The organism is Streptomyces sp. NPDC096311 (assembly GCF_044763085.1).
GTDB lineage: Bacteria > Actinomycetota > Actinomycetes > Streptomycetales > Streptomycetaceae > Streptomyces.
This window is the reverse complement of the sequence record NZ_JBIWFN010000008.1, coordinates 1-448,792: the sequence shown is the minus strand read 5'-3', so window position 1 is coordinate 448,792 and position 448,792 is coordinate 1. Positions and strand designations below refer to the sequence as shown.

The following is a 448,792-nucleotide window of genomic DNA, read 5'->3' as shown; positions in this document are numbered from 1 at the left end:
ACACCGCCGCGACCACAGAAGAAGCCATCGAAACCCTCCAGGGCCAGCTCTGGGCGTAGGCCGCAGGGGCGACGGCCCGGATGTTTCTCGCCCCCCCCCCCCCCACCCCCCCCCCCCCCCCCGGGGGGGGGGGGGGGGGGGGGGCCCGCCCCCCCCCCCCCCCCCCCCCCCCCCCCCCCCCCCCCCCGTGCCCCGTATCCGTACCGAGCCCTGTCAGCTCACCGATTGCCGCTCACGCGGCCCTGGAGCAGCCGTGACAGCGCCGCGTGGACGTCGTCCAGGGAACGCTCCGGTTGGAAGGCCTGCCAGTCCAGGGCGGCCACCAGGACCATCCCGACCAGCGCGGCGGCCGTCAGCGGAACGTCGATCTCGTCGCTGAGCTCGCCGTTCGCCACCCCTTCGCGCAGCACGTCCTCGACGACCGCGACCGCCTCCTGCCGGACCACCATGAGCGTGGACTGCCAGGCCCGGTTGGTGCGCCACAGCTCGGCCACGTAGAGCTGGGTGAAGGCCGGGTAGCGGTTGATGAAGGCGAGCCCGGCCCTGATCATCGCGTCCAGCGCGTCGACCTTGGTGCCGCCGTCCCGCTCGGTGCGCTCCGCGGCCTCCCGCAAGGAGGCGGTGAGGAGTCCCACGCCGTGCCGCAGCAACTCCTCGAAGAGGACGGACTTGCTCGCGAAGTTGTAGTAGACCGTGCCTTTCGCGACCCCGGCCCGCTCGGCGATCTCGTCCACGGTGGTGGCGGAGAACCCCTGTTCCGCGATGAGGGTGACCGCCGCCTCGTAGAGCTTCTGCCGGGTCGCCTCGCGACGGCCGCCACCTGCCGTGGTGCTGCTGCGTTCCATGGCCCTGATTGTCACAGGCTCAGCTCGGGGTGCAGACGGTCGAGGGTCCACACCTGCTTGCGGTGTGCCGACAGGGCGGTGAGCGCGAGCGCGCCCGCGGTGAACGCCGCGAGGACGGCGCACGCCTGCCAGACCGGTCCGAGACCGCCGCCCGTGATGAGCCTGCGGAGGGCCTCGACGACGTAACTCATCGGCAAGAAGGGGTGGATCGCGTTGAAGAAACCCGGACTGGTCTGCACGGGGTACGTGCCGCCCGCCGAGGTCAGCTGGAGCATCAGGAGGGCGAGGACGAGAATCCGGCCCGCCGCTCCGAAGCGTGCGTTCAGCCACTGCACGAGCGCCGCGAAGCACGCCGTCACCAGGCACAGGAAGCCGACCGTCCCGGCCGCCCGCACCATCTCCAGGCCGATCGCCCAGTGCAGTACGGACATCAGGGCCACCGTCTGGAGCACGCCCAGGGCGGCCACTGGCAGCCAGCCCGCCAGCGCGATGCGCCAGGCCGAGGCACCCACCGCGAGCGCGCGCCGGTTCAGCGGCTGGATCAGCATGTACGCCACCATCGCGCCCACCCACAGGGACAGCGGGATGAAGTACGGGGCGAAGCCGGTGCCGTAGTTGGGCGCCTTGTGCAGGTCCTTGGAGGCGAGCTTCACCGGGTCGGCCATGACCTGGGTGCGCAGGTCGCGGTCCTGCCGGTCGTAGTCGGGGATCTGCCCGGCGCCGTCGTGCAGTCCGCCGGCGAGCTGCCCCGAGCCGCCGACGAGCTTGTACATGCCCTCGTCGAGGGTGCTCGCGCCCGTCTTCAGCTCGCCGACACCCGTGTCGAGGTCCGCCGCGCCGGTCTTGGCCGTGCCGAGCCCCGTGCGCAGCTTCTTGGCCCCCGCGGCGACCTTCTCGGCGCCCTCGTTCAGCTTGTTGACCTTGGAGACGGCGTCGGTGAGGTCTTCGGAGAGGTGCGGCGAGCGGTCGGCGAGGGCCTGGGCCTGCTTCTGCAGGGTGCCCAGGTTCTTGTCGAGCCGGTCGAGATCGCCGTTCTGGTCGCCGATGAGCGTGTTCACGTCGTCGGCGACCTCGGCCACGTCCGCGGCCGCCTGCCGGGCCTTCTTCAGGTCGGGGCACGCGGCGTCGGGCAACGGCAGGGTCTCGCAGCGTGCCCTGTAGACGGCGCTCAGCGCGTCGGACGCCGTATGGGCGCCCTTGGCGGCGGCCGGGGCCGTCTTCACCAGCGTGTCGAGGTTGTGGCGGATCCCCGCGGCGGAGTCGGCGACGAGCCGGGCGGTGTCGCCGATCGACTTCTCGTTGTCCTTCAGGAAGGGGCCCACCTTGTCCGCGACCCCGTTGACCTTGTCGGCCAGCGCCCCCGTGCCGTCGGCGACCTGCCGCGAGCCGTCCGCCAGGTCGCCGGCGCCCTTGTCGAGCTTCCGCAGGCCCCCGGAGAGCTTGCCACTGCCTTCCTTGGCGTCCTTCAGGCCGTCGGCGAGGTCCTCGGAGCCCTTCCGGGCCCTGCCGATGCCACCGCTGAGTTTGTCGGCTCCCTTGGCGGCCTTCTCGGTCGCCCCGTGGATGTCCGAGAACGAGATGAAGATCTTGTCCAGGAACGACCGGGAGGCCTTCGTGGACGCCGCCGTGCGCACCTCGCCGAACACCGTCCGTGAGATCTGCCCGACGATGTAGTTGTTCGCGTCGTTCGTACGCACCTGGAGGGCACCCGTCTCCGGAGCCTGTCCGGAGCTGGAGGCGATCCTCCGGCTGAAGTCGGACGGCATGGTCAGCGACAGGTAGTACGTGCCGTCCTCGACCCCCCGGCGTGCCTCGGCCGCGCTCACCTCGTGCCACTCGAAGGTGTCGCTGTCGCGCAGCCCCTTGGTGATGTCCGCGCCCGCCGAGAGCTTCCTGCCCGCGACGCTCGCCCCCTTGTCGTCGTTCACGAGCGCCACGGGAATGCGATCCAGCCGGCCGTACGGGTCCCAGAACGACCACAGGTAGAGGGCGCCGTACAGCAGTGGCAGCAACAGGAGCGCGGCCAGCGCGGCGCGCGGGAGTTTGCCCCGGCTGAAGCGCCTGAGCTCAAGAACGGCCAGTCTCGGTGAGCGCATCGGCCGTCTCCTTGTCGTCGGTCTCGCTGGTGTGATCGGTGTCGGTCGGGCGGGTGGACACGCGGACGGCTCCGTCGGGAGCCTCGCCGCACACCGCCACGACCGTGGTGCCCGACTGGGCGATCGACGTCAACAGGGCCCAGATCTCGGCCCGTTCGGCATCCGACAACTTGAGGTCGGTGTCGTCGACGCCGAGCAGCCCCGGGCGGCCGACGAGGGCCAACGCGACGGACAGCCGCAGGGCTTCGAGCCGCTCCAGGTCGCGTACGGCGGTCCGGGAGCCCTTGGGCAGGGCCTCCCGGTCCAGCCCGGCGGCGGCCAGCGCGGAGTCGATCCGCAGCTTCCCCTCGGCCGCCCGCTCGGTTCGCGGACGCAGCGGTCCGCGCAGGGAGTCCTTCAGGGGCGTCCCGAACCGCCGCTGCAGCAGCGCCCGTTCGAGCAGGTGCTCCCCGACGGTCAGGGCGGGGTCCAGGTCGGTGACACCCGGGACATGGGCCAGCGCGCTCGCGCGGCGCACCGCGGCCATCTGCCGCGGCAGCGTGGCCCCGCCCACGGTGGCCGTCCCCTCGGTGGACCGCATCCGGCCCGTGAGCGCGAGCAGCAGGCACGTACGGCCCGAGCCGGACGGCCCCGCGACCGCGATCAGCGACCCGGGCCCCGTATCGACACCGACCCCGCGGAACGCCCAGCCGCGAGGGCCCTCGAGTCCGAAGTCCCTGGCCGTGACACCGAGTCCGAGCGGACCGTCCACAGCGTCCCCATCCCCTGAACGAACATTTTTGAACTGACTGGTCAGTGCAAAAACTAACCCGAACCTTCGATCGAAGCAAAGGCCCAGGTCAGAACGGATTGTCAGTGGGATACCTCACGATGGGCACATACGGCCACAGTGCCGTCACACAGACGACAGGAGGTTCGTCATGGCCACCTCTTCCGCAGCAGCCGCCCACCGGCGCCGCGCCACCGGCCCTGCCCCCTCACTGACCGGCCCGGCGAGCGACGTACACCCCGTGCTCCGCCGGGCCACGGCCCCACCCGCCGCCCTCGACCTGCTCGCCCAGGCCCGCGCCGGCCTCGACGAGGCGACCGCCCTGGAAACACCCAATGAGCGCTACGCGACGGCCCACTTGGCGGCCCTGCGCACCGCCGCCGCCGTCCTCGCCGCCCGGGGCCGCCCGGAGCCCACACCCCGACGCCGCGCCCGCATCCGGAGCGCCTGGGAAGTGCTTCCCGAGATCGCACCCGAACTCACCGAGTGGAGCGCCCTGTTCGCCTCCGGAGCCGACCGGCGCGCCCGCGCCGAGGCAGGTATCCGGGGCGCGGCCGGCACCCGCGACGCCGACGACCTGATACGTGACGTGGCGATGTTCCTGCGCCTCGTCGAGCGGATGCTGGTGCTGCAACCCGTACTGCCCCAGCCCCGTCGCGACGGAGAGGCGGAGGGGGACGGAGACGGGGAGGTCAGGGAGTACAGGGAAGACAGGGAGGTCCCGGACGCGAGCTGACCCCACGATCCGCCGCGCGATCCGATGCCTGATCCAATGCCTGATCCAATGCCTGATCCGACGCGTGATCCGCCGGGTGAGACGGAGGGTCGGGTCCGACGGTGGAGGCAATAGGGTGGAGGCGCCTGAAGCCTCCTGCCGGGAGGCCCCCCGATCGCTCCGCCGCGCAAGAGGCGGTGCCGCTCCGAGGAGTCAACTGCCGTGCCGGACCCGACGCGCCCTCGCGCTTCTCTCCGTACCGCCGTGGTCTGGGAGGTCCTCAAGGACGCTCTCGACCGCCGGGTCAAGGCCACCGGGCGGGAGTCCCTGGACGTCCTCGACACCGGAGGCGGCAGCGGCAACTTCGCGGTGCCCGTGGCCCGCCTCGGCCACCGTGTCACCGTCGTCGACCCCAGCCCGAACGCGCTGTTCGCGCTGGAGCGCCGGGCCGCCGAGGCCGGGGTCGCCGACCGTGTCAAGGGTGTCCAGGGCGACGCCCACGGCCTCTTCGACGTCGTCGAGCGCGGTGGCTACGACGTCGTGCTGTGCCACGGGGTCCTGGAGTACGTGGACGACCCCGCCGACGGCGTGCGCAACGTGGTGGACGCGTTGCGCCCGGAGGGCGTTCTCAGCCTTCTCGCGGCGGGCCTGGGCGGCGCCGTGCTCGCCCGTGCCCTCGCCGGCCACTTCAAGGAGGCCAAACAGGCGCTCGACGACCCGGACGGACGCTGGGGCGAGGGCGATCCCGTACCCCACCGTTTCACCGCCGACCAGCTCACCGCGCTCGTCGAGGGCGCGGGTCTGCGCGTCGGCGCCGTGCACGGTGTACGGGTCTTCGCGGACCTGGTCCCCGGCGTCCTCGTGGACACCGAGCCGGGTGCCGTGGAAGCCCTTCTGAAGCTCGAGGCGGCGGCCGCCGAACTCCCCGCGTTCCACTCCGTGGCCACGCAGCTTCATGTGCTCGGTGAGGCGCAGGGGGCCGATGAGGGTTGAGTCGCCACTCACGCCCCGCCCCTGATCAGGGGCGGGGCGGCAGATGGAGTACGCCACAGGCCACCCGATCGGGCGCTCGGCGCCGTATGATCGAGGGAGACCGTCCGGCATGACGGGCCGGTTGCTGGGGAATGCACGCCTCAGTGAATCGGGGTGCCATGGCGGGTTCCGGTTGGCGAATTGGCGCAGAGGGGCGGGTTTCACGGGGGCGATTCCCTGCCTATCCTGAAGGGGACCCCCGGTCGCCCCGGCGACTGCACGATGAGGAGGACGCCGTGCCGCTCTCGGAGCACGAGCAGCGAATGCTCGAGCAGATGGAGCGAGCGCTGTACGCCGAAGATCCCAAGTTCGCGACAGCGCTTGAGGGAAGCGGGCTGCGTACGTACACCCGGCGACGGGTCTACCAGGCGGTCGCGGGCTTTCTGGTGGGTATCGCGCTCCTCATGGCCGGAATGGTCTCGAAGCAGATCTGGGTCAGCGTGGTGGGTTTTCTCGTCATGCTGGGCTGTGCGGTGCTCGCCGTCACCGGTTGGCGCAAGGCTCCCAAGCCGGGTGAGCAGCCGGCCGCGCCCGGCGCACCCGCCACGCGTCACCAGGGCCGACAGCGCCGCTCCATGATGGACCGCATCGAACAACGCTGGCAGCGACGCCGAGACGAGCAGGGGCAGTAGCCCCGCGGGGTCAGTAGCCCTGCGGGCGCCCGCAGTCGAAGACAACGCGTGAGGGGGTGTCCCACCCGGCCCGGGTGGGACACCCCCTCAGTCGTACCCCGACAGGGCGTCCCGCTCGCGCCGATGTGAAGCGCTGACGTGACGCGCCGATGTGAAGCGCCTGCGTGACGCCGACGAGAACCGAACCTTCGCCTGGGGGACGCCGGCCGGTGCCGGCGGATCGCCACCGGCGGCCTCCGTTCCGGTCGCGCACCCACCACATGTGGCCCGTGCCCCCGACCGGGGACACGGGCCACATGGTTCAACGCGACGTCAGCTGTTCTGCCCCGAAGGACGTCGCAGCAAGGACTCTCTGCGCGCCGCCAGCCGGGCCGACACAGCCGCCCAGTAGGCCGACGCCGCCCAGGCCACCCGGACGGCTGAGCGGGGCGCGAGCAGGGCGCGCAGGCGGGCCGTGCGGCTCGCCCGGGCGCCGAGGGCGTCCGTGACACGACGGGCGTCCTCCGCGAGCCCCGCCGTCAGCCGGGGGCGCGGGGCGTACAGCACCTGCTCGACCGCCGCGGCCAGCCGGTGCACCGCCTCTGACGCCTCGGCTTCGAGGAGCCCGAGCCGCACGATCCGCGCCGCGGCCTTGCGTGGTGTCTGGGACTCGTCCGGCACGATTCCGTAGTCCCACGCCGTGTCGGTCACCTCCAGCCAGGTCGCCAGCGTGTACGCGGGCGCGTCCGCCTCACTGCGGCCGTGCGCACCCAGCCGCACGGACCGGAGCCGCATCCGCCACAGCATCGGCAGCAGCGGTACGACCAGTAGCAGGAGTCCGGCCAGTGTGTACCCCAGGATCTGCAACCACGGAGTGCCGTCGTCCTTCGAGCCCACCGTGGCCAGCGCGGACTGGCTCGGGCACGCCTCCAGCTTCTTCTGCTCGGCCAGGCAGTTGCCGCTGGCCGAGGGAGCGGTGGACGGCGCCGCGGACGTCGACGTGGACGGCTTCGGCACCGTCGGCGAGTCCGACCCGGGCGTGTCCGTCTGGGTGTACTCCGGCACCGAGCCCCGGTTCGGGGTCGGCTCGAAGCGGGTCCAGCCCACCCCTTCGAAGTACAGCTCGGGCCAGGCGTGCGCGTCCCGCAGCCCCACCGACATCGAACCGTCGGACTGCGGGGAGCCGGGCGTGAAGCCCACCGCGACCCGGGCCGGAATCCCCAACGTCCGGGCCATCGAGGCCATCGCGAAGGAGAAGTGGACGCAGAAGCCCTGCTTGTCCTTCAGGAAGCGCGCGATCGCGGCCGAGCCACTGCCCACCTGTACCTGGGTGTTGTAGGTGAACCCGCCGTTCACCGCGAAGTAGTCCTGGAGTTTGACCGCCTGCTCGTAGTGGTTCGTCGAGCCCGCGGTGACCTTGCGCGCGGTGTCGGCCACCACCGCGGGCAGCGACGACGGCACCTTGGTGAACTCGCGCTTCAGGGCCTTCGACGGCTCCGGCGCGTTCGCCAGCTGCTCCGCGGTCGGCTGCACGATCAGGCTCGTCACCTCGTACTGCACGCCGCGCGTGTTCTGACCGTGGTCACCGACGAGCGTGCGCCCGACCGGCTCGTACCGCCAACTGCCGCTGATGTTCACCTTGCTGACCGGGTACGGCATGGGCAGCCAGTCCTGCGCGTACCAGTCGGCCGCCGAGATGCGGGTCTGGATCTCGCTGCGCTGGACATCGGCCCCGAGGCCGATCGGCGTCGGGAACGTGTCCGGCACGTCCTGGATGTGTCGCTGGGCCGGCTTCCACGCCGTGCCGTCGAAGTCGTCCAGGGACACGATCCGCAGATACATGTCCTGAGTGTCTTCGGTGTTGGTGCGGTAGGACATGACCTGGCGGTCCTCGTCCACGTTCAGGCTGTCGCGGAGCGAGACCAGCGGGTTCACCGCGGAGATCGTGCCGCCTCCGGAACCCGAGCCGACGCCCGCCCCCGCGCCGCCCAGCAGACCGCCGCCGAGGGTGGGCAGGGCGAGCGGCACGGCCAGGGCGACGCCCAGCGCGACCACGCCGATGCGCCGCCCCGTGCGGACCGGTGCGACCGTGCCCGAGGAGGCGTCCAGCCCCTGTGAGCGGGGCGCGCCGCCGAAGACCCGGCCCCACTGGGAGAGCCGGTCGCGGCCCTCCGCCAGGAGCAGCATCAGATAGCCCGTGGCCGCGAGCAGGAACCACAGCCAGGCCCAGCCGCCGCCCGACAGTCCCGCGGCGACCGAGTACAGCGCGAGCAGGGGGAGTCCGGCGGGGGCCGCGCTGCGGAACGTCACGGCGAGCGTGTCCACCGCGAGCCCGATCACCAGGACACCGCCGATCAGCATCAGGCGGATGCCGTCGGACAGCGGCGCCGGAATCGCGTACCGCCCGACGTCGTCCGTGCCCGCCTGGAGCAGATCGCCGAGATGCCGGAAGGCCTCCGGACCCGGGACGAAGCCGAGGAGCGCCTGCTGCTGAGCGAAGGCCAGCGTCAGCAGCATCAGCGTCACCAGCGTCTGCGCCGCCACCGTCAGCGGCCGGGCCAGCGGAACCCGCCGGGTCAGCGCGCCCACACCGGACTGCAGGGCCAGCAGGAACACCGCCTGGAGGAACCACGTCGCCGGCTTGACCAGCGGCAGCAGCGCGCACGCCGCCATCAGTGTGGCCGTCGCCGAATACAGCGTCAGCCGAGCCCGCCCGCTCATGATCGCCCACCCCCTGCCGTACTCCCCGTCGAGGCGGCACCTGTGCGCTGCTGGTCCGCCTGCCGCCACAGGTCGGCGAGTTCCGCCCCCCGTGGCACCGTCACGGCGGTCCAGCCCGCCTCGCGCAGCATGCGCAGTCGGTCCTCGCTCCTGTCCAACGGGCCGGGGATGTCGGTCGGTTCCCGCACCCAGGTCTCGCTGTCCAGCAGGAAGGCGACGGCCCCGCCGCTGCGCTGGCGCATTTTGGCGAGCACCGTCGCCTGCTCCTCGTCGAGGTCGCCGAGAAAGGCGATCAGCAGCCCTTCGTTGCCCCCACGCAGGACGTCGTAGGCCCTGGAGAGCCCGGCGCCGTCCGAGTGGTCGATGACCGCGAGCGTGTCCATCATCAGTCCGGCCGCGTCCGCCGATTCCTGGCTCGCGCCCGCGAAGCCGTCGGCGCCCTCGCCGGGCACCGAGTTGCCGTCGTCCGTCAGCAGCCGCACCGAGAAGCCCCGCTCCAGCATGTGCACCAGCGTCGACGCCGTGCCGGACACCGCCCACTCGAAGGCGGAGTCCGGGCCGGCGCCCTCGTAGGCGATGCCCCGGGTGTCGAGCAGCACCGTGCAGCGGGAGCGCTGCGGCTGTTCCTCGCGACGGACCATCAGTTCGCCGTAGCGCGCGGTCAGGCGCCAGTGCACCCGGCGCAGGTCGTCGCCGTAGCGGTAGCCGCGCGGGATGATGTCGTCCTCGCCGGCCAGCGCCAGCGAGCGCTGCCGCCCGTCGCCGTACCCCTTCGCCTCACCGCTCAGCCGTACCGGCGGCAGCGGTTCCACGCGCGGGATGACCGTCAGGGTGTCGTATGTCGAGAAGGAGCGGGTCAGTTCGCACATCCCGAACGGGTCCGTCAGACGCAGTTGCAGCGGACCCAGCGGATAGCGGCCGCGCAGGTCGGAGCGGACCCGGTAGGACACCTCGCGCCGCCCGCCCGCCTCCACCCGGTCCAGGACGAACCGGGGCCGCGGGCCGAGCACGTAGGGCACCCGGTCCTGGAGCATCAGCAGGCCGGTGGGCAGCCGCGAGACGTTGTCCATCCGCAGATGGACGCGGGCCTCGGAACCGGCCGGCACCCGCCCGGGGGAGAGCCTGCGGCTGCCCGCGACCCGGTAGCGCGTGCGGTACAGCACCGTCGCGCAGACCAGCGGCAGGACCGCGAGGAGCAGGCCGACCCGGAGCAGATCGCTCTGCCCCAGGACGTACGCGCAGATCGCGGCCGCGATGCCGGCGGCCAGGAAGGAGCGCCCGCGGGTGGTGAGACCGGTGAGCGCGGTGCGCAGCCCGCCCTTGTCCTCCTCGGCGTCGCCGGTCCCCCCGGGCGTCATCACAGCCTCCGGGGCGGCTGCTGGCCGTACGCGGGCGCGCCGCGGCCCATCGTGAAGCCCGGCTGCTGCTGGGGTGCCGCGGGAACGGCGGTCTGCTGAAGGATCTCCTGGACGACCTGCTCGGCCGTACGACGGTTCAACTGCGCCTGGGCCGTGGGGAGCAGACGGTGGGCCAGGACCGCCACGGCGAGTGCCTGGATGTCGTCCGGCAGCGCGTACTCCCGGCCGCTGAGCGCCGCGGAGGCCTTCGCCGCGCGCAGCAGATGCAGCGTGGCACGCGGCGAGGCGCCGAGTCTGAGGTCGGGGTGGGTGCGCGTGGCGGCGACCAGATCCACCGCGTACCGCCGGACCGTCTCCGCGACGTGGACCGTGCGGACCGCGTCGATCAGCTTCACGATCTCGTGCGCGTGCGCCACCGGCTGGAGGTCGTCCAGCGGGGAGACCCCGCCGTGGACGTCCAGCATCTGGAGCTCGGCCTCCGCACTGGGGTAGCCGATGGAGACGCGGGCCATGAAGCGGTCGCGCTGGGCCTCCGGCAGTGGGTAGGTGCCCTCCATCTCGACCGGGTTCTGCGTGGCCACCACCATGAAGGGGCTGGGCAGTTCGTAGGTCTGCCCGTCGATGGTGACCTGGCGCTCCTCCATCGACTCCAGGAGCGCGGACTGCGTCTTGGGGGAGGCGCGGTTGATCTCGTCGCCGATCACGATCTGCGCGAAGATCGCACCCGGTTTGAACTCGAAGTCCCGGCGCTGCTGGTCCCAGATGGACACACCCGTGATGTCCGAGGGCAGCAGGTCGGGCGTGAACTGGATACGCCGCACCGAGCAGTCGATGGACCGCGCCAATGCCTTGGCCAGCATGGTCTTGCCGACGCCCGGGACATCCTCGATCAGAAGATGTCCCTCGGCGAGCAGCACGGTCAGCGAAAGCCGTACGACCTCAGGCTTGCCTTCGATCACTCCTTCCACCGAACTGCGGACACGCTCCACAGTGGCGGTCAGATCTGTAAGGCTCGCTCGATCGTCATAGGTCGTCACCCGGCCCTCCTCGGCCCGTTCTCGGGCCGACGCCCTGTGCGGACCGGCCCACCCCGAATCACGGACACCACGCGCGAGAAGTTCCGCGTGACGCCACAACCGCATTCTTGTTGCCGTTACCGGTTCGTGTCACTCGCCTGTGGATAACTGGCTGCGATATGTCAGGTCTTGCGACTCTTTGGGCGCCGGTGGGTCGGGGCTTTTTCGTGAGGTGAGGGTCCCACGAGGGCCCCAGGAAGTTTTACGAGGGGCCCGGTGGGAGCGTTCAGGCGGGGTCGATCTCGCGCAGCAGACCCGTCGTCACGTCGAAGACGAAGCCGCGCACGTCGTTCGTGTGCAGGAGGAACGGTGAGGTGCGCACGCGCTGCATCGACTGCCGTACGTCCTGTTCGACGTCCCGGAAGGCTTCGACCGCCCAGGCGGGGCGCTGGCCGACCTCCATCTCCAGGTCGTGCCGGAAGTCCTCGGTGAGGGACTCCAGGCCGCAGCCGGTGTGGTGGATGAGAACGACGCTGCGGGTGCCGAGCGCCCGCTGGCTGATGGTGAGGGAGCGGATCACGTCGTCGGTGACGACGCCGCCCGCGTTGCGGATGGTGTGACAGTCGCCCAGCTCCAGGCCGAGCGCGGCGTGCAGGTCGAGCCGGGCGTCCATGCACGCGACCACCGCGACGTGCAGCACGGGGCGTGCGTCCATCCCGGGATCGGTGAACGCGCCCGCGTACTGCTGGTTCGCCTCGACGAGACGGTCGGTGACGCCGCCGCCCGTGATTATGGCGTCTTCGGGCTCTGTGGGTACGGATGCAGAAGTCGTCATAGCTATGACGTTACTGGTCAGGTACGAAGTAGTCCTGCTGTGAGAAGGGACAAAGAACGTCATCGTGTCTTGTTGTGAGGTAACCCACATGAGGGTTTAGAGATCGCCTGGATAGGTGATTTTTGCTGATTCACCGCTTCGACCGGGGGTTCGTGGAGGAGCGGTCCGCGACGCGCATGCCGGTTGATTGACCGCGAGACACCGTGGACTAAAGTGACGCGAAGCGGGAGGCGAAGCTCTCCCTGCTGGACTGCTTTCCCCTGGAGACCCGGCGATTTTCCGGCGTCTCCCCCCGCGTGCGCGGCGCGTACGTACGGCTCGGCCTCCTCCCGCTCCCGGTCGGCTGACGCCACTCACCGGCGCCAGCAGGCCTCCCCTTCTGGAGCGGGTGGGGACCCGGCGGTGCGTGTGGCCGCGCCGAACCTGAGAGGGCCCAGATTCAATGGGGCGCGAAGCGCATTCGGATACGGGTGGTGGTGGGCGACGGGAGGGACAGAGCCGACACGTCCCGGTGATGCTCCAGCGGTGCCTGGACATGTTGGCCCCGGCCCTCACCGAGCCGGGCGCCGTGGTCGTCGACTGCACCCTGGGACTCGGCGGCCACAGCGAGGCGCTGCTGACCCATTTCCCCGAGGCCCGTCTCGTCGCCCTCGACCGCGACAAGGAGGCACTGCGCCTCTCCGGAGAGCGGCTCGCCCCCTTCGGTGACCGTGCCACCCTCGTGCACGCGGTCTACGACGAACTGCCCGAGGTGCTCGACCGCCTCGGCATCCCCCGTGTCCAGGGCGTCCTGTTCGACCTGGGCGTCTCCTCCATGCAGCTCGACGAGGCGGACCGCGGCTTCGCCTACGCCCAGGACGCCCCGCTCGACATGCGGATGGACCAGACGACCGGCATCAGCGCGGCCGAGGTGCTCAACACCTACCCGCCGGGCGAACTGGTGCGGATCCTGCGCGCGTACGGCGAGGAGAAGCAGGCCAAGCGGATCGTCTCCGCCGTCGTGCGTGAACGCGAGAAGGAACCCTTCAGCAACAGCGCGCGGCTCGTCGAGCTGATCCGCGACTCCCTGCCGCAGGCCGCCAAGCGCACCGGCGGCAACCCCGCCAAGCGCACCTTCCAGGCCCTGCGCATCGAGGTCAACGGGGAGCTCAGCGTCCTGGAGCGGGCGATTCCCGCGGCCGTGAAGGCGCTCGCCGTCGGCGGCCGGATCGCCGTTCTGTCGTACCACTCGCTGGAGGACCGGCTGGTCAAGCAGGTGTTCGCGGCCGGGGCCGCCACCACCGCGCCGCCCGGTCTGCCGGTCGTGCCCGAGCGCTACCAGCCCCGGCTCAAGCTGCTCACCCGCGGTGCCGAACTTCCCACCGAGGAAGAGGTCGCCGAGAACCGGCGAGCGGCTCCCGCACGACTGCGCGGGGCTCAGCGCATCCGCGAGGACGCCGAGTGAGGCACCAGGAGGGGGAGACCGAGTGAGTAGGAAACCCGAACTCAGGGGGCGGGCCGCCCGGCTCGCCCGGCTTCTCCCCGCCGGCGGGGGACATGCCGCCCGTACCCCCTTCGTCCTGCTCGTCGTGCTCCTGCTCGGCGGCGGCCTGATCGGCCTCCTCGTGCTGAACTCCGCCCTGAGCGAGGGCTCGTTCCACCTGGACGACCTGCAGAGGGACACCAAGAGCCTCACCGACGAGGAGCAGGCGCTGCAGCGGGACGTGGACACCTACTCCGCGCCCGACGCCCTCCAGCGCCGCGCCCGCGAGCTGGGCATGGTGCCCGGCGGCGACCCGGCCTTCCTCAACCCGGACGGCAGCGTCAAGGGCGTTCCCGGAACGTCCGCCCAGCAGTCCTCCGCACGCAACCCGGTGGTCCGCCCGCCCGAGGTCCTCGCCCTCACCCGGACCACGGCCCCGGCCACCAGCGCCCCGGCGGCCGCCGTCCCCTCCGCAGGCACCGCCACCCCGCTGACCCCCACCCCGCAGACCCCCGCCCCCACCCCGTCCGCGCAGCCCTCCTCGACCCCCGGCAGGTGACGGAAGTGTCCGACAGGGAACCGCCGCGCCGCCGTGTGCCCGGCCCCGCCAGGCCCGTACGCCCCGGCGGCCAGCTGCGTCCGGGCCCCGGCGCCCGCCCCGCACGCCGCCCGGGCGCGTCCCGGCCCGGCGGCCCACAGGCACTGCGGCTGGGCAGCCCCCGTCCCCGGCTGCGCATGGTCAGCCTCACCCTGACGCTGGTGATGATCGCCTTCGTCGTACGCCTGCTCCAGGTGCAGGCCGTGGACGCCAACGCCTACGTCGCGAAGGCCGAGCAGAACCGGTATGTCGGCCGCACCCTGGCCGCCACCCGTGGCGGGATCACGGACCGCAACGGCGTGGAGCTCGCGACGAGCGTGGACGCGTACGACATCACGGCCGACCCCACGATGTTCACGCAGGACACGACGAAGGTGACGGACGCGCCCGAGCAGGCCGCGGCACTGCTCGGGCCGATCCTCGGCGAGGGCGTGGACACCGTCGCCAAGAAGCTCCGTACGAAGAACACCCGCTACACCCTGCTCGCGCACCGCCAGACCCCCCAGGTCTGGAAGCAGATCAAGGACCTGAGGAACACGCTCGCGGTCAAGGCGGAGACCGACAAGAGCACCGTCAACTTCCTCGCGGGCGTCGTCGCGGTCCCGGCCAGCAAGCGCGTGTATCCGAACGGCGATCTCGCCGCCGGGATACTGGGCTGGGTCAACGCCGACGGCAAGGGCGGCGGCGGAGTCGAGCAGAAGCTGAACAAGGAACTCGCCGGCAAGGACGGCAAGATCCGCTACGCCCAGTCCGGCGGCCGTCAGGTGCCGACCGCGGGGTCGACGGAGACCCCCGCCGTGGCGGGCTCCGACGTCGAGCTGACCATCAACCGCGACATCCAGTGGGCCGCGCAGAACGCCATCACCCAGCAGGTGAAGGCGTCCCAGGCGGACCGCGGGTACGTGATCGTGCAGGACGCCCGCAGCGGCGAGATCCTCGCCATGGCGAACTCGCCCGGCTTCGACCCCAACGACCTCACCCAGGCCAACGCGGCGGCCCTGGGCAACGCGGCCCTCCAGGACGCGTACGAACCCGGCTCCACCGCCAAGGTCATGTCGATGGCAGCCGTACTGGAGGAGAACGCCGCAACGCCCGAGACGCACGTGGTCGTGCCCAACCGGCTGCACCGCGGCGACCGCCTCTTCCAGGACGACGTCGACCACGCGACCTGGAACCTGACGCTCAACGGCGTGCTCGCCAAGTCCAGCAACATCGGCACCATCCTGGCGACCGGCCAGCTCGGCAAGACGCAGAAGGAGGCGAACCAGGTCCTCTATTCGTATCTGCGCAAGTTCGGCATCGGCAGCTACACCGGGCTCGGCTTCCCCGGCGAGACGAAGGGCATCCTCGCGCCCGCCGACAAGTGGTCGACCTCCCAGCAGTACACGATTCCTTTCGGCCAGGGCATGTCGATCAACGCGATGCAGGCGGCCTCCGTCTACTCGACGATCGCCAACGGCGGTGTACGCGTCGAGCCGACGCTGGTGCGCGGCACGAAGGGGCCCGACGGCCTGTTCACCCCGGCCGCCCAGCCGAAGAAGACGAGGGTCGTGAGCGAGAAGACGGCGAAGACCCTCGCCCAGATGCTGGAGTCCGTCGTGGACGACGAGCAGGGCACCGGCGCCAAGGCGCGTATCCCCGGCTACCGGGTCGCGGGCAAGACGGGTACGGCCAACCGCGTGGATCCGGCCACCGGCAAGTACCACGGCTACACCTCGTCGTTCGCCGGATTCGCCCCCGCCGACAAGCCCCGGATCACCGTCTACTGCGCGATCCAGAACGCCACCAAGGGCAGCTACTTCGGCGGCCAGATCTGCGGACCCATCTACAAGCAGGTCATGGAGTTCGCGCTCAAGACCCTCCAGGTCCCGCCCACCGGAGCGGGGGCCGCCAATCTGCCCGTGACCTTCACGCCGTGATCGATTCCGGCCATATCCCCTGATCAGGACTTGATCAGGGTCCGGCCAGGACCCGGACAAGACCGCACGCACAACGGACCAGGAACCAGCTCGTGACAACGATCACCCCGGATTCCGGGAACCACGGCTCGCCACGCCCCTCGCTTCGCTCCGGCGGGGGTGCGCCCGGTACGCTCACCGCCGTGCCACACGCTGATCAGTCCCAAACCACCCAGAAGGGCGTTCCTGTGACATATCCGGGGCCGCCGCGACCGGTCCAGAACTCCGCCACACCCCTCGCGGAGCTCGCCGATCAGCTGGGTGTCACCGCCCCGGCGTCGAGTGCGGAGGTCACGGGCATCACCCATGACTCCCGCGCGGTGCGCCCCGGAGACCTCTACGCCGCGCTGCCGGGCGCCCGCCTGCACGGCGCCGACTTCGTGACGCAGGCGGCCGGTCTCGGCGCGGTCGCCGTGCTGACCGACCCGACCGGCGCCGAGCGCGCCGCCGCCACCGGGCTGCCGGTCCTCGTCGTCGACGACCCGCGCGGCCTGATGGGCGAGCTCGCGGCCACCATCTACGGCCACCCGGGACGCGATCTGCTCCAGATCGGCATCACCGGCACCTCCGGCAAGACCACCACGGCCTATCTCGTCGAGGGCGGGCTGAAAACGCTCCGCTCCACCGGCCTGATCGGCACCGTGGAGATGCGCATCGGCGAGGAGCGCATCAAGTCGGAGCGCACCACCCCCGAAGCAACCGACCTCCAGGCGCTGTTCGCGGTGATGCGCGAGCGCGGCGTCGACGCGGTCGCGATGGAGGTCTCCAGCCACGCGCTGGTCCTCGGGCGGGTCGACGGCTGTGTCTTCGACATCGCCGTCTTCAACAACCTCAGCCCGGAACACATGGAGTTCCACTCCGACATGGAGGACTACTTCCGGGCCAAGGCGCAGTTGTTCACACCGCAACGCAGCAAACTCGGCGTCGTCAACCTCGACGACGAGTACGGGCGCAGGCTGGCCGAGGAGGCCACCGTCCCCGTCGTCACCTTCTCCGCCGAAGGACACCCGGACGCCGACTGGCGCGCCGAGGAGGTCGAGGTCGGCCCGATGGACTCGGCGTTCGTCGCGGTCGGTCCCAAGGGCGAGCGGATCATCGCCAAGTCGCCGCTCGCGGGCCCCTTCAACGTGGCGAACACCCTTGCCGCGATCGTCGCCCTCGCCGTCGCCGGGATCGACCCGCAGACCGCCGCCGACGGCATCGCCGCGGTCCCGGGCGTGCCGGGCCGCCTGGAGCGCGTGGACGCGGGCCAGCCCTACCTCGCGGTCGTCGACTACGCCCACAAGACGGATGCCGTCGAATCGGTCCTGCGCGCGCTGCGCAAGGTCACCGAGGGCAGGCTGCACATCGTGCTCGGCTGCGGTGGCGACCGTGACAAGACCAAGCGGATGCCGATGGGCGCGGCCGCGGCGCGGCTCGCCGACACCGCCGTACTGACATCGGACAATCCCCGCTCGGAGGACCCCCTCGCGATCCTCGCGACGATGCTCGCGGGCGCCGCCGAGGTGCCGGCGCACGAGCGTGGCGAGGTCCAGGTCTTCGAGGACCGGGCCGCCGCCATCGCCGCCGCCGTCGCCCGGGCGCGGCCCGGCGACACCGTGCTGGTCGCGGGCAAGGGCCACGAGCAGGGCCAGGACATCGCCGGGGTGGTGCGTCCCTTCGACGACCGCCAGGTGCTTCGCGAAGCTATCCAGAAGACCCAGGGATGAACTTGTGATCGCCCTCTCTCTCGCCGAGATCGCAGCAGTCGTCGGCGGGCAGACGTACGACATACCGGATCCGGCGGTACAGGTCACCGGACCGGTCGTCAGAGACTCCCGTGAAGTGGAGCCAGGCAGCCTCTTCGTCGCCTTCGTCGGCGAGCGCGTGGACGGCCACGACTTCGCCGAGGCCGTCGTCGCAGCGGGCGCGGTCGCCGTACTGGCCTCCCGGCCCGTCGGCGTGCCCGCGATCGTCGTCGCGGACGTGCAGGCGGCCCTGGGCGCCCTCGCGCGTCACGTCGTCGAACGCCTCGGCGCGACCCTCGTGGCCCTCACCGGCTCCGCGGGCAAGACCAGCACCAAGGACCTGATCGCCCAGGTCCTGCGGAGCAAGGCGCCGACCGTCTTCACGCCCGGCTCGCTCAACAACGAGATCGGGCTGCCGCTGACCGCGCTGAGCGCCACGGAGGAGACCAGGTTCCTCGTCCTGGAGATGGGCGCCCGCGGCATCGGCCACATCAGCTACCTCACGGACCTCACGCCACCGAGGATCGGCCTCGTTCTGAACGTCGGGACCGCCCACATCGGTGAGTTCGGCGGCCGCGAACAGATTGCACAGGCGAAGGGCGAGCTCGTCGAGAGCCTTCCGCCGTCGGAAGCGGGCGGTGTCGCCGTCCTCAACGCCGACGACCCCCTCGTACGGGCCATGGCGTCCCGGACGAAAGCGCGCGTGATCCTCTTCGGAGAGTCCGGCGAAGCGGACGTACGTGCCGAGAACGTCCGTCTCACGGACGCTGGACAGCCCGCATTCAGGCTTCACACACCCTCCGGGTGCAGCGATGTGACCATGCGCCTGTACGGTGAGCATCACGTGTCGAACGCGCTCGCCGCGGCCGCCGTCGCCCATGAGCTGGGCATGTCCGCAGACGAGATCGCCCTCGCGCTCTCCGAGGCGGGCTCCCTCTCCCGCTGGCGGATGGAGGTCACCGAGCGCCCGGACGGCGTGACGGTCGTCAACGACGCCTACAACGCGAACCCCGAGTCCATGCGAGCCGCCCTGCGCGCGCTCGCGGCAATGGGCAAAGCCGCACAGGCACAAGGGGGTCGGACGTGGGCGGTGCTCGGTCAGATGGCCGAGCTCGGGGACGAGGCGCTCGCCGAGCACGACGCGGTCGGGCGGCTCGCCGTCCGACTCAACGTCAGCAAGCTCGTCGCGGTCGGGGGCAGGGAAGCTTCCTGGCTCCAACTGGGCGCATATAACGAGGGTTCGTGGGGTGAGGAGTCGGTGCACGTGTCCGACGCACAGGCGGCTGTCGACCTGTTGCGCAGCGAGTTGCGCCCGGGGGACGTCGTGCTCGTGAAGGCGTCCCGGTCGGTCGGGCTCGAACGGGTGGCGCAGGCGCTGCTCGACGACGGTGCCGAGGGTGAGGTCGCGGCCCGATGATGAACCAGATCCTGTTCGCAGGAGTCATTGGTCTGTTCCTGACCCTGATCGGGACCCCGCTGCTGATCAAGCTGCTGGCCCGCAAGGGCTACGGGCAGTACATCCGCGACGACGGCCCGAAGGAGCACCACAGCAAGCGCGGTACTCCGACCATGGGTGGTATCGCCTTCATCCTGGCGACGATCATCGCGTACTTCCTGTCCAAGGTGATCACGGGCAAGCCGCCGACCTTCTCGGGTCTGCTGGTGCTCGGCCTGATGGCCGGCATGGGCCTGGTCGGCTTCCTTGACGACTACATCAAGATCGTCAAGCGGCGTTCGCTCGGTCTGCGGGCCAAGGCGAAGATGGCCGGTCAGCTGATCGTCGGCATCTCCTTCGCGGTCCTCGCGCTGCAGTTCGCGGACAACCACGGCAACACCCCGGCCTCCACCAGGCTCTCCTTCGTGGAGGACTTCGGCTGGACCATCGGCCCGGTGCTCTTCGTGGTCTGGGCCCTGTTCATGATTCTCGCCATGTCGAACGGCGTGAACCTGACCGACGGTCTGGACGGTCTCGCCACCGGCGCCGCGACCATGGTCTTCGGCGCGTACACCTTCATCGGTGTCTGGCAGTTCCAGGAGTCCTGCGCCAACGCGCAGACCCTGACCAACCCGGCCGCCTGCTACGAGGTACGAGATCCACTCGACCTCGCGGTCGTCGCCTCCGCCCTGATGGGAGCCTGCTTCGGCTTCCTGTGGTGGAACACCTCGCCCGCCAAGATCTTCATGGGTGACACCGGCTCGCTGGCCCTCGGCGGCGCGCTCGCCGGCCTCGCGATCTGCTCCCGCACGGAGCTGCTGGTCGCACTTCTGGGCGGCCTCTTCGTCCTGATCACCATGTCGGTCGTCATCCAGGTCGGCTCTTTCCGGCTCACCGGCAGGCGCGTCTTCCGCATGGCACCACTCCAGCACCACTTCGAACTAAAGGGGTGGTCCGAAGTCCTTGTCGTGGTCCGCTTCTGGATCATCCAGGGCATGTGCGTCATTGTGGGTCTGGGGCTCTTCTACGCAGGATGGGCAGCCAAGAAGTGACCGACTGGCAGGGCAAGCACGTCACCGTCGCCGGGCTCGGCGTCTCCGGCATCCCGGCGGCCAAGGTGCTTCACGGCCTCGGCGCCGTCGTCACGGTCGTCAACGACGGCGACGACGAGCGCTCCCGGGCGCAGGCCGCGGAGCTGGAGGCGCTCGGGATCACCGTGCGCCTCGGTGACGGCGCCACCCTGCCCGAGGGCACCGAGCTCATCGTCACCGCGCCCGGCTGGAAGCCGGACAAGCCGCTGTTCGCCGCGGCCGCCGCGGCGGACGTCCCGGTCTGGGGCGACGTCGAACTGGCCTGGCGGCTGAGAGGTCCCGACGCGGCCCCCTGGCTGGCCGTCACCGGCACCAACGGCAAGACCACGACCGTGCAGATGCTCGCCTCGATCCTGACGGCGGCCGGGCTGCGCACGGCCGCCGTCGGCAACATCGGGGTCTCGCTCCTGGACGCGGTCCTCGGTGAGGAGCGGTACGACGTCCTGGCGGTGGAGCTGTCGAGCTACCAGCTGCACTGGGCGCCGTCGCTGCGCGCGCACTCGGCCGCCGTGCTGAACCTGGCACCCGATCACCTCGACTGGCACGGCTCCATGGAGGCGTACGCCGCCGACAAGGGCCGTATCTACGAAGGCAATCGGGTCGCCTGCGTCTACAACCTCGCCGACAAGGCCACCGAGGACCTGGTGCGCGAGGCGGACGTCGAGGAGGGCTGCCGGGCGGTCGGCTTCACTCTCGGCACCCCCGGACCGTCCCAACTCGGCGTCGTGGAAGGCATCCTGGTCGACCGCGCCTTCGTCGAGAACCGGCAGAAGAACGCCCAGGAACTGGCCGAGGTCTCCGACGTCAACCCGCCCGCCCCGCACAACATCGCCAACGCCCTTGCGGCGGCGGCCCTGGCACGCGCCTTCGGGGTGCCCGCCGCGGCCGTACGGGACGGGCTGCGGGCCTTCACGCCGGACGCCCACCGCATCGCGCTCGTCGCCGACGTGGACGGCGTGGCGTACGTCGACGACTCCAAGGCGACCAACACGCATGCCGCGGAAGCCTCTTTGGCGGCCTACGAGTCGATCGTGTGGATCGCGGGCGGGCTCGCCAAGGGCGCGGCCTTCGACGAGCTGGTCGCCAAGTCGGCCAAGCGACTTCGGGGCGTCGTACTCATCGGCGCGGATCGGGCTCTGATCCGTGAAGCCCTTGTGCGACACGCGCCGGAAGTACCCGTGGTCGACCTCGACCGGACCGACACTGGGGCGATGCTCGCGGCGGTTCGGGAGGCGCGGGGGCTCGCCCGCGAGGGCGACACGGTGTTGCTGGCGCCGGCCTGTGCCTCCATGGACATGTTCGCCAACTACAACAAGCGCGGGGACGCGTTCGCGGAGGCGGTCCGCGAACTCGGCGCGAGCGCCTGACGGCGGTCTCGGACGGTCCGGGCGCGGCCGGGACCTTTGGGAGGGACGCGTGACGCCATTGTGGGGGCCTCCATCGCCCTGTGGGACGCCCTCCCGGGGCATGGCGGACGGAGCCGGTGATGGTCGGTAGCCGTACTGGCCGTCCCCCCGTCCAGCGTGCCCCACGGCGCCCCGCCGGACGCCCCCGTTCGCCGCGCGACAACCCCCTGCGCCTGCTCGTCCTGCGCGCCCGCAAGGCCTGGGACCGTCCGCTCACCGCGTACTATCTGATCTTCGGCAGCAGCCTGTTGATCACCGTGCTGGGCCTCGTGATGGTCTACTCGGCCTCGATGATCACAGCGCTGCAGCTGTCGCTGCCGGGGTCGTTCTTCTTCCGCAAACAGTTCCTCGCCGCCTCCATCGGCACCGTGCTGCTCCTGATCGCCATGCGGGTACCGGTGAAACTGCACCGGGCGCTGGCGTATCCGATCCTGGCCGGCGCGGTCTTCCTGATGATCCTCGTGCAGGTCCCGGGGATAGGAATGGCGGTCAACGGCAACCAGAACTGGATCTCCCTCGGCGGCTCGTTCCAGATCCAGCCCAGCGAGTTCGGCAAGCTCGCGCTCGTGCTCTGGGGTGCCGACCTGCTCGCCCGCAAGCAGGACAAGGGCATGCTCGCGCAGTGGAAGCACATGCTGGTGCCGCTCGTCCCGGGCACCTTCCTGCTGCTCGGGCTGATCATGCTCGGCGGCGACATGGGCACGGCGATCATCCTCACCGCCATCCTCTTCGGACTGCTGTGGCTGGCCGGGGCGCCCACGAGGCTGTTCGGCGGCGTGCTGGCGGTCGCCGTGACCATCGGTTTCATCCTGATCAAGACGAGCCCCAACCGGATGTCCCGGCTCGCCTGCATCGGCGCCACCGAACCCGGCCCGAACGACACCTGCTGGCAGGCCGTGCACGGTATCTACGCGCTGGCCTCCGGCGGACTGTTCGGTTCCGGCCTCGGTGCCAGTGTGGAAAAATGGGGACAACTCCCGGAAGCGCACACCGACTTCATCTTCGCCATCACCGGGGAGGAACTCGGCCTCGCGGGGACGCTGTCGGTGCTCGCCCTCTTCGCGGCTCTAGGCTATGCGGGTATCCGCGTGGCCGGACGCACGGAGGACCCCTTCGTGAGGTATGCCGCGGGAGGCGTGACCACCTGGATCACGGCCCAGGCCGTGATCAACATCGGTGCGGTGCTCGGTCTGCTGCCGATCGCCGGAGTCCCGCTCCCGCTGTTCTCCTACGGAGGGTCCGCCCTGCTGCCGACCATGTTCGCCATCGGGCTGCTGATCGCCTTCGCACGCGACGAGCCCGCTGCGCGGGCGGCGCTTGCGATGCGGCAACCCCGCTTTGGTAGAAAGCGTGCTGCGGTGAGAGGCTCCGCGGGGGCCGCGGGGCCTCGGAGATGGAACACGATGCGACGGCGTGCCTCGGCGGCGCGTTCGTCCGGAGAGCGGTGAATTTCGGTGCATGTCGTACTCGCCGGCGGGGGGACCGCCGGCCACATCGAGCCCGCGCTCGCCCTCGCGGACGCCCTGCGCAGGCAGGACCCGACCGTGGGGATCACGGCCCTGGGCACGGAACGCGGACTTGAGACCCGGCTCGTACCGGAGCGGGGCTACGAACTCGCGCTGATCCCCGCCGTTCCGCTGCCCCGCAAGCCCACACCCGAGCTGATCACCGTCCCGGGGCGGCTGCGCGGCACGATCAAGGCGGCCGAGCAGGTCCTGGAGCGCACCAAGGCGGACGCGGTCGTCGGCTTCGGTGGCTATGTGGCGCTGCCCGCCTACCTCGCGGCCAAGCGCCTCGGCGTGCCGATCGTGATCCACGAGGCCAACGCCCGGCCGGGCCTCGCCAACAAGATCGGGTCCCGGTACGCGGCGCAGGTCGCCGTCTCGACCCCGGACAACAAGCTGCGCGGCGCCCGCTACATCGGTATCCCGCTGCGCCGCTCGATCGCCACCCTCGACCGGGCCGCCGTACGCCCCGAGGCGCGCGCCGCGTTCGGTCTCGACCCCTCGCTGCCGACCTTGCTGGTTTCCGGCGGCTCCCAGGGCGCACGGCGCCTCAACGAGGTCGTCCAGCAGGCGGCTCCCTACCTTCAGCAGGCCGGTATCCAGATCCTGCACGCGGTCGGCCCGAAGAACGAACTGCCGCAGGTCCACCAGATGCCGGGAATGCCCCCGTACATCCCGGTACCGTACGTGGACCGGATGGACCTCGCGTACGCGGCGGCCGACATGATGCTCTGCCGCGCGGGCGCGATGACCGTCGCCGAACTCTCCGCCGTCGGGCTGCCGGCCGCCTACGTCCCGCTGCCCATCGGCAACGGCGAACAGCGGCTGAACGCCCAGCCGGTGGTCAAGGCCGGTGGCGGGCTCCTTGTCGACGACGCGGAGCTGACGCCTGCGTGGGTTCAGCAGAACGTGCTGCCCGTGCTCGCCGACCCGCACCGGCTGTACGAGATGTCCCGCGCCGCCAGCGAGTTCGGCCGCCGGGACGCCGACGACCTGCTCGTCGGCATGGTGTACGAGGCGATCGCCTCTCGCCACCGCTAGGACCGCATGAGGGAAGGCAGGGAGCGTGGCCGGACCGACGACCGCCGAGCGCGGTGAACGGCAGAAGTTGGAGTCCGGCTCGCCCCGCCTCAGGCGGTTGCGTCGCCTTCGTATGCTCATCATCCTTTTGATCGCGGTGGTGTTGGCGACGGCGGCCGTGCTCTGGCTGCTCTACGGCTCGCCGTGGCTGCGGGCCGAGAAGGTGTCGGTCTCCGGGGTGCGGGTCCTGACGGACCGGCAAGTGCGCGACGCGGCCGATGTGTCGGTCGGATCGCCGCTGATTTCCATCGATACCGACACCATTGAGGCGCGATTGCGCCGGAAATTGCCCCGAATTGACTCGGTTGATGTCGTCCGTTCCTGGCCGCACGGAATCGGGCTGAAAGTGACCGAACGCGCCCCGGTACTCATTCTCAAAAACACCGGAAACGGCGGCAAGTACGTCGAAGTGGACGCCAAGGGTGTGCGTTTCGCGACGGTTTCGGCTGCCCCGAGGGGTGTGCCCACACTGGAATTGGCCGTGCCTGCGAAGTCCAGGGCGGCCGTTCTGCGCCGCTTCCCGGTCGACCGGCTGGTGCGCGATGCGGTGGGGGTGGCCGGGGACATTCCGGCCGCTGTCCGTCGCGACACCCGGATCGTCAAGGTCCGTTCGTACGACTCGATCTCGCTGGAGTTGAGCGGCGGACGCAGCGTCGAGTGGGGGAGCGACGAGAAGGGCCATGCCAAGGCCAGGACGCTCACCGCTCTCATGAAAGCAGCTCCAGGGGCCCGGCACTTCGATGTGAGTGCCCCCATCGCCCCTGCGTCATCGGGGAGTTGACGCACATCAGCGCAGGCCAGCACCCTGGTTGGGCAGCGCTACGGCTGATCACATAGGGTGAAAAGAAAAACGGGAGGTTCGGCGTGTTCGTTGAACGTGCGCCACTTGTCGACTTAGTGTCCTGTTCGGAAGAGTCCAAGGAACAGACACACTGGTAACCCTAAACTTCAGCGTTAGGGTTCGGGTCGGCGTTCGGACCGTCCCATTCGGCATCAGTCGTCGGATCGCGAGCGTGCGAGGCGACGACACGTAACTCGAGGCGAGAGGCCTTCGACGTGGCAGCACCGCAGAACTACCTCGCAGTCATCAAAGTCATCGGTGTCGGCGGCGGTGGTGTCAATGCCATCAACCGGATGATCGAGGTCGGTCTCAAGGGCGTCGAGTTCATCGCCATCAACACGGACGCGCAAGCTCTGTTGATGAGCGACGCCGACGTCAAGCTCGACGTCGGCCGCGAACTCACGCGCGGACTCGGCGCCGGAGCCAACCCGGCCGTCGGCCGCAAGGCGGCCGAGGACCACCGCGAGGAGATCGAGGAGGTCCTCAAGGGGGCCGACATGGTCTTCGTGACGGCCGGTGAAGGCGGCGGCACCGGCACCGGCGGCGCGCCCGTCGTGGCCAACATCGCCCGCTCGCTCGGCGCCCTCACCATCGGCGTGGTCACCCGCCCCTTCACCTTCGAAGGACGGCGTCGCGCCAACCAGGCCGAGGACGGCATCGCGGAACTCCGCGAAGAGGTCGACACCCTCATCGTCATCCCGAACGACCGGCTGCTGTCCATCTCGGACCGCCAGGTCTCCGTCCTCGACGCCTTCAAGTCGGCGGACCAGGTCCTGCTGTCCGGTGTTCAGGGCATCACCGACCTCATCACCACGCCCGGTCTGATCAACCTCGACTTCGCCGACGTCAAGTCCGTGATGTCCGAGGCGGGTTCCGCGCTCATGGGCATCGGCTCGGCCCGCGGCGACGACCGCGCCGTGGCGGCGGCCGAGATGGCGATCTCCTCGCCGCTCCTGGAAGCCTCCATCGACGGCGCACGCGGCGTCCTGCTCTCCATCTCCGGCGGCTCCGACCTCGGTCTGTTCGAGATCAACGAGGCTGCCCAGCTGGTCAGCGAGGCCGCACACCCCGAGGCCAACATCATCTTCGGCGCGGTCATCGACGACGCGCTCGGCGACGAGGTGCGGGTCACCGTGATCGCCGCAGGCTTCGACGGCGGCCAGCCGCCGGCCAAGCGGGACAACATCCTCGGCTCCACCTCCGCCAAGCAGCGCGAGGAGCCCGCGCCGGTGCGGGCCGCCGAGAGCCGTCCGTCCTTCGGCTCGCTCGGCAGCGTCACGCCGAAGGAGGCCCCGGAGCCCACCCCGGAGCCGGTCAACGAGGTCCAGGTCGCTCCGCCGGTCCCGCCGTCCCGCGCCTACTCGGACAGCGCGGCCGAGGAGCTGGACGTGCCGGACTTCCTGAAGTGATAGGACATCGCTCCGAAACGAGCACCGTGAGCGGCGCGCACTTCGCCTTCACCGACCGGTGGGGCGGGGTGAGCGCCGTTCCGTACGAGGAGCTCAACCTCGGCGGAGCGGTCGGCGACGACCCCGACGCCGTACGGACCAATCGTGAACTGGCCGCCAAGTCGCTCGGACTGGACCCGGCCCTGGTCGTCTGGATGAACCAGGTGCACGGGCCGGACGTGGCGGTGGTCGACGGACCGTGGCTCTCCGCGGAGATCCCGTCCGTCGACGCGATCGTGACCGCGCGGCGCGGGCTCGCCCTCGCCGTCCTCACCGCCGACTGCACGCCCGTGCTGCTGGCCGACCCGGTCGCCGGGATCGCGGCAGCCGCCCACGCGGGACGGCCCGGCATGGTCGCCGGGGTCGTCCCCGCCGCCGTGCGGGCCATGGTGGAACTCGGCGCCGAGCCCGAGCGGATCGTCGCCCGCACCGGACCCGCGGTCTGCGGCCGGTGCTACGAAGTGCCGGACGAGATGCGCGCCGAAGTCGCCGCCGTCGAGCCGGCGGCGTACGCCGAGACCAGCTGGGGCACTCCCGCGGTCGATGTGACCGCCGGAGTGCACGCGCAGCTGGAACGGCTCGGGGTGTGCGACCGGGCGCAGTCGCCGGTGTGCACGCTGGAGTCGGACGACCACTTCTCGTACCGACGGGACCGCACCACCGGGCGGCTCGCGGGCTATGTCTGGCTGGACTGATGGGGCATGACGGAACGTAAGGCTCAACTCGCCGGAAATCTGGCGAAAGTGGAAGAGCGCATCACGGCGGCCTGTGTGGCCGCCGGGCGCAAGCGCGAAGAGGTGACCCTGATCGTGGTCACCAAGACCTACCCCGCCGGCGATGTGCGGATCCTGTCGGAGCTCGGTGTGCGCAACGTCGCCGAGAACCGGGACCAGGACGCGGCGCCCAAGGCCGCGGCTTGCTCGGATCTGCCCCTCTCGTGGCATTTTGTCGGTCAGTTGCAGACCAACAAGGTCCGTTCTGTGGTCGGTTACGCGGATGTGGTGCAGTCCGTGGACCGTGCCCGGCTCGTCACGGTCCTGTCGAAGGAAGCGGTGCGGGTGGAGCGCGAGGTGGGCTGCCTCATCCAGGTCGCACTGGACGCGCAGGAGAGCGGCCGGGGTGAGCGGGGAGGCGTCGGAGTCGGCGGAATCGAAGAGTTGGCCGACCTCATCGCCGGGGCACCCGGGCTCCGGCTCGACGGACTCATGACCGTCGCACCGCTCACCGGGGCGTACGCCGGGCGCCAACAAGCGGCGTTCGAGCGGCTGATGGATTTGTCGACTGCTATGCGCCGCACGCATCCGGCTGCGAACATGGTGTCTGCAGGGATGAGTGCGGACCTCGAGCAGGCCGTGGCGGCCGGAGCGACACATGTACGCGTCGGTACGGCGGTACTCGGAGTCCGACCCGGGCTCGGGTAACGTCGCCAAGAAGTCGGACCACAGCAGAAAATATGGTCATTACCGCCACTGGCGGGCATAACGACCTCGTGGATCGCGGGCACTTGGCAATTCGTCAGCCGATCCACCACAGAGCGGAGGACTCAGAGCATGGCCGGCGCGATGCGCAAGATGGCGGTCTACCTCGGCCTCGTGGAGGACGATGGGTACGACGGCAGGGGCTTCGACCCCGATGACGAGTTCGAGCCCGAGCTCGACCCGGAGCCCGAGCGTGACCGGCGGCGGCACGAGCCGCCTCACCAGTCGCATCAGGCACATCAGTCCCAAAGGGATGAATCGGTGCGCATGGTGCAGCCTCCGGCGCCTCGCGATCCGTTGCCGCATTCCGCTTCGCTCACTGCGGAATCCAGCCGTCCGGCGCGGATCGCGCCCGTGGCATCCATCACACAAGAACGCGCAAGCCTGGAGAAGAACGCACCGGTGATCATGCCCAAGGTCGTGTCGGAACGAGAGCCGTACCGGATCACCACACTTCACCCGCGGACCTATAACGAGGCCCGTACCATCGGGGAACACTTCCGTGAGGGCACCCCGGTGATCATGAATCTGACTGAGATGGATGACACAGATGCGAAGCGACTTGTCGACTTTGCGGCCGGTTTGGTGTTTGGTCTCCACGGCAGCATCGAGCGGGTGACGCAGAAGGTGTTCCTGTTGTCGCCTGCTAACGTCGATGTCACGGCGGAGGACAAGGCCCGCATCGCAGAGGGCGGGTTCTTCAACCAGAGCTGAGACGCAGGACCGGATCAAGGTACGGAAACAGGGGAGAGGTAAGCACGGATCATGAGCGTGGTCGGGCAGGTTCTCTACGTCGCGCTGACGTGTTTCCTCGTCGTGTTGATTTTCCGGTTGGTCATGGACTACGTCTTCCAGTTCGCCCGCTCATGGCAACCCGGCAAGGCGATGGTGGTCGTTCTCGAGGCCACCTACACTGTCACCGATCCACCGCTCAAGCTTCTGCGGCGGTTCATTCCGCCGCTGCGTCTCGGGGGCGTGGCGCTCGACCTGTCCTTCTTCGTACTGATGATCATCGTCTACATCCTGATCTCCGTCGTGAGCCGGCTGTGAACGATACGGTCTTGCCGAATGCCGACGACTACGTTGAGGTGAAGAGATGCCGTTGACCCCCGAGGACGTGCGGAACAAGCAGTTCACGACCGTCCGCCTCCGAGAAGGCTATGACGAGGACGAGGTCGATGCCTTCCTCGACGAGGTCGAAGCCGAACTGACGCGACTGCTCCGCGAGAACGAGGACCTGCGCGCCAAACTGGCGGCGGCCACGCGCGCGGCTGCGCAGAACCAGCAGCAGGGCATGCGCAAGCCGCCCGAGCAGCAGGACCAGCAGGGCCCGCCGCAGGGCATGCGAGGTCCCGGTGCGCCCGTACCCGCCGGCATATCGGGCCCGCCGCAGCAGCAGATGGGTGGCCCCATGGGTGGCCCGCCCCAGCTGCCGAGCGGTGCGCCGCAGCTGCCCGCGGGCCCCAGCGCCCAGGGCGGCCAGCAGGGCCAGGGCCCCATGGGTCAGGGTCCGATGGGCCAGGGTCCGATGGGGCAGGGCCCCATGGGTCAGGGTCCGATGGGCCAGGGCCCCATGGGTCAGGGTCCGATGGGCCAGGGCCAGATGGGTCAGGGCCCCATGGGCCAGGGCCCCGGTCAGCAGATGCAGCAGCAGATGCCGGGCCAGATGCAGCCTCAGATGCAGCAGCAGATGGGTGGCCCGATGGGCGGCCCCATGGGTGGACCCATGGGCGGTCACGGCCCGCAGATGCCGCAGCAGGGCCCCGGTGGCGACAGCGCCGCGCGTGTCCTCTCGCTGGCTCAGCAGACCGCCGACCAGGCGATCGCCGAGGCCCGCTCCGAGGCCAACAAGATCGTCGGCGAGGCCCGCAGCCGCGCCGAGGGTCTCGAGCGTGACGCCCGTGCCAAGGCCGACGCGCTGGAGCGGGACGCGCAGGAGAAGCACCGTGTCGCGATGGGCTCCCTGGAGTCCGCCCGCGCCACGCTGGAGCGCAAGGTCGAGGACCTGCGTGGCTTCGAGCGCGAGTACCGTACGCGTCTGAAGTCCTACCTGGAGTCGCAGCTGCGCCAGCTGGAGACGCAGGCGGACGACTCGCTCGCCCCGCCGCGCACTCCGGCCACGGCCTCCCTGCCGTCGCCCTCCGCGCCCTCGATGGCTCCGGCCGGCGCGAGTGCGCCGTCGTACGGCGGTCAGGGCATGGGCGGTGCCCCGGCACCGGCGGCGCCCTCCTACGGCGGGCAGCAGCAGATGTCGCCGGCCATGACCCAGCCGATGGCTCCGGTACGGCCCCAGGGGCCGTCGCCGATGCAGCAGGCCCCCTCGCCGATGCGTGGGTTCCTCATCGACGAGGACGACAACTGACGGCCTTGAGTACGCCTTAGGCGTCGGCAGCGTTCAGGGCGGAGCCCCGGATCTTTCCGGGGCTCCGCCCTTTTGCCGTGCTGTTTCGGGCGGGGAAGTCTCGGGCGCGCGTGCGGTTCCTTGGGGCATCTGTACGGGGTACGCAACGCCGAAGGCCGGGGCCCACCAAGATCTTTGGTGGGCCCCGGCCTTCGTTCTTCGGCTGCGGGCCGGTGGGGGCTGGTCGCGCAGTTCCCCGCACCCCTGGGGGCAGGGGGGCTACGCCTTGCGGAGGCGGAAGGTGAGGGACAGGCCCTCGTCGGTGAACGAGGCGCCGTAGGTGTCGTCGGCCTCGCCCTGGGCGAAGTCGGTGGCGAGGACCTCGTCGGCGATCAGCGCGGCGTGCTCGTTCAGGGCGGCGATGACGGCCGGGTCGGTGGACGTCCAGCGCAGAGCGATCCGGTCGGCCACGTCGAGGCCGCTGTTCTTGCGGGCCTCCTGGATCAGCCGGATCGCGTCACGGGCGAGACCCGCCTGCCGCAGCTCCTCGGTGATCTCCAGGTCCAGAGCGACCGTGGCACCCGAGTCGGACGCCACCGACCACCCCTCGCGCGGGGTCTCCGTGATGATGACCTCGTCCGCGGCCAGCGTCACCGTCTCGCCGTCGACCTCCACCGAGGCGGTGCCCTCGCGCAGGGCGAGGGAGAGGGCCGCCGCGTCCGTCTCGGCGATCACCTTGGCGACCGCCTGGACGCCCTTGCCGAAGCGCTTGCCCAGCGCGCGGAAGTTCGCCTTGGCCGTGGTGTCGACCAGCGAGCCGCCCACCTCGGAGAGGGAGGCGAGGGAGGTGACATTCAGCTCTTCGGTGATCTGCGCGTGCAGCTCCCCGTCGAGCGACTCGAAGCCGATCGCCCCGACCAGCGCGCGGGACAGCGGCTGGCGCGTCTTGACGCCCGACTCCGCGCGCGTGGCGCGGCCCAGCTCCACCAGACGCCGGACGAGGACCATCTGCCTCGACAGCTCCGGGTCGATGGCGGACAGATCCGCCTCCGGCCACGAGGACAGGTGTACGGACTCCGGGGCGCCCGGCGTCACGGGGACGATCAGGTCCTGCCAGACCCGCTCGGTGATGAACGGGGTCAGCGGGGCCATCAGCCGCGTGACCGTCTCCACGACCTCGTGCAGGGTGCGCAGCGCGGCCTTGTCGCCCTGCCAGAAACGGCGGCGGGAGCGGCGCACATACCAGTTCGAGAGGTCGTCGACGAACGCGGAGAGGAGCTTTCCGGCACGCTGGGTGTCGTACGCCTCCAGTGCCTGGGTGACCTGGTCGGTGAGCGCGTGCAGCTCGGACAGCAGCCAGCGGTCGAGGACCGGGCGGTCGGCCGGGGCCGGATCGGCCTCGGAGGGGGCCCAGTCGGAGGTGCGGGCGTAGAGGGCCTGGAAGGCGACCGTGTTCCAGTAGGTCAGGAGCGTCTTGCGCACCACCTCCTGGATGGTGCCGTGGCCGACGCGGCGGGCCGCCCAGGGGGAGCCGCCGGCCGCCATGAACCAGCGCACCGCGTCCGCGCCGTGCTGATCCATCAGCGGGATCGGCTGCAGGATGTTGCCCAGGTGCTTGGACATCTTGCGGCCGTCCTCGGCGAGGATGTGGCCCAGGCACACGACGTTCTCGTACGACGACTTGTCGAAGACGAGGGTGCCGACCGCCATGAGGGTGTAGAACCAGCCGCGGGTCTGGTCGATGGCCTCGGAGATGAACTGCGCCGGGTAGCGGCTCTCGAAGAGCTCCTTGTTCTTGTACGGGTAGCCCCACTGAGCGAACGGCATCGAACCCGAGTCGTACCAGGCGTCGATGACCTCCGGCACGCGTGTCGCCGTCCGCCGGCAGCCGTCCTGCGGGCACGCGAAGGTGACCTCGTCGATGAACGGGCGGTGCGGGTCCAGGTTCGACTGGTCGGTGCCCGTCAGCTCGGAGAGCTCGGCGCGGGAGCCGACACAGGTGAGGTGGCCTTCCTCACAGCGCCACAGCGGGAGCGGGGTGCCCCAGTAGCGGCTGCGGGACAGCGCCCAGTCGACGTTGTTGTTCAGCCAGTCGCCGAAGCGGCCGTGCTTGACGGACTCCGGGAACCAGTTGGTCTTCTCGTTCTCCTGGAGGAGACGGTCCTTGATGGCGGTGGTGCGGATGTACCAGGACGGCTGCGCGTAGTAGAGGAGTGCGGTGTGGCAGCGCCAGCAGTGCGGGTAGCTGTGCTCGTAAGGAATGTGCTTGAAGAGCAGACCACGCTGCTGCAGGTCCTCGGTGAGCTTTTCGTCCGCCTTCTTGAAGAAGACACCGCCGACGAGCGGAACGCTCTCCTCGAAGGTGCCGTTCGGGCGGACCGGGTTCACCACCGGCAGTCCGTACGCCCGGCAGACCTTCAGGTCGTCCTCGCCGAAGGCGGGGGACTGGTGGACCAGACCCGTGCCGTCCTCGGTCGTCACGTACGCGGCGTTGACCACGTAGTGGGCCTCGGCCGGGAACTCGACCAGCTCGAACGGACGTTGATAGGTCCAGCGCTCCATCTCGGCGCCGGTGAAGGTCTCACCGGTGGCCTCCCAGCCCTCACCGAGCGCCTTCTCGACGAGCGGCGCGGCGACGACGAGCTTCTCCTCACCGTTCGTCGCGACGGCGTAGGTGACCTCGGGGTGCGCGGCGACCGCGGTGTTGGAGACCAGCGTCCACGGGGTCGTCGTCCACACCAGGAGCGAGGCCTGGCCGGCCAGCGGACCGGAGGTGAGCGGGAAACGGACGTACACGGACGGGTCGACGACCGTCTCGTAGCCCTGTGCCAGCTCGTGGTCCGACAGGCCCGTCTCGTCGCGCGGGCACCAAGGGGCCACGCGGTAGTCCTGGACGAGCAGACCCTTGTTGAAGATCTCCTTGAGCGACCACCACACGGACTCCACGTACTCGGGGTCCATCGTGCGGTACGCGTCGTCCAGGTCGACCCAGTAGCCCATGCGGTTGGTGAGCTCGGTGAACGCGTCGGTGTGACGGGTCACGGACTCGCGGCACTTGGCGTTGAACTCGGCGATGCCGTACGCCTCGATGTCCTGCTTGCCGGTGAAGCCGAGCTCCTTCTCCACCGCGAGCTCGACCGGGAGGCCGTGGCAGTCCCAGCCGGCCTTGCGGGCCACGTGATAGCCGCGCATGGTGCGAAAGCGCGGGAAGACGTCCTTGAAGACGCGCGCCTCGATGTGGTGGGCGCCCGGCATGCCGTTCGCGGTGGGCGGGCCCTCGTAGAACACCCACTCAGGGTGGCCCTCGGACTGCTCAAGGCTCTTGGCGAAGATCTTCTGCTCGCGCCAGAAGTCGAGCACGGCGTGCTCGAGCGCGGGCAGGTCGACCTGGGCGGGCACCTGGCGGTACGTCGGCGTTGTCATCAGCGAGCTTCCTCCGGCGGACTTTCTGCCTTCCGTCCGGAGGGACGAGAGCCTGAGCAGCCATCTCCTGGATGCTGCGGACGCCGTGCGCGGCGCGCTCCCGCGGTACCACCCTCCTTGGCTCCCCGGTGCGTGCTGCGCACCAGTGAGCCCCCTCATTGGGGTCGCGATGCCGGTTCTACCGGCCGCTGCTCGCTCGCTGCGGCTTTCTTCCGGCGGCTCCGGGGTGATCTTCGCGTCGCGCTCGCCCCCGGGCTTCCACCGTCCCCGGGTCGCTCCTGGCTGCGTACGCCGCTACTCGTCCCCATCCACGCTTCTCGCTGCGCCCAGTGTACGGCGCCGCGCGGACAGCGGCCGACCGGTTTTCCGGGGTGCGCCGCCGGGGACGTCCGGGGCGTCCCACGGCCTGCGCGGTGACCCGAACGGCGAGGCGCGGGCGTCCGGATCCTGGAACGCCGGACCTGGCGGATTACCCGGCGGGGAGCTGGGCACAACGCATGCAGGTTCCTCGCGAGGGACCCGCGGGGCGGACGAAACGTTGGTGCGCCCGGTTGCCGCGGACCAGAAGTCGATTTATCGTCCCAGCACGATTTGCGCGCAAAATCACAATATGTGAAGGGGCCGCGGCCATGGTGGCGAAGAAGACCGCCGTACAGCAGTCGGCGTCCAGCAGATCCACGGGTCCGGCGGCCAAGGACGTGGGTGGCAAGAAGAGCGCGTCGGTGGCGCCCGCGGCGCATGCGGCCAATCCGGTGAACACCGCCACGAAGACCGCCGCGAAGCCGCCCGCCAAGACGGCCACGAAAGCCGCTGTCGGCAAGAAGGCGGCGGCCACCGGGAAAACGGCCGCTACGAAGGGAGCCACCAAGAAAGCGGTCGCCAAGAAGGCGGTCGCCAAGAAATCCGTGGCCAAGGAAGCGGTGGCCAAGGAAACGGTCGCCCGGAAGGCGGTGGCCAAGAAGGCCGACGGCAAGAGCGTGGCCAGGAAGAGCAGCGGTACGGCAAGGAAAAGCACCAGTACGGCGAAGAAGTCGGTCGCTTCCGCGGCCGAAGGCGCGGCCAAGGCCGCGAAGACGACGGGAGCCACGACGGTGGTTGCGAAGAAGACTCCTGGCACGGCCACGGCGGCGCAGAACCCCACCGCTGTCCCCAAGGCGCGGATCGCCGCGGTGGAGCCCGGGGAGCTCGCGGTGCGCCCCGGTGAGGACCCCTGGACCCCGGAGGAGGTCGCGGAGGCGCGCACCGAACTCCAGTCCGAGGCGCTGCGGCTGAGCACCGAGATCTCGTCGTCCGAAGAGGCGATCGCGGGCCTGATGCGCGACTCCGGCGACGGAGCGGGCGACGATCAGGCGGACACCGGCACGAAGAACATCACACGCGAGCACGAGATGGCCCTGGCGGCCAACGCGCGCGAGATGCTGGAGCAGACCGAGCGAGCCCTGGAGCGGCTGGACGCGGGCACCTACGGGCTCTGCGAGAACTGCGGCGATCCCATCGGCAAGGCGCGGATGCAGGCCTTCCCGCGAGCCACCCTGTGCGTCGAGTGCAAGCAGAAGCAGGAACGCCGCTACTGATTCGCGCGGGAGGGCTCCTGCGCACGTGGGCGCCGGGGGGTGTGCCGTACCCTCGTCCTCAGTCAGGCACCTAGGTCGAGGGACTCACTCACGTGGCAGAGGCGGAGCGCATCATCGGTACGCCGGATACCCCAGGAGCGGGGGGCGCCGAGCCGGAGCAGTCCGGCGTGGAAGGGACCGTGGAAGGCACCGGGGCCCCGGCCGAGGTGCCCAGGGGCAGGCGCAGGGTCGCCGTCCTGTTCACGGTCGCCGCCCTGGCGTACGCCCTCGACCTGGTCAGCAAGCTGATCGTGGTCGCGAAGCTGGAGCATCACGCGCCGATCCAGATCATCGGGGACTGGCTGAGGTTCGAGGCGATCCGCAACGCGGGTGCGGCCTTCGGCTTCGGCGAGGCGTTCACGATCATCTTCACGGTGATCGCCGCGGCCGTGATCGTGGTGATCGCGCGGCTCGCGCGCAAGCTCTACAGCCTGCCCTGGGCGATCGCGCTCGGTCTGCTGCTGGGCGGTGCGCTCGGCAACCTGACCGACCGGATCTTCCGCGCGCCCGGGATCTTCGAGGGCGCGGTCGTGGACTTCATCGCGCCCAAGCACTTCGCGGTCTTCAACCTGGCCGACTCGGCGATCGTCTGCGGCGGCGTCCTGATCGTGCTGCTGTCCTTCCGCGGGCTCGACCCGGACGGCACGGTCCACAAGGACTGATCGGCCCGCACGGGGTGGCGTACGGGACGTCTGGAAGGACGTCTGGAGGCAGGTCCACGGGCACTGCTGTTCGGGCGGTGGTCCGGCGGTGTCCGACCCGTCCGGCATACTCGACGGGTGAGCACCATTCCCGAGATCCGCAACCTGCCCGTGCCCGACGGCCTGGAGGGCGAGCGCGTCGACGCCGCCATCTCCCGCATGTTCGGCTTCTCCCGCACGAAGGCCGCCGAGCTCGCCGCGGCGGGGAAGGTCACGGTCGACGGCTCGGTGGTCGGAAAGTCCGAGCGGGTGCACGGCGGCGCCTGGCTCGAAGTGGAGATGCCGCAGGCTCCCGCCCCCGTGCAGATCGTCGCCGAGCCCGTCGAGGGCATGGAGATCGTGCACGACGACGACGACATCGTCGTGATCATCAAACCGGTCGGTGTGGCCGCGCACCCGAGCCCCGGCTGGAGCGGTCCGACGGTGATCGGCGGCCTCGCGGCGGCCGGATACCGGATCTCGACCTCGGGTGCCGCCGAGCGGCAGGGCATCGTGCACCGGCTGGACGTCGGCACCTCCGGGCTGATGGTCGTGGCCAAGTCGGAGCGCGCGTACACCTCACTGAAGCGGCAGTTCAAGGAACGCACGGTCGACAAGCGGTACAACGCGCTGGTCCAGGGACACCCCGACCCGATGAGCGGCACCATCGACGCACCCATCGGCCGGCACCCCAACCACGACTACAAGTGGGCGGTGACGGCCGAGGGCAAGCCGTCCGTCACGCACTACGACCTGATCGAGGCGTTCCGGGCGGCCAGCCTGCTCGACATCAAGCTGGAGACCGGCCGCACCCATCAGATCCGTGTCCACATGGCGGCCCACCGCCACCCCTGCGTGGGGGACCTGACCTACGGCGCGGACCCGACGATCGCCAAGCGGCTCGGTCTGACCCGGCAGTGGCTGCACGCGGTGCGGCTCGGCTTCGAGCACCCCGGGGACGGGCAGTGGGCGGAGTTCGAGAGCGACTACCCCGAGGACCTGCAGAAGGCGCTCGACAAGGTGCGTGAGGAGAGCTACGCGTGAGCGGCTCGGACGGGGCGCGGGACGGCGCCTACGTGGTGCGGGTGGCCGAGGACGCCGCGGACCGTGAGGCGTGCTTCGCGGTGCGCAAGGAGGTCTTCGTCGGCGAACAGGGCGTCCCCGAGGACATCGAGTACGACGCGTACGACGCCGGTGCCCTGCATGTGCTGGCGATCCGCGAGGACGGGGTGCCGCTGGGCACCGGACGGCTCCTGTACGGCTCGGAGGCCGCCGCGAAGACCGACGGCGACCTGACGGTCGGCTCGCTCGGCCGGCTCGCCGTGACGAAGGCGGCGCGCGGGCTCGGCGTCGGCGTGGCCCTCGTACGGGCCATCGAGGACGCGGCACGCGCGCGTGGCCTCGCGGCGGTGGACCTGCACGCGCAGACGCAGGCGATGGGGTTCTACGAGCGGCTCGGGTACGTGGCGTACGGCGAGGAGTTCCTCGACGCCGGGATCGACCACCGGGCGATGCGCAAGGCCGTGTGAGACGGGGTCCGTCGCACGCGGGTTGCCGGGAGGGCATTGTCGTAGGCGCGTGGCACGCTTGAGGTCTGGCTCTTCCTTGATCGCCTAGACCTTGCCGGAGCGCTGACCGTGGATCAGTTGGCCCTGTTGTTCGTGCTGCTGCTCGGGGCCGTGGTGAGCGTCCCGGTGGGGGACCGCTTCGGGCTGCCGGCGCCTGTCCTGATGACGCTCCTCGGGATCGTGCTGGCCGTGCTGGACTTCGTGCCCAACGTGGACGTCCCGCCGGAGCTGATCCTGCCCCTGCTGCTGCCTCCGCTGCTGTACGCCTCGGTGCGACGCACCTCGTGGAGACAGTTCGCCGCCAACAAACGGCCGATCTTCCTGCTCGCCGTGGCGCTGGTGTTCGTCACCACGGCGGCCGTGGCCTTCGTCGCGAGCGCCATCGTGCCTGGGCTGCCGATCGCCGCCGCGGTCGCCCTGGGCGCGCTGGTGGCGCCGCCCGACCCGGTCGCCGCGACAGCCGTCGCGGGGCAACTCGGGCTGCCCCGCCGACTGGTGTCGATCCTGGAGGGCGAGGGGCTCTTCAACGACGTGACGGCCATCGTGCTCTACCACGTCGCGATCGCCGCCGCCGTGAGCGGCACCTTCTCGCCGTGGCGGGCGGGGCTCGATCTCGTGCTGTCCGCCGTGGTCGCGGTCGCCATCGGGCTGGCGCTGGGGTGGGCGGCGAACAAGCTGATGTCGCTGCTCGGTGACGCCACGCTGCAGATCGGGATGACGCTGCTGGTGCCCTTCGCGTCGTACGTCCTTGCGGAGGAGTTGCACGGGTCGGGGGTGCTCGCCGTGCTCACCACCGCGCTGTTCCTCGCGGAGTACGCCGCCGATGCCGACGACGTCATGACGCGGCTCGCCGGGTACACGTTCTGGGACGTGGTGGACACGCTGGTCACCGGGGTCGCGTTCGGGCTGATCGGGCTCGAGCTGCACAACGCGATCAGGACGGCGTCGGGGCGGTGGGGCGAGATGCTGGGCTGGGCCGCCGCGATCGTCGCTGTCGTGGTGTTCGTACGGCTGGCGTATCTGATGCCGGCGACGTGGCTCACGAAACGGCTGCACGCGAAACGGGACTACGACGAGGAGATCCCGACCTCGTGGCGGGAGACCGTGATCATGTGGTGGTCGGGGATGCGGGGAGTCGCCTCCGTGGCCCTCGCGCTGGCCATTCCGCTGAAGATGGACGACGGGTCGCCGTTTCCCGACCGGGACGAGATCATCTTCATCGCGTTCGGCGTGATCATGGCCACGCTGGTACTCCAGGGGCTCACGCTGCCGTGGCTGGTGCGCAGGCTCGGGGTGCGGGCCGACGAGGACGTCGAGAAGGCGTTCGAGAAGGAGCTGGCGGTTCGGGCGGCGAAGGCGGCGAAGCGGAGGCTCAAGGAGATCGAGGAGGTGGAGGAGCTGCCGGAGGAGCTGTCCGAGCAGCTGATTCGGCGGGCCTTCGACATCGGGACGCGGATCAGTCCGGATCTGGGGGACGAGGAGCGGCGGGAGGCGCATGAGCAGCGGGCTCGACGGGTGAAGCGGTTGCGGCGGATTCAGGGGGAGATGCTGAGCGCGGCGCGGCATGAGGTGTTGTCGGCGCGGAGTGAGCCGGGGGCGGATCCGGAGATCGTGGACCGGGTGCTGCGGCACCTGGACGTACGTAGTCTGCGTTGAGAGTGTTCTCCCGCCCGCGCACCGCCCGTTTCCACCCTGCTGACAACTGACGGTCGCCTGTGGGGGGTGCGGGGGTCGGGACCTGGGGTGGTCAGGCTCGGCCTGGGCCCGTTCGTGGGGGGTCAGGGGTGTGGGGGGTCGTGGGGGCGGCTATCGCGCCGTCGGTGTCGTCGTGGTTCGGGCGGTGGGGGCGGCCGTTGGGCCAGTTCAGGGGCAGGATCGCCTCGGCCGTGTTGACGCGGGGGAGGGCGTAGGGGTGTACGTCGGTGAGCCAGCGGATCATGCGCTCGCGCACCGTGACCCGTACCGTCCAGATGTCGTCCGCGTCCTTCGCGGTCACCAGGGCGCGCACCTGCATGGTGTTGGGGGTGGAGTCGGTGACGGCGAGACCGTAGTCGCGGCCGTCCCAGGCCGGGCACTCGCGCAGGATGTCGCGGAGCTGCTCGCGCATCGCCTCGACGGGTGCCGAGTGATCGACGTGGAAGAAGACGATGCCGGTCATCTGGGGGGTGCCGCGGGACCAGTTCTCGAAGGGCTTGGAGGTGAAGTACGAGACCGGCATCGTGATCCGGCGCTCGTCCCACGTGCGTACCGTCAGGAACGTCAGTGTGATCTCCTCGACGGTGCCCCACTCGCCGTCCACCACGACCGTGTCGCCGAGGCGCACCATGTCGCCGAAGGCGATCTGCAGCCCGGCGAAGAGATTCGCCAGCGTGGACTGGGCGGCGACACCGGCGACGATGCCGAGGATGCCGGCCGAGGCCAGCAGCGAGGCACCAGCCGCGCGCATCGCGGGGAAGGTGAGCAGCATCGAGGCGACGGCCACCACGGCGACGACCGCGGACACCACCCGTTGGATCAGCGTCACTTGCGTGCGCACCCGGCGCACCCGCGCCGGGTCGCGGTGGGCGTTCGCATAGCGGGTGTAGGAGGTCTCGACGATCGCCGTCGCGATGCGGATCACGAGCCACGCGGCGGACCCGATGAGGATCAGGGTCAGGGTGCGGCCGACGCCGACCCGGTGTTCCACGAGCAACTTCGCCTGGTCGTACGAGCCGCGCAGCAGAGCGGCGAACAGCACGAGCTGGAAGGGGACCCGTGCGCGGCGCAGCAGGCCCCACAGGGAGGTCTCTTCGTGTCGGGCGTCGGCCTTGCGCAGTACGCGGTCCACGGCCCATCCGATGAGCAGCGTGAGCACGACCGAGCCACCGACGACGATCAGGGGACGCAGTACGTTCTCCATGCCTGAGACCGTAACCGGCTTGGGGCCGCCCTGAACATGTCGCCCCTGGTCCCCGGTCCTCGATCCGGGGCTGTCGGTCCTGGCTGGCACCATGGGGCGCATGAACATCATGCTCTTTCACTCGACCTACGGGCCCCGGCCCGCGGTGCGCGCGGCGGCCGACCGGCTGCGTGCCGCGGGGCACGAGGTGTGGACGCCGGACCTCTTCGAGGGCCGCACCTTCGAGACCGTGGAGGAGGGCATGGCCTTCAACGACGGGATCGGCAAGGAGGAGCTGCTCAGACGCGCCGTCCTGGCCGCCGCCCCCTATTCCGAGCGCGGCCTGGTGTACGCGGGGTTCTCGCTCGGCGCCTCCATCGCGCAGACCCTGGCGCTCGGCGACGAGAAGGCCCTTGGGCTGCTGCTCCTGCACGGGACATCGGACATCGCCGAGAGCGCGTCGGTGGACGAGCTGCCGGTCCAGCTGCACGTCGCGGAGCCGGACCCGTTCGAGACGGACGACTGGCTGAGCGCCTGGTACCTGCAGATGCAGCGGGCGGGGGCGGACGTGGAGATCTACCGGTACGCCGGTGCCGGGCACCTGTACACCGACCCCGGCCTGCCCGACTACGACGAGGAGGCCGCCGAGGCCACCTGGCGGGTGGCGCTCGGCTTCCTCGACTCGCTGTAGCGGTCCGCCGCACCGGGGTGACAGGCTTCCAACAGACGGGCCCGGGTCATCTGTTGGATGACCCGGGCCCGTCTGTTCAACTTCGGTCAACTGCGACTACCGGCGTTGTGGAACGTCGGAGAACCTAGCCCGGGAAGCACTCCTTGGGCGGGTGCACCTGCGACGGGAAGTGACCGGACCACACCCAGGACGTCGGCTTGGAGTCGTAGATCCTGAACCACCGCTCCCCCGAGGGGGTCTTGGTGGTCGAGCACTGGATCCGCAGGGTCGTGCCCCGCGGCTCCGTACGGTACCTCGTCGACGAGGAAGTGGGCTGGGCGTATATGGGAGAGCTTTCGGCCGTCGTCAGGTTGACGTACGCCGGTGCCGCTGCCGCCGTGGCTTCCTGCGCCTCGGCGGATGTGGCGGTGAGTCCGGCGAGCGCCAGGGCGGCGCCGAGCACTGCGGTCTTCGTCAGGACACTTTGGGGGGTGGCCATGTGACTCCAATCGTGACAGAACTGACGGACCGTCGGTATGACGATCAGACAATGCGGCCGACGCTATCAAGATCTTCCCCACGCCCGGAATTGTTTTCTATACCGGATCGTAGGTGCGCTCGACCTTCTGGGTTCCGGTGCGCGTGCGGTACGAACGAGCCCAGGACGAGGTCGCGTTGGCGTTCGTGCGGTCGGACAGGACGTAGTAGTCCATCTGCGCGCGGTCGGCGGTGATGTCCAGGACGCCGTATCCGTGGCGGTCGGTGTCGACCCAGTGGACGTGCCGGTTGGCGATCTGGATGAGCGGGGCGGCGATCGCGGAGACCGTGCCCTCGGGGACCTTCACGATGTCGTCGAGGTTGTCGGAGGTCACCGAGGTGATCACGAACTCGGTGGCGGCCGACGCGGACAGCGGGTACGTCCCGGCGTCCACCGGCACGTCGTTGGCCCAGGACATGTGGATGTCGCCGGTGAGGAACACCGTGTTGCCGATCGCGTTCGAGCGCAGATGCGCGAGGAGCTCACGGCGGTCGTCGGTGTAGCCGTCCCACTGGTCGGTGTTGACGCCGATGCCGTCCTGCGGCAGGTCCAGCAGCTTGGCGAGCGGCTTGAGCAGGTCGGCGGTGAGCGAGCCGATGACGAACGGCGCGATCATCACCGAGTTGCCGACCAGCCGCCAGGTGGTGTCGGACGCCTTCAGCCCGGCCTTCAGCCAGTCGAGTTGGGCCCGGCCCGTGATCGTACGGTCCGGGTCGTCGACCGTGCCGCTGGCCGTGGACGCCTGCTGGGAGCGGAAGGACCGCAGGTCGAGCAGGGAGAGGTCGGCGAGCTTGCCGAAGCGCAGCCGGCGGTAGGTGGTGCCCGCGATCGCCGGGCGTACCGGCATCCACTCGAAGTAGGCCTGCTTCGCGGCAGCCTGACGTGCCGTCCAGGTGCCCTCGGCGCCCTCGGTGTGGTTGACCGCGCCGCCGGACCAGGCGTTGTCGGCGAACTCGTGGTCGTCCCAGATCGCCACGACCGGCGCCTTGTGGTGCAGGGCCTGGAGGTCCGGGTCGGTCTTGTACTTGCCGTGCCGGGTGCGGTAGTCGGCGAGGGTGATGATCTCGTTCGCGGGGGAGTGCGGCCGGACGACCGTGCCGCGCGCCGCGTACTCGCCGGACTTGTACTCGTAGATGTAGTCCCCGAGATGCAGCCAGGCGTCCAGGTCGCTTCGGGCCGCGAGATGGCGGTACGACGAGAAGTAGCCCGCCTCCCAGTTGGCACAGGTGACGACGCCGAAGCGCAGGCCCGCCACGGCGGCGTTGGCGGCCGGGGCGGTGCGGGTGCGGGCGACGGGCGAGTCGGTGCCGCCCGCGGAGAAGCGGAACCAGTAGTCCGTGGCCGGTTCCAGGCCGCGGATGTCCGCCTTCACGGTGTGGTCGGAGGCGGCCGTCGCGGTGAGGGAGCCCTTGGAGACGATCGTGGTGAACGCCTTGTCCTTGGCGACGGTCCAGCTGACTTCGGTGTCGGGGCCGACGCCGGAGCCGGGTATCGCCGCGGAGGTGGGCGTCACCCGGGTCCACAGCAGGATGCCGTCCGGGAGCGGGTCGCCGGAGGCGACGCCGTGCAGGAAGGCGGGGGCGTCCGCGGCGGCGCGGGCCGGCAGGGCGGCGACGAGTGGGCCGGCCAGGACAGCGGTCGCCGCCGCGGCCTTGACGACCGTACGGCGGCGGGGCGAGGGAGAGTTGAGGCCCTGGGACGCCTCGGATGATCTGTATCGACTGGTCACGACCGAACAGGTTACTGATCGGTACGCGCGAGAGCGGGCGAACCACGAAAGTTCGCCCGCTCTTCACGCGGAGGCCGGATTCCCCCGTCGGCGTCAGCCCTTGAGGGCCGCGTCCACCACCTTGTCGAAGTCGGCCACCGTCAGGAGCGGGGTGCCGCCGTTGAGCTGCTTGCCGTCCATGACGAAGCCCGGGGTGCCGGTCACACCCTCCTTGTTGTCGTCGAAGGTCTTCGACATGGCCATCGCCCAGGCGTCGTAGGTGCCCTTCTTCACCGCGTTCTGGAACGCGGTGTTGCCCTTCAGCGCGGGAACGGTGTCGGCGACCTTGAGGAGGTAGGCGTCGTCCTTGAACTTGTCGGTCGTCTCGTCCGGGTGCCACTTCGTCGAGTACAGCGCGGTCTTGTACTCGAGGAACGCCTCGGAGCTGACGTTCAGCGCGGCGCCCAGGGCGCTCAGCGCGTTCTTGGAGCCCTGGCCGTTGTCCTTGTCGTCGATGAACGTGGCGCCGACGTACTGGAACTTGAACTTGCCGTCGTCGATGTCCTTCTTCACGGTCGAGCCGACGGTCTGCTCGAACTGGGCGCAGACCGGGCAGCGCGGGTCCTCGTAGACCTTGAGGGTCTTCTTGGCGGTGCTCTTGCCGATGACGACGGTGGTGCCCTTGGTGCCGGTGGTGTTGGCCGGGGCGACGACCTTGGCGTCCTTCAGGCCCGCCCAGTAGCTCGGCTTGTTGTTCTGCACGACCGCGTAGCCGACGCCGCCGGCTATCGCGAGGACGGCGACGATGGAGCCGGCCACGATGGCCTGGCGCTTGACCTTGTCGCGCTTGGCCTGGCGCTCGCGCTCGAGGCGCAGCTTCTCCCGGGCCGCCGTCTTCGCCGCCTGGCTGTTTCGCTTGCTCATGTTGGTGATCTCCATGGGGGACGCGCACACGTCGTACGCGGGATACGTATGGGGGACTGCCGGTGCTCAAGGGCTGTCGCGCAGAAGCGATGGTTCAGGCGAAAGCGGCCGAGAGCGGCGGTCCACGCCGTCCCAGGGAGTGCACGAACAGGCGGGTGCGGGCGCCCGCGCTCCGGCGCGCGGGGCGCGGCAGCCGGCGTACCGGGGCGAGCTGTACGGTCACCGCGGCGACCGCGATCAGCAGGGGCCGGAAGGTGGCCGCGGCCACCGCGCGCAGCAGCTGGTCCAGGGCGCGGTCGCCGCGGCGCAGCCAGGCGGCCGCGAGCAGCCCGACGCTGACATGGGCGGCGAGCAGCAGCCAGGCGGCGGCCGGGTCGGTCTGCGCGAGCAGGGTGGCGGCACGGTCGCCGCTGCCGCCGGTCACGTGGGCCAGCGGGGTGCCCACGCTGCCGCCGCCGCACAGCACGTCGAAGCCGACCGAGCGCAGCGGGCCCGCGACGGGGCCGCCCGCCCTGCCGTAACAGACGTGCTGGCCCGTGGTGAACACGGTGTCGGCGGTCAGCTCCAGCGGGATGAGCAGGGCGGCGATCCGGCCGAAGCCGCGCTCGCGGCCCGCCAGCGCGTAGGCGATGACGAAGACGGCCGCGGCGATCGCCGCCAGGGTGCCCAGTGGCAGCGGGACCCGGGACAGCAGGACGTGCGACGCGGTGGAGAGCGTCACGACGACAGCCGTGAACAGTGCCGCGCGCACGGCTCTGAGCTGGGTCCCGGGTATGTCCATAGCGGAGCCGAGTGTCCCACGTGCTCCCGTAAGGGCCCCCTAAAGGGTTCCTATGTGTTACGGGAGCGTTGTGGGTCCGTCGTCCGGGGTGCCTACAGGCCCGGGATCCGGCCGTTGCGGAACAGGTCGACGAAGATCTGGTGGTCGGCACGCGCGCGTGCGCCGTAGCTGTGCGCGAAGTCCACCAGGAGGCCCGAGAAGCCGTCCTCGTCGGCGGCGATCGCCGCGTCGATGGCCCGCTCGGTGGAGAACGGGACCAGCTCCGAGTGGCCGCTCTCGTCGTCGGCCGCGGCGTGCATGGTGGCCGTGGCCCGGCCGAGGTCGGCGACGACCGAGGCGATCTCCTCCGGGTCGTCGATGTCGCCCCAGTCCAGGTCCACCGCGTACGGCGAGACCTCGGCGACCAGCTGGCCGGCGCCGTCCAGCTCGGTCCAGCCCAGCCACGGGTCGGCGTGTGCCTGCAGGGCACGCTGGGAGATCACCGTGCGGTGACCCTCGTGCTGGAAGTACTCGCGGATCGAGGAGTCCGTGATGTGCCGGGAGACGGCCGGGGTCTGGGCCTGCTTGATGTAGATCACGACATCGTTCTCCAGGGCGTCGCTGTTGCCCTCCAGAAGGATGTTGTACGAAGGCAGTCCGGCGGAGCCGATGCCGATGCCGCGGCGGCCGACGACGTCCTTCACCCGGTAGGAGTCGGGGCGGGCCAGGGAGGACTCGGGGAGCGTCTCCAGGTAGCCGTCGAAGGCCGCGAGCACCTTGTAGCGGGTGGCCGCGTCGAGCTCGATGGAGCCGCCGCCGGGCGCGAAGCGGCGCTCGAAGTCGCGGATCTCGGTCATCGAGTCGAGCAGCCCGAAGCGGGTCAGCGAGCGGGCGTCACGCAGCGCGTCCAGGAGCGGGCCCTCGGCCGTGTCCAGGGTGAAGGGAGGCACCTCGTCGCTCTTGGCGCCGGTGGCCAGGGCGTGGATGCGCTCGCGGTAGGCCGCCGCGTACACCTTGACCAGCTCTGTGATCTGGTCGTCACCGAGCGCCTTCGCATACCCGATGAGGGCCACGGAGGCGGCGAAACGCTTGAGGTCCCAGGTGAAGGGGCCGACGTAGGCCTCGTCGAAGTCGTTCACGTTGAAGATCAGGCGGCCGTTGGCGTCCATGTACGTGCCGAAGTTCTCGGCGTGCAGGTCGCCGTGGATCCACACACGGGAGGTGCGCTCGTCCAGGTACGGTCCGCCGCGCCTCGGCCCGAAACCGATCTCCGCGGTGAGGTCGTGGTAGAAGAGGCCTGCCGTGCCCCGGTAGAACGCGAAGGCGGAGGCCGCCATCTTGCGGAACTTGACGCGGAACGCGGCCGGGTCGGCGGCCAGGAGCTCGCCGAAGGCGGTGTCGAAGACGGCGAGGATCTGCTCGCCGCGTTGCTCGGCGCTGAGCTGCGGGACCGACATCGCTGGGTGCCTCCTGGTGCAGGTGGTGCTTGACATGGGGGAAGGACGTGTCCGTCCGCCGGGACGGTTGCTTCCGTCCTCTCCCAACGGACGAAGGTACGCGGGAGTGCCCGCGCACCGGGGACGAACGGTACGCGCGCGTGCCCCGCGCCCCGGATGAAGGTACGGGTGGTCGGCCCGCCCGTCACCCGACCACCGCCCCTCATTGAGGCGCTTCGCGCCCAGTGTTCGTCTCCAGTGTCAGTGGCGCGTCATAGACTTCGACGCTGTCCCCCCAGACTGTCCGCAGCCTGTCGACGATTGTTCTTCTTGGAGGCCGAAGCCGTGTCAAAGCCGCCGTTCACGCACCTGCACGTCCATACCCAGTACTCGCTGCTGGACGGTGCCGCGCGGCTCAAGGACATGTTCAACGCCTGCAATGAGATGGGCATGACGCACATCGCCATGAGTGACCATGGCAACCTTCACGGGGCCTACGACTTCTTCCACACGGCGAAGAAGGCGGGCGTCACACCGATCATCGGCATCGAGGCGTACGTCGCCCCGGAGTCCCGGCGCAACAAGCGCAAGATCCAGTGGGGCCAGCCGCACCAGAAGCGCGACGACGTGTCCGGTTCGGGTGGTTATACGCACAAGACGATCTGGGCGGCGAACCGGACCGGCCTGCACAACCTCTTCAAGCTCTCCTCGGACGCGTACGCCGAGGGCTGGCTCCAGAAGTGGCCCCGAATGGACAAGGAGACCATCTCCCAGTGGTCCGAGGGGCTCATCGCCTCCACCGGCTGCCCCTCCGGCGAGCTCCAGACCCGCCTGCGCCTCGGCCAGTACGACGAGGCCCTGAAGGCGGCCGCCGAGTACCAGGACATCTTCGGCAAGGACCGCTACTTCCTGGAGCTGATGGACCACGGCATCGAGATCGAGCGCCGGGTCCGCGACGGACTCCTGGAGATCGGCAAGAAGCTCGGCATCCCGCCCCTGGTGACGAACGACTCGCACTACACGTACGCGCACGAGGCGACCGCTCACGACGCCCTGCTGTGCATCCAGACCGGCAAGAACCTCTCCGACCCGGACCGCTTCCGCTTCGACGGCACGGGCTACTACCTGAAGTCCACGGACGAGATGTACGCCGTCGACTCCTCGGACGCCTGGCAGCAGGGCTGCGCCAACACCCTCCTGGTGGCCGAGCAGATCGACACCACCGGCATGTTCGAGGCGAAGAACCTCATGCCGAAGTTCGACATCCCCGAGGGCTACACCGAGGTCACCTGGTTCCAGGAGGAGGTGCGCATCGGCATGGAGCGCCGCTTCCCCGGCGGCGTCCCCGACGACCGCCAGAAGCAGGCCGAGTACGAGATGGACGTCATCATCCAGATGGGGTTCCCGGGGTACTTCCTCGTCGTCGCCGACTTCATCATGTGGGCCAAGAAGCAGGGCATCGCCGTGGGCCCGGGCCGTGGCTCGGCGGCCGGTTCGATCGTCGCGTACGCCATGGGCATCACCGACCTCGACCCGATCCCGCACGGTCTGATCTTCGAGCGGTTCCTGAACCCCGAGCGCGTCTCCATGCCCGACGTCGACATCGACTTCGACGAGCGCAGGCGCGTCGAGGTGATCAGGTACGTGACCGAGAAATACGGCGCCGACAAGGTCGCCATGATCGGCACCTACGGAAAGATCAAGGCGAAGAACGCCATCAAGGACTCCGCGCGCGTCCTGGGCTACCCGTACGCCATGGGCGACCGCCTCACCAAGGCGATGCCCGCCGACGTCCTCGGCAAGGGCATCGACCTCAGCGGCATCACCGACTCCTCGCACCCGCGCTACAGCGAGGCGGGCGAGATCCGCGCGATGTACGAGAACGAGCCGGACGTGAAGAAGGTCATCGACACCGCCAAGGGCGTCGAGGGCCTGGTCCGGCAGATGGGCGTGCACGCCGCCGGCGTCATCATGTCCAGCGAGCCCATCGTCGACCACGCCCCGGTCTGGGTGCGGCACACCGACGGCGTGACCATCACGCAGTGGGACTACCCGCAGTGCGAGTCGCTCGGCCTGCTGAAGATGGACTTCCTCGGCCTGCGCAACCTGACGATCATGGACGACGCCGTCAAGATGGTGAAGTCCAACAAGGGCGTCGACCTCGACCTGCTGGCCCTCCCGCTCGACGATCCGACGACCTTCGAACTGCTCCAGCGCGGCGAGACCCTCGGCGTCTTCCAGTTCGACGGCGGCCCCATGCGCTCGCTGCTGCGCCTGATGAAGCCCGACAACTTCGAAGACATCTCCGCCGTCTCGGCGCTCTACCGTCCCGGCCCGATGGGCATGGACTCGCACACGAACTACGCGCTCCGCAAGAACGGCCTGCAGGAGATCACGCCGATCCACAAGGAGCTGGAGGAGCCCCTCCAGGAGGTTCTGGCGGTCACCTACGGCCTGATCGTGTACCAGGAGCAGGTGCAGAAGGCGGCCCAGATCATCGCCGGGTACTCGCTCGGCGAGGCCGACATCCTCCGCCGTGTGATGGGCAAGAAGAAGCCCGACGAGCTGGCGAAGAACTTCACCATCTTCCAGGCCGGCGCGAAGAAGAACGGCTACAGCGACGAGGCTATCCAGGCCCTGTGGGACGTGCTGGTGCCCTTCGCCGGCTACGCGTTCAACAAGGCGCACTCGGCCGCGTACGGACTGGTCTCGTACTGGACCGCCTACCTGAAGGCGAACTACCCCGCCGAGTACATGGCGGGCCTGCTCACCTCGGTCAAGGACGACAAGGACAAGTCCGCGATCTATCTGAACGAGTGCCGGCGCATGGGCATCAAGGTGCTGCCGCCCAACGTCAACGAGTCGGAACAGAACTTCGCCGCGCAGGGCGACGACGTGATCCTCTTCGGCCTCTCCGCCGTCCGCAACGTCGGCACGAACGTCGTCGAGTCGATCATCAAAAGCCGCAAGGCCAAGGGGAAGTACGCCTCCTTCCCGGACTACCTCGACAAGGTCGAGGCCGTCGCCTGCAACAAGCGCACCACGGAATCGCTGATCAAGGCGGGCGCGTTCGACACCATGGGGCACACCCGCAAGGGCCTCACCGCGCAGTTCGAGCCGATGATCGACAACGTGGTGCAGGTCAAGCGCAAGGAGGCCGAGGGCCAGTTCGACCTCTTCGGCGGCATGGGCGACGAGGACACCAGCGAGCCCGGCTTCGGACTCGACGTGGAGTTCACCACCGACGAGTGGGACAAGGCCTATCTGCTCGCCCAGGAGCGGGAGATGCTCGGTCTGTACGTCTCCGACCACCCGCTCTTCGGCCTGGAGCACGTGCTGTCCGACAAGGCCGACGCGGGCATCTCCCAGCTCACCGGGGGTGAGCACGCGGACGGCGCGGTCGTCACCATCGGCGGCATCATCTCGGGGCTCCAGCGCAAGATGACCAAGCAGGGCAACGCCTGGGCGATCGCCACGGTGGAGGACCTGGCCGGTTCCCTCGAGTGCATGTTCTTCCCGGCGACGTACCAGCTGGTGTCGACCCAACTCGTCGAGGACGCGGTCGTCTTCGTCAAGGGCCGCCTCGACAAGCGCGAGGACGTGCCGCGGCTGGTCGCGATGGAGCTTCAGGTCCCCGACCTGTCGAACGCGGGCACCAACGCACCCGTGATCCTCACGATCCCGGCGCTGAAGGTCACCCCGCCGATGGTGAGCCGCCTCGGCGAGATCCTCAGCCACCACAAGGGCGAGAGCGAGGTGCGCATCAGGCTCCAGGGTCCGCGCAAGACCACCGTGCTGCGGCTCGACCGGCACCGGGTGAAGCCGGATCCGGCGCTGTTCGGTGACTTGAAGGTGCTGCTGGGCCCGTCCTGCCTCGCGGGCTGACGGATCACTCGCGGGCTGACGGATCAGCTGACAGGGTCAGATGATGTACGCGAGGGGCGCATCCGTTGCCGGATGCGCCCCTCGGTGTGTGCCCGGGCTTCAACAGCCCTTACCCGTGGCCTCAGTTGTGGCCGAAGCGCTTCTGGTGCTTGCGGGCGACATCCGCGGGGCTGCCCTGGGCCTGCGACAGCGGCGTGTGAGCCTCCGTCGAGGACCGCTGCGCCTGCTCCTGCGCACGCTCGGCCTGCGAGGAGCGGTCCTGCTGGCCGCCCTGCTTGCGGTTCTTGTTCTTGGCCATGGTGATTGCCTCCTGTGGGGCCCTAGGGGTCAGGGCCGGATCCAGATTCACATAGCCTGACAAGCGGTGCATTTCGGAGAATTACCCTGTGTAATAAGCCCTGTCGGAGCGTTATCCCCCGATTCGCCACGCCGAAGATCGAGTTCGGGCCGTTAACCTCCGCGCCGTCGGGCAGACTCGAAGGAAGCCCGAAGCAAACCTCCCGGAACCGGAAAGAGGGTGGACCGCGTGGACCGCTGCATCGTCCTGGTGGACGCCGGGTATCTGCTCGGGGCCGCTGCCAGTCTCCTCGCCGGGGAGCCTTCGCGATCCCGGATCACCGTCGACCACGCCGCCCTCATCCAGGGCCTGCGCGAGCGCGCCGAGTCCGACACGGAGCGGCCCCTGCTGCGCATCTACTGGTTCGACGGCGCGCCCGACCGCGTACCGCAACCGGAGCACCGCCGGCTGCGCGTGATGCCACGGGTCACGGTGCGCCTCGGCGCGCTGACCCGCAGCGACGGGCGGTGGGCGCAGAAGGGCGTCGACGCCGCCATGCACGCCGAGCTGACCGAGCTGGCCCGCAACCGCGCCTGCTCCGACGTGGTCCTGGTGACCGGCGACGGGGACCTGCTGCCGGGCATGATGGCCGCCAAGGAGCACGGCGTCGCCGTACACCTGTGGGCCGTGCAGGCCGCGGACGGCGACTACAACCAGTCCGAGGACCTGGTCGCCGAGGCCGACGAGCGCCGGGTGCTGGACCGGGCGTGGATCACCAAGGCCGTACGGGCCAAGGACCTCGGCGGGATCTGTGCGCCGCAGCCCGTGCCGCGCCCCGAGATCGCCGCGATCCTCTCCGCGCCGCTGCCCGACTCGTCGCTCGCCGGCGCGGCCGAGCGCCCCTCCGAGACCGCGGAGCACAGCCCCGTCGCCGAGTCGCCGAACGGGGCCGAGGAGCGGGTTCCCGCCCCCAAGGGCGTGCCGACGCCCAAGGACCTCGCCGCACTGCGCGCACCGGGCGTCCAGGCCCCCCAGCACCCCGCGAGCGCGACGCTGCGGTGGTCGTCCGACAAGGGGTGGATCGAACGTCCCGGGGGTGTCGCGGAGTCCACGGAGGCCGCCGCGCTGCCCACGCTCGCCCAGCTCACCTCCGCCGAGCAGCGCTGGGCCGACCGCGAGGAGGACATCACCACGGTCGGCGGCGATCCGTACGAGGTGGGGCAGGTCTTCGCGCGCCGCTGGATGGAGCGGCTCACCGACCCGAGCCATCTGCAGAAGCTGTCCACGATGTACCCGCGGGTCCCGCACCGTGTGGACGGTGAGCTGCTGCGGTACGCGGCGCGCTTCGGGCTGCTCGCCCACAAGGACGACCAGATCGACGAGCACGACCGGTATGCGATCAGGGCGGGGTTCTGGCGGGAGATCGATGTGCGTACGGCGGCGGAGCACGCCCCTGCCGGGGAGTGAGCCGGGGGAGGGGTCGGACCCCGGGCGTGCTGCTCGGGTGCGGGTGGGTGGGGGCCTCTTCGGCGCGCCAGACCTTTGAGGCCCGGTCCAGGATGGCTCGTGGACCGGCTGAGGCGAGGGCCCCGGGCGCATAACGGGGCATCGGACCCCGTAGGCTCGTCCTTCGTGAGTACGCGCACGGCACAGGCAGTCCGGGACGGGCACAGAGGCGATGTCGTGTGCTCGGTGCGCGCGCTGACCAAGACCTACCCGGCCGTCCGCGGACGGCGTGGCAGCCCCGGTACGCCCGAGGTGCGGGCCACCGACGGGGTACGGCTGGACATCCGGCGCGGCGAGATCTTCGGACTGCTCGGGCCGAACGGCGCCGGGAAGTCGACCCTCGTACGCCAGCTGACCGGGCTCATGCGGCCCGACAGCGGCAGTGTCGAGATCCTCGGGCACGACATCGTGCGTCACCCCGAGCGGGCGGCGCGCATCCTCGCCTACCTCGGACAGGAGTCCACCGCCCTCGACGAGCTGACCGTGTCGCTGGCCGCGGAGACGACCGGGCGGCTGCGCGGGCTCGAACTGCGCGAGGCGCGGGCCGAGCGGGACGCCGTGCTCGACGAACTGGGCCTCACCCCGATCGCCTCCCGCCCCCTGAAGAAGCTGTCCGGCGGCCAGCGGCGGCTGGCCTGTTTCGCCGCCGCGCTGGTCGGGCAGCGGCCGCTGCTCGTCCTCGACGAGCCGACCACCGGCATGGACCCCGTGGCCCGGCGGGCCGTGTGGTCCGCCGTGGACCGGCGCCGGGCCGAGCACGGCGCCACCGTGCTGCTGGTCACCCACAACGTCATCGAGGCCGAGACCGTGCTCGACCGGGTCGCCGTCCTCGACCGGGGCCGCGTCATCGCCTGCGACACGCCGGCCGGGCTGAAGGAGCGGGTCGCGGGCGAGGTGCGGGTCGAACTCGTCTGGCGCGAGAGCGCGCCGCTGGACGTGCCCGAGGTTGCCGCGCTGCGCGCCCGGGCCGTCGAGTCGGGCCGCCGCTGGACCCTGCGGCTGGCCCCGGAGGAGGCCCGTGCGGCCGTCGCCACGGTGACCGGAGGCGCCGCGTTCGCCGCGCTCGACGACTTCACGCTGGCCACGCCGAGCCTGGAGGACGTGTACCTCGCGCTCGGCGGCAATGCGCAGGGGTTGGTGAAGGCGTGAGCGCTCGGGGTCTGGAATCCGTAGGGGAGTCTGTACGGACGGGGAGGGACGTCGTGGGTGTGGGAAACGGCGTGGGAAACGCCGGAAACGCCGGAAACGCCGGGAACAGGGACAGGACGGCTGCCGGAGTGAAGAGGAGCAGCTCGACGTGAGTGTCGTACCCGCTGAGGTGCTGCCGGGCAGTGCGCTGTCCGTGGCCGAGGACGCCGGTGACGCCGCCGAACTCGGGCCGCGGGCGCGGCTGTGGCCCTCCCTCGCCGCCATGTACCGGGCCCAGCTCTCCCGCGCGCGCGTGGCGCGGATTCCGCTGCTGTTCGTGGCCACGGTGCAGTCCGTCGGCATCATGGTCATGATGCGTGGCGTGGTGGACGGCGGGGCCGAGGCCCGGTCCATCGTGGCCGGGGCGTCGGTCCTGGTCGTCGCCTTCGTCGGGCTCAACCTGCTGGCCCAGTACTTCGGACAGCTGCGGGCCGGCGGCGGGCTCGACCACTACGCGACCCTGCCGGTGCCGCCGGCCGCCGTCGTGCTCGGTGCCGCGGGCGCGTACGCCTCCTTCACCGTGCCCGGGACCGTGGTCACTGCCGTCGTCGGCTCTGTCCTCTTCGGGCTGCCGATGGCGCATCTGTGGGTGCTCGTCGCGGTGATCCCGCTCGCAGGCGCCGCGCTCGCCGGGCTCGGGGCGGCGCTCGGACTGCTCGCGCCTCGGCCCGAACTCGCCACACTGCTCGGCCAGCTGGGGATGTCGGCGGCGCTGCTGCTCGGGGTGCTGCCGGCGGACCGGCTGCCCACGGTGGTGCAGTACGCCCGTGATCTGCTGCCTTCCACCTACGGCGTCGAGGCCTTCGCGCGGAGCTTCGGGGCGCACCCCGACTGGGCCTTCGTCGTCGGTGACCTCGCCGTCTGCGCGGGCGTCGGGATGGCCTCGCTGGCGGTGGCGACCTGGGCGTACCGCCGGGCGGCCGTCCGGTGACGCGGCCGACAGCCGGGCCTGGCACGATGTCAGTGTGACCGCACCGCTGACGCCGCCTCCGCCGCCGCATCAACCGCCCTCCGACGACGCCCATGTCTGGCAGGCTCCGCCCGCCGGGGGCCTCGCGGGGACCGTCGGGTACGAACAGGACGGGCCCGGGATGAAGACCGAAGTGAAGGAGGCCGCCGTCGTCACGGTGGCGGTGGCGCTCGCGGGAGTACTGCTCGGTGTGCTGTGGTGGTGGCTGGCGCCGCATGTGCCGTTGGTCGCGGACGACAGCGCGGTGTATCTGAAGGACACCGAGGGTGAGCAGGCCATCGGGGTCGACGGGACGTTCACGCTGCTCGCTCTGGCGTTCGGTGCGGTCAGTGCGGTGGCGGTGTTCCTGGTGCGGCGGCGTGGGGGTGTGCCGCTCGTGGTCGCGCTGGCGGTGGGGGGTGTGCTCGGGTCGCTGCTCGCCTGGCGGATCGGGATCTGGCTCGGGCCGACGCAGAACGTGGTCGCCCATGCCAAGCAGGTGGGCAAGGGGGTGACGTTCTCCGCGCCGTTGAAGCTCGGGGCGAGGGGGGCGTTGCTGGCGTGGTCCCTGGCGGGGCTGGTGGTTCATCTCGGCCTGACCGCATTGTTCGGTCCCCGGGACCCGGATCCCTACGCGAGCCCGTACGGCGCTCCGACCCCACCGGCGCCTCCGACGACCTGACCCGGCCTTCTCTCGCCCCCGCCGCCGCCCGCGGACGAAGAACTCACCCCAGGATGCCGGGCGTGTGGGTCATGGAGGTCGGTGGCCGTGGTTCGAGCGGCCCTTCTTCGTGCGCCACTTGCGTTTGCGGGTTCGTTTCGACATGCCTCTCGTGCTTAACGCAGGACGACGCATCCGTCGAGGGGTCACGCACGGGCGACCGGCGCGGACACCGCTTCCGTGAGGTGCGCCAGGTCGTCGGGGGCGAGCTCCACCTCAAGGCCCCGGCGGCCGGCCGAGACGCAGATCGTGGCGTGGTGGTGGGCCGAGGTGTCCAGGACCGTACGGAGTCTCTTGCGCTGGCCCAGGGGGGAGATGCCGCCGCGGACATAGCCCGTGGTGCGCTCGGCGGCCGCCGGGTCGGCCATGGCGGCGCGCTTGCCGCCCACCGCCGTGGCCAGGGCCTTCAGGTCCAGGGAGCCCGCGACGGGGACCACGGCGACCACGAGGGAGCCGTCCACGTCCGCGATCAGGGTCTTGAAGACGCGGTCGGGGGAGACGCCCATCGCCTCGGCGGCCTCCTCGCCGTACGAGGGGTGCGCGGGGTCGTGCTCGTAGGCGTGGACCGTGTACACGACGCCCGCCGCCGTCAGGGCGACCGTCGCGGGCGTGCCCCCGGACTGCTGCTGCTTCTTCGACTTCTTCGCCAAGGTGTCGGGGCCTTCAGTTGAGACTTGTCGGGTTGCGCGTCAGTTCCGCCGCGGGCAACGACGGCAGATTACGGATGATGGCGGTCTCGGCGCGCAGGAGTTTCAGCTCTTCGTGCAGGCGGGTGGCCGTGTCGGGGGCCTGGAGCAGTTTCTGCTTGGCCGGGATGTCGAGCATCACGGCGGCCGCCACCAGGTAGGAGACCACCGCCGGGTCGTCCGGCAGGTCCGCGCCGGTGGACAGTGAGCGTTCGCGGGCGCCCGCCAGTCGCTTCTGGTACTGGCGGAAGGCCCGCAGGACGCCCTCGGCGAGCGCGCCCGCCTCCTCGCCGGGTTCCTCCGGAAGTTCCTCCAGTTCGGCCGTCAGGAACGCGCCGGAGGCGTCCACGGACAGGAGCCGTACCCGCGTGGTGCCGGTGGCCAGTACCTCGAAACTGCCGTCGGCGCGCTCCCGGATGGTGGCCGCGTCCGCGACGCAGCCCACCTCGTGGAAGGCCTTGAGCGGGTCGTCGCCGAACCCGGCCGCGGGACCGCGTTGCGGCAGCGCCGTCTGGTCCGGCATACCGGGTGCGGTGTGCGCGACCTCGTAGCCGTCGCGGATGGCGACGACGGCGAAACGGCGCGGTTCGTCCTCGGGGGTCTTCAGCAGTTCGCGCATCATGGCGCGATAGCGCTCCTCGAAAATGTTCAGGGGAAGCACGAGACCCGGGAACAGAACCGAGTTCAGGGGGAAGAGCGGGAGCCGGACGGTGGTCACGACGCGAAAGCCTAATGGTCGCCGGAGGGAGCACGTCCGCCGTGCTCACTCCGTGGATGGAGGGGGATGTTCGAGGCGACCTCCAGGCGGACTCCGTCGCGCAGTTCCAGGAACTGGCTCAGCGGGTCGTCGGAGACCCGGTCCCAGGGGAACGAGGTCGCGTACGGGCCGATCAGACGGAGCTGGTCCAGGGCGTCCTGCCAGCGCTCCAGCCTGATCAGGACATAGGTGAGGAGGTTGCGCACCTCCGCGGGCCACGGGTCGGCGGGTGCGTATGCCGCCGAGACCGCGATCGCGAGGTCGGCTGCCTCGTCGAGCCGCTCACGCGGGATGACGGCCCGGCCGCCCTCGGTCAGATAGGCGAAGGCCGCGCGCACCGGAAGCGCCTGTACGAGTGAGCCGGGCAGCGCGTCCTGCGCGGCCCGCTCGGCGAAGTCGAAGCACTCGCGGTGCGAGCCGTACCAGGCGGCCGACAGGTACTTCAGGGCGGCCACATGGCAGCCGTAGTGGTGCGGGGAACGGCGTACGGCCTCGGCCCACAGCTTCTCGAACTCAGTGTGCCCGGCGTTGGTGCCACGGGCGTGGTCGAGCGCGATGCGCCAGGGCACCGGGTCGCGCGGGTCGCCCTCGGCGGCGGCGGCGATCAGCGGGCCGACCTCGCGCAGCAGCTCGGCGCGGGCGGGCGACTCCCACCAGCGGCGCACCGCGAGCTCGGCCTTGACCAGGAGCGCGTCCGGGTCGTGCGGGGACTCGCTCTGCCAGGTCTGGAGCCATTCGTCGCGGGTGCGCGCGAACGCGGCGAGGCGTCTCGCGTACCGGTCGCGGTTCTCCCACTCGGCGGCCTCGCGGGTGGCGGCGAGCAGTTTGGCCGCGATGTCGTACTCACCGCGTGCCGCCGCGACGAGGGCCGGCGCGAGCCGTTCGTCCGGGGCGTCCAGCAGTACCTCGTCGTCGGCGGGCAGTCCGGCGGCGAGGCGCGAAGTGTTCTTGACCATCCGGGCCGTACGGATGAACGCGCGCAGCAGTGCCATGGTGTCGACCATTGAAAGCCGCAGGTCGGAGCTGTACCAGAGGGTGCGCGGTGACACTTTCGTAACCCTCGTTTGGTTGTATGTCAGATGGTCAAGGGTGAGTAAAAAGTGACTGTTGTTCTACTATTGAAACACCTGTCAACAGGATGGCCGGATGCCGCCCCTGCCGGGCCCCACCAGGCCCCTCAGCTGCGGCGCAGCAGCCGCGTCGCCCCCGCCGCCACCGTCGTCGCCAGGATCCAGCCCAGGAGGATCACCACCGCGGCCAGCCACTGCCAGCCGCCGCGCAGCTGCCAGACGTCCACCTGGCCGAGGTCGATCACCGGCAGCAGAAGGTCGAGGGCGAACAGCGCGGCGTTCCACGGCGGATGCCCGCCGTTCGCGGGGGTGTGGGTCGCGTGCGAGAAGGCGATCGAGGACGCCGCCCACAGCACCGCCATCCACAGGGCGGCCCGGCCGGGCCGGTACCCGTAGGCGACCGTCCAGTCCTGCGCGTACCCCCACAGCTTGGCCGCGAGCGGCAGGGTCTCGCGGCGGCGGCGCTGCTTGGCGAGCAGCACCTCGCGCGCGTCCTCGTCCTCGCCGGAGTCGCGCAGCACGGTGGCCAGCCGCTCGTACGGCTCCGGGCTGTACTCCGCGGTCGCCGCCGCCACCCACTCCAGGCGCCGGGTCAGCGGGAAGCCCCCCTGCGGTACGAGATTCTCGTAGCTGAAGCCGCCCATGTGGAGGTTGCCCGGGCCCGGCCAGCTGTCCGCCCGGTCGACGAGATTGACGATCCGCGCCCCCGACAGGACCACCTTGCCCCGCTCGGGACGCTCCCCGAGGAAGCGCAGCTCGGGCGTCTGCACCCGCAGCAGGGACAGCTCCTGGTCGTCGTCGAAGGTGAAACGGGCCCGCTCGAAGTCGAGGGCGTCCCCGAACCGTCCGTCGTCGAGGCGGATCCCGCCCTGGCACTCGAAGCGCTGCACCAGCGTCCCGCGCGCCGGGGTGGTGCCGCTGGTCAGCAGGGGATTGCCGAGGCCCGCGGGGGTCATGTAGAGCGTGCGGTTGACGGTCAGCTGGGGAGCGTTCAGCGCCAGCCGCGAGTACGGGTTGTTCAGCTTGCTGCCGCGCAGGCTGAGCGAGACACCGACGGTGGCGCCGCGCAGGCTCAGCTCGCCGTGCGACTCCAGCATCTCGGCCTGCAGGTCCTGCCCCACCGTCATGCCGTCGCCGGTGAGCGAGCGGCCGCGCCGGTCCCGGTAGACCACGGCCTGGTTGAGCAGCAGATCCGTACCGATGTGCGCGTCGGTCAGCCGCACCCCGTTGTGGAAGCGGCAGCGGGGCAGATGCAGATCGCCTTCGGTGTGCACCCGGGCCGCCTCCAGGCGCGGCACCGAGCAGTTGACCAGACGTACGGTCGTGAAGTGCGCCTCCGGCAGCAGGATCTCCTTCTCGAACCGGCAGCCCTTCAGCTCGACGTACGGCACCACCGTGCCACCCGCGAGATCGAGGACGTCCGTGATCTGCACGCCGGTCAGCTTCAGGGAGGCGACCCGGCCCTGGAGGGCGGGCGGCCCGTCGAGCAGCAGCCATGCCACGATCCGGGCCCGGACACTGCGCTCGGGCCCCCAGGGATGGCCGCCGTGCGGATCGTCCACGGTCATGTCGCCGCTGCGCAGGTCGTACACGCTGCCGTTGCGGAAGGCCTGCCACATCCCGGCCTCGGCGGCGGTCAGCTCGTCCGGCAGGTCCCCACCGCGGAGGCCGGCACCCTCGGTCACGTCACGTCCCTCCCACCCCAGCTACTCGCGGGTTTCGTACAGCCGTTCATGCCCGCTGTGTGACGGGCCGAACGCCATTGGTGACGGAGATCTCCAGGGGGAGCCTGGGACGGCTTGTATCAGCCATTGATACAGGCGTCCGGCGCCTTATCGCCGTCTGAGAGAATTGGGACCGTGATCTCCCGAATCGATCTGCGCGGCGACGCCCTCCCCGAGGGCTCCGCCCTGCGCGACCTGCTGCCCCGAGCCGACTTCGACGTTCAGGCCGCCCTGGAGAAGGTGCGTCCGATCTGCGAGGCCGTGCATCATCGTGGCGACGCGGCGCTGATCGACTACGCGGAGAAATTCGACGGGGTGCAGCTGGAATCCGTACGGGTTCCGGGCCAGGCCCTCGCCGAGGCCCTGGAGCAGCTCGACCCGGCCGTGCGCGCGGCCCTGGAGGAGTCCATCCGCCGCGCCCGCCTGGTCCACCGCGAGCAGCGCCGCGCCGCGCACACCACCCAGGTCGTGCCGGGCGGCTCGGTCACCGAGAAGTGGGTGCCGGTCGAGCGCGTGGGCCTGTACGCCCCCGGCGGCCGCTCCGTATACCCGTCATCCGTGATCATGAACGTGGTCCCGGCCCAGGAAGCCGGGGTCGGTTCCATCGCGCTCGCCTCCCCGGCCCAGGCGGAGTTCGGCGGGCTGCCGCACCCGACGATCCTGGCCGCCTGCGCGCTGCTCGGCGTCGACGAGGTGTACGCGGCGGGCGGTGCCACCGCCGTCGCGATGTTCGCTTACGGCACCGAGTCCTGCCCGCCCGCCAACATGGTCACCGGGCCCGGCAACATCTGGGTCGCCGCCGCCAAGCGGTACTTCGCAGGCAAGATCGGCATCGACGCCGAGGCCGGCCCCACCGAGATCGCGATCCTCGCGGACGAGACGGCCGACCCCGTGCACGTGGCCTCCGACCTGATCAGCCAGGCCGAGCACGACCCGCTCGCCGCCGCCGTCCTCGTCACGGACTCCGTCGAGCTGGCGGAGGCGGTCGAGAAGGAGCTGGAGCCGCAGGTCGCGGCCACCAAGCACGTCGAGGACCGGATCGTCCCCGCGCTGCGCGGCAGGCAGTCCGCGATCGTCCTCGTCGACGGCGTGGACGAGGGCCTGCGGGTCGTCGACGCGTACGGCGCCGAGCACCTGGAGATCCAGACGGCGGACGCTGCCGCCGTCGCCGACCGGGTGAAGAACGCGGGCGCGATCTTCGTCGGCGCCTGGGCGCCGGTGTCGCTGGGCGACTACTGCGCGGGTTCCAACCACGTGCTGCCCACCGGCGGCTGCGCCTGCCACTCCTCGGGGCTGAGCGTCCAGTCCTTCCTGCGCGGGATCCACATCGTGGACTACACGCGCGACGCCCTCGCCGAGGTGGCGCACCACGTGGTGACGCTCGCGGAGGCGGAGGACCTGCCGGCCCACGGGGCGGCGATCAAGGCTCGTTTCGGGTGGAAGGTTCCAGAGAGCAAGTGACCGGTATCGACGATCTTCCCGTACGGGACGAGCTGCGCGGCAAGTCCCCCTACGGCGCGCCCCAACTCGACGTGCCCGTACGGCTGAACACCAACGAGAACCCGTACCCGCTGCCCGAACCGCTCGTCGAGCGGATCGCCGAGCGGGTCCGCGAGGCCGCCCGCAATCTCAACCGCTACCCCGACCGTGACGCGGTGGAACTCCGTACGGAGCTGGCCAAGTACCTGACGAGGACCGGCGGGCACCGGGTCGACGTCGAGAACGTCTGGGCGGCCAACGGCTCGAACGAGGTCATCCAGCAGCTGCTGCAGACCTTCGGCGGCCCCGGCCGTACGGCGATCGGCTTCGAGCCCTCGTACTCGATGCACGCGCTCATCGCGCGCGGCACCGGCACGGCCTGGATCTCGGGTCCCCGCAGCGAGGACTTCACGATCGACCGGGCCGCCGCCGAGCGGGCCATCGCCGAGAGCCGCCCGGACGTCGTCTTCATCACCACCCCCAACAACCCCACGGGCAACGCGGTGCCGCGCGAGACGGTCCTCGCGCTCTACGAGGCCGCGCAGGCCGCCAGGCCGTCCATGGTCGTGGTCGACGAGGCGTACATCGAGTTCAGCCACGGCGACTCGCTGCTGCCGCTGATCGAAGGCCGGCCGAATCTCGTCGTGTCGCGGACGATGTCGAAGGCGTTCGGCGCGGCCGGACTGCGCCTCGGCTATCTCGCCGCGCACCCCGCGGTCGTCGACGCGGTCCAGCTCGTACGGCTGCCCTACCACCTGTCGGCCGTCGCGCAGGCCACCGCCCTCGCCGCCCTGGAGCACACCGACACGCTGCTCGGATACGTCGAGCAGCTGAAGGCCGAGCGGGACCGCCTGGTCGCCGAACTGCGTGCGATCGGGTACGAGGTGACCGAGTCCGACGCGAACTTCGTCCAGTTCGGGCGATTCGACGGCGAGGGCGGCTCCCACGAGGCCTGGCAGAAGATCCTCGACCGGGGCGTCCTGGTCCGGGACAACGGCGTACCGGGATGGCTGCGGGTCTCCGCCGGCACCCCGGCCGAAAACGACGCGTTCCTGGACGCGGTCCGTGAGTTGAAGAAGGAGCAGAGCGCATGAGCCGCGTCGGAAGAGTGGAGCGGACGACCAAGGAGACGTCGGTCCTCGTCGAGATCGATCTCGACGGGTCCGGCAAGGTCGAGGTGTCGACGGGCGTCGGCTTCTACGACCACATGCTCGACCAGCTCGGCCGGCACGGTCTGTTCGACCTGACCGTGAAGACCGAGGGCGACCTGCACATCGACTCGCACCACACCATCGAGGACACCGCCCTCGCGCTCGGTGCCGCCTTCAAGCAGGCACTCGGCGACAAGGTGGGCATCTACCGCTTCGGCAACTGCACGGTCCCGCTGGACGAGTCCCTCGCCCAGGTGACCGTCGACCTGTCGGGCCGCCCCTACCTCGTGCACACCGAGCCCGAGAACATGGCGCCGATGATCGGCGAGTACGACACGACGATGACCCGGCACATCCTGGAGTCCTTCGTCGCCCAGGCCCAGATCGCACTGCACGTGCACGTGCCCTACGGGCGTAACGCGCACCACATCGTGGAGTGCCAGTTCAAGGCGCTCGCCCGGGCGCTGCGGTACGCCTCCGAGCGCGACCCCCGCGCCGCCGGCATCCTCCCCTCCACGAAGGGCGCGCTGTAAAACCATGACAGGCCTCAACACCATCCTCATCGTCGTCGGGCTCTTCCTCCTGGGCGGTGTCTACTCCTTCGTCAAGCAGAAGATGCCCGCGAGTCTCATCGTGCTGCTCTCCTTCGGCGCCGCGATGTGTCTGATCGCGGGCGTCATGAGGCTGGAGGTGTGGAATTGACCGCTCCTAAGAAGGTCGTCGTCTTCGACTACGGCTTCGGGAACGTGCGTTCCGCCGAGCGTGCCCTCGCGCGCGCGGGCGCCGAGGTCGAGATCACGCGTGACTTCGACCAGGCCATGAACGCGGACGGGCTGCTGGTGCCCGGCGTCGGTGCCTTCGCCGCCTGCATGAAGGGCCTCAAGGACGCCCGCGGCGACTGGATCATCGGCCGCCGTCTGTCCGGTGGCCGCCCGGTGATGGGCATCTGCGTCGGTATGCAGATCCTCTTCGCGCGCGGCATCGAGCACGGCGTCCAGACCGAGGGCCTCGACGAGTGGCCCGGCACGGTCGAGCCGCTCCAGGCCGACATCGTGCCCCACATGGGCTGGAACACGGTCGAGGCCCCGGCCGGCTCCCAGCTCTTCGCGGGCCTCGACGCCGACGCGCGCTTCTACTTCGTGCACTCCTACGCCGTCCACGACTGGTCCCTGGAAGTGGGCAACCCGGCGCTGCGCGCACCCCTGGTGACCTGGTCGACGCACGGCAAGCCCTTCGTGGCGGCCGTCGAGAACGGCCCCCTGTGGGCGACGCAGTTCCACCCCGAGAAGTCCGGCGACGCCGGAGCCCAGCTCCTCACCAACTGGATCGGAACACTGTGAGCAAGCTCGAACTCCTCCCCGCCGTCGACGTCCGCGACGGCCAGGCCGTCCGGCTCGTGCACGGCGAGTCCGGGACGGAAACTTCTTACGGCTCCCCCCTTGAGGCCGCCCTCGCCTGGCAGAGCTCGGGTGCCGAGTGGCTGCACCTCGTCGACCTGGACGCCGCGTTCGGCACCGGCGACAACCGCAAGCTGATCGCCGAGGTCGCCGGCGCCATGGACATCAAGGTCGAGCTGTCCGGTGGCATCCGCGACGACGACACGCTCGCCGCGGCCCTCGCCACCGGCTGCACGCGGGTCAACCTCGGCACCGCCGCCCTGGAGACCCCGGAGTGGGTCGCCAAGGTCATCGCCGAGCACGGCGACAAGATCGCGGTCGGTCTCGACGTACGCGGCACGACGCTGCGCGGCCGCGGCTGGACCCGCGACGGCGGCGACCTCTACGAGACGCTGGAGCGCCTCAACGCCGAGGGCTGCGCGCGCTACGTCGTCACGGACATCGCCAAGGACGGCACGCTGCAGGGCCCGAACCTGGAACTGCTGCGCAACGTGTGCGCAGCGACGGACCGCCCGGTGGTCGCGTCGGGCGGGGTCTCCTCCCTGGATGACCTGCGCGCCATCGCCGGGCTCGTGCCGCTGGGCGTCGAGGGCTCCATCGTCGGCAAGGCCCTCTACGCCAAGGCGTTCACCCTGGAAGAGGCCCTGGAGGCGGTGGCCAAGTGAGCGACGTACGACGTGTCACGACCGGCGCGCCCTGGGAGGACGCCTTCGGCTACTCCCGCGCGGTGGAGCTGCCGAACGGCCTGGTGCTGGTCGCGGGCTGCACCTCCGTGATCGACGGAGCGATCGTCGACGGCGACCCGTACGAACAGGCGGTCAACTCCTTCAACGCCGCGTTCGCCGCGTTGCAGCAGCTCGGCCTCGGCCGTGACGACGTCGTCCGTACGCGCATGTACATCACCCACGCCCGGGACGTGGAGGACGTCGGACGCGCCCACAAGGAGCTGTTCGACACCGTGCGTCCCGCCGCGTCCATGATCATCGTCTCCGGCTTCGTGGACTCGCGACTGGTCGTCGAGGTCGAGGTGGAGGCGTTCCGCTCCGGCGGAGAAGACGGAGTGTCCGCAGCATGACCCTTGCCGTACGAGTCATCCCCTGCCTGGACGTGGACAACGGCCGGGTCGTCAAGGGTGTCAACTTCCAGAACCTGCGTGACGCGGGCGACCCCGTCGAGATGGCCAAGGTGTACGACGCCGAGGGCGCCGACGAGCTGACGTTCCTGGACATCACCGCGTCCTCGGGCAACCGCGAGACCACCTACGACGTGGTGCGCCGCACGGCCGAGCAGGTCTTCATCCCGCTCACCGTGGGCGGCGGCGTACGCACCGCCGACGACGTCGACAAGCTGCTGCGGGCGGGCGCCGACAAGGTCGGGGTCAACACGGCCGCGATCGCCCGGCCCGAGCTCATCCGGGAGATCGCGGAGCGGTTCGGGCGGCAGGTGCTGGTGCTGTCGGTGGACGCCAGGCGCACTCCCGGGGGGACCTTCGAGGTCACCACCCACGGCGGGCGCAAGGGCACCGGCATCGACGCGGTCGAGTGGGCGCACCAGGCCGCCGAGCTGGGCGCGGGCGAGATCCTGCTCAACTCGATGGACGCGGACGGCACGAAGGACGGCTACGACATCGAGATGATCGAGGCCGTCCGTCAGCACGTCACCGTGCCGCTCATCGCCAGCGGGGGCGCGGGCCGGCTCGCCGACTTCCCGCCCGCCATCGCCGCGGGCGCCGACGCGGTGCTCGCCGCGTCCGTCTTCCACTTCGGGGATCTGCGGATCGGCCAGGTCAAGGAGGCGCTGCGGGGGGCGGGGCGCCCCGTTCGCTGACGTCGGACGCCGGCGGTGCACGCCGTGCGCTGAGCCTCGGTCACTGGATGGCCGGGGCTCGCTTGTGGGCAGATGTGAAAGATAAGTTGCGCAAAATCTGTTGTGCAATTTTTCTTTCGTATCTACGGTGAGCTCATGGCCGAGAAGGAGAACCTCCGCCGCATCGCGGACATGGGCACGCTCAAGGCGATAGCCCATCCGCTGCGGATGCAGCTGTACCGGGCCCTGTACGTGGCCAGGACCGCGACCGCGTCCCAACTGGCCGAGCAGGTCGACGAGGCGCCCTCACTGGTCAGCTACCACCTGCGCAAGCTCGCCGAGCACGGGCTGATCGAGGAGGCCGAGCCCCGGAGCGGGGACGGCCGCGAGCGCTGGTGGCAGCCCGCTTCGGAGGGCGTGAGCATCCACGACGAGGACTTCCGGGACGCGCCCGAGAAGAGGGCCATGCATCTGGCGGCCACCCGGCTCTTCCACGAGCAGCGCAGCGACATGTACCGGCGCTACCTCGACGAGCGTCCCACCTGGGCCCCGGAGTGGAACACCGCCGCTCCGGACAACGAGTCCCTGCTGCGACTGACGGCGACAGAACTGTCCGAGCTCGGTGCGGAGCTGCTCGCTCTCGTCAAGAAGTACGACGAGAAGAGCCGCGCCGACGAGGCGGCCGGTGCCACGGAAGGCCGCGAAAACGTGGCGCTGCATGTGTACGGCTTCCCGTTCCGCCCCTGAGAGGACGTACTCCAGTGACCGCGACCGTCATGGGCTCCGCCCCCGCGCGCACCGACCCTCCGGCCCACCGTGACGGCAATGTGCTGCGCTGGCTGGGCGCCTACACGTCGTCGATGATCGGTGACAACGTCTACTACATCGCGTTGTCCTGGGCGGCCGTGCAGGCAGGCACACCCTCGCAGGCCGGACTGGTGATGGCCGTGAGTGCCGTGCCGCGGGCCCTGCTGATGCTGGTCGGGGGAGTGCTCGCCGACCGGTTCGGGCCGCGCCGGGTCGTCATCGGCAGCGACGCGGTGCGCTGCGCGGCCGTCCTCGCGGTGGCCGCACTGCTGCTCGCGGTCGGCCCCGGCCTGTGGCCGCTGACGCTGCTCGCCCTCGTCTTCGGCACCGTCGACGCCGTCTTCATGCCCGCCGTGGGCGCTCTCCCTGCCCGGGTCACCGGTCACGGTCAGCTCGCCCGCGTGCAGGGTATGCGGGGCCTCGCCATCCGCTTCGCCAATGTCGTCGGGGCGCCGCTCGGCGGCCTCGCCGTGGCGCTCGGCGGCTCGGCGACGGCGTTCGGTCTGGCGGGCCTGCTGATCGCCGTGTCCGTGCCGCTGCTCGTCTCCGTACGGATGAGGGAACTGCCCGCCGACGACAAGGCGGCGGAGCGCACCGCCTGGCGGGATCTCCGTGACGGCCTCGGCTACATCAGGCGACACCGCGTCCTCGCCCCGCTCATCGCGGCCATCGCCCTCGGTGACTTCGGCTTCGTCGGGCCGCTCAACGTGGGCCTGACCCTGCTGGCCGACCAGCGCGGTTGGGGCGCCGCCGGGATGGGCTGGGTGGTCGCCGGGTTCGGGACCGGTGCGGGCGTCGCCGCACTGCTGCTGACCGTGCGCGGGCACCTGCCGCACGCGGGACGTCTGGCCGGGGTGGCGATCCTGGGGGGCTCGGTCGCGATCGGTGCGCTCGCCCATGCGCCGAGTGTCGCCGCGGCTGTCGGTGTCGCCCTGCTCGTGGGTCTGCTCGCGGGGCTCAGCGGAGCCCTGTGCGGCGCCCTGCTGCAGACCCATGCGGACCCCGCCTACCTGGGCCGCGTCACCGCCGTCGCGGGCCTCGTCAGCCTCGGTCTCGCCCCGCTGAGCATGCCGGTGGCCGCCGCCGCGATCGGCTGGTGGGGCACCGGACCGGTCTTCGTGGCCAGTGCCGCGGTCTGCGGCCTCGGCGGGGTCCTCGCGCTGTGCGTCCGCGACCTGCGCCGCGCCGAGCTGCCGAGCTGAGCAGGCCGCTCAGAGACCCAGCTGCTTCGTCTCACTCAGCTTCGCGATCGCGTCCTTGTCGCCCTCCAGCTCCACGTCGGCCGTCTTCTGCCGGCCGAGGGCGAACATCAGCAGCTCCGAAGGCTCGCCGGTCACCGTCACGACCGGTGTGCCCCGGTGGGCGACCGCCGTCTGGCCGTCCGGGCGGCGCAGCACCAGGCCGGTCGGGGCGCCACGGCCGGCGAGGCGGGCGGTGCGCTCCAGGCGGGACCACAGGGCGTCCTGGAAGACCGGGTCCAGCGGGCGCGGCGTCCAGTCCGGCTGGGCCCGCCGCACGTCCTCGGTGTGGATGTAGAACTCCACCGTGTTCGACGCCTCGTCGATCTGCTTCAGCGCGAAGGGCGAGAAGCGGGGCGGCCCCGTCCGGATCAGCTGGATCAGCTCCTCGTACGGCTTCTCGGCGAACTCCGCCTGCACCCGCTCCAGACGCGGCGCGAGCTGTTTGAGCAGCAGCCCGCCCGCGGCGTCCGCGCGGCGCTCGCGCACCACCACGTGCGCGGCGAGATCACGGGTGTTCCAGCCCTCGCACAGGGTCGGGGCGTCCGGTCCCTCGGCCTCCAACAGGTCGGCGAGGAGAAGTCGTTCACGCTTGGCATGGGTCGACATACCAGCAAGCCTACGACCGCCCCAGGAGCCGGCCCAGTGGACATCGGCGTTCAGGGGGCGCACGGTCCGGCCTGTGGACAACGGGCGGGCGCGTCCCACGGGCGCGGCACAATGGTCGGCATGACCAGCACGCCCCCGCCCAGCAGTCCCCGCGGCCTGGATCCCGAGATCGCCGCGCGCCTCAAGCGCAGCGCCGACGGACTCGTCCCCGCCATCGCCCAGCAGTACGACACCGGTGAGGTGCTGATGCTCGGCTGGATGGACGACGAGGCGCTGCACCGCACGCTCACCACGGGCCGCTGCACGTACTGGTCGCGCAGCCGCCGGGAGTACTGGGTGAAGGGCGACACCTCCGGCCACTTCCAGTGGGTGAGGTCCGTGGCCCTGGACTGCGACGCCGACACGATCCTGGTCCAGGTCGACCAGGTGGGCGCCGCCTGCCACACAGGCGCCCGTACCTGCTTCGACGAGGACGTGCTCCTCAAGGAGGCTGCCTCCCTGGACACCCAGGGCGCCGATTCCGGCGTACCGTCACTGGATCAGTAAGGTCAGCCGCCATGGACCTCGAGACGTTCCGCAAGCTGGCCACCGACCGCCGTGTCATCCCCGTCAGCCGCAAGCTCCTCGCCGACGGCGACACGCCGGTCGCGCTCTACCGCAAGCTGGCCGCCGAGCGCCCCGGCACCTTCCTCCTGGAATCCGCCGAGAACGGCCGCTCCTGGTCCAGGTACTCCTTCATCGGCGTCCGCAGCCAAGCCACCCTGACCGAGCGCGACGGGCAGGCCCACTGGCTCGGCACCCCGCCCGTCGGCGTCCCCGTCGAGGGGGACCCGCTGGCCGCCCTGCGCGCCACCATCGAGGCCCTGCACACACCGCACGGAGAGGGGCTGCCCCCGTTCACCGGCGGCATGGTCGGCTACCTCGGCTACGACATCGTGCGCCGCCTGGAGAAGATCGGCCCCGGCGAGCGGGACGATCTGAAGCTCCCCGAGCTGACCATGCTGCTCACCAGCGACCTCGCCGTCATGGATCACTGGGACGGCTCGGTCCAGCTGATCGCCAACGCGATCAACCACAACGACCTCGACACGGGCGTCGACGAGGCCTACGCGGACGCGGTCGCCCGCCTCGATGCCATGGAGGCCGACCTCTCCCGCGCGGTCTCCCAGCCGCCCGCCGCGCTCCCGCCCTCCGAGCTGCCCGAGTACACCGCCCTGTGGGGCGGCCCGGACTTCCAGGACGCCGTCGAGGACATCAAGGAGCGCATCCGGGCGGGTGAGGCCTTTCAGGTCGTCCCCTCCCAGCGCTTCGAAACGCCGTGCACGGTAAGCGCGTTGGACGTCTATCGCGTACTGAGGGCGACCAATCCCTCCCCGTACATGTACCTCTTCCGCTTCGACGGCTTCGACGTCGTCGGCTCGTCTCCCGAGGCCCTGGTCAAGGTCGAGGACGGGCAGGCGATGGTGCACCCCATCGCGGGCACCCGGCCGCGCGGCGCCACCGTCCAGGAGGACCAGGCCCTCGCCGACGAACTGATCGCCGACCCCAAGGAGCGCGCCGAGCACCTGATGCTCGTCGACCTGGGGCGCAACGACCTGGGGCGGGTCTGCGAGCCCGGCTCCGTCGAGGTCGTCGACTTCATGTCCATCGAGCGCTACTCGCACGTGATGCACATCGTGTCCACCGTGACCGGACGCGTCGCGGCGGGCCGTACGGCCTTCGACGTGCTCACCGCCTGCTTCCCGGCCGGCACCCTCTCCGGCGCTCCCAAGCCGCGCGCGATGCAGATCATCGACGAACTCGAACCGTCCCGGCGGGGACTGTACGGCGGCTGCGTCGGCTACCTCGACTTCGCCGGCGACTCCGACACCGCCATCGCCATCCGTACGGCCCTGCTGCGCGACGGCACCGCGTACGTCCAGGCGGGCGCCGGCATCGTCGCAGACTCGGACCCCGTCGCCGAGGACGACGAGTGCCGCAACAAGGCCGCCGCGGTCCTGCGCGCGGTGCACACCGCCAACCGGCTGGCCGGGTAACCTGCGGGACTTGTCGGTAACCGGGTGATTACGCTAAGTTCATAGCCTCACGTGGGAGTCCTTGAAGGCACAACTCCGGCATGCCGGTGGACCCGGTTTCGTAAGGGACGTTGACCACGTAGGCGCGGGGTGCAGTCAATCACCCCTGTTCCACGGCTGTGGAGCTGGACGCAAACGTCTCGTCATGCCCAGTGGCGCCCGTTGTGCAAGCCCGGTGTCTCGACAACGGGCGGTTGACGCGATAGTGGAGTACATGACTGCTGTACCGCACCTTCGCTCGGAAGCGGCCGGACCCGCCCGGTCCGGCCGCCGAAGCCTCGCCGTCGCCCTGCTCAGCGGCGCCCTCGGCGCGGCCGTGGCGCTGCTCTCCACCCGGCAGAGCTGGTCGGCGGGCACCGCGACGGTGGCCGGCGGCGCCTTCCCGCTGACCGCCAAGGGCAGCGACGTCACGGGCGTGCCCGCGGCGCTCGCCATAGTGGGCCTCGCCGCACTCGTCGCCGTCTTCGCCGTCCGCAGCTCCGGGCGCTTCCTCGTCTCCGCCCTGCTCGCGCTCTCCGGCGCGGGCACGGTCGTGGCGGCGGTGCTCGGCGTGAACGACAGCTCCGCCCTCGACGAAAAGGCCGCGGCCGCCTCCGGCGACACCGCCGCCACCGCGAGCGCCCTCAGCCACACCGCCTGGCCCTACGCGGCCGCGGTGGGCGGCGCGCTCATCCTCCTCGCGGGGCTGCTCGCGCTGCGCTACGGACGGCTGTGGCCCGCGATGTCCGGCCGCTACGAGCGCGACGGGACGACCCGGCCGCGCAAGGCCAAGCCGGTCGACCCCGACCGGCCCGAGGACATCTGGAAGGCGCTCGACCGGGGCGAGGACCCGACGGGACCGGATCCGGCCGGGACCTAGGACCGGAATCGGGCAGACCGGGCCGGGCCCTACGGCCCGGGACCTTGGTCGTGACGTGCAGAATGTGATGTGGCAGTCGCCACCCCGCGCTCCCGCCCCAGGCGTGCGTACGGGAGAATGGACGATGAGCGTCCGACTCACACACGTAATCAGCAACGAGGAGCAAGTCATGGCGGGCAGCAGCCACGGTCACACCCCGGCCGCCTGGACCGGTGTCATCATCGCCTTCATCGGTTTCTGCGTCGCGGGTGCCTTCATGGTGATGGCCAACCCGCTGGGCTTCTGGGCCGGCATGGTCATCGTCGTCCTCGGCGGTGTCGTCGGCATGGCCATGCGTGCGGCGGGCCTCGGCCAGCCGAAGAGGACCGCGGCCCCGGTCGCCGCGCACCCGGTCCGCGAGGCCGTCGGCGCCGAGAGCTGACCCCCCAGGGCTTCTCGAGAGGCGGTCCCGGCATTCCCGCCGGGACCGCCTCTCGCGCGTCCGCCCAGGGCGCGCCGCACCCGCGGCGAGCGCGCCACGCCCGGGACGGGCAGAATGCGACGGGTGAACGCCGAAACCCGGAGGGTGACAGGGCCCCGACCTGCTGAGCGGGTCGTGCCGCGGCGGCTCGTCGTCCCCGCGGGGATGCTCGCGGCCGTCGCCGGCGCCTTCGCGTACGTCGGGGCCGTGGACCCCAACCAGCCCGGGCACTACCCCGTCTGCCCGCTGCTGCGCTACACGGGCCTGTACTGCCCCGGCTGCGGCGGTCTGCGCAGCGCGCACGCCTTCGTGCACGGGGACTTCGCGGCGGCTTTCACGGACAACGCGCTCGCCGTCACGGGCTACTTCGTCTTCGCGGTGGTGTGGACCGTCTGGGCGGTCCGCTCGGCGCGCGGACGGCCGCTGCGGATCGACCTGGGGCCCGTGCACCTGTGGAGCGCGGGTGTGTTGCTCCTGGTCTTCACCGTTGTCCGGAACCTGCCCTTCGGTGGCTGGCTGCACCCTTGATCAAATGGCAAACGTCCAGGTAGTGGGACCGGCGTCAACCGGATGTGAAGCCTAGGCCTTCCTCCGGATACCATCGGAGTGACCCGTCATGACCGTCGGAACGGCGGTCTGGGGTCGACAGGCTCAACCGTTCACCGTCAGGGAAGGGGGCCGCTCGCGTGAGTGTGCTCGACGAGATCATCGACGGAGTCCGTGCCGACCTCGCGGAGCGGCAGGCGCGCGTCAGCCTCGACGAGCTCAAGGAGCGCGCGGCCAAGGCTCCCGCGGCCAAGGACGGCCTGGCCGCCCTGCGCGGCGACGGCGTCAAGGTCATCTGTGAGGTCAAGCGCTCCAGCCCGTCCAAGGGCGCGCTCGCCGCGATCGCCGACCCCGCGACCCTGGCCGCGGACTACGAGGCGGGCGGCGCGGCCGTCATCTCGGTGCTGACCGAGCAGCGCCGCTTCGGCGGCTCGCTGGCCGACCTGGAGGCCGTCCGCGCCCGGGTCGACATCCCCGTGCTCCGCAAGGACTTCATCGTCACGTCGTACCAGCTGTGGGAGGCCCGCGCGTACGGCGCCGACCTCGCGCTGCTGATCGTGTCCGCCCTCGACCAGGCCGCCCTGGAGTCCCTCATCGAGCGCGCGGAGTCCATCGGGCTCACACCGCTCGTCGAGGTGCACGACGAGGACGAGGCCGAGCGGGCGGTGGACGCCGGGGCGAAGGTCATCGGCGTCAACGCGCGCGACCTCAAAACCCTCAAGATCGACCGCACCACCTTCGAGCGGGTCGCTCCCGAGATCCCGTCCGGCCTCGTCAAGGTCGCCGAGTCCGGCGTCCGCGGGCCGCACGACCTCATCGCGTACGCCAACGCCGGCGCCGACGCGGTCCTGGTGGGCGAGTCCCTCGTCACGGGCCGCGACCCGAAGACGGCGGTCGCCGACCTCGTCGCGGCCGGGGCCCACCCCGCGCTGCGCCACGGACGGAGCTGACACCCCGGTGCACAGCGCGCCCCACGCCACCGCCGTCACCCGTCCGGGCCCACGCCCCGACGGGGGAGTGGCGTGCGTGCGGGCGGCTGCCGCCGGGACGCGCGATCCCTACGCCCGCCTCGCCCGCGGTTGCCGGCCGCGCGGCTGCCGGGCACCGGCCCGCCGCGTCCACGGGCGCCGCGTGCGGTATGTCATCGGTGACGAACCGGGCCAGGTCAACGGCATGCGATGGCCCGCCGGCGCACGCGTATCAGGCGCTGTTCCGGGCCCGCCGCACCCCGCGGTGAGCTGACGGCTTCCCGGCTCGGCCGGGGGCTTCCCGGCCGCCGCTTTCCGTGTGCCCCGGCTCGTTTCCCGAGGATTTCGTCTCCGGGAAACGGCGGGTGGGCGGGAAACGAACGGTGTCGTCCGGGCAACCTGTGCGTGCGCGACCGACGTGACCCCTGTCCGACCTGTAACCGGGGCTGTCGCCCCTGCGAGGTATCCGCATGCCCAGCGAGTTCTTCATTCCCGACCCCGAGGGTCAAGTTCCCACCGCCGAGGGGTACTTCGGCGCGTTCGGCGGCAAGTTCATCCCGGAGGCGCTGGTCGCCGCCGTGGACGAGGTCGCCGTCGAGTACGACAAGGCGAAGGCGGACCCCGAGTTCGCCCGCGAGCTCGACGACCTGCTCGTCCACTACACCGGGCGGCCGAGCTCACTCACCGAGGTGTCCCGCTTCGCCGAACACGCCGGTGGCGCGCGCGTCTTCCTCAAGCGCGAGGACCTCAACCACACCGGGTCTCACAAGATCAACAACGTGCTCGGTCAGGCCCTCCTCACCAAGCGGATGGGCAAGACCCGCGTCATCGCCGAGACCGGCGCCGGTCAGCACGGCGTGGCCACCGCCACCGCCTGCGCGCTCTTCGGCCTCGAGTGCACGATCTACATGGGTGAGATCGACACCCAGCGGCAGGCACTCAACGTGGCCCGCATGCGCATGCTGGGCGCCGAGGTCATCGCCGTGAAGTCCGGCTCCCGCACCCTCAAGGACGCCATCAACGAGGCCTTCCGGGACTGGGTCGCCAACGTCGACCGCACGCACTACCTCTTCGGGACCGTCGCGGGGCCGCACCCCTTCCCCGCCATGGTCCGCGACTTCCACCGGGTCATCGGCGTCGAGGCCCGGCGGCAGATCCTGGAGCGCGCCGGACGGCTTCCCGACGCGGCCATCGCCTGCGTCGGCGGCGGCTCCAACGCCATCGGCCTCTTCCACGCCTTCATCCCGGACGCGGACGTACGCCTCATCGGCTGCGAGCCCGCCGGACACGGCGTGGAGACCGGGGAGCACGCCGCGACCCTGACCGCCGGTGAACCCGGCATCCTGCACGGGTCGCGGTCGTACGTCCTCCAGGACGAGGAAGGGCAGATCACCGAGCCCTACTCCATCTCGGCGGGCCTCGACTACCCGGGCATCGGACCCGAGCACTCGTACCTCAAGGACAGCGGCCGCGGCGAGTACCGCGCGGTCACCGACGACGCGGCCATGCAGGCCCTGCGCCTGCTCTCCCGCACCGAGGGCATCATCCCGGCGATCGAGAGCGCCCACGCGCTCGCCGGGGCCCTGGAGGTCGGCAAGGAACTGGGCAAGGACGGGCTGATCATCGTCAACCTGTCCGGGCGCGGCGACAAGGACATGGACACGGCCGCCCGCTACTTCGGCCTGTACGACACCGCTGCCGACGCCGTCGTCGAGCCGGACGCCGACAGTGACACCGCCGAGATCGAGGGGGACGCCAAGTGAGCGGCAACATCCAGCTGTTGAGCGACACCCTCGCCGCCGCGAAGGCGGAGGGGCGCTCCACGCTCATCGCGTACCTACCGGCCGGGTTCCCGACGGTCGACGGCGGGATCGCGGCCGTCAAGGCCGTCTTCGAGGGCGGCGCGGACATCGTCGAGGTCGGTCTGCCGCACAGCGACCCCGTCCTCGACGGTCCCGTCATCCAGACCGCCGACGACATCGCCCTCAAGGGCGGCGTCAAGATCGCCGACGTCATGCGCACGGTCCGTGAGGCACACGGGGCCACCGGGAAGCCGGTGCTCGTCATGACGTACTGGAACCCCATCGACCGCTACGGCGTCGAGCGCTTCACCGCCGAACTGGCGGAGGCGGGCGGCGCGGGCTGCATCCTGCCCGACCTGCCCGTCCAGGAGTCGGCGCTGTGGCGTGAGCACGCGGAGAAGCACGGCCTCGCGACCGTCTTCGTCGTCGCGCCCAGCAGCAAGGACGCCCGGCTCGCCGAGATCACCGCGGCGGGCAGCGGCTTCGTGTACGCGGCCTCGCTGATGGGTGTCACGGGCACGCGGGAGTCCGTGGGGGCCCAGGCCCAGGACCTGGTGCGGCGCACCAAGGCCACCACCGAGCTGCCGGTCTGCGTCGGCCTCGGTGTCTCCAACGCCACCCAGGCGGCCGAGGTGGCCGGCTTCGCCGACGGCGTGATCGTCGGCTCGGCCTTCGTCAAGCGGATGCTGGACGCGGCGGACGAGGCCGCGGGCCTCGACGCGGTCCGCGCCCTCGCGGGCGATCTGGCGAAGGGCGTGCGCGGCACCGCCTGAGACACCTTCCGCCGCGTACGCGTCCTGTTGCGTACGTAACGGACCATCCACTCACTCGAACGGGTGGACCTGGGACCGGGGAGGCGCGCTGCGCCTCCCCGGTTCGTTCTGCCGGTTGTGAGCGAGAAGAACCGTGACGGAAAGCGCACCGCCCGCGAGCGGATGGCGGTCGAGCGAGAGAAGCAGAAGTCCGCGGACAGGCGCCGCCGGGCGCTGATCGTGGGCGCGTCGGTGGTGTGCGTCCTGGCCCTTGCCGGGGTGGTGGGCGTCCTTGCCGCCAACTCGGGCAAGGACAAGAAGAGCGCCGCGTCGGGCCCGGCCGTGTCGCCTTCGGGTGCGACCGGCAAGGACGGCCTCGCGATCCCTGTCGGCAAGGACGGCGCCAAGTCGACCCTCACGGTCTGGGAGGACTTCCGCTGCCCGGCCTGTCAGGCCTTCGAGACGGTGTACCGCCCGACGATCCACGAGCTGGTGGACGCCGGAAAGCTCAGGGTCGAGTACCACCTGGTCACGCTCATCGACGACGGCAGGGGAGGCAGCGGCTCCCGGCACGCGGCCAATGCCGCGGCCTGCGCACAGGACGCCGGAAAGTTCACGGCGTACCACGACGTGCTCTACGAGAACCAGCCCAGCGAGACCACCGACGACTTCTCGAACGACAGCAAGCTCATCGAGCTGGCGGGCAAGGTCGACGGCCTGGACACCCCCGCCTTCCAGAAGTGCGTCAAGGACGGCACGCACAACAGCTGGGTCGTGAAGTCGAACGCCGCCTTCCAGAGCAGCGGATTCCGGGGCACGCCGACCGTGCTGCTGGGCGGCAAGAACATCTACGAGGACCAGACGATGACCCCCGCGAAGCTCAAGCAGATGGTGGAGGCGGCGAACAAGGCCTGAGCCCCGCGTCGGCCCTGTGCCCCCGGCTCGGACACGGGCCGGGGGCGACTCATGTCGTTGCTCACGTCCTGACCCGAGTTGTGGTCTCTGTCACGGCCCCTGGCGGGGCCTCTGTTCAGGGCTCCTGTTATGGACCCGTAGCCCGGCTGCTTGCCGTGGGTCCGGTCCGGCAGGGTAGCGTCGACCCTGCCATGGATATCGCCTACATTCCCAGCCCGTCGCACGGTGTGGTGCACCTCGGCCCCATCCCCCTGCGCGGCTACGCGTTCTGCATCATCATCGGCGTCTTCGTAGCCGTCTGGCTCGGCAACAAACGCTGGATCGCCCGGGGCGGGCGGCCCGGCACGGTGGCCGACATCGCGGTGTGGGCCGTCCCGTTCGGCCTGGTCGGCGGCCGGCTCTACCACGTGATCACGGACTACGAGCTGTACTTCAGCGACGGCCGTGACTGGGTGGACGCCTTCAAGGTGTGGCAGGGCGGCCTCGGCATCTGGGGCGCGATCGCGCTCGGTGCGGTGGGCGCGTGGATCGGCTGCCGCCGACGCGGCATCCCGCTCCCCGCCTGGGCCGACGCCCTCGCCCCCGGCATCGTCTTCGCCCAGGCCATCGGGCGCTGGGGCAACTGGTTCAACCAGGAGCTGTACGGCAAGGCGACGGACGTGCCGTGGGCGCTGCACATCACGTCCTCCACGGACGGGCGCGTGCCGGGGTACTACCACCCGACGTTCCTGTACGAGTCCCTGTGGTGCGTCGGCGTCGGCTTCCTCGTCATCTGGGCGGACCGCCGCTTCAAGCTGGGCCACGGGCGGGCGTTCGCGCTGTACGTCGCCGCGTACTGCGTCGGCCGCGGCTGGATCGAGTACATGCGCGTCGACGACGCCCACCACATCCTGGGCCTGCGTCTCAACGACTGGACCGCGATGGTGGTCTTCCTCCTCGCGGTGACCTACATCGTGGTGTCGGCGAGGCTGCGGCCGGGACGCGAGGAGGTCGTCGAGCCGGACGGGGACACCCCCGACGGGGATGCGGTCGACCTCGACAAGAAGTCCGACAGCGAGGCCGGCAGCAAGGCTGACGACGAGGCCGACGAGACGACCGACAAGAAGTCCGACGCCAAGAAGTCCGACGCCGAGAAGTCCGACGGCAAGAAGCCCGACGCGAAGACGGACACCGAGTCCGACGAACCCGCGCAGTCCGCGCAGTCCGAGGAGCCCGAGGAGTCCGTGGAGGCGACGAGGGGCGAGGCCGAGTCGGCCAAGAAGGTCTGAGTTCCTCCGGTACGTCGAAGGGGGGCGCCGCGTCCGAGGACGCGGCGCCCCCCTTCGCTCATTTCCGGCGGGAGAGCGCCAGCGTGCGGCGGGCGCCCGCCACGACCGCCGCGTCCACGAACCGGCCGTCGGGCAGGGCCTGGGCGCCCGGCTCGGTGGCGGCGGCTTTGACGATGAGCTCGGCGGTCTCGACCTCGGCCGGGGTCGGGAGATAGGCGTGTTCGATCACCGGGAGCTGGCGGGGGTGGATGGCCGCGCGGCCGAGGAAGCCCAGGGTGCGCCCGTGGGCACAGGAGGCGGCGAGGCCTTCGAGATCCCGGATGTCCGGGTAGATCGACTGCGTGGGCGGCGCGAGGCCTGCGGCCCGGGCGGCGACCACGATCCGGGCGCGGGCCCAGTCCAGGCCCGCGTCCTCCCGTACGCCCAGGTCGGCCCGTAGATCCGCTTCCCCCAGTCCGATGCCGCGCACCGCCGGGTGGGCCGCGGCGATGGTGAAGGCGTGTTCGACACCGAGGGCGGTTTCCAGGAGGGCGTACAGGGGGATCGCGCCTCCCTCGGAGGGGGCCGAGTGCTCCGCGACCCGGACGACGTCGGCCGGGGAGGTCACCTTGGGCAGCCGGAGGCCACAGAGGCCGGGGAGCGGGGCGAGCGTCCTCAGGTCGGCCTCGGCGAAGGGTCCGTCCAGCGCGTTCACGCGGACGTGGACGGGGACCGGGGGAGGGTCCGAGAGCAACTCGGCGGTGGCGGCGCGGGCGTACTTCTTGCGGTGCGGGGCGACCGCGTCCTCCAGGTCGATCAGGACGACGTCCGCGCCGGAGACGAGGGCCTTGGCCACCACTTCCGGGCGGTCTCCGGGGGCGTAGAGCCAGGTGAGCGGGAGGGCCGGGATCCTCATAGGGCGCCTTCCGATCTGAGGGTGGTGATCTCGGCCTCGGACAGGCCGAGTTCGGTGAGGACGGCGTCCGTGTCGGCGCCGTGGGGGCGGCCCGTCCAGCGGATCGCGCCGGGGGTGGTGGAGAGCCGGAAGAGCACGTTCTGCATGCGCAGGGGGCCGAGTTCGGGGTCGGCGACGGTGGTGATCGTGTCCAGGGCCGCGTACTGCGGGTCCTCCATCACATCCCGTACGTCCTGGATCGGGGCCACCGCCGCCTCCGCCTTCTCGAAGGCGTCCAGGACCTCGGCGCGGCGGTGGCGGGCGATCCAGGAGCCCACCGCCTCGTCCAGGACGTCCGCGTGGCGGGCCCGGTCGGCGCCCGTCGCGAACCACGGTTCCTCGATCAGCTCCGGGCGTCCGACCAGCCGCATCAGCCGCTCGGCGATCGACTGGGCGGAGGTCGAGACGGCGACCCAGGAGCCGTCCGCCGTGCGGTAGGTGTTGCGGGGCGCGTTGTTCGCGGAGCGGTTGCCGGTGCGGGGCTGGACGTAACCCAACTGGTCGTACCAGAGCGGCTGCGGGCCGAGCACGGTGAGGATCGGCTCGATGATCGCCATGTCGACCACCTGGCCGCGGTCCGAAGCGTCGCGGGCGTGGAGCGCGGCCATGACGGCGTACGCCGTCGCCAGGCCCGCGATCGAGTCGGCCAGGCCGAAGGGCGGCAGAGTCGGCGAGGAGTCCGGTTCGCCGGTGATCGCCGCGAAGCCGCTCATCGCCTCGGCGAGGGTGCCGAAGCCGGGGCGGTGCGCGTACGGGCCGAACTGGCCGAAGGCGGTCACGCGGGCGAGGACGAGGCGGGGGTTGGCGGCCGACAGCTCCGCCCAGCCGAGGTCCCACTTCTCCAGGGTGCCGGGCCGGAAGTTCTCGATGATCACGTCGGCGGTGGCGGCGAGGCGCAGGAGGGTGGCACGGCCGCCGGGCCTGGACAGGTCGAGGGTGATGGTGCGTTTGTTGCGGCCGAGGAGTTTCCACCACAGGCCGATGCCGTCCTTCGACGGGCCGTGGCCCCGGGAGGGGTCGGGCTTGGCCGGGTGCTCGACCTTGACGACCTCCGCGCCGAAGTCGCCGAGCATGGTGGCGGCGAGCGGTCCGGCGAACAGGGTGGCGAGGTCGAGGACGCGCAGCCCGGTGAGCGGACCGCGATCCGTCCCCGTCTCCGCACCCGTATGCCCGCTCATGAGGTGTGCCGGGTGTGCGAGGCGGCCTGGGCGTCGATCTCGGAGCGGTACGGCATCGAGGGCGAGGCGCCGACGCGCTGCACCGACAGGGACGCGGCCGTCGACGCCCATGCGAGGGCGGCGCGCATCGGCCGGCCCTCGGCGAGTGCGACCGCCAGGGTGCCGACGAAGGTGTCGCCCGCGCCGGTCGAGTCCACGGCGGTGACCCGGGGCGCGGGCACGCTGAGGGGTTCGGCGCCGCGGGCCGCGTACAGACTGCCCGCCGCGCCCAGGGTGACCACGACTTCCGGTACCTGGTCGAGCAGGGCGATGGCCGCTTCGTGGGGGTCGGTGACGCCGGTGAGCGCGGCGGCCTCGTGCTCGTTGGGCACCAACAGGTCGATGGAGGCGAGGAGTTCGGGCGGCAGGGACTGTACGGGGGAGGGGGTCAGGATGGTCCGGACGCCGTGGCGGCGCGCGGCCTCGGCGCCCGCGAGGACGGCGGCCAGCGGGATCTCCAGCTGGAGCAGCAGTGCGTCGGCGCCGGCGATGAGGGCCTCGTCGCCGGGGGCGAGGTGGTCGACGGTGGCGTTGGCGCCGGGGATGACGACGATCGCGTTGCCGCCCTCGTCGTCCACGACGATGTGCGCGGTGCCGGACGGGCCCTCGGTGGTGCGCAGGTGGTCGGTGTCCACGCCCGAGTGCTCCAGGGTCGTACGGAGCTGGGAGCCGAAGGTGTCGGCGCCCACCGCGCCGATCATCGAGACGTCGGAGCCCGCGTGGGCCGCGGCCACCGCCTGGCCTGCGCCCTTGCCGCCGGGGATCGTACGGAACTCCCGTCCCGTCACGGTCTCTCCGCGCTGCGGGGCCTTCGCGACGTACGCGACGAGGTCCATGTTCGTGCTGCCGAGCACGGCGATGAGGGTCATGGGTGACGGGTCTCCCGTTGCGTGAGCTGGTGGGTCAGCCGGTGGGTCAGCTGGGCGAGGGTGTCGAAGCCGACGCCGTCGAAGTCGGCGACGGAGGTGGCGAGGCGGTTCTTGAGGGGGGTGGTCCAGCGGTCGGGGAGCGCGGCGGGGGCGCCGGTGACCAGGCCCGCGACGCTGCCCGCCGTCGCGCCGTTGGAGTCGGTGTCCCAGCCACCGGACACCGCGCGACAGATGGAGGCGGAGAAGTCGCCGTTCGCGTGGGTGAGGGCGGCGGCGATCAGGGCGGTGTTGGGGAGGGCGTGGACCCAGTGGTAGGCGCGGTGGGTGGTGTGCAGTGCGTCGACGACCGTGTCGAAGTCCTCGGTGGCGCGGGCGAGGTGAACGGCGTGGCGGATCGCCTCGGCCAGCCGGGAGGCGGGGGGCACGACGGTGAGGCCGGTGCGCAGGCAGGCGTGGATGTCGGCGTGGCCGGTGGCCGCCTCGGCGATGGTGGCCGCCGTGAACATCGCGGCGTACACGCCGTTCGCGGTGTGGGTGAGGGTGGCGTCCCGGTGGGCCGCTTCCGCGGCGGCGGCCGGATCGCCCGGGTTGGTCCAGCCGTGGACGTCGGCACGGATCAGGGCGCCGATCCATTCGCGGAAAGGGTTGCGGTGGTGGGCCGTGTGCGGGGGTTCGATGCCGGTGAGCAGGTTGCGGTAGGCGACGCGCTCGGCGGTGAACGTGCGGCCGGCGGGGAGTTCGTCCAGCCAGACGCGGGCCACGTCGGCGGTCGTGAAGTCCCTGCCGTACCGCTGGAGCAACAGGAGGTTCAGGAGGGGGTAGTTGAGGTCGTCGTCCTCGGGCATGCCGTCGATGTTCTCGGCGAGGGAGGTGAGGGCGGAGCGTCTGTTCCAGGGGTGGGCCCGCAGGAGGTCGTCGGGTACGCCCCGAGCGGTGAACCAGGTGCGCAGGGGCCAGTTCCCGCCGGCCCGGGCCAGGTCGCGGATCCCTTCGAGGGGGAGCTTCTCCACCGGTTTGCCGAGCAGACAACCGACCGCTCTACCGAGCCAGGCGGCTTCCAGGCGGGCCGGGGCGGGGGCCGGTGCGGGCCCCGGCCGAGCGGGCCAGTCCGGGCAGTGGGCCTTGATCCGCTCCAGGTCCGTCGGCTCTGTGTCCGCCAACCCGCTGGGCAGCTCCGCCAGTTCGTCCAGGAGGTCTCCGGCCAGTGCGCGCAGATACCGCGAGGCGGGTGTCGGGGACGTGCCCGCGCGCGGTGGGGCCTTCGCACCGCCCGCCGCGTGCCAGCGGGCGGCGATCGCCTCCGGTGCGCGGCCGTCCTGGTACGCCTGGGCGAGTTCGTGGCCGAGAAGGTCCTCGGGCTGGACCCAGGTCAGTCGGAGCATCATGGGGTCCCCGTCAGCTCGGCGTACGCGGACTCGTGGGCGCGGCGACGGCCCACGTCACGGGCGAAGATCTCGCGGGCCACCCCGGTGAGGGTGGTCGCCGGGGCGTGCAGATCCAGGCGGCTGGACTCGGCGACCGTCTTGGCCCAGTCGTGGGGGATCTCGGAGCCGAGGGCACCGGCGAGGGCGCCGGACATGGTGGCGATGGAGTCGCAGTCGCGGCCGTAGTTCACCGAGCCGAGGACCGCGTGCCGGTAGTCGCCCCCGGAGAGCACCAACATGCCCAGGGCCACGGGGAGTTCCTCGATCGCGTGGAGGCGGGAGGGGCGGCGGGCGGCGAGGGAGGGGGAGCGGTAGTCGGGGCCGACCGTGTCGTAGGGGGCCACCGCCTCGCGGAGCGGGATCAGCGCCGACTCGAAGTCCGTGTGGCGGGCGGCGACTTCGCAGACCGCCTCGATCGCCGACCGGGTGCCGTCCTTCGCCAGGGACAGGCAGGCCGCGACGACCGAGTCCGGGCTCGCCCCGGGCGCGCACGCCGCCGCGACCCCCGCCGCGAAGACGCCCGCCGCCTCCCGCCCGTACGACGACTGGTGGGCACCCGCGACGTCGAGCGCCTCGGTGTACGCGCCCGCCGGGTTGGCCGCGTTGACCAGGCCGACCGGCGCCATGTACATCGCGGCGCCGCAGTTGACGATGTTGCCGGTGCCGGCCTCCCGGGGGTCCACATGGCCGTAGTGGAGGCGGGCCACCAGCCACTTCTCCGCGAGGAAGATGCGCTGGAGGGGGATGGCGTCGGCCTCCAGTTCCGGGATCCAGCGCGGGCCCGTCATGAGGTCGGGGACCAGGTGCTCGGCGACGGCGTACGCGTCGAGGTGGTCGCGGACGGTGGCGTAGACGCGTACCAGCGCGTGGGTCATCAGGGTGTCGTCGGTGACGTGTCCGTCGCCCTTGTGGTACGGGGCGATAGGGCGGGCGGTGCGCCAGGCGTCGCCGTTCCAGGGGCCGACGATGCCGTGGATCCGGCCGCCGTGCCGTTCGACGATCTGCTCGGGGGTGTAGCCCTCGACGGGGCCGCCGAGCGCGTCGCCGACGGCGGCTCCGACGAGGGCTCCGGTGATGCGTTCGTCGAGGGTTCCCGATCCTTCTCCTTTGGGCGTCATGCCCGAATCATCCCTCTGGGGTGGCCAGTTCCGTCGCTTCCAGGAGGTCGGCGAGTCCGATCAGGTCCGTGCCCGTGAGCCGGGGCAGCGCGCAGCCGGACAGGATGCGGCAGGCGTTGCGCCAGGAGGCGGGGATCGCGGCGCCGCCGCCCAGCGCGCCGGTGAGCGCGCCCGCGAGGGCCGGGGCCGAGTCCGCCACCCGGGACAGACAGGCGGCGGCGGGCACCGCCTCCGCGATCCGGCCGCGTGCGGCGGTGGCCAGGGCGAGGGCGACCGGCACGGTCTCCGCCGCCGCGATGCCGTAGCTGTAGACGTGGTCGACGATCTGGTGTTCCAGGAGGGGGACCAGGGCGAAGGTGTCCTCGCTGGCGCGGGCGAGCCGCAGTGCGTGCCGTGCGTTGCGGCCGATCTCCGTCGACTCGGGGAGCTCGGCGAGGGCGGCGTCCGCGCAGGCGTCGACGTCGGCCCCGGCGAGGGCGAGCGCGAGGGCCGCGGCCATCGCGCGGGCGCCGTGCACCCCGTCGCCGTCCTGGCTGTAGCGGGCGTCGAACTCGGCGAGTTCCGCGGCGAGTCGGGGGTCGCCCGGATGTGCCACGGCGAGCACACAGGCCCGTACGCAGGCCGCGTCGTCGAAGTAGTGCGGGTTGTCGTGGCCGGTGGCGGGTGGGCGCAGCCCGGTGGCGAGGTTGCCCAGGCCCGCCCGTACGGAGATCCGGGCGCGCAGGGGGAGCAGCGCGGACTCGACCTCGGGGGCGCGCTCGGCGGCCGCGGCGACCTCGCTGGCGACGGCGTTCCAGGACAGGTCGATGGACGCCCGCATCCGGCGTTCCCGGCTCAGGTCGCCGAGCGCGCTGCGGTCCCCGGCGCGCAGCACGGCCTCCGCCGCGAACGCCGCCCATTCCGCGTCGTCCGACGGGCCGAGCCGCAGGGGTTCCGGCGGCTGGTTCAGCGCGATCGGCACGGGCAGGGTCGTCGTCGCGTTCTGTTCCGCGAAGGTGTCCAGCTCGCGGGTCAGCCGCCGGGTCCACTCGGGCATCCGGGCCGCGCGGTGCCGGCCGGCGGGCCAGCCCGCGGCGTCGCCCGCGGCCAGCCCGAGCAGGAGGCCCTCGATCCGGCGGGGGCGCGGGGCCGGTGCGGGGGCGGCGCCCGGTTCGGTACGGGGGGCCGTGCCCGACGAGAGTGAGTCCCCGGTGTCGGTCGTCGTGGGGGAGTCCTCGATGTCGCAGATCGAGACCGGTCCCCCGGCTTCCGGTGCCGAGGCCGATCCCGTACCGGGTTCGTCGCCCACCAGGCCGGGTCTCATGGCTGCACCTCGTCATCGTCGTCGGCAAGGATGTAATCGCTGGTGAGGGCGTACAGGTCGGGGGGAGGAGGTGCCGTGCTCCCGGTTCCCCACTTCCCGTCGTCCCCCGGTGTGAGCAGTTCCGCCACGTCCAGTACGTGGTGGCCCGCCATGGAGGGCAGGCAGCTGCCGCGTGCCGGGCCGATCGCCGCCGCCCAGTCCGCCGGGATCGCGGCGGCGCCCCGGGTCGCCCCGGCCAGCGCGCCCGCCACCGCGGCCGTGGTGTCGGCGTCGCGGCCCATGTTGACGGCGGTCAGGACGGACTCGGTGAAGTCGCCGTCGGCTGCGGCGTACGCGCCGAAGGCGAGGGCGACGGCCTCCGGGGCCAGGTCGGTCCAGGGGTAGCCGCCGATGACGACCGCCGAGCGGACCGCCCGTTCCCCGCGGTGGGCGACGGTCACCGCCCGGCGCAGGGAGCGGGCCGTCCAGGAGTCGTCCGGGATCACGGCGAGCGCGGAGGCGACCACCGCGATCGTGGCCGCGCCCGCCATGGCCGCCGCGACCCCCGCAGCGACCGCCTGGCCGCCGTAGATGCCCTCGCCTTCGTGGCTCACCGAGCCGTCGATCGCCACCAGCCGCGCCGCCTCCGCCGGGCGGCCCGCCGCGAAGACGCCGAAGGGGGCCGCGCGCATCGCCAGACCGTCGCTCCAGGCGTGCCGGTGCTGGGCGGAGATGGGGGCCGCGAGTCCCCGGCGCAGGTTCTCCAGGGTGCCGCGCTCGCTGAAGCCGGCGCCCCGGAACGGCCCCTCGTCGCGGTCGGCGATCCACTGGTGCCAGGCCGCCTCGACATGCGTCACGGTGAGCGCCGAACCGTGCCGGGCCAGCAGCAGTCCCGAGAAGATCGCGTACTCCGTGTCGTCCGTCCCGGCCGGGTGCTCGGCGACGTACCCCGTGATCCGTCCCCACTTCGCGCGGATCTGCGACGGCCTCATGTTCTCGGCGGGCGCGCCCAGCGCGTCCCCGACGGCGAGGCCGAGCAGCGCGCCGCGGGCCCGCTCGCGCAGAGCGGCCGAGTCCCCGGGTGCCGGGACGGAGGGAATGCAGGCGATGGAAGCCATACGGTGCCTCTCCTCTCAGGGCGCAGAGCCCTTTGGGGATGTGTCCCACGGGAGGGGGCGGGGGGAGCCGTCCGCGGCTCCTCATTCACCCGGTCGACATCTGTGCATGATCCTTCACGGATGAGCGCTTGAGGGTAAAACCGCAGGTTAGCCCAGCCTTTCCTTGCTGGCGGAGAAGAAATTCCAGGCGTAGTTTCGTGGTTGTCGAAAAGTAGAAACAGTCCAATCGACGGATCCTGGGGGACCGGTATGTCCATCATCGAGACCGAAGCGACGCTGCACGAGGCGCACCGCGACAACCACACCCACCGGGACGTGAACGGCGGATGGCTGCGCCCGGCCGTGTTCGGTGCGATGGACGGGCTCGTGTCCAACCTCGCCCTGATGACCGGTGTCGCCGGCGGGTCCGTCTCCCATCGGACGATCGTCATCACCGGGCTCGTGGGCCTGGCCGCCGGCGCCTTCTCCATGGCCGCGGGCGAGTACACCTCCGTCGCCTCGCAGCGCGAACTCGTCCAGGCCGAACTCGACGTCGAGCGCCGTGAGTTGAGAAAGCATCCGGAGGACGAGGAGCGCGAGCTCGCCGCACTGTACGAGTCGCGCGGCGTCGATTCCGCGCTCGCCCGCGAAGTGGCCAAGCAGCTCTCGCGCGACCCCGAACAGGCCCTGGAGATACACGCCCGCGAAGAGCTCGGCATCGACCCCGGCGACCTGCCCTCCCCGGCCGTCGCCGCCGTGTCGAGCTTCGGCTCCTTCGCCCTGGGCGCCCTGCTCCCCCTGCTGCCGTATCTGCTCGGCGCGACCGTCCTGTGGCCCGCGCTGCTGCTCGCGCTGATCGGGCTCTTCGCGTGCGGGGCGATCGTGGCCCGGGTGACGGCTCGAACCTGGTGGTACAGCGGAATCCGGCAGCTCGCGCTCGGGGGTGCCGCGGCGGGTGTGACATACGTCCTGGGCAGCCTGTTCGGTACCGCCGTAGGATGATGTCTCGCGCACTTATGCAAGGGACTGCATAAGTAGCCGTTACTCGCTGGTTTCGATTGCTTAACCACTGGGAATGAGCCGTAAGCGCTGCGGGCAATGAGGCCTGCGCCGCGCCAGCGCGGTGGGTGACGTTGCCCGCCGCACTCCGGGCCCACGGACACCGATCTGTCCGCTTAGGCCCCCTTAACTTCACTGTCGTGCGAGGTACCCCCACGCCACCCCTGGGTGTCCGCATGTTGGAACGCAGTATCCGGTTCCCGAGAACCACCCCATCATGTAACCTGCACGAAATTTTGCACCCCTAAGCAGAGGGCCAACGTCGTCCCTCGGCACATGCTCCCCCAGAGCCGAAGAGCCTGGGAGGTGCCCCCAGCCACGACGACGACGGGAGAGCCGATGCGTACGCCGCGCCAGCCGTCCCAGCACTCCACGAATGGCCAGAACTGGTCCTTCATGGATGCTCGCCCTGCTGCACAGGGTATGTACGACCCCCGCAACGAGCACGACGCCTGTGGCGTCGGCTTCGTGGCCACCCTCACCGGTCAGGCGAGCTACGCGCTGGTCGAGCAGGCGCTCACCGTGCTGCGCAACCTGGAGCACCGGGGCGCCACCGGCGCCGAGCCCGACTCGGGCGACGGTGCGGGCATCCTGTCCCAGGTCCCCGACGCGTTCCTCCGTGAGGTGGCCGGATTCGAGCTGCCCGCGGCCGGCGCGTACGCGGTCGGTATCGCCTTCCTGCCGAAGGACGGCACCGAGGACGCCGTCTCACGGATCGAGACGATCGCCGCCGACGAGGGCCTGACCGTCCTCGGCTGGCGCGAGGTCCCGGTCGCCCCCGAACTGCTCGGCGCCACCGCCCGCTCCACGATGCCCGCCTTCCGCCAGATCTTCGTCGCGGACGGCGTCTCGACCGGCATCGAGCTGGACCGCAAGGCGTTCGTGCTGCGCAAGCGCGCCGAGCGCGAGGCCGACGTGTACTTCCCGTCGCTCTCCGCGCGCACCATCGTCTACAAGGGCATGCTGACCACCGGCCAGCTGGAGCCCTTCTTCCCGGACCTGTCCGACCGCCGCTTCGCCTCCGCGATCGCGCTCGTGCACTCCCGGTTCTCCACCAACACCTTCCCGAGCTGGCCGCTCGCCCACCCGTACCGCTTCGTCGCGCACAACGGCGAGATCAACACGGTCAAGGGCAACCGCAACTGGATGAAGGCCCGCGAGTCCCAGCTGGTCTCCGACCTCTTCGGTGACAAGGGCCTGGAGCGGGTCTTCCCGGTCTGTACGCCCGACGCGTCCGACTCCGCCTCCTTCGACGAGGTGCTCGAGCTCCTCCACCTCGGCGGTCGCTCGCTCCCGCACTCCGTGCTGATGATGATCCCGGAGGCGTGGGAGAACCACGACTCCATGGACCCGGCCCGCCGCGCCTTCTACCAGTTCCACTCCACGATGATGGAGCCCTGGGACGGCCCGGCCTGTGTCACCTTCACCGACGGCACCCAGGTCGGCGCGGTCCTCGACCGCAACGGTCTGCGCCCCGGCCGCTACTGGGTCACCGACGAGGGTCTCGTCGTCCTCGGCTCCGAGGTCGGCGTCCTCGACATCGACCCCGCGAAGGTCGTCCGCAAGGGCCGCCTCCAGCCCGGCAAGATGTTCCTCGTCGACACCGCCGAGCACCGCATCATCGAGGACGACGAGATCAAGGCCGCCCTCGTCGCCGACAAGCCGTACACGGAGTGGCTGGAAGCCGGCGAGATCGAGCTCTCCGACCTCCCCGAGCGCGAGCACATCGTGCACACCCACGCCTCGGTCACCCGCCGCCAGCAGACCTTCGGCTACACCGAGGAAGAGCTGCGCATCATCCTCGCGCCGATGGCCAACACCGGCGGTGAGCCGCTGGGCTCCATGGGCACGGACTCCCCGATCGCGGCCCTGTCCGCGCGCCCGCGTCTGCTCTTCGACTACTTCACCCAGCTGTTCGCGCAGGTCACCAACCCGCCGCTGGACGCGATCCGCGAGGAGCTCGTCACCTCGCTGCGCTCCTCGCTCGGCCCGCAGGGCAACCTCCTGGAGCCCACCGCGGCGTCCTGTCGTAGCGTCACCCTGCCCTTCCCGGTGATCGACAACGACGAGCTGGCCAAGCTCATCCACATCAACGCCGACGGCGACATGCCGGGCATGAAGGCCGCGACCCTGTCCGGTCTCTACCGGGTCAGCGGTGGCGGCGACTCCCTCGCCGCGCGGATCGAGGAGATCTGCGCGGAGGCCGACGCCGCCATCGAGAACGGCGCCCGTCTGATCGTCCTGTCGGACCGCCACTCCGACGCCGAGCACGCGCCGATCCCCTCGCTGCTGCTCACCGCGGCCGTCCACCACCACCTCATCCGCACCAAGCAGCGCACCCAGGTGGGCCTGCTGGTCGAGGCGGGCGACGTCCGCGAGGTCCACCACGTGGCCCTCCTCATCGGCTTCGGCGCCGCCGCGGTCAACCCCTACCTGGCGATGGAGTCGGTCGAGGACCTGGTCCGCGCCGACACCTTCCTGACCGGTATCGAGGCCGAGCAGGCCATCCGCAACCTGATCTACGCGCTCGGCAAGGGCGTCCTCAAGGTCATGTCCAAGATGGGCATCTCCACCGTCGCCTCCTACCGCGGCGCCCAGGTCTTCGAGGCCGTCGGCCTCGACCAGGCCTTCGTCGAGAAGTACTTCAACGGCACCGCCACCAAGATCGGCGGCGCAGGTCTCGACGTCATCGCCAAGGAGGTCGCGGCGCGGCACGCCAAGGCCTACCCGGCCTCCGGCATCGCCCCGGCGCACCGCGCCCTCGACATAGGCGGCGAGTACCAGTGGCGCCGCGAGGGCGAGCCGCACCTGTTCGACCCGGAGACGGTCTTCCGCCTCCAGCACTCGACGCGCTCCGGCAGCTACGACATCTTCAAGAAGTACACGGACCGGGTGAACGAGCAGTCCGAGCGCCTGATGACGCTCCGCGGTCTGTTCGGCTTCACGTCCGACCGGCAGCCGATCCCGCTCGACGAGGTCGAGCCGGTGAGCGAGATCGTCAAGCGCTTCTCCACCGGCGCCATGTCGTACGGCTCCATCTCCAAGGAGGCGCACGAGACCCTCGCCATCGCCATGAACCAGCTGGGCGGCAAGTCCAACACCGGCGAGGGCGGCGAGGACGCGGACCGGCTCTACGACCCGGCGCGCCGCTCGTCGATCAAGCAGGTCGCCTCCGGCCGCTTCGGCGTCACGTCGGAGTACCTGGTCAACGCCGACGACATCCAGATCAAGATGGCGCAGGGTGCCAAGCCCGGCGAGGGCGGTCAGCTGCCCGGCCACAAGGTCTACCCCTGGGTCGCCAAGACCCGGCACAGCACCCCGGGCGTGGGCCTGATCTCCCCGCCCCCGCACCACGACATCTACTCCATCGAGGACCTGGCCCAGCTGATCCACGACCTCAAGAACGCGAACCCGCAGGCGCGGATTCACGTCAAGCTGGTCTCCGAGGTCGGTGTCGGCACGGTCGCCGCGGGTGTCTCCAAGGCGCACGCGGACGTGGTGCTCATCTCCGGCCACGACGGCGGTACGGGCGCCTCCCCGCTGACCTCCCTGAAGCACGCGGGCGGCCCCTGGGAGCTCGGCCTCGCCGAGACCCAGCAGACGCTGCTGCTCAACGGCCTGCGCGACCGTATCGTCGTGCAGACCGACGGCCAGCTGAAGACCGGCCGTGACGTCGTCATCGCCGCGCTGCTCGGCGCCGAGGAGTTCGGTTTCGCGACCGCGCCGCTCGTCGTCTCCGGCTGCGTCATGATGCGCGTCTGCCACCTGGACACCTGCCCGGTCGGCATCGCCACCCAGAACCCGGTGCTGCGCGACCGCTTCGCCGGCAAGGCCGAGTACGTCGTGAACTTCTTCAAGTTCATCGCCGAAGAGGTCCGCGAGATCCTCGCCGAGCTCGGCTTCCGCACGATCGAGGAGGCCGTCGGCCACGCCGAGAACCTCGACGTGGAGCGGGCGGTCACCCACTGGAAGGCGCAGGGCCTGGACCTGTCCCCGCTCTTCCACGTGCCCGAGCTGCCCGAGGGCGCGGTGCGCCACCAGGTCGTCGCCCAGGACCACGGTCTGGAGAAGGCGCTCGACAACGAGCTGATCAAGCTCGCCGCCGACGCGCTGGCCGCGAACACCCAGGCCGACGCCCAGCCGGTGCGCGCCCAGGTCGCGATCCGCAACATCAACCGCACGGTCGGCACCATGCTCGGCCACGAGGTGACGAAGAAGTTCGGTGGCGGGGGCCTGCCCGACGACACCATCGACATCACCTTCACCGGCTCCGCGGGCCAGTCCTTCGGCGCCTTCCTGCCGCGCGGTGTCACGCTGCGCCTGGAGGGTGACGCCAACGACTACGTCGGCAAGGGCCTCTCCGGCGGCCGGGTGATCGTCCGTCCCGACCGGGGCGCCGACCACCTCGCCGAGTACTCGACCATCGCGGGCAACACCATCGCGTACGGCGCGACGGGCGGCGAGCTCTTCCTGCGCGGCCGCACCGGCGAGCGCTTCTGCGTCCGCAACTCCGGCGCGACGGTGGTCTCCGAGGGCGTGGGCGACCACGGCTGCGAGTACATGACCGGCGGCCACGCGGTCGTCCTCGGCGAGACGGGCCGCAACTTCGCGGCCGGCATGTCCGGCGGCATCGCGTACGTCGTCGACCTGAACCGCGACAACGTCAACGCCGGCAACGTGGGCGCCGTCGAGGCCCTCGACGAGACCGACAAGCAGTGGCTGCACGACGTGGTGCGCCGCCACCAGGAGGAGACCGGCTCGACCGTCGCCGAGAAGCTCCTGGCCGAGTGGGACAGCATCGACGGGGGTGCGTCCCGCTTCAGCAAGATCATCCCCAGCACGTACAAGGCAGTGCTCGCCGCCAAGGACGCCGCCGAGCGAGCCGGACTCCCCGAGTCCGAGATCACCGAGAAGATGATGGAGGCGGCGACCAATGGCTGATCCCAAGGGCTTTTTGAACCACGGCCGCGAGGTCGCCAGGACCCGCCCCGTCGAGGAGCGCGTCAAGGACTGGAACGAGGTCTACGTTCCCGGTTCGCTGCTCCCGATCATCTCCAAGCAGGCCAGCCGATGCATGGACTGCGGGATCCCGTTCTGCCACAACGGCTGTCCGCTGGGGAACCTGATCCCCGAGTGGAACGACTACGCCTACCGCGAGGACTGGGGAGCCGCGTCCGAGCGTCTGCACGCCACGAACAACTTCCCGGAGTTCACGGGCCGCCTGTGCCCCGCTCCCTGCGAGTCGGCGTGCGTGCTCGGCATCAACCAGCCCGCCGTGACCATCAAGAACGTCGAGGTCTCGATCATCGACAAGGCGTGGGACACGGGCGACGTCGCCCCGCGGATCCCGGAGCGCCTGTCGGGCAAGACCGTCGCCGTCATCGGCTCGGGCCCGGCGGGCCTGGCCGCCGCCCAGCAGCTCACCCGGGCGGGCCACACGGTCGCCGTGTACGAGCGTGCCGACCGCGTCGGCGGCCTGCTGCGCTACGGCATCCCCGAGTTCAAGATGGAGAAGCGGCACATCAACCGTCGCATCGAGCAGATGCGCGCGGAGGGCACCCGCTTCCGCACCGGCATCGAGATCGGCCGCGACCTCAAGGCGACGGACCTGCGCAAGCGGTACGACGCCGTGGTCATCGCCGCCGGCGCGACGACCGCGCGTGACCTCCCGGTCCCCGGCCGCGAGCTCAAGGGCATCCACCAGGCCATGGAGTACCTGCCGCTGGCCAACAAGGTGCAGGAGGGCGACTACGTGGCGCCCCCGATCACGGCCGAGGGCAAGCACGTCGTGGTCATCGGCGGCGGCGACACCGGCGCGGACTGCGTGGGCACCGCCCACCGCCAGGGCGCGGCCTCGGTCACCCAGCTGGAGATCATGCCGCGACCGGGCGAGGAGCGGAACCCGGGCCAGCCCTGGCCGACGTTCCCGATGCTCTACAAGGTCACCTCCGCGCACGAGGAGGGCGGTGACCGCGTCTACGCGGTCTCCACCACCCACTTCGAGGGCGACGAGGACGGCAACGTCCAGTGGCTGCACCTCACCGAGGTCGAGTTCGTCGACGGCAAGCTGAACCAGAAGCCGGGCACGGAGCGCAAGATCCCCGCCCAGCTGGTCACGCTGGCCATGGGCTTCACCGGCACCGACGTCGAGAACGGCGTGGTCTCGCAGTTCGGCCTGGAGCTCGACGCGCGCGGCAACATCGCCCGCGACGCCGAGTTCGCGACCAACGTGCCCGGCGTGTACGTCGCCGGTGACGCCGGCCGCGGCCAGTCGTTGATCGTCTGGGCCATCGCGGAGGGCCGCTCGGCCGCCCGCGGGGTCGACCGCTTCCTGACCGGGGCCAGCGACCTGCCGGCCCCGATCCGCCCGACGGACCGCTCGCTGATGGTCTGACGCTCCACCCCGACAGACGTCCCGTACAACGGCGTACGGAACTGAACGCGGCGCCTGCCTTGTCCCCGACCGGACGGTGGTGGGCGCCGTGGTGCGTCGTCGGCAGGTCGGGCCGGCGGCGGGGCGTCGTGGTGGCCGGTCTCAGTCGGCCGGGCGCCCGGTGTCGTCCGGCCAGACCCCGATGTGGTCCTGCTCCAGTTCCAGCATCACCCGGTCCTCCATCCCGAGGGCCGCGGTGTACTCGGCGGGCAGCTGGAGCCGGCCGGCCCGGTCCAGCGTCGCGAACTCCCGTGCCACCAGGGACTCCTGGCCCTGCGCGTCGACCTCCGTGCGGCGCAGCACCTCCGTCGAGGTACGGCCGTCACGGATCGCGACCGCGCGCCGGACCTCGCCGGCGACCGCCTGGTCGTGCGTGACGATCACGATCGTCGTGCCCAGCTCCTCGTTGGCCCGGCGGAACGCCGCGAAGACCTCCGCGCCGGTCGCCGAGTCGAGTTCGCCGGTCGGCTCGTCGGCGAGCAGCACGGACGGCGCGTTGGCGAGGGCCACGGCGATCGCGACCCGCTGCTGCTGCCCGCCGGACATCTGCGACGGACGGCGGCCGTGGCAGTCGGCGACGCCGAGCATCGCGAGCAGCTCCTCCGCCCGCTCGGCCCGCCGCTTCCCGCGGCCCCGGCCACCCTTCAACTGCATGGGCAGCGCCACGTTCTGGGCCGCCGTCAGATAAGGGAGGAGATTGCGGGCCGTCTGCTGCCAGACGAAACCGACCACCTCACGGCGGTAGCGCAGCCGGTCCTTCGCGTTCATCGTGAGCAGATCACGGCCCGCGACCCGCGCGGCGCCCGCGGTGGGCACGTCGAGGCCGGCGAGGATGTTCATCAGGGTCGACTTGCCGCTGCCGGAGGCGCCGACCAGCGCCATCAACTCGCCCTCCCGGACCAGCAGATCGAGCCCCTGGAGCGCCTGCACCTCCACCCCCGCGGAGCCGCCGCGACCGGGGGAGTTGCCCCCGGCCGACCGGCCGGAGAAGATGCGGACCAGCCGGTCGCAGGCGATCAGGGCGTCCCGCCCGTACGCGGGCCGGTCGCGGCGCGCCGCCGCCCGATGCTCCAGCTCCGCCAGGCTCGTCCGCGAGGTCGTCGCACGGGTCATCGCATGCCTCCTGTCCTGAGTTCGGTGATCGACGTACGGCGCCCCGCCCACCAGGCCTGCGCGACGGCCACCGCCCACGCCAGCAGCACCGTGCCCGCCGCGGGCAGGAGCAGCGACCACACGTCGGTACGCAGCGACGCGCCGACCACCGGAACTCGGCCCGCCGCGGTGGCCAGCGCGAGACGTTCCAGGTCGATGCCGGGAGCGAGCAGCCGGACCGTGGCCCAGCCGGCGAGCATCCCGCCCGAGGCCGCGAGCAGCGCCTGGGGCAGCGCGTCCAGGCTGAGCAGCCGACGGCCCTGGCGGGGTGTGAGGCCCATAGTGCGCAGCCGGGCCAGCAGCGCGGCCCGCTCCGGCGCCGACTGAAGGAGGGAGAGCAGCAGGGCGAGCACGGCGTACCCCGCACCGGCCAGGGCGGCCGTGGTGTAGATCCGCTCGGCGCCCGCCTGCAACGGCGCATCGGAGAGCGCCGCCCGTTCCTCGCCGCGCAACGTCACGGTGAGGCCCTTCCCGGCGCCGCGCACGGCCGTCCGCAGGGCCGGTGCGTCGAGTGCGGCACCGGTCGCCAGCAGCGTCGTCGGGCCGGAGCGTGTGAGGCCCGCGGCGTCGACCAGCAGGAAGTCGGCACCGGGGGCGGCGGGGGTGCGGGAGCGTACGGCGGCGATCCGGACGGTGAGGTCACCGGCGAGGGACGTGATCCGACGCGGTGCGCGGCCCAGGCGCTCCGCGAGACCGGGGGAGGCGACGGCGTTCAGCACACCCCCCGTCCCCGCACCCTCCGCCCCCTTCGGCCTCAGCACCTCCGCGGGGAAGGCCCCGAGGCCCGTCTGCCGGGCCAGCCGGGCGTACGACGCCGGCTCGACCCCGATCAGCGTCAGGCCCTCCTTCGCCCCTGCCCCGCCGGAGGTGAGCTCCGCCGTGCGCTCGATCCGCACGGCCGTCACCGCACGTACGCCCGCGACCTTCCGTACCGCCCCCGCCACGCCCGCCGGGAGCGGCGTCACCTCGCCCGGTCCCGCGATCCGCGCGTCCGCGCCGGTCGCCAGCAGCGCGGCCCGGTCCCGGGCGTCGGACACCCCGGCGAGCACGGAACCGCCGAACGCCGCCGTCGTCAGGGCCAGCAGCAGCGCCAGCAGCGGCAGCGCGACGCCCACCGTCGAGGAGCGGCCCGCGCGGGCCAGCGACAGGAAACCGACCACCCCGCGCCCTCGCGCGGCCGGCCGGGCGGCCCACCGCAGCGGCAGCGGATACAGCCGTACGAGCACCAGCGCCGCGATCAGCCCGACCAGGACCGGAGCGGCGCTCACCAGAAGGTCGCCCGCGCTGGACGCGCCGCGCCGCCGCAGCGCCACGACCGAGCCGACGGCCAGCACCAGCACGGTGAGTTCGGCGACCGTGCGGCGTCTGCCAGGCCTGGCGTGGGCGAGATCGTCGCGCTCCGCGTGCGCCCGCGGCCTGCGGTGCGCCACGACCGCCCGCACCGGCAGTACGGCACAGGCGAGGAGAGCGACGGCGGACGCCCCGAGCACGGCGGGCAGCAGCCGGGCCTCGTCGACGCTGAGCACGGCGAGCAGCAGACCGGCGGCGGCCGCGGGCACCGCCACGACCGCGGTCTCGGCAAGGAGCCGTCCGGCGATCCCACGCAGCGAGCCGCCCCGCGCACGCAGCAGGGCGAGTTCGGCGGCCCGGCGGACGGCGACCAGCCCGCCGGCCATCACCAGGACGACGGCGGCGACCGCACCGATCCCGAACGCCCCGACCGCCACGACGGGCGTGATCGCCGCGCGGGTCGTCGTGTAGGAGCCGACGACGGTCTCCAGATCGGTGGCGACGGCCGCGGTGCTCCCGGCCACCTCGCGCATCCGCAGCAGCTCGGGCCCGCCTTCGAGGGAGGCGATCCGGGAGACGAGCCCCGTCACGTCCTGTGCGGTGAGCCGTTCGGTGGCGGGGGCGAACCGCCAGTACAACTCCGGCTGTCCCTGGCTGCCGAGGAGCACCGGGGCGGCGTCGGGTGCCAGCAGGAGGCCCGCCTCCCAGTAGAACTGCGGCGGGGGGGACGAGTCCGCGGCCACGCCCGGGGTACGCAGGACCGGCTCCGCGGACCAGTAACCGCCCTGCGGATGCCGGGGCTCCACGATCCCGGTGATCCGCACGACCAGCGGCGCACCCCCGAAGCCGTCCACGTCGATGACGGAACCGACCCGCAGCCGCAGCGTCCGGGCGGTCGCCTCGGTCACGGCGGCCTCGACCTTCCTGGTGTCCGCCGTCACCTCCCCGGCGGCGGTGGGGAGCCGTCCGCCGCGCACGGTGGAGTGGGCGGCGAGTTCCGACTGCGCGGCCAGCGTGAAACGGGGCGGCGCGTCGATCACCGGCAGCCAGGGGTTCAGCCCGACGAGACTCTTGGAGGTCCGCATCCCGTAGGCCGACTCCCTGGTGTCCGCCCGCAGCGGCGCGGGCAGCCTGGCCAGTGCCGCGCGCCGGACGGCCGTGAGAGCCGGGGGCCGTACCGCCTTCTCCCTGGTGGCCTGCGCGATCTCCAGCCCCGGCTGCGGTGCGCTCAGTTCCACCACGGTCGCGGCCGGGGGCGCTCCGGCGATCTCCTGCCGCAGCCCTTTCGTCTCGTACGCGTCAAGGGCCCGCGGCAGCGCCGCCGCGAGGAACGCCGTGACCAGCACGAGCACTCCGAACGCGACGGCCGCTCCGGGGGCGGTCCGCAGCCGCGTACGCACCCAGGGCGCCGCGCCGCGCTCCGTGCGCTGCCTCCACCGGGCCATCTCAGCTGTCCCCCTGGTGGCGGAGCGCGACCGCCGGGGCGGCGCGGCGGACAGCCGTCGCGGCACTGATCAGCAGGGGCAGGGCCGCGACGCCCACGAGGAGCAGCGCCACCTGGGACACCGGGAGTTCGACGAGGACGCGGGGGACCGGTCGCGCGGCACCCGGGGTCAGCACGATCAGCGGGACGACCGCCCGGGTCAGGACGGTGCCGAGGCCGAGACCGGCGAGCAGACCGGCCCCGATCAGCAGGCCCTGCTCCACGGCGACCAGCCGGGCGAGTTCCCGGCGGCCCGCACCCAGGGCCCTGAGCACGGCGAACTCCGCGGACCGCTCGCGCCGGGAGCCCGCGGTGCCCACCGCGAAGCCGCCCGCGGCGAGAGCCGCGGCGGCCACCGCCACCGCCAGCAGCGCCGCGCGCGGCCCGGCGCCGAGCGGGTCGCCCAGCAGCCGGTCCGCGGCCTCGTCCCGTACGAGCACCTGGTCCGGCTCGATGTCGGGGCGCGCCCGCAACGCGGCCGCGACCTGTGCGGCCCTGCCGGGGGCGGTGCTCAGCCACCATTCGGCCGGTGCGAGCGGAGCGCGTGCGCGCTGCGCGAACACGGCGTTCACGGCGCGCAGATCCACCAACAGCGCACCCCCGTCCGCCATGTCCGCCCCGCCCTCGTCCGCCGCACCGTCCGATGCTCCCGCCGCGTCCGCGGAGGTCCCGGCCCAGACCGCGCCCGTTCCGGTCGTCGGCAGCTCGCTCACCGACCGCACGATCGTCACCCGCAGCCGCTCCCCGTCCAGCGTCACGTCGATGCTCTCGCCCGGCTCGGTCCCGGCCGCGCGCAGAAACGCCCGGGTGGCGACGGCCGCGACCGGTGCCGGATGTGTGGCCCGCGCGGCGTCGAGGCGGACGGTGAACTCCGGCGGGCCGGAGGGCGACTCCTCGCTCCCGGGCGCGTCGCCCGTCCCGTACGAGACCGTCAGCGGGGTCGTCCTCGACGCGGCCGGACGCAGGGCCGTCGACGGGAGCGCCGCTCCGTCCGCCGTCTCGGTCCTGCTGCCCCGCCAGCGCACCCCGGCGGGCACCGCGACCGCGCGAGCGGTTTTGCCGGGGCCCGTGGACAGCATCCGTACGACGGTGAGCCGGTGCTGCTCGGGCTCGCCCGCGGGAACCGTGCCGTCGAGCTGCAGCCCGGTCAGCCGCAGCGGCCCGGCAGGCGTGGCGCGGGCGCCCGAAGCCGACACGTCCAGGTCGAGGATGACACGGTGGACCCGGCCGTCGACGGGCAGCTTCCCGGCGCTCAGCCGGTACGCGATGCCGTAGCCGTCCTCGACGACGACGGTGACCAGGGGCGCGAGTCCGGAAGGAGAACGCCCCGCCTTCGCCCCTTCACCCGCGGCCGTCGTCCCGCCCGTCGCCGCCGTCTCGTCGGCGATCCGCAGGTCGAGCGCGAGCCGCCGGGTGCCCTCGGGCAGCGACACCGAGGCTTCGGCCGCCTTCTCCCGAGGCGCGAGACCCCCAAGCAGCCGCCCCACGGGCTCGTCGGCGAGATCGCCGCGCATCAGCATCCCCTCCCCGGCGTGCGCCGTGTCCAGAGCGAGCACCGTCGCCCTGCGGCCGCCGGAGAGATCCGTGGTGGCGCGGTAGGCGGGAGCGGCGTCCCGTACCCCGGGCAGCGCGGCGTACAGACCGGTCTGGCCGGGGCTGCCCGGCCTGCCGTCCAGCACCCGTACGGAAGCACCCGTCCCGAAGTCCGCCTGGTCGCCCTGCGACCGCTGCCACGACGCGCTCTGCCCGATCGCCAGCATCCCGGTCGTCACGGCCAGGACCAGCAGCAGCACCGGCCCCGCCCCACGCAGCGGACGCCGGCTGAACTGCCAGCCCGCCAGCGCCGCCGGCAGGCCCCGCCCGCTCGCGGCCCGCCGCTCCGCGAGCCGTGCCCCCAGCGGCAGCAGCCGCAGCGTCAGCACCGTGCCCGCCAGCAGTGCCAGTGCGGGCGCCGCGACCAGCAGCGGATCGATGCCCAGATCGCCCGCCCGGTCACGGCTGAGCCCGCCGCCACCGGACGAGCCGGTCTGCCGGTCGAGTTGCCAGTACGCCACCGCCGCGATCAACAGCAGCCCCACGTCGGCCCCGGCCCGCACCGGCGCCGCGCCCGCCGCGGCCCGCACGCGCCGCAGCCGCGGCGGCGCACCCGCCGTCGCGGCCAGCGCGGGCGCCACGACCGCCGCCGCGCAGCACACCGCGACCCCGGCCGCGACCAGCCACACCTGGAGCACCGGAGCGTCCCCGAGCCGCACCCCGGTCCGGTCGAGGGACGACCACCGGGCGAGCAGCCGCACCAGCGGGCCGGACACCAGCGCGGCACCCACCGCCGCCGGCACGGCGAGCAGCAGCGCCTCCAGCGCGGCGAGGCCCGTGATCCGGCGGCGCGAGGCACCCCGCGCCTTCAGCAGATCGGTCTCCCCCGCCCGCTCGGTGTCGAGCAGCCGGGCCACCAGCAGCAGCGCGTACCCGGCGAGCAGCACCAGCTGGACGGAGACGATCATCAGCGTGGACCGGGAGACGAGCAGCGCCCGCCCGGTCCTGTCGAGCACGGCGGGCAGCGCCGTCCGCACGGTCGCCCCGGCTCCGAACGCCGCGTTCTCGCGCAGCACTTCGGGCTCGCGCGCCGCAGCCTCCCGCAGCGCGTCGATGCCGTCGGTGGTCAGACTCCGGTAGTCGGCCGCCGCCACCCACCCGGTGGTGCCCGCGGAGGTGCGGGAGGCGAGGACGGACGGGTCGGCGAGCAGCGGGCCGTAGGTGGTGAAGTCGACGGTGCGCACCCCGTGACCGCCGAGGGTGTCCAGCTGCCAGTACGGATCCGCGCTGTCGGCGGCCCGGTACACACCGGTGACCCGGACCGTCAGGGGCGCGCCGCCCAGCCGGTCGGTCAGGGCGATCCGCGCGCCGGGCCGCACCTTCAGCCGGTCGGCGGCGACTTCGGGCAGCGCGACGGGCACGGGAGCGGTGCGCGCCGCCGGGGCCGGGCCGGGCGGTGTGCCCGAGACCAGCCTGATCCGCGACCGGTCCAGGGCAGCGAAGTGGGTGAGGTCCGGTTGCCCCGCGCGGCCATCGGTGCCCTGGAGGGAACGGGGCAGCGCGTACGGCCCCGAGCCGCGCAGCGTCCGTACGGTCACCGGAAGCCCGGCGAAGGTCCGGCGCGCACCACGGACCGCCGCGTCCTGGGCCGCCTCCTCCCGGCCGCGGGGTACGTCGGCGCTGATGACGAGCGAGGCGGAGGTCGCGGCCGGGCCGCTCAGGTTCTGTCGGAGCGCCGCGTCCCCGACCGAGGCGGAGAACGCGGCGAGGGCGGCGAGCACCGAGGCGGTCAGCAGCACCGCGAGCAGAGCGGCGCCGAGCAGCAGCCGATGCGCCCGAACGCGCAGCAACAAGAAGCCCGTCACTCGTCCCCCACCCGATGGCCGAGCCACCCCCTCGCCAACCCGCCATGAATATCATGGGATTCCGTTCCGGGTACATGAGTTCCATTCCGCAGGGGGTGCGTCGATGACGGAGAACACCGGCACGCGGTCCGGTGCCGCCCTCGTGGGCGAATCCGCCGACGAACCGATGGTGCGGGTGGAGAACCTGCACCACTCGTACGGCACGGGCGCCGTGGCCGTGCACGCGCTGCGCGGGGCCTCCTTCGAGCTGCGGCGCGGTGAACTCGTCGCCCTCAAGGGCCGGTCGGGCTCCGGCAAGACGACCCTGCTCCATCTGATCGGCGGCCTCGACCGCCCGGACCGCGGCCGCGTCCTCGTCGACGGCACCGACCTGTCCGCGCTCGGTGAGAACGAGCTGCTGGAACTGCGCCGCGACCGCATCGGCTACATCTTCCAGTCCTTCGGACTCATCCCCATCCTCACCGCGGCCGAGAACGTGGGAGTGCCGCTGCGGCTGCGCAGGGCCGATCCCCGCGAACGTGAGGAGCGCGTGGCCCTGCTGCTCGCCCTCGTGGGGCTCGCCGACCACGGGGCCCAGCGCCCGTCGGAGCTCTCCGGCGGGCAGCAGCAGCGGGTGTCCATCGCCCGCGCCCTCGCCAACCACCCGGCCCTGCTGCTCGCCGACGAGCCGACCGGACAGCTGGACGCGCAGACCGGCCTGGCGGTGATGGAGCTGCTGCGGGCGGTGGTCGCCAGTGAGGGCGTCACGGCGCTGGTCGCCACGCACGACCCCCAACTCCTGGGCCTGGCCGACCGCGTACTGGAACTGAGCGACGGCGAGGTCGTCGAGCACTGACGGCGCCCGCCCGACCGGGCGCAGGGGCGGCACCTCGGCGGAGGGGCCCAGGCACCGTGGGGGAGGGCCCAGGCACCGTGGGGGAGGGGCTACGGCACCTGGTACGTCTCCCCGTACACCTTCCACTCCAGCGGTGTGCGCAGGTCCAGGTTCCCGTCGTACAGGAACATCCGCTGGGCCGTGTCGATGCGGGTCGTGTCGTGGTGGGCGCTCTCGGTCTTCATCGCCGCGCGACGGACGTCGAGGAAGATGTCGAGGTAGGTCTTCTCGGAGCCGCCCTCGGCCGGGGTGTCGGCCTGGGCCATGGCACGGGTGCGCAGGTCGTAGAAGCCGCCCGCGCCGGTGCCGGGCCCGTGCATGACCATGGCGTCGTAGTAGATGAACTGGCCCAGCGTGCCGAGGCCGTCGAGTTTGGCGCGGCGCACCGCGGGGTCGAAGTAGACGCGGTCCCGCTCGGCGTCCTGCGCCCTGCGGAAGGCGGCCACCGAGGCCTCCTTGCGCCAGGCCGCCACGAAGCCCGGGCCGAGACCCTCGTGCGAGTCCGTCCCGTCGACCTTGCGCAGGGCGGGGAGGTAGCGGGCGAGGCCGTTGTCCGGGTGGTCCTTCGTGTAGCCCTCGACCAGGACGAGCAGATCGTGGGTGCCGGTGCAGAAGCCGATCAGGCCCGCCGTGTAGCCCTGGCCGTCGCCGATGTCCTCGATGTAGGCGTACGCGCTGCGCCAGTCGAGCGTGGAGTTCTCCGCGCTCGCCACGAGCTTCTGCGCCAGCTCCTTCTTGTCCGGGGCGGCGAGGCCCGCGCCCGCCGCGCGCCCGGCGGCCCCGCTCGCGTCCGTGAGTCCCGGGGCGAGGAAGCAGACCGCGACCGCGACCGCGACCAGGGGCAGGACCGCGAGCAGGAGGAGCCGAGCACGTTTCATGGGCTCAGAGTAGGGAGCGCTCAGGCCGCTCCGCTCGTCAGCCCGGACACCTTGCCGACGGCCGCGATGACCAGCAGCGCCAACAGCGCGGCGCACGCCACCGCTTGGACGAGCGCCCGGCGGCGGTCCCGGGGCGCGTACGCGTAGGCGAGAGTGACCACCCCGCCCGCCAGCAGTCCGCCGAGGTGGCCCTGCCAGGAGGTGAGTCCCGCCGAGACGAGCAGCCACAGCAGCAGGCCCGCCATGAAACGGTTGACGGCGCTCATGTCGGCGCCCAGCCGGCGGGCCATGACGTAGTACGCGGCCCCCAGCCCGAAGATGGCACCCGACGCACCGAGCGTGGGCGTGTACGGCGCGATCACCAGCACGAGGACCGAGCCGCCGAGGGCGGAGAGCAGATAGAGCGTGACGAAGCGGATCCGGCCGAGCTGGGCCTCCACCACCCGGCCCAGGTTCCACAGCGAGACCATGTTCATCACGATGTGCAGAATCCCGAACGTGCCCTCGGTGGGCGGCAGATGGAGGAACGCACCGGTCAGCATCCGGTACCACTCCCCGTCGACCACGCCCTCCGGGTGGAAGTCGTAGGGGTGCTGGGCCTGCCAGACGTAGTGTCCGCCGTCGGGCCCCGCCAGCCCCGCGCCCAGCATCTCGAACCGGTCCACGATCGCCGGGCGCACCACCTCGCCCACATAGGCCAGCACGTTGAGCGCGATCAGGACGTACGTCACCACGGGCACGGTCGAGATACGGCCGCCGAACGCCGTGCGGGCCTGCCGGATCGAACGGGCGCCCTCCTTCACGCACTCCACGCACTGGTGACCGACGGCCGCCTCGCGCATGCAGTCCGGGCAGATATAGCGGTCGCACCGTGTGCAGCGCACATGGGACTCCACCTTGGGATGGCGATAGCAGGTGGTGACGGGGGATGGGGCGGACTCGGTGGACTCGGTGGATTCGGATTCCACGACCGGCTCCTCGCGGGTACGGAGATCAGGGGGACGATGAGCCGGTGGGGTCGGCGGCGAACAAAATAGCGAACGCCCATGTGGGAGGGGGACGGCAGGGGCTGCCGGTGCCGTAATCTCGGCGTTTCCGCAACCCTCGCGTGATGGGAGCCCCCGCATGGCCGGAATCAGCCTCACCAAGGTGGAGGAGACCGCGCCCGCGCTGGTCAGTCTGTACAAGAGCGCCGGCGTCTCCCTCACCAAGCACGGGCTGAGCGGACAGCGGGCCGCGGTGTACCTGGTCGTCGACTACTCCGGGTCGATGAAGCCGTACTACAAGGACGGCAGTGTGCAGGCGCTGGCGGACCGGGTGCTCGGCCTGTCGGCGCACCTCGACGACGACGGCACCGTCCCGGTCGTCTTCTTCTCCACGGACAACTCTTCACAGTTGGTACGACGGAGAGTGACCAAGGTGTGATCAAGGAACCCGCAGGTCAGAGCGATTCACTCAAGCGAATCGGACCATGATCGGCAAGGGGTGCTGAGCGGCACGCTTTCCGCTACGCCCCGTAGTTGGATTCCTCCCCGGCTGAGCGCCCCCGAGTGGGTCCAGTGCAGCCCCTGCGTCCCGGTGGCCAGCCATGGCGCCGGAGGCTGGCACGGGGCCACGGACGGCCAGGCTCACGCCGTAGTCGTGGGGCGTGATGTCGGTCGGCAAGCGCTCCATCCTGATGGACATCAGGTCCGAAGGCTGCGCGCCCGGTGGCCACATGCAGTTTCACAGGGCATACATGCATCACGCAGGCATGGCTGCATTGCCTGGCCTTGACTGTCACCTGGCCTGCCCGTTGCCTGCTTTGCTCTTCGTTGCTGAGCAACGAAGCACAGTCTGTACACATAGACAGAACTGGCAGGCCAGCGGCCTGGGCCAGGCCTGCGGCGGAGCTGGAGCAAAGCGGGAGCGAACGTCCCGCCGCGCCGCTGGCGCGCATCGCCGCAGGTCAGCGGGCTGAGTCCGGAGGGCTGACCCGGGGGTATTAAACCGGGGCCGCTGGGCTGGACTGGAGCACCCCCGCGCACGCGCGCCAGACCCCTCAGATTGTCGACATTTACGCCTGCGGCGGCTGGGCCTTGATGACGTAGACGCCCATACCCGCGACGGTCTCCACGAGCCCCTCATCCTTGAGTACCTGGATGGCCTTGCGCAGGGTGTCGCGGGCCACCCCGTAGGTGGCCTCCAGCTCGACCAGGCTCGGGATGCGGCGGCCAACGGGGATCGTGCCGTCCGTGATCTGCCCCCGTAGGTCGGCAGCGATCTGCCGGTACGGCGGTACGGGTCCCTCGCGGTCAATGGCACTCATGATCAGGACGTTAGGCGACTGCCCTGGTCCTGCCATAGCTACCGACAGGGGTAGTCGGGGGTAGTACGGTCGACCACGGAAGGACCCCGGCGAGTCGGATCAGGACTCCCGGGGCATGGCCAACCTGAGAGAGCAGGTCGACATGCCGAAAGCTACAGCCACCCCACCCGCGACCGAACCTCCGGCACAGGCCGCGTACAGCGCCCTCCTGGAGCATTGCGCGGGATGCGGCGTATGCCTGGCCCCCGAGCCCCCCGAGACGCTCTGTGTGGACGCAGAGCAGCTCTCCCAGGCCTACCGGCGGGCACGCCGCCAGGCTCGGGAGGACGCGTCGTGACCCCGCACGTGTGCCGCTACTGCGACGGGGTGATCACGGACTCTGCTGACGCGGTGGCCGTCGCCCATGACATGGGCAACTCCGGCCCCGGCTGGACCGTGTGGGCGCACCGCGACCATGCCCACCTGGTGGAGATCATCGACCCGGACCTACTGCGGATCATGACGCGCATCTGGGTTGCACGGCGGAGCGAGTCAAGTCCCCCGGCGTAGCCGCACTCCTGACACTGGGCCACCCCTCGCAGGGTGGCCCTTTGTGTGTCCGGGGCAGGGACGGGCGGGGAGGGCATGTGCAGGGGACGTGCAGACAGTCGTCTCAGTTCCGTGCCCAGCGCCTGCATTGCAGCTCAAATGCACTGCCTGACCGTAGAAATGTCGGCAATTGGTCCGCAGGAACGTCAATAACTGCACTGTGTGCATGAACTGGGTATTCCAGAGGCGCCTTTATGGGCATTTCAGAGTCCCTGGAATCGAACAAAGAAAATCCCCCGAGCCGCAACCTCGGGGGATCTCTTCTGTGCACCTACCAGGCTCATCACGCCCGAGAAGCCATGGCCTTATTACGGACCAGGAGTGAATTACCGGCAGGTGTCAGACCTGCTCAGTCCACCTGTCAGACCCGGGGGGTGTACGTCGCGTTGGTCTCGCCCATGGAACCGGAGCTGGGAGACTCCGTGTCCATGGCATTCGGTCCCGGTCGCTGCGCGCCGGTATTGGCACTGCCGAGCGGCTGCTGTGTCGGTGCCGCAGAACATCCGCCCTTCAGGGAAGCCATCGGCTGAGAGCTGCCCACGTGGCCAGGATCTCCAGAGAGATCCGTGCCGGGAACAGCTCGGGTGACAGTTCCCTCCGGGGAGGTATTGGCGTCCATCACTCCCAGCCCCTTCCGTTGTAGCTCGTGAGGTTCGCGTTGCCCTGGCTCGCAAGGTAGGCGGTCAATTCATCCGGGCTCTTGCACGCATTGATGCGGGCAATCTGCTCGCCATCAGTGCCCGCCGGAGCCGCAACACCAAGGACTCCCGATTCCCGCATCCGCTGCATGTCCAGCATTTCGGCCTGGGTGAACTGGGGCGGGCGGTACTGCTCTCGCGCCAGGACGTTGTTCGGCTGCTGGCTGTTCTGAGGTGCGTAACCGGGTGGCTGCTGGAGCAGATCGCGGTTCGCTTCCTCCAGCTCCGTCAGCCGTCGCTTCAGATCCTGGTTCTCTGCATCTACGCGCTGGGCGTAGTTCCGCAGACTCTGTCCCCCTCGCCTCTGCGAGGGCATCTGCGGCTCTTCTTCGTACTGCTCCTGATAGTCGGCGTAGCCATCGCCACCGCCGTAATAACCCATGTCGTAGCTCACGACACACACCCTTCTGCCACCACCTAGCTGGGGATCTAGGCGGGCTCCTCCGGTCTTTCTCTTTCAGGCGGGCCGGGTGGTCGCCGAAAGCAATCTACGGGATATCGGGACCCCCGAGCCGGCCGAGGCCTTTAGGGTCTCTGCCATTACTTCGAAGACCGAGCGCGAGAAGCGCTCGAAACCCTCGGTCTAGGCGACGACGTACGCCGCGCAGTAGGCCTCGAACTCCTCGGCCCTACGTGCAGCCTCCTCGCGCTTACCCGGCGCGAGATACCGGCCGGAAGACGGAGCAGTGTGCAACTCCCCCGGACGCACGTACCGCGTTAGCGTCGGGGCACCCTGGGAGTTCCACCACGTACGGCCGAGACGGTCATGGTGTGCCCATAGGTGGCCTGCCCTCAGTCGGCAGGGGTTATCGGTCTGGCGTGGCCGCGTAGCGGCGCACGTGGCGATCTCGGTGAGGGTGGCCATAGGATCGGCCTCCTTCTTCTACTGGCGTTGGAGAGGAACTGGATGCGTGGCCCCTGGATGCCCCCAGGGGCCACGTGCTTATGCGGCGGGGTCGTCGCTGCGGACAAACGCCCGGCCCAGGTCGAGCAGCGGACTCACTCCGCCATAGAAGGATTGAGCCCGGCTGTAGATGTCTTCGGCTATTCGGTCGAAGAGCCGGGAGGCGACGCGTCCCGCTGGCTCAGACTCACGCCTGACGGCCTTAACCAGACCTGCGGCATCGAAGATGACGGCCGCATAGGGGTAGCCGTTCGTGCGCTCCTCCACTCCCACTTGGACACGCGCCAGGATGCGCGAGGAGCTTTCGAGCCTGGCAATCAGTTCGGCCATCGGGCGCTCCTCCTGGGATACGCCGCAGTGGTAGGCGACCATCAGGTGGGACAGGTAGGCGCCATCAGTTTCGTGCGTGGTCATGCTTCTTCTCTCCTCGGTTATGCGGCGGGTGGCGTGTTGCCACCCGGGGGTACGAACGGACGGCCAGGGCGCGGGTCGCGCGCATGTGCGCGCGCATGAGGAAGGGGCTCGCCAGGGGAAGGCGGCTCGCTCTGACCAGGGATGTTCCCGATGTTCTCGATAGCTCCGTTCCTCCCGTGGAAAGCCTCTTCCTGTGGAGTTACCGGGGAATCGGGAACATCGAGAACATGATCTTGGTCGGCGGTCTCAACCCACTCGTCGGCGTCGTCCGCGACGGTGCGGAATCGGACGCCGGTCCATGCCTTGTAGGTGGCCCCGCCGGGGATGGTGAGGTACGGGTTCGTTTCCACTGCATGGCGCTGCCGTTGGCTGCGTGAGCGCTGCGGATTCGCCCGGACCTTCTTGTATTCGACGCCGTGTTCCTTCATCGCCTCATGGCTCTCGAAGCGGGCCGCGACGGTCCTCTCGCTCCAGGTGTTCATGCCTTTGCCGATGAGGTAGGCGTCCAACTCGTCCTTGAAGTCCCCGCCGTGGACGTGGTGGCCAGGCTCGAATATCAGCACGTCGGCACTGAAAGCCAGGACGACATCCAGCTCCCTACGCCAGTTCAGGGTGTCGGCCGCGACCCGCTCAGGAAGCGGCGGCATAACCCTCTCTGCCGCATACCAGCGCTGCGCGCCCTCAACGAGCCACGCGAGAGCCGCCGCGTGGATGTCCGGATCCGTCTCGCACCGATATTGCAGCCCCGGGTCCCCTGGCCGGTCGTAAGGCGTAACCATCGCCTCTCCCGGCTTTCGGAACCTATAGGGATAGACGGCCAGTGCCACCCGTCGCCATGAGCCGTGGTCGGTCTCCGTGATCTCCGGCCGGAAGTTGGTCGAGATGAACATGGCGTGCGTCGTGGTGAATTCCACCGAGTCCTGGCGCATGCGCCTGGCCTTGATTTTTGGTGTGCCAACCGTGCGCTTGAGCCGTTGCGTGTCCAGTCGACGGGCCTCCGGCGTTTCCTCCATGACCGCGTACCGAACCCCCATCAGGTCCATGAGTTCGGTCGGATGCGCCGATGGGTCGGCCATCAGTACGCGGTCTGAAAGCAGCGTGCTGTAGTCGCCCAGGGCATTCATGATCGTTTCGTTCTTGGTGGTCTTTCCGTTCTCTCCGGAACCCTGGGAGACCACCAAAACCCCGTCCGGTGGGCGGTAGCCCGTGGCCGCCTGGCCCTCCCGGAGTTGAAGCCATTCCCGCGTGTCCTCCGGCACTGCTTCCAATGCCTTGTCCCAATCCGGATGCCGATAGCCAGGGCGATACTCCGCGCCTGCAATCTTCGTCATGAGCAAGTCCGGGTCATGGGGCAGACGTTCGCCCGTGATCAGGTCCACCACGCCGTTCTGAGCGTTCAACTTGTCAGGGTCGCGGTCCAACTCCTCCGGCATGGTGAACACACCCTCGAAGCCCCTGGCCATCTTCAGGACGACGATCTGCTTGTCGGCCCTCAATGTCCGGCGCCATCCGGTGAGGACGTCCCCGGGGACGCTGCCCGGCTCCTGGCGCTCCTGGTCCAACGCACCCTTGTACTGCTGGACGGCCCACTGCCGGACTTGTTCAGCCACCTCCAACTCATCGCAGTTGCGCCACACCTGGCCAGTCCAGGCTTTCCATTCCAGGCCCGGCACGTAGCGATAGGTACCGGCCAGCACATTGGCCACTACGGATTCCGCCAGGTATGAATCCTCGAACTGATCGCTGGTACGTGGCGCAGCGCGTCGCATTCGTCGCTCCTCCCAAATCCAGGTCACATGCTCTGGCTTACCGATGTGCCGTAGGCCGTGGTCGACACCCAACCGGCCCCTTTCGGCGTGGTCCTGCCAGGTATCCACGGCCGCGTACAGCGCGGCCCGCAACTCGTCCTCCTGGAGCTGGTATGGGACGTAGTGGCTCAACTCCAGTGCGATTCCGTCGACCCAGGGTTCGCCGCGTCCGCCGACGGGCTCATCCCGGATCTCCTGGAGATAGGCGTCCATGCGCCTGCGCAGCCCCTCAGGGGTCCCCTGGAAGTCCTCCAGGATCTCTCCGGTCCGCCGGTCCACCGGAGGCGCGGTAGGCCGCCCTGGGGCCACGTAGAGCTTTCGTGGCTTACTCAGCTTCTCGGGGATCCACACGGGGAGTTCGGCAGGCTTCTCCCTGACCGTGACGCGGTACTGGCCGCGTACGTCGTTGTCCTCCACCACGGACGGTGCGGCAACGACGTACCCGCCATCGCCCCGGGTATCGATGTCCGGCCCGAGCCCTGCCTTATCGGTGCCCGTGGAGTTCTTGAGGCGAGGCTCCGGCATCTGGAAGTAGTGCTGCCAGCCACCGGACCATGTCTGCACCGTGTACGTCGACGGGAGTTCGCCGTACTCCTCGGTGAGGGACTTCAAGGTCTCGGCGCCAACCTTGTTGCCCTTCGTGTCCACGTCGACGGCGAACAGGTTCGAGGCGCCGGTAGCGATACCGATGTTGGCGTTCGGGTTCTCGGTCCACCACGTGGTGATGACGGCCGGATCGGTGGTGGCGTCCTTGAACCCGTTCTGGGTGGCGGGAACCTTCGAGAGCGGACGCAGAGGGAAGATGGCCCAGCCCATTCGGGCGTAGGTCAATGCCGCCCGGAGGAGAGGATTGTTCGAGGGCAGGCCCTCGATGGGGTATGCCATGCTTGATACATCGCATTCTGTGAGACCGCCCCGGTGGGATTCCTCTCCCTCTCCGGGGCGGTTTGCTGTTGCGGTCGTACCTGTCGCTGTTGCTGTCGGACCCGGTACTCAGACCCCCGCAGATAGCGAGGGCTCCTCTCCTCGAAACCGGTCCTAGGTACTTACGTCATGCCATGCTGGTTTTTCACCTTCCCTCGGGTCGCGGATGGTCGCGGGAAGTGCCTCGGTTACCTGAGCCGAGGCACTTCTGTTTCCGGCTCAGGCGCCGTCCTCGATGGCGGGGGACTCCGGGAACTCCTCGGCCTCCGAGACGGTCAACTCCGAGATCTCCTCGGTCTCGTCCTCGGTCGTGAAGACTGACCAGTCATTCCCGCCGACACCGACGTGCCCCGGCTCGAACATGGGTCATGCCGCCGTAGGCGGAGCCAGGAGCGAACGGAGCCGCTCTAGCTGTTCGGGGGTCAATGGGGGCGCAGCGTCGACTATCCGGCGGATGTGCTTTTCAAGCTGCATTGCAGCCAAGGTGCGCTGGTCGTCAGTGACGTCCGCGTCAGGGTTGTGCCGCCTGGTATAGGCAATGCGGGATCGGACTTGAGTCCATGTCTGGCCGGACTCTTCAACAGCCACGGTCTCCTCCGGAAGTGGCATAAGTGCACACCGACACCCCGTCGACGTGCACCGGCTCTCCTCCGGCCCAGAGACAATGCCTGCACCTTCCGACGGAAGCAAAACGAAGGCGCCATGTTCGCTTACAGCGAAAAACCCGCCCCTGGCATAAGGCCTGGGGCGGGCTCCGGTGTGCGCTGGGTCAGTTGGCCTGCACGAAATAGATCCGGTCCTGTACGGCCTCTGAGGGGCTGTCGGCCACGCGCCGGATGCGTACCTGGCCGAGGATCTCAGGGGAGAACAGCATGGCCGCGACGGCGCGTTGTGCGGTGACCTCCGTGGCCGTCCAGCGCTCCGCTGCACCGGGGCCAACCTCGAACATGGACGCCAGGGGATTCGGTGCGGTGAGCGCCCGTTCCCGCTGCTCCAGCTCCCTGATATCCGCCTCCAGCTTTCCGATTTTCCGGGCGATGAGCCGCGCCTCTGCCGGAGTCTCCGGGTCCTCTGCCTCGAAAGCCTCCAGGCTGGCCCGTGCGGTGGCGATATCGGCGCGCACGGCGGATACCTCGCCGTCGTCGCCGGAGGCGGACAGACCCGCTGCCACGTCCGCTCGTGACAGGTAGGCCAGGATCACGCCCGGGTGTTCCGCATCGCCGATCAGGAATGCGTCGGCGTCCGCCTTATCGATCCTCAGATGCGCGTACGCGTGGCAGACATACGCCGGACTGCGCTGATGGGAGTCGCCACCCTTGAAGACGGTCATGCGCCCGCCGCACACGTCACAGCGCAGCGTGCCTGTCAGCACATGGCGCACGCCATTCGTGGTGTGCGACTTTCGCGTGGGGTCGGCGAGTAGCCGTTGTACGGCCTCGAATGTCTCCGGCTCGATGAGCGGTTCCCAGTTGCCGGGGCGCTCACTGGCGCCGTGCACACGCACGCCGATGTACGCCTTACGCATGAGCATCTGGCGGAGGTTCTGCGGCGAGAACCGAACGCCACCCTCGCGAGAGACCACGCCCCTCCGCTCCCAGTCCATTGCGACGGACCGGATGGACTCTGCCGCCTTTTCAGGCCCCCCGAGCACGCGCCGGAACAGCTCCTGGACCAACGGCGCCTCATCGGGGTCCGGGTACTGCCGTACCGGCCGTGGACGGCCGTCGATCAGCTCATAGTCCCGGGCGTATCCGAATGGTGTCTTCCCGTGCGGTCGGCCTTCATCCAGTGCGGAGTTCACACCGCGCAGCGTACGGACGCTGAGGAGACGTGCCTCCTTTTCGGCATCGTTGATGCCGCCGATCAGGGAATGGCGGTCCTGGTAGTTGGCGGGGTTGTAGGTGTGCTCGTGCGAGGTGATGTGAATCAGGTAGCCGCCAGTCTCGGCCGCGTCGACCAGGGCCACGCCGTTGCCCGTCTCGCGGGCAAGGCGGGAGATCTCCCACAACACGAGCACGGTCCCCGGCTCACCGAAGTCTTTGGACTGGAGATCGGACATCAGCCGGTCGAAGTCGTCACGCCCCTTGCGTGCGAACTTGCTCGCGCTGCCCGTGTCGCGGTACGCCTCGCCCCATGTCCACGGGCCGTGTTCCTGCTCGGCCGATACGTTGTCCCGATGCTGATCTGTGATCGAGCGGGCGATGCGCCCCTTGCCCTTACTGACCCTGAGGTACTCGCGTGCGGTGGTCGTCATGGCCCCTCCGTGGTGTGCTCCTTCAAGGGGACCATAGGTGGAACTTTCTCCACGGACATCGACGCGGTCACGGACATCGCGCTCGACAACCATCAGGGGCGGGTGGAGAAGATCGTGGCCGGGCTCGGCCACATGGGGAAGACCAGTTACCACCTGGCCATGGACGCGGTCATCGACCACTACCTCGACAGCGGCTCCAAGGACCCCGCCCTGGTCGTCTTCCAGACCGACGGCGGCCCCATCAACAAGCTCGCCGCCGAACGGTACTTGTGCAAGGCGGCGAAGCTTCCGCTGTTCTGGCAGTTCATAGGGTTCGGTGACGCGGACAGCAAGCAGTTCGAGTTCCTGCGCACACTTGACGAGTTGCCGGTGCCGCAGAGGCGGGTCGTCGACAACGCCGGTTTCTTCCACGCCGGTTCGCAGCCTCGGGAGGTCTCCGACGCCGAGTTGTACGACCGGATCGTGGGCGACTTCCCCCAGTGGCTGACGGCCGCGCGCGAGCGGGGGATCGTCCGGTGACCGTGTGTGTCCTGCCGGCCGCCGGGCGGGTCGCCGTGCCCTGGAAGAACGGTGGCGGGGTGACGCGCGAGATCGTCGCGCGGCCCGAGGGCGCGGACATGGGGGACTTCGAGTGGCGGGTGAGCCTGGCCGACGTCGGCTCCGACGGGCCGTTCTCGGCGTTCGCCGACGTGGACCGGATCCTCACCATGGTCGAGGGCGAGGGCATGGACCTGACGGTCGGCGGTGAACAGCGCCGGGTGGACACGCGGTTCGTTCCGCAGCGCTTCCCCGGTGACCTGCCGACCGACTGCCGCCTGATCGGCGGCCCGGTCGTCAACCTCAACGTCATGTGGCACCGGGGCGCCGCCGCGACCCCCACCGTCACGGTCGCCGACCCCCGGCGGTCCCTCGCCCTCCCGGCGGGTCCGGCCGTCCTCGTCGTCGCCCTCGACGGCGCGGCCGAGGCGGGCGGGGTGACTCTCGGGCGCTACGACGCCGTGCTCCTGACGAACGAGAAGACAACACTCCACGCAACCGCCCGCACCGCCGTGATCACCCTCGCGTCGAGCGCCTGAGCCCCCGCCCGGTTTCTCGCCCCCGCCGCCCCTACCCGTCCCATCCCGTTCCCGGGGGCTCTGCCCCCAGACCCCCGATCGCCCCGAACGGCCTCGTCCTCGAACGCCGGACGGGCTGAAGACGTGAACCGGCGGCGACAAGAGCGCCCCGTCAGGGGCGCGGGGAACTGCGCGCCCAGACCCCGCCCACCGGCGGCGGACGAAACCCGCCCGGGGGAGGGACAGGTGAGGGGTGACGCGCCGTTGGCTTCGGGGAGGTGTCGTGCCACTCTGGTGGGCCGAGGGGGTGGCCCATGGTCGCGGGAGAGATCAACTCCGGTCCGGGACAAGGGACTTCACGTGCGGGGCGAAGGGGCGAGACGCCGGCGGGTGAGCGGGTGGCGGACTGGGCCGACGGACGGCTCGGCCTCTACGCGCTGGCCAAGGCCAACATGCGCAAGGTCTTCCCGGACCACTGGTCCTTCATGCTCGGCGAGGTCTGCCTCTACAGCTTCCTCATCCTGATCCTGACCGGCGTCTACCTCACGCTCTTCTTCGAGCCGAGCGCCTCCGAGGTCGTCTACCACGGCCCGTACGAGCCGCTCAACGGCATCCTCATGACCCGCGCCTACGAGTCCACCCTCCACATCAGCTTCGAGGTGCGCGGCGGACTCCTGGTCCGGCAGATCCACCACTGGGCGGCGATCGTCTTCCTCGCCGGGATGCTCGTGCACATGATGCGCGTCTTCTTCACCGGCGCGTTCCGCAAGCCCCGCGAGGTCAACTGGCTGTTCGGCTGGACCCTGCTGATGCTCGGCCTGATCACCGGCCTGACCGGCTACTCGCTCCCCGACGACCTGCTCTCCGGCACCGGCGTCCGCTTCGCCCAGGGCGCGATCCTGTCGGTCCCGATCGTGGGAACGTACCTCTCCTTCTTCCTCTTCGGAGGCGAGTTCCCGGGCCACGACATCATTCCGCGCTTCTTCCCGATCCACGTCCTCCTGCTGCCGGGCATCATGCTGGGCCTGGTGATCGCTCATCTGATCCTGGTCTTCTATCACAAGCACACGCAGTACCCGGGGCCCGGACGCGACCAGAAGTCCGTCGTCGGGATGCCGTTCATGCCGGTGTACATGGCCAAGGCGGGCGGGTTCTTCTTCCTCGTCTTCGGGGTGCTGTCGATGATGGGGGCGATCGCGACCATCAACCCCGTCTGGGCCTTCGGCCCCTACCGGCCGGATCTGGTGACGACCGGCGCACAGCCCGACTGGTACCTCGGCTTCTCCGAGGGGCTCATCCGGGTGATGCCGGGATGGGAGATCAACGCCTGGGGCCACACCCTCCAACTGGGTGTGTTCATCCCCTTCTCCCTCTTCCCGCTGATCATGACCGCCATCGCCGTCTACCCGTTCCTCGAGGCGTGGATCACCGGGGACAGACGGGAACACCACATCCTGGACCGGCCGCGCAACGTCCCCACCCGCACCGGGCTCGGTGTCGCCTGGCTGACGCTGTACGGAGTGCTCCTGGTCGGCGGTGGCAACGACCTGTGGGCCACCCACTTCCACCTCTCCATCAACGCCATCACCTGGTTCGTACGGGTCTCCTTCTTCGTTGCCCCGGCCCTCGCCTTCGTCGTCACGCGCCGGATCTGCATGGGCCTGCAGCGACGGGACCGCGACAAGGTGCTGCACGGAAGGGAGTCCGGGGTCATCCGGATGCTTCCGCACGGTGAGTACGTCGAGGTGCACGAACCGCTCACCCCGGCGCAGCGGTTCACGCTCACCCAGCACGAGCAGCCCCCGCCGTACGAGGTGGGACCGCTCGTGGACGCGGGCGGCGTCGCCCGCCGGGTCGGCCCCGGCCGCAGGCTGCGCGCCCGGCTCGCCCGCGCCATGTACGGGCCCGACACCCAGATCCCGAAGCCGACGCCGGAGGAGTACCGGGAGCTCACCAGCGGCGAGCACCACCACTGAGCACCTCGGCCCGGCACTCGGCCGGAGTGCCCCACGCGGTACGCAGGGCACGGGCCTTGGCCAGCCACAGGGACAGGTCGTACTCCGCGGTGTAGCCGATCGCGCCGTGCAACTGGAGCGCCGTGCGCGCGGTGGCGTACGCGGCCTCGCAGGCCGTGACCTTGGCCGCGGCCACGTCGGCGGGCGCCATCGTCAGGGCCGCCCCGAACAGCAGCGGCCGCGCGAACTCCAGGGCGATCTTCGCGTCGGCGAGGCGATGCTTCACCGCCTGGAACGAGCCGACGGGGACACCGAACTGGGTGCGCTGCCTGACATACGCGACGGTCCGGTCGAGGAGCGCGAGACCGACGCCGAGCGCCTGGGCGGCGGTGGCGAGCCGGGCCCAGACGAGGGCATGGGCGACGGGAGGGGCGGAGGCGAGCAGTTCACCGCCTGGTGTGAGCGGTGTGAGGCGGCGGGCGGGATCCAGGGAGGCGCGTACCGGGCCGTGGCCGGGGGCCAGACGCAGTCCGTCGGCCGCCAGGGCGAGGCGGGTGGTCGCCGCGTCGCCGTCCAGCGCGTACGCCTCGTCGAGGGCCAGCGTCGCCGACGCCTCGCCCGAGGCCAGCGACGGGAGCAGCCGCCCGGCGGGCACGGGGTCCGCCAGCTCGGCCAGCAGGGCGGCCGCCGCGACCGTCTCCACCAGCGGGCCGGGCACCGCGTGCCGTCCCAGCTCGACGAAACCCACGGCCAGTTCCACCGGATGCGGGCCCATCCCCTCGTACGCCTCCGGCACCGCGAGCGCGAACACGCCCACCTCGGCGATACGGGACCACAGCGCACGGCCGCCGCCGTGGTCGCCGCGGCTCCAGTCCCGTACGACCGAGGGGGTGTCCGCGGCCGTCAGCATCGCGTCCAGCGAGTCGGCGAACGCCCGCTGCTGCGGGTCCAGGAGGAAGCGCATCAGCGGCGGCCCTTCGGGAGGCCGAGCAGGCGCTCGGCGATGATGTCGCGCTGGATCTCGTTGGTGCCGGCGTAGATCGGACCGGCGAGCGAGAAGACGTACCCCTCGGACCAGTCCGACTCCGCCCACTCGCCGTCCGGGCCGAGGAGGTCGAGGGCCGTCTCGTGCAGCGCGATGTCGTACTCGGACCAGAAGACCTTGTTCAGGCTGGCCTCCGGTCCGATGGTCCCGCCGTCCAGAAAGCGGGAGGCGCCCGCGTAGGTGAAGAGCTGGTAGGCGCGGGCGCCGATCACCGCGTCGGCCACCCGGTCGCGCAGCGCCGTGTCCGAGGGGTCGGCGCGACCGCGCCACAGGGCCTCCAGCCGGTCCGCGGCGGCGAGGAAGCGGCCCGGTGAACGCAGCGTCAGTCCTCGCTCGTTGCCCGCCGTCGACATGGCGACCCGCCAGCCCGCGCCCGGCTCGCCGATCACGTCCTCGTCCGGGACGAAGACCTCGTCGAGAAAGACCTCGGCGAAGGCCGGTCTGCCGTCCAGACGGCCGAGGGGGCGCACGGTGACCCCGGGCGCGCGCAGGTCGAACATCAGGTAGGTCAGGCCCTGATGAGGCCTCGGTGTACCCGGCTCACTGCGGAAGAGACCGAACGCGCGGTCGGCGAAGGCGGCCCGCGACGACCAGGTCTTCTGCCCGCTCAAGCGCCAGCCCCCGGCTGTACGCACCGCGCGCGAGGTGAGCGAGGCCAGGTCGGACCCCGCCTCCGGCTCGGACCACGCCTGCGCCCAGACGACCTCCCCGCCGGCCATGGAGGGCAGGATCCGGGCGCGCTGCTGCTCCGTGCCGTGGTCGAAGAGGGTGGGCGCCAGGAGGTTGATGCCGTTCTGGCCGACCCGGCCCGGTGCACCCGCCGCGTAGTACTCCTCCTCGAACACCAGCCAGCGCACGATGTCCGCGCCCCGGCCGCTGTACGCCTCCGGCCAGGACACCACCGACCAGCGGTCCGCGGCGAGTTCGGCCTCCCACACGCGGTGCGCCGCGAAGCCCTCCTCGGTCTCCAGGGACGGAAGGGGCGCCCGTGGCACATGGGCGGCGAGCCAGGTCCGGGCCTCGGCGCGGAAGGCCTCGTCGGCGGGGGAGAGGGTCAGATCCATCGGCAGCACCTTCCCTAACAAGTGTTTGGTAGGTTAGCGTGGAGGTATGAGCGACGTCGAGAGTCCGGCGTACGTCAGCGGGCACGGGCTGCTGACCGGGCGCACCGCCGTCATCACCGCCGCCGCGGGCGCGGGCATCGGCGGGGCGACGGCGCGCAGGTTCCTGGAGGAGGGGGCGCGGGTGGTCATCAGCGACGCCCATGTCCGCCGCCTCAAAGAGAGCGAAGAGGCACTCGCCGCGGAGTTCGGCGCGGCGCACGTCGCCTCGCTGCCGTGCGACGTGACGGACGAGCAGCAGGTGGAAGCCCTCTTCGCCCTGGCGGGAGAGCTCCACGACGGCCTGGACATCGTCGTCAACAACGCGGGCCTCGGCGGCACCTGTGCCCTCGTCGACATGACCGACGAGCAGTGGTCGAGAGTGCTGGACGTGACACTGAACGGCACGTTCCGGTGCACCCGGGCCGCCCTGCGCCGTTTCAGGGACCAGGGCCGCGGCGGAGTCGTCGTCAACAACGCCTCCGTCGTCGGCTGGCGCGCCCAGGCCGGTCAGGCGCACTACGCCGCCGCCAAGGCGGGCGTCATGGCGCTCACCCGGTGCGCGGCCGTCGAGGCCGCCGAGTACGGGGTGCGCGTCAACGCGGTGTCACCGAGTCTCGCCATGCACCCGCACCTGGTGAAGGTGACCACGCCCGAGCTGCTGGAGGAACTGACGGGCCGCGAGGCCTTCGGCCGCTACGCCCAGCCCTGGGAGGTGGCCAACGTGATGGTGTTCCTGGCGTCCGGCTACTCCTCGTACATGACCGGCGAAGTCGTCTCCGTCAGCAGCCAGCATGCCTAGGGCGCCGTCGGCCGGTACCCCTGGGACCACAATGGAACCGTGCCTACCAAGAAGAAGCCCCAGGTGACCGCCACCCCCGAGCGGCGCCGCGAACTCCTCGACACCGCCGCGGAGGTCTTCGCCGAGCAGGGCTACAACGCCACCACCGTACGCAAGATCGCGGACGAGGCCGGGATGCTCGCGGGCAGCCTCTACTACCACTTCGACTCCAAGGAATCGATGCTGGAGGAGATCCTGCGGACCTTCCTCGACGAGCTCTGGGAGGGCTACGACGCCGTCCTGGACGCCGAACTCGGCCCGCGCCAGACGCTGGAGGCCCTGGTCACCGAGTCGTTCCGGGAGATCGACCGGCACCGTGCCGCCGTCGCCATCTACCAGAAGGAGTCCCGGCACCTCGCCGCCCAGCAGCGCTTCGCCTTCCTCGCCGACTCGCAGCGCAACTTCGAGAAGGCGTGGCTGAGCACGCTGGAGCGCGGCGTGGCCGCCGAGGTCTTCCGGGCCGACCTCGACATCCGGCTCACCTACCGCTTCGTGCGCGACACCGTGTGGGTCGCCGCGTCCTGGTACCGGCCCGGCGGACAGCACAGCCCCGAGGAGATCGCCCGGCAGTACCTGTCGATGGTGCTGGACGGCATCTCCGTACGCGCATAGCCCATATCTGCGATACCCCATGTCTGCGAGGGAGTTGTCATGGCCGAGGCCTACATCGTCGAAGCGGTCCGTACGCCCGTCGGGCGGCGCGGGGGAGGCCTGAGCGGTGTCCACCCGGCCGACCTCGGCGCGCATGTCCTCAAGGCTTTGGTCGAGCGTTCCGGAGTGGACCCGGCCGCCGTCGAGGACGTCGTCTTCGGCTGTCTGGACACCGTGGGGCCGCAGGCCGGGGACATCGCCCGCACCTGCTGGCTGGCGGCCGGACTCCCCGAGGAGGTGCCGGGCGTCACCGTCGACCGGCAGTGCGGCTCCTCCCAGCAGGCCGTGCACTTCGCCGCCCAGGGCGTCCTGTCCGGCACCCAGGACCTGGTGGTCGCGGGCGGAGTGCAGAACATGAGCCAGATCCCCATCGCCTTCGCCTCCCGCCAGGCCGCCGAACCCCTCGGCCTCACCGAAGGCCCCTTCGCGGGCAGCGAGGGCTGGCGGGCGCGCTACGGCGACCGGCCCGTCAACCAGTTCGCCGGCGCCGAGATGATCGCCGCCAAGTGGGGCATCAGCCGCCGCGACCAGGAGGAGTTCGCCCTCCGCTCGCACCGGCGGGCGATCCGCGCCCTCGACGAGGGCCGCTTCGCCCGCGAGACCGTGGCCTACGGCGAGGTCACCGCCGACGAGGGCCCGCGCCGGGACACCTCACTGGAGAAGATGGCGGGCCTGAAGCCGGTCGTCGAGGGCGGCACCATCACCGCCGCCTGCTCCTCCCAGGTCTCCGACGGCGCCGCCGCGATGCTGCTCGCCTCCGAGCGGGCGGTACGGGAGCACGGGCTGACCCCGCGCGCCCGCGTCCACCACCTCTCCGTACGCGGCGAGGACCCCATCCGCATGCTGTCCGCGCCCATCCCGGCCACCGCGTACGCCCTGAAGAAGACCGGCATGTCCCTCGACGCCATCGACCTCGTCGAGATCAACGAAGCCTTCGCCCCGGTCGTCCTCGCCTGGCTCAAGGAGACCGGCGCCGACCCGGAGAAGGTCAACGTCAACGGCGGCGCCATCGCGCTGGGTCATCCGTTGGGGGCGACGGGCGTGAAGCTGATGACGACGCTCCTGCACGAACTGGAGCGCACCGGCGGCCGGTTCGGCCTCCAGACGATGTGCGAGGGCGGCGGCCAGGCGAACGTGACGATCATCGAAAGGCTCTGAGGCCCGGGGATCGAACGGCTCTGACCCTCGGGGGCGCACGCCGGCCCCCGAGGCTGTTCGGCCGACTCGGTCATCCGGGCGTCGAAGCACCCACGACCGCCAGGGCGCCGAGGGTTTCCCGGGCTTCCGCCATCACCCGGTCGACCAGCTCCTTGCACGACGGCAGATCCTCGATCACCCCCGCGACCTGCCCCGACGCCATCACCCCCAGGTCCGTGCGCCCGTCCACCATCGACGACTTCAGGAGCATCGGCGTGTTCGCGGCGAGCAGCACCTGGCTCCAGGTCAGCTCCTTGCCGTGTTTCATGGCGAGTCCGTCGCGGACCATCCGCGACCAGGTCAGGCCGGAGATCCGCCGGAAGCCGGCGGCCCGGCGGACGGCCTGGACGAGGGCCCGCGTCCGGCCGGACCTCTCCAAGGAGTCGACGAAGTCCGTACGCAGCATGCGATGGGGGAGGCCGTCCACGGCCGTCGTGACCGTGACGTCCCTGACCGTCGCCGCCAGGTACCGCGCCTTCACCGCGGCTGGAACGGTCGAGTCCGAGGTGAGCAGGAAACGGGTGCCCATGGCGATGCCCGCCGCCCCGTACGCCAGCGCCGCGACCAGTCCCCGCCCATCGTGGAAACCGCCCGCCGCGACCACCGGGATGTCCACCGCGTCCACCACCTGCGGCAGCAGCACCGTCGTCGCGACGTCGCCGGTGTGGCCGCCGCCCTCGCCGCCCTGCACGATCACCGCGTCCGCGCCCCAGGCGGCCACCTTCTCGGCGTGCCGGCGCGCCCCGACGGAGGGGACGACGACCACACCCGCCTCCTTCAGCTCGGTGATCAGCTCGCGGGAGGGCGCGAGGGCGAAGGACGCGACCCGTACCCCCTCGTCGACGATGATCCGTACCCGCTCGCCCGCGTCCCCGGCGTCGGCGCGCAGATTCACCCCGAACGGCGCGTCCGTACGGGACCTGACCTCGCGTATGGCCTCTCTCAGATGGTCGAGGGTCATCGTCGCGGAGGCCAGGATGCCCAGCGCTCCCGCGTTCGCCGCCGCCGACACCAGGCGGGGGCCCGCGACCCAGCCCATGCCGGTCTGCACGACGGGGTGACGGACACCGACGAGGCGGGTGAGCGCGGTCTCCATCAGCTCCTGACCTCTCGGTCCCGGGCGCCGCCCGGATCGATGACCTCGCGGATCAGTCTCAGCTCCTCGGGAGTCGGTTCGCGGGTGCGGGGCACCCCGTCGGGGACCGACAGCCCAAAGCCCGTGCCCTCCCGCACCTGTTCCACGGTGACGCCCGGGTGCAGTGAGGCGAGCCGCATCGAGTGGTCGGGGGTGGCGAAGTCGAAGACACCGAGGTCGCTCACCACGCGCGGGATGCGATGGAAGCGGTTGGCGCTCGGGCCCGCGGCGGCCGCACGGTCGTACCCCACCCCGCACACCATGTCGACCCGCTCGACGAAGACGCGCGGCGAGTGCCTGGGGACCCAGTAACTGGTCGGGTTGTTCAGGGTGTTGACCGGCGCGCCGCGCACGCCGAGCAACTGGCGCGTGGGCCTGGACCAGTCACCGATGCAGGAGATGTTCTGGTTGCCGAAGCGGTCGAGCTGGCTCGCGCCCATCATCACGTGCCGACGTCCGCCGGTGACCATGGTGAGGTGCTGACGGTAGGGCAGCCAGCCCTCCGGGGTGCCGTCGAGGCCGACGAGCATCGCCTCGCCGTCGGTCAGCAGCAGATCGGGGGAGAAGGTGCGCTTGGCGAGACGGGCGCCGATGGAGGGGATGGAGCCCATGGGGCTGGCGAGCACCTCGCCGTTGTCCCGCCAGGCCTCGGCGCAGGCGATCACGCAGTACTCGGCGCGGGTGACCACGGCTGCGGGGGTACCGGGCGGGGGAGTGGATGCGGGACTCATCGCTGCTCCTCGTGCCAGGCCCGTACGGCGGACTGGTAGGCCTGTTCGTCGCCGGCGAGGAAGCGCGCGGCGAACTCGGCGTGCGGCGTGGTGGCATACAGCTTCTGGAAGGGCTCGTCGCGCCCGTGGTCGGGGGCGCAGGACGTGAAGTGCGCGCCGTTCGGCGTCTCGACGACGCCCGTCACGCTCGACCGCTTGAGCAGCAGGGTCTGCGGGGCGGCCTCCTTGGTGAGCTCCGCCGTGTCGACCACGCGCTCGCACGAGACGTACGCGGCGTCGGCCGCCTCGCAGAACAGGTCGTCGAAGTACGGGTCCGGGCCCAGATACTGACCGTTGCCCAGGCGGTCGGCGCGGTTCATGTGGACCAGGGCCGCGTCCAGGCGCAGGGCGGGCATGGCGACGAGCTCCTCCCGCACCCCCGAGGAGGCATCGGCGTACGGCGAAGTGACCGTGCGCAGGCCGGGGTTGACCCGCATCACGTCCGAGCCGAGCCCGGCCCGGACGGGGAGGAAGGGCAGCCGGTTCGCGGCGGCGTGCAGGCCCCACATGAACATCGCCTCGTCGACCTCCATCAGCTCGAACGCCCCGCGCTCGCGCGCCGCCCGGTAGTGCGGTTCGAGCGGGATCGAGTCGAGGGTGGTGAAGGCGGTGACGAGCCTGCGGATCCGGCCCGCGGCGGCGAGCAGGCCGACGTCCGGGCCGCCGTACGACACCACGGTGAGATCGGTGATCCCGGTGCGCAGCAGTGCTCTCACCAGGGCCATCGGCTTGCGGCGCGAGCCCCAGCCGCCGATGCCCAGGGTCATCCCGCTGTGGAGCCGGGAGATCACCTCGTCGGTGGTCATCGTCTTGTCGCTCACCTGTCGACCCCCTCCTTTCCGAAGGTGCCGCGGACACGGTCGGCGACCCCGCCGAGGTTCGCCTCGAAGGTGAAGCCCTGCTCGAATCGGTAGCTGCGGCGCACGTCCACGGGGTCGATGCCGTTGAGCGCGGCCTTCGCGAGCCGGATCAGCTCGCCGTCCTTGGCGGCGATCTCTCGCGCCAGGTCCAGCGCGGCGCCCAGGAGTTCCCCGCGCGGCACGACCCGCCACACCGAGCCGTGCGCGCGCAGCTCGGCGGCGGTCGCCGTGCGCGAGGTGTAGTACAGCGCGCGCACCAGGTGGCCCGGGACCAGGCGGGCCAGATGCGTGGCCGCGCCGAGGGCGCCACGGTCCAGCTCGGGCAGGCCGAACGTGGCGTCCTCGCTCGCCACGATCGCGTCCGCGTTCCCCACCAGCCCGATCCCGCCGCCCAGACAGAAGCCGTGCACCGCCGCGACGACGGGGACCTCGCACTCGTAGACCGCGGCGAAGGCCTCGAAACAGCCGCGGTTCGCCCCTATGAGCGCGCGATGGCCCCCGCTGTCCCTGGTCTCGCGCTGCATCTCCTTGATGTCCACGCCCGCGTTGAAACCGCGCCCCACGGCCGTCAGCACGACGCACCGGACGCCGGGGTCGCGGCCCGCCGCGCGCAGGGCGTCGGCCAGGTCGAACCAGCCGCGCACCGGCAGCGCGTTCACCGGTGGGTAGTCGACCGTGACGACGGAAATCCCCTTTTCCGGGGACGAGGTGGAGACACCCATGGACGCATCAGCTACCTTTCCACCTCAGGACCATTCCACCAAACGTTTGTTAGGCGCACTCTCGAAGCTAGCAGTGAATGCATCCGGGCGGGAGGCCCTGTGGACAACCTGGATCTCGGGGGCAGGACCGTCGTCGTCACGGGCGGCACCCGTGGGGTGGGGGCCGGGATCGCCCGGGCCTTCGTCGAGGCGGGCGCGGACGTGGTGGTCTGCGCCCGCAGACCCCCCGACGTACCGCTGGAGGGTACGGAGTTCGTGTCGGTGGACCTCCGCGACCCGGCCGCCGTGCACGCCTTCTTCGCCGCGCTGCCCCGGCTCGACGTGCTGGTGAACAACGCGGGCGGCGCGCCCTACCGTCCCCTGACGGAGGCGGACGCCGGACGCCACGCGCGCGTGATCGAGCTGAACCTGATCGTGCCGCTGACCGCCTCGCTCGCCGCGTACGAGCACCTCAGGCGGGCCCGGGGATCGATCGTGATGATCGGCAGTGTGAGCGGAGCGCGGCCGTCGCCCGGGTCGGCGGCGTACGGGGCGGCCAAGGCGGGCCTCGAGAACCTGGCCCGTTCGATGGCGGTCGAGTGGGCTCCCGACGTCCGGGTCAACACCCTCGTCGTCGGCATGGTCCGCACCGAACTCTCCCATCTGCACTACGGCGGCGAGGACGGCATCGCGGCCGTCTCCCGCACCGTCCCGCTGGGCCGTCTCGCCGACCCGTCCGACATCGGCGGGGCCGCGGTCTTCCTCGCCTCGGAGGCGGCGAGGTACATCAGCGGGGCCTCACTGCTCGTCCACGGCGGCGGCGAGCGGCCCGCCTTCCTGGACGCGGCGACCGCCAACAAGGCCGGCACGTCCGACAAGGGGGACTGAGATGAGTGGACCGCTGCTGTGCGAGGGGCGGGTCGTGATCGTCACGGGCGCCGGGCGCGGACTCGGCCGCGCGCACGCCCTCGCGTACGCCGCCGAGGGAGCGCGGGTCGTCGTGAACGACCTCGGGGTGGGCCTCGACGGTACGCCCGGCCCGGACAGCCCGGCCGCGCTGGTCGTGGCGGAGATCCGGGCGGCGGGCGGACAGGCGGTGGCCCACGGCGGCGACATCGCCACCACCGACGGCGCCGCCTCCCTCGTACGCACCGCGCTGGAGACGTACGGACGCCTGGACACCCTCGTCAACAACGCGGGGTTCCTGCGCGACCGGATGCTCGTCAACCTCGACGAGGACGACTGGGACGCCGTGCTGCGCGTCCACCTCAAGGGTCACTTCCTGCCGCTGAAGCATGCGGCGGCGCACTGGCGGGCGGAGGCGAAGGACGGCCGCACGCCCCGGGCCAGGGTCGTCAACACCAGCAGCGGGGCGGGTCTGCTGGGTTCGGTCGGACAGGGCAACTACAGCGCCGCCAAGGCCGGGATCATCGGCCTGACCCTGGTCGCCGCGGCCGAACTGGGCCGCTACGGCGTCCAGGTCAACGCGATCGCCCCCGCGGCCCGCACCCGGATGACCGAACGCACCTTCGCGGACACCATGGCGGCCCCCGACGCCGACTCCTTCGACGCGATGGCCCCCGAGAACGTCTCCCCCCTCGTCGTCTGGCTCGGCGCGAGCGCGAGCACCGGAGTCACCGGCCGCGTCTTCGAGACCGAGGGCGGCCGCATCACCGTCATGGAGGGCTGGCGGCCGGGCCCCACCGCGGACAAGGGCGCCCGTTGGACCCCGTCCGAGGCCGGCGACACGGCCCTGAAGCTGCTGGCGCAGGCGGAGGTTCCGGGGGCGGTGTACGGGGCCGGGTAGGGGACGCCTCCATCCGTGAGGACGTATCCCTGAAGACGGTCCCTGAAGACGGTCCCTGAGGTCGTATCCCCGAGGACGTGTCCCCGTGGGCGCGTGGTTCAAGGACCGGACGGGCCGGGGGAGTCCAGCCGCGTCAGCGCGCTCGTCGCCCGGTCGCGGATCACGGGGTCGGCCGCGCCGGTGAGGACGCGCAGGATCGGCAGGCCGTGGGGGTTGCCCAGGCGGCCCAGTACGTCCGCGCCGAAGGCCTGGCGGAGGGGGGCGGGGGCGGCGCACCACTCGACCGCCGCCCGGAACGTCTCCTCGTCGCCGCGCAGGCCCAGCGCTGTCGCCGCCTCGGTCCAGTCGTCGTTGCCGGGGTCGGCGGGACCCAGAGCGCGGGCGGCCAGTTCGGCGGCGGGCGCGGTGATGCCGAGGGCGGATTCGAGAAGGGTCGCTATCGCGGCGTGGCCCGTCTGCTGATCGTTGCTCGCGACGGGATGCCCGGCCGGGTCCAGGAGTTGGACCTCCACGGTGATGCCGCCGTCCTGCGGGTAGCGGTGCGTGACGGAGGGATGGCCCGGGCCCCAGGTCGCTTCCAGGCCCGCGCGCACCTCGGTCTCCACATCGGCGGTGAGCCGGCGGTGGGCCTCGGCGAGCGCCGCCGACCGCGCCCGCGCTCCGTGCCGCAGGAGGGCGCGTACACAGCCGGGTGAACCACGGCGGGCGGCCGCGACGAGCGGGGGCTCACCGGTCGGGCCCGGGCGGTCGGGATCCGCGCCCGCCGCGAGGAGTTCCCTCACCACCGCGACCCGCCCCAGCCGCACCGCCCACGTCAGCGCCGTGAACCCGAACTCCTCCACCGTGTCCGGCGCGGCCCCGGCCGCCAGCAGGGCGCGTACGACCTCCGTGTGCCCACCGCATGCCGCCCCGCACAGCGGCGCGTCCGTGCCCTGGCTGAGCCGGTCGGGCGCGGCCCCGGCCACCAGCAGCAGCCGTACGACGCCGGGCCGGTCGCTCACCGCCGCGAGATACAGCGCCGTCTGGCCGTCCTCGTCCACCGCGTCCGGGCTCACACCGGAGCGCAGCAGCCGTACCACCGCGTCCTCGTCACCCTCGTGCACAGCCGTGAAGAGGTGTGCCGCGGGGTCGTTCGTGCTCATCCCTCGACCCTCGCTCGCGAAGGACGCGAGAGGCAAAGTCTTCGGGGGTGTTGTGCCTCACCTCCCCCCACGCACACCGCGTGCGTCGCATGTCCTACGTGTCGCACTCCAGCACCGTCCTGCACAGCGTGCAGCGCGCCCGTACCCGGCCCCGGACCGGCACGCGGATCCGCTGGTGACAGGTCGGGCAGGGGAAGGAGACGCGCAGGGGCCCGCGGCTGTCGGGGCTGAACGCGTAGGGGACACCGGGGTGCGGGCCCGGTGCGTGCTGGTCCTGGGCGTGCCGTCGGTCCTTCGCGTAGCGGCGGCGGCCCGCCCAGCCGGCCGCGGTCAGCGGGGGCTGCTGCTCGTCACGGCGGGCCTGCGCCATGCCCTGCGTGTACGCCGTGTACGCCTGCGGGCTGGTGAACCAGATCGAGGGGTCCTCGCCGAACACCAGGGAGCGTTTGGCGAGGACGTAGCCGAACTCCTCCGGGGTGAGGTAGCCGAGTTTCTGCGAGGAGTCCGCGTCCTCCCGGTAGGCGTCGAGAAGCAGCCAGCCCGCGCCGAGGTAGGTCGCCGCGGTGTCCGTGAGGATCTCGTTGTCGCGCGTGCCGGGGAAGTAGAGGTCGAGGCGGTGCAGATAGACGTGCATCACCTCGTGGGCGAGGGCCGCGCCGATGTCCCGGCGGTGGGAGCGGAAGCGGTCGTTCAGTTCGACGAAGTACTCGGGGCCCGCCGTGAGTTCGACGTTGGCCGCCTGGGTCATCTCGCGGAAGCCGATGATCAGCCGGGCGTCCGGGAGGTGGTAGTGGCGCACCATCTCGCGGGCCACGCGCTGCGCGCCCAGATGCAGGTCGTCGATGTCGCCGAAGGCCACGTCGGCGGGGGCCACGCTGGTCGCGAAGGTGTGGATGGTGTCGTACGAGAGCCGCTTGTAGAGCGCGGTGATCGATGCCCGCACCGTGTCCAGATGCGGGAAGCCGTGCTCGACGGGTCCGCCGTTCGCCACGTCCGTACCCCCTGAAGACGCCGGGCCTCCTGCGTTCCACTCTAAGCGCCGTTCCGGTGGGTGGCGGAGCGCGGCTGGCTGAAATGGGGTCCTTGTCGGAGTGCTGCCGTGTCTAAATAATTCGCAAAGGCTTGGCGGGTGCATGTCACTCGATGCGTGCGACGACGGTCGTGTCGCGCGGCCTCGGTGTGACCCCGTCGGGCTTCCAACCCCCCACGAGAGGAAGCACGTTGAAGTCTTCGAAGAAGTTCACGGGCATCAAGAGAGTCCTCGCCCTCGGCGCGGTCACCCTCGCCACCGTCTCGCTCCAGCCCGTCTCCGCGCAGGCCGCGCCCACGCCCGTCGTCGGCGGCACCCGCGCGGCGCAGGGAGAGTTCCCGTTCATGGTACGGCTCTCCATGGGCTGCGGCGGTGCGCTCTACACCCAGCAGATCGTCCTCACCGCCGCGCACTGTGTGAGCGGCTCCGGCAACAACACCTCCATCACCGCCACCGCCGGCGTCGTCGACCTCCAGAGCAGCAGCGCGACCAAGGTCAAGTCGACCAAGGTGCTCCAGGCGCCCGGCTACAACGGCAAGGGCAAGGACTGGGCGCTGATCAAGCTCGCCTCGCCCGTCAACCAGCCCACACTGAAGATCGCCACCACCACCGCGTACAACAACGGCAACTTCACCATCGCCGGATGGGGCGCCGCGCGTGAGGGCGGCGCCCAGCAGCGCTACCTCCTCAAGGCCACCGTCCCCTTCGTCAGCGACGCCACCTGTCAGCAGGCGTACGGCGGCGATCTTGTGCCCGGCGACGAGATCTGTGCCGGGTTCGTGCAGCAGGGTGGGGTCGACACGTGCCAGGGTGACTCCGGTGGGCCGATGTTCCGCAAGGACGACTCCGGGGCGTTCATCCAGGTCGGGATCGTCAGTTGGGGGCAGGGCTGTGCGGAGCCGGGGTATCCCGGGGTGTACTCCGAGGTCTCGACCTTCGCCGCCGACATAGCCAGAGCGGCGTCCACGCTGTAGGGGCTGCGCCCCTCCGATCCCGGGTGAGTTTCTCGGGTGCGGGTGCGGGTGCGGGTGCGGGTGGGCGGTGGCAGATCGCGCCGTTCCCCGCGCCCCTGAGGGTGGGGCCGCGCCCCACCTCCCCGCGCGGCCGGAGTTCTTCGGCTGTCGGACGAAGGGGGCAGATCGCGCCGTTCCCCGCGCCCCTGAAAGCCTCGGGCGTCCGGGGTTCGAAGGCCGCCCAGCGCCCGTGGCCGAAGGCCGCACCCCACCCGCCCCGGCCCGCTGCCTTCAGCCCGTCCGGCGTCTGAGGACGAGGCCGTTCGGGCCGATGGGGGGCTGGGGGCGGAGCCCTCAGGCCGGGGATGGGGCGGGTAGGGGGCGGCGGGGCGAGGGAGGCGGTTGTGGCTATACCGGGACGCTGAGGACGGGCGCCGTCGGCGACGGTTCCTGGAGCTCCAGGACCCACACCTCGTTGGTACCCTCACGCAGCACCGGCCCGGGAACGTACAACGACCGCTGCGGCCCCACCGACCAGTACCGCCCGAGACAGAACCCGTTGACCCACACGAACCCCCGCGTCCAGCCCGGAAGTTCCAGGAAGGCGTCCCCGACGCCACGCACCTCCACGGTGCCCCGGTACAGCCCGCGACCGCCCTCCGCGGGCAGCCCCGCGAACGGCACCCGTCCCACACCCTCACCGTCGAACGCGTCAAGCCGCAGCCCCCGCGCCCGCACCCCGTGCAGATACTGCCGCTCGTGCAGCATCCCCCCGGTGATGCCCTTCGGCTCACCCGAACGCGGACCGTAGTTGACCCTCCCCAGGGACTCCACCCACGCCTCCACGCGCGCGTGCCCCGCGACTGGCTCCTTGAGCTCCGGATCGTCCTCGGTGAGCACACCGGCCGCCACACCGTCGACGTACACCACCGCCAGGTCCCGCAGCCCACGCAGCAGGAGGGGGTACGGCGCCCGCGGACCGGGGACGGTCACCTCGTACTTCACCAGGCCCCGGTCGACGTCCAGTTCCTCGAAGGTGGGCGGGACGGGGTACTCGGCGTCCCGGCCGCCCAGTGTCTCCAGTACCGCGTCCAGGGCGGCCCACTCCCGAAGATCGACGGCCGTACCCGCACCGAGCGCCGCGGGCGCCGGCGGCAGCTCCGGCAGCGGACCGTCCGCGTACGCGCCCAGGATCTCCCTGAAGCGCCAGAACTTCTCGGTGGGACGCCCCAGTTCGTCGATGGGCGCGTCGTAGTCGTAGGAGGTGACGTCGGGCTCCAAAGGGCCCTCGTGCAGCGAGCCCCCGCCCCGGTTCGCCCCCGCCCAGCCCGCGAAGTTGGTACCCCCGTGCGCCATGTACAGGTTGACCGAAGCCCCGCACTCGAGGATCTCGCGCAGCGCCTGTGCCGCGTCCCCCGCATCCCGTACGACATGCTCGCCGCCCCAGTGGTCGAACCAGCCGCACCAGAACTCCATGCACATCAGCGGCCCCTCGGGCCGGTGCCGGCGCAGTACCTCGAAGGCCTCGCGCGCGCGGGAGCCGAAGTTGACGGTCGCGAGGACACCGGGGATCGAACCGCCGGTGAGCATGTAGTCCTCGGGACCGTCCGAGGTGACCAGCGCGGCGCTCACGCCCTCGGCGCGCAGCACGTCCGCCAGACGCCGCAGATACACCTGGTCGGAGCCGTAACTTCCGTACTCGTTCTCGACCTGCACCATCAGCACCGGCCCGCCGCGGTCGATCTGCCGCGGCACGATCTCGCGCAGCACCTGGTGGAACCAGCGCTCCACGTGCCCCACGTACTCCTCGTCCCGGGTGCGCAGCCGCCCCGTCAGCCAGTGCGGCAGCCCCCCGTTCTCCCACTCCGCGCAGATGTACGGGCCGGGGCGCACGATCGCCCACAGGCCCGCCTCCCGCACGGCGTCCAGGAACCGGCCCAGCGCCTGGACGTCCCGGTACTCGCCCCGGCGCGGCTCGTGCAGATTCCACGGGACGTACGTCTCCACACAGTTGAGCCCCATCGCCCGCAGCATCCCCAGCCGATGCCCCCACTGCTCCTCGTGCACCCGGAAGTAGTGCAACGCGCCGGACAGCAGCCGCACCGGGCGCCCGTCCAGCAGAAAATCCGTGTCCCCCACCGTGAACTCGCTCATGAGCTCACCCTCACCTCTGGCGGCGGCCACGTCCATGGACAAAGATCAGCTCTGGTTGGACCAAACAGTGACGTCGGCGGCAAGGGCGCAAGGGAGGAGAGGCGCGCGGATGCACCACACCTGGATGCGCTATTTCTCCCCCGCTCCCGTCCACCACCGGCTCGGCCTCGCCTGCCTCGGCGTAGGCCTGCAGTACGGCGAACTGCCCACCGTCGGGCCCCGCACCGTCGACCACCACGTGGCCGTCGTCGTCAGCGCGGGCGGCGGCTGGTTCCGGGGCCCCGACGGACACCACCACACCGTCACCGCGCCCGCCCTGCTCTGGCTCACCCCCGGCGTGCCCCACCACTACGGACCCGACCCCAGCTGGGACGAGTGCTTCGTCGACTTCACCGGGCCCGCCACCGCCACGTACACCGAACTCGGCTACATCGAACCCGACCGCCCCGTCGTGCCGCTCTCCGACGCCACCGGTGCCCGCGCCACCGTCGGCCGCATCGCCCGCGCCGCCCGCCGCGGCAACCCCCTCCTCGAAGTCGAGACCGGCGCCGCCGTCCACGAACTCCTCGTCGCCCTGCGCCGCGCCCGCGCCGACCTCGCCCCCGACGGCGACCCCGTCCTGCACGCCCTCGCCCGTGACGCGTTCCAGCCACTGTCCGTCGCCGAGCACGCGGCCCGGCACGGCATGACCCCCACCGAACTGCGCGCCGCCGTCCGCCGCGGTGCCGGCCGCAGCCCCAAGGACTACCTTCTCGGCATCCGCCTGGGCCGCGCCAAGGAACTCCTCGCCGCCACCGAACTCCCCGTCGCCGCCGTCGCCCGACGCGTCGGCTACGACGACCCCGCCTACTTCTCCCGCCTGTTCACCCGCCGCGTCGGCATGGCCCCCGTCCGCTTCCGCGAACAGCAGGGCCGCACCCTCCCCGGCGGCTGGAGCGACCGCATACCCGACCCCGACGATCCGCCCATGATCGAGCCCCCGCACGCCACGTAAAGTTGCTCCTCATGACCACCAGCGACACCAGCAACACCAGCGACGGGGCGGGCGGCGAGGTCGACCCCGCCGTGCGCGCGGAACTCGCCCGGCTGCGCGACAGCATCGACAACATCGACGCCGCCGTCGTCCACATGCTCGCCGAACGCTTCAAATGCACCCAACAGGTCGGCCATCTCAAGGCGGCCCACCAGCTGCCGCCCGCCGACCCGTCCCGCGAGGCCCACCAGATCGACCGGCTGCGCCGCCTCGCCGAGAGCGCCAAGCTGGATCCGGCCTTCGCGGAAAAGTTGCTGAATTTCATCATCGCCGAGGTCATCCGGCACCACGAGAGCATCGCGGACGGTGCCGGGCGGGGCGCGGCGGCCACGGGGGAGTGACACCGGGCGCTCCCAGCGTGCATCCTGCGTGAGCACTCCCTGTCAGGTGTCAGGCCACTGGCACATGCCGGCCGACCGTCCGTACGGGCCCCGGGGCACCCGTCATCCATGGCACCCGCCCCCCGTCCGTACCGGCCCGGGCCGGCATGTGGCCGATCGAGGGGACGTCGGGCCATGCCGTCGGATGCCAAGATCCTCATCGTCGACGACCACGAGGACACGCTGTACGCGCTCGAAAGCGCCCTCGCCCCGCTGGGCCACCTCGTGACCCGCGCGACCAGCGGCGACGACGCCCTCAAGGAAGTGCTGCGCGGCCAGGTCGGACTGCTCCTCCTCGACGTGCGCATGACCGGCGTCAGCGGCCTCGACGTCGTGCGCTACATGCGCCGCGTGGAACAGACCCAGCACATCCCGGTCATCCTGCTCACCGGCTTCGGACCGGACACCGAACTGTCCGCCACCGCGTTCGCCCTCGGCGTCGCCGACCTCGTCATGAAACCCGTCGACCCCTGGACCCTGCGCACCAAGGTCCGCTACCTGTACGACACCCACCAGCGCCGCCGGGCCCTGGAGGCGGAGGTGCGCGAGTTGCGCGCCCGGACCGCGGAACGCGCCTCACCGCCCGCCCCGGGCCGCCTCCACCCCGACACCCGCGTCCCCCCACAACGCGACGGCCACACCGACGCCCGGGAGTCGAGGGAGCCGAGGGAGTCGCGGGAGGTACGGGAGGTACGGGAGGTACGGAACGCGCGGGAGCAGGACCGCACCGCCTGAGTACGCCGATCCCGCCGCGACCGTGCCGAACAAACACCGCATACCGGACCAGCCCTGTGTCCTGTCCGAGCCATCAGGCAGCATGTCCCCCATGTCCGTACTGACGCGCGACGAAGCGCAGACCCGTGCCCAGCTCCTCGACGTCCACCACTACGGGATCGCACTCGACGTGACCCACGGGGACGAGACCTTCGGCTCCCTGACCGTCATCCGGTTCACCGCCCGCGCCGACGCGGACACCTTCGTCGAGCTGAAGCCCGCCGAACTGCGCTCCGTCACCCTCGACGGACAGCCCCTCGACCCCGAGACCCTCGACGAGAACCGGCTGCCCCTCAAGGGCCTCACCGCGGGCGAGCACGAACTGCGCGTCGACGCGACGATGCGCTACTCCCGCACCGGCGAGGGCATGCACCGCTTCACCGACCCCACCGACGGCGAAACCTACCTCTACACCCAGCTGTTCATGGAAGACGTCCAGCGCGTCTTCGCCGCCTTCGACCAACCCGACCTGAAGGCCGTCTTCGAACTCTCCGTGACCGCCCCCGGCGGCTGGACCGTCCTCGCCAACGGCGTCACCGAACACCTGGGGGAGGGCCGCTGGCAGGCCGCCCCCACCCCGCTGATCTCCACCTACCTCGTCGCCGTCGCCGCCGGCCCCTGGCACTCCGTCCGCACCGAGCACCGCGGCCTGCCCTTCGGCATCCACTGCCGGCGCTCGCTCGCCCCCTACCTCGACGCCGACGCCGACGAGATCCTCGACGTCACCCGCGCCTGCTTCGACCGCTACCACGAGAAGTTCGACGAGCCCTACCCCTTCGACTCCTACGACCAGGCGTTCGTCCCCGAGTTCAACGCCGGCGCCATGGAGAACCCCGGCCTCGTCACCTTCCGCGACGAGTTCGTCTACCGCTCCGCCGTCACCGACACCGAACGCCAGACCCGCGCCATGGTCATCGCCCACGAAATGGCCCACATGTGGTTCGGCGACCTCGTCACCCTGCGCTGGTGGGACGACATCTGGCTGAACGAGTCCTTCGCCGAGTACATGGGCTACCAGACCCTCACCGAAGCCACCCGCTTCACCGACACCTGGACCGACTTCGGCGTCACCCGCAAACCCTGGGGCTACGACGCCGACCAGCGCCCCTCCACCCACCCCGTCGCCCCCGACCCGGACGCCGTCCCCGACACCGCGTCCGCCATGCTCAACTTCGACGGCATCTCCTACGCCAAGGGCGCCTCCGCCCTGCGCCAACTCGTCACCTGGCTCGGCGAGAAGGACTTCCTGGCCGGCATCAACACCCACTTCGCCCGCCACAAGTTCGCCAACGCCACCCTCGCCGACTTCATCGACAACCTGGCCTCCGCCACCGAACGCGACGTCCACGCCTGGGCCGACTCCTGGCTGCGCACCACCGGCGTCGACACCCTCACCCCCACCCTCACCGCCGGACCCGACGGCACCCACACCCTCACCGTCGAACACCACGGCAGCCGCCCGCACCGCATCGCCGTAGGCCTCTACGACCACGACCTCGGCGTCGAAGGCCGCCTCACCCTGCGCGACCGCCTCGAAGCCGACGTCCCGGGGACCGAGCCGACCGTGATCGGCAAGCGCCCCGCCCTGCTCCTCCTCAACGACGGCGACCTCTCCTACGCCAAGGTCCGCTTCGACCCCGAGTCCTTCGAGGCCGTGCGCACCGCCCTCGCCGGACTGCCCGAGCCCCTCACCCGCGCGGTCGTCTGGAACGCCCTGCGCGACGCCGTCCGCGACGGCGAACTGCCCGCCATGGCCTACATCGACGCCGCCCGCGCCCACCTTCCGCACGAGAGCGACCTCGCCCTCGTCCAGGGCGTCCTGTCGTTCGCCGCCGCCCAGGTCGCCGACCGCTACCTCCCCGCCGAGGACCGCCCCACCGCCCTCGCCACCCTCACCGACCTCTGCCGCGACCTCATCCGCCGCACCGAGGACGGCTCCCACCCCGGCCTGCGCCTCACCGCCGTGCGCCACTACATCGACGTCGCCGCCCACCCCGACACCATCAGCGCCTGGTTCTCCGAAGGCACCGTCCCCGGCGGACCCGAACTCGACCCCGAACTGCGCTGGCGCATCCTCGGCCGACTCGCCGTCCTCGGCGCCATCGACGACGCCGTCATCGAGGCCGAACTCGTCCAGGACCCCAGCGCCACCGGCCAGGAAGGCGCCGCCCGCTGCCGCGCCGCGCTGCCCGACCCCGAGGCCAAGCGCCGCGCCTGGGAGGAGATGTTCACCTCCGACCACCTCTCCAACTACCTCTTCACCGCCACCGCCCAGGGCTTCTGGCAGCCCGAACAGACCCACCTCGTCCGGGAGTACGTCGAGCGCTACTGGGCCGACGCCGTCGCCGTCTCCGCGCGTCGCGGCCCCGCCATCGCCGATGCCGCCGGGCGCTACGCGTTCCCCGTCTACGCCGTCACCCCCGACACCCTCGCCCTCGGCGAAGCGTGCCTCCGTGACGCCGACCCCATCCCCGCCCTCCGCCGCAAACTCGTCGACCAACTCGACGACCTGACACGAGCCTTGAAGGTACGAACCGCATAACACGACCTCGGTCCGCGGGCGGCCGGGGGCTGGACGGGACTACGCCCCGATTCCCCGCCCGTCCCCGGTCGCCCGGCTGCGGGTCGATGGTGGCTCGTCGCGCGGTTCCCCGCGCCCCCGAAAGCCTTCAGCCCGCCCGGCGTTCGAGGACGAGGCCGTTCAGACCGATGGGGGTCTGGGGCGTAGCCCCCGGCGGGGCGGAAGGGGCGGAGCCCCTGGGATGGGACGAGGACGAGTAGGGGCGGCGGGGGCGCGGAAAGGCGGTTCCCGGCCCGGCGCCGCGTCTAGCAGCTTCACCCCCCACCCACATTTCCTCCGCCCACCAGTACCCCCATTCGGGTCGGATCGTTGACCTTTCGGGGCGCGCAGGCCCACCCCCGTACAGGCTGGTACTCCCCCTGCCGCGCGCCCACCGGAGGACACCTCATGAGCACGCCGCCCCTCGCCTCAGGCCCCGAAGGTCCCGGCGCGCTGCGGCCGCTGCTCGACACCGTCCTCGACGCACTGCGCGAAGGCGCCGAGGCACGCGGAGGACCGCTGCCCGCCGGCGGACCGGAAAGCGTGGCCCGACGCGTCCGGGACGCGCTCGGCGACGTACTGCCCGAGCAGGGAACCGAAGACGCCCTACGCGTCGTCGTACGGGCTCTCGCCGAGGGCGCGGCCGACCCCGCCGACCCCCTGTGCGCCGCCCACCTGCACTGCCCACCCCTCGCCGTCGCCACCGCCGCCGACCTCGCCGCCTCCGCCCTCAACCCCTCCATGGACTCCTGGGACCAGGCCCCGGCCGCCTCGGAACTCGAGGCACTCGTCACCCGGGCCCTCGCCCAGGAGATCGGCGCCGGCGACGCCCTGGTCACCACCGGCGGCACCGAGTCCAACCAACTCGCCCTCCTCCTCGCCCGGGAAGCACACGCCGGCGTACGGCTCATCCACGGCGCCAACGCCCACCACTCCCTGCCCCGCTCCGCCTGGCTCCTCGGTCTGCCCGACCCCGTCGTCGTCCCCGCCCCCGCCGGCACCATGGACCTCGCCGCCCTCGACGAAGCCCTCACCGAACTCCAAGGCCTCCGCGGCTCCCTCCTCGTGGCCGCCACCGCAGGCACCACCGACGCCGGACTCATCGACCCCCTGCCCGACATCGCCGACCTCTGCGAAGCCCACGGCACCCGCCTCCACATCGACGCCGCCTACGGCGGAGGCCTCCTCTTCAGCGACCACCACCGCGGCAAACTCGACGGACTCGACCGCGCCCACACCGTCACCCTCGACCTGCACAAACTCGGCTGGCAGCCCGTCGCCGCAGGCCTCCTCGTCGTCAAGGACCCCCACGACCTCGACGCCCTGAGCCACCGCGCCGACTACCTCAACGCCGACGACGACACCGAAGCGGGCCTCCCCGACCTCCTGGGCCGCTCCCTGCGCACCACCCGACGCCCCGACATCCTCAAAGTCGCCGTCACCCTCAAAACCCTGGGGCGAGCAGGACTCGGCGCGCTCGTCGACCAGGTCTGCGCCCGCGCCGTCGAGCTGGCGGACCTCGTCGAAGCACACCCCGGCTTCGAGCTCTACGACCCACCCACCCTCAGCACCGTCCTGTTCCGCCCCGCCGAGGCCTCCGACGAAGCCGTCGCCGCCGTACGCCGCACCCTGCTCCACGAAGGACGCGCCGTCCTCGGCCGAGCCCTGCTCGACGACCGGCTCTGGCTCAAAGCCACCCTCCTCAACCCCCACACCCGGCCGGGCGACCTGGCCGCGCTCCTGAAACTGGTGGAAGGACACACACCCCGATGAGCCCGACGCCCCTCCCCCCACCCCACGAGCCCGACGCGCCCCGCGACCTCGTGGGCATCGGCATCGGCCCGTTCAACCTCTCCCTCGCCGCCCTCGCCCACCCCCTCCCCGAACTCGACAGCGTCTTCTACGAACAGCGCCCCGGCTTCGACTGGCACCCGGGTCTGCTCATCGACGGCGCCACCCTCCAAGTCCCCTTCCTCGCCGACCTGGTCACCCTCGCCGACCCCGCCAGCCCCTGGTCCTTCCTCAACTACCTCAAGGACCGCGACCGCCTCTTCCCCTTCTACTTCGCCGAGCGCTTCCACATGCAGCGCGCCGAGTACGACGCCTACTGCCGCTGGGTCGCCGGCCGCCTCCCCGGACTCCACTTCGGCCACCAGGTCGACGCCGTCCGCTGGAACCCCGAACGCGCCCTGTTCGAAGTCGACTTCACCCAGCTCGACAACGAAGGAGAAGCCGAGGCCCTCGGCCGCACGTACACCCGCAACATCGTCCTCGGCGTCGGCACCGCACCCCACATCCCCGAGCCCCTCAAACCCCTCGTCGATGCCCCCGGCGTCCCCGTCATCCACGCCGCGGACTACCTCGCCCACCGCGCACGCTTCCTCACCGCCGAACACATCACCGTCATCGGCGCGGGGCAGTCGGGCGCCGAGGTCTTCCTCGACCTCCTGCGCAACCGGCCCGCCGGCCACGAGAACATCCACTGGCTCGCCCGCACCGAGGCCTTCGCCCCAATGGAGTACTCCAAGCTCGGCCTCGAACACTTCACCCCCGACTACACCCGCTACTTCCACGCCCTCACCGAGCCCGTACGCGACCGGCTCGTCGCCGCCCAATGGCAACTCCACAAGGGCATCGACGCCGACACCATCGCCGCCATCCACGACGAGCTCTACCGGCGCACCCTCCACGGCGGCTGGCCCGACGCCGTCCTCACCCCCGCCGTCACCGTCCGCACCGCGGGCCGCGTCGCCACCACCAAGGTCGAACTCCACCTCGAACACGGCCAGCAGGGCGCCCGCACCCGCCTCACCACCGACGCCGTGGTCCTCGCCACCGGCTACCGCGAACGCCCCCTCGGCCAGATCCTCGCCGGACTCGACCCCCACCTGCGCCGCGACAGCGCCGAGCGCCCCCGCATCGACGACCAGTTCCGCCTGGCCCTCGACCCCTCCGTCACCGGCCGCGTCTACGTCCAGAACGCCGAACTCCACACCCACGGCGTCGGCGCCCCCGACCTCGGCCTCGCCGCCTGGCGCAGCGCAACCATCCTCAACTCACTGACCGGCAAAGACCCCTACCCGCTCCCGCGCCGTACGGCCTTCACCACCTTCGGACTCGAACCCCAGTCCCAGGTCCCGCCCGCCCGCCACACCACCCAAACCCTCACCCCACTCGTCGACGGACGATAAGAAGAAGACCCCGGACACACGCCCGGGGCCCACAAGACAAGCACGCTGGAACAGACGGGCTAGAAGACCGGCGTGCCGTCCCGCGTGAGCTTCCAGTCCACCGAAGCGAACTCCTTCGGGTCGAGCACACCCTTCGCGGTCACCCACTCGGCGATCCGCGTACGGATCTCCGTCGACTCCGACCAGACCTCCTTCGCGGACGCCACATGCGGGAAGGCACCGCCACCGTTCGCCCGGTAGTTGTTCACCGCGAACACGAACTGCTGCGCGTCGTCCAGCGCCGCACCGTTGTACGTCAGATTCTTGATCCGCGAACCCTCCGCCTGCGCGATGTCGATGTCATAGCGGAGCCCCGACACATAGTCATAGTTGTAGTCCGGACGGTTGTTCGCGTTGGTCAGCTTCTCCGTGTCGATCACCGCACCGGCCGCCGTCCGCACGAAGTAGTTCGCCGAGTACTCCAGGTACGCCCGCACCTGCGCCCCCGTCAGCACCTTCGCGACCAGCGTGTTGTCGTACACGTACAGGCTCGACAGATCCCGGATCGTCACCTGGCCGGCCGGGATCTCGGAGGTGCGCGAGAACGGCGAGGCCTGCGCGATCACGGGCAGCGACGCGTACTCCGTGCCCACCAGCGCCGCCCTGACCACGTCCTCCTGCACCTTGGTGATCAGGTCGATGATCGGGGCGTCCTTGTAACGCGCCTCGACCGTCGTCAGCGTGTCCGTGGCCGTCCCGACCACCTGGTTGACGTACGCCACCACCAGGTCGTGCTCGTCCTTCAGCAACCGGGTGATCTTCGGGTCGTCGGCCACCGAGTTCGAGTTGCGGACCGTGGCCGCCACCGACTCGACCTGCCACCTCCCCTTCTCGAGGACCAGCTCGAAGTCGAACACCGACAGCCGCTCCGCATACGCCAGCGGCTCCGACAGCACCACCGTCCCGCCGGTCTCGGCGTTGGTGACCTTCAGCTCCGGGATCTCCACGTGCGCGTGCCCGACGAGAATCGCGTCGATCCCCGGCACCTGCTGGGCGACGAGCGCCGCCGAGTTCTCGACGTACGGCAGCTGGTCACCGTAGGAGGACGTGCCGGACGAACCGGAGTGCGCCGACACGACGACCACGTCCGCACCCATCGACCGCAGCTTCGGCACCCACTTCGCCGCCTGCTCCTCCAGACCCGGGAACGTCAACTTCCCCTGGACGTACGCCTTGTCCCAGATCGCGATACCCGGGTTCGTCAGACCGAGCACCGCCACCTTCACCGACGGCGCGCCCGGCACGTGGAACGTCTTCATGAAGTACGGAGGGAAGGCCGGCTTCAGCGTCTTCGCGTCCAGCGCGTTCGCACCGAGCAGCGGGAAGCGGCACTGCGACTCGAACTTCCGCAGCGTCTCGATGCCGTAGTTGAACTCATGGTTGCCCAACGCCACCGCGTCATACCCGATCGCGTTCATCGCCTGCGCCATCGGGTGCACCGGACCGCCCTTGGCGGTGATCGGGTCCACCTTCGCGTAGTAGTACGTCAGCGGAGTGCCCTGGATCGTGTCGCCCGCGTCCAGAAGGAGGGTGTTGCAACGCCCCTTCTCCTTGCGGATCTCGTTCACCAGCGTCGAGATCCGCGCCAGACCCTGCGCGTTGCCCGCCGTGTCCTTGTACTCCGCGTCCTTGAAGTAGTCCCAGTTGAAGACATGTCCGTGCAGGTCCGTCGTGCCCATGACGGTGAGGGAGTGCCGCTTCACAGGCTTCTTCCTACCCCCTGCCGCCGCCGAGGTCGCCGCCTGCGCGGACGGAGCCGCGACCGCACCGGTCAACGCCACCCCCGCACCCGTCACGGCGGACTTCTTCAGGAACTTCCGGCGGTTCAACGGCATGTCTATGGCTCCTTGGGAATTGGTCAACGACGCGCGTAGATTCTGACCTACGCATGACACTCCAGAACAGGTCCGGGAGGTTTCCATCTGGTGACCACCGGGCACCACGCCCGCCCTTCCGGTGACAGAGTGGGGCGTATGGCCCCCACCGCAGAGGAACCCCGACCCGCAGTCCCCTACGGAACCCCCGAATCACCCCGCATCGCCGTCCGCGGCGAAGCCCACCTCGAAGTCGACCCCGAGATCGCCCGCATCGGCATCACCGTCAGCGCCCGCGGCACCGACCGACGCGAGGCCCTCACCGACCTCACCCGCCGCAACGCAACGGCCATGGACCTCGTGAAGTCCTACGGAGACGCCGTCGAACGCCTCGAAACCGGCGCCTTCTCCATCAGCCCGGAACTCACGAAACACGGCCGCGGCGAACGCATCCGCGCCTACCACGGCCGCGTCCACCTCACCGCCGAACTCACCGACTTCACCGCACTCGGCGAGCTGACGACACGCCTCGCGGACCTCGACCTCACCCGCGTCGACGGCCCCTGGTGGGCCCTGCGCCCCGACTCGCCCTCCCACCGCCAAGCCCGACAGCAGGCGGTCCGCGAAGCCGTCCAACGCGCCCGCGAATACGCCGAAGCCCTCGGCACCACCCTCGCCGCGCTCGTCGAACTCGCCGACATCGGCGCCGAGAACGCCCAGCCCTACCCGGCGGCCCCCGGCCGCGCCATGCGCTCCATGTCCTTCGCCGGCGGCGCCCCCGAAGAAGCCGCCCCCCTCGACCTCGAACCCGAGCGCCAACACGTCTACGCCCAGGTCAACGCCCGATTCACGATGGCACCGCCGGAACTGTAAAGCGCGGACCGGTCGCCATAAAGTACCGACGCGCTCATCAGAGCACCCCTGCGCACAATTCAACTGTTGTCAATAAGGCTTCACGTAAAGGTTGTTGAGTAGTCATGCTGGACCAATTCTCTACCGACCGGTAAGGCCTAGGCTCACACCATGCGCCGAGCAAAAATCGTCTGTACATTGGGCCCCGCCACCGACTCGTACGACCAGCTCAAAGCACTGGTCGACGCCGGAATGGACGTAGCCCGCTTCAACCTCAGCCACGGCACCTACGCCGAACACGAGGAGCGCTACCACCGCGTGCGAAAGGCCTCCGACGAGACCGGCCGCAGCATCGGACTGCTCGCCGACCTTCAAGGCCCGAAGATCCGACTCGGCCGTTTCACCGAAGGCCCCGTACTCCTTGAACGCGGAGACACCTTCACCATCACCGTCGAAGAAGGCGCCGAGGGCGACCGCCTCACCTGCGGCACGACGTACTCCGGCCTCGCGGCCGACGTCACCCCCGGCGAACGCATCCTCGTCGACGACGGCAAGGTCTGCCTCGAAGTCACCGCCGTCGACGGCCCCCGCGTCCACACCACCGTCGTCGAAGGCGGCATGGTCTCCGACCACAAGGGCCTCAACCTCCCCGGCGTCGCCGTCTCCGTCCCCGCCCTCTCCGACAAGGACGAAGCAGACCTCCGCTGGGCCCTGCGCACCGGCTTCGACGTCATCGCCCTCTCCTTCGTCCGCAGCGGCCGCGACATCGACGACGTCCACCGCATCATGGACGAGGAAGGCCGCCGCCTCCCCGTCATCGCCAAGGTCGAGAAGCCCCAGGCGGTCGACGCGATCGACGACATCGTCGCCGCCTTCGACGGCATCATGGTCGCGCGCGGTGACCTGGGCGTCGAAATGCCCCTCGAACAGGTCCCGATCGTCCAGAAGCGCGCCATCAAGCTGGCCAAGCGCAACGCCAAGCCGGTCATCGTCGCCACCCAGATGCTCGACTCGATGATCGACAACTCCCGCCCCACGCGAGCCGAGGCGTCCGACGTCGCCAACGCCGTCATCGACGGCACGGACGCCGTGATGCTCTCCGGCGAGACGAGCGTCGGCAAGTACCCCGTGGAAACCGTCCGCACGATGTCCCGCATCGTCGAGGCCGCCGAGGAGGACATCCTCGCCAAGGGCCTCCCACCCCTGACCGAACGCAACAAGCCCCGCACCCACGGCGGTGCCGTCGCCCGCGCGGCGGCGGAGATGGGCGACTTCCTCGGCGCCAAGTTCCTCGTCGCCTTCACCCAGTCCGGCGACACGGTCCGCCGCCTGTCCCGCTACCGCTCCCCGATCCCCCTGCTGGCCTTCACCCCCGACCCGGCCACCCGCTCCCAGCTGAACCTGACCTGGGGCGTAGAAACGTTCCTGGGACCGCACGTCGGCTCCACCGACGCGATGGTCGACCAGGTGGACGAGCTGTTGTTGAAGTACGGCCGCTGCGAGAAGGGCGACATCGTGGTCATCACGGCCGGCTCCCCGCCCGGGGTGTCGGGCACGACGAATCTGGTACGCGTCCACCACATCGGAGAGGACGACAGCCCCAAGTAGGCCCGTGTCGCTGTCAGTACTTGGGGCCGACGTGGGCGTCCATGAGGGCGACGGAGGCTTTGCGGGCGACGGAGATGTTGAACGGGTCGCTGCCGCGCGCCAGCGTCGTCCACTCGACGCCCACGTTGTCCAGGGTGTCGGTAAAGAGCTTCCGGATGTCGTCGGACTTGTTGGCGAAGAAATACCGGGGGTATTCGTAGCGCTTGCGCTCACCGGCGACGAGGCGGGTCGTCCAGTTGGTGATGCGACAGCCGTCGGAGTGGATGAGACCGCGGATGAATTCCCAGGGATGAGCGTCGACGATTTCCTGTTGCCAGGGTTCGAGGACGATCGGACGCTCGTGTTTCTTGCCGGGACCGTGCTGGGGGAAGAGGCAGTGCAGGTGCTTGGAGTAGACCTTCACGTTGCGGCAGCCCGTCTTGCGGACGAGGCAGACGGAGTTGTCTGGGAGGACCGCCCGCATGGCTTTTTCGCAGTCTTCCATGAGGCCGGGCCACGAATCAGCGCAGGTGACCATGAGGTTGGGCACGCGGTGCTCGGAGGGGTGACTGATGTGGCCGTCGCCCAGGTACAGGCCGAGCAGGTAGCTGTAGGCAGCCTCGTCCAGCTCTCGGCCGTCGCAGCGGGGGCACTTCGGGTCGTGTTTCCCTGGGCACTCGCCGCGTTTCGCGCGGTCCTGGTGCTTCCAGTAACTGACCGTCCCGAGCGGGACGTTGAATCGCCGCGCCACGTCTGCATTCCGCGCGCCGTCGCGCAGCAATGAGAGTGCCTGGTGTCGAACCTCAGTTCCGTGAAAGATCATGCGGACACTCTGTGTCACGGATCGTGGCCGTGCGCAGCAAAAAGCGGATGTTCACGAGAATGGGAACATCCGCTTTTAGGTAGCGACCTTGGAATCCAAGGAAAAGTGCCCCGGGTGGGACTCGAACCCACACTGTATGCTGTTTGAGAGCATCGCCTGCTGCCGATTGGGCTACCGGGGCCCACTGAATCGAAGGTTGACTTCGACCCGCTGCCTGTCCACCATACCGCAGCTAGGTAGGCTCTTGGGAGCAGTACTCGCCCCTGAACGAGGAGCCCCCGTGACCGCCCCCGAGTCGCCCCAGCCCGTCGCCGACGACGACAAGTCGCACGTGCCTCCGCTGACGACCCGTGTCGTCATCGCCGAGGACGAGGCGCTGATCCGTCTCGACCTCAAAGAGATGCTCGAGGAAGAGGGCTACGCCGTCGTGGGCGAGGCGGGGGACGGGGAGCAGGCCGTCGAGCTGGCTCGCGAGCACCGGCCCGACCTCGTGATCCTCGACGTCAAGATGCCCAAGCTGGACGGGATCTCGGCGGCTGAGAAGATCGCCGAGGAGAGCATCGCCCCCGTGCTGATGCTCACCGCGTTCTCGCAGCGCGACCTCGTCGAGCGGGCCCGTGACGCCGGCGCGATGGCGTACCTCGTGAAGCCCTTCAGTAAGAGCGACGTCGTACCCGCGATCGAGATGGCCGTCTCGCGGTTCACGGAGCTGAAGCAGCTGGAGCAGGAGGTCGCGGACCTCAGCCAGCGCCTGGAGACCCGCAAGCTGGTCGACCGTGCCAAGTCCGTGCTGCAGACGCAGTACGGGCTGACGGAGCCCGCCGCGTTCCGGTGGATCCAGAAGACCTCCATGGACCGCCGTATGTCCATGCAGCAGGTCGCCGAGGCGGTCATCGCGGACGCCGAGGAGAAGAAGTCCTCCAAGGGTTAGGCAGGGCGGGGCGCCGCGCACCGCTGCCCGCGCGAGCCCGGCGAGCGCGTGTCAGGCTGGTTCGGGGGCCGCGTGGCCTTCGGGTCGGCAAGGCAGCAAAGGAGACGGCGCGTGGAAGAGAAGGCGTTCGTCCAAGCGGTGTCGCAACGTACGGGCCTGACTCGGCAGGAGTCGGCCGATCTCACGCGTGCCACGCTCGAGACACTCGCCCATCGGCTGAGTTCGGGTGAGGCGCGGAACCTGGCGCTGGAGCTCCCGGAGGGTCTGGCGGAGTCCGTTCGGCGGGGTGCCACGGCGGAGATCGAGCGCTTCGACTACGACGAGCTCGTGCGGCGTGTGGCCCAGCGCAACGTGCTCAGGCCGGACGAGGCCGACAGCGGCGTCCGCGCCGTGTTGGTCACGCTCCGTGAGGCGATCAGTGAGAAGGAGTTCGGCCACGCGATGTCGCAACTCGGTGCCGACTTCTCGAGGCCGATCGAGAATTTCGTCGGCTGATTCCCCGGCGAGCGGTACGGGTGAGCGGTGTTGGCGAGTGACGAAGAGGCCCGCGGCCCCCGAGTGGGGGCCGCGGGCCTCTTCGTGCAGCGGCTGTACGGTCGTAGGGCCGGAGCCCGGTCTCAGTCCTCGCCCAGGTAGGCCTTGCGTACCGACTCGTCGTGCAGCAGGTCCTGCCCGGTGCCGGAGAGGACGATGTTGCCGACCTCCATGACGTGTCCCTGATCGGCGAGGGAGAGCGCCGCCTGGGCGTTCTGCTCGACGAGGAGGATGGTCGTACCGTCGGCCTTGAGTTCGGCGATGGTGGCCATGATCTTCTGCATCATGATCGGCGAGAGGCCCATGGAGGGTTCGTCGAGCATGAGCAGCTTGGGCTGGGACATGAGCGCGCGGCCCATGGCCAGCATCTGCTGTTCGCCGCCGGAGAGGGTTCCCGCGGCCTGCTTGCGGCGTTCACCCAGGATGGGGAAGAGGTCGTAGGCGCGCTGGATGTCCTTCTCGATGCCCGCCTTGTCGGTGCGCAGGAACGCGCCGAGCTGGAGGTTCTCGGTGATCGTCAGCCGGGGGAAGATGTGGCGTCCCTCGGGGGAGTGGGCGAGGCCCAGGGAGACGATCTTGTGGGCGGGGATGCCGCTGAGGGGTTTGCCGTCGAAGGTGATGCGGCCCGCGGTGGGCTTGAGGAGCCCGGAGAGGGTGCGCAGGGTGGTCGTCTTGCCGGCGCCGTTGGTGCCGATGAGGGTGACGATCTGGCCGGCTTCGACGGAGAAGGAGATGCCCTTGACGGCTTCGATCTTGCCGTAGGCGACCTTGAGGTCTTCGACCTCGAGCAGTGCGGTCACTGGGCGTTTCCTTCCTTGCTGGTGGTGCCCTCCGCGGCGGCGTCGCTGTCGGCGGCCTCAGGAGTCTCGGTGGCCTCGGGGGTTTCGGAGGCTTCCGTGGGCTCGGGAGTGTCCGTGGGTTCGGGGGTGTCCGCGGGCTCGGGGGTGTCCGTGGTCTCCGCCGCCTCGGCGGCTTCGACCTCGGCGAGTTCCTCCGCGCCGGGGGCGCCCTCGAAGGGGGTGCCGAGGTAGGCGGCGATGACGCGTTCGTCGCCCTGGACGACCTCGGAGGTGCCCTCGACGAGCTTCTCGCCCTGGACGAGGCAGGCGACGCGGTCGGACAGGTTGAAGATGAAGCGCATGTCGTGCTCGATGACGAGGACGGCGATGCCCCTGTCGCGGATGGCGAAGACGAGGTCTTCGGTCGCGCGTGTCTCCTGGGGGTTCATGCCGGCCGTGGGCTCGTCCAGGAGCAGCAGTCCCGGTTCGCTCGCCATGGCGCGGGCGATTTCGAGCTTGCGCTGTTCGCCGTAGGGGAGGTTGCGGGAGAGGTGGTCGGCCTTGTGGTCGAGGCCGATGAACTCCAGCAGTTCCATGGCGCGTTCGCGGGAGGTGGCTTCTGCCTTGCGGAAGCCGGGGCCGCGCAGGAGGGCCGACCAGAGGCCTTCCTTGGTCCTGGTGTGGCGGCCGACGAGCACGTTCTCCAGGACGGTCATGTTGGCGAAGAGCCGGATGTTCTGGAAGGTGCGGGCGATGCCGGCGCTGGTGACGAGGTGGGGCTTGGGCGGGAGGACGGTGCCCTTGTAGGAGACCTTGCCCTCGGTCGGCACGTAGAGGCCGGTGAGGCAGTTGAAGAAGGTCGTCTTGCCGGCGCCGTTGGGGCCGATGAGGCCGACGATCTCGCCCGAGTTGACGGTGAGGTCGACGCTGCGGACGGCGGTGAGGCCGCCGAAGCGCATGGTGACGCCGCTGGCCTCGAGTACGGGGCTGGTGGCCGTGGTGGTGGTCATGTGGGTCACGCCCCTGCCTTGGTGACGCCGACGGTGGAGTCGGGCAGGCCCTGTTCGGGGATGTCGATGCTGTCGTCGGACTCGTGGAATTCGAGCTGGCGGCGGCGGTTGGCGATGATGCCTTCGGGGCGGAAGCGCATGAGGATCACGAGCGCGATGCCGAAGGCGAAGAGCTGGTACTCCTTCAGGAAGCCGAGCTTCTCGGGGAGGAGGTAGAGCAGGGTGGCGCCGAGGATGGGGCCGTTGACCGTGCCCATACCGCCGAGGACGACCGCGGCCAGCAGGAACGCGGAGTTGGGTGGTACGGAGCCGGCGAACTGGTACGGGGCCGGGTTGACGCTGTAGCCGACGTGGGCGCTGACCGTGCCGGCGAGGCCGGCGAGGGAGGCGCCGAGGGCGAAGGCGATGAGCTTGACGCGGAAGCCGTTGATGCCCATGGCGGTCGCGGCGGTCTCGTCCTCGCGGATCGCGATCCAGGAGCGGCCGATACGGGAGTCGGCGGCGCGGTTGAAGACGATCACGACGATGCCGGTGATGATCAGCATCAGCAGGAAGTAGTTCGCGAAGCGGCCGAGGGTGATCGAGCCGATGTCGTGCGAGTTCCCGAGGTTGAACCCGAAGATGTCGAGGTCCGGGATCATCGAGATGCCGTTGGGGCCGTTGGTGAGGTTCGGTCCGGAGGAGCCGTCGAGGTTGTTGACGGAGATGCGGAAGATCTCTCCGAAGCCGAGGGTGACGATGGCGAGGTAGTCGCCGCGCAGTCGCAGGGTGGGGGCGCCGATGAGGACGCCGAAGACGAGCGACGCGGCCATGCCGGTGAGCATGGCGGCCCAGAAGGGGAACTGGACGCCGGAGAAGCGGGAGAACTCGGAGCCGGAGACGAGGGCCGCGGCGTAGGCGCCGACGCCGAGGAAGGCGACGTATCCGAGGTCGAGGAGTCCGGTGAGGCCGACGACGATGTTCAGGCCGAGGGCGACGGTGGCGACGACGAGGATGTTCACGCCGAGGTTGGCGTTGTGCTCGTTGTTCTCGACGAAGGGGAAGATCGCCGCGGCGAGGAACGCCATGGAGGTGGCGAATCCCTTGTGGCGGGCGTTGAGCGTGGCGAACCGGTCGAAGAGTCCGGCGGCCTGGAGTGCCCAGGTGCCGAGGACGACGAGCAGCAGGTAGCCGATGAAGGTCTCGCTGGCGTCGGGGTCGACGCCGATGCCGTACGTGAAGACGATCAGGGCGACGGCGGTGGCGCCGGTGATGACGAGGCGTTCGGCCCAGCCGGGGAGTTTCTCGGCCGCGGGGATGCGGTCGGGCTTGCTGACCCAGTCCTTGAAGGTGTTGCCGGGGCTCGGGAGAGCGAGGGCGCCGACGAGGGCGATCAGGGAGCCGATGGCGGTGACGTAGGCGCCGGGGTCGAGGGCGACGAGGCCCTCGAGGTCGACCGCGATGGCGATGGCGCTGAACCAGCTGACGGCGAACGCGGAGGCGGCGGCGAGGACGACGGGCGCGGTGGCGCTTGCCGGGTTGAGCCAGCGCAGGCCGCGGACGCCGAAGAGGGTGAGCGCGAAGAGCAGGGTGATCGCGCCGGCGACGAGGTCGAGGATCTGGAGGCCGGCCGGGGAGCCGTAGTAGGTGAGGTCCCCGGGGAAGTCGGCCGTGTAGGTCCACGACATGAAGGTGCTGGCGATGGTGGCGACGGCGCCGACGGCGACGAGGGCGCGCGCGGCGGTCTGAGGGAGTGCGATCAGGCCGCGCGCGGGGGCGGTGATCTCGGAGGTGTTCTCGGTGGTTGCCATGGTGGTCACGCCCTGTCCGCGACGCGTTCGCCGACCAGGCCTTGTGGCCTGAACAGCAGTACGAGGATGAGGAGGACGAAGGCCCAGACGGAGGACCAGCCGCCGCCGCCGAGCTGCTGCATGCCGGGGATGCCGTCGATGTAGGACGTGGCCATGGTCTCGGCGAGGCCGAGGACGAGGCCGCCGATCATGGCGCCGTAGATGTTGCCGATGCCGCCGAGGACTGCGGCGGTGAAGGCCTTGAGGCCCATCTGGAAGCCCATGTTGTACTGGATCGAGCCGTAGCGCAGGCCGTAGGAGACGGCGGCGACGGCGGCGAAGAAGCCGCCGATGGCGAAGGCGATCACGATGATCTTGTTGGTGTCGATGCCCATGAGCTGGGCGGTGTCAGGGTCCTGGGCGGTGGCCTGCATGGCGCGGCCGGTGCGGGACATGCTGACGAAGAGGGCGAGGGCCGCCATGCAGAGCGGGGCGGCGACGATGACGAAGAGCGAGCCGCTGCTGATGCTGATGGACCCGATGTGCCAGGGTCCGGCGTCGATCTGCGGGAAGTTGCGGTCGGTCTTGGCGTTCGGGTACCAGTTGAAGACGGCCTGCTGGAGCGCGAGGGAGAGGCCGATGGCGGTGATGAGGGGTGCCAGGCGTGGCGCGCCACGCAGTGGTCGGTAGGCGAACCGTTCCGCCCCGACGGCGATGAGGACGGCGACGAGTCCGCCGCCGATGAGCATCGCTGGGAGGGCTATCCACATGGATGTGCCGTCGGGCAGGACGTAGAGGTAGACCGTGAGTGCGCCGAAGCCTCCGGTCATGAAGATCTCGCCGTGGGCGAAGTTGATGAGCTGGACGATGCCGTACACCATCGTGTAGCCGATGGCGATCAGCCCGTACATCGAGCCGAGGAACAGCCCGTTGGCCAGCTGCTGCGGCAGGGTGTTCACCGCATGGCCTCCATGTGGGTGGGGAGAGTGAACGGGGGGATATGGGGCGGGCCGCGCGGTGACGTGTGGTCTTGGCCGCGCGGCCCTGGGGTGTAGCTAGCGGCGGATCTCGAATCAGCTGGGATCAGCTGGACTTGGCCTGAATCAGCTGGAGTCAGCGGAAATCAGCTGGGATCGGATCAGCCGTTGAACGTGCCGCTCTTGACGGCCTTCCACTTGCCGCCCGTGACCTGGTAGACGGTGAGCTGCTTGTTGGTGGTGTCGCCGTACTCGTCGAAGGAGACGGGGCCGGCGATGCCCTCGAACTTCGTCTTCTGGACCTCGTCCACGATCTTGGCGCGGGCGCCGTCGGGGATCTTGCCGTCCTTCACGACGTTGGCGATCGCCTTGATGATGGCGGTCGCGGCGTCGTAGGAGTAGCCGCCGTAGGTGCCGTAGTCGCCCTTGAGGCCGGAAGCCTTGTACTTCTTGATGAAGTCCGCGGCGGAGGGCAGGGAGTCGACGGGCTGGCCGACGGAGGTGGCCAGGTCACCCTCGGATGTCTTGCCGGCGGTCTGGATGTAGGTGTCGCTGAACATGCCGTCACCACCGAACAGCGGGATCTTGACTCCGCCGTCCTTGAGCTGCTTGGTGAGCTTCTCCGACTCGTCGTACTGGCCGCCGTAGTAGACCAGGTCGGCCTTCGAGTTCTTGATCTTGGTGACGAGGGCGGAGAAGTCGGTGTCGCCGGTGTTGACGTGGTCCTCGCCGGCGACCTTGCCGCCGTTCTTGGTGAAGCCGGCCTTGAACAGCTTGGCCAGGCCCGCGCCGTAGGTCTGCTTGTCGTCGACGACGAAGACGTTCTTCTTCTTGAGCGTGCTGGACGCGTACTCGGCCGCGAAGCCGCCCTGGAGGGCGTCGGTGGTGGCCGTGCGGAAGTACGTCTTGAACGGACGCGTCTTCGAGGTCTGCCAGTTCTTGCCCTGGGTGAGCTCCGGCGCCGTGTTGGAGGGGGAGATCTCGACCAGGTTGGCGGTCGCGAAGACCTGCTGCATCTGCGTGGCCACACCGGAGTTCAGCGGGCCGACGACGCCGAGGACCTTCTCGTTGTTGACGAGGGCGGTGGCGTTCTGCTGGCCGCTGGCCGGGATCGCCTTGTCGTCGAGCGCCTGGACCTTGAAGGTCACGCCGGGGACGGTGTTGTTCTTGTTGGCGTCGTCGACGGCGATCTGTACGCCGCCCTGGATGCCGAGGCCGGTTGCGGAGTTCTGACCGGTCAGCGGAGCGTCAACGCCGATGATGATCTCGGTCTTGCTGCTGCTGCTCTTGTCCCCGCTGTCGTCACGCGAACCGCAGGCGGTCAGCGTGAGTGCTCCGGTGGTGAGCACGGAGGTGAGTATGACCAAAGAACGCTGTCGCACGTTGAATCCTCTCCCTGGCGCAGCAGCCCTGCTGAGCTGCCGTGTGTCTCGCCGGGCCGTACTGGGTGATACCGAGCCGTGCTGCAGACGCGCCCGGCGGCGCGGTGACTGGCCGTGACTCTAAGCCTGTCTGTGGGCCCGAGCATCGCCGTGGGCTGGCTTGTGACTTTCTTGTTATGACGTGCCGGTTGGTGGGCTTCAGGGACGGGTATTCTCGGCCGATTTGGCGGAAATTCTTCTCGTTCCACATGCTGAGAATCCGCACTTCCGGTTGCGCGTGGGCGAAGGTCGCGGTCGGGCGGCGTCGCAGGTCGCGTGGAGTCGCCGGGAGGGGTCGCGGGAGTGCGGGCCGTCGAAGACGGAACTCTGATGCCGTATTGCGTGCGTGTTACGCAGCGTTACGTCGAGAAAAGGGAACGCGGAGTTCGGTCGGTGTACACGGAATTTGGGCGCATGCGGTGCGGTCCGGGCGTGCGGGTCTCGTGAAGGCGTGTGAAGTCGCCTGAAAGGGTTGCGAGTTGCCGCTGATTTCCGATAACTCCGGCGTATTGGAGTGCGATTGCGGCGGGTGGGTGCGCGCGGGGGCGGGGCGGAGGCCGGGGGCGTGCGCAAGGGGTGTGTGAGGGCGGGGCCGGGGCGGAGGTATCCGTCCTCGGTCAGGCGCGGAATCGGTCGGTCCCAGAAGGGGCCGGTGTCGACGCGCCGGCCGCTGGGGGCGGACACCTCCGCCCCGTCCCCCGCCCGCCGTACCCGACTGCCGGTGAGTCCCGACTGCCGGTGAGTGGGGGGCAGTTGTCTCCTGTCCCCCCGGTCGCCGTACTCGGCTGTCGGTGAGTGGTGAGTGGGGGTGGGGTCAGGGCTGGTTTGTGCGGGCGGTGTCGGTGGGGGTGACGTCGCGCAGGAGGCAGGTGAGGCGGGCGGTGCAGACGCGCTTGTCGTTCTCGTCGGTGATGACGATCTCGTACGTCGCTGTCGTGCGCCCGCGGTGTACGGGGGTGGCCACGCCGGTGACGAGGCCGGAGCGGGCGCCGCGATGGTGGGTGCAGTTCAGGTCGACGCCTACGGCGATCTTGGAGCTGCCGCCGTGGAGCATGGAGCCGACCGAGCCGAGGGTCTCCGCGAGGACGGCGGAGGCGCCGCCGTGCAGGAGGCCGTACGGCTGGGTGTTGCCCTCCACCGGCATGGTGCCGACGACCCGGTCCGCGGAGGCCTCGATGATCTGTACGCCCATGCGGGTGCCGAGGTGGCCTGCCGAGAAGAGGGCGGGCAGGTCGACGCCGAGTGCGGCGTACTCGTCGATGACCTCTTGCGGGAACTTCACTTGGCTCTGCTCGCCCATGGGGGCCGGCTCCGATCGTCGTCGATCTCTCTGGCTGACTGGCTGAGCGAACGCTCAGTCGGTGGCCGATTGTTCCAGACGGATCACGACGGACTTGCTGGCCGGGGTGTTACTGGTGTCCGCGGTGGCGTCGAGCGGGATGAGGACGTTGGTCTCCGGGTAGTACGCGGCGGCGCAGCCGCGGGCGGTCGGGTAGTGCACGACGCGGAAGCCGGCGGCGCGCCGCTCCATGCCGTCGCGCCATTCGCTGACGAGGTCGACGTACGAGCCGTCGGTGACGTTCAGTGCGCGGGCGTCCTCGGGGTTGACGAGGACCACTCGGCGGCCGTTCTTTATGCCCCTGTAGCGGTCGTCGAGGCCGTAGATGGTGGTGTTGTACTGGTCGTGCGAGCGGAGGGTCTGGAGGAGGAGGCGGCCTTCGGGGAGCTTCGGGTACTCGACGGGCGCGGCGGTGAAGTTGGCCTTGCCGGTCGCGGTGGGGAAGCGGCGTTCGTCGCGGGGGGCGTGGGGGAGAGCGAAGCCGGCGGGGTCGGCGACGCGCGCGTTGAAGTCGTCGAAGCCGGGGATCACGCGCGCGATGCGGTCGCGGATCGTGGCGTAGTCCTTCTCGAACTCTTCCCAGGGGGTGCGGGAGGCCTCGCCGAGCACGCGGCGGGCGAGGCGGCAGACGATGGCCGGCTCGGACAGGAGGTGCTCGCCCGCGGGTTTCAGACGGCCGCGTGAGGCGTGGACCATGCCCATGGAGTCCTCGACGGTCACGAACTGCTCGCCGCTGCCCTGGAGGTCGCGCTCGGTCCGTCCGAGGGTGGGCAGGATCAGGGCGCGGGCGCCGGTGACGACGTGGGAGCGGTTGAGCTTGGTCGAGACGTGCACCGTGAGGCGGGCGCGGCGCATGGCGGCCTCGGTGACGTCGGTGTCGGGGGAGGCGGAGACGAAGTTGCCGCCCATGGCGAAGAAGACCTTCGCGTCGCCGTCGCGCAGGGCGCGGATGGCCCGTACGACGTCGTAGCCGTGCTCGCGGGGCGGGGCGAAGCCGAACTCCTTCTCCAGGGCGTCCAGGAAGGCCGGGGCGGGGCGCTCGAAGATGCCCATGGTGCGGTCGCCCTGCACGTTCGAGTGGCCGCGGACCGGGCAGACGCCCGCGCCGGGACGGCCGATGTTGCCGCGCAGCAGCAGGAAGTTGACCACTTCGCGGATCGTGGGCACGGAGTGCTTGTGCTGGGTGAGGCCCATGGCCCAGCAGACGATGGTGCGCTGGGAGGACAGGACGAGGCGGAGGGTCTCGTCGATCTCCTCGCGGGTGAGGCCCGTCGCGGTGAGGGTCTCGTCCCAGTCGGCGGCGCGGGCGATGGCCGCGAACTCTTCGTAGCCGTGGGTGTGTTCGGCGATGAAGTCCTCGTCGACCGCGCCCTCGGTCTCCAGGACGAGCTTGTTCAGGAGGCGGAAGAGGGCCTGGTCGCCGCCGAGGCGGATCTGCAGGAACAGGTCGGTGAGGGCGGCGCCCTTGAGCATGCCCTGGGGGGTCTGCGGGTTCTTGAAGCGCGCCAGGCCCGCTTCGGGCAGCGGGTTGACACTGATGATCTTCGCGCCGTTGGCCTTGGCCTTCTCCAGGGCGGAGAGCATGCGCGGGTGGTTGGTGCCGGGGTTCTGCCCGGCGACGATGATCAGGTCCGCCCTGTAGAGGTCCTCGAGCAGGACGCTGCCCTTGCCGATGCCGATGGTCTCGGAGAGCGCGGAGCCCGAGGACTCGTGGCACATGTTCGAACAGTCCGGCAGGTTGTTCGTGCCGAGCTCGCGAGCGAAGAGCTGGTAGAGGAACGCGGCCTCGTTGCTCGTGCGCCCCGAGGTGTAGAAGAGGGCCTCGTCGGGGGAGCCGAGGGCGGCGAGCTCCTCGGCGATGATGTCGAAGGCGCGCTGCCAGGAGACCGGCTCGTAGTGGTCGGCGCCCTCGGGCAGGTACATGGGGTGGGTGAGGCGGCCCTGCTGGCCGAGCCAGTAGCCGCTGCGGCCGTGCAGGTCGGTGACCGGATGCGCGGCGAAGAAGTCCGGGGTGACCCGGCGCAGGGTGGCCTCCTCGGCGACCGCCTTCGCGCCGTTCTCGCAGAACTCCGCCGTGTGCCGGTGTTCCGGCTCGGGCCAGGCGCAGCCCGGGCAGTCGAAGCCGTCCTTCTGATTGACGCGCAGGAGGGTCAGCGCGGTGCGCTTCACCCCCATCTGCTGCTGGGCGATGCGCAGGGTGTGCCCGATGGCGGGCAGCCCGGCCGCGGCGCGCTTCGGCTCGGTGACCTGTGGCGCGTCCTGGACCGGATCGCTTGCCGGCGGCTTGCTGGCCATCGTTGAACCCCTTCGCCTGTACGTGTGAAGTACATCGAGGATCCTCGCACGGGCCGGTGACAATGACGGCGGCCGGTCCCGGGAGGTCCGCACTGTCAGTGGGGCGTGGCAGGATCGGGGGCGTGGCAGAAACAGCATCGAAGAAGACCGAGAAAACCGCAGGTGCGGGCCGTCCGCGGCTGATGCTCATGGATGGGCACTCGCTGGCGTACCGCGCGTTCTTCGCGCTGCCCGCGGAGAATTTCACGACCGCGACGGGTCAGCCGACGAACGCGATCTATGGTTTCGCGTCGATGCTGGCGAACACGCTGCGCGACGAGGCGCCCACGCATTTCGCGGTGGCGTTCGACGTCTCGCGCAAGACGTGGCGCTCCGAGGAGTTCACGGAGTACAAGGCGAACCGTTCGAAGACCCCGGACGAGTTCAAGGGGCAGGTCGAGCTGATCGGCGAGCTGCTGGACGCGATGCACGCGCAGCGGTTCGCGGTCGACGGCTTCGAGGCCGACGACATCATCGCGACGCTCGCCACGCAGGCCGAGGCCGAGGGCTTCGAGGTGCTGATCGTCACCGGTGACCGCGACTCCTTCCAGCTGGTGTCCGAGCACACGACGGTGCTGTACCCGACGAAGGGCGTCTCCGAGCTGACCCGCTTCACTCCGGAGAAGGTCGTCGAGAAGTACGGGCTGACGCCGGCGCAGTATCCCGACTTCGCGGCGCTGCGCGGCGACCCGTCGGACAACCTGCCGGGCATCCCCGGCGTCGGCGAGAAGACGGCCGCGAAGTGGATCAACCAGTTCGGTTCGTTCGCGGACCTCGTCGAGCGCGTCGACGAGGTCAAGGGCAAGGCCGGGCAGAACCTCCGCGACCACCTGGAGGCGGTGAAGCTCAACCGCCGTCTCACGGAGATGGTGAAGGACGTCGAGCTCCCGAAGACGGTCACCGACCTGGAGCGCGCGGCGTACGACCGTACGGCGGTCGTGATGGTCCTGGACACCCTGGAGATCCGCAACCCCTCCCTGCGTGAGCGGCTCTTCGCCGTCGACCCGGGGACGGCGGAGGCCGAGGCGGCCGCTCCGGTCGTCGAGGGGGTCGAGCTGGACGGGGCGGTCCTGGGGGCGGGCGAGCTGAAGCCGTGGCTCGCCGAGCACGACGGCAAGGCGGTCCTGGGTCTGGCCACCGTCGACACGTGGGCGCTGGGTTCGGGGTCGGTGGCCGAGGTCGCGCTGGCCGCGGGGGACGGGGCGGCGGCGTGGTTCGACCCCTCGCGGCTGGACGAGGCCGACGAGAACGCGTTCGCGAAGTGGCTCGCCGACCCCAAGAAGCCCAAGGTGCTGCACAACGCCAAGGGCGCGATGCGGGTCTTCGCCGAGCACGGGTGGACGATCGAGGGCGTGTCCATGGACACCGCGCTCGCCGCGTATCTGGTGAAGCCGGGCCGCCGCTCCTTCGCGCTGGACGCGCTGTCCCTGGAGTACCTGGGCCGGGAGCTGGGGCCCGCCGCGGCGGCCGACGGCCAGCTGGCCTTCGGTGCGGACGACCAGGCCGAGGCCGAGGCGCTGATGGTGCAGGCCCGCACGATCCTCGACCTGGGCGAGGCGTTCGGCGAGAAGCTGGCGGAGGTCGGCGCGGCCGAGTTGCTGCGCGACATGGAGCTGCCCACGTCGGCGCTGCTGGCCCGGCTGGAGCGGCACGGCATCGCGGCGGACCGGGCGCACCTGGAAGCCATGGAGCAGATGTTCGCCGGCGCTGTGCAGCAGGCGGTGAAGGAGGCCCACGCCTCCGTCGGGCACGAGTTCAACCTCGGCTCGCCCAAGCAGCTCCAGGAGGTCTTCTTCGGCGAGCTGGACCTGCCCAAGACGAAGAAGACGAAGACCGGTTACACGACGGACGCGGACGCGCTGGCCTGGCTGGCCACGCAGACCGACCACGAGCTGCCGGTCGTCATGCTGCGTCACCGTGAGCAGGCCAGGCTGCGGGTGACGGTCGAGGGCCTGATCAAGACGATCGCCGCGGACGGCCGCATCCACACCACGTTCAACCAGACGGTGGCCGCGACGGGCCGGCTCTCGTCGGTGGACCCGAACCTGCAGAACATCCCGGTCCGTACGGAGGAGGGCCGCGCGATCCGGCGCGGCTTCGTGGTCGGCGAGGGCTTCGAGTCCCTCATGACGGCCGACTACAGCCAGATCGAACTGCGTGTGATGGCCCATCTGTCCGAGGACGAGGGCCTGTTGGAGGCGTTCACGTCGGGCGAGGACCTGCACACGACGGTGGCGTCGCAGGTGTTCTCGGTCGAGCGTTCGGCGGTCGACGCGGAGATGCGCCGCAAGATCAAGGCGATGTCGTACGGCCTTGCCTATGGGCTGTCGGCGTTCGGACTCTCCCAGCAGCTGAACATCGACGCGGGTGAGGCGCGCGCGTTGATGGACACGTACTTCGAGCGGTTCGGAGGCGTGCGGGACTATCTGCGCCGGGCGGTCGACGAGGCCCGCGCCACGGGCTACACGGCGACGCTCTTCGGGCGCCGCCGCTATCTGCCCGACCTCAACAGCGACAACCGGCAGCGTCGCGAGGCCGCCGAGCGCATGGCGCTCAACGCCCCCATCCAGGGCACGGCCGCGGACATCGTCAAGATCGCGATGCTGAACGTGGACCGGGCGCTGCGCGAGGCCGGGCTCAAGTCCCGCATGCTCCTCCAGGTCCACGACGAAATCGTCCTGGAGATCGCCCCTGGAGAGCGGGCCAGGACCGAGGAGCTCGTCCGCCGCGAGATGGCGTCCGCCGTTCATCTCCGGGCGCCCCTCGACGTCTCCGTCGGCGCGGGCCCCGACTGGGAATCCGCAGCGCACTAGCCCTCGGCGACCGAGCCCCTGAAACCCCGGCCCAGATTTCCGACCCCGGCTCCGGTCCTGGCCCCGGCCCCGGCCCCGGCCCCGGCCCCGACCCCGGCCCCGACCCCGGCTCCGGTCCCGGCCCAGGGTCCGACGCCGGTCCCGGTTTCTGGCCTCGGTCCCGATGTCGGTCCCGGCCTCGGCTCCGGCCCAGGGTCCGACGCCGGTCGCGGTTTCCGGCCTTGGTTCCGACGTCGGTCCCGGTCCCGGTTCCGACGTCGGTCCGGCCCCGGTTCCGGCCTCGGCCCCGACGTCGGTCCCGGCCTCGGTCCCGACATCGGGCCCGGTCCTGGCCTCGGGCCCGGTCCCGACATCGCGTCCGGTCCTGGCCTCGGGCCCGGGTTCGGTCCCGGCCTCGCGTCCCGGCCCCCGGCCCTGGGCCCCGGGCCAGGCTTCGATCTCGGGCCAGGCTTCGATCCCGGTCCCGAGCTTCGATCCCGGTCCCGGGCTTCGGCCGCGGGTCTCGGCCCCCGCGCCGGGCCGGGCGGGTCCGGCCCCGGGTGGAGCTGGTCGTGGCTCCGCCCGCTCTCGGCGTCGGGTGCCCTGCGGGCGGCCTGTGCGCCGGTGTGGACAGATGCCCCACCCCGCCAGGGGAAGCCTCCGCCCACGGGGCACGCCCCTCGCGGCCGCTTGCGGCGCAAGCCGCCCCCCGCCCCGCCTTCCGAGCCGCCCGCAGGGTGAAGTCCCTGCGTCGGCTGCTCGTAGGGCATGAGCCCTTTCCGGTGGGCCGGAGGCGCAGGGGAGGGGGTCCGCTCAACCCCCGGAGGGAACCGTCACTCGCGTGGCCCTCGCAAAGACGCCCCCCGTGCAAAGGGACCGTAAGGATGCGGGCATGGGTACAAGCATGCTCAACCGTCGCACGGCCATGGCCACAGCCGTCGTCTCGGCGCTGCTCGCGCCGGTACCCGCGGTGGCCGCGAGCGCGAGCACCGCCCAGGTGCCCGCGGCCTGCCGTTCCACCCGCAACCCCGAGCTCGCCGCCCGGATGTCCCGCGACATCGGGGCGGCACTGTCGTCACGCCAGGGCACCGTCGCCGTGGCGGTGCGCGACGACAACACCGACCTGACCTGCGCCCTCGCGAGCGAGCGTCAGTACGACTCGGCGAGCGTCGTCAAGCTCACGATCATGGAGGCCACCCTGCGCCGCGCGGACGAGCTGCGCCGCCCCCTCACGAACTGGGAGCTCGCCAACGTACGCCCCATGATCACCATCTCGGACAACACCGCGGCCCAGCATCTGTGGAACGACCTGGGCCACACCTACCTCGGCCGTTTCCTGGAGCGTGTCGGAACGCGCCGCACCAAGCTCGGCGCGGCCGGCTACTGGGGTCTGACCCGCACGACGGCCACCGACCAGATGCGGCTGCTGGGCGTGCTCACAGGCGCCCGTTCCTTCCTGAAGAGCCGCGCCTACGGCCTGAAACTGCTCAGCCAGGTCCGCGGCGACCAGCGCTGGGGCGTCCCCGCCGGCATGCCGCGCGGCATGCAGGCGCACATCAAGAACGGCTGGCTGCCCCGGTCCACCCACGGCTGGCGTGTGCACAGCGTCGGCGTGTTCACCGGCTCCGGCCGCAGGTACCGCATCGTCGTCCTGTCGCACGACAACCCGACGATGACGTACGGGGTCCGCACCATCGAGCGCATCGCCCAGGCCGTCCACCGCGGCCTCAACCGTCGGCGCGGTGTCGTCCAGGGCTCCACTCCGGAGAACAGGATCAGCGAGGTGTCGGACGGTTCGGCGCCGCGCGGACCGGTGCCGGGCTGGGACGAGCCGGAGCGGGGCGCCACACCCTGACCCCGACGGCGTACAGCGCGAGGCCGAGCACGAGACCCGCACCCGCGCCGAAACAGAGCGCCGGGATCAACTCCCAGGGCTTCGCGCGGGTGCCCCAGTAGGCCCACCAGCGTGACGCCCGCTGCACGGCGCCCACCAGCCCGCAGCCGCCGATGACGGCGGCTGCCAGCCACCGGTCGGAACGCGACAGCACCGGCACCCCCACCGGTTCGGCCGAGGGCGCCCGGCGCAGCGCGATGCCCACGAAGGCCACGATCACGACGGCCCCCACCAGCGAACTGCCGTACTGCGCGTAGGTGAACACCGGCGTGCCGTCGGCGTTCCGCGACAGGACGGGGACCAGGCGAACCCCCCACCGGTCGTGGTGCGTGAACGCGTCCCACACGACGTGTGTCAGCGCGCCGAGCACCGCGGAGGCGTACCACCACAGTGCGGCCGGGGAGCGCACCGGCCCGCGCGGTGTCCCGCAGCGCAGCAGAGCCGCGGGACGGCCCTGACGGGCCCGTGGCAGCAGTGCCACCAGGGGTTCGCGCAGTACCAGCCAGGCACCCGCCAACGCGCAGGCGACGAGTACGTCGAAGGTGAGGACACCGGTGAACGAGTGCGTGAAGTCGCCGAACTCCATCGCTCCGGGGACCACGCTCGCCGCGTAGTAGGTCATGTCGGGGGCGAAGGAACCGGCCACGAGTGCCGCGGGCGCGAGGCGGCCGCGGCCGCTTCCGTCGCCGCGCAGGGCGGGCAGTACGGCTGCCGCGTGGCTGAGGGTGAAGGGCAAAGCGTCCCCCTGTGGCAGACGTTGGTCTGATATGTCGGCCCCGGTGATCTCCGACGCCCAGTATGAGGGACGTAGGAAAATGTCCGCGGGCTCCACCCCGCGGTGCGTGTTCTCTTGGACAATCCCACATGGCCAACCGGTGAAAATCGGGCACGAACGGGTGCCCGGGCGACGGAAGTTGTCGTAGGGTCGCCTGGGTCACTGAGCCAGCGAACGCGCGGTGCGCGGGCGGTCGTCCACGGGAGGGGTTCACTCAATGGCGGCGCATTTCGGCAGACTGCGCAAGGGGGCGACGACCACCGCCGTGGCCGCGGTCGCGGTCGCAGCCCTGTCCGCTTCCCAGGCACCCGGAGTGACCACCGACGACCTCGGCAGACAGGCCGCCGGCGCCGCCCAGCCATCGGGGGACGCGAAGACCGGCGGCGAAGGCGGCGGCGCGACCGGCGACTCGCCGTACTACACCGACCTTCCGCCGCTGAAGAGCCCCAACCCGAGCCCGTCCGCGAGTCCGACCACCGGCACGACCGTCTCCGTGGGCGAGGCCGAGGCCGGCATACCCGCGACCGTCCTCGACGCCTACAAGAAGGCCGAGGCCGAGCTGCGCGCCTCCAAGCCGGGCTGCAACCTGCCCTGGCAACTCCTCGCCGCCATCGGCAAGGTCGAGTCCGGCCAGGCCCGCGGCGGCCGGGTCGATGCGAGCGGTACGACGTACTCGCCGATCCTCGGCCCCAAGCTCGACGGCAACGGCTTCGCGCTGATCGCCGACACCGACAACGGCGCGTACGACGGCGACCCCGCCTACGACCGGGCCGTGGGCCCCATGCAGTTCATCCCCTCCACCTGGGAGTGGGCGGGCCGCGACGGCAACGGCGACGGCAAGAAGGACCCCAACAACGTCTACGACGCGGCGCTCGCGGCCGGCCACTACCTGTGCCGGTTCGACCGGGACCTGTCCGTGCAGTCGCAGATGAACGCCGCGATCCTGAACTACAACAACTCGACGGAGTACCTCAACACGGTTCTGTCGTGGCTGGAGTACTACCGCAAGGGCACCCACGAGGTCCCGGACGGCACGGGCACCCTGCCCTCGCACAGCAGCAACAGCGACCCCGGGGCGAGCCCCAGCCCGTCCACGCCCGCGACACCGAGTGCGCCGAGCACACCGAGCACGCCGAGTTCGCCCAAGCCGGGCAGTGGCGGCTCGACGAGCCCCACTCCGAAGCCGCCCAAGCCGAGTTCGCCCGCGCCGAGCCCGACGCCTCCCACGCCCACCCAGACGGTGGACCATCTGGAGGACGCGAACACCGGGAAGCTCACGGCGACGGCGGGCAGCGCCTTCGGTGCCAAGGTCGCCGTGCGGGCCGAGTCCAAGGCGAGCAAGGGCGTGGCGAAGGTCCGGGTGCGGTTCACGATCATCGGCGACACGGACGCCACCTTCACCGGCGGCGAGAGCGTCGCCACGGTCGTCACCGGCAGTGCGGGCACGGCCACCGCGCCCGCACTCGTGGCGGGGGAGAAGGCCGGTGACTTCACCGTCCGCGCCACCGTCGTGGGCCGCCTGCTGGGCGGCCTCGACTACACGGCCACCGTCACCCCGCGCCAGGCCGACACCCTCATCCGCACCAGCGACACGGCGCTGACCTGCGTGCCGGGCGGTGAGTTCGCCGACCAGGTCGAGCTGAAGGCCACCTACAAGGGTGCCGTCGCGGGCAAGGTCGCGGCCACCGCGACGCTCATCAAGTCGGCGGACGACGCGACCGAGAACGACAAGGGCCCGTACTTCAAGGACGCGGACGGCAAGACGATCCGCACCCTCACGGACCTCACGACGGACGCCGACGGCGTGCTCAAGCTCCCCAAACTGTACGCGGACGACGCGACCGGCACGTTCCTGCTCCGCGTCAACACCACGGGCGGCGCGGTGCTGACGGTCGAGCTGAAGGTCGCCGCGGCCGCCTCGTAGGCCGTACGCGCGTCAAGGGCGCCCCTCCGCCGACCGGCGGAGGGGCGTTCTCGTTCGTGTGCGCAAGGTGTTCTCATCTCGCCCCGCCGTTGCTACGGTGCCGGATCTGACGAGGTATCAGTTCTCGATCCGCCGTCCCCCCGGAGGCCCCGCATGCGCGCCCTCATCGCCGCCGCGACCGGTCTCGCCGTGGCGTTCGCCCTGGTGCTCACGATCACGGCCATGGGCTCACCGGCAGGCAAGACCTCGCCCAAGCCGCTGCTGACGACCGTGCCCGCGCACCCGTAGCGCTCAGGGCATCCGCAACTCTCAGGGAGGGACGCCGAGATGCGTCGCAAGGCCAGCCTGATCCTGCTCGCCTTCGCCGTGTTCTTCGCGGCGCTGTCCCCGCTGCTGCGCTGGTACGCCTTCCCGCGGCTGGCGAAGATCCCCGCCAACCAGTACCAGGACATGGTCCTGGAGGCGAAGGACGCGACCCTGCTCGACTACGGCACCATGCAGGCCAAGAAGGTCCCCAAGGTCACCATCGTGCAGACCCTGAAGGGCAACGTCGAGGCCTCCGACCGCATCGAGAAGACGGCGGGCCGCGATGTCGTCGTCTGGGACAGCCTCTCCTATGTGCGGGGCCCCGACGGGAAGATGGTCTCCAGGCTCCCCGAGCGCTACATCTTCGACGCGCACAGCCAGGACCCCGTCCACGCCACGGGCGAGTCCGTCGACGGCGACCCCGTCACACGCGAGGGCATCGAGTTCAAGTGGCCCTTCCACACGGAGAAGCGGGACTACGAGTACTTCGACGCACAGACCCGCACCTCGGCCCCCATCCACTACAAGGGCACCCAGACCTTCCGCGGCGTCAAGGTGTACTACTTCGAGCAGACCATCCCCTGGACGAAGGTCAAGTTCCCCAAGGTCATGCCCGTCCAGGGCATCACTCCGGAGTCGGTCGCCAAGACGGGCACGACACGCTGGTACACGACCGTCCGCAAGTTCTGGGTGGAACCGGTCACCGGAGCGCCGGTCTATGGCGAGGAGCTCCACAAGGAGGAGCTGCGGGGCGGCACCCTCCTCGGGGGCCGCGACAAGGTGACCGCCTTCGCCGGTGACGTGAAGATGCGTGAGGACTACATCAAGAACACCGTCGCCCTGGTCGAGTCCAACCGCACCCTGATCCTGCTGCTGACGTCGTATCTGCCGTGGGGCTTCCTGGTCCTCGGCGCGGCTCTGCTGTCCCTCTCCCTCTACCTCGAGGCGCGCAGCCGCCGCCCGGGCGACCCGGCTCCCACGGAGGCGGTGGAACCGGAGCCGGTCAACGCCTGAGCCGTGCGTTCGTGTGCCGGGTCGGCTCGGCGGTGGCCGGATCCTCGGGCCACGGATGCTTGGGATAGCGGCCCCGCAGCTCCGCCCGCACCGCCTTGTACCCGTCCTTCCAGAAGGAGGCGAGGTCGGCGGTGACGGCGGCGGGGCGCCCGGCGGGCGAGAGCAGATGGACGAGCACGGGCACCCCGGCGACGGCCGGTGACTCGTGCAGTCCGAACATCTCCTGCAGCTTGACGGCGAGCACCGGCTGCTCGGGGTTGGCGTAGTCGATCCGGATCCTGGACCCACTGGGCACCTCGATCCGCTCCGGCGCGAGCTCGTCCAGCCGGGCCGCGTCTCCCGTCGCCCAGGGCAGCAGCCGGTTCAGTGCCTGCCCGGCGTCGATCCGCGCCAGATCGGCCCGCCGCCGGGCACGGCCGAGCTCCGGCTCCAGCCACTCGTCCACGCGCGCGTGGAGCGCGTCGTCGGACACGTCGGGCCAGGGGTCGCCCAGGTGCAGCCGCAGGAACCCGAGCCGACGCCGCAGCCCCTCGGCATCCGGGGACCACCGCAACAGCCCGAACCCGTCCTCCCGCAACCCTTCGAGCAACGCCTCCCGTACGAGCGCGGGGTCGGCGTTCTTCAGCGGACGCACCGCCAGCTCCACGGCCCCGAGCCGCTCGACCCGCCGCGCGACGACGTCGCCGTCGGCCCAGTGGACCTCGTCCCCCTCGGAGCGCAGGGGCGCCGCGGCCCGCCGTGCCGTCTCCTCGTCGACGACGGCGGCAAGCCGCACACGCGCGTGCCCGGCCCCGACGGGCCGATCGGCCACGGCGACCGCCAGCCAGGGCGCGCCGCGCAGAGCCGAGCCGTCGCCGACGTCGGCACGGGTGCCGTTCAGCATGAGGTAGGAGCCGCCCTGCGCCTGCGCGAGCCGCTCGGGGAACGTCAGGGCAGCCACCAGTGCGACCACCCGATCGTCGCCCCCGCGGGCCGGCCACGGACCACCTTCGAGCCCCTCACCGCGGGCGCTGTCCTGGGCGGGTGGCCTGGAAAGTCCCGTCGACGCGGAGAGCAGGCGCCGGGATTCGGTGCGCCAGCGGGACGCGTAGGGGTCGCCGCCGCGCCGGGCCAGTCTCCAGGCCCCGGCCAGGTCGTCGCCGTACTCGCGGGGCGGCTCCTCGCTCAGGAGGGCGACCACTTCGGCGGCGCGGTCGGCGCCCACCACGGGGGCCGCGTCCAGCAGCGCCCGGGCGAGCCGGGGGTGCAGGCCCAGCCGGGACATGCGCACGCCCCGTTCCGTGGCCCGGCCGGCCGTGTCCACCGCGCCCACCGCCGACAGGACGGACCGCGCCGCCGCCATCGCCCCGCCCGGCGGCGGATCCAGGAGCGCCAGCCCCGTCGCCCCAGGATCGCCCCAGCAGGCCGCCTGCAGGGCGAACGCCGTCAGGTCGGCCACCTTGATCTCCGGGGCGGGATATCGCGGCAGACGGGCGTCCTCGGCCTCCGTCCAGCACCGGTACACCCGCCCCGGCGCCTCACGCCCGGCCCGCCCCGCCCGCTGCCGTCCGGCCGCCTGCGAGGCCCGTACCGTCGTCAGCGCGCTCAGCCCCCGCGCGTGGTCCACCCGCGGCTCCCGCGCCAGCCCGGAGTCGACGACCACCCGCACCCCCGGAACCGTCAGTGACGACTCCGCCACGGAGGTCGCCAGGACCACCCGGCGCCGGTCCCCGGTCCCCGGTGACAGCACCGCGTCCTGCACGGCGGCGGGCGCCCGCCCGTGCACCTGGAGCACGTCGACCCGGCCGCCCATATCCCCCAGCCCGCCCGCCACCCGCGCGATCTCACCGACCCCGGGGAGGAAACACAGGACGTCCCCCTCGCACTCCGCCAGTGCCCGCCGCACCACCGACGCGACATGCGTCAGCAGCGCCGGGTCGACACGCATGCCGTGCGGCGGCCGTACCGGACGTACCGGAGGCGCCCACTCCACCTCCACCGGATACGAGACGCCCTCCGCCGCGACGACGGGCGCGTCGCCGAGCAGCCGCGCCCACCCCGCCGCGTCCGTGGTCGCCGACGCCGCCACGAGCCGCAGCTCGGGACGGAGCGCGGTCCGAACGTCCAGGAGGAACGCGGCGACCGTGTCGGCGTCCAGATGACGTTCGTGGCACTCGTCGAGCACCACCACGTCGACGCCCGCGAGCTCCTGGTCCCGCTGGAGCCGTTGCAGGAGGACACCCGTCGTGACGACCTCCACCCGCGCGCGTGGCCCCACGACCCGCTCCCCGCGCACGGTGAACCCGACGCTCTCGCCGACCTTCTCGCCGAGCAGCCACGCCATCCGCCGCGCCGCGGCCCGGGCGGCGATCCGCCGCGGTTCGGCGACCACGACCCGGCGCGCCGGCCGCCCGTCGCCCGGGCCGCCGAGGAGTCCGGCGAGCGCCAGCGGCACGAGGGTCGTCTTGCCCGTCCCGGGCGGGGCCACGAGCACGGCGCTGCCGCCGTCCTCCAGGGCGTCGTCCAGGGCGGGCAGGGCGCCGCGTACGGGCAGCGCGTCCAGGGCGTCGTAACGGATCACCCGATCAGTCTCGTACGCACACGAAGATCGCCGTACCGGGGATCAGGTTTCCGCGCAGCGGGGACCAGCCGCCCCACTCCTGGGTGTTCCAGGCGGGCCACTGCGGCTCGACCAGGTCGAGCAGCCGGAAGCCCCCGGCCACCACGTCCCGTACCCGGTCGCCGACCGTCCTGTGGTGCTCGACGTACACCGCGCGGCTCTCCTCGTCCTGCTCGACGTAGGGAGTGCGGTCGAAGTAGGAGGAGGAGACGGACAGGCCCTCGGGGCCGGGCTCGTCCGGGAAGGCCCAGCGGATCGGGTGCGTCACGGAGAAGACGAAGCGGCCGCCGGGGCGCAGCACCCGGTGGACCTCCTTCAGGACGCGCACCGGGTCGGCGACGAACGGCAACGCGCCGTACGCCGAGCACGCGAGGTCGAAGGAGCCGTCGGCGAAGGGCAGCGCGCCCGCGTCGGCCTCCACCAGGGGCACCCCGCCGCCTATGCGCAGCGCGTGCTGGAGCTGGCGGTGGGAGAGGTCGAGGGCGACCGGACGGGCCCCCTGGGCGGCCAGCCAGCGCGAGCACTGGGCCGCGCCGGCACCGATCTCCAGGATGTCCTTGCCCTTGAGGTCCTCCGGCGGGCCGAGCAGCTCGGCCTCCACCTCGTCGAGGCCCTCGGGGCCCCATACGAAACGGTCGTCCCCGAGGAACGTGCCGTGTTCCGTCTGGTAGTCGTCCGCGTTCCGGTCCCACCAGCCGCGGTTGGCGCGGGAGCTCTCCGTGACGCCCGCGTCGCGCCGGGTCGCCTCCGGCTCGGCGGGTTCGGGCTCCCGGACCTCGGAGTGTTCCGGTTCGTGGATCTGGGGCTCTTGGATGATCGGCTCCCTCGTATTAGTCTGCGGCTCCAACCGGTCTCGGGAGTGTCACGGCAGGGGCCGCCTATGGCCCGCGTGGCCTCGTGAGACAGGTTTTGTGCCGGGAATGCGGCGATCCGCCCCGGGTGTGCGCCTTCGCGCATTGACCCTGCCCGGCTGCCCCCGTATGCTACAAGTTGCGCTGCGGGCCTGCGCGCCTCAGACGTAGCAGGCTGCGCTCGCATCTGTATGTATGTCCCCTCGGCTTTCGAGGCGCCACCGGGTAACCGGGTTCGGCGCTTCCTTGGCTGTCCGGCTTCTACAGGGCGAAACGGGCTCCCGGCGTAAGCAGTACCTACGACTCACTGTCCGTACCGGAGCCCTTTCCCACATGACGAGCAGCACCGAGACCACCTCTACCACGCCGCAGGTAGCGGTCAACGACATCGGTAACGAGGAAGCCTTCCTCGCCGCGATCGACGAGACGATCAAGTACTTCAACGACGGCGACATCGTCGACGGCGTCATCGTGAAGGTCGACCGGGACGAGGTCCTGCTCGACATCGGTTACAAGACCGAAGGCGTGATCCCGAGCCGCGAGCTCTCGATCAAGCACGACGTCGACCCGAACGAGGTCGTCGCCGTCGGCGACGAGATCGAGGCCCTGGTTCTCCAGAAGGAGGACAAGGAAGGCCGCCTGATCCTGTCCAAGAAGCGCGCTCAGTACGAGCGTGCCTGGGGCACGATCGAGAAGATCAAGGAAGAAGACGGCATCGTCACCGGTACCGTCATCGAGGTCGTCAAGGGTGGTCTCATCCTCGACATCGGCCTCCGTGGCTTCCTGCCGGCCTCCCTCGTCGAGATGCGCCGCGTCCGCGACCTCCAGCCGTACGTGGGCAAGGAGCTCGAGGCCAAGATCATCGAGCTGGACAAGAACCGCAACAACGTGGTCCTGTCCCGCCGTGCCTGGCTCGAGCAGACCCAGTCCGAGGTCCGCCAGACGTTCCTCACGACCCTCCAGAAGGGTCAGGTCCGCTCCGGCGTCGTTTCCTCGATCGTCAACTTCGGTGCCTTCGTGGACCTGGGTGGCGTCGACGGTCTCGTGCACGTCTCCGAGCTCTCCTGGAAGCACATCGACCACCCCTCCGAGGTTGTCGAGGTCGGCCAGGAAGTCACCGTCGAGGTCCTCGACGTCGACATGGACCGCGAGCGCGTCTCCCTGTCGCTCAAGGCGACGCAGGAAGACCCGTGGCAGCAGTTCGCCCGTACGCACCAGATCGGTCAGGTCGTCCCGGGTAAGGTCACCAAGCTCGTTCCGTTCGGTGCGTTCGTCCGCGTGGACGAGGGCATCGAGGGCCTGGTCCACATCTCCGAGCTGGCCGAGCGCCACGTGGAGATCCCGGAGCAGGTCGTCCAGGTCAACGACGAGATCTTCGTCAAGGTCATCGACATCGACCTCGAGCGCCGCCGCATCAGCCTCTCGCTGAAGCAGGCCAACGAGGCCTTCGGTGCCGACCCGGCCTCGGTCGAGTTCGACCCGACCCTGTACGGCATGGCCGCGTCGTACGACGACCAGGGCAACTACATCTACCCCGAGGGCTTCGACCCCGAGACCAACGACTGGCTCGAGGGCTTCGAGTCCCAGCGTGAGGTGTGGGAGACGCAGTACGCCGAGGCGCAGACGCGCTTCGAGCAGCACCAGGCTCAGGTCATCAAGTCCCGCGAGGCCGACGCTCAGGCCGAGGCCGAGGGTGCCACGTCCACGGGTGCGGCTCCGGCCGCCTCCGGTGGCGGTTCCTACTCCTCGGAGTCGGACGACACCTCCGGCGCCCTGGCGTCGGACGAGGCCCTGGCTGCCCTCCGCGAGAAGCTCGCCGGCGGCCAGAGCTGAAAGCTCACCGCTAGCCAGTAGCACGTGACTGCGGGCCCGCACCCTTCGGGGTGCGGGCCCGCAGTGCGTCGCGTCGCCAAGGTGGTCATCGTCGGCGGCGGCATCGCAGGCCTGGCCTCCGACGAACTCGACGTCCCCATCGAGGTGTTCACCAACGTCCAAGGAGCTGACCGCCACCGACCAGGAGAGCTGGTCGAGTTCATCGAGGACTGGGGCGACTACGGCGAGAAGCACCGCACCGAACTCGCGTCCTCCGTCTCGCACCGCTGGCGACTGGCTCAGCTTCACCGCGCCTGGCAGCACGGCGCGTTCACCTCCGCCCGCAAGGCGGTCACCGCGCTGCACACACGCGTGCTGTCGGCGTAGGTGTGCGGGACAACGAACCCGGAGGCGAACCGAGCCGTAAAAGGAGCGGTCCGGGGAATGCTCGCGATCCTCACCACGTTGTGGAGTACGAACACGAGGAGGAGCGGTCACAGTGCTTGATCCGCAGGGTTTGTACGCATGGGAGCCGAAGGGCCTGGCCGTGGTGGACATGGCACTCGCCCAGGAGTCGGCCGGTCTGGTCATGCTCTACCACTTCGACGGATACATCGACGCGGGTGAGACGGGCGACCAGATCGTCGACCGTCTGCTCGACTCGCTGCCCCACCAGGTCGTGGCCCGTTTCGATCACGACCGGCTCGTGGACTACCGGGCGCGCCGCCCGCTGCTGACGTTCAAGCGCGACCGCTGGACGGACTACGAGGAGCCCACGCTCGACGTGCGGCTCGTCCAGGACGCCACGGGCGCGCCCTTCCTGCTGCTGTCGGGACCCGAACCGGACGTCGAGTGGGAGCGCTTCGCCGTCGCCGTCCAGCAGATCGTGGAGCGGCTCGGCGTCCGGCTGTCCGTGAACTTCCACGGCATCCCCATGGGCGTCCCGCACACCCGCCCCGTGGGCCTCACCCCGCACGGCAGCCGCACCGACCTGGTGCCGGGCCACCGCAGCCCCTTCGACGAGGCGCAGGTCCCCGGCAGCGCCGAATCCCTCGTCGAGTACCGCCTCATGGAGGCCGGACACGACGTCCTGGGCGTCGCCGCGCACGTCCCGCACTACATCGCCCGCTCCCCGTACCCGGACGCGGCGCTGACCGTCCTGGAGGCCATCACGGGCGCCACGGGCCTGGTGCTCCCCGCCATAGCGCACTCCCTGCGCACCGAGGCGCACCGCACCCAGACGGAGATCGACCGGCAGATCCAGGAGGGCGACGAGGAGCTCGTGGCCCTCGTCCAGGGCCTCGAGCACCAGTACGACGCCGCCGCGGGCGCCGAGACGCGGGGCAACATGCTCGCGGAGCCGGTGGACATCCCGTCGGCGGACGAGATCGGGTTGGAGTTCGAGCGCTTCCTGGCGGAGCGCGAAGGCGACGCGTAGGGAGGGGTGACCCCGTAGGGGACGACGCGGTAGGGCGAGGGTGCAGGTAGCCCCTGCGTGCCTACGCACGGGCCCCTTTGGGGGCCGTGGGGGGCTCGTCACCGGCAGGCTCTAAGCTCTCGGTCATGCTGAAGGTTGGCCTGACCGGCGGTATCGGCGCCGGCAAGAGCGAGGTGTCGAGGCAGCTCGTACGGCTCGGCGCGGTGCTGATCGACGCGGATCTGATCGCGCGGGAGGTCGTCGCACCCGGAACACCCGGGCTCGCGGCCGTCGTCGACGCCTTCGGGCAGGACGTGCTCGCATCCGACGGCGGTCTGGACCGCCCCAAGCTGGGCTCGATCGTCTTCGCCGACCCGGCGAAGCTCGCCGTCCTGAACTCGATCGTGCACCCCCTGGTGGGCGCCCGCTCCCGCGAGCTGGAAAGTGCCGCGGCCGAGGACGCCGTCGTGATCCATGACGTCCCGCTGCTCGCCGAGAACGCCCTCGGACCGCTGTACGACCTCGTGGTCGTCGTCGACGTCAGCCCCGAGACCCAGCTCGACCGACTCGTGCGGCTGCGCGGCATGACCGAGACGGACGCCCGCGCCCGCATGGCCGCCCAGGCCACCCGCGAGAAGCGGCTGGGGATCGCGGACGTCGTCATCGACAACGACGTCCCCCTGGTGGAGCTCGAGGGGCGCGTACGGGAGGTTTGGGCGGATCTCGTGCGCCGGGCGCATGCCCGCAAGGAATAGCCGCCCCGGACGGGGGCGTTGAACCCGTTCAGCGAGGGAAGGACTCTGCCGTGCCCGAGACCAGCGGATCGACCGGACGTACTCCGGAGACGCATGTCATCGACTTCCGTGCCGCCGAGCAACTGCTCGCCGCGCGGGACCCGCGGGGCGCGGTGAAGCTGCTCGACCCAGTGATCGCCGCGCACCCGGAGAACACCGCCGCCCGACTGCTGCGCGCGCGTGCCTTCTTCGCCGCCGCGCAACTGCGGCCCGCCGAGCTGGAGTTCACGATCGTCCTGGAGCGCGAGCCGGACAACGCGTTCGCGCACTTCGCGCTGGCCCGCACCTATGAGCGCCAGCTCCGCCCCGACCAGGCGAAGCGGCACTTCCGGCTGGCGGCGGCGCTCGACCCGAAGCCCCAGTACCTGGAAGCGGCGCGCTTCGACTCGTAGGTCGTCAGGCGTGACTCGTCGTGGCCGTCGCCGATCCGCTACGGGTGACGGTGCTCCGGAGGCCGGTACGGCGGGATGTCGCGGCCCGGCTGGTAGTGCGGCCCCTGATGGATGTGGCGCAGGATCATGGTCATGTCCACGGTGACGATCAGCCACAGCACCCCGCACGCGGCCGCCCAGCCGGGGCGTCCGACCAGCGCGAACGCGGCCGTACCGAAGATCGTCCAGACCAGGCCCCAGACACTCAGCCAAAAGCGCATGCGCAGGGCGCTGCGCGCCGTCGTCGGTTCACTGCCTGTACGCATCCGGATCACTACTCCGTGACGCTGATCCGTGACCATCGCTCCTACTGGAAACGTACTCTTCGTCGTGCACGTTGACCAAGGGGCCGCGGAGAGCGAGCGGCGGCCGGACCGACGGGAGGCGCGGGTGCTGCTGGAGGCGCTGCGGGCGGACGCGAGACTCGCCGAGTGGCTGAGGGACCTGGAGAGCGAGAGCGCTCCCCGGCTGGAGGCGGTGCTCCCGGACGCGGACGAGCTGGCGGACCTCCTGCTCGAGCTGACCGTGGCCCACGAGCACATCAACGAACTCGTCGCGCTGCGCGGCCGGCTGGCGGCCGACCCGGAGGCGATGACGCTCCTCGCCCGGTGCGTCGGCCGCTTCGTACGGGACATGGGGGAGATCGGGAAGGGGTGGGAGCCGCCCGCGTTCCCCGTGTCGGCGGGGCCGCTCGGGCGCAGCTTCCACCTGTACGTCTTCATCGCGGCGCTCCCGTACGTCCGGGCCTACCACCGAGAGCTCGGCATCACCGACGACGTGTCCCGGCGCACTCTGGCCGACCTCGGCCGGCATGTGTCCGTGCACCACAGACGGCTCGGGACGCCGGGGCTGCTGTTCCCCTGGTGGATCGCCCTGCACTTCCACGGTGAGTTGTTCCAGCTGGGTCGGCTGCAGTTCCAGCGGTCGCGGCTCGGCCGGCGCACGGGGCGGGCCGTGGCGGCGGCGGGCCTCGACGCCGGCCCCGGCGACGCGTGTCTGAGCCTGCACATACCCGACTTCCACGGGCCGCTGTCACCCGCCGCCTGCGCGCGGTCGCTCGCGCTGGCACGGGAGTTCTTCGCCCGGCACTATCCCGACGAGCGCCATGAAGTCGCCGTGTGCCACTCCTGGCTGCTCGATCCACAGCTCGGGCGGTATCTCCCGGCGGACTCGAACATCATCCGCTTCCAGGAACGCTTCCGGATCGCCTACCAGGAGACGACCCCGGACGACGGGGTGCCGGTCGGCTTCGTCTTCGGCGATCCGGAGCTGCCCACGCGCACGCTGCCACGCCGGAGCGCGGTGGAGCGTGCGGTGGGGGACCATCTGCGCGCGGGCGGGCACTGGTACGTCGGGCACGGCTGGTTCGCGCTGTAGCCCGTTTCCGGTCCACGGCGATGAGTTCCGGACGCGCCCCCGGTCCACCCCTGCGACAGCAACGCGTACCGCTTCGCACAGGAGACCCTCATGTCCGAGACCACCGTCCCCGTCACCACCCTCGCCTCCACCTCCACCTCCGCCTCCATCTCCGCCACCTCTTCGCTGAAGACCCGTGGCCGCGGCGCCCGGATCTCCCTGGGCGCGCTGCAGATCGTGCTCGGACTCTTCTACGCCTTCGCGAGCGCGCTGCCCAAGCTGATCGCGCACCCGTCGGCCGCCGAGGCGTTCGACAAGCTCGGCTGGGGCAGCACGGGGATGTACCTCATCGGCGCGCTCGAACTCGCCGGAGGCCTCGCCCTGCTGGTCCCGCTGCTGTCCTCGGTGGCGGCGGTGGCGCTCGGCGCGCTGATGGTGGGTGCCTTCGTCGTGAACGTCACCGTCATCCACGGGCCGTACGTGGCGACTCCGCTCATCCTGATCCTGCCGCTCGCGCTGATCGCGTGGGCCAGGAGGAACCACACCACCGAGCTGGTCCGGTGGATGCGGCGACGGGCATGACACGGTGACGGCGCACGACGACCGTACGACGTCGGGGGCTTCCCCAGTGACCACGGGGAGCCCCCGACGTCGTACGACGACGCCTCGGGTCAGGGCGAGTCGGGGCCGCCGAGGCCCCGGAGGCGTTCCATCTCTCGGCGGTCGCGCTTGGTCGGGCGGCCCGCTCCGCGGTCGCGGACGCCGGCCGGGGCGATCGCCTCGCGCGGCGGGGGCGGCGGGCTGTTGTCGATGTAACACTCGGCGGCGACGGGCGCGCCGACCCGCTTGCGGATCACCCGCTTCACGACGACGACCCGTTCCCGGATCCCCTGCCGCAGGCGCACCTCGTCGCCGACGCGCACGGCGTACGCGGGTTTGACGCGGTCCCCGTTCACCCGGACGTGTCCGCCCCGGCACGCGGTCGCGCCCGCCGAGCGGGTCTTGACCAGACGTACGGACCAGATCCAGCTGTCGACCCGCACGCTCTCGCCGCCCGCCGGACGGGCGGCCTCGGCGGCGGCCACCGCCTTCTCCTCGTCGACCCTCTCGTCGACCTTCTCGTCGTTCCGCTCGACGTCCGCACCCTCAGAAGCCATGCCTCGACTCTAGAAGAGTCCTGGCCCGGTGCGCCCCGATGGCTTTACTGCGAGTTGGTTGCAGCTGCGACATCTGTGCCAGAGAGTGACTTCGGTACTTGTAAGAGGAAGTAAGGACAGGCACGTATGGTCACCGTCCCCGCTCCCACCTCCCCGCAGCCCGTCGCCTCGACGGGTTCGCGTTGGCAGCGGATCCGCACCTCGATGACCCGCAGGGAGTGGGCCCGGCTCGGCGGCATGGCGGCCTTCGTCCTCGCGCTGCACGTCATCGGCTGGTTCATCCTGGTGGTGATCGTGGCGCCGGAGCACTACAGCATCGGCACGAAGAGCTTCGGCATCGGGATCGGTGTCACCGCCTACACCCTCGGTATGCGGCACGCCTTCGACGCCGACCACATCGCCGCCATCGACAACACCACCCGCAAGTTGATGGGCGAGGGCAAGCGCCCGCTCTCCGTGGGCTTCTGGTTCTCGCTCGGGCACTCCAGCATCGTCTTCGCGCTGGCCCTCCTGCTGTCGCTGGGCGTCAAGGCGCTGGCCGGACCCGTCCGGGACGACAACTCCCAGCTGCACAGCGTCACCGGCGTGATCGGTACGACCGTCTCCGGGGTCTTCCTCTACCTCATCGCCGGGATCAACCTCCTCATCCTCGTCGGGATCTGGAAGGTGTTCCGCCAGATGCGCACCGGGCACTTCGACGAGGCGGCGCTGGAGGAGCAGCTCAACAACCGCGGGCTGATGAACCGCCTCCTGGGCCGGCTGATGAAGTCGATCAGTAAGCCCTGGCAGATGTACCCGCTCGGCATGCTCTTCGGCCTCGGTTTCGACACCGCCACGGAGGTCGCCCTGCTGGTCCTCGCCGGTTCCGGCGCCGCCTCCGGCCTGCCCTGGTACGCGATCCTGTGTCTGCCGGTGCTGTTCGCCGCGGGCATGTCGCTGCTGGACACCATCGACGGGTCCTTCATGAACTTCGCCTACGGCTGGGCGTTCTCCAAGCCGGTCCGCAAGGTCTTCTACAACCTCACCATCACGGGTCTGTCCGTCGCCGTCGCCCTGATCATCGGCACCGTGGAACTGCTGGGGCTGCTCACCGAGAAGCTTGCTCTGCACGGGGTCTTCTGGGACTGGGTCGCGGGTCTGGACCTGAACGTGCTCGGCTTCGTCATCGTCGGTCTGTTCTTCGTGACCTGGCTCGTCGCCATGGCGGTGTGGAAGTTCGGCCGGATCGAGGAGAAGTGGACCGCCGGACTGCGCCCCGCCGAACAGCCCACCGACTGACCTGCCTGACCCGCGGGCTGACCCACCGGGGCCGGGTGGGGGAGGGGCGGAGCGCCCGGTCGTACGGTGGTGGCATGGAAAGCAGCCCGGACGGCAGGAGCGATCCCGGCATCGTCGGTGCCCCGGACGGCCTGGGCGCAGTCGGTGATCTGGACGCACTGGCTGATCTGGACGGCCTGGACGCACTGACTGATCTGGACGCCCGGATCGCCGGATGCCGGGCGTGTCCGCGGCTGGTCGCCTGGCGCGAGGAGGTCGCCCGCACCAAGCGCGCGGCCTTCGCGGACCAGACGTACTGGGGCCGCCCGGTCCCCGGCTACGGACCGGCCGACGCCTCGCTGCTCATCGTCGGGCTCGCACCCGCCGCCCACGGCGGGAACCGGACCGGACGGATGTTCACCGGGGACCGCTCCGGGGACGTGCTCTACGCGGCGCTGCACGACGTGGGGCTCGCCTCGCGCGGGACCGCGGTGAGCGCGGACGACGGACTGGAGCTGTACGGCGTACGCGTCACCTCGCCCGTGCACTGCGCGCCGCCCGCCAACAAGCCGACACCCGGCGAACGGGACACCTGCCGCCCCTGGCTCGTACGGGAGTTGGAGCTGCTGCGGCCCACGCTCCGGTCGGTGGTCGTGCTGGGAGCCTTCGGCTGGCAGGCCGCGCTGCCCGCCTTCGCCGCGGCGGGATGGGCGGTGCCCCGGCCCAGGCCGGTGTTCGCGCACGGGGCGAGGGTTTCGCTGGGGGCGCAGGACGGGCCGGCGGCGGGATCCGTCGAGCTGTTCGGGTGCTTCCACGTCAGCCAGCGGAACACGTTCACCGGACGGCTGACGCCCGCCATGCTGCGGGACGTGCTGCGTACGGCGGCCGGGGCGGCGGGGCTGACGACGCGACCGTACGACGGCTAACCTCGCCCGATGAGCCTGTATCCGGAGATCGAACCGTACGACCACGGCATGCTCGACGTCGGCGACGGCAACCACGTGTACTGGGAGGTCTGCGGAAACCCCGACGGCAAGCCCGCCGTCATGCTGCACGGCGGTCCGGGGTCCGGCTGCGGTCCTTGGTTCCGGCGCTACTGCGACCCTGCCGAGTACCGGATCGTGCTGCTCGACCAGCGTGGCTGTGGACGCTCCACGCCGCACGCCGCCGCGTACGGGACGGACATGGCCGTCAACACGACGGCGCATGTGATCGGTGACCTGGAGCTGCTGCGACGCCACCTGGGCATCCAGCGGTGGCTGGTGTGGGGTGTGTCGTGGGGGTCGGTGCTGGGCCTGCGGTACGCGCAGACGCATCCGGACGTCGTCTCCGAACTGGTGCTGACCGCGCTGGGTACCGGATCGAACCCCGAAGTGGCCCTGCTGACCAGGGGACTTGGGCGGTTCTTCCCCGAGGCCTTCGAGCGGTTCCTCGCCGAACTGCCCGAGGGGGAGCGGGACGGGAACCTCGCCGCCGCGTACAGCAGGCTGCTCGAATCGCCCGACCCCGAGGTGCGGGCACGGGCGGCGCGGGCCTGGACCGACTGGGAGACGGCGATCGTTCCCGCGCCGCCGCGGTCGGAGAAGCGCTATGAGGACCCGGAGTTCCGCATGGCTTTCGCGCGGACCGTCACCCACTACTTCGGCAACGACCACTTCCTGGGGGAAGGCAACGACGAAGGCGTCGTGATCCGCGACGCGCCCCTGCTGAAGGGCATCCCCGGCACCCTCGTCCAGGGCAGTCTCGACTTCGGGAACCTGCTGGGCACGGTGTGGCGGCTCCACCACGCCTGGCCCGACAGTGAGTTGATCGTCGTGGACGACGTGGGGCACACCATGGGGGCGACGGGCGTGGTGGACGCGTTGGTGGCGGCGACGGACAAGTACGCCCTGCGCTAGACCCTGGCGGATTCAGGCTCGGGGAGCCTCTGCGTCGCCGAGGAGATGCCGCACCGTCGACCGGTAGTTGGCCTGGCTGTCGCCGAGGTCCTCGTCCTCGGCTGTGCCGGCATGACGGGCCTGCAACGGGCGGTCGGGGAGAAACTGGACCTCCCGGTCGTCGACGGCGTCGCCGCCGCGGTCAAACTCGCGGAGTCGCTGGTCTCCCTGGCCTTCAGGACGAGCCGGGTGGGCAGCTATGCGCGACCGCTGCCGAAGTGGAGGGTGTGGGGCGGTGGCCGGGGCTGAACAGAAACGACGGCGCACTCCCGGAGAAGGGGGACCGCGTCCGCCCCCTCAACAACGGCCGTCGACCTCTGCTTCAACCTTTGCTTCTGCCTCTGATGCCGACTCGGGCACAACCGCCGTCGCCGTGATCTCCACCAACTGCCCCGTGTACCCGAGGCAGGCCACGCCGAGCAGCGTCGACGAGTGGGGTCCGGTACTGAGCCCGGACGCCTCGACGACACCCCACACGTCGGACAGCACCCTCGGCTCACCGCTGACGACATACACATCGGTCGCCACCACGTGCGCGAAGTCGCTGCCCACCGCGCGGAGTTGCTCGCCGAGATTGGCGATCACCTGCTCGGCCTGCCGCACGGGATCCCCCACACCGACGATCTTCCCCGCCGCGTCCAGCGGCACGGCCCCGGCGAGAAAGGCGAGCCGCGCACCCGCCTCGACGACCGACGCGTGAGCGTAGCCGGGAGGCGGGAAGAGACTGGGGACGGTGACGCGTGTGGGCACGGGAACTCCAGGAATCCTCGACTGGGCGGGCAACCTCCCTATGGTGTGGGCGGACGAAGGGCGGTCGCACGCTGTTTTCCTGGCTGCCATCGAGATCGCTACACGGCCCGGCGTCGAATAACCCTTCGAAATGCCCCCGCCGCCACTGCTACCGTCACCGACGTGGCGAAACTCAATCAGATCATCGCAGTGGAGAAGGGCATCAAGTCCAAGTCCCATCAGGACCTGACGGCCGCTCATCACGGGCTGCAGAAGCCCGCATTGCTGGCCGGTATCTCGCGTACCTATCAGCCGAAGGACGAGGAGGGCGAGCAGCTGCCGCCCGAGTCGACACGGGTGCAGGTGCAGGCTGAGGACGTGTTGCGGGAGACCGCGGGGACGCTCACCCGGCTGTTCGATGTGACCGCCACCAAGGACTGGGCGAACTGCGCGGCACGGGCGGATGTGAAGGTGGACGGGCGGGTCCTCGTCGCCGACGTACCCGTGTCGTATCTGCTCTTCCTCGAGAAGCAGCTCACCGATCTCAACACCTTCGTCAGGAAGCTGCCCGTTCTCGACGCCTCCGAGTCGTGGGTGCAGGACCCTTCGACGGACGCGTGGAAGACCGAGCCCGTCAGGACGCTGCGGACCAAGAAGGTGCCGCGCAACCACGTCAAGGCCGAGGCCACCGAGAAGCATCCGGCCCAGGTCGAGGTGTACTACGAGGACATTCCCGTCGGGTACTGGACGACCGTGAAGTTCTCCGGCGCCCTGCCCGCGCGACGCGTGAACGAACTGCTCGACCGGGTCGAGAAGTTGCAGCAGGCCGTCAAGTTCGCCCGGGAAGAGGCGAACGGCGTGGACGTCGTCGACCAGCGCGTCGGAGACCCCGTGTTCGGCTACCTGTTCGGGTAGCCTCTGAAACTCCCCGGCCACAACGCACCACGGCCGGGGTGCGCGAGGAGCGCAAGCTGAACCTGAAGCTTGTCGTGAATGCACGGTTCCAGTGGAGGTTCGAGTCCTCCCCGCGGCACCACACGGCACTCCACGGAGTGCCCACGCGCCGCGGTAGCCCAATTCGGCAGAGGCAGACCGTGATCAATCTCAGACTCTTGCTCCAGACTCAGCATTCGCCGCCGATCGCCGGATCGACCGGGCCCAGGCCCCGGGACGCCGAAATGCCGGTTCAAGTCCGGTCCGCGCAGCTCGATGCGTGGTGGTCCAAAGGCAGGACGCGGCGACATAACGACTGACCTGGGTTCTCAAGCGTGCCGGCGTGTGACATGGGTGGCATCACAAGGGTCCGGGGGCCGGCTACGCCCTCGGACCCGCTCCCTTTCGTCCCCGGTCGGCAGTTGCGTTCATAAAGAACGCGGCATCCCTGTGATGTGTCACCTTCCGGAAATACATACGTTCCATTTCCTCCAGCAACGCGATCTACCGTAGGCAGTACACCGCCCGGCCGACGTCGCCCGAAGGCGCCCCCGCCCTCGTCCGACAGGAGTCCCGTGTCCCGCCTCAGCGCCGCCGTACCGCCCTGGCTCGCCCACGCCCTGCGCGCACAGCGCGGCCCCGTGCCCTGGAGCGCGGTCGTGCGGGGCGCTCTCGCCGCCGGACCGCTGCTGCTCGTGGCGGTACTGAGCGGGCGTACGTCCGTCGGTGTCGTCGCAGCCCTGGGGGCCATGCTCGCCGGGATCAACGACCGGCCGGGCAGCCGCAGGGCCGCGGTCAGGCGGCTCGGCGTGCCGGCGCTCGCGGGAGCCGGTGGGCTGCTCGTGGGGTCGTACGCGGGACAGCACGTCGGCGCGGTGACGCTCACCCTTCTCCTCACCGTCCTCGGGCTGCTCGCCGGAGCGGTCAGCGCCGTCGGGCCCGTCGCGAGCGGAGCGGGTACACAGCTGCTCGTCGCCGCCGCCATCGGGGCCGGGATGCCGCTGCCCGAGCCCGGCTGGCAGCGTGCGCTCTTCTTCGTCGGCGGGGCCGGATGGCTGCTCGTGCTGCGGCTCGCGCTGCCCACCCCCGGGGCCACCGCCGGCGACTATCGCTTCGACGGGGAGCGGGACGCCGTCGGGGGTGTGTACGACGCCGTCGCCGCGCTGCTCGAAGCGGTCGGGGGGCCGGACGCGCCCGGTCGGCGGGTCGTCCTCACCGCCGCGCTCGACCACGCCCAGGACGCGCTCGGCGGGCCCCGGCTGCGGCGGTACGCCAGTTCCGCGGCCGAGCGGCGGCTGCACGCGCAGTACGCCGCCGCGCTTCCGCTCGCCGAGGCCGCCACCGCGCTCGCCTGGGCGGGCGAGGCGGTGCCCGCACGGGCCGTCGAAGGGCCGCGGCGGCTCGCCGTCGCCGTACGGACCGATACGCACACCGGGCCGCTGCCCGCGCCCAAACGCTCCGCACCGGCCCTGCGCGCCCTCGACGACGCACTCCTGCACGCGGCCGACGCCTTCGACGGGGGTGGCGACGACACCGCGCTGCACACGCGGCGCCGTACCGCCACGTCCCTCGCCCGCACGGTCCTCGGTTCCGCAGGACGCGAGTACGGGCTGCGGGTCGCCCTCTGCTTCGGCGCCGGCGTCGCCGTGGCGCAAGCCCTGCACCACGCCCGCTGGTACGGCAGTCACTCCCACTGGTACTGGCTCCCCGCGACCGCCGTCTTCCTGGTCAAGCCCGACCTCGGACCGCTCGCCTCACGCGTGATCTGCCGGGCGGCGGGGACCGTGCTCGGAGCCGCGCTCTTCGCCGGGTGCGCGGCGCTGCTCCCGCGCCCCGCCGGGCTGGTCGCCCTGGTGGCGCTGTGCGGCGCCCTGATCCCCGTCGCCACCCGGCACTTCGCGGCGCAGACCGCCGTCGTCACCGTGCTCGTGCTCTCCCTCGTCATGGTGGGCGGGGAACCCGGGGCCTCCTGGAGCCGGATCGGCGAAACGCTGCTGGCCTGCGCGATCGTGCTGATCGTCGGTCACCTGCCCACGCTCGGACAGCGCGGGGGAGGGGTACGGGCCCGTCTCACCCACGCCGCCGAGGCCGCGCACGTCTACCTCGCCCACGTACTGGACGACGGCACGGCCGACGACCGGGCCGGCCGCTGGACCCTGCGCCGCGAGGCCTACCGCGCGCTCGCCGAGGCCCGCGCCTCGATCGACCTCGCCGCCGCCGAACTCCCCGCGCTGGCCCGGCACGCCGAGGGAACGGACGAGGTTGCGGCCACCCTCGAACGCCTCGTCGACACCACGACCGCGTGCGCCGTACAGCTCGACGACACCGGACGGCTCACCTCCCGGCACACCGAACGCATCGCCGAACTCCTCGACGAGCTGGCCGAGGGGCGGGAACGTGCGGGGCTGGTGGTGAAGGAGGGGCAGGCGCTCCCCGTTCCGCTCGCGGGCTGAGCACCGGAGCCCGACCCGTCGTACGGTGACGCCATGACGCCGTCCGTCCCGGCCCCGTCCGCCGCCACCCTCTTCGAGGTCGGCCCCGCCGACCTCCTCATCACCGGATGCACCGCGCTCGTGCACGACGGGCACGAGGAGATCGCGTTCGTCGAGGACGCCTCGATCGTCGTACGGGGTGGGGTCATCGAGGCGGTCACGCGCGAGGCGCGCCTTCCGGACGCCGCCCTGCGCATCGACGCGCGCGGCCAGGTGGCGATGCCCGGCCTGATCAACTGCCATACGCACACCCCCATGGTCGCCCTGCGCGGGATCGCCGAGGACCTGCCCGCCGAGGAGTGGTTCAACGACCTCATCTGGCCCATCGAGTCCAACCTCACGCGGCAGGACGTGGAGTTGGGGGCGAGGCTCGCCTGCGCCGAGATGATCCGCGGGGGCGTCACCTGCTTCGCCGACCACTACTTCTCGATGGACGCGGTCGCCGCCGTGGTGAGCGAGAGCGGGCTGCGCGCCCACCTCGGCGAGGCCTTCTTCTCCTCGCAGGGCGCCGAAGGCCGGGAGAGGTCCCTGGAGTTCGCCCTGCGGCAGCGCGGCGCCGCGGGCGGCCGTATCACCACCGCCCTCGCCCCGCACGCCCCGTACACCGTGGACGACGCCGATCTCGCGGCGACCGCCGCCCTCGCCCGCGAGCACGGCCTTCCCGTGCACCTGCACGCGGCCGAGAGCCGGGGCCAGACCGACACCAGCCTGGCCCGGTACGGCCGGACGCCCATCGAGATCCTCCAGCGCGCCGGGCTCCTGGACAACGAACCCGGTCTGCTCATCGCGCACGGCACCGGCATCGTCGACCGCGACCTGCCGGTGCTGGCGGGCGCGAGCGGACCCGTGGCCGTCGCGACCGCACCCCGCGGCTATCTCAAGTTCGCCTGGGGCCCGACCCCGGTACGGGCCCTGCGCGAGATCGGCGTCCCCGTCGGACTCGCCACGGACGGAGCCGCGTCGAACAACTCCCTGGACGTGTGGGAGTCGATGGCGCTCACCTCACTCGTGCAGAAGTCCACCGAGGGCGACCCACGATGGCTGACGTCCCGTCAAGCCCTGCACCACGCGACGCTCCAGAGCGCGCGGGCCGTCGGCCTGGGTGAGCGGATCGGCAGCCTCGCGTCGGGGCGGCGGGCCGACATCGTCCTCGTCGACCTCAGCGGCCCGCACACCCAGCCCGTGCACGATCTCGCCGCCACCCTCGTCCACAGCGCCCGCGCCGGGGACGTGACGACGACGATCGTCGACGGACGTGTCCTGATGCGCGACCGCGAGCTGCTGACACTCGATCTGCCCGCCACCGTCGCGGAGTTGGGAGAGCGGTTGCCCGCGCTCGTCGACCGGGGCCACGGGAGGCGGATTCAGGAGTACGACACCTGATCCACTCTGCCTAGGCTGACGGGCATGGACCCCGCAGAAGGCCTCATCGACCACCCGTACGCCGTCTACGACCGCCTGCGCGACACCGCGCCCGTGCATCGCGTCGCCGGTACCGACGGCAACCCCGCCTGGCTCGTCACCCGGTACGACGATGTCCGCGAGGCGCTCGCGAACCCGCTGCTCTCGATGGACAAGAAGCGCGCGCTGCCCGGGAGTTACCAGGGGCTGTCGCTGCCGCCCGCCCTCGACGCCAACCTCCTGAACATGGAGGCGCCCGACCACACCCGCATCCGGCGCCTGGTGGTCCGCGCCTTCACATCGCGCCGCGTCGAGCAACTGCGCACACCCGTGCGGGAAACCGCCGACCGGCTCCTCGACGCGCTCGGACCGCACGGCAGCGCCGACCTGATCACCGCGTACGCCGCACCCCTGCCGATCACCGTCATCTGCGACCTGCTGGGCGTTCCGGGGGAGCACCGCCGGGACTTCCGGGCCTGGACCGACGTGCTCGTCGCGCCGGACCCGACGCGTCCCCGGGCCGTCAAGGAGGCGGTCGTGGCCATGCTCGGGTTCCTCACCCAACTCCTCGCGGACAAACGGAAGAAGCCGGCGGACGACCTGCTCTCCGACCTGATCGCGGTGCGCGACGACGGCGACCGGCTCACCGAGGACGAGCTGACGTCGCTCGCCTTCCTCATCCTCTTCGCGGGCTACGAGAACACCGTGCAGCTCATCGGCAACGCCATCCTGGGACTGCTCACCCATCCCGACCAGCTGGCCGCCCTGCGCGCGAACCCGGAGCGATTCCCCGACGCCGTCGAGGAGTTCGCGCGCCACGAAGGGCCCGCGCTGCTCGCTATCCGGCGCTTCCCCGTGGAGGACGTGAAGATCGGCGAGGTCACCGTGCCCGCGGGCGAGACCGTCCTGCTGTCCCTGGCCGCGGCCAACCGGGACCCGGCCCGCTTCCCCAACCCCGAGCGCCTCGACCTCGACCGGGACGCCTCCGGCCATCTCGCCCTCGGCCGGGGCATCCACTACTGCGTGGGCGCGCCCCTGGCCCGCCTGGAGACCGAGATCGCCGTGTCCGCGCTCCTGGAACGCCTTCCGGACCTCGCGCTCGCCGCCGACCCGGCCGGACTGAGGTGGCGGCCTTCCTTGCGCGCCCGTGGCCTGCTCGCGCTCCCGGTGACGTACTGAATCCGGAAATTCTCCGCCGACGCCGATGAGTTCCGCTGCCGCGCCCGGTCACCACTGCGAAGGCACCGTTTCGTAGGAGGGGCACATGACGCTTCCGCAGATCGTCTCGAGCGAGGAGTGGCGCGCCGCGCGCGAGGAACTACTGGTCAAGGAGAAGGCGGCGACCCGCGCACGGGACGCGCTCAATGCGGAGCGGCGCGGGCTGCCGATGGTCGAGATCGACAAGGAGTACGTGTTCGAGGGCGGTGACGGCAAGGCGGCCCTGCTCGACCTCTTCGAGGGGCGCCACCAACTCGTCGTCTACCACTTCATGTTCGCGCCGGAGTGGGACGCGGGCTGCCGCAGCTGCTCGGCCTTCCTCGACCAGATCGGCCACCTCGCCCATCTCCGCGCCCGGGGTACGGAGTTCGCCGCCGTGTCCCGGGCGCCGTACACGAAGATCCTGCCCTTCAAGGCCCGGATGGGCTGGACGGTGCCCTGGTACTCGTCGCACGACAGCGACTTCAACCACGACTTCAGGGTGTCCGTCGAGGTCGACGACGAGCCCTACGAGCGGCCGGGCGTGAGCTGCTTCCTGCGGGACCGTGACCGGGTCTTCCACACCTACTCGACGTACGAGCGCGGCCTCGACGGGCTCGGCTCGACGACGACCCTGCTGGATCTGACGGCACTCGGCAGGCAGGAGGAGTGGGAGGTGCCCCGGGGGCGCGCCTCGGCACTGGGGGCGCCGGCGGGCAGCGAGCGGATCCGCTACCACGACGAGTACGAGGAATGACAGGAAAGTACGAGAAAGGAAAACTCACGAAATGAAACGCGCACGGGCCGAGAGCTCCCTCACAGCAGAGTAGTGAACGAGTGTTGACTATGTCTCAGTACCGTCACTGACCGAGCCCTTCACCCCGCCTTTGGCGTTTAACTCTATGAGTACGCGTCATGAGTACGGCGCTACATGGAGGTGCAGGGTGAACGGGCGAATGGTGCTGGAGCGCTTTCCCGCCGGTGGACCGCGCGGTTCGTGGCCCGCCGAGGAGTTCGCGCAAGCGTGCCGCCTTCAGGGGCAGGCCGCCGAGGTCGTCATGGACCTCGCCTCGGACGCGTTCCTGGTGATCGTGCGCGCCGGGGAACTTGTCGAGTGAGGTCGGCCGAGATCAGCCCATTTTCGGAGCGGGCGCTTTCGGAGCGGGCGCTTTCGTGGGCGCTTGCGCAGGAATCTTCGTCGCCACCTTCGTCGTGAACTGCTCGGTCGTGAACTGCTCGGCCTGCAAGGAGTACAGCTCGGCGTAGACACCGCCCTTCGCCAGCAGTTCGTCCGGACTGCCGGACTCCACCAGGCGGCCCTGTTCGAGGACATGCACCAGATCGGCGTGGCGGACCGAGGCCAGCCGGTGGGTGATGAGGACAACCGTCTGGCCACCGCCCGCCAGGGCCCTGATCTTGTCGAAGACCTCCAGCTCGGCCCGGGCGTCGAGCGCCGCGGTCGGCTCGTCCACGATCAGGATGCGACCACGGCGGTACGCGGCCCGTGCGATGCCCAACCGCTGCCACTGTCCGCCCGACAGCTCGTGCCCACCGCTGAACCCGCGGGCGAGCAGCGTGTCCAGGCCGCGGGGCAGGTCCGCGACCACGTCCTCGGCCCCGGCGTCCGTCACCGCCGAGGCGACACGCTCGTCCGTCAGCGGCGCCGAGGCGCGGCCGACCGCCACGTTGACGCGGGCCGTGAACGGCCATCGTTTGAAGTCCTGCGCCACCATCGCGATGCGTTCGGCGAGTTGCTGCCGGTCCGCGGTCGCCGCGTCGACGCCGTCCCACAGGATCCGGCCCCGCTCGGGCGCGTACAGGCCCGCGAGCAGCTTCACCAGGGTCGTCTTGCCCGAGCCGTTCTCACCGACGAGCGCCACGATCTTGCCGATCGGCAGACGCAGGGTGACGTCCGCGAGCGCCGGCCGGGTCGAGGCGCCCGGATAGGTGAACGTGACGTTCTCGAAGCGGATCTCGCTCGGATCGTCGGGGAGCGGCTCGCCGCCCACCGGGATCGCGCGCTCGGCCGCTTCCACGTACAGGCGCTGCAGATCGCCCACGAACAGGGCTTCCTCATGGAGGGAGTTGACCTCCAGGACGAGCGTGTCGAGGCTCGCGGAGCCGGTTCGGATCGCGATCACGGCCGTACCGGCGACGGAGAGTGCCATCGCGCCGGCGAGCAGCAGTCCGCCTAGCGTCGCGTACGTCGCCACGGTGGCGATGCCCGTCCAGCCCGCCGCGACCAGGCCGGTGCGGGCGGAGAGACGGGCCAGGCGGGCCTGTTCCGCCTCGGCGGTCTCCGACATCGAGCGGAAGTGACGCAGCAGGAACGGGCCGACGCCGTGCACGCGGATTTCCGGGGCCGCGGCGGGCTCGGTGAGCAGACTGCTGATCAGGTGCCCGGCACGGGCGTGCTGCACCCAGGTGTGGAAGGACTCGTAGCGGCGCCTGGCGATCGTCAGGGAACTCCAGGCACTGGGCAGGGTCATCGTCACGAGCAACGGCAGCAGGGCGGGATGCAGCACGGTCAGCACGCCCGCGGCCGCGATGAGCGAGATCATCGCGTTCACCACGCGGGTGGCGATCGCGATCATGCGCCGGGCCGAGGAGGCACCGTACTGCGCGGTGTCCAGCAGCTTGTGGAAGGCGTCGTCCTCGATCGCGGACAGTTCGACGGCCGCCGCCCGCTCCAGGTAGAGCTCGGTGGCGACGCGTTCCACCTTGGGTTCCAGGCGCCCGGTGGCATACGTCGAGGCCGCCCGCAGCAGCGCGCCGAGCAGCATGACGGCGGCGACCGTGATCAGCGCAGGGACCGCGCCGTGCAGCCGGTCCCCGACGGAGCCGCTCGTCATCAGCCGGCCCAGCACGATGTTGACGGCCAGCAGGCTCACCGCCTGCGCCGCGCCCCGGGCCAGTTCGGCGGACACCACGATCCGGGCGGCGCGGCGGTCCGCGGTCCAGGCGAGCCGGAAACTGGAGGCGAGCAGGGACGGCAGCCGCGTCACCATCGCGCGGAAGTTCAACTCGAGGAACGCCTCGGAGTGCTGCGACCAGCCCATGTCGTAGCGCAGGGGGCCGCCGAAGAGCAGGTGTTCGGAGGCGGACGGCGCAGGTTTGTCGTCGTCGCGTTTCTTCTTGCGCGCTTTCCCTGTGGATTTCCCCACCATCGGCCTCCCCGGGAACGGATGAACGGTGCCCTCCCCAGGAACAGGGCACTCCACTCGTGGTGAGGGCGGAGTGCGGGTGGCGACCGGCGCACTTCGGACACACTCGCCGGCCCCTGAGCCGTATGACGCGCCCGCTCGCCGACGGGAGGGTCACGCGCCGCTCGCCGAGCGGAGGATCACGCGCTGATCGGACGCGACCAGACGGGTGTCGTACCGGTGACGCGGCACAGGGCCAGATAGAGGGGGATCGGCGGGGTGTACGGAAGGGTGCCGGCCGGCCTGTGGATGAGGCCGGGGGCGTGCGGGGTGTCCGGTACGACCGCGCCGGCGGCGTAGTGGGCGGGCGCGGGCCAGTCCAGGGCCACATCGGACTCGGAGGGCACGAGCCACCACCAGTGCGCCCCGTCGGCGTACACACAGCCCACCCGGGGCAGCCGGGTCATCAGCAGGGGCCCGAACCGGGCGGGCACCGCGACCGCGTCGCAGCCCAGCGGTACCGTCATGCCCTCGGGCACGGGCAGACGCCGCAGCGCCCTGGACACCGTCTGCTCGCGCTTCAGGCGGACCAGTGTGTCCAGGCTCAGGACCTGAGCACCGGGTCCTGTCGCCGACGTACTCCTCACAGCCTTCCCCGATCCCGGCTTCGCCCGATCGGGGGGATCCCCATGGTCCGCTTACCCCAGGAGGATTCCCTCCGCCAGGAGGCCTCCGTCGCCGGGGATGCTTCCGTTCCCCAGGACCCTTCCGTCCCGGTGCCCCGGCCGTCGGCCGGTGGCTTCCGCGCGCCCCATCCGAGGTCGGAGCGGGCCGCCCCGGCACCGGTGGCGTCGGCCGCCGGGGAGCGGGGGAGATCCGCCCAGACCAGCAACCCCGGCGCGGTGTCCTGGGCGCCCCAGGACCGGCACACGGCCGCGACGAGCAGCAGCCCCCTGCCGTGTTCCTCATCGGGACGCTGCGGCGAGGGGTGCGGCTCGTCAGGAGCGCATCCCTCGTCACGTACGGCTATCCGCACCAGGTCGTCCCCGTCGTGCAGTTCGCACACCACGCGCGCGCTCGCGCTGTGCACGATGGCGTTGGTGACCAGCTCGGAGACGACCAGGACCGCCGTGTCACAGGTGTCGTCGGACACGGCCCAGCCGGAGAGCCGGGCGCGCGTCAGATGCCGGGCCTGAGCCACGGAACCCGGGTGTGCGGCCAGTTCGAAGCGGAACCGGCGCGCGGCGGCGGCGCCGGGGCGCACCCCTGCGGCGGCACGCAGACCGGAGCGGTCCTCGGCGGCGTCTGTTCCTAAGGGCGCGGACGGAATCACGCTTGCCACTATCTCCCCGCCGTGAACACTTGGCAAGTGTCACTCTGAAAATTGCAGAGTGCCGTGTGACTCTGAGAAGGGCCGTGGCACACTGCTGGCAACAGCACGCCGAGCGGCGCCAGTTGGGATCGTCGAAGAAGTCGAAGAAGACGAGGCGGACCCCGAACGGCGCCGTCCGGTCTGTCAGGACGCAGTACCTGTTCAGAAGCGTTCAGAACGGCGTCGGACCGCTCACCACGGCATCCGACCGCCGCGGCGGCGCCTGTTCGGGACTCAGTGGAGGTGGGACGTGAGCGAACCGCGGTCCGCGCCGACGGTCGGCCAGGTCGTCCTCGGCCGGCGCCTACTGGACCTGCGAGAACGCGCGGGTCTCAAGCGTGAGGAGGCGGCGCGCATCCTGCGTGTCGCACCCGCCACGGTCCGCCGGATGGAGATGGCCGAAGTCGCCCTCAAAATCCCGTACCTGCAGCTCCTGCTGAAGTCGTACGGGGTGTCGGACGAGGAGGCCGAGGCCTTCGTCCAACTGGCCGAGGAGGCCAACCGGCCCGGCTGGTGGCAGCGCTTCCACGACATCCTGCCGGGCTGGTTCTCGATGTACGTCAGCCTGGAGGGCGCGGCCACCCTCATCCGTTCGTACGAACCCCATTTCGTGCCCGGAATCCTGCAGACCGAGGAGTACGCCCGTGGGGTCCTGAAGTCGGGCGCCGTCGGCCAGACCAGACCCGAGGACATCGAGCGCCATGTGGCGCTACGCATGCAACGCCAGAATCTGCTCACTCGTGAAGGCGCACCCCGGATCTGGGCCGTGATGGACGAGACGGCCCTGCGCCGGCCCGTCGGCGGTCCCGAGGTGATGCGCGCCCAGATCGACAAGCTGATAGAGGCCACGAAGCTGCCCAACGTGACGCTCCAGGTCGTCCCGTTCTCCACGGGGCCGCACCCCGGCACGTACGGGCCCTTCGTGCTCTTTCGCTTTGCCATGCCGGAACTCCCGGACATGGTCTACAGCGAGTACCTGACCGGCGCCGTCTATCTGGACGAGCGTTCCGAGGTGGCGACCCACCTCGAGGTCATGGACCGCATGGCGGCTCAGGCCGCCACGGCACATCGCACGAAGGAGATCCTCCGGGATTTCCGCAAGGAGTTGTGAATGGACAACATCAAGCAGCGGATACGCAATGAGCGGATCTGCAATGAACGGATCTACAACGGGATGCCCGCCCGTGAACTGGGCAGCGAGGGCTGGCACAAGCCGTGGAGCGGCGGCAACGGCGGAAACTGCCTCGAGGCGATGAAGCTCGCGGACGGGCGTATCGCCGTCCGCCAGTCGGCGGACCCGGACGGGCCCGCGCTGATCTACACACCCGGCGAGATGACCGCCTTCATCCAAGGCGCCAAGGAAGGGGTGGCTGACTTCCTTCTTTCCTGAACTCTCTTGACATGGGTGCTGAATAAATTGGTGCTGAATTGATTACTTGCAGCGGTAGAAGACCGAGACCGGGACCGAGACCGGGATCGAGACCGTAGGACCACGACAACAAACGTCGCTTTACCTGGCGGGGCGTCGGCCACGAGGTGTCCAAGGACCCGGCGGCAGCGCCCCGCACAACGCCTCCAACGCCGCCCCGTACGCATGTTCCGAGGGCGTCGCGTAACCCACCACCAGCCCGTCCGGCGCGGACATCGTCGCCTCCGAATGCCGGAACTCGGCGAGTCCGTCGAGCGCGACACCCTGCCAGGTCGCGGCCTTGACGGCCGACCGCTCGGTCCCGGGCGGCAGCCGCAGCACCGCGTGCAGCCCGGCCGCGATCCCCGTCACCTCGATGTGCGGCGCCCGCTCCGCGAGAGCCGCGACGAGCCGGTCACGCCGCCCGCGGTACCGCTGCCGCATCCGGCGGACATGACGGTCGTACGACCCGGAGGCGAGGAAGTCCGCGAGCGTCAGCTGCTCCAGGACGCTTGCCCACGCCTCCCGTTCGCCCTTGACGGCGAGGACGGCGTCGACGTAACGGCGCGGAAGGACCATCCAGCCGAGCCGCAGCGCGGGCGACAGACTCTTGCTCACCGAGCCGATGAGGACGACCCGCTCGGGGTCCAGTCCCTGTACGGCGCCGACGGGCTTGCGGTCGTAGCGGAACTCGCCGTCGTAGTCGTCCTCCAGAATCACGCCGCCACGCGCGCGTGCCCAGTCGATGACGGCGGCCCGCCGCTCCGGGTGCAGCGGACCACCGGTCGGGAACTGGTGCGCCGGCGTGAGCAGGACCGCCCGCTCCCGGCCCAACTCGCCCACCTGGGCGCCGTCCTCGTCCAGCGGCAGCGGCACGGTCCGAACCGACGCGGCCGCCAGCAACTCGCGGTGGAAGCCGAGGCCGTACGACTCGACCGCCAGCGGCCCGCGCAACACGCCCGGGAAGAGCAGCCGCAGGGCGTGCGCGAAGCCCGAGCAGATCACGATCCGCTCCGGCTCGGTGCGCACGCCACGCGCGCGGGCCAGGTACTCGGCGAGGGCCTCGCGCAGTTCCGGGCGGCCCGCGGGATCGCCGGGCCCGAAGGCCGCGTTGGGTGCCTGCTGGAGCGCCCGCCGGTACGAGGCGAGCCAGGCGGCACGCGGGAACGACGAGGCGTCAGGTGTCCCCTGCCGCAGATCGTGTCGGGGTCCACGCGCGCGTGGAGGTGCCTTCGGTACGCGCTCCGGGGCCCCCAGCGGTTCGGCGCGCTCGGCGACGCGGGTGCCCGACCCTTGCCGGGCGGTCAGCCAGCCCTCGGCGACGAGTTCGGCGTACGCGTCGGCGACCGTGTTGCGGGCCACGCCCAGGTCGGCGGCGAGCGAACGGTACGGCGGCAGCCGGGTGCCCGGGGCGAGCCTGCCCTCGCGTACGGCCTCGCGCAGCGCCCGGATCAGCGCGGCCCGCCGTCCGCCCGGTCCGGACAGCTCCAGATGCAGGTCGGCGCCGATCCGCTCCGCAGAATTGACCCATGATTCCGCCATGAAAATGCACCCTACAGTCGGTCTTTCCAGTCCGTAGATTCATGGTCATGACGACGAACACGAACACGAACACGACGAACGCGACGAACGCGACGAACGCGACGAACGCGAACACGAACACGACGAACGCGAGGGACACCATGAACACGACGGCCACCGTTCCCGCTCGCCTCGACTTCGCGAAGTCCGCCCCGAAGGTCTTCCGCTCCCTCGTCGGCTTCGACGCGGCGGCCCGCGACGGGCTCGACCCGGCCCTCGTCGAACTGATCCAGATCCGCGCCTCCCACCTCAACCACTGCGCGTACTGCCTCCACATGCACACCAACGACGCCCGCAAGGCCGGCGAGAGCGAGGACCGCCTGCACATGGTCCCGGTGTGGCGCGAGGCCCGGCACTTCTTCACCGAGAGGGAGTGCGCGGCCCTCGCCCTCACGGAGGCGGTCACGCGCATCGCCGACGCGGGCGTGCCCGACGACGTCTACGCGGAGGCCGCCGCCCACTTCGACGACCAGGAACTGGCCCACGTCCTGGCCCTCATCCTCACGATCAACACCTGGAACCGGGTCGCGCTGGCCACGGCGAAGGTGGCGGGCACGGACGAACGCCGCTGACCCGCACGGCAACGCGGGCCCGGTGTTTCGTGCACCGACCGGCGGAGCCCTACGCGGTCATGGGGCGGTCGTACGGTCCGATCGGCGCCGGCAGCTGCGATGTCCCGGCCAGCGCGCGGTCCACGGCGGCCGCCACCGCCCGCCCCTCGGCGATGGCCCACACGATGAGCGACTGCCCGCGGGCCGCGTCCCCGGCGACGTACACCTTGGGCACGTTGGTCGCGAAGTCGGTGTCGCGGGCGATCGTGCCGCGCGCGTCGAGGACCAGGCCGAGCTGGTCGATCAGCCCGTCGTGCCGGTCGGGCCCCGAGAAGCCGAGAGCGAGCAGCACGAGGTCGGCGGGGAGGGTCCGCCCGGAGCCGGGGACCGGGCGGCGCCGCTCGTCGACCTCGACCAGGTGCAGGGAGCGCACATGCCCGTCCGCGTCCCCGGTGAAGTGGAGCGTGGACGCCGCGAAGAGGCGCGCGTCCGCGTCCGCGGCGGGCGCCGTCTCCAGGTCGCGGGCTTCCTCGTGCGCGGCCGAGAGCCGGTAGATCTTCGGGTATGTCGGCCACGGCTCGACGTCCTCGTCGCGCTCGGCCTCCGGCTGCGCATAGATGTCGAGCTGGGTCACGGACGCGGCGCCCTCCCGCACGGCGGTCCCCAGACAGTCGGCGCCCGTGTCACCGCCGCCGACGATGACGACGTGCTTCCCGGCCGCGGACAAGGGGGAGACCTCCAGATCCCCCTCGCACACCCGGTCGGCCAACGGCAGGTACTCCATCGCCTGCTGGATGCCGGCCAACTCCCGCCCCGGAACGTCCAGTTCGCGCCAGGCCGTGGCACCGACCGCGAGCACGACGGCGTCGTAGCGCGCCCGCAGCTCGGCCGCCCCGAGGTCCCGGCCGATCGTCGTGGACGTCCGGAACTTCGTGCCCTCCGCCCGCATCTGCTCCAGCCGCCGGTCCAGATGCCGCTTCTCCATCTTGAACGCGGGGATCCCGTACCGCAGCAGCCCACCGATCCGGTCGGCCCGCTCGTACACGGCGACGGTGTGCCCGGCCCGGGTCAGCTGCTGCGCCGCGGCGAGCCCGGCGGGCCCCGACCCGATCACCGCGACCGTACGGCCCGAGAGCCGGTCCGGTGGACGCGGCGGCGTGAAACCGTCCGCCCAGGCGCGGTCGGCGATGGCGACCTCGACGTTCTTGATGGTCACCGCGGGCTGGTTGATCGCGAGAACACAGCCCGCCTCGCAGGGCGCGGGACACAGCCGGCCGGTGAACTCGGGAAAGTTGTTCGTCGCGTGCAACCGGTCGCTCGCCGCCCGCCAGTCCTCGCGCGAGACCAGGTCGTTCCACTCGGGAATCAGATTGCCCAGTGGGCAGGCGTCGTGACAGAACGGGATACCGCAGTCCATACAACGATCGGCCTGCCTGCTGATGATCGGCAGCAGCGCACCGGGGACGTACACCTCGTTCCAGTCCCGCACCCGTTCCTCGACGGGCCGACGGGGATACTCCTCGCGCGGAGTGGTCATGAATCCCTTGGGATCGGCCATGGCCGTCTCCCTCACGTACGCGTACCGGTACGGGGCCGCGAGACCATCGAACGCCTTCGGCCCACGGTCCTGGGCGGCACTCCTTTCCCGCCACGATACGTCGCCTCCGAGTACCCTGCCGCTCAGCTGCGGGCCCCGTCGCGGGGGCCGCCGGCCTCACGTGAGCGCCAGCGTGTACGAGACCGCCGCGGCGGCCGACGCCACCGCGCGGATGTGGTTCCACATCGTCCACTCGCGCACATACGAGCGCCAGTACACGGCGGCCTCCGGCGTACCCGGGGCCAGCTTCAGCAGCGCGTCGTTGCGCGGGACGTTCGCGACGACCGTCACCCCGAACGTCCCGAACAGATACAACGCACTGCCCAGCAACAGCTCCACCGTCCCCTCGTCGGGCAGCAGCACGAAGGTGACCACGGCGAGCACGGCGCACAGCCCCGCCGACCCGACGAACACGAGCATGAACGGCGGGCGCACCGCGGCCACGTTGATCGCGTTCATCGCCGCCACGCCCTGCGCGGGCGGCAACTCGGCGAGCCCCCGCATCACGAACGTCGAGAACCCGCAGAACACCCCGGCCACCAGCCCGCAGCCGAGCACCCCCAGCACGGTCAGCACGAAATACGGTCCATCGATCATGACAACTCCCCCGTAGCTCCCCGAAGCCGAAGCCGAAGCCGAAGCCGAAGCCGAAGCCGAAGCCGAAGCCGAAGTCCAAGATCCTGAGATTCCGAGATCCTGCACCCCACCCACCGTCACCACAAGTGAAACCCCTTACTGTCACAGTGACCATGGCCGAGGGACGCGGCGGCATGCGTGAGCGTCCAGAACCGGGTGGCACGTCTTCGCGGGCACGCCGTCTCCAGGTGCACGCCGTCACGCGCGTGCCGCGAGCTCGTCCTGCCACCCCTCAAGCCGCGCCTCCACCGCGGCCGCGATCCGCCGGCGCGCCTCGTGCCGCGGCACGCCACTCATCAGCAACTGGTCGTACGGAGTGTCCGTGTGCCGTACGGCGGCACGGACCGCGGCCGTCACGGCGGCCTCGGACAGCGCACGGCCCGCGGCGCTGCGCCCCACCCGCCCGCTCCCGCGCACCGAGGCGTGCGCGGCGATCGCGTGCGCCCGGTCGGCGGGACAGCCGGGAAAGAGCCCGAGTATCTCCCGCGCGAACGCCTCCGTGAACCGCAGATCCTCTGCCTCCCGCCGACGCGCGTCCCGCGCCCGACGCCGCCGTCGCGCCTCCGCATCCGCCAGGCACCGCTCCTCGGCCCGGGCGAGCGCCGCCTCCTCGACGAGGACGCCCTGCCGCTCGTACCGGCTCTGCCGCCGGTTGAAGCGCACCACCACCGCCGACAGCGCGCTGCCCTCCCGCGACCTGCGCGTCAGCGCGGTGTCGCCCCGCGGCAGGAACACCAGGTGTCCCAGGTCCGCGCAGTCCAGACAGCGTGACTCCCCCTCTTCCAGCACCAGCAGCGCCAACGGCCCACTCCGGCACTCGACACAGCGGCGCTTCTTGAGTGGCTGGATGACGAGAAGTCCGCCATGGGGCGGGGGAGTTGCGATCGGTGCCATAGGTCGTTCATTCCCCCGTCCGGGGCGGCTCCCTACGCGATGCCGCCCCCTTCTCGACGCCGCCTTCTCCTCGCCCCCCCGCGTCCTCCTCGCCCCCCCCGCGTCCTCGTCGAGCCCCGCCTTGTTCTCGGCGCCGCCTCTTGACCGACGCGGCCGCCTCCGGCCCACACCCCCCTCCTCGATGTGCCTCCCTCCTGGCCACGGCCCTCCTCTTTGGCGCGACCCCTCCCGGCCACATCCGCCCTCCTTGACGCCTCCCTCCCCGGTCGCGGCCCACGCCCGGAGTCGCGCGCAGCCTCCGTCCGCCGTCGCTGTCCGCCCTCGCCCCTCGCCGCCCCACGAGAGCGACGCGTGATCGCGGCATCATGGGCCTGTGCGACTCGAAGCGATCACCTGGGAACGGCTCGGCGACCTCCTCGCCGAGCGTCTGCTCGACCTGAAACCGGACGACGGCAGTCCGTGGCCGCGGATCGCCTTCGACGGAGCCCCCGCCGCCCACCCCGGTGACCTCGCCCACCGCGTCTGTGAGGCGCTGCGCATACGCGGCCGGTCCTCGCTCGTCGTCGGCACGGAGGGCTTCATGCGCCCCGCGTCACTCCGGCTCGAATACGGTCACGAGGACGCCGAGGCGTACTACAACGGCTGGGTCGACACCGGCGCCCTGCGGCGCGAGGTCTTCGGCCCGCTCGACCCCGGCGGCGACGGCCGCGTCCTGCCCGACCTCTGGGACCCGGTCACCGACCGCGCCACCCGCAGCCCCTATGTCCAGCTCCCACCCGGCGGGGTGCTGTTGCTCCAAGGCCCCTTCCTGCTTCGGCACTGGTTCCCGTTCGACCTGAGCGTCCACGTCCTCCTCTCCCCGGGCGCCCTTCGCCGCCGCACTCCGGAACCTGAGCACTGGACCCTGCCCGCCTTCGAGCGCTACGAGACGGAGGTGGACCCGGGCGCCACGGCCGACGTCCTGGTCCGCGCCGACGATCCACGCCACCCCGCCTGGAACGGCTGAGCGGCGGCCACGAAAGCGCATCCCGGACTTCCGGGTGCGCGTGCCTGGGGACACGGCGAGAATGTAGGGCGCCGGGACTAGCGGTGTGTTCCGCGCCGCGCCGGCCGTCCGGCATCGGGAGGTACTTCATGACCACCGCCGGAGACATCATGCACCGTGGTGCCCAGTGGATCCCCGCTCACGAGACCCTGGACCGCGCAGCCCAGCTGATGCGTGAGCTCAACGTGGGCGCGCTGCCCATCAGTGACGAGAACGAACGGCTCTGCGGCATCCTCACCGACCGCGACATCGTCGTCGGTTGTGTCGCCATGGGCCACGACCCGGCCCAGGTCACCGCGGGTGAGATGGCCCAGGGCACCCCGCGCTGGATCGAGTCGGGCGCCGATGTCGGCGAGGTGCTCCAGGAGATGAAGGGGCACCAGATCCGCCGGCTTCCCGTGATCGAGAACAAACGCCTTGTCGGCATGATCAGCGAGGCCGACCTGGCCCAGCATCTGACGGACGAACAGCTTGCCGCGTGGGTCGAGAGCGTCTACTCGAGGAGCGCGATGCGCTGACCGCGCGGACTCTCCCGACCGGGAGGGTCATGAGCGCGCACTCCCGCCCGGCCGGCCGTGCCGGGCGAGGGGCGGCTCACCACTCTCACAGCCAGCCGTTGCGCCGGAACCCCCGGTACAGGACGAGGCAGGCGAGGGTGATCACGCCGATGACTATGGGGTAACCGAACCGCCAGTGCAGTTCCGGCATGTGGTCGAAGTTCATGCCGTAAAGCCCGCAGACCATCGTCGGTACAGCGATGACCGCCGCCCATGCCGTGATCTTCCGCATGTCCTCGTTCTGCGCCACCGTCACCTGCGCGAGGTGTGCCTGCAGGATCGAGTTGAGCAGTTCGTCGAAGGCGGCGACCTGCTCGGTGACCCGCAGCAGATGGTCGGACACGTCCCGGAAGTACGCCTGTATCTCCGGGGCGATCACCCGAATCGGCCGAGTGGCGAGCTCCTGGACGGGGCGGGTGAGTGGCACCACCGCCCGCTTCAGTTCCAGGAGTTCGCGCTTGAGCTGGTAGATGCGGCCCGCGTCCGCCAGCGCGCCGTTCTCGGCGAACACATCGGCCTCGACCTGGTCGATGTCCTCCTGGACCGAGTCCGTCACATGCACGTAGTCGTCGACCACATGGTCAGCGATCGCGTGCAGCACCGCGGCCGGGCCCTTGGCGAGTTGACGGGTGTCCGCCTCCAGCTCCTCCCGCAGCGGCCCCAGCGACCCGTGCCGTCCGTGCCGCACGGTGATGACGAAGTCGGACCCGACAAAGACCATGATCTCGCCGGTGTTCACCACCTCGCTGGTCGCCGTCAGCTCCTTGTGGTCGACGTAGCAGACCGTTTTGAACACCGCGAAGAGTGTGTCGCCGTACCGCTCCAGCTTCGGCCGCTGATGGGCCTCCACTGCGTCCTCTACTGCCAGCGGGTGCAGGTCGAAGAGGTCGGCTATGCCGGCGAACTCCAGGTCCGTGGGCTCGTGGAGTCCGAGCCAGACGAAACCCTCGTCGCTCTTGCGGATCCGTTCCACGGTCTCGACGAGATCACGTCCGCCCGGGACCCTGGCGCCGTCCTGATACGCCACGCAGTTCACCACCGCCGTGCCCAGCGGGGACCGGGCGTGGTGACTCAGGTCGACACGGGTACGCCGCCGGGCCAGCCGCGCCACCTTGCGGAGCCCACCGACCTTGCCGAGGCTCGTGACCTTCCGCAGATTCCCTGCCATGGACATCCGGAACTCCTTGCGTGGATCTCCTCGCGCCGCACTTTGCGCCCTGGCGTGCAAGTCTGCCAGTCCCTTTCGCTCGCCGGGAAAGCCTGTGGGAACGGAATGTTCCACTTCGTTTCGGTGGTGCCGGGCGACATCGGACCAGACCGGCAGGGTCGCTGTCCGAGCCTCAGAGGCGTGCGGTGCCCGCGGTGACGCACGGGTGAGGGGAACGGGAGCGTCGGCGATTCCGGACAAGCGGGTCAACTGGGATGATCGCTGTATGACGCAAACCGACGGCTATCTCCTCGACAACCGGCAGACCGAGGCGGGGCAGCGCTTCGACGCCTTCGCCACTCTTTTCGACCCCACCACCTTCCGGCACATCGAGCGCTTCGGCATCGGGTCCGGGTGGCGCTGCTGGGAGGTCGGCGCGGGTGGCACGTCCGTGGTGTCCTGGCTCGCCAAGAAGGTCGGCCCGACCGGGCGGGTCGTCGCGACCGACATCGACACGTCGTGGGCGGCCTCCGCGGCCCGCCCGCCGGTCGAGATCCGGGTGCACGACGTGGGCGCCGAGGAACCGCCGGGGGAGGGCTTCGACCTCGTGCACGCACGGCTCGTGCTGGTCCATGTGCCGGACCGGGAGCGGGCGTTGCGGTCGATGGTCAAGGCGCTTCGGCCCGGTGGGCGGCTGCTCATCGAGGACGCCGACCCCGCGCTGCAACCGCTGCTCTGCCCCGATGAGCATGGTCCCGAGCAACAGCTCGCGAACCGGCTGAGGCACGGTTTCCGCAAGTTGCTCGCCGAGCGCGGCGCCGACCTTTCCTACGGCCGCAAACTCCCTCGCCTGCTGCGGGAAGCAGGGCTGCGTGAGGTGGAGGCCGACGCGTACTTCCCCGTCACCTCGACCGCCTGCGCGGACCTCGAGTCCGCGACGGTCCGTCAGATCCGCGACCAGCTCGTCACCGCGGGAATCGCCACCAACGAGGACATCGACCGTCACCTGGCCAGCGTGGCCTCCGGCTCGATGGACCTGGCGACCGCGCCGATGATCTCGGCCTGGGGGCGCAAGTAGCGCCACTACCGGACCCGCGCCCCCTCGGGCCTGCCCCCGACCCGCTCCACCGCCACCGCCCCCGCCCTGCACCCCTCCACCGCCGCCGCCTCGGGCTCGGCGCCTGCGAGAAGGGCGGCGAGGAACGCTCCGGTGAAGGCGTCGCCGGCGCCCGTGGTGTCGCGAGGGTCCGCGGGCACCGCGGGGACGTGGGCCTGTACGGTGCCCGAGCGGGCCACCAAGGCCCCGTCAGGGCCCTGCTTCGCGACGACCAGGGGGACGTGGCGGCTCAACTTGGCCGCCGCGTCCGCCGGATCGGGCAGTCCCGTCAACAGGAACGCCTCGTCGCGACTGGGCAGCAGCAGGTCGACGCCCTCGGCGAGCGCGAGGAAACGATCCGCGCCCAGTTCCGTGAGGAACCCCGCCGACGCGGGGTCCAGGCTGACCGGTACCCCACGCGCGCGTGCCGACTCCAGAGCCACCGACACCAGCGCCCGGCTCGGCTCGGAGAAGAACAGATAGCCCGACAGATGCAGCCGCGCGACACCGTCGAGCAGCGCGGGCGACCAGTCGTCGGGGTCGAGCCGCAGCGAGGCCCCGCTGTCGGTGAGGAACGTCCGCTCGGCCGAGGCACCCTGGTCCACCAGGCAGATCACCGTCCCCGTCGGCGCCTGCGGATCGACGACGAGGAGGGGGCGCACGCCACATGCCACCAGCTCGCGCTCGTGCCAAGCGGCGGCATCCGCCCCCACCCGGCCCAGCAACCGCACCTCGGCGAGGCCCCAATGCGCTGCCCAGCACGCGACGTTGGCGCCGGCTCCGCCCGGCAGGGTCCGGATCGCGGCGGCCGTGTCGGTGCCCGCCGCGAGCGGCCCACGGTGCCGGGCGACGATGTCTGTGACCACGTCACCGACGACGAGCAGCGCTCCCGTCGCCGGGCCCATGTCCCGCCCGGCACCGCCCCGGTCCGCCCGGTTCGCGTCCCGGCCCAGGCCGCCGCCTCGATCCGTCCCGTTCACGCCCCGGCCCAGGCCGCCGCGATCCGTCCCGCGAGTCGTACGTTGCCGCGCACCGCCGCCAGATTGGCGCTCAGCGAAGCGCCGTCGGTGTGCCGCACCAGATGGTCGAGCAGGAACGGCGTCACGGCCTGCCCGCTCACGCCCTCCGCCTCGCACGCCCGCAACGCCTCGGCGAGCACGCGCGCGTGGAGCGCGGGATCGAGCTGCTCCTCCTCGGGGACCGGGTTCGCCACGATGAGCGCCGATTCCGGGCCGTCGAGCGCGTCCTGCGCGCGCATGACGTCCGCCACCTGCCCGGGGGAGTCCAGCGTCCAGTCCACGGGATGTCCCGAGTCGGACAGATAGAAGCCGGGGAAGCGGCCGGTGCCGTACCCGGCCACCGCGACGCCCAGTGTCTCCAGGCGCTGCAGCGTCGCCGGCACGTCCAGGATCGACTTGACGCCCGCGCACACCACCGTGATCCGGGTCCGCGCCAGCAGGCCCAGGTCCGCCGACTCGTCCTGCGTCACCGTCCATTCCCGGTGCACCCCGCCGAGGCCGCCCGTCGCGAACACGCGGACGCCCGCGAGAGAGGCCAGCAACGCTGTCGCGGACACGGTCGTCGCGCCGCTCGCGCCCGCCGCCACCGCGAGCGGCAGATCGCGGTGCCCCAGCTTGCGGATCCCGTCCTCGTTGGCGACCCGCTCCAGCTGCTCCTTGTCCAGTCCGACATGGGGCCGCCCGTCCAGCACGGCGATCGTCGCCGGTACGGCGCCCGCCTGTCGTACGACGTCCTCCAGCTCCAGCGCGACCTGCAGATTGCGCGGGCGAGGCAGCCCGTGCGCGATGATCGTCGACTCCAGGGCCACCACCGGCCGGCGCGCGTCGAGCGCCTCCCGCACCTCTTCGGACACCACGATCACGTGCCTGCCTCCTGTCTGTCGCCTTTCCTCATCTCTGGCGGACGGCGCGCCCGGTCAAACCCTTGCGGCCTGCGGCGTACGACACCAGCCTGGGGGCATGACGGACAACTCGGCACGTCTTGACCATGTCGTTCTGTGGGTGCGCGATCCGGTCGCCTCGGCCGACTTCTACGAGAAGTCGGTCGGCCTGGAACCCGTGAGGGTCGCCGAATACGCGGAGGGGAAGGCACCGTTTCCCTCCGTGCGCCTCAATGGAGAGACCATTCTCGACCTCATGGCCCTCCCCATGGCCGCCTACATGAACATGATCCCGGGCGCCGCGGACAGCGCGGGGCACCCGGTCAACCACGTATGCCTGTCCCTCCAGGAAGCCGCTTTCGACGCGCTGCACACACGTCTGGAGGAACGGTCCGTCCCCCTCTCGGGCTTCTCGTACGACTCCTTCGGCGCCCGTGGCATGGCCAAGCGCAGCTTCTACTTCCAGGACCCGGACGGAAACGTGTTCGAGGCGCGCCACTACGACTAGGTTCCGGGCCTTCGGACCACCCTCCGCGTGAGGCTTTCGCGCATGCCCTTAAGGTGACCGCTCATGACCACGAACACACAGGCCACCCCGTCCTTCGCCGTACACATCCCCGACGCCGAGCTGGAACCGGAACCCCTGGACCCGGCTCAGATCGTCTCCGGTGATCCGGTGGTGAGCGGCAAGGTGCTGTGGGAGGCGGCCGACGGCAAGCAACTGCGCGGCATCTGGCAGATCACGCCCGGCGTGGTGACGGACATCGAGGCCAACGAACTCTTCGTCGTCGTCAGTGGCCGCGCCACGATCGAGGTCGAGGGCGGCGACGTGATCGAGGTGGGCCCGGGCGACGCGGCCGTGCTGCGCGAGGGCGACCGTACGACGTGGACCGTGCACGAGACACTCCGCAAGGCGTACCACATCAGCCTCTGAAGCAGCCTCTGAGGCCCCGTCGGCGCTCACCGGCGGCTTTGGCCTCGGCGCCGCGTGAACAGCGCCAGCCCGCCCAGCGGCACCAGCAGGCACGCGGCGAGGAGGTTCAGCCACCCGTAGCTCGCCTGTGCGACGACGAGACCGGCGGTCGCCCCACCGAGGCCGGCCGCCGTGTTCATGGTCAGGTCGGACACTCCCTGGGCGGCGGCCCGCGCGGCCTGGGGCACCGAGTCCGTCAGGAGCGCCGAGCCGGACACGAGCCCGGACGACCAGCCAAGGCCCAGGACGAAGAGCCCCGCGGCGATCTGTCCGTGACTGCCGCCCGCCGTGCCCGCGAGGAGCGCCGCGCAGGCCAGCAGGCCCACGGCGAGTCCGATCCCCGAGAGCCGCCCGAGCCGGTCCGAGAGCCGCCCCATGAGGGGCGAGAACGCGTACATGCCCGCGATGTGGCCACTGATCACCAGCCCGATCAGATCGATGCTCGCCCCGTGGTGTCCGAGGTCGACGGGGGTCATCGACATGATCGAGACCATCGCGGTGTGCGAGACGGCCACGGTCACGAGCGCCAGCCTGGCCCGCGGTGAGGCGGCGACCGCGGCGAAGCCGGCGCGGATGGAACGCGCCTGAGCCGACTGCTCCTCGACGGGTGCCAGCGCCCGGGCGGTCAGCAGGGGATCGGGCCGCAGCAGCACGGCCACCAGCAGGGCGGAGAGGAGGAAGACCCCGGCCGCCCAGAGAAACGGCCCCGCCGCCTCGGGTATCCCGAGCCCGGAGACGCTGCGTCCGGCGGGCGCGGCGATGTTCGGCCCCAGCACCGCTCCGATCGTGGTCGCCCACACCACGTTCGAGATGGCCCGGGCACGCCGCTGCGGCTCGGCCAGATCGGCGGCCGCGAACCGCGCCTGGAGGTTCGCCGAGGAGGCCGCGCCGAAGCCCGCCATGCCGAGCAGCAGCAGCGGAAAGCTCCCCACACACGCGGCGACCACGACGACGCCCGCTCCCGACGCCCCGATGAGGTAGGCCAGCACCAGGCCCGGGCGGCGCCCCCGCGCGGTCATCAGCGCGGCCAGCGGCACGGAGAGTACCGCCGTCCCGGTGACCGTCGCGGTGGGCGCGAGCCCGGAGAGCGACTCGGTGCCACTGACCTGCTTGGCCAGCACGGTGGCCAGCGCGATGCCGGTGGCGACGCCGAGCCCGCCGAGGATCTGACCGGCGATGAGTACGGCGGTGATGCGGCGCCGCAACGCCGGTATCTCCTCGGCGTCCACGGGCACGGCGAGCTGCCGCTCGACGGCGGTCACGGCGAACACTCGGACGCGCTGGAATCGGCTCGGGTCACCGGCGCAGTTTCCAGCCCGCGCCCCCACATGAACAAGGGTTGTCGCGAGCCATGAGCGCTGTCGGCTCCGCAGGTACGGCAGGTACGGCAGGTGCGGGCAGATAACGGCAGCCCGCACCGGGCACGGCAGGCACCGTACACAGCCGCCAGCCGCCAGCCGCCAGCCGCCAGCCGCCAGCCGCCAGCCGCCAGCCGCCAGCCGCCAGCCGCCAGCCGCCAGCCGTCAGCCGTCAGCCGCCAGCGCCGCCCGTCAGAACAACGGCTCCGGCAGCACTCCTTCCAGTGCCAGCAGCTTCCGCTTGGTCTCCAGGCCGCCCCCGAATCCCCCGATGCCGCCGTCGCTCTCCACCACCCGATGGCACGGCACGACGACCGGCAGCGGGTTCGAGCCCATGGCCACGCCCACGGCCTGCGCCGCGCCCGGCTGGCCGACCCGCCGGGCCAGGTCGCCATAGCCCACGACCCCGCCGTACGGAACTCCCGCGGCCAGCTCTCGCAGCACCTGACGGTTGAACCCGGAGATCAGCGACCAGTCCAGCGGCAGCTCGAAGTCCCGCCGCTCGCCCGCGAAGTAAGCCATGACCTGGCGTATCGACTCGGCCAGGAGCGGTGACCCGGGTGCCTCGACCGGCTGGGTGCCCAGACGCGCGGCCAGCCGCTCGAGCGCCTTGTCACGCACCGCGTCCGTGGCGTGGAACACCACGTTCACCAGGCCGTCCGGTGTCGCCGCCAGCAGCAGCGGACCGATGTCCGTGCCGACGACGGCCCACACCACCCGCTGTTCGTCCTGCCCATCGCTGTTCATGCGATCCACCGTACGATCCGCCACTGACAATGCCCGCGGCACGGACGCCGCCCGGCGTCCGCACCACGGGCGAAGAGACCCGCCGACAACCGATCAGGTCTGTTGCAGAGCGCTCCGGATCACGTCGGGCTTGTTCGTGATCACGCCGTCCACGCCGTAGCCCGCCAGGCGCCGTGCGGTGTTCGCGTCGTCGATGGTCCAGGCGAAGACCTCCATCGGCCGGCTGTGCGGTCCGACGAGCGAGTGGACCGCGGAGACATAGCCGGCCGAGAGGGAGGCGTGGTCCGGGTTGATCAGATCGGCGAACCGCGCGTACTCGTGCAGGCGCGCGACCGACGGCTTGCCCAGGAAGGCCGTCGTGATCCCGAGGCGCAGTTCGTGGACCGTCCGCACGCTCTGCTCGCTGAAGCTCTGGACGACCAGCCGGTTCCTGAGATGGTCCGGATCCAGCCAGCCTTCGTTGCTCAGGACCTTGAGGGTCTGCCGCTCGATACCCGGATAGAGCTCGGGGTTCTTGATCTCCAGCACGAGCTTCTGGTGATTGTGCGAGACGCGGTTCATGTACTGCTTCAGCGTCGGCACACGGGTGCCCGCGTACCGGGGACCGAACCAGCTCCCCGCGTCCAGGTGCGCGATCTCCGCCGCGGTGAAGTCCTTGACCTTCCAGGGAGCGCGGTGCGGATAGACCTTCTTGACGTCGGTCGTACGTGCCAGGCTTGCGTCGTGAAGCACGACGAGCTCGCCGTCCTTGGTGCGCTGGACGTCGTTCTCGACCCAGTCGAAGCCCATCGCGGCCGCCTTGTCGATGGAGGCGAGGGTGTTCTCGGGCGCGTAGGCGGACGCTCCGCGGTGCGAGACGATCAACGGAGCTTTGCGCAGGGAGCCGGCCTGTGCGTGGGAGGTGGGCAGTATCAGGATGGTTCCCCCGATAAACGCGGCGGTCGTGGCGGCGGCAACGCGCGCGTGCATACGTACTCCTCGCGTCGAGCGATCACAGACAGATCAAGAGTGACAGCAGAGAGTCAACGACGGAGGGGTACGGGATGGACACGGATTGAATGGAGTTGACCAAGTTCGCTCACTGGCATCACACAGGTGCGGCGAGGTTGTGATTCTTTGCCGGAAAATCGTTCGACCATTCAGGTGGGGGTCATACTCTCTGCCTCGACCCTGGCCGTTGTTTCGGTCCCGAGGGTGGGGGGCATTTCCGGGAATTTCTGGCGTAAAAGGGCGGGAAGGGCAGCCGCGCATGCAGGGCACGGTCGACGGCTTCAGTTACGGACTCGTCACACCGGTGGTGGCGTATTTCATGGCCTGCCTGGGCGGAGCGCTCGGCCTGCGCTGCACCACCAGATCGATGCTCGTCGCCCACTCCTGGCGGGCCGGCTGGCTCGCGCTCGGCTCGGTGGCGATCGCCTCGGGCATATGGACCATGCATTTCATAGCCATGATGGGGTTCGCCGTAAAGGAGACCCCGGTCCACTACGACAAGCCGACGACATTCGCGAGCCTGGGCGTGGCCATCGTGATGGTCGGCATCGGGATCTTCATCGTGGGTTACCGGGGCGCCACCGGTACGGCGCTCTTCACCGGGGGCACCATCACCGGTCTCGGAGTCGCCTCGATGCACTACCTGGGCATGGCCGGCATGCGCCTCAACGGGAACCTCGAGTACAACACCCTCACCGTCTCCGCCTCGGTGGTCATAGCCGTCGTCGCCGCCACCGCCGCTCTGTGGGCGGCGGGGCAGGTCCGGGGATTCCTGTGGAGCGTGGGCGCCAGCCTCGTCATGGGCCTGGCCGTCACGGGTATGCACTACACGGGCATGGCCGCCCTCAGCGTCCATCTCCACGGCACGTCCAGCAGCCCCGGCGGCGACTCGGCCGCCGCACTGCTCGCGCCCATGATGATCGGCCCGCTGGTCTTCCTGTGTCTGGCGGGCGTCGTCGTGATGTTCGACCCGCTGATGGTCATGGGCAAGCCCGACTGGAGGCCCGCGGAGCACCGGCCCGGCGTCCCGGCCCACTCCACGGTCCAGTACGTCGGCCGCCGCCCCCTGCCGCGCGCCGGCCGGGAGCGCGGCCACCGCAGCTCGCGCACCCCCCAGAACCGGTGATCCGGGCCCGTTGTCAGTGCGGGGTCGTACGGTGGAACCCATGCGGCCCGTATCAAAGATCGAACGTTCGGTGGCGCCCTTCGAGGTCGTCAGCCCCTACCAGCCGAGCGGTGACCAGCCGGCGGCCATCGCCGACCTGGAAAAGCGCATCCGCGCGGGTGAGAAGGATGTCGTCCTGCTGGGCGCGACCGGCACCGGCAAGTCCGCCACCACCGCGTGGATGATCGAGAAGCTCCAGCGCCCCACGCTCGTCATGGCACCGAACAAGACACTGGCCGCCCAGTTGGCCAACGAGTTCCGCGAGCTGCTGCCGAACAACGCGGTCGAGTACTTCGTCTCGTACTACGACTACTACCAGCCCGAGGCCTACGTCCCGCAGTCGGACACCTACATCGAGAAGGACTCCTCGATCAACGAGGAGGTCGAGCGCCTGCGCCACTCCGCGACCAACTCGCTGCTCACCCGCCGCGACGTCGTGGTGGTCGCCTCGGTCTCCTGTATCTACGGCCTCGGCACGCCGCAGGAGTACGTCGACCGGATGGTCAGCCTCAAGGTCGGCGACGAGATCGACCGCGACGACCTGCTGCGCCGCTTCGTCGATATCCAGTACACGCGCAACGACGTGGCGTTCGCCCGCGGCACCTTCCGGGTCCGCGGCGACACCATCGAGATCTTCCCGGTCTACGAGGAGCTCGCCGTCCGCATCGAGATGTTCGGCGACGAGATCGAGGCACTCTCCACGCTGCACCCGCTCACGGGTGAGGTCATCAGCGACGACAACCAGGTCTACGTCTTCCCGGCGTCCCACTACGTGGCCGGCCCCGAGCGCATGGAGCGCGCGGTCAACGACATCGAGAAGGAACTGGGGGAGCGCCTCGCCGAGTTGGAGAAGCAGGGCAAGCTCCTGGAGGCCCAGCGCCTGCGCATGCGTACGACGTACGACCTGGAGATGCTCCGCCAGATCGGCTCCTGCTCCGGCGTCGAGAACTACTCGATGCACTTCGACGGCCGCGAACCAGGCTCCCCGCCGAACACGCTGATCGACTACTTCCCGGACGACTTCCTGCTCGTCATCGACGAGTCGCACAACACCGTGCCGCAGATCGGCGCCATGTACGAGGGTGACGCCTCCCGCAAGCGCACCCTCGTCGACCACGGCTTCCGGCTGCCCTCTGCCCTGGACAACCGCCCTCTGAAGTGGGAGGAGTTCCAGGAGCGCATCGGCCAGACCGTCTACCTGTCGGCGACGCCCGGCAAGTACGAGCTCTCCCGCGGGGACGGCTTTGTCGAGCAGATCATCCGCCCCACCGGTCTGATCGACCCCGAGGTCGTCGTCAAGCCCACCGAGGGTCAGATCGACGACCTGGTGCACGAGATCCGGGCGCGCACCGAGAAGGACGAGCGCGTCCTGGTGACCACGCTCACCAAGAAGATGGCCGAGGACCTCACCGACTACTTCCTGGAGCTCGGCATCCAGGTGCGCTATCTGCACAGCGACGTCGACACCCTGCGCCGTGTCGAGCTGCTGCGCGAGCTGCGCTCGGGCGAGTTCGACGTCCTGGTCGGCATCAACCTGCTGCGCGAGGGCCTCGACCTGCCCGAGGTCTCCCTGGTGTCGATCCTCGACGCCGACAAGGAGGGCTTCCTGCGTTCGGGCACCTCGCTGATCCAGACCATCGGCCGTGCGGCGCGCAATGTCTCCGGCCAGGTCCACATGTACGCCGACCGGATCACCCCGGCGATGGAGAAGGCCATCGAGGAGACCAACCGCCGCCGGGAGAAGCAGGTCGCCTACAACGAGGAGCGGGGCATCGACCCGCAGCCCCTCCGCAAGAAGATCAACGACATCGTGGCCCAGATCGCCCGCGAGGACATCGACACGGAGCAGTTGCTCGGCTCCGGATACCGCAAGGGCAAGGACGGCACGGGAGCCAAGGCCCCGGTGCCCTCGCTCGGCGGCAAGGCGGCCAAGTCCGCCAAGGGCAAGGCCAAGGAGACGGTGCCGACCGACCGCCCCGCGGCCGAACTCACCGGGCAGATCGAGGAGATGACGGAGCGGATGCGGGCCGCCGCGGCTGACCTCCAGTTCGAGATCGCGGCACGGCTGCGCGACGAGGTGTCGGAGATGAAGAAGGAGCTGCGCCAGATGAAGGAGGCGGGCCTGGCCTGAGGCCCCCGCCTACCGTGCCGGACCTCGGTGGATGCGCGCTGTGTTGCAACACCGACACAAAGCGCGCCCCAGGGTTCGGCACGGTCGACGGCGCTGCGTAGGGTGCTGGACATCCGCGGACTCCGCGGCAACAGGGGACAGCTCGAGAGGGGAACAGCGCGTGACGGTCAACATGACCAAGGGTCAGGCCATCAGTCTGCAGAAGAACGACGGGGGCACCCTGACCGCGGTGCGCATGGGGCTCGGCTGGCAGGCGGCCCCCCGGCGCGGCCTGTTCGGCTCGCGCACCCGGGAGATCGACCTCGACGCGTCCGCCGTGCTGTTCGCGGACAAGCAGCCCGTCGACGTGGTGTTCTTCCGTCACCTCGTCAGCGACGACGGATCCGTGCGGCACACCGGTGACAACCTGGTCGGCGGCGTGGGCCAGGGCGGCGACGACGAGGCGATCCTCGTCGACCTCCAGCGCATCCCGGTCCACATCGACCAGATCATCTTCACCGTGAACTCCTTCACGGGCCAGACGTTCCAGGAAGTGCAGAACGCGTTCTGCCGTCTGGTCGACGAGACCAACGGCCAGGAGCTCGCGCGCTACACGCTCGCGGGCGGCGGCCAGTACACGGCGCAGATCATGGCGAAGGTGCACCGCGCGGGCCCCGGCTGGCAGATGACGGCGCTGGGCACACCGGCCAACGGCCGTACCTTCCAGGACCTGATGCCCGCGATCCTGCCGCACCTGTAGGCAGCGCGGCGCCCGGCACACGAAGCGACACGGGGGGACAAGGCGATGACGGCCGAGCTGGTCCGGGGGCAGAACCACCCGCTCTCCCAGGCCCGTCTTGAGGTCCGCGTATCGGCCGGCCGGCCGATCGTGGCCGGGGCCACGCTGAGCGACGAGCAGGGCCGGGTCCGGGGCGTCGAATGGGTGGCTCACCCGGGCGCGCCGACCCTGCCCGGACTCGAGGTCTCCAAGCAGGCGGCGGCCGACCACCGTCTCGCGTTCGACCTGGACGCCCTGCCGGGGACCGTGCACCGCGTCAGCGTGCTGCTCGCACTGCCGACCGGTGTCGGTGGCCCTGTCCGGTTCGGGGCCGTCGCCGCCCCCTTCGTCGCCGTCACCGGCCTCGACGGCTCCGAGGTCGCCAGCTACACCATCACCGGCCTGGACGCGGAGTCGGCCGTCGTCGCCCTGGAGCTCTACCGCAGACAGGGCGTCTGGAAGGTACGCGCGGTCGGCCAGGGGTACGCGGGCGGCCTCGCCGAACTCCTCACCGACCAGGGCCTGTCCGAGGCCCGGCAGCTCGCGGGCAGCATCAACGAAGCGGTGGCCCAGGGGCTGGCCCGCTCGGTGTCGGCACCCCCGCCGCGTACGGCGGACACGGACCGCTCACGACAGGCGGCCGCCTCGGCGCCGGGACCGGACCAGCCGTACGCCGGACCGCAGGGCGCCTCCGGGACCGTACCGCCGCAGTCCCCGTACGACGCGCCGGGTCCGCAAGGAGCCACGGTGCCGCAGACGGGCTACCCGGGAGGCCCCGCGCAGCCCGACCCCTCCGCCGTCACCCAGCCGTCCGCCCCGACGGGCGGCCCGGTCAACTACAGCCACCCCGGCAGACAGGCCGCCGCGCCGCCCCCGCCTGCGCCGACCGCACCACCGGCCGCGCCGGGACAGCCCGCCCAGCCCGTCGCCGGTGACGCGACCGGCTGGTCCATGGAGGAGCGGCTCTACAACCAGGTGTGGGGCATGTTCGAGGACCTGGCGCGCACCACGGCCGCGTACCGCAGCGCCGTCGACTTCGCCGACTCGCGCCTGGAGCAGGAGCTCGACCAGGTCCTGTCCGACCCGCGCAGCCGGATCGGCGGGCAGGGCGACGCCGCGCGTGAGGCCGCCCAGGCCAAGCGGGCGGGCCTGGTCGACCAGGCCCGCGCCGCGCTCGACCGGGACCTCGCCCAGCTCGCGGCCGAGGCCGAGGTGGTCGAGCCCGCGCTGCCCGCGGCGTACGCGTCCTGGGACAACCCGGTCTGGCACGGCTACCGGGTGCCCATGGAGATCCCCATGGCCCTGCGCCTCGGCGACCTCCGGCTGCCCGAGAGCGAGAACCTGAGCATCCCGATGCTGGTCCGGCTTCCGCTCGAACGTGGCCTGTGGATCGACAGCGGACGCGCCGGCTTCGACGACCCGCTCGCCGACTCCGACGAACTGCGCCGACTCGCCATGGACACGGCAGTGGCACACGCCGCCCGGCTGCTCGCCGTCTATCCCGCGGGTGAGTTCACGGTGCATGTGATCGACCCGGCCGGTTCGGGAGCCTCGTGTCTCGCGCCGCTGGTGCGTTCCGGAGTGCTCGACGCTCCGCCCGCCGCCGGGGCCGCGGGGGTGGGCGAGGTGCTGGCCTGGCTCACCCAGCGTGTCGACCTGGTGCAGATGGCGGTGCGTGGCGGCGTGGCCGACTCGCTGCCGCCGGACCTCGACACCGCCGAACAACTGTTGATCGTCAACGACTTCCCGCACGGCTTCGACGACCGCGCCGTGACGCAGTTGCGCTATCTCGCGGACGAGGGACCGGCCGTCGGCGTCCATCTGATGATGGTCGCGGACCGGGAGGACGCCGCCGCCTACGGGCCGTTGCTCGATCCTCTCTGGCGTTCGCTGTTGCGACTCACCCCGGTGCCCGACGACCATCTCGCCGACCCGTGGGTGGGACACGCCTGGACGTACGAACCCGCGCTCGTCCCGCCGGGCAGTCAGGTGCTCCAGCAGGTGCTCTCCCAGGTGGCGGCGGCCCGCCGCGCATGGAACCGCTGACCCCACAGAGGACTTTGCCAAGCATCAGTAAAGCCATCTGACCAGGCAGTTTGGTCTTTCTTTTACTAATCGCTTTACCTTTCCTTGGTGTTTCGGGTACTGTTTTCCGTACGGAGGGGAGTACTCCCTACCACTAGCGGCGTTCCCGTCAATACGGATCCGACCAGATCCCGGGGCGTCGGCCCGTGGACCGCGGACGCATCACGCGTCCCCTCGGTCGCGGGTGGAAGAGACCTCCGGCAGCGACGACGCTGGTATTTGCCGTTACGACTGCCGGAGGCGCAGTGGATGTTTCCGTGACCCTTTGGGTCCTCACGATCGTGGGCCTCGCCGCCCTCATCGCGGTCGACTTCTTCATCGGTCGCAAGCCGCACGACGTATCGATCAAGGAAGCCGGAATCTGGACGATCGTCTGGATCGCTCTGGCCGGACTGTTCGGCCTGGGACTGCTCGTGTTCTCCGGCGGCCAGCCCGCCGGCGAGTTCTTCGCCGGCTTCATCACCGAGAAGTCGCTGAGCGTCGACAACCTCTTCGTCTTCGTCCTGATCATGGCGAAGTTCGCCGTGCCGACGCAGTACCAGCAGCGGGTACTTCTCGTCGGCGTCCTCATAGCGCTCGTCCTGCGCACGATCTTCATCGCCGCGGGCGCCGCGATCATCTCCAACTTCGCCTGGGTCTTCTACATATTCGGCGCGTTCCTCATCTACACGGCCTGGAAGCTGATCCAGGAGGCGCGGGCCGACGAGCCGGAGGAGGAGTTCGAGGAGAACAAGCTGCTCAAGGCCGCCGAGAAGCGCTTCGGTGTGGCTGACCGGTATCACGGCACGAAGCTGTGGATCCAGCAGAACGGCAAGCGCGTCATGACGCCGATGCTGGTCGTGATGCTCGCGATCGGCACCACGGACGTACTCTTCGCGCTTGACTCGATCCCCGCGATCTTCGGCCTGACCCAGGACCCGTACATCGTCTTCACGGCCAACGCGTTCGCGCTGATGGGTCTGCGCCAGCTGTACTTCCTCATCGGTGGCCTGCTCAGGAAGCTGGTCCACCTCAGCTACGGCCTGTCCGTCATCCTTGGCTTCATCGGCGTCAAGCTGGTGCTGCACGCACTGCACGAGTCCGGCGTCCACGTTCCCGAGATCTCCATCCCGGTCTCGCTCGGGGTGATCTGTGCGGTCCTGGTCGTCACGACGATCACCAGCCTGATCGCCTCCAAGAAGCAGGCGGCGCTGCAAGCGTCCGAAGGCGCCTCGCAGACCCCGACGTCCGAGAAGTCCCCGACGAACAGCATCGACGTCTGATCACGTCGGAGGCGGCGACAGCCGCCTCGTGGCGGGGGGGGGGGGGGCCGGGGCCCCCCCCCCCCCCCCCGGGGGGGGGGGGGGGGGGGGCCGGGGGGGGGCCGCCCACCCCGCCAGGTGTTCGCTCGGGCGGCCATCGGAATGCGGGGCCCGTCCGTGCCTGCGACGATCGCTGCATGATCGTTCGGCTCCGGTCACTCCTGACGCAGTGGACGGCCGTCGTGCCCGTGGTCGCGGTGGTCCTGCTGGCCTTCACTTGGGGGCGCGACCTGCCCGCCGCGATCGTCGCACTGGTGACCCTGGTCCTGGCCGGGGCGGTGCTGGCCGCGGTCCACCACGCCGAGGTGATCGCGCACCGGGTCGGTGAACCCTTCGGGTCCCTCGTCCTGGCCGTCGCCGTCACGATCATCGAAGTGGCGCTCATCGTCACCCTGATGGTGGACGGCGGCCCGAAGAGCTCGACGCTCGCCCGTGACACGGTGTTCGCGGCCGTGATGATCACGTGCAACGGCATCGTGGGACTGTGCCTGCTCGTCGCCTCCCTGCGTCACGGGCTCGCCGTCTTCAACGCGGAGGGCACCGGCGCCGCCCTGGCGACCGTCGCGACGCTGGCCACGCTCAGCCTGGTCTTCCCGACCTTCACCACCAGCAAGCCGGGCCCGGAGTTCTCCACGGTCCAGCTCACCTTCGCCGCGCTCGCCTCACTCGTCCTGTACGGCCTGTTCGTGACGACCCAGACCGTGCGGCACCGCGACTACTTCCTCCCGATCACCCGTCTGGGCGAGGTGATCGACGTGGACGAACACGCGGACGCCCCGTCCGCCCGTGCCGCTGGGATCAGCCTGGGCCTGCTCGCCCTGGCCCTCGTCGGAGTGGTCGGCCTCGCCAAGGGTGTGTCGCCCACCATCGAGTCCGGCGTCGAGGCGGCCGGTATGCCGCAGTCGGTGGTCGGTGTGATCATCGCGCTGCTCGTGCTGCTTCCGGAGACCATCGCCGCGGTCCGGTCGGCACGCCGCGACCGGGTGCAGACCAGTCTGAACCTCGCCCTCGGCTCCGCGATGGCCAGCATCGGTCTGACGATTCCCGCGGTTGCCCTGGCCTCCGTCTGGCTCTCCGGACCGCTCGTACTCGGCCTCAGTTCCACCCATATGGTGCTGCTCGCGCTCACGGTGGTCGTGAGTTCCCTGACGGTCGTCCCGGGACGCGCGACCCCCCTCCAGGGAGGTGTCCATCTGGTGGTGTTCGCGGCGTACTTGGAGCTGGCGGTCACTCCCTAGCCGACGCTCAGCCGGTGGAGCCACCGCTCAGCCGGTGGAGCCGCCACTCACTCCGTGGCCGGGGCGACGGCCATCCGGGGCACCGGCCGGGTCTCCGGCAGCAGTGCGAAACACCCGAGGCTGAACAGGGCGATCCCCGTCAGATACGCCGCCACACCCCAGGGCACCCGCTCTCCCTCGGCCACCGCCGTCGCCACGATGGGCGTGAGCGCGCCGCCCAGCACCCCGCCCAGGTTGTAACCCACCGCCGCCCCCGTGCAGCGCACCCGAGGCTCGTACAGCTCCGGCAGATACGCGGCGATCACGGCGAACATCATGATGAACGCGAGCAGCGCCACCAGGAAGCCCAGGAACATCAACAGGGGTTCGCCGGTCGACAGCAGCGCGATCATCGGGAACATCCACAGTGCCGAGGCCGTACACCCCGCCAGACACAGCGGCCGCCGTCCGTAGCGGTCGCCGAGAAGGGCCATCACGGGCGTGAGGGAGCCCTTCACCACCACGGCCGCCATGATGCAGGACAGCATGACGGTACGGCTCACCCCGAGCCGCTCGACGCCGTACGCGAGCGCCCAGGTCGTCACCGCGTAGAACACGGCGTAGCCCACCGCGAGTCCACCGGCCGTCAGCAGGACGAGCCGCCAGTGGTCGCGCACCACCTCGGCGAGCGGCACACGCGCGTGGTCCTCCATTTCGAGGAAGCTGGGGCTCTCCGCGAGCGAACTGCGCAGCCACAGCCCCGCGGCGGCGAGCAGGCCCGCCGCCCAGAACGGCACGCGCCACCCCCATGCCGCGAACTGTGCGTCGGACAGCGTTGTCGACAGCACCAGCATCACGCCGTTGGCCAGCACGAACCCCAGGGAGGGGCCGATCTGCGGAAAGCTCGACCACAGCGCGCGCCGCTCGGCGGGCGCGTGCTCCGCGGTCAGCAGCACCGCCCCGCCCCACTCCCCGCCGAGCCCGAGCCCCTGAAGGAAACGCAGTACAAGAAGGAGCACGGGAGCGGCCGTACCGATCGAGTCGAACGTCGGCACGCACCCGACCGCGACGGTCGCGGCGCCGGTCAGCAACAGCGAGGCGACGAGCACCGGACGCCGTCCGCGCCGGTCCCCGATGTGCCCGAACAGCATCGAGCCGAGCGGGCGGGCGACGAATCCGACGCCGAACGTCGCGAAGGCCGCCAGCGTTCCCGCCAGCGGTGAGAAGGTCGGGAAGAACAACGGTCCCAGGACCAGGGCGGCCGCGGTCCCGTAGACGAAGAAGTCGTAGAACTCGATGGCCGTTCCGGCGAGCGAGGCGGCCGCGAGCCGGAGCATGGAGGGCGCCCTTACGGTGTGTACGTCGTGCATGCCGCGTCAACTACCCACGGTGACGGACGGTTACGGGGGCGCGCGGGAGCATGGTGCGCGTCGGCGGCTGATCGCGATGCGCCGGAGCGGCCCGACCTCGTACTGCACGGAGCGGGTCTCGTCACGGAACGGCGGGTGTCATCAGGGAAAGGCGGGTCTCATCACGGATTGGACGGCCCGTCACCACCGCGCCGTAGCGTGATAGACCGGGTCCGAGCAGCGGTCCACAACGGGCCGGCAGATCTGGAAGGACCGGAGGAACCGTGCCCCGCACCCTCGCCAACGCCCCGATCATGATCCTCAACGGGCCCAATCTGAACCTTCTCGGGCAGCGTCAGCCGGAGATCTACGGCTCGGACACGCTCGCGGACGTGGCGGCCCTGTGTGCCAAGGCGGCCGCCGCGCACGGCGGCACGGTGGACTTCCGTCAGTCCAACCACGAGGGCGAGCTGGTGGACTGGATCCACGAGGCGCGCCTGAACCACGCGGGGATCGTGATCAACCCGGCCGCGTACTCGCACACCTCCGTCGCGATCCTGGACGCGCTCAACGCCTGTGACGGCCTTCCGGTGGTGGAGATCCACATCTCCAACATCCACCAGCGCGAGGCGTTCCGGCACCACTCGTACGTCTCGCAGCGGGCCGACGGGGTCATCGCGGGGTGCGGGGTCCAGGGGTACGCGTTCGCGGTGGAGCGGGTGGCGGCGCTGGCGGGGACGGGGCAGGCGCAAGCCTGACTCAGAGCCGCCCCGCCTCCACGATCCGACGCAGGAACCGCCGGGTGCGCTCCTGTCGCGGGCTCCCGAAGAGTTCCTCGGCCGTGCCGCGTTCGAGGACCACACCGCCGTCCAGGAAGCACACCTGGTCGGCGACCTCGCGGGCGAAGCCCATCTCGTGCGTGGCCAGCACCATGGTCATCCCCTCGTCCTTCAGGTCCCGGACGACGGACAGGACCTCACCCACGAGTTCCGGGTCGAGGGCGGCGGTGATCTCGTCGAGGAGCAGCAGCCGGGGACGTACGGCCAACGCGCGGACGATCGCGGCCCGTTGCTGCTGGCCGCCGCTCAGCCGGTCGGGATACTCGCCCGCCTTCGCGCCGAGGCCGAGCCGGTCGAGCAGCTCACGCGCGTGTGCCTCGGCCTCCGCGCGGCTCACACCGTGCACGCGGCGCGGGGCGAGCGTGATGTTCTCCAGCACGGTCATGTGCGGGAAGAGGTTGTACGCCTGGAAGACCACGCCGATCCGACGGCGTACGGCGTCGTGGTCGGCCCGCGGGTCGGTGATCTCCTCGTCGTCCAGCCAGATCGCGCCGTCGTCGATCTCCTCGAGGAGGTTCGCACAGCGCAGCAGGGTCGACTTGCCGGAGCCGGAGGCGCCGATCAGCGCGGTCACCGTGTGCGGGGCGACCTCCAGGTCGACGTCCCGCAGTACGACGGAGTCGCCGAAGGTCTTGCGGACGGATTCCATCCGCAGCACCGGTGTGCCGGTCATATGGTCCCTCCCTGGGCCCGCTGACGGTCCATCCGGGCCGTGATCCAGTCCGTGAAGCGGGTCATCGGAATGGTCAGCGCGACGAAGACCAGTCCCGCGACGATGTACGGCGTGTAGTTGAGGCTGCGGCCCACGATGATGTCGGCGGCCCGCACCGCGTCGACCGCACCGCCGATCGACACGAGCCCGGTGTCCTTCTGGAGGGACACCAGGTCGTTGAGGAGCGGCGGCACCTGGCGGCGTACCGCCTGGGGGAGGACGACGTAGCGCAGGGCCTGCCGGTTGCTGAGCCCGAGCGAGCGGGCCGCGGCGCGCTGCGAGGGGTGGACGGACTCGATGCCGGCGCGGAACACCTCGGCGACGTACGCCGAGTACGTCAGCGTCAGCGCCGTACCACCCAGGAGGACCGGGTCCACGGTCACGCCCTGCAGCCGCAGCGCGGGGACGCCCAGGACCACGATCATCAGGTTGATGATGAGCGGGAGGCCGCGGAAGAAGTCCGTGTACGCGGCGGCCAGCGCCCGTAGGGGGAAGAACACCGGGCCGCGCAGGGTGCGGGCGATGGCGATCAGCATGCCCAGGACGAGGACCGCGGCGCCGCAGATCAGGAGCAGCCGTACGTTCAGCCACAGCCCTTCCAGGACCTTGGGGAACGCCTCGCGCGCGTACTGCCCGTTGAAGAACGTCTCCTTGGTGCGCGACCAGCCGGGCGCGTTGACGACGACGAGGTACAGCACGACGCCGGTGACCAGGGTGGAGAGCGCGGCGATCGCCGTCGCGCGGCGGGCGCGGGCGCGCTTGTGGCGCTCCCGTTCGATCCGCCGCTGCGAGGGGACGTACGCCTCGGGCATGTCGCCCTCACCGGAGCCCGCGCCCGGCTCCTCTCCCGGCTCCCCTTCCGACTCCTCCTTGGTGACGGTCACTTGAGCACCGGAGCGTCGACGGCCTCGGACAGCCACTGCTTCTCGATCGAGGCGAGCGTGCCGTCCTGGCGCAGAGCGTCCACGGCCTTCGTCACACACGGGGTCAGGGCGCTGCCCTTGTCGAGGACGAGTCCGAACTGCTCCGGTGTGCCGCCGGTGTTCTCGAACTGTCCGACGATCTTGGCGTCGGTCACCTCGGCCGCCGTGATGTAGAACGCGGTCGGCAGGTCGACCACGATGGCGTCGACCTGGCCGTTCTTCAGAGCGGACTTGGCCTGGTCGTTCTTCGCGTACGCGGCCGGCTGCCGGGTCGGCTTCACCACGTCGTCGATGTAGTTCAGGCTGGTGGTGCCGACCTGGGCGCCCAGCTTGACGTCCTTGAGGTCCGCGATGCTCTTCGCCTGCGCGGCCTTGGAGCCCTTGAGCGCGATGACGGCCTGGCGGACGTCGTAGTAGCCGGACGAGAAGTCCACCGCCTTCTTGCGCTCGGCGCTGATCGACACCTGGTTGATGTCAAAGTCGAAGGTCTTCACGCCGGGCGCGAAGGCCTTGTTGAAGGGGACGGTCTGCCAGACGACGTCGCTCTTGTCGTAGCCGAGCTGCTTGGCCACGGCGTACGTGACCGCGGACTCGAAGCCCTTGCCGTTCGCGGGCTTGTCGTCCTTGAACCACGGCTCGTACGCGGGCTCGTCGGTGGCGATGGTCAGCTTGCCGGACGTCCGGGTGCCCAACGCGCCCTTCGCGCAGGCTTCTCCGGTTGTCCCGGAGGCCTTGGCGGAGGCATTGTCCTCCGGCTGCGGGGCACAGCCCACGGCGGCGGCAAGCAGGGCGACGGTGGCGGCGGACGCGGCGCGGCGCAGGGTGCGTTGGGCGAGATGCATGGCGGGAGAGTGACAGCGAGGCATGCCGTTTGTCGAGGTCACAACGGTAAAAGTCCGCATAGTGGGAACGTGTGTTGCGGTCCTGTGAACGCTCGATGAGAAGAGCCGCTGAGCGGCCTGCCGACGGCTTTGCCGGGGCCGCCGGCCGAGGGCGGGGATCAATGGGCCGGCGGCCCGTTTCGCGTCAGGAGCCGTCGACCTGAGCGGGGCTGCTTCCAGTGGACTGCACCACCGCACGCGCCGGGAGCGCGCGCAGGGCACCGGCGCGTGCGCTCCATTCACACGGGGCGCGTGTTCGCGGACTTCACGCCCCCGGCCGGGGTTCGTCGTGCGACCCGGACCGGTCGGGCTTCGTTCGTCGTCCGACTATGACCGGTCGGGTTCGTTCGTCGTGCGGCCCGGAGTCACCAGCCGCGCGCGTGCCACTCCGGAAGGTGCGGGCGCTCGGCGCCCAGCGTCGTGTCGTTGCCGTGCCCCGGGTAGACCCAGGTCTCGTCCGGCAGTGCGTCGAAGATCTTCGTCTCGACGTCGTGGATGAGGCTGGCGAACGCCTTCGGGTCCTTGCGGGTGTTGCCCACACCGCCGGGGAAGAGACAGTCCCCCGTGAACACGTGCGGGTGCCCGTGCGGGTCGTCGTAGACGAGGGCGATCGAGCCCGGTGTGTGGCCCACGAGGTGGCGCGCGGTGAGCTCCACGCGCCCCACCCGGATCGTGTCGCCGTCGCTCACGAGGACGTCGGTCGGCACGGGGATGCCCTCGGCGTCGTCCCGGCCCGCGTAGGTGCGGGCGCCGGTGGCCACCACGACCTCCGCGAGCGCCTGCCAGTGGTCGCCGTGCTGATGTGTGGTGACGACGGACGCGATGCCGTCGTCACCGATCAGCGTGAGCAGGGTGCCGGCGTCGTTGGCCGCGTCGATCAGCAGCTGCTCGTCGGTGGCCCGGCAGCGCAGCAGATAGGCGTTGTTGTCCATCGGGCCGACCGCGACCTTGGAGATCATCAGGTTCTGCAGCTCGTGCACATCGGCAGGTCCGCCGACCTTCACCGCTCCGCTGTAGGTCATGACGGCAGCCTATAGCGGGGGGAGCGCGGGGAGTGGCCCGCCATCGACGCTCAGCCCCGAGCCGTCGCGCCGTCCGCAGAGCCAGCCGAGCAGCGCCGGTGCGGAACCGGTCACGGTGACCTCGGGTCCGCCCTCAGCATCGCGTCCCGTGCTCCACGCGCGCGTGGTGTCGGTGATCCCTGTGGAGGGCACCTCGGGGTGCCCCCTGAACCGATCGGCGAGGAAGGCGATCTCCCGTTCCACGAACTCCTCCGGGAGATCCTCGAGCTCGTACCCGATCCCCAGGTCCACGTGATGCAGCTCGACCTCGCCCCAGCGCCGGAACGGCACCCGGGCCGCGGAGTCCGTGACCCCGTTGCGCAGCTCCACCGTGCGCGACCAGTCCGCGGGCGCCGCCCCCGCGTCCTGGAACCGGGCCGCGCTCTTCCGCAGGTCCGCGAGCTGTCCGTCCAGGGGGCGCGGCGCGTCCCGCTCGATGTCGGCGTCCCGGGCTTCCCCGGAGACGTACATCGGGCGTCCGTCGAGGACGTTCACGAGCGCGTCCGCGTTACGGGAGAGGTGGGCGAGCACATGGCCGCGGCTCCAGCCGGGCAGCCGTGACGGCTCGGCCGCGGAAGCGTTGTCCAGTTCGGCGGCTGCGTTGAGCAGCCGTTCGGTCGCGTCACGTACAGACGCCAGGTCGCGCGCGTGATCCATCATGCGGACGACCCTAGCCCCGCCACACGTTCGGGTGAAGGTGGTCGGCCGTGCCCGCAAATCGAATGCACGTGCTATACCCTCGACCGTGGCGTCGGGCATGCTGGATGGCCCGGGATTGTTGTGAACCAGGGAAAGCAACCGGCGCTGTCAGTGGCTCCCCCTAGTCTGGGAAAGACGGGGGCCTCGGCCCCTGTCACTTCTCTCAAGAAAGGTGCGGACCGGCGTGGCCGACCGTCTCATCGTCCGTGGAGCGCGCGAGCACAATCTGAAGAATGTCTCGCTCGACCTCCCGCGCGACTCGCTCATCGTCTTCACGGGCCTGTCGGGGTCGGGCAAGTCCTCGCTGGCCTTCGACACGATCTTCGCCGAGGGGCAGCGGCGTTACGTGGAGTCACTGTCCTCGTACGCCCGGCAGTTCCTCGGCCAGATGGACAAGCCGGACGTCGACTTCATCGAAGGCCTCTCCCCGGCGGTCTCCATCGACCAGAAGTCGACCTCGCGCAACCCGCGCTCGACGGTCGGCACCATCACCGAGGTCTACGACTACCTGCGTCTGCTCTTCGCGCGCATCGGCAAGCCGCACTGTCCCCAGTGCCGCCGCCCCATCACGCGCCAGTCGCCGCAGGCCATCGTCGACAGGGTTCTGGAGCTGCCCGAGGGAAGCCGCTTCCAGGTGCTTTCGCCGCTGGTGCGCGAGCGCAAGGGCGAGTTCGTCGACCTCTTCGCCGATCTCCAGACCAAGGGGTACAGCCGGGCCAGGGTCGATGGTCAGACGATCCAGCTCACCGAGCCGCCCACGCTGAAGAAGCAGGAGAAGCACACCATCGAGGTGGTCGTCGACCGCCTCACGGTGAAGGACTCCGCCAAGCGCCGCCTCACCGACTCCGTGGAGACCGCCCTCGGGCTCTCCGGCGGCATGGTCGTGCTCGACTTCGTCGACCTCCCCGAGGACGACCCCGAGCGCGAGCGCATGTACTCGGAGCACCTGTACTGCCCGTACGACGACCTGTCGTTCGAGGAGCTGGAGCCCCGCTCCTTCTCCTTCAACTCGCCCTTCGGCGCCTGCCCCGAGTGCACCGGTATCGGTACGCGCATGGAGGTCGATCCCGAGCTGATCGTCCCGGACGAGGACAAGTCCCTCGACGAGGGCGCCATCCACCCCTGGTCGCACGGGCACACCAAGGACTACTTCGGGCGGCTCGTCGGAGCCCTCGCCGACGCGTTGGGATTCCGGACCGACATCCCCTTCGCCGGTCTCCCGCAGCGCGCCAAGAAGGCCCTGCTCTACGGCCACAAGACGCAGATCGAGGTGCGCTACCGCAACAGGTACGGGCGCGAGCGTGTCTACACCACCCCCTTCGAAGGGGCCGTCCCCTTCATCAAGCGGCGGCACAGCGAGTCCGAGAGCGACGCCAGCCGCGAGCGCTTCGAGGGCTATATGCGCGAGGTGCCCTGCCCCACCTGTGAGGGCACCCGCCTCAAGCCGCTCATCCTCGCCGTCACCGTCATGGAGCAGTCGATCGCGGAGGTCTCCGCGATGTCGATCAGCGACTGCGCGGACTTCCTGGGCAAGCTGAAGCTCGACGCGCGTGACAAGAAGATCGCCGAGCGTGTCCTGAAGGAGGTCAACGAACGGCTGCGCTTCCTGGTCGACGTCGGCCTCGACTACCTGTCGCTCAACCGCGCGGCCGGCACGCTCTCCGGCGGCGAGGCCCAGCGCATCCGCCTGGCCACCCAGATCGGCTCCGGCCTCGTCGGCGTCCTGTACGTCCTCGACGAGCCGTCCATCGGCCTGCACCAGCGCGACAACCACCGGCTGATCGAGACCCTGGTCCGGCTGCGAGACATGGGCAACACGCTCATCGTCGTCGAGCACGACGAGGACACCATCAAGGTCGCCGACTGGGTCGTCGACATCGGCCCCGGCGCGGGTGAGCACGGCGGCAAGGTCGTGCACAGCGGCCCCTTGAAGGAGCTGCTCGCCAACCCCGAGTCGATGACCGGCCAGTACCTGTCGGGCAAGCGAGAGATCCCGCTCCCGGACATCCGCCGTCCCGCCGACCCGGGCCGCAGGCTCACCGTGCACGGCGCCCGTGAGAACAACCTCCAGGACATCGACGTGTCCTTCCCGCTGGGTGTGCTCACGGCGGTCACGGGTGTCTCCGGTTCCGGCAAGTCGACGCTGGTCAACGACATCCTGTACACGCACCTGGCGCGCGAGCTCAACGGCGCCCGGAGCGTTCCCGGGCGGCACACGCGCGTGGACGGCGACGACCTCGTCGACAAGGTCGTGCACGTCGATCAGTCGCCCATCGGCCGCACCCCGCGGTCGAACCCGGCGACGTACACCGGAGTCTTCGACCACGTCCGCAAGCTGTTCGCCGAGACGACCGAGGCGAAGGTGCGGGGCTACATGCCCGGCCGCTTCTCCTTCAACGTCAAGGGCGGACGTTGCGAGAACTGCTCGGGCGACGGCACCATCAAGATCGAGATGAACTTCCTGCCGGATGTGTACGTCCCCTGCGAGGTCTGCCACGGGGCGCGCTACAACCGGGAGACCCTGGAGGTCCACTACAAGGGCAAGTCCATCTCCGAGGTCCTCGACATGCCGATCGAGGAGGCTCTCGGCTTCTTCGAGGCCGTCCCTGCGATCGCCCGCCACCTGCGCACACTCAACGACGTCGGTCTCGGCTACGTCCGGCTCGGCCAGTCCGCGCCGACGCTGTCCGGCGGCGAGGCCCAGCGTGTCAAGCTCGCCAGCGAGCTGCAGAAGCGTTCCACGGGCCGCACGGTGTACGTGCTGGACGAGCCGACCACCGGTCTGCACTTCGAGGACATCAGCAAGCTGATCACGGTGCTCTCCGGTCTGGTTGACAAGGGCAACACGGTCATCGTCATCGAGCACAACCTCGACGTCATCAAGACCGCCGACTGGGTCGTCGACATGGGCCCGGAGGGCGGCAACGGCGGTGGTCTCGTGGTCGCCGAGGGCACGCCCGAGCAGGTCGCCGGGGTTCCGGCCAGCCACACCGGCAAGTTCCTGCGCGAGGTCCTGGGCGCGGACCGGATCAGCGACGCCGCCTCCGTACCGGCTCCCCGCAAGGCGGCGGCCAAGAAGGCGGTCGCGGCAAAGTCGACGGCCAGGAAGACGACCACGAAGGCCGTGAACAACACGGCCACGAAGAAGGCAGCCGCGGCCGCCGGCACGACGGCCACGAAGAAGGCGACCCCCGCGAAGAAGACCACGCGGGCACGCAAGGCCTGATCCGGCCGGACGGGCCGGGCCCGACACATCGCGAAGAACACGGTGCCCCATGGGAACTCCCCATGGGGCACCGCCCGTTGCACGGTCAGCCGCCCTTGGACCGCATCGGTCTCAGAGGTCCAGCTTTCGGTTCCAGAGCGGCCAGCTGCTTCAAGGGGCGTCGAGCTCCGCGGCGAACGGCGGCTCCGCGCCCGCTCGGGAGCAGGTGATCGCCGCCGCGCGTGCCGCGAACCGCAGCAGCTCGCTCCAGCCGTCGGGGCCCAGCTCGGCCAGCGCCGCCGGGGACAGCGCGTCCCGTGCGGCCAGGCCGTGCAGCAGGGCCGCGTTCACCGTGTCTCCGGCGCCGATGGTGTCCACGACCTCGACCGGCTCACCGGGCACGGAGTGGACGGAGCCGTCCTGGGTGAACACCGTCAGGCCGTCGCCGCCCTGGGTGATCACGACGGCCGCGGGGCCGGACGCCAGCCACTCGCGCGGGGTGCCGCCCAGCCACAGCGCGTCCTCCTCGGAGAGCTTGAGGAGCGACACCGACGGCAGCCAGTTCTTGAAGCGGGCCCGATAGGCGTCCGCGTCGGGGATGAGTACGGCCCGGATGTTCGGGTCGAGCGTGGTGAACACCCTGCGCGCGGCGGCGGCCCGCATCAGCTCCTCGTAGGCGCTGGCGCCGGGCTCAAGGACCAGCGAGCAGGTCCCGAAGGACACCGCCCGGGTGGCGTCCGGGAGGCGCTCCGGCGCGGTGAACAGGCGGTCGGCCGTGCCCTCGACGTAGAAGGAGTACGACGCCGAGCCGTCCGCGTCGAGGGAGGCGAGCGCGAGGGTCGTCGGCTCCGTCCCGCGCTGCACGGAGGACACGTCGACGCCCGCCTCGCGCAGCCCGCCGAGGAGCGCCTCGCCGTAGGCGTCGTACGAGACCCGGGAGCAGAAGGCGGTGGGGGAGCCGAGGCGGCCCAGCGCCACCGCCGTGTTGTAGGGGCCGCCGCCGCGTGCGGGCCGCAGGCCGACGAGCGCTCCCGCGCCCTGCGGTACCAGGTCGATCAGGGCCTCACCGGCGACGACGATCACGACAGGGATCCTTTCGCGGGACTCTTCTGACTCAGGGCGGTGGGGGAGGCCCCCGATGTCCCGGGGGGCTCGGCGCAGCCGCACGAGGTGCGGTGGACGAAGGCGCAGGGGAGCCGCACGGTGCGGGCCGGGTGGTCCGGCGCGGCGAGCCGTTCCAGGAGCAGCCGGACGGCCTGCGCGCCGATCTCCTTGCTTGGCTGGGAGATCGCGGTCAGCCGGGGCGTCAACAGATCCGCCCAGGCGAAGTCGTCGAAGCAGCACAGCGCCAGGTCGTCCGGCACGGACAGACCGCGTTCGCGCAGGGTGCGCAGGGCCCCGATGGTCATCGTGTTGTTTCCGGTGACCATCGCGGTCGGGGGCGCCGCCAGGGACAGCAGCGCGTCGGTGGCGCGTTCGGCGGCCGTCGCTTGGGAGTCGCCGTGCGCCACGAGCCGTTCGTCATAGGGGAGCCCGGCGCCCGCGAGGCCGTGGCGGTAGCCGGAGATCCGCTCGTTCGTGGTGCTGAGCCCGGGCAGGCCCGCGACGAGCCCGATGCGCCGGTGACCCCGTTCGGCGAGATGCCCGACCAGCCGTGCCATCGGCTCGGCGTTCTCGGCGCAGACCTGGTCGAAGCGGGAGGGGTGGTCGGCCGGGGCCTCGACCAGGCGGTCCAGGAAGACGGTCGGCACGTGGTGCTGCCCGAGATAGCGCAGGAGCGCGTCCGGATCGGCGGAGGGCGCGACGATCAGACCGTCGACGCGTCGCTCGTGCAGCAACTGGACGACCTTCCGCTCGTGCTGGGGATCGTCGTGCGGATCGGCGAGAAGCAGCCCGTACCCGTGCTCCAGGGCGCTCGCCTCGACGCCCTGGAGGATCTCCGTGAAGTACGGGTTGCTGATCGCCGACACCGCGAGGCCGATGGACCGGGTGCGCGCGGTGACCAGCGAACGGGCCAGGGTGTTGGGCGTGTAGCCGAGCGCGTCGATGGCGTCCAGGACGGCCTGGCGGGTGTGGGGCAGCACGGGGCGCGTGTCGTTGAGCACATGGGAGACGGTCGCCACGGACACTCCCGCGTGCGCCGCCACGTCGACCATCGTTGCCATCGCCCTGCCTCGCCTCTCCCGGGGCGACCCACGGGGGCCCTCCCCGAACTCTCGGCCTGCTCCGGCGGGAACGTATCGCATTCGACGGTGCACGTAAACGCTTGCGCAAACGTTTACGTCCTGTCGCCCGCACATATTGAGGACACCCTCGGGGCGGAATCATCCCTACCGGTATCGTCGACACACACCCGGCCCCGACCTGTGGAGACGCCATGCCTGCCCGCCGTACCGTCCTGCGAGGAGCGGCGCTCGCCCCGGTCGCCGGGATCGCCGTCAGCGCCTGCTCCGGTGGCAGCGGGGGCGGGGCGCCGGCGGCGCCGACCGCGCCGGTCGAGCTGGGCGCGGAGAGCGAGATCGCCAAGGGCGGCGCCCAGCTGTACCGGGAAGAGAACGTCGTGGTCAGCCGTGCCGAGAACGGCTCCCTGAAGGCGTTCAGCACGATCTGCACGCACGCCGGGTGCGCCATCAACAAGCTTCAGGGCACGACGCTGATCTGCCCGTGCCACGGCAGTGAATTCGACGCGGCGACGGGCAAGGTGCTGCAGGCCCCTGCCACCGAGCCGCTGAAGGAGCTGTCCGTGCAGGCCAAGGGCGGCAGGATCGTCGCGGGTCCCTGACCGGGAGCGCGGTGACGCCGCGTCCCCGGCCGGCCGGGGTCACTCCCAGTCCCAGCCGATGCCCACGATGCCCGACCGCACCCGCGGCTCGACGAGATGCACCGAGCGATGGCGCCCGCTGAGGGGGAGCTCCTGGCGGCCGCTGCGTGGCGCCGCCGCCGAGTGCTGGGTGAACCGGTGGCAGCGCACGGGCAGCGCATCCTCGGCGAACCGCACCTGGAGGGCGTACTGCCCGCCCGCGAAGCCGAACCCGCGTACGTACTCGCTGGACGCACCGGCCGTGCCGTCCTCGAAGCCGTAGCGGAAGAGGAACGTATCTCCTGCGCGCAGCCGCGTGTCGAAGAGCAGCTCGGCGACCAGCACTCCGGTGTCGTGGTGCCAGCGCACCCGTCCCGTGCGGCAGTTTTCCAGGGCTCGGACCGCCGTGCGCTCCGGGGCGCAGCCAGGGTCACCGTGGTGGACGGCCACATAGCGGTCCACACCGTCCTTGTAGGCCCGCACGATGTGGTGGGACTCACGCGCGAGCAGCTCGCGGTGCGTGCCTATCCGGACGAGTTCGTGGTGGCCGAGGGTGTGCAGCCCGCCGTCGAGCGGTGACTCCAGCTCGGCCAGGAGCCGCTCCAGGACGCCGGAGGCCTCCACCAGGGAGCGGTACGAGCGGCCGGTGGGGCGCTGGGGGTCGCAGCGCTGGTCGGCCTTGGCCAGGAGCCGGATCAGTGACTCGTCCGGGAGCTGGAGGATCTCCTCCAGGGCGCGTACGGCGCGCAGCGACTCGGGGCGCTGTGGGCGCCGGGCGCCCTGCTGCCAGTAACTCAGGCTCGTGACCCCGACTTTGACCCCGTACCGGGACAGGTGGTGCTGTACGCGCTGCAGGGGCAGGCCGCGTGCGGCGATCGCGGCGCGCAGCGCGACATGGAAGGGGCCTCCCGCCAGGGCCGTCTCCAGTTCCGCAATGGCGACGTCCGCGTGCTGTGTGCCGTACCGCATGCAGGGCCTTTCTGTGAATGTTCACAACGGCTGGTCAGACCGTTGGATGTAGGTCGTCGGGGGCGCCCGGTCGGCGCGCGGGGCTTGTTCACACGCGCCTGTCGCCGTCCACGACCCCGAGTTCCCACGCATTGAAGCGTGTTGACCAAGCCCCGACAACACCTGATACGCAACCTACTCAACCTGCCGTACCGCCCTCTGGCCGATCTGCGATCGCGGTCCCGGCGGCTGAGTCCACAGGCGGGCCGGGAGGTCGTCGCGGTGTCAGCCCTCGCCAGTAGGGTGTGTGACATGGCCGACCCCTCCAGCTACCGCCCCAAGCCGGGACAGATCCCGGACTCTCCCGGGGTGTACAAATTCCGCGACGAGCACCGCCGGGTGATCTACGTCGGAAAGGCGAAAAGCCTGCGCCAGCGCCTGGCCAGCTACTTCCAGGACCTGGCGGGCCTGCACCCCCGCACCCGCACCATGGTCACCACGGCCGCGTCCGTGGAGTGGACGGTGGTGTCCACGGAGGTCGAGGCGCTCCAGCTGGAGTACTCCTGGATCAAGGAGTTCGACCCCCGGTTCAACGTCAAGTACCGCGACGACAAGAGCTACCCCTACCTCGCGGTGACGATGAACGAGGAGTTCCCGCGTGTGCAGGTGATGCGCGGCCACAAGCGCAAGGGCGTGCGCTATTTCGGTCCGTACGGACACGCGTGGGCGATCCGCGACACCGTCGACCTGCTGCTGCGCGTCTTCCCGGTCCGCACCTGTTCGGCGGGCGTCTTCAAGAACGCCGCCCGCACCGGCCGCCCCTGCCTCCTCGGCTACATCGGCAAGTGCTCCGCCCCCTGTGTCGGGCGGGTCTCCGACGAGGAACACCGTGACCTGGCCGAGGAGTTCTGCGACTTCATGGCCGGCCGTACGGGGACGTACATCCGCCGCCTCGAGAAGCAGATGACGGACGCGGCCGAGGAGATGGAGTACGAGCGGGCGGCCCGTCTGCGCGACGACATCGAGGCCCTGAAGAAGGCCATGGAGAAGAACGCGGTCGTGCTCGCCGACGCGACCGACGCCGACCTGATGGCCGTCGCCGAGGACGAGCTGGAAGCCGCCGTGCAGATCTTCCACGTACGCGGCGGCCGGGTGCGCGGGCAGCGCGGCTGGGTCACCGACAAGGTGGAGGCCGTCACCACCGGTGACCTGGTCGAACACGCGCTGCAGCAGCTCTACGGGGAGGAGACGGGTGACTCCGTCCCCAAGGAGGTGCTCGTCCCGGCACTGCCCGACCCCGTGGAACCCGTCCAGGAGTGGCTGACCGAGCGCCGCGGGTCGAACGTCTCCCTCCGCATCCCGCAGCGCGGCGACAAGAAGGCGCTCATGGAGACCGTGCAGCGCAACGCGCTCCAGGCTCTCGGCCTGCACAAGACCAAGCGCGCCTCCGACCTGACCACCCGCTCGCGCGCCCTGGAGGAGATCGCCGGAGCCCTCGACCTGGACAGTGCCCCGCTCCGGATCGAGTGCTACGACATCTCGCACCTCCAGGGGGACGACGTGGTCGCCTCCATGGTCGTCTTCGAGGATGGGCTGCAGCGCAAGAGCGAGTACCGGCGCTTCCAGATCAAGGGCTTCGAAGGCCAGGACGACGTCCGCTCCATGCACGAGGTGATCACCCGCCGCTTCAGGCGCTATCTCGCCGAGAAGGAGCGGACGGGCGAGTGGACGGACGGCGAGAACGTCTCAAGCGACGGGACCTCCGCCGACGGGACCTCCGCCGACGGGGCTTCCGCCGACGGGACTTCCCGCGACGGGACCTCCACCGAAAGCGCTCCCCCGGGGAACACCGCTCTGGAAGGTGACACCACGGGGAACGCCTTCGCGGGGAACGCCTTCACCGAGGAGGACGGCCGCCCCAAGCGCTTCGCCTACCCTCCGCAGCTCGTCGTCGTCGACGGTGGCCAGCCGCAGGTCGCGGCGGCCCAGAGGGCCCTCGACGAACTGGGCATCGACGACATCGCCGTCTGCGGCCTCGCCAAGCGCCTGGAGGAGGTCTGGCTGCCGCACGAGGACGACCCGGTGGTCCTGCCCCGCACCAGCGAGGGCCTGTACCTGCTCCAGCGGGTCCGTGACGAGGCCCACCGCTTCGCCATCACCTACCAGCGCACCAAGCGGGCCAAGCGTTTCAAGGCGAGCCCACTGGACGAGGTGCCGGGCCTCGGCGAGACCCGCAAGCAGGCGCTGATCAAGCACTTCGGCTCGGTGAAAAAGCTGCGATCCGCGACCATCGACCAGATCTGCGAGGTCCCCGGCATAGGCCGCAAGACGGCCGAGGCGGTCGCCGTGGTCCTCGCCCAGGCGGCTCCGGCCGCACCCGCCGTGAACACGGCGACTGGAGAGATCATGGAAGACGAGGAAGTCGGGGCGTCCGGTACGACCGCGGGCTCCCCCGAGGAGCCCGTGTCCGCGGGCGCCTCACACGAGCGACGGGGGCAGGAGACATGAGCGACAACGAACGACAAGAGATCCCAGCACCGGCCGAACAATCGGCCGAACAACCGGCTGAACAGATGGCCGGACCGCAGACCGGGCAGACGGCATCACCACAGGCCGCCGACGAGACCCAGGGGGGTACGACGATGGAGACGCCCGCGGTGCCCGAAGCCGCCATCCCCGAGCTGGTGATCATCTCCGGGATGTCCGGGGCGGGCCGTTCGACGGCCGCCAAGTGTCTGGAGGACCTCGGCTGGTTCGTCGTCGACAACCTGCCGCCCGCGCTGATCCCCACCATGGTGGAGCTCGGCGCCCGCTCCCAGGGCAACGTGGCGAGGATCGCGGTCGTCGTCGACGTACGAGGCCGCCGCTTCTTCGACAACCTCCGCGAGTCCCTCGCCGACCTGGAGGCGAAGAACGTCACCCGGCGGATCGTCTTCCTGGAGTCCTCCGACGAGGCCCTGGTGCGCCGCTTCGAGTCCGTGCGCCGTCCGCACCCCCTCCAGGGCGACGGCCGCATCGTCGACGGCATCGACGCCGAGCGCGAGCTGCTGCGCGAGCTGCGCGGCGACGCCGACCTGGTCATCGACACCTCCAGCCTGAACGTGCACGAGCTGCGCGCCAAGATGGACGCCCAGTTCGCCGGCGAGGAGGAGCCCGAGCTGCGGGCCACCGTCATGTCCTTCGGCTTCAAGTACGGCCTTCCGGTCGACGCCGACCTGGTCGTGGACATGCGCTTCCTGCCCAACCCGCACTGGGTCCCGGAGCTGCGCCCCTTCACCGGCCTGAACGAGGAGGTGTCGGCGTACGTCTTCAACCAGCCCGGCGCCAAGGAGTTCCTCGACCGCTACACCGAGCTGCTCCAGCTCATCGCCGCCGGCTACCGCCGCGAGGGCAAGCGCTATGTGACCATCGCGGTCGGCTGCACCGGCGGCAAGCACCGCTCGGTCGCCACCTCCGAGAAGCTCGCCGCCCGCCTCGCCTCGCAGGGCGTGGAGACCGTGGTCGTCCACCGGGACATGGGGCGCGAGTGACCGGACGTGCCGCACTGCGGCTGAGCAGGCTGCGCCGGGTCGCCTCCGAGGGACGCGGCGACAGGCCCGCCGAGGCGCGCGGCGGGAAGCCGCGCCGCCGGGGTGCCCAGCCCAAGGTCGTCGCCCTCGGCGGCGGCATGGGGCTGTCCGCCTCGCTCGCCGCGCTGCGCCGGATCACCGGCGATCTCACCGCCGTCGTCACCGTGGCCGACGACGGCGGATCCAGCGGGCGCCTGCGCGACGAGCTGGGCGTGCTGCCGCCCGGCGACCTGCGCAAGGCCCTGGCCGCGCTGTGCGGCGACGACGACTGGGGCCAGACCTGGGCCCGCGTCATCCAGCACCGTTTCCAGTCCCAGGGCGATCTGCACGAGCACGCGGTCGGCAATCTGCTGATCGTCGCCCTGTGGGAACAGCTCGGCGACCATGTCCAGGCCCTGGACCTGGTCGGCAGGCTCCTCGGCGCGCACGGCCGGGTGCTGCCCATGTCCGCCGTACCCCTGGAGCTCCAGGCCCTGGTCAAGGGGCACGACCCGGAGCGGCCCGAGGACGTGGACACGGTACGGGGACAGGCGACCGTGGCCCTCACCCCCGGCGAGGTGCAGTCCGTGCACGTCGTCCCCGCCGACCCGCCCGCCGTCCCCGAGGCAGTGGCGGCGGTCCTCGACGCCGACTGGGTGGTCCTCGGCCCCGGCTCCTGGTTCTCCTCGGTGATTCCGCACCTTCTCGTGCCCGAGCTCCTCGATGCGCTCACCGAGACGAAGGCGCGCCGGGTACTCTCCCTGAACCTCGCCCCGCAGCCCGGAGAAACCGAGGGCTTCTCCCCGCAGCGTCATTTGGAGGTTTTGGGACGACACGCCCCTAAACTCGCCCTGGACGTGGTGCTGGCCGACGAGGCCGCCGTGCCCGATCGCGACTCACTCACCGACGCCGCCCAGCGGTTCGGCGCCGCGGTCGAGCTGGCGCCGGTGGCCCGGACCGACGGATCTCCGCGGCACGACCCGGAGCTGTTGGCTGCCGCGTACGACCGTATTTTTCGGATGCATGGAAGGATCGGCCCATGGCGATGACGGCAGCGGTGAAGGATGAAATTTCCCGGCTCCCCGTCACCCGGACCTGCTGCAGAAAGGCGGAGGTTTCCGCCATTCTGCGGTTCGCCGGCGGCCTCCACCTGGTGAGCGGCCGGATTGTGATCGAGGCGGAGCTGGACACCGCGATGGCGGCGCGCCGGCTGAAGCGGGACATTCTGGAGATCTTCGGCCACAGCTCCGAACTGATCGTGATGGCGCCCGGCGGTCTGCGCCGCGGCTCCCGGTACGTCGTACGCGTCGTCGCGGGCGGCGACCAGCTGGCCCGCCAGACGGGGCTCGTCGACGGCCGTGGGCGCCCGATCCGGGGCCTCCCGCCGCAGGTGGTCTCGGGGGCCACCTGCGACGCCGAGGCGGCCTGGCGCGGGGCGTTCCTGGCGCACGGCTCGCTCACCGAGCCGGGGCGCTCCTCCTCCCTGGAGGTGACCTGCCCGGGTCCGGAGGCCGCGCTCGCGCTCGTCGGCGCCGCCCGCCGGCTCTCGATCGCCGCGAAGGCCCGCGAGGTGCGCGGCGTGGACCGCGTGGTCGTCCGTGACGGAGACGCGATCGGAGCGCTGCTCACCCGGCTCGGAGCGCACGAGTCGGTGCTGGCCTGGGAGGAGCGGCGGATGCGCCGCGAGGTCCGCGCCACGGCCAACCGGCTCGCCAACTTCGACGACGCCAACCTGCGCCGCTCGGCCCGTGCCGCCGTCGCCGCCGGAGCCCGCGTGCAGCGTGCCCTGGAGATCCTCGCGGACGAGGTGCCGGAGCATCTCGCGGCCGCCGGACGGCTACGCATGGAGCACAAGCAGGCCTCCCTGGAGGAGCTGGGCGCGCTCGCCGACCCGCCGCTGACCAAGGACGCTGTCGCCGGCCGTATCCGGCGGCTGCTCGCGATGGCCGACAAGCGGGCCCAGGATCTCGGCATCCCCGGGACGGAGTCGAACCTCACCGAGGAGATGGCGGACAACCTCGCGGGATGACCCGTCCGACCGATCGCCGGAAGCCCAACACGCCGGTGCCGATGTCCACTTGGGACGTCGGCACCGGCGTTTGCGTTCCTGTGAGGCACCCTTGACTTGACCATGAAGTGTCATGAGCCTGGCATCTGTTCGCTGCTGTGGCGGACTCACGCAAGGGGGGCTCATGAGACGAAGAGCGAGAGCGATCCTCGCTACCGGCGCGCTCCTGCTGGGCGGTGCGGGCATGGCGCCCATCGCCCAGGCGCAGAACGGCGGTTCACCCAAGCCCGGCGCGAACGCCGTGAAGGTGTTCCACGCGGAGATCACGAAGCAGCAGATACCCCTGCTGCTGGCGGCCGGGCAGGACGGCCACGAACTCGGCGACACGACGTGGAAGAACGGCAAGAGCGAGGTCGAGGTCTACGTCACCGACCAGCAGGCCAAGAAGCTGGAGAAGCAGGGCGTCGACCTCACCGAGCACACCCTGACGGCCAAGGCCGAGGCGCGGGTGGAGAACGCGGCCCAGGGCGTGTTCCGCCCGTACAGCGGCAAGGGCAATCTCCAGGAGGAGATCGTCAAGACCGGCGCCGCCCACCCCGACCTCACCAAGGTCGTCTCCATCGGCAAGACGGTCAACGGCCAGGACATCCTCGCGCTCAAACTGACCAAGGGCGCGAAGAAGTCCAAGGACGGCTCCAAGCCGTCCGTGCTGTACATGTCCAACCAGCACGCGCGCGAGTGGATCACGCCCGAGATGACACGGCGTCTGATGCACTACTACTTGGACAACTACTCCACGGACAAACGCATCAAGAAGATGGTCGACTCCACCGAACTGTGGTTCGTCCTGTCGGCCAACCCCGACGGCTACGACTACACGTTCAAGGACGCCGACGCGCGCCAGTGGCGCAAGAACCTGCGGGACGTCAACGGCGACGGGGTCATCTCCACCGGTGACGGCGTCGACCTCAACCGCAACTTCGCCTACAAGTGGGGCTACGACGACGAGGGTTCGTCACCCAACCCCACCAACGAGACCTACCGCGGCGCGAGCCCCGGCTCCGAGCCCGAGACCAGGGCGCTCGACGCCTTCGAGCAGCGGATCGGCTTCACGTACGGCATCAACTACCACTCCGCCGCCGAACTGCTCCTCTACGGAGTGGGCTGGCAGGTGGCGACGCCCACCCCGGACGACGTGCTCTACAAGGCGCTCGCCGGAACCCCCGAGCACTCCGCGATCCCGGGCTACCACCCCCAGGTGTCCTCGGAGCTCTACACGACCAACGGCGAGGCGGACGGCCACGCGGGCAACGTCAACGGCATGGCGATGTTCACCCCCGAGATGTCGACCTGTGAGACCGCCTCGGACATCGACCCGAACGACGCCTGGAACGCGGCCGACTGCGCCTCGGTCTTCACCTTCCCGGACGACGAGAAGCTGATCGAGCAGGAGTTCGAGAAGAACGTTCCGTTCGCGCTCTCCGTCGCCGAGACCGCGGCCCACCCCGACCAGCCGTCGTCCTCGGTGGGCCTCAACGCGGCCGACTTCACCCCGGCCCCCTTCACGACGTCGTACTCCCGCGGGGCCGACCAGGAGGTCTCCGTCGTCGTCCGCAAGTCCGTACGCGACAAGGAGCTCAAGTACCGCGTCAACGGCGGCCGTACGCTGGACACGGCCCTCAGGGCCTGGAAGGGCGGCGAGACCTACGGCGGCAAGGACAACCTCTACTTCGACGAGTACCGCGCCAAGGTGAAGGACGGCGACCCCGGCGACAAGGTCGAGGTCTGGTTCACCGGTGAGACCAGGAGCGGCAAGAAGACCTCCAGTACGCACTTCACGTACACCGTGGCCCAGCGGCCCAGCGCCGACACGCTGGTCGTCGCCGAGGAGGGCGCGACCGCCACGCAGTCCCAGGCCTACGTCGACGCCCTGAAGGCCAACGGCAAGAAGCCCCTCGTCTGGGACGTGGCAACCCTGGGCGCGCCCGACGCGCTCGGCGTGCTCGATCACTTCAAGACGGTCGTCCACTACACCGGCGCGGCACGGCCGGGCAACGCCACCCAGCTCCAGCTGCGCGCCTTCCTCAACGAGGGCGGCAAGCTGATCGAGGCGGGCGAGCAGGCCGGCGGCAACGTCGATCTCGGCGGCGGCACCCTTTCGAACGACTTCAGCCAGTACTACCTGGGTGCCTACTCCCGTACGTCCACTCCGGGGGCCAACGGATTCTCCGGCGCCGGGAAGCTCACCGGCTTCACGGGGGCGCTCGGCGACGCGCCCGGCAATCCGCTGAACACGGCGGGCACCTACGGCGTCACCTCGGACTCGCTGGCGCCCGCGCAGTACCCGCAGTTCGCCTCGAGCGCGGGAGCGGGCCAGTTCGCCGGGACCGTCAACCCGTACGGGCCCTACGCGGGTTCGTACATGGCCGCCGCCGTGCACACCGACGACGCCTACAAGCGCCTCACCCGGACCATCGACCTCACCGGTGTCAGCGCCGCCGACAAGCCGACGCTGCGCACCCAGCTCCTGTGGGACACCGAGCCCGGCTACGACCACGCGGTGCTCGAGGCTCACACCACCGGGGCCGACGACTGGACGACGCTGCCGGAGGCGGGCGGCGCCACCAGCACCACGGTCCCGGCGGAGTGCGAGGCCGGATTCCTGGTCAGGGAGCACCCCTTCCTCAAGCGGTACCTGACCGTGAGTTCCACCGGCTGCGCCAACACCGGTACCAGCGGGGCGTGGAACAGCTTCACCGGTGCCTCCAGCGGCTGGCAGCAGGTCGGCTTCGACCTCAGCGCGTACGCCGGCAAGTCGGTCGAGGTGTCGCTGAGCTACATCACCGACCCGAACACCGGCGGTCACGGCGTCCTCGCGGACAACGCCTCCCTCGTCGTCGGCGGGGCGGCCACCGAGACCGAGGGCTTCGAGACCTCCCTCGGGCCCTGGAGCGCTTCCGGGCCGCCTCCGGGCAGCCCCTCCGTGCTCAAGGACTGGGCGCGCTACGGAGAACTGTTCAAGACGTACGGCGGAGTCACCACGCACGACACGGTGCTGCTGGGCTTCGGCCTGGAGCACGTCACCGCGGCGGCCGACCGCGCGGCCCTCGTCAAGAAGGCGCTCGGGGCGCTGAACAGCTAACCCGGTGTGACTATCTCGTCAACACCGAGGGTGTTCCGTACCCCTACTGGTGGGTACGGAACGCCCTGCCGTGTATGGGGTATCTCGATGTCACCGCAGACGCCCCGGGGAGGTAGGGTCGTAGGCGGTCGGGGACATCCCATACAACTCGCCGGCACTGAGTCGGCGTACCTAACGAGGAGATCGGTTCGTGACGATCCGCGTAGGCATCAACGGCTTTGGCCGCATCGGTCGTAACTACTTCCGCGCGCTGCTGGAGCAGGGTGCTGACATCGAGATCGTGGCTGTCAACGACCTGGGTGACACCGCGACCACCGCTCACCTGCTGAAGTACGACACCATCCTGGGCCGCCTCAAGGCCGAGGTGTCGCACACCGCCGACACGATCACCGTCGACGGCCACACCATCAAGGTGCTCTCCGAGCGCAACCCCGCCGACATCCCGTGGGGCGAGCTGGGCGTCGACATCGTCATCGAGTCGACCGGCATCTTCACCAAGAAGGCCGACGCCGAGAAGCACATCGCCGGCGGCGCCAAGAAGGTCCTGATCTCGGCTCCGGCCAAGGACGAGGACATCACCATCGTGATGGGCGTCAACCAGGACCAGTACGACCCGGCGCAGCACAACATCATTTCCAACGCCTCCTGCACCACCAACTGTGTGGCGCCGATGGCCAAGGTGCTCGACGAGAACTTCGGCATCGTCAAGGGCCTGATGACGACGGTCCACGCGTACACGAACGACCAGCGCATCCTGGACTTCCCGCACTCGGACCTGCGTCGCGCCCGCGCCGCCGCCGAGAACATCATCCCGACCACGACCGGTGCCGCCAAGGCCACCGCCCTGGTCCTCCCGCAGCTCAAGGGCAAGCTCGACGGCATCGCGATGCGCGTCCCGGTCCCGACCGGCTCGGCCACCGACCTGGTCGTGACGCTGCAGCGCGAGGTCACCAAGGACGAGGTCAACGCCGCGTTCAAGAAGGCCTCCGACGACGGCGACCTCAAGGGCTACCTGGCCTACACCGAGGACCCGATCGTCTCCTCGGACATCGTCGGCGACCCGGCCTCCTGCACCTTCGACTCCTCCCTGACGATGGTCCAGGAGGGCAACTCGGTGAAGATCCTCGGCTGGTACGACAATGAGTGGGGCTACTCCAACCGCCTCGTCGACCTCACGGTCTTCGTCGGCGGTCAGCTCTAAGTCCCGGAGCAGGCACCTCTGATGTGAGAGCAGGGCTCGGGCAGCGCACCGCCGCGTTGTCCGAGCCCTGCTCTGTGCACGGATCGATCAGCCCTCCCGGACAACAGAGCCCTCCTAGGAGTCCCTTTATGAAGACGATCGACGAACTTCTCGCCGAAGGCGTGGACGGCAAGCGGGTCTTCGTCCGCGCCGACCTCAACGTGCCGCTGGCCGACGGCCTCATCACCGACGACGGCCGTATCCGCGCCGTCCTGCCCACCATCAGGGCCCTCGCCGAAGCGGGCGCCAAGGTGGTCGTCGCCTCGCACCTGGGCCGCCCCAAGGGCGCCCCGGACCCGGCGTTCTCCCTGCTGCAGCCCGCCGAGCGTCTCGGTGAACTGCTCGGTGCCCCCGTGGCGTTCGCCCAGGACACCGTCGGCCCCGCCGCCCACGACGCCGTGAACGGCCTCCAGCCCGGCCAGGTCGCCGTCATCGAGAACCTGCGCTTCAACCCGGGCGAGACGTCCAAGGACGACACCGAGCGCGGCGAGTTCGCCGACCGGCTCGCCGCCCTGGCCGACGTCTACGTAGGCGACGGTTTCGGTGCGGTGCACCGCAAGCACGCCTCCGTGTACGACCTCCCGGCGCGCCTTCCGCACTACGCGGGCTACCTCATCGCCACCGAGGTCAACGTCCTGAAGAAGCTCACCGAGGACGTCAAGCGCCCCTATGTCGTCGCGCTCGGCGGCGCCAAGGTCTCCGACAAGCTCGCGGTCATCGACCAGCTGCTCGGCAAGGCCGACCGTCTGCTCATCGGCGGTGGCATGGCGTACACCTTCCTCAAGGCCAAGGGCTACGAGGTCGGAATCTCCCTCCTTCAGGAGGACCAGGTTCCGGTCGTCAAGGAGTACATGGACCGCGCGGAGAAGAGCGGCGTCGAGCTGGTCCTCCCCGTCGACGTCCTGGTCGCTCCGGAGTTCCCGGACCTGAAGACCAAGGCCCCCGCCAACCCCACCACCGTCGCCGCGGACGCCATCCCGGCCGACCAGGAGGGTCTGGACATCGGTCCGGAGACCTGCAAGCTGTACGCCTCGAAGCTCGCCGACGCGGCCACCGTCTTCTGGAACGGTCCGATGGGCGTCTTCGAGCACCCCGACTACGCCGAGGGCACCAAGGCGGTCGCCCAGGCCCTCGTCGAATCCCCGGCCTTCACGGTCGTCGGCGGAGGCGACTCCGCCGCGGCCGTCCGCATCCTGGGCTTCGACGAGAAGGCATTCGGTCACATCTCGACCGGTGGCGGCGCCTCCCTCGAATACCTCGAGGGCAAGACGCTCCCCGGCCTCGCCGCACTGGAGGACTGACCCCGCATGACGACCCGTATGCCGCTGATGGCGGGCAACTGGAAGATGAACCTCAACCACCTCGAGGCCATCGCGCACGTCCAGAAGCTCGCCTTCGCCCTGGCCGACAAGGACTACGAGGCCTGTGAGGTCGCCGTCCTGCCGCCCTTCACCGACCTGCGCTCCGTGCAGACCCTGGTCGACGGCGACAAGCTCAAGATCAAGTACGGCGCGCAGGACCTGTCGGCGCAGGACTCCGGTGCCTACACCGGCGAGATCTCGGGCCCGATGCTGTCGAAGCTGAAGTGCACGTATGTGGCGATCGGCCACTCCGAGCGCCGGCAGTACCACAACGAGACCGACGAGATCGTCAACGCCAAGGTCAAGGCCGCCTTCAAGCACGGCCTGACCCCGATCCTGTGCGTTGGCGAGGAGCTGGACGTCCGTGAGGCGGGCAACCACGTCTCGCACACGCTCTCCCAGGTCGACGGCGGTCTCAAGGACGTCCCGGCGGAGCAGGCCGAGTCGATCGTGATCGCTTACGAGCCGGTCTGGGCCATCGGTACCGGCAAGGTCTGCGGCTCCGACGACGCCCAGGAGGTCTGCGCGGCGATCCGCGCCCGGCTGGCCGAGCTGTACTCCCAGGAAGTGGCCGACCAGGTCCGCATCCAGTACGGCGGCTCCGTGAAGTCCGGCAATGTCGCGGAGATCATGGCGAAGCCCGACATCGACGGCGCCCTGGTCGGCGGTGCCTCTCTGGACGCCGACGAGTTCGTCAAGATCGTCCGCTTCCGCGACCAGTAAGTATGCGCTAGCGGCGATTCGTCGTACCCTTGCGGGGGTCGGGGCCTTCGGAGTGGGCTTGAGGTGCTCACCCAGTAGGCTTCGGCCCCCGTCGTCCATTCAGTTCCGAGGAAGTTGGTCCAGCCGTGGTTTTGGGGTTCTCGATCGCCCTGATCGTCTTCAGCCTGCTGCTGATGCTGCTGGTGCTGATGCACAAGGGGAAGGGCGGCGGTCTCTCCGACATGTTCGGTGGCGGCATGCAGTCGTCCGTCGGTGGCTCCTCGGTCGCCGAGCGCAACCTCGACCGCATCACCGTGGTGATCGGTCTGCTCTGGTTCGCGTCCATTGTCGTGCTCGGCATCCTGATGAAGGTCAACAACTGATCACCGACCGGCATCGGTACAGCAGCACAACTGCACATTACGCAAGCACAATCCGCACGTAAGGCCCCATGTCCGGTGCGCGCCCCCAGGCGCGGCCTATCATGGGGCTTGCGTCTAGGGGCCGGGGTGTAACTCCAATCACTGGACGCGCGTTGGGCCTTACGTAGACTGAGGCGCTCGCAGCGAAGCGTCACGCCGACTCGCTTCGCGGCACCATCACGCAGGGAGTTACGACCGTGGCAAGTGGCAACGCGATCCGAGGAAGCCGGGTCGGGGCGGGGCCGATGGGCGAGGCCGAGCGCGGCGAGTCCGCGCCGCGGCTGCGCATCTCCTTCTGGTGCTCCAACGGGCACGAGACGGTGCCCAGCTTCGCCAGCGACGCGCAGGTTCCCGAGACCTGGGACTGCCCGCGCTGCGGCTTTCCCGCCGGACAGGACCAGGACAACCCGCCGGACCCGCCGCGCACCGAGCCGTACAAGACGCACCTCGCGTACGTACGGGAGCGGCGCAGCGACGCGGACGGCGAGGCCATCCTCGCCGAGGCGCTCGCCAAACTGCGGGGCGAAATCTAGGAGTTGAGAACCGGCCGGGCACCGAGGTGCCTGGCCGGACGTGTTTCGTACGCCGGGTCGCGCGCGGGCGCGCCGCCGGGGCGCGTCAGCGTGCCGACCCGGTCACGGAGCGTCCGCGGCGCCGTCGCGAGCCGATTGTCAGTGGTGCCCTCTACCGTTCTTGAAGTGGCGGAACCAGAGGGGGCGTTGTGACGACGGTCGAGGCGGCGGGGGTACGTGCACCCGCGTGGCGCGGGGGATTCGGGCGGCTGTGGAGCGCGGCGGTCGTGTCGCGTTTCGGGGACGCCCTGCGCACCGCCGCGCTCCCGTTGCTCGCCGTGCGGCTCACGGACGATCCGCTCGTCATCGCCTCCGTCACGGCCTGCGGCTACCTCCCCTGGCTCCTCTTCGGGCTGCTGGGCGGCGCGGTCGCGGACCGGGTGGACCAGCGGCGGGCGATGTGGGCCGTCGACACCGTACGAGGCGGGCTGGTGGCCTGCTTCGCCTTCGCCGTCGGGCTCGGCCACGCCACGATCGGCCTGCTGATCGCACTCGCCTTCGCCCTGACCACCCTCCAGACGCTGTTCGACAACGCGTCCACGGCACTGCTGCCCTCCCTGGTGGGCAAAGAGACCCTGGGCAGCGCCAATGCCAGGCTGATGACCGGCCAGCAGCTCGCCGGCGGCTTCCTGGCCGGCCCCTTCGTGCCCCTGCTGCTCACCCTCGGGGCCGCCGCGCCGTTCGCGGCCGACGCGATCACCTATCTGCTGGCCGCGGCCCTCGTGGCCTCCCTGCGGATCCGGGGGCCCGAGCGGGAGCCCCGGCCCGCCGGGAGCACCCTGCGGGCGGAGGTGGCCGAAGGAGTGCGCACCCTGTGGCACGACCGGGTGCTGCGCGCGGTCTGCACGGCCACACTGCTGTGCAACATCGGCATGGGCGCCCTGATCGCCACGCTGGTCCTGCACGTGACCGGCTGGCTGCACGCGGGAAACGCGGGCTTCGCGGCCGCGATGACGGCCTACTCGGCCGGATCCCTGGCCGGGGGAGTGCCGGCCCAGTGGATCGCGCGCCGGATCGGGCGGGTACGGAGCCTGCTCCTGTGCGGCTGCGTCCAGACGGCGGCCCTTGTACTCCTCGGTACCGTCCGCCACCTGGGTGCACTCCTCGCGGGCATGGCACTGCTCGGACTGATGGGCATGGTGTGGAACGTCAACCAGGTCACGCTGATGCAGCAGCGCAGCCCGGCAGCCATGGTGGGCCGCGTCAGCTCCGCGTTCCGCACCGCCTCCACCTCCGGCGCCCCGGTCGGCGCCCTGCTCGGCGGCACCGTGGCGGGCGCCTACGGGCTGAACGGACCCGCGCTGTTCGCGGCCGTCCTCTTCGGGCTCGCCGTCACCTCGCTGATACCCGCGCGGCTGCCGGACGTATCTGTTGTTGAGCCGGACGACGGCGCTACGACAGCTCACGTCAAGCCCTGATCAATTAGGTTGGGACCGGCAGTGGGGCGAGGCAAGCAGCAGCACACGCAGGAAAGAAGGCGGAAGCCAGAGATGAACGCAGACAGCCGTGCCAGGCTCAACCAGACGCCCGAGTGGACCGCTCTGGCCAAGCACCGCGAGGAGCTCGCGGAGACCCATCTGCGGGACCTGTTCGCAACCGACCCCGGGCGCGGAACCGGGTACACCCTCCAGGTCGGCGATCTGCACGTCGACTACTCCAAGCACCTGGTCACCGACGAGACGCTGGGGCTGCTGCGCGAGCTGGCGGCGGCGACCGACGTCTTCGGGCTGCGGGACGCCATGTTCCGCGGCGAGAAGATCAACGTCACCGAGAACCGGGCCGTGCTCCACGTGGCGCTGCGCGCCCCGCGCGATGCGGTGATCGAGGTCGACGGGGAGAACGTCGTCCCGGCCGTGCACGCCGTGCTCGACAAGATGGCCGGCTTCGCCGAGCGGGTCCGCGCCGGCGAGTGGACCGGCCACACCGGCAAGCGCATCAAGAGCGTCGTGAACATCGGCATCGGCGGCTCCGACCTCGGCCCGGCGATGGCGTACGAGGTGCTGCGCTCCTTCACCGACCGCGACCTCACGGTCCGCTTCGTGTCGAACGTGGACGGCGCCGACCTGCACGAGGCCGTCCGCGATCTCGACCCGGCCGAGACGCTGTTCATCATCGCGTCGAAGACGTTCACCACCATCGAGACGATCACCAACGCGACCTCCGCGCGCAACTGGCTGCTGACCGAGCTGAAGGCCGGTCAGGAGGCCGTGGCCAAGCACTTCGTGGCGCTGTCGACGAACGCCGAGAAGGTCGCCGACTTCGGTATCGACACGGCCAACATGTTCGAGTTCTGGGACTGGGTCGGCGGACGGTACTCATACGACTCCGCGATCGGTCTGTCCCTGATGATCGCGATCGGGCCGGACCGCTTCCGGGAGATGCTCGACGGGTTCCACCTCGTCGACGAGCACTTCCGCACCGCGCCCGCCGAGACCAATGTGCCGCTGTTGATGGGCCTGTTGGGCATCTGGTACGGCAACTTCCACGACGCCCAGTCGCACGCCGTACTGCCGTACTCGCACTACCTTTCGAAGTTCACGGCGTATCTGCAGCAGTTGGACATGGAGTCCAACGGCAAGTCCGTGGAGCGCGACGGGCACGACGTGGAGTGGGAGACCGGCCCGGTCGTGTGGGGGACGCCCGGCACCAACGGGCAGCACGCCTACTACCAGCTCATCCACCAGGGCACGAAGCTGATCCCGGCGGACTTCATCGGTTTCGCCGAGCCGGTCGCCGATCTGCTGCCGGGCCTGGTCGCCCAGCACGACCTGCTGATGGCGAACTTCTTCGCGCAGACCCAGGCCCTCGCCTTCGGCAAGACGCCCGACGAGGTGCGCGCCGAGGGCGTGGCCGAGGAACTGGTCCCGCACAAGACGTTCAAGGGCAATCACCCGACGACGACGATCCTCGCGAGGAAGCTGTCGCCCTCGGTCCTCGGCCAGTTGGTCGCCCTCTACGAGCACAAGGTGTTCGTCCAGGGGGCGGTCTGGAACATCGACTCCTTCGACCAGTGGGGTGTCGAGCTCGGCAAGGTCCTCGCCAAGCGGGTCGAACCCGCGCTGACCGAGGGTGCGGACGTGCCGGGTCTGGACGAGTCGACGAAGGCGCTCGTCGCGAAGTACCGGGAGCTGCGCGGCCGGTAGGCGCGGTCGCGCGTGAGTCACGGAAAGCGGGCGGTGGGAGTCCGCCCGCTTCCCGTAGACTCCCGGGCGATCATGCGGATGAAGGCTCGGGGGAGCGGAAGTTGACTGGTTCGCGAGGGAGTTGGACGGGCGGCACGCTGACGGCGAGGTCGTTTCTGAGGCCGAAGCGGGTCGCGGAGGCGGTGTTCCATCCGGCGTGGATCCCGGAGGCGGTCGATCCGGGGGTGGAGCGGCTCAAGCGGGTACGGGTCATCGCCGGGGCGGTCGCGGCGGTCGGTGTCTACACCTTCGTGCAAGGCGGGTTCGCCTTCACGGAAATGCTGCAGAACATGCTGACGGCGTCCGCCGTGCTGCTGTTCATCACCCCGTTGACCGTCGGGGCGATGCTCTTCGTCTGGCGGCGCACCGGGACGGTCCGGCAGCTGCGGGTGCCGCTCGGCAACTCGTTCAAGCTGCTGCTGGCCTTCGTCGGGTCCATCGTCCTGACCGTGCTGATGTGGTGGCTTGCCGCCGGGGTCGGAGGGTTCGCCCTGGTGCTGGGGCTGGTGGCGATCTGGCTGACCGGGTTCGTCGGCTCGGGTGCGGTGAAGGTGTCCGGCAACTTCTTCGGTACGGCCGCGGTGCATCGGTGTCTGCCGCCGTTGCTCGCCACCGTGACGACGTGGCTGATGGCCCTTCCGGACCTCGCCACGGGGGATCTGCACGGGCTCAGTCTCGGGATGGGGGTTGTCTTCATTCTGGGGGCGCCGGTGACGGTCACGGGGATTGCCGCGCTGGAGATGTACCGGTTGCGCAGGCGGCACGGGATACGGCTGAGGGCGCATCCGGCCACACTGCCTCCGCCAGTCCCGTCGGCTCCGCCTGCCCCGCCGTACGGGTACATACCGCCGCAGGGCAACCCGTACGGGCCGGGTCCGGCGTACACGTACAACCAGGGCAACCCCTATGCGCTGGGGCAGCGGAACCCGTACAACCAGGGACCGCAGAACCCGTACAACCAAGGACCGCGGAACCCTTACAACCAGCAGGACCCGCACGGGTTCTGACCGCGCGCGGGTCCCGGGCTCAGGCCACCGCGCTCAGGGTGTCCGCGAGTCGTCGTCGGGCGGCGCGGCCCGCGGGGAGCGCGGCGAGGGCGGCGGCGCCCAGGACCGCGGCCAGACCGAACAGCGACAGCAGGAGGGGGGACGGCCCCCGGGCGATACCGGCACCGATCCCACTCGACTTCCCCTGGACGTCGATCAGCCAGTGCGCCAGAGGCAGCCCCAGCGCCGTACCCGCGAGGACCGCGGCCAGCGCGGTGCAGGCGGTGGCCGTGACGGTGACCGCCGTGATCTGCCGCGGGGACAGCCCGATGGCCTTGAGCGCCAGCAGATCCCGTTCGCCCTCGCGCACGGTGCCGCCGACCGCGGTCAGCAGCTCAATGAGTCCGATGAGGGCCAGTACGGCGATCAGCCCGACGACGACGCCGCGCAACGGCGAGAGACCGTCGGCCGGGTTGGTGACGGCGTGCACGTCCAGGTGCCCGTGCCCGGCCGCCGTCAGCGCGGCGGCGACCTTGCCCGGGTCGGAGCCGGGGCGCAACTGGAGCTGGTAGAGGGTCGGGCGCAGCTCCGGGTCGTTCTCGCGCAGGGTGTCGAGCGAGGTGGAGATGACGCGGCCGCCGTTCTCCGGCTCGATACTGCGGCCGACGATGTGCAGGATCTGCGGGCGCGCGCCGACGGTCATCCGCACCCAGTCCCCGACGCGCACATCCAGCAGGTCGAGCAGCCCCTGACCGGCCACCGCCTCGTCGGGCCCGCGGGCCGGGCGGCCCTCGGCCAGCGAGAACGGGTACGGGTCCTGGTGCGTACCGAGCCCGCGCAGTGCGATCGTCGCCGTCTGGCCCGGAACCAGAGCGGCCACCTCGGCGCCCGGGTGCACGGCGGTGACCTGCGCGTTCCGGGCGAGCAGGGCGCGGGCTGCGGGATCGCCGAGGCTCTCGTCCGGGTGCGCCGTGAGCGCGGCCGCGAGGCCGATCCGCTCGGGTTCGCTGTGGAAGCGGTCGATGGTGGTCCAGGCGCTCAGCGCGACCACGATCAGCAGCAGCGGCAGGGCGAGCCGGGCGACCGTGGCCAGCGAGCGTGGTCGCCGCGGGAAGGCCTGGTGCCAGCCCAGCACGAGCGCGGGGGGCAGTCGCAGTCCGAGCGCCCGGCGGGCCACGCCCGACAGGCGGCCGGCCGGGGGTGCCGCGGCCCGCAGCACCGGCACGGGGGGCACCCGGCCCGCCCGCCACGCGGCGATCCCGGTCGTCGCGCCGATGAAGAGCACCGCGGCCACCGGCACCGCCAAGAGTGCCGCGGTGTGTCCGGGCAGTCCCTGCCAGACACCCAAGGCGTCGCCGAGGCGGCCGGGGATCCGGCTCCCCGGCGCCTGCGTGAGCGTGGCGGCGACCAGGGCGCCCAGCGACGCGTACACCACGTGCTGGATCAGGAAGATGCGCACCACCTGGCCGGGCGTGAACCCGATCGCCTTCAGTACCGAGATGTCCCGCAGGTGGCCGCGGATACGGGTGCCGATCGCGCCGTGCACGGCGAGCGCGGCGGCGAGGAGCGCGCCGAGGCCGAACAGGCCAAGCACCTGTCCCAGCAGCCGGTTGTCGCCCTGAGCCTCGGCGCGGGCCTGCTGCCAGTTCGACACCTGGGTGACCGCGCCGGAGCCGAGCGTCGTCACCGCGCGCTGCACGGCGTAGTCCGTGTCTCCGGGATCGGTCAGGCGCAGACCGATGATCTGGCCCGTAGGCCCGTCCGCGCCCCGCACCGTGGAGGGCAGCGCCCAGACGACCCCTGACCGCTCGCCGGGGCGGTAGCGGGGCTCGGCGCTGTCGGTCACGCCCAGGACGGTCAGGGTGCGTGCGGTGCCGGGCACGGTGAGGGTGTCCCCGGGCTCGGCCCACAGCGCTCGGGCGAGGCTTTCCTCCAGGACGACTCCGTCGGGCCGGGCGTGGTCGAGCCAGTGACCGGAGACGAGCAGCGGCCGACCGGTGGCGGGCGGCTCGACGGCGCCGCGCAGTTCGACGGAGGCACGGGTACCGCGTGACTCGACGGTGGCGGACGCGGTGCGGTACGGGCCCGCCACGGAGGCGACACCGTCCAGCCGCGCGAGCCGCCCGGCGTCGGCGGACGCGCCGGTGTGGATCCACACATGCGCGCCGTGCGACTGCGTGAAGACGCGCTGCCAGGGGTTCGTCGCGTATCCGAAGAGCGCCGCGGCGAGCAGCAGCGAGGTGACGATTCCCGCGGTGGCGAGCACGATGAACAGTGCCTCGCCCCGGTGCGTGCGCAGATCGGCATGCGCCCAGCGCAGAGTGGCCCGCACGCCGCTCAGTCCCTCAGTTCCAGCACGCCGGATATCCCGGCGCCGCGTGACGGCGTGCCGTCGAGTTCCGCGTCGTCGGCGATGCGGCCGTCGAAGAAGCTGATCACGCGGTCCGCGGCGCTGGCGAGCCGGGCGTCGTGGGTGACGAGCACGATGGTCTGACCGCGCTGGTGGAAGCGGGACAGCAGCCGCATCACCTCGCGGGTGCCCTTGCTGTCCAGGCTGCCCGCGGGTTCGTCGGCCAGCAGCAGGGACGGATGGTTGACCAGCGCCCGGGCCAGGGCGACGCGCTGCTGTTCGCCGCCGGACAGCTCACCCGGCATGCTGCGTCCCTTGCCCGCCAGACCCAGCTCGGACAGCAGCCGCTCGCGCTCGGCGCGCGCCTGCTTGGGGGAGACCCCGGCGAGCAGGGCGGGCAGCTCCACGTTGTCGGCGACCGACAGGTTGGAGACCAGGTTGAAGAACTGGAAGACGATGCCGATGCGCCGTCGCCGTTCCACCGCCCAGCGCGCCTCGCTGTACGCGTCCGTGCATTCGGCGTCCAGCCAGACGCTGCCGGAGTCGGGCCGCTGGAGGCCGCCGAGGAGGTGCAGCAGCGTGGACTTGCCGGCGCCGGACGGGCCGGTGACGGCCACGAACTCGCCCTGGCGCACGGCAAGATCCACTCCACGCACGGCATACGCCGGGGCGCCCTCGCCGTAGTGGGTCTTGACCAGACCCTCGGCGCGCAGCAAGGGAGGCGAACCCTCGGCGCGCGGCACAGGAGCGGTGTGGCTCATTCCAGCTCCTCCAGTTCCTCCTGGCAGCGCTCCAGCCAGTCCAGATCGGCCTGAAGGTGCAGCATGGCGCCCTCGATCAGCAGCTGGGAGATGCGGTTGTCCCGGTCCTCGGCCGCGGCGAGCTTCGACAGGTTGCGCATGGTGTTCAGATACTGCCGCCGCTGCCTGTTGATCAGCGCGATCTGGTCGGCCAGGCCGGTCGTCGGGGCGAGCGCGAGTTTCATGAAGAACTCGTCCCGTACCCGAGGCTCGTCCGCCGTCTCCTGGTACCAGGCATCCAGCGCCTCGCGCCCGGTCTCGGTGAGGTGGTAGATCTTCTTGTTGGGCCGGCTCGACTGCTCGACTTCCTCGCCCTCGATCAGTCCCGCCTTCTCGAGGCGGCCGAGCGTGACGTAGATCTGGCCGACGTTGGGCTGAGGGTACGCGGAGCCCAGCAGTTGCTCAAGGTCCTGCTTGAGCTCGTACCCGTGGGCCGGGCCTCGCGCCAGCAGGGCCAGGAGGGGCAGCCGCACCCGTGCTCTCCTCCCCGCGTCCTCGTCATGTGCCGCAGACCGATGTCATACCGATGTCAGGCCGTTGCCCGGTCGATGCGGCCGGAGACCAATGTGTCGCAGGCCCTAGTATCGCCCATACCTAACAGGTATACATGGCCACTGACGCCGGGCGAGGGTGCCCGACGCCGGTGTACAGGGAGGAACCTATGCGGTGGATACGTGCCGCCGGTAGGGGCCTCCTGGTCGCGGCGGTGGTCCTGACCGGTTACGTCGCCTCCGGCACCCCCGCCGACGGGGCGCACGGCGCCGGTCGCGGCCCGCTCACCCTGGCGACCGCGGGGGACCTCACCGGCTATCTGGGGCCACTGCTCGAAGGGTGGAACCGTACCCACCCCGGCGAGAAGGTCACCCTCGTCGAACTCCCGGACTCCGCCGACGAGACGCACGCGCAGATGACGACCGACCTGCGCGGCGGCGGCAGAAGCCGCTTCGACGTCCTCAACATCGACGTCGCCTGGACCTCGGAGTTCGCCGCCGCGGGCTGGATCTCTCCGCTGGACCGCGGCCGCTTCCCGCTCCACAGCTTCCTGCCGCCGGTCGTGGACACGGCGACGTACGACGGAAGGCTGTACGCGGTCCCGTACGTCACCAACGCGGGACTCCTCCTGTACCGCAAGGACGTCCTCGCCAAGGAGGGCGTCGCGCCGCCGCGGACCTGGGCCGAGCTGGAGCGACAGGCGAGGACCATCGCCCCGAAGTACGGACTCGACGGCTACGCCGGCCAGTTCCTGCCCTACGAGGGTCTCACCGTGAACGCGGCGGAGGCGGTCTACTCGGCGGGGGGCACGATCCTCGGCGACGAGGGCGAGCGCGTCACCGTGAACTCCGAGGCGGCCCGCGAGGGCATCGGGTTCCTCGCCGACGGCGTGCGCGACGGCTGGATCGCGAAGAAGTCGCTGACGTACAAGGAAGAGGAGTCCAAACAGGCCTTCCAGGACGGCCATCTCCTCTTTCTGCGCAACTGGCCCTACGCCTACGTCGGTGCTTCCGGCAAGGGGTCGGCGGTCGCCGGGAAGGTCGGCGCGGTCCCCCTGCCCGGACCCGACGGACCGGGCACGAGCGTGCTGGGCGGCTCCAACCTGGCCGTCAACACGCATGCGCGGCACCCCGATTCGGCCGCGCGCCTGATCGCGTACCTCACGACCGAGCGGGCGCAGCGCCAGGTCCTCACCCAGGGTGCGCTGCCGCCCGTACGGGCGGCGCTGTACCAGGACCCGGAACTGATCCGGGAGTTCCCTTATCTGCCCACGCTGCGCGCCAGCGTCCTCGCGGCCGCCCCACGCCCCAAGAGCCCGCGCTACGACCAGGTCAGCCTGGTCGTGCAGGCCGTGGTCCACGATGCGATGACGGGGCACGAGACGCCTTCCGCGGCGGTACGGCGGCTGGCGCGCGAGCTGGCGGCCATCCCGCGCCGCTAGCACCCGGCGGTGCCTCATTGGCGTCCTGCTAGTTACTTGTTAGGTAACGGGAGTATCCCATCTCCCGATTCTGTGCCCGAAAAGTCCGCACATAACTGACCAACTCCTCGGTCGATGCCGGGTTGATGCTGCCTACTCGTTGACACCCACGCGACACGCCTACCTAACATGCATGCATAACCGTAGGCACGCACAGACAGGTCCAACGGGTGACCCTCCACACGCACCGCTGGTGGCGCGACGCAGTGATCTACCAGGTGTACGTCCGCAGCTTCCTGGACAGCACCGGTGACGGCATCGGCGATCTCGCCGGGGTTCGCGCGGGTATGCCGTACCTCAAGAAGCTCGGTGTCGACGGCATCTGGCTGAGCCCCTTCTACCCCTCGCCGCAGCACGACCACGGCTACGACGTCGCCGACTACTGCGACGTGGACCCGCTCTTCGGCGACCTCGCCGAGTTCGACCTGCTGATGACCGACGCCCGACGCCTCGGCGTCAAGGTGCTCCTGGACATCGTCCCCAACCACTGCTCCAGTGAGCACCCGTGGTTCCGTGCCGCGCTCGCGGCGGAGCCGGGCAGCGCGGCCCGCGCCCGCTTCCACTTCGCCGACGGACGCGGCCCGGACGGCGCCGAGCCGCCCAACAACTGGCACGCCATGTTCGGCGGACCCGCCTGGTCCCGCGTCACCGAGGCGGACGGCAACCCCGGCCAGTGGTACCTGCACATGTTCACGTCCGAGCAGCCCGACCTGAACTGGCGCAACCCCGAGGTCGGCGCGCACTTCGACCACGTGCTGCGGTTCTGGCTCGACCGGGGCGTCGACGGCTTCCGCATCGACGTCGCCGCCGGCCTCTTCAAGCACCCCGACCTGCCGGACTCGCCCGACCCGGAGGCCGACGCCCGCACCCGCGACTCGGTCAACCCGCTCGCCTGGAACCGGCCCGAGGTGCACGACGTGTGGCGCCACTGGCGGTCCGTCTGCGAGGAGTACACCGGGCGCGACGGCCGCGACCGGCTGCTGGTCGGCGAGGTCTCGGTACCGACGGCCCGCGAACACGCCCAGTACGTACGCCCGGACGAGCTCCACCAGGCCTTCTTCTTCGACCTGCTCAGCGCGCCCTGGAACGCCGACGCCTTCCGCAAGGTCATCTCCGAGGCCATGCAGGACATAGCCGGCACCGGATCGACGGTCACGTGGGTCCTCAACAACCACGACCAGGTCCGCACCGTCACCCGCTACGGCGAGCTCGGCACCGAGGGCAGCGGCCTCGGCACGGCCCGTGCCCGCGCCGCCGCACTGCTGATGCTGGCGCTGCCCGGAGCCGCGTACATCTACCAGGGCGAGGAGCTCGGGCTGCCCGAGGTCGTCGACCTGCCCGACGACGTGCTGACCGACCCGATCTTCCGCCGCACGGGCAGCCGCGCCCGTATCCGCGACGGCTGCCGGGTGCCGCTGCCCTGGTCCGGGCACGCCTCGCCGTTCGGCTTCACCTCGGGCGCCGAGAGCGCCAAGCCGTGGCTGCCGCAGCCCGCCTACTTCGCCGAGTACGCCACCGACCGCGCGCTCGCGGACACCCGCTCCTTCTGGCACCTCTACCGCGACGGGCTCCAGCTGCGCGCCGGACTCCCGCAGCTGGGCGAGGGCGCGCTGCGCTGGCTTCAGGCGCCGCCCGGCGTCCTCGCCTTCGTCCGCGGCGACGGCCTGGTGTGCGCCGTCAACTTCGGTACGGCCCCCACGCCCGCGCCCGTCTCCGGCACCCCCTTGCTGTCCAGCGGCCCCTGCCCGGCCGGCGTGCTGCCCGGCTCGACGGCCGCCTGGTGGATCAGCGACCGCACGAATCCCTGACCGTCCCCTCCTCTGCCTTCCCATCCTCCGGCTTCCGTCAATTCCCCTGCCCTGAAAGGGACATCAATGATGATGCGACGACGTACGACCCTGCTCGCGAGCTGCACCGCCCTCGCCCTGGCCCTCGGCGCCACCGCCTGCGGAGGCGGGCCCGTAGCCGCCGGAGGCGGCGGCAAGTCGCTCAGCGGCCAGACGATCACCGTGGCCGGTGTCTGGTCCGGCAGCGAGCAGAAGAACTTCCAGAAGGTGCTGGACGCCTTCACCGAGAAGACGGGCGCCAAGACTCAGTTCGTCTCCACCGGCGACAACGTCTCCACGGTCGTCGGCAGCAAGATCGAGGGTGGCAACGCCCCCGACGTGGTGATGGTCCCGCAGGTCGGCGTCCTTCAGCAGTTCGCGAAGGAGGGCTGGCTCAAGCCGCTCTCCCAGACCACCGAACAGTCCGTCGACACCAATTACGCGAGCGTCTGGAAGAAGTACGGCAGCGTCGGCGACACCCTGTACGGCCTGTACTTCAAGGCCGCCCACAAGTCGACCGTCTGGTACAGCCCCGACGCGCTCGACCAGGCGGGTGTCAAGCCGCCGACCACCTACGACGCCATGCTGAAGGCCGGACACGCCGTCTCCGACTCGGGCCTCGCCGCCTTCTCCGTCGCCGGACAGGACGGCTGGACGCTCACCGACTGGTTCGAGAACATCTACCTCTCCCAGGCGGGCCCTGAGAAGTACGACGCCCTGGCCGCCCACCAGCTGAAATGGACCGACCCGACGGTGGTCGGGGCGCTCACCACCCTCGGCAAGCTCTTCAAGGACAAGCAACTGATGGCCGGCGGCCAGAAGGGGGCCCTGAACACGGACTTCCCCGGCTCCGTCGAGAAGGTCTTCGGACCCAAGCCCGAGGCGGGCATGGTCTACGAGGGCGACTTCGTCGCCGGGGTCGCCAAGGACCAGTTCGGCAAGAAGATCGGCCAGGACGCGAACTTCTTCCCCTTCCCCGCGGTCGACGGCGGCAAGGCGCCGGTGGTCAGCGGCGGCGACGCGGCAGTGGTCCTCAAGGACGGCAAGAACCAGAAGGCCGCCATGACGTTCCTGGAGTACCTGGCGACCCCCGAAGCGGCCGCCGTCTGGGCCGGGGCGGGCGGCTTCCTCTCCCCGAACAAGAAGCTCGACCTCGCCTCCTACAGCGACGACATCGCCCGCGAGACCGCCAAGTCCCTGGTCGCCGCCGGGGATTCGGTCCGCTTCGACATGTCCGACCAGGCCCCCGCCGCGTTCGGCGGCACCAAGGGCGCCGGCGAGTGGAAGATCCTCCAGGACTTCCTCCGTGACCCCTCGGACCCGAAGGCGACCGCGGCCGAACTGGAGAAGGCCGCGGCCAAGGCGTACCAGGGCTGATCGCCATGACCGCCACCCTCGTGAAAGAGGCGAGACCTCCGGCCGTCGGCATGGCCGACCACAGACGGCGCGCCAGGCGCCGCGGCCGGATCATCGCCCTCGTCTTCGTCCTCCCCGCCCTGCTCCTGCTCGGCGCGCTCGTCGTCTATCCCGTGGTCTTCTCCGTGGGGCGCAGCTTCTTCGACGCCTCCGGCAGCCGGTTCGTGGGCGGCGACAACTACACCGAGATGTTCCGCGACCCGGCCACGCTCAAGGCCGTACGCAACAGCGCCATCTGGGTCGTCGTCGCGCCGACGCTGCTCACCGGGCTCGGCCTGGTGCTCGCCGTCCTGGTCGAGAAGATCCGCTGGGCCACCGCGTTCAAGCTGCTGCTGTTCATGCCCATGGCGGTCTCCTTCCTGGCCGCCGGCATCATCTTCCGGCTCGCGTACGACGAGGACCCCGACAAGGGGGTCCTGAACGCCGCCGTGGTCGGCGTCCACGACGCGTTCGAGGGAACCTCGTCCTATCCGACCGCCCGCGCCCGCGACGGCCGAGGCCTCGCCAAGGGCGCCGACGGTTCGTACCGTACGACCGCCTCCGCCTCGCCCGGCGACTCGGTCGGCCTCGGCCTCGTCGGCGTCCTGCCCAAGGATCTGCCGAAGGACGCGAAGCCCGCCTACACGGCCGCAGGGCAGAAGGCGGCCCGGGACGAGCTGCGCGGTGTCGTCTACCTGGACTTCACACCCGGCGGGGGAGGAAAACAGGGCCAGGTCGACCGCGGGGAGAGCGGACTGCCCGAGATGAAGGTCGAGGCGGCGCGCGACGGGAAGACGGTCGCGAGCACGACCACCGCGGCCGACGGCTCCTTCCACTTCCTTGGGTTGGACCCCGGCTCGTACACCGTGCGGCTGCCCGCGTCGAACTTCAGCCCGCCGTACGAGGGTGTGTCCTGGCTCGGTCCGGCGCTGGTCACCCCCGCCATCATCGGCGCGTACCTGTGGATCTGGACCGGCTTCGCCATGGTGCTGATCGGCGCCGGACTCGCCGCCCTGCCGCGCGACGCGCTGGAGGCGGCCCGGATGGACGGCGCCAACGAGTGGCAGATCTTCCGCCGGATCACCGTCCCGCTGCTGGCACCCGTGCTCACCGTGGTCTTCGTCACGCTCGTGATCAACGTGATGAAGGTCTTCGACCTCGTCTACATCATCGCGCCCGGCCCCGTGCAGGAGGACGCCACCGTGCTCGCCACCCAGATGTGGCTGGTGTCCTTCGGCGGCGGCAACAACCAGGGACTGGGCAGCGCACTCGGTGTGCTCCTCCTGCTCCTGGTCGTCCCCGCCATGGTCTTCAACGTCCGCCGCTTCCGAAGGAGTCAACGATGAACGCGCTCAGGCGGGGGCTGGGCAACGGCCTGGTGCAGGCGTTCCTGGTGATCGTCGGCCTGGTCTGGGTCACCCCGCTCGCCGGGCTCTTCCTCTCCTCGATGCGCTCGGCGCACGACACCGCCGAAGGAGGCTGGTGGACGGTGCTGACCAGCCCCGGTCAGCTCTCCTTCGACAACTACTCAGCCCTCCTGGGCAATGCGGGGATGACGCGGGCGTTCTGGAACACCGTGCTGATCTCCGTGCCGGCCACCGTTCTCGTCGTGGTGATCGCGGCGCTCGCCGGATACGCCTTCGCCTGGCTGGAGTTTCCCTTCCGGGACACGATCTTCCTGGTCGTGGTGGCGTTGTTGGTGGTGCCGGTCCAGATCGGGCTGCTGCCCGTCGCCAAACTCTTCGGCGCGCTCGGACTGTTCGGCACGATTCCCGGTGTGGTGCTCTTCCACGTCTCCTACGGGCTGCCGTTCGCCATCTTCCTGCTGCGCAACTACTTCGCGGAGATGCCGAAGGAGATGCTGGAGGCCGCCCGGATGGACGGAGGCAGCGAGTGGCGCATCTTCACCCGGCTGGTGCTGCCGGTCGGACGCCCGGCCCTCGCGAGCCTGGCCATCTTCCAGTTCCTGTGGGTGTGGAACGACATGCTGGTCGCCCTGCTGTTCGCCGACAGTTCCTCGCAGCCATTGACGGTCGAACTCCAGTCCCAGATACGACAGTTCGGCAGCAACATCGATGTGCTGGCGCCGGGGGCGTTTTTGTCGCTGATCGTTCCGGTGCTGGTGTTCTTCGCGTTCCAGCGGCACTTCGTGCAAGGGGTGATGGCCGGGTCGGTGAAGTGAGGGGCCGCGCCCTCGGGCCCCCGCCAAAAGACCGCGCGGTCTCCTGGCGGGGGCCCAACCCCTGGGCTCAGGCCGAAGCCGGCGGGTACAGCGAGCGCGGCAGCTGGGAGGCCGCCGCCGAGTCCAGGAGCCACAGGGTGCGGGAGCGCCCGTGGGCGCCGGCCGCCGGGGCCTGCACCTCGCCCGCGCCCGAGAGGGCGATCGCCGCCGCCTGCGCCTTGTCCTCGCCGGCCGCCAGCAACCAGACCTCACGGGCGGAACGGATCGCGGGCAGGGTGAGCGTGACCCGGGTCGGCGGGGGCTTGGGGGCGCCGTGCACACCCACCACCGTCCGCTCCGTCTCACGGACCGCGGGCAGCTCCGGGAAGAGCGAGGCCACGTGGGTGTCCGGGCCGACGCCCAGCATCAGGACGTCGAACGAGGGCACGGAAGCGTGGTTCTCGGGGCCCGCGGCCTTCGCGAGCTCGGCCGCGTAGGCCTCCGCCGCCGCGTCCACGTCGGTACCGTACGGACCGTCGGACGCGGGCATCGGATGCACGCGCGCGGGGTCCACCGGCACCGAGTCCAGCAGTGCCGCACGGGCCTGGGTGTCGTTGCGGTCCGGATCGCCCTCGGGCAGGAACCGCTCGTCACCCCACCACAGGTCGATGCGGCCCCAGTCGATGGCGTCCCGGGCGGGCGCGGTCGCGAGCGCCGCGAGGAGCCCGTTGCCGTTGCGCCCGCCGGTGAGGACCACCGAGGCGTAGCCGCGCGAGGCCTGCGCGTCCACGACCTTGGTGATCAGCCGGGCCGCGGCGGCCTGGGCCATCAGCTCCTTGTCGCGGTGCACGACGAGCTGCGGAGTGCTCACTCGGAGGCCGCCTTCTTCGCAGGGGCCTTCGCGGCGGCTTTCGCGGGGGCCTTCTTCGCGGGTGCCTTGGCGGCGACGGTCTTGACGGCCGCCTTCGCCGTGGCCGGTTCCTCCTCGACGGCGACTGCCTCGGCCGCCGCCCCGTTCAGCCGGTCCACCCCGTACCGCAGCGCCGACGCGTAGGTGTCGTCAGGGTCGAGCCGGCGCAGCTCCTCCGCGATCAGTTCCGAGGTGTCGCGGCGCTTGAGGGCCACCGCACGGTCGGGCTGGCCGTTGATGGAGAGGGTCGCCAGGGTGCCGTCGGCGCGGTCCAGGGCGATCGGGCCGCAGCTCGTCTCCATGCGGACGGCGGTGAGGCCGGGGCCGGAGGACTTGGACCGCTTGACAGGGACGTCCAGTCGGTCCGCGAGCCACATGGCGAGCAGCTCCACGCTCGGGTTGAACTCCTCGCCCTCCACCTCGACCGCGTTCACGTCACAGATGACCTGGTCGAGGGCGGCGGCCAGCATCGAGCGCCAGGGCGTGATGCGGGTCCAGGAGAGGTCGGTGTCCCCGGGGGTGTAGGCGTCGGCACGCGCGTTGAGCTCGCGTACGGGCGCCTCGGCGGCGTAGGTGTCGGTGACGCGGCGCTGGGCCAGCTTTCCGAGGGGGTCGTTGGCCGGGTCGAGCGGCGCGCTCACCGGCCACCAGACGACGACCGGCGCGTCCGGCAGCAGCAGCGGCAGGACGACCGAGTCGGCGTGGTCGGCGACCTCGCCGTACAGCCGCAGCACGACCGTCTCGCCGGTGCCCGCGTCCGCGCCGACCCGTACCTCGGCGTCGAGGCGCGACTTCGTGCGGTCGCGGGGCGAGCGGGAGACGCGCTTGATGACCACGAGGGTGCGGGAGGGGTGCTCGCGGGACGCCTCGTTGGCGGCCTTCAGAGCGTCGTAGGCGTTCTCCTCGTCGGTGACGATGACGAGGGTGAGCACCATGCCGACGGCGGGGGTGCCGATGGCGCGGCGGCCCCGCACCAGCGCCTTGTTGATCTTGCTGGCCGTGGTGTCCGTGAGGTCTATCTTCATGGGCGACGCCAGCTCCGTCCGTCTCGCTCGAGCATTTCGTCGGCCTCGACGGGGCCCCACGTGCCCGAGGGGTACTGCGCGGGCTTGCCGTGCTTGTCCCAGTACTGCTCGATCGGGTCGAGGATCTTCCAGGACAGCTCGACCTCCTCCGTGCGCGGGAAGAGGTTCGAGTCGCCCAGCAGGACGTCCAGGATCAGGCGCTCGTACGCCTCCGGGCTCGACTCCGTGAAGGACTCACCGTAGGCGAAGTCCATGGACACGTCCCGGATCTCCATCGAGGTGCCGGGCACCTTGGAGCCGAAGCGGACCGTGATGCCCTCGTCGGGCTGGACGCGGATGACGATCGCGTTCTGGCCCAGTTCCTCCGTCGCCGTGTGGTCGAAGGGGGAGTGCGGGGCGCGCTGGAAGACCACCGCGATCTCGGTGACGCGGCGGCCGAGCCGCTTGCCCGTGCGCAGGTAGAAGGGGACGCCCGCCCAGCGACGGTTGTCCACCTCGACCTTGATCGCGGCGTAGGTGTCGGTCTTCGACTTGGGGTCGATGCCGTCTTCCTGGAGGTAGCCGACGGCCTTCTCGCCGCCCTGCCAGCCGGCCGCGTACTGCCCGCGGACGGTGTCGCGGCCCAGATCCCGGGGGATCCGGACCGCGCCGAGAACCTTGGTCTTCTCGGCAGCGAGGGCGTCCGCGTCGAAGGAGGCGGGCTCCTCCATGGCGGTCAGGGCCATCAGCTGCAGGAGGTGGTTCTGGATCACGTCCCGGGCGGCGCCGATGCCGTCGTAGTAGCCGGCCCGGCCGCCGATACCGATGTCCTCGGCCATGGTGATCTGCACGTGGTCGACGAAGGACCGGTTCCAGATCGGCTCGAACATGGTGTTGGCGAAGCGGAGCGCCAGGATGTTCTGGACGGTCTCCTTGCCGAGGTAGTGGTCGATGCGGAAGACCTGGTCCGAGGCGAAGACCTCGTGCACGATCGCGTTGAGTTCCTCGGCCGACTTCAGGTCGTGGCCGAAGGGCTTCTCGATGACCGCGCGCCGCCAGGAGCCGTTCGACTGGTCGGCCAGGTGATGCTTCTTCAACTGCTGGATGACCACCGGGAAGGCAGACGGCGGCACGGAGAGGTAGAAGGCGAAGTTGCCGCCCGTACCCTGTGCCTTGTCCAGCTCGTCGATCGTGGCGCGCAGCCGCTCGAACGCGTCGTCGTCGTCGAAGGTGCCCTGGACGAAGCGCATCCCCTGGATGAGCTGCTGCCAGACCTCCTCGCGGAACTCCGTACGGGCGTGTTCCTTGACGGCGTCGTGGACCTCCTGGGCGAAGTCCTCGTTCCTCCACTCGCGGCGGGCGAAGCCGACGAGCGAGAAGCCCGGCGGCAGCAGCCCGCGGTTGGCGAGGTCGTACACGGCGGGCATCAGCTTTTTACGTGACAAATCGCCCGTGACGCCGAAGATGACCAGGCCCGACGGCCCCGCGATACGCGGGAGCCGTCGGTCTGCGGGGTCACGCAGCGGGTTGCTGCTTGACAAGATTTCAGCCCTCCGAAGGGGCGAGGCGCTTGAGCTCCGCCTCTGTGGACTTGAGCAGGTCGTTCCAGGACGCCGCGAACTTCTCGACGCCCTCGTCCTCCAGGAGCTGGACCACGTCGTCGTACGAGATCCCGAGCTTCTCGACCGCGTCGAGCTCGGCGCGCGACTGCTCGTACGTACCGGCGATGGTGTTACCGGTGATGTCGCCGTGGTCCTCGGTGGCCTGCAGAGTGGCCTCCGGCATGGTGTTCACCGTGTTCGGCGCCACCAGATCGTCGACGTACAGGGTGTCCTTGTACGCCGGGTCCTTGACGCCGGTCGACGCCCACAGGGGGCGCTGCTTGTTGGCCTGCGCCTTGTCGAGGGCGGCCCAGCGGTCGGAGGAGAAGACCTCCTCGTACGCCTCGTAGGCGAGCCGGGCGTTGGCGAGAGCCGCCTTGCCGCGGGCGGCCTTGGCCTCGGAGGTGCCCAGGGCGTCGAGCCGCTTGTCGATCTCGGTGTCCACGCGGGACACGAAGAAGGACGCCACCGAGTGGATCTTGGAGAGGTCCAGGCCCGCGGCCTTCGCCTTCTCCAGACCCGCCAGGTAGGCGTCCATGACCTCGCGGTAGCGCTCCAGCGAGAAGATCAGCGTGACGTTGACGCTGATGCCCCTGCCGATGACCTCGGTGATCGCGGGCAGGCCCGCCTTGGTCGCCGGGATCTTGATGAGCGTGTTCGGGCGGTCCACCAGCCAGGCCAGCTGCTTGGCCTCGGCGATGGTCGCGCCGGTGTTGTGGGCGAGGCGCGGGTCGACCTCGATGGAGACCCGGCCGTCCTGGCCCTGCGTCGCGTCGAAGACCGGGCGCAGGATGTCGGCGGCGTCACGGACGTCCGCCGTCGTGATCATGCGGATGGCCTCGTCGACGGTGACCTTGCGGGCGGCGAGATCGGCGAGCTGCTGCTCGTAGCCGTCACCGCTGCTGATCGCCTTCTGGAAGATCGACGGGTTGGTGGTGACGCCCACGACGTGCTGCTGGTCGATCAGTTCGGCGAGATTGCCGGACGTGATCCGCTTGCGCGACAGGTCGTCCAGCCAGATCGCGACGCCTTCCTCGGAGAGGCGCTTGAGTGCGTCTGTCATGGAAATTGCATCTCCTACGTGTCGTATATGAGCGTCAGCGCTGGGCTGCGGCGATCGATTCCCGGGCGGCGTCGGCGACGTTCTCGGCAGTGAAGCCGAATTCACGGAAGAGGACCTTGCCGTCGGCCGAAGCACCGAAGTGCTCCAGCGAAACAATGCGTCCCGCGTCCCCGACGAACCGGTGCCAGGTCAGACCGATACCGGCCTCGATCGAGACGCGCGCCTTCACCGACGGCGGCAGGACGCTGTCCCGGTACCCCTGGTCCTGCTCCTCGAACCACTCCACACACGGCATGGACACGACCCGCGTCGGGACGCCCGCGGCCTGGAGCTGCTCGCGCGCCTCCACCGCCACGTGCACCTCGGAACCGGTGGCCATGAGGATGACCTCCGGCTCCGCGCTCTGCCCGTCGGGCCCTTCGGCCTCGAACCGGACGTAACCGCCCTTGACCGTGTTCTCGTCGGCCTCGTACGTCGGCACGCCCTGACGGGTCAGCGCGAGGCCGTGCGGGGCGCCCTTGCCGAAGACCTTCGTGTAGCGCTTGAGAATCTCGCGCCAGGCGATCGCGGTCTCGTTGGCGTCCGCGGGACGGACGACGTTGAGGCCGGGGATGGCGCGCAGCGAGGCCAGGTGTTCGACCGGCTGGTGGGTCGGGCCGTCCTCACCGAGACCGATGGAGTCGTGCGTCCACACGTACGTCACCGGCAGGTGCATCAGCGCGGACAGACGCACGGCGTTGCGCATGTAGTCGGAGAACACCAGGAAGGTGCCACCGTAGACACGGGTGTTGCCGTGCAGCGTGATGCCGTTCATCTCCGCGGCCATGGAGTGCTCGCGGATGCCGAAGTGGATCGTGCGGCCGTACGGGTTCGCGCCCGGCAGCGGGTTGTCGGCCGGCAGGAACGAGGAGTTCGGGTCGATCGTCGTGTTGTTCGAGCCCGCGAGGTCGGCGGAGCCGCCCCACAGCTCGGGGATGACCGCACCGAGAGCCTGCAGCACCTTGCCGGACGCGGCACGGGTGGCGACACCCTTGCCCGCCTCGAACGCCGGGAGCTTCTCCTCCCAGCCGGCCGGCAGCTCGCACGCGGCGATCCGGTCGAATTCGGCGGCACGCTCGGGCTGAGCGGTGCGCCACTCCTGGAAGCCCTTCTCCCACTCGGCCTTCGCCTCACGGCCGCGGTCGAGAGCCTGGCGGGTGTGCGCGAGGACCTCGTCCGCGACGTCGAAGGACTTCTCCGGGTCGAAGCCGAGGACGCGCTTGGTGGCCGCGACCTCGTCCTCGCCGAGCGCCGAGCCGTGCGCGGCCTCGGTGTTCTGTGCGTGCGGAGCGGGCCAGGCGATGATCGAGCGCATCGCGATGAACGACGGCTTGTCCGTCACCTTCTTCGCGGCCTCGATCGCGTTGTAGATGGCGTGCGGGTCGATGTCGCCGTCCGGCTTCGGCGCGACGCGCTGCACGTGCCAGCCGTACGCCTCGTACCGCTTGACGGTGTCCTCGGAGACCGCGGTCTCGGTGTCGCCCTCGATCGAGATGTGGTTGTCGTCCCACAGCAGCACGAGGTTGCCGAGCTTCTGGTGACCGGCCAGGGAGGACGCCTCGTGCGAGATGCCCTCCTGGAGGCAGCCGTCGCCGGCGATCGCGTAGATGAAGTGGTCGAAGGGTGACTCGCCCTGCGCCGTGTCCGGGTCGAACAGACCGCGCTCGTAGCGGGCGGCCATCGCCATGCCCACCGCGTTGGCGACACCCTGCCCGAGCGGGCCGGTCGTGGTCTCCACGCCCGGGGTGTGTCCGTACTCCGGGTGGCCCGGGGTGCGGGAGCCCCACGTCCGGAAGGACTCCAGATCGTCCAGCTCCAGGCCGAACCCGGCCAGGTAGAGCTGCGTGTAGAGGGTCAGTGACGAGTGGCCCGCGGACAGCACGAAGCGGTCACGTCCGGTCCAGTCGGGATCCGCCGGGTCGTGCCGCATCACCTTCTGAAAGAGGGTGTACGCGGCAGGCGCCAGACTCATGGCCGTACCGGGATGGCCGTTTCCGACCTTCTGTACGGCATCGGCGGCCAGGACGCGGGCGGTGTCGACGGCCCGCTGGTCCAACTCGGTCCACTCGAGGTCTGTGGTGGTCGGCTTGGTGCTCACCCTGGGTCAGGGCTCCTCTCCACATGTCACGCATGTCGAATGCCGGTGCACTGGGCGCCCACCGGCCGTTGTCGAGCCTACCCCCGTAGGTACGTGCGTTTTTTCGAGTCATTCCAGACTGCCGGGACTCTCCGGGATCCGCCTCCCGACTGGTCCGTTCCGTGTTCGGCAAGTGAATACGGAGCCGCTCGTAAGAGTGCTCAATCGAGCTCCGTCGCGCCCGTCGTGCACGCCCTCTTCCCGCCCTGGTGCGGCCGCTCCCAACACGACCCCACCCCCGCGAAGGCCGAGGTATAGGCAACGTCTACAGTGGCGTGGTACGCGCGAGCCTTTACGGGGAGTTCACACCCGGGGGCTTGCTGGGATGTCTCTGTCAGGGGTGTGCGTGACGGCCGTCGAATCCCGTCCAGCGGGGGTGCTCGGGACGAGCAGCAGCCCGAGCCACCGGCCGTTCGGGGCCCGTGTGAAGGCGTTTGTGGCGCTGACCAAGCCACGAATCATCGAACTGTTGCTGATCACCACCGTTCCGGTGATGTTCCTGGCCCAGCAGGGTGTACCCGACCTGAAGCTGGTCCTGCTCACCTGCCTCGGCGGTTTTCTGTCGGCGGGCGGCGCCAACGCGCTGAACATGTACATCGACCGCGACATCGACGCCCTGATGGAGCGCACCTCGCAGCGCCCGCTGGTCACCGGCATGGTCAGCCCACGCGAGTGCCTGGCCTTCGGGATCACGCTGGCGGTCGTCTCGACCCTGCTGTTCGGGCTGACCGTCAACTGGCTGTCCGCCTGGCTGTCACTCGGAGCGCTCCTTTTCTACGTCGTCGTTTACACGATGATCCTCAAGCGGCGCACCTCCCAGAACATCGTCTGGGGCGGCATCGCCGGCTGCCTCCCGGTGCTCATCGGCTGGTCGTCCGTCACCGACTCCATGTCGTGGGCGCCGGTCATCCTCTTCCTCGTCATGTTCTTCTGGACGCCGCCGCACTACTGGCCGCTGTCCATGAAGGTGAAGGAGGACTACGCGCGCGTGGGCGTGCCGATGCTCCCGGTCGTCGCCTCCAACAAGGTGGTCGCCCGCCAGATCGTCATCTACAGCTGGGTGATGGTCGCGGTCTCGCTGCTGCTCACCCCGCTCGGCTACACGGGCTGGTTCTACACGCTGGTCGCGCTCGGCGCGGGCGGGTTCTGGCTGTGGGAGGCGCACGGTCTGCAGAACCGCGCCAAGGCCGAGGTGACCGGCGGGAAGCTCAAGGAGATGCGGCTGTTCCACTGGTCCATCACCTATGTCTCGCTCCTGTTCGTGGCGGTCGCGGTGGACCCCTTCCTGCGCTAGGGCCCGTCCGGCGAGTCTTCACGGGCGGGGTACGTGGGCTAAGCCACGTACCCCGCCCGTCGCCGTTTGATCTACCCGTCGGTAGCATCCTGGCCATGGCAGACACGCAGCACGTTGACGAGACCACCGGCGCCGCCCAGGACGTCAAGGCCGAGCGCAAGGCGGCCAAGCTCGCCCAGTGGATCAACGCCTTCGCCAAGGAGCACGGCGGGACCGAGGGACACGTCGAGTACATCGGACAGCGCGGCGCCCGGATCGTCCTCGTCGGCGCGGACGGTGCCTGGGGGGACGTGGTGGCGCCCACCTTCACGATTGCCGAAGAGGCCGTGAAGAAGGCCGGGATCACTGTTCACGAGACGTTCGACGGTGAGTTCGCGGCGAAGGTCAAGACGGGGCCGTACGAGTGGAAGAGGATGGCGGGGATCCAGCTTGGGGCGCCGAGTAACGGCTGACCATATCCGTTATCTGTCACCTGACGGTTGATATCGGTCATCTGATATCGGTCATCTGATTTCCGTCGGCCGTCAGTTGTCATCTGTCGGCTGTCATCCGTCAGCTGTTGGTACGCCTTGCGCTTCCCCAACACCTGACGCCCGCCTCACCCGTTAGGACCTGAAGAACGCAACGGTCCAGTCGCGGGGAGTCCGGATGATCGAAACGCCATCCCTGGTGGACCAGTACTGCCACGGCGTACTGAGGACGGAGCTGGGCCTCGGCACCTTCGAGGCCCACCTCGCCAGAACCGAGGGCCCCCCGGCCCCCGGCACCACCTTCTTCGACACCCAGACCGGCTTCGCGGTACGCCGCTGGTGCCCGCCCCTGCTCGGCCTGGAACCGCACTGTCCGCCCGCCCGCTATCTGGCCCGGCGCCGCGAGCTCGGCGTCCTGGAGTCGGGGCGCAGACTTCTGCGCGGCAGCGGTATCACGACGTACCTCGTCGACACGGGGCTGCCCGGGGACCTGACGGGACCGGGCGAGATGGCCTCGACCGGCGCGGCCCAGGCCCATGAGATCGTCCGCCTGGAGTTGCTGGCGGAACAGGTCGCGGACACCTCGGGCACCGTCGAGTCCTTCCTCGCCAATCTTGCCGAGTCCGTCCACGGGGCCGCCGCGAACGCGGTCGCCTTCACGTCGGTCGCGGGGGGACGCCACGGTCTGGCGCTCGCGCCCGAGCCGCCAGGACCGGGAGAGGTGCGGGGCGCGGCGGGCCGCTGGCTCGCGGGCCGCCGGGTGGGCGGGGCGCTGAGCGACCCGGTTCTGCTGCGCCACCTACTGTGGATCGCGGTCGCCTCGGGGCTGCCTCTCCAGCTCCACGCCGGCCTGGGTGAACCCGGTCTGCGCATCGACCGCACCGACCCCGTCCTGCTCACCGACTTCGCCCGTGCCACGGCCGGGCTGGGCACGGATCTCGTCCTCCTGCACGGCTACCCGTACCACCGTCACGCGGCGCACCTCGCCGGGGTCTTCCCGCACGTCTACGCCGATCTGGGTGCCGCGCTGGTGCGTACGGGAGCCCGGGCGGCGGCCGTCCTCTCCGAGATCCTGGAGCTTGCCCCCTTCGGCAAGCTCCTGTTCTCCAGCGGGGCGCACGGTCTGCCCGAACTGCACGTCGTCGGCGCACGCTTGTTCCGTGAGGCGCTGGCCCGGGTACTGGGCGCCTGGGTCGCCGAGGGCGCCTGGTCGCTGGTGGACGCGCAGCGGGTGGCCGGGCTGATCGCGGCGGGGAACGCGCGGCGGGTGTACGGCGTGGATTGAGGCTACGCGCGCGTGAGCGCCGATTCCGCGGCCGGACCCGGCAGTTCCGCCGCGGCCTCCGGGCGTTCGCGCAGCGACAGCAGGACCCGCAGGGCGCCGATCCACACCAGGCAGGCGCCGAACATGTGGAGGCCGACCAAGGCCTCGGGGAGGTCCGTGAAGTACTGGACGTAGCCGATGACACCCTGGCCGAGCAGGATCAGGAACAGGTCGCGGGTGCGGTCGAGCGGGCCCTTGGGGGCGTCGACGGCCTTGAGGACGAACCACAGGGCGAAAGTCAACGTGACCACGATCCAGGCCAGCACGGCGTGCAGCTTGGTGACGGTCTCCCAGTTGACGGCCATGCGTTCGACCTCGCTGGAGTCGCCCGCGTGCGGACCCGCGCCGGTGACCACCGTGCCCACCGCGATCAGCAGGACGGTGACAGCGACCAGGCACCACACGAGCTGCTGCACCGCCTTGCCGACCAGCGGGCGCGGCTCGGCGGAGCCCTCGCGCGTGCGCTGCCACATCACCGTGGCCACCGTGATGAGCGCCGTGGAGAGCAGGAAGTGCGCGGCGACCGTGTAGGGGTTGAGGCCGACCAGGACGACGATGCCGCCGAGGATCGCGTTGCTCATGACGATCCAGAACTGCGCCCAGCCGAGCCGGGTGAGGTCGCGCCGCCAGGGCTTCTCGGAGCGCGCGGCGATGATCGCCCAGCCGACCGCCGCGCACAGCACGTAGGTCAGCATGCGGTTGGTGAACTCGATGACTCCGTGGAAGCCCATCGCGCTCGTCGTGGTGAGCGAGTCGTCGGTGCACTTGGGCCAGGTCGGGCAGCCGAGGCCCGAACCGGTCAGCCGTACGGCGCCGCCGGTGACCACGATGACGACCGACATGACGAGCGCGGCGAGGGCCGCTCGTCGAATCGTCCGGGAGGTCGGGGTCCAGCGTTCGGCGATGAGGGCGAGCGGGTTGCGCGCGAAGGCTACGGCGTCGGCTCGGGTCACGTTTGGCACGCGCCCCATCGTAGGCGGCCGCTTGTGCACGCCTTCACGAGGCCCCCGCACCTACGCAAATCGCCACCTCGGTCCGTCTCGGAGGCCCGTACACCCAGAACACCCGGAGCCACTCACGCCCGGAGTCACTCCCAGCGGAAGAACTTGCCCGCCGCTCCCAGGCCCACGACCGCCCACACGGCGAGGATCCCGAGGTCGCCCCACGGCAGGCCCGCCCCGTGCTGGAGCACGTCCCGCAGCCCGTCCGAGAGCGCCGAGACGGGCAGCAGGCCGAGCACGTCCTGGGCGCCCGCCGGGAACTTGTCCATCGGGACGATCACACCGCCGCCCACGAGGAGCAGCAGGAAGACCAGGTTCGCGGCGGCGAGCGTCGCCTCCGCCTTGAGCGTGCCGGCCATCAGCAGGCCCAGGCCCGAGAAGGCGGCCGTGCCGAGGATCAGCAGGAGCAGGACGGACAGCGGGTTGCCGTGCGGCGACCAGCCCAGGGAGAAGGCGATCGCCGTCAGCAGGACGACCTGGAGGACCTCCGTGACCAGCACGGACGCCGTCTTCGCGGTCATCAGGCCCCAGCGGGGCAGCGGGGAGGCGGCGAGCCGCTTCAGGACCCCATAGCGCCGCTCGAAGCCGGTGGCGATGGCCTGCCCGGTGAACGCGGTCGACATCACGGCGAGTGCCAGGATGCCGGGGGCCAGGAAGTCGACCGACTTGCCCTTGCCGGTGTCGATGATGTCGACCGAGCTGAACAGGACCAGCAGGAGTGTCGGGATGATCACCGTGAGCAGGAGCTGCTCGCCGTTGCGCAGCAGCATCTTCGTCTCGAGCGCGGCCTGCGCGCCGATCATCCGGGGCAGCGGGGCCGCCCCCGGCTTCGGGGTGTAGGTACCGGCGGTGGTCACGAACGCAGCTCCTTGCCGGTCAGTTCCAAGAACACGTCTTCCAGGGTGTGGCGCTCGACGGAGATCTTCTCCGGCATCACCCCGTGCTGCGCGCACCAGGACGTGACGGTGGCCAGCAGCTGCGGGTCGATCTTGCCGCCCACCCGGTACGAGCCGGGTGTCAGCTCGGCGGCCGTGCAGTCGGCCGGCAGGGCCTTGAGCAGGGAGCCGACGTCGAGCGCGGGACGGCCGGTGAAGCGCAGGGTGTTCTCGGCGCCGCCGCGGCACAGTTCTTCGGGGGAGCCCTGCGCGATGACCCTGCCCGCGTCGATGATCGCGACGTCGTCGGAGAGTTGCTCGGCCTCGTCCATGTAGTGCGTGGTGAGGATGACCGAGACGCCGTCGGCGCGCAGATCGCGGACGAGGTCCCAGGTGGCGCGGCGGGCCTGCGGGTCGAGGCCCGCGGTCGGCTCGTCGAGGAAGACCAGCTCGGGGCGGCCGACCACGGCCATCGCGAGCGCCAGGCGCTGCTGCTGGCCGCCCGAGAGCCGCCGGTAGGTCGTGCGGCCGCAGCTGTCGAGGCCGAGCCGTTCGATGAGTGCGTCCACGTCCAGGGGGTGGGCGTGGAGCTTCGCCACATGGCGGAGCATCTCGTCGGCGCGGGCACCGGAGTAGACCCCGCCGGACTGGAGCATCACTCCGATGCGGGAGTGGAGCTGCCCGGACTGTCTCACCGGGTCGAGGCCCAGGACGCGTACCGTGCCCGAATCCGGCTTCCGGTACCCCTCGCAGGTCTCGACCGTGGTCGTCTTGCCCGCCCCGTTGGGGCCCAGTACGGCGGTGATGCCCGCCTCGGCCACCAGGTCGAGGCCGTCCACCGCGGTCTTGTCGCCGTACCGCTTCACCAGGGCCTGGACCTGGACCACGGGCTCGCTTCGCATGAGGCGCAAGTCTAGGGAGCCGGTCGGGTGATCGGTCGGGCGGGGTTCAGGAGGCGGTCCTGGGTACGACCCATGCGTCGCGGGGGCGGTGCAGTGCCAGCCAGCGCTCCGCGTACGCCACCGCGTCGGCCACCGGGAACAGGCGTGCGTCGGCCGCGCCCACCCGGCCCCGTACGACGGGGCGGTCGCGTTCGAAGTCGGAGCCCAGTTCGTCGAAGCGGTCGGAGTCGACAGAGACCTCCGTGACGACCTCCCAGCGGGTCGCTCCCCGCGGGGTGCGCACCGGGCGTCCCACCTCGACGAGCGGGGACGGTATGCGGTATTCGGCGAGGTGGAAGCTGGTGCACGTGTCGTAGCCCGCGCCGAGCAGGAGCACCCGGGCGCCGAGGGTCTCCAGGCGGGCCAGTGGGCTGTGTTCGCCGAGCCGGCAGTCGGGGGCGTGTCCCTCGACGATCTGCGCCGCGCGGGGGCCGAGGGCCGCGAAGGAGGTCTGCGGATGGGCGCTGCGCAGGGCGCCGGGCCAGGTGCGGACGGTCTCCGGGATCACGCCGACCCCGCGGCTGGGCGTCACGAGGGGGTCGTACGCGGGCATCGTCGCCCGAATGGGCGACCACCACTCCTCGGGTACGGGCGGATTGCTCCACAGCGCCGGGTCGGAGAGGTCCCCGGACTGGGTGGGGACCACCAGGGTGCCGTCGGGACCGAGGGCGTCGAGCAGTCCCTGGACGGCGGCGACGGCGCCGCCGTTGACCCAGCCGAGGGACCTCAGGGAGGTGTGCGCGAGAAGCGTCTCTCCGGGCTGGACGCCCAGCTCCAGAAGGTGCGCGGCGAGGGTCTCGCGTGTGACGAGTGGGCCGGTCGGAGGGGGTGTCGACATGGTTCCCGAGTCTCGCGGAGCGCGGGTCCCGAAGCCAGTGAATTGATCGATCAAAGATCGTTTCCGCAGGTCACCTTAGGTATACCTAAGTGATGTAGCGCACCGCCCGCCTCGGGGGGTGCGGCTTGTCAGGCTCCAGGGAATTACGCAACAATGGCGTTGTGAAAAACGTTGGCGAGGCTCGGGAGACCCCCACGGGGGCCCCTCAGGAGGAACTCGCGACCGGTGAGCGCTCGACGCGCAACCGTGTCGCGCGGTCCATCCTGGATCACGGCCCGTCGACCGTGACCGACCTCGCGGGACGGCTGGGCCTGACCCAGGCCGCCGTGCGCCGTCATCTCGACGCACTGGTCGCCGACGACGTCGTGGAAGCACGGGAACAGCGGGTCTACGGAGCGCGTACACGCGGCCGTCCCGCCAAGGTGTTCGCCCTGACCGACTGCGGCCGGGACGCCTTCGACCAGTCCTACGACAAGCTCGCCGCGGACGCGATGCGCTGGATCGCGGCGCGCGAGGGCGGGGACGAGGCGGTCGTCGCGTTCGCCCGCGCCCGGATGGCCGCCCAGGCCGAGGCGTACCGCAGGGCCGTCGAGGCCGCCGCGCCGGAGCAGCGCACCGAAGCGTTGGCCAAGGCCTTGAGTGCGGACGGGTACGCTGCTGCAGCGCGTAGCGCACCGGTCGGCGAGCAGCTCTGCCAGCACCACTGCCCGGTCGCTCATGTCGCCGAGCAGTTCCCGCAACTGTGCGAGGCGGAGACCGAGATCTTCTCCCAGCTGCTCGGCACCCATGTGCAGCGGCTGGCCACCATCGCCCACGGCGACGGTGTGTGCACCACGTTCATCCCCAAGATTTCCAAGATTTCCGAATCTGATTTTCCTAGCCACAACGCATCTGCAAGTACCGCCGGGAGGAACCCCGCATGACGCTCCCCATCGAGGAGACTGCCCACCCTGAGCTCGAGGGTCTGGGTACGTACGAATACGGCTGGGCCGACTCCGACGTGGCCGGTGCCTCTGCCAAGCGCGGTATCAACGAGGACGTCGTCCGCGACATCTCCGCGAAGAAGAACGAGCCGGAGTGGATGACCAAGCTCCGCCTCAAGGGCCTGCGCCTCTTCGAGAAGAAGCCCATGCCCAACTGGGGCTCGGACCTGTCCGGGATCGACTTCGACAACATCAAGTACTTCGTGCGCTCCACGGAGAAGCAGGCGGAGTCCTGGGAGGACCTGCCCGAGGACATCAAGAACACGTACGACAAGCTCGGCATCCCGGAGGCGGAGAAGCAGCGCCTCGTCGCCGGTGTCGCGGCCCAGTACGAGTCCGAGGTCGTCTACCACCAGATCCGCGAGGACCTGGAGGAGCAGGGCGTCATCTTCCTCGACACCGACACCGCCCTCAAGGAGCACCCGGAGCTCTTCAAGGAGTACTTCGGCACCGTCATCCCGGTCGGCGACAACAAGTTCGCCTCGCTGAACACCGCCGTGTGGTCCGGTGGCTCCTTCATCTACGTGCCGAAGGGCGTGCACGTCGAGATCCCGCTCCAGGCCTACTTCCGTATCAACACGGAGAACATGGGCCAGTTCGAGCGGACGCTGATCATCGTCGACGAGGACGCCTACGTCCACTACGTCGAGGGCTGTACGGCGCCGATCTACAAGTCGGACTCCCTGCACTCCGCGGTGGTCGAGATCATCGTGAAGAAGGGCGCCCGCTGCCGCTACACGACCATCCAGAACTGGTCGAACAACGTCTACAACCTGGTCACCAAGCGCGCCGTGGCGTACGAGGGCGCGACCATGGAGTGGATCGACGGCAACATCGGCTCCAAGGTCACCATGAAGTACCCGGCCGTCTACCTGATGGGCGAGCACGCCAAGGGTGAGACCCTCTCCATCGCCTTCGCGGGCGAGGGCCAGCACCAGGACGCGGGCTCCAAGATGGTCCACATGGCGCCCAACACGTCGTCGAACATCGTGTCGAAGTCCGTGGCGCGCGGTGGCGGTCGTACGTCCTACCGCGGTCTGGTCGAGATCGGCGAGGGCGCCCACGGTTCGAAGTCGAACGTGCTGTGCGACGCGCTGCTCGTCGACACCATCTCCCGCTCCGACACCTACCCGTACGTCGACGTCCGTGAGGACGACGTGTCCATGGGTCACGAGGCGACGGTCTCCAAGGTCTCCGAGGACCAGCTCTTCTACCTGATGAGCCGCGGTCTGACGGAGTTCGAGGCGATGGCGATGATCGTGCGCGGCTTCGTCGAGCCGATCGCCAAGGAGCTGCCCATGGAGTACGCGCTTGAACTCAACCGGCTGATCGAGCTGCAGATGGAAGGCGCGGTCGGCTAAGACCCGCCGCCCGGAAAACAGCTGGTGGCCCGCCCCTTCCGGCGGGCCCGAGGATCTCAACCGACGCAGGAAAGAGAGCAGACCGACAGCCATGGCTGAGGCTCAGAACATCCCGGTGGGTTCCACCACCGCCGGACAGATCGCGGTGGCCGCCGAGTCGACCGTCGCCACGCGCATGAGCGCGCCCCCGTCCTTCGACGTGGCGGACTTCCCGGTCCCCCACGGCCGCGAGGAGGAGTGGCGGTTCACCCCGCTGGAGCGCCTGCGCGGGCTGCACGACGGGACCGCGGTCGCGAACGGCGACGGCCTGAAGGTCGACGTGGAGGCGCCCGCGGGCGTCGTCGTGGAGACCGTCGGCCGTGACGACGCGCGCCTCGGCCGGGCGGGCACCCCGGTGGACCGCGTCGCCGCCCAGGCGTACTCCGCGTTCGAGAAGGCCGGCGTGATCACCGTCCCCAAGGAGACGGTGCTCACCGAGCCCATCCGCGTCGCGGTGCACGGCGAGGGCGGGGTCGCCTACGGCCACCAGGTCGTGGAGCTCGGAGCCTTCGCCGAGGCCGTCGTCGTCATCGACCACACCGGTGACGCCGTGCTCGCCGCCAACGTCGACTACATCCTGGGCGACGGCGCCAAGCTCACCGTCGTCTCCGTCCAGGACTGGGACGACAAGGCCGTGCACGTGGGCCAGCACAACGCGCTGATCGGCCGGGACGCCACGTTCAAGTCGTTCGTGGTCACCTTCGGCGGCGACCTCGTGCGCCTGCACCCGCGCGTGGCCTACGCCGGCACCGGTGGTGAGGCCGAGCTGTTCGGTCTGTACTTCACGGACGCGGGCCAGCACCAGGAGCACCGTCTGCTGGTCGACCACAACACCCCGCACTGCAAGTCGAACGTCGCCTACAAGGGCGCGCTCCAGGGCGACGGCGCGCACGCCGTGTGGATCGGTGACGTCCTCATCGAGGCCAAGGCCGAGGGCACGGACACGTACGAGATGAACCGCAACCTGGTTCTGACCGACGGCGCCCGCGTCGACTCCGTGCCGAACCTGGAGATCGAGACCGGCGAGATCGTCGGCGCCGGACACGCCTCCGCGACCGGCCGCTTCGACGACGAGCAGCTCTTCTACCTGATGGCCCGCGGCATCCCCGCCGGCGAGGCCCGCCGACTGGTGGTCCGCGGCTTCTTCGCCGAGCTCGTGCAACAGATCGGTGTCGACGACATCGAAGAGCGGCTCCTCGTGAAGATCGACGAGGAGCTGGAGGCGTCCGTCTGATGACTGCCTCGTCGACGTTCGTACGCGCCTGTGGGCTGAGCGAGCTGGAGGAGGACACCCCGAAGCGGGTGGAACTCGACGGCACGCCGGTCTCGGTCGTGAAGACCGAGGGGGAGGTGTTCGCGATCAACGACATCTGCTCGCACGCGAACGTCTCGCTCTCCGAGGGCGAGGTGGAGGACTGCCAGATCGAATGCTGGCTGCACGGCTCCGCGTTCGACCTGCGCACCGGCAAGCCGTCCGGCCTTCCCGCGACGCGCCCCGTCCCCGTATACCCCGTAAAGATCGAAGGGGACGACGTACTCGTCTCCCTCACCCAGGAGTCCTGAGGAACCCATGGCAACGCTTGAAATCCACGACCTGCACGTCACCGTCGAGGCCGACAACGCCACGAAGGAGATCCTCAAGGGCGTCGACCTGACCGTGAAGCAGGGCGAGACGCACGCCATCATGGGCCCCAACGGCTCCGGCAAGTCGACCCTCGCCTACTCCCTCGCGGGCCACCCGAAGTACACGATCACCGGCGGCACCGTCACCCTCGACGGCGAGGACGTCCTGGAGATGTCCGTCGACGAGCGCGCCCGCGCGGGCCTGTTCCTGGCGATGCAGTATCCGGTCGAGATCCCCGGTGTCTCGGTCTCCAACTTCCTGCGCACCTCCGCCACGGCCGTCCGCGGCGAGGCCCCCAAGCTGCGCACCTGGGTGAAGGAGGTCAAGGAGACCATGGAGCGCCTCTCCATGGACCCCTCCTTCGCCGAGCGCAACGTGAACGAGGGCTTCTCCGGCGGTGAGAAGAAGCGCCACGAGATCCTCCAGCTGGAGCTGCTCAAGCCGAAGATCGCGATCCTCGACGAGACCGACTCAGGCCTGGACGTCGACGCCCTGCGCGTCGTCTCCGAGGGAGTCAACCGCGTCCGCGAGACCGGCGAGGTCGGCACCCTGCTGATCACGCACTACACGCGCATCCTGCGCTACATCAAGCCCGACTTCGTCCATGTCTTCTCCGGCGGCCGCATCGTCGAGTCCGGCGGCGCCGAGCTCGCCGACAAGCTGGAGAACGAGGGCTACGAGGCTTATGCGAAGCATGAAGTCGACACGAAGGGTGGCGCATCCGCGTGACACAGCTGCCGGGCCTCCTCGACACCGAGGCGATCCGCAAGGACTTCCCCATCCTGGACCGTCAGGTCCACGACGGCGCGAAGCTCGTGTACCTGGACAACGCGGCGACCTCGCAGAAGCCGCGCCAGGTGCTGGACGCCCTGAGTGAGTACTACGAGCGCTACAACGCCAACGTCCACCGCGGTGTGCATGTGCTCGCCGAGGAGGCCACGGCGCTGTACGAGGGTGCGCGCGACAAGGTCGCCGCGTTCATCAACGCGCCGAGCCGCGACGAGGTGATCTTCACCAAGAACGCCTCCGAGTCGCTCAACCTCGTGGCCAACATGCTCGGCTGGGCCGACGAGCCCTACCGGGTCGACCACGAGACCGAGATCGTCATCACCGAGATGGAGCACCACTCCAACATCGTGCCGTGGCAGCTGCTGGCGCAGCGCACGGGCGCGAAGCTGAAGTGGTTCGGTCTCACCGACGACGGCCGCCTCGACCTGTCGAACATCAACGAGATCATCACCGAGAAGACGAAGATCGTCTCCTTCGTGCTGGTGTCGAACATCCTGGGCACCGTGAACCCGGTCGAGGCCATAGTCCGCCGCGCCCAGGAGGTCGGTGCGCTGGTCTGCATCGACGCCTCGCAGGCCGCGCCGCACATGCCGCTGGACGTCCAGGCACTCCAGGCCGACTTCGTGGCCTTCACCGGCCACAAGATGTGCGGTCCGACGGGCATCGGCGTGCTGTGGGGCCGCCAGGAGCTCCTGGAGGACCTGCCTCCGTTCCTCGGTGGCGGCGAGATGATCGAGACGGTGTCGATGCACTCGTCGACGTACGCCCCGGCGCCGCACAAGTTCGAGGCGGGCACCCCGCCGATCGCGCAGGCGGTCGGCCTCGGCGCGGCGATCGACTATCTGAACGCGATCGGCATGGACAAGATCCTCGCCCATGAGCACGCGCTCACCGAGTACGCGGTGAAGCGGCTCGGCGAGGTCCCCGACCTGCGGATCATCGGCCCGACCACGGCCGAGGACCGCGGCGCCGCGATCTCGTTCACCCTGGGTGACATCCACCCGCACGACGTGGGCCAGGTCCTGGACGAGCAGGGCATCGCGGTCCGGGTCGGACACCACTGCGCACGCCCGGTCTGCCTGCGGTACGGAATTCCTGCGACCACGCGAGCGTCGTTCTATCTGTACTCCACGCCGGCCGAGATCGACGCACTGGTGGACGGCCTGGAGCACGTCCGGAACTTCTTCGGCTGAGGGGCTGGCTGAGACGTGAAGCTTGATTCGATGTACCAGGAAGTCATCCTGGACCACTACAAGCACCCCCATGGGCGAGGCTTGCGGGATGGCGATGCCGAGGTGCACCACGTCAACCCGACGTGCGGCGACGAGATCACGCTGCGCGTGAAGTACGACGGCGAGCAGATCGCGGACATCTCGTACGAGGGGCAGGGCTGCTCCATCAGCCAGGCCTCGGCGTCCGTGCTGAACGAGCTCCTCGTCGGCAAGGACGTGTCCGAGGCGCAGAAGATCCAGGAGACCTTCCTGGAGCTGATGCAGTCCAAGGGCAGGATCGAGCCCGACGACGCGATGGAGGAGGTGCTGGAGGACGCGGTCGCGTTCGCCGGTGTCTCCAAGTACCCGGCCCGGGTCAAGTGCGCCCTCCTGAGCTGGATGGCATGGAAGGACGCGACGGCCCAGGCGCTGGGCGACGGGCCCGAGAAGGCAGTGAGGAAGACGGCATGAGCGAGAACGAGACCCTGACGATGAAGCCGGCCTCGGAGGAAGAAGTCCGTGAGGCGCTGTACGACGTCGTCGACCCCGAGCTGGGCATCGACGTCGTCAACCTCGGCCTGATCTACGGCATCCACATCGACGACGCGAACATCGCGACGATCGACATGACCCTGACGTCCGCGGCCTGCCCGCTCACCGACGTCATCGAGGACCAGGCCAAGTCCGCCACGGACGGCATCGTCAACGAACTGCGCATCAACTGGGTCTGGATGCCGCCGTGGGGCCCGGACAAGATCACGGACGACGGGCGTGAGCAGCTTCGGGCGCTCGGGTTCAACGTCTGAGTCCGCGCACACCCTCGCACACGTCTGTGGCCCCCGGCGGTTCGCCGGGGGCCACAGGTGTTCCTGCGTTCAGGACCAGCCGTTCACCACACGGAACGTCGAGTCCGCGCGGAAGAGCTGACTGTTGTCGTCTCTGTCCAGGCGGAGCTGGAAGTTGCGGTGGCGCAGATAGCGGCCCGGGTAGTTGATCGACTCCAGCATGACGCCACCGGCGTACGGGGACGTCCGGGGGCAGAAGGTGGCGTCCTTCCTGAAGAGGTCGGAGCCGTCGTTGCGGTCGGCGCGCAGATAGAAGTTGCGGTGGCGCAGATAGGCGCCGTCGGCGGTGGCGAAGGAGTAGCAGTGGGAGTTGCCGAGTCCCGCCACCACCCTGAAGCTCGCGTCCTGCTTGGTCGATCCCGAACTGCCCGAATCCACCGGATCGAGCCGTACGAAGCCGTTGCTCAGATGCCAGTAGCGGTTCGGGTAGTTGACCGACTGGAGCGACTTCCGCGAGGAGACGGGCTTGGACTCGGGAGGCTTGCTGGACGAGGCGGTCTTCGACGGCTCGGTGGTGCCGGCGACGGGCTTGTCGTCGGACCCCTGTTCCGAGGGCCCCGGTGAGGCCGGGTCCGACGCGGTGGAGGTGGAGCCGGAGTGCCGCGGGGAGGACAGGGCGTTCTTGCCTGCCGGGGCCGTGGTGCTGCCGTCGGCCGAGGCGGAGAAGCCGGGTATGAACGGGACGTCGGTGTCGGAGGCGGTGTGGTCCGCCCGGTTCTTCGACGCGGCGTCAGTGTTGCTGTCCAGTACGGCGATCGCGGTCGCGGTGGCGATGAGTACCGCCACCGCGAGTCCGCCGGCCATCCACAGCCGTCGGGTTCCGGGCAGCCGTCCCTCGTCCGGGAACTCCCCGGACTCCCAGGGCACCGGCGGCTCGACGAAGGGAGGCAGTTCCGCAGGATAGGGAGTGCCTTGGGGGGTGGGGCGCCAGGCGGGTTCCTCCGAAGTGGGCACGGGCTGGTCGGGCCCGGGCTCGGGTTCGGACTCTGGCGTTGTTTCTGGCATGCGCGTTCCTCCAGCGTCGCCCAAGGCGCACGCGGATTCGTCTACTGGTCTCAGCACAAGAGGGGGCGCAGGCACACGGAACGGCGGTAGCCGTGGAAACCCGGTGCGCGACTGGTGAAACAGTAGTGGACTTGGTGACTTCTGAGCAGCCGTTTCCCCACTGATCCCGGTGGCCCCACGGGGATTCATGGGGGTTCGTGGGATTTCATGGGCGTGGTGGCTTCACATGGCATTCTCAGTGTGATCCAAGTCCGGGCTCATCGGGGCGCGACAGCGTGAGGTCGTGTCCGCTTCTGTGCAACCCACCCCCACACGTCCGGTGTTCGTCCTCGGCTGCCCCCGCTCGGGAACCACGCTTCTCCAGCTGATGCTGCACGCCCATCCACGGATCGCCCTGCCGCCCGAAACCCGCTTCGTGCTCCCCGCCTACGAAGGAAGGCTGGCGTTCGGCGATCTGGCGGAGCGCGACAACCGGGCCGGGCTCGCGCGCTGGATCACGGGCCGCAGGGAGACCCGCTTCCACGAGCTCGGGCTGGACGCCGGTCGCGTGGCCGAGCGGATCACCGACGGGCCGCCGACCCTCGGTTCGGCCCTCGGGATCGCGCTCCGGGCGTACGCCGAGGAGCACGGCAAGGTGCGCTGGGGCGACAAGCGGCCCGCGTACGCCCTGCACGTGGCGGAGATCCTGCGGCTGTTCCCCGACGCACAGTTCGTCCACCTCGTACGGGACGGCCGGGACTGCGTCGCCTCACTGCTCCGGATGCCCTGGTGGCACCGGGGATTTCATGAGGCCGTCGCGACCTGGGCACAGGTCGTGGACACCACCCGCAAGTACGCGCGCGAACGGGGCCCGGACAGCTGGTACGAACTTCGCTTCGAGGACCTCGTGGCCGATCCCGCGGGTCAACTCCGGGGCGTGTGCGGGTTCCTGGGCGAGGAGTACGCCCCCGGGATGACCGAGCCGCACCGCGTCGCGGGCATGGCCGTACCTGCCCGCAAGACCTGGCACCGGCGCACCCGCGGCGCACTGGACACCTCCCGGGCGGGCACCTGGACCACCGGGCTGACACCCGATCAAATACGGCTGAGCGAGGCCGTGTTGGGCGAACGGCTGACCTCGTACGGCTACGAACTCGCCGGAGCCGTCCGTCCCGACCCCGCCGAACTGCTGCGCTACCGGCGGGTGGAGGTGCTGCGCCGGGCCGCCCACGCCAAGCGGCGGACGCTCGACCGCCTGGTGCGGATACGCGAACCGGGGCCGGTGGCCTGCCGACCGGCCGCGGGGTGAGCTGTGGCGAGGGGGCCCGCGCTCGTTGTGTACGTGCGTACGCATCGATGCGTACACTCGTACACATGGGATACGCACTGCTCGCCGGAGCCATCGCCTCCGAGGTGGCCGCCACGACCGCCATGAAGTACAGCGAGGGCTTCAGCAGGCTCTGGCCCTCGCTGGTGACCGTCCTCGGATACGTCATCGCCTTCGTGCTGCTCGCGCAGTGCCTCAAGACCGTCCAGGTCGGCACGGCCTACGCGATCTGGGCCGGCGCCGGCACCGCCGTCATCGCCGCGATCGGCATGGTGTTCCTCGGCGAGGCGCTCAACCTCACCAAGGTCGCCGGGATACTGCTGATCATCGGCGGGGTCGTGGTGCTGAACCTCGGTGGGGCCCACTGATGGCGGCGCGCCGCTACGACCCCGAGCGGCGGCAGCGGATCATCGACGCGGCGATCCGGGTCGTGGGGGCCAAGGGACTCGCCGGGCTGAGCCACCGCACCGTCGCCGCCGAGGCCGATGTGCCGCTCGGCTCCACCACGTACCACTTCAAGACCCTCGACGAGCTCATGGTCGCCGCGCTGCGCCAGGCGAACGAGGGCTTCGCCAAGGTGATCGCCGCGCGCGGCGCGCTGGAGGACCCCCGAGCCGACCTCGCCGGTGAACTCGCCGGGCTGATGGGGGAGTGGCTCGCGGGCGACCGTACGGGGGTGGAGCTGGAGTACGAGCTCTACCTCGCGGCGCTGCGCCGACCCGCCCTGCGCCCCGTCGCCGCCGAATGGGTCCAGGATCTCGCCGAACCCCTCGCCCGCCGTACCGACCCCGTCACCGCGAGGGCGCTGGTGGCGCTGGTGGACGGGATCTGTCTGCAGGTGCTGCTGACGGGGGCCTCGTACGACGAGGGGTATGCGCGGGAGGTGCTGGGGCGGGTGATCGGCTGAGGGGGAGGGGCCGGCGCGGGGGCACGCGCGGGGTGCGAGGGCCGGGTCCTGCCGGGCGTCCCGTGGAGGGGGCGTACGGGGCGCCCGGCACGTGAGATGGCGGGTGTACCGGTTCGCTCGTGCGCCCCGGGCCGCGTTAGGTTTCACCCATGACCGACACGACTGCTACTCGCACCACCGGCGCCGTCGCCGCCGGCCTCGCCACCCTCACGGCCGACGGCACCGTCCTCGACACCTGGTTCCCCGCGCCCGAGCTGTCCGCCGAACCCGGCCCGGCCGGCACCGAGCGGCTGTCCGCCGAGCGTGCCGTCGAACTGCTCGGCGAAGGCGCCGCCAAAGCCATCGGGCCCGACGCCCGCCGGGGCGTCGAAGTGGTCGCGGTCCGCACGGTCATCGCCTCACTGGACGAGAAGCCGATCGACGCGCACGACACCTACCTGCGCCTGCACCTGCTCTCGCACCGCCTCGTGAAGCCGCACGGCCAGAGCCTGGACGGCATCTTCGGTCACCTCGCCAACGTCGCCTGGACCTCGCTCGGCCCGGTCGCGGTGGACGACGTCGAGAAGGTGCGCCTCAACGCCCGCGCCGAGGGCCTGCACCTCCAGGTGACGTCCATCGACAAGTTCCCGCGCATGACCGACTACGTCGCCCCCAAGGGCGTCCGGATCGCCGACGCCGACCGCGTCCGGCTCGGCGCGCACCTCGCCGAGGGCACCACCGTCATGCACGAGGGCTTCGTGAACTTCAACGCGGGCACGCTCGGCACGTCGATGGTCGAGGGCCGCATCTCGGCCGGTGTCGTGGTCGGCGACGGCTCCGACATCGGCGGCGGCGCCTCCACCATGGGCACCCTGTCCGGCGGTGGCAACGTCCGCATCACCATCGGCGAGCGCTGCCTGATCGGCGCCGAGGCGGGCGTCGGTATCGCCCTCGGCGACGAGTGCGTGGTCGAGGCGGGGCTGTACGTCACCGCGGGCACCCGCGTGACCATGCCCGACGGGCAGATCGTCAAGGCCCGCGAGCTGTCCGGTGCGTCGAACATCCTCTTCCGCCGCAACTCGGTGACCGGAACCGTCGAGGCACGGCCGAACAACGCGGTGTGGGGCGGCCTGAACGAGATTCTGCACAGCCACAACTGATCACGGGTGGCCGTGACCTGCGGCAGCCCTCTCGATCAACGCCCCGACCTGCTGCCGAGCGGTCGGCGGCTGTCGACGCTGGTCACCATCGAGCGCCCTTCCACGGCCCCAGGTCGGCCGGGAGGGCGTTCGTTGCCACTCCAGGCACCCGTCTTCATACCTGAGCCGGCTCGACCTCAGCGGTGCCGGAGCGGCTCAGCCGGCACGGCACGCGGATCTTTCAACGCCGCGTATGCGCGCTCGACCTCGCCCAGGTACTGCTCCAGGCGGAAGCGAGCCTCCTCGACCACCGTGCCATCGAGGCCCGGGTACATCAGGTCGGACCAGAGGACCGTCTCGCCCCGGAGCCGGACCCGGATGGTCAGCCTGTCCGGCCCTGCCTCGGGCTGCTCCTGGGCCGCCACCTCCACCGTGCGCGGCCTGTCCGTCGGACAGAGCGGTCCGCCCGGGCGGAGCAGCCGCCTCGGATCGAGGCCGGCCATTCCGCCGGCGCTGCGCGCGACCATGTCGAGGCCGTCGACGAAGAGGTACGTGTGCACGGCAGCACACGCCGGCGGCCCAGGACACGCGCTGATGAGCAGCGTGCTCGCGGCGCCATCGCTTGGCCCGTCGGGCACGGTGGCCCTCAGCGCGCGCGGCGACCTACGCGGCATCCGCCTGATGTGACGTCATGGGCCGACCCTAGCGGCTGCGCCGCACCAGTTCGCAAGAGCACGTTCCCTGTTGGTCGCCGTCGGATCGGGTACGCCCGGGCATGCGCGCCGGCAGTCCGCGCCGCGGGCGGGGGCCGCTTACCTCTCAGGTCATCGACCGGGGTGCGCCCGCATGCCAGGCTTCCGGCGTACGGAGCCCGACCGACCGGAAGGACCACCATGCCCGCCTACGCCATTGCTCACCTGCAAGAGGCCGCCCCGCACCCGGAGATCGCCGAGTACATCGAGCGCATCCCCACCACCTTCGAGCCGTACGGCGGACGCTTTCTCGTGCACGCCGCGCAGCACGAGGTGAAGGAGGGCAGTTGGCCCGGGCACGTCGTCGTGATCGGGTTCCCGGGGATCGCCGAAGCGCGGGCCTGGTGGGACTCACCCGCATACCAGGAGATCGCACCGCTGCGGTCGCGGCACATCGACGGCGAGATCATCCTGGTCGAAGGAGTCCCCGAGGGTTACGACCCGACCGCCACCGCAAAGGCGATGCGGGAGGCCCTGCCTGCAAAGTAGCCCGCGGGCACTGAGGGTTCGTCATCGGGTGCGGGGAACGGCTTCATCAGCTCGTGAGGACGACGAGTTGCCGGGTCGCTCGGGTCATCGCGACATAGCGGTCGACCGCTCCTTCGATGCCTTCGCCGAACGCCTCCGGGTCGATGAGGACGACCAGGTCGAACTCGAGCCCCTTCGACAGCTCCGGGGTCAGCGAACGGACGCGGGACGTCGTCCGGAAGGAGGGATCACCGATGACGCAGGCGATCCCGTCGGCGTGCGTGGCGAGCCAGGTGTCGAGGATCGAACCCAGATCCGCGGCGGATCCGTGGACGACGGGAACGCCGCCGCTGCGGATCGACGTCGGCACATTGGCGTCCGGGAGCACGGCCCGGATGACCGGCTCGGCCTCCACCATGATCTCTTCCGGAGTGCGGTAGTTGATGCTCAGGGAGGCCGACTCGATCCGGTCGAGCCCGATCCGCTCGAGCCGTTCCCGCCACGACTCCGTGAAACCGTGCCTGGCCTGGGCGCGGTCCCCGACGATGGTGAAGCTCCGGGACGGGCACCGCAGCATCAGCATCTGCCACTCAGCGTCGGTGAGCTCCTGGGCCTCGTCCACGACGATGTGCGCGAACGGGCCCGCCAGCAGGTCCGGTTCGGTGCCGGGCAGCGCGCTCTCGTCGACCAGGGTGTCGCGCAGGTCCTGTCCGTGCAGCATGCCCAGCGCGCCCTCGCTCTCGTCGATCACGACGTTCTGCAGCAGGCTGTCGATGACGTCGGCCCTGCGCGCGCGTTCGGCGGCCACGGCGGCTTCGTTGCGACGCCTGCGCCGCGCCGCCTCCGGGTCGCCGAGCCGCTGCCGTGCCGTGTCCAGGAACGGCAGGTCGGACACCGTCCAGGCCTGGGCGTCCGCGCGCTGCAGCTTCCGGACCTCGTCGGGGCCGAGCCAGGGTGCGCACTTGCGCAGGTAGGCGGGTACCGACCACAGATCTGACACGAGGTCGGCCGCTTCGAGCAGCGGCCACGCGCGGTTGAAGGCCAGGAGCAGCTCCCTGTTCCGCCGCAGCGACGTGCGGAGCAGGTCGGCCGAGACGTCGTCGTCATGCGCCGGGGCGTCGTCGTGCCTGTCCATCAGAATCGTGAGCAGTTCCTCCCAGACCTGGTCGCGGGCCTCGTTGTGCGGAGTACCGGGTTCCGCCGCTTCGAACGCCATGGCCCAGTCGTCGGCGCTCAGCCAGATGTCGGACCAGTGGGTCGTGACCGTCATCCCCTTGGTGGGCGGCTCCTCGTAGAACCTGACGGCCGTCTCGATCGCCTTCACCAGGTTCGTGGACGACTTCAGGGCGGCCACGTCCGGGTCGGCCTCGATCGTCGCCGCGGCTCCCTCGGCGACGAGGTCCCGCAGGACGCACGTCTGCACGCCCTCCTCTCCGAGGCTGGGCAGGACGTCGGCGACGTACGCCAGGTAGGGCCGGTGCGGACCGACGAACAGTACGCCGCCCCGGCGGTGACCGAGGCGCGGGTCGGAGTGGAGGAGGTAGGCGGAGCGGTGCAGGGCGACGACCGTCTTACCCGTACCCGGGCCGCCGTCGACGACGAGAGCGCCGCGTGATCCCGCGCGGATGATGGCGTCCTGGTCGGCCTGGATGGTGCCGAGCACGTCCCGCATCCGCCCCGACCGGTCGCCGCCCAGGCTGGCGATGAAGGCGGACTGGTCGTCGAGCGCGGCGTGCCCGGCGAACCCGTCCGAGGTGAACACCTCGTCCCAGTAGTCGCCGATCCGGCCGCGCGTCCAGCGATACCTGCGGCGGCTCGCCAGCCCCATCGGGTTGGCGTGGGTGGCTCCGAAGAACGGCTCGGCGGCAGGGGAGCGCCAGTCGGTCAGCAGCCGACGACCCGTGCTGTCCGTAAGGCCGAGTCGTCCGACGTACACGGGCTCGGGGCTGTCCGCGCCGACCATGTGCCCCAGGCACAGGTCCAGACCGAAGCGACGCAGTGCGCGCAGGCGAGCGGTCAGCCGGTGGATCTCGCTGTCCCGGTCCATCGCCTGCCGGCCGAGGCCGCCGGGCGCCCTGCGCGCGGCGTCGAGGCGGTCGGTCAGCTCGGCGATCGACTGCTCCAGGCACCCCGCGAGGGCCGCGAAGTGCTGTTCGTCGCCGGCGATCAGTGTCGGGTCGGCCTTGGCGGAGAGGCGGTCGGGAAGGTCGAACGCGCTGGTGGTCAGGGGGTTCACGTCGTTGGCTCCGAATGCTGCGAAGGTGAGGTCGCTCGTGACCCTTGCGCGCGGCAAGGCGTGTGGACCGGTGTGTGCGGGTTCTCGTGCGCGGGGTTGTGACGGGGCGGTCCCGTGGGGTTCATGCGGACATGCGGCGCTACCGACTCCTCGTCGATTCCGGCCTCGGCCGGAGATTCTGCGGCACGACGGGGGCCTTGCCGCAAGCCCCCCGGTGCGCTATAAGTTGAGAGTGGCAAGGAGTGGGTCATCACCTCCTTGCCTTTTCTCTTGTCGCCTTTCTCCTTCATCCGCCGTGGAATTGATCGTGGCCCCGGGGCATAGCGGCGGCCGGTCACACGCGTCACAAGGGGGTACAGGGGCGGGCCGTGAGGGCCGTCGGAGCAGACCCTCGGGGAAGACGTAGGTGACGATGGATGCCGAAGCGCAGAAGAGCTTCCGGGATTTCGTGGCGAATCGGTCGTCCACGCTGTTGAGGACGGCCGTGCTGCTCAGCGGCGGCGACCGGCACGCCGCCGAGGATCTGCTGCAGAACGCCCTGATCAAAGCCGCGGGGCGATGGCACCGGATCGACGAACCCGAGGCGTACGTACGGCAGGTCCTGTACCGCCAGCAGGTGAGCCGCTGGCGGCTGAAGTGGCCCCGGCGCGAGTTGAGCGTCGCCGAGCCGCCCGAGGGCGGGTTCCACGACGCGGACGCCTCGTCCGCCGCGGAGTTGCGGGTCGTGATGCGAGGGGCGCTGGCCCGGCTCACCGCCCGGCAGCGCACCGTGCTCGTCCTGCGCTACTTCGAGGACCTGCCCGAGGCCGACGTGGCCCGCCTCCTCGGCTGCTCCGTCGGGACCGTACGGTCCACCACCCACCGCTCGCTCGCCCGGCTGCGCGCCCTCGCCCCCGAACTGGCCGCACTCGGCCCGGGCGACGACGAGCGGCCGTCGTCCCGTGACTTCTCGCCGCTGGAGGTGCGCCCGTGAACGTCGACGACCTCGTCCGAGACTCCTTCCACGAGCAGGTCGCGGATCTCGCCCCGCCGCCCGTGGACTTCGCCGACCGGGTACTGGCCGTGCGACGGCGCCGCCGGACCCGCACGATCGTGTCCGCCGCCGTGGCCACCGCCGCGGCGGTCGCCGTCGCCGTCGCGATGCCCGTGCTGGGCACCGGCAAGGACGACGTGCGTCCGGCGAACGTCCTGAACGAGAACGACATCATCGCCCACCCCGGCCAGACCCCACCGCGCGACCTGATCGCGGCCGGGGGAGTCGCGCTGGCCGCGTACTACACCCAGACGAACGTCAAGCTGTCGGCCACGCGCCACGCCGACGTCCGCACGTACTGGCTCCTCGACGCGCGCACCCGTACGTACGAGAAGACGAAGTGGTCGTTCGTGGCGGTCGCCCCCGGCCTGCGGACCGCCGCCGTCCTGGAGCGGACACTGCCCGCACAGCGGATCGGTCTGCTCAACCTGCTCACCGGCAAGGTGGAGCGCTGGATTCCGGTCGACCACACCGTCGGAGCGGTCGCGTTCTCGCCCGACGGCCGCAAACTCGTCGCGACGACCTACAAGAAGAACCCCGATCTGCATGTCACGCCGAAGGGCGATCAGGGCAGCCCCTGGCCGAACTTCCAGGAGCCGGGCCGGACCGGTTTCTACGTCGTCGATGTCGCTTCCGGTGAGGCGGCGTCCTGGAACGAGGTGTCGCCCGGCGACGGCAGCGGCCTCAACGACCGCCAGGACTTCGGCTTCAGCCACGACGGAAACCTGGTCTACACCGGGTTCACCACGACACCGGGCCAGTACTTCTACGACTTCCGGGGCCACCAGGTTCCAGCACCCGCGCACGAGAAGCACCTGCCCTGGTACGTCGACGCGCGGCTGTCCCCGGACGGCAGGCACGCCGCGGGCGACTTCGCGGGCGGCGCGGAGAACACCGCTTCCGCGATCCTGGACCCCGTCACCGGCAGGCGGATCACGACCGTACGCGGGCAGGAACTGCTCGCCTGGGTCGACAACAAGCGCCTGATCGCCTGGGACATCACGCCGGGCTCGAACGAGTTCCACAACCGGCTCGTGGTCGTCGCCCTGGGCAGCGGCAAGGAGGTACCGCTGAGCGGATTCCGGGGTGGCCAGGACGGCGCCGCCGGGCGCTGGACACCGGTCTTCGCCAAGCGCTGATCAGGCGGCCGCCAACTCCTCGTACGCCGCCAGCAGTCCGTCGGTCACCTCCCGGCCGGCGGCCCGCAGCGGCGGGCGGACCGGACCCGCGGGCAGGCCGAGCCGGGCGAGCAGGGCCTTGGCCGTGACCGTGCCAGGCAGGCCCGAGGACATCATCAACTCGATGAGCGGGACGGCGCGTTGTTGCCGACGGGCCGCCTCCGCCGTGTCCCCCGCCTCGAACGCGTCGAGGATCGCGCGGAAGGGGCCGGGGGCGGCGTTCGCCACCGTGCTGATGTACCCGGTCCCGCCGACCGCCCGCAGCGCGAGCACCTGCTCGTCGCAGCCCGCGTAGTACGCCAACTCCGCGCGGGCCAGCACCTTCTGGGTGCCGAGGAGGTCGTACGCGCAGTCCTTGACGGCCACGATCCGGGGGTGCTCGGCGAGCCGGATCAGGGTGTCGGGCTCGATGCGGGTGCCGGTGCGGCCGGGAATGTCGTACAGCGTGAGCGGCAGTCCGGTGGCGTCGGCGATCTCCCGGAAGTGGGCCTCGACGGCGTCCTGCGGAGGCCTGCTGTAATACGGCGTCACGACCAACAGGCCGTCCGCGCCCGCCTTTTCGGCCGCCAGGGCCAGTTCGACGGTGTGCCGCGTGTCGGCGGTGCCGACGCCCGCGACGATCACGGCCCGGTCGCCGACTGCCTCGCGCACGGCGCGTACGAGCGCGGACTTCTCGGCGTCGGTCGTGGTCGGGGACTCGCCCGTGGTGCCGGACAGGACCAGGCCGTCGCAGCCCGCGCGGACCAGCCGGTCGGCGAGCCGCCCCGCCCCGTCGAGGTCGAGCGCGCCCGCGTCGGTGAAGGGCGTGACCATCGCGCAGAGCGCACGGCCGAAGGGAGGGGTGGGGGAAGAAGCGGGGGGAGGGGCGGAGGGGGCCGAGGTCGTCATATGCGTAGTCTCGGCATCTCCACTGTGAAGCTCCACTTAATTCTTCTACGAGGTAAAGGAAAGCGTTGCTACCAGGTGGCCGCTTTCGTGAGGCCCTGGTGCCAACCCGGCCCCTCATGGGTCACCATGGCGGGGACGGAAGTCGACGGCAGATCGCGGGAGGCGTCATGAGGCTGGGCAAGGCACTCGCCACCGGAGTCGCGGAAGAGCGGACTCGCGCGGACGAAGACAATCTCCCACTTCCCGAGGAGCTTCCCGAAGCGATCGAGGAGCGGGAGGCGTCCGCGCCCGAAGAGGTCCCGGTCGGCCGATGAGGCTGCGGCTCCCCGAGGAACGCCCGACGGAGCCGCCGACCGGATACAAGATCGCCCACCCGGTGCTGTCCCAGGACGGCACCCGGGCCGGGTTCACCGGCGTCTCGCTGGGTGGCGCGGTGCCGTACGGCGTGCTGGACGAGGCGCGCTGCGTCTACGGGCTGCGGCACCGGGCGCCACACCGCCGCTGCGACTGCGGCTTCCACTGCGTGCACGACTCGGCCGCGGCCGAGGCCATGCTCTGCACCGCCGAGCACCGGGCGGCCGTCCTCCTGGAGGTCTCCGTCCTCGGCTCCTACATCCGCTTCGAACAGGGGTTCCGCTACGCCCGCCAGCGGGTGCGGAGCGCGGCGGTCGGTCCCTGTGCCTGCGGCGCGGTGGCCGCCGCGCTCGCCGACGCGGGCTGGGGACGCCCCGGCTGGCGCGCCCTCGCGGCGGCCTGCGCGGGCTGCGTACGCGGTCGTACGTCCCTGTCGTTGGCGGGGTTCGCGCGGCTGGCCGGTGACGGGCTGCGGGTCCGCGCCGGGAGCGGGGCCGTGGTCGGGGATCTGCCCGCCGGGCTCGGGGTGTCCGAACTCGTGGCCGAGGCGGCGCTGCTGCAGGCCCGGCTGGACTGGTTCCAGACCCAACTGGCACGTCTCGACGAGGGTGGCCCGCAGGGCTGAGCCGCCTTCTCCGGCGACTTGTTCTCCGACGACTTGACTCGTCTGGACAAAAAAAGTTTTCGGTGAGACCGTGGAGTCATGTTGGACGTGACCGTGATCGAGGACGCCGAGGCAGCCGCCGTCTCGCTTGACCCCATACGGGCCCGGCTGCTGGCCGAGCTGGCCGCCGGGCCGGCGTCGGCCGCCATGCTGGCCGGAAAGGTCGGACTGCCGCGGCAGAAGGTGAACTACCACCTGAAGGCGCTGGAGCGGCACGGCCTGGTCGAGCTCGCGGGCGAGCGCCGCAAGGGCAATGTCACCGAGCGGCTGATGCGCGCGACGGCGGCATCGTACGTCATCTCGCCGCTCGCCCTCGCCGCCGTGCAGCCGGACCCGGACCGCTTCCGGGACCAGCTCTCGGCCCGCTGGCTGCTCGCCGTCGGTGCCCGGCTGGTCCGGGACGTGGGGGCGCTGATCACCGGCGCGGCGAAGGCCCGCAAGCGGCTCGCCACCTACGCGCTCGACGGTGAGGTGACCTTCGCCTCCGCCGCCGACCGGGCCGCGTTCATCGAGGAGCTGACGCAAGGGGTCGGCGCGCTCATCCGCAAGTACCACGACGGGAACGCGGAGGGCGGGCGCGACCACCGGATCGTCGTCGCCGTCCACCCGACGCTCAAGCCGGAAGCCCTCGCCAAGCCGGAAGCCCTCGCCAAGCCGGAAGCCCTCGCCAAGCCGGAAGCTCTCGCCAAGCCGGAAGCTCTCGCCAAGCCGGAAGTCACCGCCGAGCCGGATGCCATCGCGGTGGACTCGACGCCGCCCGGCCAGGACTGAACCACAGGAGAACCACCACCATGTCCAAGGAATTCGAGATCGCCCGCGAGTTCGAGGTCGACGCCACCCCGGAGCAGATGTGGGAGGCGATCACCACCGGTACCGGCGGCTGGCTGTGGCCGATGGAGTTCGAGCCGCGCCAGGGCGGGAGTGGGCCCTTCGGCTCCACGCTCACCAACTGGGACCCGCCGCACCGCCTCACCAGCCTGGTCGAGAACGTCGAGGGCATCTCCCAGCAGACCCTCAACCAGATCGACGAGACCATCGAGCCGCGCGACGACGGCCGAGGGTCATGGATGCGGTACGTGCACAGTGGAATCTTCGTCGAGGACTGGGACAACCAGTACGACGGCGCGAGCAAGCACACGGACTTCTACCTGCACACCCTGCGCGAGTACGTGACGCACTTCGCGGGGCGCCCGGTCGCCTTCGCCACCTTCGACGGGCCCGGCGCGTCCACGGCGTCCGACGCCTTCGCCGCCGTCGGGCGGGCGCTCGGCCTCGCGGACGACACGGCCGAGGGTGCGCGGGTGCACGCTCGGGGACCCGAGGGGCAGCTCCTCGACGCCGTGGTCGACTACCGCACCCCGTACTTCATCGGGCTGCGCACCGACAACGCCCTCATCCGCTTCTTCGGGCGCAATCACTGGGGCGCCCCGGTCGGCATGAGCGTCCACGACTTCGCGTCCGACGCCGACGCCAAGCACAACGAGACCGCCTGGAAGGGCTGGCTGAACGAGACGTTCGCCGCCTGACATCGGGCAAGGGAAGAGCCCGGCCCCCCGGACGACGGGGCCGGGCTCTTCCCTTTTCGGGGCTGTGGCCTCATCCACAGCCCCTACAGACCTACGGCCGGAACCGCAGTACCTGCGGGTCGTGGTCGCTGATCTGGTCGGAGAACTCCGAGTTGATGTGCACGCTGTCGTAGTCGAAGTCGCAGCCCCTGCGAATCGACGGGCTGACCAGGATCTGGTCCAGGACCTGCTGGTTGCCCTGGTAGTCGTACGTGTAACGCTCGCTCTTCGGCAGCGACTTGATCGCCGACCAGAGCTCGCCGTCACCCTCGAGGATCTTGGTGGTGTCCGAGAACTCGAAGTCGTTCATGTCGCCGAGGGCGAGCACGTCGGCGTTCTTCTGCGCCTTGAGGATCTCGTTGACGAAGGAGTTCACCGCCGTCGCCTGCAGATGACGCTGGGTCTCCGAGCTGCGGGCCGGGGGCTGGTACTGCGCGGTCAGCCCCTGGTCACCGCCCTTGGAGTTGAGGTGGTTGGCGATCACGAAGACCGTCTTGCCACGGAAGACGAACTCGCCGGCCAGCGGCTTGCGGCTGGAAGTCCAGGCCGTGTTGGCCGGGTCGATGCGGCCGGGGGAGGCCGTCAGCTGGGCCTTGCCGTGCACCTTGGTGACACCGACGGCGGTCGTCGAGTCGCCGCCCGCGCGGTCCGTGAAGGAGACCCGCTCCGGGTTGAAGAGGAAGACCTGGCGGATGTTGCCGCCGGGCTCGCCACCGTCCTTGTCGTTGACCGGGTCTATGGAGCGCCAGTCGTACTTCGGGCCGCCCGCCGCGACGATCGCGTCGATCAGCTTGTTCACCGTCTGGTCGGCGGCGACCGTGCCGTCGTCCGTCGCGCCGTTGTTGTCCTGGATCTCCTCCAGGGACACGATGTCGGGCGACTGGAGGTTGTTCACGATCGCGGCCGCGTGGGCGGCGAACGTGCCGTCGCCCGGGTCCAGGTTCTCGACGTTGTACGTCGCCACGGCCAGCTCGCTCCGCGACTGCTTGCGGGTCGTCTCGCGCTTCAGGTCGCCCTTCTCCAGGGTGCCCAACTGGCTCGCGACGAGCGTGTAGCCGCCGAACTGGTTGTAGTCGAGCGGGCCCGCGGTGGTGCCGGCGAGCTTGTCGCCGACGTTCGCGACGGGGAAGTCGGCGGTCGAGCCGAGGGACTGGATCTGCAGGCGCCCGGTGTTCTGCGAGGTGTACGCGCCGTAGATCGTGCCGCCGCGGCGGGTGACGTTCTCGTGCGGCTTCACCGTGACCCACAGCTCGCTGTACGGGTCGGTGGCGGTGACCACGCGGGTGTCGGCGACCTGGACGTTCATGCCCTCGAGGGACTCGTAGTAGTCCAGGGCGTACTTGGCCGGCTCCAGGGTGAGCGCGTTGATCGAGCCGCTCGCGGCCGTGTCACCGGCGGGGGTGTAGGCGGCCGGCACGGAACGGCTGTTGATGACCGTGGGCGCGGGGACCGCGTTGCCGGACGACACCACCGTGATCGTCGGCTTGGTGATCTCCGTCAGCGACTGGTTGCCGGAGGAGGCGCCGCCGGGCACGTACTCCGAGACGGTGCCCGTGACGGTGACCGAGTCGCCGACGGCGACCTTCGGGGTGGAGCTGGTGAAGACGAAGACGCCCTCACTGGTGGCCGGGTTGTTGTCCGGGGTCGGGTCCTGGATCCAGAAACCCCGGGACGAACCGTAGGTCCGCAAGGCCGTGACGATGCCCGCCACGTCCGTGACCTTCTGGCCCGCGTAGGGGGACGTCCGGGTGGTGCCCTGGATGTCGTGGATGTGGACGGTGTCCGCGTGGGCGGGTGCGGTCAGCACCACGGCGGAGACGGTGGAACAGACCGCGGCTACGGTCAGCGCGCCGATGCGCGCGGTTCTCTTGCTCGGCAAGGGAATCCCTCCGGGGACTTACATGAGCGCCGGGACGAGGGTGGAACGTGTGGGGGTAGCGCGACCTGTGTGCGGGTCGGTGACGCGCGTAGAAGCTGGTGAGACGGGTGCCCCTCTGAACTTCTACGCGCGTCAATCTCGTGTGTGGGAAGGGGAGTTGTCAAGGATGGAGTGATGTACAACTCCTGACAGGGACATGAACCGGGCGGCATGGGTGGAAATCCGTCTAGGCTGAGCCGTCGACGCGGCTTTCCGGTGCGGCGTCCGGATCCTCGGGTCCGGGGGCGGTCCACGGGCGCGCCGGATGTCCTGCGGGGCGATGTCCTTACGGGCTCGGTGGGCGTTCTGCGGGGCTCTGACGGGCGTCCTGCCGGGTCGGGTGGATGCGCTGCCGGGCTCTGGTGGGCGTCCTGCCTGGGCCGGGTGGATGTGTCGCCGGGCCCGGTGGACGTACTTCTGGGGCAGGCGGGTGTGCTGTCGGCCCTGGTGGGCGTCCTGCCGGGGCTGGGTCATGCGTTGCCTGGCCCTGGTGGGGGTGCCGCCGGAGCCGGGGGTGTGCCGCCGGGGTGTGGTGGTGATCTGCTGGTTCCGGGGAGTGCGCCGCCGGGGCGCGGTGGTGATCCGTCGGATCCGGAGGGTGTGATGCCGGGTCCGGTGGGTGGTCTGCCGGACCCCGGTGGATGTCACGCTTGTTCCGCTCGTCATGCTTGTTCTGCTTGTACTGCGTTTCCTGCTTGTCATGCTTGGTCGGTCCCGCCGGTCGGGTCGCCCGGTTCCGCTCGTTCGGGCCGTTCGATCCCGCTGTTCGGGTCCTGATTGTTCGGAGGAGAACCCAGCCGATGTCAGAGAGCTCCCCCTTGCCGCCGGTGCGGCTGACTTCCGAAGCGGAGCTGGCGCGGGACGCGCTCGCCACACCGCTGCTCTCCCGCGCCGCACGGCTGGCCCGCTGGGCCGGCCCGGACACGCGGGTCGGCGCCGGGGGCGAACTCGTCGAGGAACAGCTTCCCGGGGCGGCCGACGCGCTCGGGCTCACCGGCGACGACGCGGCGGCGACGGCCAGCGAGGCCTGGCGGGTGGCCGTCGACACCGGGCTCGTCGAGATCGTGGACGAGGAGGAGGGCACGGTCACCGCGGGCGCGGACCTCGCGCTGCTCACCTCCGGAGCGCCGCAGGACGTCCTCGGGGTGTGGCTCACCGCCCTGGAGACCGTACTGGCCGACGCGAGCGTGCCCGACCTCGACGACCTCGACGACCTCGTCGACGCGGTGGACGACGGCGGGGAGATCGACTTCTCCACGCTGGACTGGGACCCCGAGGCCGAGGCCGAGTTCCTGGACGGAGTGCTCGGCAATCTGTACCTGCTGACCGTGGGCGAGGGCGGGGCCGGCGAAAGCCCCGTACCGCTGCCGGCCCTCGCCGCGTCCATGATCGTGCCGGACGACATGGGGGAGCCCACCAACGACGTACTGGAGCAGGTGTCGGACGCGATGATGCGGCTCGACGACCAGTTCCGGCTGCTCGAACCCGTCGGCCTCGTCGACTTCCAGCCGGTCGACGAGACCCTGATGGCGGACACCGACGAGGAGTCCCCGGCCGCCGCCGACGACGCCGACGTGTCGCGGTACGGGATGGTACGGCTGACACCCCTCGGCCTGTACGGGCTGCGGGCGCGGCTGCTGGAGTCCGGCCTCACCGCCCCCGCGGTGGGCGACCTGGCGGACAAGGGCGCGGACGCGCTGCTGGACGGCACCGCCACGTTCCCGCCGACCGCCGCCCGGGCCGAGACCGAGCAGTGGCTCGCCCGGCGTGAACGCCTGCCCGCCGCAAGGGAGTTGCTCGCCGCGGCGCGCGGTGGCGACGCCGGGGCGCCGCTGCGCAGGCTGCACTGTCAGCAGGCGCTCTCGCTCGTCGGCCTGGAGGCCGAGCCCGCGCTGCGCGAGGTCCTCGACGACGCCGAACTGGGCGGACTCGCCCGGGTCTGGCTCTCCGAACACGGCGCCGCCGACGTGCCCCCGCCGTCCGAGGCGATGATCTTCTGGCTCACCATCGACACGATCGCCGCGCAGCTCGCCGCCGAGGGCAACTCCGCCGAGCTGCAGGGGCTGGTCGAGGGCCTCGCCCAGCAGCACGGCGGCTTCTTCGCCGCGGCCTGGCGCGTCGACCACCCGGCCACCCCGGACGTCCTGGAGGCGATGGGCCGCCTCCACCCCGACAAGAAGGTCGCCAAGGAGGCCCGCAAGGCCGCGTTCAAGGCACGCTCGCAACAAGGGGGTTGAGCGGGCGCCGGGACCGGGCGCGGGGGTCTCCCTTGCCCCCGGCCTCGAGGGGGCGTCCGTTCCCCGGTCCCGAGGGGGCGCCTGTTCCTCGGCCCCGGCGGGGGTCCGTTCCTTGGCCCCGGTGGGGGCTTCGCCCGTTCCTCGGCCTCGGGGGGCTTCGCCCGATTCCCGACCCCGGGAGGGGGGCTTCCCTGGCCGCGTTGGGGTTTCGCCTGTTCCCCGGTCCCGAGGGGGCGTTCGTTCCCAGCCCCGGTAGGGTGTCCGTTCCTTGGTCTCGATGGGGCTTCGCCCATTCCCAGCCCCGGGAGGAGCGCTTCCCCAGCCCCGGGAGGAGCACGTCACCAGCCGCGGCGGGCTTCGCCCGTTCCTCGGCCTCGGGAGGGGCGCCCGATCCCAGCCCCGAGCGGGCGCTCGTACCCCAGTCCCGGGAGGGGTGCCCGTTCCCCCCGGGGGGGAGGGCTGCCCCCGGCCTCGGGAGGGGCGCCCGTTCCCCGGCCCACGGCGGGGCTGCCCCCGGCCTCGGGAGGGGCGCACGTTACCGGTCCCGGAGGGCTCCGTCCGTTCCCCGGATCGGAGGGCTTTTGGTTTCTGTGGGCGGGGCCTTACGGATTCATGGAACCGAGTGCGGTGAAGTCGCCCGGTGTTCAACCGGCGTTCAGGCGCGGGCGGGACGGTGTGGCCGCAATGCCCTCGGCCACCCTCCACGGTCATCCTCCACCGTCACGGGAGACACCCATGTCGCTCACCCGCAGGGACTTCGCCGGTCGATCCGCGCTGACCGGCGCCGGTATCGTCCTGGCCGGCAGTGTCGGCGCCCTCGCCACCGCTCCGAACGCCCTCGCGTCCACCGACACCGAGAGCTTGGGGGAGGACGGCAAGCCGACGGACCGGCACGGCGGTGTCGGCTACGGACCGCTGGTCCCCGACCCGAAGGGCCTGCTCGCGCTGCCCGCCGGATTCTCCTACCGCGTCATCACCTACAGCGGCCGTACCAAGCTGGACTCGGGTGAGTTCACGCCGTCCAACCACGACGGCACCTCCACCTTCGACGGGCCGCGCGGCGCCACCCTCCTCGTCAACAACCACGAGCTCAAGGGCCCCCGCGCCAGTTGGAAGTACCCCGTGCCGCTCACCGAGGGCCTGGTCTACGACCCGGCCGCGTCCGGCGGCTGCACGGTCGTCGAGGTGCGCCACGACAAGGTCGCCGAATGGGTCGGCGTCGCGGGCACCTCCACCAACTGCGCGGGCGGCAACACCCCTTGGGGCACCTGGCTCACCTGCGAGGAGACCGAGGACAAGGCCGGCCAGAACGGCATGACCAAGGACCACGGCTACGTCTTCGAGGTCGACCCCGTCGACCGCCGCCGCAACCGGAACCCCAAGCCGATCAAGGCACTCGGCCGGTACGCCCACGAGGCCGTCGTCGTCGACCCCAAGCGCGGCCGCCTCTACCTCACCGAGGACGCCTCGGGCCCCAACGGCCTCCTCTACCGCTGGACGCCGCCGCAGGGCTTCGAGCACGGCCACGGACAGCTCGCCACCCTCGCCGACGACGCCGGCGCCCTCCAGGCCTTCAAGTGCTTCGACTCCGGCGGCCGGTTCATCGACGACCTCTCCCGCGCCACCAAGATCGGCACGGTGTACGGCGTGGACTGGGTCGACGTCCCGGACCGTGACGCGAAGACCGTCTCCGTCCGCAAGCAGTTCACCGACGGCCAGGTCACCCGCGCCCGCAAGCTCGAAGGCATGTGGTGGGGCGACGGCGGCACGTACATCGTCTCCTCGTACGCCCGCGAGGAGAGCCCCGTCCAGCACGACGGCGCCGTCTGGTTCTACGACCCCAAGCGCCGCACCCTGACCCTCAAGGTCCTGCTCGGCGTGAACCCCGACCCGTCCAAGGACGGCGCCTTCGACGGCCCCGACAACATCACCGTCTCCCCCTACGGCGGCCTCGTCATCGCCGAGGACGGCGAGGGCGTCCAGCACCTCTTCGGCGCCACCGACAGCGGCCGTACCTACCCGATCGCCCGCAACGAACTGAACATCGGCACCGAAGCCGAGCCGGCCTACAGCGAGTTCACCGGCGTCACCTTCTCACCCGACGGCCGGACCCTCTTCGCCAACATCCAGGAGCCCGGCATCATGCTCGCCATCACCGGCCCCTGGAAGCGCCAGAAGCGCGGGTAGTTAATTCAATGGCTCGAACCGCGGCCGCCCTCCTAAAGTGGTGCACGTCCAGGTGCGAAGGCAGGACCTACTTCCACTGATAATGGGGCGGCCGCGGGTTCGAGTCCCGCCACCGGTACAACGCGCCGGTGTAGCTCAGGGGTTAGAGCACCTACGTCGGTTCCGCCGGCCTTGAACTCTGGACACCACAACTTCATGCACCTCCCGGTGCGCGGGCTGCGGCTACTTCTCTCTCAAAGAATCCACGCCGCCGCCGACTTGATCTCGGGAGGCGCAGCTCATGGTGGGTGCCCGGTGCGCAGGCAACGGTTACTTCATTGGATCGGACGGTTGCGGGTTCAAGTCCCGTCATCGACCTCGGGTCGGTGTAGCTCAATTGGGTAGAGCATCTGGCTAAGTCCGTCGCCGACCTCTGAACTCGGGCCCCCTCCATTTGCTGTGCCTCCCTCCGAAACACGGCTTCACGTCGTAGGACGAAGTCGTAGAACGAATTCGGGGGAATTCATCATGGCGCGATTCAACACCAAGGCGGCCGAGGCGCAGCCCACTTCCCGTGTGACGTCGACCGGCCGCGTGCTGCGCACCCACCAGGGTGGCCGCGGCCAGGAGCGCGACGCGCGCTCCGAGCTCTTTCTGCTGGCGGTAGCGCACTTCCTCGCGGACACGTTCTACGAGACGCGTACCGACCGCGACGACCGGTTCGCCGCGCTCGTGCGCGAACTCGCCGTCGCCGACCCCTCGTGGACGGCCGCCCTGCTGGGCTGGCTGCGCGGCGAGGGCAACCTGCGGACGGCCTCGCTCGTGGGCGCCGCCGAGTACGTGAAGGCACGCCTCGACGCGGGCGCCACCGACGGCCCGGCCAACCGCCAGGTCATCGCCTCCGTGCTGCGCCGCCCGGACGAGCCCGGCGAGCTGCTCGCCTACTGGACCTCCCGGTACGGCCGCAACGTGCCCAAGCCCGTCAAGCGGGGCATCGCCGACGCCGTACGCCGGCTCTACGGCGAGAAGTCGCTGCTGAAGTACGACACGGCGGCCAAGGGCTACCGTTTCGGCGACATCCTCAACCTGGTGCACGCGGCGCCCGATCCGGCGAAGCCGTGGCAGGGGGACCTGTTCCAGTACGCCCTCGACCGGCGGCACCACCCGGACACGGCCGTGGTGCCCAAGTCGCTGCCCGTCGTGGTGGCCCACCGCGACCTGATGGCGCTGCGGCCCGCCAAGCGGCGCAAGGTCGTGACCGGCGCGCACGGTGCGCGGCGCCTCGCCGAGGCGGGGATGACCTGGGAGGCGCTGGCCGGCTGGCTCCAGGGCCCGATGGACAAGGAGGCCTGGGAGGCCGTCATCCCGTCCATGGGCGCGATGGCGCTCGTACGCAACCTGCGGAACTTCGACGAGGCGGGAGTGAGTGACGAGGTGGCGGCTCAGGTCGCCGCCAGGATCAGCGACCCGGCGGAGGTGGCGCGCTCGCGGCAGTTCCCCTTCCGCTACCTCGCCGCGTACCAGCACGCGCCCTCGCTGCGCTGGTCGTACCCGCTGGAGCAGGCGCTCGGCCACTCGCTGGCGAACGTGCCCGCGCTGCCCGGACGCACGCTCGTGCTCGTCGACCGGTCCGGCTCGATGTTCTACTCGCGGCTGTCGGAGCGCTCGGAGCTCAACCGGGCCGACGCGGCGGCGATCTTCGGCACGGCGCTCGCGCTGCGGGCGGCGGACGCGGATCTCGTCGAGTTCGGCACGAGCAGCAACCGGGTGACGTTCAAGAAGGGCGAGTCGGTGCTGAAGGTGCTGGAGCGCTTCGGTGACCTCGGCGGCACCAACACGAGCGAGGCGGTGCGCGCGCACTACAGGAAGCACGACCGGGTGCTCATCGTCACCGATGAGCAGGCCACCTACAGCCACTACGGCGACCCGACCGAGCAGGTCCCGGCGCACGTCCCGGTCTACACCTGGAACCTGGCCGGCTACCGGGTGGGCCACGGCCCCTCCGGGAAGGCCAACCGGCACACCTTCGGGGGCCTCTCCGACGCGGCTTTCCGGATGGTTCCCCTGCTTGAGCGTGGTAGTGACGGGCTCTGGCCATGGCTTGAGTGAACGGGCATTAGTTCGCCAACTTATCTGAATGGCAACCAGGTTGTGTGAAATGGACGAGTGCTCAAGGCCGCACAAGGGGCGGGGATACTGTAATCTGCACTACCAACGTTGGCTCGCTTACGGCGATCCGAGCGGTGGTGGTTCCCCTGCAGGGAGGGTTGTCTCCCCGCCCCGTCCGTGTGGCGTGGACGGTTGTCCGAGGCCCCTCAAAGCGCGAGGGCTGTGCAATACGCACTACAGACGTTTGCAGAGGTACGGCTCACCGTCGTCAACGCAGTTCGAATGGACCCGGCGCGGCACTCTGTGCAGTTATGCAGGGTGTGGACGGGAGCGTTACGGCGGAGGCCGTGGGTACTGTCACTTGCACTACACGCGCTTGCGACGCGGCAAGAACGGTCTTGATGGTCGCGAGGTTCGGGGCAGTCTGCAGAACGGCTATCGAATCTTCTGGGTGAACGGAAAGCGTGTTCCCGAACACCGACTGGTGATGGAGCAGATCCTGGGTAGGCCGCTTCGACCGCGCGTCGAAAGCGTGCACCACAAGAACGGCATCCGTGACGACAACCGACCGGAGAACCTGGAGCTGTGGACCTCGATCCAACCCAGCGGTCAACGGGTGAGTGACTTGCTGGTCTTCGCCCGGGAGATTATCGAGCGATACGGTGACTTGCCTGACACGGCGCTGTAGAGAAGGCGGGTCCGACCCATGTCCCTTTCCTCGTACGAGCGTTACCCGCTGCTCTTCGGGCCCTCGCCCGTGCATCCGCTGGAGCGCCTGACCGAGCACCTCGGTGGTGCCTCTCTGTGGGCCAAGCGGGAGGACTGCAACTCCGGTGTCGCCTACGGCGGGAACAAGACCCGCAAGCTGGAGTACCTCGTCGCCGACGCACTCGCCCAGGGCTGCGACACGCTCGTCTCGATCGGTGGCGTGCAGTCCAACCACACCCGCCAGGTCGCGGCCGTCGCCGCCCGCGCCGGGCTCAAGTGCGTGCTCGTACAGGAGAGTTGGGTGGAGTGGCCCGACTCCGTCTACGACAAGGTCGGCAACATCCTCATCAGCCGCCTCGCCGGAGCCGACGTACGGCTCGTGCGGGCCGGGTTCGGGATCGGTTTCAAAGAGAGCTGGGAGCAGGCGCTGCGGGAGGTCGAGGAGGGCGGCGGCAAGCCGTATGCCATTCCGGCGGGGGCGTCGGACCATCCGCTGGGAGGCCTGGGGTTCGCCGGGTGGGCCTATGAAGTGGCCGAGCAGGAGGCGGAGTTGGACGTCTTCTTCGACACCGTCGTGGTCTGCTCGGTGACCGGGTCGACCCAGGCGGGCATGGTCGCCGGGTTCGCGGCCCTGGAGGAGGCGGGCGGGCGGCCGCGGCGCGTCCTCGGGATCGACGCGTCGGCGGCGCCCGCCCGCACCCGGGAGCAGATCGCGCGGATCGCACACGGCACCGGGCAGCTCATCGGCGTACAGAAGGAGTTGACGGAGGCGGACGTCGAGCTGGACGAGCGGTACCACGCGGGCACGTACGGGATTCCGGACGAGGCCACGCTGGAGGCGATGCGGCTCGCGGCACGCACCGAGGGGATGGTCACCGACCCCGTCTACGAGGGCAAGTCGATGGCCGGGATGGTGGATCTGGTGGCGCGCCGGGAGATCGGACGCGAGTCCACCGTGCTCTATGCCCACCTGGGCGGACAGCCGGCGCTGAACGCGTACAGCGCGTTGTTCTAGGTGGTGGGTTTCCTCAAGCGGTGTGCTTCGGCTTCGTGCCTGTGATCACGAACGCCGACACCAGCAGGGCGGTCAGCGCGATCAGCGAGCCGATGTGGACGGCCCGGACGGTCCCGCCTCGACCTTGCCCGTCTGGGCCACCTCGGGGCTCCTCCTGGAGGCGGTCACGCAGGCTGCCGCGTCGAGCTTCGTCACCCCGCCCGACTCGGGCGCCTACGGCATCGAACGCCTCGCCTGGGGCGCCCAGTTCGACGCCCGCCCCATCCACTCGCTCAGTGACTCTGACGCCCTATCAGATGAGGCTGTCGCGGGCTACGTGGCCAAGTACGTCAGCAAGGGCGCTGCCGAAACCGGGGCGGGACTGGACTACCGCATCACCACTCCGGACGACATCCGTGCGGCGGCCGTCAGCAACCACACACGGGCCCTGATGGGTGCCTGTTGGCGCCTGGGCGGTCTGGTGGAGCTTGGACACCTCCGGCTGCGTACCTGGGCGCACAGCCTCGGCTACCGGGGCCATATCCTCACCAAATCCCGCCGCTACTCCACCACTTACGCCGCGCTGCGGGCCGACCGCGCCGATCACCTGCGCGCCTCCGCCGGAACGACGGTGGATGACCCGGACACCGTCACGGAATCGGCCTGGCACTATGTCGGGTCCGGTCACACCCCGGGCGCTGCCCAACTCGCCGCCGGAATCGCCGAAGACCTCGCCACCAGTCGCGAACTCGCCCGTGGGGCAGTGGCCGAGCGGGGGTGGGAGGCGTGACCCGGCGGAAGACGGAGCGCCGTGCCGACGGTTCTACCGTTACGGAAGTCTGGCATGCGGCTGAGTGGGGTCCTGCGGAGCGGAGACGCCTGGCGCGAATACTCTTCGGCCGTGTATTGGCCGAGAGAGATAACTCGCAACCTAAAAAGACGACTTGACGATCCGGATTCTCCGTACACCCGGACATCGCGGAGTTAGGCTGAGATCACAAAGGAGGACCCCGGCAGCGCGGGAACGCTGCCGGGGTCCGGCCCACCGTGAGGTTGGCCTGCCAGTCGTGAAGGGACTGACATGACGCATACTCTCACGTCCGCAATTGACGTTGCGGACACGGCCGTCAAGGGCCCACAGCTCCGTGCCGTCGACTACCTCAGAGTGTCGACCGAGGAGCAGGCCAAGGGGTACGGCATCGCCTACACCGGCAAGAAGACCGCGCGTCACGTGCAGAAGAAGGGATGGCTTCACGTCGGCACCTACGCTGACGAGGGGGTGAGTGGAAGCCTCGAAGCGCATGAGCGGGACGACCTGAAACGCCTCATGGAGGACGTGCGTCAGACCCCGCGCCCCTTTGACGTCGTGGTCGTTGCTGAAGGCCGTGCGATCGGCCGCACGGGTCGAGCATTCTGGCGCTGGGTCTGGGAGTTGGAAGATCTTGGTGTCTGTGTTGCCGTGGTCAAGGGGGACTACGACAACACAACCGCCGACGGGCGAAAGAAGATGCGCAGGGATGCCGACTATGCCGAAGAACAGCGTGAGGTAATCCGGGACCGAACGCAGGGCGGCCTCCAGGAGAAGGCGGAAGAGGGCGGCTACACAGGCGGGAACGTCCCTTACGGATGGCGTGTTGAGCATCAGGGGAAGAAGGGCGAAAGCCGCCTGATTCTCGATGTCTATGAGGAAGATGGATTCCTTAAAGGGGAAGCCGTTACGCTGCGTCGCGCCCGTTCTCTGATCGTTGACGACGGTATGAACTGGACCAAGGCGGCGGGACGGCTCAATGTGGAAGGGCTGCTCACCCGATCCGGTACGCCGTGGTCGCGGGACAATCTGAAGTCCCGTCTCATGTCCCGTGCCGTGCTTGAAGGGATTCAAGTATTCAGGGATCCCGAATCCGCGACCTCATCGACCGGGAGGGGGACCAAGCTCGACAGGGACGGAAACCCCATGTACGGGCCCACGGTCACCATCACGTTGGAACGGCCTTTCAGTGATGAGCAGACGAAAGAGCTTGTGAAGGCTGCAAAGAGACTCGCCAAGCGTCGTGCCGCCAAGTCTGAGGCGCAGATCTACCCCCTTTCGCGACGAATCAAGAGTCTCTGCGGTGGCCATTACGTCGGGACCGTGCAATCGTCCACCGGGGTTCGCACTTACGTCTGTTCGGCCAAGCATGAAAAGTTTGCGCATGCAGGGACTTGTGAGTGCAGTCAGATTGATGCCGATCGGATTGAGGCTGACGTCTGGGGGCGGGTGGCCAAGATTCTGGGAGATCCCGAGGAATTGCGGAGCTTGGCCGCTGACTGGGTTGATGTAACTCTCGGGGCTCAGAGTGGACACGAGGAACGCATCGAGGAACTCGACAGGCAAATCACTGTGCAGCAGAAGGCAATTGCGACAGTCATGCGTTCCTCGTCACTTCAAGCGGCCGTGATGGAGCTGGGTGACGAGGAGACTCAGGAGATGCTTTCTGAAGCTGTAAGCCCTCTTCGCGAAGAAATGGCTCGTCTGAAGAAGCTGCGGCAAGAGGCAATCGAATGGCAGGCTGAGACGGAAGCGGATGAGCAGCACGCTCGGGATCTGCGAGCCCTTGCGGAAATGGCGCAAGTGGAAATGCCGAACATGCCGCAGGAAAGTAAGGCTGACTTCGTCGACCTGGCGGACATCATGGTGACGATTTTGAGCCCTGTGTCGCTGAGGAAAGCCCAGCTTGAGTGCTCGGTGGGGACTTGGTTCAAGGGCAAGGGTCTCGAAATTCCCGTAGAGGTCACGGATGAGCGCTGGGAACGGATTGCGCCGCTCGTCAAGAAAACCGGGAGGGGCTCCGGGAAGTCGACCGACCTCCAGCCGAGGGAATGCGTTGAAGCCATCCTCCGCAAGGGCCGTGATGCCTCCACCTGGACCACGGCAGGAGGAGTCCTGTCGAGGGGAACGGGCCGGTCGTTGATGAAGCGTTGGCTCCGCTGGGAGGAGGACGGAACCTGGGCGCGCGTGGCTGCGGTGCTCGAAGGGGTGGAGTCGGTGCCCGTCCCCGAACCGTCGAATGAGGTTCCCTTGCCTGACCTGCTGGTCGAAGGGAAAGTGGACCCGCGCCTGCTTCTGGGGCACTCCGAAACGGATGATCAGACGGGGGCGTCCACGCCGACCATCAGGTAGGCGGTGACGATGACGAACAGGACGGCGCCGAGCCTGGCGGGTTGGGGTGGTGCGGAGAGAGCGTCGCTGGTGGTGGACGGTGCGGACGAGGTGGACACGGTGTTCTCCCGGTCTGGCGTCCCCGGACGAAGGTGCGTACGGGCAGCACGGACTGCCCGCGAGATAAGCGGGGACTGTCTCCGTTTAGCCCTCGCTAAGATACGGAGGGTGTCCCCGGTTCGCAAGGAGTAGCTGAATGACGCAGGTCAAGCCCATGCGCGCGGACGCTCGGCGCAACTACGAGCGGTTGCTGAAGGTGGCGGCCGAGGCGTTCGCCGAGCACGGCGAAGGCGCGTCGCTCGACGACATCGCCAAGCGGGCGGGCGTCGGGTCCGGCACGCTGTACCGGCACTTCCCGACGCGGCAGGCGCTGCTGGAGGCGGCGTACGTCGACCGGATCGAGGCGCTCGGGGCGCGAGCCGACGAGATCGCGAAGGAGCTGCCCCCGGGCGAGGCGCTGGCGGAGTGGCTCTACGAGCTGTGCGTCGGCACGATCCAGGTACGAGGAATGAAAGCGCTGCTGGGCTCGGCCGTCACGGACGGCAGCAGGGCCGCGCTCACGGCCTGCGGCACCTCCATGAAGGGGGCGGCGCAGCGGCTGGTCGAGGCGGCGCAGCGGGAGGGGACCCTCCGTCAGGACATCGAGCCGATCGAGGTGCTACGGCTGGCCCACGGGGTTGCCACGGCCTCGGAGCTGGCGAACGGCCAGGGCAAGCAGATCCGCCGGTATCTCTCCCTGCTGACGGACGGGCTGCGGCCGTAGCGGCGGGTTCTTGGGCCGTGCGCGGTCCGGCGTGCGCTGTCCGCCGGTGGGTGGGTCGGGGCCGTGCCGGTACGCAGGGCCCGTCGCCGCTGGATCAGACGTGGGCCGGGCAGGGGAGCCGCTGCTCGGTCCGGACGTGAGCGACGGGCTTGCGACGTACCGCCACGGCCCCTTCGGAGGGTGGGCGGCTGTGGGTCAGAGGGACTGGGCCGCGGGCTTCACCATGCCGCGGACCGTGCGGGACTTCACGAAGTCGCCCATCGCCGTCATCTCCCACTCGCCGGAGAACTGCTTGATCATCTTGGCCATCATCACGCCGGTCTGGGCCTCGGCGTTGGTGAGGTCGAAGCGGACCAGTTCCTCGCCGGTGGCGGCGTCCAGCAGGCGGCAGTACGCCTTGGCGACCTCGGTGAACTTCTGGCCGGAGAAGGAGTTGACCGTGAAGACCAGGCCGGTGACGTCCTGGGGGAGGCGGCCGAGGTCGACCACGATCACCTCGTCGTCACCGCCGCCCTCGCCCGTGAGGTTGTCGCCGGAGTGCTTGATCGCGCCGTTGATGATGGACAGCTTGCCGAAGTAGCAGCTGTCGATGTGGTTGCGCTGCGGGCCGTACGCGATGACCGAGGCGTCCAGGTCGATGTCCTTGCCGCGGTACGCCGGCTCCCAGCCGAGGCCCATCTTGACCTGGGAGAGCAGCGGACGGCCGCCCTTGACCAGGGAGACGGTCTGGTTCTTCTGGAGGCTGACGCGGCCCTTGTCGAGGTTGATCTTCCCGGCGCCGATCGGCGGTGCGGCGGGCGGGGCCGGGGGCGCGGCGGGAGGTGCGGGAGTCACCGCGACCGGCGGGGCCGGAGGTGCCACCGGGGCCTGCACCGGCGGGGCGGGCGCGGCGACAGGGGCGGGCGCCGGGGCCGGTTCCTCCACCGAGACGCCGAAGTCCGTGGCGATGCCCGCGAGGCCGTTCGCGTACCCCTGGCCGACCGCGCGGGCCTTCCAGGCGCCGTTGCGGAGGTAGATCTCCACGACCACCAGTGCCGTCTCGGTGCCGAGCTGCGGGGGCGTGAACGAGCCCAGGACGCTGTTGTCGTCCGCGTTGCGGATCGTGGCCGTCGGTTCGATGCCCTGGAAGGTCTGGCCCGCGGCGTCCGGGCTCGCGGTCACCACGATCTTCTCGATGCCGGGCGGGACGGCGCCGGTGTCGACGGTGATCGCGTCGGGGGCCGCACCGCCGCCCGAGCGGTACGTCACGCCCGGTCCCGTCGGCTGGTTGTAGAAGATGAAGTCGTCGTCGGAGCGCACCTTGCCGTCGGCGGTGAGCAGCAGGCCCGATACGTCGAGCCGCACGGGGGCGGCGACGTCCACCGTCACGCGCGCGGCGGAGAGAGGGATGTTCGAGCCGGGGGTCATAGCTGTCATGACTCGTGAACGAGCGAGACCATTTTGCCGTTCCCTTACCAAGCGGCCAATTGGCCCAGCACGGAAATCCCCGGCCCGGAACCCCTCCCGTGGACTACGGAACCACCACGATCTTCCTGCCCACCCCGGCCGCGAACTGCTCCAGCGCCTGCGGATACCGCTCCAGCTCGATCCGGTCGCTGATGAAGATCTCCGGATCGAGCACGCCGGTGGCGAACAGCTCCGCCGCCCGCTCGAAGCTGTGCAACACCGCCATCGAACCGGTGATGGTGATCTCCTGGTTGTAGATGCGGTACGGGTCGATCGTCACGCGGGTGGCGTAGTCGGCGACCCCGAACTGGAGGAACGTGCCCGCCTTGGCCACCCGGTCCAGGCCGTCCTGGATGGCCGCCGCGTTGCCGGTCGCGTCGATGACCACGTCCCAGCCCTGGGGGCGGTCCAGCTCGTCGGCGTTCGCCGCCGACCCCGAGACACCGAGTGTGCGTGCCGTCTCCAGTCGGGCCGCGTTCAGGTCCACCACGTCCACGCTCGCCGCACCGGTGCGCTTGGCGAGCTCCAGCATCATCAGGCCCATCGTCCCGGAGCCGTAGATCAGGACATGGGAGCCGAGACGGGAGCGCAGGACGTCGTAGCCGCGTACCGCGCAGGAGAGCGGTTCGACGAGGGCCGCGTCCTGGGTGCGGATGTGATCCGGGAGTTTGACGCAGTTGGCGACGGGGGCGGTCGCGTACTGGGCGGCACCCCCGGCCGTCGTCACGCCGATCGCGGCCCAGCGTTCGCAGAGGTTGTTGTGGCCCGTACGGCAGTAGCGGCACTCGTAGCAGTAGAGGGAGGGGTCCACCGCCACGCGGTCGCCGATCGAGATCTCCGTGACCTGGGCGCCGACCCCGACCACCTCGCCGGCGAACTCGTGCCCGGGCACGATCGGCAGCTTCGGCGCGAACTCACCCTGGAGGATGTGCAGGTCCGTGCCGCACAGCCCGCAGGCGGCGACCTCGACGACAACCTCGCGGGGGCCCGGCGTCGGGTCCGGGACCTCGGTGACGACGGCGCGGCCCACGGACTCGATGACGGCGGCCTTCATTTGACGGCTCCCAAGGACAGACCCTGGACCAGCTTGTCCTGGGCGGCGAACCCCGCGGCGAGCACCGGCAGGGAGATGACGAGCGACGCGGCGCACACCTTGGCCAGGAACAGGCCCTGGCTGGTGATGAAGCCGGTCAGGAAGACGGGGGCCGTCTCGGCGACCACACCGGTCAGCACACGGGCGAACAGCAGTTCGTTCCAGCTGAAGATGAAGCAGATCAGGGCCGTGGCCGCGATGCCGGGGAGGGCTATGGGGGCTACGACCCGGGCCAGGATCGTCGGCAGTTTCGCGCCGTCGATCTGGGCCGCCTCGATCACCGCCACCGGTACCTCGGCGAGGAAAGACTGCATCATCCACACCGCGATCGGCAGGTTCATGGAGGTGTAGAGGATGACCAGGAGCCAGATGTTGTCCAGCATTCCGGTGTTCTTCGCGAAGAGGTAGATCGGGAGGAGGCCCGCCACCACCGGCAGCATCTTCGTCGACAGGAAGAAGAACAGGACGTCCGTCCACTTCTTCACCGGGCGGATGGAGAGTGCGTACGCCGCCGGGAAGGCCAGCAGGAGGACGCAGAGGGTGGAGACCACCGAGGCCACCGTCGAGTTGAGCAGCGCGGGCCAGGGGCTCGCGCCGCCGCCCGTGCCGAAGAAGTCCCGGTAGCCGTCGAGGGTGAGGGCGGCTCCGAAGGACGGCGGGTTGGTCGCCGCGTCCGACTCCGAGTGGAACGACGTGAGGGCCATCCATGCGATGGGCAGGAAGAACAGCACACCGAGCAGCCAGGCCAGCAGGCCCAGGCCCGTTCCCCGGGCACGCCGGGGTCGTACGCGGATCGTGGTGGCGCTCATGCGCGGGACACCTCCTCGCGGAACAGGGACGAGACCACGCGCAGGGCGAAGGTCGCGATGATGATCGAACCGATGACGACCAGGACGCCCGCGGCGGAGGCGAGGCCGTTCTCGTGGGCCTGGTAGAAGCTCTGGTAGACGGTGTAGGGGAGGTTCGCCGTCCCCAGGCCGCCGGACGTGAGGGTGAAGACCGCGTCGAAGTTCTGGACGATGTAGATCGAGCCCAGCAGGGCGCCCAGTTCGAGGTAGCGGCGCAGGTGGGGGAGGGTGAGGTGGCGGAAGACCTGCCAGTCGCTCGCGCCGTCCACCCGGGCGGCCTCGATCTGCTGCTGGTCGCGGCTCTGCAGGCCGGCCAGGAGGATCAGCATCATGAACGGCGTCCACTGCCAGACCAGGGAGGCCTCGACCGCCAGCAACGGGGTGCCCGAGATCCAGTCCGGCTGGGGGCCGCCCACGTAGTGCAGCAATCCGTTGAGCAGGCCGTACTCCGGGTTGTACAGCACGTGCTTCCAGAGCAGGGCCGCGGCCACCGGGACCACCAGGAAGGGGGCGATGAGGAGCGTTCTGACGATGCCACGGCCGCGGAACCTGCGGTCCAGGAGCAGGGCCAGACCCAGGCCGATGACCAGACTTGCGACGACCACGGCCGCCGTCAGAAGGATCGTCGTCCAGACGGAGTGACGCAGGTCGGGGTCGGTCAGGACGTCCGAGTAGTTGGAGAGGCCGGTGAAGTGGCGGGCCTTGGGGTAGAGCGCGTTCCAGTCGAAGAAGGAGATCACCAGCGTGGCCACGAAGGGGAGCTGGGTCACGGCGACCATGAAGATCAGGGCGGGGAGCAGCGGGGCGCGGGTGGCCCAGGTGCGCAGCCGGTTGGACGGCTTTCCCAGGCTGCGTACCGGAGTGGCGGCCACGGGGGCCGTTGTCGTGGCGGTCATCGTCCCTCGTACTCCTTGGAGATCTTCTCGGCGAGTTTCTGGGACTTCTTCAGGGCCGAGTCGACGGACTGGCGTCCGGCGATGGCCGCGCTGATCTCCTGCGAGACCTTGGTGCCGAGGTCGGTGAACTCGGGGATGCCGACGAACTGGATGCCGGGCGCGGGGCGCGGCTGCACGCCCGGGTCACGCGGCCGGGCGCCCTCGATGGCCTCGCGGGTCATCTCCTGGAAGGCGGCGGCCTCCTTGGTGTACGCGGCGTTCGTGTAGGTGGAGGCGCGCTTGCCGGCCGGCACGTTGGACCAGCCGATCGTGTCCCCGACCAGCTGCTCGTACTGCTTGCTCGAGGCCCAGGAGATGAACTTCCAGGCCTTGTCGGAGTTGTGGGAGGCCTTCTGCAGACCCCAGGCCCAGGTGTAGAGCCAGCCGGAGGACTTGGTCTTCTCGACGGGCGCGGGTACGTAGCCGATCTTGCCCTTGACCGGGGAGTCGGACGCCTCCAGCGAGCCCGCCGCGGAGGTGGCGTCGTACCACATGGCGGTCTTGCCCTGGGTCATGTTGTTGAGGCACTCGGCGAAGCCGGACTGGGCGGCGCCGGACTCGCCGTGCCCCCGTACGAGGTCCACGTAGAACTTCGTCGCCTTCTCGAACTCGGGGGAGTCGAGACGGGCCTTCCAGTCCTTGTCGAACCAGGTGCCGCCGAAGGTGTTCACGACGGTGGTGAGGGGCGCCATGAGCTCGCCCCAGCCGGGCAGGCCGCGCAGACAGATGCCCTTCATGCCGGACTGGGCGCCGTCGGCCTCGGCGGCCAGCTGTCCCACCTGCTCCCAGGTGGGGTGGTCGGGCATCGTCAGGCCCTTCTGGGCGAAGACGTCCTTGCGGTACATCAGGAAGGACGACTCTCCGTAGAACGGCTGCCCGTAGAGCTTGCCGTCGGCGGCCGTCAGGGACTGCCGCATGGGGGCGAGGATGTCCTGCTCGTCGTAGCCGCTGTCCTGGCGTACGTAGGAGTCCATGTCGTGCAGCCAGCCGTTGCGGGCGTAGATCGGTATCTCGTAGTTGGAGAGCGTGGCGACGTCGTACTGGCCGGCCTGGTTGGCGAAGTCCTGGCTGATCTTGTCGCGGACGTCGTTCTCCGGCAACACGGTGAAGTTCACCTTGATGCCGGTCTCCTTGGTGAAGTGCGCCTTGGTGAGCTTCTGCAGCTCCACCATCTGAGGGTTGTTGACCATCAGGACGTTGATGGAGTCGCCGCCCGACCCCGACCCGCCCGCTCCGACCCAACAGCCGGAGAGCAGCGGGGCGAGCAGCGTCCCTGCGGCGACCGCGGCGAGTGCGCGCGGCCTCCGTCGGCTCTGGGTTCGCATGGATCGCTCCTGGACGTATAGGGAGATAAAGGGCGTTCTTGGGTGTGGCTGTGCCCTTGTAGTGGGTGAGTTGGGTTTTCAGACTCGGATGACCTGGGGGCCTTGCAAGGAGTACCGGTGTGCCTCCGACGTCGGAAGCAGGGTGCTGGTGACGATCGCTTCCAGTGCGGTGATCTCTGCGAAGCGGCAGAAGCTGACCGCCCCGAACTTGGTGTGCACGCCCGCGAAGACCGTGCGCCGGGAGGCCCTGATCGCCTGGGCCTTGACCTCGCTGACCGCCGGGTCGGGGGTGGTGAGGCCGTGTTCGCGGGAGATGCCGTTGGCGCCGATGTACGCCAGGTCGATGACGAAGCCGGCGAGCATCTTCGTCGTCCAGTGGTCCACGGTCGCGAGTGTGCCGGGGCGGACCCGGCCGCCGAGCAGCAGGACGCTGGTGTGGTCGGCCTCGGCGAGCGCGCCCGCCGTGGCCAGGGAGGCGGTGACCACGGTCAGTGGCCGGTCCTTGGGGAGTGCCTCGGCGATGAGCTGCGGGGTGAACCCCTCGTCGATGAACACGGTCTCGGCGTCCCCGAGCAGCTCGGCCGCGGCGCTCGCGATCCGGCGCTTCTCGGGTACGTGGCTGGTGGCGCGGAAGGCGAGCGTCGTCTCGAACCCGGCGCTCTCCACGGGGTAGGCGCCGCCGTGGGTGCGGCGGACCAGGCCGTGGTCCTCCAGGGCGCGCAGGTCGCGCCGTACGGTCTCCTTGGCGACGCCCAGTTCGGCGGCGAGCGCGGTGACGTCGACCGCGCCGGTACGGCGTGCGGCCCTGACGATCTCCCGCTGGCGTTCTTCCGCGGTCATGGCCGACACCTGCTCCCTGCGTCCTGTGCGTACTGCCCGTTCGGGCCCGGTGTGGGCCTTGGGGGAAGTTCTACAGCGGGTGCGCGGCACTGACCAGGCCTGTTGCGTGACCGATGGTGCCCGGCTGTGACCGTTTGGCGGGGCGGGCGCCCGTGCCGGACCTGGGGCGCGGCGGTGGGCGGGGTGGGATCGGGCAGGGTTCGTGCCCGAACACGGCGGCGGGCGGGCCCGTTCGGTGCCCGCCCGCCCTCTCGCGCCCTTGCCGCAGGGTCGTCTTCCGGCCGCCCGGTCGTCGCTCCGGCCGCCGTCCGGTCGTCAGTGCGGTCGTCCGGTCGTCAATACGGCCGTTTGGTCGTCAGTCCGGTCGCCTGGTCGTCAATACGGTCGCCCGGTCGTCAGTACGGCCAGATCGGCGGATGCGTCGTGAAGTGGCCGCCCAGGTGCGCGTGGTCCGGGTTGGCCGGGTCGAGTTCGCCCTGTTCGGCGATGAGCTTCTCGGCGTACGGCTCGGAGTCGTCGCGCGGCTCGTAGCCCAGCGCCCGGGCCGTCGAGAGGTCCCACCACAGCCGGGTGTTGGCGGAGGAGCCGTAGACGACCGTGTGCCCTACGTCCTCGGCGGTCAGCGCCGCGTGGAAGAGACGGGCGCCGTCCTCGGGGCTCATCCAGACGGAGAGCATGCGCACGCTGGTGGGCTCCGCGAAGCAGGAGCCGATGCGGACCGAGACCGTTTCCAGGCCGTGCTTGTCCCAGTAGAACTGCGCCAGGTCCTCGCCGAAGGACTTGGAGAGCCCGTAGAAGGTGTCCGGGCGGTGCGGGGTGTCGATGGGGATCAGGGCGCCGTCGCTGAAGGGGGCCTCGCCCCGGGGGCGCGGGGTGAAGCCGACGGCGTGGTTGGAGGAGGCGAAGACGATGCGTCGTACGCCCTCTTCGCGCGCCGCCTCGTACAGGTTGTACGTCCCCTCGATGTTCGCCTTGAGGATCTTGTCGAAGGAGGCTTCCAGGGAGATGCCCGCGAGGTGGATGATCGCGTCGACGCCTCGCACGGCCTCGCGCAGGGCGGCCTTGTCCGCGAGGTCCGCGGTGAGCGCGTCCGGCTCGCCCTCGACGGGCAGCAGGTCGAGGAGGCGCAGCTCGTAGCCGTAGTCCGGCAGCAGCCCCCGCATCAGGGTGCCAAGTCCGCCGGCGGCGCCGGTGAGCAGAACGGTGCGGGGAGCGGGCATGCGGGTTTCTCCTCACGGCCACGTGAGTGGCCGTATTCGTGTACGGCATTCACATCCATGGACACGCTAAGGAGCCCCGACCTGCTGCGTCAAGTGTCGCGCGGAGGTGGCGAATCCGCTGCTGTGTCGCGGGTTTGCGCGCTTGACCGGCCCCAAGGTCGCGCTTTAGCGTGGTGGCGTTCAGAAATATGGACATGGATCAGAAACATGCACCCGCTGTTGTGTGCGTGAGCACCTGCCCCAGGGAGAGTCCGTGACGTCAGCCCCCCTTGCCGCTCGGCTCAGCGTCCCCAGCGGGCCGCTGTTCTTCCCCGTCACGGCGTACGGCCCCGACGGTGCCCTCGATCTCGACACCTACCGCGCGCACGTGCGGCGCGGTGTCGAGGCGGGTGCCGCCGCCGTCTTCGCCTGCTGCGGCACCGGGGAGTTCCACGCGCTCACGCCCGAGGAGTTCCAGGACTGCGTGCGGGCGGCCGTGGAGGAGACGGCCGGGCGGGTTCCGGTCGTCGCGGGCGCCGGGTACGGGACCGCGCTCGCCGTACGGTTCGCCACGCTCGCCGAGGAGGCCGGGGCCGACGGGCTGCTCGCGATGCCGCCGTATCTGGTGGTGGCGGGGCAGGAGGGGCTCCTGCGGCACTACCGGGAACTCGCCGCCGCCACCTCGCTGGACATCGTGGTCTACCAGCGCGACAACGCCGTGTTCACGCCCGAGACCGTGGTCGAACTCGCCCGCACCGAAGGGATCATCGGCTTCAAGGACGGGGTGGGCGACCTCGACCTGATGCAGCGGATCGTGAGCGCCGTGCGCAGCGAGGTCCCCGGTGACTTCCTGTACTTCAACGGGCTGCCGACCGCCGAGCTGACGGGGCTCGCGTACCGGGGCATCGGCATCACGCTGTACTCGTCGGCGGTCTTCTGCTTCGCACCCGAGATCGCCCTGGCGTTCCACGCGGCGTTCAACTCGGGCGACGACGAGACGGCGAACCGGCTGCTGGACGGCTTCTACCGCCCCTTCGTCGACCTGCGGGCCCACGGCCGCGGATACGCGGTCTCCCTGGTCAAGGCGGGGGTGCGGCTGCGAGGGCTGGACGTGGGTGAGGTACGGCCGCCGCTGCACGAGCCGACCGAGGACCATGTGAAGCAGCTCGCGCAGCTGATCGAGCGGGGGTACGCGCTGCTGGAGCCGCTCGAGGGGCCTGAGGGAGCGCTCGAGGGACCCGAGGCAGAAGGACGGCTGGGGGAGGGCGAGTGAAGGCGTCCGCTTTCGTCTATCCGTGGGACGTCCTCGGGGATCCGGGGGCGGCCGAGCGGATCGCCGGGCTCGGGGTGCGGCAGGCGACGCTCGCCTCCGCGTACCACTCCACGCGCGCGCTGACCCCCCGCCACCCTCGGCACCGGATCGTGACGGCAGCGCACGCCGCCGTCCTGTTCCCCGTCGACGACGCACGGTGGGAGGGCCGCGCGCTGCGGCCGTACGCCGCCGGGGAGTGGGCGCCCGGGGACGCGTACGGGGAGGCGGCCGGCGCGCTCGCGGAGGCCGGCCTTGACGTCCACACGTGGGTGGTCCTCGCGCACAACTCCCGGATGGGTGCCGAGCATCCGTACACCTCCGTCGTCAACGCCTACGGGGACCGCTATGCGTGGGCGCCGTGCATCGCGCGGGCCGACACGCGGGCGTACCTCGTCGACCTCGCGGTGGAGGCGGCGGTGCGGCCCGGGGCACTGGGTACGGAGCTGGAGTCGCTCGGCTGGTACGGCCTCACGCATCTGCACGCGCACGACAAGATCGGCGGGGTGGGACTCGGGGACGCCGGCCAGTACCTGATGTCACTGTGCTTCTGCGCGGCCTGCCGGGCGGGGTACGGGGGATACGGGCTCGACGCGGACGACCTGGCTTCGGCCGTCCGGGAGGCGCTGGAGCCGGTGTGGCGGGGGGACGTGCCGTCGGAGGGCGGCTGGCCGGTGGTCGAGAAGCTGCTCGGGGGTGAGACGGCGGCCGCCACGCGCGTGTGGCGTGAGGGCGTGGCCCGTTCGCTCCAGGAGACGGTGGTCGCGGCGGTGCGGGCGGCGGCGCCGGCCGGCTTCCAGGTGTTGCTGCACGCCGATCCCGTGTCCTACCACTGTGGGGCGAACGCCGGGGTCGATCCCGGGCACATTCTGTCCGTGGCGGACGGGGTGGTGGTGCCGTGCACGGGTGGGGTGGGCCCGCTGACGCCGTTCGCGGAACAGGGGCGGGACGCGGCCGTACTGGCGGCCAACTTCACGGTCGTGTCGGGGATGGGAGGCAGTCCGGGCACCTTGGCGGGCGACGCGGCGCGGGCGGCTTCGGCGGGCGCGACCGAACTGCGGCTGTATCACGCGGGGTTGGCTTCGGACGGGGATCTGGACGCCGTGCGCGCGGTGTTGACGGGGCCGGCCTGAGTCCGGAGCCCGGGGCCCTGTGAGCCTCGGGTCGTCCGGCGTCGGAGGAGCGGGGGCAGGGTGAGCGGGCGGGTCAGCCCGAGGGTGAGGAGCAGGGGCCGGTAGTCGACCAGTTCGATCAGCCCCGCGCCGACGGCCAGCCCGAGCGCGTTCGGGGCGTACATCAAGGTGTTCGCGGTGGCGGAGGCGCGGCCGAGGAGCGGGGCCGGAGTCGCGCGCTGGACGGCCGTGTACGCGGCTGGGATCTGGCCCGGGCCACCGGCCAGGAGTACGAGTCCGACGAGGTCGCGCTGCGAGCGGCGTACGGCTTCCTCGCCGCCGCGGCCGAGAACTCCGGTCCGGGCGAGGGCATGTTCGGCCCCGTGGTGCCGGTGCCCGACGATGCGCCCCTCCTCGACCGCGTGATCGGCCTCAGCGGCCGCGACCCCGGCTGGAAGCCGTAGCCCGGCCTCGCCGGCGGCCATGGATCCCGCCGAAGCGGGCTGCCGGAACGTGGATGTTCGACACCTTCGCCGAGTTGCGGAGGCATACGGGTTCCTGAAGTGCCGTGCGCGATCTGATCGGGCACCACATCGAGGCGTACGGCCCGCGGGCCGAGTACGCACGGGCCGCCGGCCAAGTGTGAGGGGGGAGTTCTCGCGTTCCTCCGCGAGGCGGACGCCGACTTGCATCGCGAAAGCGAACACCGCGCACGGAACGTCCGGCGGTCCGGACCTCCTTGGTCACCCCAACTTCTTTTGTGGGAAGCGTTGACGAAATACGGCTGTGCTCCTACCTTCAACGCGTCGTACTTCGTACGTCATATATGAGACGCGATACACGAGATCAGATACAGATCCGAGAGGCGCGCATGACCTCTGTGCCCATTCCGATCCCGTCCCGCACGCAATTCGTGCTGGAGGGGATCAAACACCGCATCCTCACCGGGCAGTTGACCCCGGGACAGGCCCTGGTCGAGACCGAGCTCGCCGCGCAGTTCGGGGTGTCGAAGACGCCCGTGCGCGAGGCGCTCAAGACGCTGGCCGGTACCGGACTCGTCGTGATGAACCAGTACAAGGGCGTCACGGTGCGCATGGTGGACGCGGACATGGCGCGCGAGGTGTACGACGTGCGGCTGCTGCTGGAGCCGGAGGCGCTGCGGCGGACCGTACGGCGCCAGGCGTCGCTCGACGCCGCACGCGACGCGCTGACCCGCGCCGACGACGCCTCCGACACCGCCGAACGCTCGCTCTCCAACCGGGAGTTCCACCGCGCCCTGTACGTCTCCTGCGGCAACCCGCTGCTCGGCCGGATGCTCGACGAAGTGCGTGACCAGGCCGCTCTCGTGTCGGCGGTCGCCTGGGCCGCCGACCCGTCCTGGGAGCGCGAGGCCAGCGAGCACCGGGAGATCCTGCGCCTCGCCCTGGACGGTGACGCCGACGGCGCGGCCCGCGCGCTGCACGCCCACATCGAGTCGTTCGTGCGACGGGCCTTCCCCGAGACCCAGGAAGAGGTTGGACAGGAATGACAGCGACGTACGAGACCCAGCGGGCGGCGCTCGCCGAGGTCGTGGCGATCCCCGTGACCCCCTTCACGGAGGACGGGACGATCGACGGCGACACCCACCGGGCCCTGCTGCGTCGGCTGCTCGACGGCGGCATCCGCACCCTCACGCCGAACGGCAACACCGGTGAGTTCTACGCCCTGACCCCCGAAGAGCGGAACCTCGTCAACGAGTTGACGATCGACGAGGCCGGCGACCGCGCCGCCGTCCTGGTCGGCGTCGGACACGACGTGCCGACCGCCGTCGCCTCCGCCCGGCACGCCCGGGAACTCGGGGCGCAGATGGTGATGGTCCATCAGCCCGTGCACCCCTACGTCTCGGAGGGCGGCTGGGTCGACTACCACCGGGCCATCGCCGAGGCCGTGCCGGAGCTGGGCGTCGTGCCCTACATCCGCAACCCGGTGCTGCCCGGCGCCCGGCTCGCCGACCTCGCCGACGTCTGCCCGAACGTGATCGGCGTGAAGTACGCCGTCCCGGACGCGGCCCGCTTCGCCGCCTTCGCCCGGGACGCGGGGCTCGACCGATTCGTGTGGGTCGCGGGCCTCGCCGAACCGTACGCCCCGTCCTACTTCTCGGCCGGCGCCACGGGCTTCACCTCGGGCCTCGTGAACGTCGCCCCGGCCGTCTCCCTGAACATGATCGAAGCCCTTCGAGCCGGTGACTACCCGGCCGCCATGAAGGTCTGGGAGCAGATCCGCCGCTTCGAGGAGCTGCGCGCGGCGAACACCTCCGCCAACAACGTCACCGTGGTCAAGGAGGCCCTCGCCTCGCTGGGCCTCTGCCGCCGTGAGGTCCGCCCGCCGAGCAGGGAACTGCCCGAGTCCGAGCGCGCGGAAGTCGCAGCCATCGCCGCGGGGTGGTCCATATGAGCCAGGGCGGAAGGGAGCCGAAGCGCCCCGAGGAGCTCCGGAGCCATCAGTGGTACGGCAGCGGCGTCTCGTCGGGTCTGCGCTCCTTCAGCCACCGGGCCCGCACCCGCCAGCTCGGCTACCTTCCCGAGGAGCACCTCGGCAAGCCGGTCATCGCGATCCTGAACACCTGGTCCGACATCAACCCCTGTCACGTCCATCTGCGCGACCGCGCCCAGGCCGTGAAGCGGGGTGTGTGGCAGGCCGGGGGCTTCCCGCTCGAGTTCCCGGTCTCCACCCTCAGCGAGACCTTCCAGAAGCCGACCCCGATGCTCTACCGCAACCTGCTGGCGATGGAGACCGAGGAACTGCTGCGCTCGTATCCCGTCGACGGCGCGGTGCTGATGGGCGGCTGCGACAAGTCCACGCCCGCCCTGCTCATGGGCGCCGCGTCCGTCGACCTGCCGGCCGTCTTCGTGCCCGCCGGGCCCATGCTGCCCGGTCACTGGCGGAGCGAGGTCCTCGGCTCCGGCACCGACATGTGGAAGTACTGGGACGACAAGCGCGCCGGACTCATCGGCGACTGCGAGATGGCCGAGCTGGAGAGCGGGCTCGCGCGGTCTCCGGGCCACTGCATGACCATGGGTACGGCGTCCACGCTGACGGCCGCCGCCGAGGCGCTGGGGGTGACCGTGCCCGGCGCGTCCAGCATCCCCGCCGTCGACTCCGGGCACGACCGGATGGCGGCCGCGGCGGGCCTCAGGATCGTCGAACTCGTCCGCCAGGACCGGAAGCTGTCCGACATCCTCACCGCGGACGCGTTCGAGGACGCGGTGACGACCGTCCTCGGGCTCGGCGGCTCCACCAACGCCGTGATCCATCTGATCGCCATGGCGGGCCGGGCGGGCGTCACCCTCACGCTCGACGACTTCGACCGGATCGCGCGGACCGTGCCGGTGCTCGCGAACGTCCGGCCCGGCGGCCAGAAGTACCTCATGGAGGACTTCCACTTCGCCGGCGGTCTGCCCGGGTTCCTGTCGCGGATCACCGATCTGCTGCACCTGGACCGGCCGACGGTGTCGTACGACAGCATGCGCGAGCAGCTGGCCGGCGCCCAGGTGCACGACGACGACGTCATCCGCACCCGGCACAACCCGGTCGCGGCCGAGGGCGGAGTCGCGGTACTGCGCGGCAACCTCTGCCCCGACGGCGCCGTCATCAAGCACATCGCCGCCGAGCCGCAGCTGCTCAAGCACACCGGTCCCGCGGTCGTCTTCGACGACTACAAGACCATGCAGCGGACCATCAACGACCCCTCGCTCGGCATCACGGCCGACAGCGTGCTGGTGCTGCGGGGCTCCGGGCCCAAGGGCGGTCCCGGCATGCCGGAGTACGGGATGCTGCCCATCCCCGACCATCTGCTGAAGCAGGGGGTACGGGACATGCTGCGGATCTCCGACGCCCGGATGAGCGGCACGAGTTACGGCGCCTGTGTGCTGCACGTGGCGCCCGAGTCGCACATCGGCGGACCGCTCGCCCTCGTACGCACCGGGGACACGATCACCCTCGACGTCGAGGCACGGTCGCTCCAGCTCAACGTGAACGACGCGGAGTTGGAGCGGCGCAGGGCCCAGTGGACGGCGCCGCCCGAACGGTACGAGCGCGGGTACGGGGCGCTCTACAACGAGCAGATCACCCAGGCGGACACCGGCTGCGACTTCGCGTTCCTGGCGCGGCCGGGGAAGGTGCCGGACCCGTACGCGGGCTGAGCGTGCCCGCGAGGGCCACTCTCCCCCGAGCGCCGACGAGCACCATCTGACCACCATCTGATCGACCATCTCACCACTATTCGATCGATATCTCGAACGGTAGACGGCAAGCGCTTCACCCATGTGTACGTAGCAAGCGCTTCCTGTCGGTACAGCAAGCGTTCCACGGCACCCGCCAGAACGGAGAACAGTCATGGCCCAAGCCGCAGTCGTGGCGAAACAGCCCGCGCCACCCCGGCGGCGCCGTGGCTCGGCGACGCCCCGCAAGCTCCCGTATCTGCTGATCGCCCCGGCGGGCCTGCTGATGCTGGGCTTCATCGCCTACCCGGTCATCAGCGTCTTCTACTACAGCCTGCAGAACTACAACCCCACCAAACCGTGGCGCAACGGCTTCGCGGGCTTCGACAACTTCACCCACGCCTTCACCAGCGACCCCCAGTTCTGGGACACACTCACCTTCAGCGCCAAGTGGGTCTTCGTCGAGGTCGGCCTGCAACTGCTCTTCGGGCTCGCGCTCGCGCTGATCGTCAACCAGACCTTCGTGGGACGGGCCGTCGGCCGCGCGCTGGTCTTCTCGCCCTGGGCCGTCTCCGGCGTGCTGACCTCCGCGATCTGGGTGCTGCTCTACAACTCCCAGACCGGCATCACCCGTTACCTGGCCGACGCGGGCATCGGACAGTACGGCACCAGCTGGCTGTCGGACACCTCCACCGTCTTCCCGGCGGCCGTGGTCGCCGACCTGTGGCGCGGTGTCCCCTTCTTCGCGATCCTGATCCTCGCCGACCTCCAGTCCGTCTCCAAGGACCTGTACGAGGCCGCCGAGGTCGACGGCGCCAGCCGCTTCAAGCAGTTCCTGCACATCACGCTGCCGCACCTGAAGGACGCGATCATCCTGTCCACGCTGCTGCGCGCGGTGTGGGAGTTCAACAACGTCGACCTGCTCTACACGCTGACGGGCGGTGGTCCCGCGGGCGAGACGACGACCCTCCCGCTCTACATCGCCAACACCAGCGTCGACGCCCACAACTTCGGCTACGCGTCCGCCCTCACCACGGTCGCGTTCGTGATTCTGCTGTTCTGTTCGGTCGTCTATCTGCGACTGAGCAAGTTCGGAGGCGGGGACAAGTGATCACCGAGGACGCCACGATCAGCGCCCCCGCGGCGCCCGCCCCGCCCGCCGAGGAACCCCGGCAGCGCCCGCGAAAGAAGCGCCGCGCCTGGGACGAGGTCCCGCGCTGGCACATCTACCTCCCGCTCTCCCTCTACCTCCTGTTCACCCTGATCCCCTTCTACTGGATCCTGCTCTTCGCGCTCCGCCCGGCCGGCTCGACCTCGCTCGTGCCGTGGCCCATGACCTTCGACCACTTCGACAAGGTGTGGAACGACCGCAGCTTCGGGACCTACTTCCAGAACAGCGTGCTCATCGCCGTCGCCACCCTGGTGATGACGACCCTCGTCGCCCTCGCCGGCGGTTACGCCCTGGCCCGCTTCGACTTCAGGATCAAGCGCGGCTTCATGCTGGCGCTGCTCTGCTCCCAGTTCGTGCCGGGCGCGCTGCTCCTGGTCCCGCTCTTCCAGATCTTCGCCAAGCTCCAGATGATCAACTCGCTGGGCAGCGTCATCATCGCCGAGACGGTCTTCCAGCTGCCGCTGTCGATGATCCTCATCAGCGGGTTCATCAGGAACGTCCCGTACTCGCTCGAAGAGGCCGCCTGGGTCGACGGCTGCGACCGCTTCACCGCCTTCCGGATCGTCGTCCTGCCCCTGCTGCGGCCCGGGCTGATCGCCGTCGGCTCCTTCGCCTTCGTGCACGCCTGGAACCACTTCCTGTTCGCCCTGATGTTCCTCAGCGACCAGAGCAAGCAGACCATCCCCGTCGGACTCAACACGCTGATGAGCTCCGACAGCGTCGACCTGGGCGCGCTCGCCGCGGGCGGCATCATCGCGGCCGTCCCCGTCGTCATCGTCTTCGCCTTCATCCAGAAGTGGCTGATCACCGGGTTCAGCGCGGGGGCGGTGAAGGGATGAGGCCCGCCGAGGAATTCCCGTCGAGCACGCTCACCGGACAACTGCCGCTGCCCGTCGTTCTCGCGGGTGCGCGCGGCCACGGCCGTTGGCACCTGGAGAACATCCGCCGGCTCCAGGACAAGGGGCTTCTGCGGCTGGCGGGCATCTGCGAGCTGACCCCGCTCGACGCGGAGGAACTGAACGGGCAGACCGTCGAGCAGTCGGCCGACTTCGGCGCCCTCCTCGATTCCACCGGCGCCGCGATCGCCGTGATCTGCACGCCCATCCCCACCCACACCGACCTGGCGCTGATCGCCGCGGGCAAGGGCGTACACCTGCTCCTGGAGAAGCCGCCCGCGCCGTCGTACGCGGAGTTCCGCCGGATGGCCGACGGGGTCGCCGCGGCCGGGGTCGTCTGCCAGATCGGCTTCCAGTCGCTCGGCTCGCACGCCGTGCCCGCGATCCGGAAGCTGATCGCGCAGGGTGTGATCGGCCAGGTGGCCGGGATCGGCGGGGCGGGCGCCTGGGCACGCGACGAGGCGTACTACCGGCGGGCGCCGTGGGCGGGCAAGCGCCGTCTGAACGGCGTGGACGTGATCGACGGGGCGCTCACCAACCCCCTCGCGCACGCCGTCGCCACCGCCCTCGCGCTCAACGGGTCCACCCGCGCCGAGGACGTCACCGCGATCGAGACGGAGCTGCTGCACGCCAACGACATCGAGTCGGACGACACGTCCTGCGTACGGATCACCACCCCGCGGGGTCGGGTCACCGTCGCCGCCACGCTCTGTGCCGAGCGGCCCGGCGAGCCGTACGTCCTGGTGCACGGCTCCAGCGGCCGGATCACCTTCTGGTACAAGCAGGACCGCGTGCTGGTGCAGCGGTCGGGGCACGGCCCCGAGGAGATCGAGTACGGCCGTACGGACCTGCTGGAGAACCTGGTCGCGCATCTGACGGAGGGCGCCGAACTGCTGGTCGCGCCGGATACGACGGGTGCCTTCATGAAGGTGGTGGAAGCGATCCGGCAGGCGCCGGACCCGCTCGCGCTGCCCGCCGGCGCCTGGGAGCCGCTCACCGAGGAGAACCGCAGGGTCGTGCCCGGCATCGACGGACTCGTCGCGGCCGCCGCCGACACCCTCGCCCTCTACTCCGAGCTCGGCGCCTCCTGGGCCCGGCCGAACCAGGCCGCGAACAAGGTGGGAAGCGAGGTGAGCACTCCATGAACCACGCGCAGAGCACCGACTCGCTCGTCCTGCGCGTCGCGGGTCGCCCGGTCGGCCGGTACGTCACCCGTCCCGAACTCGCGCCCCGGTTCTCGCCGCGCCCCTACCTCCACCCGGTCACCACCCTGGCCGGCACGGCTGTCACCGAGCTCAGCCCCGCCGACCACACCCACCACCTCGGCGTCGGTGTCGCCGTTCCCGACGTCGAGGGGCACAACTTCTGGGGCGGCCGCACCTACGTCCGCGACCAGGGACCCACCGAGCTGGCCAACCACGGCGCCCAGCGGCACTCGGGATTCCAGCTGCGCGACCCCGACGGCTTCGTGGAGGAGCTGCGCTGGGTGGCCGCGGGCGGTGAGCTGCTGCGCGAGCGCCGCACGGTCGCCGTCACCGAACTCACCGACTCCGCCTGGGCGTTGGACTTCACCTTCTCCCTCACGAACACGACCACGCACCCCCTGTCGATCGGCAGCCCGGCCACCAACGGGCGGCCCGGAGCGGCCTACGGCGGCTTCTTCTGGCGGGCCCGCAAGGAAGCACAGGCGCCGCGCGTCTTCACCGCCGACACCGAGGGCGAGGAGGCGGTCCACGGGGCCCCCGCTGACTGGCTCGCCCTCGTGGGCGCGGGCTGGACCCTCGTCTTCGCCGGGGCCACCGCCGCGACCCGCCGCGACCCGTGGTTCGTGCGCACCACCGAGTACCCGGGTGTCGGCTCCTGTCTCGCGCACACCGAACGGCTGCCGATCCTGCCCGGGGAGACGGTCGTGCGCCGGGTCGTCACGGTCGTCGCGGACGGCACCCTCGGCAGAAGCGAGGCCGCGGCGCTGGTACGGAAGGCGGTGAGCCCCTGATGGCGCTGACCTCCGCCGACCTCGGCGACGGCACCTACCGCAACCCGGTCCTCGACGCCGACTGGTCCGACCCCGACCTCCTGCGCGTGGGCGACGACTTCTACCTCACCGCCTCCAGCTTCGGTCGCGTGCCCGGCCTGCCGCTCCTGCACTCCCGCGACCTGGTCAACTGGACGCTCGTCGGACACGCCCTCCAACTCCTCGAACCCGCGAGGGACTTCAGGAAACCCAGGCACGATGGCGGAGTGTGGGCGCCGTCCCTGCGGCACCACGACGACCGCTTCTGGATCTTCTGGGGCGACCCCGACCACGGCATCTTCCAGGTCAACGCCCCGGAGATCCGCGGTCCCTGGACCCGGCCGCATCTGGTCAAGGAGGGCAAGGGACTCATCGACGCCTGCCCGCTGTGGGACGAGGAGACCGGAGAGGCGTATCTCGTGCACGCCTGGGCCAAGTCCCGCGCGGGCGTGAAGAACCGGCTCACCGGCCACCGTATGCGCCCCGACGGCACCGGACTCCTCGACGAGGGCAAGGTGATCATCGACGCGGACCGGATCCCGGGCTGGTTCACCCTTGAAGGGCCCAAGGCCTACCGGCACGACGGCTGGTTCTGGATCTTCGCACCCGCCGGGGGAGTGGAGACCGGCTGGCAGGGTGTCTTCCGCTCGCGCGGCTTCTTCGGCCCGTACGAGGAGCGGGTGGTGCTGGAACAGGGGGACACCGAGGTCAATGGCCCCCACCAGGGCGGCTGGGTGCGCACCGGGGCGGGCGAGGACTGGTTCGCGCACTTCCAGCAGCGCGGACCCTACGGACGTGTCGTCCACCTCCAGCCGATGAGCTGGGGCGACGACAACTGGCCGGTGCTCGGTGACAAGGGTGTCCCCGTCGCCGTACACCGCAAGCCCCGACTGCCGACGCAGCCGCCCTCCGCGCCCGCCACCGACGACGACTTCCCCGGCGGCCGGTTCGGACGGCAGTGGCAGTGGACCGCCAACCGGCAGGACGGCTGGGCCACCCAGCACTCGGGGGACGGGCTGCGGCTGAGCTGCGTACGGACGGAGCACGCGCACGACCTGCGCAGACTGCCGAACGTCCTCACCCAGCGGTTGCCCGGCAGCCCCGCCACCGTCGAGGTGGAGCTGCGCCTCGACAGCGAGGAGCCGGGGGCACGGGCGGGACTCGCGGTGCTCGGCGACGCCTTCAGCTGGATCGGGCTCCAGCGGGAGGCGGACGGGTCGGTGCGGCTCGTGCACCGGTTCGCCGAGTCGGTCGCCCTGGGGGCACCTCCCACGCCTTTGGGGCAGTGGGGGAGGGAGCGCGACGCCGCGCATCCGCGAGAGGCGCCCGAGGGGCGGGCCCGGCTGTGGATCGAGAGCGGGGCGGGGGCGCGCTGCCGGTTCTCCTACGACGTCGGGGGCGGCCGGCAGTCCTCCGGCCAGGTCTTCGCCGCCACCCCCTGGCGCTGGGTCGGCGCCCTGCTCGGACTGTTCGCACTCGCGCCCGTCGGCGGGGGACACGCCGGCACGGCCTCGTTCACGCAGTTCCGCATCACCAGTTCCTTCCGCTGACAAGACCCCACAACCCCGTTGGATCCAGAAGAAGAGAGCCGATCAATGAAGATCAACATCCGCAGAACCGGGCGTGCCGCGACGGTCGTCGCCCTGGGCTCCGTGCTCGCGCTCACCGCCACCGCCTGCGGCGACAACGGCAGCGGAGCGGCGGGCGACAAGGGCACCGAGGGCTCCGGCAAGGGCGAGATCACCTTCTGGGACAACAACGGCGGTGTCCGCACCGACATCTGGAAGCAGATCATCGCGGACTTCGAGAAGAAGTACCCGGACATCAAGGTCAAGTACGTCGGCATCCCGGCGGCGAGCGCCCAGTCGAAGTACGACACCGCCATCCAGGGCGGCGGCCTGCCCGACGTCGGCGGTGTGGGCACCGCGATGCTCGCCGAGGTCGCCGTCCAGGGAGCGCTGGAGCCGCTGGACAGCCGGCTCAAGGGGAGCTCGCTGGACGGCAAGCTGAGCCAGAACCTGCTCGACGTCAGCCGGTCCGCGGGCGGCGGTGACGCCCTGTACCAGGTGCCGACCTCCGCCAACAACGGCACGCTGTGGTACCGGACGGACCTGTTCAAGGCGGCGGGACTGGACGCCCCGACCACCTGGTCGAAGTTCTACGACGCCGCCGACAAGCTCACCGACAAGGGCAAGAACAAGTTCGGCTTCACCATCCGGGGCGGCGAGGGCGCCATCGCGCCGGCCCTCGACGCGGTGTACGGCCAGACCGGCATCACCTCGTTCTGGAACGGCGACAAGACCACCGTCAACGACCCGAAGAACGTCGCCGCCCTCGAGAAGTACATCGCCCTGTACAAGAAGGACACCCCGTCCGCCGACGTCAACAACGACTTCACCAAGATGGTCGCGCAGTGGGACAGCGGCACCATCGGCATGCTCAGCCACAACCTCGGCTCCTACCAGGACCACGTGAAGGCGCTGGGCGCGGAGAAGTTCCGCGGCGTCCCGAACCCGACGCAGGACGACGGCACACGCGTGCAGGTGTCCAACCCGGTCGACGGGATGAGCCTGTTCAAGTCCAGCAAGAACAAGGCGGCCGGCTGGAAGTTCATCGAGTTCGCCCTCTCGGCGGCGGAGAACTCCAAGTTCAACGAGTCGGCGGGACAGGTCCCGGCGAACACCGACGCGGCGAAGGACGCGTGGATCCAGAAGGCCGAGCCCACCAAGCTGGCCGCGGAGGCGCTGAACGGGGCCGGCACCAAGATCGTGCAGCTGCCGTACTACCTGCCGGACTGGAACACGATCTCCAAGTCCGACAACGAGCCGAACTTCCAGAAGCTGCTGCTCGGGAAGATGAGCGCGAAGCAGTTCCTGGACACGCTGGCCGACCAGTTGAACAAGGCGCAGGCGGACTGGAAGGCGAATCACTGACAACTCGGGTGGTTCGGTCGGTTCTTGGCTGCGGGGCCGTTGTGGCTGGTCGCGCCCACACGGCGGAGCCGCACATCGATACAGCCCCGCGCCCCCAAAGACAGGGGCGCGGGCCCCTCCCCCTGCTGAAAGGCACACGTTCGTGTCCCTTACGCGTAGACAGGTCACCTCGGCGGCTCTTGCCGCCGTTCCCGTCGCCCTTGTGGCAACCGGCACCGCACAGGCCACCCAGCGTCACCGCACCCTCTACATCGCTGGTGACTCCACCGCCGCCCAGAAGTATGCCGACGCCGCGCCGGAGACCGGCTGGGGCATGGCGCTTCCGTTCTTCCTGGGGGAGCACCTGGACGTCGCCAACCACGCCGTGAACGGGCGCAGTTCGAAGAGTTTCGTCGACGAGGGGCGGCTCGACGTCATCCTCGAGGCGATCCGGCCCGGCGACTTCCTGCTCGTCCAGTTCGCCCACAACGACGAGAAGAGCGCCGACCCCACGCGCTACACCGAGCCCTGGACGACGTACCAGGACTACCTGAGCCAGTACATCGACGGGGCGCGCGCCCAGAAGGCGTGCCCCGTCCTCGCCACCCCCGTCGAGCGCCGCAGGTTCGACGCGGACGGCAACGCCGTGCCGACCCACGGCGACTACCCGGCGGCGATGCGTGCCCTCGCCGAGGAGGAGCGCGTGGCGCTGCTCGACATCCAGGCCCTGTCGATCGCCCTGTGGCAGCGGCTCGGCGTCGAGGAGACCAAGAAGTACTTCAACTGGACCGCGACCGAGCAGGACAACACCCACTTCAACCCGCCGGGTGCGATCGCCGTGGCCCGTCTCGTCGCGGCCGAGCTGCTGCACCGCCGGGTGCTGGCACACCGGGACGTGCGCCGGCTGGACGAGGAAGTCCCCGAGTCATGGATCACCTGGCCGGACGCGGCCGCGTAACCCCCTTCCACAGACCTCCGCCAGAAGGAGAGCCGCACAGTGAACACACAGAGATGGCATGTCCATGTCACAGTAAGGCCGGCGACGACGGCCCTGCTGGTCGGTTGCACCGCCCTGGCCCTTGCCGTCACCGGCACCACCGCCCAGGCCCAGGCCCGGTCGGGCGACCTCGGCCGAGGGACCCTCGCCGCCGGTGACGGCTGGGGCGCGTACGGCACGGGCACCTCCGGTGGTGCGGCGGCCGACGCCGCGCACGTGTACACCGTCACCACCTGGGCCGAGTTCAAGGCCGCGCTGAAGAACGGCGGCACCGCCCCGAGGATCATCCAGGTGAAGGGCACGATCGACGCCAACGCCGAGGGCTGCGACTCCTTCGCCGCGCCGGGCTACGACTTCGACGCCTATCTGCAGAAGTACTCGCCGGAGAACTGGGGATACGGCACCAACCTGGACGCCGAGCCCGACGACAGCCCCGAAGGCCTGCGCCGTGCCTCCGCCGCCCACCAGGACACCGCCATCAAGGCGGAGATCCCCGCCAACACCACCCTCGTCGGCCTCGGCAAGGGCGCGGGGTTCAAGGGCGCCAGCCTCCAGATCAAGGCCGTGGACAACGTCATCGTCCGCAACCTCACCTTCGAGAGCCCGCTCGACTGCTTCCCGCAGTGGGACCCGACCGACACCTCCGTCGGCAACTGGAACTCCGAGTACGACAGCGCGGTGGTGTACGGCTCCACGCACGTCTGGCTGGACCACAACACCTTCACCGACGGGGACCACCCCGACAGCACGCTGCCCACGTACTTCGGCCGGATCTTCGAGCAGCACGACGGCGAGCTGGACATCGTCAAGGGCGCGGACTACGTGACCGCCTCCTGGAACGTCTTCGCCGACCACGACAAGACGATCCTCATCGGCAACAGCGACAGCGCGTCCACCGCGGCGGTCGACCGGGGCCACCTCAAGGTCACCTTCCACCACAACCTGTTCTCGAACCTCGTCGAGCGCGCGCCGCGCGTCCGCTTCGGCCAGGTCGACTCGTACAACAACCACTTCGTCGCGGGCGACGGCTACTCCTACAGCTACGGCATCGGCATGGAGTCCCAACTCGTCGCCGAGCACAACGCGTTCACGCTGCCTGCCGGGGTCAGCGCGGCGACCGTCCTGAAGAAGTGGAAGGAGGCGCCGCTCACCGCCGCGGACAACTACGTCAACGGGGCGGCCACCGATCTGATCGCCGTGCACAACGCGGAGATCCCGGCGGAGACGCTGCAGTCCGGGGCCGGATGGACGCCGACCCTGCGCACGAAGGTCGACTCGCCCAGGGCGGTGCCGCGGATCGTGGACCACGAGGCGGGCGCCGGAAAGATCTGCTGACTGGCTGATCCGGCCGACCAACTCATCTGGCCGACCGGCTGATCCGGCCGGCCGGCTGATCCGGTCGAACCGGCTCCGGTCGTTCCAGCCCTCCCGGTCAGGCCGGAGCGGCTCCGCACCGCCCGTCACCCAGGGCGTACCGCTCCGGCCCTTCGTCCCTCCCGCAGAGCCCGCGAGGCCTCTGAGCCTCGCGGCACAGCGAAGGAGCATCGCCATGCTCTCCCGCACCACCACACCCGGCACCACCACACCCGGCACCACCACACCCGGCCCTGCCGTCCCCGGCCGGAGAACCTTCCTCGTCGCCAGTGCCGGAGCCGCGCTCGCGCTCGGCCTCGCGACTCCCGCACGGGCCCAGGCGCGGCCCCAGGAGAAGTCCCCCTTCGGGCGTTACGGTTCGCCGTCCGCCCGGCTCACCGAGCGGACCCTGTACGTCCACCCCGGCGGCCTCGGCGACCACACCACCGTCCAGGCCGCCGTGACCGCCGCGAGCGGGGCCGGATACACGCTGGTCATCGCGCCGGGAACATACCGGGAGACCGTCGCCGTCAGCGTCGCCCGTACGGAGATGACCTGGATCGGCGCCTCCGGGGACCCGCGTGACGTCGTCGTCGTGTACGACAACGCGGGCGGCACCCCGAAGCCCGGCGGCGGCACCTACGGGACCACCGGGTCGGCCACCACCACCGTGCAGGCCGACGGGTTCACCGCCCGCTCGATCACCTTCGCCAACGACTTCCTGCGCGCCGACCACCCCGAGATCACCGGCACCCAGGCGGTCGCCGTCAAGGTGCAGGGCGACCGCTCGGCCTTCGTGGGGTGCCGGTTCCTGGGCCACCAGGACACGCTGTACGCCGACTCGATCGCGCTCGGCACCTTCGCCCGCCAGTACTACCGCGACTGTTACGTCGAAGGTGACGTGGACTTCGTCTTCGGCCGGGCGACCGCCGTCTTCGAGCGCTGCCACTTCCGCACCCTGAACCGCACGGACCTGGCGACCGCCCCGTACGGCTTCGTCTTCGCCCCCTCCACCGCGCTCGCCAACCCGCGCGGCTACCTGGTCGCCCACGGCCGTGTCAGCAGCGAAGCCCCGGACGCGTACTACAAGCTCGCCCGTCCCTGGGTGCCCGGCTCGGACACCACCGCCCGGCCCATGCTGACCGTCCGTGACACCCGCCTGGCCGCCGGGACCGACGCGGTCGCGCCCTACACCAACATGGCGGACGCCTACCCGTGGCAGAGCCAGCGCTTCGCCGAGTACCGGAACACGGGGCCGGGCGCCGTCATCAGCGTCCCGGAGAACCGTCCCCAACTGAGCCCCAGGGAGGCCGCGTCCGCGACCCGGGAGGCGTACCTCGGCGACTGGACACCGTGGAAGGGGTGCTGAGATGCGCCGACGCGCCTTTCTCGCCACGGCCGGTGCGCTCGGCGCCCTCGGCGCGACTCCCGCCTTCGCGGGCGGGCGCCGGGTGCTGCACGTCCGACCCGGTGACTCCGTCCAGGCCGCCGTCGACGCGGTGACGGGCGCCGGCTGGACGATCGTCGTGCACCCGGGCACGTACCGCGAGGTCGTGAACATCCCCGCCGACAAGGCCGGCCTGACGCTGCTCGGCGCCGGCCGCGACCCGCGCGACGCCGTCATCGTGCACGACCATGCCAACGGCACTCCGAAACCGGACGGCTCCGGAACGTACGGCACCGCGGGCTCCGCCACCTTCACCTCGGCGGCGCCGGGGCTCACCGTGCACGGGCTGACGCTCGCCAACGACTGGCTGCGAGCCGACCACCCGGACATCACCGGGACCCAGGCGGTGGCGGCGTACGTCACCGGGGACCGCTCGTCCTTCATCCACGTCCGCCTGCTGGCACACCAGGACACCCTGTTCGCGGACACGACGGCCCTGACCGCCTTCGACCGCCAGTACTACCGGGACTGCTATATCGAGGGCGACGTCGACTTCGTCTTCGGGCGGGCCACCGCCGTCTTCGAGCGCTGCCACTTCCACACCCTCGACCGGGACGTCGCTTTCACACCCGAGGGGATGGTCTTCGCGCCCTCCACGGCCCGCGCCAACCCGCACGGTTTCCTGGCCCTGCGCGGCCGGGTCACCTCGGGCGCGCAGGACGGTGCGTACAAGATCGCGCGGCCGTGGGTGCCGTCGTACGAGACGACGGCCTGGCCGTCCCTGGTCGTACGGGAGACGGAACTCGGCCCCGGCATCGACGCGGTGGCGCCCTACGTCGACATGCGCGAGGCCTACCCCTGGCAGTCCATGCGCTTTCGCGAGTACCGCAACACCGGCCCCGGCGCGGAGATCACCGTGCCGGAGAACCGTCCCCAGCTCACGGACACGGAAGCCGTGTCGCACACGCGTGCGGCGTATCTGGGCGACTGGTGCCCGTGACGTCCCCGACGGGACCACCGAAGAGCGCACCGAAGCAAGCCCCGAAGAAGGTACCGAAGCAGTCCCCCACCGTATCGACGAAAGGACCGCACTCCATGTCTCGTCGAACCGCTCTCGTCCTCGGCGCCGCCCTGACGCTCGGCGCCGGACTCGCCGTCCTGCCCACCCAGGCCCAGGCGGCGACCGTCGTCGTCAGCACCACGGCCGACCTCACCAGCGCCATCAAGAACGCCACCGCCGGCACCGTCATCCAGGTGCGCGCCGGCACGTACTACCCGACGGCCACCCTCCAGTCGACGGCCAACGGCACCTCGTCGAGCCCTGTCACCCTCCAGGCGTACGGCACGGAGACGGTGAAGATCGACGGCTCGTCGCTGCCCGCCGGGGACTGGATCTTCAAGCTGACCGCCGACTACTGGAACGTCTCCCACCTCACCTTCCAGAACTCCCCGGACAGCGCGGTCGTCTGCCAGTCCTGCACCGGTACGAACTGGAACGACATCAAGACCATCAACGGCGGCGACTCCGGCTTCACGCTCACGGGTGATGGCACCGTCAACAACACGGTCAGGAACATCGACTCGTACGGCAACTACGACGCCGCCACGCACGGCCAGAACGCGGACGGCGTGGCCATCAAGTTCGGCTCCGGCACGGGCAACCTGGTGACTGGGGCCCGGCTGTACAACAACTCGGACGACGGCATCGATCTGTGGTCCTTCTCCTCGCCGGTCACCATCGAGCACACCTGGTCCTTCGGCAACGGCAAGAACCGCTGGGGCGACTCCGCCTTCGAGGGCAACGGCAACGGCTTCAAACTTGGCGGGAACGGCGTGACGGTCGCGCACGTCGTCAACAACTCCGCCGCCTGGGACGACGCGGGCAACGGCTTCACCGAGAACTCCAACACCGGCTCGATCGTCATCAACCGCACCACCGCGTACGCCAACGGCAAGTACGGCTACTACTTCGCCACCAGCTCCGCGAAGCTCGGCAAGAACCTGGCGGTGAGCAACGGCAGCGCGGCGGTCTCCAAGGGGTCCTCGGTCACGTCCGCCGGCAACAACTGGGACTCGGGCGTCTCCACCCCGTCCTTCGTCTCCACGGACGCGTCGACGACGTACAACTCCCGGAAGTCAGACGGCTCGCTGCCCGCGACGACGTTCCTGACGACGGGCAGCACGACGATCGGCGCCACGATGAACTAGCTCTCGGCAACCGTCCCGTGCGGGAAGCGGCAGGGCCGACCGCTTCCCGCACGTACAGCGACGCACACTCAGCCCAAGTGCCACAGGGCGTACGCCACCACGCACAGGATCACACCGGCGAACCCCATCAGCGCACCCAGGAACCGGAGATAGCCAGGGGTCGCGAAAAGGGTGGGCGACCCGCCCAGACGCCCCATCGCCGCCCAGCTCTCCTCATTCTTACGGCGCATCCGCTCGGAGCGCCGGGTGGTGATCCCCCGCACGTCGAACGCCCAGCCCACTCCGCACCAGAGGGCGACCAGGCCGCCCAGCAGGAACACGGCGAGGACGACCGGCGAGGGGGCGTGCGAGCCCGCGGCGAGGTCGAATCCGTCGGTCAATTCTTCAGATCCTTTCAAAGTTCGCCATGCTCGCGCCTGGCCACGAGTGGACGAAAAGCTGCCAAGGCGTCCGCGTAGTCGGGTGCGGCAGGATCCCCGGGGGGGAGAGTGAGGGACAGCGATTCGGCCGCACCCAGTACCGCTGATGCGAGTTCGTCCGACGCCGTGCGGGCGATGATGCCGTCCCTGAAGGCGACGGAGACTCCGTCCTTGATGCGCCGGAAGACGAGGCTGAACGAGGTGTCGACACCGGTGAAAGTGAGCGTTTTGCCATGGCCGCTGAGAAAAGCCCGGAGGCTGTCCAGCAGCTGTGTCACCGAGAGGTAGATCATCATGCCCTGGTCGGGGGTACGGCCTGCTGAATCGGCCGTACCGAGCCCCCCGGTGACGGACATGTCACCGAGGTCGAATCCGCTGGGGTCGCCCTGGCCGGGTCGAACGGTGAACTGCACAGTGATCACGGGGTGTAGCTCTTTCCTACCGGGAAGAAGGTGATGATGCGATTCCCGTCGTCCGAGTCGACGACCAGGCGGTACCGGGCCCGCATTCCGTTCACGATCATCCTCTTCTCGTAGGTCTGCATCCGGCGCGCAGGATCCGAAACGCGTGTGCCCTTCTCGATCATCGTCTCCGCGGCCTTCTCCACCTGGGTGCGTGTGGTCGACGGAGGCAGGAGATCGCCGTGGCCGCCGTTCGCGGTACCCGCGATGTGACGTTCGTCGATGTGCTGCCAGCCCTCCTTGGGGTTGCCGTCCTCAAGCCTCGGAGTGGTGCGGCACATCGCGAGCCCGTAGGGGTCGATCCAGGTCAGCGGATGCGGGCCGTACCAGTAGGGGTTCGGGCCGGCGTCCAGACCGAGTGGGTCGGACGAGACATAGCGTGCGGTCTCCGGGTCGTAGTACCGGTGGAAGTTGTGATGCAGGCCGGTTTCGGGGTCCGCGTACTGGCCCGGGAACCGGAGCGGGCAGTCCACGGACTCGTGGTCGTCCGTGGGCGCCGGATACCTCGTTCCCCAGAGGGTGGTACGGCGCTGCCAGACCACGTTGCCGTCGCTGGAGACGAGTTCGGTCGGGGTACCGACCGAGTCCGTGACGACAGCGTGGAAGCGGACGGTGCGGTCGGCCGTCGTGTCCTCGGCGAGCTGAGCGAGGAACGAGGTGCCCCGGGCCACCTCCGCAGGTCTGTGACTGGTCTGAGCGAGGGGGCGGTGTGTGCCGGGCGCGTAGTCCCAGGTGGTGACCCCGCCGTCAGCGGCCCGCTGTTCGGCGAGATGGGTGTCGTCCCAGGTGAAGTGAGTGCGATCGGTCTCTGAACCATCCTCGCGGAGACGGCACTTGGACATGCGGCGACCGAGCGGATCGTATGCGTAGCGCCAGCGCTCGCCCTCCGGTGTCGTTGCCTCGGTGAGACGGTCCTCCGCACTCCAGGTGAGCGTCCAGATCCGTTGCTGCCCGTTGAGCAGCGCTCGGGTCTTGCGTACCAGGCGGCCCTGCGCGTCGTACTCGTACGACGTGCGGCCGGAGCGGCGGACGAGGGTGCCCTCGGATTCATGGTCACCAGCCGCGTCATGGGCCGGCGCCGAAGCGTGGGCGAGGTTGCCCGACGTGTCGTACGCATAGGTCTCGGTCCATCCGTGACCGCGTACGCCCGTGACTCGCCCCATGACATCGAGGTCGTAGCGGCGGGTTCCGGAAGTGAGTTCGCGGACTTCGGTGACGTAGCCGTCGGCTCGGTAGGCGTAGGCGCGGTGCTGGAGCAGGAGGTCCGCTGCCTCGGCGCCCCGTGTCGTGAGGGACTGGGCGGTGAGGCGGTCGCTCGCATCCCAGCTCTGGGAGAGGGCTGTGTCCGTACCGATGAGGCGACGTGTCTCGCGTCCCGCCGCGTCGTAGGTGAACCGCAACTCCCCGTCCGCGACCCGGAGCTCGGCCGGACGCCCCGCAGCGTCGTACGTCCATTGCGAAGTGATGCCGCTCGGGGTCCGGCGACGGGTGCGCCGGCCGAGAGCGTCGTAGGTGTGTGCGGTCGTACGACCGTTGACGGTTTCGGTGAGAACACGGCCGAGCGCGTCGCGCTCGATCGTGATGTCGACATCCGCGTTGGCCGCGTGCGCGAGGTGACCGTCCGGACCGTACGCGTACCTTGTGACGGTGCCCGTGTTGTCGAACTGCTCTGTCACCCGGCCGAGTGCGTCCCGTGTGAAGCGCAGCGTCTCCCCCGCGCCGTTGGTGCGGGACAGCAGGGCGCCCGCCGCCTCGTGCGTGTAGGTGAGGGTCCGGCCGTTGAAGTCGGTCTCCGCTGTCAGGCGGCCCGCCGCGTCGTAGCTGTACGACCAGGTCAGCCCCTGCGGATTGGTGACGCCCGTCAGCCGCAACTCGGTGTCGTAGGCGAACGCGTAAGTCGCACCGTCCGGGTCCGTTCGGGAGGCGGCGACGTCGAAGTGACCGGCGGTGCGATGTGTCGTGTTGCCCGCGGGGTCGGTATGGGTGAGGAGGTTGCCCTCGGCGTCCCAGGTCCACAACTCCCTAGTACCGTGCGCTTGTTCGCGCCATGCTGGCTTGCCCTCCGTTGTCCAGCCCATGCGGGTGGTGTGGCCCAGCGGGTCGGTCACGTCGACGATCCGGCCGAAGGAATCGCGGCGTACCGACGTCGTGTGCCCCAGTTCGTCGGTGAGCGCGACGGGCAGCCCGGCGGCGTCGTACGCCGTGGTGCGCGTGTGGCCGAGCGCGTCTGTGACGGCTGTCGGACGGCCTGACTCGTCGTACGCGTATCGGGTCTCGGCGCCGGCCGGGTCGACGGTCGTCAGCACGTTGCCGCGCTCGTCGTAGGTGTGTCGCCAGGTCGCTCCGCCCGGTTCGAGGATCTCCGTCGGGAGGGCCAGCTCGTTGTAGGCCGCCCGAGCCACCGAGCCGTCGGGAAGCGTGAGTTCGGTCAGGTTTCCGGAGCCGTCGTAGCCGTACCGGGTCGTCCGGCCCAGCGGATCGGTGACCGAGCGGGGCTTGGTGCCCGACTCGTCCCACTCCGTGCGCGTGACGTGCCCCAGCGGGTCCGTCTCCTCGACGACCAGGCCCTCGGAGTTGTAGCGATGGCTGGAGACGCGGCCGAGCGAATCGGTGTACGTCGTCGTGGCCGCCGCCTCGTCGTACGTCAGCGTGCCGGACAGGATGCCGTCGACGCCCTCGGTGCGCACGACACGGCCGCGTTCGTCGTAGACGTAGGAGAACCAGGTCCCGTTGCGGTCGGTCCAGCGCGTCATCCGGCCCTGGTCGTCGTAGGTGAACCGGAGCGGCTCACCGCTGGAGTTGACGACCTCGGTGAGGTTGCCCGACGGGTCGTAGCCGTACCGCATGACGAGCGTGCCCTCGCCCACCGGGCCGTCGGGGCCGTAGCGGGAGGGGGGTTCGTCGAGCAGGCGCAGGGCGGTGACGCGGGGGCCCTGGGTGTCGACGGCCAGGTAGTAGCCGCCGGAGTGGCGGATGCCGAACGGGATGCCTTCGTCGTCACGCTCGATGTCGATGCGAGCGCCGTTTCGGTCGCTCCAGGAGCCCAGGGGGAGATGGAAGACGCCGAAGGAGCCCGAGGAGAAGGGGGTGCTGAAGGTGCGGACGACTCCGGAGTCGGGGTCGGTGATGGTCATGACGCCGTCGGGCTTGCCGTCCCAGCGCAGTGGCCAGCGCGCGCCCTTCAGAGGGAGGGTCGGCACATCCGGCTCCGGCACGGGGTAGACGAGCCGCATGCCGTCCGCCGCCGCGAAGACGACCCCCTCGCCGTCGATCTGCACGCACTCGTCGAGGGTGGAGATCCAGGTCGGGCCGAAACAGACCCCGCCCCGGTAGGAGGACAGATGGGTGCGCTGGAAGAGGAGGGGAAAGGAGGCCGGCAGTGTCAGGTCGGTCTGGGACATCAGCATGGCGCCCGTCGCCACGTCGATCGGCTCGCCGACGCACGGCGTGCGCTCCGCGTTGCGCGCGGCGGGTCCGAGCTCGACCAGGTCGGGGCGGAGGGACGGCGGGCGCAGCAGGAGGGGAGTGGTGTCGCTGAACGCGCCCTCCATGCCCGCCTTCAGCACGCCGCCGCCCGCGCCCAGCGCGCCGCCGAAGATCATGCCGTCCTTGGCGGCCTGGTTGACCTCGTCCAGGCTGAAGCCCTGCTGCAGACCGGCGGCCATCTTCAGGGGCTGGGCCACGGCCAGGTCGACGGTGACCGACTCGATGCCGCCGAAGGCCGCCGCGACCAGGGTGCCCGCCGCTATCTCCGCGACGGTGGTGGTGACCGCGACGCCCATGGTGGCGCCGAACTCGATGATGGCGTCGGCTGCCGCGACGGCGGCTCCGGAGGCGAGGCCCGCCGTGAAGAAGGCCAGCGCCACCCCGCCCGCGATCACGGCGGCGTCGATGCCGATCTGCGTCCAGAGTTTGTTGATGGCGTCGTCGATGGCGTCCGCGAACTTGTCCAGGGCCTTCGCCATCGCCCGGGACGACTCCGCCAGGTCGCTCAGCCAGCCGGCGTCCTTGCCCTTGGCGTAGCGGTTCCAGAACTTCTCGAACGCGTCTATCGACTCGCCGGAGTTGTGGTGGATGAGGGAGGACGCACTCGTGTGCACCGGTCCTCGTACGTCGTCGACCGAGTCGGCGAAGGTGCGCCAGGCGGTCGCCGCGGCCCGCAGCGAACCGGAGTTGGCGTCCGGCCACCACAGGCCCAGCTTCAGCAGGATCTTCTTGGCCTCGTCCTCAACGCTCACCGGAACCGTCGCTCCCTGCCTTGTCGGTCCCGGCGGTCTTCACCTCGGTGAACATTCCCGCGATCAGCTGGTCGTTGTCGACGGTGCCGTCCGCCAGGTCGTTCATGGCCTCGTGGATGCTCACCAGGCCGAGTACGAGGGTGCCCGCCGCGCTCTCTATCTTCTTCTGCTGCGGTGAGTAGGCGTCCCCGAACTCCTTGCCCTGTTTGTCGTCGCCCCAGGGTTTTCCCAGGCTGTCCAGGGTGGTGACGAGGGTGGTGAGTGCCTTGCTGAGGTTCTTGGCCCCTTCGTGGAAGTCCGGTGCCGCGCGCTTCAGGTCGGCGGTGTGGATGTGCAGGACCATGCCGTCGCCGTTGCCCTCACCCATGCGGCTCTCCCCGTCTGACGCATCGTTCGCATGTGCGTTCCGACCCTAGGAGAACCGGTTCAAGAGAAGGTCAATTCGAGGCCATCTGCGGGCAATGCATCCGGGGGGAGGCCGCCCGCGGGTGAGGTCTCGATCGGATAAAGCCTCCCGCATGGCGTGCGTGATGCGCGTAGACAGTCCCTGACCTGGTGCGGAATGACCTGGTCACCCATCACTCAGATCCGGAGAATCCATGCGGAAGTCCCTCAGAGCGGCAGCCATCGCGGCCGCTTGTGCCGTCGCCGGCGGAGCCCTCTACGGCACGGGCGTCGCCACGGCCGGCCAGTCGACGGCCAACTCGACCCACGAGCCCTACAACATCGGGCTCCTGGTCAAGGACATCGACACCTACTACGGCGCCACGCTCGACAGCAACGGCGTGTACCAGGCGTCCAAGGACAGCCAGTACGCCAAGGACCTGTCGCGCCTGGAGTCGGACGCCAAGCGCTACATCGACAGGGCGGCGCACAGGGCGAAGCACCGGGGCGAGAAGCCCGCGGTCGTCTTCGACATCGACGACACGCTGCTGCTCTCCCTCGACTACGAGAAGAAGACCAACTACACGTACAACTCGGCCTCCTGGGCCGCGTACGTGGCCCAGGCCGACCGTCCGGCCGTCTTCGGCACCCCCGAACTCGTCGCGTACGCCAAGTCCAGGGGCGTCGAGGTCTTCTACAACTCGGGCCTGAAGGAGTCGCAGCGCGTCGACGCGGTCACGAACCTGAAGAAGGTCGGCGCCGACATCAACCTCGACGCCGCCCACATGTTCCTCAAGGACGCGGCCAACCCGCCGGCCTACCTGAGCGCCTGCGCCACGGCCGCCGCCTGGAACTGCACCACCGTGCAGTACAAGTCCGGCACCCGTCAGCACATCGAGTCCCTCGGGTACGACATCGTCGCCAACTTCGGCGACCAGTACTCCGACCTCGACGGAGGCTACGCCGACAAGACGTTCAAGCTTCCGAACCCGACGTACTTCGTCAGCTAGTACGCAGGTAGCACTCAGGACTTGGTCCGCACGGGGCGGATCGACTCCAGGGTCGGCACCACCGGTTCGATTGTTCCGTCGGCTGCGAACTCCATGCGGTCGATCGTGGTCTCCCGGTGCGTGCCGTCCCCGCCGGCCTTCCCGGGGCCGTTCAGGGCGAACCGGTGGTAGACGATGTACCAGTCGTCGGTGCCGGGGACGTTCACCACGGAGTGGTGTCCGGTGCCCTTGATGCCGTACTCCGGGCGCTTGGACAGGATCGTGCCCCGCTTGGTCCACGGACCGAGCGGGGACGGTCCGGTCGCGTAGGCGACGTGGTAGTTCTCGCTGCGGGTGTCGTCCTCGGACCACATGAAGTAGTACGTGCCCCGCCGCTTGACGACGAAGGATCCCTCACGGAAGTCGGGCTGCGTGATGTCCCGCACCTGCGAGGCGTCGAACGACACCATGTCGGCGTTCAGCGGCACCACGTATCCGTGGCCGTTGCCCCAGTACAGATACGACTGACCGTCGTCGTCCGTGAACACCGCCGGGTCGATCATCTGGCCCGTCAACCGGCCCTTGGCCACCAGGGGCTCGCCCAGCGCGTCCTTGAAGGGACCGGCCGGGGAGTCGGCCACCGCCACGCCGATCTGCTGCTCCGCACAGAAGTAGAAGTAGTACTTGCCATCGCGTTCGGCGATCGCCGGGGCCCAGGCGTTCTTGTCCGCCCAGGACACATCGGGTCCCAGGTCCAGGATCACACCGTGGTCCTTCCAGTGGACCAGGTCCTTCGAGGAGTACGCCTTGAAGCTCGTCCCGCTCCAGCCCGCGTAGCCGTCCGTCGTCGGATAGATCCAGTACTGGCCGTCCAGGTAGTGGACGTCCGGGTCGGCGTTGAGGCCGGACAGGACCGGGCTGCGGTTGGGTACCGCCTCGACCGTCCAGGTCCGGCTCGTCCCGTCCGGGGCCGTCACGGTGTAGGTGCGCGGGGTGCGGAAGTCCCGGGGTGTGCCCGAGGCCGGGCTGACCTTCGCGCCCGCGGCGACCGTCAGGGTGGGGGCCAGGTGCCTGAGGTCCGCGTCCGGCTTCATCGGCAGGACGACCTTCGAGGCCGACTCGGTGACGATCGCATACCCGTTCTGGCCCTTCGCGGTCGCGTCCACGACCGAGGTGCCGGTCACCGGGTAGGCGGCCAGCAGCCGGTCGTACTCCGCCTGTGTCACCGGCATCACCGTGCCGTGCCGGGGGCTGGCGGGCAGTTGGTAGTTCGTCGACATGGTCCACTTGCCCGAGTCGAGGTCGGTCGTCTCGAAGGGGACGTAACCGCGGCTGCCGTACTCGTCGATGAACAGGTACCACTTGTTCTCGGTGTTGGACTTGAAGACCGTCGGGCCCTCGCCGCGGTCGATCGAGCCGCTGCCGATGCAGTCGGAGACGAAGTCGTACTTGGTGTTCGTCAGGGAGGCCGACTTCTCGCCGGTGATGAACTTCGAGCAGGGGCTGGAGGAGCTGGGATCGCGCTCGTCCTTGGTGTAGCGGTAGTAGCTGCCCTTGTTCTTGACGACCGTCGAGTCGATCACCGAGTAGCCCGGGTCGTCCCAGACCTTCGGCTCGCTGAAGGTGCGGAAGTCCTTCGTGGTGGCGTACAGCATCTTGTTGTACGTCGATCCGGTGTGGTCCGGGTCGTCGTCGGCGTACAGCTTGGACGCCCAGAAGACGACGTACTCACCGAGCGAGTCGTCCCAGTAGGCCTCCGGCGCCCAGGTGTTGCCCGCGTTGTCGGGGGCCACCTTCACCAGGCGCTGGTCGGTCCAGTGCACCAGGTCGGTGGACTCCCAGATCATGATGGACCTGCTGCCGTGCCGCTGCACGTAGTCCCAGCTGCCGCTGGAGTTCTGGTACATCTTCAGGTCGGTGGCGATGAGGAAGAACTTGTCACCCTTGGGGGAGCGGATCACGAAGGGATCGCGCAGCCCCTTCTCGCCGACGGTGGACGTCAGAACGGGATGGCCCGCGTTCAACTCCCGCCAGTGCAGCGGGTCGTTACCGCGGCTCAGGGCGTAGCGGATCTGCTCGCCGTCGGCCGTGCCCTCGCCGGTGAAGTAGGCGAAGAGATAGCCGGCGTACTTCGGTTCGTTCACGTGCGATGCTCCCGATGGTGACGGTGACGCGGGGCTCGGTGGGGCGGCCAGCAGGCCCAGGAGGAGCGCGAGGACGGGGATCAGGAGCGCGCGGGCGGTGCGGCGTCGCATGACACATCCTGTCGGAGTCTGGTGGATTCTGTGGGGGAAGCGCTCTCGGAGTGTTGCCAGTGGGGGACAGCGCGTCAATTGATGAAGGCGGCATGACGACCGGCGAAAGTTTCGACCTTTTTCGTGAGCCTCCGGCAACGTTTCCCGCCACCGCGGCGACCAGGGAGCAGAAGCGGGCCGGGGCGGCCCCTCCGGCCCGCTTCGTCTCCCGTCCCTCCAGGAAAGGAACGCCCCCGTGCTTCTGAGCACCGGACGTCACCGCAGGACCCGTACGCTCTCGATCGCCGCGGCGGTGGCCGTCGCCGCGGGGGCGGGTGGCGTCTACCTCGGCCTCGCGAACAACGGCTCGGCGCAGGCCGCCGCCACCACGGTCACCGTCTCCACCACCGCGCAGCTCCAGACGGCCGTCGCCCATGCCGCCGCGGGCACGACCATCCAGGTGCGCGGCGGCACGTACTACCCGACGGCCACGCTCAAGTCGACGGCGAACGGCACCGGTTCCACGCGCATCACGCTCACCGCGTACGGCAGCGAGAAGGTGAAGATCGACGGCTCCAAGCTGCCCGCCGGTTCCTGGCTGGCGGGGATCTACGGCGACTACTGGACCGTCCAGAACATCACCTGGCAGAACTCGCCCGCCCAGGGCTTCGTCGCCACCTCCTCCGTCGGCGGCGTCTTCAAGAACCTGGTCACCGCGAACAACGGCGACTCGGGCTTCACGCTGCGCGGCGACGGCACGACCGGCAACCTCGTGCAGAACCTGGACAGTTACGGCAACTACGACGCCGCGAGCCACGGGCAGAACGCCGACGGCATCGCCATCAAGTTCGGCTCCGGCACCGGCAACAAGGTCACCGGCGCGCGCCTCTACAACAACGCGGACGACGGCCTCGACCTCTGGCAGTTCTCCTCGCCGATCACCATCGAGCACTCCTGGTCGTACGGCAACGGCAAGAACCGCTGGAACGACGCCGCCTTCGAGGGCAACGGCAACGGCTTCAAGCTCGGCGGCGGCGGGGCCTCGGTCGCCCATGTCGTGAACAACGACGCCGCCTGGGACAACGCGGGCAACGGCTTCACCGAGAACTCCAACACCGGGGCCATCGTGCTCAACCGCAACACCGCCTACGCCAACACCGACGCGGGCTTCTACTTCGCGACGGGCAAGGCGCGGCTCGCCAGGAACCTCGCGGTGAGCAACAAGGGCGGCCTGGACAAGCTCGGTTCCGCCACGGTCTCCGCGGCCAACAACTGGGACAGCGGCACCTCGACGCCGTCCTTCAGGTCGACGGACGCGACCACGGCGTACGGTGCCCGCTCGTCGAGCGGTTCGCTGCCGGCGACCACGTTCCTGACGACGGGCTCGACGACCATCGGCTCGACCATGAACTGACGTACCCGCGTACTGACGTACGAGGGAAAGTGAACGCCCCCGCCGGTCGTCACCGGCGGGGGCGTTCCTCTGACTGGCTCCGAGGGGGGCTCAGGCCAGCAGATCCATGGAGTCACTCATGCGTCCGACGTCCACGCACTGTTAGGGACGTTGAACATGAGCATGTGGTTGTTTCCGCGGCACGAATCCGTCGTGAGGACCGGTGAGCGAGGTGAAGTCCCCCTTACTTGTACGTGATGTCGGAGGACGTGAACCTGCAGAAGGTCCCGTCCGCGCCGGTGCCGAGCTCGGTGGGCTCCTTGCCGCTGCTGTTGCCCTTGAAGCGCACGCAGGTCTTGAGCTTCTTCTTGGTGTCGCCGGTGACACGGATCTTCGACAGCGTCGCCGTGTCGCCGAAGTTGGAGTTGATACCGACCAGCGCCTTGCCCGGGGCGGTCGCGTCGATGTCGCTGAGCACGATCGTGCGCTTGACCTGCGTCTTGCAGTTGCCGCAGGAGCGCGCCAGCTTGCCGAAGTTCTCCACGTGGAAGCCGGTGATGGAGAGCGTGCCGGCGCCGTTGAACTGGAACACCTTGTCGGAGGCCTTCTGCGCGCCACCGCCGACCACGTTGTACTTCGCGGACGATGCCTTGCCCTTGAAGGTGGCCGCGTCCTCGCCGACGTCCAGCCACCACACGTTCTGCAACGTGCAGCTGCCCAGGCAGTGCACGCCGTCGGCGGCCGGGGTGCCGATGATGACGTTCTTGAGGACCGCGCCGTCCTTGAGCTCGAAGATCGGGCCCTGGTTCTCCGACTGGTCGGAGGTGCCGAGGGAACCACTGCCGAAGAACTTCGTCAGCTTGCCGTCGTAGGTGCCCGAGACCGAGATCGTCTTCGAGACGGCCTTGCTGCCCTTGGCCGTCGGCCAGACGGAGCTCGCCCCCGCGGTGCTCAGCATCGACGTCGTGACGAGCGCGGCCCCGGTGATGCCGAGGGCGGTGACCCCACCGATCACGGACCGCCGCTTGGTGAGGCGGCGACGGTGCCGGACGCGCTGTTCAACTCGTGCAGTCATGAGGCGGATTTCCTTGCGGGGAGGGGACGTGTTCGTCTCCTGGTCGCCGCAGGTGAGGAAAGGGTTGCCGCCGTCCGCAGGTTTTTTCGAGGCGGTTTTCTACGAGTCGCCGTCGGTGCCGCTCGCGGCGGCGAAGTCACCCGCCACCGACAGTGTCCTGTCCGTGGTCTTCGCGTTCGCCGAGTAGCGGTCGTCCTTGGCGTCCCGGCCGCCGCGGGTGTGGTTGTACTGGCCCGCGAAGACCCACTGGCCGGCCGCCAGGGTGTGGCCGTCCTTGAGCACCCAGGTGTAGACGAGGAAGCCGTTCTTCTCGGCGACCGTCGTCGTGAAGTCGCTCTCGGGTGCCGAGCGCCAGGAGCCCGCGTCGCTGACCCCGCCGGTCTGCCTGATCTTCAACTCGACGGTGAGCGAGGTGAGTGCGCCGGCGTTCTTCAGGGTCACATTGCTCTGCGCCCAGAAGTCGTTGCTGTGCGGATCTACCGAGCCGTCGGACCACAGCGAGCCGTCCTGGTTGCCCGCGGCGGGCGCCTTGGGGGCGGCGGGCGAGGAGTGCGCGGCCGAGGGGGTGTCCGAGGCAGAGGCGCTCGCCTTCCCGGACGGCTTCGAGGCCCCCGAGGTGTGCGAGGGGTGCGGCACGACGGGCGCGCGGCTCGTCGCGTCCGGGGAGACGACCGGGCTCGGCGAGACCGCGACCGTCTGCTGCGGCGGGTTGTTCTCCTGCACCGCCGCGGCCACCCAGTAACCGCCGACCGCGAGGACGCCCGCCACCGCGGCCGTGGCGCCGACGATCCGTCCCCAGCCGAGCACCGGCGGACGCGCCGCGCGCCGGGGGCGACGCTCGGCGGCGCCGGACATCCCGCGCTCGACCCGGGCCAGGATGCGCGCGCGGTCGGGCTCATGCGCCTCGGCCGCCTCGTGCAGCCCGGCGCGCAGCTCGTCGTGCACGTCCTGCGCCTTCCTCATCGGTCCCTTCCTCCGGCTCCACCCGTGGGCAGCACACTCGCGTGCACCCGCATCGGGGCCTCTTCGGTGCCGAGGAGCCGCTTGAGTTCGGCCATGCCCTTCGACGTCTGGGACTTAACCGTACCCACGGAAACACCGAGGGCGAGCGCCGTGTCCTTCTCCGAGAGGTCGAAAGCGTGCCGAAGCACGACACATGCGCGCTTACGGAACGGCAGCCGGCGCAGCGCCTCCTGGACGTCGATCTTCCCCGCTACGTCGGGGTTCTCGGTCCTGTCCTCGCGCTGCGACCAGAACAGTGTGATCCGTCTGCGCTCGCGCACGGCGCTGCGGATCCGGGTGCGGGCCAGGTTCGCGACGACACCACGGGCGTACGCCACCGGATGGTCGGCCGCGCGCACCCGGTCCCAGCGGTGCCACAGCGCGAGCAGCGCGTCGGCCGCCAGATCGTCGGCGGCGTCCGCCTCTCCGGTCAACAGATGGGCGAAGCGGGCGAGTTCGGCGTGGTGCCGCTCGAAGAAGGCGTGGAACTCCACGGAGGCTGCGTCGTCGACGACAGTGCCCACGGCTACCTCTCCTTGCTGCGGCTTTTGAGCAACCGGTGCGGGTGCGTGCGTATACGGCCCCCGTGCGCCACCCGTGAAGGAATGGTGCCCCCCTGGGGCGAGATGCGTGAGCGTACCAGCGATGCGTACAGGGCTTCGAACAGCGTATGGCGGGCCGAACTCGATTCCGTAACACGGCGAAAACCTGAAAGCGGTTCAACGCGGGAACAATCCAGCCAGCATCCGCACACCCAGCACGCAGGCCACAAGGAGTAGCAGCCATGTCCGAAACCCAGAAGGTGGCCGACCGGCCAAGTGCCGCGCCACCAGCGGCGAACAGCGTCGACCGGTTCTTCAGGATCTCCGAACGGGGCTCCACCTTCGGCCGGGAGATACGCGGCGGATTCGCCACGTTCTTCACCATGGCCTACATCCTTGTCCTGAACCCGATCATCCTCGGCAGCGCCAAGGACAAGTTCGGCCACCAGCTCGACAGCGGCCAACTCGTCACGGCCACCGCCCTGGTGGCCGCGGTGATGACCGTCATCATGGGCGTGGGCGGCAATCTGCCCCTCGCGATCGCCGCGGGCCTCGGTCTGAACGCCGTCGTCGCCTTCCAGATCGCCCCGTTGATGAGCTGGCCCGACGCGATGGGCCTGGTGGTCATCGAAGGCCTGATCATCTGCGTACTGGTCCTCACCGGACTGCGCGAAGCCGTCATGAACGCCATCCCGCAACCGCTGAAGCACGCCATCGGTGTGGGCATCGGACTCTTCATCGCCTTCATCGGCTTCGTGGACGCCGGTTTCGTCAGCCGCATCCCGGACGTCGCGAACACCACCGTGCCGGTGCAGTTGGGCGCGACCGGTTCGCTGACCGGCTGGCCCGTGCTGGTCTTCTGTCTCGGCGTGCTGCTCACCATCGGGCTGATGGCACGCAAGGTCAAGGGCGCCATCCTGATCAGCATCGTGACGATGACCGTGGTCGCCGTGATCATCAACTCGGCCGCCGACATCAAGAGTTGGGGCCTGACCACGCCGAAGATCCCCTCCGACGTGGTGGCCACCCCGGACTTCGGTCTCGTCGGACACTTCAGTCTGTTCGGCGGCTTCGGCGAGACCGGCGCCCTGACCGTCGTCCTGCTGATCTTCACCCTGATCCTGTCGGACTTCTTCGACGCCATGGGCACGATCGTCGGCATCAGCGCCGAGGCCGGACTGCTCGACGAGGAGGGCAAGGTGCCCGGCATCGGCCGGGTGCTGTTCATCGACGGGGCCGCGGCCGTCGCGGGCGGCGCGGCCTCCGCCTCCTCCAACACCGCCTACATCGAGTCCGCGGCCGGCGTCGGCGAGGGCTCGCGCACCGGCTTCTCGAACCTGATCACCGGCGGCATGTTCGCCCTCGCCCTGTTCCTGACCCCGCTGCTCACCATCGTTCCGCTCCAGGCGGCGGCCCCCGCCCTGGTCGCGGTCGGCTTCCTGATGATGACCCAGGTCAAGCACATCGAATGGGACAGCTACGAGATCGCGATCCCCGCGTTCCTGACCATCGCGGCGATGCCGTTCACGTACTCGATCACCAACGGCATCGGGGCCGGCTTCGTCGCCTACGTCGTGATCAAGGCGGTGCTCGGCAAGATCCGTGAGGTCCACTGGCTGCTGTGGGCCGTGTCGGCGCTGTTCCTGGTGTACTTCGCGATCGATCCGGTGAGGCAGCTGTTCGGCGTGAAGTGACCGCACGGCAGGGAAGCGACCGCACGAAGGAAGGGCCGCCCCCAGGGGTGCGGGGCGGCCCTTCGTCGTGCGCGGTGCGTCAGTTCTTCAGCGCCGCCCGCATCATGGCCTTGGCCACGGGCGCCGCCAGGCCGTTGCCGCTGACCTCGGACCTCGCCGCGTCGGACTGCTCGACGATGACCGCCACGGCGACCTCCTTGCCGTTCGAGTCGGACTTCGCGTACGACGTGAACCAGGCGTACGGCGTCTTGCTGTTCTTCTCGCCGTGCTGGGCCGTACCCGTCTTGCCGCCCACGGTCGCGCCGGAGATCTTCGCGTTCGTGCCCGTGCCCTCGGTGACGACCGTCTGCATCGCGGACTGGAGCTGCTCGGCGGTCGTCGAGCTGACGATCTCCCTGGTGTCGGTGATGTCGTCGTAGTCCTTCACCACATCGCCGCTCGCGTCACTGGTCTGGGACACCATGTGCGGCGAGACCAGCTTGCCGCCGTTGGCGATGGCGGCCGACACCATGGCCATCTGCAGCGGGGTCGCCGTGACGTCGTACTGGCCGATGCCGGTCAGCGCCGTGGACGACTCGTCCATGTCCGAGGGGTAGACGCTCGGGTACGCCCGTACCGGCACGTCCTGCGAGCTGTCGTTGAAGCCGAACTTCTCCGCCATCGCCTTGACCTTGTCCTGCCCGAGGTCGACGGCCATCTTCGCGAAGACGTTGTTGCACGAGTACTGCAGCGCCACCCGGATCGAGGCGTCCTTGCAGGGCGCGGAGGCGCTCTCGTTCGACAGGGGGGTCCTCGTGTTCGGCAGCGTGTACGGGTTCGGGCTGTCCGTGCCGGTGTCCACGTTCTTGTACAGCCCGTCCTCCAGCGCCGCCGCGGCGACCACCAGCTTGAACGTCGACCCCGGGGGCAGCGGCTGGCGCAGCGCCCGGTTGGTCATCGGCTTGTCCGCGTCCTTCGTCAGCTTCGTCCAGGCGGCGGAGTCACCGGCGCTCAGCTGCGAGGGGTCGTACGACGGAGTGGAGACGACCGCGAGGATCTTGCCGTTCGTCGGGTCGATCGCGACGGCTCCGCCCTTCTTGCTGCCGAGCGCCGCGTACGCCGCCTTCTGCACGTCCGGGTCGATGGTCGTGACCACGTCACCAGGACTGGCGCGCTTGTCGGTGATCGTGTCCAGGGGGTTCTTCAGCTGGGTGTCCGTACCGTCGAGCAGATTCTTGTAGATGCCCTCCAGCTGGGTGGCCCCGAACACCTGGGAGCTGTAGCCCGTGACCGCCGCGTACAGGCTGCCGTCGGTGTACGTCCGCTTGTACTTGAGGTCGCTGCCCTTCGTCTGCGCGGAGCCGGTGATCGCCCGGCCGGCCACGATGATGTTCCCGAGCGGGTTCGCGTACTGCTCGATCGCGTTCCGTCGGTTGTGCTTGTCGTCCGCGAGTGCCTGGCCGTCATAGAACTGCACCCAGGTCGCCCTGATCAGCAGGGAGAGCACGAGCAGCAGAGTGAAGACGGCGGCACGCCTGATCGTCTTGTTCATCCCGCTGAGAAGGACGGCGGGCGGGAGTGAAACGTTCCCTTCCGCCCGTATTTCTCATACGCCCTTCATGAAGCCCGGCTCAGCCTGCCAGGGTGAGGACGACCTCGTCCGTCTCCTCGCCGCGGGCGTGCGCGTACCCCCGGTCGCTCGCGGTGACCCGGAACCCGCACTTCTCCAGAACCCGCCGCGACCCCGCGTTGTCGGCCGCCGCCCGCGCGTGCAGCGGGCGTTCGGGCACCTCGGCCAGCAGGTCCCGCAGCGCGGCCGTCGCGATGTCCCGGCCCCAGTACGCCCGGTCGATCCAGTAGGTGACCTCGCGCTCACCGGGCTCCCCGTACACCGCGGCGCTTCCCACGACATCGCCGTCCGCGAGGATCGTGCGCAGCACGGCGGAGGAGGCGCGGATACGCTTCCAGTGGGCGTCGAAGGCGTCACGGTCGGCCGGGTCCCTGGGGGTGAACGCGGCCATCCGGAGGGACTCGGGGTCGTTCATCTGCCGGTAGAAGACCGGCAGATCGCTGTCGTGGACCGGGCGGAGCGCGACGTCCATGGTTCAGAGCCTCCGGGTGGCGAGCGTCAGCCGGTCGCGGGCGTCGAACAGGGCGTCCTTGACCATCTGTTCGTGGGCGGGGGTGAGCCGGGCCACCGGGACCGAGCAGCTGATCGCGTCCCGGGCGGGGGTGCGGTAGGGGATCGCGACGCCGAAGCAGCGCAGCCCCAGCGTGTTCTCCTCACGGTCCACGGCGAAGCCCTGCTCCCGGACCTGGTGCAGCTCCTCGATGAGCTTCTCCCGGTCGGTGATCGTGTGCTCGGTCAGGGCGGGGAGCGTCTCGGGCAGCAGCTTGCGGACCTGCTCGTCGGTGTGGGTGGCGAGCAGCGCCTTGCCGAGCGAGGTCGAGTGCGCGGGGAGCCGTCGGCCCACCCGGGTGAAGGGGCGCAGGTAGTGCTGCGACTGGCGGGTGGCCAGGTACACGACGTTCGTGCCGTCCAGACGCGCCAGGTGGATGGTCTCCGTGGTGTCGTCGGAGAGCCGGTCCAGGGTCGGGCGGGCCGCGGCGACCACCTCGTCGCCGTCGATGTACGAGGTGCCGACCAGCAGCGCCCGTACGCCGATGCCGTAGCGCGTGCCCGTCGCGTCCGTCTCGACCCAGCCGAGCTCCACGAGGGTGCGCAGCAGCATGTAGAGGCTGGATTTCGGATAACCGACGGCCTCCTGGACCGCGGCCAGGGAGTGCATACCGGGCCGGCCCGCGAAGTACTCGAGCAATTCCACGGTCCGTACCGCGGACTTGACCTGCGCTCCGCCGCCTGTCTCGCCTGCCGACATCGCCCTTGACCCCCTCGTTCGACGGGAAATAGTCTCCGCATCATATTCACCATCAGAGACAGCGTTCAGTATATCGAACACCGCTGGTGGGTGAGACAAGAACTGCGGCATTACATCTGGAGGGACCCGCGGTGGCAGCAGCACCAGTCTGGAGTGTCGACCCCCGTACCGGGAAGCAGCGCGAGCAGGTTGCGGTGGAGGCCACGGCCCAGGAGGTCGACGAGGCCGTCCGCGCCGCGCACGCCGCCCGGGGAGCCCTCGCCGACCGCACCGTGCGCGCGGCCTTCCTGAGGACCGCCGCGGACCTGCTCGAAGCGGCCAAGGAGCAGCTCGTCGAGGCCGCCGACGCGGAGACCGCGCTCGGCCCGGTCCGGCTCACCGGCGAACTCGCCCGCACCTGCTACCAGCTGCGGGCCTTCGGCGGCATCGTCGACGAGGGCGCGTTCCTCGACGTCGTCATCAACCACCCCGACGACGCGGCGACCCCGCCGATTCCGGACCTGCGCCGCTACAAGGTGCCGCTGGGTGTCGTCGCCGTCTACTCCGCCTCCAACTTCCCCTTCGCCTTCTCCGTCGCGGGCGGCGACACCGCGAGCGCGCTGGCCGCCGGCTGCCCGGTCGTGGTCAAGGCTCACCCCGACCACCCGGCGCTCTCCGAGTTGGTCGCGGCCGTACTGCGCCGGGCCGCCGCCCGGCATGACATCCCGGGCGGGGTCGTCGGCCTCGTGCACGGCTTCGAGGCGGGCGTCGAACTCGTCAAGCACCCGCTGGTCGCGGCGGCCGGGTTCACCGGCTCCGTCCGCGGCGGCCGTGCCCTGTTCGACGCGGCGGCCGCGCGCCCCGCGCCGATCCCCTTCCACGGCGAACTGGGCTCCCTCAACCCCGTCGTGATCACCGAGGCCGCGGCGGCCGAGCGCGCCGAGGCGATCGGCGCCGGGCTCGCGGGCTCGATGACGCTGGGCGTCGGCCAGTTCTGCGTGAAGCCGGGCCTGGTCCTGGCGCCCGCGGGCGCGGCGGGCGACCGCCTGGTGAAGTCCCTGACCGACGCCGTCAGCGACACCGACGCGGGCGTCCTCCTGGACCACCGCATGCGCGACAACTTCATCGCGGGTGTCGCCGAGCGCGCCGGGCTCCCCGGCGTCGAGAGCCCGGTGACCCCGGGCTCGGGCGGCGAGCACACGGTGAGCCCCGGCTTCCTGACCGTGCCCGCGCAGAAGCTCGCCACCGAGGGCGAGCACGACCTGCTCCTGGAGGAGTGCTTCGGCCCGCTCACGGTCGTCGCCCGCTACGAGGACGAGTCCGAGGCCAGCGCGGTCCTCTCGCGCCTTCCCGGCAACCTCACCGCGACCGTGCAGTTGTCGGCGGAGGAGGCGGCGGGCGAAGGCCGCGGCGCGGAGATCCTCGCCGAACTGACGCCGCTCGCCGGGCGCGTCCTGGTCAACGGCTGGCCCACCGGTGTCGCCGTCGCCCCCGCCCAGCACCACGGCGGTCCCTACCCGGCGACGACGTCGACCTCGACGTCGGTCGGCGGTACGGCGATCGAGCGCTGGCTGCGGCCGGTGGCGTACCAGAACGCGCCGGAGGCGCTGCTGCCGCCGGAGCTGCGGGACGACAACCCGCTGATGTTGCCGCGACGCTACGACGGTCACCTGGAGCGGTAGCGCTCCGCGCCTCTTTCGGGGCGGGGCGGTGGGCCTGAGAGGATGGGTGAATGGACGTCGAACTTCCCGAACTTCCTTTCCCCCTCCGTACCTACGGGCCTGACGGGCACTGGTCGCACGAGGACGGCATACTCACCGGCTGGGCCGGCCCCCGCCAGGACCGCTTCGTACCGCCCACCGACGAGGCACTGGATCCCGCCTCCGACGCGCCTCGTCTCCTCGGGGCGCCGGAGGGGGACTTCCAGCTGATCGCCCGCGTCACGGTCGGCTTCGGTGCGGCCTTCGACGCGGGGGTCCTCTACGTCCATGTGGGGGAGCGGGCCTGGGCGAAGCTCTGCCTGGAGTACTCCCCGGACGTGCCCACCGTCTGCACGGTGGTCACCCGGGGGCACTCCGACGACGCCAACTCCTTCACTGTGGACGGCAGTTCCGTCTGGCTGCGGATCAGCCGCACGGGTCGGGCCTTCGCCTTCCACGCCTCCCGCGACGGCAAGCGCTGGACGTTCGTCCGGCTCTTCACCCTGGGCGAGGAGAAGGAGACGTCCGCCGCGCTCGTCGGCTTCATGACGCAGTCGCCGATGGGGGAGGGGTGCGTGGTGACGTACGACGGCATCGAGTTCCGCCCGAACTGGCCCAAGGATCTGAGAGACGGCAGCTGACCGTGGGTGGGGGCCGGCCGCGCGGTGGGAACCGTGGCCCCCTCCCTCACGTCCTCCGCTGCATGATCAGCAAACCCCGCACCACCGGCCCCCTCGTCATCAGAACCGCGCTGCCCAGCGAGGCCGCCGCCCTCGCCGATCTCCATGCCCGCGCCCGTGCGACCTACTACCCGGACGGCCTGCCGGAAGACGGCTCCGACTGGATCGCACGCTGGCGTAGTGCCATCGAGCGCCCCGACGGCCACGTCCTGTGCGCGGTGCGCGACGGACACCTCGTGGGCATCGCCTCCTTCCGCACCGCGGAGGACGCCCCCGCCGACACCGTGAAGCTCTTCCAGTTCCACGTCGCTCCCGACCGCTGGCGCGAAGGCATCGGCACCGCACTGCACACGGCCTGCCTCGAACAGTGGCGAGCCGACGGCAAGCACACGGCCACCCTCGACGTGCACGTCGACAACGCCCGCGCCCAGGCCTTCTACGCCCGCCAGGGCTGGGTCCCGGACCCGGAGAACCCGCCCGCCGAAGGCGATCACCACCTCTTCCTGCGCTACGCCGTCACCGGGGAATGAAACCGGCCGTTTGAACGTTCACCTACTCCCGCCCCCGGAGGGGCCCGTATTCGTACGACCTGGAGAGAGCCGAAGACATGCGCGTCGAGATCTGGTCGGATATCGCCTGTCCCTGGTGCTACGTGGGCAAGGCCCGCTTCGAGAAGGCGCTGGACGCCTTCCCGCACCGTGACGAGGTCGAGGTCGTGCACCGCTCCTTCGAGCTGGACCCCTCTCGCGCCAAGGGCGACATCCAGCCCGTGCTCAGGATGCTGACCAAGAAGTACGGCATGAGCGAGGCACAGGCGCAGGCCGGTGAGGAGAACCTGGGCGCACAGGCCGCCGCCGAGGGCCTGGCGTACCGCACCCGGGACCGCGACCACGGCAACACCTTCGACATGCACCGCCTCCTCCACTTCGCCAAGGAGCGGGGCCGCCAGGACGAGCTGATCGGTCTGCTGTACAAGGCGAACTTCGCCGAGGTGCGGACCGTCTTCAACGACGACGAGCGGCTCGTCGAGCTGGCCGTCGCCGCCGGGCTCGACGCCGACGCCTCCCGCGAGGTGCTGGCCGACCCTGAGGCGTACGCCGACGAGGTGCGCGCCGACGAGCGCGAGGCCGCCGAGCTCGGCGCGAACGGCGTGCCGTTCTTCGTCCTGGACCGCAAGTACGGCGTCTCCGGCGCCCAGCCCGCCGAGGTCTTCGCACAGGCTCTGACCCAGGCGTGGGGCGAGCGCCCGCCGCTGAAGCTGATCCAGGACGGTGCCGCCGACGCGGAGGCCTGCGGCCCGGACGGATGCGCCGTACCGCAGCCGTAGGTCGTCCGGCACGGCGGTGAAAGCGCAGGTCGGGGCGGACGTATAAGCAGTCCTTACCGGAACCGCGTAAAACTCCGTAATGGACGAGAGGTGCTCAGGGCCGCACAGTGGTCCCATGGAGACCTTCGAGAGCCTCGTACGAGCCGAGTTCGCCCCGAAGAACACCTATCTGAACACCGCCAGCTGCGGACTCCTGCCGGCGCGCACGGTCGAGGCCATGCGCGCCGCCGTCGAGTCCGTCGCCGACGGACGGCCGTCCGACATGTTCGACGACGTGGAGGCCGCCCGCGCCGCCTTCGCCCGGCTGGCCGGGGTCCCCGCGGGCCGGGTGGCGGCCGGGGCCTCGGTCGCCGTCTACAGCGGACTGATCGCCGCCTCGCTGCCGCCGGGCGCCGAAGTCCTCACCGCGGAGGACGACTTCAGCTCCGTCGTGAACCCCTTCCACGTCCGTGGCGACCTCAAGCTGCGCGCCGTACCGCTGGAGCGGGTCGCCGAGTCCGTACGTCCGGGCACCGCGCTCGTCGCGGTCAGCGCCGCGCAGTCCGCGGACGGGCGGATCGCCGATCTGGCGGGCATCGCCCGGGCCGCGCGCGAGCACGGGGCGCGGACGTACGTCGACGTCTCCCAGGCCGCCGGCTGGCTGCCGATGGAGGCCGACGGGTACGACTTCGTCTCCTCGGTCGCCTTCAAGTGGCTTGTCTGCCCTCGGGGCGTGGCCTTCCTGGTCGTTCCGGAGGATCTCGGCGGGCTCACTCCGGTGTTCGCCGGCTGGGTCGCGGGTGAGGCGCCCTGGGACAGCTGCTACGGCCCGGTGGCGGAACTCGCCCACTCGGCGCGGCGGTTCGACGAGAGCCCCAGCCTCTTCTCGTACGCGGGCGCCCGGCACTCGCTGGAGCTCGTCGAGGAACTGGGCGTGGCGAACGTACGTGCCCATGACCTCGCCCTCGCCGACCGTTTCCGCGCCGGGCTCCGGGGGCTCGGCCACGCGCCGGTGGCCGCCCCCGCCTCGCCGATCGTGTCCGTGCCCGGACTCGGCCGACGGCAGCGGGAGCTGAGCGAGGCCGGGGTCGAGGTCTCCGACCGGGCGGGCAACCTGCGCGCGGCCTTCCACCTGTACAACACCCCCGCCGACGTCGATCGACTGCTGGACGTCCTGTCCGGCTGACCCCGACGGGGGCTCCTTCACACGCGCGGCTGCGTCACGCTCGCGGTCACTTCACGGGCGTGACATCACGGGCGCCGATGAACTCGGGCCTGCGGACCGGCGCCGCGAACGGCTCCACCGCCGCGTTCTCCACGCTGTTGAACACGATGAAGACGTTGCTGCGCGGGAACGGGGTGATGTTGTCCCCGGAGCCGTGCATGCAGTTGCAGTCGAACCAGGTCGCCGAACCTGCCCGGCCCGTGAAGAGCTTGATGCCGTGCCGGCCGGCGAAGCGGGTCAGCGCCTCGTCGGACGGGGTGCCCGCGTCCTGCATCTGGAGCGACTTCTTGTAGTTGTCCCGCGGGGTGGCTCCCGCACAGCCGAGGAACGTCTTGTGCGACCCCGGCATGATCATGAGGCCGCCGTTGGTGTCGTGGTTCTCGGTCAGCGCGATCGACACGGACACGGTCCGCATGTTCGGCAGTCCGTCCTCGGTGTGCCAGGTCTCGAAGTCCGAGTGCCAGTAGAACCCGCCGGCCCCGAAGCCCGGCTTGACGTTGATCCGCGACTGGTGGACGTAGACGTCCGAGCCGAGGATCTGCCGGGCCCGCCCGACGACCCGCTCGTCGCGTACGAGCGCGGCGAAGACCTCGCTGATCCGGTGCACCTCGAAGACGGACCGGATCTCCTGCGTGGCGGGCTCGATGATCGAGCGTTCGTCGGCGCGGATCGCCGGATCGGTGACCAGCCGCTCCAACTCGGCCCGGTAGAGGGCGACGTCGTCCTCGCCGATCAGCTCCTCGATCGCGAGGAAGCCGTCACGCTCGTACGCCTGGAGGTCGGGCACGGAGAACGGCCCGGGTGTGCCGGGCGCCCCCCAGACGACCGGGTCCTGGCGGGGGACGGACACCTCGGCGGCGCCGCGGCTGGGGTAGAGATCGGTGACGGTGGTGGGGCTGGTCGTGGTGGTCGTGGTCATGGGGCTTCAGACCTCCTCGGGTTCGGTCAGGAGCGGGTAGACGCCGTTCGCGTCGTGGTCCTCCCGTCCGGTGACGGGCGGATTGAAGACGCAGACGCACCGGAAGTCGGTCTTGGGGCGCATGGTGTGGCGCTCGTGGCCGTCGAGCAGGTACATCGTGCCCGGCGTGATCCAGTGCGTCTCGCCGGTCTCGTCGTTGGTCAGCTCGGCCTCGCCCGCCACGCAGAGCACGGCCTCGATGTGGTTCGCGTACCACATCGACGTCTCCGTACCCGCGTACAGGACCGTCTCGTGGAGGGAGAAGCCCACCTTCTCCTTGGCGAGGACGATGCGCTTGCTCTCCCAGGTACCCGTCGCGGCCTTCACATGCCGGTCGGTGCCTTCGATGTCCTTGAACGAACGGACTATCACGGTGGTGCCGTGCCTTTCTGTCAGACGGTTTCGCGTACGGCGCGGGCGAGGGTGCGCAGGCCCTCGTCGAGCTCGTCGGGGGTGATGGTGAGCGCGGGGAGGAGTTTCACGACCTCGCTCTCCGGGCCGGAGGTCTCGATGAGCAGCCCGAGTTCGAAGGCGCGCTGCGCGACGCGCCCCGCACGTTCCTTCTCGTGGAACTCGAGGCCCCAGACGAGACCGCGACCCCGGTACTCCTTCACGTCGGCGAGGTTCTCCTCGGTGAGGGAGATCAGGGCCTGCTCGATCTGCTCGCCGCGGGCACGGGTCTGCTTCTCCATGGCGGACCCGTCGGACCAGTACGTCTCCAGGGCCGCGGCGGCGGTGACGAACGCCGGGTTGTTGCCGCGGAACGTGCCGTTGTGCTCGCCCGGCTCCCAGATGTCCAGCTCGGGCTTGAACAGGCACAGTGACATGGGCAGCCCGTACCCGCTGATGGACTTGGACACGGTCACGATGTCGGGCACGATCCCCGCCTCCTCGAAGGAGAAGAACGCTCCCGTCCGCCCGCAGCCCATCTGGATGTCGTCGACGATGAGCAGCATGTCGCGCCGCCGGCACAGGTCGGCGAGGGCGCGCAGCCACTCGGGCCGGGCGACGTTGATGCCACCCTCGCCCTGCACGGTCTCGACGATGACCGCGGCGGGCTGGTTGAGCCCCGAGCCCTGGTCCTCGAGCAGCCGCTCGAACCAGAGGAAGTCCGGTACCTGGCCGTCGAAGTAGTTGTCGAACGGCATCGGGGTGCCGTGCACGAGCGGGATACCGGCGCCGGCCCGCTTGAAGGCGTTCCCGGTCACGGCCAGCGAGCCCAGCGACATCCCGTGGAAGGCGTTGGTGAAGGACACGATCGCCTCGCGCCCCTTCACCTTCCGCGCCAGCTTCAGCGCGGACTCGACGGCGTTGGTGCCCGTCGGCCCCGGGAACATGACCTTGTAGGGCAGGTCGCGCGGCCGTAGGACGAGGTTCTGGAAGGCCTCAAGGAAGGCGCGTTTGGCGGTCGTCGACATGTCGAGACCGTGGGTGACGCCGTCGCGCTCCAGGTAGTCGATGAGGGCCCGTTTGAGTACGGGGTTGTTGTGCCCGTAGTTCAGGGACCCCGCACCGGCGAAGAAGTCGAGGTATTCGTGCCCGTCCTCGTCGAACATCCGGCTGCCCCGGGCCCGGTCGAAGACGGCGGGCCAGCTGCGGCAGTAGCTGCGCACCTCCGACTCCAGGGTCTCGAAGACGCTCAGGTCGGGCTGGATGATGCTCACGGCGAATCGCTCCTCGGCGCGTGGGGGAGGGGGAGAAGGCAGGGAGAAGTCAGGGGGATGTCCGGGTCGGCTGGGGCCCGCCCGGGGTCATCCGGGGAGCGGACCGATCCGGTAGAGCACCTCGGGGTCGTGCGGTCCGTCCGGGAACTGCCCGGCCTCGAACAGCACTTCGTGCTCGACGCGTGCGCCGTGGCGTCGCGCGTACGAGGTGAACAGGCGCTCGGAGGCGGTGTTGCCGGGCGTGATCGTGGTCTCGACGGCGGTGATCGTCCGCTGCTTCGCGACCCGCGCGGTCAGCCCGTCGAGCAGGGCCGCGGCCAGTCCGCGTCCGCGGTGGGCGGCGTCGACGGCCACCTGCCACACGAGCAGGGTGCCCGGGCGCTCGGGCCGGACGTACCCGGTGACGAAGCCGACGGGCACGCCGTCCGCGTCGCGCGCCACCGCCGAGGTACCGGCGAAGTCACGGCACCACAGCAGATAGCTGTACGAGGAGTTCAGGTCGAGGGTTCCGGAGTCCTTGGCGATATGCCAGAGCGCGGCTCCGTCCGCCACCTTCGGACGGTCGATCCGAAGGCCCTCCGGCATTTCCAGGAATTCCGCTTGCAGGTCTGCTTGTGCGGCGGTCATGCGGATTGAATTTACCGAGGGAAATCTTAAATTGCATCGTCGTCCGGGGTTACGTACGACGCGCCGTTGTGTTATCGCGCGCCCGTGAGAGCCCGGTGCTGCGGGTGGTGTAAGGGGATGGTTTGCCCGGGAAATAGGGGAGGAAGTGGACGCATTGTGGAGTGCGTCACAGGCACATAATCGCCACGAGGTGTGCCCGAATTACGTCGGTTGGCGTTCGCGAAATCTTTGCGTTTAGGGACCGGGAAAGCGGGCAGGAGAATACGGGAAGCTCATTTTCGACTTAATGCAAGAATAAGTATGGAGAGCGTCTCGTCAATTGATGCACGATTATGCTCCGGCAAGCCCGTCGATTCGCTCGCGCAGGAGGGGGCCAGTTGTGTTCGGCCTCGTCCTCGAACGCCGGACGGGCTGTGAGTCTTCAGGGGCGCGGGGAACTGCGCGACCAGTCCCCCCACCCGCAGCCGAAGAACTCACCCGGGGTCCGGGGTGGAGCCCCAGGTTCGGGCTAGGACCACGCCATCGTCGTCGCGCGGCGTGCCGCCTCCAGGTCGGTCGTGAGGCCGGACTCGGCCATCGCCGCGCCCAGCGCCGCGAGGCAGGAGCGCACGACCCCCTGCGTCGCATCGGGACCGTAGTGGTTCACCCGGATCATCTCCTTCGCCAGCGCACCCCCACCCGCGACCAGCGGCAACACCGGATCCGCGGCCAGCGCCCTCGCGACCAGCACCCCCGCGTCGACCCCGGACGGCGCCCGCAAGGTCGTGGCGACCGGCGCCGCGTCCCCCGCCTCGTACACATACGGCTCCAGCCCGCCGCCGAGAGCGACCGCCCCCGCTCGCGTGGCCGCCGCCGCCAGGGCGTGGCGGCGCATCACCGCGTCGAGCCCCTCCGCCTCGATCCGCTCGACACACGCCTCCAGCGCCAGCATCTCCAGCTGCGCCGGCGCGTGCAGCAGCGCCTTGCGCCCGCCGTCGACCCACCGCTCCTTCCAGTCCAGCAGGGAGAGGTAGGACCGACGCGGCGCCCCGGGATTGGCGGCCATCCGAGCCCATGCCCGCTCGCTCACGGACACGGCCGACACCCCGGCGGGCCCGCCCATCGCCTTCTGCGCCCCGATCACGCACAGGTCGACTCCCCACGCGTCCGGCAGCACCGGCTCCGCGCCGATCGAGGCGACGGCGTCCAGGTAGAACAGCGCGCCGTGCGCACGCACCACCTCGCCGATCTCCGCGACGGAGTTCGTGTTGCCCGTCGCCGCCTCCGCGTGCACCAGCGAGACGAAGTCGATCGCCGGATGCTCGGCGAAGGCGTCGCGCACCTGCGCGGCCGTCACCGCCGTGTGGAACGGCACCGCGAGATCGATCACCGTCGCCCCGCAGTCCCGCAGCCAGTCCCCGAAGGTCTGCCCGTACGGCCCGGTGATCACGTTGAGCGCGGTGGTACCGGGTCCGGCCGTGGCGCGAATGGCACCCTCCAGGGGCAGCAGCGCCTCGCCCTGCATGATCACGACGTCCTGCTCGGTGGAGAGCAGCCGCGCCACGCGGTCCTCGATCGCCGCGAAGTGTGCGGCGCTCAGCGGGGCGAGGTCCAGGAAGGGATGGGTCACGGCGGTGCTCTCTTCGCTCACGGGTTCCAATGCGCAGCCCCGAGCGTATCCGGCGTCCTTGTCACGCCCGCGGCGATCCTCGGCCGTACGGACAGCCACCCCCAGGTCATACGGCCTGACGGCCCCGCGAGGCATGACTTCCGAGGCCGAACGGCGCAACAGCCATCGGATTGGTTTGAGTGAGTCAAACCTTTCCTTATAATCGGAAGCCTCCATTCCCCCCACAGGAGGTCTCCGTGAACTCGGTCCTCGGACGCCGGACGCGCATTCTGGCCGCCACCACCGCCACGGCCGGGCTGCTGCTCGTGGCCGGCTGTTCCTCGGGCGGCGGAGGCGGCCAGAGCAGCGCCAAGGGCGTTCCCCTGGTCAAGGCGGGCCAGGTCACGACCTGCACCCACCTCCCGTACCCGCCGTTCCAGTCGGAGATCAACGGCAAGGTGCAGGGTTTCGACGTCGCACTGATCGACCTGGTCGCGGGGGACCTCGGCGTGAAGCAGGCCATCGTCGACACGCCCTTCGAGAACTTCAAGACGGGCGCGTTCCTCAACTCCGGCCAGTGCGACCTCGCCGCGGCCGGCATGACGATCACCCCGGAGCGCAAGAAGAACGTCGACTTCTCCGACCCGTACTTCGACGCCACCCAGGCCGTCCTGGTCGACAAGAAGAGCGGCGTCAACTCCCTCGCCGACGTCAAGGCCAAGGGCAAGAAGCTCGGCGCCCAGGCGCAGACCACCGGCGAGGAGTACGCGACGAAGCAGGGCTTCGACTCGGTCTCCTTCGAGTCCTCCGACGCGGTCCTGAGCGGCCTGCGCACCGGCCAGGTCCAGGCCGTCATCATCGACTACCCGGTCGTCCAGGGCTGGCTGAAGGACAAGGCCAACGCCAAGGCCTTCAAGGTGGTCGACAACCTCAACACCGGTGAGCAGTACGGCTTCACGGTCAAGAAGGGCAACACCAAGCTCCTCGCCGAGATCAACAAGACGATCAAGCAGGCCAAGGCCGACGGCACGTACAAGAAGCTCTACGAGAAGTGGATCGGCCCGTACCCCGCGTCCGCGGCCACCGCCTCCCCGTCCGCCTCATGAGTGATGCCGACGCACGACTCCAGCCCCGGAAGTCCGGCCTGACCCGGCGCCAGAAGCGCGCCCTCTCGCGCGGCGCGCAGTACGTCGTCTTCGTCGCCGCCGTGATCGCCTTCGCGGTCGCGGCGGACTGGGGGCGTCTGAAGAACCAGTTCGCGCAGTGGGACCTGGTCAAGCAGATGTTCCCGGACGTCATCACGCTGGCGCTGAAGAACACCGTGCTCTACACGATGTCCGGCTTCGTCGTCGGTCTCGTGCTCGGCCTGGTCATCGCCCTGATGCGGCTGTCCCCGGTGGGCCCCTACCGCTGGCTCGCCGGCATCTACATCGAGATCTTCCGCGGCCTGCCCGCCCTGCTGATCTTCGTCTTCGTGGGTGTCGCCGTGCCCTTGGCGTTCCCGGGCACGGAGATCCCCGGCGGCACCTACGGCAAGGTGGCGCTCGCGCTCGGCCTGGTCTCGGCCGCGTACATGGCCGAGACGATCCGCGCGGGCATCCAGGCGGTGCCCAAGGGACAGATGGAGGCGGCCCGTTCGCTGGGCTTCTCGCACGCCCGGGCCATGGTCTCGATCGTCATCCCGCAGGCGTTCCGCATCGTGATCCCGCCGCTCACCAACGAGCTCGTCCTCCTCTTCAAGGACTCCTCGCTGGTGCTGTTCCTCGGGGTCACCCTGGAGGAGCGCGAGCTCACCAAGTTCGGGCGCGACCTGGCGAGCCAGACCGCCAACTCCACACCGATCCTGGTCGCGGGCCTGTGCTACCTGCTCGTCACCGTGCCGCTCGGATTCGTCGTACGCCGCCTGGAGGCCAAGGCCGGGGAGGCCACCAAGTGACCAGCACCAGCAGTACTTCCAGCACCAGCACTCCAGAGATCCAGGTCCGGGACCTCCACAAGTCCTTCGGTGACAACGACGTCCTGCGCGGTATCGACCTGGAGATCGGACAGGGCGAGGTCGTCTGCGTCATCGGACCCTCCGGCTCCGGCAAGTCCACCCTGCTCCGCTGTGTAAACCTCTTGGAGGAACCCACCAAGGGGCAGGTCTTCGTCGGCGGCAGCGAGGTCACGCACCCCGACGTCGACATCGACGCCGTACGCCGCCGGATCGGCATGGTCTTCCAGCAGTTCAACCTCTTCCCGCACCTGTCGGTGACCGAGAACCTCACGCTCCCGCAGCGCCGGGTGCTGAAGCGGGACAAGGAGGAGGCGGCCAAGGTCGCCGCCGAGAACCTGGCGCGGGTGGGCCTGTCCGAGAAGGCGGACGCCTACCCCTCCTCCCTCTCCGGCGGCCAGCAGCAGCGCGTCGCGATCGCCCGCGCGCTCGCCATGGGGCCCGAGGTGATGCTCTTCGACGAACCGACCTCGGCGCTCGACCCGGAACTCGTCGGCGACGTGCTCGCCGTCATGCGCAGGCTCGCGCGCGAAGGCATGACGATGATGGTCGTCACCCACGAGATGAGCTTCGCGTGCGAGGTCGCCGACCGGGTCGTCTTCATGGACGGCGGCGTGATCGTCGAGGACGGCGCCCCCGCGCAGGTCATCGGCAACCCGAGCCACGAGCGCACCCGCCACTTCCTGTCCCGGCTGCTGGACCCGGCGATGGCGGAGGTCGAGGAGGACGCGGAGGAGGGGGAAAGGGGGCTGTAGCACCGGGCCGTCCGGCACGAATTAAGGTGCGGTGCATGAGCGATCGCGCGGTGCTGCACGTGAAGGGGCGGGTGCTCGTCGGGCCCGACGACGTCCGGGACGAACTGTGGGTCGTCGGCGGGAGGATCTCCTACGAGCGTCCCGTCGGCGCCCGTGACATCCGTACCGTCGAGGGCTGGGCCCTGCCCGGTCTCGTCGACGCGCACTGCCATGTCGGCCTCGACGCGCACGGGCCCGTCCCCGACGACGTCTCCGAGAAGCAGGCGCTCACCGACCGCGAGGCCGGCACCCTGCTCGTCCGGGACGCGGGCTCGCCCTCCGACACCCGCTGGATCGACGACCGCGCCGACCTCCCGAAGATCATCCGCGCGGGCCGGCACATCGCCCGCACCCGCCGCTACATCCGTAACTACGCGCACGAGATCGAGCCGGAGGACCTGGTCGCGTACGTCGCCCAGGAGGCCCGGCGCGGCGACGGCTGGGTGAAACTGGTCGGCGACTGGATCGACCGCGAGACGGGCGACCTCAGTGCCTGCTGGCCGCGCGAGGCCGCTGCGGCGGCGATCGCCGAGGCGCACCGCCTCGGCGCACGGGTGACCGCGCACTGCTTCGCGGAGGACTCGCTCAGGGACCTGGTCGAGGCGGGCATCGACTGTGTCGAGCACGCGACCGGCCTGACCGAGGAGACGATCCCCCTCTTCGCCTCCCGAGGGGTCGCGATCGTCCCCACGCTCGTCAACATCGCCACCTTCCCGCAGCTCGCCGCCGGGGGAGAGACGAAGTTCCCGCGCTGGTCGGCGCACATGCGGGCACTGCACGAACGCCGCTACGACACCGTGCGCGCCGCCTACGACGCCGGAGTCCCGGTCTATGTCGGCACCGACGCGGGCGGTTCACTGGCCCACGGTCTGGTGGCCGGCGAGGTCGCCGAACTCGTCACCGCGGGCATCCCGCCGGTCGAGGCGCTGTCCGCGACGACCTGGGGCGCCCGGCGGTGGCTCGGGCGGCCGGGGCTCGACGAGGGCGCGCCCGCCGACCTCGTGGTGTACGAGGGGGATCCGCGCGCGGACGTACGGGTGCTGGCGGCTCCGCGCCGGGTCGTGCTGAACGGGCGGGTTGTCGGCTAGGTCCTGTCGTCGGGGAGGTCGTCGGTCGTCCGGTTGACGGAGCGTTACGTGTCCGCCGGTCGCCTCGTTACGCACCACCGTGCGCGCTCCGGAGCGTCGACCGGCGTGTTCGGGGCGGTGATGTTGAGTGGGTGACAGCGGGGAACATCCGTGCCCAGCGGTGTCGGAAGATTCGAACGAACTCCCGGAAACCCCACGTTGGAGTGAAGTCACGTCAGGTTGCTGACTGTTCACTCTCGGTGCGTAATTCTTGCCGGGTCCCAAGCGGTTCTCTCCTGGGGGTCCCACCCTTGAACGCCAACACCGACTTCCGCATGTCCGCACGCCGTTTCACCGCCACCGCGGCGGCCACCGTCCTCGCCGCCGGTCCGGTGGCGCTGGCCGGTGCGGGTGCCGCGCACGCGAGCGCCGACCACGGTCGCGCGAGCGCCGTCGTGCTGCGCACCGGGCTCGACGTGTCCCTGCTCAACAAGACCGTGAACGTCCCGCTCGCGGTCTCCCTCAACGAGGTGCGGGCGCCCCGGAGCGCCGAGCGGACCGCGCTGACGGCGAGGCTGGACGGGGTCGACGGCGGTCAGCCGTTCAGTGTGCTGCGGGCGGATGTCGCCTCCGCGAAGGCGACGGTGTCCGCGTCGGGGGCCGAGGCGTCCACGAACCTCACCCATGCGCGGATCCATGTCCCCGGGCTGCCGTTGCTGTCCCTCATCGAGGTCGGGCAGGTGACCTCGAAGGCGACCTGTGAGGCGGGGCGCAAGCCCGTGGCTTCCGCCACCCTCCTGGGTGGGGTGACCGTCCTCGGCAAGAAGGTGACGTTGACGGTGGGCGGTCCGACGGAGGTGAAGGTGCCGGGGGTCGGTGAGGTCCGGATCGACTTCTCCAAGACGCGGACCACGTCCCGTACGGCGGCGGCGTCCGCGCTCGAACTCAAGGTCTCCGTCAACCCGTTGAAGCTGAACGTGGCGGATGTGGAAGGCACCCTGACCCTCGGGTCCGTCATGTGTGAGTCCCCGTCCGCGCCCGCTGTCTCCGTGTCGGCCCCTCCCCCCGACATCAAGCCCCAGGGGGCAGCGGCGGAGTCGGGCCTCGCCGAGACCGGTGGCGCGTCGACGACTCCGTACGTGGTGGGTGGGGCGGTCGTGCTCCTGGCCGCGGGCGGAGCGGCCGTCGCCCTGGCCCGCCGCCGCCACGCCTGAGCCCCCGGCGGGTGTGCTCTTCGGCTGCGGGTGGGTGGGGGCTGGTCGCGCAGTTCCCCGCGCCCCTAAGAGCCTCGGTCCGCGCGACGCCGTGGAACGGGGCCGGTGCCCCCTGCTCGAGCGAAGCCGAGAGCGTGGGGGAGGGCAGGGGCGGCGGGGGCGAGGAGACCCCGCGCCGCACCCACCCTCATCCCCCAGCCACGACCATCGCCCGATCCAGCGCCTGGAGGAATCCATTGACGGTGGCCCGGTTTCGTACGGCCAGGCGGAGCCAGTCGTCCCCCAGTCCCGGAAACGTGTCCCCACGCCGCACCGCGAACCCCAGCCCCCGCAAGTGACGCCGCACCACCATCGCCCGAGGCAGCCGAATCAGCACGAACGGACCCTCGGCGGGCTCGACGACCCGCAACCCGTCGGGCTCGAACTCCCGGAGCCCCGCGACGAGATGGGCCCGGTCGGAGGCGACCCGCCGCGCCGCGTGGGCGGCCTCGGCGAGCGCCCGGGGCGACACGCACACCTCGGCCGCCGCGAGGGCGGGCGTGGAGACGGGCCAGAGCGGCTGCGCACGGGACAGCTCGCGGACCGTGTCGGGCGCGGCCAGGACGTACCCGATCCGCAACCCCGCCAGCCCCCACGTCTTCGTGAGGCTGCGCAGCACGACAAGCCCAGGAATGTCCGTCCGCCCGGCCAGCGCCTCCCGCTCACCCGGCACCGCGTCCATGAACGCCTCGTCGACCACCAACGTCCGCCCGGGCCGCGCGAGCGCGGCGATCGCGGCCGCCGGGTGCAGCACGGACGTCGGATTGGTCGGGTTGCCGATCACGACGAGGTCCGCGTCCTCGGGTACGGCCGCGGGGTCCAGCCGAAACCCGTCCGACTCACGCAACAACACCCGGTCGACCGTGTGGCCGGCATCCCGCAGCGCCGCCTCCGGTTCGGTGAACTGCGGGTGGATCACGACCGGCTGACGGACCTTCAGGGCACGGGCCAGCAGTACGAACGCCTCCGCCGCGCCCGCCGTCAGGAGCACCCGCTCCACCGGCACCCCGTGCCGCGCCGCCACCGCGGCCCGCGCGGCCCGCCCGTCCGGATAGGCCGCGAGGCCGTCCAGCGACGCGGCGACGTGCTCGCGCAACCACGCCGGCGGCGTGTCCGCACGGACGTTCACGGCGAGATCGGTGAGCGCCGAGCCGTCGTCCCGCACCTCGGCGTCCCCGTGGTGCCGCAGATCGTGCGCGTCGTCTGCGCGCGAGCCGGCGCCGCGCGCGTCGCCTCCGTGCGCGCCCTCAGTGTGCATGCGCGTGCCCGCCGTGGTGGTGCCCGTGGTGATGTCCTTCGTGGTGGTGCCCGTCGTCGTCCGGGTGGAAGTGCGGCTGCTGGGGGAGGCCCACCTTGTCCTCGAAGCCGGGCAGCGCGATGCGGTAGACGCAGGAGTCGCAGTTCATCCGCAGGTCGCCCTTGACCGCCTCCCGGTACCGCTCCATGACCAGGTCGAGCAGCTCCGGCTCGGGGCCGATGACCTCGGCCGAGCGCACCTCGACGTCCGGGTGCGCCGCCGCCCAGCCCTCGGTCTGCTGCCGCACCCGGTCCGGGAGGAGGCCCGTGAACAGGAAGTAGGGAAGGACCACGATCCGCCGCGCGCCCAGCTTCACACAGCGGTCCAGGCCCGACGGGACGTCCGGCGCCGCCAGCGACACGAACGCCGTCTCGACACCCGCGTACCCGCGTCCCTCCCACAGCAGCCGCGCCGCCTTGTGCACCTCGGCGTTGGCGTCCGGGTCGGTGGAGCCGCGCCCGACGAGCAGCACGGTGACGTCGGACCGGTCCTGCGGCGTACGGACCGTGCCGCCGAGCGCCTCGTCCAGCCGCCGTTCGAGCACCGCGAGGAGCGACGGGTGCGGGCCCAGCGGGCGCCCGTAGGTGTACGAGATCCCGGGGTGCCGCTCCTTCTCACGGGCCAGCGCCGCCGGGATGTCGCCCTTGGCGTGCCCGGCGGACACCAGCATCAGCGGGACGGCGGCGAACCGGCGTACCCCCTGCTCGACCAGTTCGGTCACGGCGTCACCCAGCGGCGGCGGCGACAGTTCGATGAACCCACCGGCGACGGGCAGTTCGGGGTGACGGTGCCCCAACTGCCGTACGAAGTCGCGGAAGGCCTCGGCTCCGGCCGCGTCCCGGGTGCCGTGACCGGCGATGAGCAGGGCGGGGGGCGGGGTGGTCACGAAAACTCCTTGGTTGCGGGGTGGTACAGCAGGGCGTTGAGCGCGGCGGCGGCGACCGCCGAGCCGCCCTTCTCGGACACGTTGCTGACGGCGGGCAGCCCGCTGTCGCGCAGCGCGGCCTTCGACTCGGCGGCGCCGACGAAGCCGACGGGCAGACCGATGACGAGCGCCGGGTCGGCGTCGAGGGTCAGCAGTTCCTCCAGGGCGGTCGGCGCACAGCCGATCACCCAGAGCGCGCCGGGCCCGACGTCCTCGTACGCGAGCCGGATCGCGTGGGCCGAACGGGTCAGCCCCGGGCCGGTCTTGGCGTCCCTGAGGCGGCAGACGGTGTCGCGGCGCGTGATGCCCGCCGCGACCATCTCCACGTCCACCACGACCGGCGCCCCGGCGTGCAGCGCCGTGTGCGCCTTCGCCAGGGCGCCCTCGTCGGTGACGAGGTCGTCCGCGTAGTCGAGGTCGGCCGCGGAGTGGATGACCCGCTCCACGACCGCCCGCGTCAGCGGCGGGAAGTGCGAGGTGTCCAGGCGGGCACGCAGCCGCCGGAAGGACTCCTGCTCGATGGGGTGCACGACCCGGTTCTCCGGGAACACCTGGCTCACTCGGCTCACTTGGGCTCCTCCTGCCAGCGGTAGCCGCGCGGTGTCACCATGCGCCCGGCGATCTCACGCGTCGCCGTGTTGCCCACGGTCACCACGGTCATCATGTCGACGATCGCCGGATCCAGGGACCCCAGCGACGTCACCCGGCTCGACTCGTCCGGCCGGGAGGCGTTGCGCACGACTCCGACCGGCGTCGTCGGCTCCCGGTGCTCGGCGAGGATCGCGAGCGCCTTCGGGAGCTGCCAGTCGCGGCCCCGGCTGCGCGGGTTGTAGAAGGTCACGACGATGTCGGCCTCAGCGGCGGCCCGCACCCGGCGCTCGATGACCTCCCACGGTGTGTGCAGGTCGGAGAGGCTGATCGACACGTGGTCGTGGCCCAGCGGCGCGCCCAGGATCGCTCCGGCCGCGAGCGCGGCGGTCACGCCCGGCACCCCGACCACGTCGATGTCGTCGGACGCCTCGGCCAGTGCCGGTGACGCCATCGCGTACACGCCCGCGTCCCCGCTGCCGATCAGCGCGACGGCCTGCCCGTGCCGTGCCTCGGCGACCGCCGTGTGCGCCCGCTCCTCCTCGGCGCCGAGCCCGGACTCCAGGATCCGGGTGCCGGGGCGCAGCAGATCGCGGATCTGGTCGACGTACTGGTCGAGCCCGACGAGCACGGACGCCCGCCGCAGCTCCTCCTTCGCCCGCGGGGTGAGCAGGTCACGGGCGCCGGGGCCGAGCCCGACCACCGCGAGCCGCCCGCGCGCCACGCGGCGCACGACGGCACAGGTGGCCATCGCGGGCCGCCCGTCCGCACGCGTCGACTTCCGCTTGGGCACGAGGAGTTCACCGCCGCCTGCGAGGGCGGCGGCCTCCGCGACGGACGGGGTGCCGACGGCGGTGAACGGCGCGTCCGAGGGGTTCGGCACGTCCACCGTCGCCAACTCCTCGGCGGTGTACGTCACCACGGGCACCCCGAGCCGTCCGGCGGCCTCGACGATGCCGGGCTCCTCGGCCTTGGCGTCGACGGTGGCCAGCTCCGCGACGGACCTCGCGGACAGCCCGGCGTCACGGAGCACGTCCTCGACGAGGCCGAGGATCTCCGCCACCGGGGCGCCCTTGGACGCGCCGACCCCCACGACGAGGGAGGGCGGCCGCAGCAGCACCTCGCGCTCGCCGGGCGCCACGGCCCGGTCGGTGACACGAATGCCGTACGCGCCCTCCGTCGCGACCGGCAGGGGCGGCAACGGCCACGCCAAGTCGGCCCGCAGGGCGACGGGTTCGCCGTCCAGCAGCGCCCGGGTGACGGCGGCGACCTCCCCCTCCACGGGGAAGCCGAGCGTGTCGAGACCCGGCACTGCGACCGCGTCCGTCGCCGTCGTCACCACCGGCTCGGCCCCGAGCGACTCGCCTACTTCGCGGGCGAGTTCATTGGCGCCGCCGCCATGACCGCCGACGAGCGACACGGCGAACCGGCCGCCCTCGTCCACGCACACGACCCCCGGGTCGGACGTCTTGTCGTCCAGCAGCGGCGCGATCAGCCGCACCACCGCGCCCGTGGCGAGGAAGCACACCAACTGGTCGCACTCCGCGAAGGCCCGCCGCACGGCGTCCCCGACGGACCCGTCGTACACCCGCGTACGGGTGGGCCAGGCCGCGGCCAGCCGGTCACGGGCCGCCGCGCCCGCCGCCGTGGCGGAAATCAGGCCGATCACTGGAGGACTCCTTCGGTACGTGCCGGAGGCCGGACGCCCCACAGCAGAAAAACGGGGTTGGTGGCCGCGAGCCGGGTGACGTTCCCCGGCAGCGGCGCGAGCCGGGAGGACTGCAGCAGTACGCCGTCGCAGTCGAACCCGGCGGCGGTCAGCGCCTCCCGGGCCGCCGGCACCCGGTCGAGCGCGGCCATGGCGACGACGACGGCCCGCCGGGCCCGCCGCGCGCAGACGGTCACGATGGCGGGCAGCTCGCGCCCCCCGCCGCCGATGAACACGGCGTCCGGATCGTCCAGGTCGGACAGCACGGTCGGCGCGGCCCCGTGCACCACCCGGACGTCGACGCCGTGCGCCTCGGCGTTGGCGAGGATCCGGTCGCAGCCGTCCCGTGTCTTCTCGATCGCGGTGACGGCGGCCCCGAACCGCGCGCACTCCACGGCGACGGAGCCGGAGCCCGCGCCGACGTCCCAGACCTGCTCGCCGAGGCGCGGCCCGAGCCGGGCCAGCGCCAGCGCCCGCACCTCGAACTTGCTGATCATCGAGTCGCGGTGGGTGAACTCGCGCTCGTCCAGAGCCCACCGGTCGGGTCCGGCCGGGGGACCGGCGACCGTCCGCACGGGGGCCAGGGCCCGCGACTCGTCGAGACACAGGACGACACTCACCGCCGTGCCCCAGTCGCGGCCCGCGGCCTGAGCCGGGGTGACCCGCTCGACCCGCTCGTGTGCGGGGTCGCCGAGGGCACTCGCCACGACGAGGACGCGCCCGGCGCGGGGGTGGGCGAGGGCGGCGCCCAGCTCGGCGGGCCCGGAGCCGGGGCCGGTCAGCACCGCCACCTTCGGGTGGGAGCGGCAGACCTGGACGGCCGTGCGCAGCGCGCGCCCGTGGGCGCTCACCACCACGGCGTCGTCCCAGGGCAGCCCGAGCCGCGCGAAGGCGGTCGCGACGGACGAGACACCGGGCCGCACGTCCAGCCGCTCGGCCCCGAACCGCTCGGCCAGCGCTCGCACGATCCCGAAGAACCCGGGGTCACCGGAGGCGAGCACGACGACGCGCCGCTCCTTTTCCAGGCATCCCTCGATCGCGTCAAGGGCGGGCGCGAGCGGCCCGAGGACGATCCGCTCCACCGCGTCCGGCAGCCGCGCGGCCGCCAGATGGCGTCGGGCGCCCACGACGAGCCCGGCCTCGGCCAGCGCGTCCGAGGCGTCCGTGGGAAGCGGTGCCCCCGTCCCCGTACCGAAGACGGTGATCACGAAGGACTGCCCTTGCGGGCCGCGCGCAGCTCCGCGCGCGCCTGCGGATCGGCCCTGCGGAAGCCGTGGAAGTGGCCGGGGTGGTAGAGGTGCGAGCGGGTGCCGGTCGCGTCGAGGGCGGGGCCGACCAGGAAGAGGGTGTGCTTCCAGAGCTTGTGCTCCTTGACGGTCTCCTCCAGCGTCTCGATCGTGCACTTCACGATCAGCTCCTCCGGCCAGGTCGCCTGGTAGGCGACCACGACCGGCGTGGACGTCGGATAGCCACCCTCCAGCAGCTCCCGTACGAGCTGTCCGCTGCGGGCGGCCGACAGGAACAGCGCCATGGTCGTGCCGTGCCGCGCGAACTCCCGCACCTCCTCGCCGGGCGGCATGGGCGTCTTGCCGCCGCCGAGCCGGGTGAGGATCACGGACTGCGCGACCTCGGGGATCGTCAGCTCGCGCTGGGCGAGCGCGGCCACGGCGGAGAAGGAGGAGACGCCGGGAATGATCTCGGTCTCGACGCCCAGGTCCGCACACCGGTCCAGCTGCTCCTGCGTACCGCCCCACAGGGCCGGGTCGCCGGAGTGGATGCGGGCCACCTTCAGCCCGTCGGCCGCCGCCCGCTCGTACACGGCCACGACGTCCTCCAGGGACATCGTCGCCGAGTCCAGGATCTCCGCCCCCTCGCGCGCGTGCTCGAGGACCTCGGCCTGCACCAGGCTGGCCGCCCAGATCACGACGTCGGCCTCGGCGATGGCGCGCGCGGCGCGGAACGTCAGCAGGTCGGCGGCGCCGGGCCCTGCCCCGACGATGGTCACCTTGCCGGTGGGGGCATCGGCCATGGGAATCGGTCCTCTCCTACGGATGAATCGGGTGCTGCGAGAAGTCGGTGGGCGCGTCAGTGGGCGCGAGGTTGTCGCCGGATGTGCGCGAACGGGGTGCGATCGGATACGAAGGGTTCATGGCGGTCTTCGTCGCGCTCGGCGCGTTCCTGATGACGCTGGCCGGCGGCTGGACGGCACAGCGGGTCACCGACCGCCGCCACCTGGTGCTGGGCCTGGCGGGCGGGCTGATGCTCGGCGTGGTCGGCCTGGATCTGCTCCCGGAGGCGCTGAACGCGGCGGGTGAGGAGGTGTTCGGTGTACCGGCGGCCCTGCTGCTGTTCGTCGCCGGGTTCCTGCTGGCCCATTTGGTGGAACGCCTGCTGGCCGCCCGGCAGGCCGCGCACGGTGGCGAGGAGCACGACGGACGCGCGCCCGAGGTGGGCCTGACGGCCGCCGCGGCGATGGTCGGGCACAGCGCCATGGACGGCGTCGCGATCGGCGCCGCCTTCCAGGTCGGCGGCGGTATGGGCCTCGCGGTCGCGCTCGCGGTGATCGCCCACGACTTCGCGGACGGCTTCAACACGTACACGATCACGAGCCTGTACGGGAACGCGCGCCGCAAGGCGATCACGATGCTGTTCGCGGACGCGGTGGCCCCGGTGATCGGCGCCGCCTCGACCCTGTTCTTCACCATCCCGGAGAAGGCGCTCGGCGGCTATCTCGGCCTCTTCGGCGGCGTCCTGCTGTACCTGGCCGCCGCCGAGATCCTCCCCGAGGCGCACCACGAGCACCCGGCCCGCTCGACCCTGCTGTGCACGATCGCGGGCGCGGGGTTCATCTGGCTGGTGGTGGGGCTCGCCGGAAGCGGGTGATCTTCCCGGGCTCACAGTTTCCCGCCGCGTGTGCCGTCGCGCCGGGCGGGCGCGATGAGGGTGGAGAGGTACGGCAGCGGTGCGCCGTCGAGGTCGGCGGCGGGCCGGATGGACTCGCCCTCCAGCCCGAGCGCGGACCCCCACACGGCGTCGTCGAGCCGCCCCGTCACCCGCAGCGCCTCCGCGACCTCCTGCGCCTGCCGCCCGAACTTGTACGCGACGACCGTCCCGGGCCCGTTGAGGGCGTCCTTGAGCACGGCGGCCCCGGCGGTCACCGGAACGAGGGTGAGCGGCTCGGTCCCTTCCGTGAGCACGGCCCCGGACCGCGCCGCCAGATCCTGCATGGCGGTGATACCGGGCACGGTCTCGACGACCGTGCCGGGCACCAGTTCCCCGATGGTCTGCGCGAGATAGGTGAAGGTCGAGTACACGTTCGGATCGCCGATGGTCGCGAAGGCGACGGACGCGTGCCGCCGGAGCAGCTCCGCGACCCGGGTGCCCGCGGCGTCCCAGGCGGCCTCGCGCCGCCCCCGGTCGGTCCGCTCGTTGAGCGCGAACACGACGCGGACGACCTTCGCCTCGGGCACGTAGTGCAGGACGGTGGCCTCCGCCCGCCCCGGCTCTCCGCCGTCCTTTCCATCGGGCGCGGCCATCACCGGTACGACCACGACCTCGGCGGCACGCAGCGCGTTGACGCCCTTGACGGTCACCAGCTCCGGGTCACCGGGGCCGACCCCGATTCCGATCAGCTTGCTGCTCATGACGTCCGGCACCTCTCCACGAACCGACGGGCGACACCCGGCTGTGACGCCCAGTGCGTGTGCAGATAACTCGCGTGCACACCTTGTTGTACGAAACCTTCGACGCGCCGCTCAGGGGCGCGCACCCCCCAGGCGGGAGCCGCCCCGGCGCCCGGCTCGACGACGGTCCGGTGGAACTCGTGCCCCCGCATCCGCGTCCCGGCGACGGCGAGCGCGCTGTCACTCACCGCCACGGCGTCCCGGTAGCCCAGGGTGAGCCGCTCACTCATCCGGGCCGCGACGTCGAGCACGCCGCACATGGGCTGCCCGTCGAGCTCGCGCGAGAGATACAGCAGCCCGGCACACTCGGCGGCGACGGGCGCCCCGCCGAACGCCAGCTCGGCCACGGCCTTGCGCAGCGGCTCGTTGGCGGACAGCTCGGGCGCGTACACCTCGGGAAACCCCCCACCGATGACCAACCCGCCCACGTCGTCCGGCAGTTGCTCGTCCCGCAGCGGGTCGAAGGAGACGACTTCGGCTCCCGCGGCGGCCAGCAACTCGGCATGCTCGGCGTAGGAGAAGGTGAAGGCGGCCCCACCGGCAACGGCCACCCTCTTCACCCCGGTGGCGGCTTGGTCCTTCAGCCCGTCCGGCGTTCGAGCAGCGACCACCTCGGCCGCATCCCACTCCGCACCCGCCAGCTCACCCGCACCACGCGCCAACGCGAACAACGCGTCCAGATCACACCCGCGCCGCACCTGCTCGGCCATCGCCCCCACGGCGTCCACGGCATCCGCGCGCCGCTCGGCAACCGGCACCAACCCCAGGTGCCGAGAAGGCGTGTCCACCTGGGGAGCGCGCCGCAGGACACCGAGCACCGGCACCCCGGACGCGTCGAGAGCCTCCCGCAGCATCGACTCGTGCCGCTCGGACCCCACCTTGTTGAGGATCACCCCCGCGACCCGCACCTCGGGATCCCAGGAAGCGAACCCGTGCACCAACGCGGCCACCGACCGGGACTGCGACGACGCGTCGACGACCAGCACCACCGGCGCCCGCAGCAACTTCGCCACCTGCGCCGTGGACGCGAGCTCACCCTCACCGGCGGCCCCGTCGTACAGCCCCATCACACCTTCGACGACCGCGAGATCGCAGCCGCGCGCCCCGTGCGCGAACAACGGCCCGATCAACTCCGTACCGCACAGATACGCGTCGAGATTCCGCCCCACGCGCCCGGTGGCGAGCGCGTGGTACCCGGGGTCGATGTAGTCGGGCCCCACCTTGTGCGGGGACACGGCGAGCCCCCGTGAGGCGAAGGCCGCCATCAGCCCCGTGGCGACGGTGGTCTTGCCGCTCCCGGACGAGGGCGCGGCGATGACCAGCCGAGGGACGGACATCACCACTCGATGCCCCTCTGGCCCTTCTGGCCGGCGTCCATCGGGTGCTTGACCTTGGACATGTCCGTCACGAGATCCGCGAACCCGACGAGCTTCTCGGGAGCGTTGCGCCCGGTGATCACGACATGCTGGGTCCCGGGCCGGTCCCGCAGCACGGCGACGACCTCGTCGACGTCCACCCAGCCCCAGTGCATGGGGTAGGCGAACTCGTCCAGCACGTACAGCTTGTACGTCTCGGCGGCGAGGTCCCGCTTGACCTGCTCCCAGCCCTCGCGGGCCTTCTCCTCGTTGTCCATCTGGGAGTCGCGCTGCACCCACGACCACCCTTCGCCCATCTTGTGCCAGTCGACGGACCCGCCCTCGCCGGAGGCGCCGAGCACGCGCAGCGCGTTCTCCTCCCCGACCTTCCACTTCGCCGACTTGACGAACTGGAACACCCCGATGGGCCACCCCTGGTTCCAGGCGCGCAGCGCCAGCCCGAAAGCGGCGGTGGACTTGCCCTTCCCGATCCCCGTGTGCACCACGACCAGGGGCCGGTTGCGGCGCTGACGCGTCGTCAGTCCGTCCTCCGGTACGACACTCGGCTGCCCCTGCGGCATTACGCGGCCCTCCTCGAAGTCCCCTGCACATCGCGTACGAGCCCGGCGATCGCGTCGGCCCGCAACTCGTCCAGCGTCACCGCCGTGCCGCCCAGTTCACCCGCGAGCCGCCCCGCGAGTCCGAGCCGCACGGGCCCCGCCTCGCAGTCGACGACCACGGAAGCGACTCCGTCGGCCGCGAACAGCCGCGCCGCCCGTTCGGCGAGCGCGACGGGCTCAGGGCCGCCGGTGGCGCGTCCGTCGGTCACCACGACGACCAACGGCCTTCGCGCGGCATCCCGCAGCCGCTCGACCCGCAGCACGTCGTGCGCGCGCAGCAGCCCGGCCGCGAGCGGCGTCCGCCCGCCCGTGGGCAGCGACTCGAGGCGGGCGGCGGCCGCGTCCACGGACGAGGTGGGCGGCAACGCCACGTCGGCCGAGGACCCCCGGAAGGTCACGAGCCCCACCTTGTCCCGCCGCTGGTACGCGTCGAGCAGCAGCGACAGCACCGCGCCCTTGACGGCACTCATCCGCTGCCGTGCTGCCATCGACCCGGAGGCGTCCACCACGAACAGCACGAGGTTGCCCTCACGCCCCTCCCGGGTGGCCTGGCGCAGATCGTCCCGCCGTACCACGAGACCGCGCCCCGACCGCCCCCGCGCCCGCTGATGGGGCGCCGCCGCCTGCACGGTCGCCGCCAGGTGCAGCTTGGTGAGCGCCCCCTGGGGCCGCCGCGATCCGGTGGTCCGCCCGTGCTCGGTCCGCGCCCGCGAACGCCGCCCGGCCGCGCCCTCGCCGAGCCCCGGCACGCTCAGCACCTTCGTGCGAAAGGGTTCGGCGGCCCGTACGGGGGACTGCTCACCGGCGCCCTGTGCGGCCGGCGCCTGCCCGTCGTCCGAGGGCTCGCCCTGCGCCGGGACGTCACCGGCGGGGGAGTCGCCGTCCGGCCCGTCCTGAGGCGGCCGCCCACCCCCACCGGGCCCGTCCGGATCCGGGTCCCCGTCCGGATCGTCGTCGGAAGAACCCTCCTCGGACGAACCCTCGTCCGATCCCCCGAACTCCTCCAGCGTCTCGTCGAGCTTGTCCTCGTCGAGCCCCGGCGCGTCGAAGGGGTTGCGCCGCCGCCGGTGCGGCAGCGCGAGCAGCGCGGCCTGACGTACGTCCTCCGCCAGCACGTCGGTCCGTCCCGCCCACGCGGCGAGCGCGGTCGCGGTCCGTGCCATGACGATGTCGGCCCGCATGCCGTCCACCTCGAAGGCCGCGCAGGTCGCCGCGATCTGCCGCAGCGCCGGGTCCCCGAGCCGCACGGACGGCAACAGCTGCCGCGCCGCCACGATCCGGGCCCGTACGGCGGACTCCTCGTCGGCCCAGCGCGCCGCGAAGCCCGCCGGGTCGTCGTCGTAGGCGAGCCTGCGCCGCACGACCTCGACCCGCTGATCGGGCTCCCGGGAGGCGGCCACCTCGACGGTCAGCCCGAACCGGTCGAGCAACTGCGGACGCAGCTCGCCCTCTTCGGGGTTCATGGTCCCGACGAGCAGGAAGCGTGCCGCGTGCCGTACGGAGACACCCTCGCGCTCGACGTACGAGGCGCCCATGGCGGCGGCGTCAAGGAGCAGGTCGACCAGGTGGTCGTGGAGGAGGTTGACCTCGTCGACGTACAGGATCCCGCGGTGCGCGTCGGCCAGCAGCCCCGGCTCGAAGGCCTTCACGCCCTCCGCGAGCGCCCGCTCGATGTCGAGCGCGCCCACGAGCCGGTCCTCGGAGGCACCGACGGGCAGCTCGACCATGCGGGCCGGCCGGGTCTCGAAGGCGCCCGGCTCGTGCGGACCGTCCGGGCAGGCCGGGTCGGGCCCGGCCGGATCGCACGAGAACCGGCACCCGGCGACGACGTCCACCCCCGGCATGAGCGCCGACAGGGCGCGTACGGCCGTGGACTTGGCCGTGCCCTTCTCACCGCGGACGAGTACACCGCCCACGGCGGGCGACACGGCGTTCAGCAGCAGCGCGAGCCGCAGGTCGTCCTGGCCGACCACGGCCGTGAACGGGAACGGGGTACTCACTGGTCGTCGCCCTCCAAGTCGCCTTCGAGCTCCAGATAGGTGGCACGCAGCCGCTCCAGCGTGTCCGCGTCCGGCTCGGCCCACAGCCCCCGGTCGGCGGCCTCGAGGAGCCGTTCCGTGATGCCGCGCAGCGCCCACGGGTTGGACTTCTTCATGAAGTCCCGGTTCTCCGCGTCGAAGACGTACTCCGCGCTGAGCTTCTCGTACATCCAGTCGTCCACGACCCCGGCGGTGGCGTCGTACCCGAAGAGGTAGTCGACGGTCGCCGCCATCTCGAAGGCGCCCTTGTAGCCGTGCCGTCGCATGGCGGCCATCCAGCGCGGGTTGACGACCCGGGCGCGGAAGACGCGGTGGGTCTCCTCGCCGAGCGTGCGGGTCTTCACCTGGTCCGGTACGGCCGAGTCACCGACGTACGCCTCCGGGCTCGCGCCCGTGAGGTGCCGGACCATCGCGACCATGCCGCCGTGGTACTGGAAGTAGTCGTCGGCGTCGACGAGGTCGTGCTCACGGGTGTCGACGTTCTTCGCGGCGACGGCGATGCGCCGGAACGCGATCTCCATGTCCCCGCGCGCCGCCCGCCCGTCCAGCCCGCGCCCGTACGCGTAGCCGCCCCACACCGCGTACACCTCGGCGAGGTCCGCGTCGGAGCGCCAGTTGCGGGCGTCGATCAGGGGGAGGAGCCCGGCACCGTACGCGCCCGGCTTGGAGCCGAAGATGCGGGAGGTGGCGCGGCGCCGGTCGCCGTGCTCGGCGGTGTCCTCGTCGGCGTGCGCGCGGACGTAGTTGCGGTCGGCGGGTTCGTCCAGCTCGGCCACCGCGCGCACCGCGTCGTCGATCAGGCCCACGACGTGCGGGAACGCGTCCCGGAAGAAGCCGGAGATGCGGACCGTGACGTCGATGCGCGGCCGGCCCAGCTCCGCCAGGCCCACCACGTCGAAACCGGTCACGCGGCGCGAGGCGTCGTCCCAGACCGGGCGGCAGCCGAGCAGCGCGAGGATCTCGGCGATGTCGTCGCCCTGGGTGCGCATCGCGGACGTGCCCCAGACCGTCAGACCGACGGACTTCGGGTACTCGCCCGTGTCCTGGAGGTACCGCTGCACCAGGGAGTCGGCGAGCGACTGCCCGACCTCCCAGCTCAGCCTGGAGGGGATCGCCTTGGGGTCGACGGAGTAGAAGTTGCGGCCGGTCGGCAGGACGTTCACCAGCCCGCGGGTCGGTGAGCCCGACGGGCCCGCGGGGACGTACCCGCCGTCCAGGGCGCGCAGGATGTGGGTGATCTCGTCCGTCGTCCGGGCCAGGCGCGGCACGACCTCACGGCAGGCGAACTCCAGCACCGCGACGGCGTCGGGCAGTTCGACGCCCAGCACCTCCCGTACGAGAGCGGTGCTCTCGGACGTCACCCAGCCGCGCTCCTCCATGCCCTCGGCCATCCGGCGGCACAGCTGCTCCAGCAGGTCGATCGCGTCGGCCCCGGTCCGCGCCGGCCCCTCGACGAGATCCGACAGCTCGACCGGCACCTTCACCGGCGCGCCCGGCTCGGCGAGCAGTTCCTTCTCGACCAGGCCGAAGTACTCGGCGAGGCAGGCCCGCAGCCCCGGCAGCGCGTTCGCGGTGCCGCCCCACACCTGGGAGGCGCGCAGCACGGCCAGCACGAGGTTGACGCGCGGCTCGGCCTCCGGGCCGCCGCCGAGGACGTGCAGACCGTCGCGGATCTGCACGTCCTTGATCTCGCACAGATAGCCGTCGATGTGCATCACGAACTCGTCGAACGCCGCGTCGTCCGGCTGGTCCTCCACATGCAGGTCGTGGTGGAGTTCGGCCGCCTTGACCAGCGTCCAGATCTGCGCGCGGACGGCCGGGGCCTTCGTCGGGTCCAGGTCGGACACCAGCGCGTACTCGTCGAGGAGCTGCTCCAGCTTGGCCAGGTCACCATAGGTGTCGGCGCGGGCCATCGGCGGTACGAGGTGGTCGACGACCGTGGCGTGGCCGCGCCGCTTGGCCTGGGTGCCCTCGCCGGGGTCGTTGACGATGAAGGGGTAGACGAGCGGGAGTTCACCGAGGACGGCGTCCGGCGCGCAGCCGCCGCTGAGCCCGAGACCCTTGCCCGGCAGCCACTCCATCGTGCCGTGCTTGCCCATGTGCACGACGGCGTCGGCGCCGAAGCTGTTTTCGAGCCAGCGGTACGCGGCCAGGTAGTGGTGCGAGGGCGGCATGTCCGGGTCGTGGTAGATCGCGATCGGGTTCTCGCCGAAGCCGCGCGGCGGCTGGATCATCACGACGACGTTCCCGAACTGGAGGGACGCCAGGACGATGTCGTCGCCGTCCACGTACAGGCTGCCCGGCGGCTCGCCCCACGCGTCCAGCATGCCGCGCCTGAGATCCGGGTCCAGCCTGTCGAACCAGGCCCGGTAGTCGGCCAGCGGCACCCGTGCGGGCGCGGCGGCCAGCTGCTCCTCCGTGAGCCATTCGACGTCGTGGCCACCGGCGTTGATGAGCCGGTGGATCAACTCGTCGCCGTTGTCGGGGTGTCCCTCGACGACATACCCGGCGTCCCGCAGCGCGTCGAGCACCCGTACCGCCGAGGCGGGCGTGTCGAGGCCGACCGCGTTGCCGACGCGGGAGTGCTTGGTCGGATAGGCGGTGAAGACGAGCGCCAGCTTCTTGTCGGCGTTCGGCTTGTGCTTCAGCCGGGCGTGCCGTACGGCGATTCCGGCGACGCGCGCGGCCCGCTCGGGGTCGGCGACGTAGACCGGCACCTCGTCGGGCCCCTGCTCCTTGAAGGAGAAGGGGACGGTGATCAGACGGCCGTCGAATTCGGGGATCGCGACCTGCATCGCCGCGTCCATGGGGGAGAGGGCGGCGTCCGACGCGTCCCAGGCACTCCTGGACGAGGTCAGGCAGAGCCCTTGCAGCACGGGGACGTTCAGGTCGGCGAGCGCGCCGATGTCCCAGGCCTCCTCGTCGCCGCCCGCGGACGCCTCCGAGGCGTGCGTGCCGCCCGCCGCGAGCACGGTGGCGACCAGCGCGTCCGCCGTGCCGAGGATCTCGTACAGGCCCGCGTCCGCGCCGCGCAGCGAACCGCAGTACACGGCCAGCGCGTTGGCGCCGCGCGCCTCGATCGCGTCGCACAGCGTGTCCACGAACGCGGTGTTGCCGGACAGCTGGTGGGCCCGGTAGAAGAGCACGCCGACGGTCGGCCGGCCCTCGACGAACGCGCGCTCGCCGTGGACGCCGTACTCCGGCATCTTCCGCGGCTCCTCGAAGCCCTCACCCGTCAGCAGCACGGTGTCGGAGAGGAACCGGGCCAGCTCGGTGAGGTTGTCCGGGCCGCCCTCGACCAGGTAGCGCAGCGCCTCGGCGACGACACCGGCGGGCACCGACGACTCCGCCATCAGTTCGGCGTCGGGTACGGACTCCCCGCCGAGCAGCACGGTGGGGATGCCCGAGGCCTTCAGCTTCCGCAGGCCCTCCTCCCAGGCACGCTTGCCGCCCAGGAGTCGTACGACGGCGATGTCCGCGCCCTCGACGAGGGACGGCAGTTCGCCCTCGACGTCCACCCGGGTGGGGTTGCCGATCCGGTACGGGGCGCCGGAGGCACGCGCCGCCAGCAGATCGGTGTCGGCGGTCGACAACAACAACACTGTGCTCATGCGGGCGCTCCCGGTGGAATGAAAGGCAGTCCTTGCGGCGCGCCCGACTCGATGAGCCGCCACAGCGCGTCCGTGTCCGCGTGTTCCTCGATCAGATCGCCGAGCCGGTCGAGCTGCTCCTCGCGCAGCGCCGCGAACGACGTGTCGGCGGCCGGCACGAAACGACGGCCCGCGGCGGCCGCCACCTCGCGCAGGAAGGCGCGCCGGAAGCCGTCCGACTCCAGCGAGCCGTGCCAGTGCGTGCCCCAGACGGCGCCGACCCGGCACCCGTCCAGGAACGGTTCACCGCCCGTCACCTCGGCGACGCCGTGATGGATCTCGTAGCCCTCGACGTGCTCGCCGAGCGCCTCCCCGACGGGCCGGGTCAGGGTCTTCTCGCGTGCGAACCGCACGCGGACCGGCAGGAGTCCGAGCCCGTCGACATGACCGGCGCGCGACTCGACCTCGTCCTCGATGTGCTCGCCGAGGACCTGGAATCCGCCGCAGATGCCCAGCACGGGCCGCCCTTCGGCGGCTCTGCGCAGGAGGGCGTCCGCGAGTCCTCGCTCGCGCAGCCACTCCAGCGCCTTCACCGTCCCCCGGGTCCCGGGGACGACGACGAGGTCGGCGTCGGCCAGCTCCTCGGCCCGGTCCACGAACCGCACGACGACACCCGGCTCGGCGGCCAGCGCGTCCACGTCCGTGAAGTTGGACATCAGCGGGATCGCGCAGACGGCGACGCGCAGTACGTCCTCGCCGACGGGGGAGGTCACCTGGGACTCCCGGACCGCTCCCCGCAACGACACCCGCAGCCCGTCCTCCTCGTCGATGCCGAGGCCGTGCCGGAACGGCAGGACGCCGTACGTACGCCGCCCGGTGAGGCCGTGGAGCATGTCGAGCCCCGGCTCCAGCAGGGAGACGTCCCCCCTGAACTTGTTGACGAGGAACCCGGCGACGAACTCCTGGTCCTCGCGCGACAGCAGCGCGACCGTCCCGAAGAACGAGGCGAACACACCCCCGCGGTCGATGTCGCCGACGACGAGCACGGGTAGCCGCGCATTGCGCGCGATCCCCATGTTCACGATGTCGGTCCGCCGCAGATTGATCTCGGCAGGACTGCCGGCCCCCTCACAGATCACCGCGTCATACGTGCCCCGCAACTCGGCGAGACAGTCCAGCACGGTGGTGAGGAGGGCTTCCTGGCGCCCGCCGTGGTAGCCACGGGCCGTCATCTCACCCACGGGCCTGCCCATGAGGACGACCTGACTGCTCCGGTCGCTGCCCGGCTTGAGCAGCACGGGGTTCATGAGCGCGGTCGGCTCCACCCGGGCGGCCTGTGCCTGCATGGCCTGCGCGCGCCCGATCTCGGCGCCCTCGCGCGTCACGAACGAGTTCAGGGACATGTTCTGCGCCTTGAAGGGCGCGACCTTGACGCCGTGGCGCACCAGCCATCGGCAGATCCCGGCGGTCACGACACTCTTGCCCGCGTCGGAGGTGGTCCCGGCGACGAGCAGCCCGCCGCTCATGACGTACGCCCCTTCCTGAGAAGCCTCTGTACGAGCAGCCGCCCGCCGGCGCTCACGCCGAGGGTGAGCCAGCCGACACGGCGTGACAGCCGTACGGCCCGCTCGATGTCGTCGACGTGCACGGCGCGCCCGGCGCCGTTGAGTTCGGGCCGGTGCTCGACGCGCCCGCCGTAGGAGAGGGTGCCGCCCAGGCGCACCCCGAGCGCCCCCGCGAACGACGCCTCCACGGGCCCGGCGTTGGGGCTCGGATGCTTGACAGCGTCGGCGCGCCAGGCCCGCAGGGCCCCTCGTGGACTGTCACCCGCGAGGGCGGCGAGCACGGCGGTGAGACGAGCCCCCGGCCACCCGGCGACGTCGTCGAGCCGAGCCGAGGCCCACCCGTACCGCCGGTACCTGGGCGACCTGTGACCGACCATGGCGTCAAGGGTGTTGACGGCCCGAAAGCCCACGAGCCCCGGGACTCCGGCCACGGCGCCCCACACCAGGGCGCCCACCACGGCGTCGGAGGTGTTCTCGGCGACGGACTCCACGACGGCGCGCGCGATGCCGTCGGCGCCGAGGGCCTGGGGATCCCGCCCGCACAGATGCGGCAGCCGCTCCCTGGCGATCTCGATCTCCCCGTCCGCGAGGGCGTCACCGATCGCCCGGGCCTCCCGCCCGAGTGTGGTGCCCCCGACGACGGCCCAGGTGGCGGCGGCCGTCAGCGCGAGGGACGCGGCACGTGAGGGGCGTACGGCACGGGAAGCGACGGCGGCGAGTCCGGCGGCACCTCCCACGCATACGGCGGTGTGCAGCGCGCCCCACCCGCGGTGGTCCCGCCACAGCACCCGCTCCACGGCTGCCGCGCTCCGCCCGAAAGCGGCGACCGGATGCCCCCGGCGAGGATCGCCGAGCAGCAGATCACCGAGGAGGCCGGCGGCGGCGCCGTACGCGAAGACGCGATCGGCACGCACGGGGTCAGCCGACCGTCAGGTCGGGTGGAACCGTCGCTCGGGGGGCACTTGGGCAGCCGCGCATGGCGTTATGTCCTCACTCAGGGTGTCCGCGCCCTGGTTCGACGAGACCGGCGGGGAGAGTTCCTGGCTCCCGGGGAGTTCCTTCCCCGGTCACAGTGGCGGGACCGCGCCGGATTCACACCGGCTTCCTCTTCTGTCGCCGTACTTGGCTCCGGCAGTCCACCACGGGTTGGAAGACCCGTCAACTTGCTGTTGACCTGCGCGGGGAGAGTGTGCGAAGGCCCACATACAGGTGGGGTGCGGGACGGTGATCCGTCCCGCACCCCACGCGAAGTGGCGCCCGTTTTGGGTTACTTGCCGACGATCAGGAAGATGCCGTACGCCACCGCCGCGGCGCACGCCGCGAAGCAGACGTACGCGCCGGTGACCGCGAGGGCCGCGGAGCCGCCCTGGGCGGACGCGGACTCGCGCTTGGAGAGTCCGACGATGCCGAGGGTGAAGAGGCCGACGAGGCCGACGGTGGTCACGAGGCTGACTCCGAAGACGGAGCCGAGGGCTGCCCAGTCGATGTGCATGCTGTTCTGTCCTTACACCGTGGCCGGGCGGGTGGGCTCCGCGTCCGGGGACGGGATGGTGGTCTTCAGGTCGCCGGACAGGCCGGCGGTGACGGGGCCCGCGGGCGGCGGGGTGACGGCGGCGACCGCGGCGGTGACGACGCCCGCGGGCTCGGTGTGGACGTCGTTGACGTTGTCGACGGTGACCGGCTGGCGGCGGGAGAGCTTCCAGATGGTGCCGGCGCCGGCGACGAGCAGCGCGCCGGTGAGGACGATGCCCCAGGTGCCCTGCTTGGTGAGGAACTCGGCGCAGGCACCGGCCAGTCCGGCGGCCGGCAGGGTCAGGCCCCAGGCGACGAACATCCGGGTCGCGGTCGACCAGCGGACCACGCCGCCCTTGCGGCCGAGGCCCGAGCCCATCACGGCGCCGGAGCAGACCTGGGTGGTGGAGAGGGAGAAGCCGATGTGGGAGGAGGCCAGGATGGCCGTCGCGGCGCTGGTCTGGGCGGCGAAGCCCTGCGGCGGCGCGAGGTCCGTGAGGCCCTTGCCCAGGGTGCGGATGATGCGCCAGCCGCCCAGGTAGGTGCCGAGCGCGATGGCCGTACCGGCCGAGACGATGACCCACAGCGGGGGGTTCGAGCCCGGGGCGATGACGCCGCCGGTGACCAGGGCGAGGGTGATGATGCCCATCGTCTTCTGGGCGTCGTTCGTGCCGTGCGCCAGGGAGACCAGGCCGGCGGAGGCGATCTGGCCGGCGCGGTACCCCTTGGCGGTCGCCTTCTCGTCGGCGCGGTTGCCGATCCGGTACGTCAGCCGGGTGGCCAGCGTCGCGGCGAGTCCGGCCACGATGGGCGCGGCGACCGCGGGGATCAGCACCTTGGTGACGACGGTCGAGCCGTTCACCGACGACCAGCCGGCCGACATGACCGCGGCGCCGATCAGGCCGCCGAACAGTGCGTGGGAGGAACTGGAGGGCAGACCCAGAAGCCAGGTCAGCAGATTCCAGAGGATGGCGCCGACGAGCGCCGCGAAGATCACCTGGACGCGTATGCCCTCTTCGTTGATGATCCCGCCGGAGATCGTCTTGGCGACCTCCACGGAGAGGAACGCGCCGACGAGGTTCAGCACGGCGGACATGGCCACCGCCGTCTTGGGCTTCAGAGCGCCGGTCGAGATGGTGGTCGCCATCGCGTTGGCAGTGTCGTGGAAACCGTTCGTGAAATCGAACACGAGAGCGGTGACGATCACGATTCCGAGGAGGAGCGTGATGTGTTCCATTTACCCAGGCTTCTGTTTGACGTCAGTGGCAGGTGGACCGTAGGCAACCTGAGTGAACGGAAGATGAACTGGGGCGGGCATTGGGGTGTATCAAACGGTGGACCGCCCCTCCGCTTGTGATGACCAGTGTGCGGGAGGGGCGGCCCGACGGTTTACCGGATGTTCGAACGGAGGCGGAATATCGGGTTCCGTCGGAGGTTGCTCGAGGGCTCTAGCCCGCGGCGAACTGCTTGAGCCGGCTCATGGATCCGTTGAAGAGATTCTGGTCACCCGGGAGCGTGCCGCTGTTGTCGTACTGCCAGAACGTCCACGTCGACCAGCCGGCCGGCAACGCGCCCGTGTCCGCCGAGTCGTAGCGGGCGAGCCAGAGGGCGTGGTTCGCGGCGAAGGCGCCGCTGCCGCCGGTGCAGGTGTTCCACCAGTGGGTGGTCGTGTAGATGACGGGACGGCGGCCGGTCTCCCGTTCGAGTTCGTCACTGAACGCCTGGATCCAGCTCACGATCCTGGCCTTGCTCAGGCCGTAGCACTTGTGCTTCTTGTCGTACGGGTTGTACTCCATGTCGAGCGCGGGCGGCAGCGTCCAGCCGTCCGCGCGCCAGGCGCCGCCGTTGCGCACGAAGTACGCGGCCTGGGTGGCGCCGGACGACTTGTCCGGCACCGCGAAGTGGTAGGCGCCGCGCAGGATCCCCGCGTCGCGCGCTCCGTCGTACTGCCGGCCGAAGTACGGATTGCGATACGTGTGGGACTCGGTCGCCTTCACGTAGACGAACCGGGCGCCCTTTGCCTTCGCGCTCTGCCAGTCGACGTTCTTCTGGTGCGAGGAAACGTCGTGGCCCTTGGGTTTGGCCGCTGCGGCGACAGGGGTCCCGGCGAGGACGGTCCCCGCGGCGGTGAGCGCCGCCACGGCGGCCGCCGCCGCGAGGACGCGGGCACGGCGAAGAAGTGGTTTGTGGTCACGAGCCATGTTTCCCCCCGGAATGGCGACGTGCGTGACAAATCCCCCAGAGGCTATGGGAAGATCGTTGAGAGCCCGTCGATCGCCAGCCAATCACCCCCGGAGGGCGATATGTGCTGTTATGTGCCCTTACGGACGCTTGTCTTCCGCCCTAAAGTGCCCTCACCGACAGTGGGTTGACGTCCCTGCCTGGCAGGATCGCCACATGGCTGAGCAGCGGCGGGACGCACGGGAAGTGCGGGACGTGGGGGAGAGCGGGCCGGGCGCGTGCGAGCGGGAGGTGGCGGCCGCGTGGGGCGAGCTCGTCGCGACGGCCCGCCGGACGGTGGCCGACGGGCTTGTCGTCGGTACGTCGGGCAACGTCTCCGTTCGGGTCGGCGACACGGTCCTGGTCACACCGACCGGAGTGCCCTACGACCGGCTCAGGCCCGAAGACGCCGTCGGGGTGGACCTCGAGGGCCGGCAGGTCCTCGGTTCGCTCGCTGCGACGAGCGAACTGCCGATGCACCTCGCGATCCACCGCGCCACCGACGCGCGAGCAGTCGTCCACACCCACGCCGCGCACGCGACGGCCGTCTCGACCCTCGTCCCCGAACTCCCCCTGATCCACTACATGGCGGGCGCCCTCGGCGGACCGGTCCGAGTTGCCCCCTATGCGACCTACGGCACCCCGGAGTTGGCCGAGAACATGCTCCAGGCCCTCACCGGCCGCACGGCCTGCCTTCTCCAGAACCACGGCACCATCGCCTACGGAGCCTCGCTGTCCCAGGCGTTCGACCGCACCGCCCAACTGGAGTGGATGTCCCGCGTCTGGCTCCTGGCGTCGTCCGTGCCCGGCCTGTCCCCGACGCTGCTCTCGCCGGAACAGGTGGGCGAGGCGGGGGAGCGGCTCGGGCGCTACGGGCAGGGCGGCGGGGCCGGGCCCCGCTGATCCGACGCGACGTACCGACCTGGCGGTGCGGCGTATCGACCCGGTGGTGCGGTGGCACCGGATCTGGTGGTGCGGTGGCAGCGGACCCGGCGGTGCGGGTGCGTACCGACCCGGCGGTGCGGGTTGTACCGACCTGGCGGTGCGGGTGCGCGCGGTGCCGGAGAACGAGCCCGCGCACCCCGAGGCGGGAGTCCACCGCCCGCTCCGGCTGGCCGACCGGGGGCCGCACCGGGAGACTTAATGCGTGCGTACTGTCAAAGCGACGGCCGCGGCCGTCTCCGTAGCCCTGGCCGCGGGCGCAGCCTCCGTGGCGGCGGGCCGGTTCGCCAGCGACGCCGCACTGAAGGCGCCGCCCGGCAGGCCACTGCCCACCGAGCCCCGGCTCACCGTGCACTCCACGGCCGCGGGCCGGATCACGCTCACCCGCGACCTGGCCTCCCTGCGCCCGGGACGGTACGGCCTCACGGGCGACGGCTCCCACGCGGTCGTCGGTCCCGTCCTGGACGACGCACGCCACACCGCCGACACGGTCGTACGCCGCCTCGAACGCGTCACCCACGGCACCCTGGAGTCCGGCGACAAGGCATGGCTCACGCCGAACCTGCACATCGGCAACCCCAGCAGCGCCCTCGGTCTCGACCACGCCGACGTGGACGTCCCCGGCGAGCTCGGCCCGCTGCCCGCCTGGTTCGTGCCCGGCACCCGCGACACCTGGGTGATCACGGCGCACGGGCTCGGCACCACCCGCGAGCACCCCATGAACGTGATGGAGTTCCTGCACCGCAACCAGCTGCCCGTGCTCGACCTCGCCTACCGCGGCGACCTCGGCGCACCCCGCTCCCCGGACGGCCTCAGCCACCTCGGCGAGACCGAGTGGCGCGACCTGGACGCCGCCGTGCGCTACGCCGTGCGCTACGGCGCCGCCCAGGTCGTCCTGTACGGCTGGTCCATCGGCGCCACCATGGCCCTGCGCACCGCGGCGCACTCCGCCCTGCGCGAGCGGATCTCCGGGCTGATCCTGGACTCGCCCGTCCTCGACTGGGGAGCCACGCTGCGCGCCCTCGCCTCGGCCCGCCACACGCCCAGCGTCCTGCTGCCCCTCGCGGTCCGTGCCGCGCAGGGCCGCACCGGTCTTTACGGCGACCGCATCCAGGAGGCCGCCGACCCCGGCCAGCTCAAGGTCCCGACCTTGATCGTGCACGGCCCCGACGACACCATCGCGCCCTGGGGCCCCTCGCGCCGCCTCGCCGAGAGCCGCCCGGACCTGGTCACCCTGCACACGGTCCCGAACGCCTCCCACGGCGCCATGTGGAACGCCGCCCCCCACTACGAAGAGGCCCTACGCCGCTTCCTCACCCCTCTGATGTAGCCAGCCCTCCCTACGGCCGCATGCCCCGGCGGAGCCACCCCGCACAGCCCTCCGGCGGAGCCGTCCACCAAAGCTTCCGGTTGGGCCCCGGTCAACTCGTGCGAGGCTTCGCTCACACGTGTCGAGCCCCCTCGGAACCCTGTCCATTGGCCACCCCTGTCGCCTGCTGTGACATTCCGTTTGGGTTTTCGGACCGTCAACCGGAAGACTGCACCCGTGACGTCCCGTAACCCGCGCGACTCCAGGCTCCGAATCGTCCGCTCGCGCCCCCTGGCTTCCGCCCCTCGAGCGGTGACCCAGCGCAGCTCGCGCCGACCCGCACCCCGGCCCCCCGAGGGCACCCCGCCCCCCGCTGAACTGGCCCGCATGGCCCGCACCGGCCTCGCCGCCGCGGCCCGTGTCGCCCGCTGGGCCGACGCCTCGCTCGGCCCGGGGAGCGACGGCGCGACCCCCGACGGCAAGGGCACCCTCGCCGACGCGACCGCGGAACGGGCCGCCGAGGAGTTGGGCCTGACCCCGGCTCAGGTCCGCGCGGACTGGGACACCGCACGCCTCGCCGGCCTCGTCGAGGTGCACGGCGACATCGCCCGCCCCGGCTGGCGACTGCGCGCCTGGAACCGCGACGACAGCGCCGTCCTGCGCGGCTGGGTCGCCCTCTTCGACGCCTGGTCGCTCGCCCACCCCGAGCCGGCCGACCGCGAGGCGTCCGCCGTCGCCGAGGTCGTCTCCGCGATGCCCCAGGTGCTCTCCTTCCTTCAGCTCTCCGCCGGGCCCGTCCCCATGGAGCAGCTCCTCGACCTCCTCGAACAGCGCGTCACCGAACTGCGCACCGAGCGCTGCGAAATCCCCTACGGCCCCCAGCCGGAGCCCGTCCCGGAGGCCGCCGAGATCGCGGACGCCCCCCTCGATCCCCTCCTCGACTGGGCCCTGCACGCGCTCGCCTCCGTCGGCGCGCTCACCTGCGCCGACGGGCAGGCCACGCTCACCCCGCTCGGCAGCTGGGCGGTCTGGGTCAAGCTGGAGCAGATCTGCGTCGCCGCGCAGAGCCCCGCAGGGAACATCGAGCAGCCCGCCTCGGACATGCTCCGCGGCTGCGCCCAGCTGCGCCCGAACGCGGCCCGCGCCGAGTACCGCGCCTGGCTCGCCGCCCGCCCCGTCGGCAGCGCCGTCACCGAACTCCTCGAAGCCGCCCGCGGCGAGGACGCCCTCACCCGCGGCCTCGCCTTCGAGGCGCTGCGCGTGGTCGGCGCCCCCGCCGAGCCCGACGTACGCGCCGTGGCCGACGAGTCCTGGCTGCGCCCGTACGCCCTGCTGTGGCTCGCCGAGCACGACGGCCACGACCCGGAGGACGCCCACGAGGTCCTCACCCGCGAAGAGTCCACCTGGCTCTGGGTCGACACCGCCGCCGCCGTCGCCGACCACGGTGAGGCGCCGCTTCTCGTGCGCCATCTGGAGTCCGCCGTACAGCCCACCGTGCCGGTGCTCCTCGACGAGGTGCGCGCCGTCGGCCATCCCCGCACCGTCCAGGTGCTGGTCGCGCTCGCCGCCGCCCACCCGGACCCGGCCCTCGCCAAGGCCGTACGCCGCGCCGCCTTCCAGGTCCACACCGGAGGCAGCTAGGGCCTGTCGTCCGGATCAGGCCTGGGCCGCGGGGTCAGCCCCGTATCTCCGGGGCGTACGTGCCGAAGCTCCAGATGTTGCCCTCGGCGTCCCGGGCCAGGTAGTCCCGCGAGCCGTAGTCCTGGTCGGTCGGGGGCATGAGAATCTCCGCGCCGTGGTCCACGGCGCGCTGGTGGTGTGCGTCGACGTCGTCCACGACCACGTACACCCCCGCGGGGCCCGCGTCCTTCATCGCGCCGTCGAAGACGCCACCGCGGTCCTTGGAGCCGAGCATCACCGCGCCGTTGCCCTGGACCAACTCGGCGTGCATCACCGTGCCGTCCTCACTCTCGTACACCGAGGCCTCCGAAAAACCGAAGGCCTCCGTCAGCTGCCTGATCGCCGCTTTCGCGTCCGCGTACAGCAGCGTCGGGTAGATGCTCGGGCGCCCGCCGTCCGTACCTGCCATGCCGATCACTCCCACCGGAACTCGTCCTGCTGGGCCGGAATGTCACCCGCTGCCCAGTCTTGCACCGGCCACTGACAATGCCCCGGAGAGCCGACGCCGCCCGGAACGCACCGCATCCGCGGGCTTCTGCTCGCACCGTCCGACCTCTCAGCGGAAGGTGTTGCACTGCGCCATGTCGCCGGTGCGATAGCCCTGGTAGAACCACTGCTGCCGCTGCGCGGACGAACCGTGCGTCCACGTCTCCGGGGTCACCCGGCCCTGGAACTCCCGCTGGATCCGGTCGTCGCCGACGGCGGCCGCCGCGTCCAGCCCGTCCCGGATGTCGGCCGGAGTGAGGTTCTTGATCAACGGCCTGCCGGTCGACGGGTCCTGCGTCGTCGTCGCGTGGTGCGCCCACACCCCGGCGTAGCAGTCCGCCTGCAGCTCCACCTTCACCGAGTTGCTGTTCGCGCCCGTGACACCGCTCTGGGCCCTGCCCAGCGTCCCCATCAGGTCCTGCACATGGTGCCCGTACTCGTGCGCCACCACGTACGCCTGCGCGAACGGCCCGCTGCTGGAGCCGAACTTGGTCTGCAGGTCGTCGAAGAATCCCAGGTCCAGATAGACCTTGCGGTCAGCGGGACAGTAGAAGGGCCCGACCGCCGAGGTCGCGGTGCCGCACGCGGTGTTCACCCGCCCGCTGAAGAAGACGGTCTGCGAGCGCGTGTACCTACCGCCGCGTCGTGCGAACTCCTGCGCCCAGAAGTCCTGCACGCTGTTGACCACCGCCACCGTCCGGCAGTCCTCCCTGGCGTTCGCATCCCGCCCCGTCCGGCAGGTCTGCTTGAGCTGGTCGAGCGAGGAAGTGGTCACCGCGGGCTGGTCGTTGCCGGAGGACAGCCCGAGCTGCTCGGGCCCGACTCCGAAGAACAGCCCGAGGATCAGGGCGATCAGACCCGCGATGCCACCCCCGACGGTCGCCCTGCCACCAGGGATCCGACTGCCGCGCGCATCCTGCACGTCGGAGGTGTCCAGGTCGGCGTCGTCGTCGAACTGCATGGGGCACACCACCCTCTGCGTACGGCTTCGCACCTCGGCGTACGTCGTTCCGTGGCGCCATCCTCGTACGCACTCACGGGTCCGGCGCCGGGCGGAGGGCCGAACGGGCGACGCGCCCCCGCCGCCCGCTGTGTCCCGACGGGCGTTCCGACCGCCCACGCCTACGCTCTGCGCCTGATCCGTGCGCCTGGACGGCCGGACAGGTCCTGGGAGCGGCGAGCGGTGCCGATGGGGGCGAGGTGATGGCTGTGCCGGTCGAGGCGGCCGAGGCGGAACAGTCCGCCCCGGCGACCACGGACCCCCCGGCCCCCCGGCTCCGTTCCCCAGCCGTCCGCCGCCGCGCCGCCCGCGCCCTGCTCCCCGTCGCCGTCGCCCTGCTGCTCACCGCCGCCCACGAAGCGCGCCCCGCGCCCTACGGAGACCGCCTCATCGCCCACACACGCGTGGCGCACGGGCACGGGACACGACAGCCCCCGCTGCGCGCCACGACGGCGGCCGTCGAGGCCTACGACGGGGCGACCGGCCACCCCCGCTGGACCTACGCGCGCGAGGGCCGCCGTCCCGTGGCCGTGCTCCCCGCGCGCGGGCACGCGATCGCGCTGTGGGACGACGGACTGGTCACCGACACCGCGCGCGGCGACGGCAGCGCCGTGCGCTGGCACCGAGCCCTTCCCGGAGCCGCCGGGTGGCTCGCGGACCACGGGGCGAGTGGGGTGCTGCGGCCCCTGGGCACCCGCATGCTCGCCGTGATCACCCCGCGGCGCGTCGCCGCCTACCGCATCGCCGACGGCGACCTGCGCTGGACGCTGCCCGCCCGGTACGGCTGCTCCTTCGCCCCCGAACGTGCGTTGCGTCACGGCGAGGCGCTCCTGATCGCGCAGCCCTGCGCCACCGGCGACAGCTGGACCACCGAGCTCGTCGCCGTCGACGACCTGGGCAGAATCACCCCGCACCGCACTCCGCTGGGCAACGCGTGGCAGGGCGAGCGTCACAGTGCCGGACCCGCTCACCCACGGAAAGTGGTTGCACGGCCCCGTTAGACTGGAGCCCATGGCCATTCTCCTCGCGCATTAGACGGCGGGAACGTCCTCAGCCGTCCACCCCGCCAACCACCCTGCCCTGGAGTCTGTCCGTGATCTCCGCCTCCGGTATCGAGCTGCGCGCCGGCGCCCGCATCCTCATCGAGTCCGCCACCTTCCGCATCACCAAGGGCGACCGTATCGGCCTGGTCGGTCGCAACGGCGCGGGCAAGACGACCCTGACGAAGGTCCTGGCCGGCGAGGGCATCCCGGCCTCCGGCACCGTCGCCCGCTCCGGCGAGGTCGGCTATCTGCCCCAGGACCCCCGCACCGGTGACCTCGACGTCCTCGCCACCGACCGCATCCTCTCCGCGCGCGGCCTGGACACTCTGATCCGCAAGATGCGGGAGAACGAACAGCGCATCGCCAACGGCTCGGGCGCCACCCGCGAGAAGGCCATGCGGCAGTACGAGCGCCAGGAGACCGAGTTCCTCACCAAGGGCGGGTACTCCGCCGAGGCCGAGGCCGCCACCATCGCCGCCGCGCTCAACCTGCCCGACCGCGTGCTCGGCCAGCCCCTGCACACGCTCTCCGGCGGTCAGCGCCGCCGTGTCGAGCTGGCCCGCATCCTGTTCTCGGACGCCGACACGCTCCTGCTCGACGAGCCGACCAACCACCTCGACGCCGACTCGATCGTCTGGCTGCGCGACTACCTGAAGACCTACCGCGGCGGCTTCATCGTGATCTCCCACGACGTCGACCTCGTCGAGACGGTCGTCAACAAGGTCTTCTACCTGGACGCCAACCGCGCCCAGATCGATGTCTACAACATGGGCTGGAAGCTCTACCAGCAGCAGCGCGAGGCCGACGAGAAGCGCCGCAAGCGCGAGCGGCAGAACGCCGAGAAGAAGGCCGCCGCGCTGAACTCGCAGGCGGACAAGATGCGCGCCAAGGCCACCAAGACGGTGGCCGCGCAGAACATGGCCAAGCGTGCCGACAAGCTGCTGGCCGGCCTCGAGGCGGTCCGCGTCTCCGACAAGGTCGCCAAGCTGCGCTTCCCGGAGCCCGCGCCCTGCGGCAAGACCCCGCTGATGGCCGAGGGCCTGTCGAAGTCCTACGGCTCGCTGGAGATCTTCACCGATGTCGACCTGGCCATCGACAAGGGCTCGCGCGTGGTCATCCTGGGCCTCAACGGCGCCGGCAAGACGACCCTGCTGAAGCTGCTCGGCGGCGCCGAGCAGCCCGACACCGGCGAGATCATCGAGGGCCACGGCCTCAAGCTCGGGTACTACGCGCAGGAGCACGAGACCCTCGACCCCGAGCGCACGGTCCTGGAGAACATGCGCTCCGCCGCCCCCGACCTGGACTTGGTCGAGGTCCGCAAGACGCTCGGCTCGTTCCTGTTCTCCGGCGACGACGTCGACAAGCCGGCCGGCGTTCTCTCCGGCGGCGAGAAGACCCGGCTCGCGCTCGCGACCCTCGTGGTCTCCTCGGCGAACGTCCTCCTCCTCGACGAGCCGACGAACAACCTGGACCCGGCCAGCCGCGAGGAGATCCTCGGCGCGCTGCGCACCTACAAGGGCGCCGTCGTCCTCGTCACCCACGACGAGGGCGCCGTCGAGGCGCTCCAGCCCGAGCGGATCATTCTGCTGCCGGACGGCGTCGAGGACCTGTGGGGCTCCGACTACGCGGACCTCGTCGCCCTCGCCTGAGCCCTCGTACGGACTCCGGGACCGCCCCCGGGCTGCCGTCAGCACGACGTGATCGAATGACTGATCCACTGCGTATGGATCATTCGGCCGATCCGTGATCCATCATCTGTGTGAGATCTCCTCGTACCGAGGTGTGTCCTACATCCATTTCGCGGCCGAGTCCTTTGTTCCCAAGGGCTCGGCCGTCTTGCGTCGCTGACCTGGCACTTCACGGAAGAACCCGTTCGGTCGTACGGACGGAGCAGTGCGGACCCTGCGATTCCACTTGTGAGGACGGGCTCCTGTCGTCAAAACCGTGTCTCACGGACCTTGCCGAATGGGTGGCCATGAAGGCCTTGAGGGGTGATCATGAGAAGTCCAGAGCGCACTTCCCATGAGGAGGCACGGGTGGCCGAGACTCTGAAGAAGGGCAGCCGGGTAACCGGCGCCGCGCGCGACAAGCTCGCGGCAGACCTGAAGAAGAAGTACGACTCCGGTGCGAGCATTCGAGCGCTGGCCGAAGAAACCGGCCGTTCGTATGGCTTCGTGCACCGGATGCTCAGCGAGTCGGGCGTCACGCTGCGAGGGCGTGGCGGAGCGACGCGGGGCAAGAAGGCCGCCTCGGCCTGAGGCCGGGCGTCCCCATCGGCTTCGGTGGTGGCCACCCGGTCGGTCGGGTGATCGACCGGGTGGTTACTGTGCAGTCACTTAGGTGTGTTCCTCGTGCCCTTCACGAGGTACGCGTCTGATCCGACCGCACCCATCGGAGGCAGCTCATGGCTTCGCTCGACAAGGATCTTGACCCCGTACTCGACAAGGACGGCGTACGGCTCACCGTCGACGACGCGATCGCCACGGTGACGCTGACCAATCCGGCCAAGCGCAACGCTCAAAGTCCTGCTCTGTGGCGGGCGTTGACGGAGGCCGGGCGGTCGCTGCCGGGCACTGTCCGTGTGGTGGTGTTGCGTGCCGAGGGCCAGTCGTTCTCGGCCGGGCTCGACCGGCAGGCGTTCACGCCCGAGGGGTTCGACGGCGAGCCGTCGTTCATCGACCTCGCGCGCGGGGCCGACGCCGAGCTCGACGCGACCATCGCCGAGTACCAGGAGGCGTTCACCTGGTGGCGGCGCAGCGACGTCGTGTCCATCGCCGCCGTGCAGGGGCACGCCATCGGTGCGGGTTTCCAGCTGGCGCTCGCCTGTGACCTGCGCGTCGTCGCGGACGACGTGCAGTTCGCCATGCGCGAGACCAGCCTCGGGCTCGTTCCCGACCTGACGGGGACGCATCCGCTGGTGAGCCTGGTCGGATACGCCCGTGCGCTGGAGATCTGCGCCACGGGCCGCTTCGTGTCGGCCGAGGAGGCCGAGCGCATGGGGCTCGCCAATCTCGCGGTGCCTGTCGACCAGCTCGAGGATGCCGTGCGGGACCTCGCCGGTGCGGTGCTGGCCGCGCCTCGGGACGCCGTCGTCGAGACCAAGGCGTTGCTGCGGGGGGCGCAGGAGCGGACGTACGAGGAGCAGCGGGTCGCCGAGCGCGCGGCTCAGGCCCGGCGGTTGCGGGATCTCGCCGGTCTGGGAGAGTGAGGTCGTCCTTCCTGGGCGACAGACGTCACCAGCGCCGTCACTGACGGAGTGTCGGGGAGGGCATCCGCGACCGCCGCTCTGACGGCTCTTGCCACGTCCACCGTTCGCTCCGTCGCCGCGACCGCCAGTTCGACGCGGACGTGGCGGCGGGCGAGGGCGGGATCCTCGCCGGGGACGTTCTCGATGTGCACCGGACGGCCCAGGACGTCCGTCAGGTGGAGTACCCCCGGCACGGACAGGGCGGCGGTGGCCGCCCGGGCCTCGTCGGGCGCCGTCGGTACGGCGGCCGGAGACGGGGTGGCGTGACGTACGGCGGTCGGCGGCGCGGAGACGTCCCCCAGCTCCGTCACCTTCAGGTCGATCTCCGTGACCGTCAGGCCGAGGGGTTCGGCCGCCTCGGCCAGGGTCACGCGCAGCCGGGCCGCGGTCGCGGGCAGCGGCTCGACGCCGGGGGCCGTCGGATCCGCCCCGGCCGTGAACTCCGCGACGATGCGCAGGGGGCCGGGCGGCAGCGCGCTGGGCGGCGGCGGTACGACGGGTTCGTGGACCAGGTCCGGGTCCGCGAGGGCGATCCGGAGCGTGCCGAGGCGGACACCGGGCACGCCGGCCGCCGCGCGCCGCAGGTATGCGTCGGCCGCCTCCTCGGCGATCCAGGCGCCGTCCCGCGGATGCCCGAGCGGGAGCAGGCGCCCGAGCCCGAGCTGCCGCCGTACCGCCTGCGTCCATCGATCCGCGGTCATTGCTCCAGCCTGCCGCATCCCTGGCGCGCGAGCCCGCAACCGCACCTACTGTGGGCAGGGAGGACGACCGAAAGGGACGTACGGCGATGACCGACATGACGGAGCAGAACCGGACGGACAGCCCCGGGAGCGAGAAGGAGGCCCCCCAGAGCCGCAAGCCCGGGGTCACCAAGCGCGGCGGCGGTGATCCCGCGACGCGGGGGCGGACCACGATCGCCGACGGTGTGGTGGAGAAGATCGCCGGGCTCGCCGCCCGGGACGTGCTCGGCGTGCATGCGATGGGCAGTGGGCTGAGCCGGACTTTCGGGGCCGTGCGCGACCGGGTGCCAGGGGGGTCGAAATCCGTCTCGCGCGGCGTCAAGGCCGAGGTCGGCGAGCTCCAGACCGCGCTCGACCTGGAGATCGTCGTCGAGTACGGCGTGTCGATCGCGGACGTCGCCCGCGCCGTGCGCGAGAACGTCATCGCGGCCGTGGAGCGCATGACGGGACTCGAGGTCGTCGAGGTCAACATCGCGGTGAGTGATGTGAAGCTTCCCGAGGAAGAAGACGAGGAGCCGGAGGCGCGGCTCCAGTGACCGGCCCGGCCGCGCAACGGCCCACGACACCGTGGCTGTCGAACCGCTGAGGAGCGCACCATGAGCTTGGCCGTGATCGGCATGATCGCCGGAATGGCGCTGGGCTTCGCCGGGTACTTCGGGGGCTTCGGGGCCTTTCTGCTGGTGGCCGCCCTGGGTGCCGTCGGGTTCGTCGTCGGACGGTTCCTCGAGGGGGACCTGGATCTCGGTGACTTCTTCCGTCCCCGCGACGACCGGCGGCGGTGACGCCCGTGACCGGCCCGCCCGGCGACACCCGACGGCCCCTGACGGCCGTCGAGGCGGGCGCGCGCGGCGCGACCCGGATCGCCGACCGGGTCGTGGCGAAGATCGCCGCGCAGGCCGCCCGGGAGGCCCTGGACCCGCTGCCCCCGGACGCCGTCCCCCCGCACGCGACGGTCGTCGTCCACCACGAGACCGCCCGCGTCCGCGTCCACCTCGAACTCGGCTACCCCACCGACATCGGCGCGCGCTGCAACGCGGTGCGTCGTCATGTCGCCGAGCGGGTAGACGCGTTGACGGGGATGGAAGTGCCGGAGGTGACGGTCCACATCGAGCGGCTGCACCTGGTACCGGCGACCGCCGCGGCACAGGGGAGGACGCGATGAGCGAGCCCCAGGGCTCCGAGAACACCACCCGACGCATGCCCGTCCTGGAGAAGACCGACGCCGGCCCACCGGCCGAGGACGAACTCGACCAGTCCGCCTCCGCGGCCGACTACGACCCGCCGCCCGCTGTCGACGACGCGAACGGCGGGCAGGGCCGGTTCTGGTCGGCGCGCCGCGTCCCCGCGGGGATCGTCGCGCTGCTGGTCCTCGTGGGTGCGGGCGTCCTGCTGTACGACGTCGCGGCCGTACGTGCCCACCGGCCCGCCTCGCACTGGCGCAGGTTCCTCGCCCGGCAGCTCGCCGAACGGCCCCTCGACGACACCTGGGTGCTCGTCGGCGCCGGCCTCGCCGCGGCCCTTGGACTCTGGCTGATCGTCCTCGCGGTGACGCCGGGGCTGCGCGACGTCCTGCCGATGCGGCGCACCCATCCCGACGTACGGGCCGGGCTGCACCGGGGCGCCGCCGCGACGGCGCTGCGCGACCGGGCCATGGAGGTCTCCGGGGTGCGGTCGGTCCGCGTACGGATGGGGCGCAGGAAGGTCGACGTGCGGGCGGTCTCGCACTTCCGCGCACTCGACGACGTACGGGCCGACCTCGACGCCACGCTCGCCGACGGCATCCGGGGACTCGGACTCGTCCGGTCGCCCGCCCTGTCCGTGCATGTCGTGCGTCCGGGCCGGAAGGGGTGAGGGCGGTGCTCAGGATCGTCAACCGTGTCCTGCTGGGAATCGTCGGGCTCGCGCTGCTGGTCGTCGGCAGCTCCGTGCTCGCCGTCGGACTGGGCGTGCGGCCGCCCTCCTGGTGGATCCACGACGGGCGGCACGACGTGCTGCTGAGCGCCGCTCGACGGACCCGGTGGCGGGACCAGGGCTGGTGGTGGCCGACCGTCATCGCCGTTCTTGCCGTCGTCGTCCTGCTCAGCCTGTGGTGGCTGTCGGCCGTACTGCGGCGCCGCCGGCTCGCGGAGGTGCTCGTCGACACCGGTGACGGTGAAGGGGCGCTGCTGCGCGGGCGGGCCCTGGAGGGCGTACTGGCCGCCGAGGCGGGACGGCTGGACGGTGTCGAACGGGCGGAGGTCCAGCTGACCGGGCGGCGCGGCGCTCCCGGAACCCGGGTCCAGCTCCTGCTGGAACCGCATGTCGATCCCGGGCAGGCGCTGCACCTGCTGACGACCCAGGCCCTGGCGCACGCCCGGGACTCCGCGGGCCTCGCCGCGCTCCCCGCGGAGGTACGCCTGCGCGGGGTCAAGCACCGGGCCGAGAGGGTGAGTTAGTCGCCCAGGTGGTGCCCGAGCGGACTCAGAAGCCGCTCCGGACGCCGCCGTCCACCGGCATCATGAGGCCCGTCAGATACGACGCGGCGGGCGAGAGCAGGAACGCCGCCGTGCGGCCGAACTCCTCCGGGGTGCCGTAGCGGCGCAGCGGAATCCGCGACTCGTTGGCCGCGCGGGTGGCCTCCGGGTCGGCGGAGAGGCCGTCGAGCTCGCGCACGCGGTCCGTGTCGATGCGGGCCGGGAGCAGGCCCACGACACGGATGCCGCGCGGGCCCAGCTCGTCGGCGAGGGACTTGGCGAAGCCGGCGAGACCGGGGCGCAGACCGTTGGAGATGGTCAGGCCCGGGATGGGCTCGTAGACCGAGCCGGAGAGCACGAAGCCGATGACGCCGCCCTCGCCGAGCTCCGCGGCGGCCGCGCGGGCCAGCCGGACCGCGCCCAGGAAGACGGACTCGAAGGCGGCCGTCCACTGCTCGTCCGTGTTGTCCGCGACGAACCCGGGCGGCGGGCCGCCGACGCTGATCAGGATGCCGTCGAAACCGCCGAAGTGCTCGCGGGCCGCCGCGATCAGCCGGCCCGGGGCCCCCGGGTCGGAGTTGTCGGCGGCCACCCCGACCGCGTTCGGGCCGAGCGCGGACGCCGCGTCGGCGGCGGTCTTCTCGTCCCGCCCCGTGACGATCACCTTCGCGCCGTCCGCGGTGAGCTCGCGCGCGGTGGCGTTGCCCAGGCCACGGGTGGCTCCCGTGACGACGTACACACGGTCCTTCAGTCCAAGATCCATGGCCCCCATCCTCCCCTATCCGGTCGCCCCGGTTCCTCCCGGATGCGCTTCACCGAACAGGTGGAAGGCGGTCCCCACCAGGCCGAGGTGGCTGAACGCCTGCGGGAAGTTGCCGAGCTGGCGGCGCGCGACGGGGTCGTACTCCTCGGACAGCAGCCCCACGTCGTTGGCCAGGCCGAGCAGCCGTTCGAACAGCTCGCGGGCCTCCTTCGTACGGCCCGTCATGTGCAGCGCGTCCGCGAGCCAGAACGAGCAGACGAGGAAGGTGCCCTCGCCGCCGGGCAGCCCGTCGACGTCGACACCCTCGTCGCTGTAGCGGCGCAGCAGGAAGCCGTCGCGTGCGAGCTCGGCGCGCACCGCGTCGATGGTGCCGACGACCCGGGGATCGTCGGGCGGCAGGAAACCGACGCGGGGGATGAGCAGCAGTGACGCGTCCAGTTCGTGTGACCCGTAGGACTGCGTGAAGGTGTTGCGTTCCGTGTCGAAGCCGTGCTCGCACACCTCCTTGTGCACCTCGTCGCGCATCGTGCGCCAGCCCTCCAGGTCGCCGGCGAGCTCCGGTTCGCTCTCCAGCGCCCGGACGGCCCGGTCGGCCGCCACCCACGCCATCACCTTCGAGTACACGAAGTGCCGGCGTGGGCCGCGCACCTCCCAGATTCCCTCGTCCGGCTGCCGCCAGGCGGTCCGCAGGAACTCCATCAGGGCGCACTGCAGGCGCCACATGTGCGGTTTGGACGGCAGGCCCGAGCGCCGGGCCAGCGTGAGCGAGTCGATGACCTCGCCGTACACGTCCAGTTGGAGCTGCTTCACGGCCTCGTTGCCGATCCGGACCGGGTACGAGCCCCCGAAGCCGGGCAGCCACGGCAGCTCGAACTCGGGCAGCCGGCGCTCACCGGAGAGGCCGTACATGATCTGCAGGTCCGCGGGATCGCCCGCGACCGCGCGCAGCAGCCAGTCGCGCCAGGCCTCGGCCTCCTCGTGGTACCCGGCCGACAGGAGCGCGCCCAGGGTGAGGGTCGAGTCGCGCAGCCAGCAGTAGCGGTAGTCCCAGTTGCGGACGCCGCCGAGTTCCTCCGGGAGCGAGGTGGTGGGGGCCGCGACGATGCCGCCGGTCGGGGCGAAGGTGAGGGCCTTCAGAGTGATCAGGGAGCGCATGACGGCGTCGCGGTGCGGACCGTCGTAACGGCAGCGCGCCGCCCACGCCTGCCAGTCCTCGACGCTGGAGCGCAGTGCCTCGTACGGGTCGACGAGCGGTGGGCGCGACTGGTGCGAGGGATGCCAGGTCAGCACGAAGGCGACCTTCTCGCCCGCCTCCACGGTGAACTCCGAGTGGGTACGGAAGTCCTTGCCCCAGGTGCGTACCTCGGGTTCGCTGCGCAGCCACACCGAGTCCGGGCCCGCGACCGCCACCCGCTGGCCGTCCGCCTTGCGCACCCACGGCACGACGGAGCCGTAGTCGAAGCGCAGTTGCAGTGTGCTGTGCATCGTCACCCGGCCGCTGAGCCCTTCGACGACGCGGATGAGATCGGGCGCGTGCTCGCGCTGTGGCATGAAGTCGCTCACGCGGACCGCGCCCTCGTCCGTCTCCCATTCGGAGTCGAGCACGAGCGTGTCCTGCCGGTACGCCCGCCGGGTGCAGGGGCCCGCCCCCGTGGGTGAGATCCGCCAGCGACCGTGGTTCTCGTCGCCGAGGATCGCGGCGAAGCAGGCGGCGGAGTCGAACCGTGGCAGACAGAGCCAGTCGACGGATCCGTCCCGGCCCACCAGCGCGGCGGTCTGTTCGTCCCCGATGAGCGCGTAGTCCTCGATACGTGGGTGCACGTGGGGCGAGTTCCCGGCGAAGGCCGGGGCCAATCGGGTCGGGGGCCGACCGGGTGACACCGGTCGAGGAAGTACCGGCGCGGCGGGCCAGGGGTCAGGCGGCCACCGTGGCCGCTTCCGGCGTGGTCGCGGAGGCGGCGGCCTCGGCCCGGTCGCGGCGCTCCCGGCGGACCAGGATCAGCCAGCCCACGGGCACGCCCGCGGAGAAGAGCCACCACTGGATCGCGTACGCCATGTGGGGACCGATGTCGTTGTGCTCGGGGTCGGGGATCAGTTCGGGGGAGTCACCCTTGGGCGCGGGCGCGGTCTGCTCGATGTACCCGCCGAGGACCTGCTTGCCGAGGCTCTTGGCCTGCTGCTCGCTGTTGATCAGCATGACCTGGCGGTCGGGCAGGCCCTGGACGTTCTTGATGCCGCTGTCGCCGGTCGTCTCGTCGGGCATCAGCCGCCCGGTGACGGTGATCTCGCCCTTGGCGGGCGCCGGGATCTTCGGGAACGCGGTCTGTGAGCCGTTCGAGTCGATCCAGCCCCGGTTGACGATCAGCACCCGGCCGTCGTCCAGGTCGAAGGGGGTCAGGACGTGGTAGCCGACCTCGCCGTCGGCGTTGGTGCGGCGCCGCACGACGACCTCGTGCGCGGTGTCGAAGGTGCCCTTCGCGGTCACCCGGCGGTACAGGTCCGCGTGCTTGACGTGCTGCCCCGGCGCGGTGACCGACTCGGCGGGCACCGGCGTGGCCGTCAGTGACTGCGAGATGACCTTGTTCAGCGCGACCTTGTGCTCATGGCGGTGCAGCTGCCAGAAGCCCAGCTTGATCATCGTGGGGATGAGCAGGAGGGCCACGAGGGTGAGAATCACCCACTGCCGGGACAACAGGAAGCGGTACACCCCACGACCGTACAACTCGGTCGTGGGGCGTATTCAGGGGGGTGCGCGTCGACACGGCGGGAACGTGTGCTCCCGGACCGTTGCGCCCGGCTCTCAGACCTTGTCGATGATGCCCACCTTGCCCTCCGCGCGGGCGCAGTGCGCGCCGCAGAACCAGTGGCCCTCGACCTCGACGCCCTGGCCGATGATCTGCACGCGACAGTGCTCGCAGATGGGGGCCATCCGGTGGATCGCGCAGGAGAAACAGTCGAAGACGTGCACCGCGCCCTGCGCGTGCACCTCGAAGGTCATGCCGTAGTCATTGCCGCACACTTCGCATCTCGCCATGCGCCACAGGGTGAGGTGCCGACGCGGCGCGGGCGAGCGGGCGCCGGGCGAGTCGCCCGGCAATCACCCGTACGTCCGTCAGCGACCCCGGCCCCTCTTCATCCCCCGGGGTCACTTCTCCGAGGCCGGCGCCACGTCCCGCAGCAGCTGGCCGAACGCCGCCTCGTCGATCACCGGTGTCCCGAACTGTTTGGCCTTGACCACCTTGGACGTACTGGAGTCCGGATCGTTGGTGACGAGCAGGCTGGTCAGCCGGGACAGACTCGTCGCGACATGCAGGCCGGCCTCGACGGCACGGTCCTCCAGCAGCTCGCGGTCGACGGACGTGTCCCCGGAGAACGCGACCCGCATACCCTGCTTGAGTGGTTTGTCCGCTTCGTAGCGGCCAGGGTTGGGATAGGGGCATACGGGGCGTTTGCGTGAGGGCCGCCAACTCCCGGACGGGTAGCCACCGGACGAGTACCCGCCGGACGAGTGGCCACCGGGACCGGACTGCCGTCCGATCCGCGGTGCCGCGGGGCTCTCGGACCACTCCTTGAGCGGCCGGCACTCCAGGAGCGGCAGCCGGATGCCGTCCCGCGCGGCGGCCCGCAGGCTCGGCCGGAACGCCTCGGCCAGCACGCGCGCGTCGTCCAGCGCGTGGTGCGCCCGCTGCTGTACGACACCGAAGTGCGCGGCCAGCGACTCCAGCTTGTGGTTGGGCAGCGGCAGGCCCAGCTCCTTGGAGAGCGCGATGGTGCACAGCCGCTGACGCACCGGCGCCTCACGCTCCGCGCGCGCGTACTCCCGGGCGATCATGGACCAGTCGAAGACCGCGTTGTGCGCCACGAGCACCCGGTCGGCGAGCCGGTCGGAGAACTCCTCGGCGATGTCCTGGAAGAGCGGGGCGCCTTCGAGCACCTCGGTCGTCAGACCGTGGATCCAGACCGGGCCCGGGTCCCGCTCCGGGTTGACCATCGTGTACCAGTGGTCCTCGACCTCGCCGCGCGCGTCCAGCCGGTAGACGGCGGCCGAGATGATCCGGTCGTCGCGGGCCAGGCCGGTGGTCTCCACGTCGACGACCGCGTACCCCTGCGGATACGCGGCCGGCCAGGGGGCTGGTGACGCTGCGGTCGTCAGGTCTTCGAGCATGGTCACTGAGGATACGGGCCCTGACTGACAGTCCGGTCCCCACCTTCCAGGAACCGACGGACGGTCCGGCCGCCGGAGTTGACGCGGTCGGCGGGGGACAGGGGTGCCTCTTGTGGCGCGGGTCACCGGTTGGTCCGGGCCCGGCGCACGGCCCGGGCGCATGGCTGACGCATGGCTATGGACCTTTCGACGGTGTCCTGCAAGCGTGCTCCGCGCCCCAGCAGGTAGCGCCTACGAAGGGCGGTACGGACATGGCACGAGTGAGGTACGGCGCACGGACCGAGGCGGAGATCGCCGCCGCGCGCACCGCGAGCGCCAAGCTCCCCGACATCTGGTCCACGGGTGTGGTGGCCGTCTGGGAGAGTGATCCGGACGCGGTCGCGGCGGTCCTGCCACCCCCGCTCAAACCCACCGGGCGCCCCCTGGTCCGGGTGAACATCAGCAAGGTGGACCTGCCGGGTTATCCGCTCGGCGCGGGCTCGTTCGCCGTCGCCGCGGCGCACGACGGCGTCGAGGGCTGGTACCCGCTGGTCATGCCGATGACCCACGAGCGGGCGCTCATCGGCGGCCGCGAGGTCTTCGGGGAGCCCAAGAAGCTCGGCGAGGTCACCGTGGAACGCGACGGCCTCGTCGTACGGGCCGCACTCGCCCGGCACGGCATCGCCTTCGTCGAGGTGCGCGGCGCGGTGAGCGGTGACCTGCCGCTGCCCGAGCCCGCCCGGAAGACCGACTTCTACTTCAAGTTCCTTCCCGCGGTGGACGGTTCGGGCTTCGACGTCCACCCCGTGCTCGTGCACTGCGTACGCAACGAGAAGGTGCGCAGGCTGGAGCGCGTCACCGGGGACGTCGTGCTGCGCGAGTCGATGTACGACCCGGTCGCCGACCTCCCCGTACGCGAACTGGTCGAGATCACCCTCGGCGAGAAGACCACCGACCAGACGGGCCGGGTGGTCGAACGCGTCAGCGCCCAGGCCCTGTTGCCCTACATCCACCAGCGCTACGACGATCCGCGGCAGATCCTCGACGGGCCGCCGGAAGGGAGCGCCTGATGGAACTCCGGGCGGGGCAGGTCGCCGTCGTCACCGGCGCGGCGAGCGGTATCGGGCTCGCGATGGCGCGCCGGTTCGCGGCGGACGGTCTGAAGGTGGTCCTCGCGGACGTCGAGGAGGGTGCCCTGGAGAAGGCCGCCGCCACGCTGCGGGAGGACGGGGCGCAGGTGCACGCGCGCGTGGTGGACGTCTCGGAGCGCGAACAGCTCGACGCGCTCGCCGCCGAGACGTACGAGAAGTACGGCGCCGTGCACGTCCTGTGCAACAACGCGGGAGTCGGCTCCGGCGCCGAGGGCCGCATGTGGGAGCACGATCCGAACGACTGGAAGTGGGCCTTCGCCGTCAACGTCTGGGGTGTCTTCCACGGCGTCCAGGCCTTCGTGCCGCGGATGATCGCCGGCGCAGAGCCGGGCCACGTCGTCAACACCTCGTCCGGCGACGGCGGGATCGCCCCGCTGCCGACCGCCTCCGTGTACGCCGTCACCAAGGCGGCCGTCGTGACGATGACCGAGTCCCTGTACGCGCATCTCAAGGCGGAGCACGCGCGCGTGGGGGCGTCGGTGCTCTTCCCCGGGCCCCACATGCTGCGTACCGGTCTGTGGGAGTCGCACCGCAACCGGCCCGAGCGCTACGCGAAACAGCGCCCCAGGAAGACCCCCTACCGCAGCCTCGACCAGTGGGAGGCCGCGATGAAGGAGGCGGGGCAGGAGGTGCGGTTCACGCCGGTGGAGGAGGTCGCCGACCTGGTGGCGGACGGCATCCGGGAGGGCCGGTTCTGGCTGCTGCCCGCGAGCGAGCACAGCGACCGGCAGATCCGGGCCAGGTCGCAGTCGATGCTCGACCGGGCCGACCCGTCGTATCTAGAGCACTTCATCCTGGACTGAGGAGGCGGGCGATGACCGAGCGGGACCCCTATCTGATCATCTCCTCCGACTGCCACGCCGGGCTCCCCACCGAGGAGTACCGGCCCTACCTGGACTCCCGGTTCCACCGGGACTTCGACGAGTTCCTCGCGGGCCAGGGCCGGCGCCGCGAGGAGATGAACCGGCTCGGCATCCGCAACGAGGCGTTCGCCGACCGCTGGTTCCAGGACAACGAGGAGGGCCTGCGCGGCGGTTGGGACACCGCGCAGCGCCTCAAGGAGCTGGACGGCGACGGTGTGGCGGGGGAGGTGGTCTTCCCGGACGCCGACGCCGTGGACAGCCGCACGGCGGCCCCCTTCGGCGTGGGCCTCGGTCTCTCCGGCGACCACGACCCGCAGCTCGGCATGGCGGGCGCGCAGGCCCACAACCGCTGGCTGGCGGAGTTCGTCGGGGAGAACCCCGAACGGCACTGCGGGGTCGCCCTGCTGCCGATCACGGCGGCCTCCGACGCGGTCGTCGCCGAGGTGTACCGCGCCAAGGAGTCGGGACTCGGCGCCCTGATGATCCCCTCCATGTGGGTCGACAAGGAGCCCTACCACGACCGCCGTTACGACCCCGTGTGGGCGGCCGCCGCCGAGTGCGCGATGCCGGTGGTCACGCACTCCGGCGCGGCCCCGCGCCACGAGTACGGCGACCACCTGGGGATCTTCGTCTCCGAATGCACCTGGTGGCCCGCGCGCCCCCTGTGGTTCCTGCTCTGGTCGGGCGTCTTCGAACGCCACCCGGGGCTGAGGTTCGGGGTCGCGGAGTCGGGCTGCTGGTGGCTGCCGAACCTCCTCTGGTTCATGGACCGCCTCTACCTGGGCGCGCACGGCGGCAAGAAGCTGTCGCCCTTCGAGGAGCTGAAGCGGCCCCCGCACGAGTACCTCGACCGCCAGCTCTTCATCTGCGCGACGAACACCAAGCGCCGCGAACTCGCGCAGCGCTACGAGATCGGCGTCGACAACATCCTCTGGGGCAGCGACTTCCCGCACCCCGAGGGAACCTGGCCCGACACCCGCGCGTGGCTGCGGCGCACCTTCCACGACATCCCGGTCGCGGAGACCCGCCGCATGCTCGGCCTCGCGGCCGCCGAGGTCTTCGGCTTCGACGTCGAGCGGCTGACCCCGCTCGCCCGGCGCATCGGCCCGACCCCGGCCGAACTCGGCCAGAGCGACGACCAGACGGCCGTGGCGGCGTCCTGGGCACGCTCGCGCGAGGTGGGCCGCCACTGGCTGACCGGCCACGACTTCCCGGTCCTGGGGACGACGCCGTGAACGCCCCCACGAACGACCCCGTGACCGACCGCTACACCGTGATCTCGGCGGACTGCCACGCCGGAGCGGACCTCCTGGACTACCGGCCCTACCTGGCGAAGGAACACCACGAGGCGTTCGACGCGTGGGCGGCCACGTATGTCAACCCGTACGAGGACCTGCTCGCCGACACCGCCGACAAGAACTGGAACTCCGCACGGCGCCTGGCGGAGCTGGAGGAGGACGGCATCGTCGCGGAGGTGGTGTTCCCCAACACCATCCCGCCCTTCTTCCCGTCGGCCGCCCTGATGGCGCCGGCCCCCACCGTCGAGGAGTTCGAACGGCGCTGGGCGGGCCTGCGCGCCCACAACCGCTGGCTCGCGGACTTCTGCGCCGCCGCGCCGGGCCGCCGCGCGGGTGTCTTCCAGATCCTCCTGAACGACGTGGAGGAGGCGGTGAAGGAGATCAGGTGGGCCTCCCGGGCGGGCCTCAGGGGCGGCCTGCTGCTCCCCGGCACCCCACCGGGCTCGGGACTGCCCGAGCTGTACTCGTCGACGTACGACCCGATCTGGGCGGTCTGCGAGGAGCTGGGCGTCCCCGTGAACCACCACGCGGGCTCGGCGTCGCCGCCCCTGGGCGAGGAACCGGCGGCCCGCGCGGTCTTCATGGTCGAGACGACCTGGTTCTCCCACCGCGCGCTCTGGCACCTCATCTTCGGCGGCGCCTTCCGCCGTCACCCCGGTCTGAGACTGGTGCTGACCGAGCAGGGCTCGGGCTGGATCCCCGGGGTGCTCGACATGCTGGACTACTACCACGGGAGGCTGTCGGCGGCGGCGAAGAGGGCGAAGAGGGCGACGGCGGAGTCGAAGTTCGGCGCGGGACTCGCGGAGGCGATGGGCAAGGGCCCCTCGGACGTCTGGCGGGACAACTGCTTCGTCGGCGCGAGCTTCATGCGCCCGCACGAGGTGCCGCTGCGGGCGCGGATCGGCGTCGACAAGATCATGTGGGGCAGCGACTACCCGCACGACGAGGGCACCTACCCCTACTCCCGGGAGGGCCTGCGCTGCGCGTACGCGGGCGTGCCGCGCGAGGAGGTCGCCGCGATGGTCGGCGGGAACGCCGCCCGGGTGTACGGCTTCGACCTCGACGCCCTGGACGCCCTCGCGGTGAAGGCGGGACCGACCGTGGCGGAACTGGCCGAACCGCTGACGCGACCCCCGGCGGACGCGACGAGTCCGGTGTTCGCGCGGGGAGCGTCAGTACGGGTCTGGTGACGCGCCAGGTGGCATCCTCCCCGTGTGACGGTACCCATGCACGACGAGGCCCACGAAGGCACCCTCGGCTCCCGCCTGAACTGGCTGCGGGCCGCGGTGCTGGGCGCCAACGACGGCATCGTCTCCACCGCCGGCCTCGTCGTCGGCGTGGCCGGCGCCACGGACGACCGCTCCGCGCTGCTCACGGCGGGCCTCGCGGGGCTGCTGGCCGGGTCCATGTCGATGGCGGCGGGCGAGTACGTCTCGGTCTCCACCCAACTGGACTCCGAGAAGGCCGCCCTGGCGCTGGAGCGACGCGAACTGCGTGAACAGCCGGCTGCCGAACTCGAGGAGCTGACCGAACTCCTGGAGCAGCGCGGCCTGACCCGCGAGGTGGCCCGCGAGGCGGCCGAGCAGCTCACGGAACGCGACGCCTTGAAGGCCCACGCACGCGTAGAGCTCGGCATCGACCCCGACGACCTCACCAACCCCTGGCACGCGGCCTGGGCGAGCTTCCTCTCTTTCACCGTGGGCGCCCTTCTCCCCCTCCTCGCCATCGTCCTGCCACCGGCGGCCTGGCGCCTGGGCGTCACCGTGCTCTCGGTACTGGCCGCCCTGGTCCTCACCGGCTGGCTGAGCGCCCGCCTGGGCTCGGCGGACCCGGGCCGCGCGGTACTGCGGAACGTGGGCGGGGGTGCGCTGGCGATGGGGGTCACCTATGCGGCGGGGGTGCTGTTGGGGGCGGCCGGGGTGTGACGAGCACCGAGTGAACATCTGACGAGCATCGGTCCGGACCTGTCGGCGTTCTTGGCGGAGATCACCAATAAGCAAGCGCGTACCCTCGGTAATACTTGTGGGTAACAACGTCTAGCCGCGGCCGAGCTGCGGTTCTACGGTGCATCCATGCCGAACCTGCCCGATGTCGTGCTGTGGTCGATACCCGCCTTCGTGCTGCTCACCGTGATCGAGGTGGTGAGCGTCAGGATCCATCCGGACGACGATGCCGCGGGGTACGAGGCGAAGGACGCCGCGACGAGCGTCGGCATGGGGCTCGGGAGTCTCGTCTTCGACTTCCTGTGGAAGATCCCGATCGTCGCGATCTATACGGCGATCTATGAACTGACGCCGCTGCGGGTGCCCGTCCTGTGGTGGACCGTTCCGCTGATGCTGCTGGGGCAGGACTTCTTCTACTACTGGTCGCACCGCGGGCACCACGTCATCCGCGTCCTGTGGGCCTGCCACGTGGTCCACCACTCCAGCCGGAAGTTCAACCTCACCACGGCGCTGCGCCAGCCCTGGACGACCTGGACGGTCTGGCCCTTCTACGTGCCGCTGATCGCCCTCGGCGTGCACCCCGCCGCGCTGGCGTTCTGCTCGTCGGCGAACCTCGTCTACCAGTTCTGGATCCACACGGAGCGGATAGACAAGATGCCCCGTTGGTTCGAGTTCGTGCTCAACACGCCCTCCCACCACCGGGTCCACCACGCCTCCCAGGGCGGCTATCTGGACCGCAACTTCGGCGGGATCCTCATCGTCTGGGACCGGCTCTTCGGGTCCTTCGTCGCCGAGACCGAGCGGCCCGTCTACGGGCTCACCAAGAACATCGCCACCTACAACCCCCTGCGCGTCGCCACCCACGAGTACGCCGCCATCGCCAGGGACCTGAAGGCGGCGACCGGTTGGCGCGAGCGGGCGGGACGGGTCTTCGGCGGGCCCGGCTGGCAGCCGACGCCGAAGTCCGCAGGGCGCGAGCCGGTCACGGAGCCCGTCGCGTGAGCCCACGGCACGCGCGCGTGCTGCTCGTCTCCTTCGGCGTGGCCGCTGCCGTGGACCTCGTTTCCCTGGCCGTCGGGTTCACCCCGGGGCACCTGGTCGCCAAGCCGCTTCTGATGCCCCTGCTCGCCGCCCACGCGGTCGTACGCGGCGGACCGCGGCTCCTGGTGGCCGCCCTGCTCTGCGGCTGGGGCGGCGACGTCCTGCTGCTGTCCGACGCCGACCCGGCCTTCCTCGTGGGGATGGCCTCCTTCGCGGCCGGTCACGTCTGCTATCTCCTGCTCTTCAGAAGGCCGGATTCGCCGCACCGCGCTCCAGACGTGCGTGGGCCGTCGGTCTGGCTCGGTGGCGCGTACGTCCTCGCCCTCGTCGTCACCGTCACCCTCCTGTGGCCCGATCTGCCGGCCGGCCTGCGTATCCCCGTCGCGGGCTACAGCCTGCTGCTGACCGCGATGGCGGCCACCAGCACCCGGCTCGGGCCCGTCGCGGGCGCGGGCGGGGCGCTCTTCCTGCTGTCCGACACCCTCATCGCCACCGGCGTCGCCGACTGGCCGCAGCTCCCGAGGCCGGACTTCTGGATCATGCTGACCTATGCCGCCGCCCAGTTCCTGCTGGTCAGCGGAGTGCAGAGCACCCTCGGCGCGCATACCGCGGCGAGGGCGGCGTACGGTGAGATGCGCTCAACCACCCCCTGAGCGCATCTCACCCAGCCGATCGGCCGAGAAGGATCCTCGTCATGCGCGCCACCACCATCCACGCCCCGTTCGACATGCGCGTGGAGGACGTCCCCGAGCCCCTGGTGAAACTGCCCACCGACGCGGTCGTGCGGGTGCTGCGGTCCTGTATCTGCGGCAGCGACCTGTGGGCCTACCGGGGCGAGGCGGCCCGACAGGCGGGGCAGCGGATCGGGCACGAGTTCCTCGGCATCGTCGAGGAGACCGGCTCCGACGTGACCGGCGTCCGCCGCGGCGACCTGGTCGTCGCGCCCTTCATGTGGTCGGACGGCGTCTGCGACTACTGCCGCGAGGGCCTCACCACCTCCTGCGAGCACGGCGGCTTCTGGGGCGCGGTCGGCTACGACGGCGGTCAGGGCGAGGCCGTGCGCGTTCCCTTCGCCGACGGCACCCTCGTACAGCTGCCCAAGGAGGCGGCCTCCGACGATCACCTGCTGTCGGCCCTGCTGACGCTCTCCGACGTCATGGGCACCGGTCACCACGCGGCCCTCGGCGCGGGAGCCCGCAAGGGCGCCACCGTCGCGGTCGTCGGGGACGGCGCCGTCGGGCTGTGCGCCGTGCTGGCCGCCAAGCGGCTCGGCGCCGAGCGGATCATCGCGCTCGGACGCCACCAGGCACGTACGGACATCGCGCGTGCCTTCGGCGCCACGGACGTCGTCGCCGAACGCGGCGAGGCGGCCGTCGAGGCCGTCCGCGAGCTGACCCGCGGCCAGGGCGCGCACGCCGTCGTGGAGGCGGTCGGCACCGAGCAGTCCATGCGGACGGCCGTGAACATCACCCGCGACGGCGGCGCCATCGGCTTCGTCGGCGTGCCGCACGGCAGCGGCACGGGCCTCGACCTGGGCGTGATGTTCGACCGGAACATCGCGCTGCGCGGCGGTGTGGCGCCGGTGCGGGCGTACATCCCGGAGCTGCTGCCCGACATCCTGGACGGCACCATCGACCCGTCGCCCGTCTTCGACATGACCGTCGGTCTGGAGGGCGTGCCCGAGGGCTACAAGGCGATGGACGAGCGCACCGCCCTCAAGGTGCTCGTCACCAACGGCTCATGACCACCTGATCGGCAGCGGAAGCGCCGTCAGCAGCCCCGACACCGCCACGACCAGGCCCAGTGCCACCACCTCCGCGCGAGCGGGCACACAGGCGCTGAGCCGGTCGGCGGCCCGGCGCAGCCGCAGCCGCGCGAGCAGCGCCAGCACGGCGACGACGGCCACCAGTACCAGCTTGGCGAGCAGGGTGCGCCCGTACGACGTGGCCGTCAGCTGGTCCAGGACCGTGCCGGGCGGCATGCGGCGCAGTGCGCTCCACGCGCCCGTCGCGGTGAGCGCCGCGAACAGGACGGCGGCCACGCGCGCGTAGAGGCCCAGAAGCGCCGCGCCGGCCGCGTCCGCCGAAACCGCCGTCCCGGCCGTCTTTGTCGTCTGCGCGGCCTCCGCCTCCGAGGAGACGCGCCAGGCGCGCAGCATCCGCAGCACGTGCAGCAGGCCGCCCGTCCACAGGGCCGCGCAGGTCACGTGAACGAGCGTCAGACCGGAACCGACGAGCGGGCCGTGCTCCGGCGCCGCGTGGGCGCGCAGCGCCTCCGCGAGGGCCACCGCGGCCAGCGGCCACACCTGGGCGGCCGGTCTCCGTGACAGGGCGCAGAGCCCGGCGGCCAGGAACGCGTTGACCTCCAGGAGCGCCAGCTTGCCGTCCCGACTCTCGTAGAGCCCGCCGACGTCCATGTCGGAGAGGTGATGCGGCAGCAGATTGCCGGTGGCCACCACCGAGGCGAGCCCCAGCGCGGCGACGAATCCGACCGCCGCGGCGTAGGGCGCCCAGCTGTGGGGCGCGTGCTCCAGCGGCGCGCCCGGCACCCGGCGGGCCAGCCGGGCCGCGAACAGTTCGCCCACGGGGACGCACAGCGCCGCGAACAAGACCGCGCGCAGCAGGGCGATGCCGCCGACGCCGGGGGCGGCTGCCTCGCCGGTGCCGTCCAGCACGGAGCGCGGACCGAGCAGCGGGATCAGGGCGGCCACGGCCACCAGGACGAGCAGGGCGACGGCGCCTCCGGCGGCGGGGCGCCGCGCCGGACCACTCGCGCCCGCCGCCTCGGCTGTCGGTCGTATCAAGGTCACCCCAAGATCTTCACCAGTCGGCACAGAACCGGGCAAGTGCAGGGAAACAAGCGGTGGTTCGGCATTCCGCCCATAGGTACGTTTCCGGCCGACGCCTCGCTCACGCCCACCGGGCCGGGTCCGTCCCCCAACGTCCGGGCGGCCGCGCCCAGTCGCGGGGCCCGCCGGCGAAGGAGACGGGCGACCGTGCGTATCTGAGCCGGCCCAGGTCGCTGTCTGTCTCGGTGAGCCAGGGGCCCGATCCGTACGAGGCGTCGGCGGGCTCCTCGTCCCGGTGCGCCGGCGCGTCCACCAGCCACGCGGCCGTCCGCGCGAGCGCCAGCCGGACGAGCCGCGTCCCGCCCTCCCGGGTCTGCTCGGTGAGCGACCGGAGCACCGCGGCGGCCAGCAGGTACCCCGTGCCGTGGTCGAGGGCCTGCGCGGGCAGCGCACCCGGCCGCTCCGCCGACCCCTCGATCCGCGCGATCCCGGTGGCGACCTGCACCAGACTGTCGAAGCCCCGCCGCCCGGACCACGGCCCGTACCCGCCCCACGCCGACAACTGCGCCACCACAAGACCGGGCCGCCGCTCGGCCAGTGCCCCCGGGGAGAGCCCGAACCGGTCCAGTGCGCCGGGCCGGTACCCGGTGACGACGACATCGGCCTCGGCGAGCAGCTCCTCGAAGGCCGAGCGGTCCCCGCGCGCCGACAGGTCGAGCGTGGCGGACCGCTTCCCGAAGTCCAGGTCGGCGTGCTGGTCGTCGATTTCGGGCAGGCGCGGGCTGTCGATCCGCAGGACGTCCGCGCCGAGGAGGGCGAGCGTGCGGGTGGCCACCGGGCCCGCGATGACCCGGGTGAGGTCCAGCACGCGGATGCCCGCCGCGGGCAGCAGTGGATCCCCGGCGAGCGGGGCGAGCCGTCGTACGGGAGCCGTGTCCAGCCGCTCGCGGGTCACCAGCGGGTGTGCGGCGATGGCCCGCCCCTGGGGATGCGCCGCCCACTGGCCGGGCGTGCGCAGGGCGATCGCGAGCCCGCCGGCCGCGTACACGGTCTCCTCCACCTCGAGGGCCGATCGCTCGGCGAGCGTTTCGGCGACCACCTCGGTGAGGGAGCCCCGGCCCTCCGGCACGCCCAGCGCGCTCAGCAGCCGCTCTTGGTGGTGCGGATAGTTCGCGTGGGTGCGGACCCAGCCGTCCGCCGTCCGCCAGAACCGGGACAGCGGGGCGAAGTTGACCGGCTCACGGCCGTCGACGCGCAGGTGTCGCTCACTGTGGAAGGCGGTGGCGACAGCCCCGTCGTCGACGCGCACCCCGGGCACTTTCCCTCCGGTGCGGCCTGCGGTCAGCTCGGCCCCGGCGAGGGCACAGGCCGCGACACACGCCCGGGCCGTCCCGCGCACCGGCAGCCGTGCGGGCAGCACCCCCTCCCGTGCGACGGCCGAGATCTGTGCGGTGAGTGCGGGGTCGCCGCCCAGAGCGGCCCACGCGAAGTCCGTACGCGTCATGACGGCACTATGCCGGGTGTACTGGATCAACAGGGGAAAGGGGGCCGGGGCAACCGCCCGGCCCCCTTCGCTCACGCGGTCACTTCGTGACCGCCCGCAACGCGTTGACGGTGCCCCAGCCGTAGAAGCCGTTGTGGTTCTTCGTGCCCTCGCACACCGCGTCGACCTTGCCGTCGCCGTCGATGTCGTAGGGGTCGGTGCACGGCGTGGCGTCGGCCTTCGCGTACAGCAGCGCCTTCACCAGGGCGGCGGAGGCGTGCGGGTGGGTCGACTTGATGAGGGCGGCGACGCCCGCGACGTGCGGGGACGCCATCGACGTGCCGGCCATGTAGCCCCATGTGCCGCCGGGCAGCGGGCCGAGGATCAGGCCGCTGGTGGCGGGCGGTGTCGGGGTCTGGTAGCGCGTCGAGTCGCCGCCGGGCGCGGCGACGTCGATGACGCCCAGGCCGTGGTTGGAGAAGGACGACTTGATGCCCTTGGCGCCCGTCGCGGCCACGGTGACCACCCCCGGCAGCTGGGTGGGGATGTCGTAGCACTTGGAGGGGTCGATCACCCGGTCCGAGGGCGTGCCGTCGTTCGGGGAGACCGGGTCGGTGATCGAGTCGGCGGCCAGGTCGTAGTTCTCGTTGCCCGCCGCGGCGACGTTGACGGTGCCCTTGTGCTCCGCGTACTGCGAGGCGCGGGTGATCGCGTCGACCAGCGCCTTCTGGTCCGGGTCGTCCTTGCAGTTGAAGTACCAGGGGTCGGTGTAATAGCTGTTGTTGGTCACGTCGACGTGGTGCTCGGCGGCCCACACGAAACCGCAGACGACGGCCTCGGTGTAGAAGTAGCCGGCCGTCGTGGCCACCTTGATGCCGGCGACCTTCACGCCGGGCGCGACCCCGGTGATGCCGACGCCGTTCTTGGCGCCCGCGATCTCGCCCGCGACATGCGTGCCGTGCGGGCTCTCCGCGGCGGTCGGCCGCCAGGCCCCGTCGGTGGTGTCCGGCTTGCCCGTCACACAGTTGACCGAGGCGTCGCGGTCGAAGTTCGGCGCGATGTCGGGGTGCGTGTCGTCGACACCGGTGTCGATCACGGCGACCGTCACCTTGCTGCTGCCGAGGGTCTTCTCGTGCGCCTTGTCCGCCTTGATGGCGGGCAGGTCCCACTGGAGGGACTCCAGCGGGTCCTGCCCGGCGGCGGCCTCGGCGCTCGCGGCCTTCTCCTGCGCCGCGGTGAGCACCTGGGGCGCGCCCATGTCGGTGGTCGACTGCGCGGGCAGCGGCGCGTTGCGCGTGTTGCCGGCCGACTGCACGCCGCGTACGCCGCGGATCGTCTTGGCGAAGTCGGCGTTCGAGGAGTGCACGACGATCACGCCGATCCGGTCGTACGACGTCACTATCGTGCCGCCCGCCTTGGCGATGGCCTTCTTCACGGAGGCGGAAGTGCCGTGTCCGGGGCGGACGTTGACGACATAGCTGAGGGCGGTCGCATCCGCCGTCGTCGTCGTGGCGGTCCGCGTGGCGGAGCTGTCGGAGTCGGCCGCCGAGGCGCTGACGTTCGGCAGGAAGGCGAGGGCCGTCGCCGTGGCCATCCCGAGCGGGAGGGCTATGGCGCGGCGGGAGCGCTTGCGAGGCGCGGTCATGGAGTCTCCAGATCATTCGCGGTACGAGCGGTACGAGCGGTACGAGCCGTGCGGAAGCTCATGTGACGTCCGGCCGGACTTACTTGACGGGACTTACTTGACCGCGCGCAGCGCGTTGACGATCCCGGCTCCGTAGAAGCCGTTCACGTGCTTGCCGCCCACGCAGGTGGCGTCCACGACGCCGTCGCCGTCCCCGTCGTAGGGGGCGGTCGGGCAACCGGGGTTGTCCGCCTCGGCCTTGAGGAGTGCCTGGAGCTGGGCCGGCGAGGCCCAGGGGTACCTGGACTTCAGCAGCGCGGCCACGCCCGCGACGTGCGGCGTCGCCATCGACGTGCCTTGCAGGAAGCCGTACTGGTTGTTCGGCATCGTCGACAGGATGCGGCCGTTCTTCGACGGCGTGTCCGGGATCTGGTACTTGTCGCCGCCCGGCGCGGCGACATCGATGACGCCCTTGCCGTAACTGGAGAAGTACGACTTGGCACCGGTGACGCCGGTCGAGGCGACCGTGACGACGCCCGGCAGCTGGGTCGGTACGTCGAAGCACTTGTGCGGGTCGACCGTGCGGGTCACGGCGGTCGAGTCGTCGGGGCTGGAGGCGTCGGCGAGGGCGTTCGAGTCGAGGTCGTCGTTGGAGTTGCCCGCCGCGGCGACGTTGAGGGTGCCCTTCTTCTGGGCGTACAGCTGGGCCCGGTTGACGGCGTCGACGATGGCCCTCTGGTCGGGGTCGTCGAGGCAGTTGTAGAGCCACGGGTCCACGTAGTAGCTGTTGTTGGTGATCTCGACGCCGTGGTCGGCGGCGAAGACGAAGGCGCAGACGACGCTCTCCGGGTAGAAGAGCTGGCTCGCGTCCGGCTCGGCCACGGTGATGCCCGAGACCTTCACACCGGGTGCGACACCCGCGACGCCGATGCCGTTGCGGGCGGCGGCTATCTCCCCCGCGACATGGGTGCCGTGGTAGTGGTCGGCGTCCACGGGGCGCCACGCGCCGTACGTGGTGTCCGGCTTGCCGCCCACGCAGTTCGCGGACTGCGAGGGGGAGAAGTTCGGGGCGATGTCCGGGTGGGTGTCGTCGACGCCGACGTCGATCACGGCGACCGTCACGCTCTTGCTGCCCGGGTTGGTCTTCGCGGCCTTGTCGGCGCCGATCGCGCGCAGGTCCCACTGATCGGCTTCCAGGGGCTCCTCGCCCGAGGCGGCGGTCCTGGAGACCTTGGCGGCCTCGGCGGCGGACAGCATCTGCGCCGCGCCCTCGTCCGTCGTCCCCGCGGCCGTCAGCGGCGCGGTACGGGTCGCGCCCGCCGACTGCACCCCGCGCACGGCGCGGATCCGCTTGCCGAAGTCCGGGTTGGCGGAATGGACGACGATCACGCCGATCTTCTCGTAGGCGATGACGACGGTGCCGCCCGCCGCGGAGATCGCCTTCTCCACCGACTCGATGGTGCGGTGGTCCGTCCTGGTGTTGACCACGTACGCGAGGCCGGGGCCGTCCGCGCTCGTCGTGGCGGACGCGGTCAGCGGGGCGGCCGACGCGGCGCCCGGCAGGAAACCGAGCGAGGCGGTGAGGGACAGGACGACCGGCACCGCGAGGGCGAGGCGACGTCTGGAACGCAGATGAGCCATGGGATCTCCACATCATCCGGAAACGAAAGCCGCCCGAACACAGGTGGTGCTCGGGCAGGTGCGTGAGGGTGCTGAGGCTGGTGCGGGTGGCACTTCGGCAGGTGCATGACGAGTACTGCAGGCCGAAGCTATCTCCCGTCCCGGCTGGTCAGCAACGACTTCCCAAAGAAACCGCAAATGACTTCCGAAAGAAGCCGGGAGCGACTTGCGAAAGACGCCGGGGGAGTTGAACCGGTCCACGCGTGGCGCCGTGACCTTGAGCAGGGAGCCCGAGGACGATCGAGCCCCCTGTTGGATCACGCACCGGAGTAAATTCATCACTCTTGGTTACGTGATCCAGGTCATTGTGAGGTCGCAACCGTATGTCCGCACCCCAGCCGTCCCCGTCCGCGAGCCCCGACTCGCCCCCGTCCACCGTCGTAACCGCACCCGCAACGCGAGGAGACTTCGTGGCTACCGACGCACCGCCCCCTTCGAAGGCCGATCCCCGGCTGCCCTCGACCGAGCAGTTCGTCGAGGTGCAGGAGAGCGCCGAGTTCGCCGAACTGCGCCGCTCGCACCGCTCCTTCGCCTTCCCGCTGACCGTCGCCTTCATCGCCTGGTACCTGCTGTACGTCCTGCTCTCGAACTACGCGGGCGACTTCATGGGCACCCAGGTGGTCGGCAACATCAACGTCGCCCTGGTCCTCGGGCTCGCCCAGTTCCTCACCACGTTCCTCATCGCCTGGTGGTACGCGCGGTACGCCGCCGCGAAGCTCGACCCCAAGGGCGAAGCGATCAAGTCCCGGCTGGAGGGCGACGCATGAGCCCCGTACAGACGACCGTGCTCGCCGCCGGTGAGGCCAGCCAGCACCGGCCGCTGATCATCACCCTCTTCGCGGTGTTCGTCGCCGCGACCCTCGTCATCACCGTCTGGGCGGGCCGCCAGACCAAGGACGCCGCCGACTTCTACGCGGGCGGACGACAGTTCACCGCCTTCCAGAACGGCCTGGCCGTCTCCGGCGACTACATGTCCGCGGCCTCGTTCCTCGGCATCGCGGGCGCGATCGCCCTCTTCGGGTACGACGGCTTCCTCTACTCCATCGGCTTCCTGGTCGCCTGGCTGGTGGCCCTCCTCCTGGTCGCCGAGCCGCTGCGCAACTCCGGCCGCTACACCATGGGCGACGTACTGGCGTACCGGATGCGCCAGCGCCCGGTCCGTACGGCCGCGGGCACCTCCACCATCGTCGTGTCGATCTTCTACCTGCTGGCCCAGATGGCCGGCGCGGGCGTCCTGGTCTCGCTGCTCCTCGGCATCACCAGCGACGGCGGCAAGATCGGCATCGTCGCCCTCGTCGGCGTCCTGATGATCGTGTACGTCACCATCGGCGGCATGAAGGGCACCACCTGGGTCCAGATGGTCAAGGCCGTCCTGCTGATCATCGGCGCCCTGCTGCTCACCTTCCTGGTGCTGCTGAAGTTCAACTTCAACATCTCCGACCTGCTCGGCAAGGCCGCCGACAACAGCGGCAAGGGCGCGCCCTTCCTGGAGCCCGGCCTCAAGTACGGCGCCACGTCCACCACCAAGCTGGACTTCATCTCCCTGGGCATGGCGCTGGTCCTGGGCACCGCGGGCCTGCCGCACATCCTCATCCGCTTCTACACCGTGCCCACGGCGAAGACCGCGCGGAAGTCGGTGAACTGGGCGATCGGCCTCATCGGCGCCTTCTACCTGATGACCCTCGCCCTCGGCTTCGGCGCCGCCGCGCTGATCAAACCCGACGAGATCATCGCCTCCAACAAGGCGGGCAACACCGCCGCGCCACTCCTGGCACTGCACCTGGGAGGCGTCGACTCCAACTGGGGCGCCATCCTGCTCGCCTCCATCTCCGCCGTCGCCTTCGCCACGATCCTCGCCGTCGTCGCCGGCCTGACCCTGGCCTCGTCCTCCTCGTTCGCGCACGACATCTACGCGAACGTCATCAAGAGGGGGCAGGCCACGGAGAAACAGGAGATGACCGCCGCCCGCTACGCGACGGTGGGCATCGGCGCCGTGTCCATTCTGCTGGGCGCCCTCGCCCGCGACCTGAACGTCGCAGGTCTGGTCGCGCTCGCCTTCGCGGTCGCCGCCTCCGCCAACCTGCCGACGATCCTCTACAGCCTCTTCTGGAAGCGGTTCACCACCCAGGGCGCGCTGTGGTCGATCTACGGCGGTCTGGTCACGGCGGTCGGACTGGTGCTGTTCTCGCCGGTGGTCTCGGGCAAGCCCACCTCGATGTTCCCCGACGTCGACTTCCACTGGTTCCCGCTGGAGAACCCGGGCCTCATCTCGATCCCGGTCGGCTTCCTGCTGGGCTGGCTCGGCACGCTCCTGTCCAAGGAGGAGCCCGACGCCGGCAAGTACGCCGAGCTGGAGGTGCGGTCCCTGACAGGCACCGGAGCACACTGATCCCCCTCGCCGACGGCCGTGTCGTAGATCTCTACGACGCGGCCGCGCCGCGTCTCGTGGGATCCGGCCGGGGTTGATGTCAGTCGTGTCACGTAGGCTCGTTCGTGTCGAGTAGAAGTGATCCGCAATGAGGGAGGGGGCCCACGTGCTCATCGACACCTATGGCCGAGTGGCCACCGACCTGCGCGTCTCACTGACGGACAGGTGCAATCTCCGGTGCACGTACTGCATGCCCGAAGAGGGCCTGCAGTGGCTGGGCAAGCCCGACCTGCTCACGGACGACGAGATCGTCCGTCTCATCGAGATAGCGGTCACCCGCCTCGGCATCACCGAGGTCCGCTTCACCGGCGGAGAACCCCTGCTGCGCCCCGGCGTCGTGGGCATCGTGGAGCGGGCCGCCGCGCTCGAACCCCGCCCCAAGATGTCCCTGACGACCAACGGCATCGGCCTCAGACGCACCGCTGCCGCCCTGAAGGCCGCGGGTCTGGACCGGGTGAACGTCTCGCTGGACACCCTGCGCCCCGATGTCTTCAAGACCCTCACCCGCCGTGACCGCCACCAGGACGTCATCGCGGGCCTCGAAGCCGCCCGCGACGCCGGCCTGACCCCCGTCAAGGTCAACTGCGTGCTGATGCCGGGCCTCAACGACGACGAGGCCCCCGACCTCCTGGCCTGGGCGGTGGAGCACGACTACGAGCTGCGCTTCATCGAGCAGATGCCCCTGGACGCCCAGCACGGCTGGAAGCGCGAGGGCATGGTCACCGCGGGCGACATACTCGCCTCGCTGCGGACGCGCTTCGTGCTCACCGAGGAGGGCGCCGACGAGCGGGGTTCCGCCCCGGCCGAGCGCTGGCTCGTGGACGGCGGCCCGCACCGCGTCGGCGTGATCGCCTCGGTCACCCGCCCGTTCTGCGCGGCCTGCGACCGCACGCGCCTGACGGCCGACGGCCAGATACGCAACTGTCTGTTCGCCACCGAGGAGACCGACCTGCGCACCGCCCTTCGCTCGGACGCCCCCGACGAGGAGATCGCCCGCATCTGGCGCCTCGCGATGTGGGGCAAGAAGGCGGGCTCGGGCCTGGACGACCCGTCGTTCCTCCAGCCGGCCAGACCGATGTCGTCGATCGGCGGCTAGGGCCAGGGCCTGGGTGGCGCACTGCCGTGCCGAGGCGAGCTCAGACCCCCGGGTCCTCCCAGTCCTCCAGCCGCACCACGTCCTTCAAGAAGCCCCGCACGTCGAGGAACGTGGACAGGTGCTCGCGGTGCTCCTCGCAGGCGAGCCACGTCTTGCGCCGCTCGGGCGTGTGCAGCTTCGGGTTGTTCCAGGCGAGCACCCATACGGCATCGGTGCGGCAGCCCTTGGCGGAGCACTGCGGAGTGCTGGGGGCCGGGGACATGTCGGGGAGCGGGAAAGTCACGCCTCAACCCTAAACGGCCCCGAAAAGGCGACGCCGAGCAGCCACGGGGGGAGCTGCCCGGCGTCGGTCTGTCGCTCCGACGGGGGATGCGGAGCGCGTACGAAGTATGTCACGGCCAGCCCGCTGCCCGGCACCGGAACAACATGATTGATCTGAGCTTTTCTTGAGCTTGGTGCGCGATCGGATTCCGTTTTCGGCGGATCCCCCGTGGTCAGGTGAGGGTCGAGTCGGGCTCGGCCCGCTCGTGCGGGCCGCCTCCCGGACGTACCCCGGGGTCGGTCACGACATCCTCCGGGACGGATTCCGCGGAGGCGTCCGGGCGCGGCGGCGCGATCATCGCGGGGCCGGGCACGTTGACGAACGTCGACGGCAGCGACGGCGCGTTCTCCCGTCCGGCGTTGGCGATCACCACGGAGATGTAGGGGAGGAGTATGCCGAGTGCCAGTGCGACGATTGCGACGTGCCGCTCCACGTTCCAGAGGGTCGCGGCGAGGATCACGGCGACCGTACGGACGGACATCGAGATGACATAGCGGCGCTGCCTGCCGCGGACGTCCTCGTCGAGCCCCTGCCTGGCCCCGGTGATCCGGAAGACCTGGCTTTTGCTCTGCTTCCGCATCACGTTCCACCACCTGCTCTGTGTCGGACTCTCCCCGGCCCGTACCCGGTCCGGACCCGGTCTGACAGCAGGCCCGAACACGTTCCACGTTACGCCGCGGCTCCGTCGCCTTCGAGACCGGGGCAGGTCCGGTCCGGGTGGACATGATGCGCCGTAGCGCGTACGGCCGCGCCCGACATGCGCCGTATGGCGCACACGCCGAGACTGGGCGTAATGCTCACGTAGAGCCGTACTAGGAGGCAGACATGGGCTGGTTGTGGGCGATCATCGTGGGCTTCGTGCTGGGCCTGCTGGCCAAGGCGATCCTTCCGGGCAAGCAGCACAGCCCACTCTGGCTGACCACCATCTTCGGCATCCTCGGAGCCATCGTCGGCAACGCGATCGCCCGGGCGGTCGGCGTCGCCGAGACCCGAGGCATCGACTGGAGTCGGCACGCCTTCCAGCTCGTGGCCGCGATCATCATCGTCTTCCTCGGCGACATGGCGTACATGGCGCTGCGGGGCAACAAGCAGAGAGCCTGACGGGCGGGTACGAAGCCCGGTTGACCAGGTACGACGAAGGGGCGGTCTCCGCACGGGAAACCGCCCCTCATCGTGTCCAGACCTCAGCGACTCGTGTCCAGGCCTCTGCGACCCGTGTCTAGGCCTCTGCGACCTCCACCGCCGCCAGGTTCTTCTTGCCCCGGCGCAGTACCAGCCAGCGTCCGTGCAGCAGGTCCTCCTTGGCGGGGACCGCGTCCTCGGCGGTGACCTTGACGTTGTTCACGTAGGCACCGCCCTCCTTGACCGTGCGGCGCGCGGCCGACTTGCTGGCCACCAGGCCGACCTCCGCGAAGAGGTCCACCACCGGGCCGAGCTCGGCGACCTGGATGTGCGGCACCTCGGAGAGCGCCGCGGCCAGCGTCCTGTCGTCGAGCCCGGTCAGCTCGCCCTGGCCGAAGAGAGCCTTGGACGCGGCGATCACCGCGGCCGTCTGGTCGGCGCCGTGCACCAGCGTCGTCAGCTCCTCGGCCAGCGCGCGCTGGGCGGCGCGGGCCTGGGGGCGCTCCTCGGTCTGCTGCTCCAGCTCTTCCAGTTCCTCGCGGGACTTGAAGGACAGGATCCGCAGGTACGTCGAGACGTCCCGGTCGTCCACGTTCAGCCAGAACTGGTAGAACGCGTACGGCGTCGTCATCTCGGGGTCGAGCCAGATGGCGCCGCCCTCGGTCTTGCCGAACTTGGTGCCGTCCGCCTTGGTCATCAGCGGTGTCGCCAGCGCGTGCACGCCTGCGTGCGGCTCCAGGCGGTGGATCAGGTCCAGGCCCGCGGTGAGGTTGCCCCACTGGTCGCTGCCGCCCTGCTGCAACGTACAGCCGTGGCGTCGGTACAGCTCCAGGAAGTCCATGCCCTGCAACAACTGGTAGCTGAACTCCGTGTAGCTGATGCCTTCCTCGGACTCCAGGCGCCGGGCCACGGAGTCCTTCGTCAGCATCTTGTTGACGCGGAAGTGCTTGCCGATGTCCCGCAGGAACTCGATGGCCGACAGGCCGGCCGTCCAGTCCAGGTTGTTCACCATGACCGCGGCGTTCTCGCCCTCGAAGGACAGGAACGGCTCGATCTGCGAGCGCAGGCGCGTCACCCAGTTCGCGATCGTCTCCGGGTCGTTCAGCGTGCGCTCGGCGGTCGGGCGCGGGTCGCCGATCTGGCCCGTCGCGCCGCCGACCAGGGCCAGCGGGCGCAGGCCCGCCTGCTGGAGACGACGCATGGTGAGGACCTGCACCAGGTGGCCCACGTGCAGGCTGGCCGCGGTCGGGTCGAAGCCGCAATAGAACGTGACGGGACCGTCCGCGAGCGCCTTGCGCAATGCATCTTCGTCGGTGGACAGGGCGAACAGCCCGCGCCACTTCAGCTCGTCGACGATGTCCGTCACGGTTCTCGTATCTCCTCGGGTGGTCTCGTGAATCAGGTACGAGGTTATACGCCCTGGCTGACAGAGCTCATATTGAAGTCGGGCACCCTCAGCGCGGGCATCGCAGCCCTGGTGAACCAGTCGCTCCACTCACGGGGCAGCGTCTTTTCCGTGCGGCCCGCCTCCGTGGCCCGCGACAGCAGGTCCACCGGCGACTCGTTGAACCGGAAGTTGTTCACCTCGCCGACGACCTGGCCGTTCTCGACGAGGTAGACGCCGTCCCGGGTCAGCCCCGTGAGCAGCAGCGTCGCCGGGTCGACCTCGCGGATGTACCAGAGGCAGGTCAGCAGCAGACAGGGCCCACGATGGTCCGTGGCGGCGACCATCTCCTCCAGGGAGCGGTCCTCGCCGCCGTCCAGGATCAGGTTGCCGATGATCGGGGCGACGGGCAGCCCGGTGAGGCCCGCGCTGTGCCGGGTGGTGGACAGATGGGCCAGCGTGCCCTCGCGCACCCAGTCCGTCGCCGACAGCGGCAGCCCGTTGTCGAACACGGAGGCGTCGTCGCCCGAGGAGTGCGTGAGCACGAAGGGCGCGGACTCGAGCCCCGGCTCGTTCGGGTCGCTGCGCAGGGTCAGCGGCAGCTCGGTGAGCTTCTCGCCGACGCGGGTGCCGCCGCCGGGCTTGCTGAAGACGGTCCGGCCCTCGGCCGCGTCCCGGGCCGCCGCCGACCACATCTGGTAGATCAGCAGGTCCGCGACGGCGGTCGGCGGCAGCAGCGTCTCGTAGCGGCCGGCGGGCAGGTCGACGCGCCGCTCGGCCCATCCGAGCCGGGTCGCGAGCTCGGCGTCGAGGGCGGCCGGGTCGACGTCCTTGAAGTCACGCGTGGGCCGCCCCGCCCACGCCGAGCGCGTCCGGTCGGGCGACTTGGCGTTGAGTTCCAGCGTTCCGTTCGGCTGGTCGTGGCGCAGGCGCAGCCCCGTCGACGTACCGAGATAGCTGGAGACGAGCTCGTGGTTGGCGAAGCCGTACAGCTCGCGCCCGCCCGCACGCGCACGGGCGAAGGACTCGCCGAGCGCCAGGGCGAAGTCGGTGAAGACGGCGGAGGAGGTCTCGGCGGGCGCGTCGGTGAAGTCGGGGGCCTCCGGCACGCCGGTGACCAGCGGCTGGGCGTCCTCGGCGGGCCCCGCGCCGCGTGCCGCCGCCTCCGCGGCCCGTACCAGGGGCTCCAGCTCGTCCGCGGTCACGGCCGCGCGCGAGACGACCCCGGAGGCCGTGCCCTCACGGCCGTCGACGGTCGCGATGACGGTCAGGGTGCGCCCGCGCGTGACCCCGTTCGTGGTCAGCGCGTTGCCGGCCCAGCGCAGGTTGGCGGTGGAGTGCTCGTCGGCGATCACGACGCAGCCGTCGGCGCGGGAGAGCTCGAGGGCGCGCTCGACGACCTCGTGCGGCTTGTTCGGCTTGTTGGTGCGCGTGCTCATCGACCGGCCTCCTGCGTCGTGTTGAGGATGTTGACGCCCTTGAAGAGGGCGGACGGGCAGCCGTGCGAGACCGCCGCGACCTGACCCGGCTGGGCCTTGCCGCAGTTGAAGGCACCGCCCAGGACGTACGTCCCCGGACCACCCACCGCGGCCATCGAACCCCAGAAGTCGGTCGTCGTGGCCTGGTACGCGACATCCCGCAGCTGCCCGGTGATCCGACCGTTCTCGATCTTGAAGAACCGCTGGCCGGTGAACTGGAAGTTGTACCTCTGCATGTCGATGGACCACGACCGGTCACCGACGACGTAGATGCCGCGGTCCACGCCCCCGATCAGGTCCTCGGTCGAGAGCCCCGCGGGGTCCGGCTGGAGCGAGACGTTGGCCATGCGCTGTACGGGCACGTGCCCGGGGGAGTCGGCGTAGGCGCACCCGTTGGACCGGTCGAAGCCGGTCAGCTTCGCGATCCGCCGGTCCAGCTGGTAGCCGACGAGGGTGCCGTCCTTCACGAGGTCCCAGGACTGCCCCTCCACGCCCTCGTCGTCGTACCCGATGGTCGCGAGGCCGTGCTCGGCGGTGCGGTCACCGGTGACGTTCATCCGCTCGGAGCCGTACCTCAGTTTGCCGAGCTGGTCGAAGGTGGCGAAGGAGGTGCCGGCGTACGCCGCCTCGTAGCCCAGCGCGCGGTCCAGCTCGGTGGCGTGGCCGATGGACTCGTGGATCGTCAGCCACAGGTTGGAGGGGTCGACGACGAGGTCGTACAGCCCCGCCTCGACGCTCGGCGCCCGCATCTTCTCGGCGAGCAGCTCCGGGATCCGCGCGAGTTCGGACTCCCAGTCCCAGCCGGTGCCCGTCAGGTACTCCCAGCCGCGTCCGACCGGCGGCGCGATGGTGCGCATGGAGTCGAACTCGCCGCTGGACTCGTCCACGGCGACCGCGGTGAGCTGCGGGTGCAGCCGCACGCGCTGCTGGGTGGTCACGGTCCCGGCGGTGTCGGCGTAGAACTTGTTCTCGTGGACGGTCAGCAACGAGGCGTCGACGTGGTTGACGCCGTCGGCCGCGAGCAGCCGCGCGCTCCAGTCCGCGAGCAGCCCGGCCTTCTCCTCGTCCGGTACGGAGAAGGGGTCGATGTCGTACGAAGAGATCCACGTCTTCTCGGCGTGCACCGGCTCGTCCGCCAGCTCCACCCGCTCGTCGGAACCCGCCGCCCTGATCACCTGGGCCGAGAGCTTCGCCATCGCCACGGCCTGCGACGCGACCTTCGCGGCCGCGTCCATCGTCAGATCCACACCCGACGCGAACCCCCAGGTCCCGCCGTGCACCACCCGCACCGCGTACCCCAGGTCCGTGGTGTCCGACGATCCGGCGGGCTTGGCGTCCCGCAGCCGCCAGGACGCGCTGCGCACCCGCTCGAACCGGAAGTCCGCGTGCTCGGCCCCCAGCGCCCGCGCCCGCGCGAGCGCGGCGTCGGCCAGGGCCCGCAGCGGCAGTGCCGTGAAGGCTTCGTCGATGGAATGAGGCACGGAGGTCTCCCTGCTGTCGTGGCCTGTCGGGTCCGATCATGTCGCGCGGGCGGGTCCGCGGGCCACATCTTTCCCTCCGCGTATCGAGGCTTTCTGTAGGAATCCGACAGTGAGTCCCCCGCGCCACTGTCGGTGCCCGATTCTCCGGGAGGCGGGGGGGACCGATAGGTTTCCAAGGAAGGCGCCTGTCTTGCAGGGGTTTCAGACAGCTATCGAAAGGGTGATCCGTTGAGCCGCTCGGTTCTCGTCACCGGAGGCAACCGGGGCATCGGCCTCGCCATCGCCCGCGCTTTCGCCGATGCCGGCGACAAGGTCGCGATCACATACCGCTCGGGTGAGCCGCCGGCCGCCCTCACCGCATTGGGCTGCCTCGCCGTCAGGTGCGACATCACCGACACCGAGCAGGTGGAGCAGGCCTACAAGGAGATCGAGGCCGAGCACGGCCCCGTCGAGATCCTGGTCGCCAACGCGGGCGTCACCAAGGACCAGCTTCTGATGCGGATGTCCGAGGAGGACTTCACCTCCGTCCTCGACACCAACCTCACCGGCGCCTTCCGGGTCGTCAAGCGTGCCAACCGCGGGATGCTCCGTGCCAAGAAGGGGCGGGTCGTCCTCGTTTCGTCGGTCGTGGGGCTGCTCGGCTCCGCGGGGCAGTCGAACTATGCCGCCTCCAAGGCCGCCCTGGTCGGCTTCGCGCGTTCACTCGCCCGTGAACTCGGCTCGCGCAACATCACCTTCAACGTCGTCGCGCCCGGTTTCGTCGACACCGACATGACCAAGGTGCTCACCGACGAGCAGCGTGCGGGCATCGTCGCCCAGGTGCCGCTCGGCCGGTACGCGCGGCCCGAGGAGATCGCCGCGACGGTGCGGTTCCTCGCCTCGGACGACGCCTCGTACATCACTGGAGCCGTCATTCCGGTTGACGGCGGACTGGGAATGGGTCACTGATCACCATGAGCGGAATCCTCGAGGGCAAGCGCGTCCTGATCTCCGGTGTGCTGATGGAGTCCTCCATCGCCTTCCACGCCGCCAAGCAGGCCCAGGAGCAGGGTGCGGAGATCATCCTGACCGCGTTCCCGCGGCCCACGCTGACCGAGCGCATCGCCAAGAAGCTCCCCAAGCCCACCAAGGTCATCGAGCTCGACGTGACCAACGACGAGCACCTGGCGCGTCTCGCGGACGTCGTCGGTGAGGAGCTGGGCGGCCTCGACGGCGTCGTGCACTCCATCGGCTTCGCGCCGCAGGACGCGCTGGGCGGCAACTTCCTCAACACGCCGTTCGAGTCCGTCGCCACCGCCATGCACGTCTCGGCATTCTCCCTGAAGTCGCTGACCATGGCCTGTCTGCCGCTGATGCAGAACGGCGGTTCGGTCGTCGGCCTCACCTTCGACGCGTCCTTCGCCTGGCCGCAGTACGACTGGATGGGCCCGGCCAAGGCCGCCCTGGAGGCCACCAGCCGCTACCTCGCCCGCGACCTGGGCAAGCAGAACATCCGCTGCAACCTCATCTCCGCGGGCCCGCTCGGTTCGATGGCCGCCAAGTCCATCCCGGGCTTCGGCGAGCTGGCCTCCGTGTGGGACAACCGCTCTCCCCTGGAGTGGGACCTCAAGGACCCCGAGCCGGCCGGCAGGGGCATCGTCGCGCTGCTGAGCGACTGGTTCCCGAAGACCACCGGCGAGATCATCCACGTGGACGGCGGACTGCACGCCATCGGCGCCTGATTTCCCCCATGTGGCCGACGCCCCGTTTCCCGCAGTGCGGGGAGCGGGGCGTCGCCCGTTCGGCCTAGTCGGCCGGGCGTCCCGGGCCTCGCACCACGCACGCTGGGACTACGCACCGCCCCGCAGCCGTACGGCCGAGGAGGTCCCCGTTGTGCGCCTGTCCCGCCGTTTCGCCCCGGTGTTCGCCGCTGTCGCCTTCATGATGGTTCTGCCGTACGACGCCGTGCCCCACACGCGCGTAGTGCACGGCAAACTCCCCCTCCCCCAGCCTTTCGGCGCTGAGTGTCGCACCACGGTCCAGGGTTCGCACGTGACCGCGTACTGCCACAACCCCTACCCGGAGACCGATCGGGTCGCCCTGCACATCGAGTGCGACCGCTGGTGGGACATCGACACCGACACCGACCCGGTCGACGCGGGCCCCGCGATGACGGTCCGGCTGGCCGGCCGCTGCTGGAAGGAGGTCCGGTCGGCGTGGGTCAGTCACCAGAGGTGACCGTGTTCGTCAGCTGTCGGAGGCCAGGGGCCTGAGCCGTCCCGGACGGCACTGGAACGGATAGCCCCCGGCTTCCGCGCCCGCCACCTCCGCGTCCCCCGTGCGGATCGCGTCGACGAGTCGCGCGTGGTCCATGTACGTCTCGGGCGTCAGCTTCCCGCCGACGTCCTCGCGCAGCCAGTCGCGCAGCACCTCGCCCAGGTCGGCGTACATCGCCGTCATGACGTCGTTGTGGGACGCGGCCACCACGGCCAGGTGGAAGGTCGCGTCGGCGGCCACGAAGGCCTCCGCGTCACCCGACTCCCAGGCCTCCTCCCGCCGTACGAGCAGCGCGTCCAGCTGCTTCAGATCGCGCTCGGTGCGCCGCTCGGCGGCCAGCTTCGCCGCGCTCGACTCCAGCGTGGCGCGCAGCTCGGCGATGTGCCGCGGATCGGCGTCGGCGAAGCGCCGGTGCATCACGCCCGCGAGCTCGCTGGTCGCCACGACATAGGTGCCCGAGCCCTGGCGGATGTCGAGCAGACCGTTGTGGGCCAGCGCGCGGACGGCCTCACGGACGGTGTTGCGGGCGACGCCCAGCTGGTCGACGAGCTCCGGCTCGGTGGGGATGCGGGAACCGACCGGCCATTCCCCCGAAGTGATCTGGTTCCGCAGTTCGGCGATGACCTGCTCGGACAGCGCCGAACGGCGGGGGTGGCTCAGCGGCATGACGGTCCTTCGTACGGGCCCGGTGTGATCGTTCGCGCGGGGCCGGAGAATCCGGAGATTAACGCAAGGGGATTGGACAGCCAATCATCCCATGATTCTATGATGGGTCTCATGGTGAGCGAGGAGACCCGGACGACGACGTCCACCCCCATACGCAGTTCCGCCGAGAGCGCGGAACCCCGATCGCACCCCACGCGCGCGTGGGCGACGCGGCTCGTGACGGTCGGCATCGTCCTCACGGCCCTCAACCTGCGCCCCGCCATCACCAGCTTCGGCGCACTCCTGGAAGACGTGCGCGACGGGCTCGGCATGAGCGGCAGCGTCGCCGGACTGCTCACCTCCGTCCCCCCGCTCTGCTTCGCCGTCTTCGGCGTCATGGCGCCGCGCCTCGCCCGCCGCTTCGGATCCGGCGCGGTTGTCTGCGCCGGAATGGTCGCCATCACGGCGGGACTCGCGATCCGGCCCTACACCGGCAGCGCGGCCGGCTTCCTGGCCGCCAGCGCCCTCGCGCTGATGGGCATCGCCGTCAGCAACGTCCTGATGCCGGTGATCGTCAAACGCTGGTTCCCGGACCGGGTCGGCTCCATGACCGGCCTCTACTCGATGGCGCTCGCTCTGGGCACCTCGGCCGCGGCGGCCGTGACCGTACCCGTGACCGACGCCCTGGGCGGCGGCTGGCAGTCGGGCCTCGCGGTGTGGGCGGGCCTGGCGGCGGCCGCCGTACTGCCGTGGATCGGGCTGGTACGCGTGCGGGGCGCCGATTCCCGCGACGGTGAGCGGACACGGGCGGCACACCCCGCCCCGCGGGAAACCGGCGGACTGCGCATCACCCGCAGCCGGACCGCCTGGGCGCTGGCCGTCTTCTTCGGACTCCAGGCCACCGCCGCGTACATCACGATGGGCTGGATGGCGCAGATCTTCCGCGACGCGGGCGTCTCCGCGGGCACCGCGGGCCTGCTCCTCGCCGTCACGATGGTCATGGGCGTGCCCCTGGCCTTCGTCATCCCGCGCCTCGCCACCCGGATGACCCACCAGGGGCCGATCGTGGTCGCGCTCGGTGTCTGCGGCCTCGCGGGATACGCGGGCCTCTACCTCGCCCCGGCGGGCGGAGCCTGGGCCTGGGCGCTCCTGCTCGGCGTCTCCAACTGTGCCTTCCCGCTGGCCCTCACCATGGTCGGCATGCGGGCCAGGACCGGCGCGGGCGTCGCCCAACTGTCGGCGTTCGCGCAGAGCACCGGGTATCTGATCTCGATCCCGGGGCCCCTCCTCGTGGGCGTGCTCTACCAGCACAGCGGCGGCTGGGGGCTGCCGATAGCGCTCATGGCCGCCCTGATGATCCCGCAGATCGCGGTGGGCGTCCTGGCAGGCCGCGACCGTACGGTGGAGGACGAGGCCGCGCGCGGCGCAGTCCTCTGAGACCCCGACGGCGAAGGTGCGGACGAAGGGTGCGAGACTGGGCGTATGGCGCTCGACCCGAACCCCCAGAACGGCCAGAAGAAGCTGCTGCTCGTGCTAGGCGCGATGCTGGCCATCACCGTGATCATCGCCGTCATCGCGTCGATCGCCTCCCCCTGACCACCGCCCGCCACCCGGGGGACACCGATGGTGGGGCTAGCCCCCCTGTCCCCTAGGGGGTGAGTGTCAGGGTCAAGTGGGTGGATCACCGGATGGGTTGACGGCCCAGGAATCCGTAACTTCGAGTTGTGGCCGCGAGGACGCGGACCACGGAGCACTCGAGGCCCCACGGAGGCGGCATGTCGGCCCGTACGCACCCCCGGCCCCACCCGGCGACCCCGGGCGGCATGGACATCCGGCTGCCCTGGTGGGCCCTCGCCCTGCCCGCCCTCGCCTTCGTCGCCCTGCTTCTGCTGATCCTGAACCCGGCGGACGCGCACGCCGCGGGCGGCGACCCCGCGATCACCCACCTCTTCGAGCGCGTCCAGCAGACGGTGCTGCACCAGACACCCTGAGCACGCCCGGGAGAGCAGGTCAACTCTCAGCGCCGCATGGCGTGTTTCATGCGAAGCTGGGACCCATGAGCGTCGCAGAACCCCGCAGGATTGTCCTCTTCCGGCATGCGAAAGCCGACTGGCCGCAGGTGTCCGACCACGAGCGGCCGCTCGCTGACCGGGGCCGTCAGGACGCCGCCGTCGCCGGACGCAAGCTGGCCGACACCGGGATCCCTTTCGATATGGCCCTCTGCTCCACGGCGACCCGCACCCGGGAGACCTGGAAGCTCGCCGTCCACGAGCTGCCGCACCGGCCGAAAACCGTCTATGAGGAGCGGCTCTACGAGGCCTCACCCGGCGAGCTGATCGCCGTACTCAACGAGACCCCGGACGACGCGCACAACGTGGTCCTGATCGGCCACAACCCCGGCATCCAGGGCCTCACCGAGGTGCTGGCCGGACAGGCCGAGGGCGACACCCGCGCCCGGATGGCCGCCCACGGCTTCCACACGGGCGCCTTCGCCGTGCTCTCCGTCGAGGGCTCCTGGAAATCCCTGGAGCCCGGAGTGTGCACGCTGACGGACTACTGGGCGCCGACCGAATAACCCACCCGACAGGGACGGGGGCCCGGCACCAGTACGGTGCCGGGCCCCCGTCGACGTATGTCCGGGCTCAGTGGTCGCCGAGGTGCATGTCCGCCGCCTCGACCTCTTCGCGGGTGACACCCAGCAGATACAGCACGGTGTCCAGGAAGGGGAAGTTCACCGCGGTGTGCGCGGCCTGCCGGACGACGGGCTTGGCGTTGAAGGCGACGCCGAGACCGGCCGCGTTGAGCATGTCGAGGTCATTGGCCCCGTCGCCGATCGCCACGGTCTGGGCGAGCGGCACCCCCGCCTCGGCGGCGAACCGGCGCAGCAGCCGTGCCTTGCCCGCGCGGTCCACGATCTCCCCGGTGACCCTGCCCGTCAGCTTCCCGTCGACGATCTCCAGGGTGTTGGCCTGCGCGAAGTCCAGCCCGAGCCGCTCCTTCAGGTCGTCCGTGACCTGCGTGAATCCGCCCGAGACGACACCGACTTGGAAACCGAGCCGCTTCAGCGTACGGATCAGCGTGCGCGCGCCCGGTGTCAGCCGCACCTCCTCGCGCACCTTGGTCACCACCGAGGCGTCCAGCCCCTTGAGCAGCGCCACGCGCGCGTGCAGCGACTGCTCGAAGTCCAGCTCCCCGCGCATCGCGGCCGCCGTCACCTCGGCGACCTGCTCCTCGCATCCGGCGTGCGCGGCGAAGAGCTCGATCACCTCGTCCTGGATGAGCGTCGAGTCCACATCCATGACGACCAGGCGCTGCGCCCTGCGGTGCAGCCCCGCCGCCACCACCGCGATGTCCACTCCGAGCGCCGCCGCCTCGGTCACCAGCGCGGTGCGCAGCGCCTCGGTCCCCGTACCGGACACGGCGAACTCGACCGCCGTCACCGGGTACTTGGCGAGCCGGAAGATGCGGTCGATGTTGCCGCCGGTCTTGGTGATCCGGGCGGCGATCGCGGCCGTCGACTCCGCCGTGAGCGGATGCCCGAGCACGGTGACGAGAGACCGCCCGAGGCCACGCGGACGGTTGTCGCCGAGGCCGGAGATGATCTCCGCCTGCATCTTCATCGACTCCGCCCAGCTGTGGACGGTGGCCCGCAGATCGCCCTCCAGTCCGGCCGGTGGCTCGGTCACGAGCGCGCAGAGCACGATCCGGCCACGGGTGACGACCTGCTCGATGTCGACCACCTCGACGGAGTAGGCGGCGAGGGTGTCGAAGAGTCCGGCTGTGATGCCCGGCCGGTCCTTGCCGAAGATCTTGACGAGGAGAGTGGGGACCTCGGGGGTCTGCGAAGCGCTCATGGTGTCTCCACCGTATCCGGCACCCAGTGCCTTGTGCCCCTGAGGTCCGTCCAGCGGACGGGGAACACTGGGTGTCGGAGCGGTGTCGAGCGCGTTGCCCGGCAACGACGATCAGTTCTGCCGCCCCGGCTCCGGCGGCGCGGAAGGTCCCTGACCGGGGGGCGGCTGCGGCGGAGGCGGCACCTCGCGCCCCCGTGGCCGCCGCTTCTGCGGCCCAGGCGGCGGCGCCATCGGCCGGACGACCGTCGGCGCGCCGTACACGTCGTCGGGCGAGCGCGGCCGTTCGGACGGCCGCTCGGACGGCCGACCGTCGGCGGGTTCCCGCAGCTCGTCGGGCAGCCGTAGATAGGGGTTGGTGTCGGGGTTCGCCGGCCGGTACGTCGCGCCCGGGGCGTACGGTCCGGGCCCCCGGGGGAGGTCAGGGGCGGGCGCGGCCACCGGGGGACCGGCGTCACCCAGTGCCAGTGGCGCCGCCCGCCGTCCCGCGGCCCCGCTCGCGTACGCCAGCAGCGCCCCCGCCGCCCCCGCGCCCGCACCCCAGACGGCGCCGAGCAGCAGCGCCATGCCCAGATGCCCGTGCAACCGGATTCCGGCACCGAACGCGTCGATGCCGAACACCGACAGCGAGGCGTCCACGGACACGTCCGTCAGCCACGCCAGCAGCGGCAGCGCCAGCGCCGTCACGATGCCGAGCCGAAGAGCGCAGCGCCCGGCGAAACCGAGGGCACCCCGTCCTCGTACAACGGGAGCAGCCGGTGTTCCCACCGAAGCCGCACCCCGCCCCCGTACAAAAGGCGTACGCGAGGCGGCGAGGACGCCCGCGAACAGCATCATCACCGCGGTCGCGACCCCCAACAGCCACACCCGTCCGTCGAGTTCGGCGAGCCGGCCCAGGGTGACGGGCTGATCGGAGTCGACGCTCAGCAACTGGTCCAGCGGGTGGGGGAGCAGCTTGGCGAGCTCGCCGGTGGCCTTGCCGTCCCAGGGCACGAAGAGGCCGATCGGGATGCCCAGCCACACCCCGTTGGGCGCGCCCAGCAGCGCGGCGCCCGCGATCAGCTTGGGATGGGGATCGCCGATCGCCGCGTACGCCGCCGCCGCGAGGCCCGCGAGGACCGCCACCAGGAACACCGTGGCCAGCGCGGACGCGGCCGGGCGCACCATCCGGTGCACGCCCTCCCAGCCGCGCGGCAGCGGGGTGCGCCGGGAGGCGAGCAGCGCGATCACCAGGATTCCGGCCGCCCAGGCCGCGCCGCCGAGCAGCGTGGGCACCGTGTCGACGGTGAAGCCCACGGCCGCCTGCGCCTGCACCAGGTCGCCGATCTTGCCGGGCAGCAGTCCGCCGAGGTCCCCGAGGCCGCCGGGGAGCTTGTCGGTGATGTTCCCGAGGCCGCCGCCGCCCGTCACCCGGTCGAGGCCCAGCTTGCTTCCGTCGATCGTGATGATGTCGTGCCCGGCCCAGGCGAGCCCGCCCAGCGTCGCCACGAACAGCACGACCACCGCGCTGGCGCGCGCGAGGAGTTCGGACGGGGCGATCACAACTCCCGCCCCGCGCAGGGAGCGTAGGAAGAAGAAGGAGAGCAGGAGCGCGCCCACGAGCCCCACACCCAGTGGCGTGATCTGTATGGCCGTGTGTGCCTCCGCTCCCTTCAGACCGAAGGCCGACACATCGCCGGACGGTTTGACCGCACCATTGGCCCCAAGAGCCACCACCGCCGCGGTCATCGGCCCGAGCGAGCCCGCCGCGTCCGCGCCGACCAGATGCAGACCGAGCGCGGCCGTGCCCGCCATCGCGATCAACGCCCAGCTCACCGAGGCGATCGCGGACAACAACACATCCCCCCACGGCAGTCGCCTGCCGTGCCTCGCGGTGTCGATGCTCATCGTCAGACCCCCCGATCCGCGCCGCGGTGTCATCACCGCGGATGTCCCCCTCGCGGGGGATTACCACTCTCCGGGCCGGTTTCAACCCCGTCAACGGAAACGGGCAACCCGCCCGTACGCGCTCTTCACATGGCCCGACTTTCAGTCAGGGGGCTGCTCCTGAAATAGTTCCCCCCGATGTTCGACATCCCTAGACTCCCTGTGATGGGGGAACTTCGGGGGACAACTCAGTGGGGCATGGAGTGCCGGAACTCGTACTGGAATTGAATGGACGGACCTGGACGCTCGATGCGTCCAGGCCATACACCCTCGGGCGTGATCCGCAGGGGGACGTCGTGCTCGACGACGCCAGGGTCTCCTGGCGTCACGCCACGATGAGCTGGGACGGCCGGAGTTGGGTCATCGAGGACCACGGCAGCACCAACGGCACCTTTGTGCAGGGGCAGCGGATCCATCGGATGGAGATCGGCCCCGGTTCGGCCGTGCACCTCGGCAATGCGACCGACGGCCCGCGTCTGAACCTCTCCGGCGCCGCGGCCGCCGTCGCGCAGCCTCAGCAGCAGCCCTACGCCGCGCAGGGCGCGAGCCCCGGCTGGGCGCAGCAGGCACCGCCGCAGCAGACGCCGGAGAAGAGTCACCAGCAGCCGCAGCAGCCCGCGGCGCGCGTGCCGCAGCAGCAGGGACCCGGTGGTGGCGCGGGGGCGCCGCCGGTCTACGGCGACCGCAGCCCGACCACCTTCCACCAGCTCGACCTCGGGCGGGTGATGCGCATCGGCCGTGCGCTGGAGAACGAGCTGGTCGTCTCCGACCTCCAGGTCTCGCGCCACCACGCCGAGTTCCACGCGACGCCCGGCGGTCGCTTCGAGATCCGTGACCTCGGCTCGCACAACGGCACCTACGTCAACGGTCAGCCGATCGCCAAGGGTGGCTCGGCGCTGCTCGGCCCGAACGACATCGTCGGCGTCGGCCACTCGACGTTCCGCCTGGTCGGCGACCGGCTCGAGGAGTTCGTCGACACCGGTGAGGTCTCCTTCTCGGCCCGCCATCTGACGGTGACGGTCGACGGCGGCAAGCAGATCCTCAAGGACGTCTCCTTCGGCGTCCCCGAGAAGTCGCTCATCGCGGTCATCGGCCCCTCGGGCTCCGGCAAGTCGACGCTCCTGAAGGCGCTCACGGGCTACCGCCCCGCCAACCAGGGTGACGTCCTCTACGACAACCGGAACCTGTACAAGCAGTTCGCCGAGCTGCGCCAGCGCATCGGTCTGGTCCCGCAGGACGACATCCTGCACAAGGAACTCACCGTCAAGAAGGCCCTCAAGTACGCGGCCAAGCTGCGCTTCCCCGCCGACACCACGGCGGCCGAGCGTGAGGCCCGCATAGACGAGGTGCTGCGCGAGCTGAAGCTGGACATCCACAAGGAGAAGAAGGTCACCTCCCTCTCCGGCGGCCAGCGCAAGCGCGTCTCGGTGGCCCTGGAGCTGCTGACCAAGCCGTCGCTGATCTTCCTGGACGAGCCGACCTCCGGTCTCGACCCGGGCATGGACCGCGATGTCATGCAGCTGCTGCGCGGCCTCGCCGACGACGGCCGTACGGTCCTCGTCGTCACGCACTCCGTGGCCGAGCTGGCGATCTGCGACAAGCTGCTGGTGATGGCGCCGGGCGGTTCGGTCGCGTACTTCGGTCCGCCGGAGGAGGCCCTCAACTTCTTCGGGTACGAGACCTGGGCCGACGTCTTCTCCGCCTTCGAGAACTACCGCGACTACGACTGGGCGGGCCGCTGGAAGGGCTCGCAGCACTACCAGATGTATGCGGCGGACATCGACGCCGTCGCTCCGCAGTCGGCCAATGTGACACCGCCGCAGGCGATGAAGCCGCCGAAGCCGCAGGGCTGGTTCTCCCAGCTCAGCACGCTGGTACGGCGCTATGTGTCGGTGATCGTGTCCGACAAGGGCTTCCTGGCGCTGACGGTGATCCTGCCGGCCGTGCTCGGCGCGGTGAGCCTGCTCATCGACCCGAACAAGACCCTGCTGGTGAACCCGCAGGTGAACCCGAAGACGGGCGTGCACGTGCCGAACGGCACGGCCACCACGGTGCTGCTGATCCTCGCGGTCGGCGCCTGTTTCGCGGGCGCGGCGAACTCCGTCCGTGAGCTGATCAAGGAACGGGTGATCTACGAGCGGGAGCGCGCCACCGGCCTGTCCCGCTCGGCGTACCTGATGTCCAAGGTGGTCGTGCTCGGCGTGATCACGGTGCTGCAGGGCGCCATGGTCGGCGCGATCGGTTTCACCAGCCGCACCAAGCCCACCGAGGGCGTGGTCTTCGGCCATTCGGTGCTGCTGGAACTCTCCATCCCGATCATGGCCCTGGGCTTCGCCTCGATGATGTTCGGCCTGGTCATCTCCTCGCTGGTGAAGACGGCCGAGAAGACCATGCCGCTGCTGGTCATGTTCGCGATCATCCAGGTCGTGTTCACCGGCTGCCTGTTCATCCTGAACGGCAAGATCGGCGTCAACGAGTTCTCGTACCTGATGCCCTCGCGCTGGGCGGTCGCCGCCGCCGGCGCCACGCTGGACTTCAACAACATCAGTCCGAACACGGACGACCCGTCCAGCACGGACCCGCTGTGGAACCACACGGCGTCCGCCTACGGCATGGACATCGTCGCGCTGCTCGTCCTCGCCGCCGTCTGCGGCTTCTTCGTGGCCCGCTTCCTGCGCCGCCACGAGCCCGAGGTCATGCGCAAGTAGTCCTGCGCGCACATATGCCCAAGGGCGGCACCCCAACACCGGGGTGCCGCCCTTCGCCGTACGCGTCAGAGGTCCGCGCAGGCCTCAGTACGCGCTGTTGACGTTGTCCATCGAGCCGTACTTGTCGGCCGCGTAGTTGGCGGCGGCCGTGATGTTGGCGACCGGGTCGTAGATGTTCCACGAGGTGCCGGGCACGTGGTACGCCTTGAACGTCGGCGGGATGACCTGCAGCAGGCCCTTCGACGGGATCCCGTTGATGGCGTTGATGTCCCAGCCGTTGATGGCCATCGGGTTGCCCGAGGACTCGCGCATGATGTTGCGGTGCAGCCCGTTGTACGAACCCGGGATGCCCCTGCGCTTCATGATGTCGAGCGACTGACGGATCCAGCCGTCGAGGTTGTTGGCGTACGTCTTCGTGGCGTACGTGTTCGTGGTGGCGGTCTTCATGGCGACCGTCTTCATGGCGACCGTCTCGATCGCGGGGCGCTGCACGGAGCGGCTCGCGGCCTGCGCCTTGCGCACGTTCTCGGCGGCCTTCTCGGCGGCGGCCTTCTCGGCGGCGGCCGCGTCGGCGGCCTTCTTGGCGGCGTCGGCCGCCTTCTTCTTCGCCTCGATGGCCTGGGTCTTCAGGCTCGCACCGGCCTGCTGGTCGGTGATGCGGGCCTGCACGTTCTTGATCGGCTGCTGGCTGAAGACGACCGGGGCCGCGGAGACGGCGGCGTCGCTCGTGGTGGCCTGCGTGTGGTTCGGCGCCAGCGAGAACGCGAGGGTCGCGGCACCGAGGGTGGCGACACCGGCGACCGAGAGCTTGTGGAGCTTCGTCAGCTTCGGACTATGGCCAGGAGTGCGGGTGTTCTTGGTCATGGCTGATGGACCTCTTCGAATAGCGCGGAGGTCGCTCCCGGTCCGGTGGGGGACAGAGTGTTTCCGGATCTGGCGCCGGGGGGTGAAACCCTCGGTGCTGAGCGACGAGAGCCATTCTTAGCGGCCGCAAAATACCGTGGCAAAGGTGTGACGTACGACGGAAGGTAGTAGGGCCAGTAGGGGCAAATCGGGGCAGACTGTCACGTCTGCCCCGCTCACTATGCCCGCCTTTATCTCCTATGCACCTTCGTACGTGATGTGCGCCCTATGTGCGGGCTCACATCGGCCCTATGGAATTCTTACGGGCAGTTGCTGGAGCAACGCTCAGTGTGAGGGCCTTCCTCCGGGAGCATGAGGTGCACGTCCCCGAACTCGTGCCAGAGGTAGAGCCCGTTCAACGCCTCGCCGTAGCTGCGCTCGATCGCCGCCCGTCCCGCGATCGCCTCCAGCATCAGCAGATGCGAGGCCTGAGGCTCGTGCAGCCCGGTCAGCAGCCCGTCCACCACCCGCACACCCCGCTCCGGGGTCACCACGAGGTCCGTCCAGCCCTTCCGGGCCCGGACCACCCCGCCGGCGTCGACGGCCGACTCCACGGCGCGTACGGCCGTCGTACCGACCGCGAGGATCCGCCCCTGCCCCGCTCTCGCGGCGTTGATCAGCCGAGCCGACGCCTCCGGCACCTGGTACCGCTCCGGATACGGCGGCTCATGGGCCTCCGCCGACGCGACACCGGTGTGCAGCGTGATCGGCGCGAACTGCACGCCCCGGCTCACCAGCTCCGCCACCAGGCGCGCGGTGAACGGCCGCGCCGCGCTCGGCATCTCCGCACTGCCGCCGCCGTCGGCCGACGGCAGCGCGAACACCGTCTGGTAGACGGACAGCGGCTGGTCCCTCTGTGTATAGGAGTAGCGAACGGGGCGCCCGTGGCGCCGCAGCAGCCCGAGCACGTCCGGATCCGACACCCGCCCCCACCACAACCGCGAGCCGTACGGCGTCAGCGGCTCCTCCAGTACGAGGCGTACGTCCCCGGCAAGTCGCACCTCCGTACCCGCGGGTCCGCCCGCGCGCGCACGTGTGGTGCCCCTTCCGTCGGGATCCCGCAGCTCGACGGCCCACCGTCCGTCATCGCCCCACGTGGAGAAATGCACCACCACGCGCGCGTGCCCGATCCGCCCGTCCACGGCGGCCGCCAGCGTGGCGGACGTGTTGACGATCAGCAGATCCCCCGCCCGCAGCAGCCGCGGCAGCTCCACGAACGCGTGATGCGACACCTCCGTGCCGCAGGACACGAGCAGCCGCACGGAGTCCCGGTCCCGCCCGGGCCCGCGCTGCTCGGCCGGCACCCGCGCCGACCGCTCCTCCGGAACCCGCACGGTCGTCGTCATCGCACCTCCAGCAGCGCCGGAGCGCCGTAGCGGCCACTGGCAGGGCGTTCGTCCAGCAGCCGCAGAAAGGCCGGAACCACGCTGTCCGGCGTCGGCCGCGCATCGTCGTCGTCCGGTACGGCCGCCGCGTACAGGTCCGTGCCCATGTCCCCCGGGTCCACGGCCCACACCCGCAGCCCGGGCTCCTCCACGCCGAGCACGGCCGCCAGATGGTCCAGGGCGGCCTTGGACGCGCCGTACCCGCCCCACGTCTCGTACGCCTCCGCGGCCGCGTCCGAGCTGACGGCGACGACCGCGCCGGCAGGTGCGGCCCGCAGCAGCGGCAGCGCCTCCTGGACCAGGCCCAGCGCCGCGACCACGTTGACCTCCAAGGCGTGGCGCAGCCCGTCCAGGGTCAGGTCCTCCAGACGCACCAGCGGCTCGGCGCCCAGCGCGCTCGCGTTGTTCACCAGCAGGTCCACGCCGCCGAGCCCGCGGGCCGCCGCCACCAGCCCGGCGCGGTGCCCGGCGTCCCCCACATCCCCGGGCAGCGCCTCCACCCGGGTCCCGTACGCGGACAGCGCCCGAGCCGTCTCCTTCAGCACTCCCGCGGTCCTGGCGTCGAGCACCAGATCCCAGCCGCGCTCCGCCAAGGCCGCGGCCAGCGCCCGGCCCAGCCCCTTCGAAGCACCCGTGATGATCGCTATCGGCATGACGTCCGTCCCCTCGTCCCAGCACCGCCGCTCCGGGCGGGTGCGTTCAACGTAGGAACCGGGCCGCCCTCGCCGCCTCGTGCGCGGGCCCCAATGACCTGGGGCCCTTCGCCCTAGGCCCACCGGCCTAGACAGCCGCCACCACAGGTCGGATACGCACTGTCACACCCCGCCGGTACGTTGGGGACATGAGTCAAGGCCCCCGGTCCGGTCTGTACGCGGTGAGCTCCGCGCTGCTGGCCATGAGCAGGCACCTCGAGGTGCGCGACGTCCTCAAGACGATCGTCGCCTCGGCCCGCGAGCTGCTCGACGCGCAGTACGCGGCGCTCGGTGTGCCCGACGACCACGGAGGCTTCGCCCAGTTCGTGGTCGACGGGGTCAGCGACGCCCAGTGGAAGGCCATCGGCCCGCTTCCGCGCCAGCACGGCATCCTCGCCGCGATGCTGCACGAGGCCCGCCCCGAGCGTCTCGCCGACGTCCGCAAGGACCCCCGCTTCGAGGGCTGGCCCGCCGCCCACCCCGACATGTCCGACTTCCTGGGCCTGCCGATCCGCGACGGCGACGAGGTCATCGGCGCCCTGTTCCTGGCGAACAAGAACAGGACGAAGGAGAACCGGAAGGACTGCTCCGCACCGGACGGCGGCTGCGGCTTCACCGAGGACGACCAGGAACTCCTCACGATCCTCGCCCAGCACGCGGCGATCGCCCTGACCAACGCCCGCCTCTACGAGCGCAGCCGCGAACTCACCATCGCCGAGGAGCGCTCCCGGCTCGCCCACGAGCTCCACGACGCCGTCAGCCAGAAACTCTTCTCCCTGCGTCTGACCGCCCAGGCCGCCGCCGCCCTCGTGGACCGCGACCCCGCACGCGCCAAGGGCGAACTGCAGCAGGTGGCCATGCTCGCCGCGGAGGCGACCGAAGAGCTGCGCGCCGCCGTCATCGAACTGCGCCCCGCCGCCCTCGACGAGGACGGCCTGGTCGCCACCCTGCGCACCCAGATACAAGTCCTCGACCGCGCCCACTCCGCGCGCGTGACCTTCGCCGGCCACGGAGTGCGGGCGCTGCCCGCCGCCCAGGAGGAGGCCGTGCTGCGCGTCGCCCAGGAGGCCCTGCACAACGCGCTGCGGCATTCTGGAGCCGGCCGCGTCGATGTCACCCTGGAGAAGCGCGGCACCGGCACCGTCCTGCGCGTCAGTGACGACGGCAGCGGCTTCGAGCCCACGGCGATCCGCGCCGCGGGACGCCACCTGGGCCTGGTCTCCATGCGCGACCGGTCGAGCGGGGTCGGCGGCACCCTCAGCGTGGAATCGGCGCCCGGAAAGGGCACCACGATCGAGATGGAGGTCCCTGGTGGCTGACGCAATCAAGGTGCTGCTCGTCGACGACCACCAGGTGGTCCGCCGGGGCCTGCGTACCTTTCTCGAAGTGCAGGACGACATCGAGGTCGTGGGCGAGGCGTCCGACGGCGCCGAAGGGGTCGCCCGCGCCGAGGAGCTGAAGCCCGACGTCGTCCTCATGGACGTCAAGATGCCGGGTATGGACGGCATCGACGCACTGCGCAAGCTCCGTGAACTCGCCAACCCCGCGCGCGTGCTGATCGTCACCAGCTTCACCGAACAGCGCACGGTCGTCCCGGCCCTGCGCGCGGGCGCCGCCGGCTACGTCTACAAGGACGTGGACCCCGACGCCCTCGCCGGAGCCATCCGTTCCGTGCACGCCGGACACATCCTGCTCCAGCCCGAGGTGGCGGGCGTCCTGCTGTCCCAGGAGGAGGCCAACTCGGGCCAGGGGAGAGGCGGCTCGCTCACCGAACGGGAGCGCGAAGTGCTCGGTCTGATCGCGGACGGCCGATCCAACCGGGAAATCGCACGCGCGCTCGTCCTCTCCGAGAAGACCGTCAAGACGCATGTCTCGAACATCCTGATGAAGCTCGACCTCGCCGACCGCACACAGGCCGCGCTCTGGGCCGTACGCCATGGGGCCGCGGGCTGATCGCCCGCGCGGCGACGGCAACTCGGAGGGTTCCGTTCCGGGCTGAGATTCATACCGTCGTGTGTATGTCACCCGGATGGCGCATCCTCCGGGGATCTCGGCCGTTCTCCAGTGCGTGCCGCGGCGACTGCCGCGGTGATCGCTACGGAGGGCTCAGAAGTGAAGAACCTGAAGAAGGCCACGGCTGTCGCGATGGTGGCCGGCGGGCTGGTCGCCGCCGGTGCCGGTATGGCGTCCGCGACGGACGGCTCGTGGGCGGGCGGCAACGCCGCGGGCTCCCCGGGTGTCGTCTCGGGCAACGTCATCCAGGCCCCGATCCACATCCCCGTGAACGCGGTCGGCAACAGCGTGAACGTCATCGGCGTCCTGAACCCGGCCTTCGGCAACCTGGGCCTCAACCACTGAGACCCAAGCCCCCACCACCCCCACCGGCCTCCCAGGCTCCCCTGGGAGGCCGACTGCCGTGCCCCTTCGGGGGCCGTCGGGTGGGCAGGGGCGCGGGGAACTGCGCGCCAAGCCCCACCCACCCGCAGCCACAAGCGCACCCGGGGGTCTGGGGGCGGAGCCCCCAGGGACGGGAGGGGACGGGCAGGGGCGGCGGGGGCGCAAACAGACCTCAGCGAACCCCCCGCTCCCGCTCCTCCACGAACGCGTTGTACGCAGCCACCTGCGCCCGCCGAGCCGTCCGCTCAACCGGCCGCAACGCCAACGCCCGCGCCGAAATCTCCGACGCACTCACCGCCCCGCCATGCCCGTTCTCGTACGCGACGGAGATCAGCAACCCCACCCGCTGGGCCAGCTCCAGCACCCGCACCGCACGCGGCGGATACCCCGGCGCCAACACCTCCCGCCCCCGCTCGGCCCGCGCCCGGTACGCGTCGACCGCCGCCTCGGCGACCGGCCCCGACCCCGCCACGTCGAGCCGCGACAACACCTCCGTCGCCTCACGCAGCGCCTCCGCGAGCTCCCGCTCGGCCTCACCGAGCGAGGGCACATCCGCCGGCGGCGCCTCCCGCACGGCGAGGCAGTGCCACGCCACCTCGACATGGACATCACCCTCGGGCCCGGCCTCGTACACCTCGGGAACGAGCCCGAGCGCCACCCCGTGGCAGACCACCGCCTCCTCCGCGTCGAGGGCGCGCGCATTGAAGTCCGGCGGCCCGCTCAGCCCGAGCGGATGCCCCGGCGCGGGCAGCGCGACCCGCAGTCCTTTCACCCCGAGCGCGCGAAGCCGGCCGAGGGCGAGCGTGAGCCCAACGGGCCCGGACTCACCCGGCAGCTCCTCGACCCGGTGCACTGCGTCCTCACCGACGATGGCGAGCACCGCGTCATCCGGCGAAACAAGTCCGGCCAAAAGGGCATTTCCCCATGCGGCCAGGCGTCCTGAGCGTGGTTCCGAGAGCATGCCTCCACCCTAAGGACCGACCGATGGATGGGAGCGACCGACCGGTGGCGTAGGTTTTCCCTGGGGGCTGCGTCCACAGACGTAAGCGACGGCCGAGACTGCAATGGGAGACAACGCGCTCATGAGCGATGTACTGGAGCTGGAGGACGTGTCCGTGGTCCGAGAGGGCCGGGCTCTGGTGGACCAGGTCTCCTGGTCGGTCAAGGAGGGGGAGCGCTGGGTCATCCTCGGCCCGAACGGCGCCGGAAAGACGACCCTCCTGAATCTCGCCTCCAGCTATCTCTTCCCCAGCCAGGGCACCGCCACCATCCTCGGCGAAACCCTCGGCAAGGTCGACGTCTTCGAGCTGCGCCCGCGCATCGGCGTGGCCGGTATCGCCATGGCCGAGAAGCTCCCCAAGCGCCAGACCGTCCTGCAGACCGTGCTGACGGCCGCGTACGGCATGACCGCGGGCTGGCACGAGGACTACGAGGACATCGACGAGCAGCGCGCCCGCGCCTTCCTCGACCGCCTCGGCATGAGCGACTACCTGGACCGCCGGTTCGGCACCCTCTCCGAGGGCGAGCGCAAGCGCACCCTGATCGCCCGCGCCCTGATGACCGACCCCGAGCTGCTGCTGCTCGACGAGCCCGCCGCGGGCCTCGACCTCGGCGGGCGCGAGGACCTCGTCCGGCGCCTCGGCCGCCTCGCCCGCGACCCGATCGCCCCCTCCATGATCATGGTCACGCACCACGTCGAGGAGATCGCTCCCGGCTTCACCCACGTCCTGATGATCCGTCAGGGCAAGGTGCTCGCCGCGGGCCCGCTCGAACTCGAACTCACCTCGCGCAACCTCTCCCTCTGCTTCGGACTCCCGCTCGTCGTCGAGCAGGTCGGCGACCGCTGGACCGCGCAGGGCCTTCCGCTGGCCTGAACACCCGGTACGAGCCCCTTCTCCGCCGATCTGCGCCCTGTCCGCGCCCGGCCCGCGGACCTACCATGACCATGTGAACGACATCAACGCATGGGTGTGGTGGCTCGTCGGCGCGGCCGCGCTGGGCATCCCGCTCGTGGTGACCGCGATGCCGGAGTTCGGCATGCTCGCCCTCGGCGCCGCAGCGGCGGCGGCGACAGCGGGCCTCGGCGGCGATGTCGTCTTTCAGGTACTCGTCTTCGCCGTCGTCTCGTTCGCCCTCATCGCCGTCGTGCGACCCGTCGCGGCCCGGCACCGCGCCCAGCGGCCCCAACTCGCCACCGGCGTCGAGGCGTTGAAGGGGAAACAGGCCATCGTCCTGGAACGGGTGGACGGTTCGGGCGACGGCCGGATCAAACTCGGCGGAGAGATCTGGTCGGCGCGCGCTCTCGACGCCGGACAGGCCTACGAAGTGGGCCAGGAGGTGGACGTCGTGGACATCGAAGGAGCCACGGCAATTGTGATGTGACCTCGTGCGACGCAAGTGAACCGAACGCCCCACGTGGCAGACGACGGTCTGTCAGACTCGTCGAGCAAGATCTTCAACAACCATAAGATCTTTCGGACATACCGAGGCGGAGAAGGGTACGGGGAGTATCGATGGCACCCATCATCATCGTCCTGATCATTCTGGTGGTGTTGGTATTCATCGCCCTGATCAAGACCATCCAGGTCATCCCACAGGCCAGCGCGGCCATCGTGGAGCGCTTCGGCCGCTACACACGGACCCTGAACGCGGGCCTGAACATCGTGGTCCCGTTCATCGACTCGATCCGCAACCGCATCGACCTGCGTGAACAGGTCGTGCCGTTCCCGCCGCAGCCGGTGATCACCCAGGACAACCTGGTGGTCAACATCGACACGGTCATCTACTACCAGGTCACCGACGCACGCGCCGCCACCTACGAAGTCGCCAGCTACATCCAGGCGATCGAGCAGCTCACCGTCACCACCCTGCGCAACATCATCGGTGGCATGGACCTGGAGCGGACCCTCACCTCCCGCGAGGAGATCAACGCAGCCCTGCGCGGCGTCCTCGACGAGGCCACCGGCAAGTGGGGCATCCGCGTCAACCGCGTCGAGCTCAAGGCGATCGAACCGCCCACCTCCATCCAGGACTCGATGGAGAAGCAGATGCGCGCCGACCGTGACAAGCGCGCCGCGATCCTCACCGCCGAAGGCATCCGCCAGTCGCAGATCCTCACCGCCGAAGGTGAGAAGCAGTCCGCGATCCTGCGCGCCGAAGGTGAGGCCAAGGCCGCCGCCCTGCGCGCCGAGGGCGAAGCCCAGGCCATCCGTACGGTCTTCGAGTCCATCCACGCCGGCGACGCCGACCAGAAGCTCCTCGCCTACCAGTACCTCCAGATGCTCCCCAAGATCGCCGAGGGCGACGCCAACAAGCTCTGGATCGTGCCCAGCGAGATCGGCGATGCCCTCAAGGGCCTGAGCGGCGCCATGGGCAACTTCGGTCCCATGGGCGGCGGTTCGGGCAACGCGGGCACCGAGCGCCGCGAGAAGCCATCCGTCACCGACTGACGCCCTGGTCCCTACGACGATGGGGCCCACCTCCGCCGAAAGGCAGGAGGTGGGCCCCATCGTCGTAGGAACTGCCGGCCCTAGGCCGCGGGTTGGGCCAGCCATTCCGGGAGGGCGTCGAGGTCGTCACGGCCCAGCGCCAGCAGCATCGCGTCCGCGGGCGTCGGCTCGAACGGCTGCCGCAGCAGCGGCATACCCGCCTGCTCCGGAGTCCGGGCCGCCTTGCGGTGGTTGTCCTCCGCGCAGGACGCCACCGTGTTCATCCAGGAGTCCTGACCGCCCTGCGCGCGCGGCACCACGTGGTCGACCGTCGTCGCCCGCCTTCCGCAGTACGCGCACCTGTGCCGGTCGCGTACCAGCACACCGCGCCTCGACCACGGCGCTTGTCTTCGGAAAGGCACCCTTACATACCTGCACAGCCTTATGACTCGGGGCACGGGTATGTCCAGCGCGGCGCCGCGCATACGGAGTTCGGGGTGGGCCTGCTCGACGACAGCCTTGTCCTGCAGCACCAGAACGACGGCTCGGTTCAACGTCACCGTCGACAGCGGCTCAAAGCTCGCGTTCAGAACCAGCGTGTCCCGCATCCAGCCCACCTCCCGTGCGCACCGGCCCACCCCCTGGCGGGCTTGGATCAACTCTGGCCGGGCACGCCGAGATGGACAACGCAATAAAAATGCCCGCCCCTGATCACTTCCAAGACCAGAGGCGGGCAAACGTTCAGTGAACGTGAGTCTTCACCGCTTTACGCGGGCGACGCGTACTCTCCCATCAGCTGGGCGCGCGCCAGCGTGTGGAACCGCAGATTGAATCCCACGACGGCCGGCGACACCTCCGCGTCGGGACCGAGCTTCTCCTGATCCACGGCGTACACCGTGAACACATACCGGTGCGCGGGATCGCCGGCCGGCGGCGCGGCGCCACCGAAGTCCTTGGAGCCGTAGTCGTTGCGCACCTGCACGGCGCCCTCCGGCAGTCCCTCGAACTTGCCGCTGCCCGCACCCGTCGGCAGTTCCGTCACCGAAGCGGGAATGTCGAACACCACCCAGTGCCAGAACCCGCTCCCCGTCGGGGCGTCCGGATCGAAGCAGGTCACGGCGAAGCTCCTGGTCTCCGGCGGGAAGCCGTCCCAGCTCAGCTGCGGCGAGGTGTTCCCGGCCGCGTAGACCTGAGCGTCCTTCAGTACCCCGCCCGGCTCGACGTCCTCGCTGGTGACCGTGAAGGCCGGAACGGGCGGATGGAAGTCATGGGGAAGCGGCGGCCTCTTGAGCTCGGTCACGTCAGAACCTCCTGAACGGTGGAATCTCTCGACCCGAGCCTAGAACCAGCTGCGCTTGCTGCCGACCTCGGACAGCCACTGGTTCAGGTACGCGGCCCAGTCCGTGCCCTGGTAGTCATGCAGCCCCACCCGGAAGGAGCGGTACGAGTCGCTGCCCTCGCTGAAGAGGCCCGGCTTCTTGTCCATCTCCAGGATGACGTCCATCTCGTGGTCGTCCGCGACGAAGCTCAGCTCGACCTGGTTCAGCCCGCGGTACTGCGACGGCGGGAAGAACTCGATCTCCTGGTAGAACGGCAGCTTCTGCCGGGTGCCCCGGATGTGACCGCGCTCCATGTCCGCGTTCTTGAAGCGGAAGCCCAGCTGGATGAAGGCGTTCAGGATCGCCTGCTGCGCCGGCAGCGGGTGCACGTTGATCGGGTCCAGGTCACCGGAGTCCACGGCACGCGCGATCTCCAGCTCGGTGGTCACACCGATGTGCATGCCCCGCAGCGCCTGCCCGTCGATCGTGGTGATCGGCGTCTCCCACGGGATCTCGAGCCCGAAGGGAACGGCGTGCACGGCACCGGCCTGCAGCTCGAAGGCCCCACCGAGCCGCAGCTTCGTGAACTTGATGTCCTGCTTGTACTCCTGGTCGTCGTGTCCCTCGACCTCGACCTTGGCCTGGAGCCCGACCGACAGCCCCTCGATGGCCTGGTTCACGGACCCGCCCTGGATCCGCACCTCACCCTGCACGACACCACCCGGAACGACGTTGACCTCGGTCAGCACCGTCTCGACCGAAGCCCCACCGGCTCCCAGGCTCGCAAGCAGCCGCTTGAACCCCATGTTTCTTCCTCCCCAGGCAACGCCTGTGCTCCGTCGTACATCCGTCTGGATCCTTGATCCCTACAAACGCGATCCGACCGCGGCCGGTTCCGCGCCCTCACCCTTACAAGGAGGACGCTCCCTGACCACCCGTAGACACGCACGGGTCCGCACGGACACGCACTCGTGCGGACCCGTACGGCACAGTCCCTCACCCGGCCGCATCCGTCCGGGCCACTGGACTACGCTCGTAGGCCATGATCGCGGCCCCTGACCGTACGCCCATCACCCGGGACTTCCTCGACCGCCCCGTGCGGGAGGTCGCCCCCGACCTGCTGGGGCGCATCCTCGTGCGCACGACACCGGACGGTCCGATCGAGCTCCGTCTCACGGAGGTGGAGGCGTACGACGGCCCGAACGACCCCGGCTCCCACGCCTATCGCGGCCGCACGGCCCGCAATGACGTGATGTTCGGTCCGCCGGGTCATGTATACGTCTACTTCACCTACGGCATGTCAAGGCGGTCGGCATGAACGTCATGGATCTTGCTCACCCGGCTGAAGAAGTCGCCCCCAAGCTGCTCGGTGCCATCCTCACCCACGAGACCGCCGAGGGAACCGTGAGCATCACCATCACGGAGACCGAGGCGTACTCGGGTTCGGCCGACCCTGCCTCCCACGCCTACCGAGGCAGGACACCCCGAAACGCCGTCATGTTCGGACGTGCGGGACACCTGTACGTCTACCGGTCTCACGGACTCCACTGGTGCGCCAACATCGTCACCGGGGCGGACGGCATCGCTACAGCTGTGCTCATCCGGGCAGGCAGGGTCATCGAAGGGGAAGAGCTGGCCCGCGAGCGGCGAGGGGGCAAGGTCGAGAGTCCACGTCTCGCGCGGGGTCCGGGGAACTTCTGCCAAGCGCTCGGCATCACGGCAGAGCACAACGGCACAGACCTGCTGACAGGCGCCTCGGTCACGCTTTCCGAGGGCGAGCCGGTACCCGCCGCACTCCTCCGGGTTGGTCCTCGGGTAGGCGTGAGCAAGGCCCACGACTGGCAACGTCGGTTCTACCTCGCCGGTGATCCGACGGTCTCGGCGTACCGACTGAGCCCGAGAGCCAAGCCGTCCGCCGGAGCCTGAGCCGCTGTGCGCCTTGCGCGCGGCTCGCTGGTGAGTCGGCGCGGAGTTGGTCGGGCCAGAAGATGGGTGATCGCTCGCGAGCGTGGCGCGTGACGCGTTCCTGGCCGGTCGAGTACTACCGACGTGCGCCGACTCGCGCCGACAGGTGGGTGGTGACTGAGCGCGAAAGCCGGCCCTTGAGCGCGATTCCTGGCCCGCAAGACAGCGGGCGGGCTTCCGCCCGAGGTGCTACCGGACCCCGACAGTAGACTCCGGCACCATGATGGCCGTGCCTCGCGTATCGCCCGTCCCGGTCGCGCCGGCCGGTTTGACCCGCAGGGCCAAGAGGTTCGTCGAGGTGGAGGGCATCCGTGTTCCTCGGCAGAGCATCGAGCGTCACCGCGACGCCTGGATCGAGCACGGTATCCCGGCCGCGGAGATCGACCGCGCAGCGGCCTTCCAGGACCGTTGGGGCGGTCTCGCGCTGCCGCCGGCACCGTTTTACGAGAGCGGCCCGCGCATCTTGGGCACGGACGTTCCCGAGGGCTCGGCCGCTGAGGGCTGGTGGATACCGGCCGGCGACTGTCGGGTGTCCATGGCTTACGGATTCATGATCGGCCCTGATGGTGAGTTCGGGATTCACGGCTCCCGTTGGGCACCCCTGCATGCCGGTACCGAAGGCTGGGTGGAATCGTTGGCGCTGGCCGGCCACGCGAGACGCTGGGCCAAAACCATCACGAGGATCTCCGGTACGGCCGTCGACTCCCTGGACCTCGAAGGGTACGAGCCGGTAGCTGAGGTGCGGGGCTTGACCGACACCTGGTGGCGGGGCAAGGACTCACTCATCGCCCTTTACCGGGGCGAGGCCGTCGGCATGGACGCCCCGGGATGCCTTGAAGCCCACATCTACGGTGGCCTCGACGAGTGGGGTCTCCATGGCGAATGACCGCTAGCTGGCACTGCCGGACCTGAGCACCCAGTTGGCCAGACGGGCCAACCATCGCGCTCAGGCGCAGTGGGGGACAACCCCCGTGGTGCGGTCCTCCGCACCGCCAGGATCACGGTCGCGTGCACAACGACGAGCAGCCAACGGAGTGAGATCATCGAGGGCGCCGAACTCGCTCGCAAACGTCGACTCTCGGCCCGAAATGACAAGGAACTGGCCAAAGGGCCCGCGCGGCTGGCCACGGCCCTCGGCGTGAACAGGGCCCTCGACGGCGCCGACGTCTGTGGCCCCGAGGGCTTTCCACTGACCCTCCTGGCGGGCACCCCGTCCACTCCGACCAGGTACGCAACGGTCCGCGTACCGGAGTGGCCGGCGACGGGGGCGTCCGCCCTTGGCGCTTCTGGGCTGCCAACGACCCCACCGTGAGTCCTTATCGGGCCCATACGCCACGCCGTCGCTCAACTTGACTCGCCCCTGGGGGGTCCGTAATGTAGCCCGAGCCGCTTGACCCGGGTACGGCGTTCAGCCAGCAGCCGGAAGTGGCCAACCCACTACCTACGACTTCCCCTCAGCGGGGGAGAATTCGGCGTGCCTGCATGCCTGAATTCCGGCCCGCGGAACTCGATTATGAGTTGCCGAGGGAATCGGCTAGCGTAGTGAATGTCGAAAGGCCGCGAAGCGAAAGCATCCAAAGCCGGGAGACGGAATCCCTCTCCGACGGGGAATCGGACACGAAAGAGTCTGATACAGTCGGAACCGCCGGAAAGGGAAACGCGAAAGCGGAAACCTGGAAAGCACCGAGGAAATCGGATCGGGAAACGGTCTGATAGAGTCGGAAACGCA

General features: G+C 70.6%; 400 protein-coding genes, 1 tRNA gene, 6 pseudogenes and 1 riboswitch. Of the genes and pseudogenes, 238 read left to right on the top strand and 169 right to left on the bottom strand.

What is annotated here, in order from left to right:
• Positions 1 to 218: 218 nt before the first annotated feature.
• From ACIRA5_RS22995 to ACIRA5_RS22985, 3 genes are read right to left on the bottom strand one after another with little or no spacing between them, the layout of a single operon-like run.
• The gene (locus ACIRA5_RS22995; RefSeq protein ID WP_403693326.1) at positions 219 to 845 is read right to left on the bottom strand and encodes a TetR/AcrR family transcriptional regulator; all 627 of its coding nucleotides are present in this window, start codon (positions 843 to 845) and stop codon (positions 219 to 221) included.
• Positions 846 to 856: 11 nt separating this feature from the next.
• Entirely contained in the window at positions 857 to 2,941 is a 2,085-nt protein-coding gene (locus ACIRA5_RS22990) for a YhgE/Pip family protein (RefSeq protein ID WP_403693324.1), read from the bottom strand.
• Positions 2,913 to 3,692 (bottom strand): ATP-binding cassette domain-containing protein, encoded by a 780-nt coding sequence (locus tag ACIRA5_RS22985; RefSeq protein ID WP_403693323.1) that lies wholly within the window; start codon positions 3,690 to 3,692, stop codon positions 2,913 to 2,915. The genes ACIRA5_RS22990 and ACIRA5_RS22985 overlap by 29 nt, the downstream gene beginning before the upstream one ends.
• A 169-nt stretch (positions 3,693 to 3,861) precedes the next feature.
• On the opposite strand from ACIRA5_RS22985, the gene ACIRA5_RS22980 reads away from it, so the two are divergent.
• The 3 genes from ACIRA5_RS22980 to ACIRA5_RS22970 all read left to right on the top strand — a co-directional run bounded on the left by ACIRA5_RS22980 (position 3,862) and on the right by ACIRA5_RS22970 (position 6,089).
• The gene (locus ACIRA5_RS22980) at positions 3,862 to 4,446 is read left to right on the top strand and encodes an SAV_6107 family HEPN domain-containing protein (RefSeq protein WP_403693321.1); all 585 of its coding nucleotides are present in this window, start codon (positions 3,862 to 3,864) and stop codon (positions 4,444 to 4,446) included.
• A 201-nt stretch (positions 4,447 to 4,647) separates the two neighbouring features.
• On the top strand, positions 4,648 to 5,418 hold the full coding sequence (locus ACIRA5_RS22975; protein ID WP_097284314.1) for a methyltransferase: 771 nt from the start codon (positions 4,648 to 4,650) through the stop codon (positions 5,416 to 5,418).
• Positions 5,419 to 5,693: 275 nt separating this feature from the next.
• A complete protein-coding gene (locus tag ACIRA5_RS22970) occupies positions 5,694 to 6,089 on the top strand; it encodes a DUF3040 domain-containing protein (RefSeq protein WP_060902071.1) in 396 nt (131 codons plus the stop codon).
• Between the two features lie 312 nt (positions 6,090 to 6,401).
• On the opposite strand, the gene ACIRA5_RS22965 is transcribed toward ACIRA5_RS22970, so the two are convergent.
• From ACIRA5_RS22965 to ACIRA5_RS22950, 4 genes are all read right to left on the bottom strand, one after another.
• Positions 6,402 to 8,789: a DUF3488 and DUF4129 domain-containing transglutaminase family protein gene (locus ACIRA5_RS22965; RefSeq protein WP_403693319.1), complete on the bottom strand. Its 2,388-nt coding sequence runs from the start codon at positions 8,787 to 8,789 to the stop codon at positions 6,402 to 6,404.
• Positions 8,786 to 10,147, bottom strand: a complete 1,362-nt coding sequence (locus ACIRA5_RS22960; protein WP_403693317.1) for a DUF58 domain-containing protein — start codon at positions 10,145 to 10,147, stop codon at positions 8,786 to 8,788. Before ACIRA5_RS22960 ends, ACIRA5_RS22965 begins: the two co-directional genes overlap by 4 nt.
• Positions 10,147 to 11,184: a MoxR family ATPase gene (locus ACIRA5_RS22955; RefSeq protein ID WP_351701162.1), complete on the bottom strand. Its 1,038-nt coding sequence runs from the start codon at positions 11,182 to 11,184 to the stop codon at positions 10,147 to 10,149. Before ACIRA5_RS22955 ends, ACIRA5_RS22960 begins: the two co-directional genes overlap by 1 nt.
• Positions 11,185 to 11,449: 265 nt before the next feature.
• A complete protein-coding gene (locus ACIRA5_RS22950) occupies positions 11,450 to 11,998 on the bottom strand; it encodes a beta-class carbonic anhydrase (protein ID WP_403693316.1) in 549 nt (182 codons plus the stop codon).
• Between the two features lie 442 nt (positions 11,999 to 12,440).
• Here ACIRA5_RS22950 and rsmH point away from each other — a divergent pair, with 442 nt between their 5' ends.
• From rsmH to ACIRA5_RS22870, 16 genes are all read left to right on the top strand, one after another.
• Entirely contained in the window at positions 12,441 to 13,442 is a 1,002-nt protein-coding gene (gene rsmH / locus ACIRA5_RS22945; RefSeq protein ID WP_403693314.1) for a 16S rRNA (cytosine(1402)-N(4))-methyltransferase RsmH, read from the top strand.
• Between the two features lie 22 nt (positions 13,443 to 13,464).
• Positions 13,465 to 14,019: a septum formation initiator family protein gene (locus ACIRA5_RS22940; protein WP_403693313.1), complete on the top strand. Its 555-nt coding sequence runs from the start codon at positions 13,465 to 13,467 to the stop codon at positions 14,017 to 14,019.
• Between the two features lie 5 nt (positions 14,020 to 14,024).
• The gene (locus ACIRA5_RS22935) at positions 14,025 to 15,977 is read left to right on the top strand and encodes a peptidoglycan D,D-transpeptidase FtsI family protein (RefSeq protein WP_403693311.1); all 1,953 of its coding nucleotides are present in this window, start codon (positions 14,025 to 14,027) and stop codon (positions 15,975 to 15,977) included.
• A gap of 227 nt (positions 15,978 to 16,204) precedes the next feature.
• On the top strand, positions 16,205 to 17,725 hold the full coding sequence (locus tag ACIRA5_RS22930) for a UDP-N-acetylmuramoyl-L-alanyl-D-glutamate--2,6-diaminopimelate ligase (RefSeq protein ID WP_403693310.1): 1,521 nt from the start codon (positions 16,205 to 16,207) through the stop codon (positions 17,723 to 17,725).
• Between the two features lie 4 nt (positions 17,726 to 17,729).
• Complete coding sequence (gene murF, locus ACIRA5_RS22925) at positions 17,730 to 19,160, top strand: UDP-N-acetylmuramoyl-tripeptide--D-alanyl-D-alanine ligase (protein WP_403693308.1); 1,431 nt, start codon at positions 17,730 to 17,732, stop codon at positions 19,158 to 19,160.
• Positions 19,160 to 20,230 carry a phospho-N-acetylmuramoyl-pentapeptide-transferase gene (mraY, locus tag ACIRA5_RS22920; protein WP_177323990.1) on the top strand — a complete coding sequence of 357 codons (1,071 nt, stop codon included), beginning with the start codon at positions 19,160 to 19,162 and terminating at the stop codon, positions 20,228 to 20,230. Before murF ends, mraY begins: the two co-directional genes overlap by 1 nt.
• Entirely contained in the window at positions 20,212 to 21,636 is a 1,425-nt protein-coding gene (gene murD / locus ACIRA5_RS22915; RefSeq protein WP_403693306.1) for a UDP-N-acetylmuramoyl-L-alanine--D-glutamate ligase, read from the top strand. Before mraY ends, murD begins: the two co-directional genes overlap by 19 nt.
• Before the next feature lie 119 nt (positions 21,637 to 21,755).
• Positions 21,756 to 23,123, top strand: coding sequence for a putative lipid II flippase FtsW (ftsW, locus tag ACIRA5_RS22910; RefSeq protein WP_403693304.1), 1,368 nt, complete (start codon positions 21,756 to 21,758; stop codon positions 23,121 to 23,123).
• 6 nt (positions 23,124 to 23,129) lie between these two features.
• Positions 23,130 to 24,221, top strand: a complete 1,092-nt coding sequence (murG, locus tag ACIRA5_RS22905; RefSeq protein ID WP_054231490.1) for an undecaprenyldiphospho-muramoylpentapeptide beta-N-acetylglucosaminyltransferase — start codon at positions 23,130 to 23,132, stop codon at positions 24,219 to 24,221.
• Between the two features lie 25 nt (positions 24,222 to 24,246).
• Positions 24,247 to 25,041 carry a cell division protein FtsQ/DivIB gene (locus tag ACIRA5_RS22900; RefSeq protein WP_403693303.1) on the top strand — a complete coding sequence of 265 codons (795 nt, stop codon included), beginning with the start codon at positions 24,247 to 24,249 and terminating at the stop codon, positions 25,039 to 25,041.
• Positions 25,042 to 25,316: 275 nt separating this feature from the next.
• A complete protein-coding gene (gene ftsZ, locus ACIRA5_RS22895; protein WP_067363745.1) occupies positions 25,317 to 26,510 on the top strand; it encodes a cell division protein FtsZ in 1,194 nt (397 codons plus the stop codon).
• Between the two features lie 26 nt (positions 26,511 to 26,536).
• Positions 26,537 to 27,244, top strand: coding sequence for a peptidoglycan editing factor PgeF (gene pgeF / locus ACIRA5_RS22890; protein WP_352046588.1), 708 nt, complete (start codon positions 26,537 to 26,539; stop codon positions 27,242 to 27,244).
• A 6-nt stretch (positions 27,245 to 27,250) separates the two neighbouring features.
• On the top strand, positions 27,251 to 27,970 hold the full coding sequence (locus tag ACIRA5_RS22885; RefSeq protein ID WP_352046587.1) for a YggS family pyridoxal phosphate-dependent enzyme: 720 nt from the start codon (positions 27,251 to 27,253) through the stop codon (positions 27,968 to 27,970).
• Between the two features lie 129 nt (positions 27,971 to 28,099).
• Positions 28,100 to 28,741, top strand: a complete 642-nt coding sequence (locus ACIRA5_RS22880; RefSeq protein WP_403693300.1) for a cell division protein SepF — start codon at positions 28,100 to 28,102, stop codon at positions 28,739 to 28,741.
• A 51-nt stretch (positions 28,742 to 28,792) separates the two neighbouring features.
• Positions 28,793 to 29,077 (top strand): YggT family protein, encoded by a 285-nt coding sequence (locus ACIRA5_RS22875; RefSeq protein ID WP_075026383.1) that lies wholly within the window; start codon positions 28,793 to 28,795, stop codon positions 29,075 to 29,077.
• A gap of 46 nt (positions 29,078 to 29,123) precedes the next feature.
• Positions 29,124 to 30,389 (top strand): DivIVA domain-containing protein, encoded by a 1,266-nt coding sequence (locus tag ACIRA5_RS22870; protein WP_403693298.1) that lies wholly within the window; start codon positions 29,124 to 29,126, stop codon positions 30,387 to 30,389.
• A 258-nt stretch (positions 30,390 to 30,647) separates the two neighbouring features.
• Here ACIRA5_RS22870 and ileS read toward each other — a convergent pair whose 3' ends face one another.
• Entirely contained in the window at positions 30,648 to 33,791 is a 3,144-nt protein-coding gene (gene ileS / locus ACIRA5_RS22865) for an isoleucine--tRNA ligase (protein WP_403693297.1), read from the bottom strand.
• 629 nt (positions 33,792 to 34,420) lie between these two features.
• Between ileS and ACIRA5_RS22860 the strand changes: the two genes are divergently transcribed.
• From ACIRA5_RS22860 to ACIRA5_RS22840, 5 genes are all read left to right on the top strand, one after another.
• Positions 34,421 to 35,365, top strand: a complete 945-nt coding sequence (locus ACIRA5_RS22860; RefSeq protein ID WP_403693296.1) for a TraR/DksA family transcriptional regulator — start codon at positions 34,421 to 34,423, stop codon at positions 35,363 to 35,365.
• A 92-nt stretch (positions 35,366 to 35,457) separates the two neighbouring features.
• Positions 35,458 to 36,066 carry a signal peptidase II gene (gene lspA, locus ACIRA5_RS22855; RefSeq protein WP_403693295.1) on the top strand — a complete coding sequence of 203 codons (609 nt, stop codon included), beginning with the start codon at positions 35,458 to 35,460 and terminating at the stop codon, positions 36,064 to 36,066.
• Positions 36,067 to 36,183: 117 nt separating this feature from the next.
• On the top strand, positions 36,184 to 37,128 hold the full coding sequence (locus ACIRA5_RS22850; protein WP_097226191.1) for an RluA family pseudouridine synthase: 945 nt from the start codon (positions 36,184 to 36,186) through the stop codon (positions 37,126 to 37,128).
• Positions 37,125 to 37,613 (top strand): GNAT family N-acetyltransferase, encoded by a 489-nt coding sequence (locus ACIRA5_RS22845; RefSeq protein WP_352046583.1) that lies wholly within the window; start codon positions 37,125 to 37,127, stop codon positions 37,611 to 37,613. The genes ACIRA5_RS22850 and ACIRA5_RS22845 overlap by 4 nt, the downstream gene beginning before the upstream one ends.
• A gap of 108 nt (positions 37,614 to 37,721) precedes the next feature.
• Complete coding sequence (locus tag ACIRA5_RS22840) at positions 37,722 to 39,308, top strand: Na+/H+ antiporter (protein WP_403693294.1); 1,587 nt, start codon at positions 37,722 to 37,724, stop codon at positions 39,306 to 39,308.
• A gap of 91 nt (positions 39,309 to 39,399) precedes the next feature.
• Here the strand turns inward: ACIRA5_RS22840 and ACIRA5_RS22835 are convergent, their stop codons facing one another.
• Positions 39,400 to 40,551 carry a mechanosensitive ion channel family protein gene (locus ACIRA5_RS22835; protein WP_403693293.1) on the bottom strand — a complete coding sequence of 384 codons (1,152 nt, stop codon included), beginning with the start codon at positions 40,549 to 40,551 and terminating at the stop codon, positions 39,400 to 39,402.
• A 100-nt stretch (positions 40,552 to 40,651) separates the two neighbouring features.
• Here ACIRA5_RS22835 and ACIRA5_RS22830 point away from each other — a divergent pair, with 100 nt between their 5' ends.
• A complete protein-coding gene (locus ACIRA5_RS22830) occupies positions 40,652 to 41,221 on the top strand; it encodes a dienelactone hydrolase family protein (protein WP_352046580.1) in 570 nt (189 codons plus the stop codon).
• A gap of 124 nt (positions 41,222 to 41,345) precedes the next feature.
• On the opposite strand, the gene ACIRA5_RS22825 is transcribed toward ACIRA5_RS22830, so the two are convergent.
• From ACIRA5_RS22825 to ACIRA5_RS22805, 5 genes are all read right to left on the bottom strand, one after another.
• A complete protein-coding gene (locus tag ACIRA5_RS22825) occupies positions 41,346 to 41,699 on the bottom strand; it encodes a hypothetical protein (RefSeq protein ID WP_403693291.1) in 354 nt (117 codons plus the stop codon).
• A 97-nt stretch (positions 41,700 to 41,796) separates the two neighbouring features.
• A complete protein-coding gene (locus ACIRA5_RS22820) occupies positions 41,797 to 43,467 on the bottom strand; it encodes an alkaline phosphatase D family protein (protein ID WP_403693289.1) in 1,671 nt (556 codons plus the stop codon).
• A gap of 93 nt (positions 43,468 to 43,560) precedes the next feature.
• Positions 43,561 to 44,370: a thioredoxin domain-containing protein gene (locus ACIRA5_RS22815; RefSeq protein WP_099925733.1), complete on the bottom strand. Its 810-nt coding sequence runs from the start codon at positions 44,368 to 44,370 to the stop codon at positions 43,561 to 43,563.
• Between the two features lie 94 nt (positions 44,371 to 44,464).
• Positions 44,465 to 45,151, bottom strand: coding sequence for a hypothetical protein (locus ACIRA5_RS22810; RefSeq protein ID WP_403693287.1), 687 nt, complete (start codon positions 45,149 to 45,151; stop codon positions 44,465 to 44,467).
• Positions 45,152 to 45,243: 92 nt separating this feature from the next.
• A complete protein-coding gene (locus tag ACIRA5_RS22805) occupies positions 45,244 to 46,587 on the bottom strand; it encodes a DUF2252 domain-containing protein (RefSeq protein ID WP_403693285.1) in 1,344 nt (447 codons plus the stop codon).
• A gap of 324 nt (positions 46,588 to 46,911) precedes the next feature.
• Here ACIRA5_RS22805 and dnaE point away from each other — a divergent pair, with 324 nt between their 5' ends.
• Positions 46,912 to 50,451: a DNA polymerase III subunit alpha gene (gene dnaE, locus ACIRA5_RS22800; protein WP_403693283.1), complete on the top strand. Its 3,540-nt coding sequence runs from the start codon at positions 46,912 to 46,914 to the stop codon at positions 50,449 to 50,451.
• A gap of 121 nt (positions 50,452 to 50,572) precedes the next feature.
• On the opposite strand, the gene ACIRA5_RS22795 is transcribed toward dnaE, so the two are convergent.
• The gene (locus tag ACIRA5_RS22795; RefSeq protein ID WP_403693281.1) at positions 50,573 to 50,749 is read right to left on the bottom strand and encodes a hypothetical protein; all 177 of its coding nucleotides are present in this window, start codon (positions 50,747 to 50,749) and stop codon (positions 50,573 to 50,575) included.
• 228 nt (positions 50,750 to 50,977) lie between these two features.
• Here ACIRA5_RS22795 and ACIRA5_RS22790 point away from each other — a divergent pair, with 228 nt between their 5' ends.
• From ACIRA5_RS22790 to ACIRA5_RS22775, 4 genes are all read left to right on the top strand, one after another.
• Positions 50,978 to 52,195: an NYN domain-containing protein gene (locus ACIRA5_RS22790; RefSeq protein ID WP_403693280.1), complete on the top strand. Its 1,218-nt coding sequence runs from the start codon at positions 50,978 to 50,980 to the stop codon at positions 52,193 to 52,195.
• 165 nt (positions 52,196 to 52,360) lie between these two features.
• Positions 52,361 to 53,383 (top strand): ABC transporter ATP-binding protein, encoded by a 1,023-nt coding sequence (locus ACIRA5_RS22785; protein ID WP_403693278.1) that lies wholly within the window; start codon positions 52,361 to 52,363, stop codon positions 53,381 to 53,383.
• 148 nt (positions 53,384 to 53,531) lie between these two features.
• Entirely contained in the window at positions 53,532 to 54,353 is an 822-nt protein-coding gene (locus tag ACIRA5_RS22780; protein WP_403693277.1) for an ABC transporter permease, read from the top strand.
• A 34-nt stretch (positions 54,354 to 54,387) separates the two neighbouring features.
• A complete protein-coding gene (locus ACIRA5_RS22775; protein ID WP_403693275.1) occupies positions 54,388 to 55,053 on the top strand; it encodes an AAA family ATPase in 666 nt (221 codons plus the stop codon).
• A 185-nt stretch (positions 55,054 to 55,238) separates the two neighbouring features.
• On the opposite strand, the gene ybaK is transcribed toward ACIRA5_RS22775, so the two are convergent.
• The 4 genes from ybaK to ACIRA5_RS22755 form a co-directional block, all read right to left on the bottom strand.
• Positions 55,239 to 55,742: a Cys-tRNA(Pro) deacylase gene (ybaK, locus tag ACIRA5_RS22770; RefSeq protein WP_403693274.1), complete on the bottom strand. Its 504-nt coding sequence runs from the start codon at positions 55,740 to 55,742 to the stop codon at positions 55,239 to 55,241.
• Between the two features lie 13 nt (positions 55,743 to 55,755).
• Positions 55,756 to 56,496, bottom strand: coding sequence for an LON peptidase substrate-binding domain-containing protein (locus ACIRA5_RS22765; protein WP_403693272.1), 741 nt, complete (start codon positions 56,494 to 56,496; stop codon positions 55,756 to 55,758).
• 11 nt (positions 56,497 to 56,507) lie between these two features.
• The gene (locus ACIRA5_RS22760) at positions 56,508 to 57,527 is read right to left on the bottom strand and encodes a hypothetical protein (RefSeq protein ID WP_403693352.1); all 1,020 of its coding nucleotides are present in this window, start codon (positions 57,525 to 57,527) and stop codon (positions 56,508 to 56,510) included.
• A 185-nt stretch (positions 57,528 to 57,712) separates the two neighbouring features.
• Complete coding sequence (locus tag ACIRA5_RS22755) at positions 57,713 to 59,290, bottom strand: oxidoreductase (RefSeq protein WP_403693271.1); 1,578 nt, start codon at positions 59,288 to 59,290, stop codon at positions 57,713 to 57,715.
• A gap of 174 nt (positions 59,291 to 59,464) precedes the next feature.
• Here ACIRA5_RS22755 and hisD point away from each other — a divergent pair, with 174 nt between their 5' ends.
• The 10 genes from hisD (at position 59,465) to ACIRA5_RS22705 (ending at position 67,171) form a co-directional block, all read left to right on the top strand.
• Complete coding sequence (hisD, locus tag ACIRA5_RS22750) at positions 59,465 to 60,790, top strand: histidinol dehydrogenase (RefSeq protein WP_403693269.1); 1,326 nt, start codon at positions 59,465 to 59,467, stop codon at positions 60,788 to 60,790.
• Complete coding sequence (locus tag ACIRA5_RS22745; RefSeq protein ID WP_067363800.1) at positions 60,787 to 61,902, top strand: histidinol-phosphate transaminase; 1,116 nt, start codon at positions 60,787 to 60,789, stop codon at positions 61,900 to 61,902. The genes hisD and ACIRA5_RS22745 overlap by 4 nt, the downstream gene beginning before the upstream one ends.
• The gene (gene hisB / locus ACIRA5_RS22740; RefSeq protein WP_054217455.1) at positions 61,899 to 62,492 is read left to right on the top strand and encodes an imidazoleglycerol-phosphate dehydratase HisB; all 594 of its coding nucleotides are present in this window, start codon (positions 61,899 to 61,901) and stop codon (positions 62,490 to 62,492) included. Before ACIRA5_RS22745 ends, hisB begins: the two co-directional genes overlap by 4 nt.
• A 4-nt stretch (positions 62,493 to 62,496) precedes the next feature.
• Positions 62,497 to 62,661 (top strand): hypothetical protein, encoded by a 165-nt coding sequence (locus ACIRA5_RS22735; RefSeq protein ID WP_165854115.1) that lies wholly within the window; start codon positions 62,497 to 62,499, stop codon positions 62,659 to 62,661.
• On the top strand, positions 62,652 to 63,299 hold the full coding sequence (gene hisH / locus ACIRA5_RS22730) for an imidazole glycerol phosphate synthase subunit HisH (protein ID WP_403693266.1): 648 nt from the start codon (positions 62,652 to 62,654) through the stop codon (positions 63,297 to 63,299). Before ACIRA5_RS22735 ends, hisH begins: the two co-directional genes overlap by 10 nt.
• A complete protein-coding gene (gene priA, locus ACIRA5_RS22725) occupies positions 63,296 to 64,021 on the top strand; it encodes a bifunctional 1-(5-phosphoribosyl)-5-((5-phosphoribosylamino)methylideneamino)imidazole-4-carboxamide isomerase/phosphoribosylanthranilate isomerase PriA (RefSeq protein WP_403693264.1) in 726 nt (241 codons plus the stop codon). Before hisH ends, priA begins: the two co-directional genes overlap by 4 nt.
• On the top strand, positions 64,018 to 64,431 hold the full coding sequence (locus ACIRA5_RS22720; RefSeq protein WP_403693263.1) for a RidA family protein: 414 nt from the start codon (positions 64,018 to 64,020) through the stop codon (positions 64,429 to 64,431). The genes priA and ACIRA5_RS22720 overlap by 4 nt, the downstream gene beginning before the upstream one ends.
• Positions 64,428 to 65,183, top strand: a complete 756-nt coding sequence (gene hisF, locus ACIRA5_RS22715) for an imidazole glycerol phosphate synthase subunit HisF (RefSeq protein ID WP_403693261.1) — start codon at positions 64,428 to 64,430, stop codon at positions 65,181 to 65,183. Before ACIRA5_RS22720 ends, hisF begins: the two co-directional genes overlap by 4 nt.
• A gap of 135 nt (positions 65,184 to 65,318) precedes the next feature.
• Positions 65,319 to 65,909, top strand: coding sequence for an ArsR/SmtB family transcription factor (locus tag ACIRA5_RS22710; protein WP_403693259.1), 591 nt, complete (start codon positions 65,319 to 65,321; stop codon positions 65,907 to 65,909).
• Positions 65,910 to 65,938: 29 nt separating this feature from the next.
• Positions 65,939 to 67,171: an MFS transporter gene (locus ACIRA5_RS22705; protein WP_403693351.1), complete on the top strand. Its 1,233-nt coding sequence runs from the start codon at positions 65,939 to 65,941 to the stop codon at positions 67,169 to 67,171.
• Between the two features lie 9 nt (positions 67,172 to 67,180).
• Here ACIRA5_RS22705 and ACIRA5_RS22700 read toward each other — a convergent pair whose 3' ends face one another.
• A complete protein-coding gene (locus tag ACIRA5_RS22700) occupies positions 67,181 to 67,816 on the bottom strand; it encodes a TIGR03085 family metal-binding protein (protein ID WP_403693258.1) in 636 nt (211 codons plus the stop codon).
• Positions 67,817 to 67,936: 120 nt separating this feature from the next.
• Between ACIRA5_RS22700 and hisI the strand changes: the two genes are divergently transcribed.
• The 11 genes from hisI to lgt all read left to right on the top strand — a co-directional run bounded on the left by hisI (position 67,937) and on the right by lgt (position 77,461).
• Complete coding sequence (gene hisI, locus ACIRA5_RS22695; RefSeq protein WP_403693256.1) at positions 67,937 to 68,362, top strand: phosphoribosyl-AMP cyclohydrolase; 426 nt, start codon at positions 67,937 to 67,939, stop codon at positions 68,360 to 68,362.
• An 11-nt stretch (positions 68,363 to 68,373) separates the two neighbouring features.
• Complete coding sequence (locus ACIRA5_RS22690; protein ID WP_403693255.1) at positions 68,374 to 69,852, top strand: anthranilate synthase component I; 1,479 nt, start codon at positions 68,374 to 68,376, stop codon at positions 69,850 to 69,852.
• A gap of 244 nt (positions 69,853 to 70,096) precedes the next feature.
• Positions 70,097 to 70,750, top strand: a complete 654-nt coding sequence (locus ACIRA5_RS22685; protein WP_403693349.1) for a TIGR02234 family membrane protein — start codon at positions 70,097 to 70,099, stop codon at positions 70,748 to 70,750.
• A 169-nt stretch (positions 70,751 to 70,919) separates the two neighbouring features.
• Positions 70,920 to 71,171: an HGxxPAAW family protein gene (locus ACIRA5_RS22680; protein WP_352046554.1), complete on the top strand. Its 252-nt coding sequence runs from the start codon at positions 70,920 to 70,922 to the stop codon at positions 71,169 to 71,171.
• A gap of 114 nt (positions 71,172 to 71,285) precedes the next feature.
• A complete protein-coding gene (locus ACIRA5_RS22675) occupies positions 71,286 to 71,738 on the top strand; it encodes a DUF2752 domain-containing protein (RefSeq protein WP_352046553.1) in 453 nt (150 codons plus the stop codon).
• Between the two features lie 158 nt (positions 71,739 to 71,896).
• On the top strand, positions 71,897 to 72,706 hold the full coding sequence (gene trpC, locus ACIRA5_RS22670) for an indole-3-glycerol phosphate synthase TrpC (protein ID WP_403693254.1): 810 nt from the start codon (positions 71,897 to 71,899) through the stop codon (positions 72,704 to 72,706).
• A gap of 7 nt (positions 72,707 to 72,713) precedes the next feature.
• Positions 72,714 to 72,998 carry a tryptophan biosynthesis modulator TrpM gene (gene trpM / locus ACIRA5_RS22665; protein WP_403693253.1) on the top strand — a complete coding sequence of 95 codons (285 nt, stop codon included), beginning with the start codon at positions 72,714 to 72,716 and terminating at the stop codon, positions 72,996 to 72,998.
• Between the two features lie 196 nt (positions 72,999 to 73,194).
• Complete coding sequence (gene trpB, locus ACIRA5_RS22660) at positions 73,195 to 74,487, top strand: tryptophan synthase subunit beta (RefSeq protein WP_382190626.1); 1,293 nt, start codon at positions 73,195 to 73,197, stop codon at positions 74,485 to 74,487.
• Positions 74,484 to 75,299: a tryptophan synthase subunit alpha gene (trpA, locus tag ACIRA5_RS22655; RefSeq protein WP_403693250.1), complete on the top strand. Its 816-nt coding sequence runs from the start codon at positions 74,484 to 74,486 to the stop codon at positions 75,297 to 75,299. Before trpB ends, trpA begins: the two co-directional genes overlap by 4 nt.
• A 117-nt stretch (positions 75,300 to 75,416) precedes the next feature.
• Complete coding sequence (locus tag ACIRA5_RS22650) at positions 75,417 to 76,193, top strand: DsbA family protein (protein ID WP_403693248.1); 777 nt, start codon at positions 75,417 to 75,419, stop codon at positions 76,191 to 76,193.
• Positions 76,194 to 76,384: 191 nt separating this feature from the next.
• Positions 76,385 to 77,461: a prolipoprotein diacylglyceryl transferase gene (gene lgt / locus ACIRA5_RS22645; RefSeq protein ID WP_403693246.1), complete on the top strand. Its 1,077-nt coding sequence runs from the start codon at positions 76,385 to 76,387 to the stop codon at positions 77,459 to 77,461.
• 58 nt (positions 77,462 to 77,519) lie between these two features.
• Here lgt and ACIRA5_RS22640 read toward each other — a convergent pair whose 3' ends face one another.
• From ACIRA5_RS22640 to ACIRA5_RS22610, 7 genes are read right to left on the bottom strand one after another with little or no spacing between them, the layout of a single operon-like run.
• Entirely contained in the window at positions 77,520 to 78,356 is an 837-nt protein-coding gene (locus tag ACIRA5_RS22640; protein ID WP_403693244.1) for an HpcH/HpaI aldolase/citrate lyase family protein, read from the bottom strand.
• Positions 78,353 to 79,573, bottom strand: coding sequence for a CaiB/BaiF CoA transferase family protein (locus tag ACIRA5_RS22635; RefSeq protein ID WP_403693243.1), 1,221 nt, complete (start codon positions 79,571 to 79,573; stop codon positions 78,353 to 78,355). Before ACIRA5_RS22635 ends, ACIRA5_RS22640 begins: the two co-directional genes overlap by 4 nt.
• Positions 79,570 to 80,481: a ribokinase gene (gene rbsK / locus ACIRA5_RS22630; RefSeq protein WP_403693242.1), complete on the bottom strand. Its 912-nt coding sequence runs from the start codon at positions 80,479 to 80,481 to the stop codon at positions 79,570 to 79,572. Before rbsK ends, ACIRA5_RS22635 begins: the two co-directional genes overlap by 4 nt.
• Entirely contained in the window at positions 80,478 to 81,863 is a 1,386-nt protein-coding gene (locus ACIRA5_RS22625; RefSeq protein WP_403693348.1) for an ADP-ribosylglycohydrolase family protein, read from the bottom strand. The genes rbsK and ACIRA5_RS22625 overlap by 4 nt, the downstream gene beginning before the upstream one ends.
• Positions 81,863 to 83,023, bottom strand: a complete 1,161-nt coding sequence (locus tag ACIRA5_RS22620; RefSeq protein ID WP_403693240.1) for an ADP-ribosylglycohydrolase family protein — start codon at positions 83,021 to 83,023, stop codon at positions 81,863 to 81,865. Before ACIRA5_RS22620 ends, ACIRA5_RS22625 begins: the two co-directional genes overlap by 1 nt.
• 7 nt (positions 83,024 to 83,030) lie before the next feature.
• Positions 83,031 to 84,326 carry an ADP-ribosylglycohydrolase family protein gene (locus ACIRA5_RS22615; protein WP_403693238.1) on the bottom strand — a complete coding sequence of 432 codons (1,296 nt, stop codon included), beginning with the start codon at positions 84,324 to 84,326 and terminating at the stop codon, positions 83,031 to 83,033.
• Complete coding sequence (locus ACIRA5_RS22610) at positions 84,323 to 85,423, bottom strand: ADP-ribosylglycohydrolase family protein (RefSeq protein WP_403693237.1); 1,101 nt, start codon at positions 85,421 to 85,423, stop codon at positions 84,323 to 84,325. The genes ACIRA5_RS22615 and ACIRA5_RS22610 overlap by 4 nt, the downstream gene beginning before the upstream one ends.
• Before the next feature lie 249 nt (positions 85,424 to 85,672).
• Here ACIRA5_RS22610 and ACIRA5_RS22605 point away from each other — a divergent pair, with 249 nt between their 5' ends.
• The 3 genes from ACIRA5_RS22605 (at position 85,673) to ACIRA5_RS22595 (ending at position 92,855) form a co-directional block, all read left to right on the top strand.
• Positions 85,673 to 86,404 (top strand): VIT1/CCC1 transporter family protein, encoded by a 732-nt coding sequence (locus tag ACIRA5_RS22605; RefSeq protein ID WP_403693236.1) that lies wholly within the window; start codon positions 85,673 to 85,675, stop codon positions 86,402 to 86,404.
• 396 nt (positions 86,405 to 86,800) lie between these two features.
• On the top strand, positions 86,801 to 91,402 hold the full coding sequence (gltB, locus tag ACIRA5_RS22600) for a glutamate synthase large subunit (RefSeq protein ID WP_403693234.1): 4,602 nt from the start codon (positions 86,801 to 86,803) through the stop codon (positions 91,400 to 91,402).
• Positions 91,395 to 92,855, top strand: coding sequence for a glutamate synthase subunit beta (locus tag ACIRA5_RS22595; RefSeq protein ID WP_403693232.1), 1,461 nt, complete (start codon positions 91,395 to 91,397; stop codon positions 92,853 to 92,855). Before gltB ends, ACIRA5_RS22595 begins: the two co-directional genes overlap by 8 nt.
• Before the next feature lie 141 nt (positions 92,856 to 92,996).
• On the opposite strand, the gene ACIRA5_RS22590 is transcribed toward ACIRA5_RS22595, so the two are convergent.
• The 3 genes from ACIRA5_RS22590 to ACIRA5_RS22580 are packed head-to-tail and all read right to left on the bottom strand — an operon-like array spanning position 92,997 to position 100,217.
• Positions 92,997 to 94,007: an ABC transporter ATP-binding protein gene (locus ACIRA5_RS22590; RefSeq protein ID WP_403693231.1), complete on the bottom strand. Its 1,011-nt coding sequence runs from the start codon at positions 94,005 to 94,007 to the stop codon at positions 92,997 to 92,999.
• Positions 94,004 to 96,781 carry an ABC transporter permease gene (locus tag ACIRA5_RS22585; protein WP_403693230.1) on the bottom strand — a complete coding sequence of 926 codons (2,778 nt, stop codon included), beginning with the start codon at positions 96,779 to 96,781 and terminating at the stop codon, positions 94,004 to 94,006. Before ACIRA5_RS22585 ends, ACIRA5_RS22590 begins: the two co-directional genes overlap by 4 nt.
• Before the next feature lies 1 nt (position 96,782).
• Positions 96,783 to 100,217, bottom strand: coding sequence for an FtsX-like permease family protein (locus tag ACIRA5_RS22580; RefSeq protein ID WP_403693228.1), 3,435 nt, complete (start codon positions 100,215 to 100,217; stop codon positions 96,783 to 96,785).
• 103 nt (positions 100,218 to 100,320) lie between these two features.
• Between ACIRA5_RS22580 and ACIRA5_RS22575 the strand changes: the two genes are divergently transcribed.
• Complete coding sequence (locus ACIRA5_RS22575) at positions 100,321 to 101,052, top strand: ABC transporter ATP-binding protein (protein WP_352046536.1); 732 nt, start codon at positions 100,321 to 100,323, stop codon at positions 101,050 to 101,052.
• A gap of 89 nt (positions 101,053 to 101,141) precedes the next feature.
• On the opposite strand, the gene ACIRA5_RS22570 is transcribed toward ACIRA5_RS22575, so the two are convergent.
• Positions 101,142 to 101,969 (bottom strand): chitosanase, encoded by an 828-nt coding sequence (locus ACIRA5_RS22570; protein ID WP_403693226.1) that lies wholly within the window; start codon positions 101,967 to 101,969, stop codon positions 101,142 to 101,144.
• 20 nt (positions 101,970 to 101,989) lie between these two features.
• Positions 101,990 to 102,937, bottom strand: coding sequence for a rhomboid family intramembrane serine protease (locus tag ACIRA5_RS22565; RefSeq protein ID WP_403693224.1), 948 nt, complete (start codon positions 102,935 to 102,937; stop codon positions 101,990 to 101,992).
• Positions 102,938 to 103,094: 157 nt separating this feature from the next.
• Here ACIRA5_RS22565 and ACIRA5_RS22560 point away from each other — a divergent pair.
• Positions 103,095 to 103,352 (top strand): annotated as a pseudogene (locus tag ACIRA5_RS22560) (VWA domain-containing protein); the annotation flags it as partial.
• Between the two features lie 673 nt (positions 103,353 to 104,025).
• Here ACIRA5_RS22560 and ACIRA5_RS22555 read toward each other — a convergent pair.
• The gene (locus tag ACIRA5_RS22555) at positions 104,026 to 104,277 is read right to left on the bottom strand and encodes a GntR family transcriptional regulator (RefSeq protein ID WP_403693223.1); all 252 of its coding nucleotides are present in this window, start codon (positions 104,275 to 104,277) and stop codon (positions 104,026 to 104,028) included.
• A gap of 115 nt (positions 104,278 to 104,392) precedes the next feature.
• Between ACIRA5_RS22555 and ACIRA5_RS22550 the strand changes: the two genes are divergently transcribed.
• Together ACIRA5_RS22550 and ACIRA5_RS22545 are read left to right on the top strand one after the other, a co-directional pair.
• On the top strand, positions 104,393 to 104,614 hold the full coding sequence (locus tag ACIRA5_RS22550; protein ID WP_403693221.1) for a hypothetical protein: 222 nt from the start codon (positions 104,393 to 104,395) through the stop codon (positions 104,612 to 104,614).
• Positions 104,611 to 104,826 carry a hypothetical protein gene (locus ACIRA5_RS22545; RefSeq protein ID WP_403693219.1) on the top strand — a complete coding sequence of 72 codons (216 nt, stop codon included), beginning with the start codon at positions 104,611 to 104,613 and terminating at the stop codon, positions 104,824 to 104,826. The genes ACIRA5_RS22550 and ACIRA5_RS22545 overlap by 4 nt, the downstream gene beginning before the upstream one ends.
• Before the next feature lie 657 nt (positions 104,827 to 105,483).
• Here ACIRA5_RS22545 and ACIRA5_RS22540 read toward each other — a convergent pair.
• The 5 genes from ACIRA5_RS22540 to ACIRA5_RS22520 all read right to left on the bottom strand — a co-directional run bounded on the left by ACIRA5_RS22540 (position 105,484) and on the right by ACIRA5_RS22520 (position 111,867).
• Positions 105,484 to 105,957, bottom strand: a complete 474-nt coding sequence (locus ACIRA5_RS22540) for a hypothetical protein (RefSeq protein WP_403693218.1) — start codon at positions 105,955 to 105,957, stop codon at positions 105,484 to 105,486.
• 549 nt (positions 105,958 to 106,506) lie between these two features.
• Positions 106,507 to 106,881, bottom strand: coding sequence for a hypothetical protein (locus ACIRA5_RS22535; RefSeq protein WP_403693217.1), 375 nt, complete (start codon positions 106,879 to 106,881; stop codon positions 106,507 to 106,509).
• A 17-nt stretch (positions 106,882 to 106,898) separates the two neighbouring features.
• Positions 106,899 to 109,574, bottom strand: coding sequence for a phage/plasmid primase, P4 family (locus ACIRA5_RS22530; RefSeq protein WP_403693216.1), 2,676 nt, complete (start codon positions 109,572 to 109,574; stop codon positions 106,899 to 106,901).
• 258 nt (positions 109,575 to 109,832) lie between these two features.
• Positions 109,833 to 109,976 (bottom strand): hypothetical protein, encoded by a 144-nt coding sequence (locus ACIRA5_RS22525; protein ID WP_403693214.1) that lies wholly within the window; start codon positions 109,974 to 109,976, stop codon positions 109,833 to 109,835.
• A 406-nt stretch (positions 109,977 to 110,382) separates the two neighbouring features.
• Entirely contained in the window at positions 110,383 to 111,867 is a 1,485-nt protein-coding gene (locus ACIRA5_RS22520; RefSeq protein WP_403693212.1) for a recombinase family protein, read from the bottom strand.
• A gap of 45 nt (positions 111,868 to 111,912) precedes the next feature.
• Here ACIRA5_RS22520 and ACIRA5_RS22515 point away from each other — a divergent pair.
• From ACIRA5_RS22515 to ACIRA5_RS22505, 3 genes and pseudogenes are all read left to right on the top strand, one after another.
• Positions 111,913 to 112,386, top strand: a pseudogene (locus ACIRA5_RS22515) (VWA domain-containing protein); the annotation flags it as partial.
• Complete coding sequence (locus ACIRA5_RS22510; RefSeq protein ID WP_403693210.1) at positions 112,383 to 112,943, top strand: HutD family protein; 561 nt, start codon at positions 112,383 to 112,385, stop codon at positions 112,941 to 112,943. The pseudogene ACIRA5_RS22515 and the gene ACIRA5_RS22510, both read left to right, overlap by 4 nt.
• 293 nt (positions 112,944 to 113,236) lie before the next feature.
• Positions 113,237 to 114,898: a cytochrome bc complex cytochrome b subunit gene (locus ACIRA5_RS22505; RefSeq protein WP_403693208.1), complete on the top strand. Its 1,662-nt coding sequence runs from the start codon at positions 113,237 to 113,239 to the stop codon at positions 114,896 to 114,898.
• On the opposite strand, the gene ACIRA5_RS22500 is transcribed toward ACIRA5_RS22505, so the two are convergent.
• The gene (locus ACIRA5_RS22500; RefSeq protein ID WP_403693207.1) at positions 114,873 to 115,841 is read right to left on the bottom strand and encodes an acyl-CoA dehydrogenase family protein; all 969 of its coding nucleotides are present in this window, start codon (positions 115,839 to 115,841) and stop codon (positions 114,873 to 114,875) included. The genes ACIRA5_RS22505 and ACIRA5_RS22500 overlap by 26 nt on opposite strands.
• Entirely contained in the window at positions 115,841 to 116,986 is a 1,146-nt protein-coding gene (locus tag ACIRA5_RS22495; protein ID WP_403693205.1) for an acyl-CoA dehydrogenase family protein, read from the bottom strand. Before ACIRA5_RS22495 ends, ACIRA5_RS22500 begins: the two co-directional genes overlap by 1 nt.
• A 46-nt stretch (positions 116,987 to 117,032) precedes the next feature.
• Between ACIRA5_RS22495 and ACIRA5_RS22490 the strand changes: the two genes are divergently transcribed.
• From ACIRA5_RS22490 to ACIRA5_RS22480, 3 genes are read left to right on the top strand one after another with little or no spacing between them, the layout of a single operon-like run.
• A complete protein-coding gene (locus tag ACIRA5_RS22490) occupies positions 117,033 to 117,824 on the top strand; it encodes an SDR family oxidoreductase (protein ID WP_403693203.1) in 792 nt (263 codons plus the stop codon).
• 39 nt (positions 117,825 to 117,863) lie between these two features.
• Positions 117,864 to 118,475, top strand: coding sequence for a TetR/AcrR family transcriptional regulator (locus ACIRA5_RS22485; protein WP_403693202.1), 612 nt, complete (start codon positions 117,864 to 117,866; stop codon positions 118,473 to 118,475).
• 39 nt (positions 118,476 to 118,514) lie between these two features.
• Positions 118,515 to 119,672 carry an acetyl-CoA C-acetyltransferase gene (locus ACIRA5_RS22480; RefSeq protein ID WP_403693201.1) on the top strand — a complete coding sequence of 386 codons (1,158 nt, stop codon included), beginning with the start codon at positions 118,515 to 118,517 and terminating at the stop codon, positions 119,670 to 119,672.
• A gap of 70 nt (positions 119,673 to 119,742) precedes the next feature.
• Here the strand turns inward: ACIRA5_RS22480 and ACIRA5_RS22475 are convergent, their stop codons facing one another.
• From ACIRA5_RS22475 to ACIRA5_RS22460, 4 genes are read right to left on the bottom strand one after another with little or no spacing between them, the layout of a single operon-like run.
• The gene (locus ACIRA5_RS22475; protein ID WP_403693199.1) at positions 119,743 to 120,807 is read right to left on the bottom strand and encodes an NAD(P)H-dependent flavin oxidoreductase; all 1,065 of its coding nucleotides are present in this window, start codon (positions 120,805 to 120,807) and stop codon (positions 119,743 to 119,745) included.
• Positions 120,807 to 121,577: a CoA-transferase subunit beta gene (locus ACIRA5_RS22470; RefSeq protein WP_403693197.1), complete on the bottom strand. Its 771-nt coding sequence runs from the start codon at positions 121,575 to 121,577 to the stop codon at positions 120,807 to 120,809. Before ACIRA5_RS22470 ends, ACIRA5_RS22475 begins: the two co-directional genes overlap by 1 nt.
• Entirely contained in the window at positions 121,574 to 122,437 is an 864-nt protein-coding gene (locus ACIRA5_RS22465; RefSeq protein WP_403693195.1) for a CoA transferase subunit A, read from the bottom strand. Before ACIRA5_RS22465 ends, ACIRA5_RS22470 begins: the two co-directional genes overlap by 4 nt.
• A complete protein-coding gene (locus ACIRA5_RS22460; protein ID WP_403693194.1) occupies positions 122,434 to 123,198 on the bottom strand; it encodes an enoyl-CoA hydratase family protein in 765 nt (254 codons plus the stop codon). The genes ACIRA5_RS22465 and ACIRA5_RS22460 overlap by 4 nt, the downstream gene beginning before the upstream one ends.
• Before the next feature lie 108 nt (positions 123,199 to 123,306).
• Between ACIRA5_RS22460 and ACIRA5_RS22455 the strand changes: the two genes are divergently transcribed.
• Together ACIRA5_RS22455 and ACIRA5_RS22450 are read left to right on the top strand one after the other, a co-directional pair.
• On the top strand, positions 123,307 to 124,065 hold the full coding sequence (locus ACIRA5_RS22455; protein WP_403693346.1) for an SDR family oxidoreductase: 759 nt from the start codon (positions 123,307 to 123,309) through the stop codon (positions 124,063 to 124,065).
• Between the two features lies 1 nt (position 124,066).
• Entirely contained in the window at positions 124,067 to 124,984 is a 918-nt protein-coding gene (locus tag ACIRA5_RS22450; protein ID WP_403693192.1) for an SDR family oxidoreductase, read from the top strand.
• 98 nt (positions 124,985 to 125,082) lie between these two features.
• On the opposite strand, the gene ACIRA5_RS22445 is transcribed toward ACIRA5_RS22450, so the two are convergent.
• Positions 125,083 to 126,126 (bottom strand): ankyrin repeat domain-containing protein, encoded by a 1,044-nt coding sequence (locus ACIRA5_RS22445; RefSeq protein WP_403693190.1) that lies wholly within the window; start codon positions 126,124 to 126,126, stop codon positions 125,083 to 125,085.
• Between the two features lie 94 nt (positions 126,127 to 126,220).
• On the bottom strand, positions 126,221 to 127,117 hold the full coding sequence (locus ACIRA5_RS22440; protein WP_403693189.1) for a hypothetical protein: 897 nt from the start codon (positions 127,115 to 127,117) through the stop codon (positions 126,221 to 126,223).
• Between the two features lie 230 nt (positions 127,118 to 127,347).
• On the opposite strand from ACIRA5_RS22440, the gene ACIRA5_RS22435 reads away from it, so the two are divergent.
• A complete protein-coding gene (locus ACIRA5_RS22435) occupies positions 127,348 to 128,130 on the top strand; it encodes a serine protease (protein WP_352046518.1) in 783 nt (260 codons plus the stop codon).
• A 387-nt stretch (positions 128,131 to 128,517) separates the two neighbouring features.
• On the opposite strand, the gene ACIRA5_RS22430 is transcribed toward ACIRA5_RS22435, so the two are convergent.
• Positions 128,518 to 130,263 carry a beta-galactosidase family protein gene (locus tag ACIRA5_RS22430; protein ID WP_403693187.1) on the bottom strand — a complete coding sequence of 582 codons (1,746 nt, stop codon included), beginning with the start codon at positions 130,261 to 130,263 and terminating at the stop codon, positions 128,518 to 128,520.
• Positions 130,264 to 130,372: 109 nt separating this feature from the next.
• Here ACIRA5_RS22430 and ACIRA5_RS22425 point away from each other — a divergent pair, with 109 nt between their 5' ends.
• The 6 genes from ACIRA5_RS22425 to ACIRA5_RS22400 all read left to right on the top strand — a co-directional run bounded on the left by ACIRA5_RS22425 (position 130,373) and on the right by ACIRA5_RS22400 (position 138,201).
• A complete protein-coding gene (locus ACIRA5_RS22425) occupies positions 130,373 to 131,257 on the top strand; it encodes a helix-turn-helix domain-containing protein (RefSeq protein WP_403693185.1) in 885 nt (294 codons plus the stop codon).
• Between the two features lie 11 nt (positions 131,258 to 131,268).
• Complete coding sequence (locus tag ACIRA5_RS22420) at positions 131,269 to 131,637, top strand: chorismate mutase (protein ID WP_403693183.1); 369 nt, start codon at positions 131,269 to 131,271, stop codon at positions 131,635 to 131,637.
• Between the two features lie 174 nt (positions 131,638 to 131,811).
• Complete coding sequence (locus ACIRA5_RS22415; protein ID WP_403693181.1) at positions 131,812 to 132,411, top strand: two-component system response regulator; 600 nt, start codon at positions 131,812 to 131,814, stop codon at positions 132,409 to 132,411.
• Positions 132,412 to 132,493: 82 nt separating this feature from the next.
• Positions 132,494 to 134,992 (top strand): aminopeptidase N, encoded by a 2,499-nt coding sequence (gene pepN / locus ACIRA5_RS22410; protein WP_403693180.1) that lies wholly within the window; start codon positions 132,494 to 132,496, stop codon positions 134,990 to 134,992.
• A gap of 426 nt (positions 134,993 to 135,418) precedes the next feature.
• Positions 135,419 to 136,783, top strand: a complete 1,365-nt coding sequence (locus ACIRA5_RS22405; protein WP_403693178.1) for a pyridoxal phosphate-dependent decarboxylase family protein — start codon at positions 135,419 to 135,421, stop codon at positions 136,781 to 136,783.
• On the top strand, positions 136,780 to 138,201 hold the full coding sequence (locus ACIRA5_RS22400) for a lysine N(6)-hydroxylase/L-ornithine N(5)-oxygenase family protein (protein ID WP_403693176.1): 1,422 nt from the start codon (positions 136,780 to 136,782) through the stop codon (positions 138,199 to 138,201). The genes ACIRA5_RS22405 and ACIRA5_RS22400 overlap by 4 nt, the downstream gene beginning before the upstream one ends.
• 59 nt (positions 138,202 to 138,260) lie before the next feature.
• Here the strand turns inward: ACIRA5_RS22400 and ACIRA5_RS22395 are convergent, their stop codons facing one another.
• The gene (locus ACIRA5_RS22395) at positions 138,261 to 140,075 is read right to left on the bottom strand and encodes a bifunctional metallophosphatase/5'-nucleotidase (protein ID WP_403693174.1); all 1,815 of its coding nucleotides are present in this window, start codon (positions 140,073 to 140,075) and stop codon (positions 138,261 to 138,263) included.
• 138 nt (positions 140,076 to 140,213) lie between these two features.
• Here ACIRA5_RS22395 and ACIRA5_RS22390 point away from each other — a divergent pair, with 138 nt between their 5' ends.
• Together ACIRA5_RS22390 and pyk are read left to right on the top strand one after the other, a co-directional pair.
• Positions 140,214 to 140,927 (top strand): SIMPL domain-containing protein, encoded by a 714-nt coding sequence (locus tag ACIRA5_RS22390; RefSeq protein ID WP_403693173.1) that lies wholly within the window; start codon positions 140,214 to 140,216, stop codon positions 140,925 to 140,927.
• Between the two features lie 150 nt (positions 140,928 to 141,077).
• Positions 141,078 to 142,514, top strand: coding sequence for a pyruvate kinase (pyk, locus tag ACIRA5_RS22385; RefSeq protein WP_403693172.1), 1,437 nt, complete (start codon positions 141,078 to 141,080; stop codon positions 142,512 to 142,514).
• Between the two features lie 13 nt (positions 142,515 to 142,527).
• On the opposite strand, the gene ACIRA5_RS22380 is transcribed toward pyk, so the two are convergent.
• Both ACIRA5_RS22380 and ACIRA5_RS22375 read right to left on the bottom strand, forming a co-directional pair.
• Entirely contained in the window at positions 142,528 to 143,316 is a 789-nt protein-coding gene (locus tag ACIRA5_RS22380; protein ID WP_403693170.1) for a helix-turn-helix domain-containing protein, read from the bottom strand.
• Between the two features lie 106 nt (positions 143,317 to 143,422).
• A tRNA-Leu gene (locus tag ACIRA5_RS22375) sits at positions 143,423 to 143,497 on the bottom strand.
• Positions 143,498 to 143,596: 99 nt separating this feature from the next.
• On the opposite strand from ACIRA5_RS22375, the gene ACIRA5_RS22370 reads away from it, so the two are divergent.
• Both ACIRA5_RS22370 and ACIRA5_RS22365 read left to right on the top strand, forming a co-directional pair.
• Entirely contained in the window at positions 143,597 to 144,247 is a 651-nt protein-coding gene (locus ACIRA5_RS22370; protein ID WP_261686185.1) for an ANTAR domain-containing response regulator, read from the top strand.
• A gap of 111 nt (positions 144,248 to 144,358) precedes the next feature.
• The gene (locus ACIRA5_RS22365) at positions 144,359 to 144,742 is read left to right on the top strand and encodes a DUF2267 domain-containing protein (RefSeq protein WP_403693168.1); all 384 of its coding nucleotides are present in this window, start codon (positions 144,359 to 144,361) and stop codon (positions 144,740 to 144,742) included.
• Between the two features lie 122 nt (positions 144,743 to 144,864).
• Here ACIRA5_RS22365 and ACIRA5_RS22360 read toward each other — a convergent pair whose 3' ends face one another.
• From ACIRA5_RS22360 to ACIRA5_RS22330, 7 genes are all read right to left on the bottom strand, one after another.
• Positions 144,865 to 145,581, bottom strand: coding sequence for an ABC transporter ATP-binding protein (locus ACIRA5_RS22360; RefSeq protein WP_060898117.1), 717 nt, complete (start codon positions 145,579 to 145,581; stop codon positions 144,865 to 144,867).
• Positions 145,578 to 146,579, bottom strand: coding sequence for an ABC transporter ATP-binding protein (locus tag ACIRA5_RS22355; RefSeq protein WP_403693166.1), 1,002 nt, complete (start codon positions 146,577 to 146,579; stop codon positions 145,578 to 145,580). Before ACIRA5_RS22355 ends, ACIRA5_RS22360 begins: the two co-directional genes overlap by 4 nt.
• Positions 146,576 to 148,360 (bottom strand): branched-chain amino acid ABC transporter permease, encoded by a 1,785-nt coding sequence (locus tag ACIRA5_RS22350; protein ID WP_403693345.1) that lies wholly within the window; start codon positions 148,358 to 148,360, stop codon positions 146,576 to 146,578. Before ACIRA5_RS22350 ends, ACIRA5_RS22355 begins: the two co-directional genes overlap by 4 nt.
• A 5-nt stretch (positions 148,361 to 148,365) precedes the next feature.
• Positions 148,366 to 149,298 carry a branched-chain amino acid ABC transporter permease gene (locus tag ACIRA5_RS22345; RefSeq protein ID WP_075026312.1) on the bottom strand — a complete coding sequence of 311 codons (933 nt, stop codon included), beginning with the start codon at positions 149,296 to 149,298 and terminating at the stop codon, positions 148,366 to 148,368.
• A 179-nt stretch (positions 149,299 to 149,477) separates the two neighbouring features.
• Entirely contained in the window at positions 149,478 to 150,698 is a 1,221-nt protein-coding gene (locus ACIRA5_RS22340) for a branched-chain amino acid ABC transporter substrate-binding protein (RefSeq protein ID WP_403693165.1), read from the bottom strand.
• An 853-nt stretch (positions 150,699 to 151,551) separates the two neighbouring features.
• Positions 151,552 to 152,037, bottom strand: a complete 486-nt coding sequence (locus tag ACIRA5_RS22335) for a PaaI family thioesterase (protein ID WP_403693163.1) — start codon at positions 152,035 to 152,037, stop codon at positions 151,552 to 151,554.
• A gap of 54 nt (positions 152,038 to 152,091) precedes the next feature.
• Positions 152,092 to 154,371: an FdhF/YdeP family oxidoreductase gene (locus tag ACIRA5_RS22330; protein WP_403693162.1), complete on the bottom strand. Its 2,280-nt coding sequence runs from the start codon at positions 154,369 to 154,371 to the stop codon at positions 152,092 to 152,094.
• A gap of 122 nt (positions 154,372 to 154,493) precedes the next feature.
• On the opposite strand from ACIRA5_RS22330, the gene polA reads away from it, so the two are divergent.
• The gene (polA, locus tag ACIRA5_RS22325; protein WP_352046502.1) at positions 154,494 to 157,223 is read left to right on the top strand and encodes a DNA polymerase I; all 2,730 of its coding nucleotides are present in this window, start codon (positions 154,494 to 154,496) and stop codon (positions 157,221 to 157,223) included.
• Between the two features lie 871 nt (positions 157,224 to 158,094).
• Positions 158,095 to 159,057, top strand: a complete 963-nt coding sequence (locus ACIRA5_RS22320) for a serine hydrolase (protein WP_403693160.1) — start codon at positions 158,095 to 158,097, stop codon at positions 159,055 to 159,057.
• On the opposite strand, the gene ACIRA5_RS22315 is transcribed toward ACIRA5_RS22320, so the two are convergent.
• The gene (locus ACIRA5_RS22315) at positions 158,978 to 159,832 is read right to left on the bottom strand and encodes a DUF4184 family protein (protein ID WP_403693158.1); all 855 of its coding nucleotides are present in this window, start codon (positions 159,830 to 159,832) and stop codon (positions 158,978 to 158,980) included. The genes ACIRA5_RS22320 and ACIRA5_RS22315 overlap by 80 nt on opposite strands.
• A 256-nt stretch (positions 159,833 to 160,088) precedes the next feature.
• Between ACIRA5_RS22315 and ACIRA5_RS22310 the strand changes: the two genes are divergently transcribed.
• From ACIRA5_RS22310 to ACIRA5_RS22300, 3 genes are all read left to right on the top strand, one after another.
• A complete protein-coding gene (locus ACIRA5_RS22310; RefSeq protein WP_403693157.1) occupies positions 160,089 to 161,795 on the top strand; it encodes a lytic transglycosylase domain-containing protein in 1,707 nt (568 codons plus the stop codon).
• Between the two features lie 153 nt (positions 161,796 to 161,948).
• A complete protein-coding gene (locus ACIRA5_RS22305; RefSeq protein WP_107096558.1) occupies positions 161,949 to 162,083 on the top strand; it encodes an SPW_0924 family protein in 135 nt (44 codons plus the stop codon).
• Positions 162,084 to 162,122: 39 nt separating this feature from the next.
• On the top strand, positions 162,123 to 163,115 hold the full coding sequence (locus ACIRA5_RS22300) for a DUF3068 domain-containing protein (RefSeq protein WP_403693156.1): 993 nt from the start codon (positions 162,123 to 162,125) through the stop codon (positions 163,113 to 163,115).
• On the opposite strand, the gene hrpB is transcribed toward ACIRA5_RS22300, so the two are convergent.
• Both hrpB and ACIRA5_RS22290 read right to left on the bottom strand, forming a co-directional pair.
• Positions 163,105 to 165,675, bottom strand: a complete 2,571-nt coding sequence (gene hrpB / locus ACIRA5_RS22295) for an ATP-dependent helicase HrpB (RefSeq protein ID WP_403693155.1) — start codon at positions 165,673 to 165,675, stop codon at positions 163,105 to 163,107. The two genes, ACIRA5_RS22300 and hrpB, sit on opposite strands and share 11 nt — an antisense overlap.
• A gap of 4 nt (positions 165,676 to 165,679) precedes the next feature.
• Positions 165,680 to 166,561 carry a class I SAM-dependent methyltransferase gene (locus ACIRA5_RS22290; RefSeq protein WP_403693154.1) on the bottom strand — a complete coding sequence of 294 codons (882 nt, stop codon included), beginning with the start codon at positions 166,559 to 166,561 and terminating at the stop codon, positions 165,680 to 165,682.
• A 337-nt stretch (positions 166,562 to 166,898) separates the two neighbouring features.
• On the opposite strand from ACIRA5_RS22290, the gene rpsA reads away from it, so the two are divergent.
• The 5 genes from rpsA (at position 166,899) to ACIRA5_RS22265 (ending at position 170,980) form a co-directional block, all read left to right on the top strand.
• Positions 166,899 to 168,398 (top strand): 30S ribosomal protein S1, encoded by a 1,500-nt coding sequence (gene rpsA / locus ACIRA5_RS22285; RefSeq protein WP_351303199.1) that lies wholly within the window; start codon positions 166,899 to 166,901, stop codon positions 168,396 to 168,398.
• 63 nt (positions 168,399 to 168,461) lie between these two features.
• Entirely contained in the window at positions 168,462 to 168,764 is a 303-nt protein-coding gene (locus tag ACIRA5_RS22280) for a hypothetical protein (RefSeq protein ID WP_403693152.1), read from the top strand.
• 112 nt (positions 168,765 to 168,876) lie between these two features.
• Positions 168,877 to 169,815: a PAC2 family protein gene (locus ACIRA5_RS22275; RefSeq protein ID WP_403693150.1), complete on the top strand. Its 939-nt coding sequence runs from the start codon at positions 168,877 to 168,879 to the stop codon at positions 169,813 to 169,815.
• Between the two features lie 125 nt (positions 169,816 to 169,940).
• Positions 169,941 to 170,549, top strand: a complete 609-nt coding sequence (gene coaE, locus ACIRA5_RS22270; RefSeq protein ID WP_403693149.1) for a dephospho-CoA kinase — start codon at positions 169,941 to 169,943, stop codon at positions 170,547 to 170,549.
• Positions 170,550 to 170,599: 50 nt separating this feature from the next.
• Positions 170,600 to 170,980: a tetratricopeptide repeat protein gene (locus ACIRA5_RS22265; protein WP_054235974.1), complete on the top strand. Its 381-nt coding sequence runs from the start codon at positions 170,600 to 170,602 to the stop codon at positions 170,978 to 170,980.
• 38 nt (positions 170,981 to 171,018) lie between these two features.
• Here the strand turns inward: ACIRA5_RS22265 and ACIRA5_RS22260 are convergent, their stop codons facing one another.
• Entirely contained in the window at positions 171,019 to 171,285 is a 267-nt protein-coding gene (locus ACIRA5_RS22260; protein WP_403693147.1) for a DUF6343 family protein, read from the bottom strand.
• A gap of 211 nt (positions 171,286 to 171,496) precedes the next feature.
• Between ACIRA5_RS22260 and ACIRA5_RS22255 the strand changes: the two genes are divergently transcribed.
• Both ACIRA5_RS22255 and ACIRA5_RS22250 read left to right on the top strand, forming a co-directional pair.
• Complete coding sequence (locus ACIRA5_RS22255) at positions 171,497 to 172,396, top strand: acyltransferase domain-containing protein (protein ID WP_403693343.1); 900 nt, start codon at positions 171,497 to 171,499, stop codon at positions 172,394 to 172,396.
• Between the two features lie 90 nt (positions 172,397 to 172,486).
• Positions 172,487 to 172,957, top strand: coding sequence for a DoxX family protein (locus tag ACIRA5_RS22250; RefSeq protein ID WP_403693145.1), 471 nt, complete (start codon positions 172,487 to 172,489; stop codon positions 172,955 to 172,957).
• Positions 172,958 to 173,046: 89 nt separating this feature from the next.
• Here ACIRA5_RS22250 and ACIRA5_RS22245 read toward each other — a convergent pair whose 3' ends face one another.
• Complete coding sequence (locus tag ACIRA5_RS22245; RefSeq protein WP_403693143.1) at positions 173,047 to 173,532, bottom strand: RNA-binding S4 domain-containing protein; 486 nt, start codon at positions 173,530 to 173,532, stop codon at positions 173,047 to 173,049.
• A gap of 126 nt (positions 173,533 to 173,658) precedes the next feature.
• On the opposite strand from ACIRA5_RS22245, the gene ACIRA5_RS22240 reads away from it, so the two are divergent.
• From ACIRA5_RS22240 to ACIRA5_RS22225, 4 genes and pseudogenes are all read left to right on the top strand, one after another.
• Positions 173,659 to 174,810 (top strand): HoxN/HupN/NixA family nickel/cobalt transporter, encoded by a 1,152-nt coding sequence (locus ACIRA5_RS22240; RefSeq protein WP_403693141.1) that lies wholly within the window; start codon positions 173,659 to 173,661, stop codon positions 174,808 to 174,810.
• Between the two features lie 74 nt (positions 174,811 to 174,884).
• A complete protein-coding gene (locus tag ACIRA5_RS22235) occupies positions 174,885 to 175,715 on the top strand; it encodes a uracil-DNA glycosylase (RefSeq protein WP_403693139.1) in 831 nt (276 codons plus the stop codon).
• Between the two features lie 9 nt (positions 175,716 to 175,724).
• A complete protein-coding gene (gene pip, locus ACIRA5_RS22230) occupies positions 175,725 to 176,687 on the top strand; it encodes a prolyl aminopeptidase (protein WP_403693138.1) in 963 nt (320 codons plus the stop codon).
• 75 nt (positions 176,688 to 176,762) lie between these two features.
• A pseudogene (locus ACIRA5_RS22225) lies at positions 176,763 to 176,975 on the top strand (aspartate/glutamate racemase family protein); the annotation flags it as partial.
• A 48-nt stretch (positions 176,976 to 177,023) separates the two neighbouring features.
• Here the strand turns inward: ACIRA5_RS22225 and ACIRA5_RS22220 are convergent.
• A complete protein-coding gene (locus ACIRA5_RS22220; RefSeq protein ID WP_403693136.1) occupies positions 177,024 to 177,476 on the bottom strand; it encodes a RidA family protein in 453 nt (150 codons plus the stop codon).
• Positions 177,477 to 177,638: 162 nt separating this feature from the next.
• Between ACIRA5_RS22220 and ACIRA5_RS22215 the strand changes: the two genes are divergently transcribed.
• The 6 genes from ACIRA5_RS22215 (at position 177,639) to ACIRA5_RS22190 (ending at position 184,596) form a co-directional block, all read left to right on the top strand.
• Positions 177,639 to 178,370 carry a hypothetical protein gene (locus ACIRA5_RS22215; RefSeq protein WP_403693134.1) on the top strand — a complete coding sequence of 244 codons (732 nt, stop codon included), beginning with the start codon at positions 177,639 to 177,641 and terminating at the stop codon, positions 178,368 to 178,370.
• Between the two features lie 593 nt (positions 178,371 to 178,963).
• A complete protein-coding gene (locus ACIRA5_RS22210; RefSeq protein WP_403693132.1) occupies positions 178,964 to 180,841 on the top strand; it encodes an FUSC family protein in 1,878 nt (625 codons plus the stop codon).
• A 33-nt stretch (positions 180,842 to 180,874) separates the two neighbouring features.
• The gene (locus ACIRA5_RS22205) at positions 180,875 to 182,263 is read left to right on the top strand and encodes an amidohydrolase (RefSeq protein WP_403693130.1); all 1,389 of its coding nucleotides are present in this window, start codon (positions 180,875 to 180,877) and stop codon (positions 182,261 to 182,263) included.
• 24 nt (positions 182,264 to 182,287) lie between these two features.
• Complete coding sequence (locus tag ACIRA5_RS22200; RefSeq protein ID WP_403693129.1) at positions 182,288 to 183,460, top strand: cytochrome P450; 1,173 nt, start codon at positions 182,288 to 182,290, stop codon at positions 183,458 to 183,460.
• 85 nt (positions 183,461 to 183,545) lie between these two features.
• Positions 183,546 to 184,235: a DUF899 domain-containing protein gene (locus tag ACIRA5_RS22195; RefSeq protein WP_403693127.1), complete on the top strand. Its 690-nt coding sequence runs from the start codon at positions 183,546 to 183,548 to the stop codon at positions 184,233 to 184,235.
• Between the two features lie 187 nt (positions 184,236 to 184,422).
• Positions 184,423 to 184,596, top strand: a complete 174-nt coding sequence (locus ACIRA5_RS22190) for a hypothetical protein (RefSeq protein WP_095855250.1) — start codon at positions 184,423 to 184,425, stop codon at positions 184,594 to 184,596.
• Between the two features lie 12 nt (positions 184,597 to 184,608).
• On the opposite strand, the gene ACIRA5_RS22185 is transcribed toward ACIRA5_RS22190, so the two are convergent.
• The 3 genes from ACIRA5_RS22185 to ACIRA5_RS22175 form a co-directional block, all read right to left on the bottom strand.
• The gene (locus tag ACIRA5_RS22185; RefSeq protein WP_403693125.1) at positions 184,609 to 186,645 is read right to left on the bottom strand and encodes an ABC transporter ATP-binding protein; all 2,037 of its coding nucleotides are present in this window, start codon (positions 186,643 to 186,645) and stop codon (positions 184,609 to 184,611) included.
• Between the two features lie 176 nt (positions 186,646 to 186,821).
• Positions 186,822 to 187,268: a hypothetical protein gene (locus ACIRA5_RS22180; RefSeq protein WP_403693123.1), complete on the bottom strand. Its 447-nt coding sequence runs from the start codon at positions 187,266 to 187,268 to the stop codon at positions 186,822 to 186,824.
• Entirely contained in the window at positions 187,265 to 187,954 is a 690-nt protein-coding gene (locus ACIRA5_RS22175; protein ID WP_403693122.1) for an ATP-binding protein, read from the bottom strand. Before ACIRA5_RS22175 ends, ACIRA5_RS22180 begins: the two co-directional genes overlap by 4 nt.
• Positions 187,955 to 188,243: 289 nt before the next feature.
• On the opposite strand from ACIRA5_RS22175, the gene ACIRA5_RS22170 reads away from it, so the two are divergent.
• Positions 188,244 to 189,104: a helix-turn-helix transcriptional regulator gene (locus tag ACIRA5_RS22170; RefSeq protein WP_403693120.1), complete on the top strand. Its 861-nt coding sequence runs from the start codon at positions 188,244 to 188,246 to the stop codon at positions 189,102 to 189,104.
• A complete protein-coding gene (locus tag ACIRA5_RS22165; protein WP_075026281.1) occupies positions 189,105 to 189,383 on the top strand; it encodes a DUF397 domain-containing protein in 279 nt (92 codons plus the stop codon). It abuts the gene before it with no gap.
• A gap of 120 nt (positions 189,384 to 189,503) precedes the next feature.
• Here the strand turns inward: ACIRA5_RS22165 and ACIRA5_RS22160 are convergent, their stop codons facing one another.
• Complete coding sequence (locus ACIRA5_RS22160; RefSeq protein ID WP_403693118.1) at positions 189,504 to 190,943, bottom strand: PLP-dependent aminotransferase family protein; 1,440 nt, start codon at positions 190,941 to 190,943, stop codon at positions 189,504 to 189,506.
• A 41-nt stretch (positions 190,944 to 190,984) separates the two neighbouring features.
• On the opposite strand from ACIRA5_RS22160, the gene ACIRA5_RS22155 reads away from it, so the two are divergent.
• Entirely contained in the window at positions 190,985 to 191,554 is a 570-nt protein-coding gene (locus ACIRA5_RS22155; protein WP_403693117.1) for a carboxymuconolactone decarboxylase family protein, read from the top strand.
• Between the two features lie 49 nt (positions 191,555 to 191,603).
• Here ACIRA5_RS22155 and ACIRA5_RS22150 read toward each other — a convergent pair whose 3' ends face one another.
• The 3 genes from ACIRA5_RS22150 to ACIRA5_RS22140 form a co-directional block, all read right to left on the bottom strand.
• On the bottom strand, positions 191,604 to 193,091 hold the full coding sequence (locus ACIRA5_RS22150; protein ID WP_403693115.1) for a glutamate synthase subunit beta: 1,488 nt from the start codon (positions 193,089 to 193,091) through the stop codon (positions 191,604 to 191,606).
• Between the two features lie 156 nt (positions 193,092 to 193,247).
• Positions 193,248 to 193,727, bottom strand: coding sequence for an anthrone oxygenase family protein (locus ACIRA5_RS22145; protein ID WP_352046476.1), 480 nt, complete (start codon positions 193,725 to 193,727; stop codon positions 193,248 to 193,250).
• A 237-nt stretch (positions 193,728 to 193,964) separates the two neighbouring features.
• Complete coding sequence (locus ACIRA5_RS22140; RefSeq protein ID WP_403693113.1) at positions 193,965 to 194,660, bottom strand: DUF2293 domain-containing protein; 696 nt, start codon at positions 194,658 to 194,660, stop codon at positions 193,965 to 193,967.
• 373 nt (positions 194,661 to 195,033) lie between these two features.
• Between ACIRA5_RS22140 and ACIRA5_RS22135 the strand changes: the two genes are divergently transcribed.
• Entirely contained in the window at positions 195,034 to 195,666 is a 633-nt protein-coding gene (locus ACIRA5_RS22135; protein WP_403693112.1) for a uridine kinase, read from the top strand.
• Between the two features lie 128 nt (positions 195,667 to 195,794).
• Positions 195,795 to 196,223 carry a CBS domain-containing protein gene (locus ACIRA5_RS22130; protein ID WP_067364066.1) on the top strand — a complete coding sequence of 143 codons (429 nt, stop codon included), beginning with the start codon at positions 195,795 to 195,797 and terminating at the stop codon, positions 196,221 to 196,223.
• 85 nt (positions 196,224 to 196,308) lie between these two features.
• Here ACIRA5_RS22130 and ACIRA5_RS22125 read toward each other — a convergent pair whose 3' ends face one another.
• On the bottom strand, positions 196,309 to 197,436 hold the full coding sequence (locus ACIRA5_RS22125; RefSeq protein ID WP_403693110.1) for a magnesium and cobalt transport protein CorA: 1,128 nt from the start codon (positions 197,434 to 197,436) through the stop codon (positions 196,309 to 196,311).
• 259 nt (positions 197,437 to 197,695) lie between these two features.
• Between ACIRA5_RS22125 and ACIRA5_RS22120 the strand changes: the two genes are divergently transcribed.
• On the top strand, positions 197,696 to 198,487 hold the full coding sequence (locus tag ACIRA5_RS22120; RefSeq protein ID WP_403693108.1) for a methyltransferase domain-containing protein: 792 nt from the start codon (positions 197,696 to 197,698) through the stop codon (positions 198,485 to 198,487).
• 5 nt (positions 198,488 to 198,492) lie between these two features.
• Here the strand turns inward: ACIRA5_RS22120 and ACIRA5_RS22115 are convergent, their stop codons facing one another.
• Together ACIRA5_RS22115 and ACIRA5_RS22110 are read right to left on the bottom strand one after the other, a co-directional pair.
• Entirely contained in the window at positions 198,493 to 199,410 is a 918-nt protein-coding gene (locus ACIRA5_RS22115; protein ID WP_403693341.1) for a carbohydrate kinase family protein, read from the bottom strand.
• 71 nt (positions 199,411 to 199,481) lie between these two features.
• Positions 199,482 to 200,387, bottom strand: a complete 906-nt coding sequence (locus ACIRA5_RS22110) for a pseudouridine-5'-phosphate glycosidase (protein ID WP_403693106.1) — start codon at positions 200,385 to 200,387, stop codon at positions 199,482 to 199,484.
• 97 nt (positions 200,388 to 200,484) lie between these two features.
• On the opposite strand from ACIRA5_RS22110, the gene ACIRA5_RS22105 reads away from it, so the two are divergent.
• Both ACIRA5_RS22105 and ACIRA5_RS22100 read left to right on the top strand, forming a co-directional pair.
• Complete coding sequence (locus ACIRA5_RS22105) at positions 200,485 to 200,913, top strand: VOC family protein (protein ID WP_403693104.1); 429 nt, start codon at positions 200,485 to 200,487, stop codon at positions 200,911 to 200,913.
• 63 nt (positions 200,914 to 200,976) lie between these two features.
• Complete coding sequence (locus tag ACIRA5_RS22100; protein ID WP_352046469.1) at positions 200,977 to 201,339, top strand: cupin domain-containing protein; 363 nt, start codon at positions 200,977 to 200,979, stop codon at positions 201,337 to 201,339.
• 26 nt (positions 201,340 to 201,365) lie between these two features.
• Here ACIRA5_RS22100 and ACIRA5_RS22095 read toward each other — a convergent pair whose 3' ends face one another.
• From ACIRA5_RS22095 to ACIRA5_RS22085, 3 genes are all read right to left on the bottom strand, one after another.
• Complete coding sequence (locus tag ACIRA5_RS22095; protein WP_352046468.1) at positions 201,366 to 202,640, bottom strand: MFS transporter; 1,275 nt, start codon at positions 202,638 to 202,640, stop codon at positions 201,366 to 201,368.
• Positions 202,641 to 202,928: 288 nt separating this feature from the next.
• Complete coding sequence (locus ACIRA5_RS22090) at positions 202,929 to 203,483, bottom strand: methylated-DNA--[protein]-cysteine S-methyltransferase (protein ID WP_403693103.1); 555 nt, start codon at positions 203,481 to 203,483, stop codon at positions 202,929 to 202,931.
• Between the two features lie 93 nt (positions 203,484 to 203,576).
• Positions 203,577 to 204,452: a glycerophosphodiester phosphodiesterase gene (locus ACIRA5_RS22085; protein WP_403693101.1), complete on the bottom strand. Its 876-nt coding sequence runs from the start codon at positions 204,450 to 204,452 to the stop codon at positions 203,577 to 203,579.
• A 280-nt stretch (positions 204,453 to 204,732) separates the two neighbouring features.
• Between ACIRA5_RS22085 and ACIRA5_RS22080 the strand changes: the two genes are divergently transcribed.
• The 6 genes from ACIRA5_RS22080 (at position 204,733) to ACIRA5_RS22055 (ending at position 213,150) form a co-directional block, all read left to right on the top strand.
• Complete coding sequence (locus ACIRA5_RS22080; RefSeq protein ID WP_403693100.1) at positions 204,733 to 205,599, top strand: MHYT domain-containing protein; 867 nt, start codon at positions 204,733 to 204,735, stop codon at positions 205,597 to 205,599.
• 40 nt (positions 205,600 to 205,639) lie between these two features.
• Entirely contained in the window at positions 205,640 to 207,769 is a 2,130-nt protein-coding gene (uvrB, locus tag ACIRA5_RS22075) for an excinuclease ABC subunit UvrB (protein ID WP_403693098.1), read from the top strand.
• A 160-nt stretch (positions 207,770 to 207,929) separates the two neighbouring features.
• Complete coding sequence (locus ACIRA5_RS22070; protein WP_067364093.1) at positions 207,930 to 208,508, top strand: TerD family protein; 579 nt, start codon at positions 207,930 to 207,932, stop codon at positions 208,506 to 208,508.
• A 45-nt stretch (positions 208,509 to 208,553) separates the two neighbouring features.
• The gene (locus tag ACIRA5_RS22065; protein ID WP_403693097.1) at positions 208,554 to 210,572 is read left to right on the top strand and encodes a TerD family protein; all 2,019 of its coding nucleotides are present in this window, start codon (positions 208,554 to 208,556) and stop codon (positions 210,570 to 210,572) included.
• Positions 210,573 to 210,856: 284 nt separating this feature from the next.
• Positions 210,857 to 211,873 carry a TerC family protein gene (locus ACIRA5_RS22060; protein WP_403693096.1) on the top strand — a complete coding sequence of 339 codons (1,017 nt, stop codon included), beginning with the start codon at positions 210,857 to 210,859 and terminating at the stop codon, positions 211,871 to 211,873.
• 176 nt (positions 211,874 to 212,049) lie between these two features.
• Positions 212,050 to 213,150, top strand: coding sequence for a calcium:proton antiporter (locus tag ACIRA5_RS22055; RefSeq protein ID WP_403693095.1), 1,101 nt, complete (start codon positions 212,050 to 212,052; stop codon positions 213,148 to 213,150).
• A 47-nt stretch (positions 213,151 to 213,197) separates the two neighbouring features.
• Here the strand turns inward: ACIRA5_RS22055 and ACIRA5_RS22050 are convergent, their stop codons facing one another.
• On the bottom strand, positions 213,198 to 214,499 hold the full coding sequence (locus ACIRA5_RS22050; RefSeq protein WP_352048612.1) for an MFS transporter: 1,302 nt from the start codon (positions 214,497 to 214,499) through the stop codon (positions 213,198 to 213,200).
• A gap of 263 nt (positions 214,500 to 214,762) precedes the next feature.
• Here ACIRA5_RS22050 and aroQ point away from each other — a divergent pair, with 263 nt between their 5' ends.
• Complete coding sequence (gene aroQ / locus ACIRA5_RS22045) at positions 214,763 to 215,236, top strand: type II 3-dehydroquinate dehydratase (protein ID WP_403693092.1); 474 nt, start codon at positions 214,763 to 214,765, stop codon at positions 215,234 to 215,236.
• 1 nt (position 215,237) lies between these two features.
• Here the strand turns inward: aroQ and ACIRA5_RS22040 are convergent, their stop codons facing one another.
• From ACIRA5_RS22040 to ACIRA5_RS22020, 5 genes are all read right to left on the bottom strand, one after another.
• Positions 215,238 to 215,990: an amino acid ABC transporter ATP-binding protein gene (locus tag ACIRA5_RS22040; RefSeq protein ID WP_403693090.1), complete on the bottom strand. Its 753-nt coding sequence runs from the start codon at positions 215,988 to 215,990 to the stop codon at positions 215,238 to 215,240.
• Positions 215,987 to 216,913, bottom strand: a complete 927-nt coding sequence (locus tag ACIRA5_RS22035; RefSeq protein WP_403693088.1) for an amino acid ABC transporter permease — start codon at positions 216,911 to 216,913, stop codon at positions 215,987 to 215,989. Before ACIRA5_RS22035 ends, ACIRA5_RS22040 begins: the two co-directional genes overlap by 4 nt.
• Positions 216,910 to 217,794 carry an ABC transporter substrate-binding protein gene (locus ACIRA5_RS22030; protein WP_403693087.1) on the bottom strand — a complete coding sequence of 295 codons (885 nt, stop codon included), beginning with the start codon at positions 217,792 to 217,794 and terminating at the stop codon, positions 216,910 to 216,912. Before ACIRA5_RS22030 ends, ACIRA5_RS22035 begins: the two co-directional genes overlap by 4 nt.
• A 404-nt stretch (positions 217,795 to 218,198) precedes the next feature.
• A complete protein-coding gene (locus tag ACIRA5_RS22025) occupies positions 218,199 to 218,855 on the bottom strand; it encodes an MBL fold metallo-hydrolase (RefSeq protein WP_352048609.1) in 657 nt (218 codons plus the stop codon).
• Between the two features lie 9 nt (positions 218,856 to 218,864).
• On the bottom strand, positions 218,865 to 219,554 hold the full coding sequence (locus tag ACIRA5_RS22020; RefSeq protein WP_403693085.1) for a maleylpyruvate isomerase family mycothiol-dependent enzyme: 690 nt from the start codon (positions 219,552 to 219,554) through the stop codon (positions 218,865 to 218,867).
• A gap of 223 nt (positions 219,555 to 219,777) precedes the next feature.
• Between ACIRA5_RS22020 and uvrA the strand changes: the two genes are divergently transcribed.
• Positions 219,778 to 222,819: an excinuclease ABC subunit UvrA gene (uvrA, locus tag ACIRA5_RS22015; RefSeq protein ID WP_352048607.1), complete on the top strand. Its 3,042-nt coding sequence runs from the start codon at positions 219,778 to 219,780 to the stop codon at positions 222,817 to 222,819.
• A 150-nt stretch (positions 222,820 to 222,969) separates the two neighbouring features.
• Here uvrA and ACIRA5_RS22010 read toward each other — a convergent pair whose 3' ends face one another.
• Together ACIRA5_RS22010 and ACIRA5_RS22005 are read right to left on the bottom strand one after the other, a co-directional pair.
• Positions 222,970 to 223,881 carry a carbohydrate kinase gene (locus ACIRA5_RS22010; protein WP_403693083.1) on the bottom strand — a complete coding sequence of 304 codons (912 nt, stop codon included), beginning with the start codon at positions 223,879 to 223,881 and terminating at the stop codon, positions 222,970 to 222,972.
• Entirely contained in the window at positions 223,878 to 224,963 is a 1,086-nt protein-coding gene (locus ACIRA5_RS22005; RefSeq protein ID WP_403693082.1) for a LacI family DNA-binding transcriptional regulator, read from the bottom strand. Before ACIRA5_RS22005 ends, ACIRA5_RS22010 begins: the two co-directional genes overlap by 4 nt.
• Before the next feature lie 212 nt (positions 224,964 to 225,175).
• Here ACIRA5_RS22005 and ACIRA5_RS22000 point away from each other — a divergent pair, with 212 nt between their 5' ends.
• Positions 225,176 to 225,580: a Rieske (2Fe-2S) protein gene (locus ACIRA5_RS22000; protein WP_403693080.1), complete on the top strand. Its 405-nt coding sequence runs from the start codon at positions 225,176 to 225,178 to the stop codon at positions 225,578 to 225,580.
• Positions 225,581 to 225,619: 39 nt separating this feature from the next.
• On the opposite strand, the gene ACIRA5_RS21995 is transcribed toward ACIRA5_RS22000, so the two are convergent.
• A complete protein-coding gene (locus ACIRA5_RS21995; protein WP_099923291.1) occupies positions 225,620 to 226,567 on the bottom strand; it encodes a hypothetical protein in 948 nt (315 codons plus the stop codon).
• 291 nt (positions 226,568 to 226,858) lie between these two features.
• Between ACIRA5_RS21995 and uvrC the strand changes: the two genes are divergently transcribed.
• The 13 genes from uvrC to ACIRA5_RS21930 all read left to right on the top strand — a co-directional run bounded on the left by uvrC (position 226,859) and on the right by ACIRA5_RS21930 (position 243,730).
• Complete coding sequence (gene uvrC, locus ACIRA5_RS21990) at positions 226,859 to 229,054, top strand: excinuclease ABC subunit UvrC (RefSeq protein ID WP_403693078.1); 2,196 nt, start codon at positions 226,859 to 226,861, stop codon at positions 229,052 to 229,054.
• A gap of 134 nt (positions 229,055 to 229,188) precedes the next feature.
• Positions 229,189 to 230,076 (top strand): RNase adapter RapZ, encoded by an 888-nt coding sequence (gene rapZ / locus ACIRA5_RS21985; RefSeq protein WP_075026813.1) that lies wholly within the window; start codon positions 229,189 to 229,191, stop codon positions 230,074 to 230,076.
• A complete protein-coding gene (gene yvcK, locus ACIRA5_RS21980) occupies positions 230,073 to 231,143 on the top strand; it encodes a uridine diphosphate-N-acetylglucosamine-binding protein YvcK (protein ID WP_352048600.1) in 1,071 nt (356 codons plus the stop codon). The genes rapZ and yvcK overlap by 4 nt, the downstream gene beginning before the upstream one ends.
• A complete protein-coding gene (gene whiA, locus ACIRA5_RS21975; protein ID WP_010987695.1) occupies positions 231,134 to 232,123 on the top strand; it encodes a DNA-binding protein WhiA in 990 nt (329 codons plus the stop codon). Before yvcK ends, whiA begins: the two co-directional genes overlap by 10 nt.
• Before the next feature lie 163 nt (positions 232,124 to 232,286).
• Entirely contained in the window at positions 232,287 to 235,244 is a 2,958-nt protein-coding gene (locus ACIRA5_RS21970) for a M14 family zinc carboxypeptidase (RefSeq protein ID WP_403693077.1), read from the top strand.
• 190 nt (positions 235,245 to 235,434) lie between these two features.
• Positions 235,435 to 236,445, top strand: a complete 1,011-nt coding sequence (gap, locus tag ACIRA5_RS21965) for a type I glyceraldehyde-3-phosphate dehydrogenase (protein WP_351303047.1) — start codon at positions 235,435 to 235,437, stop codon at positions 236,443 to 236,445.
• Positions 236,446 to 236,573: 128 nt separating this feature from the next.
• On the top strand, positions 236,574 to 237,785 hold the full coding sequence (locus tag ACIRA5_RS21960; RefSeq protein WP_403693075.1) for a phosphoglycerate kinase: 1,212 nt from the start codon (positions 236,574 to 236,576) through the stop codon (positions 237,783 to 237,785).
• A 6-nt stretch (positions 237,786 to 237,791) separates the two neighbouring features.
• Entirely contained in the window at positions 237,792 to 238,568 is a 777-nt protein-coding gene (gene tpiA / locus ACIRA5_RS21955; RefSeq protein WP_403693073.1) for a triose-phosphate isomerase, read from the top strand.
• Positions 238,569 to 238,693: 125 nt separating this feature from the next.
• Entirely contained in the window at positions 238,694 to 238,930 is a 237-nt protein-coding gene (secG, locus tag ACIRA5_RS21950) for a preprotein translocase subunit SecG (RefSeq protein WP_006373292.1), read from the top strand.
• A gap of 236 nt (positions 238,931 to 239,166) precedes the next feature.
• Positions 239,167 to 239,502 (top strand): RNA polymerase-binding protein RbpA, encoded by a 336-nt coding sequence (locus ACIRA5_RS21945; protein WP_075026247.1) that lies wholly within the window; start codon positions 239,167 to 239,169, stop codon positions 239,500 to 239,502.
• A 188-nt stretch (positions 239,503 to 239,690) separates the two neighbouring features.
• Positions 239,691 to 240,959, top strand: coding sequence for an MFS transporter (locus tag ACIRA5_RS21940; RefSeq protein WP_403693071.1), 1,269 nt, complete (start codon positions 239,691 to 239,693; stop codon positions 240,957 to 240,959).
• A gap of 72 nt (positions 240,960 to 241,031) precedes the next feature.
• A complete protein-coding gene (gene pgi, locus ACIRA5_RS21935) occupies positions 241,032 to 242,684 on the top strand; it encodes a glucose-6-phosphate isomerase (RefSeq protein WP_403693069.1) in 1,653 nt (550 codons plus the stop codon).
• 101 nt (positions 242,685 to 242,785) lie between these two features.
• Entirely contained in the window at positions 242,786 to 243,730 is a 945-nt protein-coding gene (locus tag ACIRA5_RS21930; RefSeq protein WP_403693067.1) for a hypothetical protein, read from the top strand.
• A gap of 19 nt (positions 243,731 to 243,749) precedes the next feature.
• On the opposite strand, the gene ACIRA5_RS21925 is transcribed toward ACIRA5_RS21930, so the two are convergent.
• From ACIRA5_RS21925 to ACIRA5_RS21915, 3 genes are read right to left on the bottom strand one after another with little or no spacing between them, the layout of a single operon-like run.
• Positions 243,750 to 246,041 carry an ABC transporter permease gene (locus tag ACIRA5_RS21925; RefSeq protein WP_403693065.1) on the bottom strand — a complete coding sequence of 764 codons (2,292 nt, stop codon included), beginning with the start codon at positions 246,039 to 246,041 and terminating at the stop codon, positions 243,750 to 243,752.
• 5 nt (positions 246,042 to 246,046) lie between these two features.
• Positions 246,047 to 246,820, bottom strand: a complete 774-nt coding sequence (locus ACIRA5_RS21920) for an ABC transporter ATP-binding protein (protein WP_403693063.1) — start codon at positions 246,818 to 246,820, stop codon at positions 246,047 to 246,049.
• A complete protein-coding gene (locus tag ACIRA5_RS21915) occupies positions 246,817 to 247,332 on the bottom strand; it encodes a PadR family transcriptional regulator (protein ID WP_403693061.1) in 516 nt (171 codons plus the stop codon). Before ACIRA5_RS21915 ends, ACIRA5_RS21920 begins: the two co-directional genes overlap by 4 nt.
• 188 nt (positions 247,333 to 247,520) lie before the next feature.
• Between ACIRA5_RS21915 and ACIRA5_RS21910 the strand changes: the two genes are divergently transcribed.
• The 5 genes from ACIRA5_RS21910 (at position 247,521) to ACIRA5_RS21890 (ending at position 254,234) form a co-directional block, all read left to right on the top strand.
• The gene (locus tag ACIRA5_RS21910; protein ID WP_403693059.1) at positions 247,521 to 248,792 is read left to right on the top strand and encodes an ABC transporter substrate-binding protein; all 1,272 of its coding nucleotides are present in this window, start codon (positions 247,521 to 247,523) and stop codon (positions 248,790 to 248,792) included.
• A gap of 209 nt (positions 248,793 to 249,001) precedes the next feature.
• Complete coding sequence (locus tag ACIRA5_RS21905; protein WP_403693057.1) at positions 249,002 to 250,639, top strand: glycoside hydrolase family 13 protein; 1,638 nt, start codon at positions 249,002 to 249,004, stop codon at positions 250,637 to 250,639.
• Between the two features lie 69 nt (positions 250,640 to 250,708).
• Complete coding sequence (locus ACIRA5_RS21900; RefSeq protein WP_403693339.1) at positions 250,709 to 252,034, top strand: ABC transporter substrate-binding protein; 1,326 nt, start codon at positions 250,709 to 250,711, stop codon at positions 252,032 to 252,034.
• A gap of 5 nt (positions 252,035 to 252,039) precedes the next feature.
• Positions 252,040 to 253,398 (top strand): ABC transporter permease subunit, encoded by a 1,359-nt coding sequence (locus tag ACIRA5_RS21895; protein ID WP_403693055.1) that lies wholly within the window; start codon positions 252,040 to 252,042, stop codon positions 253,396 to 253,398.
• Entirely contained in the window at positions 253,395 to 254,234 is an 840-nt protein-coding gene (locus tag ACIRA5_RS21890) for a carbohydrate ABC transporter permease (protein ID WP_403693053.1), read from the top strand. The genes ACIRA5_RS21895 and ACIRA5_RS21890 overlap by 4 nt, the downstream gene beginning before the upstream one ends.
• Positions 254,235 to 254,301: 67 nt before the next feature.
• Here ACIRA5_RS21890 and pgl read toward each other — a convergent pair whose 3' ends face one another.
• From pgl to tkt, 5 genes are read right to left on the bottom strand one after another with little or no spacing between them, the layout of a single operon-like run.
• Entirely contained in the window at positions 254,302 to 255,084 is a 783-nt protein-coding gene (pgl, locus tag ACIRA5_RS21885; protein WP_403693051.1) for a 6-phosphogluconolactonase, read from the bottom strand.
• Complete coding sequence (gene opcA, locus ACIRA5_RS21880) at positions 255,081 to 256,148, bottom strand: glucose-6-phosphate dehydrogenase assembly protein OpcA (RefSeq protein WP_403693049.1); 1,068 nt, start codon at positions 256,146 to 256,148, stop codon at positions 255,081 to 255,083. Before opcA ends, pgl begins: the two co-directional genes overlap by 4 nt.
• Positions 256,145 to 257,671 (bottom strand): glucose-6-phosphate dehydrogenase, encoded by a 1,527-nt coding sequence (gene zwf, locus ACIRA5_RS21875; protein ID WP_403693337.1) that lies wholly within the window; start codon positions 257,669 to 257,671, stop codon positions 256,145 to 256,147. Before zwf ends, opcA begins: the two co-directional genes overlap by 4 nt.
• A gap of 1 nt (position 257,672) precedes the next feature.
• Positions 257,673 to 258,791 carry a transaldolase gene (tal, locus tag ACIRA5_RS21870; RefSeq protein ID WP_403693048.1) on the bottom strand — a complete coding sequence of 373 codons (1,119 nt, stop codon included), beginning with the start codon at positions 258,789 to 258,791 and terminating at the stop codon, positions 257,673 to 257,675.
• A 34-nt stretch (positions 258,792 to 258,825) separates the two neighbouring features.
• Positions 258,826 to 260,928 carry a transketolase gene (gene tkt, locus ACIRA5_RS21865; RefSeq protein ID WP_403693047.1) on the bottom strand — a complete coding sequence of 701 codons (2,103 nt, stop codon included), beginning with the start codon at positions 260,926 to 260,928 and terminating at the stop codon, positions 258,826 to 258,828.
• 379 nt (positions 260,929 to 261,307) lie between these two features.
• Between tkt and ACIRA5_RS21860 the strand changes: the two genes are divergently transcribed.
• The 3 genes from ACIRA5_RS21860 to ACIRA5_RS21850 all read left to right on the top strand — a co-directional run bounded on the left by ACIRA5_RS21860 (position 261,308) and on the right by ACIRA5_RS21850 (position 264,016).
• Positions 261,308 to 262,261 carry a heme o synthase gene (locus ACIRA5_RS21860; RefSeq protein WP_179436867.1) on the top strand — a complete coding sequence of 318 codons (954 nt, stop codon included), beginning with the start codon at positions 261,308 to 261,310 and terminating at the stop codon, positions 262,259 to 262,261.
• Between the two features lie 95 nt (positions 262,262 to 262,356).
• Positions 262,357 to 262,713, top strand: a complete 357-nt coding sequence (locus ACIRA5_RS21855) for a hypothetical protein (RefSeq protein WP_403693045.1) — start codon at positions 262,357 to 262,359, stop codon at positions 262,711 to 262,713.
• Between the two features lie 196 nt (positions 262,714 to 262,909).
• Complete coding sequence (locus tag ACIRA5_RS21850) at positions 262,910 to 264,016, top strand: amidohydrolase family protein (RefSeq protein ID WP_403693043.1); 1,107 nt, start codon at positions 262,910 to 262,912, stop codon at positions 264,014 to 264,016.
• 2 nt (positions 264,017 to 264,018) lie between these two features.
• On the opposite strand, the gene ACIRA5_RS21845 is transcribed toward ACIRA5_RS21850, so the two are convergent.
• The 4 genes from ACIRA5_RS21845 to ACIRA5_RS21830 all read right to left on the bottom strand — a co-directional run bounded on the left by ACIRA5_RS21845 (position 264,019) and on the right by ACIRA5_RS21830 (position 267,710).
• Positions 264,019 to 265,026 carry a heme A synthase gene (locus ACIRA5_RS21845; protein ID WP_403693041.1) on the bottom strand — a complete coding sequence of 336 codons (1,008 nt, stop codon included), beginning with the start codon at positions 265,024 to 265,026 and terminating at the stop codon, positions 264,019 to 264,021.
• A 116-nt stretch (positions 265,027 to 265,142) separates the two neighbouring features.
• Positions 265,143 to 265,859, bottom strand: coding sequence for an ABC transporter permease (locus ACIRA5_RS21840; protein WP_063818556.1), 717 nt, complete (start codon positions 265,857 to 265,859; stop codon positions 265,143 to 265,145).
• A gap of 50 nt (positions 265,860 to 265,909) precedes the next feature.
• Positions 265,910 to 266,833, bottom strand: coding sequence for an ABC transporter ATP-binding protein (locus ACIRA5_RS21835; RefSeq protein ID WP_403693040.1), 924 nt, complete (start codon positions 266,831 to 266,833; stop codon positions 265,910 to 265,912).
• Positions 266,834 to 266,879: 46 nt separating this feature from the next.
• Positions 266,880 to 267,710, bottom strand: coding sequence for an aminoglycoside N(3)-acetyltransferase (locus tag ACIRA5_RS21830; RefSeq protein ID WP_403693038.1), 831 nt, complete (start codon positions 267,708 to 267,710; stop codon positions 266,880 to 266,882).
• Between the two features lie 161 nt (positions 267,711 to 267,871).
• Between ACIRA5_RS21830 and ACIRA5_RS21825 the strand changes: the two genes are divergently transcribed.
• The 8 genes from ACIRA5_RS21825 (at position 267,872) to ACIRA5_RS21790 (ending at position 274,523) form a co-directional block, all read left to right on the top strand.
• Positions 267,872 to 268,633 (top strand): helix-turn-helix transcriptional regulator, encoded by a 762-nt coding sequence (locus tag ACIRA5_RS21825; RefSeq protein ID WP_403693036.1) that lies wholly within the window; start codon positions 267,872 to 267,874, stop codon positions 268,631 to 268,633.
• Positions 268,630 to 270,054, top strand: coding sequence for a Fe-S cluster assembly protein SufB (sufB, locus tag ACIRA5_RS21820; protein WP_101405820.1), 1,425 nt, complete (start codon positions 268,630 to 268,632; stop codon positions 270,052 to 270,054). The genes ACIRA5_RS21825 and sufB overlap by 4 nt, the downstream gene beginning before the upstream one ends.
• Before the next feature lie 91 nt (positions 270,055 to 270,145).
• Complete coding sequence (sufD, locus tag ACIRA5_RS21815) at positions 270,146 to 271,327, top strand: Fe-S cluster assembly protein SufD (RefSeq protein WP_403693035.1); 1,182 nt, start codon at positions 270,146 to 270,148, stop codon at positions 271,325 to 271,327.
• Positions 271,327 to 271,656, top strand: a complete 330-nt coding sequence (locus tag ACIRA5_RS21810; RefSeq protein ID WP_054235896.1) for a bifunctional 3-phenylpropionate/cinnamic acid dioxygenase ferredoxin subunit — start codon at positions 271,327 to 271,329, stop codon at positions 271,654 to 271,656. The genes sufD and ACIRA5_RS21810 overlap by 1 nt, the downstream gene beginning before the upstream one ends.
• Before the next feature lie 7 nt (positions 271,657 to 271,663).
• The gene (gene sufC, locus ACIRA5_RS21805) at positions 271,664 to 272,446 is read left to right on the top strand and encodes a Fe-S cluster assembly ATPase SufC (protein WP_403693033.1); all 783 of its coding nucleotides are present in this window, start codon (positions 271,664 to 271,666) and stop codon (positions 272,444 to 272,446) included.
• Entirely contained in the window at positions 272,443 to 273,699 is a 1,257-nt protein-coding gene (locus ACIRA5_RS21800; RefSeq protein ID WP_403693031.1) for a cysteine desulfurase, read from the top strand. Before sufC ends, ACIRA5_RS21800 begins: the two co-directional genes overlap by 4 nt.
• A gap of 15 nt (positions 273,700 to 273,714) precedes the next feature.
• On the top strand, positions 273,715 to 274,188 hold the full coding sequence (sufU, locus tag ACIRA5_RS21795; protein WP_403693029.1) for a Fe-S cluster assembly sulfur transfer protein SufU: 474 nt from the start codon (positions 273,715 to 273,717) through the stop codon (positions 274,186 to 274,188).
• The gene (locus ACIRA5_RS21790) at positions 274,185 to 274,523 is read left to right on the top strand and encodes a metal-sulfur cluster assembly factor (RefSeq protein WP_054235892.1); all 339 of its coding nucleotides are present in this window, start codon (positions 274,185 to 274,187) and stop codon (positions 274,521 to 274,523) included. The genes sufU and ACIRA5_RS21790 overlap by 4 nt, the downstream gene beginning before the upstream one ends.
• A 69-nt stretch (positions 274,524 to 274,592) precedes the next feature.
• Here ACIRA5_RS21790 and ACIRA5_RS21785 read toward each other — a convergent pair whose 3' ends face one another.
• A complete protein-coding gene (locus ACIRA5_RS21785) occupies positions 274,593 to 275,567 on the bottom strand; it encodes an AbfB domain-containing protein (RefSeq protein WP_403693027.1) in 975 nt (324 codons plus the stop codon).
• Between the two features lie 283 nt (positions 275,568 to 275,850).
• Between ACIRA5_RS21785 and ACIRA5_RS21780 the strand changes: the two genes are divergently transcribed.
• From ACIRA5_RS21780 to dapD, 4 genes are all read left to right on the top strand, one after another.
• Positions 275,851 to 276,855 carry a sulfotransferase family protein gene (locus tag ACIRA5_RS21780; protein WP_403693026.1) on the top strand — a complete coding sequence of 335 codons (1,005 nt, stop codon included), beginning with the start codon at positions 275,851 to 275,853 and terminating at the stop codon, positions 276,853 to 276,855.
• A 65-nt stretch (positions 276,856 to 276,920) separates the two neighbouring features.
• Positions 276,921 to 277,241, top strand: coding sequence for a multidrug efflux SMR transporter (locus tag ACIRA5_RS21775; RefSeq protein ID WP_352048571.1), 321 nt, complete (start codon positions 276,921 to 276,923; stop codon positions 277,239 to 277,241).
• Positions 277,241 to 277,780 (top strand): TetR family transcriptional regulator, encoded by a 540-nt coding sequence (locus tag ACIRA5_RS21770; protein WP_351302965.1) that lies wholly within the window; start codon positions 277,241 to 277,243, stop codon positions 277,778 to 277,780. Before ACIRA5_RS21775 ends, ACIRA5_RS21770 begins: the two co-directional genes overlap by 1 nt.
• A gap of 149 nt (positions 277,781 to 277,929) precedes the next feature.
• Positions 277,930 to 278,919, top strand: coding sequence for a 2,3,4,5-tetrahydropyridine-2,6-dicarboxylate N-succinyltransferase (gene dapD / locus ACIRA5_RS21765; RefSeq protein WP_067364257.1), 990 nt, complete (start codon positions 277,930 to 277,932; stop codon positions 278,917 to 278,919).
• A 176-nt stretch (positions 278,920 to 279,095) separates the two neighbouring features.
• Here dapD and ACIRA5_RS21760 read toward each other — a convergent pair whose 3' ends face one another.
• Entirely contained in the window at positions 279,096 to 279,458 is a 363-nt protein-coding gene (locus ACIRA5_RS21760; protein ID WP_403693024.1) for a hypothetical protein, read from the bottom strand.
• Between the two features lie 333 nt (positions 279,459 to 279,791).
• Here ACIRA5_RS21760 and ACIRA5_RS21755 point away from each other — a divergent pair, with 333 nt between their 5' ends.
• On the top strand, positions 279,792 to 280,139 hold the full coding sequence (locus ACIRA5_RS21755) for a DUF1330 domain-containing protein (RefSeq protein ID WP_403693023.1): 348 nt from the start codon (positions 279,792 to 279,794) through the stop codon (positions 280,137 to 280,139).
• Between the two features lie 46 nt (positions 280,140 to 280,185).
• On the opposite strand, the gene helR is transcribed toward ACIRA5_RS21755, so the two are convergent.
• Positions 280,186 to 282,354 (bottom strand): RNA polymerase recycling motor ATPase HelR, encoded by a 2,169-nt coding sequence (helR, locus tag ACIRA5_RS21750; RefSeq protein ID WP_403693021.1) that lies wholly within the window; start codon positions 282,352 to 282,354, stop codon positions 280,186 to 280,188.
• 412 nt (positions 282,355 to 282,766) lie between these two features.
• On the opposite strand from helR, the gene ACIRA5_RS21745 reads away from it, so the two are divergent.
• On the top strand, positions 282,767 to 283,327 hold the full coding sequence (locus ACIRA5_RS21745) for a SigE family RNA polymerase sigma factor (RefSeq protein WP_403693334.1): 561 nt from the start codon (positions 282,767 to 282,769) through the stop codon (positions 283,325 to 283,327).
• A complete protein-coding gene (locus ACIRA5_RS21740) occupies positions 283,324 to 284,526 on the top strand; it encodes a WD40 repeat domain-containing protein (protein ID WP_403693019.1) in 1,203 nt (400 codons plus the stop codon). The genes ACIRA5_RS21745 and ACIRA5_RS21740 overlap by 4 nt, the downstream gene beginning before the upstream one ends.
• Here ACIRA5_RS21740 and dapA read toward each other — a convergent pair whose 3' ends face one another.
• Positions 284,527 to 285,453, bottom strand: coding sequence for a 4-hydroxy-tetrahydrodipicolinate synthase (dapA, locus tag ACIRA5_RS21735; protein ID WP_403693017.1), 927 nt, complete (start codon positions 285,451 to 285,453; stop codon positions 284,527 to 284,529). It lies immediately after the preceding gene.
• A gap of 167 nt (positions 285,454 to 285,620) precedes the next feature.
• Here dapA and ACIRA5_RS21730 point away from each other — a divergent pair, with 167 nt between their 5' ends.
• From ACIRA5_RS21730 to ACIRA5_RS21715, 4 genes are all read left to right on the top strand, one after another.
• Positions 285,621 to 285,767 carry a hypothetical protein gene (locus ACIRA5_RS21730; protein WP_403693015.1) on the top strand — a complete coding sequence of 49 codons (147 nt, stop codon included), beginning with the start codon at positions 285,621 to 285,623 and terminating at the stop codon, positions 285,765 to 285,767.
• Positions 285,764 to 286,432, top strand: a complete 669-nt coding sequence (locus ACIRA5_RS21725) for a hypothetical protein (protein ID WP_403693013.1) — start codon at positions 285,764 to 285,766, stop codon at positions 286,430 to 286,432. Before ACIRA5_RS21730 ends, ACIRA5_RS21725 begins: the two co-directional genes overlap by 4 nt.
• A 78-nt stretch (positions 286,433 to 286,510) precedes the next feature.
• Entirely contained in the window at positions 286,511 to 287,242 is a 732-nt protein-coding gene (locus ACIRA5_RS21720; protein ID WP_403693011.1) for an ArsR/SmtB family transcription factor, read from the top strand.
• 20 nt (positions 287,243 to 287,262) lie between these two features.
• Positions 287,263 to 287,997 (top strand): SRPBCC domain-containing protein, encoded by a 735-nt coding sequence (locus ACIRA5_RS21715; RefSeq protein ID WP_403693009.1) that lies wholly within the window; start codon positions 287,263 to 287,265, stop codon positions 287,995 to 287,997.
• Between the two features lie 91 nt (positions 287,998 to 288,088).
• Here ACIRA5_RS21715 and ACIRA5_RS21710 read toward each other — a convergent pair whose 3' ends face one another.
• Positions 288,089 to 289,915: an endonuclease/exonuclease/phosphatase family protein gene (locus tag ACIRA5_RS21710; RefSeq protein ID WP_403693007.1), complete on the bottom strand. Its 1,827-nt coding sequence runs from the start codon at positions 289,913 to 289,915 to the stop codon at positions 288,089 to 288,091.
• An 839-nt stretch (positions 289,916 to 290,754) separates the two neighbouring features.
• On the opposite strand from ACIRA5_RS21710, the gene ACIRA5_RS21705 reads away from it, so the two are divergent.
• The 7 genes from ACIRA5_RS21705 (at position 290,755) to ACIRA5_RS21675 (ending at position 301,328) form a co-directional block, all read left to right on the top strand.
• The gene (locus tag ACIRA5_RS21705; RefSeq protein WP_403693005.1) at positions 290,755 to 292,191 is read left to right on the top strand and encodes a hypothetical protein; all 1,437 of its coding nucleotides are present in this window, start codon (positions 290,755 to 290,757) and stop codon (positions 292,189 to 292,191) included.
• Positions 292,192 to 292,926: 735 nt separating this feature from the next.
• On the top strand, positions 292,927 to 294,378 hold the full coding sequence (locus tag ACIRA5_RS21700; protein WP_403693004.1) for an alkaline phosphatase PhoX: 1,452 nt from the start codon (positions 292,927 to 292,929) through the stop codon (positions 294,376 to 294,378).
• A gap of 507 nt (positions 294,379 to 294,885) precedes the next feature.
• A complete protein-coding gene (locus ACIRA5_RS21695; RefSeq protein WP_403693003.1) occupies positions 294,886 to 296,466 on the top strand; it encodes a TROVE domain-containing protein in 1,581 nt (526 codons plus the stop codon).
• Between the two features lie 361 nt (positions 296,467 to 296,827).
• Positions 296,828 to 297,154, top strand: a complete 327-nt coding sequence (locus tag ACIRA5_RS21690; RefSeq protein WP_403693001.1) for an HNH endonuclease — start codon at positions 296,828 to 296,830, stop codon at positions 297,152 to 297,154.
• Between the two features lie 18 nt (positions 297,155 to 297,172).
• A complete protein-coding gene (locus ACIRA5_RS21685; RefSeq protein WP_403692999.1) occupies positions 297,173 to 298,189 on the top strand; it encodes a 1-aminocyclopropane-1-carboxylate deaminase in 1,017 nt (338 codons plus the stop codon).
• 94 nt (positions 298,190 to 298,283) lie between these two features.
• A complete protein-coding gene (locus tag ACIRA5_RS21680; protein WP_403692997.1) occupies positions 298,284 to 298,958 on the top strand; it encodes a replication initiator in 675 nt (224 codons plus the stop codon).
• 291 nt (positions 298,959 to 299,249) lie between these two features.
• Positions 299,250 to 301,328, top strand: coding sequence for a recombinase family protein (locus ACIRA5_RS21675; RefSeq protein ID WP_403692996.1), 2,079 nt, complete (start codon positions 299,250 to 299,252; stop codon positions 301,326 to 301,328).
• Here ACIRA5_RS21675 and ACIRA5_RS21670 read toward each other — a convergent pair.
• Complete coding sequence (locus ACIRA5_RS21670) at positions 301,295 to 301,426, bottom strand: hypothetical protein (RefSeq protein WP_403692994.1); 132 nt, start codon at positions 301,424 to 301,426, stop codon at positions 301,295 to 301,297. The genes ACIRA5_RS21675 and ACIRA5_RS21670 overlap by 34 nt on opposite strands.
• A gap of 137 nt (positions 301,427 to 301,563) precedes the next feature.
• Here ACIRA5_RS21670 and ACIRA5_RS21665 point away from each other — a divergent pair, with 137 nt between their 5' ends.
• Positions 301,564 to 302,130 carry a TetR/AcrR family transcriptional regulator gene (locus tag ACIRA5_RS21665; protein ID WP_075026204.1) on the top strand — a complete coding sequence of 189 codons (567 nt, stop codon included), beginning with the start codon at positions 301,564 to 301,566 and terminating at the stop codon, positions 302,128 to 302,130.
• Between the two features lie 195 nt (positions 302,131 to 302,325).
• Here ACIRA5_RS21665 and ACIRA5_RS21660 read toward each other — a convergent pair whose 3' ends face one another.
• The 7 genes from ACIRA5_RS21660 to ACIRA5_RS21630 form a co-directional block, all read right to left on the bottom strand.
• A complete protein-coding gene (locus ACIRA5_RS21660; protein WP_352048615.1) occupies positions 302,326 to 303,537 on the bottom strand; it encodes a TerD family protein in 1,212 nt (403 codons plus the stop codon).
• A gap of 103 nt (positions 303,538 to 303,640) precedes the next feature.
• Positions 303,641 to 304,630, bottom strand: a complete 990-nt coding sequence (locus ACIRA5_RS21655) for a zinc-dependent alcohol dehydrogenase family protein (RefSeq protein ID WP_403692992.1) — start codon at positions 304,628 to 304,630, stop codon at positions 303,641 to 303,643.
• Complete coding sequence (locus ACIRA5_RS21650; RefSeq protein WP_067364318.1) at positions 304,627 to 305,478, bottom strand: carbohydrate ABC transporter permease; 852 nt, start codon at positions 305,476 to 305,478, stop codon at positions 304,627 to 304,629. Before ACIRA5_RS21650 ends, ACIRA5_RS21655 begins: the two co-directional genes overlap by 4 nt.
• Positions 305,475 to 306,413: a carbohydrate ABC transporter permease gene (locus ACIRA5_RS21645; protein ID WP_403692990.1), complete on the bottom strand. Its 939-nt coding sequence runs from the start codon at positions 306,411 to 306,413 to the stop codon at positions 305,475 to 305,477. The genes ACIRA5_RS21650 and ACIRA5_RS21645 overlap by 4 nt, the downstream gene beginning before the upstream one ends.
• On the bottom strand, positions 306,410 to 307,777 hold the full coding sequence (locus tag ACIRA5_RS21640) for a sugar ABC transporter substrate-binding protein (RefSeq protein WP_054232318.1): 1,368 nt from the start codon (positions 307,775 to 307,777) through the stop codon (positions 306,410 to 306,412). Before ACIRA5_RS21640 ends, ACIRA5_RS21645 begins: the two co-directional genes overlap by 4 nt.
• 78 nt (positions 307,778 to 307,855) lie before the next feature.
• Entirely contained in the window at positions 307,856 to 308,617 is a 762-nt protein-coding gene (locus tag ACIRA5_RS21635; protein ID WP_060902183.1) for a DeoR/GlpR family DNA-binding transcription regulator, read from the bottom strand.
• A gap of 395 nt (positions 308,618 to 309,012) precedes the next feature.
• The gene (locus ACIRA5_RS21630) at positions 309,013 to 309,837 is read right to left on the bottom strand and encodes an NAD-dependent epimerase/dehydratase family protein (protein ID WP_403692988.1); all 825 of its coding nucleotides are present in this window, start codon (positions 309,835 to 309,837) and stop codon (positions 309,013 to 309,015) included.
• 253 nt (positions 309,838 to 310,090) lie between these two features.
• Here ACIRA5_RS21630 and ACIRA5_RS21625 point away from each other — a divergent pair, with 253 nt between their 5' ends.
• The 17 genes and pseudogenes from ACIRA5_RS21625 to ACIRA5_RS21545 all read left to right on the top strand — a co-directional run bounded on the left by ACIRA5_RS21625 (position 310,091) and on the right by ACIRA5_RS21545 (position 329,374).
• Complete coding sequence (locus ACIRA5_RS21625; RefSeq protein ID WP_403692986.1) at positions 310,091 to 311,089, top strand: 5-dehydro-4-deoxyglucarate dehydratase; 999 nt, start codon at positions 310,091 to 310,093, stop codon at positions 311,087 to 311,089.
• A complete protein-coding gene (locus tag ACIRA5_RS21620) occupies positions 311,086 to 312,258 on the top strand; it encodes a hypothetical protein (protein WP_403692984.1) in 1,173 nt (390 codons plus the stop codon). Before ACIRA5_RS21625 ends, ACIRA5_RS21620 begins: the two co-directional genes overlap by 4 nt.
• Positions 312,259 to 312,488: 230 nt before the next feature.
• Positions 312,489 to 312,701 (top strand): annotated as a pseudogene (locus ACIRA5_RS21615) (TIGR03086 family protein); the annotation flags it as partial.
• A gap of 407 nt (positions 312,702 to 313,108) precedes the next feature.
• Complete coding sequence (locus ACIRA5_RS21610) at positions 313,109 to 313,765, top strand: GntR family transcriptional regulator (RefSeq protein WP_099940729.1); 657 nt, start codon at positions 313,109 to 313,111, stop codon at positions 313,763 to 313,765.
• On the top strand, positions 313,762 to 314,670 hold the full coding sequence (locus ACIRA5_RS21605) for a dihydrodipicolinate synthase family protein (RefSeq protein ID WP_351695886.1): 909 nt from the start codon (positions 313,762 to 313,764) through the stop codon (positions 314,668 to 314,670). The genes ACIRA5_RS21610 and ACIRA5_RS21605 overlap by 4 nt, the downstream gene beginning before the upstream one ends.
• Complete coding sequence (gene araD / locus ACIRA5_RS21600; protein ID WP_403692983.1) at positions 314,667 to 316,418, top strand: L-arabinonate dehydratase; 1,752 nt, start codon at positions 314,667 to 314,669, stop codon at positions 316,416 to 316,418. The genes ACIRA5_RS21605 and araD overlap by 4 nt, the downstream gene beginning before the upstream one ends.
• Positions 316,419 to 316,611: 193 nt before the next feature.
• Positions 316,612 to 317,547 (top strand): carbohydrate ABC transporter permease, encoded by a 936-nt coding sequence (locus ACIRA5_RS21595; RefSeq protein ID WP_075026190.1) that lies wholly within the window; start codon positions 316,612 to 316,614, stop codon positions 317,545 to 317,547.
• Entirely contained in the window at positions 317,544 to 318,446 is a 903-nt protein-coding gene (locus ACIRA5_RS21590) for a carbohydrate ABC transporter permease (RefSeq protein ID WP_403692981.1), read from the top strand. Before ACIRA5_RS21595 ends, ACIRA5_RS21590 begins: the two co-directional genes overlap by 4 nt.
• On the top strand, positions 318,443 to 319,648 hold the full coding sequence (locus ACIRA5_RS21585) for a Gfo/Idh/MocA family protein (protein ID WP_403692980.1): 1,206 nt from the start codon (positions 318,443 to 318,445) through the stop codon (positions 319,646 to 319,648). The genes ACIRA5_RS21590 and ACIRA5_RS21585 overlap by 4 nt, the downstream gene beginning before the upstream one ends.
• On the top strand, positions 319,645 to 320,499 hold the full coding sequence (locus tag ACIRA5_RS21580) for a PmoA family protein (protein ID WP_403692978.1): 855 nt from the start codon (positions 319,645 to 319,647) through the stop codon (positions 320,497 to 320,499). Before ACIRA5_RS21585 ends, ACIRA5_RS21580 begins: the two co-directional genes overlap by 4 nt.
• A complete protein-coding gene (locus tag ACIRA5_RS21575) occupies positions 320,499 to 322,067 on the top strand; it encodes a family 43 glycosylhydrolase (protein ID WP_403692976.1) in 1,569 nt (522 codons plus the stop codon). Before ACIRA5_RS21580 ends, ACIRA5_RS21575 begins: the two co-directional genes overlap by 1 nt.
• A 45-nt stretch (positions 322,068 to 322,112) precedes the next feature.
• Positions 322,113 to 323,450, top strand: coding sequence for an ABC transporter substrate-binding protein (locus ACIRA5_RS21570; RefSeq protein ID WP_403692974.1), 1,338 nt, complete (start codon positions 322,113 to 322,115; stop codon positions 323,448 to 323,450).
• Between the two features lie 142 nt (positions 323,451 to 323,592).
• Positions 323,593 to 324,387 carry a rhamnogalacturonan acetylesterase gene (locus ACIRA5_RS21565; RefSeq protein ID WP_403692973.1) on the top strand — a complete coding sequence of 265 codons (795 nt, stop codon included), beginning with the start codon at positions 323,593 to 323,595 and terminating at the stop codon, positions 324,385 to 324,387.
• A 39-nt stretch (positions 324,388 to 324,426) separates the two neighbouring features.
• A complete protein-coding gene (locus ACIRA5_RS21560; RefSeq protein ID WP_403692971.1) occupies positions 324,427 to 325,761 on the top strand; it encodes a polysaccharide lyase family 1 protein in 1,335 nt (444 codons plus the stop codon).
• A 214-nt stretch (positions 325,762 to 325,975) separates the two neighbouring features.
• A complete protein-coding gene (locus tag ACIRA5_RS21555; RefSeq protein WP_403692969.1) occupies positions 325,976 to 327,148 on the top strand; it encodes a pectinesterase family protein in 1,173 nt (390 codons plus the stop codon).
• Position 327,149: 1 nt separating this feature from the next.
• On the top strand, positions 327,150 to 328,166 hold the full coding sequence (locus tag ACIRA5_RS21550) for a pectinesterase family protein (protein ID WP_403692967.1): 1,017 nt from the start codon (positions 327,150 to 327,152) through the stop codon (positions 328,164 to 328,166).
• A gap of 95 nt (positions 328,167 to 328,261) precedes the next feature.
• Positions 328,262 to 329,374: a chondroitinase-B domain-containing protein gene (locus ACIRA5_RS21545; RefSeq protein WP_403692964.1), complete on the top strand. Its 1,113-nt coding sequence runs from the start codon at positions 328,262 to 328,264 to the stop codon at positions 329,372 to 329,374.
• Positions 329,375 to 329,442: 68 nt separating this feature from the next.
• Here ACIRA5_RS21545 and ACIRA5_RS21540 read toward each other — a convergent pair whose 3' ends face one another.
• The 4 genes from ACIRA5_RS21540 to ACIRA5_RS21525 are packed head-to-tail and all read right to left on the bottom strand — an operon-like array spanning position 329,443 to position 334,859.
• On the bottom strand, positions 329,443 to 329,754 hold the full coding sequence (locus tag ACIRA5_RS21540) for a hypothetical protein (RefSeq protein ID WP_403692961.1): 312 nt from the start codon (positions 329,752 to 329,754) through the stop codon (positions 329,443 to 329,445).
• A gap of 14 nt (positions 329,755 to 329,768) precedes the next feature.
• A complete protein-coding gene (locus ACIRA5_RS21535; RefSeq protein ID WP_403692958.1) occupies positions 329,769 to 330,215 on the bottom strand; it encodes a hypothetical protein in 447 nt (148 codons plus the stop codon).
• Complete coding sequence (locus ACIRA5_RS21530; protein ID WP_403692957.1) at positions 330,212 to 334,492, bottom strand: DUF6531 domain-containing protein; 4,281 nt, start codon at positions 334,490 to 334,492, stop codon at positions 330,212 to 330,214. Before ACIRA5_RS21530 ends, ACIRA5_RS21535 begins: the two co-directional genes overlap by 4 nt.
• Complete coding sequence (locus ACIRA5_RS21525; RefSeq protein ID WP_403692954.1) at positions 334,482 to 334,859, bottom strand: hypothetical protein; 378 nt, start codon at positions 334,857 to 334,859, stop codon at positions 334,482 to 334,484. Before ACIRA5_RS21525 ends, ACIRA5_RS21530 begins: the two co-directional genes overlap by 11 nt.
• A 232-nt stretch (positions 334,860 to 335,091) precedes the next feature.
• On the opposite strand from ACIRA5_RS21525, the gene ACIRA5_RS21520 reads away from it, so the two are divergent.
• Positions 335,092 to 335,886 carry an HAD family acid phosphatase gene (locus tag ACIRA5_RS21520; RefSeq protein ID WP_403692952.1) on the top strand — a complete coding sequence of 265 codons (795 nt, stop codon included), beginning with the start codon at positions 335,092 to 335,094 and terminating at the stop codon, positions 335,884 to 335,886.
• 14 nt (positions 335,887 to 335,900) lie between these two features.
• On the opposite strand, the gene ACIRA5_RS21515 is transcribed toward ACIRA5_RS21520, so the two are convergent.
• Positions 335,901 to 338,120: a family 43 glycosylhydrolase gene (locus tag ACIRA5_RS21515; RefSeq protein WP_403692949.1), complete on the bottom strand. Its 2,220-nt coding sequence runs from the start codon at positions 338,118 to 338,120 to the stop codon at positions 335,901 to 335,903.
• Positions 338,121 to 338,355: 235 nt separating this feature from the next.
• On the opposite strand from ACIRA5_RS21515, the gene ACIRA5_RS21510 reads away from it, so the two are divergent.
• On the top strand, positions 338,356 to 339,513 hold the full coding sequence (locus ACIRA5_RS21510; protein WP_403692946.1) for a pectate lyase: 1,158 nt from the start codon (positions 338,356 to 338,358) through the stop codon (positions 339,511 to 339,513).
• 223 nt (positions 339,514 to 339,736) lie between these two features.
• On the opposite strand, the gene ACIRA5_RS21505 is transcribed toward ACIRA5_RS21510, so the two are convergent.
• From ACIRA5_RS21505 to ACIRA5_RS21495, 3 genes are all read right to left on the bottom strand, one after another.
• Positions 339,737 to 340,567, bottom strand: a complete 831-nt coding sequence (locus ACIRA5_RS21505; protein WP_403692945.1) for a pectate lyase — start codon at positions 340,565 to 340,567, stop codon at positions 339,737 to 339,739.
• A gap of 99 nt (positions 340,568 to 340,666) precedes the next feature.
• Positions 340,667 to 341,530 carry a hypothetical protein gene (locus ACIRA5_RS21500; protein ID WP_403692943.1) on the bottom strand — a complete coding sequence of 288 codons (864 nt, stop codon included), beginning with the start codon at positions 341,528 to 341,530 and terminating at the stop codon, positions 340,667 to 340,669.
• Positions 341,527 to 342,093: a SigE family RNA polymerase sigma factor gene (locus ACIRA5_RS21495; RefSeq protein WP_403692941.1), complete on the bottom strand. Its 567-nt coding sequence runs from the start codon at positions 342,091 to 342,093 to the stop codon at positions 341,527 to 341,529. The genes ACIRA5_RS21500 and ACIRA5_RS21495 overlap by 4 nt, the downstream gene beginning before the upstream one ends.
• Positions 342,094 to 342,353: 260 nt before the next feature.
• Here ACIRA5_RS21495 and ACIRA5_RS21490 point away from each other — a divergent pair, with 260 nt between their 5' ends.
• The gene (locus ACIRA5_RS21490; protein ID WP_403692939.1) at positions 342,354 to 343,805 is read left to right on the top strand and encodes an NCS2 family permease; all 1,452 of its coding nucleotides are present in this window, start codon (positions 342,354 to 342,356) and stop codon (positions 343,803 to 343,805) included.
• 79 nt (positions 343,806 to 343,884) lie between these two features.
• Here ACIRA5_RS21490 and ACIRA5_RS21485 read toward each other — a convergent pair whose 3' ends face one another.
• From ACIRA5_RS21485 to ACIRA5_RS21475, 3 genes are all read right to left on the bottom strand, one after another.
• Positions 343,885 to 345,336 carry a peptidoglycan D,D-transpeptidase FtsI family protein gene (locus ACIRA5_RS21485; RefSeq protein WP_403692937.1) on the bottom strand — a complete coding sequence of 484 codons (1,452 nt, stop codon included), beginning with the start codon at positions 345,334 to 345,336 and terminating at the stop codon, positions 343,885 to 343,887.
• A gap of 79 nt (positions 345,337 to 345,415) precedes the next feature.
• Positions 345,416 to 345,886: a GNAT family N-acetyltransferase gene (locus tag ACIRA5_RS21480; protein WP_403692934.1), complete on the bottom strand. Its 471-nt coding sequence runs from the start codon at positions 345,884 to 345,886 to the stop codon at positions 345,416 to 345,418.
• 3 nt (positions 345,887 to 345,889) lie between these two features.
• A complete protein-coding gene (locus ACIRA5_RS21475) occupies positions 345,890 to 346,663 on the bottom strand; it encodes an IclR family transcriptional regulator (RefSeq protein WP_138048348.1) in 774 nt (257 codons plus the stop codon).
• A gap of 131 nt (positions 346,664 to 346,794) precedes the next feature.
• On the opposite strand from ACIRA5_RS21475, the gene ACIRA5_RS21470 reads away from it, so the two are divergent.
• The 5 genes from ACIRA5_RS21470 (at position 346,795) to ACIRA5_RS21450 (ending at position 351,514) form a co-directional block, all read left to right on the top strand.
• Positions 346,795 to 348,324 carry an aldehyde dehydrogenase (NADP(+)) gene (locus ACIRA5_RS21470; RefSeq protein ID WP_403692932.1) on the top strand — a complete coding sequence of 510 codons (1,530 nt, stop codon included), beginning with the start codon at positions 346,795 to 346,797 and terminating at the stop codon, positions 348,322 to 348,324.
• Positions 348,325 to 348,374: 50 nt separating this feature from the next.
• Positions 348,375 to 348,983, top strand: coding sequence for a DUF1349 domain-containing protein (locus tag ACIRA5_RS21465; protein WP_403692930.1), 609 nt, complete (start codon positions 348,375 to 348,377; stop codon positions 348,981 to 348,983).
• Between the two features lie 62 nt (positions 348,984 to 349,045).
• Positions 349,046 to 349,552 carry a GNAT family N-acetyltransferase gene (locus tag ACIRA5_RS21460; protein WP_403692928.1) on the top strand — a complete coding sequence of 169 codons (507 nt, stop codon included), beginning with the start codon at positions 349,046 to 349,048 and terminating at the stop codon, positions 349,550 to 349,552.
• A 77-nt stretch (positions 349,553 to 349,629) separates the two neighbouring features.
• Positions 349,630 to 350,349 (top strand): DsbA family oxidoreductase, encoded by a 720-nt coding sequence (locus ACIRA5_RS21455; protein ID WP_403692926.1) that lies wholly within the window; start codon positions 349,630 to 349,632, stop codon positions 350,347 to 350,349.
• Between the two features lie 115 nt (positions 350,350 to 350,464).
• Positions 350,465 to 351,514: an aminotransferase class V-fold PLP-dependent enzyme gene (locus tag ACIRA5_RS21450; protein ID WP_403692924.1), complete on the top strand. Its 1,050-nt coding sequence runs from the start codon at positions 350,465 to 350,467 to the stop codon at positions 351,512 to 351,514.
• Positions 351,515 to 351,560: 46 nt separating this feature from the next.
• Here the strand turns inward: ACIRA5_RS21450 and thpD are convergent, their stop codons facing one another.
• The 5 genes from thpD to ACIRA5_RS21425 all read right to left on the bottom strand — a co-directional run bounded on the left by thpD (position 351,561) and on the right by ACIRA5_RS21425 (position 356,411).
• A complete protein-coding gene (gene thpD, locus ACIRA5_RS21445) occupies positions 351,561 to 352,472 on the bottom strand; it encodes an ectoine hydroxylase (RefSeq protein ID WP_403692922.1) in 912 nt (303 codons plus the stop codon).
• Positions 352,473 to 352,478: 6 nt separating this feature from the next.
• Positions 352,479 to 352,883 (bottom strand): ectoine synthase, encoded by a 405-nt coding sequence (locus ACIRA5_RS21440; RefSeq protein ID WP_382116131.1) that lies wholly within the window; start codon positions 352,881 to 352,883, stop codon positions 352,479 to 352,481.
• A gap of 20 nt (positions 352,884 to 352,903) precedes the next feature.
• Positions 352,904 to 354,175, bottom strand: a complete 1,272-nt coding sequence (gene ectB, locus ACIRA5_RS21435; protein WP_403692920.1) for a diaminobutyrate--2-oxoglutarate transaminase — start codon at positions 354,173 to 354,175, stop codon at positions 352,904 to 352,906.
• Between the two features lie 87 nt (positions 354,176 to 354,262).
• The gene (ectA, locus tag ACIRA5_RS21430; protein WP_403692918.1) at positions 354,263 to 354,802 is read right to left on the bottom strand and encodes a diaminobutyrate acetyltransferase; all 540 of its coding nucleotides are present in this window, start codon (positions 354,800 to 354,802) and stop codon (positions 354,263 to 354,265) included.
• A gap of 508 nt (positions 354,803 to 355,310) precedes the next feature.
• Positions 355,311 to 356,411 carry a pyridoxal-phosphate-dependent aminotransferase family protein gene (locus ACIRA5_RS21425; protein WP_403693332.1) on the bottom strand — a complete coding sequence of 367 codons (1,101 nt, stop codon included), beginning with the start codon at positions 356,409 to 356,411 and terminating at the stop codon, positions 355,311 to 355,313.
• Positions 356,412 to 356,647: 236 nt separating this feature from the next.
• Here ACIRA5_RS21425 and ACIRA5_RS21420 point away from each other — a divergent pair, with 236 nt between their 5' ends.
• From ACIRA5_RS21420 to ACIRA5_RS21400, 5 genes are all read left to right on the top strand, one after another.
• On the top strand, positions 356,648 to 357,496 hold the full coding sequence (locus tag ACIRA5_RS21420; protein ID WP_403692917.1) for a transporter substrate-binding domain-containing protein: 849 nt from the start codon (positions 356,648 to 356,650) through the stop codon (positions 357,494 to 357,496).
• Positions 357,493 to 358,326, top strand: coding sequence for an amino acid ABC transporter permease (locus tag ACIRA5_RS21415; RefSeq protein WP_382187678.1), 834 nt, complete (start codon positions 357,493 to 357,495; stop codon positions 358,324 to 358,326). The genes ACIRA5_RS21420 and ACIRA5_RS21415 overlap by 4 nt, the downstream gene beginning before the upstream one ends.
• On the top strand, positions 358,323 to 359,138 hold the full coding sequence (locus ACIRA5_RS21410; protein WP_403692914.1) for an amino acid ABC transporter ATP-binding protein: 816 nt from the start codon (positions 358,323 to 358,325) through the stop codon (positions 359,136 to 359,138). The genes ACIRA5_RS21415 and ACIRA5_RS21410 overlap by 4 nt, the downstream gene beginning before the upstream one ends.
• Before the next feature lie 35 nt (positions 359,139 to 359,173).
• Complete coding sequence (locus ACIRA5_RS21405; RefSeq protein WP_403692912.1) at positions 359,174 to 360,265, top strand: amidohydrolase family protein; 1,092 nt, start codon at positions 359,174 to 359,176, stop codon at positions 360,263 to 360,265.
• A gap of 290 nt (positions 360,266 to 360,555) precedes the next feature.
• On the top strand, positions 360,556 to 361,458 hold the full coding sequence (locus tag ACIRA5_RS21400; protein WP_403692909.1) for an SCO1860 family LAETG-anchored protein: 903 nt from the start codon (positions 360,556 to 360,558) through the stop codon (positions 361,456 to 361,458).
• Between the two features lie 187 nt (positions 361,459 to 361,645).
• Here ACIRA5_RS21400 and cobC read toward each other — a convergent pair whose 3' ends face one another.
• From cobC to cobM, 6 genes are read right to left on the bottom strand one after another with little or no spacing between them, the layout of a single operon-like run.
• The gene (gene cobC / locus ACIRA5_RS21395) at positions 361,646 to 362,755 is read right to left on the bottom strand and encodes an Rv2231c family pyridoxal phosphate-dependent protein CobC (RefSeq protein WP_403692906.1); all 1,110 of its coding nucleotides are present in this window, start codon (positions 362,753 to 362,755) and stop codon (positions 361,646 to 361,648) included.
• A complete protein-coding gene (locus tag ACIRA5_RS21390) occupies positions 362,745 to 363,680 on the bottom strand; it encodes a sirohydrochlorin chelatase (protein ID WP_403692905.1) in 936 nt (311 codons plus the stop codon). Before ACIRA5_RS21390 ends, cobC begins: the two co-directional genes overlap by 11 nt.
• Positions 363,677 to 364,279, bottom strand: a complete 603-nt coding sequence (locus ACIRA5_RS21385) for a precorrin-8X methylmutase (protein ID WP_403693330.1) — start codon at positions 364,277 to 364,279, stop codon at positions 363,677 to 363,679. Before ACIRA5_RS21385 ends, ACIRA5_RS21390 begins: the two co-directional genes overlap by 4 nt.
• A gap of 5 nt (positions 364,280 to 364,284) precedes the next feature.
• On the bottom strand, positions 364,285 to 365,976 hold the full coding sequence (cobJ, locus tag ACIRA5_RS21380) for a precorrin-3B C(17)-methyltransferase (RefSeq protein WP_403692903.1): 1,692 nt from the start codon (positions 365,974 to 365,976) through the stop codon (positions 364,285 to 364,287).
• The gene (gene cbiE / locus ACIRA5_RS21375) at positions 365,973 to 367,223 is read right to left on the bottom strand and encodes a precorrin-6y C5,15-methyltransferase (decarboxylating) subunit CbiE (RefSeq protein WP_403692899.1); all 1,251 of its coding nucleotides are present in this window, start codon (positions 367,221 to 367,223) and stop codon (positions 365,973 to 365,975) included. Before cbiE ends, cobJ begins: the two co-directional genes overlap by 4 nt.
• The gene (cobM, locus tag ACIRA5_RS21370; RefSeq protein WP_075026154.1) at positions 367,220 to 368,044 is read right to left on the bottom strand and encodes a precorrin-4 C(11)-methyltransferase; all 825 of its coding nucleotides are present in this window, start codon (positions 368,042 to 368,044) and stop codon (positions 367,220 to 367,222) included. The genes cbiE and cobM overlap by 4 nt, the downstream gene beginning before the upstream one ends.
• A gap of 119 nt (positions 368,045 to 368,163) precedes the next feature.
• On the opposite strand from cobM, the gene ACIRA5_RS21365 reads away from it, so the two are divergent.
• Entirely contained in the window at positions 368,164 to 368,898 is a 735-nt protein-coding gene (locus tag ACIRA5_RS21365; RefSeq protein WP_403692898.1) for a ZIP family metal transporter, read from the top strand.
• Positions 368,899 to 368,909: 11 nt separating this feature from the next.
• On the opposite strand, the gene cobI is transcribed toward ACIRA5_RS21365, so the two are convergent.
• From cobI to ACIRA5_RS21315, 10 genes are all read right to left on the bottom strand, one after another.
• Positions 368,910 to 369,659 carry a precorrin-2 C(20)-methyltransferase gene (cobI, locus tag ACIRA5_RS21360; RefSeq protein WP_403692896.1) on the bottom strand — a complete coding sequence of 250 codons (750 nt, stop codon included), beginning with the start codon at positions 369,657 to 369,659 and terminating at the stop codon, positions 368,910 to 368,912.
• Positions 369,656 to 371,035 carry a cobyrinate a,c-diamide synthase gene (locus ACIRA5_RS21355; RefSeq protein ID WP_403692893.1) on the bottom strand — a complete coding sequence of 460 codons (1,380 nt, stop codon included), beginning with the start codon at positions 371,033 to 371,035 and terminating at the stop codon, positions 369,656 to 369,658. The genes cobI and ACIRA5_RS21355 overlap by 4 nt, the downstream gene beginning before the upstream one ends.
• Complete coding sequence (gene cobO, locus ACIRA5_RS21350; RefSeq protein ID WP_403692891.1) at positions 371,035 to 371,634, bottom strand: cob(I)yrinic acid a,c-diamide adenosyltransferase; 600 nt, start codon at positions 371,632 to 371,634, stop codon at positions 371,035 to 371,037. Before cobO ends, ACIRA5_RS21355 begins: the two co-directional genes overlap by 1 nt.
• The gene (locus tag ACIRA5_RS21345; protein ID WP_403692889.1) at positions 371,634 to 373,673 is read right to left on the bottom strand and encodes a putative cobaltochelatase; all 2,040 of its coding nucleotides are present in this window, start codon (positions 373,671 to 373,673) and stop codon (positions 371,634 to 371,636) included. The genes cobO and ACIRA5_RS21345 overlap by 1 nt, the downstream gene beginning before the upstream one ends.
• The gene (gene cobN, locus ACIRA5_RS21340; RefSeq protein WP_403692887.1) at positions 373,670 to 377,323 is read right to left on the bottom strand and encodes a cobaltochelatase subunit CobN; all 3,654 of its coding nucleotides are present in this window, start codon (positions 377,321 to 377,323) and stop codon (positions 373,670 to 373,672) included. The genes ACIRA5_RS21345 and cobN overlap by 4 nt, the downstream gene beginning before the upstream one ends.
• Positions 377,320 to 378,828: a cobyric acid synthase gene (locus tag ACIRA5_RS21335; protein ID WP_403692886.1), complete on the bottom strand. Its 1,509-nt coding sequence runs from the start codon at positions 378,826 to 378,828 to the stop codon at positions 377,320 to 377,322. The genes cobN and ACIRA5_RS21335 overlap by 4 nt, the downstream gene beginning before the upstream one ends.
• Positions 378,825 to 379,781, bottom strand: a complete 957-nt coding sequence (locus tag ACIRA5_RS21330; protein WP_403692883.1) for a cobalamin biosynthesis protein — start codon at positions 379,779 to 379,781, stop codon at positions 378,825 to 378,827. The genes ACIRA5_RS21335 and ACIRA5_RS21330 overlap by 4 nt, the downstream gene beginning before the upstream one ends.
• Before the next feature lie 99 nt (positions 379,782 to 379,880).
• Positions 379,881 to 380,023: riboswitch (cobalamin riboswitch) on the bottom strand.
• Positions 380,024 to 380,134: 111 nt separating this feature from the next.
• Positions 380,135 to 380,359: a hypothetical protein gene (locus ACIRA5_RS21325; RefSeq protein ID WP_351695798.1), complete on the bottom strand. Its 225-nt coding sequence runs from the start codon at positions 380,357 to 380,359 to the stop codon at positions 380,135 to 380,137.
• Between the two features lie 12 nt (positions 380,360 to 380,371).
• On the bottom strand, positions 380,372 to 381,616 hold the full coding sequence (locus ACIRA5_RS21320) for an anion permease (RefSeq protein ID WP_403692879.1): 1,245 nt from the start codon (positions 381,614 to 381,616) through the stop codon (positions 380,372 to 380,374).
• A 211-nt stretch (positions 381,617 to 381,827) separates the two neighbouring features.
• Positions 381,828 to 382,580, bottom strand: a complete 753-nt coding sequence (locus ACIRA5_RS21315; protein ID WP_403692876.1) for a lysozyme — start codon at positions 382,578 to 382,580, stop codon at positions 381,828 to 381,830.
• A gap of 196 nt (positions 382,581 to 382,776) precedes the next feature.
• Between ACIRA5_RS21315 and ACIRA5_RS21310 the strand changes: the two genes are divergently transcribed.
• The 4 genes from ACIRA5_RS21310 to ACIRA5_RS21295 all read left to right on the top strand — a co-directional run bounded on the left by ACIRA5_RS21310 (position 382,777) and on the right by ACIRA5_RS21295 (position 386,491).
• Positions 382,777 to 383,502: a class II aldolase/adducin family protein gene (locus ACIRA5_RS21310; RefSeq protein WP_403692874.1), complete on the top strand. Its 726-nt coding sequence runs from the start codon at positions 382,777 to 382,779 to the stop codon at positions 383,500 to 383,502.
• Positions 383,503 to 383,527: 25 nt separating this feature from the next.
• Positions 383,528 to 383,743 (top strand): hypothetical protein, encoded by a 216-nt coding sequence (locus ACIRA5_RS21305; protein ID WP_403692871.1) that lies wholly within the window; start codon positions 383,528 to 383,530, stop codon positions 383,741 to 383,743.
• Positions 383,744 to 383,746: 3 nt separating this feature from the next.
• Positions 383,747 to 384,871, top strand: coding sequence for an alpha/beta hydrolase family protein (locus ACIRA5_RS21300; protein WP_403692868.1), 1,125 nt, complete (start codon positions 383,747 to 383,749; stop codon positions 384,869 to 384,871).
• A 216-nt stretch (positions 384,872 to 385,087) separates the two neighbouring features.
• The gene (locus tag ACIRA5_RS21295) at positions 385,088 to 386,491 is read left to right on the top strand and encodes a hypothetical protein (RefSeq protein ID WP_352051698.1); all 1,404 of its coding nucleotides are present in this window, start codon (positions 385,088 to 385,090) and stop codon (positions 386,489 to 386,491) included.
• A gap of 34 nt (positions 386,492 to 386,525) precedes the next feature.
• Here ACIRA5_RS21295 and ACIRA5_RS21290 read toward each other — a convergent pair whose 3' ends face one another.
• Both ACIRA5_RS21290 and ACIRA5_RS21285 read right to left on the bottom strand, forming a co-directional pair.
• Positions 386,526 to 386,939 (bottom strand): VOC family protein, encoded by a 414-nt coding sequence (locus ACIRA5_RS21290; RefSeq protein ID WP_403692865.1) that lies wholly within the window; start codon positions 386,937 to 386,939, stop codon positions 386,526 to 386,528.
• A gap of 147 nt (positions 386,940 to 387,086) precedes the next feature.
• Complete coding sequence (locus ACIRA5_RS21285) at positions 387,087 to 387,977, bottom strand: neutral zinc metallopeptidase (RefSeq protein WP_403692863.1); 891 nt, start codon at positions 387,975 to 387,977, stop codon at positions 387,087 to 387,089.
• A 242-nt stretch (positions 387,978 to 388,219) separates the two neighbouring features.
• Here ACIRA5_RS21285 and ACIRA5_RS21280 point away from each other — a divergent pair, with 242 nt between their 5' ends.
• The 4 genes from ACIRA5_RS21280 to ACIRA5_RS21265 all read left to right on the top strand — a co-directional run bounded on the left by ACIRA5_RS21280 (position 388,220) and on the right by ACIRA5_RS21265 (position 392,267).
• Positions 388,220 to 389,017 (top strand): hypothetical protein, encoded by a 798-nt coding sequence (locus ACIRA5_RS21280; RefSeq protein WP_403692861.1) that lies wholly within the window; start codon positions 388,220 to 388,222, stop codon positions 389,015 to 389,017.
• A 92-nt stretch (positions 389,018 to 389,109) separates the two neighbouring features.
• On the top strand, positions 389,110 to 390,708 hold the full coding sequence (locus ACIRA5_RS21275; protein WP_352051702.1) for an ABC-F family ATP-binding cassette domain-containing protein: 1,599 nt from the start codon (positions 389,110 to 389,112) through the stop codon (positions 390,706 to 390,708).
• Between the two features lie 387 nt (positions 390,709 to 391,095).
• On the top strand, positions 391,096 to 391,317 hold the full coding sequence (locus tag ACIRA5_RS21270; RefSeq protein ID WP_006123601.1) for a helix-turn-helix domain-containing protein: 222 nt from the start codon (positions 391,096 to 391,098) through the stop codon (positions 391,315 to 391,317).
• Positions 391,318 to 391,463: 146 nt separating this feature from the next.
• Positions 391,464 to 392,267, top strand: coding sequence for an enoyl-CoA hydratase/isomerase family protein (locus ACIRA5_RS21265; protein ID WP_403692858.1), 804 nt, complete (start codon positions 391,464 to 391,466; stop codon positions 392,265 to 392,267).
• Here ACIRA5_RS21265 and ACIRA5_RS21260 read toward each other — a convergent pair.
• Complete coding sequence (locus ACIRA5_RS21260; protein ID WP_403692855.1) at positions 392,225 to 393,007, bottom strand: nucleopolyhedrovirus P10 family protein; 783 nt, start codon at positions 393,005 to 393,007, stop codon at positions 392,225 to 392,227. The genes ACIRA5_RS21265 and ACIRA5_RS21260 overlap by 43 nt on opposite strands.
• Positions 393,008 to 393,093: 86 nt before the next feature.
• Here ACIRA5_RS21260 and ACIRA5_RS21255 point away from each other — a divergent pair, with 86 nt between their 5' ends.
• The 5 genes from ACIRA5_RS21255 to amaP are packed head-to-tail and all read left to right on the top strand — an operon-like array spanning position 393,094 to position 395,481.
• Entirely contained in the window at positions 393,094 to 393,582 is a 489-nt protein-coding gene (locus tag ACIRA5_RS21255) for an Asp23/Gls24 family envelope stress response protein (RefSeq protein ID WP_060902206.1), read from the top strand.
• Positions 393,583 to 393,642: 60 nt separating this feature from the next.
• The gene (locus tag ACIRA5_RS21250; RefSeq protein ID WP_054232254.1) at positions 393,643 to 393,828 is read left to right on the top strand and encodes a hypothetical protein; all 186 of its coding nucleotides are present in this window, start codon (positions 393,643 to 393,645) and stop codon (positions 393,826 to 393,828) included.
• The gene (locus ACIRA5_RS21245) at positions 393,825 to 394,208 is read left to right on the top strand and encodes an Asp23/Gls24 family envelope stress response protein (RefSeq protein WP_403692851.1); all 384 of its coding nucleotides are present in this window, start codon (positions 393,825 to 393,827) and stop codon (positions 394,206 to 394,208) included. The genes ACIRA5_RS21250 and ACIRA5_RS21245 overlap by 4 nt, the downstream gene beginning before the upstream one ends.
• On the top strand, positions 394,205 to 394,897 hold the full coding sequence (locus tag ACIRA5_RS21240) for a DUF6286 domain-containing protein (protein ID WP_403692849.1): 693 nt from the start codon (positions 394,205 to 394,207) through the stop codon (positions 394,895 to 394,897). Before ACIRA5_RS21245 ends, ACIRA5_RS21240 begins: the two co-directional genes overlap by 4 nt.
• Positions 394,894 to 395,481 carry an alkaline shock response membrane anchor protein AmaP gene (amaP, locus tag ACIRA5_RS21235; protein ID WP_403692846.1) on the top strand — a complete coding sequence of 196 codons (588 nt, stop codon included), beginning with the start codon at positions 394,894 to 394,896 and terminating at the stop codon, positions 395,479 to 395,481. The genes ACIRA5_RS21240 and amaP overlap by 4 nt, the downstream gene beginning before the upstream one ends.
• 25 nt (positions 395,482 to 395,506) lie before the next feature.
• Here amaP and ACIRA5_RS21230 read toward each other — a convergent pair whose 3' ends face one another.
• From ACIRA5_RS21230 to ACIRA5_RS21210, 5 genes are all read right to left on the bottom strand, one after another.
• The gene (locus ACIRA5_RS21230; RefSeq protein WP_403692844.1) at positions 395,507 to 396,262 is read right to left on the bottom strand and encodes an SDR family oxidoreductase; all 756 of its coding nucleotides are present in this window, start codon (positions 396,260 to 396,262) and stop codon (positions 395,507 to 395,509) included.
• A 15-nt stretch (positions 396,263 to 396,277) separates the two neighbouring features.
• A complete protein-coding gene (locus ACIRA5_RS21225) occupies positions 396,278 to 398,083 on the bottom strand; it encodes a glycoside hydrolase family 15 protein (protein ID WP_403692841.1) in 1,806 nt (601 codons plus the stop codon).
• A gap of 94 nt (positions 398,084 to 398,177) precedes the next feature.
• The gene (locus ACIRA5_RS21220; protein WP_403692838.1) at positions 398,178 to 398,969 is read right to left on the bottom strand and encodes an SURF1 family protein; all 792 of its coding nucleotides are present in this window, start codon (positions 398,967 to 398,969) and stop codon (positions 398,178 to 398,180) included.
• 93 nt (positions 398,970 to 399,062) lie between these two features.
• Positions 399,063 to 399,296 carry a hypothetical protein gene (locus tag ACIRA5_RS21215; RefSeq protein ID WP_054232337.1) on the bottom strand — a complete coding sequence of 78 codons (234 nt, stop codon included), beginning with the start codon at positions 399,294 to 399,296 and terminating at the stop codon, positions 399,063 to 399,065.
• Positions 399,297 to 399,407: 111 nt separating this feature from the next.
• On the bottom strand, positions 399,408 to 400,427 hold the full coding sequence (locus ACIRA5_RS21210) for a DEDDh family exonuclease (RefSeq protein WP_403692836.1): 1,020 nt from the start codon (positions 400,425 to 400,427) through the stop codon (positions 399,408 to 399,410).
• 251 nt (positions 400,428 to 400,678) lie between these two features.
• On the opposite strand from ACIRA5_RS21210, the gene ACIRA5_RS21205 reads away from it, so the two are divergent.
• The 8 genes from ACIRA5_RS21205 to ACIRA5_RS21170 all read left to right on the top strand — a co-directional run bounded on the left by ACIRA5_RS21205 (position 400,679) and on the right by ACIRA5_RS21170 (position 408,446).
• Positions 400,679 to 401,476, top strand: coding sequence for an acetoacetate decarboxylase family protein (locus ACIRA5_RS21205; RefSeq protein ID WP_385375478.1), 798 nt, complete (start codon positions 400,679 to 400,681; stop codon positions 401,474 to 401,476).
• A complete protein-coding gene (locus ACIRA5_RS21200) occupies positions 401,476 to 402,360 on the top strand; it encodes an SDR family NAD(P)-dependent oxidoreductase (protein ID WP_403692833.1) in 885 nt (294 codons plus the stop codon). The genes ACIRA5_RS21205 and ACIRA5_RS21200 overlap by 1 nt, the downstream gene beginning before the upstream one ends.
• 11 nt (positions 402,361 to 402,371) lie before the next feature.
• Positions 402,372 to 403,655: an amidohydrolase family protein gene (locus tag ACIRA5_RS21195; RefSeq protein WP_403692831.1), complete on the top strand. Its 1,284-nt coding sequence runs from the start codon at positions 402,372 to 402,374 to the stop codon at positions 403,653 to 403,655.
• Positions 403,652 to 404,908 carry an amidohydrolase family protein gene (locus ACIRA5_RS21190; RefSeq protein WP_403692830.1) on the top strand — a complete coding sequence of 419 codons (1,257 nt, stop codon included), beginning with the start codon at positions 403,652 to 403,654 and terminating at the stop codon, positions 404,906 to 404,908. The genes ACIRA5_RS21195 and ACIRA5_RS21190 overlap by 4 nt, the downstream gene beginning before the upstream one ends.
• A gap of 24 nt (positions 404,909 to 404,932) precedes the next feature.
• Positions 404,933 to 405,643, top strand: a complete 711-nt coding sequence (locus ACIRA5_RS21185; RefSeq protein WP_352051716.1) for a VIT family protein — start codon at positions 404,933 to 404,935, stop codon at positions 405,641 to 405,643.
• 147 nt (positions 405,644 to 405,790) lie between these two features.
• Complete coding sequence (locus tag ACIRA5_RS21180; protein ID WP_388121285.1) at positions 405,791 to 406,663, top strand: sterol desaturase family protein; 873 nt, start codon at positions 405,791 to 405,793, stop codon at positions 406,661 to 406,663.
• On the top strand, positions 406,660 to 407,355 hold the full coding sequence (locus ACIRA5_RS21175) for a lysoplasmalogenase (RefSeq protein ID WP_403692828.1): 696 nt from the start codon (positions 406,660 to 406,662) through the stop codon (positions 407,353 to 407,355). The genes ACIRA5_RS21180 and ACIRA5_RS21175 overlap by 4 nt, the downstream gene beginning before the upstream one ends.
• 41 nt (positions 407,356 to 407,396) lie before the next feature.
• Positions 407,397 to 408,446: a zinc-dependent alcohol dehydrogenase family protein gene (locus tag ACIRA5_RS21170; RefSeq protein WP_403692827.1), complete on the top strand. Its 1,050-nt coding sequence runs from the start codon at positions 407,397 to 407,399 to the stop codon at positions 408,444 to 408,446.
• Here ACIRA5_RS21170 and ACIRA5_RS21165 read toward each other — a convergent pair.
• The 4 genes from ACIRA5_RS21165 to ACIRA5_RS21150 form a co-directional block, all read right to left on the bottom strand.
• On the bottom strand, positions 408,441 to 409,511 hold the full coding sequence (locus ACIRA5_RS21165) for a CopD family protein (protein WP_403692824.1): 1,071 nt from the start codon (positions 409,509 to 409,511) through the stop codon (positions 408,441 to 408,443). The genes ACIRA5_RS21170 and ACIRA5_RS21165 overlap by 6 nt on opposite strands.
• A gap of 100 nt (positions 409,512 to 409,611) precedes the next feature.
• Positions 409,612 to 410,994: a CoA transferase gene (locus ACIRA5_RS21160; RefSeq protein WP_403692822.1), complete on the bottom strand. Its 1,383-nt coding sequence runs from the start codon at positions 410,992 to 410,994 to the stop codon at positions 409,612 to 409,614.
• A gap of 79 nt (positions 410,995 to 411,073) precedes the next feature.
• On the bottom strand, positions 411,074 to 412,618 hold the full coding sequence (locus tag ACIRA5_RS21155) for a S8 family peptidase (protein ID WP_403692820.1): 1,545 nt from the start codon (positions 412,616 to 412,618) through the stop codon (positions 411,074 to 411,076).
• A 93-nt stretch (positions 412,619 to 412,711) separates the two neighbouring features.
• On the bottom strand, positions 412,712 to 414,238 hold the full coding sequence (locus tag ACIRA5_RS21150) for a S8 family serine peptidase (RefSeq protein ID WP_403692819.1): 1,527 nt from the start codon (positions 414,236 to 414,238) through the stop codon (positions 412,712 to 412,714).
• A 449-nt stretch (positions 414,239 to 414,687) separates the two neighbouring features.
• Here ACIRA5_RS21150 and ACIRA5_RS21145 point away from each other — a divergent pair, with 449 nt between their 5' ends.
• From ACIRA5_RS21145 to moaA, 3 genes are all read left to right on the top strand, one after another.
• Entirely contained in the window at positions 414,688 to 415,044 is a 357-nt protein-coding gene (locus ACIRA5_RS21145) for a DUF485 domain-containing protein (protein ID WP_060902211.1), read from the top strand.
• Positions 415,041 to 416,666 (top strand): cation acetate symporter, encoded by a 1,626-nt coding sequence (locus tag ACIRA5_RS21140; RefSeq protein WP_060902212.1) that lies wholly within the window; start codon positions 415,041 to 415,043, stop codon positions 416,664 to 416,666. The genes ACIRA5_RS21145 and ACIRA5_RS21140 overlap by 4 nt, the downstream gene beginning before the upstream one ends.
• A 145-nt stretch (positions 416,667 to 416,811) precedes the next feature.
• The gene (gene moaA / locus ACIRA5_RS21135) at positions 416,812 to 417,801 is read left to right on the top strand and encodes a GTP 3',8-cyclase MoaA (RefSeq protein WP_403692815.1); all 990 of its coding nucleotides are present in this window, start codon (positions 416,812 to 416,814) and stop codon (positions 417,799 to 417,801) included.
• 40 nt (positions 417,802 to 417,841) lie between these two features.
• Here moaA and ACIRA5_RS21130 read toward each other — a convergent pair whose 3' ends face one another.
• Positions 417,842 to 418,063 (bottom strand): hypothetical protein, encoded by a 222-nt coding sequence (locus ACIRA5_RS21130; RefSeq protein ID WP_352051747.1) that lies wholly within the window; start codon positions 418,061 to 418,063, stop codon positions 417,842 to 417,844.
• Between the two features lie 232 nt (positions 418,064 to 418,295).
• Complete coding sequence (locus tag ACIRA5_RS21125) at positions 418,296 to 418,703, bottom strand: DUF3099 domain-containing protein (protein ID WP_352051726.1); 408 nt, start codon at positions 418,701 to 418,703, stop codon at positions 418,296 to 418,298.
• Between the two features lie 245 nt (positions 418,704 to 418,948).
• On the opposite strand from ACIRA5_RS21125, the gene ACIRA5_RS21120 reads away from it, so the two are divergent.
• Positions 418,949 to 419,224, top strand: coding sequence for a GlsB/YeaQ/YmgE family stress response membrane protein (locus ACIRA5_RS21120; RefSeq protein ID WP_067364569.1), 276 nt, complete (start codon positions 418,949 to 418,951; stop codon positions 419,222 to 419,224).
• 118 nt (positions 419,225 to 419,342) lie between these two features.
• On the opposite strand, the gene tyrS is transcribed toward ACIRA5_RS21120, so the two are convergent.
• From tyrS to ACIRA5_RS21105, 3 genes are read right to left on the bottom strand one after another with little or no spacing between them, the layout of a single operon-like run.
• Positions 419,343 to 420,611, bottom strand: coding sequence for a tyrosine--tRNA ligase (gene tyrS, locus ACIRA5_RS21115; protein ID WP_403692813.1), 1,269 nt, complete (start codon positions 420,609 to 420,611; stop codon positions 419,343 to 419,345).
• 44 nt (positions 420,612 to 420,655) lie between these two features.
• Positions 420,656 to 422,068: a metallopeptidase TldD-related protein gene (locus ACIRA5_RS21110; protein WP_403692811.1), complete on the bottom strand. Its 1,413-nt coding sequence runs from the start codon at positions 422,066 to 422,068 to the stop codon at positions 420,656 to 420,658.
• Positions 422,065 to 423,588, bottom strand: a complete 1,524-nt coding sequence (locus ACIRA5_RS21105) for a TldD/PmbA family protein (RefSeq protein WP_054232230.1) — start codon at positions 423,586 to 423,588, stop codon at positions 422,065 to 422,067. Before ACIRA5_RS21105 ends, ACIRA5_RS21110 begins: the two co-directional genes overlap by 4 nt.
• A gap of 228 nt (positions 423,589 to 423,816) precedes the next feature.
• Here ACIRA5_RS21105 and fabG point away from each other — a divergent pair, with 228 nt between their 5' ends.
• From fabG to ACIRA5_RS21090, 3 genes are all read left to right on the top strand, one after another.
• Entirely contained in the window at positions 423,817 to 424,536 is a 720-nt protein-coding gene (fabG, locus tag ACIRA5_RS21100) for a 3-oxoacyl-[acyl-carrier-protein] reductase (RefSeq protein WP_352051730.1), read from the top strand.
• 5 nt (positions 424,537 to 424,541) lie between these two features.
• Positions 424,542 to 425,309: an enoyl-ACP reductase FabI gene (gene fabI, locus ACIRA5_RS21095; RefSeq protein WP_403692809.1), complete on the top strand. Its 768-nt coding sequence runs from the start codon at positions 424,542 to 424,544 to the stop codon at positions 425,307 to 425,309.
• A 151-nt stretch (positions 425,310 to 425,460) separates the two neighbouring features.
• Positions 425,461 to 425,805 (top strand): hypothetical protein, encoded by a 345-nt coding sequence (locus tag ACIRA5_RS21090; RefSeq protein WP_403692808.1) that lies wholly within the window; start codon positions 425,461 to 425,463, stop codon positions 425,803 to 425,805.
• 9 nt (positions 425,806 to 425,814) lie between these two features.
• Here ACIRA5_RS21090 and ACIRA5_RS21085 read toward each other — a convergent pair whose 3' ends face one another.
• The gene (locus ACIRA5_RS21085; RefSeq protein ID WP_403692805.1) at positions 425,815 to 426,510 is read right to left on the bottom strand and encodes a FadR/GntR family transcriptional regulator; all 696 of its coding nucleotides are present in this window, start codon (positions 426,508 to 426,510) and stop codon (positions 425,815 to 425,817) included.
• Positions 426,511 to 426,609: 99 nt separating this feature from the next.
• On the opposite strand from ACIRA5_RS21085, the gene ACIRA5_RS21080 reads away from it, so the two are divergent.
• From ACIRA5_RS21080 to ACIRA5_RS21065, 4 genes are all read left to right on the top strand, one after another.
• Positions 426,610 to 427,926 carry a CynX/NimT family MFS transporter gene (locus tag ACIRA5_RS21080; RefSeq protein ID WP_403692802.1) on the top strand — a complete coding sequence of 439 codons (1,317 nt, stop codon included), beginning with the start codon at positions 426,610 to 426,612 and terminating at the stop codon, positions 427,924 to 427,926.
• Positions 427,927 to 427,971: 45 nt separating this feature from the next.
• The gene (locus ACIRA5_RS21075) at positions 427,972 to 428,085 is read left to right on the top strand and encodes an SGM_5486 family transporter-associated protein (RefSeq protein ID WP_095855419.1); all 114 of its coding nucleotides are present in this window, start codon (positions 427,972 to 427,974) and stop codon (positions 428,083 to 428,085) included.
• A gap of 179 nt (positions 428,086 to 428,264) precedes the next feature.
• Positions 428,265 to 428,480, top strand: a complete 216-nt coding sequence (locus ACIRA5_RS21070) for a hypothetical protein (protein ID WP_403692799.1) — start codon at positions 428,265 to 428,267, stop codon at positions 428,478 to 428,480.
• A 65-nt stretch (positions 428,481 to 428,545) separates the two neighbouring features.
• On the top strand, positions 428,546 to 429,064 hold the full coding sequence (locus ACIRA5_RS21065; RefSeq protein WP_067364588.1) for a histidine phosphatase family protein: 519 nt from the start codon (positions 428,546 to 428,548) through the stop codon (positions 429,062 to 429,064).
• Between the two features lie 67 nt (positions 429,065 to 429,131).
• Here the strand turns inward: ACIRA5_RS21065 and serB are convergent, their stop codons facing one another.
• Together serB and ACIRA5_RS21055 are read right to left on the bottom strand one after the other, a co-directional pair.
• A complete protein-coding gene (serB, locus tag ACIRA5_RS21060; RefSeq protein WP_075026112.1) occupies positions 429,132 to 430,343 on the bottom strand; it encodes a phosphoserine phosphatase SerB in 1,212 nt (403 codons plus the stop codon).
• A 111-nt stretch (positions 430,344 to 430,454) separates the two neighbouring features.
• The gene (locus ACIRA5_RS21055; RefSeq protein WP_403692795.1) at positions 430,455 to 432,227 is read right to left on the bottom strand and encodes a streptophobe family protein; all 1,773 of its coding nucleotides are present in this window, start codon (positions 432,225 to 432,227) and stop codon (positions 430,455 to 430,457) included.
• A 242-nt stretch (positions 432,228 to 432,469) separates the two neighbouring features.
• Here ACIRA5_RS21055 and ACIRA5_RS21050 point away from each other — a divergent pair, with 242 nt between their 5' ends.
• The gene (locus tag ACIRA5_RS21050) at positions 432,470 to 434,974 is read left to right on the top strand and encodes an FHA domain-containing protein (RefSeq protein WP_403692793.1); all 2,505 of its coding nucleotides are present in this window, start codon (positions 432,470 to 432,472) and stop codon (positions 434,972 to 434,974) included.
• An 84-nt stretch (positions 434,975 to 435,058) separates the two neighbouring features.
• On the opposite strand, the gene ACIRA5_RS21045 is transcribed toward ACIRA5_RS21050, so the two are convergent.
• The 3 genes from ACIRA5_RS21045 to ACIRA5_RS21035 form a co-directional block, all read right to left on the bottom strand.
• Entirely contained in the window at positions 435,059 to 435,838 is a 780-nt protein-coding gene (locus ACIRA5_RS21045; RefSeq protein ID WP_403692791.1) for a transglycosylase SLT domain-containing protein, read from the bottom strand.
• Between the two features lie 299 nt (positions 435,839 to 436,137).
• On the bottom strand, positions 436,138 to 437,223 hold the full coding sequence (locus tag ACIRA5_RS21040; protein WP_403692788.1) for an S-adenosylmethionine:tRNA ribosyltransferase-isomerase: 1,086 nt from the start codon (positions 437,221 to 437,223) through the stop codon (positions 436,138 to 436,140).
• The gene (locus ACIRA5_RS21035) at positions 437,220 to 437,915 is read right to left on the bottom strand and encodes an SDR family NAD(P)-dependent oxidoreductase (RefSeq protein ID WP_403692786.1); all 696 of its coding nucleotides are present in this window, start codon (positions 437,913 to 437,915) and stop codon (positions 437,220 to 437,222) included. The genes ACIRA5_RS21040 and ACIRA5_RS21035 overlap by 4 nt, the downstream gene beginning before the upstream one ends.
• Positions 437,916 to 438,103: 188 nt before the next feature.
• Here ACIRA5_RS21035 and ACIRA5_RS21030 point away from each other — a divergent pair, with 188 nt between their 5' ends.
• From ACIRA5_RS21030 to ACIRA5_RS21020, 3 genes are all read left to right on the top strand, one after another.
• On the top strand, positions 438,104 to 439,273 hold the full coding sequence (locus ACIRA5_RS21030; protein ID WP_403692784.1) for a GAF domain-containing sensor histidine kinase: 1,170 nt from the start codon (positions 438,104 to 438,106) through the stop codon (positions 439,271 to 439,273).
• On the top strand, positions 439,266 to 439,907 hold the full coding sequence (locus ACIRA5_RS21025; protein WP_054232215.1) for a response regulator transcription factor: 642 nt from the start codon (positions 439,266 to 439,268) through the stop codon (positions 439,905 to 439,907). Before ACIRA5_RS21030 ends, ACIRA5_RS21025 begins: the two co-directional genes overlap by 8 nt.
• A gap of 159 nt (positions 439,908 to 440,066) precedes the next feature.
• Positions 440,067 to 440,312, top strand: a complete 246-nt coding sequence (locus tag ACIRA5_RS21020; RefSeq protein ID WP_054232214.1) for a chaplin — start codon at positions 440,067 to 440,069, stop codon at positions 440,310 to 440,312.
• Between the two features lie 211 nt (positions 440,313 to 440,523).
• Here ACIRA5_RS21020 and ACIRA5_RS21015 read toward each other — a convergent pair whose 3' ends face one another.
• Positions 440,524 to 441,312, bottom strand: coding sequence for a hypothetical protein (locus ACIRA5_RS21015; protein WP_403692782.1), 789 nt, complete (start codon positions 441,310 to 441,312; stop codon positions 440,524 to 440,526).
• Positions 441,313 to 441,433: 121 nt separating this feature from the next.
• Here ACIRA5_RS21015 and ACIRA5_RS21010 point away from each other — a divergent pair, with 121 nt between their 5' ends.
• From ACIRA5_RS21010 to ACIRA5_RS21000, 3 genes are all read left to right on the top strand, one after another.
• Complete coding sequence (locus ACIRA5_RS21010) at positions 441,434 to 442,225, top strand: ABC transporter ATP-binding protein (RefSeq protein ID WP_352051741.1); 792 nt, start codon at positions 441,434 to 441,436, stop codon at positions 442,223 to 442,225.
• A gap of 73 nt (positions 442,226 to 442,298) precedes the next feature.
• The gene (locus ACIRA5_RS21005) at positions 442,299 to 442,733 is read left to right on the top strand and encodes an NfeD family protein (RefSeq protein ID WP_352051742.1); all 435 of its coding nucleotides are present in this window, start codon (positions 442,299 to 442,301) and stop codon (positions 442,731 to 442,733) included.
• 131 nt (positions 442,734 to 442,864) lie between these two features.
• Positions 442,865 to 443,800, top strand: coding sequence for an SPFH domain-containing protein (locus tag ACIRA5_RS21000; RefSeq protein ID WP_054230569.1), 936 nt, complete (start codon positions 442,865 to 442,867; stop codon positions 443,798 to 443,800).
• A gap of 80 nt (positions 443,801 to 443,880) precedes the next feature.
• On the opposite strand, the gene ACIRA5_RS20995 is transcribed toward ACIRA5_RS21000, so the two are convergent.
• The 3 genes from ACIRA5_RS20995 to ACIRA5_RS20985 form a co-directional block, all read right to left on the bottom strand.
• The gene (locus ACIRA5_RS20995; protein ID WP_403692780.1) at positions 443,881 to 444,387 is read right to left on the bottom strand and encodes an HNH endonuclease; all 507 of its coding nucleotides are present in this window, start codon (positions 444,385 to 444,387) and stop codon (positions 443,881 to 443,883) included.
• 158 nt (positions 444,388 to 444,545) lie between these two features.
• Complete coding sequence (locus ACIRA5_RS20990; RefSeq protein ID WP_403692778.1) at positions 444,546 to 445,079, bottom strand: YbhB/YbcL family Raf kinase inhibitor-like protein; 534 nt, start codon at positions 445,077 to 445,079, stop codon at positions 444,546 to 444,548.
• A 39-nt stretch (positions 445,080 to 445,118) separates the two neighbouring features.
• Positions 445,119 to 445,904, bottom strand: a complete 786-nt coding sequence (locus ACIRA5_RS20985) for a sporulation protein (RefSeq protein ID WP_101405950.1) — start codon at positions 445,902 to 445,904, stop codon at positions 445,119 to 445,121.
• A 236-nt stretch (positions 445,905 to 446,140) separates the two neighbouring features.
• Here ACIRA5_RS20985 and ACIRA5_RS20980 point away from each other — a divergent pair.
• From ACIRA5_RS20980 to ACIRA5_RS20965, 4 genes and pseudogenes are all read left to right on the top strand, one after another.
• Positions 446,141 to 446,400, top strand: a pseudogene (locus tag ACIRA5_RS20980) (DNA-3-methyladenine glycosylase); the annotation flags it as partial.
• 12 nt (positions 446,401 to 446,412) lie between these two features.
• Complete coding sequence (locus ACIRA5_RS20975) at positions 446,413 to 447,024, top strand: DNA-3-methyladenine glycosylase (RefSeq protein WP_403693329.1); 612 nt, start codon at positions 446,413 to 446,415, stop codon at positions 447,022 to 447,024.
• A 262-nt stretch (positions 447,025 to 447,286) separates the two neighbouring features.
• Positions 447,287 to 447,949: a hypothetical protein gene (locus ACIRA5_RS20970; protein WP_403693327.1), complete on the top strand. Its 663-nt coding sequence runs from the start codon at positions 447,287 to 447,289 to the stop codon at positions 447,947 to 447,949.
• 150 nt (positions 447,950 to 448,099) lie between these two features.
• Positions 448,100 to 448,416, top strand: a pseudogene (locus ACIRA5_RS20965) (DNA-3-methyladenine glycosylase); the annotation flags it as partial.
• Between the last annotated feature and the right edge of the window lie 376 nt (positions 448,417 to 448,792).

Coding starts and splice junctions, on each gene's coding strand:
- ACIRA5_RS22995 (WP_403693326.1), bottom strand. CDS start 845: ATGGAACGCAGCAGCACCACGGCAGGTGGCGGCCGTCGCGAGGCGACC.
- ACIRA5_RS22990 (WP_403693324.1), bottom strand. CDS start 2,941: ATGCGCTCACCGAGACTGGCCGTTCTTGAGCTCAGGCGCTTCAGCCGG.
- ACIRA5_RS22980 (WP_403693321.1), top strand. CDS start 3,862: ATGGCCACCTCTTCCGCAGCAGCCGCCCACCGGCGCCGCGCCACCGGC.
- ACIRA5_RS22965 (WP_403693319.1), bottom strand. CDS start 8,789: ATGAGCGGGCGGGCTCGGCTGACGCTGTATTCGGCGACGGCCACACTG.
- ACIRA5_RS22960 (WP_403693317.1), bottom strand. CDS start 10,147: ATGACGCCCGGGGGGACCGGCGACGCCGAGGAGGACAAGGGCGGGCTG.
- ACIRA5_RS22950 (WP_403693316.1), bottom strand. CDS start 11,998: ATGACGACTTCTGCATCCGTACCCACAGAGCCCGAAGACGCCATAATC.
- rsmH (WP_403693314.1), top strand. CDS start 12,441: ATGGGGCGCGAAGCGCATTCGGATACGGGTGGTGGTGGGCGACGGGAG.
- mraY (WP_177323990.1), top strand. CDS start 19,160: ATGAACCAGATCCTGTTCGCAGGAGTCATTGGTCTGTTCCTGACCCTG.
- murD (WP_403693306.1), top strand. CDS start 20,212: ATGGGCAGCCAAGAAGTGACCGACTGGCAGGGCAAGCACGTCACCGTC.
- ftsW (WP_403693304.1), top strand. CDS start 21,756: ATGGTCGGTAGCCGTACTGGCCGTCCCCCCGTCCAGCGTGCCCCACGG.
- ACIRA5_RS22885 (WP_352046587.1), top strand. CDS start 27,251: ATGACGGAACGTAAGGCTCAACTCGCCGGAAATCTGGCGAAAGTGGAA.
- ACIRA5_RS22880 (WP_403693300.1), top strand. CDS start 28,100: ATGGCCGGCGCGATGCGCAAGATGGCGGTCTACCTCGGCCTCGTGGAG.
- ACIRA5_RS22875 (WP_075026383.1), top strand. CDS start 28,793: ATGAGCGTGGTCGGGCAGGTTCTCTACGTCGCGCTGACGTGTTTCCTC.
- ACIRA5_RS22870 (WP_403693298.1), top strand. CDS start 29,124: ATGCCGTTGACCCCCGAGGACGTGCGGAACAAGCAGTTCACGACCGTC.
- ileS (WP_403693297.1), bottom strand. CDS start 33,791: ATGACAACGCCGACGTACCGCCAGGTGCCCGCCCAGGTCGACCTGCCC.
- ACIRA5_RS22860 (WP_403693296.1), top strand. CDS start 34,421: ATGGTGGCGAAGAAGACCGCCGTACAGCAGTCGGCGTCCAGCAGATCC.
- ACIRA5_RS22835 (WP_403693293.1), bottom strand. CDS start 40,551: ATGGAGAACGTACTGCGTCCCCTGATCGTCGTCGGTGGCTCGGTCGTG.
- ACIRA5_RS22830 (WP_352046580.1), top strand. CDS start 40,652: ATGAACATCATGCTCTTTCACTCGACCTACGGGCCCCGGCCCGCGGTG.
- ACIRA5_RS22825 (WP_403693291.1), bottom strand. CDS start 41,699: ATGGCCACCCCCCAAAGTGTCCTGACGAAGACCGCAGTGCTCGGCGCC.
- ACIRA5_RS22815 (WP_099925733.1), bottom strand. CDS start 44,370: ATGAGCAAGCGAAACAGCCAGGCGGCGAAGACGGCGGCCCGGGAGAAG.
- ACIRA5_RS22810 (WP_403693287.1), bottom strand. CDS start 45,151: ATGGACATACCCGGGACCCAGCTCAGAGCCGTGCGCGCGGCACTGTTC.
- ACIRA5_RS22805 (WP_403693285.1), bottom strand. CDS start 46,587: ATGTCGGTCCCGCAGCTCAGCGCCGAGCAACGCGGCGAGCAGATCCTC.
- ACIRA5_RS22795 (WP_403693281.1), bottom strand. CDS start 50,749: ATGGCCAAGAACAAGAACCGCAAGCAGGGCGGCCAGCAGGACCGCTCC.
- ACIRA5_RS22760 (WP_403693352.1), bottom strand. CDS start 57,527: ATGGCACTGCTGCGCGCGTTCATCCGTACGGCCCGGATGGTCAAGAAC.
- hisB (WP_054217455.1), top strand. CDS start 61,899: ATGAGCCGCGTCGGAAGAGTGGAGCGGACGACCAAGGAGACGTCGGTC.
- ACIRA5_RS22735 (WP_165854115.1), top strand. CDS start 62,497: ATGACAGGCCTCAACACCATCCTCATCGTCGTCGGGCTCTTCCTCCTG.
- hisF (WP_403693261.1), top strand. CDS start 64,428: ATGACCCTTGCCGTACGAGTCATCCCCTGCCTGGACGTGGACAACGGC.
- ACIRA5_RS22710 (WP_403693259.1), top strand. CDS start 65,319: ATGGCCGAGAAGGAGAACCTCCGCCGCATCGCGGACATGGGCACGCTC.
- ACIRA5_RS22705 (WP_403693351.1), top strand. CDS start 65,939: ATGGGCTCCGCCCCCGCGCGCACCGACCCTCCGGCCCACCGTGACGGC.
- ACIRA5_RS22700 (WP_403693258.1), bottom strand. CDS start 67,816: ATGTCGACCCATGCCAAGCGTGAACGACTTCTCCTCGCCGACCTGTTG.
- hisI (WP_403693256.1), top strand. CDS start 67,937: ATGACCAGCACGCCCCCGCCCAGCAGTCCCCGCGGCCTGGATCCCGAG.
- ACIRA5_RS22690 (WP_403693255.1), top strand. CDS start 68,374: ATGGACCTCGAGACGTTCCGCAAGCTGGCCACCGACCGCCGTGTCATC.
- ACIRA5_RS22680 (WP_352046554.1), top strand. CDS start 70,920: ATGGCGGGCAGCAGCCACGGTCACACCCCGGCCGCCTGGACCGGTGTC.
- ACIRA5_RS22675 (WP_352046553.1), top strand. CDS start 71,286: ATGCGACGGGTGAACGCCGAAACCCGGAGGGTGACAGGGCCCCGACCT.
- trpB (WP_382190626.1), top strand. CDS start 73,195: ATGCCCAGCGAGTTCTTCATTCCCGACCCCGAGGGTCAAGTTCCCACC.
- lgt (WP_403693246.1), top strand. CDS start 76,385: ATGGATATCGCCTACATTCCCAGCCCGTCGCACGGTGTGGTGCACCTC.
- ACIRA5_RS22640 (WP_403693244.1), bottom strand. CDS start 78,356: ATGAGGATCCCGGCCCTCCCGCTCACCTGGCTCTACGCCCCCGGAGAC.
- ACIRA5_RS22635 (WP_403693243.1), bottom strand. CDS start 79,573: ATGAGCGGGCATACGGGTGCGGAGACGGGGACGGATCGCGGTCCGCTC.
- rbsK (WP_403693242.1), bottom strand. CDS start 80,481: ATGACCCTCATCGCCGTGCTCGGCAGCACGAACATGGACCTCGTCGCG.
- ACIRA5_RS22625 (WP_403693348.1), bottom strand. CDS start 81,863: ATGCTCCGACTGACCTGGGTCCAGCCCGAGGACCTTCTCGGCCACGAA.
- ACIRA5_RS22620 (WP_403693240.1), bottom strand. CDS start 83,023: ATGACGCCCAAAGGAGAAGGATCGGGAACCCTCGACGAACGCATCACC.
- ACIRA5_RS22615 (WP_403693238.1), bottom strand. CDS start 84,326: ATGAGACCCGGCCTGGTGGGCGACGAACCCGGTACGGGATCGGCCTCG.
- ACIRA5_RS22610 (WP_403693237.1), bottom strand. CDS start 85,423: ATGGCTTCCATCGCCTGCATTCCCTCCGTCCCGGCACCCGGGGACTCG.
- ACIRA5_RS22605 (WP_403693236.1), top strand. CDS start 85,673: ATGTCCATCATCGAGACCGAAGCGACGCTGCACGAGGCGCACCGCGAC.
- gltB (WP_403693234.1), top strand. CDS start 86,801: ATGCGTACGCCGCGCCAGCCGTCCCAGCACTCCACGAATGGCCAGAAC.
- ACIRA5_RS22595 (WP_403693232.1), top strand. CDS start 91,395: ATGGCTGATCCCAAGGGCTTTTTGAACCACGGCCGCGAGGTCGCCAGG.
- ACIRA5_RS22590 (WP_403693231.1), bottom strand. CDS start 94,007: ATGACCCGTGCGACGACCTCGCGGACGAGCCTGGCGGAGCTGGAGCAT.
- ACIRA5_RS22585 (WP_403693230.1), bottom strand. CDS start 96,781: ATGGCCCGGTGGAGGCAGCGCACGGAGCGCGGCGCGGCGCCCTGGGTG.
- ACIRA5_RS22575 (WP_352046536.1), top strand. CDS start 100,321: ATGACGGAGAACACCGGCACGCGGTCCGGTGCCGCCCTCGTGGGCGAA.
- ACIRA5_RS22570 (WP_403693226.1), bottom strand. CDS start 101,969: ATGAAACGTGCTCGGCTCCTCCTGCTCGCGGTCCTGCCCCTGGTCGCG.
- ACIRA5_RS22555 (WP_403693223.1), bottom strand. CDS start 104,277: ATGAGTGCCATTGACCGCGAGGGACCCGTACCGCCGTACCGGCAGATC.
- ACIRA5_RS22550 (WP_403693221.1), top strand. CDS start 104,393: ATGGCCAACCTGAGAGAGCAGGTCGACATGCCGAAAGCTACAGCCACC.
- ACIRA5_RS22535 (WP_403693217.1), bottom strand. CDS start 106,881: ATGACCACGCACGAAACTGATGGCGCCTACCTGTCCCACCTGATGGTC.
- ACIRA5_RS22530 (WP_403693216.1), bottom strand. CDS start 109,574: ATGGCATACCCCATCGAGGGCCTGCCCTCGAACAATCCTCTCCTCCGG.
- ACIRA5_RS22525 (WP_403693214.1), bottom strand. CDS start 109,976: ATGTTCGAGCCGGGGCACGTCGGTGTCGGCGGGAATGACTGGTCAGTC.
- ACIRA5_RS22520 (WP_403693212.1), bottom strand. CDS start 111,867: ATGACGACCACCGCACGCGAGTACCTCAGGGTCAGTAAGGGCAAGGGG.
- ACIRA5_RS22505 (WP_403693208.1), top strand. CDS start 113,237: ATGGTCGCGGGAGAGATCAACTCCGGTCCGGGACAAGGGACTTCACGT.
- ACIRA5_RS22500 (WP_403693207.1), bottom strand. CDS start 115,841: ATGCGCTTCCTCCTGGACCCGCAGCAGCGGGCGTTCGCCGACTCGCTG.
- ACIRA5_RS22495 (WP_403693205.1), bottom strand. CDS start 116,986: ATGGATCTGACCCTCTCCCCCGCCGACGAGGCCTTCCGCGCCGAGGCC.
- ACIRA5_RS22490 (WP_403693203.1), top strand. CDS start 117,033: ATGAGCGACGTCGAGAGTCCGGCGTACGTCAGCGGGCACGGGCTGCTG.
- ACIRA5_RS22480 (WP_403693201.1), top strand. CDS start 118,515: ATGGCCGAGGCCTACATCGTCGAAGCGGTCCGTACGCCCGTCGGGCGG.
- ACIRA5_RS22475 (WP_403693199.1), bottom strand. CDS start 120,807: ATGGAGACCGCGCTCACCCGCCTCGTCGGTGTCCGTCACCCCGTCGTG.
- ACIRA5_RS22470 (WP_403693197.1), bottom strand. CDS start 121,577: ATGAGTCCCGCATCCACTCCCCCGCCCGGTACCCCCGCAGCCGTGGTC.
- ACIRA5_RS22460 (WP_403693194.1), bottom strand. CDS start 123,198: ATGGGTGTCTCCACCTCGTCCCCGGAAAAGGGGATTTCCGTCGTCACG.
- ACIRA5_RS22450 (WP_403693192.1), top strand. CDS start 124,067: ATGAGTGGACCGCTGCTGTGCGAGGGGCGGGTCGTGATCGTCACGGGC.
- ACIRA5_RS22445 (WP_403693190.1), bottom strand. CDS start 126,126: ATGAGCACGAACGACCCCGCGGCACACCTCTTCACGGCTGTGCACGAG.
- ACIRA5_RS22430 (WP_403693187.1), bottom strand. CDS start 130,263: ATGAGCGAGTTCACGGTGGGGGACACGGATTTTCTGCTGGACGGGCGC.
- ACIRA5_RS22425 (WP_403693185.1), top strand. CDS start 130,373: ATGCACCACACCTGGATGCGCTATTTCTCCCCCGCTCCCGTCCACCAC.
- ACIRA5_RS22420 (WP_403693183.1), top strand. CDS start 131,269: ATGACCACCAGCGACACCAGCAACACCAGCGACGGGGCGGGCGGCGAG.
- ACIRA5_RS22415 (WP_403693181.1), top strand. CDS start 131,812: ATGCCGTCGGATGCCAAGATCCTCATCGTCGACGACCACGAGGACACG.
- pepN (WP_403693180.1), top strand. CDS start 132,494: ATGTCCCCCATGTCCGTACTGACGCGCGACGAAGCGCAGACCCGTGCC.
- ACIRA5_RS22405 (WP_403693178.1), top strand. CDS start 135,419: ATGAGCACGCCGCCCCTCGCCTCAGGCCCCGAAGGTCCCGGCGCGCTG.
- ACIRA5_RS22400 (WP_403693176.1), top strand. CDS start 136,780: ATGAGCCCGACGCCCCTCCCCCCACCCCACGAGCCCGACGCGCCCCGC.
- ACIRA5_RS22395 (WP_403693174.1), bottom strand. CDS start 140,075: ATGCCGTTGAACCGCCGGAAGTTCCTGAAGAAGTCCGCCGTGACGGGT.
- ACIRA5_RS22390 (WP_403693173.1), top strand. CDS start 140,214: ATGGCCCCCACCGCAGAGGAACCCCGACCCGCAGTCCCCTACGGAACC.
- pyk (WP_403693172.1), top strand. CDS start 141,078: ATGCGCCGAGCAAAAATCGTCTGTACATTGGGCCCCGCCACCGACTCG.
- ACIRA5_RS22380 (WP_403693170.1), bottom strand. CDS start 143,316: ATGATCTTTCACGGAACTGAGGTTCGACACCAGGCACTCTCATTGCTG.
- ACIRA5_RS22350 (WP_403693345.1), bottom strand. CDS start 148,360: ATGGCAACCACCGAGAACACCTCCGAGATCACCGCCCCCGCGCGCGGC.
- ACIRA5_RS22335 (WP_403693163.1), bottom strand. CDS start 152,037: ATGGGCGAGCAGAGCCAAGTGAAGTTCCCGCAAGAGGTCATCGACGAG.
- ACIRA5_RS22330 (WP_403693162.1), bottom strand. CDS start 154,371: ATGGCCAGCAAGCCGCCGGCAAGCGATCCGGTCCAGGACGCGCCACAG.
- ACIRA5_RS22320 (WP_403693160.1), top strand. CDS start 158,095: ATGGGTACAAGCATGCTCAACCGTCGCACGGCCATGGCCACAGCCGTC.
- ACIRA5_RS22310 (WP_403693157.1), top strand. CDS start 160,089: ATGGCGGCGCATTTCGGCAGACTGCGCAAGGGGGCGACGACCACCGCC.
- ACIRA5_RS22305 (WP_107096558.1), top strand. CDS start 161,949: ATGCGCGCCCTCATCGCCGCCGCGACCGGTCTCGCCGTGGCGTTCGCC.
- ACIRA5_RS22300 (WP_403693156.1), top strand. CDS start 162,123: ATGCGTCGCAAGGCCAGCCTGATCCTGCTCGCCTTCGCCGTGTTCTTC.
- rpsA (WP_351303199.1), top strand. CDS start 166,899: ATGACGAGCAGCACCGAGACCACCTCTACCACGCCGCAGGTAGCGGTC.
- coaE (WP_403693149.1), top strand. CDS start 169,941: ATGCTGAAGGTTGGCCTGACCGGCGGTATCGGCGCCGGCAAGAGCGAG.
- ACIRA5_RS22260 (WP_403693147.1), bottom strand. CDS start 171,285: ATGCGTACAGGCAGTGAACCGACGACGGCGCGCAGCGCCCTGCGCATG.
- ACIRA5_RS22250 (WP_403693145.1), top strand. CDS start 172,487: ATGTCCGAGACCACCGTCCCCGTCACCACCCTCGCCTCCACCTCCACC.
- ACIRA5_RS22245 (WP_403693143.1), bottom strand. CDS start 173,532: ATGGCTTCTGAGGGTGCGGACGTCGAGCGGAACGACGAGAAGGTCGAC.
- ACIRA5_RS22240 (WP_403693141.1), top strand. CDS start 173,659: ATGGTCACCGTCCCCGCTCCCACCTCCCCGCAGCCCGTCGCCTCGACG.
- ACIRA5_RS22235 (WP_403693139.1), top strand. CDS start 174,885: ATGGAAAGCAGCCCGGACGGCAGGAGCGATCCCGGCATCGTCGGTGCC.
- pip (WP_403693138.1), top strand. CDS start 175,725: ATGAGCCTGTATCCGGAGATCGAACCGTACGACCACGGCATGCTCGAC.
- ACIRA5_RS22205 (WP_403693130.1), top strand. CDS start 180,875: ATGACGCCGTCCGTCCCGGCCCCGTCCGCCGCCACCCTCTTCGAGGTC.
- ACIRA5_RS22200 (WP_403693129.1), top strand. CDS start 182,288: ATGGACCCCGCAGAAGGCCTCATCGACCACCCGTACGCCGTCTACGAC.
- ACIRA5_RS22195 (WP_403693127.1), top strand. CDS start 183,546: ATGACGCTTCCGCAGATCGTCTCGAGCGAGGAGTGGCGCGCCGCGCGC.
- ACIRA5_RS22185 (WP_403693125.1), bottom strand. CDS start 186,645: ATGGTGGGGAAATCCACAGGGAAAGCGCGCAAGAAGAAACGCGACGAC.
- ACIRA5_RS22165 (WP_075026281.1), top strand. CDS start 189,105: ATGGACAACATCAAGCAGCGGATACGCAATGAGCGGATCTGCAATGAA.
- ACIRA5_RS22160 (WP_403693118.1), bottom strand. CDS start 190,943: ATGGCGGAATCATGGGTCAATTCTGCGGAGCGGATCGGCGCCGACCTG.
- ACIRA5_RS22155 (WP_403693117.1), top strand. CDS start 190,985: ATGGTCATGACGACGAACACGAACACGAACACGACGAACGCGACGAAC.
- ACIRA5_RS22150 (WP_403693115.1), bottom strand. CDS start 193,091: ATGGCCGATCCCAAGGGATTCATGACCACTCCGCGCGAGGAGTATCCC.
- ACIRA5_RS22145 (WP_352046476.1), bottom strand. CDS start 193,727: ATGATCGATGGACCGTATTTCGTGCTGACCGTGCTGGGGGTGCTCGGC.
- ACIRA5_RS22140 (WP_403693113.1), bottom strand. CDS start 194,660: ATGGCACCGATCGCAACTCCCCCGCCCCATGGCGGACTTCTCGTCATC.
- ACIRA5_RS22130 (WP_067364066.1), top strand. CDS start 195,795: ATGACCACCGCCGGAGACATCATGCACCGTGGTGCCCAGTGGATCCCC.
- ACIRA5_RS22125 (WP_403693110.1), bottom strand. CDS start 197,436: ATGTCCATGGCAGGGAATCTGCGGAAGGTCACGAGCCTCGGCAAGGTC.
- ACIRA5_RS22120 (WP_403693108.1), top strand. CDS start 197,696: ATGACGCAAACCGACGGCTATCTCCTCGACAACCGGCAGACCGAGGCG.
- ACIRA5_RS22115 (WP_403693341.1), bottom strand. CDS start 199,410: ATGGGCCCGGCGACGGGAGCGCTGCTCGTCGTCGGTGACGTGGTCACA.
- ACIRA5_RS22105 (WP_403693104.1), top strand. CDS start 200,485: ATGACGGACAACTCGGCACGTCTTGACCATGTCGTTCTGTGGGTGCGC.
- ACIRA5_RS22100 (WP_352046469.1), top strand. CDS start 200,977: ATGACCACGAACACACAGGCCACCCCGTCCTTCGCCGTACACATCCCC.
- ACIRA5_RS22090 (WP_403693103.1), bottom strand. CDS start 203,483: ATGAACAGCGATGGGCAGGACGAACAGCGGGTGGTGTGGGCCGTCGTC.
- ACIRA5_RS22085 (WP_403693101.1), bottom strand. CDS start 204,452: ATGCACGCGCGCGTTGCCGCCGCCACGACCGCCGCGTTTATCGGGGGA.
- ACIRA5_RS22080 (WP_403693100.1), top strand. CDS start 204,733: ATGCAGGGCACGGTCGACGGCTTCAGTTACGGACTCGTCACACCGGTG.
- uvrB (WP_403693098.1), top strand. CDS start 205,640: ATGCGGCCCGTATCAAAGATCGAACGTTCGGTGGCGCCCTTCGAGGTC.
- ACIRA5_RS22065 (WP_403693097.1), top strand. CDS start 208,554: ATGACGGCCGAGCTGGTCCGGGGGCAGAACCACCCGCTCTCCCAGGCC.
- ACIRA5_RS22055 (WP_403693095.1), top strand. CDS start 212,050: ATGATCGTTCGGCTCCGGTCACTCCTGACGCAGTGGACGGCCGTCGTG.
- ACIRA5_RS22050 (WP_352048612.1), bottom strand. CDS start 214,499: ATGCACGACGTACACACCGTAAGGGCGCCCTCCATGCTCCGGCTCGCG.
- ACIRA5_RS22040 (WP_403693090.1), bottom strand. CDS start 215,990: ATGACCGGCACACCGGTGCTGCGGATGGAATCCGTCCGCAAGACCTTC.
- ACIRA5_RS22030 (WP_403693087.1), bottom strand. CDS start 217,794: ATGCATCTCGCCCAACGCACCCTGCGCCGCGCCGCGTCCGCCGCCACC.
- ACIRA5_RS22025 (WP_352048609.1), bottom strand. CDS start 218,855: ATGACCTACAGCGGAGCGGTGAAGGTCGGCGGACCTGCCGATGTGCAC.
- ACIRA5_RS22020 (WP_403693085.1), bottom strand. CDS start 219,554: ATGATGGATCACGCGCGCGACCTGGCGTCTGTACGTGACGCGACCGAA.
- ACIRA5_RS22005 (WP_403693082.1), bottom strand. CDS start 224,963: ATGGCAACGATGGTCGACGTGGCGGCGCACGCGGGAGTGTCCGTGGCG.
- ACIRA5_RS22000 (WP_403693080.1), top strand. CDS start 225,176: ATGCCTGCCCGCCGTACCGTCCTGCGAGGAGCGGCGCTCGCCCCGGTC.
- ACIRA5_RS21995 (WP_099923291.1), bottom strand. CDS start 226,567: ATGCGGTACGGCACACAGCACGCGGACGTCGCCATTGCGGAACTGGAG.
- uvrC (WP_403693078.1), top strand. CDS start 226,859: ATGGCCGACCCCTCCAGCTACCGCCCCAAGCCGGGACAGATCCCGGAC.
- rapZ (WP_075026813.1), top strand. CDS start 229,189: ATGGAGACGCCCGCGGTGCCCGAAGCCGCCATCCCCGAGCTGGTGATC.
- whiA (WP_010987695.1), top strand. CDS start 231,134: ATGGCGATGACGGCAGCGGTGAAGGATGAAATTTCCCGGCTCCCCGTC.
- ACIRA5_RS21970 (WP_403693077.1), top strand. CDS start 232,287: ATGAGACGAAGAGCGAGAGCGATCCTCGCTACCGGCGCGCTCCTGCTG.
- ACIRA5_RS21960 (WP_403693075.1), top strand. CDS start 236,574: ATGAAGACGATCGACGAACTTCTCGCCGAAGGCGTGGACGGCAAGCGG.
- tpiA (WP_403693073.1), top strand. CDS start 237,792: ATGACGACCCGTATGCCGCTGATGGCGGGCAACTGGAAGATGAACCTC.
- pgi (WP_403693069.1), top strand. CDS start 241,032: ATGAACGCAGACAGCCGTGCCAGGCTCAACCAGACGCCCGAGTGGACC.
- ACIRA5_RS21920 (WP_403693063.1), bottom strand. CDS start 246,820: ATGAGCCACACCGCTCCTGTGCCGCGCGCCGAGGGTTCGCCTCCCTTG.
- ACIRA5_RS21910 (WP_403693059.1), top strand. CDS start 247,521: ATGCGGTGGATACGTGCCGCCGGTAGGGGCCTCCTGGTCGCGGCGGTG.
- ACIRA5_RS21900 (WP_403693339.1), top strand. CDS start 250,709: ATGATGCGACGACGTACGACCCTGCTCGCGAGCTGCACCGCCCTCGCC.
- ACIRA5_RS21895 (WP_403693055.1), top strand. CDS start 252,040: ATGACCGCCACCCTCGTGAAAGAGGCGAGACCTCCGGCCGTCGGCATG.
- ACIRA5_RS21890 (WP_403693053.1), top strand. CDS start 253,395: ATGAACGCGCTCAGGCGGGGGCTGGGCAACGGCCTGGTGCAGGCGTTC.
- opcA (WP_403693049.1), bottom strand. CDS start 256,148: ATGAAGATAGACCTCACGGACACCACGGCCAGCAAGATCAACAAGGCG.
- tal (WP_403693048.1), bottom strand. CDS start 258,791: ATGACAGACGCACTCAAGCGCCTCTCCGAGGAAGGCGTCGCGATCTGG.
- ACIRA5_RS21855 (WP_403693045.1), top strand. CDS start 262,357: ATGGCAGACACGCAGCACGTTGACGAGACCACCGGCGCCGCCCAGGAC.
- ACIRA5_RS21850 (WP_403693043.1), top strand. CDS start 262,910: ATGATCGAAACGCCATCCCTGGTGGACCAGTACTGCCACGGCGTACTG.
- ACIRA5_RS21845 (WP_403693041.1), bottom strand. CDS start 265,026: ATGGGGCGCGTGCCAAACGTGACCCGAGCCGACGCCGTAGCCTTCGCG.
- ACIRA5_RS21840 (WP_063818556.1), bottom strand. CDS start 265,859: ATGATCGGCGCGCAGGCCGCGCTCGAGACGAAGATGCTGCTGCGCAAC.
- ACIRA5_RS21835 (WP_403693040.1), bottom strand. CDS start 266,833: ATGCGAAGCGAGCCCGTGGTCCAGGTCCAGGCCCTGGTGAAGCGGTAC.
- ACIRA5_RS21830 (WP_403693038.1), bottom strand. CDS start 267,710: ATGTCGACACCCCCTCCGACCGGCCCACTCGTCACACGCGAGACCCTC.
- sufB (WP_101405820.1), top strand. CDS start 268,630: ATGACGCTCCCCATCGAGGAGACTGCCCACCCTGAGCTCGAGGGTCTG.
- sufD (WP_403693035.1), top strand. CDS start 270,146: ATGGCTGAGGCTCAGAACATCCCGGTGGGTTCCACCACCGCCGGACAG.
- ACIRA5_RS21810 (WP_054235896.1), top strand. CDS start 271,327: ATGACTGCCTCGTCGACGTTCGTACGCGCCTGTGGGCTGAGCGAGCTG.
- sufC (WP_403693033.1), top strand. CDS start 271,664: ATGGCAACGCTTGAAATCCACGACCTGCACGTCACCGTCGAGGCCGAC.
- ACIRA5_RS21790 (WP_054235892.1), top strand. CDS start 274,185: ATGAGCGAGAACGAGACCCTGACGATGAAGCCGGCCTCGGAGGAAGAA.
- ACIRA5_RS21785 (WP_403693027.1), bottom strand. CDS start 275,567: ATGCCAGAAACAACGCCAGAGTCCGAACCCGAGCCCGGGCCCGACCAG.
- ACIRA5_RS21775 (WP_352048571.1), top strand. CDS start 276,921: ATGGGATACGCACTGCTCGCCGGAGCCATCGCCTCCGAGGTGGCCGCC.
- ACIRA5_RS21770 (WP_351302965.1), top strand. CDS start 277,241: ATGGCGGCGCGCCGCTACGACCCCGAGCGGCGGCAGCGGATCATCGAC.
- dapD (WP_067364257.1), top strand. CDS start 277,930: ATGACCGACACGACTGCTACTCGCACCACCGGCGCCGTCGCCGCCGGC.
- ACIRA5_RS21755 (WP_403693023.1), top strand. CDS start 279,792: ATGCCCGCCTACGCCATTGCTCACCTGCAAGAGGCCGCCCCGCACCCG.
- ACIRA5_RS21745 (WP_403693334.1), top strand. CDS start 282,767: ATGGATGCCGAAGCGCAGAAGAGCTTCCGGGATTTCGTGGCGAATCGG.
- dapA (WP_403693017.1), bottom strand. CDS start 285,453: ATGACGACCTCGGCCCCCTCCGCCCCTCCCCCCGCTTCTTCCCCCACC.
- ACIRA5_RS21730 (WP_403693015.1), top strand. CDS start 285,621: ATGAGGCTGGGCAAGGCACTCGCCACCGGAGTCGCGGAAGAGCGGACT.
- ACIRA5_RS21725 (WP_403693013.1), top strand. CDS start 285,764: ATGAGGCTGCGGCTCCCCGAGGAACGCCCGACGGAGCCGCCGACCGGA.
- ACIRA5_RS21720 (WP_403693011.1), top strand. CDS start 286,511: ATGTTGGACGTGACCGTGATCGAGGACGCCGAGGCAGCCGCCGTCTCG.
- ACIRA5_RS21715 (WP_403693009.1), top strand. CDS start 287,263: ATGTCCAAGGAATTCGAGATCGCCCGCGAGTTCGAGGTCGACGCCACC.
- ACIRA5_RS21705 (WP_403693005.1), top strand. CDS start 290,755: ATGTCAGAGAGCTCCCCCTTGCCGCCGGTGCGGCTGACTTCCGAAGCG.
- ACIRA5_RS21700 (WP_403693004.1), top strand. CDS start 292,927: ATGTCGCTCACCCGCAGGGACTTCGCCGGTCGATCCGCGCTGACCGGC.
- ACIRA5_RS21695 (WP_403693003.1), top strand. CDS start 294,886: ATGGCGCGATTCAACACCAAGGCGGCCGAGGCGCAGCCCACTTCCCGT.
- ACIRA5_RS21685 (WP_403692999.1), top strand. CDS start 297,173: ATGTCCCTTTCCTCGTACGAGCGTTACCCGCTGCTCTTCGGGCCCTCG.
- ACIRA5_RS21675 (WP_403692996.1), top strand. CDS start 299,250: ATGACGCATACTCTCACGTCCGCAATTGACGTTGCGGACACGGCCGTC.
- ACIRA5_RS21665 (WP_075026204.1), top strand. CDS start 301,564: ATGACGCAGGTCAAGCCCATGCGCGCGGACGCTCGGCGCAACTACGAG.
- ACIRA5_RS21660 (WP_352048615.1), bottom strand. CDS start 303,537: ATGACCCCCGGCTCGAACATCCCTCTCTCCGCCGCGCGCGTGACGGTG.
- ACIRA5_RS21655 (WP_403692992.1), bottom strand. CDS start 304,630: ATGAAGGCCGCCGTCATCGAGTCCGTGGGCCGCGCCGTCGTCACCGAG.
- ACIRA5_RS21650 (WP_067364318.1), bottom strand. CDS start 305,478: ATGAGCGCCACCACGATCCGCGTACGACCCCGGCGTGCCCGGGGAACG.
- ACIRA5_RS21645 (WP_403692990.1), bottom strand. CDS start 306,413: ATGACCGCCACGACAACGGCCCCCGTGGCCGCCACTCCGGTACGCAGC.
- ACIRA5_RS21640 (WP_054232318.1), bottom strand. CDS start 307,777: ATGCGAACCCAGAGCCGACGGAGGCCGCGCGCACTCGCCGCGGTCGCC.
- ACIRA5_RS21635 (WP_060902183.1), bottom strand. CDS start 308,617: ATGACCGCGGAAGAACGCCAGCGGGAGATCGTCAGGGCCGCACGCCGT.
- ACIRA5_RS21630 (WP_403692988.1), bottom strand. CDS start 309,837: ATGCCCGCTCCCCGCACCGTTCTGCTCACCGGCGCCGCCGGCGGACTT.
- ACIRA5_RS21610 (WP_099940729.1), top strand. CDS start 313,109: ATGACCTCTGTGCCCATTCCGATCCCGTCCCGCACGCAATTCGTGCTG.
- ACIRA5_RS21605 (WP_351695886.1), top strand. CDS start 313,762: ATGACAGCGACGTACGAGACCCAGCGGGCGGCGCTCGCCGAGGTCGTG.
- araD (WP_403692983.1), top strand. CDS start 314,667: ATGAGCCAGGGCGGAAGGGAGCCGAAGCGCCCCGAGGAGCTCCGGAGC.
- ACIRA5_RS21595 (WP_075026190.1), top strand. CDS start 316,612: ATGGCCCAAGCCGCAGTCGTGGCGAAACAGCCCGCGCCACCCCGGCGG.
- ACIRA5_RS21585 (WP_403692980.1), top strand. CDS start 318,443: ATGAGGCCCGCCGAGGAATTCCCGTCGAGCACGCTCACCGGACAACTG.
- ACIRA5_RS21580 (WP_403692978.1), top strand. CDS start 319,645: ATGAACCACGCGCAGAGCACCGACTCGCTCGTCCTGCGCGTCGCGGGT.
- ACIRA5_RS21575 (WP_403692976.1), top strand. CDS start 320,499: ATGGCGCTGACCTCCGCCGACCTCGGCGACGGCACCTACCGCAACCCG.
- ACIRA5_RS21570 (WP_403692974.1), top strand. CDS start 322,113: ATGAAGATCAACATCCGCAGAACCGGGCGTGCCGCGACGGTCGTCGCC.
- ACIRA5_RS21555 (WP_403692969.1), top strand. CDS start 325,976: ATGCTCTCCCGCACCACCACACCCGGCACCACCACACCCGGCACCACC.
- ACIRA5_RS21550 (WP_403692967.1), top strand. CDS start 327,150: ATGCGCCGACGCGCCTTTCTCGCCACGGCCGGTGCGCTCGGCGCCCTC.
- ACIRA5_RS21545 (WP_403692964.1), top strand. CDS start 328,262: ATGTCTCGTCGAACCGCTCTCGTCCTCGGCGCCGCCCTGACGCTCGGC.
- ACIRA5_RS21525 (WP_403692954.1), bottom strand. CDS start 334,859: ATGGGTGAGGGCAACGGCGACGGCATGGTCCTGCACATCCACACCGCC.
- ACIRA5_RS21520 (WP_403692952.1), top strand. CDS start 335,092: ATGCGGAAGTCCCTCAGAGCGGCAGCCATCGCGGCCGCTTGTGCCGTC.
- ACIRA5_RS21515 (WP_403692949.1), bottom strand. CDS start 338,120: ATGCGACGCCGCACCGCCCGCGCGCTCCTGATCCCCGTCCTCGCGCTC.
- ACIRA5_RS21505 (WP_403692945.1), bottom strand. CDS start 340,567: ATGACTGCACGAGTTGAACAGCGCGTCCGGCACCGTCGCCGCCTCACC.
- ACIRA5_RS21500 (WP_403692943.1), bottom strand. CDS start 341,530: ATGAGGAAGGCGCAGGACGTGCACGACGAGCTGCGCGCCGGGCTGCAC.
- ACIRA5_RS21490 (WP_403692939.1), top strand. CDS start 342,354: ATGTCCGAAACCCAGAAGGTGGCCGACCGGCCAAGTGCCGCGCCACCA.
- ACIRA5_RS21485 (WP_403692937.1), bottom strand. CDS start 345,336: ATGAACAAGACGATCAGGCGTGCCGCCGTCTTCACTCTGCTGCTCGTG.
- ACIRA5_RS21480 (WP_403692934.1), bottom strand. CDS start 345,886: ATGGACGTCGCGCTCCGCCCGGTCCACGACAGCGATCTGCCGGTCTTC.
- ACIRA5_RS21475 (WP_138048348.1), bottom strand. CDS start 346,663: ATGTCGGCAGGCGAGACAGGCGGCGGAGCGCAGGTCAAGTCCGCGGTA.
- ACIRA5_RS21465 (WP_403692930.1), top strand. CDS start 348,375: ATGGACGTCGAACTTCCCGAACTTCCTTTCCCCCTCCGTACCTACGGG.
- ACIRA5_RS21460 (WP_403692928.1), top strand. CDS start 349,046: ATGATCAGCAAACCCCGCACCACCGGCCCCCTCGTCATCAGAACCGCG.
- ACIRA5_RS21455 (WP_403692926.1), top strand. CDS start 349,630: ATGCGCGTCGAGATCTGGTCGGATATCGCCTGTCCCTGGTGCTACGTG.
- ACIRA5_RS21450 (WP_403692924.1), top strand. CDS start 350,465: ATGGAGACCTTCGAGAGCCTCGTACGAGCCGAGTTCGCCCCGAAGAAC.
- thpD (WP_403692922.1), bottom strand. CDS start 352,472: ATGACCACGACCACCACGACCAGCCCCACCACCGTCACCGATCTCTAC.
- ectA (WP_403692918.1), bottom strand. CDS start 354,802: ATGACCGCCGCACAAGCAGACCTGCAAGCGGAATTCCTGGAAATGCCG.
- ACIRA5_RS21415 (WP_382187678.1), top strand. CDS start 357,493: ATGAGTGATGCCGACGCACGACTCCAGCCCCGGAAGTCCGGCCTGACC.
- ACIRA5_RS21405 (WP_403692912.1), top strand. CDS start 359,174: ATGAGCGATCGCGCGGTGCTGCACGTGAAGGGGCGGGTGCTCGTCGGG.
- cobC (WP_403692906.1), bottom strand. CDS start 362,755: ATGCACACTGAGGGCGCGCACGGAGGCGACGCGCGCGGCGCCGGCTCG.
- cobM (WP_075026154.1), bottom strand. CDS start 368,044: ATGGCCGATGCCCCCACCGGCAAGGTGACCATCGTCGGGGCAGGGCCC.
- ACIRA5_RS21365 (WP_403692898.1), top strand. CDS start 368,164: ATGGCGGTCTTCGTCGCGCTCGGCGCGTTCCTGATGACGCTGGCCGGC.
- cobI (WP_403692896.1), bottom strand. CDS start 369,659: ATGAGCAGCAAGCTGATCGGAATCGGGGTCGGCCCCGGTGACCCGGAG.
- ACIRA5_RS21355 (WP_403692893.1), bottom strand. CDS start 371,035: ATGTCCGTCCCTCGGCTGGTCATCGCCGCGCCCTCGTCCGGGAGCGGC.
- cobO (WP_403692891.1), bottom strand. CDS start 371,634: ATGCCGCAGGGGCAGCCGAGTGTCGTACCGGAGGACGGACTGACGACG.
- cobN (WP_403692887.1), bottom strand. CDS start 377,323: ATGAGCACAGTGTTGTTGTTGTCGACCGCCGACACCGATCTGCTGGCG.
- ACIRA5_RS21335 (WP_403692886.1), bottom strand. CDS start 378,828: ATGAGCGGCGGGCTGCTCGTCGCCGGGACCACCTCCGACGCGGGCAAG.
- ACIRA5_RS21325 (WP_351695798.1), bottom strand. CDS start 380,359: ATGCACATCGACTGGGCAGCCCTCGGCTCCGTCTTCGGAGTCAGCCTC.
- ACIRA5_RS21320 (WP_403692879.1), bottom strand. CDS start 381,616: ATGGAACACATCACGCTCCTCCTCGGAATCGTGATCGTCACCGCTCTC.
- ACIRA5_RS21315 (WP_403692876.1), bottom strand. CDS start 382,580: ATGGCTCGTGACCACAAACCACTTCTTCGCCGTGCCCGCGTCCTCGCG.
- ACIRA5_RS21310 (WP_403692874.1), top strand. CDS start 382,777: ATGGCTGAGCAGCGGCGGGACGCACGGGAAGTGCGGGACGTGGGGGAG.
- ACIRA5_RS21290 (WP_403692865.1), bottom strand. CDS start 386,939: ATGGCAGGTACGGACGGCGGGCGCCCGAGCATCTACCCGACGCTGCTG.
- ACIRA5_RS21285 (WP_403692863.1), bottom strand. CDS start 387,977: ATGCAGTTCGACGACGACGCCGACCTGGACACCTCCGACGTGCAGGAT.
- ACIRA5_RS21280 (WP_403692861.1), top strand. CDS start 388,220: ATGGCTGTGCCGGTCGAGGCGGCCGAGGCGGAACAGTCCGCCCCGGCG.
- ACIRA5_RS21265 (WP_403692858.1), top strand. CDS start 391,464: ATGGCTTCGCTCGACAAGGATCTTGACCCCGTACTCGACAAGGACGGC.
- ACIRA5_RS21260 (WP_403692855.1), bottom strand. CDS start 393,007: ATGACCGCGGATCGATGGACGCAGGCGGTACGGCGGCAGCTCGGGCTC.
- ACIRA5_RS21255 (WP_060902206.1), top strand. CDS start 393,094: ATGACCGACATGACGGAGCAGAACCGGACGGACAGCCCCGGGAGCGAG.
- ACIRA5_RS21250 (WP_054232254.1), top strand. CDS start 393,643: ATGAGCTTGGCCGTGATCGGCATGATCGCCGGAATGGCGCTGGGCTTC.
- ACIRA5_RS21240 (WP_403692849.1), top strand. CDS start 394,205: ATGAGCGAGCCCCAGGGCTCCGAGAACACCACCCGACGCATGCCCGTC.
- ACIRA5_RS21230 (WP_403692844.1), bottom strand. CDS start 396,262: ATGGATCTTGGACTGAAGGACCGTGTGTACGTCGTCACGGGAGCCACC.
- ACIRA5_RS21215 (WP_054232337.1), bottom strand. CDS start 399,296: ATGGCGAGATGCGAAGTGTGCGGCAATGACTACGGCATGACCTTCGAG.
- ACIRA5_RS21210 (WP_403692836.1), bottom strand. CDS start 400,427: ATGCTCGAAGACCTGACGACCGCAGCGTCACCAGCCCCCTGGCCGGCC.
- ACIRA5_RS21205 (WP_385375478.1), top strand. CDS start 400,679: ATGGCACGAGTGAGGTACGGCGCACGGACCGAGGCGGAGATCGCCGCC.
- ACIRA5_RS21200 (WP_403692833.1), top strand. CDS start 401,476: ATGGAACTCCGGGCGGGGCAGGTCGCCGTCGTCACCGGCGCGGCGAGC.
- ACIRA5_RS21195 (WP_403692831.1), top strand. CDS start 402,372: ATGACCGAGCGGGACCCCTATCTGATCATCTCCTCCGACTGCCACGCC.
- ACIRA5_RS21180 (WP_388121285.1), top strand. CDS start 405,791: ATGCCGAACCTGCCCGATGTCGTGCTGTGGTCGATACCCGCCTTCGTG.
- ACIRA5_RS21170 (WP_403692827.1), top strand. CDS start 407,397: ATGCGCGCCACCACCATCCACGCCCCGTTCGACATGCGCGTGGAGGAC.
- ACIRA5_RS21160 (WP_403692822.1), bottom strand. CDS start 410,994: ATGACGCGTACGGACTTCGCGTGGGCCGCTCTGGGCGGCGACCCCGCA.
- ACIRA5_RS21155 (WP_403692820.1), bottom strand. CDS start 412,618: ATGACCGCGCCTCGCAAGCGCTCCCGCCGCGCCATAGCCCTCCCGCTC.
- ACIRA5_RS21150 (WP_403692819.1), bottom strand. CDS start 414,238: ATGGCTCATCTGCGTTCCAGACGTCGCCTCGCCCTCGCGGTGCCGGTC.
- ACIRA5_RS21140 (WP_060902212.1), top strand. CDS start 415,041: ATGAGCCCCGTACAGACGACCGTGCTCGCCGCCGGTGAGGCCAGCCAG.
- ACIRA5_RS21130 (WP_352051747.1), bottom strand. CDS start 418,063: ATGTCCCCGGCCCCCAGCACTCCGCAGTGCTCCGCCAAGGGCTGCCGC.
- ACIRA5_RS21125 (WP_352051726.1), bottom strand. CDS start 418,703: ATGCGGAAGCAGAGCAAAAGCCAGGTCTTCCGGATCACCGGGGCCAGG.
- ACIRA5_RS21120 (WP_067364569.1), top strand. CDS start 418,949: ATGGGCTGGTTGTGGGCGATCATCGTGGGCTTCGTGCTGGGCCTGCTG.
- ACIRA5_RS21110 (WP_403692811.1), bottom strand. CDS start 422,068: ATGAGCACGCGCACCAACAAGCCGAACAAGCCGCACGAGGTCGTCGAG.
- fabI (WP_403692809.1), top strand. CDS start 424,542: ATGAGCGGAATCCTCGAGGGCAAGCGCGTCCTGATCTCCGGTGTGCTG.
- ACIRA5_RS21085 (WP_403692805.1), bottom strand. CDS start 426,510: ATGCCGCTGAGCCACCCCCGCCGTTCGGCGCTGTCCGAGCAGGTCATC.
- ACIRA5_RS21080 (WP_403692802.1), top strand. CDS start 426,610: ATGATGGGTCTCATGGTGAGCGAGGAGACCCGGACGACGACGTCCACC.
- ACIRA5_RS21075 (WP_095855419.1), top strand. CDS start 427,972: ATGGCGCTCGACCCGAACCCCCAGAACGGCCAGAAGAAGCTGCTGCTC.
- ACIRA5_RS21070 (WP_403692799.1), top strand. CDS start 428,265: ATGTCGGCCCGTACGCACCCCCGGCCCCACCCGGCGACCCCGGGCGGC.
- ACIRA5_RS21065 (WP_067364588.1), top strand. CDS start 428,546: ATGAGCGTCGCAGAACCCCGCAGGATTGTCCTCTTCCGGCATGCGAAA.
- serB (WP_075026112.1), bottom strand. CDS start 430,343: ATGAGCGCTTCGCAGACCCCCGAGGTCCCCACTCTCCTCGTCAAGATC.
- ACIRA5_RS21055 (WP_403692795.1), bottom strand. CDS start 432,227: ATGAGCATCGACACCGCGAGGCACGGCAGGCGACTGCCGTGGGGGGAT.
- ACIRA5_RS21045 (WP_403692791.1), bottom strand. CDS start 435,838: ATGACCAAGAACACCCGCACTCCTGGCCATAGTCCGAAGCTGACGAAG.
- ACIRA5_RS21040 (WP_403692788.1), bottom strand. CDS start 437,223: ATGACGACGACCGTGCGGGTTCCGGAGGAGCGGTCGGCGCGGGTGCCG.
- ACIRA5_RS21035 (WP_403692786.1), bottom strand. CDS start 437,915: ATGCCGATAGCGATCATCACGGGTGCTTCGAAGGGGCTGGGCCGGGCG.
- ACIRA5_RS21030 (WP_403692784.1), top strand. CDS start 438,104: ATGAGTCAAGGCCCCCGGTCCGGTCTGTACGCGGTGAGCTCCGCGCTG.
- ACIRA5_RS21015 (WP_403692782.1), bottom strand. CDS start 441,312: ATGCTCTCGGAACCACGCTCAGGACGCCTGGCCGCATGGGGAAATGCC.
- ACIRA5_RS21010 (WP_352051741.1), top strand. CDS start 441,434: ATGAGCGATGTACTGGAGCTGGAGGACGTGTCCGTGGTCCGAGAGGGC.
- ACIRA5_RS21000 (WP_054230569.1), top strand. CDS start 442,865: ATGGCACCCATCATCATCGTCCTGATCATTCTGGTGGTGTTGGTATTC.
- ACIRA5_RS20995 (WP_403692780.1), bottom strand. CDS start 444,387: ATGCGGGACACGCTGGTTCTGAACGCGAGCTTTGAGCCGCTGTCGACG.
- ACIRA5_RS20985 (WP_101405950.1), bottom strand. CDS start 445,904: ATGGGGTTCAAGCGGCTGCTTGCGAGCCTGGGAGCCGGTGGGGCTTCG.
- ACIRA5_RS20975 (WP_403693329.1), top strand. CDS start 446,413: ATGAACGTCATGGATCTTGCTCACCCGGCTGAAGAAGTCGCCCCCAAG.
- ACIRA5_RS20970 (WP_403693327.1), top strand. CDS start 447,287: ATGGCCGTGCCTCGCGTATCGCCCGTCCCGGTCGCGCCGGCCGGTTTG.